This is a genomic window from Methylobacterium fujisawaense (assembly GCF_039619325.1).
Classification (GTDB): domain Bacteria; phylum Pseudomonadota; class Alphaproteobacteria; order Rhizobiales; family Beijerinckiaceae; genus Methylobacterium; species Methylobacterium fujisawaense.
Genome location: NZ_CP155000.1, coordinates 4,129,422 through 4,577,390, shown reverse-complemented (window position 1 = coordinate 4,577,390; position 447,969 = coordinate 4,129,422). Strand labels below are relative to the sequence as shown.

Sequence of the window (447,969 nt, the reverse complement as noted above, 5' to 3'; positions counted from 1 at the left end):
CTCTGGCGGCTCGTCGCAGGGATCGGCCTCGGCCTGGAGATGGTGACGATCGGCAGCTACCTCTCCGAACTCGTCCCGAAGGCGATCCGCGGCCGGGCTTTCGCCCTGTGCCAGGGCATCGGCTTCACGGCCGTGCCGGTGGTGGCGTTCCTCTCCTACCTGCTGATCCCGATCGCCCCCCTCGGCATCGACGGCTGGCGCTGGGTGGTGCTGATCGGCGCCTCGGCGGCGATCGTGGTCTGGTGGATGCGGGCGGGCCTTCCGGAAAGCCCGCGCTGGCTCGTCGAGCACGGGCGTCTGGCGGAAGCCGACGCGATTCTGCGGCAGCTGGAGGCGCGAATCGCGGCCGAGCATGGCGGCGCGCTGCCCGCGCCGGCCGCGCCGGAGCCGGTGCAGCCGCGCGGCGCCTTCCGCGACCTGTGGGTCCGGCCCTATCGGCGCCGGGCGCTGATGATGGCCGGATTCAACGTCTTCCAGACGGTGGGCTTCTACGGCTTCGCCAACTGGGTGCCGACCCTTCTGGTGGCCCAGGGCATCACGGTGACGTCGAGCCTCGCCTACACGGCCCTGATCGCGCTGGCCGCCCCCGTCGGCCCGCTGATCGGCCTCGCCATCGCCGACCGGTTCGAGCGCAAGCACGTCATCGTGGCCGCCGCCCTCGTCTATATCGGCTGCGGCCTCGCCTTCGCGCAGACGCGGGACGTCCCGATCATCGTGGCGCTCGGCATCGGCCTGACGCTCGCCTCGAACGTGATGTCGTACAGCTTCCACGCCTATCAGGCCGAGCTGTTCCCCACGGGCATCCGCGCCAGGGCGGTGGGCTTCGTCTATTCCTGGAGCCGCTTCTCGGCGATCTTCACGGGCTTCGTCATCGCGTTCGTCCTGCGGGAGGCCGGCACGCCGGGCGTGTTCCTGTTCATCTCGGCCGCGATGCTGGCCGCGGGCCTGCTCGTCGGGCTTCTGGGTCCGCGGACACGGGACGTCGCGCTGGAGAAGATCGCGGGGTGAGGCCCGTCACGGGCTCGGCTCCCAGGAGGCCGAATCCGTGCTAGCCTCGGGCATGGTCGCTCAGCCGAAATCCCGGATGACGGTCGACGAGTTTCTCACCTGGGCCGATGGGCAGCCGGGGCGCTTCGAGCTGGTCGATGGCGAGGTGTTCGCGATGTCGCCGGAGCGCGTTCGGCATGCCGAGGTCAAGGCTGCCACCTATCTGGCGCTCCGGTCCGCACTGAAGCAAGCGAAGAGCGCCTGCTACGCGCTGCCGGATGGCATCAGCGTTCGCGTCGATCAGGATACGGTCTTCGAGCCCGACGCCCTCGTTTACTGCGGAATGCGCGCTGACCCCGATGCGACGGAGATCACCGATCCCGTCATCGTCGTCGAGGTGCAGTCGCCGAGCACACGTTCCGTCGATTCGGGTTTGAAACTGACCCGCTACTTCAGTCTCGAAAGCGTGATCCACTATCTGATCGTGGATCCGGTCAAGCGCCTCGTCATCCATCACCGCCGCGCGCAGGGCGGCCTGATCGAGACCCGCATCGCGACCCAGGAGACGCTGGACCTGACGCCGCCCGGCCTGCGCCTGCCCGTCCCGGAGCTGTTCGCCGACCGCGCGTCCGACGACGACGGAGCTTGATCCGATCCGAGGTGGATGCCACAGCGGCGCGAACGCGAATCAGGACGCCCGGATGACTGAACCTCTCGATCTCCTCGTGCTCGGCAACGCGATCGTCGACGTGATCGCACGGACGGACGATGCCTTCCTGGCGGCGCAGGGCGTCACCAAGGGTGCGATGCAGCTCATCGACGAGCCGCGGGCCGAGGCGCTGTTCGAGGCCATGGGCCCGGCCACGATCGTGTCGGGCGGCTCCGGCGCCAACACCGCGGTCGGCGCGGCCCTGCTCGGAGCCAAGACCGGCTTCGTCGGCAAGGTGCGGAACGACGAGCTCGGCGGCCTGTTCAGCCACGATCTCAAGGCGACCGGCGTCGACTTCAGCGTCCCTGCGGCGGCCGAGGGACCGGCCACCGCCCGATGCTTCGTGCTGGTGACGCCGGATGGCGAGCGCACGATGAACACCTATCTGGGCGCCTGCCAGGGACTCTCGCCCGACGATGTCGACAAGGCTCTCGTGCGTTCCGCCCGGGTCGTCTATCTCGAGGGCTACCTCTGGGATCCGCCGGCCGCCAAGGAGGCGTTCCGCAAGGCGTCCGACATCGCCCACCAGGCCGGCAACGCCGTTGCGCTGACCCTCTCGGATGCGTTCTGCGTCGGTCGCTACCGCGATGAATTCCTCGGTCTGATCCGCGACGGCACCATCGACATCCTCTTCGCCAACATCGGCGAGTTGCAGAGCCTCTTCCAGACCGACGATGCCGAGGCCGCGGTGGCGGCCCTGCGGGACGAGCGCAACGCTCGCGGCCGTCACCTGCTCGGCCTCGTGACGCGCTCGGCCGACGGTGCCCTGGTGGTGCAGGGTGGCGAGGTCCGCGCCGTCGAGGCGAGCCCGGTCCACGAGGTGGTCGACACGACGGGGGCGGGGGACCTCTTTGCGGCCGGCTTCCTGGCCGGCCACGCCCGCGGCCTCGACCACGTCACGAGCGCCCGCCTCGGCACGCTCGCGGCGGCCGAGGTCATCCAGCACATCGGCGCCCGCCCGCAGGCGGATCTGGTCGGCTTGGCCAAGGCGCGCGGGCTGCTCTGAGCCGTCCTGGCGATGGGCCGGCGGCGACCCGCGGGCCGTCCCGTCCGGTCAGGCCGCCGGCACGGTCGCGAGGAAACGGGTCACCTCGCGGCCGAGATGCCCGGAATGGAGCGTCAGCTCCCAAGCCTCCCAGCCCTCGGCGTTCACCGCGGCAAGAGCCGCAGGCGCCTCGAAAGGGTTGACCAGCTGCGCGTGGGCCGGCGCGATCACGTCTTGTGCGGCGTCCCGGTCTCCGCGCTTGAGGTCGGCGACGATCAGCTTGCGGGCGGACAGAGGGACCTGCCACCGCGTCTCGAAGGCCCCCACAGCGCGCTCCAGGCGAGCCGACGCGGATCCGAGACAGCCTGAACGTCTCCGGGATGGTCGCATCCACCGTGCCGAGCCGGTCAGGGCCGGAGCAGAACCTTCCCCATCGCCGCCCGCCGGGTCAGCAGGCCGAAGGCCTCCGGGAAGTCCGCCAGCGGGTAGACGCCGTGGACCTGCGCGGTGAGCTTGCCCTCGGCCACCCAGTCGAGGAGCCGACGCTGGTCGGCCCGATGCGCCTCCGGCTCGCGTTCGAGGAAGGCGCCCCAGTGGACGCCCTGCACGTCGAGTTCCTTCAGGAGCATCAGGTTCAACGGCAGCCGCGGGATCTCCCCGGCGGCGAAGCCGATGACGAGGAACCGGCCGCGCCAGCCGAGCGCCCGCAGGGCCGGCTCCGCGTAGGCATCGCCGACCGCATCGTAGACCACGTCGATCCCGCCCCCGGAGATCCGGCGCAACTCGTCCTTGAGCGTCGCGGGATCGTAGACGAGGCCGGCCTCGGCGCCGTGGGCGCGGGCGACGGCGAGCTTTTCCTCCGAGGAGGCGCAGGCGATCACCCGGGCGCCCATCAGCCGCCCCAGTTCCACGGCGGCGAGACCGACGCCCCCGGAGGCCCCGAGGACCGCCAGCCATTCGCCGGCCTGCAGGCGGGCACGGCTCGCCAGGGCATGGAGCGAGGTGCCGTAGGTGATGGTGAGCCCGGCCGCCTGCTCGTCCGGCACCGCGTCCGGCACCGGCGTGAGCCGGGCGGCGTCGAGGGCGATGAGTTCGGCGCAGCAACCGTGCCCGGCATGGACGATCACCCGGTCACCCACGGCCACGCCCGAGGCCCCTGGCCCGAGCGCCTCGACCACGCCGACCCCCTCGCCGCCCGGCGAGAACGGCAGGGCCGGCTTCACTTGGTAGCGCCCAGCCACGATCAGCGTGTCGAAGAAGTTGAGCGCCGCGAGTCGCATCCGCACCAGGGCCTGCCCGGGACCCGGAACCGGATCGGGGCGCTCCACGATCTCCAGATGCTCCGGCCCGTCGAGCCTCGTGCACAGCAGCGCCCGCATTCCGTGTCTCCTCCCCGGCGTTTCTCCGCCGATGAGGCCCGAACCGGCCGTGCGGTCAAGCCGTCCCGATCATCTCGCGGATGCGGGCGCCCAGCACCTCCACCACGAACGGCTTGGTGATGACCTGCATCCCGGCATCGAGCTGGCCGTTGCCCAAGACGGCATTCTCCGCGTAGCCGGTGACGAACAGGACCTTGAGCCCCGGTCGCGTCACCCGGCCGGCCTCGGCCATCTGGCGCCCGTTCATGCCGCCCGGCAGCCCGATATCGGACACGAGCAGGTCGATGCGCACGTCGGATTGCAGCACCCTGAGGCCGGCCGCACTGTCGGCGGCCTCGATCGCCGTGTAGCCGAGATCCTCCAGCACCTCGGTGACCAGCATGCGTACGGTCGGCTCGTCGTCGACCACCAGCACGGTCTCGCCCGGCGCGGCCCGCGGCGGCGCGCCGACGGCGGTATGCGCATCCTCCTCCGCGACCGCGCCGCGATGGCGGGGCAGGTAGAGGCAGACCGTGGTGCCCTTGCCGACCTCGGAATGGATCCGCACCTGGCCGCCCGATTGCTGGGCGAAGCCGTAGATCATCGACAGGCCGAGGCCGGTGCCCTGCCCCAGCGGTTTGGTGGTGAAGAACGGCTCGAACACCTTGCCGACGATCTCGGGCGGCATGCCGATGCCGGTATCGGTCACGCAGAGCGAGAGGTACTGGCCCGGCGGCATGTCGTGACGCCGGGCGGCGCGCTCGTCGAGCCAGGCATTGGCGGTCTCGATGGTGATCCGGCCGCCCTCCGGCATGGCGTCGCGGGCGTTGATGCACAGGTTGAGCAGGGCGTTCTCGAGCTGCGGCGGGTCGACCAGGGCCGGCCACAGACCGGGCGCGCCCATCACCTCGACGATCACGGCGGGGCCGACCGTCCGCCGGATCAACTCTTCCATGCCGGCCACGAGCCGGTTCACGTCGGTGGGCTTCGGATCGAGGGTCTGCCGCCGCGAGAAGGCGAGCAGGCGATGGGTCAGGGCCGCGGCCCGCTTGGACGCTCCCTGCGCGGCGTTGATGTAGCGGTCCACGTCCATGACGCGGCCCTGGCCGAGGCGGGTCTGGATCATCTCCAGGGATCCGGAAATACCGGCGAGGAGATTGTTGAAGTCGTGGGCGATCCCGCCGGTGAGCTGGCCGACCGCCTCCATCTTCTGCGACTGCCGCAGCGCCTCCTCGGCGGCGGCCAGGGCGTCGGCGCGCTCGCGCTCGGCGGTGAAATCGCGGCCGACGGCGTTGATGAAGCCCTCCCCCGGCCGGGCCGCCCAGCTGATCCAGCGGTATCCGCCGTCCCGGTGGCGGTAGCGGTTGTCGAAGCGCGCGAGGCTCGAACCCGCGGAGAGCTGCCGCGCGCCCTCGACGGTGCGGGCGATATCGTCCCGATGGACGAAGGCGATGAGCTTCGTTCCGATGAGCTGGTCCGGGCGCCAGCCCAGCACCTCGGTCCAGGCCGGGTTCACCGCGGTGATCGTGCCGTCGAACAGGCAGCGCAGCATCATGTCGGACGAGAGCGTCCACAGGGCGTTGCGATCGGCGGTGCGTTCCTCGACCTGCTGGGCCAGGGTGGCGTTGAGGTCGCGCAGCTCCGCGAGGGCGGATTCCAGGCGGCCCTGGCTCTCCTTGAGGGCGGCGTCGGCACGCACGCGGGCCGTGGTCTCGTTGGTGAGGATGAACAGCCCCGTGACCCGCCCCGCGGCGTCGAGGACCCGCGAGTACGAGAAGGTCCACCACGTCTCCCGGGAGCCCCGGTCGGTGTCGAGCTGCCAGGGCAGATCGATGAAGCGCTCCGGGCGGCCTGCCATGGCCGCGTCGATGATCGGCTTGGCCTGATCCCAGGCATCGGCCCAGACCACGTCGAACCGCTCGCCCATGGCCCAGGGCAGACGGGGCCCGAGCAGCGGAAAGTAGGTGTCGTTGAAGAAGAAGTGGAGATCGGGTCCCCAGGCCAGGATCATCGATTCCGGCGAGTTGAGAACGAGCGAAAGGGCCGCGCGGAATTCCGCCGGCCAGGTCCCGGGGGGGCCGAGGGGATGGCCGGTCCAGTCGCGTGCGCGGATCATCCGCGCGGCCTCGCCGCCGCCGGATAGGAAGGACAGGGGATCGATCACAAGTTCTGAGCGATACAGGTCATGGACTTACCGCGTATGACCGTCTTCGACGCCATCTCCAAGCCAGGGCGGCCCTGTGGATGCCTGTGGTCGGAGCCGAGCCCGAGGTCACAGCCCCGTCATTCCGGGACTGCGGAGCAGGATCCGGACCTCGACCGCGTGCCGGCATGGCTGGCATCGGCTCTGGGCTCCCGGCTCGCCCGGGGGTGCCCGGGAATGACTGGGATCGCCGGACGGCAGGGCCTGGATCGCGGCGATCCGTTGACCTGATCTCTCCGCGCAGGCCTCCAACACCGCCATCTGGACCGGCGACGGTCCGTGCGGCCGAAATGCGTTGATCCGGGCACCGGCAAGAGCGCGGGCAAGGGCAGACGGCACAACCGGCGACCGGCATTTCAGCCGACAGCGACGCAGCCCGCGCCGAAGCCGAACGGCTGTTCGCGTCCGTCAGGGACCATCTGCAGACGAGCCTGCCCGTCCCGGCGGACATCCTGCATGTTGGAGCGACAGCGATACCCGGGTGCCTGACCGAGGGCGATCTCGCCGTGGTCGTGCGCGCGGAACGCGGGATCGAGCCGAACCGACGAATTCTCGTCCTCCGCGGAGGCGCGCCGAACACCGCATCTCGGTGTTCAATGGACCGCCAGAGGCGGCTCCCGCGACCGGTTCCACCCTTTCGTCGAAACCCTGCGGGCCGACCCGGTGCTGTGCGGCGCGAGGACGGCCAGGTTCAGCCGCCATCCGCGCTAATGCGCCTCCTGCCAGTTCCCCGCCGCGTTGGCCTCCACCACCAGCGGCACCCGCAGCGTCAGGGCCGGCGCCGGCGCTTCCTCCATCACGCCGCGGATGATCGGGATCGCCCGCTCCACCTCGTCCTCGGCAGCCTCGAAGACCAGCTCGTCGTGGACCTGCAGGAGCATGCGCACCCCGAGCTTCTCGTCGGCCAAAGCCCCTTCCATCCGGGTCATGGCGCGGCGGATGATGTCGGCGGCCGAGCCCTGGATCGGCGCGTTGATCGCCTGCCGCTCGACGCTGGCGCGCTCGGACGGGTTGTTGGAGCGGATCTGCGGATAGTGGCACACCCGGCCGAACAGGGTGGTGACGTAGCCCTTGTCCCGGCAGCTCTTCTTGGTCGCATCGATGTAGTCGCGGATCCCGGGGAACTGCTCGAAATACTGCTTGATGAACGCGGAAGCCTCCTCGCGGCCGATGCCGAGCCGGTCGGCGAGCCCGAAGGCCGAGATGCCGTAGATGATGCCGAAATTGATGGTCTTCGCCCGGCGCCGCAGGTCGGGCGTCATGTCCTTGAGCGGCACGCCGAACATCGCCGAGGCGGTGGCCGCGTGGATGTCGATCCCGTCCGCGAACGCCTTCCGGAGTTCCGGGATATCGGCCATGTGGGCCAGGAGACGCAGCTCGATCTGGGAATAATCCGCCGAGATCAGCCGGTTGCCGGGCGCCGCCACGAAGGCGCGGCGGATGCGCCGGCCCTCCTCGGTGCGGATCGGGATGTTCTGCAGGTTCGGCTCGGAGGAGGACAGTCGGCCCGTGGTGGTCGCCGCCAGCGAGAACGAGGTGTGGACGCGCGCCGTCTCCCGGTCGGCGTGCGTCTGGAGCGAATCCGTGTAGGTGGATTTCAGCTTCGAGAGCTGCCGCCATTCCAGGATCTTCTTGGGCAGCTCGTGCCCGGCCTGGGCCAGCTCCTCCAGGAGCGTGGCGGGCGTCGCCCACTGGCCGGACGGCGTCTTCTTGGCGCCCGGCAGGCCCATCTTCCCGAACAGGATGTCGCCGATCTGCTTCGGCGAGCCCACCGAGAATTTCTCGCCGGCATCCTCCTGGATTTCCTCCTCCAGGCGCACGAGGATCTGCGAGAAATCCCCCGAGAGGCGGCTCAGCATGTCCCGGTCGACCCGGATGCCGCGCTGCTCCATCCGGGCGATGACCGGCAGGAGCGGGCGCTCCAGGGTCTCGTAGACCGCGACCCGGTGCTCGGCGACGAGGCGCGGCTTCATCATCCGCCACAGGCGGAGCGTCACGTCTGCATCCTCGGCCGCGTAGGCGGTGGCCTTGTCGATCGCGACCCGGTCGAAGCTCACCTTGTTGCGGCCGGTGCCGGCCACGTCCGAGAAGGTGATCGGCTGGTGGCCGAGATGGCGGCGGGCCAGCTCGTCCATGCCGTGCCCGCCCTTCCCGGCATCGAGGACGTAGGAGATCAGCATCGTGTCGTCGAAGGGCGCCACCTCGACGCCGTAGCGGGCGAGCACGACCCAATCGTATTTGAGGTTCTGGCCGACCTTCAGGACGCCGGGATTCTCCAGAAGCGGTTTCAGTCGGGCGACGGCATCCTTCAGGGGGATCTGGCCCGGGACCGGCTCGACTACGTCGGAGGGCGCGGCCCCTTCGCCGAACAGGTCGGTGGCGTCGGCCTGCACCTTGGCGGCCTGCACGTGCGCCAGCGGGATGTAGCAGGCCCGTCCCGTGGACACCGCCAGCGAGACGCCGACCAAGCCGGCCTTGTGGGCGTCGAGCGCGTCCGTCTCGGTGTCGACCGCGATCACACCGGCCTCCTCGGCCTCGGCGATCCAGGCGTCGAGCTGCTCCAGAGACGTGACGGTCTCGTAGGCGGCGGTGTCGAAGGGGGCCACGGCCTCCGCGGCCCGGGCCGCCACGACGTTGCCGGGCGTCGCCTCGACGGGGGCCCGGGGCTTGGCGGGCGCGTCCGGCAGGTCGAGATCCGCGAAGGGGTCCACCGCGCCGCCCTGGGGCGGCGCGGCGCCCGGCGGGCGCTCGGCCCCGGCCGCCGCGGTCTCGGGATCCGGCGGCACGGAATCGCCGAAGAATGGCACCGCGTCGCTGCCGCCGGCCCCGTTGCCGTAGCCGTGCGGCCGGGCGCCGGGCAGGAGCCGCGGATCGGGCTTCACCGCCTCGGGGTCGACGTGCAGCATCTGGGCGATGCGGCGCGTCAGGGTGTTGAACTCCATCGCCTTCAGGAAGCCGACGAGCTTCTCCGGGTCGGGCTTCGGCACGCCGAGATCGTCGAGCGGCACCGGGACCGGCACATCCTCCATCAAGGCCACGAGCTTGCGCGACAGCTTGGCCTGATCGACGTTGGCGAGCAGGGTTTCCCGGCGCTTGGGCTGCTTGATCTCGCCCGCCCGCTCCAGCAGCGCCTCGAGGCTGCCGAACTCTTTGATCAGCGCCGCAGCGGTCTTCAGGCCGATGCCGGGGACGCCCGGCACGTTGTCGGAGGTGTCGCCGATGAGCGCCAAGGCGTCGCCGATCTGGTTCGGCTGAAGGCCCTCCCATTTGGCGATGATCGCTTCGACATCGAGGTTGCGCTCGGGCCGGTAGCCCGGCTTGCCCTTCGCACCGGATTCGAAATCGTAGAACCGCACCTGCGGTCCCACGAGCTGCATCAGGTCCTTGTCGGAGGAGACGATGATGACGCCCGCGCCCCGCGCCTCGGCCTGGCGGGTATAGGTCGCGATGAGGTCGTCGGCCTCGTAGCGTTCCAGCTCCACCGCGTGCAGGCCGAAGGCCCGCACCGCGTCGCGCATCAGGGGCATCTGCCGCTTGAGGTCGTCGGGCGCGTCCGGGCGGTGGCCCTTGTAGTCTGGGAACATCTCCTTGCGGAACGACCCTTCCGACTTGTCGAAGACGATGCCGAGATGCGTCGGCATCGTGCCGGCGGCGCCGTCCTGCAGGAACTGCGCGATCTTCGTGCAGAACAGCCGCACGGCGCCGGTGGGCAGCCCGTCGGAGGGGCGCGAATTGTACTTCTGGTCCTGATTGATCGACTGGAAATAGGCCCGGAAGATGAACGACGAGCCGTCGACCAGGATCACCTGATCGCCGGGGCCCACATACTTAATTTCGGGCTTCGCGTCGGTCATGGGCTCAGGCGGCTCGGGGCGATCAGGAATCGGGCGCGCGGGCGAGTTCGGCGCGGCAGGCCGCGACGAGAACGGGCAACTCGTGGTGGACGGTGAGCCAGACGATGTCCAGCGTCACCCAGTGATAGCTGTGGCGATAGACGTTGCCCGCATCCGCGATCTGTCGCCACGGCACGTCCGCATACCGGTCCTTCGTCTCGGCGCTCAATCGGCGGCTCGCCTCCGAGACGATCTCCAGGCAACGCATGACTGCGAAGTGCGTGCGCTCGTCCGCCCCGAAAGTCTCGAGCGTGAACCCCGCCACAAAGCGAGCGGCACGCTCGACGTTGGCGATGATGTCGGCGCAGGCGGTCCGCTCGCGCTCAGAAAGCGAAAACGGCATCGCGCTCTGCGTGCTTTCGGACCCGATCCTTGAGGGCCGCCCGGTCCGCCACGTCGACCCGGATCGGAAACAGATCATCGATGAAATGGCACAACCCGACATAACCGAAGAGACCGCCGACGACGGGCGCATCGATGTCGATCAGCACGTCGAGGTCGCTATCGTCCCCGGCGTCCCCACGGGCGACCGAACCGAACAGCGCCGCATGCAGCACCCCGCGGCGGCGCAGTTCCGCTTCGTTGGTGCGGAGGATGTCGAGGGCGAGCTGCTTGTCCATGGCGGCGGGACCGGAGGGAATCGGCGGCCATCAGCATAGCAGAACCGCGGGGTTGGAGGATCAGGCCGCGAGTTCTTGCCCCAGGGCCTCCACCCGGCGCAGGTCGTCCACGAACGCCGCGTAGGCCTCTTCCTTCGCCTCGTCGGGCAGGCGCAGCAGGTAGGAGGGGTGGACCGTGATGAAGCCCTGGAAGCGGTTGTCGAACCGGTCGAACCGGAACGGGCCCCGCGCCCGGGTGATCGGGACGGCCTTGCCGGTCAGCGCCAGCACCGCGGTCGCGCCGAGGGCGACCACGAGCTTCGGAGCCACGAAGTCCAATTCCCGGTCCAGCCACCAGCGGTAATGGCTGACCTCGCCCGCCGTCGGCTTCTGGTGGATGCGGCGCTTGCCGCGTTCCTCGAACTTGAAGTGCTTGACCGCATTCGTGAGGTAGCTCGCCCCACGGTCGATCCCGGCCTCCGCCATGGCGCGGGAGAGCAGTTGCCCCGCCGGTCCGACGAAGGGTCGGCCCTGCCGGTCCTCCTGATCGCCGGGCTGCTCGCCCACGAAGGCGATCGTGGCGCCCACCGGCCCCTCGCCGAGCACGGCCTGGGTGGCGCCCGCGACCAGCGGCTCGGTCCTTCGGATGATCGCGTTCAGCTCCTCCAGGGTCTTCGGGTCCTGGTCGGCCATGGCGGCGACGGCGCGGGCCGGGTCGCGGCGTGTGGGCATGGTCGGCTCCCTCTCGATCATCGCTTCGGTGCGCCCGGCCGCCGCGCGGACGAGGGCGGGGATGGCGGCCGTCTCGGGCATGTTGTGCCAGTACTTCTTCGGCATCTCGGCCCGCATGGCCTTCAGGTTGGTGCGGGCCGGGTTGAACGTGCTCTCGTAGTAGGTCTGCCAGCCGGCCTCGAACCCGTCGCCCTCCGGCAGCTGCGCGCGGTCGCCCGGCGGTCCGAAGGTCAAGGCCTCCGTATCCCAATGCGCCGATCCGTCCGGCGTGAGGATCGACCAGCGCATCCCGCGGAAGCGATTGACGAAGAACGGCGCCGCGGCCTCGAGAATGTGGTGATCCGGCTCGAACCACGCGATGTAGCGCTCCCCACCCGGCCCCTCAGCCCGGCGGAAGCGCAGGAAGGCGTGCATCTTGTGGAGGTCGCGCCCGATCGCCTTGGCCAGACGGTGCAGGCGGTGGACCAGCGGATCGCTGCCGACCTCCATCAAATGCCGCTCGCCGTGGCAGACGCGCCAGATCAGCGCGTAGAGCAAGCCATAGCGTTCCGGATCGCGGTGCGGGATCACCTGCGGGATCAGAGCGGCGACGGGCTTCGGCAGGGCTAGCGGCGGGCTGAGGGCATGCGCCGCGCCGGTGCCGAACAGGCCGGGGGAGTCCGCCTCCGACCATGTCACCCCCTCGGGTGGGACACCCTCCGCGACGAGGCTCCGGACGGCGGTGCGGAAGCCGTCGAGATCGGCGCCCGGGCGCAGGAGCATGGCGCGCGGCGCGCCGGCATTCCCGTGTCCGCTCGCAGGGGAACGGAGCATCGCGTCTGCGGCCTTTCTCAAAACAGGCTCAGTTGCGCCGCCGGCTCGACCAGTCGCGCCCGCAGGTCGAGCCGGTCGGTGAGCCCCACCGGACGATGATCGGCGGCGACGAGGAACGGGCGGGCCCGCTTCAAGCCCGAGGTCAGGCGGGCGACGTCGTCGAGGCGCAGAGTCGCGTGCCGGCGCGCCTTCACGATCTTGTCCACGGCCCGGGCGCCGAGCCCCGGCACCCGCAGAAGCCATTCCCGGTCGGCCTTGTTCACGTCCACGGGGAACTTGTCCCGGTGCTTCAGCGCCCAGGCGAGCTTCGGGTCGATGTCGAGGGCGAGCATCCCGCCCTCCGAGGCGTCGGCCACCTCGTCGGGGGTGAATGCGTAATACCGCAGCAGCCAGTCGGCCTGGTACAGCCGGTGCTCGCGCTGGAGCGGCGGCGGCTTCGGCGGCAGGATCGCGGACCCGTCCGGGATCGGACTGAAAGCGGAGTAGTATACCCGCTTCAGGCCGACGCTGCCGTAGAGCAGCGCGCTCTTGCGGATCAGCGCCTCGTCGGTGGTGGCGTCCGCCCCGACGATCACCTGCGTCGAGTGGCCGGCCGGCGAGAAGCGGCGCTTCTCGGCCTTGGCCTGCACGATGCGCTCGCCGATCTGGGCCATCGCCCCCTGGATCGCGGCGCCGTCCTTCTCCGGGGCGAGGCGTTCCAGGCTCGCCTCGGTGGGCAGCTCGACGTTGATCGAGAGCCGGTCGGCGTAGAGACCGGCCTCCTCGATCAGCCAGGGGCTCGCCTCCGGGATCGACTTCAGGTGGATGTAGCCGGCAAAGCCGTGATCGCGCCGCAGCGACTTCGCCACCCGGGTCAGCAGCTCCATGGTGTGGTCCGGCGACTTGATGATGCCCGACGAGAGGAACAGGCCCTCGATGTAGTTGCGCCGGTAGAAGTTCAGGGTGAGGTTCACGACCTCCTCGACGGAGAACTTGGCCCGCCGCACGTTCGAGGAGCGCCGGTTGATGCAGTAGGCGCAATCGAACAGGCACCAGTTGGTCAGCAGGATCTTGAGCAGCGAGACGCAGCGCCCGTCCGGCGTGTAGGCGTGGCAGATCCCCGCCCCAGTGGTCGATCCGAGCCCGTCCCTGCCGGCCGAGCGCTTCGGCGCGGCCGAGGAGGCGCAGGAGGCGTCGTACTTGGCGGCATCCGCGAGGATGCGCAGCTTCTTGGCCAGGGTCTCGTCCATCGAACAGACAATGAACAACCCGGCCAAAGGTGCAAGGCCGCCCCGCCTTTCACCCCGGGCCGCGATGCCGCACCCGTCACACCATGTCGTCCGGCTCCAGATCGACCACCCGGCGGGCGAGATCGTAGGCGAAGCCGGCCCGGGCCAGGGCGGCGAGGTCCCGGTCGCGGTGCGCCGCCCGCTGATCCGGGCGGCGATACGGCCCGAGGCGCCGCCGCTTGGCGTAGGCCCGCGCGGCCTGGTCCTCGATCGCCTCCGTCTCACCGTCCGGCAGGGCGTCGCGCTCCGCCAGCATCGCGGCCTCGACGACATCGCGCGGAACGCCCTTGGCGGCGAGCTTGGCCGAGACGCCGCGGCTCGACGTGCCGCGGCGGCGCAGGGTGGCGAGGCGGGTGTCGGCGAAGCGCGCGTCGTCCACGAGGCCGGCCGACACCGCCCGCGCGACGGTCGCCGTCACGAGGTCGGTGAAGAGCGCAGGATCCTCGCCCCGGGCGCGGGCCCGCTTCTGGACGCGGCGCGCAAGGGTCCGGCGCAGCATCTCGGTCGAGGCGCTGTAGCGCTCCAGATAGTGAAGCGCCGCCCGCTCCAGCCACGCCGGGCTCACGGGGCCGGGCGGCTTGATCTCGCGGTCGCGACCTTCTGGCGCGGATCCTGCAACGAATGGAGATTTCACCGGTTCTTCACGATCTCGACAGGTTTGCGTTCCATGACTCTGGCATGGAACGCGCGCAACGCGACAGGCTCGGCCATGGCCCGAACCACCGTTCTTCGTCAGGCGATCCGCAGGGTCGACGGAACCGTCGGCTGCCACGTGCGGCAGCTATCCTGATGCGGCGCGAATGGCTCCTGGTCCTCGTTGCCCTGGGGCTCGCCGCGGCCGCGGCCGCAATCGTCTATCTGTCGCGCCCGAACACCCTGACGGTGGCGGTCGGCCCGCAGGACGGCCCCGAGGCCGCGCTGATCGAAGCCTATGCCAGCGCCCTCGACCGGGCACGCGAGGATGTCCGGCTCAAGGTCGTGCGCTACGGCGACGTGCGCGACAGCGCCCTCGCGCTTCAGCGGAACAAGGCCGACCTCGCCGTGGTCCGGCCGGACGTGTTCCTGCCCGAGAACGGACTGACCCTCGCGATCCTGCACGACGAGGCCCTGGTCATCGCGGCGCCGGAGGCGGCCGATATCGACGACATCCCCGCGCTCGCGCGCAAACGGCTCGGCATCGTGGTCCGGCACAGCGCCGACCTGTCCTTCCTGACGAACCTTCTCTCCTTCTACGACCTCGTGCCGGACAATGCGGGCGCGGACGCGCCGGAGGCCAGCCCTGCCGTCGAGGCGGAGCCCGGTCATGTCACCGTGGTGCCGCTCAAGATCGGCGAGGTGACCGCCGCCCTCGCCGACAAACGCGTCGATGCGGTGGCGGTGATCGCGAGCCCCGCCTCCAAGCCCGCGGCTTCCGTGGTCCGCGCCGTCGAGCTGGGCTCGCCGGAGCGGAAGGTCGGCTTCGTCTCGATCCCGGACGGCGACGCGATTTTGCAGCGCTTCCCCGAATTGCAAGCGGTCACGATTCCGGCCGGCACCTTCGGCGGCCGGCCGAAGCGCCCCGACGAGGAGATCAAGACCGTCGGCGCCTCCTACCGCCTGATGGCGCGGGGCACGGTCAGCCGGGTCGCGGTCGCCTCGGCGACGCAGCACCTGTTCGAGTGGCGCTCGCGTCTGGCCTCGGCGGCGCCGGTGGCCAAGCTGATGAAGGCGCCGGACTTCGACACCACCGTGGCGGCGACCTCGGCGCGCCTGCCGAACCACCCCGGCGCCGTCGACTATTTCGAGCGCGAGCAGCAGACCTTCCTCGATCGCTACGAGGATTACATCTACCTGTTCGCCTTCTTCGGCGGCACGATCGGGTCCGGCATCGCCTGGATCGGCCAGCGCCTCGCCCGCAAGCGCCGGGAGCGCGTGGACTTCGTCCTCGACCGGCTCCTCGACATCATGCGCGAGGTGCGGGCGGCGACCAGCGCCGCCGAACTCGATGCGATCGCGATCGAGACCGACGGGCTGGTGGCGGACGTCGTCTGTTACGCCCGTGAACGCAGCATCGATGCGCGGACGGTCAGCGCGCTGATCCTGGCGGTGGACGGCGTCCATGCGGCGATCGCGGACGCGCGGCGGCAGGCGAGCGAGGCGGAGCCCCGGGCGGCGACCCGCACCCGCACGGCGCGGCTGCTCGCCCTCGACCTGCCGGCTGCGGAATAGCGGCGGGGCCGCGTGGCTGGCGGTGTCGGGATATCATGCTAACGGGAGCCATGTTCGATCCCGTCGCAGCCCTCAACACGGTTCTGGAGAACCTCGACCGCGAGGCCCGTGAGCCCACGAAGCTCCGGGCCGCGCTCGTGCCGCAACTGCGCCGGGTCATCGAAGAGGGCCACCGCGCCGCCGAGGCGCAGCTCCTCGAGGACCGCAACGGGCTGCATTGCGCGCAGACCTTGTCGAACCTCACCGATGCGGTGGTCCGGGCGATTCACGATGCCGTGGTCTGGCGCCTCTATCCCAACGACAATCCGTCGACCGGTGAGCAGCTCGCGGTGGTCGCCACCGGCGGCTACGGCCGGGGCACGATGGCGCCGGGCTCGGACATCGATCTGCTGTTCCTGCTTCCCTACAAGCAGACGGCGTGGTCGGAGAGCGTCGTCGAGGGGATGCTCTACGTCCTGTGGGACCTGAAGCTGAAGGTCGGCCACGCCACCCGGTCGGTGGAGGAATGCCTGCGCGAGGCGCGGGCCGACATGACGATCCGCACCGCCCTCCTGGAAGCGCGATACCTGTTCGGCACCCGGATCCTCTACGAGGAGCTCGTGACCCGCTTCGACGCCGAGCTGGTGGTCGGATCCGCCGCCGAGTTCGTGGAGGCGAAGCTGCGCGAGCGCGACATGCGCGTCTCCAAGGCCGGCACCTCCCGATATCTCGTCGAGCCCAACGTCAAGGACGGCAAGGGCGGCCTGCGTGACCTGAATACCCTGTTCTGGATCGCCAAATACACCTACCGGGTCCGCGACCAGCTGGAACTCGTGAGCGCCGGGCTGTTCACCCCGGAGGAATACGCGCTGTTCGAGCGCTGCGACGAGTTTCTGTGGCGGGTGCGCTGCCACATGCACTTCGTGACGAAGCGCGCGGAGGAGCGCCTGTCCTTCGGCCTGCAGCCGCGGATCGCCGAGCGCTTCGGCTACGAGCCCCGGGGCGGCCTCTCCGGCGTCGAGCGCTTCATGAAGGCCTATTTCCGCATCGCCAAGGACGTGGGCGACCTCACCGCCATCGTCTGCGCGGAGCTGGAGGCGCGCCATGCCAAGCGCACCCCGGTGCTCGACCGCTGGATCGGCCGGTTCCGCGACCGGTTCCGGGCAACCGCCATGGAGGCGGAGGATTTCTGGATCGACCACGGCCGGGTGAACCTGCGGGCGGAGGACGCCTTCGAGCGCGACCCCGTGAACCTGATCCGGCTGTTCTGGCTCGCCGACCGGCACAACCTCGCGATCCATCCGGACGCCAAGCGGCTGGCCAACCGGTCCCTGCGCCTGGTGAACCCGTCGCTGCGCGTGGACCCCGAGGCGAATCGCCTGTTCGTCGAGATCCTCACCTCGCGGAACGCCCCGGAGGAGGCGCTGCGCGAGATGAACGAGGCGGGCGTGCTCGGCCGCTTCATCCCGGATTTCGGCCGCATCGTCGCGATGATGCAGTTCAACATGTACCACCACTTCACGGTGGACGAGCATCTGCTGCGCACGGTCGGCGTCCTGGCCGACATCGAATCGGGCCGGGTCCAGGAGACCTATCCGCTGGTCTCGCGCCTCGTGCATACGATCCACAACCGCATGGCGCTCTACGTGGCGATCCTGCTGCACGACATCGCCAAGGGCCGGCCTGAGGACCACTCGATCGCCGGCGCCGCCATCGCCGAGAAGCTCTGCCCGCGCTTCGGCCTGAACCAGGCCGAGACCGAGACCGTGCGCTGGCTCGTGGAACACCATCTGCTGATGTCCATGACGGCACAGAGCCGCGACCTCTCGGACGCCAAGACGATCGAGCGGTTCGCCGCGAGCGTGCAGAGCCTGGAGCGGCTGAAACTCCTGACCATCCTGACGGTGGCCGACATCACCGCCGTCGGGCCGGGGGTCTGGACCGCCTGGAAGGGCACTTTGATCCGCACGCTGTACGACGAGACCGAGGTCTACCTGTCGGGCGGCCATTCCGAGATCGCCCGCACCGACCGGGTGCGCCTCGTGCAGATGGGCCTGCGCGAGCAGCTGCCCGGCTGGGCCTCGGAGGAGTTCGATGCCTACGCGGCGCGGCACAGCCAAGCCTACTGGCTGAAGGTCGACGGCACGCGCCAGCTGAAGAACGCGATCTTCCTGCGCGACGTGGTGCGCGACGGACGGACCAGCGCCACGGACGTGGCCCTCGATCCGGTTCGGGGCGTGACCGAGATCACCATCTACTCGCCGGATCATCCCCGCCTGCTCGCCATCGTCACCGGCGCCTGCGCGGCGGCGGGGAGCAACATCGTCGACGCGCAGATCTTCACCACCACGGACGGGTTTGCCCTCGACACGATCTTCATCTCCCGCGCCTTCGAGCGCGACGAGGACGAGCTGCGCCGGACCAAGCGCATCACGGCGGCGATCGAGCGCGCGCTGAAGGGCGAGATCCGCATCGCCGACCTCGTCGCCGACAAGCACCCGACGGCGAGCACCCGCGCCAAGACCTTCCCGGTGCCGCCGGACGTGATCATCGACAACGCGCTGTCGAGCCGGGAGACCGTCGTGGAGATCACCGGCCTCGACCGGCCGGGCCTGCTCTACGAGCTCACCACCGCCTTCAGCCGGCTGTCGCTCAACATCACGTCGGCGCATGTGGCGACCTTCGGCGAACGCGCCGTGGACGTCTTCTACGTCACCGACCTCACCGGCACCCGGGTGACGCAGCCCGACCGGCAGGCCGCGATCCGCAGCGCCGTGATGGACGTGTTCGCGCACGACGTCGCCACGCTGAAGGCCGAGGGTCTGGAGGCGCTCGTGGCGGCCCCGCCGCCGCGCGAGGCGTGAGCGGACGGGTTGATTTCGCGACCCCTTGGCCAGATATCAGCGCCGATTCCATCATCCCTCACCGATTCCCGCCCACGACTGAAACGTGATGACGAGCAACGACATGCCTCAGGATGACCAGCGCCAGACCACGGTCGAAGCCGGTGCCGGCGCGGCCCAGGATTCCGCGCCCGCGGGTCAGGGCGGCGAGTCGGCCTCCGTCGATCCCGTCGCGGAGGCCCTGGCTCTGCTGACCGCCGAGCGCGACGAGCTCAAGGACCGGACGCTGCGCACCCTCGCCGAGATGGAGAACCTGCGCCGCCGGACGGAGCGCGAGGTCGCCGACGCGCGCGCCTACGCGGTGACCAACTTCGCCCGGGACGTTCTCAACGTCGCCGACAACATCCGCCGCGCCCTCGACAGCGTGCCGGACGATGCGAAGTCCACGGCCGACGGCGCCCTGAAGGGTCTGATCGACGGGATCGAACTCACCGAGCGCGACCTCGCCAAGACCCTTGAGCGCCACGGCGTGAAGATCGTCGAGCCCCAGGGCCAGAAGTTCGACCCGAACCGCCATCAGGCCATGTTCGAGGTGCCGAACGCGGAGGTTCCGGCCGGTACCGTCGTGCAGGTCGTGCAGGCGGGCTACGTCATCGGCGATCGCGTCCTGCGCCCGGCCCTGGTGGGCGTCGCCAAGGGCGGCCCGAAGGCGGCGGCCAGCCCGGCGGACGCCGCCTGACCGACACTGCCGCTCGTCCCCGCGGCGCGGCCTATTGGCAGGGCAGCGCCGCGGAGAAATCCGAGATGAATCGCGCCGCCTCCCGGGTGTGAGCGGGCGCGCGCGGATCCCGGGCGACCGCACCGGCCTCGACCGTGAGGCGCCGATTGCACGCGCAGCTCGTAAGCGTGCCCGACATCGGATCGGCCGAGCAGATGTCGTGACGGGCGCAGGCACGGTCCAGCGCGTCGATCGGCCGGAACCCGGGACCCCGGTTACCCGGCCCGCAGAAGTTTCCGTAGATCAGGATGGCACCGCGCCCGGTGGGTCCGGGCGGGATGATCTCCTGGGCCCGTACCGTTACGGCGCAGGCCGCGAGCCCGAAGGCGAGCAAAGCTGTCGTGAGGGTGGTCGGTTTGGGGATGCTCACGGCCGATCCTGTCGGAGAAGACCCTCGATCCCGCACGGCAACGCCCGCGCGACATTCGGAATCGCCGCCCTGCACCGGCCATGACCTCGTTCGCGCGGCCGACGGATTCGCGAAGCCGAACGTCGCGTATGGCGTCCCAGCCCACGGGAAGCGTCAAGATCTCCGACAGCGAATATTTGTTAGAATCTATAATTCACGCCGGCCCTGACCAAGGCGAAACCAGATTCCTGTTTGCCGGCACCATAATATGCCGGAACGCTGGCGTTGTAGTACGTAGCAGCGGACGATCCGCGACCGAGATGGAGGTAGAGGGCCTCCACCTTGGCGGAGAGCTTCTCGGTGAAGGCGTATTCGATGCCGCCGCCGGCCGCATAGCCGGTCCGATCGGTCGCCGGCAGGGTGTAGGGATAGGATCCCGCATAGGTCGAGCGCGTGCCGCCGCCATACGCGAAGCCGCCGGTCCCGTAGATGAGGACGCGGTCGATGGCGTAGCCGAGCCGGCCGCGGACCGTCCCGAAATAGTCGAGGCTCGGCCGAACGCTGTAGTACGGCGTGGTGCCGAGATAGGCTGCATCCGCCTTGGCGAAGGCGGTGCCCTGGAGATCGGTCTCGAAGCCGACCACGAAGCCGGAGCCGGGCGTGAACTGATAATTGTAGCCGATCTGGCCGCCACCGGCGAAGCCGCCGCCCCGGCCGCCGCCCGTGACCGCGCCGTAGGTCGGATCGGTGAAGCCGCTGCTTCCGGTGCGGAAGGCGTATCCCGCATTCACGCCGGCGTAGAAGCCGGTCCAGGTGAAGACCGGCAGCGACGGCGGCAGCGGTGGGGGCGGCGCACGGCGCGGCAGATCGGCCGCCTGAGCGGCGAACGCGAAGCAGGAGGCCGCGGCTCCCGTAAGGGCTGCGTGGATCTTGAGCGTCATGGACATCTCGTCGTGGAAGGCGGCGGAGCCGCAGGATCACAGGGTCAGGAGGAGCAGGCCGACGACGGTCACCGCCAGAATCAGGCAGAGTGCGAGATCGAGGATGGCTGCTCCGCCGCAGGTCGGCGCCGGATGCGCGGTGCGAAGGCTGGACAGGGTGGTCATGACCGGTCCTCCCGGTATCCGGGCGTCTGCATCGCGGTCCTCATGGTCCGGAGGGCGCGTTTGGGCACGCCGAGAGCGGCAGGTGCCGCCGCCCCGCCTGAGGGGATGACGGGAGCGGCGGCCTGCGGCGCCTTCGGTGCGGCGGCGCGGTGGACCGTTTCCGCGACAGCCACACCGAGGACGGGCAGCGTGAGCGCGGCGGCGACGCAGACGATGCGCCGGAGCCGCGGAAGGGGGTCGTTCTGCCGCGGGCAGAACCCGGAGGCCGGAGGCAGGGTGAGGGGCGGTAGCGTCTCCAGGACCAGTCGGCGTGTCGGAACGGTCATGGTCCTGTGCTCCTCGCTTGACGTGGGAAATTTGACCACGCCGTCGATGTACGTGTGCAAAAATCCCACGTCAATTCGAAATCAGCGGATCGAGGTGCGCCGCCGCACGCAGTGGGATTGTATCCCACGGCACAAACCGCCACCATGCGATCATGTCTGAAACTGCCGATACTCCGCGGGACGGCGCGAGCCTGCACGCGCCGCTGGCGCGGCTGCTGCGCCCCCTCGTGCGCCTGCTGGTGGCCCGTGGAATCACCTTCCCTGCGCTGACCGACCTGTTGCGCGAGCTCTACGTGAACGTCGCCGAGTACGATTTCGCCCTCACCGGCAAGGAGCAGACCGACAGCCGCGTCTCGCTGCTCACCGGCATCCACCGCAAGGAGGTGCGGCGCCTGCGCGGGGCCGGCGCCCCGGTGAGTGCCGTGCCGGCGGTCGTCTCGCGCACCAGCCGGATCATCGCCCGTTGGATCGCCGATCCGGCCTTCACCGACCCGCAGGGTCATCCCCTGCCGCTGCCGCGGACCGCCGACGGCAACGCCCCCTCCTTCGAGACCCTGGTCTCGGGCGTGACCCGCGATCTGCGGCCACGGGCAGTCCTGGACGAGTGGCTCGACCGGGGCCTCGCCTTCACGGATCCACAGGACCGGATCGTTCTCGCCGAGGCGGCCTACGTGCCGCGGGGCGACGGCGCCGAGGGGCCGCAGCTCTACTATTTCGGCCGCAACCTGCACGACCATATCGCGGCCGCCGTCGCCAACATCGTCGGCGACGCGCCGCGCTTCCTGGAGCGGGCGGTCCATTACGACGGCCTGTCCAAGGACCTCGCGATCAAGCTCGAGGCGCGCGCCCGCGAGATCGCCATGGAGGCGCTGCAGCAAGCCAACCGGGAAGCGCACGCCGCCTGCCAGACCGATCCCGGCGGCACGCATCGGTGGAATTTCGGTCTCTACGTCTACACGGAAGCGGCGCCCTCAGCGCAACCCAAGGACGAGCGGTGAGAGGCCGGCCGGTGCGCGTCTTGCCCAACCGCCGGTTCGTCCTGCGCCTGCTCGCGGGCGCCGCGACCTTTCTGCCGGCCCCCGTCCGGCCGCAGGAGGCGCCGCGCGACCAGGGCATCGGCGGCACCGGCATGATGCGGACCGACGAGCCCCGCAACGGGCCCCTCGGCGAGGGCGACCGCGGGATCGGCGGCACCGGCGTGATCGGCACGATCCGCCGCTTCGGCTCGATCATCGTCAACGACCTGCGCATCGCCTATCCGCCGGACGTCGAGGTGCGCATCGACGGCACGGCGGCGAAGACGGCCGACCTCAAGATCGGGCAGGTGGTCCACGTGGTGGCCCGGCCGGAGGGCGCCGGGCTCGCCACGGGGCGGATCGACGTGACCAGCGAGGTGGTCGGGCCGGTGGAATCGGTCGCGCCGGGGCGGTTGGTGGTCCTCGGCCAGCGGGTCTCGACGGCGGGTCTCACCGGCGCCTGGAAGCCGGGGGCGCGGGTCGCGGTGAGCGGGCTGCGGCGGCCCGACGGCGTGATCGTGGCGAGCCTGATCGAGGCGCGGGATTCCGGGCCCGACCGCGTCGTCGGGCCGGTGCGGCGGATCGCGGGCGGCCTCGGGATCGGCGGCCTGCGCATCGCGGGGGCCGACACCCTCCCGACGGGCCGTCGCGCCCTGGTGACGGGCACGGCGGCGAACGGCGTCCTCACCGTGACCAACGCCGCGCAGGTCGGCCTGCCATTCCCGCCGGGGCTGAAGCAGGTCTCGATCGAGGCCTATATCGGCCGGTCCGGCAGCGGCTTCGATGTCGGCGCGGGCTATGCCGTTGCGGGGCGCCCGGGCGCGCGCGTTCCGCGCGCCGGGAGCGTGAAGGCGGTGCTGACCGCAGCCATCGCGCGGGACGGCGACCTGACGGTGGAGCGGCTGCGGATCGAGAACCGCATCGCGCCCGAGCCGCAACAGCCGGATGCCCCGCGGTTCGAGCGGGAACGCGACCGGCTCGACCTGCGCAATCTCCCCGATGAGCTGCCCGGTCGCTTCGGAGCCGAGCCCGGCGGCCGGCAGGGCGGTATCGGCGGCCCTGGCGGCATCGGCGAGCCGCGCGGCCCCGCGATCGACACCCGGCCGGGGGGCACGGTCGTCCCCGGGGCGGAGGGTCCCGGCGGATTCGGGGCGCCCCGCGGCGGATTCGGCGGCGCACCGCCGGCCGCTCCGGGGGCGTTCCCCGGCGGCCCCGGGGGATTCGGCGGTCCCCCCGGGGGTCCAGGTCCGGGCCCCGGTGGAGGCGGCTTTGGCGGCGGGTTCGGCGGCCCGGGGGGCGGCCGGCGCTAGGCCGACCATCGTCTTCGCGCGCGATGCCGGGCTTCAGCCCTCCGCCTCCCGGTCGAGCAGCGCGCGCTTGCGCGCGACGCCCCAGCGATAGCCCGACAGGGCGCCGTCCGAGCGCACGACCCGGTGGCAGGGGATGGCGACCGCCACCGGATTCGCCCCGCAGGCCTGCGCGACCGCGCGCATCGCCGTCGGCAGGCCGATCGCCCGGGCGATCTCCGCGTAGGTCGCCGTGGATCCGACCGGGATCTTCCGCAGCGCTGCCCAGACCCGCTGCTGGAAGGCCGTGCCGCGGATGTCGAGCGGCAGGTCGAGGCCGCTGCCCGGCGCCTCCACGAGACCGATGACCTGCGCCATCCAGCTCTCGAAGGCCGGGTCGCCGCCCTCGATCTCCGCGGCGGGAAAGCGGCTCTGAAGATCGTGCAGGAGCGGCTCGGGCGCGTCGCCGAGGAGGATGGCGCAGACGCCCGCCTCCGTGGCGGCGACGAGGATCGCGCCGAGCGTGCAGGCGCCGATGCCGAACCGGATGCGCAGACCGGCGCCCCCCGTCCGATAGGCCGCCGGCGCCATGCCGAGGCGTGGCGCGCCCCCCGCATAGAAGCGGCTCGCCGCACCGTAGCCGGCTTCGTACAGCGTCTCCGTCACCGAGGCGGCGCCGGGCAGCCGCCGGGCCACCACGGCGGCGCGGTGGGCGGCGGCATAGGCCTTGGGCGTCACGCCGGTGGCAGCCTTGAACACCCGGTGGAAGTGGTAGGCGCTCAGGCCGGCGGTGCGGGCGAGTTCGGCGAGCGACGGCATCGTCTCGGCCGACTCGATCAGGCGGCAGGCGCGGACGACCGCCTCGGCCCGGCGCGCGGCGAGGCCGGGCTCGTCGGGGCGGCAGCGCCGGCACGGGCGGAAACCGGCAGCCTCGACCTCCGCGCAGGTCCGATGGAAACTGACATTCTCGGGCCGCGCCGCCCGCGCGGAACAGCTCGGGCGGCAGTACACACCCGTGGTGCGGACCGCGTACACGAAGGTGCCGTCGGCCCGCGCGTCGCGGGCGGCGAGGGCCGCCCAGCGCTCGGCGTCGCTGAGGTCTGACCTTGGAACGTGGTTCATGGCGGCGGCACTATGCGGCTTGGCGTGGGCGTTGGGGAGGGGCATGAGGGGGCCTGCCGGGCGGTGGAGGACGCGCGCAGCACTCTGTCCGTCCGCCGCCGTGCCGGCATCCCGCTCCTTGCTGCCGAATCCGCTGTCCCGGGCGGCCTTTCGAGCGGGGGGCCATTTCACGAGTGCGCCATGGCTCCGAGCACGCCCGACCACATCCATGTCGGCCAGGATGGATGGCTGTTCCTGAAGACCGGGCGCAACGACGTGCTGGGCCAGTACGAGCGACCGGAGGAGACCACGGAGCTGATCTGGCAGTGGCGCAGCCTCGTGACGATGCGGGAGCGGCGCCTGCGCGCCCAGGGAATCCTGTACCGCCACGTCGTCGCCCCGGAGAAGCTGATGATCTACGATCACCGGCTCGACGGGCTGACTATCCGGCCGAGCGCCTCGCCGGCCTATCGGCTCCTGCACAACGAGCCCCCGCCGGGTCGCTTCCGCGGGCCCTTCGGCCTCTATGCGGCCTGGCGCCGACGGACGCGCTGGCGCCAGACCTGCATCGATCTGGTGACGCCGATGCGGGCGCAGCGCGATACGGCCGATCTCTACTGCCGGACCGACACCCACTGGTCCGCAGACGGCTGCTATCTCGCCTACGCGGAGATCTGCCGGGCTTTGGGCGCCGAGCCCCGGCCGGATCTGCGGGAGCGGCCGTCCTTCGAGACCGACCACGACGGCGATCTGGGCAGCGCCTTCGACCCGCCCCGGCGGGCGCGCTCACGCACCGTCCTGATGCAGCAGGACGCGGTCCGGACCTATGGCAGCCCGATCGTCGAAGCCCGGGAGAAGGCCGGCCTGCTGCACACGCTGCATGTCGGCGCGCACGTGATCTACGGGAACGCCAAGGCCACCGATCCGCGCCGGCTGGCGCTGTTCGGCGATTCTTTCTCGCACGTCATGCCGTACATGCTGACGATCATGCTGGCCGAGACGTTCCGCGAGGTGCACTTCATCTGGAGCACCTCCCTGGACTGGCCGTATATCGAGCGCGTCCGGCCCGACATCGTGCTGACCGAGGTGGCCGAGCGCTTCATGGTCCAGCTGCCCGACGACACCTTCTCGGTGGAGCGCTACGCGCAGGACCGCTTCGGGGCGGAACTGGCAGCCGCAGGCGCCTGAACGGCGCCCGCGGCTTGGCCCTGCTCAGGCCTGCAGCTTGGCCACCAGCGCGTCCGACAGGGCGAAGTTGACGTAGACGTGCTGGACGTCGTCCTGATCCTCGATCACCTCGACGAGGCGGATGAGCTTCTCGCCGGTCTCGTCGTCGACGTCGATCGTGTTCTGTGCCTTCCAGATCAGCCCGGTGCGGCTCGGCTCGCCGAAGCGCGCCTCGAGGGCCTTGGTGACCTCGCCGTAGGAATCCTGGGCGCAGACGACCTCGTGGCCGTCTTCGCCGGAGCTGACGTCGTCGGCGCCGGCCTCGATGGCGGCCTCCAGCATCGTGTCGGCATCGGCCACGGAAGCCGGGTAGGCGATCACGCCGACGCGGTCGAACATGAAGGCGACGGCGCCGGTCTCGGCGAGGCTGCCGCCGGACTTGGTGAAGGCCGAGCGGACGTCCGAGGCGGTGCGGTTGCGGTTGTCGGTCTGCGCCTCGACGATCAGGGCGGCGCCGCCCGGTCCGTAGCCCTCGTAGCGGATATCCTCGTAGTTCTCGCCGTCAGCACCGGCGGCCTTCTTGATGGCGCGCTCGATATTGTCCTTGGGCATGTTCTCGGCGCGGGCCGCCAGGATCGCGGCGCGCAGGCGCGGGTTCATCGCCGGGTCGGGCGTGCCGAGCTTGGCCGCCACGGTGATCTCGCGGGCGAGCTTGCCGAACACCTTCGAGCGGACTGCGTCCACCCGGCCCTTCCGGTGCATGATGTTCTTGAACTGCGAATGGCCTGCCATGACGGTTCAGACTTTTGTTCGTTGGCGAGGGCGGGCGTCCGGGACCCCGCCGTCGCGGCTGTGAGGTCGCGCCGTATATAGGCCGCCGCCTTCGGACGAAGCAACGCGGCCGCCGCCGCTCGGCACCGCGCACGGGGACACGGGCGCGCAGGCTTCGCAATCCCGTGATCGCGGAAAGAATACCCGGCTCGGGCGTTGGCGCTGCACTTCTCTCTGAGCTGGAAGCCCGATGTCGAGCCGGAACGGACGCAGCACGGTCATGGTCACGGGCGCGAGCGCCGGTGTCGGCCGCGCCGTGGCGCATGAATTCGCCCGGCACGGCTGGAATGTCGGTCTGATCGCCCGGGGCGAGGCCGGGCTGAGGGGCACGATCCGCGATGTCGAGCGGACGGGCGGCCGGGCGCTGGCCTTCGCGGCCGACGTCGCCGACGCGGAGGCCGTCGCCCAGGCCGCCGACGCGCTGGCCGAGGCGTTCGGCGGCATCGACGTCTGGGTCAACAACGCGATGGTGACGGTCTACGCGCCCGTGCAGGAGACGGACCCGGCGGAGTTCCGACGCGCCACCGAGGTCACCTATCTCGGGCAGGTGCACGGGACCCTGGCGGCGCTCCGCCACATGGTGCCGCGCGACCGGGGCACGATCGTGCATATCGGCTCGGCGCTCGCCTATCGGTCGATCCCGCTGCAGGCGAGCTACTGTGCCGCGAAGGCCGCCGTGCGCGGATTCGTGGATTCCCTGCGCAGCGAATTGCTCCACGACGGCAGTCGGGTGCGGCTGACGATGGTCCAGCTCCCGGCGGTCAACACGCCCCAGTTCGACTGGGCGCGGTCGCGGATGCCGCGCAAGCTCGAACCGGTGCCGCCGATCTACCAGCCGGAGGCGATCGCCCGGCACGTGTTCCGGGCGGCGCACGACGCGCCGCGGGAATTGTGGATCGGGGCTTCGGCCTGGAAGGCGATCATCGGAAACATGCTGATCCCGGGCTGGATCGACGGCTACCTCGCCCGGCACGGCTATCGCGGGGAGATGACCAGCGTGCAGGCGCAGACGAACCGTCCCGACAACCTCTACGACCCGGTAGACACCGATCCCGGCGCCCATGGCCGCTTCGACGCCCGGGCGACCGGCCACGTCGCCGCGGCAGACCCGCGCTGGCTCAAGTTCGGGATCGCGGCGGCGCTCGGCATCGTGGCCGGGACGATGCTGTTCGCCACCGAGGCGCATGGGCGGGCGGAAGCGCGCGCCGACCGCCGGCTGGGCAGACGCTAGGATACCGGTTTAGGCAGGCCCATCGCGCAGCCTCGGGGCTGCGCAAACCTTGCGGAACGCGCTGTGTGGCGCCCCAGGCGGCACCGGGCTTTAGGGAGGATCCGATGCCGGCAACGAACCGCCGCAACCTCGTACGGGGTGCGCTCGCCGGAGGGGCCGTCCTGGGTCTCGGCGGCGGCGCCCGCGCCGCGGCGCCCTTCGGCGGATCGCAGGCGCCGGGCTTCTACCGGACCCGCGTTGGCAGCTGCGAGGTCACGATCCTCAACGACGGGGCGCGCAGCTTCCCGATGCCGGACCGCTTCGTGCGCAACGTTCCCCGGGACGCGGCACTCGGCGCCGCGCAGGCGGCCTACATGCCGCCCGGCCAGGTGACGGTGCCGTTCAACCCGACGCTGATCAACACCGGCGCGAAGCTCATCCTGATCGATACCGGCAACGGTCCGGTGCCGGGCGCGCCCGTCGGCCGGCTCGCGGCGAACCTCGCGGCGGCCGGGATCAGACCCGAGGAGATCGACCTCGTGCTGCTCTCGCATCTCCATCCCGACCACACGAACGGCCTCAAGAGGGCGGACGGGAGCCTCGCCTTCCCGAACGCCGAGATCCGGGCCGCCGCGCCCGACTGGGCATTCTGGATGAGCGACGCCCACATGGCCCAGGCCGCCGACCCGGTGACGCAAGGCTACTTCGCCAACACCCGCCGGGTGCTCGGCGACCTGAAGGACCGGATCGGCACCTTCGCGTGGGACGAGGAGGTCGTACCCGGGATCACCGCCCTCGCCGCGCCCGGCCACACGCCCGGCCACACGGCCTTCGCGATCGCCTCGGGGGCGGACCGGCTGCTGATCCAGTCCGACGTGACCAACATTCCGGCCTTCTTCCTGCAGCACCCGGACTGGCACGTGATGTACGATTACGATGCCGATCAGGCACAGGCGACGCGCCACCGCTTCTACGACATGGCCGCGTCCGAGAAGGCCCTCGTGGTCGGCTACCACTTCCCCTTCCCGTCCCTCGGCCATGTGGAGCGGAACGGGCCGGGCTACCGGCTGGTGCCCATCGCCTGGAACGGCGTGCTCTGATCGTCCAGGGTCGCGTGCACCCGGATCAGGTTCGCCAAGTCCACGACCCCGCCCGGCCATTCGACGCCCGCGATGTGCCGGTGCGGCCGTTCCGGCTCGCCGAGATCCGAGACCGCCGAGAAGGCACCGTCGAGCGGGTGGCTCTCGGTGTAGCGGCTCCGTGTCGCCAGGACCGGCAGCCCCGCGGCCCGGGCCGAGCTGATGCCGGCGGCCGAATCCTCGAAGGCCACCGCCTCGGAGGCCGGGATATCCAGGCCGGCGAGCGCCAGGAGGAATACGTCGGGGGCGGGCTTCTTGCGGTTCGCCTCGTCGCCGGCCGCGATCACGTCGAAGGGTGCCGCGTCCGGCGGGAAGTTGGCGGCCAGGAGCCGGTCGACATTCGGCCGGCTCGTGGTGGTGGCCACGGCGAGCCGCAGGCCCGCCGCCCGGGCCTCGGCAATCAGCCGGGCGATCCCGGGGCGCAGCGGCAGGCCGCTCTCCGCCACCAGTTCGCCGTAGGCGCGCGTCTTGCGGGCGTGGATCTCGGGGGCCAGCGCGTGGAGCGCCTCGGCTTCGGCTGCGTGGCGGGTGTCGATGTAATGGGCGAGCCGCTCCTTGCCCCCCATCACGGTCAGCAGGTCGGCATAGAGCGCCTCGTCCCAGCGCCAGGGCAGGCCGAGTTCCGCGAAGGCGCGGTTGAACGCCTGCCGGTGCAGATCCTCCGTCTCGGCGAGGGTCCCGTCGACGTCGAAGATCAACGCCCTCAGCACGACAGGTCGCGACCGGAGGCGCCCTCCGCGCCCGCGCGGATCGCCGCGATGCGCTCGGCATAGGCGTCCGGACCGCCGCCGAAGACCGCGTTGCCGGCGACGAACGTGTCGGCCCCGGCGCGGCTCGCCGCCTTGACGGTCTCGGGGTCGATCCCGCCGTCGACCTGGATGCGGATGTCCCGGCCCGCCACCATGGCGCGCACCCGCGCCACCGACTCCATCGTGCTCTTGATGAAGCTCTGGCCGCCGAAGCCGGGATTGACGGTCATCACCAGCACGAGGTCCACGAGGTCGAGCACCGGCTCGACCAGGGCGGCCGGCGTGCCCGGATTGATCGCCACGCCGGCGCGCTTGCCGAGGTCGCGGATGGTCTGGAGCGAGCGGTGGATGTGCGGCCCGGCCTCGGCATGGACGGTGATGCCGTCGGCCCCGGCCTGCGCGAAAGCCGCGAGGTACGGGTCGGCGGGCGCGATCATCAGGTGGACGTCGAAGTACTTCTGCGTGTGCGGGCGCAGAGCCTTCACCACCGGCGGACCGAAGGTGATGTTGGGCACGAAGTGCCCGTCCATGACGTCGAGATGGATCCAGTCGGCACCGGCCGCGTCCACGGCGCGGGTCTCCTCGGCGAGCTTCGAGAAGTCGGCGGACAGGATCGAGGGGGCGATGACGGGTGGGAGCATGGGAGGCTTTCGGGATTGTTCAGGCCAGCCTGCGACGGCGCTCGACGAGCTGCATGATCATCGGCGTCAGGATCAGCTGCATGGCCAGATCCAGCTTCCCGCCGGGTATCACGATGGAATTGGCCCGGCTCATGAAACTGTCGTGGATCATGGAGACGAGATACGAGAAGTCGATCCCCTTCGGGTCCTTGAAGCGGATGACCACCATCGATTCGTCGGCGGTGGGGATCCAGCGGGCGATGAACGGGTTCGAGGTGTCGACCGTGGGCACCCGCTGGAAGTTGATGTCGGTGAAGGAGAATTGCGGGCAGATGGTCTGCACGTAATCGGGCATGCGCCGCAGGATCACGTCGGTCACCGCCTCGGTGGAGTAGCCGCGGAACGAGCGGTCCCGGTGCAGCTTCTGGATCCATTCGAGGTTGATCACCGGCACGACGCCGATCTTCAGGTCGGCGTAGCGGGCGATGTCGACATCCTGATCCGCCACGCAGCCGTGCAGGCCCTCGTAGAACAGCAGGTCCGAATCCGGCGGGAACGACTCCCAGTCCGAGAAGCTCCCCTCCGGAATGCCGAAGGCCTGCGCGTCGTGGGCATCGTGGGCGTAGTGGCGGGTGCGGCCGGTCCCGGATTCGGCGTAGCTGCGGAAGACCGCCTCCAGCTCGGGCAGGAGGTTGGCGCGCGGCGCAAAGTGGGACAGCGTCGGTTCGTTCGCCATCATCGCCCGCATCGTGTCGCGGTCGAACGCATGGAAGCCGTCGCCCTCGATGAAGACCGCCCGCACGTCCTCGCGGCGGAAGATCTGCTCGAAGGTGTTGCGCACCGAGGTGGTCCCGGCCCCGGAGGAGCCGGTCACCGAGATGATGGGGTGCCGCGCCGACATTACCGTCCGGACTTCGTGCTGTGCCTCACGACCGCATCAGACCGCGCTGCCCGAACAGCGGTGAGCGGCCGGCATCGGGCTTGCCGCCCGCGTAATAGGTCGCGACGCAGGCCACCTCCTCGGTGGAGCCGCAGACCAGGGGCGCCCGCTCGTGGATGCCGGTGGCCACGAGGTCGAGGATCCGCGTCTGGCCGTCGGTGGCCGTGCCGCCGGCCTGCTCGACCAGCATCGCCACGGGGGCGACCTCGTAGAGCAGCCGCAGGCGGCCGCGGGCGTAGTTCTTCCGGGCGTCGCCCGGGTAGAGGAACACGCCGCCGCGGGTCAGGACGCGCTGGATGTCGGCCACCAGGGAGGCGAGCCAGCGCATGTTGTAGTCCTTGTCCCGCGGGCCCTCGGTGCCGCGCTGGCAATCCTCGATATAGGCCTTCACCGGGGCATCCCAGTGCCGGGCGTTCGAGGCGTTGATGGCGAATTCCTTGGTGGAGGCCGGCACCGACAGGGCCGGGCTCGTCAGCTTGAACGTACCCTCGGCGCGGTCGAGCACGTAGGACTGGGTGCCCTCCCCCAGCGTCAGGATCAGCGCGGTGGCCGGGCCGTAGGTCACGAAGCCCGCGGCGATCTGCGTCGAGCCGGGGGTCGTGAACGAGGCGAGCGGGTTCGCCGGATCCTTGATCGACGGCCGGATGCCGAAGATCAGGCCCACGGCCATGTTCACGCCGATGTTGGACGAGCCGTCGAGGGGGTCGATGGCGACGGCGAGCGGCGCGTCCGGGTTCAGCCGCATCACCTCCTCGGCCTCCTCGGAGGCGACCTCGGCGACCGGGGCACCGCGCAGGGCCGCGGTCACGCTCTCGTGCGCGATGACGTCGAGGGCCTTCTGGACGTCGCCGTCGCTGTTGTGCTCGCCGGCCGCCGCGAGGTCGCCGCCGAGCGCACCGCGCCCGATCCGCTCGCTGATCTCCACCGCCGAGCGCGCCACGGCCGCGATCACCGCGGCGGTCTCCTTCAGCGCCGGATTGGCGTCCACGGCCTGCGCAAGACAGGTCTCGAGGGGCGTCCCGATCGCCGCTGAAATTGCCATCGGCCTACTCCTCCTGCTCGGATCCCGTCCGTCGGGATCGCGCCTTCCGCGCCGGCTCTGTAGCGGCCGCTTGGCCGCCAAGATAGCGGTCTGTGTCTCCGGATCGACAGGAACCCGCGGCGCGGCCTTCAAGATTTCTGTGCGATCTTGTGTCATAGGACGAAAAAAACGAGATGTCCGCCATGCGCAATCTCTCCCTCAAGCAGCTTCAGGCGGTCGCTGCCGTGGCCCGACTCGGCACCATGACCCGGGCGGCGCAGGAGTTGAACGTCACCTCGGCCGCCCTCTACGCGCGCATCCGCCAGCTGGAGGAGGAGGCCGGGCTGCTGCTGTTCGACCGGACGCCGGGCGGCCTCAAGCCGACCGATGCCGGCCGCGAGATGCTCTGGGCGATCGACAGCATCAACACCGTGCTGGAGACCTGCACCGACCGCCTGCGCACCCTGCGGGGCGCCGAGGGCGGGCGCGTGGCGCTGGGCGTCGTCTCCACCGCCAAGTACTTCGCCCCGCAGGTGATCGCGGGCTTCGTCAAGAAGCATCCCGGGGTCGAGATCAGCCTGTCGGTGCGCAACCGCGGCCAGACCGTGGAGGCTTTGCGCGGTTACGAGATCGACTTCGCCCTGATGGGCCGCCCGCCCCGGGACTTCCCGATCGAGGCCGCGACCTTCGGACCGCATCCGATCGTGCTGATCGCCCCGCCAAGCCATCCCCTCGCGGGCAAGACCGGGCTGAACCGCGAGGATCTCGCCGACCAGCCGTTCTTCCTGCGCGAGGAGGGCTCGGGCACGCGCATGGTCTTCGAGGAATTCATGAGCGGCGTCCTGGTCAAGCGGGCGCCGCTGGACATCGACACCGGCTCGAACGAGACCATCAAGCAGGCGGTGATGGCCGGGCTCGGGATCGCGCTGCTCTCGGTGCACTCGGTGGCGGCCGAGCTGGAGAGCGGCCGCCTCGTCCTCCTGAACGTCAAGGGACTGCCGATCCGGCGCGACTGGTACGCGGTCCGGCGCGCCGACAAGGTGCTGGGTCCGGCCGCTTCCGCGGTCTGGTCCTATCTGATGTCGGAGGGTGCGCGCAGCCTGCCGGGCGTCGCGCAGAGCGGTCTCGTGCCGGCGGGAGCCAAGGCGTGAGTCCAGCCGGAATCGTCGTCGCGGGCGCCGGCCAGGCCGGCTTCCAACTCGCCGCCTCCCTGCGCGAGGGTGGGTTCAGGGATCCGATCACCCTGGTGGGCGACGAGGCCGCCCTTCCCTACCAGCGTCCGCCCCTGTCGAAGGCCTACCTCGCCGGCAAGACAGACCAGGAAGGCCTGTTCCTGCGCCCCCCCGGCTTCTTCGCCGAGCACGCCATCGCGCACCGGCCGGGGCTCCGCGCCGTCGCGATCGACCGGGCGGCACGTCTTCTGCAGCTGTCGGACGGCGGGCACCTGCCCTACGACCACCTCGTGATCGCCACCGGCGCCCGCAACCGGCCCCTGCCCGTGCCTGGAGCGGAGCTCGACGGCGTGCGCCAGTTGCGCGGCCTCGCGGATGCCGACGCGCTCCGGGCGCAGATCGAGGCGGCCCGGGCGATCGTCGTGGTGGGCGCGGGCTTCATCGGGCTCGAATTCGCCGCCGTCGCGGCCGGGCGCGGCCTCTCGGTGACGGTGATCGAGGCGGCCGATCGGCCCATGGCCCGGGCGGTCTCGGCCGAGATGGGCGCGTTCTTCCGCGCGGCTCAGGAGGCGATGGGCGTACGCTTCGCCTTCGGGGCCGGCGTGACGGCGATCCTCGGGCGGGACGGCCGTGCCGTCGGCGTTGCCCTCGCGGACGGCCGGGAACTGCCCGCCGACCTCGTCCTGGTCGGCATCGGGGTGCTGCCGAACCGGGAGCTCGCCTTGGAAGCGGGCCTGCCGGCCGAGGATGGAGTGCGGGTCGACGCGTTCCTGTCGACACCCGATCCGGCCATCTCGGCGATCGGCGATTGCGCCCGGTTTCCCAGTCCCTTCGCTCACGGGCTCACGCCGGACGGCACCGTGCGGATCGAGTCCGTGCAGAACGCCATCGACCAGGGGCGCTGCCTCGCGGCGCGGCTCACCGGGAAGCCGGCGGCCTACGGCGCGCTGCCCTGGTTCTGGAGCGACCAGGGCCGGCACAAGCTGCAGATCGCCGGATTGGCGGGCTCTACGGATGCCGGCGTGGTCCGCGGCTCCGGCTCCGCCTTCTCGGTCTTCCGATTCCGCGACGGACGCCTGAGCGCCGTCGAATCCGTCGACCGGGCGGGCGACCACATGATCGCCCGGCGGCTGCTCACGGCCGGAACGCCGCTGAGCCCGGATCAGGCGGCGGATCCGGGCTTCGACCTCAAGGCGCTGGCGCTGCAGCAGCCCTGAGGGTGCTCAGCCCGGGAACGCCACCGGGGCCGGCTTCTGCCGCAGGGCGATGGCGGTGCCGATCCCGAGCGCCAGGATCGTGACGGCGCATCCCAGGAGCGCGCCGAGCTGGCCGAACCGGAGCAGCGCCTGCCCGATCACCGCGACGCCGAGCGCCTGCCCGCAGAAGAATGAGAAAGCATGGAGCGCCACCGCGGAGGCGCGGGCCTTGGGCGCCACCTCGGTGACCTGGGTCTGGTAGGTGTTGTGCAGCATGTAGAAGCCGAGCCCCATGGCGGTGAGCGCGGCGCAATCGACCTGCCACGTGCCGGCGAGCCCGACGACGGTGAGGGACGCACTACAGATCAGGCCGCCGCCGATGAGCATGCGCGGCAGGCCGAGCAGCCGCACCAGCAGCCCGACCAGGGCCGAGTAGAGCAGGCCGCCGACCGCGAACCCCGCCAGCACGAGGCCGGCCTCGCGCGGCCCCCCCTCCCCGCGGGCCTCGATCAGCGGGGCGAGGTGCGGAAACACGCCGAAGATCGCGATGGCCTCGATGAACACCGCCGAGAACAGCACCCGCGCCCGGGGATTGCGCAGGATCGTCCGGTAGCGGGTCACCGCCTCGCCGAAAGCCGGACGGCGCGCGGCGGGCCGGCCGGTCCGGTCGAACCCGAACACGGTCGCCGCGCAGGCGATGGCCGCCACCGCCGCGGTGACCGCGAAGACACCGCGCCAGCCGATCGCCGCCTCGATCAGGCCCGCGAAGGTCGAGCCGGAAAGCTGGCCGAGGATCACCGCCACCAGGAATCGGCCGATCGCCACCTGACGGCCCTCCATCGGCACCCGGTCACCCAGCAGCGCCAGGGACAGCGGAATGCAGCCCCCCGCCGCCGCCCCCGCCAGCATGCGCAGGCCGAACAGGCTGCCGATATCGGGGGCGATGCTGCACAGGGTCAGGGCGACGGCGAGCACCGCGAGGCAGGTGCTCATCACCCGCTCCTTGCCGAGCGCGTCGCCGATCGGGCCGAGCACCGGCTGGATGAAGGCGTAAGGCAGCGCGAAGGCGGTGGAGAGGAGCGCCACCGTGTGGGCGTCGCTCGCGAGATCCCGGGCGAGCACGCCGACGAGAGGCTCGACCGAGCGGAGCGCGAAGGTGCTGCCGAACCCCGCACAGGCCAGGACGACGATGAGACGCGGGATCGACGTCGGCGGCGACTTCTGCAGCGTCGCGGCGGGGACGAGAGCCGGCTCTGTGCTGTCGGTCATGAGGGACGCTGCGCGACGCGGGTCAAACCAGACTCGCGACATCGCATCTCCCCCGCCGGAGCGGAACCCCGCCGCGCGACAGATCCGTGCGTATCGAACGCCGGATCCGGTGCGGGGGATCGCCGCCGCCCGAGCCCGGCGGCGCTCAGGCCGAGGCGGCCGCCTGATGCGCCTCCGCGAGCTGCGCATCCTCGGCCGCGACGATCCGGGCGGCCGGACGGGACCGGATGCGCTCGACATAGGCCGTCAGGACGGGCGCGGGCTCCACGAGGCCGAAGCCCGTCGTCCAGCCGAGGGCGCCGCCCCACAGGATGTCGGCGGCGCTGAAGCGCTCGCCGAGCAGGTACGGCCCCGGAGTCAGCGCCTCCTTCACCCGGGCGATCACGCTGTCGTAATCGGCATAGGCCGACATGGCGCGTGGGCCCGGCTCCCGCTTCAGGTGGCGGTCGATCACCGCGGGCTCGAAGCAGGAGCCGTAGAACACCATCCAGCGCAGATAGGCGGCCCGGTCGGGCTCGGTGGGCGCCGGGGCGAGCCCGGCCTCGGGGAACAGGTCGGCGAGGTAGAGGTAGATGGCCGCCTGCTCGGTCACCACGGCCTCGCCGTGGCGGATCGCCGGCACCTTCGCCATCGGATTGACGGCACGGTAGGCCCCTTCGAGGTGCTCGCCGGCGCGCATGTTGAGCACGTGCAGCCGGTACGGGACACCGAGTTCCTCGAGCAGGACGCGCACCCCCGACGAGCGGGTATTGGGCGAATGAAAGAACTCGATGTCAGGCATATTGGTGGCTCCGCCCCCTGAGAGGATTGTCGATTCGCCGAAGCACACGCTCATACCGGCCGGAGGACGGGTCAACCTCGCACCGAAGCGCCCCTTCTCCAGGGACCGGAATCGGGGCAGGAACGTTGGGCGATTGTGCGATGCCGCGCGTTGAGCTGCCGTCCGGCACGACGCGAGCCGGGGGTATGAGTTCTGATGGCGAAGATTCTGCTGGTCGAGGACCACGAAGAGATCTGGGACTTCCTGTCCCGCCGCCTCAAGCGGCGCGGGTACGAGGTGATCCTCGCGCATGACGGCGAGGCCGGGGTCCGACAAGCCCGCTCGGGTCAGCCCGACGTGATCCTGCTCGACATGAACCTGCCGGTCCTGGACGGCTGGTCGGTCGCCCGGACGCTGAAGTCGGGCACCGACACGCGGGCGATCCCGATCATCGCGCTCACCGCGCACGCCATGTCGGGCGACCGCGACAAGGCGATCCAGGCCGGCTGCGACGACTACCATCCGAAGCCGGTCGATTTCTCGAAGCTTCTCAGCCAGATCAGCACCGCCCTGGGCGAGACCGCCCCGGCGAGCTGAGCCGACCGCGGACGCGCGAATTGCGATCCCGAGACCTGATGTGAGTGGAGCGTGTCCGTGAGCGAGGATCCCGTCACTGCCCAGCGCCTGCGGCAGGGCCTGCCGGTCTTCGTGGCCTTGGCCTCGATCCTCCTCGTGGTCGCCACGCTGGCGGCCCTGTATCTCGGGCGCGAGATCCTCGTACCGGTGACGCTGGCAATCCTCCTCAGCTTCGTGCTGGTGCCGGCCGTCCGGGTCCTGCGGCGGCTGCGCGTCCCGCGTGCGCCGGCGGTCCTCCTCGTGGTGGTGATCGTCTTCGGCGCCCTGTTCGGGATCGGCAGCCTGATCGCCAGCGAGGCGTCCCAGCTCGCCTCGGACCTGCCGCGCTACACGCAGGTGATGCGCACCAAGATCAAGGATCTGCGCGGGGCGACGGCCGGGACCGGCACCCTGTCGCGGATCGTCGACATGGTGCAGGACCTCAGCGCCACCCTGCAGCCGCCCCCGGCCGCGGAAGTCCGCGGCGAGCCGGGATCGCGCACGCATCCCCTCACCGTGGAACTCACGCCCGCCCGCGCCAGCGTGGTCGACACGCTTCAGACCTTCGCGGGCCCGATCCTGCATCCGCTGGCCACGACGGGCCTGATCCTGATCTTCACGATCTTCATCCTGCTCCAGCGGGAGGATCTGCGAAACCGGGCGATCCGGCTCGCCGGCGGCTCGGGCGACCTGCGCCGCACCACGGCGGCGATCGACGATGCCACGAGCCGGCTCAGCCGCTTCTTCCTGGCCCAGCTCGCCCTCAACATCGCCTTCGGCCTCGTCATCGGCTTCGGACTCTGGATGATCGGCGTCCCGAGTCCGACCCTGTTCGGTGTCCTCGCGGCGATCCTGCGGTTCGTGCCCTATATCGGCGCGGCGATCAGCGCCCTTCTGCCGCTGATCCTCGCCGCCGCCGTCGATCCCGGCTGGGGCATGGTGATCGCCACCGCGGTCCTGTTCCTGGTGGTGGAGCCGATCTGCGGCCACGTGGTCGAGCCGCTGCTCTACGGCCACTCCACCGGCCTCTCGCCGGTCGCCGTCATCCTCGCGGCGACGATCTGGACGTTCCTGTGGGGGCCGATCGGCCTCGTCCTGGCCACGCCGCTCACCGTGTGCCTCGTGGTCCTCGGCCGGCACGTGGAGCGCCTCTGGTACCTCGACGTCCTGCTGGGCGATCAGCCAGCCTTGTCGCCGCCCGAGATCTTCTACCAGCGCATGCTGGCCGGCGATCCGGTCGAGGCGATCGACCAGGGCTGGCAGTTCCTCAAGGAGCGCGCCCTCGTCACCTACTACGACGAGGTCGCCCTCGCCGGCCTGCTGCTCGCGCAGGAGGATCTCTCGCGCGGCACCCTGGACCGCGAGCGGCAGGCGGAGGTCGGGGCGGCGATCCGCACGGTCGTCGACCGCCTCGGGACCGCTCCGATGACCCGGCGAAGCCGCCGAGGCTCCGGGCGCGGGCCCGATACCGAGACTGCGGCGGCGCTGGCCGCCATCGGGCCCGACCGGCAAGTGGCCGGCATCGTCCTCGAGCGCGAGGATCTCGCTCCCAACTGGCGCAGCGAGACGCCGGTCCTGTGCGTGTCGAGCCGCGGCCCGTTCGACGAGGCGGCGACGCTGATGCTGAGCCAGATCCTCGCCCGCCACGGGCTGGCCTCGCAGATTCTCTCGATGGCCGCGATCCGCGCCGGCGAGCGTCCCGACAATCCGGAGGGGCTCGCGCTGATCTGCTTCTCGTATCTCGAGCCGGTGAGCCTCTCGCAGATCCGCTTCACCGTCCGGCAGGCCCGTGCGGCGGTGCCGGGCGTGCGCATCCTCGTGGGCTTCTGGCGCGAGCGCGATCCGGCGACCCTGGAACGGCTGCGCCGGGCGACTTCGGCAGACTTCCTCGTGACATCGCTGAACGAGGCGCTCTCGGCTGTGCTCGGCGCCTGCCAGGAATCCGCACCCACCCGGCTCGTCCCGGCACCCGTGACTGCCCGCTCCGGTTCGGCGCAGCCGGCAGTGGCATGACGCGCCGTGCGACACCACCTCTGAGGACGGGCCGTCGACATCGCGCTCTCGACCGCTAGTGTTCCGTCCGCTTTTCGTGATCGGGCGCGCGCAAAATGCTTTTACGTCCCGGAGGCTGAACATCACCGCGCATGTCTGAGACCCCAGAAACACCGCCCTCCGGGCCGAGCCCTCCGATCAGGGACAGCGCGCCGAGCGACCTGACCGACCGCCGGAGCGATATCTTCTTCGCGGCGGTCGAGACGACGCGCATGCCGATGATCGTCACCGATCCGCGCCAGCCCGACAACCCGATCATCTTCGCCAATCGGGCGTTCCTGGCGATGACGGGCTACACGCCGGAAGAGCTGATCGGGCGCAATTGCCGCTTCCTTCAGGGCCCCGAAACCGACCGCGAGAGCGTCGCGCAGGTCCGGGCCGCGATCGCCGAGAAGCGCGAGTTCGCCACCGAGATCCTGAACTACCGCAAGAACGGCTCGACCTTCTGGAATGCCCTGTTCGTCTCGCCGGTCTACAATGCCGACGGCGAGCTCGTGTACTATTTCGGTTCTCAGCTCGACGTCTCGCGCCGCCGCGACGCCGAGGAGGCGCTGGGTCAGGCTCAGAAGATGGAGGCGCTGGGCCAGCTCACGGGCGGCATCGCGCACGACTTCAACAACCTCCTCCAGGTGATCGTCGGCTACGTCGACATCCTGGCGGCCGGGCTGGAGAAGCCCGACGCCGACCGCGCCCGGCTCGGCCGCGCCACCGAGAACATCCGCCAGGCTGCGGAGCGCGCGACGACGCTGACGCAGCAATTGCTGGCCTTCGCCCGCAAGCAGCGGCTGGACGGGCGCGCCGTCAATCTCAACACCCTGATCGAGGGGATGGGCGAGATGGTCGCCCGCTCCGTCGGCGAGGCCGTGAAGGTCGAACTCGATCTTGCGGAGGACCTCTGGAACTGCCGGGTCGATCCGACCCAGGCCGAGGTCGCGATCCTAAACGTCCTGATCAACGCCCGCGACGCGATGCCGGAGGGCGGCACCGTCCGGATCTCCACGGAGAACAGCGAGGTCGCCGCCCGCGGCCGGGAGCTCGGTCCGCTGCGCGACGGGCGCTATGTCAGCATCGCCATCAAGGACACGGGTACCGGCATCCCGCCGGCCGTGCTCGCCCGGGTGATGGACCCGTTCTTCACCACCAAGGAGGAGGGCAAGGGGACGGGGCTCGGCCTGTCGATGGTCTACGGCTTCGCCAAGCAGTCGGGCGGCGCGGCGCAGATCGAGTCGGCGGTGGGTGCGGGCACGACGGTGCGCCTGTCGTTCCCCGCGACCGACGGCGACGTCAATGCCCCTGCCAAGGTGTCGCTGCGGTCCGTTGATCGGCAGGGCTCCGAGACGATCCTCATCGTCGACGACCGCGAGGACGTGGCCGAACTCGCCCGCACCATCCTGCGGGACTTCGGCTACACGACGCTGGTGGCGAGCAATGCCCGCGAGGCCCTGGAGATCCTGGATTCGAGCGAGCGCATCGATCTGCTCTTCACCGACCTGATCATGCCCGGCGGCATGAACGGGGTGCTGCTGGCCCGCGAAGCCCGCCGCCGCCAGCCCAAGCTCAAGGTGCTGCTCGCCACAGGGTACGCGGAGGCGAGCCTGGAGCGAACCGATATCGGCGGCTCGGAGTTTGATCTCCTGAACAAGCCCTACCGGCGCACGGAGCTGGTCCGCCGCGTGCGCGCCATCCTCGACGGTCCGACCGGGGTGGGCTGAGCTTCGGGAGACGGCCCATGTCCCACGGCGATAAATCGAAGTACACCGACAAGCAGAAGCGCAAGGCCGAGCACATCGCCGAGTCCTACGAGGCCCGCGGGGTGCCGGAGAAGGAGGCGGAGGCCCGGGCCTGGGCCACCGTCAACAAGGACGACGGCGGCGGCAAGAAGCCGGGCGGCTCGGGCCGCGGCAAGGCCACCGGACATCCGGCCGCCCACAAGGGCGGCGAATCCGGCGGCAAGGCCTCGGCCGGGCGGTCGGCCGCGGAACGCTCCGCCTCCGCCAGGAAGGCCGCCGCGACCCGCAAGGCCAACGCCGCCGCACGGGCGTAGCCGGTCCCGTGCGCACCGGGCCGCCCTCGTCTTCGCGAGGGCAGCGCAGCAATGCAGCGGCGCCGGACTCTCCGACGTCGCGCCACCCCGGGCCGCGTCGCTGCGCTCGGGGTGACGGTTCGGGCGCCGGAGAGCGACGTCAGTCCTTCTGCTCGGCAAGCTTGACCAGCGTGTGCAGCAGCCGGTTCGCCGGTGTCGGAATGCCGAGCGCCGCGCCCTTGCGCACGACGAAGCCGTTGAGGTGGTCGATCTCGCTGGCCCGGCCGCGGGCGAGGTCCTGGGCGGTGGACGAACGCTGCCCGGCCATGGTGACACCGAGATCCAGCACGGTGTCGAGGATGTCGGGGGCCACCGACACCCCGTCGGCTTCGGCGACGGCGACGCATTCCCGAACCACGTCCGTGATCGCCGCGACGACGCCCTCGCCGTGGAGCAGGCGACCGTAGGGACGCTGCGTCAGGGCCGAGAGGGCGTTGTAGGCGCAGTTCGTGATCAGTTTCGCCCAGAGCGCGTCGACCGCGCGCGCCGAGACCGTGGTGGGGATGCCGGCTGCCGTGAAAGCGGCGGCGATACGGTCGCTCGTCTCCGAGGCGCCGAGGATCAGGTCGCCGCGCCCGTTGTGCCGGACATGGCCGGGGCCGGCCATCGCGGTGGCGACGTAGACCGCCACCGGCACGACCGGCCGGCCCAGCACGGCGGCGAGCCGCTCCGCGTTGTCGACGCCGTTCTGGAGGCTGAGGATCGTCGCGGCAGGATCGAGATGGCCTGCGATCATCGCACCCGCCGCTTCGGTATCGCCGGACTTCACGCAGACCAGCACGAGGTCGGCGCCGGACACGCCGTCGCCGGCCTCGGTCGCCCGCACGGGGACCGAGGCCGTCCCGGCCGCGCGCTCCAGCACCAGCCCGGCCGCCCCCACGGCCTCGACCAGGGCGGGGCGTCCGATCAGCGTCACCGCGTGGCCGGCCTGCGCCAGGAGAAACCCGTAATAGCAGCCGACAGCGCCGGCCCCGACGACAGCGACGTTCATGGCAGATCTCATGGCGCCGCAGCCGCGGCGCGGGCGGGATGGAAGGCCGAAGCGCCGCCGGCATCCGCACGGACATGCTCGAGGAGCGCCTGGGCCGGGTGTCGCAGCCGCACGCCGTCGACCAGCGTGGCTTGGGACCGGCAGGAATATCCGTCCGCCAGCAGGGTGCAGCCGGGCGCCTCGGCCACGTGGCGGGCCCAGCTCAGGCCGTAGATCGCCTCGGAGGTGGCGCGCTGGCGCGCCTCGTGCCCGTAGGTCCCCGCCATGCCGCAGCAGCCGGCGGCCGGCACTTCGAGCCGCAGGCCGAGATGGGCGAACACGGCCTGCCAGTCCCGCACCGCGCCCGGAGCGTTGGTGCGCTCGGTGCAATGGGGCAGCAGCCGCATCGTGCGGCCGCCTTGGCCCGGCGCGATCCGGTCGAGCCGGGCGGCCAGCCATTCCTGGAGGAGATGGACCTTCGGGAGATCGTCGCCCAGAGCCTGCGCGTATTCGGACCGGTAGGTCAGCGTCATCGACGGATCGATCCCGACCAGGGGCACGCCGTGCCTGGCGAGATCGCGCAGCATCGCGGCATTGGACCGGGCGACGGCGGCAAACCGCGCCAGGAAGCCGTGCACGTGCAGCGGCTTGCCGTTCGGCCGGTAGGGCACGAGCCAGGGCCGGAAGCCGAGGGCGATGAGGAGTGCGCAGCTATCGGCCACGACGTCCGCGTCGAAATGAGTGGTGAAGGCGTCCTGCACCACCAGCACGGCCCGCGCCCGCTCCTGCGCATCCAGCCGGGCCAGGGCGTCCGGCGTCGCGACGGCGACCCCGAGATCCCCCAGCCGCTCCGTGAGAGCGACGGGCGACAGGGCCGGGATCGCCACCAGCCCGGCCCGGGCCAGAAGCAGCCGGGCCACCGGATTGGTCAGGACGACGTTGCTCAGGCGCGGCATCCGGGCCGCCAGCGGCAGCAGCGGCTCCAACGCCGCCACGAGGTGATCCTTCAGCGGCCGGGCGTAGCGCGTGTGATAGAGCGCCAGGAACTTGGCCCGGAAGGTCGGCACATCGACCTTGATCGGGCAGGACCCCGTGCAGGATTTGCAGGCGAGGCAGCCATCCATCGCCTCCTTGACGGCGTGGGAGAAATCGTCGGCCTCCGACCGGCGGCGGATACCGCTCCGCAAGGTCGCCGCCACGTCGTGCAGCCACCCGGCGCGCTGCCGCGCCAGCTCGGCGGCCGGGTCGATCCCCGCCTCCGCCGCACGGCGCAGCCACTCGCGCATCAGCGAGGCGCGACCCTTGGGCGAATGCCGGCGTTCCCGCGTCGCCTTCCAGGACGGGCACATGGCCTCGTCGGCATCGAACGAGAAGCAGGCGCCGTTGCCGTTGCAATGGAGCGCCTCGTCGAACCCCCGCCGGACCGGCGCCGGGATGGTGCGGTCCTGCTCGCCCCGGCGCGGCACGCCGTCGATCCGGGTCAGCCCCTCCCCCTTGGCCGAGGCGATCTTGCCCGGGTTCATCCGGTCGCCCGGATCGAAGGCGCGCTTGACCGCCTCCAGCGCCGGCATCAGCGGCCCGAAGATCGCGGGCACGAACTCCGACCGGAAGCCCTTGCCGTGCTCGCCCCAGAGCAGGCCGCCATACTTGGCGGTGAGCGCGACCACGCCTTCCGTGACCTCGCGGATCAGGCCGTTCTGGTCCGGATCCTTCAGGTCGATGGCCGGGCGGACATGCAGCACGCCGGCATCGACGTGGCCGAACATGCCGTAGCGCAGCCCCTTGCCGTCGAGGAGCGCCCGGAACTCCGCGATGAAATCGGCGAGCCGTTCCGGCGGGACGGCCGTATCCTCCACGAAGGGGATCGGGCGGGCATCGCCCTGGGCGGCGCCGAGGAGGCCCACCGCCTTCTTGCGCATGGTCCAGAGCCGCTCGATGGCGTCGCCCCGGGCGATGGTGAAGCCGAGGCGCTTGGTGTCGGTGCCGCGCTCGGCCTCCAGCAGGCCGGTGAGCCGCGCCAGGGCGGCCTCCACGGAGGCCGCGTCGTCGCCGACGAATTCCACGAGATTGATGCCGTCCACCGGCCGTCCGGCCGGATCGTTGGGAAAGAAGGCCCGCACCTCGGCCCAGATCGGATCCTTGCGGGCGAGCGCCAGCACCGTGGAGTCGATGGTCTCCACCGAGGCGGCGCCGAAGGGCAGCAGCGCCTGCGCGTCGCGGAGCGCCGCGTCGAAATCGACGTAGGACAGCGCGACCAGCACCGCGGCCTTCGGGATCGGCAGCACGTTGAGCCGCGCCTCGGCGATCAGCGCCAGGGTTCCTTCGGAGCCGCAGATCACGCTCTTGAGGTCGAACCGCCCCGCCGGATCGCGCAGATGGGCGAGGTCGTAGCCGGTGAGGCAGCGGTTGAGCTTGGGAAAGCGCTCCGCGATGAGCGCCGCATTCGCGGTGACGACGGCATCGACGGTGCGGTGGATCGCCCCGACGCGGTCGTTGCGCTCCTTGGCGGCTTCGAGACCTTCCGCGTCGAGGGGCTCGGCGGTCCAGACCGTGCCGTCGGTGAGCACGCAGGTCAGCGCCAGGACGTGGTCCCGGGTCTTGCCGTAGAGGCACGAGCCCTGCCCGCAGGCATCGGTGGAGATCATGCCGCCGATCGTGGCGCGGTTCGAGGTGGAGAGTTCCGGCGCGAAGAACAGGCCGTGCTTGGCGAGCTCCCGGTTGAGCTGGTCCTTCACCACTCCCGGCTCGACCCGGACGAAGCGGTTCGCGACGTCGATCTCCAGGATGCGGTTCATATGCCGCGAGGTGTCGACCACGAGGCCGTGGCCCAGCGACTGGCCGTTGGTGCCGGTCGCCCCGCCCCGGGGCCGGATCACGATCTCGGAAAAGCGCGGATCCTCGAGGAGCCTGGCGATGCGCACGAGATCGTCGCGGCTGCGGGGAAAGGCCACGGCCCCCGGCGCCACTTGATAGATCGAGTTGTCGGTGGAGAAGACCGTGCGGTCGGCGTCCGACAGCGTCAGATCGCCCTCGAAGCCGCGCAGGCGCAGCTCGGCGCAGGCGGCAACATAGAGCGGCACGGCCTCGGTGTGGCGGGTCAGGACCGGGATCATCCGCGCCTTCTACACCCGGCGGAGCGCGGGAGACCATCGGCGACGGGATGACGCGCGCGCTGGCATCCGGCTTGCCACGCACCCGCGATCTTCGGGACGGATACCCATGAACGCGAGCGTCGAACGAGTCAGGGATGCCCTGGCCGAGCTGATCAAGGCCGCCCTTCTCTCCGACGACGGCCTGAGCCGCGCGTGCCGCGATGCGGGTCGCGCCAAGCTCAGGGCCCTCGCGGACGATCCCCCCGAGCCGGAGAGCCTGCGGATGGACGGCGCCTGGACGCTCGCCATCCGGAAGGCCGAGACGCCGGAGCTGGCGCCGCAGGAAGGACGGGTGAACCTGACCCTGCCGCGCGCCTGTCCCTTCACCCTGGACGAGTTGCTCGCACCCGGTCTCGACATGGACCAAGCCGTGGCACGCATCCGGACGAGCGCCTCGACCGGCTGATCGCGCCTGTTGAGGAAAGCCGGGGCGGCGTTGCCGCGGACGGGCGGGACCCCCATGTTAGTCCTACAGGACCGACGCCTCGGTCCCGCGCCCGCACGCGGGTCCCGTCTACCGTAGAACCGTCCGGCATCCCCCTTTTGGCACGACGCACCACCGCCCCCGCGGCCGAGCCCGATGCTCCTCCGCCCCTCCCCACCCGCGAGCAGATCCTCGCCTTCGTGGCCGAGTCGAAGGAACGCGTCGGCAAGCGGGAGATCGCCCAGGCCTTCGGCATCAAGGGGGCCGCCAAGATCGACCTGAAGCGCGTCCTCAAGGAGATCGAGGCGGAGGGCGCCCTCGACCGTGGCCGCGGCGGCCTCGCCCCGGCGGGCCATCTGCCGCCGGTCGTGCTGGCCGACATCCGCTCACGAGACCGCCACGGCGATTTCCTGGCGATACCGGTGGAATGGACCGGCACGGGCAAGCCGCCGGCCATCGTGCTGACGCAGCCGCGCGGCCCCCGCAAGGGCAGCCGGCCGGCCCCGGGCATCGGCGACCGCGCCCTGATCCGCGTCGAGCGCGACGCCGAGGGCGGCTACACCGGCCGGGTCGTCAAGGTCATCGGGAAGAACAAGGCCGAGATCATCGGCGTCTACCGGGTCGGCGCGCAAGGCGGCCGGATCGTGCCCGTCGAGAAGCGCTCGCAGGGGCGCGAGATCCTGATCCCGCCCGGCGAAGAAGGGCAGGCCCGCGACGGCGACCTCGTCAGCGTCTCCCTGGAGCGCGAGACGCGCTTCGGCCTGCCGCGGGGCCGGGTCCGCGAGCGGCTCGGCTCACTCGGGTCCGAGAAGGCCGTCAGCCTGATCGCGCTGCACCTTCACAACATCCCGCACGTCTTCGCCGACACGACCCTGGCCGAGGCGGATGCCGCCGAGCCCGCCACGCTGAAGGGCCGCGAGGATTGGCGCGACCGCCCGCTCCTCACCATCGACCCGCCGGACGCCAAGGACCACGACGACGCCGTCATGGCCGAGGCCGATCCGGATCCGGCCAATCCCGGCGGCTTCATCCTCACCGTCGCCATCGCGGACGTAGCGGCCTATGTCCGCCCCGGCTCCAGCCTCGACCGCGAGGCCCTGGAGCGGGGCAACTCGGTCTATTTCCCCGACCGGGTCGTGCCGATGCTGCCCGAGCGGATCTCGAACGATCTCTGTTCCCTGCGCGAGGGCGAGGACCGGCCGGCGCTCGCCGTGCGCATGGTCATCGCCGCCGACGGCGAGATGCGCCGCCACGGCTTCCACCGGGTGATGATGCGCTCCCGGGCCAAGCTCGCCTACGCGCAGGCGCAACGAGCCATCGACGGGCAGCCGGATGACACGACCGGGCCGCTGCTGGAGACGGCGCTCCGCCCCCTCTGGGCGGCCTATGCGGCCCTGCGCGCGGCCCGTGACCGCCGGGGCCCGCTCGCCCTCGACCTGCCCGAGCGCAAGGTTCTCCTGAGCCCCGAGGGCGCGGTCGACCGGGTGATCGTGCCGGAGCGCCTCGACGCCCATCGGCTGATCGAGGAGTTCATGATCCAGGCGAACGTCGCCGCCGCCGAGACCCTGGAGCACGCCCGCCAGCCGCTGATCTACCGCGTCCACGACGAGCCCGCCCTGGAGAAGATGCGGGCGCTGGGCGAGGTCCTGGCCTCTGTGGGCATCAAGCTGCCCAAGGAAGGGGCGCTGCGACCCGCCCTGTTCAACCGGATCCTCGCCACGGCGGCCGAGACCGAGCACGGGGTCTTCCTCAACGAAGTGATCCTGCGCAGCCAGGCCCAGGCCGTCTACGCCGCCGAGAATCTCGGGCATTTCGGCCTGAACCTGCGCCGCTACGCGCACTTCACCTCGCCGATCCGGCGCTACGCCGACCTGATCGTCCATCGGGCCCTGATCACCGCCTGCCGGCTCGGCTCGGACGGGCTGGCGCGCGACATCTCGGCAGGCGAGCTGGCGCAGATCGGCGAGCAGATCTCGGCGGCCGAGCGCCGCGCCATGGCGGCCGAGCGCGAGACCATCGACCGGCTGATCGCCCATCACCTCGCCGATCAGGTCGGGGCGACCTTCGCGGGCCAGATCGCCGGCGTGACCCGGGCCGGCCTGTTCATCAAGCTCGACCAGACCGGCGCCGACGGCTTCGTGCCGGTGTCGCAGCTCGGCGCCGACTATTTCCGCCACGAGGAGGGCCGCCACGCCCTGGCGGGGGAGCGGACCGGAGAGACGTTCCGCCTGGGCGACCGGGTCGAGGTCCGGCTCGTCGAGGCCGCGCCGGTGGCCGGGGCGCTGCGCTTCGAGCTGCTCAGCGAGGGGCGGACCCGCTCCGGCGCCCGGAACGCCGGGCCCGGCAAGAAATCCGGCGGCCGGCCCTTCAAGCCCGCGCCGCCCGGTCGCCCCCCCGGCATCCGCAACACCGGGTCGCGCCACCGCGGCTCGCGCCGCTGACCCGGCCGATGTACACCGATTCCATGACCGCCGATGCGATCCCGGCCCGCACCCGCCTGATCCCCGCGCTGGCCCGGGGCTTCATCGGCCGCTGCCCGCATTGCGGCCAGGGCCGGATCTTCGGCCGCTTCCTCAAGGTGCGGCCGGAATGCGACGTGTGCGGCCTGGAGCTGCACCACCACAGGGCCGACGACCTGCCGCCCTACGTGGTGATCTTCATCGTCGCACACATCGTCGGCTACCTGATCCTGGAGACCGAGAGCGCCTACGACGTGCCTCTCTGGGTCGAGATGGGAGTCTGGCCGGTCTTCACGCTCCTGTTCGCGCTGGTTTTGCTCCAGCCGGTGAAGGGCGCCGTCGTCGGACTGCAATACGCCCTTGGCATGCACGGCTTTGCCACGCTACCGCGGAGCCGCCCCGCCCCGGGGCCGGAGGAGACGCACCTTGCCGCTGCCGCAGCAGGAGCCCGAGATCGCCACAGCTCCTGAGGGCAAGCCGGCCGCTGCGCGCCTGCGGCCGCGGGACGCCGCGACCATGATCGTCATCGACCGGCGCGGAAAGGGCGGCCCGAAGGTCCTGATGGGCCGTCGCAACCCGAACCTCGCCTTCATGCCGGGGAAGTTCGTCTTCCCGGGCGGCCGGATCGAACTCGGCGACCGCCACATGCCGGTGGCCGGGGCGCTTCCAGATTACGCGGAGGCGGCGCTGACCCGGCAGGTCTCTCGGCCGCCGCACCATCTCGGCCGGGCCCTGGCGCTCGCCGCGATCCGCGAGACCTACGAAGAGACCGGCCTGCTGCTCGGCACGACCGAGCACGGCGCTCCCGAGGATCCCCCGGCGGGCTGGGAGGGCTTCGGCCGCCACGGCGTCCTCCCCGATCTCGAAGCGCTCCATCTCGTGGCCCGCGCGATCACCCCGCCGAAGCGCGTGCGCCGGTTCGACACGCGCTTCTTCGCGATCGACCGCCGCGGGGTGGCGGCCGAGGAGCCGGGACGGATTCAGGCCGACGCCGAGTTCACCGAACTGGCCTGGGTCCGGCTCGACGCCGCCCGCAAGCTCGACCTGCCGTATATAACCCGCGCGATCCTGGACGACCTGGAGGCCCAGATCGCTGCCGATTTCGCGCCCTACCGGATGATTCCCTTCCACTACGAGCGCTACGGGCGGCGCGAGCGGGTGGCCTTGTGAGCCGCCCAGACGGCTTGCAGCAGAACCAGCCGCGCGGGATCAGGTCGGAGGAGGTGGCGGCAATCGCGGCGGCCGTGACCTGCGTGACCGTCGTCGGCATCGGCCTGAGCCTGTCGATCCCGCTCCTCTCGATCGAGATGGAGCGGCGCGGCGCGTCGAGCACGCTGATCGGGCTCAACACCGCGGTGGCGGGGATCGCCAGCATCTGCACCGTGCCGTTCGTCCCGCGGCTCGCGGCACGCATCGGCGTCGCGCCTCTGCTCGGACTGGCGCTCGTCGTCGGAGCGGTCAGCCTCGCCCTGTTCCCGCTCCTGCCGGGCCTCGCCCTGTGGTTCCCCCTGCGCTTCGTCTTCTCGATGACGCTCGGCGCGCTGTTCGTCCTCTCCGAGTACTGGATTAACGCCGCCGCCCCGCCGGAGCGCCGCGGCCTCGTGATGGGCATCTACGCCACCGTCCTGGCGGCGGGCTTCGCGGTCGGGCCGCTCCTGCTGGCACTGGTCGGGACCGAGGGGCCGGCCCCCTACGCGACGGGAGCCGTCCTCATGCTGGCCGGCGGGCTGCCGATCCTTCTGGCCCGGGGGCTGTCGCCCACGATCGAGACGGGCTCCGGCCGCGGCATCCTCGGATACGTTCGGCTCGCCCCCGGCGCCCTGGCGGCGGCCCTCGCCTACGGCGCGGTGGAGACCGGCATCTTCGCCATCCTGCCCCTGTACGGCCTGCGCCTCGGCTACGACGCGCAAGGAGCGGCCGGCCTCGTGAGCCTGATCGCGCTGGGCAACGTGCTGTTCCAGATCCCGTTCGGCTGGCTCGCGGACCGGCTCGACCGCGGCGCGGTGCTGCTCGGCGCGGGCCTCGCGGGCGCCGCGGGCTCGGCCCTGATCCCATTCGCGGCCGGCAACCCGGTGGCGTTCGGCCTGCTCCTCCTCGTCTGGGGCGGGATTGCCGGTACCCTCTACACGGTCGGCCTCGCGATGCTCGGCGACCGTACCCCCGCGAACGATCTCGCGGGGGCCAACGCGGCCTTCGTGGTGCTCTACAATGTCGGCCTGATGCTGGGTCCGCCGGTGATCGGCGGCGGGCTCGACCTCGTGCCGCCGCACGGCTTCGCCCTGGCGCTGCTCGCCCTGTTCCTGGCCTTCGCCGGCTGGCTCGCCGCGACGGAGCGATCGGGCCCACGCTCTTGACCTACCGGGCCCGATCGGGCATTCACCCGCCCGTATTCGGCCGGGCTCTCCCGGCCATTTGCGTTTCGCTCACGCGGAATGCCGCACCCTGCAGGAGCGCCGCGCCATGGCCAAGGCCGTCACCGTCAAGATCAAGCTCGTCTCCACCGCCGACACGGGCTATTTCTACGTCACCAAGAAGAACTCCCGCACGCAGACCGAGAAGCTGACGATGCGCAAGTACGACCCGGTCGCGCGCAAGCACGTCGATTTCAAGGAAACCAAGATCAAGTAAGGTCGCTGGCTGCATCGCAGCCTGACCGCCGACGGGAAGCCGCTCCGGAAACGGGGCGGCTTTTTCTGTTCGGCACGGCCTCGCGCGACGATGGCGCGCGTTCCCGGCAGCTGTCCGGCCGCCGCCCGAGCGGCCGACAGCTTGGCGCCAGCGCGACTCGTTAACCCTCACTCGTCCCGGACGCTGCGCGATTCGCCGGCCGATTTCCGGCCCGCGGTTTCGGCTAGCCCGGCTGGCGGAGGGCGGGTTCGATGCAGCGGATCCTGCTGGCGATCCTCATCACCGGGGCGGTACTGGCGATCTGGCTTGTCCTGACGCTGCCGGTGCATGCCCTCGGCGCGGCCCGCCGATGGCTCCTGGAGCGCCCCGCCCCGGTCCAGGCACGGAGCCGATCGCTCAGGCGGTCCCCGACGCGGCCAGATCCGGATCGAGCGTCCGCGCCAGAGACCGCGCGATAGCTACGAGGGCCGTCACCATCGGTGTGGACGGCTCGCGCCGCGGGGCGACCAGGCCGATCGTGTGCTCCAGGTCCGGGGCGGTGATCGGGATGGTGCGCACGCCCTCCATGGGCCCCAGCGCATCGACCAAGATCTCCGGCATGATCGAGGCCCAGCGCAGGGTGCGGACATGGGTCAAAAGCACGATCATCGAGTTCGATTCGAGCGTTGCGGCGGGGTCAACACCCGCCTCCCGGATCTGATGATCGATGATCCGCCGGTTCTGCATGTTCGGCGTGAGCAGGCAGAGGGGCAGGCTGCCGGTCTCGGCCCAGGTGACGCTGGACCGGCCGTCGAAGGGGCCGCCGATCGCCGTGACGAGGCGGTAGCGCTCCCGGTAGAGCGGCACGGAGACCACCCGCCCCAGGGGCTCGTTGTCGAGGTAGGTCAGGCCCGCATCCGCCTCCAGGTTCTCGATCAGCGAGAAGATGTCGGTCGAGGTGGCGGACTCGACCGTCAGCCGCACGTCCGGGTGGCGCTCGCGGTAGGGCGTGGTGAGGTTGACGATCATCGGCAGCGCCGTGGGGATGGCGGCGATGCGCAGGTGTCCGGTGAGGCCCCGGCGCAGGCCGGTGACCTCCTCGTGCATGGCCCGGGCATCGGCCACGATGCGCCGTGCCCATTCCAGCACCCGCTCGCCCTCGGGCGTGAAGCCCTGGAAGCGGGAGCCGCGCAGCACGAGCTGCACGCCGAAGCGGTTCTCCAGCTGCTTCACGCCGGCCGAGAGGGTCTGCTGGGTCACGCCGCAGGATTCGGCGGCGTGCCCGAAATGCTGCTCGCGGGCGAGCGCGAGCAGGAAGTCCAGCTTGTCGATCACGACGAAGGCATCCCGGCACGGCGAGGCGCCGGAAACCTAGCGACCCGCCGTGCCTGCCACAACCGAGCGATCGGGTTCAGCGGAACAGGATGAACGCCTTGGACAGGGTGATGCCGATGCCCCAGACGATCGGGATGCCGACCACCGCCCAGGCCAGGCCGGCGCCGGGGCTGAAGCCGCCGTGGCCGATGCCGAAGGAGCCCGACGGCCCGGAGGCCGTGGCGCCCGAGCGGACATCCAGGGAGGCCCGCTCGGAATCGGACATGAACCACCTTTGCGCCAGCGGCCGGACCAGCAGGTTGCAGAGGAACCCGACCGCCAGGAAGCTCGCGAGCACGTACATGGTCCGGCCGTAGAGGTCCGCCCCCTGCACGCCGGCCGCGACCTGCGCCTCGCGGATCTTGGTGATGACGAAGGGCCCGACGATGCCCGCCATCGACCACGCGGTGAGCAGGCGCCCGTGGATGGCGCCCACGAACTGCGTGCCGAACACGTCGGCGAGGTAGGCCGGGACCGTCGCGAAGCCGCCGCCATACATGGACAGGATCACGCAGAAGATCGCGACGAACAGCGCCTGCGAGCCGATGCCGGCTGCCCAGGGCGCGGCCGCATACAGGAGGCCGCCCAGGGCGAAGAAGATCGCGTAGGTGCCCTTCCGGCCGATCCGGTCCGACATCGAGGCCCAGAAGAACCGGCCCAGGATGTTGAACAGGGAGAGCAGGCCGACGAAACCCGCCGCGATGGCGGCGACCTGCGCCTTCTGGCCGGCGTCGAGGGCGGAGAAGCCGGTGCCCGGCAGGCCGATCAGCTCGCCGCCAAAGATCTCCTGGAGCATCGGCGAGGCCAGCGCCAGCACGCCGATGCCGGCGGACACGTTGAGGAACAGGACGAGCCAGATCATCCAGAACTGGAAGGTCTTGTGCGCGTCGCGCAGATGGACGTGGCCCGAGGCGATCATGGCGTTCTTGGCGGTCGGGTTGGTCCAGCCGTCCGGGCGCCAGCCGGCCGGGGGCACCCGGTAGCCGAAGGCGCCCCCCAGCATGAACAGGATGTACCCGACACCCATCACGGCGAGCGTCTGCCAGACACCGGCCGAATCCGCGGTCCGGAAGCTCTTGATCAGGCTGTCCGCCAGGGGCGAGCCGATCATCGCGCCGCCGCCGAAGCCCATGATCGCCATGCCGGTGGCCATGCCGCGGCGATCCGGGAACCATTTGATCAACGTGGACACCGGCGAGATGTAGCCGAGGCCCAGCCCGATGCCGCCGATCAGGCCCATGCCGAGCCAGACCAGCCAGAGCTGGTGGACGTAGACGCCGAAGGCGCCGATCAGGAAGCCGCCGCCCCAGCAGAGGGCCGCCGCGATGCCGGCCTTGCGCGGGCCGGCCCGTTCCAGCCAGCCACCGAACAGGGCGGCCGAGAGGCCGAGCACGACGATGCCGATGGAAAACACGGTGACGAGGTCGCTCACCCGCCAGTCGCAGGTCGTCGTGAACAGGGCCGTCATCACGCCCATGTTGGGGCAGGCGGCAGGAGCCGGCTGACCCACGGAAAGCGCCCGGGTCAGCGGCAGCCAGAACACCGACAGGCCGTAGGCCATCCCGATACAGAGATGGATCGCCAGCGCCGCCGGCGGGACCAACCATCGGTTGAAGCCCGGCTTGGCGACGATCCGCTCGCGCGACAACAGATTCGGGATTCTCTCAGGCGCGATCGCGCCCGCCACTCCAGCGCCCATCTTGGATTCCTCCGCCGCAGCCTCGTTGACGGGCCGCTCGGCGGCGGAAGATGCGCGATTTGTGTGCACGGCACCAGCGCGTGGCACGCTGGGGAAGCAATTTTAATCCGTTCCCGCGCCGTTTGTATGCGCCTTCCCGGCGAATGGACCTTCGCCCCGCGCGTCGAGGCCGGACCGATTGCCCCCCTCCCGGCGGCCCGAAGGCGTCCGCGACGCGGCTGCAGGGCGAAGATCGAACGTCGCCCCCAGGCTCCTGATCGGCCCGCGCGACGGAATGCGTCGGGCGGGCCGTCCGGCCTTACATGGGCGGGGTCAGGCCGTCCTTGCCGACCGCGATGAGCTTGCCGTCGGCCTTGGCGCCATCCTTGGCGACCACGGCGAAGACCTTGGAGCCGGGCGTCAGGATCGCCTTGTCGGCGGGCTCGAACGCGACGATCGGCGCCGAGGAGGGCACCACGATCTCCTTGGAGCCGTCCTTGCCGTAGCTCACCGTCAGGGTGCGCTCGCCGCCGGAGGCCGCCTTGTCGGCCTTCACGGTGCCGTTGGTCATGGCGCTCTTCACCTTGGGGGCGCCCGACGTCTCGGCCTTCACGGTGCCGTTGGTCATGGCGCTCTTCACCTTGGCGCCGGCGCCGGCGGTCTGATCGGTGATCGTATCCCAGCCGTAATGGCCCTCGCCGGTGCCGCGCATCGAGTCGGGGAAGAGCACGACCTCCAGGGCGGTCATCGGGTTCTCGCCCTTGGTGGCGGTGCCGATGAAGACGCCGTCCTTGATCTGATCGAGGCTGGACGGGACCACCCAGGCGAACTTGGCGCCCGCGACATCCACCGTCTCGGTCTTGCCGTCGTCGGTCTTGATCGTGAGCGTGCTGCCGTCGGCTTTGTCGACGGTACCGCGGACGCGCTCGACCTGCGCGGCGAAGGCCGCACTCGACAGGAGGGCGGTCAGGCCGGCGGCGGCGAGGGTCTTGCTGAGGTGCTTCATCGGGGTCCCATCCTGGATGCGGAAGCCCGGTTATGGGGCGACACGCGCGCGAAACAAGGTTGTGCGCAAGCGAAATGATCGCCCTGAGAAACAAATAAGGCGGCGCCCGGGGGACGCCGCCTCATCGGTCGCGGGGGCGGCCCGAGGACCGCCCGGTGCATGGTCAGGCCGCGAGCGAGCGCAGCACGTAGGGCAGGATGCCGCCGTTGCGGAAGTATTCCAGCTCGTCGAGGGTATCGATCCGGCAGGTCAGAGGGACCTGCTTCACCGAACCGTCGGCGGACTTGATCTCCGCGGTGAGCGTCTGGCGGGGCTTCAATTCGCCGGCGAGGCCCTTGATGGTGACGGTCTCGTCACCCTTCAGGCCCAGCGACTGCCAGCTCGTGTCGCCCTGGAAGACCAGCGGCACCACGCCCATGCCGACGAGGTTCGAGCGGTGGATGCGCTCGAAGCTCTCGGCCACCACGGCGCGGACGCCCAGCAGCTTCGTGCCCTTCGCCGCCCAGTCGCGCGACGAGCCGGTGCCGTATTCCTTGCCGGCGAAGATGACGAGCGGCGTGCCCTGTTCGGCGTACTTCATCGCCGCGTCGTAGATGAACATCTTCTCGCCGGAGGGCTGGAAGTGCGTCCACCCGCCCTCGACCACGCCGCCGGAGGCGTCCTTCACCATCTGGTTCTTGATGCGGATGTTGGCGAAGGTGCCCCGCATCATCACCTCGTGGTTGCCGCGCCGCGTGCCGTACTGGTTGAAGTCCTGCACGCGCACCTGATGCGACTGCAGGTACTCGCCGGCCGGCGAGGCCGCGCGGATGTTGCCCGCCGGCGAGATGTGGTCTGTGGTGATCGAGTCGAGGAACAGGCCGAGGATGCGCGCATCCGCGATGTCCTCGACCGGCTTCGGGGTCTTCTCCATGCCGACGAAGTAGGGCGGGTTCTGCACGTAGGTGGAGCCCGGGTTCCACGCGAAGGTCTCGGCCTCGGTGACCTCGACGTCCTTCCAGTTCTGGTCGCCGCCGAACACGTCCGCGTAGCGGGACTTGAACAGCGCCGAGGTGATGTTCTCCTCGATGAACTGCTGCACCTCGGCCGAGGACGGCCAGATGTCCTTCAGGTAGACGGGCTTGCCGTCCGAGCCCAGGCCGAGGGGCTCGGTGGTGATGTCGATCTGCATCGAGCCGGCCAGCGCGTAGGCGACCACGAGGGGCGGCGAAGCGAGGTAGTTCGCCCGCACGTCGGGGTTCACGCGGCCCTCGAAGTTGCGGTTGCCCGAGAGCACCGCCGCGGCCACGATGTCATTGTCGTTGATGGCCTTGGAGATCGCCTCCGGCAGCGGGCCGGAATTGCCGATGCAGGTGGTGCAGCCGAAGCCCACGAGGTTGAAGCCGAGCGCGTCGAGGGGGTCCTGCAGGCCGGATTTTTCGAGATATTCACCGACCACCTGCGATCCGGGCGCGAGCGAAGTCTTCACCCACGGCTTGGAGCGCAGGCCCTTGGCCACCGCATTGCGAGCCAGAAGCCCGGCGCCGATCATCACCGAGGGATTCGACGTGTTGGTGCAGCTTGTGATCGCCGCGATCACCACGTCGCCGTGCCCGAGGTCGAAGTTCGTGCCCTCGACGGGGTAGCGGCGCGCGATGTCGGCGGCCTTCTTGAACTCGGTCTCCATCGAGCCGGCGAAGCCCGGCTTGGCGCCGTCGAGGAGCACCCGGTCCTGCGGGCGCTTCGGGCCGGCGAGCGAGGGCCGGACCTCGCCCATGTCGAGCTCCAGCGTGTCGGTGAAGACCGGATCGGGGGTCTGGGCGTCGCGCCACATGCCCTGCGCCTTGGCGTAGGCCTCCACCAGGGCGATCCGGTCGTCGGAGCGGCCGGTGACCTTCAGGAAGTCGATGGTCTTCTGGTCGATCGGGAAGAAGCCGCAGGTGGCGCCGTATTCCGGAGCCATGTTGGAGATCGTGGCCCGGTCGGCGACCGCCATGTCGTCGAGGCCGGGGCCGTAGAACTCCACGAACTTGCCGACCACGCCCTTCTTGCGCAGCATCTGGGTGACGGTGAGCACGAGGTCGGTGGCGGTGGTGCCCTCGGGCAGCTTGCCCGACAGCTTGAAGCCCACGACCTCGGGGATCAGCATCGACAGCGGCTGGCCGAGCATGGCCGCCTCGGCCTCGATGCCGCCGACGCCCCAGCCCAGCACGGCCATGCCGTTGACCATGGTGGTGTGCGAATCGGTGCCGACCAGCGAATCGGGATAGGCCACCTCGGACCCGTCCTCGGACTTCGTCCAGACGGTCTGGGCGAGGTATTCCAGGTTTACCTGGTGGCAGATGCCGGTGCCCGGCGGGACCACGGAGAAGTTGTCGAAGGCCGACTGGCCCCACTTCAGGAAGGTGTAGCGCTCGCCGTTGCGCGAGTATTCCAGGGCAACGTTGTCGGCCAGCGCCTTCGGGGTTCCGAACTCGTCGACGATCACCGAGTGGTCGATGACGAGGTCCACCGGCACCAGCGGGTTGATCTTCTGCGGGTCGCCGCCCAGCGCCACCATGGCGTCGCGCATGGCGGCGAGGTCGACCACCGCCGGCACGCCGGTGAAGTCCTGCATCAGCACGCGGGCGGGGCGGAACGCGATCTCGACCTCGGCCTTGCCCTTCTGGTCGAGCCAGCCGACGGCGGCCGCGATGTCGGCCTTCTTGACCGAGCGGTCGTCCTCGCAGCGCAGCAGGTTCTCCAGGATCACCTTCATGGAGAAGGGCAGCGCGGTGGCCGAGGCGAGGCCGTTCTTCTCGGCCGCGGGAATGGAATAGTAGGTGTAGGTCTTGCCGCCGGCTTCGAGCGTCTGGCGGGCCTTGAAGCTGTCGAGTGAGGGCACGGCTGGTTCTATCCTCGCTGCGGGTTGTCGAACACGCGCAGGCAAGACCTGCGCTACGAGATCCGTGTTCGGCCTGTGTAGCGCCCGACGGGCGCGCGCCGCCCCGGGAGTGCCCGGGCAGGACGATGCGCGGGGGCGATTTGGACGCCCGTGATGCCGCGCGGCGCAGCCGGGGAGGGATATAGAACTTTTCGAATCTGGCCGCTACCGGGTCGTCGTGACAGGTGCGTTTTCCTGTCGGGCACGGTGCGGAGCGGGCACGACGGCGGTGAGCGGGTGCGTGCGCCGTCCCGTTCCGCGCATGGGGTCAGGCGACCTCTGCGTCGGGGTGCATCGTCGGTCCTGGACGCCGAAGGCGGGCCCGGACCGGCGGGGTGACCGGCCGCCTTGGGTTTCGGCGCGGATCGGACCGAAGAATCAGGCCGATGGGCCGTCGCGTCACCCCTGGCCCGGCGCCCCCAGGCCGGACAACGACTTGGGCCGATTGGGCTGGGCCGCGAGCCTGCGCAGGGAGGCGACGTTCGTGGCCGCCTCCTCGAGGCTCATGTCGCGGCGCAGGACCGCCTCGGCATCGGCGAAGCGGCCTTTGAGGCCCAGGACCATGGCGAGATTCGCCCGCACCCGCGCGTCGGCGCCGGGCTGGTCGGCGGCCTGCCGGAGGGTCTGCTCCGCGAGATCGAGATTGCGCGACAGCGCGTAGGACAGGCCGAGATTGGACAGGAGCGAGGGCTCGTCCGGCCGGATCTTGAGGGCGGCCTCGTAGAAGCTCTGCGCACGCTCCTGCTCGCCGAGCTGGGCGGAGGCCGAGCCCTGTGCCGACAGGATGCGCCAGTCGGGATTGGCGGGCGTATGCGCGTTGGCGAGCACGTCGATCGCCTCGCGGAATCGACCCGCCTCGACCAGCGACTTGCCGTAGGCGCCGAGGAGGACCCGGTCGCGCGGGTTGCGCAGGGCCGCCTGCTGCAGCACCGCCGAGGCCTGGCTGATCTGATCGGTGGCCCGCAGGGCGCGGGCATAGGCGATCGCCGTGCGGCCGTCGGTGGGATCGGCGTTGAACCGCTCGGCCAGCCGGTCGATGTCCTGTCGCGCGGGCACCGCGGCGGCGGCCGGTGTGCCCCCGAGCGAGCCGATCGAGCCGGTCGTTTCCGGAGAGCGGGTGTTGCAGCCGGCAAGCCCCAGCGCGACGACGGCCGCCACCAGAGCGGCGCGGCCTCCGGCATTGGCCTGGGATCGTGTGACCCGGATCAGGGCCGTCATCATGGTACGCTCCGCCGGCATCTGGCCTGGACGCGATGGCACGCGCTTCACGCTCCCGGCCGGCCGGTGATAGAGCGTTAACCCTAACTACCGGTTAAGCCGCCCGTCGGGACGGCATGCGAGAGGCACATGACCCAGGCCGAGATTCCGGCGACGACCCTCGGGCTCCTGCCCGGCGACACGCAGACCGTGCCGGTGAGCCTGGTCACGACCGGGAGCTGGGCAAAGGTCGAAGCCGGCCTGGAACCGACCCAGCGGAGCTTCGCGCGGGCCATCGGCTTCAAGCCCAAGGCGGGCGGCCTCGCACTGCTGCCCGGCCCCGACGGCAGCCTCGCGCGGGTTCTGTTCGGACTCGGCGATCCGGAGGCGGCGACCCACGACCGGCTGCTCGTCGGCAAGCTGCCGGGGCTGCTGCCGGAGGGCGTGTTCCGGCTGGACGACGCGCCCGAGCCCGCCGAGGCGGCGCTCGCCTGGCTGATGGGGAGCTACCGCTTCGGCCGCTACCGCTCCGGCGGCGGGAGCCAGGCCCGGCTCGTGGCGCCGGCCGGCATCGACGCGGCCGAGGTGGAGCGGATCGCCGCCGCGGTGGCGATGGGCCGCGATCTCGTCAACACGCCGGCCAACGATCTCGGCCCCGCCGAGATCGAGGCGGCGGCCCGGACGCTCGGCGCGCGCCACGGCGCCTCCGTCACCGTCACGCAGGGCGAGGCGCTCGCCACGGAGTATCCCCTGATCCACGCGGTGGGCGCCGCCTCGCCCCGGGCGCCACGGCTCATCGACCTGACCTGGGGGCCGGCGGACGCCCCGCGCGTGACCCTGGTCGGCAAGGGGGTGGCCTTCGACACCGGCGGCCTCGACATCAAGCCGTCGGCCGCGATGCTGCTGATGAAGAAGGACATGGGCGGGGCCGCCGCAGCGCTGGCCGCCGCCGACATGGTCATGGGCGCGCGCCTGCACCTGCGCCTGCGCCTGCTGATCCCCGCGGTGGAGAACGCCGTATCGGGCAACGCCTTCCGCCCCGGCGACGTGCTGCCGAGCCGGGCCGGGCTCAGCGTCGAGATCGGCAACACCGATGCGGAAGGCCGGCTGATCCTGGCCGACGCGCTCGCCCTCGCGGACGCGGACTCCCCCGACCTGATCCTCGACTTCTCGACCCTCACCGGCGCCGCCCGGGTGGCCCTCGGGCCGGACCTGCCGGCCTTCTTCACGGAGGACGATGCGCTGGCCGAAGCGGTGGCACAGGCCGGCCGGGCGGCGATCGATCCGGTCTGGCGCATGCCGCTGCACGCGCCCTACGCGAGCCTCCTCGACTCCAAGGTGGCCGACCTCAACAACGTGTCCGGCGGGCCGTTCGCGGGGGCGATCACCGCGGCCCTGTTCCTGCGCCGCTTCGCACCCAACACCAAGGCGCACGGCCATTTCGATCTCTACGGCTGGAACCCCTCCACCAAGCCCGGGCGGCCCGAGGGCGGCGAGGTTCAGACCGCGCGGCTGACCTACACGCTGCTCAAGACGCGCTACGGGGGCTGATACGGCCTCCGCGAGGCTCGGGACGGCGGGGCGCGCGCTCAGGCGGTGAGCGGCAAGCCGGTCTCGATCAGGCGCGCCCACAGGGAAGCCCCGTACGGCGCGGCCGCGTCGTTGAAATCGTAATGCGGGTGATGGAGCGAGGCGCTGTCGCCGTTGCCGATGAACATGTAGGCGCCGGGGCGGCGGCCGAGCATGTAGGAGAAATCCTCCGCGGTCATCATCGGCGCCACCGCGCGATCGACGTTCTCTCGCCCCACCAGGGCCTCGGCGACATCGGCCATGAAGTCGGTCTCGGCGGGATGGTTCTCGGTGACCGGATAGCTCGATCCGTACTCGACCCGGCCGCGGGCGCCGAAGCCGCCGGCGATGTCGGCCACGAGGGTCTCGATCCGTCCCTTGATCTGGCTGCGCACCGCCTGGGACAGCGTGCGCATGGTGCCGCGCATGGTCACGGTCTGCGGCAGGACGTTGAAGGCCTCGCCGGCCTCGAGCGCACAGACCGAGACCACCGCCTGCTGCACCGGGTCGAGGTTGCGCGACACGATGCTCTGCAGGGCGATGATCACGTGGCTCGACACGAGCACGCTGTCGATGGCGTTCTGCGGGAGCGCCGCGTGCCCGCCCCGCCCCTCGATGGTCACGGTGAAGCGGTCGGTGGAGGCCATGATCGGCCCCGGGCGGATCGCGAAGGTGCCGATCGCCATGCCGGGGATGTTGTGCATCCCGTAGACCGACTCGACGCCGAACCGCTCCATCAGGCCGTCCTCGACCATGGCCTCGCCGCCGCCCCCGCCCTCCTCGGCGGGCTGGAAGATCAGCACGGCCGCCCCGTCGAAGTCCCGGGTCTCAGAGAGGTACTTGGCGGCGCCGAGGAGCATGGTCGTGTGCCCGTCATGGCCGCAGGCGTGCATCTTGCCCGGCACGGTGGAGCGGTAGGGCAGGTCGCGCACCTCCTGGATCGGCAGGGCATCCATGTCGGCGCGCAGGCCGATGGCGCGGTTGGAGGCGCAGCCCTTGCCCCGGATCACGCCGACCACCCCGGTGCGGCCGATGCCGGTGACCACCTCGTCGCAGCCGAAGGACCGCAGCGTCTCGGCCACGAAGCCGGCGGTGCGGGTGACATCGTAGAGCAGCTCGGGATGGGCGTGCAGGTCGTGCCGCCACGCCGTCATCGTGTCGGCGAAGTCGCGGATCCGTTCGAGGACGGGCATCGGGTCGGGGCTTTCGTGGCCTTTGGGGTGGGCCGGACCAGCAAAGCCGGGGCCAGCGCCGCCGTCAACGGCCGCGCTTGGCGCATGCGCGGCGCCCAGGGCCCGATCCGGACGACGCGCAGAGCCCGGCCGTCCGGATCACCCACCCGAACCGGGAGCGCCGCGCACCGACCTCGCAGGGGGAGTCAACGGATCGCCCCGTTCTGTGAGGGAGACGAGCCGGGATCGTGGCGCGCCACCGAGCCTCCGCCGGCGGCCCAGTGCGCCTTCCGGTCCGCTCAGGCCGCCCCCCGCGCCGGTCCCCGCCCCGCCAGCCCGCGGCTGCGCCGCCGTGGTTCGGGGGGATGGTCGTCCGCGGCGAGATCGTCGAGGATCGGGCAATCCGGCCTCTCGTCGCCGCAGCAGGCCTCCGCCAGATGCTCCAGCGTCCGCGCCATCCCCTCCATCTCGGCGATGCGGCGGCGCAGATCGGCGATCTGCTCCTGCGCGATCGCCTTCACCCCGGCGCTCGGCCGGGCGCGGTCGCGCCAGAGCGCCAGCAGATCCGCGATCGCGTCGACGCTGAAGCCGAGGTCGCGGGCGCGGCGGATGAAGCGGAGCGTGTGGAGGTCGGCGTCGCCGTAATGGCGGTAGCCGGATTCGGACCGCGCGGCCGGCGGCAGCAGGCCGGTCGCCTCGTACCAGCGGATCATCTTGGCCGAGACGCCGGTGCGGCGCGCCGCCTCGCCGATCGTCAGACTCGCCGCGCTCATGCCGCCCTCGCGTTGAGCGCGGGCGCCGCGCCGGCCGCGGGCCGTCCGCCGGCCCGGCGCAGCCGCAGGGCATTGCCGAGGACGAACACGCTGGAAAACGCCATGGCGCCCGCGGCCAGGATCGGCGACAGGGCCGGGCCGCCGAACGGCACCAGCACGCCGGCCGCCACCGGGATCAAGGCGGCGTTGTAGGCGAAGGCCCAGAACAGGTTCTGGCGGATGTTGGCCATCACCGCCCGCGACAGCGCCAGGGCCTCGACCAGGGCCTCCAGGTCGCCCGACATCAGCACCACGTCGGCGCTCTCGACCGCGATGTCGGTGCCGGTGCCGATGGCCAGCCCGACATCGGCCTCCGCCAGTGCCGGCGCGTCGTTGATGCCGTCGCCCACGAAGGCCACCGGCCCGTGCTCGGCCCGGAACCGCTGGACGGCCTCGACCTTCCCGCCGGGCAATACCCCGGCGGCCACCGCGTCGATGCCGAGGCTCCGCGCCACGCCGGCGGCGGTGACGGGGTCGTCGCCCGTGACCATCGCCACCACGAGGCCGCGCGCCTTCAGGGCCGCCACGGCCGCACGGGCCCCCGCCTTCACGGGATCGGCCACCGCCAGGATCGCGGCATGGCGGCCGTCGAGGACGAGGTGGACCGGGCTGCGGCCCTGGCTGGCCAGCGTCTCGGCGCGGGCGGCGAGATCCGGGTTCAGGGCGACGCCGAGCCGTTCCAGGTAGCGCGGGGCGCCGACAGCTACGGCCCGGCCAGCGACCCGTCCGGAGATTCCGAAGCCCGCCACCGCCTCGAAGCGGTCCGGCTCCGGCATGGCGAGGCCGCGGTCGCGGGCGGCCGCCACCACGGCGCCGGCCAGCGGGTGCTCGGAGCGGGTCTCCAGCGCGGCCGCGAGGGCCAGGGCCTCGGCCTCGGCGATGCCCACAGCCGGCACGATCTCGGTGAGCCGGGGGCGGCCCTCGGTCAGGGTGCCGGTCTTGTCGAGGGCCACGACCCGCACGTCGCGCAGGCCCTGCAGCGCGGCGCCGTCGCGGAACAGTACGCCGCGCGCCGCCGCGCGTCCGGTGCCGACCATGATGGCGGTGGGCGTCGCCAGACCCATGGCGCAGGGGCAGGCGATGATCAGCACCGCCACGGCGTTAACCAGCGCCGGACCCAGCGAAGGGGCCGGCGCCAGGAGCAGCCACGCCAGGAAGGTCGCCGCGGCGATCCCGATCACCGCCGGCACGAACCGTCCCGTGACGCGGTCGACCAGGGCCTGGATCGGCAGCTTGCCGCTCTGGGCGCGCTCCACCAGGGCGGCGATCTGCGCGACCACGGTGGCGCCGCCCACGGCCTCGACCCGCAGGTCGAGGCTGCCGCGGCCGTTGAGGGTGCCGCCGACCACGGAATCGCCCGGCCCCTTGCGCACCGGCGCGGGCTCGCCGGTCACCATGCTCTCGTCGACATGGCTGGTCCCGGAGACCACGGCGCCGTCCGCCGCCACCCGCTCGCCCGGACGCACCCGGACGACGTCGCCGAGGCGCAGGGCGTCGAGGGGCACCTCGGTCTCGGCGCCGTCGCGGACGATCCGGGCGGTCTTCGGGGTCAAGTCCATCAGCCGGGCGATCGCCTGGCCGGTCCGCCCCTTGGCCCGGGCCTCCAGGGTCCGGCCGAGCAGGATCAGCGTGACGATCAGGACGCTCGCCTCGAAGTAGAGGTGCGCGGCCCCCGCCGGCAGGAGGTCGGGCGCCAGGGTCGAGACCAGCGAGTACAGGTAGGCGGCCCCGGCCCCGAGGGCGACCAGGGCGTTCATGTCGGGATGGCCGCGCAGCAGGCCCGGGACGCCGCGCAGGAAGAAGCGCCGCCCCGGCCCTGCGAGGACCAGGGTGGCGAGGATCGCCTGGACCAGGGCCGTCACCGGGCCGCCATGCAGCCCGGGAAGAAGGTGGCCGCCCATGTCGAGGACGACGACGGGCGCCGAGAGCACGGCGGCCGCGATCAGGTCGCGGCGCAGGGCGCGGCCCTCCTCCGCCTGACGGGCCGACGGGTCGGCCGGCTGGCCGGCCTCGACCGGGCGGGCGTCGTAGCCGGCCGCCGCCACGGCCGTCACCAGATCGTCCATCGACACGACGCCCTCGGGATGCCGGATCGCGGCCCGTCCGGCGGCGAGGTTGACGCTGGCTCCGGTCACCCCCGGCACGGCGGCCAGCGCCCGCTCGACCCGGCCCACGCAGCTCGCGCAGGACATGCCGTCCACGGCCAGCAGGCTCTGCGTCTCGGGGACGGGGTAGCCGGCCTCCGCCAGCGCCGTCGCGACCTCCACCGGGCTCTTGCCCCCATCGAGGACGAGGCTGGCGCGCTGGGTGGCGAGGTTCACCGCCACGTCCCGGGTGCCGGGCAGCGCCGCGAGGGCGCGCTCCACGCGGCCGACGCAGGAGGCGCAGGACATGCCCGTGACGGGCAGGGTCAGGGCGACGGATTTCGACATGGCGGTGATCCGGTTCGAAGCATCCATGCCGGGTCAGATGGGGCTTCCCATCATGGGAAGGTCAAGGGCGCGCGGGCCGGATATCGGACAGATCCGGGCGATGGCGAGCCGCTTCGCCCGTTGTCGAATCGCTCGCGCCCGGCCAAGCTTCCCGCATGCCGGAGCGACGAGGGCGCGGATGAGCGAACCGCTGACGATCTATGGCGACCCGGGCTCCGGGAACTGCCTCAAGGTCAAGTGGGTCGCGGCCCATCTCGGCATCCCGGCGGTCTGGCGCGACGTGGATGTCCCGGGCGGCGGGACCCGCACGCCCGACTTCCTGGCCCTGAACCCCGCCGGGCGGGTGCCGATCGTCGTCCTGCCCGACGGCGCCGTGCTGTCGGAATCGAACGCGATCATCGTCTATCTCGCGGAAGGCTCCGCGCTGATCCCTGAAGCGGCCCTGTCCCGTGCCCGGATGCTGCAGTGGATGTTCTGGGAGCAGTACAGCCACGAGCCCTACATCGCGGTCCGCCGCTACCAGCTCCATTACCTCAAGCGGGCGCCGGAGGATCTCGACCCGAAGCTCGCCGAGCGCGGCGCCGACGCCCTGCGGCTGATGGAGCGGACGCTGGCCTGTTCCGCCTTCCTGGCGGGCGAGGCCCTGACCCTCGCCGATGTGGCGCTCGTCGCCTACACCCGCATGGCCCATGAGGGCGGCTTCGACCTCGCGGGCTACGGGGCCATCCGCGCCTGGATCGGGCGCGTCGAGGACGGCCTCGGGATCGGCCCCTATGCCGGGCCGGCCTGATCGGCCGGGGGCGGCAGCGCGGCGGTGCCGTATTCCGGCAGGCTGACCCGCACGGTGGTCCCCTCCCCCACCGCGCTCTCGATGGCGATGCGTCCGCGGTGGCGGTTGAGGCTGTGCTTGACGATGGCGAGCCCCAGGCCCGTGCCCCCGCGGGCGCGGCTCGACGCGACGTCGACCCGGTAGAAGCGCTCCGTGAGCCGCGGGATGTGCTCGGGCGGGATGCCCGGCCCGTCATCGACCACGGACAGGACGATCCGGGGCCCGAGCCGCGGATCGTCCTCGCGGGCGAGCCCGACGCTGATCCGGCCGCCGCCGTATTTGACGGCGTTCTCGATCAGGTTCTCGATCACCCGGGCGAGCTCGTCGGAATCGCCGGGGACCGCGAAGGGGCCGGCGCCCTCCTCCAGGCGGATCGTGGCGCCCCGCGCCTCGGCGGGCGGCCCCTGGGCGTCGACCATCTGGCGGGCCAACGCCGCGAGATCGACCACGGCGGTGGGGGCCACGTGCTCCCGCAGCTCGATCCGCGACAGCGACAGGAGATCGTCGATCAGCCGGGTCATGCGCAGGGCCTGGACGCGCATGATCTCCAGGAAGCGCTCCCGGGCCTGCGCGTCATCGCGGGCGGGGCCCTGCAGGGTCTCGATGAAGCCGATCAGGGTGGCCAGCGGCGTGCGCAGCTCGTGGCTCGCATTGGCGACGAAGTCGACCCGCATGGCCTCCAGACGCCGGGCCGAGGTGAGGTCGCGCAGGAACAGCAGCGCGCTGACGCCGGATCCGTCGGGCATCGGCAGGGCGCCGATCTGGACCTCGAAGGTCCGCTCCAGGGGCACCCGGGTCGACAGCGCGACGCGGCGCGGCAGGCCGGAACTCAGAACCGCCTCGACGCCGTCCAGGACCTCCGGGTCGCGGAGCGCAAAGGACAGGGGCCGGGCGTGGTGCAGGGCCGGCAGGAGGGCCCGGGCGGCGGGGTTCGCCTCCACCACCAGGGTGCGCCGGTCCACCAGGATCACCGGATCCGGCACGTGGGCCAGGAGCGCCTCGGCGACGGCGTGGCGCTGCGTGGTTGCAGCCGGACGCGGCACCGGGGCCTCGCGGCCGCGGCCGCCGAGCCAGCCGCCCAGGCAGACGGCCACGAGCCCGGTCAGGATCAGCGGGAGATCGAGCCGCCCGGCCAGCGCGGTGGCGAGCCCGAGCAGACCCGCGGCGATCGCGGCGCCGGTCCAGGCGGGGGAGCTGCGCAGGCGACCGGACATGGCAGGCGCGGCGGATCAGCGGGTTTCGGACTCGTCGCGCCACGCCCGGCCGGACGGGCCGGCCGTGCCCTCCGGAGGCCCCGGATCGCGCGCGCCGCCCGCCCGCTTGACGATCTCGTACAGGCCGAGCATCGCCAGGGCGGTCACGAACGGGACGACGTAGTAGCAGCCCCGGAACAGCAGCAGCGAGGTCAGCACCTCGTTGCGCGGCAGGCTCGACAGGGCGAGCAGGACCGTCGCCTCGAACACCCCGATGCCGCCGGGGGCATTCGACGCGATGCCCAGCATGGCGGCGAGCACGTAGATCGCCAGGAAGGTGGTGAAGCCGAGCGTCGTCTCCTGCGGCAGCAGCACGTAGAGCACGGCCGCCGCCGCGCAGACGTCGCCGATCCCGACGATCATCTGGCCGATGGAGACGGAGGCCCCGGGCAGTTCCAGACGCCAGTGCTTGACGGTGATGCTGCGCTTCTTGGCCGAGACCCAGGCGAGGTAGCCGAGCACGAGGGCGAGCGCCGCGAGGCCGACGCCCTGATTGATCCGGATCGACGTGAAGGCGAGCCCGGCGAGCTGGCCTGCCTCGATGATCAGGCTCAGACCCAGCACCACGCCCATGCCGAGCCAGAAGGTGAAGCCGGCGATCACGGTCAGAGCCGCGATCTTGGCGGTGGACAGGCCCTGCCGGGCATAGATCCAGTAGCGGATCGTGCCGGCGGTGAGCAGCGGGAAACCCAGGGTGAAGCTCACCGCATAGCTCGTGAACGAGGCGAGCGCGGTGATCCGGTACGGCACCTTGATCTTGAGCTGGCGCAGGGCCAGCGCGTCGTAGCCGGTGAGGAACACGTAGCTGACGCCGACGAACAGGAAGGCGAGCCCGAGCTGCTCGGCGGTCGCGGCCGCGATGGCGCTGCGCACCTCCGCCCAGCTCACGCTCTGGACGAGCTTCCACAGGACGCCGAGGGAAACCGCGAACAGCACGATGCTGGCGCCCGTGCCGATCCAGGCATAGCGGCTGCGCCGGACCTTCCGCTTCGCGTCCGCGGCGGCATCGTGCTCAACCGGCTCGACCGGCTCGGCCGGGCTCCGGTGCTGTCCCTGAAAATTCATGCCGATCGGCGTCCGCCCTTCCGGCTGCGCGGCCCGGCCGAAGGCCGTCAGCCCGAGCCGGAAACTCCCGGACCGCGGCCCGTTGCCCCGCATGTAGGCCGAACCGGCGCCCAAGACCAGGGAAGCGGCCGCCGGGACAGGCGTTCTATCCTCAGCCGGGCATCCGCCCGAGCCGCGCCGCCGCCTCGGCGAGGCCCCGCCGGATCCGAGCCGACACCTCCGGCGCGGTGCAGACATAGGTCGGACTCGGATGCGGCACCCGGATGACCGGCAGGTCGGGGCGGAGCACCGCGAGCGCCGGCGCCGCCTCGCCGGCGAAGCGGCCGGCCAGCACCGCCACGGCGAGGCGCGGCAGGAGGTCGAGGAGCGGGGCCAGATAGGGCGCGGCGGCCGCGACCTCCGCGCGGCGGGGTGCGCGGTTGCGTGCGCCCTCCTGGTGGATCAGCCAGGGGACGGTGTTCCAGATCAGCGTGTCGGCGCGGGCGATGCCGGCCTCGGCGAGGAAGCGGAACAGGTTCGAGGCGGTGCCGTTCGCGCTGTCGCGGGTCACGAAGCCGGTGCGCAGCACCGCCGGGCCCGGTGTCTCGAGGAGGAGCAGCAACCGGGCGCCGACGCCGCCATCCAGGGGGTCGGGCGCCGGGACCGGGGCGCCACGCTCGGCCGCAATGCGCGCGGCGAGGGCCCGGATCGGGGCGATGTGGGGGCTGCCGATCAGGGCGCGGCGTGCCGCGAGGGCGTCCGGATCGGCCAGGGCCCTCGGCGCCTGCGGCTCAGCCGGCATCGAGCCCGGGGACGGTCACGCCGAGCGGGCCGGACAGGCGGAAGCGCTCGAGGCCCTCCTCCCGGGCGAGGCGCGCGTCGAGGCCGGCCAGGCCGCCGAACTGGAAACCGATCTGGCTGGCATAGGCCGCGCAGGCGGCGCGCTTGCGGGCTTGCGCCTCCGGATCGAGGCGCATCACCGGCTCGGGAAGCCCCGCGAACAGCGCGGCCAGCGGCGCCTTCGGCGCGGCCTCCCGCACCGTGTAGGGAAAATCGCGCCACCACAGGATCGGCGACGGCACAGCGAGCCCGCGCAGCGCCCGGACCGCCTGGACGTGATCGACATGGCCGCCGATCGCCTGGGCGGCGAGGATCAGGTCGGGCCGCTCGGCGGCGATCAGATCCGCCAGGGCGGGGGCGAGGTCGCCCACGATGCCGTCGTCGGCGCGGGTCTCGGAGAAGAGTTCCGGCGGCGCGCCGTAGCCCCGGTGCGGCGCCTCCCGGAACGGCAGGTGGACGGGCGGCGCGATGCCGAGCGCGGCGGCGGCGCGGACATCCTCGTCCCGGCGCAGGGCCATGTAGTCGACCTCCGGCGCCAGGCCCTTGTCGAGCTGGCAGGCGAGGGCGAAGCCCGTCGGGTCGGCGACGCTGCCGGTGAACAGGGTCGCCATCACCACGCGCCAGCCGTCCCGCGCCAGGCCCGCCAGGAGGCCGCCGCAGGAGAAGGCCGCATCATCGAGATGGGGGGACAGGGCGAGGGCGATCGGCATGGTTCAGAGCCTGTCGGCTGGGGGGATGCTCCAACCCCGAGCCTCATCCGGAGGTGCCGGAACGCAAAGCCGGCGCGAGGGCGCCTTCGCGGCTTGCGCGTCGCGGGCGCACCTCAGGACGAGACCCCGGATGGGACGGCCCAAGTGCGAAGTCCCGTCAGAGCAGGTGTGGCTCGGCGCGGAACCGGCAGCTGGGATCGTCGGGCAGGTCCGTCGCAAAGTCGGTGGCCGGCGTCTCGGAACGCACCCGCGCGTAGACCTCCATGATCTGCCGCCCGACCGCGTGCCAGGAATAGACCCGCCGGCACTCCTCAAGGCCGGCGCTCGCGATGCGGCGGCGGAGCGCCGCGTCCGTGATGATCCGGGTGAGCGCGGAGGCCTGCGCCGGCACGTCGCCTGGATTCACCAGCAGCCCGTTCTCCCCGTCGCGCAGGCAGTCCGACACGCCGACCGCGTGGCACGAGACGGTGGCGAGCCCGGCCGCCAGCGCCTCCAGGATCGTGTTCGAGAACCCCTCCGCGTAGGTCGGCGAGACGAACACGTCGGCGCGGCGGTAGAGGTCGGGCACGGAGCCGTACTCGGCATAGCCCGTGAAGGCGATCTCGCGCTCGGAGAAGGCGTGCTCCGCGGCAAGCGCCTTGGCCGGGTCCACGTCGGGCCCGATCCCCGAGATCGTGGCCGCGAAGGGCGTGCCCTGCCGGCGCAGGATCGCCAGGGCCTCGATGAAATCGAGCACGCCTTTCCGGCGGTCGACCCGGCCGTGGTAGAACAGCCGCACCGGCCCGCCATGGGGCGCCGGCAGCCCGTCGGGCGTGCCCTGCGCGAAGCGCTCGGTGTCGACCGCGCCGGGCACGATCGTGAAGCGGGCGGGGTCCGAGCCCAGGCGCTCGCAGACCTCGTCCACGAAGGAGGCGCCGCCGATCAGCAGGGCGTTGGCGTGAGCCAGCACCTCGCACATGGCGACCCGGTGCGTCTCGCAGCAGGAGCCGACCCAGTGGCCGTCGCCGCCCTGGATCGAGACGACGCTCGGCACCCCGAGCTTGCGGGCGGCCAGCAGCACCGCCCAGCCGGTCGGGTAGCCGTACTGCGCGTGCAGGATGTCGAAGGGGTTCTGGGCGTGCTCTTGGGCGATCGCGTCCACCATGGTGGCGATGTCGCGCTCGAAATCGCCCGACGTCTGCTCGCCGAGCTGCTCCAGGCCGATCACCCGCACCCCCGGCACCGGCGGCGGCGGCCCGCCGCCGTAAACGCGGGTGCCGAAGGCGTCGCCCCGGTACTGCGAGATCATCGTCACGTCGTGGCCGGCGCCGACCAACTCGCGCAGCAGGTTCTGCGCGTAGACGCTCATGCCCGATATGGCGGGGAAGTAGCGGCGGCTGAGGAAGAGGATTCTCATCGTGCCGCCCCTTCGCGCAGACCGGGAGCGGTGCCGCGTGGCCCCCTCTCCCGCGCCGGCGTCCCGTCTCGCCCCGGCTCGTCTCTCACTGCCATTGCCGCCGCGTCTCCTGCTCGCCGGCCAGAACCGGGCCGGGGCGCCGGCAGCCGCGGAGGTAGTCGAGCGCCTGCGGGATCATCACGTCGGCCCGGTGGCTCTCGCGGGACAGCTCGACGCAGATCAGCTTGCCGAAGTTGATCGCCTCCAGGGCCTCCAGGACGCCCGGCACGTCCATGTCGCCCTCGCCGAAGGGCAGGTGGATATGGCTGCCGCGCTTCATGTCCTCGATCGCCACGGTGCCGATCCGGTCGGCGAATTCCCGCACGGCCGCCGCCGGCTCGCGCTCGCCCGTGACGAGGCAGTGGCCGGTATCGAGGGCGAGCTTCAGCCCCGGCACGTCGAGGGACGCGTAATCGTCGAGGGTCTCGATCAGCATGCCGGGCTCCGGCTCCAGGCAGGGGACGACCCCCGCCTCCGTGGCGAAGGCCGCGACTTCGTGCAGCCCCTCGGCCAGCCAGCGCCGGGCCTCGCCGGGATCGACGCCGGGCTTCGGCACGCCGGCCCAGAACGAGACCGCCTCGGCGCTCAGCATGCCGCCGATCTCGATCGCCCGCTTGAGGAAGCCGACCCGCCGGGCGCGGCCCGCGGCATCGGCCGTCACGAGCGTCGGCTCGTGCTTGGCGGTGGGGTCGAGGAGGAAGCGGGCGCCCGTCTCGATGACGCAGGTCAGCTCCAGCTTCTCCAGCAGGCTCGCCACCCGGCCGGCCTCCGCCGCCCAGGTTTCGGAGAACGGATCGAGGTGGTGGATGTCCAGCGTCAGGGCCACGCCGTCGTAGCCCGCGGCCTTGATCAGGTGGATCGCGTCGTCGAGGCGGTGGTTGGCCGCGCCGTTGGTGTTGTAGGCGAACCGGAGCGTCATGCCGCCCTCCCCTGACGCTGGGCGAGGCGGAACGGCGCGTGGTGCGATTCCGGCTCGCGATAGAGCGGATAGTGCCGCCCGACGATCCGCTCGGCCAGGGCGACGTCGAACAGCGGCTGGCCGCCGAACCGCTCCAGGGCCTCCGGCGTCAGGCGGACCGGCCGCAGGGTCTCGCTCTCGGTGCCGAACTTGATCAGCGGGTGGTCGCGGTCGATGAGCTTCTTCGTGTTGCGCTCGCCGATCCGGTAGTAGCTCATGGTCTCGACCTCGAGCCCCGGCACGATCGCCTTGACCACGCCGACCCCGCCGCCCGGGGGCGTGCAGTCGACGTAGAGGACGTCGAACCCGGCCTCCGTAAGCCGGTCGCAGGCGATCTTGCCCCTGGCATGCCCGTCCGCGGCCGGGGTCGAGGGCAGGTCCGCGAAGCGCTTGGTGCTCCGCTCCGAATAGACGGTGTCGGCCAGCACGCCGCGCAGGTCGGCGGCGGGCATCTCGATCCATTCGAGCATCGCCTGCAGGGCGCGGCTCTCCTCGAGGTCGAGGCTCGGGAGCGCCTTCTGGATGAAGGCGTCGATGTAGCCTGGCGGAGTCACCGTGGCGGCCATGTCGAGGGGGCCGTGGCCGAAGGTCTTGCGCACCCGCGCGGCCTGGAACTCGAGCAGCGCCTTGCGGAGGGCCCGCTCCCGGTCCGGATCGCAGGCCTCGCCGCAGGCCGACAGGGCGATCGGCGCCGGGGTGCGCGCCGGATCCGCGTCGTAGCCGACGACGTAGAGGTTGGTGAGGCCGAACTGGTCGGTGGCGAATTTCGGCAGCGCGTGGATCCTGAGCTCCTTGAGCCGGGCCAGCATCGCGGCGTTCTCCGGGCCGATGCCGTCGAGGTCGAGCATCACGCCCTGGTCGAGAGCCCGGAACAGCAGGCCGTTGCCGTCCCGCTGGAGCAGCTCAAGGACGCCGTGGCCCAGCGCAAAGGGCACGTCGGGCCCCGCGCCGAGACCGTTGGTGATCAGGTTGGTGAAGGGCTTGTAGCCCTCGGACAGCTCGAAATAGTCGGTGGCGGCGACGTCGAGCGGCATGAGCACGATCTCGCCCGTGGCGTGCCGGACGCTGGGCGTCCATTCGAGCACCGTGTCCCGGCCCACCGGGGAGCCGGCGGGCAGGCAGAGGGTCAGCGGGTCGGCGACGGATTTGGCGCCGTAGACGCGGGCGAGGTCGGCGTAGCTCGCCCGTTCCTTGGCCCGGGGCAGCACCGCGAGCGAGGGCATCAGGTTCTCGGCGATCTCGGCGACCGCGCCGATCAGCGCCTCGTCGTCGGTGGCGCCGTAGCCGATGCCCGACGGCATCGCGCCCACGAAGAACGGGTCGTCGAGGAACAGGGCCACGAACCAGACCGGGATGCCGGTGCGGTCGAGGGGCGCCAGCGGGAAGCCGACGATGCGCCCTTCCGGCAGGACGTCGAGATAGGCGCGCACGGGATCCGGCAGGGTCTCGGGCAGCCCCTCGATCGGCCGCTTGGCGCCGAAGCGATAGGGGCGCGGCGCCTTGATCCGCGCGTGCCGGGCGCGGTCGTCCTGGTCGTGGAAGCCGTCTGCGTTGCTCACGTCGTGTTCCCGTGTTCCTCGGACCGCCTGCTCACCTTCGTCCTGCCCATCCCCTCATCCTGAGCTGCCGGAGCGTAGCGCAGGCCTCGAAGGAGGGCTCTGGACGGCACAGCGCTTCCTGGAGCCCTCCTTCGAGGCCCGCTGGCGCGGGCACCTCAGGATGAGGGTGCGGCTTGGATTGGATAGGTAGCTGTCCGGTGTCTGCTCATCCTGTCCTGCGGTCGCTACCCCTGCCCATAGGCGCGGGCGACGAGTCGCATCGTGTGGAGATCGCGTGCGGCCGAGTACGCCCCCCGCTCCTCGGGCCGGCGCAGGGCCGAGCCGAAGGCGCGCACCTGCTCGGTGAAGGGGGAGCTGTCGGCGTCGAAGGCGAGCGGTTCGACGCGCCCGCTGGCGCCGTCGACGAAGGACAGCGATCCGCCGGCCGTCTGGCCCATGGTGTTCTCGGCGATCAGCATACCCTTCGTACCGACCACCTCCAGGCGGCGGCGGGGCAGCGCGTCGGGGCAATTGTAGGCGACGTGCAGGCTTGCCAGCGCGCCGCCCGCGGTCCGCCCGATCAGCAGGGCGCCGTCATCGACGGAATAGTCCTGGGCCCGGCTCTGGGTCAGGGCCGCGAGGTCGGCGATCGGCTCGTCGAGGAGGAAATCCACGAGGTCGAGCCCGTGCGGGGCGAGGTCCATCAAGGCGCCGCCGCCCGCCTGGGCGGCATCGATCCGCCAGTTGGGCTGGCCGGCCTCCGACCAGTCGCGCCCGAGCCAGCAGGCGTAGACGATCCGCACCGTGGTGACGGTGCCGAGCCGCCCGGCCGCGACCTGGGCGCGGATCGTCCGATGGGCCGGGTGGTGACGCTGATCGAAGGCCGTGCCGTAGAAGATTTGTTGCGATTCGACCGCGCGCGCGATGGCTTCCGCGTCCGCGAGCGTCGCCGCCATGGGCTTCTCGCAGAGCACCGCCTTGCCGGCGGCGGCGAGCGCCTCGACGGCGCCGCGGTGGAGATGGTTCGGCGTCGCCACGTAGACCGCCTCGACCCCGGGCTCGGCGACGAGACCGGCGAGATCGGCATGGCCGCGGGCGCCCGCCCGCTCCGCCGCGGCGCGGCATTCCGGGTTCGGATCGCAGACCGCCACCAGCCGGTGCCCGGCGGCGCGGATGCCCGGCTCCATGTAGTCGCGGGCGACCCAGCCGTAGCCGACGATGCCCCAGCCGACCGCGTCCATCACCACCGCTCCGGCAGGTCGACGAATTCGCGCACCCGGATACGCTGCGTCTCCGGGCTATCGAGCGTGCCGTCGAAGGTCAGATGCTCGGGGCCGGGCGAGCGCAGCGGGTAGGTGGCCCGGGAGGCGTATTCCGCCTCGTAGCGCTCCGAGGGCCAGCGGACGACGTAGCCGTCCCCCTCGGGCGCATAGAGCGGGTTGAGCCGCAGCACCGTGCCGGGCTTCGGCAGGGTCAGCCCGTCGACCAGCGCGCGCGGCGCCGGGCGCATGCCGGGGCCGCACACCACCGAGAACGCCTCGCAGGTCCGCAAGGCCCCAGGCTCCTGCGGGCCCGGCGCCCGCGCCTCCACCAGCGCCCGCGTGAGTTCCGCGTCGTCGTAGACCAGGGCGTCGGGGAAATACTCGGCGATCTCCTCGGCGGTCACCGCCCGGCCGGCCGAGAAGCCCGGGCAGTCGCGGTTGTGGATGTGGCTCAGCGCCAGCCAGCCGTCGTCGCCGGCATTCTGGCGGAGGTTCTCCAGCAGGGCCGCCTTGTCGTCGAGGAAGTAGAAGGCGTCGTTGCACACGACGAGGTCGACCGGCGCGCCCGGGATGGGCCAGTGCGGCGAGCCGGCGTCGAAGCAGACGAGCTGCGCCTTCTCGTCCACCACCCAGTGGCGCGCGACCCAGAGCTTGGCGAAGACCACGTCGGCGCCGGCGACCTTGCAGCCGCGCCGCTGCAATTCCCGCAGATAATGGCCGATGCCGCAGGCGAATTCGAAGACGCAGATGGGCTCGTTCCAGTGCGCCTCCAGAAGCGACAGGCCGGCCAGGAAGGTCGGATCGCTCCAGCGATGCAGGAAATAGTCGCCGACGCGGCCCCAGCCGAGACCCTGGACCGCGTCACGCAGCGTCGCGGTGCGGCGCTCCTTGATGAGGCGGATGACCCCGGCGGGATCGGCCGGGGGCCCGTTCCACCAATCGTCCTGATCGACGAGCAGCGCGGCCAGCGCCTCGTCGGGCTCGCCGGCGTCGAGATGGGCCAGAACCCGCTCGACCAGGGCCTCGCGGTTGATCCGCAGGTACGGGATGCCGTCGATCACGGGCCAGCGGGCGCCGGTCTCCGCATCGCGCAGGGCGTGCGGGCCGTCGGCCTTCAGCGGGTTGCCGGTGTCCGGCGAATGGAGTTCGAACGGGATCATGGTTCTCGGAGCCGCCCGGGCAGATGGGCGGCGGGGTCCGGCGATCAAGGGATGCGCATGTCGGCGAGGACACGATCATGGAAGCCCTTCACCGGGCCGGCATGGACCAGCTCCCACTCGTCGAGCACCATCCCCATCGTGGTCGAGGCCCCGCGCAGATGCTGGGCGATCTGGAGGACACGGTCGATGCAATCCGCCGCGTGGAAGGCGCGGCCCTCCGCGGTGGCGTCGTCGGGCAGCACCGCGCGGGCCCGCTCCACCTGACCCCGCAGGGGCTCGGCGAGCTCGGCCAGCGCCCAGGCGGTGGCGGTGGCCATGATCGGCCCGAGATGGTCGCCGAGCAGCATCTCGCCGGTGAAGCCGGCATCGGGCATCGCGGCGTTGTGGAAGTGATGCGCCATCGCGGCCAGGAACACGGTGCCGGGGTCGGCCCGGTAGAACGGGCTGAGGCAGACCCCGTAGACCGCCACGATGAGGCAGTGCTCGGCGTGGTTCTCCGGCGGCTCCAGCAGGATCCGGGCGCGGCCGGGACAGGTGACGCCCGCCCGCGGCTGCTGCGCCAGGGCGGCGACGAAGCCCGGCAGCGGTCCGGGCCTGCCGGCCGGTCGCGGCGCGAGCCGCCCGCGCAGGCGCTCGCGCAGAGCCGGGTCGAGCTCCCCGGTGACGGCGTCGAAGCCCGCCACCAGCACCGCCGAGGCCGCCTCCTCCGACAGCCCGGCCGCGGTCAGGAAGGCCGCGTCGAGATCGCAGAGGCGCGTCGCCGCGAGGGTGACGGCGGTGATGTCGAGGGCGACGTCATCGGGCGCGGCGCCCCCGGTGAGGAGGCCCCATCCCTGCGCGAACAGCCGCTCGGCGATCGACCCCTCGCGCCCCGCCGAGCGGACGCGCTTGAGGTCGTTCATCTCGATCAGGAGGTCGCGCAGCGCCTCGGGGGCAGCGCCGGAGGGAGGCGGCTGGTTCTCGCTTGGCATCGTCTCGCTCCGGAAGCCGCCCCTTGGTCGCGACGAGGCCTAGTGCACGCCCAGCCAGTCCCGGAGCATCTGCTCCTGCTTGCCGAAGGCGTGTTCCGGCCCATGGCCGTTCTTGACCATCGGGGCCTTGAAGAAGGTCGAGAGCTGCTCCTGCACGCCGCCGTCGCCGCGCGTGCGGGCGAGGTCGAGGACGCGGGCGATCTCGATGACCAGGGGCGCGGCCAGGATCGAGTCCTTGCAGAGGAAGTTCACCTTCACCTGCATCCGCTGGCCCATGAAGCCGGTGACGTCGATGTTGTCCCAGGCTTCCTTGTCGTCGCCGCGCGGGCGGTAATAGTGGATGTGCACGAGGTGGTCCTCGACCGGGTAGCCGAGGATCGAGTCGAGCACCGTGCCCTTGGTGTTGAGCTTCGACTGGAGGGAGTTCGGATCGTTCAGGGCGAGGCCGTCGCGGTTGCCCAGGATGTTGGTCGAGAACCAGCCGTCGACGTGGAGCGCCCGCGCCTTGAAGGCCGGGGCCAGCACCGTCTTCATCATGGTCTGGCCGGTCTTGCCGTCCTTGCCGGCCACCGGGACGTTCAGCTCTTTGGCGAGGTCCAGGAGGGCCGGGACGTCGGCCGCCACGCTCGGGGTGAAGTTGGCGTAGGGGATGCCGCTCTTGATCGCCGCGTAGGCGTAGAGCATCGCGGGCGAGATCGCCTCGTCGCTCGAATCGAGCCCCTTCTCGAAGGCGGCCGTGGAGTTCAGGGCCGGGTCGTTCAGGTCCGGCCAGCGCTCGGTGGAGGCGAGGTTTACCACGACCACGTCGTCGAGGTTGCTCTCCTTCTGGAAGCGGCGGAGGTCGTTGGCGATCACCGAGACCGCCTCGCGGTGGTCCTTGGCGACGATGCGGTTCTGGCCGTCGATGTTCTTGCAGAACTTGGCGCTGCCCACCGCCGGCCAGGGGGTGATGCCCTTCAGGGCCTGCGCGCCGCTCTCGATGTCGTCCTTCGAGAGCACGCCGTGGCCGCTCGCAGCGGACGCGAGGTCGTCGCCGTTGAGATCCCAGCCGCCGAAGACGAGATCCTTGTAGTCGGCCATGCCGGCCACGGAGAGACCGGCGAGCGGCAGCCCGTCGAGGCGATTGGAGCCGGATTTGATCATTTCGATGCCGGCGATGGCAGTGGTGGCGACGGCGCCTCCCATGCCAACGAACGCGACACCGATGCGGCGACCGGACTGCATGCTCATCGGAAAATGATGTCCTTGTGCGGACGCGGGTGGCGTCTTGGGACGGAAAGTTCGACCCCCCCGGGGCCGTATCTAACTGGCTCGACGGTGCCGCGTTCCAACCCGAATGCGACAACATTGCCCCTCCGTCGTCCGAAGCGCGGCCGGTTCACGGAGTTAACGGCCCCCTAAGCGGCAGGGTTAACCCTTCGTTGACCGTGCCACGCTTGGATCACGGGGCCGTCCCATTCTGGTCACGGCCGGCGTCGATAGGGCCGCCGCTTCCGAAAAAACCCGGCCGTCAGAGCCGGGCGGACGCAAGGACCGATCTGAAGAGGACCAATGATGGGGGTTTTCCCGGAGCCGGCGCGTTGCGCCGACGACGTGAGCCGACTCGTGCCGCCGACCCTGAACGGCACGGGCCATATCGAGGATGAAGCCGTGGCATGGCTGCCGCGGGCCGGACGCGGGACAGGGCGCCGGTCACTTCGCCGCACCCGCCTCGGCCGGATTTCCGGGACGCTGGCCCTGGGGCTCGTCGCCGGGCTCGGCCTGCCGCAGGCCGCCTTCGCGCCGGCGTATTTCGCACCGGCCGCCCAGGCCCACGACCGGATCGACACCAGCCCGCGCGCCGCTCAGGGGCTCGCGCAGACGGTTTCCCAGCCCGCGGCCCCGGCCGTCGCGCCGGACGAGCCTGTCCAGAACACCTGGAACGGCCTGCCGGTTCCCGAGCAGGATCCCGCCACCACGGCGCTGATCCAGGAAGACCTCGCCGCCCTGCCGCGGGTGACGCAGGAGCAGGGTCAGGACGCGGTCAAGTTCGGCGAGCGCAGCGTGCCGCGCAAGGTGGTCGACACGATCGTCAAGGCCTCCGACGAGGCCGGCGTCGACCCCGTCTACATGATGGCGCTGGCCGACAAGGAATCGAGCTTCGACACGGAGGCGAAGGCGGCGACCTCCTCGGCGGCGGGCCTGTTCCAGTTCGTCGCCCGCACTTGGCTGGAGATGATCCGTGATTACGGCGCCCGCTACGGGCTCGCCGAGGAGGCCGCCGCCGTGAAGGGCCGGGGCGCCGCGATCACCGTCACGGGCAGCATGCGCGGCCGGGTGCTCGGCCTGCGCAACGACCCGCGCGTCGCCGCCCTGATGGCGGCGGAGCTGATCAAGCGCGACCGTGAGCGGATCGAGGCCCGGGTCGGGCGTGCGCTGACCACGACCGAGCTGTACCTCGCCCATTTCCTCGGGACTGCGAGCGCCGGGCGCTTCCTGTCGCTCTCCTCCGAGAAGCCCGACGAGGTCGCAGGGCGCGAGTTCCGCACCGCGGCGCGGGCCAATCGCAGCCTGTTCACCGCGAAGACGGGCGGCAAGCGCCGGAGTCTGACCGTCGCGGAACTGCACGGACGGATCGACGACATGATCGACCGGCGGCTGACCCGCTACCAGGGCGTCGCGGCGGTCGCCGAGGCGCTCGACAAGGGCCAGTCCCAGAACGAGATCGTCAGCGCCGAGGAAACGGCGACGGTGGCCGGCAACCGCCGCGTCGAGGTGACGGAGGCGTTGCCGCCGGACGGCGTGTGAGGATCGCGCAGGGGAAGCGGATCCTGCTGAGGCGCTCGATCGTCTCAACCGGGGCGGGGGGGCTTCCAACGCGCCTCCCGCTCCCTTCAGGTCAGGGGACCCGAACCCGAATCCGGGGCTCCGGCGCCGGAGCCGGCGGGTGATTTCCGCCAATCCGGGTGGGCGGGCGCGGCGCCTCGGGATGACGTCCAGCCAAGCCGATCCGCCTCAATGGCCCCCGGCCGGCGCCCCGCCGCCGAGCTTGACGCTCTTCAGGCTCAGCGCCAGCGGGACCGCGCAGGCGGCGACGAGGCCGAGCACCCAGAACACGTCGATATAGGCCCAGTACGCCACCTGGGTGCTGAGCACGCTCCCGATCCACGCGGTCGCCTGGCTCTGGGCCTCGACGCCGGCATAGCCGTGCTCGGAGAAGTACTGCGTCGCCTGCCGCATGGTCTCCTGATAGGCCGGCGCGGTCGGGTTGACGCTCTCCACCAGGCGACTCTGATGGAACTGGCTCCGGTAGGCCAGGATGTTCTGGGCCAGCGAGACGCCCATCGAGCCGCCGACATTGCGGGCGACGTTGATCAGCGCCGAGGCCTGATCGGTCTGGTCCTTGCGGATCCCCTCGTACGAGGCCGAGGTGATCGACAGGAACACCATCGGCAGGCCGATCCCGATATAGACCCGCGACCACGCGAAGAACGAGAACGTCGTGGAGCCGTCGAGCCGCGTCAGGTCGACCATGCCCAAAGCCACGATGGTCATGCCGGCGGCGATCAGCCATTTCGGCTGCACGTAGGCGGAGACGCGGCCGGTGAGGAACATCATCACCACCGTGACGATGCCCCCCGGACCGAGCACGAGCCCCGACAGCGTGGCGGTGTAGCCGTAATATTCCTGCGTGATCTGCGGGATGAACTGCGTGGTGGCGATCAGGATCGCCCCGGTGAACATCATCACCAGGAAGCAGGAGCCGAACTGGCGGTTGCCGATGAGGCGGAGATCGACGGCCGGGTTCTTCTTGGTCAGGAGCCAGGGGATCATGGCCACGAACGACACGACCATCAGCACGCCGGAGACGTTCATCAGCGTCGAGGTCCCGAACCAGTCCTTCCGCTGGCCCTCGTCGAGGATCACCTCCAGCGAGCCGAGGAACAGGGCGACCAGCACGAAGCCGACGATGTCGAAGCGGATCCCCTTCCGGACCAGCGCGCGGCGCTCCTTCTTGGCCGCCGCGCTGTCCTCGATGAGCCAGTACATCAGCCCGAGGGCGACGACCCCCACAGGCCCGTTGATCAGGAAGCACCAGTGCCAGGAGGCGTTGTCGGAGAGCCAGCCGCCGAGGGTCGGGCCGATCACCGGGGCCACCACGATGGCGACGCCGTAGAGCGCGAAGGCCTGGCCGCGCTTCTCGGGCGGGAAGGAATCCGCCAGGATCGACTGGGCGAGCGGCGCCATGCCGCCGCCGCCGAGCCCCTGCAGCACCCGGAACAGCAGAAGGGATTCCAGGCTCCAGGCGAAGCCGCACAGGATCGACGAGACGGTGAACAGGGCCACCGACCACATGAAGAACGCCTTGCGGCCGTAGCGCTTGGCCAGGAAGCTCGACGCCGTGAGCGTGATCGCGTTGGCCACGAGGTAACTCGTCACCACCCAGGCGGCCTCGTCGGGGCCGACCGCGAGGCCGCCCGAGATGTAGCGCAGCGCCACGTTGGCGATGGTGGTGTCGAGCACCTCCATGAAGGTCGCCAGCGCCACCACGCCGGCGATCAGCCACGGATTGTGGCCACCCGGCGCCTTCGCGGATGCCGTGCCGCCTCGCGCCTTGCTTCCTTGTGTCTTGCTTCCCTGCGCCTTGCCCGTGTTCGGCTTGCGTCCGGACGCGGCTGCACCGGTCCCGCCTGCCATGGCGCTCACCGCACCGTGACGGTCGGGACGATCGACATACCCGGGCCGATCGACACGTCCGTCGGCCAGTTCTTGACCACGATCTTGACCGGGATGCGCTGGGTCACCTTCACGTAATTGCCGGTGGCATTCTGCGCCGGCAGCAGGCTGAAGGCCGTACCCGAGCCCGGCTGCACCGAAGCCACCGTCCCCTGGATCTTGCGGCCGGGATAGGCGTCGATCTCGATGTCGACCGGCTGGTCCGGCCGCATGTCGGTGATCTGGGTCTCCTTGAAGTTCGCCGTGACCCAGATGTCGTCGGGCACGAACATCGCCAGGCTTTGGCCGGCCTGGGCGAGCTGGCCGATGCCGCCGGTCAGCCGCACGACGCGGCCGGCCTGCACGGCGCGGACCGTCGTGTAGCCGAGGTTCAGTTCGGCCTGCTCCACCTGTGCCCGGTCGCGGGCGAGCTGCGCCTGGGTCGAGGCCTTCTGCGCCTGGAGGGCGCCGATCTGCTTCTGGGCCGCCACCACGCTCGCCTGGGCGCTCTGCAGGGAGGCCTGCCGCTGCTGCAGCGTCGAGGGTCGCCGATTGCGATTGCTGGATCGAGCCGGAGCCGCGCTCGGCGAGGTCCTTGTAGCGGGCCGCATCCTCCTGTGCGAACTTCAGCGCCGCCTCGGCGGTGGCGACCTGCGCCTTGGACACGTCGATGTTGGCGTATTGCGCCTGGATCTGCGCGTCGATGTTCTTGATGCCGGCCTCGTCGGCCTCGATCTGCGCCTTCGCCTGATCGAGGGCGATCTGATAGTCGCGCTCGAAAATCTGGAACAGGATCTGGCCGGCCTCGACATGCTGGTTGTCGGTGACCGGCACATCGACGAGGTAGCCGCCGACCTTCGACTGGATCGCAATGCTGCGCGCGTCGACGAAGGCATCGTCGGTGCTCTCGTAGGGGTGCATGTACAGCAACCAGTAGAAGAACACGCCGACGCAGAGCGCGACGACCGCGAGGCCGCCGAGCAGGAACGCGAACGGGTGGCGCCGCAGGACGTTCGGGCGCCGGGCGTCGTCCTCGCCGTCGTCGGCATCTTCCGCGGCGTCGTCGGATTGGCCGTCCTGCGCCTCTGCGTCGTCGGCCGCATCCTCCGTGCCCGGCTTGCGGGCGGTCTCCTGGGCGGCGCCAGCGTCCCCGGCGGGCTTGGCCCGGCCGAGATCCAGCACGTCCCGTTCGCGCACGGCCGGACGGCCGTCGGCGGGATGCGGGCGCGCCTCACCCTCGGAGGAAGGCCGCTGATCGTCAAACATGGGAAGTCGCCGCCCGATGGCCGGTCACCGCACGGTGACCGGGCTTGTCGCATCGCCCGCCTCAGGCAGCAAAAGCCGGCCGCAGGCTCAAGGTTCCATGCGCGGAGCGGGCCACCGGAACGCAGGCGGCCCTGCGGCGTTCTGCGCCCGGAACCTTTGCCGTTCTCGGGCACCGAGCCCAGGAGTACGCCATGACGCACAGCCCATCCCCGACCCCGCAGAGCCCCGGCTCCGGCTCGCCGACTTCGCCTCCCGGCATCCCGCTCGTCGGCGTCGCCCGCCTCGACGCCATGAGCGCGGCGCTGGCGCGGAACTGGTGGCTCGTGGCGCTGCGCGGCGTCATCGCGATCCTGTTCGGTGTCATCGCGTTCGTTGCGCCGGGCGCCTTCGTGCTCTCCCTGGTGCTGTTCTTCGCCGCCTACATGCTTGCCGACGGCATCATCGCCATCGTGGGCGCGGTCCGCGCGGCGCAGCGTCACGAGCGCTGGGGCTTCCTGCTGCTCGAGGGCCTCGTCGACATCGTCGTGGGCGTCGCCGCGGCGCTGGTGCCGGCCGCGGCCGTCTGGGCCTTCGTGCTGCTGCTCGCCGTATGGGCGCTGGTCACCGGCGGCCTGATGATCGCGGCGGCCTTCCGCCTGCACCTGCATTACGGCCGGTGGTGGCTCGTCCTCGGCGGGGTCGTGTCGATCCTGTTCGGCCTCGCGCTGCTCATCAACCCGGGCATGTCGGCCCTGGTGCTGACGTGGTGGATCGGCTCCTACACCTTCGCCTTCGGCATCCTGCTGCTGATCCTGGCCTTCCAGCTGCGCAGCCGGCACGGGGCGGCCGCGGGGCCGGGAACGCCGCTCGGCCGGTGAGCCGGTCCCGAACCGGATCGGGCCCCGTGGCCCGATCCACACGGTCGCGGCGCGATCGACGCGCCGGCCGCCCTGCGTCCCCGCACGCGCGGGACACGGGATCGGATGCGGCCTAGAAGGCTCCCTCGACCGGATCGATCGGTCCCGGAACCCGAACCACGATGACGCCCGACGCGCCGGAACGCGCCCCGGCCGACGGGCCGAACCCGCCGAAGCCGGCTCCAGCCGCCGAGTCCCCGGACCCGCGCCTCGCCGCCCGCGAGGCCGGGCGCGCCGCGCGCGACCTGGCCCGGCATCTCCGGACCCTGGTGACCGCGGCCGGCCTTGGCCTCGCGCGCGGTGGCCGGGCCATTTCCGCCCGCGCGGCGGCACGGGCGCGCACGCGGTCGGCTTCGGTCGAGAGGCCGGCCGACACCGCCGTCCCGGAGGTCGATGGGCGCGTCGAGCGGCGGGGCGCCCGGACGATCCTCGGCCGCCGGCACCCGGCCCTGCTCGCCGCCGGCCTGGTGATCCTGCTGCCGGTCCTGGCGCTGGCGGTCTACCTGTTCGCCGCCCTGGTGACCCTGCCGCCGCTCGGGGGCGCCGTGGTCGAGACCGGCCAGCGGGCGATCACCGTGGAGGCCGACGACGGCCGGGTCTTCGCCACCCGCGGCAGCTTCCGCGGCCAGAAGCTCACCGCGGCCGACCTGCCGCCGCACCTCGCCCAGGCGATCGTGGCGATCGAGGACCGCCGCTTCTACAGCCACTGGGGCATCGACCTGCGCGGCCTCGCCCGGGCGGCGTGGCGCAATCTCCGCGGCGGCGGCGTGCGCGAGGGCGGCTCGACCATCACCCAGCAATATGTCCGCCTGACCTCCCTCAACCAGGAGAAGACGCTCTGGCGGAAGGTGCAGGAAGCCTTCCTGGCGCTGCGGGTCGAATCGACGATGAGCAAGGACGCGATCCTGCTCGGCTACCTCGATTCCGCCTATTTCGGCGCCGGCGCCTACGGGGCGGACGCGGCGGCGCGGCGCTATTTCGGCAAGCCCGCCAAGGCCCTGAACCTACCGGAATCGGCGATGCTGGCCGGGCTGGTGCGGGCGCCCTCGCAGCTCGCCCCGACCCGCAACCTCGGCGGCGCCAAGGAGCGGGCCGACGTGGTGCTCCAGGCCATGGTCGAGACCGGTGCGATCACGCAAGGAGAGGCCGACGCCGCGCGCAAGCAGAGCGTGACCCTGAAATCACCCCCCGAGGCGCCGCCCGGCACCAACTACTTCCTCGACATGATCGCGGGTGACGTGAAGCGCCTCGCCGGCACCGACGGCGACATGACGGTGCGCTCGACCCTCAACCTCGACCTGCAGAGTCTCGCCGAGGGCGTCGTCGCCCGCCGGCTCGACAAGGACGGCGCCCGCCGCAAGGTCGGCCAGGCCGCCATGGTGGTGCTGTCGAAGGAGGGCGCGATCCTCGCCATGGTCGGCGGCCGCGACTACGAGGACAGCCAGTTCAACCGCGCTGTCCAGGCCAAGCGCCAGCCCGGCTCCCTGTTCAAGCTCCTCGTCTACCTGACGGCCTACGAGAAGGGCTACACGCCGGAATCCGTGATGGTCGACCGCCCGGTCCAGATCGGCGACTGGGACCCGGAGAACGACGACGGGCGCTACCGCGGGCCGGTGCCGCTGCGGACCGCCTTCGCGCTCTCGATCAACACCGTGGCGGCCCAGCTCGGGCAGGATGTCGGCATCCCGGCGGTGATCGCCACCGCGCGCAAGCTCGGGATCCAGTCGGACCTGCCGAACGTGCCGAGCCTCGTTCTCGGCTCGGGCGCGGTGAGCCTCCTGGAGATGGCCCGCGCCTACGGCTCGGTCCTGTCCGGGCGCACGCCGCTCCAGGCCTACGGCATCCAGGCGATCCGCGGGGCCGCGCCGCAGCCGCTCTACGTCCGTGCCGACGCGGCCCCGGGCCAGACGCTGGCGCAGGGGCCGCGCACCATGATGCTCGACTCGCTCCAGGCGGTGGTGGAATCCGGCACCGGCCGCGCCGCGCGGGTGCCGGGGCAGATCATCGGCGGCAAGACCGGCACGAGCCAGGACTTCCGCGATGCGTGGTTCGTCGGCATGACCCCCGACCTCGTGGTCGGGATCTGGGTCGGCAACGACGACGACAGCCCGATGAACCGCATGTTCGGCGGCGAGATGCCGGCCGGGATCTTCCACGACTTCATCCAACGCGCCTCCGAGAAGCTCGCCAAGGGCAAGCCCCGCCCCTCGGCGGAGCGGGCCGAGCCGCCCCGGGCGCCGGCGCCGGCCCCCACGGTCGAGCCGGCTGCGGCCGGCGAGGTCCGCGGCGTGCCGGAGGTGATCGACACCGGCACCCTCAACCTGCGCGGACGGGTCGTGCGCCTCCTCGGCGTCGTCGGCGAGCGCGGCCATCTCGCCCGCCAGCTCGCCAGCTACCTGCGCCGCCGCGAGGTGGTCTGCTCCGGCCTCTCCGACGGGGCCACGGCCCGCTGCCGCATCGAGGGCGACGACCTCGCCGGGCTGATCCTGGCGGCGGGCGGCGCACGGGCCACGGAGGACGCGCCCCCGGACCTCCTGGGCGCGGAGGAGCAGGCCCGCGCCGAGCGGGTCGGCCTGTGGGGCCGGTGAGGGCTTAGGCCGCCCCGACCTTCGCCAGCGTCCGCGGGTCGGGGACGCCGTCGAAGTAGCGCGCCAGCGCCGCGGCGAAGAGCGGCTCCTCGGGCGCGGCGCGGGCGAACAGCGTCATGCTGGAGCGGAACTTCAGATCGTCGGGCGACCCGAAGATCGCGTGGGCCGAGCGCCCGTCGACGGCGTTGACGGCGGCCGTGCAGGCGCGCAGGCGCGCGCCCAGCACCGGATGCGCCGCATAGGCCTCGGCCTCCGACAGGGATCCGATCGCGTAGCGCCGCGCCATCGGGCTCAACCCGAGCCCGGCGATCTGCGGGAAGACGAACCACATCCAGTGGCTGCGCTTCGCACCGGCCCGCAATTCCGCCAGCGCGCATTCGTAGATCCCCTCCTGCGCGTCGACGAAGCGGCCGAGTTGGTGGCTGTCGGTCATGGCGCTGCTCCGGTGCTCGGTCCCGCTCCGTCAACGACGTTGCGCCGGTCCCGGATGCAGGCCGCGGAGACGGGCGGCCCCGATGGGTGTAAGGGCGGCCCATGCTCGGAACGCTTGTCGCCTTCATGGTCGCGAACCCGGCGATGAGCCACGCCCTGACGGCCACCCTCGAGACCGCCGGCCTGGCGGCCGCGCTGATCCTGCTGCGCAGTCCCCGCCCCGAAGGCATCGCGGCGCTGGTGGTCTCGACCTATTACTATGGCCGCGAGGCCGGGCAGCGGGAACACGACCTCAAGCATGCCGGCTGGGATGCCGTGCAGGCGCATCTCGGCGCCGAGTTCCTGTACGGGTGGTCGCTGCCGAACCTGCAGCAATGGGTGGCGCCGACCTGCGCCGCCTGGGTGGTGGCGGGGGCGATCTACCTGATCCGGTCACGGATGGCGCGCGCGGCGCCCCTTCAGCCGCCGCGCCGCGGGCGCCCCTGACGGGCCGCCCGGCCATCCGTCGCGCGATCGGGCGCGGCGCCGGGCGCCGCGTTCAGGCGTGGGTGAACGGACCATCCGACGGCCCGATCTCGCTGCGGTCGCCGAGAAGCCGCCGGCCCGAGGCGATGATCTGGACCGTTTCGCGGCTGCCGCATTGCCGCCGTGCCAGGGCTTCCAGGTCGCGCAGGTAGTCGATCACCGGACCCCGCTGCCGGTCGCCCCGGCCGATCACCGGCTCGACCTTGGCGGTCACAAGCCCGGCCACCGTGTCCCAGAACTCCGCCGGTCGGATCGCGGCATCGCCAGTCGAAGGGTCGTGCATCGCTCGTCTCCTCCTGCCTCGCGGCGCTCGTTGTCGGACGTTTCCCCCGCCGGTGCATTGACCCATGTTGAAGGCGGCACCCCGATCCGTGCCGGCGCCGGTGGGCTCGCGGCATCGTCGTCCGCGCCCGCGCGGATCCGGTGGGCCGCGTCCGGTGCGACGCCCATAACGGATCGTGCCGCCGCGCAATTGTTTCGCATGGACGACAGGGAGACCGTATCCCGTGGAGGCTGTGCCAGCTTATGACCGCTCCGCCGCCGCGCCCGCGGCGCAGACCGGCTCGTCCGCCCCCGTGACGCTCCCGCGCCGGCACAGGCCCCCACGCGCGTCGGCGCCGACAGTCGCGCCGGCGTGACATCTGCGAAGACCTCGCGCGAAGGCCCTCGCGAAGACCTTGGACGGAGACAACCGCATGCCGCAGATCACAGTCGGAGGGATCGGGTTCCGCTACCTCCTTGAGGGGCCGGAAGGCGCTCCCGCCGTCGCATTCTCGAACTCGCTGGGTGCGACCCTGGAGATGTGGGACGCGCTGGTGCCGGCCCTGACCGGGCGCTACCGCACCTTGCGCTACGATACGCGCGGCCACGGCGGCTCGGAAACCCGGGATCAGCCCATCACGGTGACGGACCTGGCCGGTGACCTCGCGGGGCTGCTCGACACCCTCGGAATCGGCAGGGCCCATCTGGTGGGCCTCTCCCTCGGCGGCATGACCGTGCAGGCCCTCGCGAGCGCCGAGCCCGAACGCGCGCTCAGCGCCACCCTGATGGCGACGGCGGCCCACATGCCGAGCCCGCAGAGCTGGGAGGAGCGCGCCGCGACCGTTCGCGCCCAGGGACTGGCGGCCGTGGTCGAGGCGACGCTCGGGCGCTGGTTCACGCCCGGCTTCGCGCAGCGCGATCCTGCGGCGATCCAGGCGATCCGCGAACGCTTCGTCGCCTGCGATCCGGCGGGCTACGCGGTGTGCTGCGGAGCGATCGGGCGCATGGATCTCCGGCCGGCGCTGTCCGCGATCACCGCGCCGACCCTGGTGATCGCCGGGCGCGACGACCCATCGACACCCCCGGCCATGGCCGAGGAGATCTGCGCCGGCATCGCCCAGGCCGAACTCCTCGTCCTGCCCCACGCCGCCCATCTGCTGGCCGTCGAGCGCGCCGAGGCCGTCGGAGGCTATCTGCGGGCCTTCCTCGACCGCGCGTCGCGGGACGCCTAGGCAGCCCTCAGGGCCGCTCCGGTCGATGATGGCGGGCAGCGCCGCATCGACCGGTTGCCGCGGGAATCCCGTTTCAGTGACAGGATAGGCCGGCTTCCGCGGGCGACATCCCCCGCGCCAGCCGACGCCCGGTATGCAGCAGGGCCTGTCGGATGAGGGTCACGGTCGTCGGATCGCCGTCCTGAACCGCCAGACGATAGGCGACGATCAGCGTGTCGCCGATCTCGCCGAGCAGATCCGCGGCGCCCGCATCGGCGGCCTGCCCGTCCCCTTCGGCGCCCAGGGCGGGCGCATCCTCCGCCGATGGCCGTGCGGCGTCCCCGTGCGGCGCCTCCGCGATGGCGCACAGATCCGCGAGCCCGAACCTGTTCGCTCCGTCTTCCGGTGGGTCGTTGCGCATCGTCTTGGCCCTCAACCATCGTGAGGTTGCACTCACAGGTTGAGAAGCGTCAACCGGCCTCCGGGCCGTCGATGAGCGGTCGAGCGTCGCAGCCCGGTTGCGCCGCGCGGCTATCGGGCAGGCCCGTCCGGAACCTGGCGGCAGGGCGGGGACAGGGGACGGGGGATAGAGGATTTTCGGGCCGCAGCCGAACCGGGTTGAGGATGGGTCTGCGAATTTACCCGCGGTTAACCACAACTTTTACGTGCAGGCTCGGTCCTGCAGAGCCCCGCGCGAAGGTGAAGGCCCTGTCGAACGCAGAAGGGCTCCCGCGGCCATCTCCGCGGGAGCCCTTCTCATCGATGCTCCACTGGGAGCGACCGGCTCGTTTTACTTGATGAGGGCGATGAGAGCCTTGCCGGCCTTGGAGTTCAGCTCCTTGGCATCGAGCGTGCCGTCGTTGTCCGGATCGGCCATCTTGAAGCGCTCGCCGACCGCCGCGAGGTACTCCTTCTTGTCGAGGGTGCCGTCGCTGTCCGGATCGGCCCGCTTCACGCCGGCCTGGCTGAGGCGGCCCTTCAGCTCGCGGGCGTCGAGGGTCCCGTCGGCGTCCTTCTCGAGACGATCGAAGGTCGCGGAGGCCACCGCCTCCACTTCCTTCATGTCGACGGTGCCGTCGTTGTCGGTGTCGATCATCTTGACGGCGCTCGCTCCGCCCATCGGCTTCGCCAGCGCGGCCGGAGCAGAGAGGCCGCACACCGCGAGGGTCACTGCCGCGAAGCCACTGATGAAACGAAGGGTCATTGCCAGATGCTCCCGAAAAATTATGCCCGATCTTCCTAGTCGCCGACTCCTCATGCTGCAAGTGCGAAAGTGCGCCCCGGGGGCAGATCGGCGCGGCTCTGGGGGCACGGACATAGAGAAAGGGGCCGGCTGCAGCCGACCCCTGAAGAGAGCGCATAGTCGCCGGACGGCGCGCGGCGGCGCGTTTCAGTATCCGTCGCCGGGCCGAATCATCGGAGCGTTACCGAATCACGGCCGGCGGCCCGGGCGATCCGCGAGAGAGGCGCCGGCGAGACGATTCCCGTAATCCCTGAGCGGCCGCGGGACCGCCGCCCGGGACAATTCCCACCGCACGTCCCGTCAGGCGAGGGTCGCGAGATCCTGGAACCAGTGCTGCGCCTGGATGTAGTTCTTCACCCGCGGCGAAAGCGCGTGCGGATTGGTGTCGTGGACCACCCAGACCTGCACGGCATCGTCGACGACGATCTCGTGGATGCGCGCCAGCAGCCTGTTCTGCTCAGCCACATCGAGGCTCGCCTTGACCTTGTCGCAGAGGGCGTCGACCTCGGGATTGCGGTAATGGCTCCAGTTCACCCCGTTCGGGGCGATCTGCCGCGAATCGTAGAAGCGCAGGATCGCGTAGAACGGGTCCGAGGTGACGTAGGCGATGTTGCCGGCGCTCACGCCCTTGAGGCTCGGATCCGCGGCGCCCTGGCGCCACGCGGTGTAGGCCACCTCCAGCTCGACGGTCTTGAACTCCACCTGGATGCCGACCTCCGCCCAGCTCTGCTGGACGAACTCGTTGATCGGCAGCGACAGCATCTGCCCCGTCCCCCCGGTCGGGATCAGCACCGTGGCCTTCACGGGGTTCTTGACCGAGTAGCCGGCCTCCTCGACGAGTTTGCGGGCCTGATCCACGTCGGTCTTGATCTTGAAGCTCGGCTTGCCGAACCACGGGCTCGATTCCTGCACCTGCCCGACGGCCGGCTGGGCAAGGCCGCCCATCAGTTCGACGACGCCCGCGCGGTCGATGGCGAGGTTGGCGGCCTTGCGCAGGCGCAGGTCGCGCCACGGGGAGCCCTCCAGCATCGACAGGTGGTAGTTCCAGACATGGGGCGTCTCGTTGCCCACCACCCGCATGCCGGCGGCCTTCAGGCGCGGCACCGCGTCGGGCGCGGGCGATTCGATCAGGTCGACGCTGCCCGACAGGAGCGCGTTCACCCGGGCGAGATCCTCGGGCACGCAGGTGAGGGTCAGCTTCGCGAGCTTCGGGACCCGCTTCGGGTTCCAGTAGCCGACGTTCGGCAGCAATTCGAGGCGCACCCGCGGCACCAGCTGCCCCAGCCGGAACGGCCCGGTCCCCGAGGGGTCGAAGGCGAACTTCGCCCAGTCCTTCCCGACCTTCTCGTACTGCGCCGGCGATGAGATCAGGAACCAGAGCATCTGGTAGGGGAACAGGCTGTCGGGCGTCTTCGTGACGACCTGGACGGTCTTCGCGTCGAGCTTCCGGTAGCTCGCGACCCCGGGCAGGCGCGGTCGGACCTGGGCAGCCTGCCGCTGGTCGAAATGCGGCGCCTCCTTGTTCAGCACCTTGTCGAAGTTCCAGATCACCGCGTCGGCATCGAAGGTCGATCCGTCGTGGAAGGCCACGCCCTCCCGCAGGTGGAAGGTCCAGACCTTGGGATCGGCCGGATCGGCCTCCCAGGCGGTGGCGAGCCCGGGCACCATCCGGCCCGGCCGGTCCGCGACGTCGAGTTCCCAGGCGACCAGGGGATCGTAGAGGGTCAGGCCGGTGAACTGGTAGCCGCCGGCCCCCCGGTCGGGCTGACCGGTGGTGAGCGGCAGGTCGGTCATCGAGATGCCGTAGGTCAGGGTGCCGGGGGCCGCGCCCTGCGCGCCGGCCCGGCCCGCCGCCCCGAGCGCGGCGAGGGCGACGCCCCCGGCCATCAGGGATCGGCGTGTCGGCTTGATCGGGTCCATCGTGTCTCTCGGCTGAAGGCGCGGGCGTCGCAGGGCGCGGCACACGCCTTCAGGCGCGCGGCGGCGCTGTCCGGACCGTGCCCCCATGCGGCACACCGAATGATGCATGCATCATGCCCGACGGGCCGGGCCCCGGGTCCGCTCCGGTCAGACCTCCCAGACCTGGCCGGGTCTGAGGGCGAGGAACCGCCCGGGCGCGATGCCGGCCCCGCCGAGGGCGGCCGTCAGCGCCTCCGCGGGCCGCTCGACGCCCTCGTCGGTGAGTTGGAACGTGCCCCAGTGGTGGCCGAGGGCCTGCTCGGCGCCGAGCAGCGCGAAGGCCCTCACCGCCTCGGCCGGATCGACGTGCTGGGCCTGCATGAACCAGCGCGGCTCGTAGGCCCCGATCGGCAGCGTCGCGAGGCGGGGCGGCCCGAAGCGGGCCCGGATGTCGGAAAAGAGCGATCCGTCGCCGAAACCGGTATCGCCGACGTGGTAATGCACGCCGCGGGGCGAGGTGATCACGAAGGCGCACCACAGCGCCATCCGCCGGTCGTTCACGCCCCGGGCCGACCAGTGGTTGGCGGGCACGAGATGGACCTGCAGGCCGTCGCCGAGATCGACCGACTGCCCCCAGTCGCGGGTCTCGACATGCATCGTGTCGTCGTAGCCGCGCAGGATCGTGTCGTTGCCCAGCGGCGCCACGATCAGCGGCTGGTGCGCCTGCCAGATCCGGGCGAGGCTCGGCCCATCGAGATGGTCGTAGTGATTGTGGGTGACCAGCACCGCATCGATGGGCGGCAGGTCGGCGAAGGCGATGCCCGGCGGGTTGACACGCTTCGGCCCGGCGAACCGGACCGGGCTCGCACGCTTGGCGAAAACCGGGTCGATCAGGATGTTCCGGCCGGCGACCTGCACGAGGTAGCTCGCATGGCCGATCAGCACGACCCGCAGGCCCGCCACGCGCTCGGGCGGCCGGTCGGCGGGATAGGGGCTGGGAAAACTCTTCGGCCAGGGCTCGCGCTGCCGCTTGGCCTGCCAGCGCAGCACGTCGGACAGCGCCTTGTCGGTGGCCTGCTCCGGCAGGAAGAACCGCAGACCGTCGAAATGGTCGGAGGTCGGGCCGCGGTAATAGGGGTTCCGGCCGCGCCGGTGCGCGGCATAGCCGACACCGCCGAGCGTCATGACCGTGGCCGCACTCGCGACCGTGAGCAGGCTGCGCCGTTTCATGGATCCGAGATGGCCGGATCCGGGGGCCGGTCAAGCACCCGGGCGGCGCGACGGGGAGCCTCAGGCGCCTGCGGGACGCCGCCGGCTCACTCCACCATCTCGGCGGCGAGCGACAGGCGCGCCCGGTAGACGATCTTGCCGACGCCGTCGCGGACGCAGGCGACGTAGTCCTGACGCTCGACATCCGGCAGCATGTCGCGGGCGATCGCCGACATGATGCGGGTCACCTTGGCGCGGGCGGCGGGGAGGTCCGGCAGGTCGAAGCCGACCTCGTCGTGGATCGGCTGCGAGCCGTCGTGCAGGTCGATGAAGAAGCGGGGCATCGGCTCGAAGCGTCTCAAAGAGAAGTCGTTCGCCGAGAAGATTGGTCTTGCTATGGTTAATGATGCCTTAAATTTCAGGTTTTGAGGCCGCTCGGTCGCTCGGCCGACGCCGCCGCTGCGACGGCCGGAGGGTGCGCATCGGGCAGTCCGGCGAATGGCCCGTCCGGTGGATTGCGCCCGTCCTGGGCCTCAGACCGACGAGCTTTTTTCGGGATGAAGGGCGGACTGGAGATCCGCCGCCGCAGCGCCGATGGGCAGCGCGTTGGCCCGGGTTGGGCCCGTTCCGAGGGCCGGCTCGGCGCACGAGAGAACCGCGAGAGAGATTCGCGGGAGAAAACTAACGGAGCCGCGTCCGGCGCGGACGTCCCGGCCCGGACGAGCGAGGGCACGGGCTGCCTCGACTGGGCGACGACCGTTCGACAGGCCGCGCCCGACCCTTCAGCCGGGATCGTCGGCGGGCTTCTCGCCCGGGGGCGCGAACAGATCCTCCGGCGCCGCCACGGTGACGCGGCGCTGCGCCATGTCGAGCACCGGCACGAAGGCCTTGGTGAAGGGCAGGAGCGCCGTGGCGCCGCCGTTCGGAGGGCGCAGCTCCAGAAGATCGCCGCCACCGTAGTTCGGCACGGCCACGATCGTCCCGACGAGTGTGCCGGCCTCGTCCACCGCCGTGGCGCCGATCAGGTCGGCCGTATAGACCTCGTCGTCGTCCTCGGGGGCCGTCAGGCGGTCGCGGGGGATGAACAGGGCGACGCGATTGAGCGCCTCGGCGGCGCTGCGGCCGGAGACGCCCTTCACCCGGGCGATCAGCATGTCGGGCGATGAACCGGGTGCGAGACGCACGTCGGCGAGCGTCAACGACCGTCCGTCCGCGGTCAGCAGGGCGCCGTAGCCGGCGATCGCCCGCGGATCGCCGGTGTAAGATTTGAGCCGGACCTCGCCGTTGAGGCCGTGCGCGCGCCCGAATTCGCCCAGCAGGACGAGGTTCGGATCGGGCGGCACGGGGAGCGGCGCCGGCTTGGGGGCCGGCGCCTTGGGCGAGGTCGCCGCATCGGGGGCGATCTTGCCGATCGCCGAGCTCGTGCGGCCGCGGCGGCCGCCGTCGCGGGGCGTGGAACCTGCGGGGCGGCGCGCCATGATCGGGCGCCTTACGCGGCGGCGTCCTCGGCGGGCGCCGCGGCCTTCTCGGCGCGCTTGGCGGCGCGCTCCTTGGCCTTCTCGCCCGGCTCGGCCTTCTGCGGGTTGTTGCGGGTCGGGCGCTTGGCGAGACCGGCCTGGTCGAGGAAGCGCAGGACGCGGTCGGTCGGCTGCGCGCCCTTGGCGAGCCAGCTCTGGATCTTCTCGTTGTCGAGCACGATGCGGGCCGGATCGTCCTTGGCCTTCATCGGGTCGTAGGCGCCGACCTTGTCGATGAAGCGGCCGTCGCGGGGGGCGCGGGCGTCGGCGACGACGATGCGGTAGTACGGGCGCTTCTTGGCGCCACCACGGGTGAGACGGATCTTGAGGGCCATGGTCTGACTACTTTCGCTGTTGCTCGATCTGGGACTCGTGGTCCGCCTTGATCGACTGGTGGTGCCGAATGACTTCCTTGACCACGAAGGCCAGAAATTTCTCGGCGAAGTCGGGGTCGAGCTTGGCCTCGACCGCGAGCTTGCGGAGCCGGGCGACCTGACGGGCCTCCCGGTCCGGATCGGAAGGGGGGATCCCCTTTCGGGCCTTGAGCTCGCCGACCCGCTGCGTGCAGCGGAAGCGCTCGGCGAGGAGATGGATCAGCGCCGCATCGAAATTGTCGATGCTCTCCCGCAGACGCGCGAGTTCGGGATCGACGGCTTGAGCGGAGAGGATGCTCATTTCTTCTTCCCCGGCATGAACCCACCGAGACCCGGCAGCTTCGGACCGCCCAGGCCCGGAAGTCCGGGAAGCTTGGGCATTCCGCCCCCGCCCAGGCCCGGCGGCATCGGCGGCAGCTTGCCGCCGAACTGCTTCTCAAGCTGCGCGATCTGCTCCGGCGTCGGCTCCGGCATGCCGGGGGGCAAGCCGGGCATGCCGCCGCCCATCCCACCGCCGCCGAGGCCGAACATCGAGCCGAGCGCCTGCCCGATCCCGCGCTTGCCCTGGCCCATCGCCTTCATCATGTCGGCCATGGTCCGGTGCATCTTGAGCAGCTTGTTGATCTCCGAGACGTCGACCCCCGAGCCCGCCGCGATGCGCTTCTTGCGGCTGTTCTTGAGGAGGTCGGGGCTCTTCCGCTCCTGCGGGGTCATCGACGAGATGATCGCCCGCTGGCGCTTGAACATCTTCTCGTCGAGGTTGGCGCCCTCGACCTGCTTCTTGATCGCGCCCATGCCGGGCAGCATCCCCATCAGGCCACCGATGCCGCCCATCTTCTCCATCTGGGCGAGCTGCATCGACAAGTCCTCGAGATCGAACTTGCCCTTGCGCATCTTCTCCGCGGTGCGGAGCGCCTGCTCATGGTCGATGGTCTCGGCCGCCTTCTCGACCAGCGAGACGATGTCGCCCATGCCGAGGATGCGGTTGGCGACGCGGGCCGGATGGAACTCCTCCAGGGCGTCGACCTTCTCGCCGACGCCGACGAGCTTGATCGGCTTGCCGGTGACCGCGCGCATGGAGAGCGCCGCGCCGCCGCGGGAATCGCCGTCCATGCGGGTCAGCACGATGCCGGTGACGCCGAGCCGCTCGTCGAAGGCGCGGGCGGTGTTGACCGCGTCCTGGCCGGTGAGCGCGTCGGCGACCAGCAGCACCTCGTGCGGTCGGGTCGCGGCCTTCACCTCGGCGGCCTCGGCCATGAGGCCCTCGTCCACCGTGGTGCGGCCGGCGGTGTCGAGCATCACCACGTCGAAGCCGCCGAGGCGGGCGGCGTCCATGGCGCGCTTGGCGATCTGTACCGCCGACTGGCCGGCGATGATCGGCAGGGATTCGACGCCGACCTGCTTGGCCAGCACCGCGAGCTGCTCCATGGCGGCCGGGCGGCGCGTGTCGAGGGAGGCGAGCAGCACCTTGCGCTTCTCGCGGTCGGAGAGGCGGCGGGCGATCTTGGCGGTCGTGGTGGTCTTGCCCGAGCCCTGCAGGCCGACCATCAGGATCGGCACCGGCGCGGGGGCGTTGAGGTCCACGGTCTCGGCATCGGTGCCGAGCATCGCCACGAGCTCGTCGTTGACGATCTTCACGACCATCTGGCCGGGCGTCACCGACTTCAGCACGACGGCGCCGACGGCCTTCTCCTTCACCCGGTCGGTGAAGCCGCGGACCACCTCCAGGGCGACGTCGGCCTCCAGCAGGGCGCGCCGCACCTCGCGCATGGCGGCGGTGACGTCGGCCTCGGTGAGCGCGCCGCGGCGCGTCAGCCCCGAGAGGATGCCGGAGAGGCGGTCGGACAGGCCTTCGAACATGATCCTAGAGCCCCGCCGTCACTGTTCGAGCCCGGCGCGCTCGACGCGGCGGGCCTGCAGGGCCGCCTCGAAGCCGCGCACCGCGCTCGCGAACTTGTCCCGGCACTCCGGGTTGCAGAAGCCGACCACGGCCCCGTTGTAGAGGGTCAGCGAATCCGCCGAGATCGGCTTGCCCGACCACGGGCAGGTCTCGTTGATCGCGTCCTCGATGTTCAACGCTTCTTGATCGCGCGTCATGGGATGCCTCGGCCGGCGGATCCCGTCGCCGCGAATCGGCCAACACCCATCGCGCCCGAGGGCGCGGACGCGCTGTCGGGCGTTGACCTCCGGTCTCATGGGACCGGTCGGCTTGGCATCGGTCGATCTGCAACGGATCGGGAGGGCGGGGCGTAGCGGTACACGGCCGGAAAGTCAATTTTCCGGCCCCGCCGCCGGCGGCGGCGTGCCGGAATGGGCGGCCGATCGAGGTGCGGCTTTACCGAACGTTAAGCATGTTCGGATTGTCTTCGTGCCATATTCGCTCAGGACGCCCTCCGATGTCGGAACCCGCCCGCTCCCTCTCGCCGACCGAGTCCGGCAGCTTCCCCGCCACCGGCCCGCTCCGCGACTGGCTGGCGGCGATGAAGGCCCACGCGCCGACGGAGACGCACGTCGACGCGCGGCCGGCCGAGGCCCAGCCGGAACCGAAGCGGGTCCGCGGCGGCGAGGCGGCGTGGTCGCCCCGGGTCGTGCCGGCCCCCGAGGCGCCGCGGGCGGCGACCGAGGATCCCGACATCGCCGAGCTGATGGCCGAGAACCTGATGCTCAAGGCCAAGCTTCGCGTGGAAGCCGGGCGCCAGGACGAGTTGCAGGCGATCCTGGCCGAGGAGATCCGGACCCTGCGCGAGCACATCCGCGACGAGATCGGCTCGCTGGAGGATCTGCGGGCCGAGCAGGAAGAGATCCGCATCGAGCGCGAGGAGTTCCGCGGGGAGCGGGAACGCTTCCGGATCGAGCGCGAGGAGATGCGCACCGAGCGCGACCGGGCGCTTGCGGACCGCGACGCCCTGCGGTCCGAGCGGCTGACCCTGGTCGGCGAGCGCGATGCCCTGCGCGAGGAGCGCGACCTGTGGCGTGCCCGGACCGAGGCGCTGGCCCAGCCGCTGTTCCAGTCCCAGCGGCGCTGACGCGGCATCCGAACCCCGAAACGACGAAGGGCCACCCGCGAGGGTGGCCCTTCCATTGCCGAACCGTGCTGTCCGGCGGAACTGTCCCGAGATCGGGTCTCTGACGCGTCTTAGAGCGACGCGCCGGAGGCGACGGTCCAGGTCCGATGAGCCGAGACATACGGCTGATGACAATGAGACACTGGATCACCTCCTTTCGTTGGTTGCGGGTGACGCGAAGGTAAGTGGCCGCGCCCGGCTTGTGAAGCCCCGCGCCTGCGCCCGTTTGTCCTCTCCCGGCCCGCGCTTCCCCGCATCTCCGGCGGGGCGTATGACGGGTGCCCCGAGGTCAGCCCGTACCGCCTTGAACGCGCCCTTCGCCAATCCGCAACGTCCCGCCGACGAGGCCGCGCTCGATCCCGACGCGATGCGCCAGCCTCTGGGCAATGCGTGGTACTGCGTCGGGCAGGCCCGGAGCCTCGGCACGGCAGGCAGCCGGACGGGCCTGCGGGCCGTGGAACTCAACGGCGAGCAGATCGTGCTGGGCCGTGCGCCCGACGGCACGCCCTTCGCGCTGCGCGACCGCTGCCCCCATCGCGGCATGGCCCTGTCGAAGGGCCGCTTCGACGGCGATACCCTGATGTGCCCGTTCCACGGCTGGCGCTTCGGCACAGACGGGCGCTGCCGCGACGTCCCGACCCTGTCGGAGCACGACGCGGCCGACTTCTCCCGCATCCAGGTGCAGCGCTTCCCCATCCGCGAGAGCGCCGGCTTCCTCTGGGTCAACCCGCATATCGGTCCCGCAACCGGGGCTGTGCCGGAGGTGCCCACGCTGGATTTCGCGCCGGCCGGCTCCCTCGTGGTCGAACTCGTGGTCGAGGCCTCCTTCGACCTCACCACCCTGAGCCTCGTCGATCCCGGGCACGTCGCCTTCGTCCACGATTCGTGGTGGTTCCGGCCCTCGAAGCAGCTCCGCGAGAAGGTGAAGACCTTCCAGCCGGTGCCCCACGGCTTCGTGATGACGAGCCACGCCACCACGACGAGCTCGCCGGTCTACCGCCTGCTCGGCGGCGTCCCCGAGGTGGAGATCGAGTTCCGCCTGCCCGGCGTGCGGCTGGAGCGCATCCGCGCGGGTGAGAAGCGGGTGGCGAACTACACCTTCGCGACGCCGCTGACGCCGGACCGGACGCTGCTCACCAACGCCCTCTACTGGAGCATGCCGGCTCTGAACCTGCTCAAGCCGGTGGCGCGCCCGCTGATGCGGCAGTTCCTCACCCAGGACCAGCAGGTGCTTCAGCACGCGCAGGACGGGCTCGACCGCAAGCCCACCATGGTCCTGTTCGGCCAGGGCGATCTGCCCTCGCAATGGTATTTCCGGCTGAAGCGCGAGGCCCTGGAATCGGCCCGCGACGGGCGCCCGTTCGTCAACCCGCTGGAGCGCCGCGAGCTGCGCTGGCGCTCCTGAGGCGCGTCTACCGCGCCGTCGCGTCGTCCCGGCAGGGACGGATCGCCTCCGGCTTCGGGCGCGCCTCCGGCGCAGGCGCCGCGAAGACCGCCAGATAGGCCCCGTCGGTCAGCGGCTGGAAGCCGGTCTCCCGGTAGCCGGCGGCGGCGAGTTCGCAGCGCAGGAGCGCCGGCGGGGTGCCGTGCCGCGAGGGGATCGCGTCGGCATCCACGATCCCGACGCGGCCGCCCGGACGCATCGCCGCAGCGAGATTGTGGAGCAGGCCGAAGGGCTGGGTGATCTCGTGGTACATGTGCACGAGGATCGCCGCATCCACCGAGGCCGGCGGCAGGCGCGGATCGTGGGGTTCGCCCCGCACCACCGTGACGTTTTTCAGAGCCTTCACCCGCGTCTCCAGGGCCGACAGGTAGGCGGGCGTCACGTCCTCGGCGAGCACGCGGCCCGCCGGCCCGACCCGGGGGCTCAGCCGCACCACGTAGTAGCCGCTGCCGGCGCCGATATCCGCCACGGTCTCGCCGGGGGCGATGCCCATCCCCTTGGCGACCTGCTCGAACTCGCCGGCTTTGTCCCGCTCGGCCTCCGAGGACCAGCGCGGCGCGACGATCTCGGCCACCGGCCGGTCGGGCCTGGGAAAGGCGCCCGCAGGCGCACCTGGGGGGCCCAGCGGCTCGGCGGCGAGGGCCGGGCCGGCCAGGGCGACGGAGAGGACAGCGAGGGCACGGATCATGGCCGACAACCCGCGGGGGGCCCCGACGGTGCCGGGTCCGTTGACCGTGCCGCACCCGGCACGCCATCAAGCGCCATGACACGCGCGGACACGCCCTGGCGGGCCACGATCCTCACCCTCTATCCGGAGATGTTCCCGGGCCCGCTGGGCGTCTCCCTGTCGGGCGATGCCCTGGCGCGGGGCGACTGGACCCTGGAGGCCCGCAACATCCGCGCGCACGGCCTCGGCCGCCACCGCTCCGTGGACGACACGCCGGCCGGCGGCGGCGCCGGGATGGTGCTGCGCTGCGACGTGCTCGGCGCCGCCATCGACGCCGCGACCGGGGCGGAGGATCCGCGCCCGCGCCTGCTGATGTCGCCGCGGGGCCGGCCGCTCACCCAGGCCCGCGTCCGCGACCTCGCGGCGGGACCGGGCGCGCTGATCGTCTGCGGCCGCTTCGAGGGCGTCGACGAGCGCGTGATCGCCGGACGCGGCCTGGAGGAAGTTTCGATCGGCGACTACGTCCTGTCCGGCGGCGAGATCGCCGCCCTGGTGGTGCTCGACGCCTGCGTACGGCTCCTGCCGGGCGTGATGGGCAAGATGGAATCCGGCGTCGAGGAGAGCTTCGAGGGCGGCCTTCTGGAATATCCGCACTATACGCGGCCCCGCGTGTGGGAGGGACGCGCGATCCCGGACGTCCTCTCCGGCGGCAACCATGCCGCCATCGCCCGCTGGCGGCGGGCGGAAGCCGAGCGGATCACCGCCGAGCGGCGCCCGGACCTGCGCGCCGGGGGCGACCCCGGTCAGGCCGGCTCGAGGTCGATCACCGGGCCGTCGCGGTCGTAGTCCAAGGGATCGAGCTGCAGCGGCTGCGGCACGAGCCGCGGCGTCCGGCTCGCCAGCACGACGCGGGGAATTAAGGCCCCAATAACCAAGAGAAGAACTGACCAAATCGCCAATATCGCGGCGCTGTGGAAAGACATCGGCGCACCTCAAACGCAACGCGGCACCGCATTAAGGCTAACGGGCCTGGATTAATCGACTGTTCCCCGCGTCTCGACGCATTGTCCCGGGCAGGGGCATCGACGCGAAGACTGCTGACGGAACAAGCGCTTGCAAGCCGGCGGGTTTCGGCGCATGCGCGAGCCGGGACACGTCTCCCCGCGGAAGAGCGTCCCTCTGCAAGGATGGATCCGTCATGACCAGCCGCCCCACGCAGCGCCCGCGCGTGCCTCATTTCTCCTCCGGCCCCTGCGCCAAGCGGCCCGGCTGGTCCCCGGCCGCCCTGGTCGACGCCGCGCTGGGCCGGTCGCACCGCTCGCCCCTCGGCAAGGCCAAGCTCGCCCGGGCCATCGACCTGACGCGGTCCGTCCTGCAGGTGCCCGCCGGGTACCGGATCGGCATCGTGCCGGCTTCCGACACCGGCGCCGTCGAGATGGCGATGTGGACGATGCTCGGGCCGAAGCCCGTCGAGGTCGCCGCCTGGGAGGCGTTCGGCAAGGAATGGGTCACCGACGCGCTGAAGCAGCTCAAGATCGCGCCCCGCATCCACCAGACGCCCTACGGGATCCTGCCGGACCTCGCGGCGATCGACACCCAGCGGAGCGACGTGGTCTTCACCTGGAACGGCACCGCGGCCGGGGTGAAGGTGCCGGACGGCGACTGGATCGCGGCGGACCGCGAGGGCCTGACGATCTGCGACGCGACCTCGGCGGCCTTCGCCCAACCCCTGCCCTGGGACAAGCTCGATGTCGTGACCTTCTCCTGGCAGAAGGTGATGGGCGGCGAGGCGGCGCACGGCATGCTGATCCTCTCGCCCCGCGCCGTGGCGCGGCTGGAGAGCCACACGCCGTCCTGGCCGCTGCCGAAGATCTTCCGCCTCACCAAGGACGGCAAGCTGATCGAGGGCATCTTCAAGGGCGACACGATCAACACGCCCTCGATGCTGGCGGTGGAGGACTACCTCGACACCCTGGACTGGGCCGAGCGGATCGGCGGACTGCCGGCGCTGCACGCGCGGGCCGACGCCAACGCCCGGGCGATCTACGACTGGGTCGCCCGGACGCCCTGGATCGCGCCGCTGGCCGTCGATCCCGCCACCTACTCCAACACCGGCGTCTGCCTCGTGATCGCCGATCCGGACGTGCTCGCCCGGGGCGACTCGGCGGTCTCGGCCTTCGCGGCGGGGATCGTCGAGCGCCTCGACCGCGAGGGCGTCGCCCTCGACATCGGCGCCTATCGCGACGCCCCGGCGGGCCTGCGGATCTGGTGCGGCGCCACCGTGGAGACCGCCGATCTGGAGGCGCTCACGCCCTGGCTCGACTGGGCCTTCGCGGAGGAGAAGGCGGCGCTGACGCGGGCGGCGTAAAAGCGTCGGGGTCGATGCCCGGTCGCAGCCCCGCATCGTCATCGCGAGCGCGGCGCAGCGAAGCGATGACGGCCTGACGTAAAAAACCCCGGCCCTTTCGGAGCCGGGGTTTTCGTTTGCCTGGACGCGGCCCCGCAGGGCCGCGCCGTCCCGTCTCAGTAATTGTAGGCGCGCTCGCCGTGATCGGCGATGTCGAGGCCCTCGCGCTCCTCTTCCTGCGTGACACGCAGGCCGATCGTCACGTCGACGAGCTTGTAGAGGATCGCCGAGCCGAGGCCCGACCACAGGAGCGTCAGGCCGACCGCCTCCGCCTGGATGATGACCTGGCTCACCATGTCGTAGGCACCGACCGCCAGCTCGCCCGGCTTCGAGGTGTAGTCGGGGATGCCGACGCCGCCGAGGTTCGGATCGACCAGGATGCCGGTCGCGAGCGCGCCCAGGATGCCACCGACGCAGTGGACGCCGAAGACGTCCAGGGAGTCGTCGTAGCCCAGCGCGTTCTTCACGGTGGAGCACATCACGAAGCAGACCACGCCGGCGACGAGGCCGAGCACGATCGAGCCCATCGGGCCGGCGAAGCCGGAGGCCGGGGTGACGGCCACGAGGCCGGCGACCGCGCCCGACAGCATGCCGAGCAGCGACGGCTTGCCCTTGAGCGCCCACTCGGCGAACAGCCACGCCACCGCGGCGCCGCAGGTCGCCACGAAAGTGTTGAGCATGGCGAGCGCGGCGGTGCCGTTGGACTCGAGGTTCGAGCCGGCATTGAAGCCGAACCAGCCGACCCACAGCAGCGAGGCGCCGATCATCGTCATGGTCAGGGAGTGCGGGGCGAGCAGGTCACGGCCGTAGCCGATGCGCTTGCCCATGATCAGGCAGCCGACGAAGCCCGCGATGCCCGCGTTGATGTGGACCACGGTGCCGCCCGCGAAGTCGAGGGCGCCCTTCTGGAAGAGGAAGCCGGCATCCTTGTTGACCGCGTCGAGGGCCGCCTGGGCGGTCGCCTTCGAGGCGTCGTCGGTGGCCGCGGCCAGCGCCTTGGCGGCGTTGCCGACGGCGTCCGGGCCGGCCCAGTACCAGACCATGTGGGCCATCGGGAAATAGATGATCGTGACCCAGAGGATCGTGAACACCACCAGCGCGGAGAACTTCATCCGCTCGGCGAAGGCGCCGACGATCAGCGCGGGCGTGATCATGGCGAACGTCATCTGGAAGCACAGATAGGCGTATTCCGGGATCACGACGCCGTTCGAGAAGGTCGCCACCGTCGAGTTCGCGTCGATGCCCTTCAGGAAGGCCTTCGAGAGACCGCCGACGAAGTCGTTGAGGCCGCCGCCGTTGGTGAAGGCGAGGCTGTAGCCGTAGAACACCCAGAGCAGGCCGACGATCGACACGATCGCGAACACCTGGGTCAGCACCGACAGCATGTTCTTGGTGCGCACGAGGCCGCCGTAGAACAGCGCGAGGCCGGGGATGCTCATCATCAGCACCAGGGCCGAGGAGATCATCATCCAGGCCGTGTCGCCCTTGTTGGGGATCGGCGACGGCGGCGGCGAAGCGGCTTCCGGGGTCGGCGTCTGTGCGAGGGAGGGCTCGATCAGGAGGGCGGCGATGGCCGCCCCTCCCAAGCTGAGCATGAGGGCATGACGAAGTTTCATGGGCACGTGGCTCCCGGTCTTAAATCCGTGTTGTGTCAGAAGGTCTCGACATCGGCGGGCCCGGACGCGCCGGGCCGCGGATCAGAGGGCGTCGGCGTCGGTCTCGCCGGTCCGGATGCGCACCGCCTTCTCCAGCGGCATCACGAAGATCTTGCCGTCGCCGATCTGGCCGGTGCGGGCAGCCCCGGCGATGGCGTCGATCACGCTGGACGTCAGGTCGGAGGCGACGGCGACCTCGATCTTCAGCTTGGGCAGGAAGCTCACCGCGTATTCCGCGCCGCGGTAGATCTCGGTGTGGCCCTTCTGGCGGCCATAGCCCTTCACCTCCGTCACCGTCAGGCCGTGGACGCCGATTCCGGTGAGCGCGTCGCGCACCTCCTCGAGCTTGAACGGCTTGATGATGGCCATCACGATTTTCATGGGCGACGCCCCCTTCGAAGTCCTTGGGAACCGTTGCCGTCACCCGACTGCGGGATGGCCCGGCCCGGACCATCCGCAAGCTCGGGATGACCCGCGGTCGCAAGCCGCTATTCAAGGACTATGCCAGTCGCGCTTGGCTGGGAACATTTTCGCGGTTCGTCATTCTGCCCATCGATTAGCCCGGATCGATCACATCCCGGGCAGATCCGGCAAAGGATCCGCACAACGATCAGGCAAACTGCACGATTCCGTGCACACAGCGATGTTGCGGATCGGCATCGCACGCGCCGGATCGCGTTTTAATCCCGGATCGGGCGGATCAAACCCTCCTGGGCGACCGAGGCCACGAGGTTGCCGGCCCGGTCGAAGATCTGGCCTCGCGCGAAGCCGCGGGCGCCGCCCGCGACCGGGCTGTCCTGCGCGTAGAGGAGCCAGTCGTCGATCCGGACGGGCCGGTGGAACCAGAGCGCGTGGTCGAGGCTCGCGGCCTGGATCGCCGGATCGAACACCGAGCGGGCGTGCGGGATCAGCGAGACGTCGAGCAGGGTCATGTCGGAGGCGTAGGCCAGCACGGCCCGATGGAGCGCCGGATCGTCCGGCAGCGCCGAGGCCGCCCGCAGCCAGACATTGAAGATCGGGTCGGGGGCCCGGCCGCCCGCGCCCGCAGGCAGGTAGCGGTTCAGGTCGACCGGCCGCAGGGCGATCGGCCGCTCGCGACCGAAATAGGCCGCGATCGCCTCCGGCATCCCGGTGCCGCCGGCGGCCGCCAGGGCCTTGCCGTCGAGGAGACCCTCCGGTCCGGCCACCGCGGGCATCGCCGGCTGGTGCGTCAGGCCCTCTTCCACGACCTGATAGGAGACGGTCGTGGCGAAGATCGCCCGCCCGTGCTGGATCGCCTTGACCCGGCGGGTCGTGAAGCTCCGTCCGTCCCGGATGCGCTCGACCTCGTAGACGATCGGCGTCCGGGGGTCCCCGGGCAGGAGGAAGTAGGCGTGGAGGGAATGGGCCGGGCGGTCGTCCGGCACCGTCCGCGTCGCGGCGACCAGCGCCTGCGCCACCACCTGCCCGCCGAAGACCCGCCGCCAGCCCGTCTTGGGGTTCTGGCCTCGGAACAGGTCGACCTCGAGCCGCTCCAGATCGAGGATGGCGATCAGCTCGGCGACGGCATCCGTCATCGCGTCGGTGTTGGCGTCGGTCATGACCCGCGGGGTTTCCGTTCGTTGTCCGCGTGCGACATAGGCTTTTCGAATGCACCAATCCACGCGTCCCGCATGCGCGACCCAAGGAGATCCGCTACGATGACGGCCGAGACGCCCCGACCCGGCAGCCGCCGCCTCCTGATCGCCGGCGGCGGCCTGCCCAGCCTCGCCCTGGCCCTGGCGCTCAAGCAGGCGCATGGACCGGCGCTCGCCGTGACGGTGATCGATCCGGGCCGCGCCGATCCCGGGCGGCATCGCGGCCGCGCCTACGCCCTCGCGGCGGGCGGCCGGCGGATGCTCGACCGCCTCGGCCTGTGGCCCCGCGTCGCGGAGGCGGCCGAGCCGATCACCGAGATGGTCATCAGCGACAGCCGCCTCGCCGACCCGGTGCGGCCGGTCTTCCTGACCTTCGGCCGCGAGGCGGAGGACGACCGCGACCCCGGCGAACCCTTCGCCCACATGATCGAGGCGGAACCGCTGGCCGAAGCCCTGGCGGAGGCCTGCCGGGGGGCGGGGGTGTCGATCGTCGCCGCGGGGGTCGTGCGCGCGGTGCCGGAGGGTGCGGCGATCGGTGCGGTGCTGACGACCGGCGAGACCCTGCGGGGCGATCTGCTGGTGGCCGCCGACGGGGCGCGCTCGCGGCTGCGCGAGGCGGCGCGGATCGGCTGGGTCGGCTGGTCCTACCCGCAGGTCGGCATCGTGGCGACCATCGGCCATGCCCGGCCGCACGAGGGACGCGCCGTCGAGCATTTCCTGCCCGCCGGCCCGTTCGCGATCCTGCCGCTGCGGGACGGCGGCCCCCTGGGGCACCGCTCCTCCATCGTCTGGACCGAGCGGTCGGACGACGCCGAGGCCCTGCTGTCCGGCGGGCCCGACGAGGTGCTGGCCGAGATCGAGCGGCGGTTCACCCTGGATCTCGGGACCCTCGCGCTGGAGCACGGCCCGAGCCGGCATCCCCTGGCCTTCGGCATCGCCCGTGCCTTCCGGGCCGAGCGTCTCGCCCTGCTGGGCGATGCCGCCCACGTGATCCATCCGATCGCCGGCCAGGGCCTCAATCTCGGGCTCGCGGATGCCGCGGCTTTGGCCGAGGCCGTGACCGAAGCGCTGCGTCTCGGGCTCGATCCCGGCGGACCCGACGTGCTGCGCGCCTACGAACGCGCCCGGCGCTTCGACAGCTTCGCCATGGCGGCGGCCACCGACGGGTTGAACCGTCTGTTCTCGAACGACGCCCTGCCGCTGCGCCTCGCCCGCGACCTCGGCCTCGGGATCGTGGACCGGCTGCCGGGGCTCAAGCGCTTCTTCATCGGCGAGGCCGCGGCCGCGCGCGGATCGCGGCCGCGTCTGATGCGGGGCGAAGCGCTCTGAGCGGGCGTCAGGCCCGCTCCGGAGCGGGACCGGACCCGGAGACGAGCGGGCGGTCGGCCTCCGGGGCCCGCCTCCCCCCGAGTGCCCGCGCGGCACAGATCGCCAGGGCGGCGACGACCAGTCCGGCGATCACGTCGACGAAGTAGTGGCCCCCGTCGATCGGCGTGGCGGCGATGAGAAGGGCGTTGACGAGGAGGGCCGGGAACCGCGCCGCGCGCACGCTCCAGAAGGCCCAGATGTAGAGGCCGCCCAAAGCCGCGTGGAAGCTCGGAAACGTGATGATGCCCTCGACACGATCGAGGGAGATCGTCCGGAGCGTGCCGTCGCGCAGGCCGGTCAGATCCGCGACATGGACGTCGGCCGCGGCCGGCTCCAGCTGGGGGAAGTCTGCCGGAGACAGTCCCAGGAACTCGAAGTTCGCCATAGCTGGCGTCAGCGCCGAGATGAGGACCGTCACGGTCCCGGCAATGACGAAGGCGAGGACGAAATCCTGCAGGGCCCGCAACCGGCCGCTGAAGCCCAGCAGGATGACCGCCAGCATGGTCTGCAGGATCAGGCTGCGATAGGCGAGCGAGAGCACCAGCCCGAGCCGCGGATGGCCGTCCACGAAGGCGAGGTAGGTGCGCCAGTCCAGACCGAGCCGCTGGTCCCAGGCGTAAAAGGTCGCGTCCCAGAGCGGCCCGCCGGTACTCGCCACGGCGTAGGACAGGGCGGCCGCGCAGGCGCTGAAGGCGATGACCTGCGCCAGGCCGTCGAGCGTGGCTGCGATGCGCGGTTCGGGACGGCGCGTGCGATAGACCAGCGCTAGGGCTTCGAGGCCCAGGCAGGCGCCGAGGGTGACGAGCGCGCTGTCCCAGGCGAAGCGCAGCCCGGCGATCGCCATCCAGATGCCGGTCGCGACCAGCATGGCGGCGATCAAAGGCCAGCTGCCGACGCCGCCGCGGGGGCGCTCAGCGAACATCGGGGCCGATCGCGTGTGGCGCTGTCATCGAAGGTCTTGAGGCCGGACTGGCCGGGGATGGTCCCGCACAAGTCTTAAGGATCCGCATCGGAAAAGCCCGGCTTCGCCGCTTCGATCCGGGCGCGTCGATCCGAGCCCGCAGGCGCCATCGGCCGGCCAGCCCGTCGACCACGCCCTCGGCGCCCCTGCGGACGGCCCGGATCGGCCCTCGCAGCGACAGGGCCGCCAGCAGGTGCAGCGGCAGACCGACGGCGGCCAGCAGCACCAGAAGACCCCACCTGTCCCAGTCCGGACGATACGGCGCCAGGAGCAGGAAGGCGCCGCTGACGATGTAGAGATCGAAGCTCGTCCGCCCCAGGAAGGCCGCCACCGCACGCGGCGGACCGCGCAGCCGGCCCGCGACCGCCAGCATGAACCCGCAGCCCGCCACGGCCGTGACCGCGAAGACCGCCGGGTTGCCGTACTGCCCCGTCGCGACATGGACGAAGTTCCGCGGCGCGCAGAGGAGGAGCACGGCCAGACCGCAGACGCCGAGCAGCGCGGACGCGTCGAACGCGCGCCGGCCGAGCCGCCGGCCCGCGACGTAGAACGGCAGGGCGCCGAGGAGCGCGTGGATCTGCCAGAACGGGAAGGCCTGCGCGCTGCAGATCCAGGACACGGCCAGGGCGCCGCCCAGAACGACCCAATAGGCATGGGGAAAGGTCAGGGCGAGCGCGGCGGCGTAGACCACCCGCACCAGCCCCAGGGCGACCAGGAACCAGAGCACGCTCAGGCTGAGGTCACGGGCGCGCAGCATGTCGAGGAGTGCGCTCCCCGGCGAAACGGTGCCGTCGAGAAGCGGCGGGATCAACGCGAGGGTGCTGAACGCCAGCGCCGTGAGGACGAACTTCAGGGCGGAGAGGCTCGCCGCGGCGATATCCTCATCCCCCCTGACCCGGTCGACCATCCCGCAGAGCAGGAAGAAGAACGGCATGTGGAAGGCGTAGATGACCCGCCAGACCGCGAGGGCGGGCCCCGGGTTGGGCCCCGACGGGCCGTAGAAGACGGGCTGCAGGAGGTGGCCGAAGAGGACCAGCAGCACGGCGAGGCCGCGCGCGGCGTCGAGCTGCGTGTCGCGGTGTCGGGCCATGAGATCGGTTCGCGGCATCGGGAACCGGATGATGCCGCGCCATGCTTTAGCAAGCCGTATCACCCGCTTGCGGAATCCACCCTCGACGGCGCCCGCGCAGCGCCGCGCGTCGGGACGCACCGGCGGGCCGCGCCTTGATCTCAGCCGGTGACGAGGGCGCGGGCCCGGCGCAGCCAGCGCAGGGACGCCTCGATCAGGGTGGGGCTGCGATGCTTGAGGATGGCCGATTTCAGCAGCGTCCGGGGCACCTCCCAGAGCTGGACGGATCCCACGGGGAAATGCGCCACGTCGCCCGGCGTCAGGTGATGGCGCCGGCCATCCGCGTCGGTGATGAAGACCTCGCCGTCGAGGATGGTGACGATCTCGTCGGCGTGGTGGGTCCAGCGGAACGTGCTGGCCGTGGTGCGCCACAGGTAGACCTGCGCGCTCCCATCGTGGGTCTGCGCGACTTCCGCGACCTCGGTGACCGGATCGCCCGCGACGACCCAGTGCGCCGGGATCGGCGCCGGGGCAAAGGCGGCCCCGCCGGGCCGGATCGCCGTGCTGGCGACGGGACGCCCCTGCTCGTGCAGCCGGATCTCGGCGAAGGCGCCGGCGCCGACCAGAACCGGCAGGATGGCGGCGGCGACGAGAAACTTCTTCACGCTCAGCTCCGCACCTCGGCGCGCGGCCCGCTTTCAGGCGAAGACAAGACTATCCGCGCATTGCCCGCGCATGGGTAGCGGCTCGGGCGACCCTGTTCCAGCACAGCCCCAAGATCTTCTTGGGTCGTCCTTAATGCGCCCGCGCCGGAGCGGATGCGGCCCGGGCCGCCCGTGCGATCCGGCTCAGGCCGCGTCGGCCCGGCGCTCCGTGATCCAGCGCGTCGCGTCGGCCCGCGGGGCGACGACATCGGTGTCGATGCGCAGTTGCGGGCTGTAGGCCGGATCCTCCGCGATGACGTCACCCCAGCGGCGCAGGAAGCGCGCGATCTGCGAGCCCGGCGCGAAGCTGGTCTGCCGCGAGGCGCTCTCGTGATGCGCCATCTCGGCGAACGGCGTGTAGACGATGCGGTAGCCGAGCTGCCGCATCTTCAGGCACAGGTCGACGTCGTTGAAGTCGAGGGCGAAGGCTTCGTCGAAGCCGTTCACGGCCTCTAGCACCGCCTTGCGGGTGGCGAAGAGCGCGCCGGTCACCGCCGAGCAATCGCGCTGCGTCAGGGCCCAGTCGCCGTAGGTCGGCTCGGCCGCGTCCCGGTTGTACCAGGGGTGGGCGAACACGTCGAAGATGCCGCCGGTCATGCCGGCATGCTGGATCTTGCCCGTGGGAAACAGCAGCCGGCCGCCGACCCCGCCGACGCCGCGGTCCAGCGCGAAGGCCAGGAGCGCCTCGATCCAGCCGGGCCGGCGCACGACGAGATCGTCGTTCATCAGGATGACCAGATCCGTCTCGGCCGCGCGCCAGAGCGTGTTCATCTTGGCCGCGTAGTTGAACCGCTCCCCCGGAGCCCGGGTGGTCAGCAGGCGGGTCACGGCGAACCGGTCGGAGCGCCCGCGATAGATCGCGTCGTCGGCCACGTCGTCGCCGATCAGCACGCGGATCCTGTCGGCCGGGTAGGTGCTGCGGCCGAGGCTGTCGAGCAGGTTGATCACATGCGGCTTGGCGCCCTCCACGACGCGGCCCTGATCGTCCTTCGGGCGGCTCTGGTTGGTCGGCACCACCAGGGTCACGCCGGGCCGCGCGTCGAAAGTCCGGCGGATCTCCAGCGTGTCCGCGGTCAGCCCGGGGGCGGCGCGCAGGGGCATGCCGGACGCGTCGAACCACCGGTCGAGGGCGTGGGCGCGGGCCGTACGCGTCGCCTTCGGGCGTTGCAGCGGCGAGGCGATCAGCGTTTGGGGGATCCGGTCGATCCCGATCCCGGCGGAGATCGCGCCGAGCAGGACGCGGAACCACGCGGCGCTGCCGTGGCGCTTCCCGAAATCCAGGCTCAGACCGGCCAGGGCCGAGACCCGGATGAGGAGCGGGAAGCCGATATAATCGTCGGCCATGAGGAGGGCCGGGTTGAAGGTCGGCTTGCAATGGACGCTGCGGACCTGACCCGCGCCGTCCACCACGGCGTCGTCGCCGTAGAAGATGCCGATATCGGGCCGCTCGGCCATCGCGCGCGTGAGATGCGCCACGAGGTCGGGGCACAGCTCGGAGGCTGCGGGAGCCACGAACACGGCCCGGCAGGCGGGCATCTGACCGGCCGCGATCTGGCCGAGCCGGCGCTCGTCGAGGGGACGGACCTGCGCGTCGAGGGGCAGCGGCAGGATCGCGTCCGGCCACGGGAGCGTGCCCCACGAGGCCGACGGGGCCGGAACCGGCTTCTTCTTCAACACGGGTCGCGTCTCCGGGGAATCAGGACCGTTCGGCGGCGAGCAGGCGGGTCAGGCTCGCCTCCATAGCGGTCGCCACCGCGCCGATGGACAGCCGCTCGCGGATGCGCGCCCTTGCGGCGGCGCCGATCCGGGCCGCGTCGCCGCCGGTCACCGCCCGGGCCGCGTCGTTGAGGGCCCGGGTGAGGTCCGCCTCGTCCACCTGGCCCCATTCGGCGCCGCGCAGATACGGGCCGTAGGTCTGGTCGAGGGCCGTGACCTCCGCCTTCACGGGGAAGCCGCAGGTGGCGTCGAGGAAGTCGCGGCAGCCGCCGTAATCGGTGGCGACCACGACCTTGCCCATCTCCATCGCCTCGGCGATCGTCAGGCCGAAGCCCTCCGAGGAGTGCGACGAGGCGTAGACCGCGCAGAGGTCGAACAGTGCGCCGAGCTCGTTCTGGGAGAGCGGCTGGTCGATCACCACCACGTCGCCCGCCGTTCCGACGAGGTCGAGGAGCTTCTTGCCCTCCTCGGGCAGGTCGAAGACGTGCTTGGTCTTCAGCACCAGTTGCCAGCCCGCCTGCCCGAGCCCGGCCGCCCGGAAGGCCCGGATCAGGGCGTGCGGGTTCTTGCGGGCGAGATAGCTCGAGCCGTCGAAGGCGTAGAGGATCACCCGCTTGGACGGGTCGATGGCGAAGGCCTTGCGCAGGTTCGCCTTGGCGGCGGCGCTCGCCGGCTCGCCGGCCTCGTTCTCGACCACGTAGGGCACGACGTCGACCGGGATGTCGGTGATCTGCCGGAAGATCGCCGCGCAGAACTCCGTGGGGGCCCAGATCGCGTCGAGGCCGTCGACGGTGGGCAGCCAGCCGCCGGGCACGTGGGAGGTCTCCCAGACGAACAGCCCGATCTTCAGCCGCGCCGCCGCGGCGATCGCCCGCTGCCGGTCGCTCATCAGCGAGTGCCAGCTGTCGCCGTTGAAGTGCACCAGCGCGACGTCCGCGGGCCCCGAGAAGGTCCGGGCCTGCCACGCGGGCGCCACCCGGGCATGGACGTGGAACGGCCGCTCCATCGGGTGGACGTTCAGCGCGAAGGGCGCGCGGTGCAGGGCGCGGGCGTAGCTGCGGGCCGCGACGCCGAGCCCGTTGGCGTAGTTCATCGGCGAGACGAAGGCGACGCGCAGCGGCCGCTCCGGCGCCTGGGGCTTGCGCAGGTCCGCCCAGACCCTGCCGCCCGGATACGTGTAGGTCACGTCGAGCCGATCGAGGTCGAAGCCGCGCTCGGCGATCGCCTCGCGCACCGCCGCCCCGCCGATCGCGGCGTGCTCGCCAAGCAGCGAGCGCTTCACGAACGGGAAGCCCTGGGCCAGCATGTTCTCCCAGTCGAACAGGGTGCGGTTGTTGCGCGGGTCGTTGACCAGCGACATGTGCTTGTTCTGGGCCGAGAACAGGCTGCGCATGCCGAGGCCGGCGGCGCGCATCCGTCCCGAGAAGGTCAGCTCGCACTCGGTGATCACCGCGTTCTTGTCCGGCCAGTTCGCCACGGCCTGGAGGAACTGGCTGAACGCGTAGGAGGACAGGCAGCGCTTCTTCAGGGCCAGGAAGAAGCTCTGGAGGTGGTGGCTGTAGTAGAAATTGTCGGCGAGCCCGATCACCGCCTCCGGGAAGGCGTCGATCTTGGTGAGCAGGCCGGCGAAGTCGGCGCGGTCGAGGGGCCCGACGAGGCTGTCGTTGGCGAGGTAGAGCGTCTCGGAATCGAGGAGATCGGTGTCCTCCAGGAGGACATGCGCCCAGGCGGCGAAGTCGAAGCCGCGGTTCTCGCGGAGATAGACGGAGGCGCAGAGATCCAGGATCGCCTGGGGCACGGCGTTCTTGTGCTGGTCGGCGGCGATGATCAGGACGAGGTCGGTCCCGTTCTCCGCGAAGGCCCTCAAGTAGGGCTCGACATGGCCGCGGATCCGCCCCTCGGGGCAGTGGGTGATGAACAGGGCCGTGCGGCCGTGCCGGCGGGCCGTGCGCTTCAGGCAGGAGAGGCGCGCGTCGGAGGCTTCCGGCACAGCGGCGCCGGGGACGCGGCGGGTCAGGCGGCCGGCCTCCAGGCCGGTGGTGACGTAGTCGACCAGCGGGTTGAGGCCCAGCGCGGCGACCTTCGGGTAGCGGGCGCGGTACCAGGGCGCGTCGAAGCGCGGCGACGGGCTCGTCGTGCGCCCGCCATCGGCGAGGAAATGCGCCAGCGGGTTCTGCCCGGCCGCGTCGTCGGCCGCGCGGGTCGCCAAGTAGGTCTCGGCGTACCAGCGCGTGTCGAACCAGGGCCCGGGATCGAGCCCCTCGGCGGCGCCGTGCTCCAGGTAGTGGACCAGGGGGTTGAGGCTGTCGGCCCGGACCGCGGCGGATTGCGCCGCGTACCAGTCGGGATCGAACAGCGGATGGGGCGCGTAGCGGCGGTAGCCGCCGGCCATCACGTAGTGCTCCAGCGGCTCGAGCCCGCTGGTCTCCGCCTCGGGGCAGCGCGCCCGGTAGAACGCCGCGTCGAACAGGCCCGACCGGCGGATCAGGTCGACATGCCGGGACAGGCCGGCGAACTCCTCCGGGTTGCGCAGGTAGCCCTGCTTCCGGCCGGTCTCGAAGAAGTGGCTGAGGGCGTTGCCGCCGGCCGCGCGGGCATCCGGGTAGCGGGACAGGTACCAGGCGGTGTCGAACAGCGGCGACGGGTCGGTGTCGGACCGGGACAGGAAATCGGAGAACGCCCGGGCGCGGTGCTCGGCGCCGCCGAGATAGTGCTCCGCGTACCAGTCCGGATCGAACAGGGGGTTGGGCCGGAGACCCGCCGCGGCGCCGCGGTCGATATAGTGGAGCAGCGGGTTGATGCCCTCGGCCCGGAGGCCGGGAACGGAATCGAGGTAGAGATCGCCGTGGAACAGCGGGTGCGGCCAGCGGCCCTCGCGGCCGCCATGGACCGCGTAGTGGAGCGCGGGATCGAGTCCCTCGCCGACGACGTCGGGATAGCGCCGCGCGTACCAGGCCGGATCGAACAGGCCGGATTCCTTGACCGCGCGGACGAGGTCCGCCTGACGGGGCTCGCTGCGGCGGCGGCGCTTCAGGCGCCGGGTCAGCGGGCGCGCGAGAAATTGCGCCGCACCGGCGAGGCCGGCCTTCTCCGACGATCCGACGACGAACACATCTCGAAGGCGCATGGTCAGGTCCGGATACGCGGGAAGCCCGCAAAGCTGCCCACGCCGCGATCCGCGAGAGACATCAGAGGGTTCGGCCGGCCCGGCGGTCGCGGGTGAGGACCACCCCGGCTTGGGCGCCTTCCTAAAGGTCCGGGTCGCCCACGCCAAGACCTGCGCCCGGGGAGGCGGTTTCGCTTCGGGTTGTGGTGTCGGGTCCACGCTGCGATAGCGGCGCCGCGGACCGAAGCATCCGGGCAAAATCGTGCGACGATGGCGTGCGGCGATCCCGACCTTGCCAGCCCGGCACCAGAAGCCCCACACTTGTCGGAATGGCCAGAGGGGTCCCGCGGGGCTCCGGACAGGAGATGGATAGCGGCATGACGCAGGGGATCAGCCCGGCCACGACCCTCGACGACGGCATCGTGGCGACCGCGGAGAGCTGCCTCGCTGCCGTCGGCGCGGCCCGCGAGGCGATCCACGGGGTGATCTTCGGCCAGGAGAAGGTCGTCGATCTCGCCCTCGTGACCATCCTGGCCGGCGGCCACGGGCTGCTGGTGGGCCTGCCGGGGCTGGCCAAGACCAAGCTCGTGGAGACGCTCGGCACCGTGCTGGGCCTCGACGCGCGGCGCGTGCAGTTCACCCCGGACCTGATGCCCTCCGACATCCTCGGCACCGAGATCCTGGAGGAGGATGCCGAGCGTCGCCGCGCCTTCCGGTTCGTGCAGGGGCCGGTCTTCACGCAGCTCCTGATGGCCGACGAGATCAACCGGGCGAGCCCGCGCACGCAGTCGGCCCTGCTCCAGGCCATGCAGGAGGGCCACGTCTCGGTGGCGGGCGCCCGCCACGACCTGCCGCGGCCGTTCCACGTGCTGGCGACCCAGAACCCGATCGAGCAGGAGGGCACCTACCCCCTGCCCGAGGCACAGCTCGACCGCTTCCTTCTCGAGATCGACGTCGGCTATCCCGACCGTGCCGCCGAGCGGCGGATCCTGATCGAGACCACCGGCGTCGACGAGGCGCGGCCGCGCGCGGTGATGTCCACCGAGCAGCTGCTCACCGCCCAGCGCCTCGTGCGCCGGCTGCCGGTGGGGGAGGCCGTGGTCGAGGCGATCCTCGACCTCGTCCGCGCGGCCCGGCCGGATAGCGGCGACGCCCTGGTGAAGGACAAGCTCCTCTGGGGGCCGGGCCCCCGCGCCAGCCAGGCCCTGACGCTCGCCGCCCGCGCCCGGGCCCTGATCGAGGGCCGGGTCGCGCCCTCCGTGGCCGACGTGAAGGCGCTGGCCGAGCCGGTGCTCAAGCACCGCATGGCGCTGAGCTACACCGCCCGCGCCGACGGCGAGACCATCGAGGGCCTGATCGCCAAGCTTGCGGAGAAGCTCTGAGCCTTCGGCAGTATCGAGTGAGGCGGATGCCGGCGAACGTGAAGAACATGCGTGGTCCAAAGCCGTCGTCAGCGCGGAACCCAGCCGAAGGACTGCGCTGACGATGGTGGCGACGAACGCCCTCGATGCGGGCAGGCGCAGCCCCGGCCGGCGCGAGAGCGAGGGCGCGGCCGCCCTCTCCGACAAGATGCCCCGCCTCGTCCTGGAGGCGCGGCGCGTGTCGAGCCTGCTCGCCCACGGCCTCCACGGCCGCCGCCGGGCCGGGCCGGGCGAAAGCTTCTGGCAGTTCCGCCCCTTCGTCACCGGAGAGGCCGCCGCCCGGGTCGACTGGCGCCGCTCGGCCCGGGACGACCGGCTCTACGTGCGCGAACGGGAATGGGAGGCCGCCCACAACATCTGGCTGTGGATCGACCGCTCGGCCTCGATGGGCTTCGTTTCGGATCTCGCGTCGGCGTCCAAGATCGAGCGGGCTCTGGTCCTCGGTCTGGCCCTGGCGGACGCCTTCGTCGAAGGCGGCGAGCGGGTGGGCCTCCTCGGGCTGACCCGTGCAAGCGCGTCGCGGGGGATCGTCGAGCGTCTCGCCCAGGCGCTGGTGGCCGACCCAGCGGGCCTCGCCCAGGACCTGCCGCCCCGGGCCAATCCCGCCCGCTTCGACGAGGTGGTGCTCATCGGCGACTTTCTGACCGCGCCGGACCGGATCGCCGCCGCCGTGCAGAACCTCGCCGGCCGCGGCAGCCGCGGCCATCTCCTGATGGTGGTGGACCCGATCGAGGAGACCTTCCCCTTCACCGGGCAGGCGGTCCTGCACGATCTGGAGGGCGGACTCAGCCTCGATATCGGCGACGCCGATGCCTGGGGCGCGCGTTACCGCGCCCGGATCGCCGAGCACCGGGCCGCCCTTGCGGCGATCACCCGCGGCCAGGGCTGGACGCTGACGATCCATCGGACGGACCGGCCGGCGAGCGAGGCGGCCCTGCGGCTCGCCACGCTGATCGCCGCCCGCGGCACGGAGTGAGGTGGCCATGCTGGGTCTGACCTTCGCCGCCCCGCTGGCGCTCGCCGCCCTGATCGGCCTGCCGGCCCTGTGGTTCCTGCTGCGGGTGACCCCGCCGCGCCCGCGGCGGATCAATTTCCCGCCACTGAAGCTCGTCGCGGACCTGATGCCGCAGCGGCAGACCCCGGCGCGGACGCCGCCCTGGCTGCTGATCCTCCGGCTTCTGATCGCCGCCGCCCTGATCCTGGCGGTGGCCGGCCCGGTCTGGAATGCCGGGGGCATCGGGGCCGGAGGCGGCCGCAGCGCCCTCCTCGTGCTCCTCGACAACGGCTTCCCCGCCGCCCACGACTGGCGCGACCGGCTGCGCGTCGCCACCGACGCCGTGGAGGGCGCGGCCCGTGACGGCCGTCCGGTGGCGGTGATCGGGCTCGCCGACGCGCCATCGGCCTTCGAGGCGAAGACGCCGGCCGCCGCCCTGGAGCGTCTGCGCGCCCTGGCGCCGCGCCCGATCCTCCCCGCCCGCGACGCGCATCTCGCCACGATCGAGACGTTCCTGGACAAGAACCGGGGTGCCGCCCTGGACAAGAACCGGGGTGCCGCCCTCGTCTGGATCAGCGACGGCGTCGCCGGCGCGAACGATACGCGCTTCGCAAAGGGTCTCGCCGATCTCGCCGGCGACAAGGGCGCCGCCCTCACGGTGCTGCGCGCCGACAGGCCGCCGGTCCTGGCCCTCACCGCCACCGAGAACGCCGGCAAGCTCGTCACGCACGCCCTTCGGGCCGCGCCGAACGGGCGCGATACCGGTTTGATCCGGGCGCTCGACCAGAAGGGCCTGCCGCTCGCCGAGCGCGACTTCGCCTTCGCGGCCGACGCCACCGAGGCGGACGCCACCTTCGAGCTGCCGGTGGAGCTGCGCAACAGCATCAGCCGGCTTGAGATCGCGGGCGAGCGCTCGGCCGGCGCGGTGGTGCTGCAGGACGAGCGCGGCAAGCGGCGCCGGGTCGGCCTCGTCTTCGGCGGCACCCTCGACCAGGCACAGCCCCTGCTGGCGCCGACCTACTACCTGTCCCGGGCGCTCCAGCCCTTCGCGGACGTTCAGGAGCCGCGGGGCGCCAAGGGGATCGCCGAGTCGATCAACCAGCTCCTCGACAATCAGGTCTCGGTCCTCGTTCTGGCCGATGTCGGCGCGCTGGACGAGAAGACCACCGCCCGGATCGAGAGCTTCGTGAAGGAGGGCGGGATGCTGCTGCGCTTCGCCGGCCCGCGGCTCGCTGCCGGCAACGATCCGCTGGTGCCGGTGCGGTTGCGCCGGGGCGGCCGGACGCTCGGCGGCACCCTCTCGTGGGACAGCCCCAAGACCTTGGCGCCGTTCCCGCCCGAAAGCCCCTTCGCGGGCCTGACGCCGCCGGCCGATATCGGCGTGCGCCGCCAGATCCTGGCCGAGCCGGACGGCGACCTGCCGAACCGGACCTGGGCCTCCCTTCAGGACGGCACCCCGATCGTCACCGCGCAGAAGCGCGGCCAGGGCACGATCGTGCTGTTCCACGTCACCGCCGACACGACGTGGTCGAACCTTCCACTCTCGGGCCTGTTCATCGACATGCTCCGGCGCGTCGTGGCGTTGGCTGGCGCCTCGGCACCGGTGCAGGGGGATCCTTCCCGGGCCACCGCGCCGGTTCTCGCCCCGCGGGTGACCCTCGACGGGTTCGGCGCATTGGGCTCGCCGCCGGCCTCGGCCACCGCGGTGTCGGCCGACTACGCCGACCGGGCGACCCTTGAGCATCCGCCGGGCTTCTACGGCCCGCCGGACGGAGGCATCAGCGTGAACGCCCTGAAACCGGATGATCGGTTGAAGCCCCTCGACGCCGCAGCCCTCGACGGCGCCCGGTTCGGATCCCTGGCGGGCGCCGAGACCCTGGACCTGCGACCGAGCCTGTTCACCCTGGCGCTGCTTCTGCTCGCCCTCGACACCCTGGCGGGCCTGTGGCTCGGCGGCTTCCTGCGTCGCGGCGGCCTGGCGGCTCGCCTCCGCGGGCGGCCGGCCGCTCTGGCTCTCGGCGCCCTGCTCCTGCTCGCCGCCCTGCCAGTGCGCCCTGCCCAGGCCGAAGAGCCGCCGGCCAACCGGCCGAACGGCGTCGAATCGGCACTGGTCACGCGCCTCGCCTACGTGATCACGGGCGACGCCGCCGTCGACGAGGCGAGCCGGACCGGCCTCACCGGGCTGACCCAGATGCTCGCCGCGCGCTCCGCCCTGGAGCCGGGTGAGCCCGCCGGCATCGATCCGGCCAAGGACGAGTTGGCCTTCTACCCGCTGATCTACTGGCCGATCGCCCCGAACCGGCCGCAGCCCTCGGACGTGGCGATCCGCAAGATCGACGCGTTCATGCGCAACGGCGGGACCGTCCTATTCGACACCCGGGACGGGCTCACCGCCCGGCCCGGCGGTCCGCCCACCCCGGAGGCCGCGTATCTCCGCAAGATGCTGGCGACACTCGAGGTCCCGGAGCTGGAGCCGGTGCCCCTCGACCACGTGCTGACCAAGGCGTTCTACTTGGTGGACAGCTTTCCGGGTCGCTACGCCACCGGCCAGACCTGGGTGGAGGCTCTGCCACCGGCCGCCGATGGCGTCGAACGCCGTCCCGCCCGGGCCGGCGACGGCGTGAGCCCGATCATCATCACGAGCAACGACCTCGCCGCCGCCTGGGCGGTGGGGCGTCGGGGCGAGCCGCTCTATCCCGTCGTGGGCGGTGACCAGCGCCAGCGCGAGATGGCGTTCCGGGGCGGCGTGAACATCGTGATGTACACGCTCACCGGCAACTACAAGGCCGACCAGGTCCACGTGCCCGCGCTGCTGGAGCGGCTGGGGCAGTGATGATGGGTTCGGACACGCGGCGCGAGGCCGCATCCTCTCCTCACGCAGCGCGCCTGCAGATCCGAAGCGCGCGCGCGGCGCCGCGTCGGCGGGACGGGGCGCTGGTCCCCTCTCCCGTGCGGGAGAGGGACAGGGTGAGGGGCGAGAACTTCCAGAATGAGGCGCCCTCTGCCGGGGCGTCGCCGATGTGCTCGGGACTGAAACGTCGTATCCCTCACCCCAACCCTCTCCCGCACGGGAGAGGGAGCCCGTCGCGCCTGGCCGAACCGCTGCGTGAGCGTGGCGGTGCGAGGAATGAGGTGAGGCCTCGCCTCACGGATCCGGAGTGCTCCGCCCCATGCTGAGCCTCAGCTTCACCCCCCTCCTCCCCTGGCCGGCGATCGCCGTCCTGGGCGTCATCGTCGTCGTCCTGGCGGTGTTCGCCGTCCTGGCCCGGGGCCGGACCGCTCTGCTGCGCGTGCTCGTCCTCGCTCTCGTTCTGGCAGCGCTCACCAACCCGGCGCTGGTGCGCGAGGACCGGGAGCCCGTGAAGGACGTCGCCGCCATCGTGGTCGACCGGTCCGGATCCCAGGCCCTGGGCGACCGGCCGCAGATGACCGACGCGGTCCGTGCCGAGCTGCAGCGCCGGTTCGGTGCGCTCACCGACATCGAGCCCCGCTTCATCGACGTGCCGGATTCCAAGGACGGCGATGACGGCACCAAGCTGTTCACGGCCCTGAGCCAGGCCCTCGCCGACGTGCCGCCGGAACGCCTGGCCGGGATCGTGATGCTCACCGACGGCGTGGTGCACGACATCCCCGCCTCCCTGGCGCAGCTCGGCATCAAGGCGCCGCTTCACGTCCTCGTCACCGGTCATCCGGACGAGCGCGACCGGCAGATCAAGCTCCTGGAGGCGCCCCGCTTCGGCATCGTCGGCAAGGATCTGACGATCCGCGCCGAGGTCATGGAGCGCGGCGGGACCGGCCACGCCGTCGTCACGGTGCGCCGCGACGGCGAGGAGATCGGCCGGCGGGACGTCGCCACCGACAAGCCGTTCTCCCTCAACCTGCGCATCGAGCATGGCGGCCCGAACGTCGTCGAGATCGAGGTCGAGCCGCTGCCGGGCGAGCTGACCACGGTGAACAACCGCGCGGTCCTGCCCATCGAGGGGATCCGCGAGAAGCTCAGGGTGCTCCTCGTCTCCGGCGAGCCGCACCAGGGCGAGCGCACATGGCGCAACCTTCTGAAGTCGGACGCCAATGTCGACCTCGTCCACTTCACCATCCTGCGCCCTCCGGAGAAGCAGGACGGCACGCCGATCTCGGAACTCTCCCTGATCGCCTTCCCGACGCGCGAGCTGTTCGTTCAGAAGATCAAGGACTTCGACCTGATCATCTTCGACCGCTACGCCAATCAGAGCGTGCTGCCGCAGGCCTATTTCGACAACATCGTCCGCTACGTCCGCGAGGGCGGCGCACTCCTCATCGCGGCCGGGCCCGAATTCGCCGGACCGGCGAGCCTGGCGCGCACCCGGCTGGCCGGGATCCTGCCGGGCGACCCGGACGGGCGCGTGGTCGAGAAGCCCTACAAGGCGACGCCGACGCAGGTCGGCCAGCGCCACCCGGTGACCCGCGCCCTGCCGGGCTCGGATGCGAACCCGCCCGCCTGGGGCGACTGGCTGCGCATCGTGGAGGCGCGCACCCGCCCCGGCATCCAGCCGATCCTGTCGGGGGCCGAGGGGCTGCCGCTGCTCGCCCTCTCGCGCGAGGACAAGGGCCGGGTCGCCCTGCTCCTGTCCGACCACGCCTGGCTCTGGGCCCGGGGCTACCAGGAGGGCGGGCCGTATCTGGATCTGCTGCGCCGCCTCGGCCACTGGCTCATGAAGGAGCCGGCCCTGGAGGAGGAGGCGCTGCGCGCGCAGACCACCGGACGCGGCCGCGAGGTCCGGGTGGAGCGCCAGACCATGGCGGACCAGGCCGAGCCGGTCACCGTCACCGGTCCCACGGGCAAGGTGACGACCCTCACCTTGAAGCCCGGTGAACCGGGTCTGTTCACGGCGACCTTCGATGCGGAAACACTGGGGCTGCACACGCTGCGCTCGGGAAACCTCGTGGCCTTCGTCAGCGTCGGCCCGGCCAATCCGCGCGAACTCGCCGACGTGTTCAGCGACACCGAGCGCCTGAAGGCCGTGGCCGACGGATCGAGCGGCTCGGTGCGCCGGGTCGCCGAGGCCGGCGGCGGCATCCAGGTGCCGCGCCTCGCCCTGGTGCGCGGCGGCCGCCTCGCGGGCAGCGACTGGATCGGCTTCCGGCCGAGCGACAGCGCCAATATCCGCGGCGTCGAGGTCTATCCCCTGGCACTCGGCCTCGCGGCGCTGGCCGCCCTGGCGGCCGCCCTGCTCGCCATGTGGCTGGTCGAGGGCAGACGGGGCCGGGCGGCGTGACAGGCCTTCGGATGGGGAATGGCCGTCGCTCGCGCCGGGCGGCGTGCGGCCCCGCATGGTCGACGGATGGCGGCCCGCGTCCTATGACCCCCTGATATTTTCGAGTTGTCCGCGCCCGCGCGGGCCCGATGCAACGGAGACAGCCTGCCCGTGACAGCGCAGACCGTGACTGGACGCCTCCTCGCCGCGACGCTCCTCCTCGCCTGCCTCCAGCTCGTTCCGGCCCACGCGCAGGAACCGGTCGCGATGCCGTCGACGCCGGCCACCCTGCCGGCCGCCAACGGCCAGTGGACCCACGCGATCACGCTGATGGGCCAGCCGAAATACGGCCCCGACTTCAAGCATTTCGACTATGCCGACCCGGCCGCGCCCAAGGGCGGGATGGTCCGGTTCGGGGCCCAGGGCGGCTTCGACAATTTCAACATCGTCGTCGCCGGCCTGAAGGGCGACCTCGAGAACGGCATCCAGCAGATCTACGATTCGCTGATGACCGAGTCCTCGGACGAGCCGTTCACCTCCTACGGCCTGCTCGCCGAGGCTGTGCGGATCGCCCCCGATCTCGGCTCGGTCTCGTACCGGCTGCGCGAAAACGCCCGCTGGCACGACGGCAAGCCGATCACCCCCGAGGACGTGGTCTGGTCCTTCGACGTGCTGAAGGCCAACAGCCCGTTCTACGCCGCCTATTACCAGACCGTGGCCAAGGCCGCGGTGACCGGGCCGCGCGAGGTGACCTTCACCTTCACGGAGACCGGCAACCGCGAGCTGCCGCAGGTGATCGGGCAGCTGCGCGTCCTGCCCAAGCACTGGTGGACCGCCCAGGACGCCAACGGCAAGCCGCGCAGCGTCACCGAGACCACCCTGGAGCCGCCGCTCGGCTCGGGCCCCTACCGGCTCGCGAAGTTCGAGCCGGGCCGCACCACGACCTACACCCGCGTCCCCGACTACTGGGGCAAGGACCTGCCGGTGAATGCCGGGCGCTACAATTTCGACACCGAGCGCTACGAGTATTTCCGCGACGGCACCGTGCTGGTCGAGGCGCTGAAAGGCGATCTCTACGACTTCCGCGTGGAGAACATCGCCCGGAACTGGGCGACCGCCTACGAGGATTTCCCGGCTGTGAAGGAGGGGCGGCTCATCAAGGAGGCCTTCCCCGAGCGCGGCATGGGCATCATGCAGGCCTTCGCGTTCAACACCCGCCGGGACAAGTTCAAGGACCCGCGCGTCCGCCGGGCCTTCAACCTCGCGATGAACTACGAGGAGATGAACAAGGCCCTGTTCTACGGCCTGTACAAGCGCATCAACTCCTACTTCTTCGGCTCGGAACTCGCCTCATCGGGCCTGCCGGAGGGCGAGGAGAAGGCGATCCTCGAGAGCGTCCGGGACAAGGTCCCGCCTGCCGTCTTCACCGCGCCCTACGCCAACCCGGTCAACGACGGCCCGGAGGCGGTGCGCAAGAACCTGCGCGAGGCCGTCGGCCTGCTGCGCGAGGCCGGCTTCGAGCTGCGCGGCGGCAAGATGGTCAGCAAGGCGACCGGCGAGCCGCTGACCGTTGAGTTCCTGGAGTTCCAGAACACGTTCGAGCGCGTGATCCTGCCGTTCTCGGCGCAGTTGAAGCTGATCGGCATCGACGCCACCCTCCGGGTGATCGATCAGGCCCAATACCAGAACCGCATCCGCAACTTCGATTTCGATGTCACCACGACGTCGTGGGGCGAGTCGCTCTCGCCGGGCAACGAGCAGCGCGAGTACTGGGGCTCGGCGGCGGCCGACAAGCCCGGTTCGCGCAACCTGATCGGCATCAAGGATCCCGGCATCGACGCCCTGATCGAGAAGGTGATCTTCGCCAAGGACCGGCACACGGTGATCGCGGCGACGCGGGCCCTCGACCGCGTGCTCCTGGCGCATGATTACGTCGTCCCGCAATGGTCCTCCGACCAGCAGCGGACGCTGCGCTGGAACCGGTTCGGCCACCCGGCGATCCTGCCGCTCTATGCCAGCTCCGGCTTCCCGACGACGTGGTGGTACGACGAGAAGCTCGCGGCCAAGACCGGGGCGCCCCGTTGACGGGCGGTCCCGGGTTGCCGACCCGGCGCGGGCTGATCCTCGGGTCCGGCGCCCTCGCGGCGATGCCGCCGTGGCGCCGCGCCAAGGCGGCCGACGCCGCGGAGCGCCACGGCCTGTCCAGCTTCGGCGAGCTGAAATACGGACCCGACTTCGCGCATTTCGACTACGTGAACCCGATGGCGCCACGCGGCGGGCGCTTCTCGGCGCAACTCGCCGCGACGACCGGCAACCAGTCGCTCAACACCTTCAACACGCTCAACATCTACGTGCTGCGCGGCGACGGGGCCGCCGGCATGCCCCTGACCTTCGACAGCCTGATGGTCCGGGCCCTCGACGAGCCGGACGCCCTCTACGGGCTGGTGGCGCGCGCCGTCACGGTCAGTCCGGACGGCCTGACCTACACGTTCGCCCTGCGCCCGCAGGCCCGGTTCCACGACGGCTCGCCGCTGACCGCGCGGGACGCGGCCTTCAGCCTCAAGCTACTGCGCGACAAGGGCCACCCCGAGATCGCCGAGGTAATCCGGCCCATGACCGATGCCCGGGCTGAGGGCGACGGGCGGCTGGTGGTGACCTTCGAGCCGGGCCGCGCCCGGGACCTGCCGCTATTCGTCGCGCAGCTGCCGCTCTTCTCCGCCGCCTACTACGCCGGCCGGGACTTCGAGGCCTCGACCCTGGACGCGCCCCTCGGCTCCGGGCCCTACCGGGTCGGCACGGTCGATCCGGGCCGGTCCATCGGCCTGGAGCGCGTGCCGGATTACTGGGCCGCCGAGCTGCCGGTGAATGTCGGCCAGAACAATTTCGACGCGATCCGCTACGAGTATTTCCGCGACCGCACCGTGGCGTTCGAGGCGTTCAAGAGCGGCGCCTTCACGTTCCGCGAGGAGTTCACCGCCCGGGTCTGGGCGACCGGATACGATTTCCCGGCGATGACCGAGGGTCGCGTGGTCCGCGAGATGGTGCCGGATGCCCGGCCGAGCGGCACCCAGGGCTGGTGGATCAACACCCGCCGCGCGGCGTTCCGCGACCCGCGGGTGCGCGAGGCGATCGGCCTGTGCTTCGATTTCGAATGGTCGAACCGCAACTTGATGTACGGCGCCTACACGCGCACGGCCTCGTTCTTCGAGAATTCCGACCTCAAGGCGACCGGCAAGCCCTCGGCCGAGGAACTCGCCCTGCTGGAGCCGTTCAAGGACCTGCCGCCGGAGGTGTTCGGCGAGGCCTGGACGCCGCCGGTCTCCGACGGGTCCGGCCAGGACCGGGCGCTGCTCAAGCGCGCCGACGCGCTCCTGCGGGAGGCCGGCTGCACCCGCCAGGGTGGCAGCCTCATGCTGCCCGGCGGCCAGCCCCTGACCCTCGAGTTCCTCGACGAGGATCCGGTCTTCCAGGCGGTCACCCAGCCGTTCATCCGCAACCTGGGACTGCTCGGCATCAAGGCGAGCCTGCGCACGGTCGACCCGTCCCAGTACCAGGCGCGGCTCAAGGATTTCGACTTCGACGTCACGCCGCGCCGCTACAGCAGCGGGCTCACCCCCGGCGCGGAGCTGCGCGAGACCTACGGCTCCCGGTCCGCCGGGACCGCGGGCTCCAACAACCTCTCGGGGATCGCGAACCCGGCGATCGACGCGCTGCTCACCGCCGTCGCCGACGCGACGTCGCGGGCGGACCTGACCACCGCCTGCCGGGCCCTGGACCGGGTCCTGCGGGCCGGGCGCTACTGGGTGCCGATGTGGTACGCCTCGTCCCACCGCCTCGCCCTGTGGGACGTGTTCGGCCGCCCGGCCACGCCGCCGAAATACGATCTCGGCGCCCCCGGAACGTGGTGGTTCGACGCCGACAAGGCCAAGCGAATCGGCCGGGACTGACGCCATGCTCGCCTACATCCTGCGCCGCATCGGCCTGATGATCCCGACCTTGTTCGGGATCATGCTGATCACCTTCACGATCGTGCAGTTCGCCCCAGGCGGCCCGGTGGAGCGGGTTCTGTCGCAGCTCCAGGGGCAGCGCGACGGAGCCATGTCCCGCGTCACCGGCGGATCGGGCGACCTCGGCGGCGCCAGCCGGCCGTCGGGCGGTGGCGGCGACGCCAGCTCCCGCTATCGCGGCGCTCAAGGATTGAGCCCGGAATTCATCGCCAAGCTCGAGAAGCAGTTCGGCTTCGACAAGCCTGCACCCGAGCGCTTCGCCAAGATGCTCTGGGACTATGTCCGATTCGATTTCGGACGCAGCTACTTCCGCGATGTCACCGTCATCCAGCTGATCAAGGAGCGGCTGCCGGTCTCGATCTCGCTCGGCCTGTGGATGACGCTCCTGTCCTACGCGATCTCGATCCCGCTGGGCATCCGCAAGGCGGTGGCGGACGGCACGCAGTTCGACCGTGCGACCTCCTTCGTGGTGATCATCGGCTACGCGATCCCGGGCTTCATGTTCGGACTGATGCTCATCATCCTCTTCGCCGGCGGATCGTTCTACCAATGGTTCCCGCTGCGCGGGCTCACCAGCGAGGGCTGGGAGAGCTTCTCGACCTGGCACAAGGTGACCGACTACGCGTGGCACATGGTGCTGCCGCTCACCGCCCTGGTGATCGGCGCCTTCGCAACCTCGACCCTGCTCACGAAGAACTCGTTCCTCGACGAGATCCGCAAGCAGTACGTGCTCACCGCGCGGATGAAGGGGCTCTCCGAGCGGCGCGTGCTCTACGGCCACGTGTTCCGCAACGCCATGCTGATCGTGATCGCGGGCTTCCCCGGGGCCTTCATCTCGGCCTTCTTCACCGGCTCGCTGCTGATCGAGACGATCTTCTCCCTCGACGGCCTGGGCGAGCTGTCGTTCCGGGCGATCGTCGGGCGCGACTATCCGGTGGTGTTCGCCACCCTCTACATCTTCTCGCTGCTCGGTCTCGCGGTGAACCTGCTCTCCGACCTGATCTACGTCTGGATCGACCCGCGGATCGACTTCTCGGCGCGGGCGACGTGAAGATTTTCCAGGGCACCCACACCATACGAAAGGATACGGATCGCGGAAAGTTCTTCCTCATCCCGCGGGACAGAAAAGATTCACCCCGATCCAGCCCCCTTCAACCCGCATACGCCGGCTGACACAGACCGCCTTTGCTGGCAATGTCATGACAGGATCGATCCTGATCCGCGACTTTAGGCAGATGGGTCGTGGCATTGTCTTCTGGCGCAGGCTCGTCGTCGATGTCGGACCAAGACGAAAGCTTGAAATCCGGGCCGCACCCCGCTCCCATTGCCGTCATCGGGGCAGGCTTCAGCGGCACGATGGCGGCGATACAGCTGCTCGCCCGCTTGCCGCCGCACCAGTCGGTTCTGTTGTGTGAACGGGCGGAGCGCTTCGGGAGCGGTCGCGCCTACGCCACCGGGAACCCCGACCACCTGCTCAACGTGCGCGCCGCCAACATGAGCGCCTATCCCGACCGGCCCTCCCATTTCGAAGACTGGCTTTCGAAGATCGCCGCGGGTGAGGCGGGCACCGGTGCCGGCAACCCCGCGATCGGGCACGGACATGTGGGCATCTGGCGGACCCCGGCCGGGACCTTCGCGGCACGCGGGCTATACGGAGATTATCTGGCGGCGCTTCTGACCGAAGCGACGACAGGCGGTTCGACGCCGCGGCTGCACCTGATCAACGACATGATCATCGACCTCGTGCCGGACGAGGACCGTCTGATCATGGTTGCCGAGGGCGGCCGACGCGTCGACGTCGCGGGTGCGGTGCTGGCGATGGGCAACCTCGCCCTGCCCCAGGAACCGGAAAGCCGCTTCCGGGGCGATCCGTGGAATCCGGAGCATGACGCGCGGCTGCATCCGGATCATCCGGTTCTCATCATCGGGACCGGTCTCAGCATGGTCGATGCGGTGATCAGTCTTCGGCGCCATGGCTTTCGCGGGCAGATCATGGCGCTCTCGCGGCGGGGGCGGATCCCGGTCGTGCACGTACGCGCCGACCCCTGGCCGCGTCCGGACTTCACGGCCGCAGAGACCCGTTCGATCACCCGGCTTCTGGGCCGGATCCGCCGGGAGGTCGCCTCCGCGGCGGAGGCTCGCATCGCCTGGCACGGGGTGATCGACGCTCTGCGGCCGGTTACGGACGCCCTCTGGCTCGGCTTGCCGCCAGCCGACCAGGCGCGCTTCCTGCGCCATCTCCGCCCGTTCTGGGACACGCATCGGCACCGCTCCGCACCGCCCACGGGCGCGGCCATCGCCGACGAGATCGAAGCCGGCTCGCTTCAGGTGCTCGCCGGAAAGCTGGTGGCGATCGAGGATCAGACCGGTGAAGCGCGCGTCACGTACCGGCCGCGGGGGGCATCCGAACCCAGAACCCTCGGCGTGCAGCGCATCTTCGATGTTCGCGGCGTCGGACGGGTCGCGGATACGACCGACCCGCTTCTGCGCAATCTGATCGGTCGCGGCCTTGTCCGAGCCGGTCCGTTCGGCCTCGGTCTTGCCGTGCGCCCCGATCTGACGGTCCTGGGTGCATCCGATACAGCGGCGCGCCTCTGGACTCTGGGCCCGTTGCTCCGCGGCGCATACTGGGAATGCACGGCCGTGCCGGACATCCGCAACCAAGCCGTCGACCTGGCTCGGTCCGTCACGGCGGCGCAGGAACCGTCCGCATCGCTTGAGCCCTCTGCACAGGCTTGAGAGTCGGTCCCGATCAGGTTGCCGAGCGGGGAGGGTGAGCGTCGAGCACCCGCGCCACCGTCAGTCGTAGTGTCTGGACACTTCGATACCCCACCGCCGCCGCCACAACCCGGGGCGGGCGTCCTTCGGCCGCAAGCGCGAGTGCGCGGATCACCCGGGCCCGGGCCCGCCAATCACCGAAACTCAGGCCCGTCTCGGCGCGGAACCCCCGGGTCAGCGTGCGCCGGCTCGCCCCGGCCCGGTCGGCCCAGGCATCGAGGTCGTCCTCCGAGGCCGGATTCTCGATCAGCTCCAGGCAGACCCGGCGCAGGCGTGCGTCGCGCGGGAGTGGCAGGGCGAGCGGCGTGGCGGGGGCCCGGCCGATCTCGTCGAGGACCAGAGCGGCGAGATGGCCGCCACGGCCATCCTCCGCATAGAGCACCGGCTCCTCCGCCAGCGCCGTGAGCGCGGAGGCGAGGAGCCGCGACACCGCGATCACCCGGCAACTCGCCGGGAAGGACCGAACCGCGGCGGGATCCAGATAGGCCGAGCACATCGAGACGGCGCCGTGGGTCGCGACCGCGTGCGGCAGCCGCGGCGGGATCCAGAGCGCGTGCCCCTCGGGAACCACCCAGGTGCCGTCCTCCGCGAACGCCATCATCAGCCCGGCCGTGGCGTAGAGCAGCTGCGCGCGGGGATGGAAGTGCCGGGCGAGATGCATCCCGGCCGCGTAGGTCTTGGGCATCACTGCGACCGGGCGCGGGACGTCCTGATAGTCGGCCGCCTCGGTCGACCGCTTCGCGGCGACAGGTGCCACCGTCAACATTGGCCCGTTCGCATACATATCCGGCCCAACACCACCATCGGGTCAGGCTATCAGCGCGCAGTCCCGGAGGATACGCCGCGATGGATTCCGATACGCTGTCCCGCCGCACCCTGCGCTTCGTCAACGTCGCGCATGCCCTCGACCATTTCGTACTGCTGATTTACCCGACCGCCGTCATCGCCATCGCGGCCCAGACGGGGCTCGGCTACGGCGAGCTGATCGGGCTCGCCACCGGCGCCTTCGTGGCCTTCGGCCTGTGCTCCCTCCCGATGGGTTCGCTCGCCGACCGGTTCGGGCGGCGCAACATGCTGGCGGTGTTCTTCTTCGGTTACGGCCTGTCCTGCCTCGGCGTCGCGAGCGCCTCGACGCCGCTGGCCTTCGCCCTCTGGCTCTGCGTGCTCGGGCTCGCCTCGGCGATCTACCACCCGGTCGGCTCGGCCATGCTGGTGACCCATGCCCGCCGGCTCGGGCGCGATCTCGGCATCAACGGCGTCTGGGGCAATTTCGGCGCGGCCTCGGCTTCCGGACTCACGGCGCTGCTCGCCGCCGCCGTCAGTTGGCGCGCGGCCTTCGTGGTCCCGGGCCTCGTCTGCCTCGCCTGCGGGGCCGCTTTCCTGGCCCTGGTGCCGGGCGACGGGGACGGCTCGGGCCAGAAGGCCGGCGGCGCGGCGGTGATCCCGGTGACCCGGCCCTGGGCGCTGCTGGCGATGTTCGCCCTGTCGATCTTCGCGGGCGGCCTGACCTTCAACCTGACGACGATCAGCCTGCCGAAGGTGATCGACGAGGGCGTCGGGCAGGCGCTGCCCCTGGCGCTCACCGGCTCCCTCGCCACCGGCGTGTTCCTGTTCGGCGCGCTGATGCAGTTGGCCATGGGCCGCCTCATCGACCGCTACAGCCTGCCGTCCCTGTTCGTGGCGCTCTCGGTGCTGCAGCCGGTGGGGCTCGGGATCGCCGCCCTCTCCACCGGCCTGCCGCTGCTCGCCGGGCTCGTGCTGGCCATGACGGCGATCTACGGGCAGGTGGTGATCAACGACGCGATGATCGCCCGCTACGTCCCGCCCGTCTACCGGGCCCGGGCCTACAGCCTGCGTTACTTCGTGGGCTTCACGGCGAGCGGCTTCGTGGTGCCGGCGATCGCCCTCCTGCATGACCGCGGCGGCTTCGCGCTGGTTCTCGGCGTCGCCTCCGCCTGCGGCGCGGTGATCTGGCTCTCGGCCCTCGGCTTCCTGCGGCTGACCCAGGGCGGCGGACGGCCCGCTCTGGCGGCCGCCGAGTAGCGCGGCGGTTTGCGGGTCCGGCCCGGCGCTGCTACGCGGCGCCGGTCCGAGCCGCGAGCAACCCGTGACCGATCTGTCCCTCGTCATCAGGCCCGAGCGGCCGGAGGATGCCCCCGCCATCGAGCGGCTCCATGCCCGGGCCTTCGGCCCCGGTCGCTTCGCCCGTACCGCCTACCGCCTCCGCGAGGGCGCGGCCGAGCGGATCGATCTCGGCATCACCGCCTCGGTGGGCAGCTTCCTCGTCGGCTCGGTCCGGATGGGGCCCGTGCGGACCGGGGCGACATCCTTCGTGATGCTCGGTCCGCTGGCCGTCGATCCGAGCTTCGCGGGCCGCGGCATCGGCGGTACCCTGACCCGCGCGGCGATCGAGGGGGCGCGGCAGGCGGGCGAGGGTCTCGTGATCCTCGTCGGCGACGCGCCCTACTACGCCCGCTTCGGCTTCACGCCGGTCCCGCCCGGGCGCCTGAGCCTGCCGGGACCGGTCGACCCCGCGCGCCTGCTGTGGCTGGAACTGGCCGACGGCTTCAGCGCAGGCGCGTCCGGCCTCGTCGAGGCCCGCGGCGCGTCGCTTTAAGGGACACCGCCGCGCGCCTCCGGCAGCGCGCGGGGGCCATGGCGGCGACGGAAACTGACGCCGTCGGCGAGCGCGAGCCCGTCAGGCCCGCCGGAGCGCCAGCGCGGCGATCAGCCCGGCGGAGAGGAGCGCCAGCGCCACCGGCGTCGCCGAGGTCGCGGGCCAGGCGGAGGCGGCCGCCGTGAACAGCGCCCCGAAGGTCATCTGCGTGAAGCCGTAGAGGCTGGAGGCTGAGCCGGCCGCGTGCGGATCGACGTTCATCAGCCCCGCCACCGCGTTGGGGCTGAGCAGGCCGACGCCCACCGCGTAGGCGAAGAGCGGCACGATCAGGCTGACGACGCCGAGCATCCCCGTGCGGTCCACGATCAGCAGCGTCAGCGCCGCGGCGATGCAGAGGAGATTGCCGCTCCGCGCTGCCTTTCGAATCGGCACCCGGGTGGCGAGCCGGCTCGCCAGGACGGCCCCGCCGACCATGCCGAACACGACGATCAGGCAGTCGAATCCCACCTCCTGAGAGGAGCGCCCGAGCCGGTCCACGAGGAGGAACGGCGCCACGGCCAGGAAGGCGTAGAGGCTGGTCCCGCCGCAGGCCCCCGCCACCAGATAGGCGCGGAACACGGGGATCCGCACGAGCCGGAGGTACCCGGACAGAACCGCGACGAATCCCGGCAGCGCCACCTTGTGGCGGTTGGTCTCGGGCAGGGTGAAGACCACGAGCGCGCCCAGCAGGGCGACGAGGCCGGCCAGCACCACGAACACGGCGCGCCAGCCGAAGGCCTCGGTCACGACGCCGCCGATCGCCGGCGCCAGGGCGGGCGTGAGCGTCATCGCGGTGGTGAGGATCGCGAGTTTCCGGGCGGCGTCCTCGCGGGTGGAGACGTCGCGCACCATCGCCCGGCCGATCACCAGGGAGCCGCAGGCGCCGAGCGATTGCAGGACCCGGGCGACGAGCAGGACGCCGATGTTCGGCGCCGGGATCGCGAGCAGCAATCCGGCGAGATAGAGGCCGAGGCCGCCGATCAGGACCGGCCGCCGGCCGTACCGGTCCGAGAGCGGGCCGTAGAGCAGCTGACCGCCCGCAAGCCCGATCAGGTAGACGGTGATCGTCAGTTGCGCGCCGGCGGCGTTGGTGCCGAGGTCCACGGCCGCCGCCGCCAGCGCCGGCACGAAGATGTGCAGCGCCACCGTCCCGGTCATGGTCACGGCGACGAGCAGCGGGAGGGGCGCCCGGCGCTCCTCCCCAACGGAACTTCGGTCAGCCAAGGGGTCCTACGCGGTTTTCAATCCGGCACGATGCCGGGGCGCGGCCGCCTTAGAGCAAGGGGCGCGCCCGGAGCCATGCCGGCTGAACGCGCCTGACACGCGAGGGGCGGGACCGTCCGGAGCCCCGCACCCGGTCCGTGCCTCTAGTCCTTCGGAAGCGGCTGCGGGGTCGGCAGCGGCGCGTTCAGGTCCTTGGTCGGGCCGCCGACCTCGAGATCCTTCGCCCGGTCGACCGCCTCGGGATTGGCCTGCGCGGGCGGCTCCTTGGCGGCCGGCGCCGTCGGCGCGGTCGGCTCGGCGGGGATCAGGCTCGAAGGCTGACCCTGCTGGTCGCTGTCATGGGCGCCGGCCGGCGGAGCCGGGGCGTTGCGGTCGCTCGATTCGCCGGTCGTCCGCGGGCTGCCGGGCGACTTCGCCTCGACCGGCTTGGCAGTGCCGGTATCGGCGGGCTTGGCCGGGCTGTCCTTGCCTTCGGACGCCTTGCCGGCGGCGGGCTTGTCGGCGGACGGCTTCTCGGCGGGCGCAGCCGCGGGCTTGTCGTCAGGCTTGGCCGCCGCAGGCGCAGCCGACGGGGCCTCGTCCTTCTCGACGGCGGGCAGCGGCTTCGGCGTCTCGGCCAGGGTTCGCAGATAGGCGATGACGTTGGCCCGCTCCTGCGGCGAAGCGATGCCGGCGTAGGCCATCTTCGTGCCCTTCACGTAGCCCTTCGGGTTGGTGAGGAACCCGTCGAGGTCGGCATAGGTCCACGTGCCACCCTTCTCCTTCAGGGCCGCCGAATAGTCGAAGCCCGGATGTGAGGCCTTCGGCCGCTCCACGACCCCGTACAGGTCGGGCCCGACCTTGTTCGGGCCGCCCTTCTCGAAATTGTGGCAGGCATGGCAGGCCTTGGTGCCGGCCTCGCCCTTCTCGACATTGGCGCTGGCGAGGCGGACGGCGATCGGCTCGACCTTGGCCTCGGGCGCCGCGGCGGCGGCCTCGGGCTGCGGCTCGGGGAGGTCGTAGCCGGCGTTGCCCGCCGGCTTCGGGTGGTAGATCAATTCGGCGACGAAACCCGATCCGGCCGCGAACAGAAGGGCGCCGAGGACCGCACCCAGGACCTTGTTCACCTCGAACGAGTTCATGCTCTTCTCGCAACTCGGCCGTGCCGATCGCGCGCCTGACACGGGCGAGCGGGCTCGGACACCGGACATTGGAAGATTTCGAGGTTGCCTTAGCGGTTCCGGGCGGCTCCTGACAATGCCACCAGAGGGCTCCGCGTCGCTCCAGCGCAGGATTGTTCCACTGAATTGCCCAGCTTGTCACCGAGTGGCACATTTTCTCCGCTGCGCTCCGGCCCGTCTCCGGGGGGACGACAATCGGGGGCCGGCCTGTTAAGCAGCCGGCCGCCTGCCGCCGCGGCCCCGATCCGCGCATCCGGATCCGAATCTCGATGTCCGATCCCCTGGTCCTGATCCCGGCCCGCCTCGCCGCGACCCGCCTGCCGAACAAGCCGCTGGCCGACATCGCCGGCGAGGCCATGATCGTCCATGTCTGGCGCCGGGCCATGGAGGCCGGCATCGGCCCCGTGGTGGTGGCCACCGACACGGCGGAGATCGCCCGGACGGTCGAGGCCGCGGGCGGCCTCGCGGTGATGACCCGGGCCGATCACCCATCGGGCTCCGACCGCCTCGCCGAGGCGCTCGACATCGTCGACCCGGAGGGTCGCCACGACGTGGTCGTCAACGTCCAGGGCGACCTGCCGACCATCGACCCGGCGATCATCGGCGCCTCCATCGTGCCGCTGGCCGACCGCACCGTCGACATCGTCACCCTCTGTGCGCCGATCACCGACCCCCACGAGGCCGACAACCCGAACGTGGTCAAGCTCGTCGGCCACATGGTCGGTCCCGGGCGCCTGCGCGCCCTGTACTTCACCCGCGCCCGGGCTCCCTGGGGCGACGGGCCGCTCTGGCACCATATCGGCCTGTACGCCTACCGGCGCAGGGCGCTCAGCCGATTCGTGGCCCTGCCGCCCGGCGAGCTGGAGATGCGCGAGAAGCTGGAGCAGCTGCGGGCGCTCGAAGCCGGCATGCGCATCGACGCCGCCATCGTCGACGACCTGCCGCTGGGCGTCGACACCCCCGCCGACCTGGAGCGCGCCCGCGCCCTGCTCAAGAGCCGGCGCCTGAACTGACCCGACGAACGAATCCAGACCGCCATGACAGACCGCACCATCGCCTATCAGGGGGAGCCCGGGGCGAACTCGCACATCATCTGCGCGGAGGCGTATCCGGACTGGACGCCGCTGCCCTGCCCGACCTTCGAGGACGCTTTCGCGGCGGTGACAGAGGGGCGCGCCCAGCGCGCGATGATCCCGATCGAGAATTCGATCGCGGGTCGCGTCGCCGACATCCACCACCTGATCCCGATCTCGCCGCTGCACATCGTGGCCGAGCACTTCCTGCCGATCCACTTCCAGCTGATGGTCCTGCCGGGCACGCAGCGCGAGGCTTTGAAGAGCGTCCACAGCCACGTCCATGCCCTGGGCCAGTGCCGCCGGATCATCCGCCGGCTCGGCCTGAAGGCCGTGGTCGCCGGCGACACCGCCGGGGCCGCCCGCGAGATCGCCGAGATCGGCGACCCGAGCCGGGCGGCTCTGGCGCCCGCGCTCGCCGCCGGAGTCTACGGCCTCGACATCCTGGAGCGCGACGTCGAGGACGAGGCGCACAACACCACCAGGTTCGTGGTGTTCTCCCCTGAGCCCCAGCCGGTGGAACAGGGCACCGTGCCCTGTGTGACGAGCTTCGTGTTCCGCGTGCGCAACATCCCGGCCGCGCTCTACAAGGCGCTCGGCGGATTCGCGACCAACGGCGTCAACATGTCGAAGCTCGAGAGCTACATGGTCGACGGCGAATTCACCGCCACGCAGTTCTACGCCGAGGTCGACGGCCATCCGGACGATCCGGGCCTCAGCCGGGCGCTGGACGAACTCGGCTACTTCTCGCGCGAATTGCGGGTGATCGGGACCTACCCGGCCCACCCCTTCCGCGAGATGGCGCGGCCGGCGGCGGAGTGATCCTCACTCCCGCCGGAGCACCCGGTCCACCGCCAGATCCGACCAGAAGCCCGGCCGGAAATCGCGCTTGAGCGCCTCGGGGTCGTAGACGGTCTCGACCCAGGTCAGGAAGTCGAGCCCCCTCGCCTCGCCCTCGATGCGATACCGGGCGAAGAATGCGTCGAGGATGCCGGTCTTGGCGAAGCGGAGATGGCCGTAGCGGGCGGAGAGCTGCCGGGCGGCCTCGGCCACCGGGCGCCCCTCGTGCAGGATCAGGTAGAGGGCCGAGGCGAGGCCGGCCCGGTCGGCGCCGGACTTGCAATGCATCACCGCCGGGTACTCGATGCCGGCGAAGAAGGCCTTGGCGCCGAGGATGGTGGCCCGGTCCGGCGCTTCCCGCGAGCGGAGCACGAACTCGACCAGCTTGAGCCCGTGGCGCTCGCAGGCCTCGCGCTGCAGCGGCCAGGATCCGTGCTCGCGCCCGCCGCGCAGGGAGATGATCGTCCGCACGCCCTCGGCCCGGAAGCGGGCGAGCTGATGAGGGCCGGGCTGGGCCGAGCGCCAGAGGGCGCCGGAGCCGACGCGGTGCCGGTTGAGATAGGCGAGGCGGAAGACGCCGTGGTCGATCAGCAGCATGCTGGCCCAGGCCATGAGCCGGTCGCCGGGGCCGGCGATCGGCCTCTCGAAGCGGGCGATCCGGGCCATGCGGCGCGCGTAGCGCCTCTCGGGCTTGAGGAAGCGGTTGAACAAGGCCGTGCTGCCGGGGGAACCGAGCCCGGGCTCTATCAGCCGCCCGCCGGCCCGGCAATCCGCGGGCCGGCGGGCCGGCACCGGCATCACGCGACGTCACGCGACCTCACGCAGGCCGACGCGACGCGGCGCCATTCTTGCCTTCACTCCGCCTGGATCGGCATCGAACCTGCGCGGGCCGCGCGGGTTATCCGCCGGTCGGACGACGGGAGGCTCGAAGCCCATGAGCACGCGCACCACGAGCATCCGCCGGGCCCGCGAGGCCGATCTCGGCGGCTTGTCCAAGGTGTTCGATGCCTCCTGGCGCGAGGCCTATCGCGGCATCATCCCGGGCGTCGCCCTGGAGCGGGTGATCTCGACCCGGGACCGGGCCTGGTGGCAGAGCGCCCTGCGCCGCGGCCGGCCGATCGCGGTGGTGGAGACGGGCGAACTCGTCGTCGGCTACGCGGCCTACGGACGGACGCGCAGCCGGGCGCTCGGCACCGAGGCCGAGATCGACGAACTCTACCTGTTGCCGGAGTATCAGGGCGTCGGCCTCGGCCGGCGCCTGTTCCGGGCGGTGCGCAACGACCTCGCGGATCACGGCCTCACGCGGCTGGGCGTGTGGAGCCTGGAGGACAATGTCCGCGCCGGCGCCTTCTACGAGGGGCTCGGCGGCGTCGCCGGCCCGCGGGCGCTGGACCGCGTGGCGGGCATCCCGCTCCCCAAGGTGGGCTTCCTGTTCGGCTAACGTTTTCCAGCGCTCGTTGCCGGGCCGCACCATCGGCCGATTTGCTTTGCCAAGCGGCGCCACTAAGAGATCCGGGAAGCGGACGAGACCGCATTCCGGAAGCGACACGCCATGAAGATCGACGCCATCCCGCTCGGCAAGAAGCCGCCGCACGACGTCAACGTGATCGTCGAGGTGCCGCTCGGCGGCGAACCGATCAAGTACGAGATGGACAAGGAATCCGGCGCGCTGGTCGTCGACCGGTTCCTCTACACCCCGATGTTCTATCCGGGGAATTACGGCTTCATCCCCCACACCCTGTCGGGCGACGGCGATCCCTGCGACGTGCTTGTGGCCAACACCCGCGCCGTGCTGCCGGGCGCGATCATCAGCGCGCGTCCCGTGGGCGTGATGGTGATGCAGGACGAGGGCGGCGAAGACGAGAAGATCATCGCGGTGCCCTCGCGCCACCTGACCAAGCGGTACGACCGGGTCGAGAACTACACCGACCTGCCCGAGATCACGATCCAGCAGATCCAGCACTTCTTCGAGCACTACAAGGATCTGGAACCCGGCAAGTGGGTCAAGTTCGTCCGCTGGGGCGACAAGGAAGAGGCCCACCGGCTGATCGAGGAAGCGATCGAGCGCGCCAAGGCCAAGAAGTAAGCGGGCCGGCCGCTCCCGCCCGGGAGCGGCCCATGTCCCTCAGCCGTCGATGCGGCGCAGCCCGGCCTTGTAGCGCCGGGCATTCTCCACGTAGCGCAGGGCGGCCTGCCGCAGCCCCTCGACCGCGGCCTCGTCGAGGGTACGCACGGCCTTGGCCGGCGCCCCGACGATCAGGCTGTGATCCGGGAATTCCTTGCCCTCGGTGACCAGCGCGTTGGCGCCGATGAGGCAGCCGCGGCCGATCCGGGCGCCGTTCAGGACCGTCGCCCCCATGCCGACGAGGCTGCCGTCGCCGATGGTGCAGCCGTGCACGATCGCGCCGTGGCCGACCGTGACGTCGCTGCCGATGACGAGGGGAAACCCGGGATCGACGTGCATGATCACGCCCTCCTGGACATTGGTGCGATCGCCGATGCGGATCGGCTCGTTGTCGCCGCGCAGAGCCGCGCCGAACCAGATGCCGACATCGAGGCCGAGATGCACGCGGCCGACCACCTGCGCGTCGGGCGCGATCCAGACCCGGGCGGGGTCGGCGAGGTCGGGGACGTGATCGTCGAGGGCGTAGAGCGGCATGGCGGCCTTTCGTGGGGATCGGGCTTAACGGCCGCGCGATGCGGCCGGGATCGCGACGGATGACGCGCATCGCCTGTCGCGGGAATGGTACGGCGCGTCCAGGCTGCCAATGCTAGGCTGGTTCCGCAAGCAGCCTCGACCTGGACGGGAAACAGAGATGGCGCGATTCCCGGCTCTGATCGGTCTGACGGTGATCCTGCTGACGCAGGGGGCGGGGGCGGCGGACCTGCGGGAGCGGTCGCCCCTGGGCCGGTTCCGGGCGACCTGCGAGGATCTCGCGACCTTCTGCTTCGCCGATGCCTGCGGCGGCGACCAGATCGCCGCGGCCCAGGGCTGCCGGGCGCGCTGCCCGAGCGCGTCGATCATCGATGTCGTGCCGAGCGTCTGCCGGCCGCCCGACGTCCAACCGGCGATGGGTCTCCGGCGCCGAGGCTGAGTTTCCGTCGCGTCCGGTCTACGGGAGAAAATTCCGCCCGCTGCGGCAACGAAACGCGGAGCGCGGCATTGACCGGTCTCGGACAGTTGAACAACGGGGACGCGCACAGATGCTCGTGAACGCGCGCGAGGCCCGCCGTCGCACTCTGCTGACAAGCAATCTCCACCCGCCCGAGGGCGGCCTGAACGCCGATCCAATTCTATATGGTGTCGCCGCGGGTTTGGCCTCGCTGTTTCCGCCCGTAACGGCGCAAGCGCAGGATCGTTCCGAGCCGCGCGGACATGCCGAGGGCGACCGGCCCCGGGACGCGACGGCGTCCCGGTAAGACGCCGCCAGCGCCGCCCGTCAGGAAGCCAGTCGCGCGAGAAGGAGCAGCGTCGCCACAGCCGGCACGGCGGTGGCGAGCCATAGGGCGCCGGGATGAAACCCCTCGGGCCCCGTGAAGCGCAGGCTCCGCGTCACCGCGGGACGCGAGGGGTCCCCGCGTCCGATCCCGATTCCGACTGGCATCCGTGGCCTCCTCGATACACGAGGAATGAGCCCCGGCGCCCCTCAAGGCCGTCTGAATCGGCGGCCGCCATCATGCGGCGTGGTGAACCGCTCCTTAAAGGGCGCGGTCGAACTTCAGCTCGCCGTTCGGGCTCTTGAGCACGAGCTGCGAGCCGACCAAGTCCCACACCGCCGAGGTGCGCAGGGCGATGAAGAACGCCTGCTCGGCGGCGGCGAGGCCCTTGTCGCAGCTCTTCTTGGTGAGTGCGAGCGGGCCCACGGCGATGTGCTGCTCCTTGAGCGGGAATGCGGTCGCCGCGAAGGTGTTGCAACCGCCGTAGCCGCGGGCGCGGTACTGTTTGTCGATGATGAAGCTCGGCCGGTCGCCACCCGTGAAGGGCTTTCCGTTGAGGCTCACGGCGGTCCAGGTCGAATCGAGCGGGAAGATCTTCTCGCTGGCCTTGGTCCCCGGCACGTACTGGGGCTTCTTCTCCTCTTCGCCGCCGGGGCGGCGATTACCCCGGCCGAAGCCCGTCGGCGAACCGCCCATCTGGGCCTGCGCCTGCGTCACCGCGGATAGGTCCATGGCCAGCACGGCACAGGCCAAGCTCGCGATCAGCACCCCTCTCATCGTCCAGTCCCCATGTCGCGCGCACCGCGCGCAGGTTGTCCCGGTCCGGAGGCGCCACGCCGGCCGCGCAGCACGGCCCCGCGAGAGACCGCTCCGAATCCTTGCGCCTTGGCGGATGCGACAGGATTTCAGCACAATTATGGTCGCGCTCCGACCGGATGTGCCCGGAAACGATCCGCGACCGCAATCGTTGTTGATGATCGCCGAGGAGGAGAGTGAGCGTGGCAGGATCGGACGAGGGCGCACAGAGCGGAACGCAGGCGCCCATCATGAGCCCCGCGCAGTCGCGGGCGGCCCGTGGGCTGCTCGGCTGGTCGCAGGCCGATCTCGCGGGCAAAGTGGGCCGGGACGAGCAGTTCGTGCGGGATTTCGAGGGCGGCTACAGCGACCCGCCGAGCGGGCAGATCGAGGCCCTGCGGAGCGCCCTCAGCGCAGCCGGCGCGGTGTTCACCGACGCTCCGACCCTCGGCGTCCATCTGGCGGCCGGACCGGGCGTCGACGAGGGCACCCGCGCCGACGCGCTCACCACCGAGAACGATCGGTAACGCCCGCCGGAATTCCGGAACGCGCCGCTCATGGCGTGTTCAGGCGCAGAATCCGAGAACCAGGGACGCCCGAACCCGCGCACCGTCCTTGGAGCGTCCCGTGATCGATCTCGTCAGCAGCCCGTCGCCGCGCGACCGGCGTCCTGTCTTCGAACGGACCGGAGGCCAGTGATGCGCGCCGACGCCTTTCTGGCCGCCGCCGACGCGTTGCCCCTGGCGAGCCTCGATGCCCTCCTGGGGAGCCGGGGGCTGGTGGTCGTCGCGCCCCACCCCGATGACGAGAGCCTCGGATGCGGCGGCCTGATCGCAGCCGCCCGGGCGTCCGGGCGGCCCGTTCACCTCGTCGTGGTCAGCGACGGATGCGGCTCGCACACGCAGTCCCGCCTCTATCCGCCGGAGAAGCTGCGCGCCCTGCGCGAGGCGGAGACGCAGCGGGCCGGAGCGGTGCTCGGCCTCGGATCCGGGGACGTGACCTTCCTGCGCCTGCCCGACGCGCATGTCCCGAGCGACGGGCCGGAGGCCGACGCGGCTGCGGCGGCCGTGGCCCGCGCGGCCGCGGCGATCGGGGCCGGCGCGGTCTTCGTCACGTGGCGCCACGATCCCCATTGCGACCACAAGGCGGCCGCCGCGATCGTCGCCCGCGCCCGACCGCAGATGCCGGGAGTCCGGGTCTATGAGTATCCCGTCTGGGGCTGGACCCTACCGCCCGAGACCGAGGTCGGCCCAAGCCCGACCGGCCTGCGCCTCGACGTCTCCGCCTATCGCGAGACCAAGGCGCGGGCCGTGGCGGCGCACGAATCGCAGACCACCGACCTGATCGCGGACGATCCCCAGGGCTTCCGGCTCGAGCCCGCCATGATCGACCGGCTCTGCGGTCCCTACGAGCGCTTCGTCGCGATCCCCGCATGACCCGGCGGACCCAGACCCTGCCGGAGGATTACTTCCGCGGCATCTACGCCAGCGACCCGGATCCCTGGCATTTCACCTCCTCGCCCTACGAACGCGAGAAATACGCGGCGACGCTCGCGGCCCTTCCCCAGCCGCGCTACCGGTCCGCCTTCGAGCCGGCCTGCTCGATCGGCGTCTTCACCCGCGCCCTCTCGGAACGCTGCGCCCGGCTCCTCGCCACCGATCTCGTCCCGGCCGCCGCGGAGGCCGCCCAGGCGCGATGCGCGGATCGTCCCCATGTCGAGATCCGGCAGGGGACCATGCCGGCGGACTGGCCGACCGGGCCCTTCGACCTGATCGTCCTCTCCGAGTTCCTGTACTTCCTGGCCCCGCCGGATTTCGCCGAGCTCGTGCGCCGGGCCGGCGAGACGATCGCGCCCGGCGGGGACATCGTTCTGGTGCACTGGCTGGGCGAGACCGATTACCCGCTTTCGGGCGATGGTGCCGCCGATGGCTTCATCCGCCTCTCCGCCGCCTTCGCCCAGGTCCTGAGTCAGTCGCGGACCCCCGATTATCGGATCGATGTCCTGCGCGCCGGAGCCGCGTCGTGAGCATCGCGGTCATCACGCTCAACAAAGGTCGGCGCGCGCACCTGACCCGCCTGCTCGACGGTCTCGGTCGCGGCGATCCGCCCGATCGCTGCGTCGTCGTCGAGATCGGCGGCGATGAGGCGCCCTACCCGGCGCTGCCCTTCCCGGTGGAGCGCGTCGCGTTCGCGCATGCCGGCCTGCCCCTCGCGGCGGCGCGCAATGCCGGGCGACGGGCGGCCCGGGCCGAGACGCTGATCTTCCTCGACGTCGATTGCATCCCCTCGGCGGGGCTCGTCGCGGGCCTGTCGCGGGCGGTGGCCGAGCAGGACGGCCTGATCTGCTGCGAGATCGGCTACCTGCCGGCCGGCGCGGTGGCGGATGGATGGTGCGCGGCGGATCTGGAGCGGTTCGGCCAGCCGCACCCGGTGCGGGCCTTCCCGTCCGCAGGCGTGGTGGCGCCGGCACCGCAGGCCGGGCTGTTCTGGTCGCTCGCCTTCGCGGTGCGCGCCGAGACCTATGACCGCCTCGGCGGGTTCGACGAAACCTTTTCCGGCTACGGCGCGGAGGACACCGATCTGGCGTTCCGGGCGGAGAAGGCGGGGGTGCCGATCCTGTTCCTGGGAGGCCCCCGGGCCTACCACCAGCATCATCCGGGCTACGACCCGCCCCTGCAGCATTTCCGCGACATCGTCGCCAACGCGGCCCGCTTTCACGACCGGCACGGGATCTGGCCGATGGACGGCTGGCTCGACGGGTTCGCCCGGCTCGGGCTGATCGCGGCGGATCGGTCGAACGGGATCGTCATCCATCGCGACCCGACGCCGGACGAGATGGCTGCGGCGCGGCTGCCGGACGATCGGCCGTTCTAGGGCCGTCGCGGCCGCCGCGCCGCAGAGTTTGTCCCTTCTCCCGAAGAGACTGGTGAGGGGTGAACCCGCTCCGGGGCCTTCTCCAACCCTCATCCGAACCTGTCACGCGGTCACGGGCTTGCCCGCGATCCGCTCTGATCTGCCCCGGGGCCCGGCAAGCCCGGCCCCGGTCATGCAGCTGCTTGGCGCGCCGTTCGGGCGGCCTCAGCCCTTCATGGCGTTCGCCTTCTCGATCAGCGCCTCGGCCATGCGGATCGAGGCGATGTCGATGAGGCGTCCGTCCAGGGACACGGCGCCGCGGCCGGCCTTGGCGGCCTCTTCCATGGCCTCAAGAATGCGGCGGGCCTTGGTGACCTCGGCTTCCGAGGGGGTGAACACCTCGTTGGCGAGATCGATCTGCGACGGGTGGATCGCCCACTTCCCTTCGAAGCCGAGGGCGGCGCAGCGGCGGGCCGCCGAGCGGTAGCCGTCCGGATCCGAGAAGTCGCCGAACGGTCCGTCGATCGGGCGCAGGCCGTAGGCGCGGCAGGCCACCAGCATGCGGTTCTGAGCGAACAGCCACGGATCCTGCCAGTGGGTCTGGCGATTGCCGGCCTCGTCCTTGTCGGTGAGCACCGAGAAGTCGGGGTTCACGCCGCCGATCACCGTCGAGCGGGCGCGAGTCGAGGCGGCGTAATCGGCCACGCCGAAGGACATCGCCTCCAGGCGCTTCGACGACTGGGCGATCGCCTCGACATTGGCCATGCCGAGCGCGGTCTCGATCAGCACCTCGAAGCCGATCTGCTTGTCGCGCTTCTTGGCCTGCTCGATCTGGGTGACCAGCACGTCGATGGCGTAGACGTCGGCCGGCACGCCGACCTTCGGGATCAGCACCATGTCGAGCCGCGGGCAGGCTTCGACGATGTCGACCACGTCGCGGTACATGTAGTGGGTGTCGAGACCGTTGATGCGGATCATCATGGTCTTGTTGCCCCAATCCAGGTCGTTGAGCGCCTGGATGATGTTGGTGCGGGCCTTTTCCTTGTCGTCGGGGGCGACCGCGTCCTCGAGGTCGAGGAAGATCACGTCGGCGGCCGACTGCGCCGACTTCTCCATGAAGGTCGGGTTGGAGCCGGGGACCGCGAGTTCGGACCGGTGCAGGCGCGGCTTGGCCTGCTGGATCAGGGTGAAGCTCATCTTGGATTCTCTCTCCTGGTGACGGTTCTGATGCCGTTGCGGGGCTGGACCCCGTTCACCGGCGGCAAATGGCGCGCACTGGGCTGCCTGACAGGGCGCGCAGGCGCGTTTCGATCCGATCCCTCAACGTGCGAGGCCCGCACCGCCTCACCCGGTCGCCCCGAAGCCGACCGCGATGCAGTTGATGGACAGGAGCAGGGCCGACTTCACCGCCTCGCGCCGGTCCTCGTCGGTCTCGGCGCGGTAGCGGGCGAGCAGTTCCACCTGCTCGCGGCTGACCTGGTTGATGGTCGGAAGCCGCCCCTTCAGGCGGTCCCGGAACAGGGGGAAGCGCTCGGCGAGATCCGCGCCGCCGCTCACCCGCAGCACCATCTCCCGGGTCAGCGCGTATTCGGCCTCGATCATCGAGAAGATCCGGTCCCGGATCGCCGCATCCGGGACGAGGCCCGCATAGGCGCGGGCGATGTCGAGATCGACCATCATCAGCGTCTTCTCGACCTCGTCGAGGACGAGGCGGAGGATGCGGGATTCGTTGAACAGCCGCTTGAGGGTCGCCTCGCCGTCGCGGCCGCGCACGTCGATGAAGCTCGCGAGCCCGGACCCGACCCCGTACCAGCCGGTGATCACGTGTCGGTTCTGCGACCACGCGAACACCCAGGGGATCGCCCGCAGGTCCGAGAGCGAGCGGGCGCCGAACCGGCGGGCCGGCCGCGAGCCGATGTTGAGGAGCGCGATTTCGTCCAGCGGGCTCGCCGCCTGGAAGTAGTCGACGAGGCCGTCGGTCTGGAGCAGCTGGACGTAGGCCGCCCGGGACGCGCCGGCCAGCGCCTCCAGGGCGTCGTCGTGGCCGGGGCCCGCCCGCTCGCCGTCGCCGGCGAGCGCGTGCTCGAACACCGAGGCGGCGAGCAGCTCCATCTGGTAGGCGGCGGTGCCGCGGTTGGCGTACTTGAACGAGACGACCTCGCCCTGCTCGGTGGTGCGGAACCGGCCGCGGATCGAGCCCGGCGGCTGGGCCATGATGCCGCGATGGGTCGGCACGCCGCCGCGGCTCACCGAGCCGCCGCGCCCGTGGAAGAAGGCGATGCCGACACCGAGTTCCTCGCCGAGCCGGGTCAGCTTGCTCTGCGCCTTGTAGAGCTCCCAGTTGGCGGCGACGAAGCCGCCGTCCTTGTTGGAGTCGGAATAGCCGATCATGACCTCCTGCACCCCGCCCTGCCAGCGGGTTGAGCGGCGCACCACCGGCACGCCGAGCAGCGCCCGCATGATCGCCGGGGCGGCACGCAGGTCGTCGATGGTCTCGAACAGGGGTACGATCGGCAGCGGGCAGATCTCCGTCCCGGCCGCGTCGAGGAACACCCCCGCCTCCTTGGCCAGCAGGTAGGCGCCGAGGACGTCCTCCACCGAGCGGGTCATCGACAGCACGAAGGCGCCGAACGCCTCCCGGTCGAGGGCCTCGCGCATCTCGGCGACGAGGGCGAAGGTGGCGAGGGTCTCCCGGGCGGCGTCGGGCAGGTCCTCGAAGGACCGCTCGGGATCACGGGGCCGGGCGAGTTCGGTATCGAGCCACTGGCGCCACGCGGTCGAACCGAGGGCCGGCGGCTCGCCGTCGCCGTTGCGCTGGCGCCAGAGGGCGTGGAGCGTGTCGGTGGTCCGCGTGGTGTTCTCGCGCAGGTCGAGCCGGACCGTCGAGAAGCGGAAGATCTCCACCATGCGCCGGACAGGGCGGACGAGATCCCGCGCCAGCGCCCCGCACTTGGCCTCCGTCAGGCCGCGCTCCAGCGTGCGCAGGTCCTCGATCAAGCCGTCGGCGCTGGCGTAGTCGGGACCGGACGGGTGCTCACCTTCGTTGCGGGCGATCGTCGCCTCGATCTTGCGCAGGACGCAGGAGAGATACTGGCGATAAGGCTCGCCCGGGTTGCGCCGGGTGATGGCGCGGGCCTGGCCGCTCTCGGCGAGCTGCCGTTCGAGTTCCGCGTGAAAGCTTTCGGGCAGCGGCAGCGAGCGCTCGGTGAGCGAGAGGGTCCGGCCCAGTTCCCGCACGCCGTCGCGGTAGCGGGTGAGCGAGGCCAGGGCGTTGCGGTGCAGGGTCTGCCGGGTGACCGCGGCCGTGACGTAGGGGTTGCCGTCCCGGTCGCCGCCGATCCAGGAGCCGAACTGGAAGAACGGCGGCACCTTGAAGTCCGTGCCCGGATAGGTCTCGGCGAGGGCCTCGTGCAGGGTCTCCAGGGTCTCGGGCAGCATCTCGAACAGGGTCTCGTCGAAGAAGTGCAGCCCCCAGGCCACTTCCCGCTCGACCGTCGCCTTCTCCAGGTGCAGCTCGCCCGTCATCCAGACCAGCTCGATCTGGTCGCGGAGCTCGTTCATGAGCCCGTTGCGCTCACGATCGGTCCAGCGCGGCATCTCCAGCTCGCGCAGCACGAGGTAGATCCGGCGGAACTTCTCCAGCACCGTCACGCGCTTGCCCTCGGTGGGGTGCGCGGTGAGCGTCGGGCGGATGCGCAGGTCGCTGAGCAGCGCCTGGATCTTCTCCGGGGGCACGCCCTGCCGGCGGGCATCCGCGAAGACCTTGGCGAAGGAGCCGCTGAGCGCGGCACGGCCTTCCGTGCGCTCCACGTGCCGGCGGCGGCGCATCGCGGCGTTCTGCTCGGCGATGGAGATCAGCTGGAACCAGATGCCCTGCACCTGCAGCGCGCGCGCCAGCATCTGCGGCGAGAAGCGCGAGATGTCGGCCGTGCCGTGCAGGACCGCCTCGAGGTCGGGATCGTGCCGGCGGGCGACATCGAGCAGCGCCTGGAACAGGATGTCCAGCGCCTGCTCGGCCGAGGTGCCGACGATCACCGGCGGCGCGAAGGCTGTCGCGTCGACGAGACCTGGATGTGCGTGAAGGGTGCGGGTCATGAGGCCACCTCGTGGCGCGCGGTTTTCTTGGAGGATGTTCAGCGCGAAGCGTCGTCACCGCCGGCTCGGGAGGTACGCGCATCGGCCGGTGCCCAGCGCGACGAGCCCCCTCTCCCGTGCGGGAGAGGGTCGGGGTGAGGGACGCGATGGTTCAGGATCGAGCGCGCCGCCGGTACGCCGATGGACCGCGCCTTCTCCGGAAGGATCCGATCCCTCACCCTGTCCCTCTCCCGCACGGGAGAGGGGACCCACGCCGCGTTCTGAGACTGTGCGGCAGGCTGGCTGCGGCTACGCCGCCCGGGCCAGCACGTCGGCCACCGTCTGGCCGAAGGAACCCGGATCCGGCGCCACGGTGAGGCCGTAGGAGCGCATGATCTCGGCCTTCTCGGCGGCGCTGTCGCCGGCAGCCGAGATGATCGCCCCCGCATGGCCCATGCGGCGGCCCTTCGGCGCCGTGAGCCCCGCCACGAAGCCGATCACCGGCTTCGACATGTTCTCGCGGATCCAGGCCGACGCCTCGGCCTCCTGCGGGCCGCCGATCTCGCCGATCATCAGCACCGCGTCGGTGTCCGGATCGGTCTCGAACAGGGCGAGGTGGTCGAGGAAGGACGAGCCGTTGATCGGATCACCGCCGATCCCCACCGAGGTGGAGATGCCGAGCCCGAGCTCCTTGAGCTGCGAGGCCGCCTCGTAGCCGAGCGTCCCCGACCGGGAGATCACCCCGACATTGCCGGGGAGATAGATGTGACCGGGCATGATGCCAAGCATCGCCTTGCCGGGGGAGATGATGCCGGCACAGTTCGGGCCGACCACCATCGTGCGGCGATCCCGCGGATAGCGCATCAAGTAGCGCTTCACCCGCATCATGTCCTGGGCCGGGATGCCGTCCGTGATCGAGCAGACCAGCCGCAGGCCGGCATCGGCCGCTTCCATGATGGCGTCGGCCGCGAAAGGGGGCGCCACGAAGGTGATGGACGTGGTGGCGCCGGTCGCCGCCACGGCCTCCTTGACGGTGTTGAACACCGGCAGGCCGAGATGGGTGCGGCCGCCCTTGCCCGGGGTGACGCCGCCGACGACGTTCGTGCCGTAATCCAGCATCTCCTTGGCGTGGAAGGTGCCCTTGTCGCCCGTGATGCCCTGGACGATAATCGGGGTGGTCTCGTCGATGAGGATGCTCATGGCGCGGTCTCCCCTTCAGTGCTGCGTCTTGGCGGTGGCGCAGGCGTCGACCGCCTTCTTGGCCGCCTCCGACAGGGTGTCGGCGGTGATCAGGTCGAGGCCGCTCTCGGCCAGGATCTTCTTGCCCGCCTCCACGTTCGTACCGGCGAGCCGGACCACCAGCGGCACGTCGATCTTCACTTCGCGCGCGGCCTGGACGACACCCTCGGCGACCCAGTCGCAGCGGTTGATGCCGGCGAAGATGTTGACGAGGATCGCCTTCACGTTGCGGTCCGACAGGACCAGCCGGAAGGCCGTGGCCACCCGCTCGGGCGAGGCGCCGCCGCCGACATCCAGGAAGTTCGCCGGCTCGCCGCCCGCGTGCTTGATCATGTCCATGGTGGCCATGGCCAGCCCGGCGCCGTTGACGATGCAGCCGATCTCGCCCTCGAGGCCGATGTAGCTGAGGTTGTGCTCGGCGGCCTGCGCCTCGCGGGGATCGCCCTGCGAGGGGTCGTGCATGTCGGCGATGCCCGGCCGGCGGAACATCGCGTTGTCGTCGAAGGACATCTTGGCATCGAGCGCGAGCACCCGGTCGTCCTTGGTGACGACCAGCGGATTGATCTCCAGCATCGTGCCGTCGCAGTCGCGGAACGCCCGGTAGGCGTTCATGATCGTCTTCACCGCGGCCGAGACCTGCTTGATGTTGAGCCCGAGCTGGAAGGCGATCTCCCGGGCCTGGAACTGCTGCAGGCCCACCGCCGGCTCGACCACCACCTGGATCAGGGCGTCGGGCTCGTTCGCGGCGATCTCCTCGATGTCCATGCCACCGCGCTGGCTGGCGATGACGCGCACGCGCTCGGCCTTCCGGTCCAGCACGTAGCCGAGGTAGAGCTCACGCTCGAACGGGTCGGCGGTCTCGACGTAGACCCGCTGGACCGGCTTACCCTCGGGGCCGGTCTGGTGGGTGACGAGGCGCTTGCCGAGGAGATCCTTGGCGGCGTCGCGGACCTCGTTATATGTCCGGCAGAGCTTGATGCCGCCGGCCTTTCCGCGGGCACCCGCGTGGATCTGCGCCTTCACGGCCCAGAAGGATCCGCCCAATTCCGTAGCCGCGTAGACCGCCTGATCCGGGCTGAACGCGATCGCGCCCTTCGGGACGGCCACGCCGAAGCTCGCAAGCAGCTCCTTGGCCTGATACTCGTGGACGTCCATTCGGCGCCTCCTCCGCGGTTCGTTGCCGCCGTTGATGCCCTTCACTTTAGTTGAGTCGAAGGAATAAGCCCGTCAAATTTTTTGATCTCGGGCTTGACGACGACTTTTTCGCGGTTGCAGCACGGATCGTATTCGATGCTGCGTTGCGGCATACTCAAAAACAACGAGGCCGGGGCATGATGCACCCGGCCTCGACTGTCCATGGTTTGCCGGCGCCAGGATCAAGCGCCGCGGGCGTCAGTTCACTTTGGTCTTCACCACCTCGTAGACCTTCTCGGTCAAGGCCCCGGCCCCGGCCAGAAGGTCTTCGAGTTCCTTCAGCCGCTCGTCGGCGAAGTCCCGGTCCTCGAGACCCTTCGCGTTCACGTAGACGTTGAGCGCCGCGCTGCGCAGTCCGGCATAGGCGGAGAGCACGGCCACGCCGGCATCCGACACGACGTTGAGGTTGCCCTTGTCGGCGGTGATCGCCGCGAGGTCGATCACCGCGCGGCACGCCCGGCAGCAGGCGAGCGGCACGTCGCAGGCCGTCTTGAGGGCCGCCTGGATTTTCTCCGCGCGGGCCGCCTTCTCGTCGTCGGTGGCCTTGGGCAGGCCGTAGGCACCCATCACGGCGTCGAAGGCCTGGACGTCCTCCCCGATCATGCCGGTGAGCACGACCCGCAGGCCCTCGGACTTGGCCAGGACCTCCTTCAGCTCGGCCTCGACCTCGACATACTTCTTCTTGCCGATGGTGAGGTTGCAGACCATCGACACCAGAGCCGCGCCCATGGCGCCGGAGATCGCCGCCGCGCCGCCACCGCCGGGGGTCGGGGCGGCGCTGGCGAGTTCCGTCAGGAAGGTCTGGATGGACGCGTTTTCCGGCGCCTGCTGCGTGTCCGACATGGGCGTCCCTCCCGTCAGGCCATCGACTTGGCGAGCGAATAAATCTCCTCGGCGTCGAGCACCTTGTCGGTGCTCTCGAAGAGCTGGCCCACGCAGGCCCGGTGCAGCTTGAGCTTCAACCCGCCGATGCCCAGCGCGCCGAAGGCCTGCTTGCCGTTGCGCTCCTTGCCCTTGTCCATCACGTCGATGCCGCCGATGCCCGTCGGGGGCTGGGCGTTGTAGTCGGCGACGAACTCGATGGACGATTCCTGCACCCAGGCGGATTCGGGCAGCAGCTCGACGCCGATGGCGCCCGCCGTGAACACGAGGTTCGTGCCCTTCACGAGGGCCACGCGGGAGGCCTCGTCGGGGGTCGCGGCGGCCTTCACGTTGACCTTGAAGCGCTTGTTGATCTGGTCCGCGGCAGCCTGGGTCTTGTCGAGGGCGCGGCCCGCGATGGTGACCTCGGCGCCCTCGCCGGCGAGCAGCGCGGCCGAGCGCATGCCGACCGGGCCGGTGCCGGCCAGCACGACGGCCTTCTTGCCCTGGAGCGAGCCTGCGGCCTTCGCCACCAGCGCGACGCCCGCGGCGGCCGTTGTGTTGGAGCCGTTGGAATCGAGCATGACCGAGACGCGGAACGGGCCGAAGAACCGCTTCTTGACCGCGGTGAACAGCTCTTCGCCGGCCGCCATGCTGCCGCCGCCGACGAAGATCGCCGTCGACTTCTTCTCGGAACCGCCACGGGTGTAGATCGTGCCGTCGACCAGAGCGCCGACATTGTCGGGGTTCACGCCACCGTAGCCGGCGATGTGGTCGGCGCCGCCGTCGTAGCCGACGACCGTGTCGAACACGTTCGGCACGGCATCGGTGTCGAACAGGAACAGCAGCTTCTTCGTCACGATTCAGACCTTTCTGTCGCGCCCTGCGGCGCTATCGTCTTGTTTTCAAAGGGCGGTCGCAGCGCGCGACCCATCCGCGTCATCGTGCGCCCGAGCTTTCAGATGGCATAGCGGGCGAGGCGCGGGCCCCCTCTCCCGTGCGGGAGAGGGACAGGGTGAGGGGCGTGCCTCATCCGGAGAGTTGTCCTCCCTCACCCCAACCCTCTCCCGTGCGGGAGAGGGGGCCTGTCGTGCCTACTCGACCACGTTCTGCGGCTTGCCCGCCACGAAGGCCTCGACGTTGTCGACGAGCTGGTCGGCCAGGATCTGCATCGCCTCCTTGCTCGCCCAGGCCACGTGGGGCGTGACGATCAGGTTCGGCAGGTCGGCCTCGCACAGGATGTTGCCGTCCTTGGGCGGCTCCTGCGCCACCACGTCGAAGCCGGCGCCCGCGATGGTGCCGTCCTTGAGCGCTTCGAGCAGGGCCGCCTCGTCCACGAGCCCGCCGCGGGCCGTGTTGATGAGGATGGCGCTCTTCTTCATCTTCCTGAATTCGGCCGCGCCGATCATCCCCTTGGTCTCGGGGGTCAGCGGCACGTGCAGCGTGATCACGTCGGACTGCGTCAGGATCGTCTCGAAATCGACCAGCCCGTCCTGCGGGAACACGTCGTAGGCGATGACCGTCATGCCGAGCGCCTCGGCGCGCTTGGCGATCGACTTGCCGAGCGCCCCGTAGCCGACGATGCCCAGCGTCGAGCCGGCGATGTCGTAGATCGGGTAGTCGAAGTAGCAGAACTGCTTGGACTTCGCCCAGTCGCCCCGCTTCACCGAGTTCGCGTAGGGCACGATTGCCCGGCGCAGGGCGAACATCAGCCCGACCACGTGCTCCGGCACGGTGTTGAAGGCGTAGTTGCGGATGTTGACGACGGTGATGCCCTGCGCCTTGGCCGCGGCCTTGTCGACCACGTCGGTGCCGGTGGCGGCGACGGCGATCAGCTTCAGGTCGGGGAGCTGCTTCAGCGTCTCGGCCCGCATCGGGACCTTGTTGATCAGCGCGATCTCCGCCCCCTGGAGGCGGGAGACGATCTCTTCCGGCGTCCAGGTCGAGTCGTGCTCGACGTATTCGTGCGGGAAGTTGAACGGTCGGACCCTGGCATCGAGGGATTCACGATCCAGGAACACGATCTTCTTGGTCATAGGACCCCTCTCGTACGACGGGCAGTTTCCTCGATAGTCTTGTTCTTACTTGCGCGTCGGGGCGGGCCCGGCAACCCGGCCCCGCCCCGATCGCGTGCGCCGATTACGCCTTATGCAGCGGATTCTCGCGCAGATAGCTTGAGGCGGCGGCGACGCCCGAGCCCGGCGTGACCTTGATGCCGCAATCGATCATGGCCATCTCGGCGCCCGCGATGGCGCCCAGCAGCGAGAGCTCGTTCAGGTCGCCCAGGTGGCCGATGCGGAACACCTTGCCGGCGACTTTCGAGAGGCCGGCCCCGAGCGACAGGTTGTAGCGCTCGTAGGCGTGGATGATCACCTTGGCGGCGTCGGCGCCCTCCGGCACCACGATCGCCGTGACCGTGTCGGAGTTCCACTTCGGCTCCTTGGCGCAGGGCTTGAGGCCCCAGGCCGCCACGGCCTGACGGGTCGCCTCGGCGAGCACGTGATGGCGGTGGTAGACGTTCTCCAGCCCCTCCTCCTTCACGATCGCCAGGGCCTCGCGCAGGCCGTAGAGCAGCGGCAGGACGGGGGTGTAGGGGAAGTAGCCGGTGGCGTTGGCGGCCAGCTGGTCCTTCCAGGCGAAGTAGGCATGGCCGAGCCGGTCGTTGCGGCCGGTGCCGCCCTCGGCGATCTTGAGCGCCTTCGGGCTGATGCAGATCAGGCCGAGGCCGGCCGGCAGCATGAAGCCCTTCTGCGAGCCCGCGATGGCGCAGTCGACCTTCCAGTCGTCCATGTAGAACGGCAGCGAGCCGATCGACGAGATGCCGTCCACGAACAGCAGGGCCGGGTGGCCGGCGGCGTCGATCGCCTTGCGCACCGCGCCGATGTCGCTGGTGACGCCCGTGGCGGTCTCGTTGTGGACGACCATGACGGCCTTGATCTTATGATCCTTGTCGGCGCGCAGGGCCTCCTCGATCTTCTGCGGATCGGCGCCGGTGCCCCACTCCTCCTCCTGGACGACCACGTCGAGGCCGAGGCGCTGGGCCATGTCGACCCAGAGGTGGCTGAACTGGCCGTAGCGCGAGGTCAGCACCGTGTCGCCGCGGCAGAGGGTGTTGGACAGGGCCGATTCCCAGATGCCGGTGCCCGAGGACGGGAACAGGATGACCGTCCCGGCGGTCGAGCCGAACACCATCTTGGAGTCCTGGAGCAGCGGCTTCACCAGCTCGGGGAAGCTCGGCGAGCGGTGATCCTCCGACGGCACGTGCATGGCGCGCAGGACGCGCTCCGGGATGTTCGTGGGGCCGGGAATGAAGAGGTGGTTGCGACCGGGGCGCCGGGTTGCGGCCATGATGTTTCCTCCGAAAAATCCATTGTGCGCGGGCGTGAACCCGCGCCGGGTTGTCCAAGCGTCCTCAGGGAGTCGGTCCGGCGCCGTCGAAAGCGGCTCGCGCCGCGCCCCCTCGAACGCCATCCTCTGCCGTGATCGGGGGGCCTCCGCGGAGCGGCAGGCGGCCTCACGCCGCTCGCGTCGCGGCACGCCCCCGCGCGCCGGTCGCCTCCGAAATGCCGTCCCGTCCAACGGCCTCAGGGCCGTCCTCGCCGCCTTCCTGTCAAGGTCCGGCCGAACTCGTGCCGAGCCGCCGGTTCCTGGTATTATGAGCGGGCGAAGCTCGAAAGGAAAACCGGAAAAACTTCCAGAACTTGGCAAAAAAATTTTTTGTGCGGCGCAACGAAGCCGAGGTCCGGTTGAGATGCTTTGCGGCGCCGCAACGCGGACGGGTGGCCCCGCCGGGACTCCGCGTCATCAAACTGAGATGGGATCGCGCTCTGGATCCCGGCACCGTTCAGCCGCCGGGAGAGGGTTGCCGTGGCCGAGGTTGAGGAGATGCCGGTCCGCGTGCGGACGCTGTTCCTGTCCGACCTGCATCTCGGAACGCGCGGCTGCCAAGCCGGTCTGCTCCTGTCGTTCCTGAAGGATTACGACGCCGACACGATCTATCTCGTGGGCGACATCGTGGACGGGTGGCAGTTGCGCTCGGGCTGGTACTGGCCGCAGGAGCACAACGACGTGGTGCAGAAGCTCCTGCGCAAGGTCCGCAAGGGCGCGCGGATCGTCTACCTGCCCGGGAACCACGACGAGTTCCTGCGCGACTATGTGGGCACGAGCTTCGGCGGCATCGAGCTGGCCGAGACCGCGATCCACGAGGCGGCCGACGGCAAGCGCTACCTCGTGATCCACGGCGACCAGTTCGACATGGTCGTGCGGCACTCGCGCTGGCTCGCCCATCTCGGCGACGGCGCCTACACCCTGGCCCTGTCCCTCAACACCCTGATCAACAAGGTGCGGCGGCGCCTCGGCCTGTCCTACTGGTCGCTCTCCGCCTGGGCGAAGCTGCGCGTGAAGAACGCCGTGAGCTTCATCGGCCGCTTCGAGACGATCCTGGCCGAGGAGGCGCGCCGCCAGGGTGCCGACGGGGTGATCTGCGGCCACATCCACCATGCGGCGGACCGGCCGATCGGCGACCTGCGCTACCTCAACACCGGCGACTGGGTGGAATCCTGCACCGGTCTCGTGGAGCATTACGACGGCCGGCTCGAGGTTCTGCACTATCCGAGCCTCCTGCGGGCGCAAGCGGCCGAGGCCGTGCCGCAACCCCTGGCGGGCCGGCGCGCGGTGGCTTGAGGGCACTGCCGTGAAGCTTCTGATCGCCAGCGACGCGTGGCATCCCCAGGTGAACGGCGTCGTCCGCTCCCTGGAGCAGATGGTCCGCCGCGCCCCGGAACACGGCTTCGCGACGGCCCTGCTCTCCGTGGCGGATTTCCGGTCGCTGCCGCTCCCGGGCTATCCCGAGATCCGCCTCGCCTATGCCAGCCGGGAGCGGGTGGCGGCGCGCTGGACGGCGGAACGGCCGACCCACGTGCATATCGCCACGGAGGGGCCCGTGGGGTTGGCCGTGCGGCGCCATTGCCTGGCGCACAACCTGCCGTTCACGACGAGCTACCACACCCGCTTCCCGGAATATCTCGCGGCCCGCGCGCCGGTGCCGGAAGCGTGGTCCTACGCCTATCTGCGCCGGTTCCACGGCGCGGCGCGGGGAACGATGGTCAGCACCGCCTCGCTCCAGGGTGAACTGGCGGCGCGGGGATTCGGCCGGCTGATGCGCTGGACCCGGGGCGTAGACACGGAACGGTTCCGGCCCGCCGGACCGGGGACGCCCGTGCCGGCGGAACTCGCGGACCTGCCCGGGCCGCTGTTCCTCTATGTCGGGCGGCTGGCGGTGGAGAAGAACGTCGCCGCCTTCCTCGCCCTCGACTTGCCCGGCACCAAGGTCGTGGTGGGCGACGGGCCGGACCGCGCGCGGCTACAGGGTCTCGCGCCGGGGGCGCGCTTCCTCGGCACCCGCACCGGCGCGGACCTCGCGGCGGTCTACGCCGCCTGCGACGTCTTCGTGTTCCCGAGCCTCACCGACACGTTCGGTATCGTGCTCCTCGAGGCCCTGGCCAGCGGCCTTCCGGTGGCGGCCTTCCCGGTGCCGGGCCCCAACGACGTGGTCGGCGGCCGTCGCGTCGGGGTTCTCGATCAGGATCTCCGGGCTGCCGCGCTGGCGGCCCTGCGGCTGTCGCGGGCCGAGTGCCGGGCCGAGGCCCTGTGCTGCGGCTGGGACGTGAGCGCGCGGCAGTTCTTCGGCAATATCATCGAGGCGCATGGCGGCGCGCGCGGCACCCGGGACGCCGCCTGACCCGTGACGGCGCCCGCGCGGGATGGCAGGACGGCGCCATGCCGCCCGCCAAGCCGCCCGCCAAGCCGTCCGCCCCGCCCATCGCCAAATCGACTGTTAAGTCGGTCGGCAAGTCGGTCGCCGCCACGTCGCCGACCAAGCCGATGGCGGGCCGGCCGCCCTTCGATCCGAACCGGGCCGCAGCCTACCCGGCGGTGATCGGCTGCGACGAGGTCGGTCGCGGCGCGCTCTGTGGGCCGGTCGTGGTGGCCGCGGTCTGGTTCGATCCGGCGGCGATCCCCGCCGACCTGCTGGGCGCCCTCGACGACAGCAAGCGCGTCCCGGAGCCGGCCCGGGAACGTCTGGCCCCCATGATCCACGCCCATGCCCGGGTCGCGGTGGCGGCGGGCTCCCGGGCGCTGATCGACCAGATCAACATCCGCGGCGCAACCCTCGACGCGATGGCGCGGGCGGTCGCCCGGCTCGGCCTCGCCGCGCCCGTGCTGGTCGACGGGCGCGACGCCCTGCCGGGCCTTCCGGGTCGCGCCGTGGTCGGCGGCGACCGGCTGGTGCCGCAGATCGCCGCCGCGTCGATCGTCGCCAAGGTGTTCCGCGACCGGCTGATGCGGCGCCTGGCTCAGCGCCATCCCGGCTACGGCTGGGAGCGCAACGTCGGCTACGGCACGGCCGTCCACCGCGCCGGCCTGACGCAACTCGGCCGCAGCCCGCATCACCGGCTCAGCTTCACCCGGGCCTTCGACTGATCCCGGCCCCCAGGGGTCACGCAGCCCGGACGCCGGCCAGGAAGCGACCGACCTCGACGGCGAGCTGCTCCGACTGACGCGTGAGCGCGGTCGCGGCCGTCAGGACGTGGTCGGCCGCGCGCCCCGTCTGGTCGGCTGCCTGCGCAACCCCGGCGATGGTGCCGGTCACCTCCTGCGTCCCCGTAGTGACCTGCGTGATGTTGCGGACAATCTCCTGCGTGGCCACCCCCTGCTGCTCCACCGCCGCCGCGATCGCGGCGGCCACCGCACTGATCTCCCCGATCCGGCCGGTGATCGTCCCGATCGCCTCCACCGCCTGACCGGTGACGGTCTGGATGTCGCCGATCTGCCGCCCGATCTCCTCGGTGGCGCGGCCTGTCTGGGCTGCGAGGTCCTTCACCTCGGTGGCGACCACCGCGAAGCCCCGCCCCGCCTCGCCGGCCCGCGCCGCCTCGATGGTGGCGTTGAGCGCCAGCAGATTCGTCTGTGCGGCGATGCCGGCGATCAGCTCGACCACCGCGTCGACCCGGGCGGCCGCCGTGTTGAGCGCGGCCACCAGCACGGCGGTCCGGTCGGCCTCGCCGACGGCGGCCCGCGCCAGTTCGGACGAGCCCTGGACCTGGCGCGCAATCTCTTGGACGGAGGTGCCGAGTTCCTCCACGGCGGCGGCCACGGTTCTGACGCCGGTGGACGCCTCCTCGGCGGCGGCGGCCACGGTATCGGACTGGCTGGCGGTCTGCTGGGCGGTCGTGGTCATCTGCCAGGCCGTGGTCTGCAATTCGGCCGCGGCGGCGGAGACCTGACCGACGATGCCGGCCACCGCCGACTCGAAACCCTGCGCCATCGTGAGCGTCATGCTCCGACGCTGCGCCTCCGCGGCCCGCGCCGCCTCGGCCGCCTCGGCCTCCAGGGCGCGGGTGCGGACGAGGTTGTCCCGGAAGACCTGCACGGCCGCCGCCATCGCGCCGATCTCGTCCCGCCGCTCGCGGGCCGGGATCGGCACGTCGGCGTCTCCTCCCGCGAGCGCCTGCATGGCCTGGGTCATGGCCCGCAACGGCCGGAGCACCCAACGGAACACGATGACGATACCGCCGACCGCCAGCAGGACCGCTGCGGTCAGGAACAGCACGGCCCCGAAAAGCGCACGCTGCGACTCGGCGGCGAGGAGCTGGGCCCGTTCGATCATCGCGTCGAGACCCGCGTGGGCCAGATCGAGAAGCGCCCTCCCGTCGGCGATGTCGCGCGCGCGCAACGCATCGGCCTCGATGCCGGGCGCCTTGCCCCGGCTGAGCGCGTCCGTGATCGCGACGCGCCGCCGCGCCGACTCGCCCTCGAAGTTGCTGGCCTGCGCCTTCTGGAAGGCGGCACGCAGGGCGACCGGGACGTCTTCCGTGAACAGGTCGACGACTTTACCCCAGTCCGCCATCAGGCGTCCCCGCTCCTCGGCCGCCGCGATGATCTCCTCCTGCGACCAAGCCGCCTTGGCGGCCACCGAGGTTTCCATACGGCGCCAGGAATTGCCGAGTGCGACCCGCGTCGCCCAGCTGGCACGCTTGATGTCGAGGGCCTGCGCGACCGCCGTGTCCCGGCGCGGGATGGCCGCGTCCACCGCGGCGTTGGTTGCCGCGAAGGCGTTGAGGAGGCTCGTGACGGCTGTGTCGAAGGTCTGTCTGAACGCCGCATCGCGGCGTTCCCTCGGGAGCGCGACGACCGCGTCGATCTGTGGCCTCAGCGCCGCCAAGGTCGCCTGCGCGCTCCGAAGCGGCTCCAGCGTCGCCTGGACCGACGGCACGGCGAGGTCGCGCACAAGGATCCAGAATTCCGTCTCCGCGTCCATCAGGGCCTGCCGCTCGGACAGCTGATCCGCCCTGTCGGCCACCGAGATCGGACCCTCGACGGCCAGGACCTTCTGAACGATGCCCCGCGCCATGCGGGTCGCGATCACCGACCGGAGCAGCGTGCGGCTGACCCGCGTGAGCGTGACGACGCGCTGCCCCTCTCGCGCGTGCTCCACAGCGCTCAGGAGCGTGTCTGTACGCACGGCAAGCAGCATTACTCCCATACTCAGCAATACCAATCCGATAATCGATCCTATTGAAAATCTGAAATATCGAGACAAAGCGTAAGTCCTTCTCAATAATAACCCATAAAACGACTTCATAAATGACAAAAGATCTTTGCTGTCAACCTCGAATTCAAGACTCAATCGAAATATGTATTCTGACAATTAAGATTAAACCTAGAGTCAACAAGCCGAGTATTCGCGCAATCGAAGTCCCGATTGACGCGACGAGTGCGGTACGTCGCCATTTCCAGCGGAATTGGAGATGGATGATCGATAAGCTGCTGCACCGACGGCGGATTCATTTGGCCCGGCAGGCGCTCCGCTCATACGATCCTGGCCAGCCGGGCTCGACGCCGCGCCGTCTCAGAACAGCGACAACTGTGCCCCCGGTCTGCGGAAGAACTCCCGGTTCAGCGCCATCCGCCCCAAGGCGAAGCCGAGTCGCGTGCCTGCGAGCCGGACCCGCTGGCCGATCATCGCCGCGTAGGCCCCCTCCCCGCGGAAGCGGTGGCCGAAGCGCGGGTCGTTCTCGCGCCCGCCCCGGGCTTCCCGCAGGAGTGCGAAGGCCCGCGCCCTGCGCTCCGGATAGTGCTCGGCGAACCAGTCGGCCACGAGGTCGGCGACTTCGCCGGGGAGGCGCAGCAGCGCGTGGCCGATGCGACTCGCCCCGTGCGCACGCGCCTCGGCCAGGATCGATTCGATCTCGTGATCGGTCAGGCCGGGAATGATCGGCGAGACGTTGACCATGACGGGCACCCCAGCCGCGCTCAGCGCGCGCATCGCCGCGAGCCGCTTGTCCGGCCGCGGCGCCCGCGGGTCGAGGCGGCGGGCGAGGTCCGGATCCAGCGTCGGCAACGAGATCGCCGCGAGCACGAGATTGTCCGCCGCCATCGCCGCCAGGATATCGAGGTCGCGCAGCACGAGGTCCGACTTGGTGGTGATGCTGACGGGATGGCGGGCGTCACGCAGCACCTCCAGCACCGCGCGGGTGATCCGGTGCGCGCGCTCGACGGGCTGGTAGGGATCCGTGGCGGTGCCGAGGGCGATCGTCTCGGGCCGGTAGCCCGGCGCGGCCATCTCGCGGGCCAGCAGCCTTGCGGCGTCCGGCTTGGTGAAGATCCGCGACTCGAAGTCGAGCCCCGGCGACAGGCCGAGCCAGGCATGGGTGGGGCGCGCGTAGCAGTAGATGCAGCCGTGCTCGCAGCCCCGATAAGGGTTGATCGACCGGTCGAAGGGGATGTCGGGCGAGCTGTTGCGGGCGATGATCCGCGTGGAGCGCTCCGGGGTGACCTGCGTGCGCAGGGGCGCCGGCGCGTCCGCCATCCCGGTCTCCTCGTGGAACGTCTCCCGCCGGGCCGGCTCGTGGCGGCCGGTGGGATTGGCCGTGGCACCACGCCCGCGCCGAGCATCCCGCGGCACGCCGCTCGGGCCGAGTCGCTGGGCGGGCCGGCCCGAGACGTCATCGGGTATCGACACCATAGCGACTCGTCTCCTGCCCGACCCCGCTCGGAACATAGAGCGAACAGACGTCGGCCGAACGCCTCTTTTTCAGGCAGACACAGCTTTGTCGCCTGTCCGGACAGCGACACGGCCGCCCGATGGCGGCCGGGCGGTTTACGGCGGCGCAGAATCGTCTATGCGCGCGCTCATGCTCTCCGCCGTGACCTATCTGGCCGACCCGGCCGATCCGGACGCGATCGATCGCCTGGCCGACACGCTCAGCGTGCTGGTCTCCGGCGTGGCCGGCGGCCTCATCGGCGACGCGGTGATCGTTTCGGGCAGCGAGAGTGAAGCCGTGGCGGCCGTCGCGGAGGCCACGGGCGCGACGCTCGTGCTGCACCGGGGCGGCAATCCCTACGCCGCGGGCGCTGCCGCAGCCCGTCGGGACTGGATCCTGTGCCTTGAGGCCGGGGACGTTCCGGCCGAGGGCTGGATCCGCACCCTCGACCGCTTCGTCGGGACGGCGCGGCCGGAGACGGCCCTCGGCCGCCTGCACCGTTCGGCCGCGGGCTGGCTCGAACGGCTCGTGGGCCGGTTGGAGAGCGTGATGGGCGCCCGGCAGGCCCGGGCCGGGGACGTCGTCCGGCGCGAGGCCCTGCGGAGCGGCGGCCCGTTCGCGGCGCGCCTCAAGGTCCGGCCCTTGATCGCCCGGATCGAACGCGCCTGACCGGCAGAATCTTGCGCCGGCCCTCGTTGTTGTCGGTCAGTCCGCCTCTACAACACTTGAAGCGCGGCAGAAATTTCGCCGACTCTACATCTGTGGAAGCGGGCTGACCCGGCTCGATCTGGAAGGATGGTGCAATGGAATCGTCGGGCCTGATGGGGCGCAAATCGGTCGACGACATCGTCGAGAGCGGCGAGGGCGAGCAGCAGCTCTCGAAGTCGCTCGGCGCCCTCTCGATCACCGCGATGGGCATCGGGGCGATCATCGGCGCCGGCATCTTCGTTCTCACCGGCACGGCGGCGGCCCAGTATGCCGGACCGGGGATCATGCTGTCCTTCATGCTCGGCGGCATCGCCTGCGCCTTCGTCGGCCTGTGCTACTCCGAGATGGCCGCGCTGATCCCGGTGGCGGGGTCGAGCTACACCTACACCTACGCGACGCTGGGCGAGTTCTTCGCGTGGCTCATCGGCTGGGACCTGATCCTCGAATACGCCATGGGTGCCGCCACCGTGGCGGTGGGCTGGTCGGGCTACGTCATCAGCATCCTGAAGACCGTCGGGATCGTGATCCCGGCCCAGTTCGCGAACGCGCCCGGCACGCCGATCGACGGCGGCGGGACGGCTCTGTTCAACCTGCCGGCGGTGCTGATCGTGGCGCTGATCACGATTTTGCTGATGCGCGGGACCAAGGAATCGGCGCGCTTCAACAACATCATGGTCGCGGTGAAGCTCACCGTGGTGGTGGCCTTCATCGCGCTGGGCTGGGGCCACGTCGACACCGCGAACTGGAGCCCGCTGATCCCCGACAACGACGGCACCTTCGGGCATTTCGGCGCCAGCGGCATCCTGCGCGGCGCCGGCGTGGTGTTCTTCGCCTTCATCGGCTTCGACGCGGTCTCCACCGCCGCCCAGGAGGCGCGCAAGCCCCAGAAGGACATGCCCATCGGCATCCTGGGCTCGCTGGCGGTCTGCACGATCCTGTACGTGCTCGTCGCCGCCGTGCTCACCGGCCTCGTCCCCTACAAGGAGCTGAACGTCCCCGACCCGATCGCCAAGGGCGTCGACGTGATCGGCATCGGCTGGTTCGCCCTCCTGATCAAGCTCGGGGCGCTGACCGGGCTCACGACGGTGATCCTCGTCCTGCTCTACGGCCAGAGCCGGATCTTCTTCACCATGGCCCAGGACGGCCTGCTGCCGAAGATGTTCTCCCACGTCCATCCGACCTACCAGACGCCGTATCGCAGCCAGGCGCTGATCGGGGCCGTGGTCGCCGTGGTGGCGGCCCTGGTGCCGATCCACATCCTCGGGGAGATGGTGAGCATCGGCACGCTCGCCGCCTTCATCCTGGTCTGCGGCTCGGTGCTCTACCTGCGGCGGACCGAGCGCCACATGAAGCGGCCGTTCCGGGCCCCCGCCGTGCCGGTCGTGCCGATCCTCGGCATCCTGTTCTGCCTGCTCCTGATGATCGGCCTGCCCCTCGACACGTGGCTGCGGCTGGTGATCTGGATGGCGATCGGCCTCGTCGTGTACTTCTTCTACGGCCGCAAGCACTCGGTCCTGCGCCGGAAGGAGGGGAACGCGGCGTAGGACAGACGGACCGGCCCCTCACGATCCCCCATGACGATCCCGTCATTCCGGGCCGCCGCGGGCGGGCCCGGACTGAGGCTCATCCTCACACCGCGATGCTGGCCCCGCGCCGCAGGTGCTCGTCGAGACGCGGCATGATCTCCACGAAGTTGCAGGGCCGGTGCCGGTAGTCGAGCTGCTGGGCCAGGATCCCGTCCCAGGCGTCCCGGCAGGCGCCCGGTGAGCCCGGCAGCACGAACACGTAGGTCGCCTGCGCGACCCCCGCGGTGGCGCGGGATTGCAGGGTCGAGGTGCCGATCTTGTCGTACGAGATCCGGTGGAACACGGCCGAGAAGCCGTCCATCCGTTTCTCGAACAGCGGCTCCAGCGCCTCGGGGGTGACGTCGCGGCCGGTGAAGCCGGTCCCGCCGGTGGTGATCACCACGTCGACGCCGGGATCGCGCAGCCACGCCTCCACCTGGCCGCGGATCGCCGGGACCTCGTCCGGCACGATCGTCCGGGCCGCCAGACGATGCCCCGCCTCGGTGAGGCGCTGCGTCAGGGTGTCCCCCGAGCGGTCGTCCTCCGGGCGGCGCGTGTCGGAGACGGTCAGGACCGCGATGTTCAGGGGGATGAAGCGGCGGGCGTCGGTCTGATCGGCCATCGTGCGGGCTCTCCGGGACGGAAGACCGATATGGGCCGGCCGAGGCCGCTTGTCGCCCCCGGGCGGCCGCGTCCACGTCCCACTTGCGGTGCGCGGCAAACTCGGCTGTGCTCTTCCGATCCCGTCGGAGATCGCTCCCCATGCACATGTACGGCAATTGGCGCTCGGCTGCGGCCTTCCGGGTGCGGATCGCCCTGAAGCTGAAGGGCATCGCCTACGAGGAGACCTTCATCGATCTCGACGCGGGCGACCAGCACAAGCCGGAGTTCCGGAGGATCAACCCGCAGGGCGCGGTACCGGCCCTGTTCGACGGCGACGGGCCGCCGCTCACCCAGTCGCTCGCGATCCTCGATTACCTGGAGGAGACGCGGGGCGGCGTGCGCCTCCTGCCGGAGGAGCCCCGGGCGCGGGCCCGGGCCCGCTCGCTGGCACAGGTGGTCGCGTGCGACACCCACCCGCTCTACGTGCCTCGGGTGCGCACCTTCCTGATGGAGCATTACGGTCTGCCCCGGGAGCGGATGCTGGATTTCCTGCGCAACGCCTTCACGACCGGCCTCGTGACCCTGGAGACGCGGCTGTCCACCGAGGCGGGCACGGGACGCTTCTGCCAGGGCGATTCGGTGAGCCATGCCGATCTCTGCCTCGTCAGCCTCTGGGTCGGGACCGGCATCTTCGGCATCGACACGGCGGCCTACCCGACGGTCGCGCGAATCGCCGAGGCCTGCCTCGACCTGCCCGCTGTCGCGGAGGCACACCCGTTGCGTCAGCCGGGTGCCCCGTCGGCGTGATCGCGCGCCACGCGTGCGCGTGAATCCGCGCTGGTGACCTGGGGCCGCGACAAGCGGTTGTGGAATTCGGCAGCCCAGGCCGTGTAAGGAGGCCGGCGATTAATCCCGGTCCGGGGAAAGAAAGAGTGTCGATGGCATCCGTCGAGAACGAGTCCGGCCTGCATCGTGTCGTGGTGGTCGGCGGCGGCGCCGCCGGCCTCCAGCTGGTGACGAAGCTCGGCGACAAGCTCGGGCGCGGCAAGCGCGCGCACATCACCCTCGTGGACCGCGCCCGGACGCATATCTGGAAGCCGCTGCTTCACGAGGTGGCGGCCGGCAGCCTCGATGTGGGCCACCACGCGGTGGATTACCTGCATCACGCCCACATGCACGGCTTCCGCTACCGGATCGGGCGCATGACCGGCCTCGACCGCGAGGCGCGCACGGTCCAGCTCGCGGCGAGCCACGACGCGGAAGGGCGCGAGGTCACGCCCGAGCGCGCCGTCCCCTACGACACGCTGGTGATGGCGGTGGGCTCCACCACGAACGATTTCGGCACGACGGGCGTCGCCGAGCATGCCATCGCCCTCGACACCCAGGAGCAGGCGGTGCGCTTCCACCAGCGCCTCGTGAACGCCTCGCTGCGGGCCCACACCCAGGTCGGCCCGGTCCGGCCCGGCCAGCTCCACGTCACGGTGATCGGCGCGGGCGCCACCGGAACCGAACTCGCCGCCGAGTTGCACCGGACGCTGCGCCACGTCGTCTCCACCGGGCTCGACAAGATCGACCCGGGCAAGGACATCCGCATCACCCTGGTGGAGGCCGCGGACCGGATCCTGCCGGCGGTGCCGCAGCGCCTCTCGGCCGAGGTGATGCAGCTCCTCAACAAGATCGGCGTCGACGTGCGCGTGAAGGCCCGGGTGACCGAGGTGCGCGCCGACGGCGTCCAGCTCGCCGACGGGACCTTCATCCCGTCCGAGCTGGTCGTCTGGGCGGCGGGGGTGAAGGCGCCGCCGTTCCTGCAGGGCATCGGCGGCCTGGAGACCACGCGGACCAACCAGCTGGTGGTGACCCCGACGCTGCAGACGACCCGCGACCCGGATATCTTCGCCATCGGCGACTGCGCCTATCTGGTGGAGGCCGGCTCCGACACGCCGGTGCCGCCCCGCGCCCAGGCGGCCCACCAGCAGGCGAGCCACCTCATCAGCCAGATCCCGGCCAAGATCGCCGGGAAGCCGCTGAAGCCGTTCCGGTACAAGGATTTCGGCTCGCTGGTCTCGCTCGGCGAGTATTCGACCGTGGGCAGCCTGATGGGGTTCGTACGGGGCAAGAACATGCTCATCGCCGGCCTGTTCGCCCGCATGATGTACCGCTCGCTCTACAAGATGCACGAGCGGGCGCTCCACGGCACGGCCAAGACGGTCCTCGACACCCTGGCGCGCGCGCTGACCCGGCGCACCGAGCCGCGAGTGAAGCTGCACTGACCGTCGCCCCCACGAACCGAGGACGGGCGCCCGGGCGGACCGGGCGTGACACAGAAAGGAAGCCCCATGATCCTGGTAAGCGTGATGTATCCGGCCGGCCCGAGCTTCGACATGGGCTACTATCTCGGCCATCACATGCCGCTGGTGCGCGAGCGCTGGTCGTCCCTCGGCCTGCACGAGGCCAAGGTGGTCAAGGGTGCCGGCACGCCGGACGGCGGCACCGCCCCGATCCAGGTGATGGCGCTGCTGACCTTCGCGTCGGTCGACGCCTTCCAGAAAGCCGTCGCCGCCCATGGCGAGGAGATCTTCGCGGACATCCCGAACTTCACGTCGGCGCAGGCCCAGGTTCAGATCAACGACTTCGCGGAAAGCCCGTGATCGACATCGTCAAGGCTGTTCAGGAGGCCGATCCGAGCCTCGGCACCTACGTGGTCGTGCTGCGCACCGACGCCCGGGCCCTCGACGGCCCGGAACGCTTCACGCCGGACGCGCAGGCCTGGATCGCCGACAAGGCGCCCAGCGGCCGGCTGGCGCGGGTGCGGATCCTGCTCGCGCCCTATCCGGGCGCGGAACCGGCCGAGCGGGAGGTCACCGTGGCGGCCTTCACCGACGCCCGGGAGCTCGCCGCCTTCGCGACGACCTGGACCGGCGACCCGCTGCCCGAGACCGACGAGGCATAGGGCCCAACCGCGCGGGGCGGCCCCTGTCGGGGCGCCGGCCCGCGCCTCAGCCGCGTCGCATCAGGCCGCGCGCAGCTGCCGGATGGCGCGCAGCGCCGTCGCCCGCTGGATTTCCAGGCGCCGGATCAGCGGCATCAGGTCGGCCCCCGCATGGGCGGCGGCCTCGACCTCGCGGCACAGGCTCGACAGGCCGACGAAGCCCAGGAGCCCCGCCGCCGCCACCAGGGCGTGCGCGTCGTGAGCGATCTGAAGACGGTCGGTCTCGCTCGGCCGGAACCGCTCGGACAGCTCGTTGGCCAGGAGATCGAGCAGCGCCCCCACCCGGTCGGAGCCGAAGCTCGCCGTCATTTCGGTGAGAACCGCGGCATCGAGGACGGCGGAATCGATGTCGGGTACGGTGCGCGGCTCCTCGGCCCGCGCCGGGCGGCGCGCGCCCGGGGCCGTCCAGCGGCTGATCGTGGCGAAGAGATCGGCCCGCCGGAACGGCTTGCCGACATAATCGTCCATCCCGGCCTCGCGCAGTTCCTCGATCTGCGACGGCAGGACGTTCGCCGTCATGGCCACGATCGGGATGTCGCAGGCGGGCGGCGCCAGGGCGCGGATGCGCCGGGTGGCCGTGAGCCCGTCGACCCGGGGCATCTGGACGTCCATGAGCACGAGATCGTAGGCGCGCCCCGCCGCGACGGACGATCCGACCGCCGTGATCGCCTCGGCCCCGTCCCCGGCGACATCCACCGTGTAGCCCTGGGATTCGAGCACCGCGCAGGCCAGTTCCTGGTTGAGAGGGACGTCCTCGACCAGGAGCAGCCGGATCGGGGAGGCTGGCACGGCGCCGGCCGCCGGAGCGGCCACGGACTGCGACCGCAGCAGCGCCGGATCCGCCTCGATCCGGTCCTCCGCCGCGTCGGCGCCCTGCTCGCCCCGCGGCAGCACCAGGCGGAACCAGAAGGTCGAGCCCTCCCCCTCGCGGCTCTCGACGCCGATCTCGCCGCCCATCAGGGTCACGAGGTGCCGGGAGATCGCGAGACCGAGGCCGGTGCCGCCGAACCGCCGGCTGATGGAGCCGTCGACCTGACTGAACCGCTTGAACAGCCTGTCCTGCTGCGCCGGCGCGATGCCGATGCCGGTATCGATCACGGAAAACCGCACCGCGTCGCCGGGGCGACCGTCGGCGGCGCGATCATCGCCTTCCCGCTCCACGGTCACCGTGACGGAACCCTCGGGCGTGAACTTCACGGCGTTGTTCAGGAGGTTGAGCAGCACCTGACGCAAGCGTCCCGCGTCACCGATCACGAAGGTCGGAAGGGCCGGGTCGATCCGGGCCTCGATGGCGAGGCCGCTGCGCAGCGCACTGCCGCGCACGATCGAGACCGTCCCGTCCACGATCGAGACCAGCGGGAAGGGGACCGGATCGAGGGTCAGCTCGCCCGCCTCGATCTTCGAGAAGTCGAGGATGTCGTTGACGACCGTGAGCAAGGCCGCTCCGGAACTCTGGATCAGCTCCAGGCGCCGCCGGTCCTCGCTCTGGATCGCATCGCCGTCGAGGAGCAGCTCGGCATAGCCGAGGATGCCGTTGAGCGGCGTGCGGATCTCGTGGCTCATCGCGGCGAGGAACTCGCTCTTGGCCGCGCTCGCGCGCTCCGCCTCGGTGCGGGCCGCCTCGGCATCCCGCGTGGCGGTGCGCAGGGCCGCCTCGACCGCCTTGCGCTCGGTGATGTCGAGATGGAGGCCGACCATGCTCTGAGGGTGCCCCTCGGCGCCGCAGAGCGTCCGCCCGCGCGCGTAGAGCCAGCGCCCGCCGGCCCGGAATTCGGCCGCATAGGAGGTCCCGGACTCGACCGCCCGTCGGATCTCGATCCAGACATCGGCGACGTCGTCGGGATGAATCAACGCGGTCCATTCGGACGCCGACAGCGTGTGCGCAGCGCCGTTATCCCGCAGACCGTGCATCCGGGCGCTTTCCGGGCTCAGCGTGACGAGCCCCGTGCGCATGTCCCAGTCCCAGGTGCCGGCCTCGGCGGCGTCCAGGGCGATGCCCAGCAGGCCGCGGGCCTCCTCGACGGCGAGCCGCGCCGTGATGATGTCGTCGACATCGAGTGCGGTCCCGAGCCACTCCGCCACAGCGCCGTCCGCCGGATCGAGGCGGATCGGAATCAGCGAGATCTTGTGCCACCGGTAGAGGCCGTCGTGGCGGCGGATCCGCCACTGGCCGCTATAGCCCGTCCCGGTCTCGACCGCCCGGGTCCAGGCCGCCTCCATGGCGGGCGCATCCTCCGGGTGGTTCCGGATCAGGCGCTCCGCGCGCTCGGGCCCGATCGGCCCGTAATAGGACTGGAACTGGGCGTTGGCGTAAGTGGACTGTCCGTCCCCGACCCGCATGGTCCAGACCAGCAGCGGCAGCGCCTCGGCGAGGCCGCGATAGCGCAGCTCGCTCCGGCGCACCTCGTCTTCGGCGCGCCGGCGCTCGGTCACGTCGATGAGAACGCCGACGAGGCCGGCATTGGGGTCCTCCCCCCGGCACATGCCGCGGACGACCACGTCGCGGAGCTCGCCGTCCGGACGGATCAGCCGCGCCTCGAAATCGAATCGCGTTCTGCGGGCGACCGCGTCGGCGACAATCGCCTCGAGCCGGGCGCGGTCGTCGGGATGGTAGATCTGCGAGAAGGCGTCGAGACGCGGCGGCGGTGTCGCGGGGTCGCGACCGGCGATGGCGTAGAGGCTGGCCGACCAGACCGGCTGACCGTCCGAGAGGTCCACGCGCCAGTTTCCGACGCTGGCGAGTTGCTCGGCCATCAGGAGCTGGTGGTTCGCCGCCTCCTGAGTGCGGGACCGGGCATGGATCTCGCGATGCTGCTCGCGGATCACCGCCTCGCGGATCGCGGCCTGCGCGATCTCGCGTTCGCGCTTGGCATTGGCCTCCGTCAGCCTCAGATGGGCCACGACGATCGCGGCGAGGTCGCGGAAGGCGGCGGCGTCCGCCGGCGAGAGACCGGCTCGGGGTTCCGGGTCGGCGAGGCAGAAGGTGCCGATCCGCAGGCCGGGCTCGAGGCTCAGCGGGATACCGGCATAGAACCGGATCCCGTCCGGCGCAGCGACGGCGGGCAGGTCACAGAAGCGCACGTCGAGCCGGGTGTCGGGTACGACGAGCAGGGCATCGCTGCGGATCGTGTGCTGGCACAGGCTCTGATCCCGCCGCATCGTGGTCGGCAAGGCCTGGCAGGGCGTCTTGAGCCACTGCTGCGTGTCACCGAGGAAGGCCACGAACGCGTGGCGCACGCCGAACAGGCGGCAGGCTGTCCGGCAGACGGCCTCGAAATGCGGCTCGGGCGGCGTGCCCACGATCCCGAGGGCCTCAAGGGCGGCGAGCCGATCGCCCTCGTTGTCCGGCTGTGTGTTCACGTACCGTCTCCGGGTGCGGATTGGCAGCTCGGCCGGAGCCGAGCGATGCCGCGCCTAGCGCCGCGTTTCAAGCGCACCCGCCTGCGGCGCGCCGGCGCGCAGCCGCGCCGCCTCCAGCGCCCAGACCATGCCCAGCATCATGTAGACGTGGCGCCACTTCTCGATATCGATCTGGACCGCCTGCAGGAAGAACATCAGCAGCGCCGGCCAAACGATCTGCGCGTGCGCCCGGACGGGCGACGGCCGTGCCAGGAGCCGGAACCCGACGATGCCGGTGATCACCACGAGGCCGATGAACACCGTGCCCCCGAGCCAGCCCCCGTTGGCGAAGGAGCCGATATACGAATTGTGCGGTTCGAGCCCGAAGATCAGCCGCCAGTGCATCGGCCCCATGCCGAACGGCCGCTCCAGCAGCATCGCGAAGCCGCGGATCTGGTTGCCAAAGCGGCCGGTCTCGCCCTGGTCGTAGTCCTGGGTCAGGGCCGCGCGGGTTTCGAACATCTTGTGGACGTGGTCGACCGAGAGCAGCCCGATCACCGCGACGGTGCCGAGGACGACCGTGGCGAGGGTCAGGAGCACGATGCGGCGGCGCAGGCGCGGGGCGGTGCTGCCGGCATAGACCGATCCCACCATCAGGAGCACCGCGACGACGCTCCCGCCCCAGGAGCCCCGCGAGAACGACAGGAAGATGCCGGCGACGATGATCAGCAGGCCGACGAGCGACACCAGCGGTCGCCGGGTCGAGCCGGTGAGCAGGCCGTGCATCAGGTAGAGGGCGCCGAGCGTCAGGAAGGAGCCGAACACGTTCGGGTCCTGGAAGGTGCCCGAGGCCCGGTCGTATTTGTAGAACAGGTCCTCGATCCCGAGCCACTGGAGATAGCCGACGATTCCGAGCACCGCCGAGAACACGCAGCTCGCCGTGTAGGCCTTGAGCGCCAGCTCCATCCGGGCGTGGGTGTCGTCCGCGAAGAACATCGCGAAGAAGATGCAGGTGATCGCGAGGTAGATCAGCTGCACCGTCCAGGTGACCGGGAACTCCTCGTTCAGGTAGGGCAGCAGCGCGGACACGATGGCCGCGAGGTAGAGCAGGAGGAGTGCGACCAGGGGCACCGCCCCGCGGTGCAGCCGCACGCCGAGGCAGAGCCAGAGCAGGATCGTGGGGATCGCCACCGCGTCGTACGGGGAGGTCTCCGAGAAGGCGAAGCAGGCGAAGAAGATGAACGCCGCAAACAGCGCCTTGGCCAGCCCCTCGACGGCCACGATGAGCGGGAGTCCGCCCGCGATCCCGGACGGGACCGGGCCTGCAGGCGCTGCGGTGTGGGCCATGGCTACGCGGGCTCCGCGGGCCGGTTACGCTGGCCCGCTCGTGCCGTGATGCCATCCAATCGTTGAGAATCGCCTTCGGGCGGCGCTCAGGGCCCGGCCGCCCCTGTGGGAGGCGGCCGGTCGGCTCACGCGCGGCAGGCCTCGAAGCCCTCCGTGATCGCCGCCGGATCGAGGTTGCGCCCGATGAACACCACCCGCGAGACCCGCTTCTCGTCCTTCCCCCAGTCGCCCTGCACGTCGCCGTCGAGGATCATGTGCACGCCCTGGAAGACGAAGCGCTTCGGCTCGTTCGGGAAGGCCACGATCCCCTTGCACCGGAGGATGTCCGGACCCTGCGACTGGGTCAGGTTCGAGATCCACGGCATGAACTTGTCCGGATCGACCTCACCCTCGATCTTGGCCGAGACCGAGCGGATGTCGGAATCGTGATGGTGGTGGTGTCCCGCCTCCAGGAAGTCGGGCTCGACGTCGAGGATGCGGTCGAGGTCGAAGGCGTTGCGCTCCAGCACGGCCTCGAGGGGCACCGCGCAGTTCTGCGTGCGGTGGAGCTTGGCCAGGGGGTTGATCGTGCGGATCTCGGCCTCGACCCGGTCGAGGTCGGCCGGGGAGACGAGATCGCTCTTGTTGAGCAGGATCACGTCCGCGAAGGCGATCTGGTTCTTGGCCTCGGGCGCGTCCTTCAGGCGGTCGGACAACCATTTGGCGTCGGCCACCGTCACCACCGCGTCGAGGCGCGCGGCCTCGCCCACGTCCTGGTCGACGAAGAAGGTCTGCGCCACGGGGGCCGGATCGGCGAGGCCGGTGGTCTCGACGATGATCGCGTCGAACTTGCCCCGGCGCTTGACCAGCCCATCCATGATCCGGATCAGGTCGCCGCGCACCGTGCAGCAGACGCAGCCGTTGTTCATCTCGAACACTTCCTCGTCCGCGCCGACGACGAGGTCGTTGTCGATGCCGATCTCGCCGAACTCGTTGACGATCACGGCATAGCGCTTACCGTGATTCTCGGTGAGGATCCGGTTGAGGAGCGTGGTCTTGCCAGCGCCGAGATAGCCGGTGAGCACGGTGACCGGGATCTTGCCGGCGGCTGAGCCGGATGCGGCCGGGGCGGGAGCGTTGCTCGTTTCGGACATGACGGGTTCTTCGGTGACGGATTCGGGATCGGGCGGGTCAGGCCCCGCGAGCGTTGTCATATTGTAACAAATGCCGTCAAAGGAAGACGGGGCCACACGGTTTCGCGACTGGGGCGCCAGATCGATTGCCTGTCTGACAAGCTTTGCTCTAGGCACGCGTTGCTGCCGGGAACCATCCCGCGGAGCGCCATAGAAAAGCACCAGCGATCGCATTGATCTTGGCGTCGTCCTGGCACGAATCGTACCCTCGTCAATCAGCCCGGTCCCTTGGCCCGGACCTAGAAGATCATCCGCATGGACGCCCGAAATCCGCTGGACCAGGACGAGGCCGTCACCGTGCCCCCGCGCAACCGTCGGTGGGCCCGCCTCCTGGTCGTCGCCGTCCTGCTCGCGGCCGCTGCGGGCCTGGCCTTCGCGTTCTCCGACCGGACCCGCGAGACGGCCTCGAACCTCGTCGCCGCGCTGACGGGGCTGTTCGCACCAGCCAACCCTGACCCGGGCATCGATGTGGAGAAGGCCGGCCCGGTGGAGCGGGTGTTCCGGCCCTCCAAGGAGCAACGCGCCGCCTTCGAGATCCTGCCGGTCGCCAACCTCGTGTTCCGGCCCGAGGGCACCGCCGAGGGACGGATCGCCCTCAACGAGGACGACAACGTCCCGGTCGTCTCGCCCTATGCCGGCCGCGTGACGAAGGTCCTGGCCCGCGCCGGCGACGACGTGAAGGCCGGCGACGTTCTGCTGACGCTCGAGGCCACCGACATGGTCCAGGCGCAGAACGACTATCAGGCGGCCGTGAACAACCTCCAGAAGCAGCAGGCGCTTCTGAAGCTCGACCAGACCATCGCGCAGCGGCAGCAGGAGCTGTTCCAGGCCCACGCGACGGCCCTGAAGGACTACCAATCGGCCCAGAACGACGTCATCGCCGCCCAGAGCGACCTGAAGACCGCCGAGGGCGCCCTCGACGCGGTGAAGAACCGTCTGCGGATGCTGGGCAAGACCGACGCCGAGATGGCCGCCTTCGAGAAGAAGGGCACGATGAGCGCCGAGACGCAGATCCGGGCACCGATCGCCGGCACGATCGTCCAGCGCAAGGTCGGCACCGGCCAGTACCTCTCCGCCTCCAGCGACCCAGTCTTCGTGATCGGCGACCTGTCGACGGTGTGGCTCGTCGCCAACGTCCGCGAGAGCGAGATCCCGAAGATCCGCATCGGCCAGGAGGTCGAGGCGAAGGTGGCGGGCTTCGGCGCCCGGGTATTCAAGGCCCGGGTGAACTACATGGCCTCCAGCCTCGACCCGGCGACGCGGCGGCTGGCCGTGCGCAGCGAGGTCGACAACCCGGACCGGGTGCTGCGCCCGGAGATGTTTGCCACCTACACGATCATCACCGGCAAGGGCGAGCCGAGCCCGAGCGTGCCGGTGGCCGCCATCGTGTACGAGGGCGACCGCACCCATGTCTGGGTGGCGCGGCCCGACGGCGCCGTGGAGGCGCGCGACGTCAAGCTCGGCCTGATCAACGGCGACAATGCCCAGGTCGTCCAGGGCCTGCGCGCGGGCGAGCAGGTGGTCACCCGGGGGGCCCTGTTCATCGATCGGGCGGCCACCGGCGACAAGGCGTCCTGAGCGGGGATCCGGTCCGATGAACGCCCTGATCACCTTCTCGCTGCGCCAGCGCGTGCTGGTGGTGCTGCTGTTCGTCGTGATGCTCGGCGTCGGCTACGGCGCCTACACGCAGCTCAACATCGAGGCCTATCCAGACCCGGTCCCGCCGCTCGTCGACGTGATCACCCAGAACCCGGGCCAGTCCGCCGACGAGATCGAGCGCTACATCACCATCCCCCTGGAGGTGGCGCTCGCCGGCATCCCCAACGCCCAGGTCGTGCGGACGATCTCGCTGTTCGGCCTCTCGGACGTGAAGGTCCAGTTCAACTACGAATACACGTACGAGCAGGCGCTGCAGCGGGTGCTCAACCGCCTGTCGCAGGCGCCGACGCTGCCCAACGGAGCGACGCCGCAGATCTCGCCGACGAGCCCGGTGGGCGAGATCATGCGCTACAAGCTCGTCGGCCCGGCGGGCTACTCGCCCATGGACATGAAGACCCTGCAGGACTGGGTTCTGCAGCGCCGGTTCAAGGCGATCCCCGGCGTCGTGGACGTCACGGCCTTCGGCGGCAAGGCCAAGGAATACGAGGTCGCGGTCGACCTGAACCGCCTCCAGGCCCAGGGCCTGACCCTGGTGCAGTTGACCAACGCGCTGAACAACGCCTCGATCAACGTCGGCGGCCAGACGCTGAACGTCGGCCAGCAATCGGCGGTGGTGCGCGGCATCGGCCTGATCCGCGACATGGACGACATCAAGGACACGATGATCAGCCTCGTCAACGGCACCCCGGTGCTGGTGCGGGACGTGGCGGAGGTGCGCGTGTCGAACGCCCCGCGCCTCGGCATCGTCGGCCACGACAACCAGCCCGACATCGTCGAGGGCATCGTGCTCATGACCCGCGGCGGCAAGAGCCTGCCGACGCTGGAACGGGTCGAAGCCGAGATCGACAAGATCAATAGCTCCACGATCCTGCCGCCCGACGTGAAGATCGAGCGGATCTACGACCGCTCGGGCCTGATCCACACCACCACCCACACGGTGATGCACAACCTCGTCTTCGGCGTGGTGCTGGTCTTCGTCGTGCAGTGGCTGTTCCTGGGCTCGCTCACGAGCGCGATCATCGTGGCGGCGACGATCCCGTTCGCCCTCGGCTTCGCGATCCTGATCCTGGTGGTGCGCGGCGATTCGGCGAACCTCCTGTCGCTGGGCGCCATCGATTTCGGTCTGATCGTCGACGCCACCGTGATCATGGTGGAGAACGTCTTCCGCCACATCGCCGAGCCCGACCACGTGAAGGGCGAGACGCCGCCCGACGGCCTGACGGGCCGGCTCGGCACCATCGCGGTCGCCGGGCGCGAGGTGAACCGGGCGATCTTCTTCTCGGCGACGATCATCATCGTCGGCTTCCTGCCGCTGTTCACGATGACCGGCGTCGAGGGCCACATCTTCGGCCCGATGGCCAAGACCTACGCGTACGCCCTGCTCGGCGGCCTGCTCGCCACCTTCACGGTCTCGCCTGCGCTCTCGGCCCTGATGCTGCCGAAGAAGCTCGAGGAGCGCGATACGCTCATCGTGCGGGTGCTGCGCGTCGGCCACGAACGCGCGCTGGCCTTCGGCCTGCGCAACCGCGTCCTGGCGCTTGCCGTGATGCTGGCGGTCCTGCTGGTCTCGGGGCTCACGGCCCGCAATCTCGGCCTCGAATTCCTGCCGCGGCTCGAGGAGGGCAATCTCTACGTGCGCGGGACGATGCCGGCCTCGATCTCGCTGGAGGCCGGCAACGCCTACGTCCAGCGCATGCGCAAGATCTTCCAGGAGGTCCCGGAGGTCACCACCGTCCTGTCGCACCAGGGCCGCCCGAACGACGGGACCGACGCCACGGGCTTCTTCAACGTCGAGATCCTGGCGCCGCTCAAGCCCATCGACCAGTGGCGCAAGGGCCTCGACAAGGAGACGCTGATCCAGGACCTGAGCAAGAAGCTGGAGGCGGAGTTTCCCGGCATCGAGTTCAACTTCTCGCAGTATATCGAGGACAACGTCCAGGAGGCCGCTTCGGGCGTGAAGGGCGAGAACTCGGTCAAGATCTACGGCAACGACCTCACCCAGCTCACCAAGACCGCCAATGCCGTGAAGGCAGCCCTCGCCAGCGTCCCGGGCGTCACCGACCTGTCGGTCTTCGAATCCCTCGGCCAGCCGACGGTGCGGATCGATGTCGACCGCCACAAGGCCGCCCGCTACGGCCTGTCGATCAGCGACGTGAACACCACCATCCAGGCGGCGATCGGCGGCCAGACCGCGGGCGACCTCTACGAGTACGGCTCGGACCGTCACTTCCCGATGCGGGTGCGGCTCGCCAAGGAGTACCGCTCGTCACTGGCCGGCATCCGCAACATCGCGGTCGGTGCCCAGAACCCCAACGGCGGCGTCATCCAGGTGCCGCTCTCCGAGATCGCCGATGTCGACCTCGTTTCGGGGGCCTCGTTCATCTACCGCGAGGACCAGGAGCGCTACATCCCGGTGAAGTTCTCGGTGCGCGGCCGCGACCTAGGCAGCGCGGTGATCGAGGCGCAGCGCAAGGTCGCCGACGCGGTGGACCTGCCGCCGGGCTACCGGCTGGAATGGGTCGGGCAGTTCACCAACCTGAAGGAGGCGGCCACCCGGCTCAGCCTCGTGGTGCCGATCACGCTGCTGCTGATCGCGCTGCTCCTCTACATCAACTTCTCGTCGGTGGCCGACATGCTGCTGACCCTGTCGGTGATCCCGATGGCGATGATCGGCGGCATCTTCGCCCTGGCGCTGACCGGCACGCCGTTCTCGATCTCGGCGGCGATCGGCTTCATCGCGCTGTTCGGGATCTCGACCATGGAGGGCGTGATCCTGCTCGCCTACTACAACCAGCTGCTCGACGAAGGCTGGAAGCGGCAGGAGGCGGTCTGGCACGCCGCCGTGGTGCGCATGCGCCCGGTGATGATGACCTGCGTGGCGGCCTGCGTCGGCCTGCTGCCGGCGGCGGTTTCCACCGGCATCGGCTCGCAGGTGCAGAAGCCGCTGGCGCTCGTAGTGGTGGGCGGCATCATCCTGGCGCCGAACCTGATCCTCGTGGTCGTGCCGGTGCTGATCTCCCTGTTCTCCCGACGGCACCCGAACCCGGACGCACAGGCCCGGTCCGCGCATCGGGCCGCCGCGTGAGCCGGTTCACGACCGCACGGGCGGGGGCTCTGCCCGTTGCAGGGGCGCCACAACGGCATCCCCGCGGGCGCCGACAGGGGACAGTTGCATTGACTTGGATGCGGTCCGCGCCGCTCTACCGAGGTGGGGTTTTCGGGGGCGGGATGGTGGACTTTGCGCCGGGACGGTGCAGACGGGCAGCCGCTGTGCTGGCGGCCTCCCTGTGCCTGTCGGCCTGCGCGGTCGGCCCGAACTTCGTGCCGCCCGAGGATCCGCCGGTCGGCCGCTACACCAAGGAACCGCTGCAGAATCCCTCCGCGGCCGACAAGATCCGGACCCGGCAGGGCGGCTCGGCTGACCAGAGCTTCGTCTCCGGCGCCGACATCCCCGGCCAGTGGTGGACCCTGTTCCACTCGAAGGCGCTGAACCGCCTCGTGGAGCAGGCCCTCGCCAACAACCCGACGCTGGAGGCCGCGCAGGCCTCCCTGCGGGTGGCGCAGCAGAACGTGCTGGCCCAGAAGGGCACGCTCTATCCGAGCCTGACCGCGACCCCGCAGATCCAGGGCGCCCAGGCACCCGGCCTCGACCTGCAATCGCCCCTCAACAACCAGAACCAGTATCTCTACAGCCTCTCCACGCCGCAGGCGGTGGTCTCGTACAATCCGGATGTGTTCGGCGGGAACCGCCGGCAGATCGAGTCCCTGGAGGCCACCACCGAGAACCAGCGCTTTCAGCTGGAGGCGGCCTATCTGAGCCTGACCGCCAACGTGGTCGCCGCCGCGATCCAGGAGGCGTCCCTGCGGGCGCAGATCGACGCGACCCGCAAGGTGATCCAGGCGCAGACAGAGGTGCTGCAGCTCTACAACAAGCAGCTATCCCTGGGGCAGATTGCCGGGGCCGACGTGGTGCAGCAGCAGGCGGCGCTGGCGCTGTCGCAGCAGCTGCTGCCTCCGCTGGAGAAGGCGCTCGCGCAGCAGCGCAACCTGCTCACCGCGCTGGCCGGGCGCCTGCCCTCGGACGAGGTCTCCGAGACCTTCGACCTCGCCGCCCTGCGCCTGCCGACGCGGCTCCCGGTGAGCCTGCCCTCGCGGCTCGTGCAGCAGCGGCCCGACGTGAAGGCGGCGGAGGCCCTGGTGCAGCAGGCGAGCGCCACGGTGGGCGTCGCGGTGGCGAACCGCCTGCCGCAATTCAGCCTGACCGCCACGGGCGGCTCCAGCGCCACCCGGATCGCTCAGGTCACAAGTCCGGGGGCGGCGTTCTTCACGATCATCGGGCAGGCGACGGCGCCGATCTTCGATGCCGGCACCCTGTTCCGGCGGCAGCGCGCCGCCGAGGAATCGCTGACGGTGGCGCAGGCGCAGTACAAGGCGACGGTGATCACCGCCTTCCAGAACGTCGCCGACGCGCTGCGGGCGCTCCAGGCCGACGCGAAGGCCGTGGCCGCCGCCGACGCGGCGGTGAGCGCCACGAACCAGAGCCTCGGGCTGATCCGCAAGCAGTACACGGCGGGGGCGATCACCTCCTCGCAGGTGCTGATCGCCCAGCAGGGTTACCTCTCGGCGCTGGTCACCTCGGCCGCGGCGCGCGCCACGCAGTACGCCGACACCGCCGCCCTGTTCGTGGCCCTGGGCGGCGGCTGGTGGAACCGCGCCGACGTGGCGCCGCCCCCGCCCGAGAAGGACCCGCTGAAGTTCCTGTGACCGGTTGCCCCGTGTCGTGACCGACCGGGTCCTGACATTCGCCCCCGTCCCGGGGGCCACCCTGATCCTGGACGACCGCTCGGGCCGCCCCGCTACCGCGTCAGGTGTACATCGCGATGGCGTCCTGCAGCATCTGGTCGGTGGTGCTCATGACCTTGGTGTTGGCGGTATAGGCCTGCTGGGTCTCGATCATCTTCGAGAACTGATCCGAGATGCTGGCGTTCGACTGCTCCACGGAGCCGGCCGCGATGGTCGCGCCGTTGAGGCCGTAGCTCGGCGTGCCTGACTGACCCGTCGCCACGTAGGTCCCCCCGTCGAGGGAAGCGAGATTGTCCTGCAGTCCGAACTGCGCCAGCTGCAGCGAGCCGAGCGCCACGGAGCTGCCATCCGCGGCCGTGCCGGTGAGCGTGCCGGCCGGCGAGACCGTGAGGCTCGACAGGGTATTGGCGCCGGTGGGGACTTGGACGGGCGCGGTCGCCGACGGGCCGGCGAACAGGTAGTAGCCCGCACCGTTGCTGAGATAGCCGCTGGCGTCCGGTGCGAAGTCGCCGCGTCGCGTGTAGCCGGTATCCCCGGTGAAGCTCGGGCTCTGGGTCGTCCCGGTGTTCTTCCGGACGATGAAATAGCCGTTGCCCGAGATGGCGAGATTGGTCGATACGCCGGTCGACTGCACCGTACCCTGGATGTTCAGGCTGTTGCGCGTGCCCGGCGACACCCCGCCGGCCAGCTGTGTGCTGCGATCGGTCTCGGCCAGCATGTCGGCGAAGCTCGTCTCGGTGGACTTGAACCCCGCCGTCTGGGTGTTGGCGATGTTCCCCGAGATGTTGTTCAGGGCGAGCGACTGCGCCGAGGCGCCGGAAATCGAATTCGAGAGCGCGGTGAAAAGGCCCATCGGGGTCTCCATTCGCCGGAGCGGCACGGCTCCCGATCCGACGACGACCCATAGGCGTGCACTATGGTTAACCGACGGTGTGTTTACACATGTTGCTGAGCCGGCCCGGGGGCGTCGGGGGTAGCGGGGCGCCGCAATCCCGCCGCGCCGAGCCCGATCCGGTCGCGCTGGCCCGGGTCGCTTCGCTCCACCTGCGGCGACCGTGGAGGCGTCAGGCCCCGAGGGCGCTCAGCACGATCTCCCGCCGATGCGGCCGGTCGCGGTGCTCGATCAGGTAGATCCCCTGCCACGTGCCGAGCGCCAGCGTTCCGTCGATCAGCGGGATGGTGAGGGCCGAATCGGTGACCAGGGTGCGGATATGGGCCGGCATGTCGTCCGGTCCCTCGGCGCCGTGGACGTAGCCGGCCTGCCGCGGCGCGAACCCGTCCAGCGCGGTCATCAGGTCGGTCTGAACGTCGGGGTCGGCATTCTCCTGGATGGTGAGCGAGGCCGAGGTGTGCCGGCAGAACGCCGTGACGAGACCGTCCCGGATGCCGCTGCCGCGCACGAAGGCCGCCACCGCGGCGGTGAAATCCGTGAAGCCCGGCCCCGCGGTTGTGATGGTGAGGCGCCCGCTCGCGTGGCGCTCCAGGGCGCCGGAGGCCAGCGCCTCGACCGGACCGATCGTGCCGGCCCTGGTGTCTCCCCGTCTCATCCGGTCTCCTCCATCAGGGTCGCCCCCGGCGCGATCTCGCGCTCGCCGCGAGCGAGGATCCGTTCCAGCACGTCGATCCGGTCGGCCTCGGCGGGCGGCTTGTCCCAGCGGATGCGGCTGACCCGGGGGAAGCGCATCGCCACCCCCGATTTGTGCCGGGTCGAACGCTGGACGCCCTCGAAGGCAATCTCCAGCACCAGCCCGGCGTCGCGTCCATGGGCGACCTCGCGCACCGGGCCGAAGCGCTTGGTGGTGTTGTTGCGGACGTAGCGGTCGAGCTTGGCGAGTTCCGCGTCGGTGAAGCCGTGATAGGCCTTGCCCACCGGCACCAGCTCGTCGCCGCCCTCGGGCGCCGCCCGCCAGACCCCGAACGTGTAGTCCGAGTAGAAGGACGAGCGCTTTCCGTGCCCGCGCTGGGCGTACATCATCACGGCATCGACGATGTGCGGCTCGCGCTTCCACTTCCACCACGGTCCCTTGGGACGGCCCGGCAGGTAGGGGCTGTTCCGGCGCTTGAGCATCACGCCCTCGATGGCGTCGGCATCCTCGCCCGCCCCCACCGAGGCCGGATCCGCGCGGGCGGCTGCCAGCGCCGCCCAATCCGCGAAGGGCACGCGGGGCGAGATGTCGATCCGCGCGTGGTCGAGGCGGGTGACCAGCGCCTCCAGCTTCTCCCGACGGGCCTCGAAGGGTTCGGCCCGCAGGTCCTCGCCCGCGAGGGTGAGGAGGTCGTAGGCCCGGACATGGGCGGGAAACTCCTCCAGGAGCTTGGCCGTCACCGCCTTCCGGTTCAGGCGCTGCTGGAGGACATTGAAGCTCTGCACGCGCCGCTCGCGCAGGATCAGCAATTCGCCGTCGATCGCCCCCGTGAAGGTGATGGCCTCGGCGAGATCCGGGAACGCCCCGGTGATGTCCTCGCCGGTGCGGGAATAGACCTTTCCGACTTGCTGACCCGCCCGGTCGGGGCCGCCGACGAGCTGGACGCGGATGCCGTCCCACTTCCACTCGGCCGAAAAGGCCTCGGGCTCCAGCTTCTCGAGGTCGGCCTCCTCCTCGATCGGGTGCGACAGCATCGGCGGCCGGAACGGGGCGGGATTCAGGGTCTCGGGCCGCTCGGCCCGGCCCTCGACCCAGGCGAACAGGGTCGCGAAGGGCGGGGTCAGCCCGTGCCAGACCTCCTCCACGGCATCGGCCTCGTGGCCGCCCAAGGCGCCGACGGCCGTCTTGGCGAGCCGCGCCGAGACACCGACCCGCAGGTTGCCGGTGACGAGCTTCAGGAGCGCCCAGCGCCCGGTCTCGTCGAGGGCATCGAGCCAGCCGGCGAGGTGACGGGAGAGCTCGCGCTTGGGGATCGTGCTGAGCGTCTCGACGACTTCGGCCAAGCTCGGTGGCGGCGGGTTGTTGTGGCCGATCCCGGCGGCCCCATCCCCTCCCGCCTCTGCGGGGGGGGAGAGAGATGGGACGGGCCAGATCAGCGCCGTCGTCTCGGCGAGATCCCCGACGTAGTTGTGCGACAGCCGGAACAGGACCGGGTCGATCCGCTCCTCGACGAGTCCGCGGATCAGCGCCGGCTTGGCCTCGCGGAAGCTCAGCGTGCCGGTCATGGCACCGAGCGCGTAGCCGCGTTCAGGATCGGGGGTGCGCGAAAAGTAATCCTGCAGCATCCGCAACTTGGCGTTGCGGCGCGGCTCGTAGGCGAGGCGGTCGAGGAGGTGGGCGAATGCGTTCACGCCGCCGCCTCCGTCCCGGAGCCGGCCTCGACGGAGCCCGGCTCGGCCTCGCCGTCATCGCCGTAGCCGAGCAGGTGGAGGGGCTTGGCCTTGATGCCCTGCGTCCCGCACCAATGGACCAGCGCATCCTCCTGACCGTGCGTGACCCAGACCTCGCCGGCACCGGTGTCGCGGATGGTGCGGCACAGGTCCGGCCAGTCGGAATGGTCGGAGATCACCAGCGGCAGCTCGACGCCCTTCTGGCGGGCGCGGGCGCGCACCCGCATCCAGCCCGAGGCGAAGCAGGTCACGGGATCGGGGAATTTCCGGGACCACAGATCCTGGATCGACGAGGGTGGGCAGATCACGATCGCCCCCTGCAGGTCCTTGCGCTCGGCAGCCACGACCTTGGGCGTGTCGCCCAGCGGCACCCCCTCCTCCTTGTACAGCGTCGTCAATTTCTCCATGGCGCCGTGCAGGTGGATCGGGCGGTCCCAGCCCTCCTCCCGGAGAAGCGCCATCACCCGCTGCGCCTTGCCGAGCGCGTAGGCGCCGACGATGTGGGCGCGTTCGGGGAACAGCCGCGCCGAGTCGAGGAGCTTGCGGACCTCGCCCCGCGTGTCGGGATGCGTGAAGACCGGCAAGCCGAAGGTCGCCTCGGTGATGAACACGTCGCAGGGTACCACCTCGAAGGGCAGGCAGGTCGGATCCGGCGCCCGCTTGTAGTCGCCCGAGACCACGACCCGGACCCCGTCCCGTTCGATGGCGATCTGCGCCGAACCGAGCACGTGGCCCGCCGGCGCGAAGCGCACGGTGACGTCGCCGACGCGGAGCGCCGCACCGAGCGGCGCCTCCTGCCGCTGGCGGCAGAACTCCGCGCCGTAGCGCACCGCCATGATCCGCAGGGTCTCGGGCGTCGCCAGAACCTGTCCGTGGCCGGCGCGGGCATGGTCGGCGTGCCCGTGGGTGATCAGCGCGCGCTCCACCGGCCAGGTCGGATCGACGTGGAAGCGCCCGAGCGGGCAATAGAGACCCTCGCGGGTCAGGGTGAGGAGATCGCTGGCGCGTATCGGCATCGGGTCCGTGCAGCCGGTGGAGTCCGCCGGTGGCCCCGATATATAGGCGCCCCCGACCCGGCAGACGCATGGCCTCGCAGCTCAGTTCCGGCGACCTCCTCGCCGATCGCCGCTATCGCTACGCGGAGGCCTGCTTGGCCGACGGCGACCATGCGGGCGCCGCCGACCTCGCCGAGCAGGTCCTGGACCTTGCTCCGCGCTACGCGCCCGCCTGGCTCCTGCTGGGCCGGGCGCGGGAGCGTCTGGCGGCCTCCGGCGCCGATCCGGCCCTGCGTGCCGCGGCGGCACGCGCCTATGCCAGCGCCCTCGAGATCGATCCGGAGGACAGGCTGGGCGTGCGCACGCATCTCGTCCGCCTGGGTGTCGGCGACGGCCTCCCGGTCCTGTCGCCCGCCTATGTCCGGGCTCTGTTCGACGACTACGCGCCGCGTTTCGAGCACCACCTCGTGGAGGGCCTGGGCTATGTCGGCCCGCAACGCGTCCGCGACGCCCTGCCGGGCGTCCCGGAGCGCTTCCCGGTCGCGCTCGATCTCGGCTGCGGCACGGGGCTGATGGGCACCGTTCTGCGCGACCGGGTCGATCATCTCACCGGGATCGACCTCTCCCCCGGGATGCTGGCAATGGCGCGGGCCAAGACGTGGCGGGATCGGCCGCTCTACGACCGCCTGATCGAAGGCGACCTCTCCGCCGCCCTGGCGGACCTGCCGGAGGCCTGCGCCGATCTCTGCCTCGCCGCGGACGTCCTGATCTACGTGGCGGACCTCGCCGCGTTCCTGACGGGGATCGGCCGGGTCCTGCGACCGGGCGGGCTCGGCGCCGTCACGGTGCAATCCCACGACGGTGCCGGCTCGGTCCTGGGCAAGGACGGACGCTATGCCCATGCCGATGCCCACATCGCGGCGACGGCCGCCGGCGCCGGACTGGAGATCCTGACTCTGCGTCCCGCCCACATCCGGCGCGAGGGTGGGCGGCCGGTGCCGGGGCGCGTCGTTGTGCTGCGCCGCACATCGGCATGAAACCGCTTGGCTCTTCGTCCATTGTTTGTCGGCCGCGAATGGGCGCGGCCGCTCGATCGGGGGATCAGCATGGCGGATTACGGAAACAGGACAGGCCGCGCGACACCGGAGCGGAAGCCAGAACCGCCGGCCGACAAGTCCTTTCCGGCCGATCCGCGGACCCGCATCCCGTTCGCGATCGCCCTGGCCGCGCTCGCGGGCTGCGCCGATTCCATCGGCTTCCTGGAATTCTCGCAGCTGTTCATGTCGTTCATGTCGGGCAACACCACCCGCTTCGGCGTGGCGGTGGCCAATGGCGACTGGGAGAACGTCACCCGCGTCGCCAGCACCATCTGCATGTTCTGCTTCGGCGCCTTCCTGGGGACTCTGATCGCCGCCTGGGTCGGGCGCTGGCGCCTCGCCGTGCTGCTGACGCTCCAGGCCCTGCTGCTCGCCGGCGGCCTGCTGATGCCGTGGGGCACCTTCGCCTATCCGCTGCACGCCTATCCCATCGTCCTGGCGCTGGGCCTTCAGAACGCGACGCTGCAGGACGAGGGCGGCCGCTCGCTGGCGCTCACCTACGTCACCGGCGCCGTGGTGCGTTTCGGCACCGGCTGCGCCAACCTGCTGCTCGGCACGGTGGCGCCCTCCTTCTGGATCCAGGCGCCGCTCTGGGCCGGTCTCAGCACCGGCGCGGTGGTGGGCGGCCTGCTCGACATCCGCTACGGCGAATCGGCCTTCCTGTTCCCGGCGGCGCTCGCCGCCATCCTGGCGCTGATCGCGATCGTGCTGACCATCGCCAAGCCGGGCAGCACGCTGGTGGCGGGCTCCTCTCCGGCGCCCGACGCCAGCCCGAAGGCCGAGGTCATCGACGCCATCCACTGAGATCCCACCGGGGCGGGTGCGGGATCAGCCGTCGGAATCCCGGTAGCTGCCCCGGCCCTGCTTGATCACGGCACGGCTCTTCTTGGCGACGATCCGCCGTTCCTTGGAGCCCTTCGTGGGCTTCGTCGCCCGGCGGATCGGGGGCGGCGGCTTGGCGGCCTCGGCCACGAGGTCGACGAGGCGCTGCAGGATCTCGGCCCTGTTGCGCTCCTGCGTCCGGTGCCGCTGCCCGATGAGGACCAGGACGCCGTCCTTGGTCATGCGCCGCCCCGCGAGCCGCACCACGTTCGCCTTCACGCGGTCGTCCACGGAGGGCGAATCCAGGACCGGCCAGCGGAGCTGGACCGCCGTCTCGACCTTGTTGACGTTCTGGCCGCCCGCGCCCGAAGCACGCATGAAGGACAAGGTGATCTCGTCCTCCGCGATGGCGATGCGCGGCGTCACCCGCAGGGACATGGCGGCCTCTCCGACAGGATCGTCAACGGCCGCCGCGCCCGCGTATCGGGCGCGGGGCGGAGGATGCAGAGGGGTATCCCCATAACCACATTCCCCTCAATCCGCTGCCCCGCCCACGCCACCGACCCGCGCGGACCGAGGGCTGCCCGCGGGCGGCCGCGCGGCCGGGTCAGGCGGCCTCGGCCGGCGTGCGGGCGCGCACGGCGAGGGCGTGGAGACCGCGCTTGAACGCATCGTCCAGGACTGCGTTCACCAAGCGGTGCCGCTCCACGCGGCTCTTGCCCTCGAACGCCGACGCGACGATGTCGAGCCGGTAGTGGGTCTCGCCCCCCGGCCGTGCCCCCGCATGACCGGCATGCAGATGCGACTCGTCGATCACGTCGAGGCGCGCCGGCGCAAGTTGCTCCCGCAGCCGCGTCTCCATCCAGTCCCGCAGGGTGCCCCCCGCGCCCGCACCATCCGTCATCCTGCCCTCGCGTCGCGTTCGTGGGCTGCCGTCAAGCCCGATCCCGCGCATGCGTCATCAGGCCCGGTGCCCTTGTGTCTCAGGTCTGCCCCCTCATAATCGGCCCGTCATGGATCTCAACTCGCGCCTGTTCGACAGCATCCGGATCAAACCGTCCTGCGACGAGCCGAAAGCCGCGGCCGAGGGCGTCTGCGAGAGTCCGGGCTGCACCCATCCGGGTCTGTACCGGGCGCCCAAGGGCCGGAAGGCGGAGGGCCAGTACTGGCGCTTCTGCATGGACCACGTCCGCGCCTACAACGCGACCTACAACTACTTCGACGGCATGAACGATGCCGCCGTCCAGGCCTACCAGAAGGACGCGATCATCGGGCATCGCCCGACCTGGGCGATGGGCGTGAACCGGACCGGCCAGGCGAAACCGGCGGACGAGCCGGCCCGCGACTGGGCCTATGTCGATCCGCTGGGCATCCTGCGCGGCGAGGGCGTCGGCGATGCCCGCCGGCGCGCGCGTCAGCCCGAGGAGCCGCGCAAGCCCCGCCACTCGGCCACGGTCCGCCGGGCCCTCGACGTGATGGGCCTTGAGGAAGGCGCGGATTCGGCCGCCATCAAGGCGCAGTACAAGATCCTGGTGAAGCGCTTCCACCCCGACGCCAACGGCGGCGACCGGTCGTTCGAGGAGCGGCTGCGCGACATCATCCGGGCTCACGACGTGCTGCGTGGGGCCGGACTCTGCTGAACGGCACGAACCCTGCACGCCGGTTCGCATCCGGGATAGGGCAATCCGCACGGCGCGACCCTATATGGGGTCGATGCCGGTCGGTGGCGCCCGGGCGCGTCGCCGTCTAAGGATGGCTTCGCCCCGCCGCGGAGGCCCGGCTCGACGTCCTTTCGCGCGGATGCTCCACTGCTAGGGAGTGGAGCGACCGCGCCTCACGAGGTTCCGAATGCTCTCTGACGATACGCCCGCCGCGCTGCCCGACCGCACCGTCTCCGTCCGCGATGTCTTCGGCATCGACCTCGACCTCAAGGTCCCGGCCTATGCCGAGCCCGAGGAGCACGTGCCGGATCTCGATCCGGACTACATCTTCGACCGGGAGACGACGCTCGCGATCCTGGCGGGCTTCGCGCGCAACCGCCGCGTGATGGTCACCGGCTATCACGGCACCGGCAAGTCGACCCATATCGAGCAGGTGGCCGCCCGGCTGAACTGGCCGTGCATCCGCATCAACCTCGACAGCCACGTCTCGCGCATCGACCTCGTCGGCAAGGACGCCATCGTCCTGAAGGACGGCAAGCAGGTCACCGCCTTTCAGGACGGCATCCTGCCCTGGGCGCTGCAGAACAACGTGGCCCTCGTGTTCGACGAGTACGATGCCGGCCGCCCGGACGTGATGTTCGTGATCCAGCGCGTGCTGGAACTCTCGGGCCGCCTGACGCTCCTCGATCAGAAGCGCGTGATCCGCCCGCACCCGGCCTTCCGGCTGTTCGCCACGGCCAACACGGTGGGACTGGGCGACACCTCGGGCCTCTATCACGGCACCCAGCAGATCAACCAGGGTCAGATGGACCGCTGGTCGATCGTCACGACGCTGAATTATCTGCCCCACGACCGCGAGGTCGACATCGTGCTCTCGAAGGCCACGCATTACCGGAGCGACCAGGGCCGCGACATCGTCAACCGGATGGTGCGGGTGGCGGATCTCACGCGCAACGCCTTCATGAACGGCGATCTGTCCACCGTCATGAGCCCGCGCACGGTGATCACCTGGGCCGAGAACGCCGACATATTCAAGGATATCGGCTTCGCCTTCCGGGTGACCTTCCTGAACAAGTGCGACGAGCTGGAGCGGACGCTGGTGGCCGAGTTCTACCAGCGCGCCTTCGGCAAGGAGCTGCCCGAGAGCGCGGTGAACGTCGCGCTGAGCTGATCTGCATGGAGGACGCGATGGCGCATCCGGCCCCGACCCGCGAGGACGCTCCGGCGGCTCCGCATGCCGAGGGGCGGACGCGCTACGCGGATGATCTCTACAGCTGGGTTCAGGAGCAGGTGGCGTTGCTCCGCGCCGGCCGGGTGGACGCCCTCGACCTCGACAACATCGCCGAGGAGCTGAGCGACGTGGGCCTGAGCGAATATCATCGGCTCACCAGCGCTGTGGAGATCGTCCTGCTCCACATGCTGGAATGGGATCATCAGCCGGAACGCCGCAGCTCGACGCTCAGCATCGCCGAGCACCGTGAGCGCATCCTGATCCCGCTGCGGAAGAGCCCCGGGTTGAGATCCAGCCTGGACGAGGTGCAGCGCGGCGGGTTCCGCCTCGGTCGCCTCGGGGCGGCCCGGCAGATGAGGCGCTCGCCCAAAACCCTGCCCGCGGAGTGTCCCTACAGCTGGGACGACATCCTGAATCGCCCCTTCGAAGTCGACGTCGACCGGTAGCCCGCATGTCCATCTCCAACCGCAAGCCCGGCGAGCGCCGCGAACCCGTGGCCGAGCCCCTGAAGCGCTCGGTGGCCGGCTGCCTGCGCGCCATCGCCCGGCGCTCCGAGGTCGAGGTCACCTACGCCACCGACCGGCCGGCGCTCACCGGCGACAAGGCCCGGCTGCCCGAGCCGCCGCGCAAGCTCTCGGCGCAGGACGTCGCGGTGCTGCGCGGCAATGCCGACGCCATGGCGCTGCGGCTCGGCTGCCACGACGTCGCCGTCCACCGCCGCCTCGCCCCCGAGAATGCCGCCGCCCGGGCGGTCTACGACGCGGTCGAGCAGGCCCGGGTCGAGGCGATCGGCTCGCGCCGGATGGCGGGCGTCGCCAGCAACATCTCGGCGATGCTGGAGGACCGCTACCACCGCGGCGGCAAGTACGAGACCATCACCGACCGGGCCGACGCCCCCATGGAGGACGCGGTCGCCCTGATGGTGCGCGAGCGCCTGACCGGCCAGAAGCCGCCCGAGGCTGCCACCAAGATCGTCGAACTGTGGCGCGAGCATATCGAGTCCAAGGCCGGCCCGAATCTCGACGGGCTGATCGGCTCGATCGAGGACCAGCGCAAGTTCGCCCGTTCGGTGCGCGATCTCCTCACCTCCCTCGACATGTCGGACGAGACGCCGTTCGACGCCGAGGATGACGAGAACGACGACGAGAACGACGCCCAGGACGAGGAGCAGAACCCGAGCGAGGGCGATTCGGAGGAGAAGAGCCAGGGCGAGCGCGCCGAGATCGAGACCTCCGAGGAAGCCTCCGACGAGATCGAGGACGGCGCCCAGGAATCCGCCGATGCGCCCTCGGGCGAGCTGCCCGAGGAGGCGGAGGATGCGGAATCCGAGGAGGCCTCGGAGGCCTCGCGGCCGCCCCAGCGGCAGGGCAACGAGGCGCGCGGACCCGAGTACCGGGTGTTCAACCCCCGGTTCGACGAGGTCATCCACGCCGAGGAGCTGTGCGACGCCGACGAGCTGGCGCGCCTGCGCTCCTATCTCGACAAGCAGCTCTCCCATCTGCAGGGGGTGGTCGGCCGCCTCGCCAACCGGCTTCAGCGCCGCCTCCTCGCCCAGCAGAACCGCGCCTGGGACTTCGACCTGGAAGAAGGTCAGCTCGACCCGGCGCGGCTCGTGCGCGTGGTCATCGATCCCTACCAGCCCCTCTCCTTCAAGCAGGAGAAGGATACGAACTTCCGCGACACGGTCGTCACGCTGCTCCTCGACAATTCCGGGTCGATGCGCGGCCGGCCGATCACCGTGGCGGCGACCTGCGCCGACATCCTGGCGCGGACGCTGGAGCGCTGCGGCGTGAAGGTGGAGATCCTGGGCTTCACCACCCGGGCCTGGAAGGGCGGCCAGAGCCGCGAGGCGTGGCTCGCCGCCGGCAAGCCGCCGAATCCCGGCCGCCTGAACGACCTGCGCCACATCGTCTACAAATCGGCCGACGCCCCCTGGCGGCGGGCGCGCAAGAACCTCGGCCTGATGATGCGCGAAGGGCTGCTCAAGGAAAATATCGACGGCGAGGCGCTGGATTGGGCGCACAAGCGCCTGCTCGGCCGGCCCGAACAGCGCAAGATTCTGATGGTGATCTCGGACGGCGCGCCGGTGGACGATTCGACCCTGTCGGTCAATGCCGGCAACTACCTCGAACGGCACCTGCGCTGGATGATCGAGGAGATCGAGACGCGCTCGCCGGTAGAATTGCTCGCCATCGGCATCGGCCACGACGTGACGCGGTATTACCGCCGCGCCGTGACGATCATCGACGCCGAGGAACTCGGCGGGGCGATGACCGAGAAGCTCGCGGAACTGTTCGAGGAGAACGGCACGCCGGCACCGACCGGCCGGATGCTGCGCGCGGCGGGCGGGCGGCGCTGACCGTCCGCGGACCTCCTTCGACCTCAAGGCCCATCCGCTCCGGCCTCTCATCCTGAGATGCCGGAGCGCCGCGGAGGCCGCGAAGGAAACCTCCGTCAGGCCGCCCGATCCCTGGAGCCCTCCTTGGCGGCCCGCTGACGCGGGCCCCTCAGGTTGCGGTCGTGAACGGGATTTTCCGGATCACTGTGCCTGTTGCGCGCAAGCGGAAACCGCCGCGGCCTCGGGGGCCACGGCGGTTCGAACCGTCCGATGAAGGATGGCGTGAAGCCCGGAGACTCAGGCCGCGACGGCCGGGGCCTCGGCGAGCTTCTTGTGGATCTCGCGCTTCAGGAGGCGGGCGGTCTGCGACAGGTCGCCCTCGCCAGCCTTGATCAGGAAGGCGTCGAGCCCACCGCGGTGCTCCACGGAGCGCAGGGCGTGCGCGGTGACCCGCAGACGGACGCGCTTGCCGAGCGCGTCGGACTGGAGGGTGACGTTGCACAGGTTCGGCAGGAACCGGCACTTGGTCTTGCGGTTCGAGTGGCTCACGAGGTGGCCGACCTGAACGGCCTTGCCGGTGAGTTCGCAGCGGCGCGCCATGATAAAAAACGATCCCGTCTCGTTCCGCCCGAATAGACCCGATCGCGACCGGCGCGATCATCGTCGCAGCAGGCGGCGCCCATTGCGTGTTCCAGGTCCGGCGGAGTCCTGTTGAAGGCGCGAGCCTATAGGCGACGAAGGCGCGCCGCGTCAAGGTGCCCGCCGACCGCAGAGGCGCCCCGGCCGCCCCGGCCGCCCAACGGTCTGTTAACCACGATGCCGGGATATAGCCTTCTTCCACCTGCAGGAAGGTGCCTCTCCCGGCTCCGGGCCTCGAGAGGCGTCCGACGCGCGGGGGTGTTCGAGAGGGTGTGTCCGAGCGCGTGTCTTGGGCCGCCCGCCCTGGGATGCGATCCGGATCATGAGCGCCACGCCAATCCGTCGGATGATCAAGCCTGTGACAAAGCACGCTGCCGGGCGCCTCGCGGGCAGCCTCCTCGCCCTCGCCGCCCTCATGGCTCCGGCCGATGCCGCCTCGCGGGCGTCGCGCGCGAAGCGGGCCGCCGGGGCTGCCGCGACCGTGGCGGTCGATTACGGCATCAACCTCGCCGGCCTGCCGATCGGCACGGCGCGGCTGGCCGGTTCGTTCGACCGCGACCGCTACCTCATGGACGTGTCGGCGGTGCTCACGGGCCTCGTCGGCGCGATCACCGGCGGCAAGGGCTCGGCCCGGGCCTCCGGAAGCTTCGCGGCGGCACCGCAGCCCGGCGCCTTCGCCATCGCGACCCAGACGGCCAGTTCCGGCATCGCGGTGCGCATGGCCCTGGCGCACGGCAACGTGGTCCAGGCCGAGATCACGCCGCCCCTCGTGGACATGCAGGACCGCGTCCCGGTCACAGCCTCCAACAAGCGCGGCATCATCGACCCGGTCAGCGCCCTGCTGATGCCGACTCAGGGGCGCGGCGAGCCCCTCGATCCGGAAAACTGCAACCGCACCCTGCCGGTCTTCGACGGCGCCACCCGCTTCAACGTGGTGCTGAGCTACGCCGAGACGCGCCCGGTTCAGAAGCCCGGCTATGCCGGCCCGGTGCTCGTCTGCAACGCCCGCTACCAGGCGGTGGCCGGCCACCGCCCGGACCGGCCGGGGGTGAAGTTCATGGAGGAGAACCGCGAGATGTCGGTCTGGCTCGCCCCCGTCGAGGGGACGCGGGTCCTGATCCCGCTGCGCATCTCGGTGCTCACCACGATCGGCACCAACATCATCGAGGCGACGCGCTGGAGCCAGGGCGGCAATGCGGGCACGACCGGGACGGCCGGCGCCGCCGGCACCAGCGTCGCACAGGCGAGCCTGCCCGGGCAGTAGCGGCGGTTTGACCGCCCGCGGCTTTCCCGGCACGTCCGCGCGGCGCGACAGCCGCGCCAGGGAGGTCAGCCAATGCCCAAGGGCTACATCATCGTCCGGATGACGGTCACCGATCCGGAGACCTACAAGGACTACGCCGCCCTGGCCTCCGAGGCCATGCGCAAGTACGGCTGCACGCCGCTGGTGCGCGGCGGCCGCTGCGAGGCGCTGGAGGGCGAGGCCCGTCCGCGCAACGTCGTGCTGGAGTTCGAGTCCTACGAGGCGGCGCGCGCCTACTATTTCTCGCCCGAGTACCAGGCCGCCGTCGCCAAGCGCCGGCCGGCGGGGATCGGCGAGGTGGTCCTCGTCGAAGGCGTCGACTGATCCGCCTGGCGTTCGGAGCCCGCGGTCGATGCAGCCCGCGCCGCCCTCAGCCCGGAGCGCCGCGCCCTCGGGCAGCGCGAGGCCTGAAACCGTGGCGCTCTCCCTCAGGTGCCTGCGGGCCCAGAGGAGGCGGCTCCGGAGCGCGCGGCCGGAGGTGGAGGAAATCTTCACGTTCCCGGCGATAATCGGCGGATGCGCCCGCTTGCTCTCCGAATCGCCCTCGCCTTGGCCGTCGTCACCGGCCCGGCGGCCGCGCAGCCCCTGAGCGCCGGCACCGCCGATCCGGGCTGCGGCGGCGACGCCTTCTCGTCGGCCGAAGTCGTCGAGCACCGGCCGCCGCGGCGCGGCCCCCTCGTGGCGGTCCCCGACACGCTCTGCGCCGACGTGGCACCGCAGCCGGGCACGCCGACGACGCAGATCGACATCTTCCCGATGATCACGCCCCAGATTGGACCTGGCGGGGGCGGCATCCCATATGAGGGCGGACCGTCCCGGCCCTACCGTCCCTGAGACGCGGCCGGTCGGTCGAACCCGCCTCCCCGCCCGCGCCGCGACGGCGCCGCGACGGCCTTCCCGTTCGAAGGAACCGCCGACCATCGACGCGCTGCTCCGCCCCTCGCCCAGCCGCTCGCTGTCCCGCGATGCCCGCGCCCGCGGCGTCACCGCGGTCCTCGGGCCGACCAACACCGGCAAGACGCATCTCGCCATCGAGCGGATGCTCGCGCACCCGACCGGGATGATCGGGTTGCCCCTGCGGCTTCTCGCCCGGGAGGTCTACCTGCGCGTCGTCGCCAAGGTCGGCCCCGAGAAGGTCGCGCTGGTCACCGGCGAGGAGAAGATCAAGCCGGACCGGCCGCGCTACTGGATCTGCACCATCGAGGCGATGCCCCGCGACCTCGACGTGGCCTTCGTGGCCATCGACGAGATCCAGCTCGCCGCCGACATGGACCGCGGCCACGTCTTCACCGACCGCCTGCTCTACGTCCGCGGCCGGGAGGAAACCCTCCTGATCGGCTCCTCGACCATGCTGCCTTTGGTTCAGGACCTGATCCCCAACGTCCACACCACGACCCGGCCGCGGCTGTCGCAACTGACCTTCGCGGGGGAGAAGCGGCTGTCGCGCCTGCCCCGGCGCACCGCGATCGTCGCGTTCTCGGCCGAGGAGGTCTACGCCATTGCCGAGCTGATCCGGCGTCAGCGCGGGGGCGCCGCAGTGGTGCTCGGCGCGCTCTCCCCCCGGACCCGCAACGCCCAGGTCGAGATGTACCAGGCGGGCGACGTGGACTACCTCGTCGCCACCGATGCCGTCGGGATGGGCCTCAACCTCGACGTCGACCACGTCGCCTTCGCGGCGAACTGGAAGTACGACGGCACCCGCTTCCGCAAGCTCACCCCCGCCGAGATGGGCCAGATCGCCGGCCGCGCCGGACGCCACCTCGCCGACGGCACCTTCGGCTCCACCGGGCGCTGCCCGACCTTCGAGGCCGAGCTGGTGGAGCGGCTCGAGAGCCACGACTTCGATCCCCTCCGCATCCTGCAATGGCGCAATCCGGACCTGCGCTTCGGCAGCCTGGAGGGCTTGCAGGCAAGTCTCGACGAGCACCCGCGCGAATCGGGGCTGACCCGCGCCCCCATGGGCGAGGATCAGCAGGCCCTCGAGATCCTCATGAAGGAGGACGACATCCGCGACATGGCGCGGAGCGCCGCCACGGTGAGGCGGCTCTGGGACGTCTGCGGCGTGCCGGACTACCGCAAGGTCCACCCGCAGGTGCACGCCGATCTGGTGGCCCAGCTCTACCGATTCCTCATGAAGGGGATGGCCGGCCGCATCCCCGACACGTGGTTCGCCGAGCAGGTGGCCATGATCGATCGGACCGACGGCGACATCGACACGCTGTCCCGTCGGATCGCCCAGGGACGCACCTGGACCTTCGTCGCCAACAGACCCGACTGGCTGCGCGACCCGGAACATTGGCAGGGCGAGACACGTCGGGTAGAGGACAGACTGTCCGACGCCCTGCACGAACGCCTCGCGAGCCGCTTCGTCGACCGGCGCACCAGCGTCCTGATGCGGCGCCTGAGAGAGAACACGATGCTCGAAGCCCAGATCACCGCCGACGGTGACGTCACCGTCGAGGGTCAGCATGTCGGCCACCTTCACGGATTCCTGTTCGTTCCCGATGCCAGCGCCGAAGGGCACGAGGCCAAGACCCTGAGGAGCGCCGCCGAGAAGGCGCTCGCGGGCGAGATCGAGGCGCGGGCCGAACGATTCGCCGCGACCGCCGATTCGACCCTCGTGCTCTCGCATGACGGCACGATCCGGTGGACCGGCGCGCCGGTGGCCAAGCTCACCCCCGGCGAGAAGCTGTTCGCCCCGCAGATCCGTCTGCTGGCGGACGACAGCCTGACCGGCGCGCACCGGGAGAAGGTGGAGGCCCGCCTCGATGCGTGGCTGAAAGCCTACATCGTGCGCCTGCTCGGCCCTCTGATGGAGATCGAGACCGCGGCGGACCTTACGGGTCTCGCCAAGGGCATCGGCTACCAGGTCGTCGAGGCGCTGGGCGTGCTGGAACGCTCGAAGGTGGCGCACGAGATGCGCAGCCTCGATCAGGACGGCCGCGGGGCGCTGCGCCGCCACGGCGTCCGCTTCGGCGCCTACCACATCTTCCTGCCGGCCCTGCTCAAGCCGGCGCCGCGGACGCTCGCGGCGCAGCTCTGGGCCCTGCGCAACGGCGGCCTCGACCAGCGCGGCCTCGACGAGATCGCGCATCTGGCCGGCTCCGGCCGCACCTCGATCAAGGTCGACCGCGAGATCGCCAAGGGGCTGTACCGGGCCGCCGGCTTCAGGGTCAGCGGCGAGCGCGCGGTGCGCGTCGACATCCTGGAGCGGCTCGCCGACCTGATCCGCCCGGCCATCGCCTATCGCCCCGGCACCACCCCAGGCGCCCCGCCGGACGGAACGGCCGACGGCGACGGCTTCGTGGCCACCGTCGGCATGACCTCCCTGGTCGGCTGCTCGGGCGAGGATTTCGCCTCGATCCTGAAGTCCCTGGGCTACAACGTGGAGACGCGTCCGGGCCCCGCCATCACGGTGCCGCTCGTCCCCGCCGCGGCCACGGCGCCGGCCGCACAGGCCGCCCCGGCCGAGGCGTCTTCCGACGAGGCCATTGCCGCGCAGGCGGATGCCGCGGAGCCGGCCGGCGACGAGGCTCCGGCTGCGGAGGACGTCGAGACCGCCGCGGAACATGCCTCTCCGGGGGATGAGGTCCCGGCCGTCGAGGCCGAGGCGTCCCCGACCGAGGATCAGGCGCCGCACCTCGCAGCCGATGCGACCGCCGGAGAGCAGGCCGAGGAGCCCGCGGGCGATGCGCCGCACGCGGAGGCGACCGGCGCCGGATCGGAGCAACCGGACCAGGCTCCCCAGGAGGCTGCGCCGGCCGCCGAGCCGGTCTCCGCCACCGAGGAGGCCGCGCCCGGCACGGCCGAGGCGGAGTCCGCTGCGGCCGATGCGGCCGAAGGCACGGCCGCGGAGGGCGAACCCGCCGCGGAGGTTCCGCAGATCGACGTCTGGCGCCTGCAGCGGCATCAGCGCCCGGCGCACCAGCGTCCGCAGAATCGCCCCCGCGGCGCGGGACGCGGCCGGGATGCGGGCCAGCCGGGCCAGAACCCGGGCCAGGGACGCGCGGATGGCGGCCGGCCGGAGCAGCGTCGCGCCGAAGGTGGCGACGGCGGCCCGCGGCCGGGACGGGACCGCGGTCCACGCCGCGACCGGTTCGAGGGTGGTCGGCCGGAACGCCGCGACGATCAGCGCAATGCGGAGCAGCGCCATGCCGGCCCGCGGCCCGACCAGCGGCCGCCCCGGCGCGAGCGGGCGCCCGATCCGGATTCGCCCTTCGCCAAGCTCGCCGCGCTGAAGGCGCAGCTCGAGGCCGGCGACGGCGGGAAGCGCTGACCTTCACCGCGGATGCGGGAGGACCGGCAGCGCCTCGACAAATGGCTGTGGTTCGCGCGCTTCGCGCGGACCCGGTCACTGGCAGCGCGGCTGGCCTCCGACGGGTTCGTCCGGGTGAACGGCAGCCGGGCCGAGAACCCGGCGCGGGCGATCGGCATCGGTGACGTGGTGACGGTGGCCGCGCCGCACGCGACCCTGGCTGTAAGGGTCCTCGGCCTCGGCGTACGGCGCGGCCCCGCCCCGGAAGCGCGGCTTCTGTACGACGATCTGTCCGGCGGCGGGCCGCCGGTCGAGACGCACGGGTGATGAGGCTGTGCCACAGCCCCCGCGCGAGCGGCCCGTCGCGGACCGCATGCGGCGCACACGCGCTTGTCAGCCCGGGAGGCAGGGTCTAGAGCCGTTGGCCTCCGAAGCCCGGCTCCGCGCCGGGCCTCACCGGCGTTCCCCTCGCAGCGCCCGCTGGCGCGCGCAGGCCGTCCCCAGGCTCTGCCCGGGCCAAGTCGAGTTTTAGGACGAAGACATCCGATGACCTACGTCGTCACCGACAATTGCATCAAGTGCAAATACACGGACTGCGTCGAGGTCTGTCCGGTGGATTGTTTCTATGAAGGCGAGAACATGCTCGTCATTCATCCGGATGAGTGCATCGATTGCGGCGTGTGCGAGCCGGAATGCCCGGCCGAAGCGATCAAGCCCGACACGGAGTCGAATCTGGACACGTGGCTGAAGCTGAACGCCGACTACGCCAAAACCTGGCCGAACATCACGCAGAAGAAGGAAGCTCCGGCCGACGCCAAGGAGTGGGATGGAAAGGCCGGAAAGCTGGAGGCGCATTTCTCGCCGAATCCTGGATCTGGCGACTGAGCTTGGGACGAATTCACAGGATCTGACGCGCATGCGCCCGCGGCTTTCCAGTGGGCGGGAAGTTTTTTCAGCCCCGCCGCTTCGCTGAAGGCCCCCTCGGGGCTGCGTCATACGAAGCCCAGATACGCGGCCAGGTCATTCCTGTCCCATGGCACCAGTGTAAAACTCTTTGACGCCGCGCTTGGTCCGCGCGTGCGTCTTCAGGGATGCTTTGATCTGCGCGCCGGATTGTGGTAGACAATCCGCCTGCCGTCGCTTGCGCCTGACGTGCTCCCTCCGGCTGAAACGCCTTCGATTTTCGGTTGTTAGGAGTAGTACGCGATCGGCCGCCGAAGGAGACTTCGGCGGACGCGCCAGGTGTTTGCACGGCCGCGCCGGGGAATGCCCGGGATCGTCGCGCTGGGCGCGGGGGTTTCGGGAGCGGCGAGGCAGACCGGGTGTCCCGCCCGGAAGAACACGGTTTCGCGCGGCGCCGAACGCTGCGCGCCAGTGGAGGCCCTTCTCGCATGACCACAGCCAAGAAGACGACGACCACAGGCCGGCAGGGCTTCAAGACCGGCGAGGCTGTCGTGTATCCGGCCCACGGCGTCGGTCGCATCACCGCGATCGAGGAGCAGGAAATCGCGGGCTACAAGCTTGAGCTGTTCGTGGTCTCGTTCGAGAAGGACAAGATGGTCCTGCGCGTCCCCACAGCGAAGGCCAACAGCGTCGGCATGCGCAAGCTCGCCGAGCCGGAACTGGTGAAGAAGGCTCTCGACCTTTTGACCGGCCGCGCCCGGATCAAGCGCACCATGTGGTCGCGCCGCGCGCAGGAATACGAGGCCAAGATCAACTCGGGTGATCTGCTCTCCGTCACCGAGGTCGTGCGCGACCTGTTCCGCTCCGAGGCCCAGCCCGAGCAATCCTATTCCGAGCGCCAATTGTACGAGGCGGCCCTGGACCGGATCGTGCGCGAGATCTCTTCGGTCAACCGCATCACCGAGACCGAGGCGCTGAAGCTGATCGAGCAGAGCCTCGCCAAGTCGCCCCGCCGGGCGAAGAACGAGGCCGAGCCCGAGGCCGAGGCCGAAGGGGACAGCGAGGGCGACGACCTTCAGGAGGAAGCCGCCTGAGGCGCGCATCGCATCGCGACAACGACATTCAACCCGGCCCTGGTGGCCGGGTTTTTTCTTGCGTCCGCGCAGCCGGCTCCCCCCAACGGCCCTGACCGTTCGCGAAGGTCTGGGCTGGACGGCGCGGGGCCGGATCCCATGTCTTCCCGACGGAACACGAATTCGTGGCCGCTGCGTTGTCGCATTGTGGGGCATCGGGACGGAACTTTCCCGTTTTGCCTTCCGTTGTCGGTTGCCTGGCGTCACCCCCCGGTGGCGCCTGCGCGTCGGGCCCTTGGGTCCGACGCCGCAACAGCACTCGGCAACAAGAGGCAGGCGGATGGCTGAGATCGCGGGAATTCGACGGCAGTTCATACGGACTGCCATGGAGGCGCCCTTCCTGGCCCGGGAAGAAGAGCGGGGCCTCGCCGTGCGATGGAAGGACGAGCGCGACGAGCGGGCCCTCCACCGTCTGATCTCGGCCCATATGCGCCTCGTCATCGCCCTGGCGGGGCGTTTTCGTCACTACGGCCTGCCCATGGCCGACCTCGTCCAGGAAGGGCATGTCGGCCTGATGGAGGCCGCGGCCCGGTTCGAGCCGGAGCGGGACGTCCGCTTCTCCACCTATGCGACGTGGTGGATCCGCGCCTCGATCCAGGATTACATCCTGCGCAACTGGTCGATCGTGCGCGGCGGGACCTCCTCAGCGCAGAAGGCCCTGTTTTTCAATCTGCGCCGGCTGCGCGCCCGGTTGATGCAATCCACCGAGGAACATGTCGGCGACGAGATCCATCGCCGCATCGCCAGCGCGATCGGCGTCTCCCGTGACGACGTCGCCCTGATGGATGCGCGCCTGTCCGGCCCCGACATGTCGCTCAACGCCCCCGTGGGCGAGGACAGCGACGCGTCCTCGGAGCGGATGGATTTCCTGGTCGATGGGGCTGACCTGCCGGACGAGACCGTGAGCGCCACGGTCGACGGCGAGCGCCGCCTCAGCTGGCTGCAGCAGGCTCTGACCGTCCTGTCCGAGCGTGAGCTGCGCATCCTGCGCGAGCGCCGCCTCGCCGAGGATCAGGCGACCCTCGAAGCCCTCGGCCAGCGGCTCGGCATCTCCAAGGAGCGGGTCCGCCAGATCGAGAACCGGGCCCTGGAAAAGCTGCGCCGTGCGCTCGCCGACCGCTTTCCCGCCGCCACGGGCAGCCCCCATATCGGCTGAGCGGCACGCAGCGTCATCGTCACGGAGCCCGGCCCGGCGGCCGGGCTTTCGTGTTTCAGAAGGGTCGCCCATGCGACGGGCCGCCGTTGTCGGGCCAACTGCCCGACATCTCCGGCGCAATGGGTGTACCTGCGGATATGCCTGCCTGCGCGTGCGATGACGGGGGCCGGTGCCGTGGTCGCGAGCGGGATACCGCCGCGCGCCCGTTACGCCCCCTGAACGACGGGGCTGCGCCGCTCCCGCCGGCGCCGGCGGCGGCCGGCCTCAGGGGTGGCGTCGAGCCAGATCACGAGCGCCAGGGCGACGAGCGCCGGCACGCCGAGGGCCAGGAAGGCACCGGTCCAGCCGAACAGCCCGTATGACAGGCCGCCGTACCAACTCGAGAGCGCGCCGCCCACGCCCTGCACCGCGTTGACGCTGCCGAGCGCCGTCTGGGTCCGGCCCGATCCCCAGGTCAGGTCCGCCACCACCACGGGCACCGCCACCCCGACGATGCCGGAGGCCACGCCGTCCAGCACCTCGGCGGCGATCAGCCACACCGGATCGTCGATCAGTCCGGACATGAGCGCGCGCACCGGCAGCACGGCGAAGGCCACCATCAGCAATTGACGGCGTCCGCGCCTGTCGGCCAGCGAACCGGCAAACAGAGCCACGGGCACCATGACGAGTTGCGCCACCATGACGTAGCGCGCCGTCCACGTGGTGGCGTCGGCCGCGGTCGCCACGAGCTTCTGCCCGAGCAGCGAGAGCATGCCGCCGTTCCCCAGGTTGAACAGGGTCAGCGCCACGGTCAGCACCAGCAGACGGCGGTTGCCGAGAACCTGACGCAGGCCGCTGCGCTCGGGTTCGTCCGCGTCGTCCTCCTTCCAACCGACGGCGCGGCGCCGGTTCCAGGCGCCGGCGGGCGTCGTCAGCGTGGCGCCGATCGCCGCCACAGCCATGCCGCCGAGGACCCAGAAGGCGATCGCAGGCCCGAAATAGCCGGTGCCGAGGCTGATGCCCCCCGCCGCGACCAGGATGCCGATGTGGTTGAAGGCCTGGTTGCGGCCCTGCTGGGCGGGGAAGCGGTCCTTCCCGACGATGCCGAGGGTCAGCGACGCGACCGCCGGCAACAGCAGGGTGCCGCCGGCCGCGGCGAGCAGCTGCGCGCACAGGACCGCCGGAAAGCTGCGCGCCGGAAGGAGCAGCAGCGTGCCCGCCAGGATCGCCCCGCAGGCCAGGGCGATCAGCAGGCGTGGCCGGGGGAACCGATCCACCAGGGCACCGAACGGGCCGCTCAGGAACAGCGTGCCGAACCCCACCAGCGTGACGACGAAGCCGACCCGGGCGGGGCTCCACGAGGCGGATTCCGCCAGCCAGGTTCCGAGAAAGGGGCCGAGGCCGCCCTGGATGTCCCCGATGAACAGGTTGATCAAGGCGAGGTTTGTGGTGGGGGCCATGCGATCCTGGAGCCGTTTCGGGCCCCGGACGTGAACGGGGACCCCGGAACGGTCAAGCCCGGAACGCAGCCTCCGTCGCGGAGCAGGGCGGCGACACCCTCATGCGGGGCGACGTGCGGCGTCTTCGGCGAGAGAGCGGGCGAAACCCTGCACGGTCCGCGGCGCGGCCGCCCTGACCGGGACCGGGGCCCTCGTCGGCGGCGGCGATGGACAGGCTCGCGGTGGCAGCCCTGGCGCCCAGCACGGCACCCGAAGGCGCCGGGAAGGTCGGCGGCCGGTTCGGGCTGCCCGACCTGCCGGGCAGCTTCGTCGCACTGAGCGCCGCGCTCCTGAGCGGACGCCCTGTGCGCGCGGGCGGCGGCCTGTCGGGGTCCCGGCGGCCGCCGCGCGGCCGCCGGTCGTCACCTCAGGAGGCGAGCGGGCCCTGGGCGCCCTGCTGCTCCATCACCTTCTGCCGGTAAAGGCCGACGAAATCGATCGGGTCGATGTACAGGGGCGGGAAGCCGCCGTTGCGCACCGCCTCGGCCACGATCTGGCGCGCGAAGGGGAAAAGCAGGCGCGGGCACTCGATCATCACCGCTGGATGAATCTGGTCGGCCGGGATGTTGAGCAGCCGGAACACGCCGGCATAGGTCACCTCGAAGGCGAACAGCACTTCGTTCTGGATCTTGGCGTCGCCCTCGAGCTTCAGCTCGACCTCGAAATCGGTCTCGGAGAGCTGCTGCGCGTTGACGTTCACCTGGATGTTGATCTGCGGCCCCTGGCCCTCCTTGGGCTGAAGGGAGCGCGGGGCGTTCGGATTCTCAAAGGAGAGATCCTTCGTGTACTGCGCCAGGGCATTGATGGTCGGCACATCGCCCTGCGGCATGCCGCCGCCGTTGCCGTTCGCTGCCGGGGAATCGGCCATGCGGATCATCCTTCTCGATCGACCGGCGGGGCCGGCGCGGGTTGTTGTCGCGGCGGGAGCCGCTGGATCACGCCGCGGAACTACCCAAACGGCAGGGCCGCTAACACGCGCGCCGGGCCTGGACAAGCGAAGTGACAGGCGAGGTGACGGGGCGCTGGCGCCGGCGGCACCGGCAACCCATATCGCGATTGCGTGCTGGACCAGTTGACCCCGACGATACAACCGGCTCGCTCCCGGCGCGTTGGTCGGATATGAGTCGGCCAGACCTATGCGCGCTTAGCCGGCGCCGCACCGGGCATGACCTGAGCAAGGGGCACAGGGTCTCGCCGCGGCCACCATCGGATCGGTGATGCAGGACAGTTTCGACGTAACGACGATCATCTTCCTGGCGCTGGCCGTCTTCGTGATCTGGCGTCTGCGCTCCGTGCTCGGTCAGAAGACAGGCGCCGAACGCTCGCCGTTCAAGCCGGTCGACCGCAGCCGCACCGAACCGCAGGCGCGTTCCGACGGCGACAACGTCGTCCGGCTGCCGGGTGCCGACCGGGTGCAGGCCGCGCCGCCGACCGCCGCCGCGCCGCGGGACTGGCGGGGGATCGCCGAGCCGGGATCTGAGGTCGCCCGCGGCCTCGAGGCCTGCGTCCAGGCGGAGCCCGGGTTCGACCCGCGCGCCTTCGTCGAGGGCGCGAAATCCGCCTACGAAGCCATCATGATCGCCTTCGCCAAGGGCGATCGGAAGACCCTGCGCGGCCTGCTGTCCAAGGAGGTCGGCGAGGCCTTCGAACGCGCGATCGCCGAGCGGGAGCGCAACCGGCAGACCCTGGAGACCACCTTCGTCTCCATCGACAAGGCCGAGATCGTGGCCGTCGAGGTGCGCAACCGGGTGGCTCACGTCACCGTGCGTTTCCTGTCGAACCTCATCACCGCCACCCGCAACGCGGACGGCAAGGTGGTGGACGGCAGTGCCGAGACGGTGGTCGAGGTTCCGGATGTCTGGACCTTCTCCCGCACCCTCGGCTCGCGGGACCCGAACTGGCAGCTCGTGGCCACCGAGGCCGGCGCCTGAGCCCGTGACAGGCGTGCCGTGACGATCTTGCCGTGCCGATTCCCCATGCCCGGTCCGGAGCAGTCCCGGCCGCCCTCCTCGCGTTCCTGCTGAGTCCATCCGTGTCCGCCGCGCCGACGGCGGTCGGCGGTGCGGTCCTGAGCCCCGTCGCCCCGGCGGACCTGCCGGGCTTTCCCGGTGCGCAGGCGGAAGCGGCGCTCGACGCCTTCCGGCGGGTCTGCGCGGCACCGGCGCCCGCCCAGCCCCAGCCGGACGGCGTCGCGGGCGATCCGGCCGCCCTCGCCGAGGCCTGCACGGCCGCGGCCGGCCCCGTGCCGGACGCCGCCGCGTTCTTCCGCGAGCGGTTCGACGCCTTCCGCATCGATCGGCCCGGCGCGGATCGGCCCGGCTTCCTGACCGGCTATTTCGAGCCGGAGCTCACGGGCTCCCTCGCGCCCGGGCCGGATTTTCCGACGCCGGTGCTCGCCCGTCCCGACGACCTGATCTCCCTCGCCCCCGGCGAAACCCGTCCGGGGCTCGATCCGACCCTGCGCGCCGCGCGGGCCACCGCGGACGGATTTGCCCCCTATCCCGACCGCGCCGCCATCGACGACGGAGCCCTTGGGGCGCATGCGAAGCCGATCCTGTGGCTGCGCGACGCGGTCGATCTGCTGGTCCTGCAGGTCCAGGGCTCCGGGCGCGTCCGGCTACCGGACGGTCACGCGGTGCGGGTGCTGTACGACGGCCGCAACGGGCGCCCCTATACGGCGGTGGCCAAGCTGATCGTCCAGGAGGGGCATCTGCCGCTCGATGGCCTGACGCTTGCCCGCTGGACCGGCTGGCTGCGCGCGCATCCCGAGATCGCCAAGCGCCTGATCCGCACCAACGCCTCCTACATCTTCTTCCGCCTCGCCCCGGTCGCGGATCCGGCTCTCGGGCCGCCCGGCGCCGCGAACGCGCCGCTCAGCCCGGGCCGCAGCCTGGCGGTCGATTCGACCCTCTGGCGGTACGGCCTGCCGTTCTGGCTCGCAGGGCCGCTGCCCGGCGCGGCACAGGACGGAGCCCCGGACGCGCCCGGGCGCCTCGTCATCGCCGCCGATACCGGATCGGCGATCGTCGGCCCTGCTCGCGGCGACCTCTTCGTCGGCACCGGTCCTGCGGCCGGCGTGGTCGCCGGAAACCTCCGCGACGCCATCGGATTCGTGGTCCTGCTGCCGCGCCGCGCCGCTGCGCCCGGAGCCGCGCCGTGAGGCCCCCGCGCCGCGGGCGCCGCCTGACCGCGGGCGAGACCCGCCTCTGGGACGCGATCGCCAAGCTGGTGACGCCGTTGCCGGGCCGCGCGTCCCCGACCCCCGAACTTCCCCCACCGCCGGCGCCCCCGACCGCCGCCATGCCGCCCTTGTCGGCCCCGATCCTGAAGCCCAGCGCGCCGCCAACCGCCAAGCGGCCGCGGGCGAAGCATCCGCCGAAACCGGCACCGGAGCCGCCGCGTCCGGCAACCGCCGCGCCGTATCAGCCGCCGCCGCAGCGCCACAGCCCGAGCACCAGCCTGGAGCGGACCGCCAAGGTCGGCCTGCGCCGCGGACGACTGGCGATCGAGGCGCGGATCGACCTGCACGGGATGGTGCAGACGGAGGCCCATGCCGCGCTGACGGGCTTCCTGCTCCGGGCGCGGGCCGCCGGGCATTCCTACGTGCTGGTCGTCACCGGCAAGGGCGGACCGGATTACGCGGAGGCCTTCGCCGAGCGCGGGGTGCTCCGCCGCAGCGTGCCGCACTGGCTGCGGGGGCCGGAACTGCGCGGCATCGTCCTCGGCTTCGAGGAGGCCGCCCGCCACCATGGCGGCGGCGGCGCGCTCTACGTCCGTCTGCGGCGCCGATAGGGGGCCGGAACCCGGCGCCGCACGGCGCGCAGCGGCCTGTTCACCGGTGTCCGCAGCCTGCGCGGCAAACCGCGCCGGAGCCGCGCGGTTGCGGCCCGGACCGATCCCGCCGATATCCGGAGCCGGCGCATGAGGCGCCACGCACGCAAAGTCGCGAGAGAGATGCCGGAGCTTCCCGAAGTCGAGACGGTGCGGCGGGGCTTGGCGCCCGCCCTGGTCGGAGCCCGCTTCAGCCGTGTCACCCTGCGCCGGGCCAACCTGCGCTTCCCCTTCCCGGATCGCTTCGCCGCCCGGCTGGAGGGGCGGACCGTCACGGACCTCGCGCGCCGGGCGAAATACCTCACCGCCGCGCTTGACTCGGGCGAGACCCTGGTCATGCATCTCGGCATGAGTGGGCGGTTCGACGTGGCCCTGCCGGACGGCAGCAACCTGTCGCCGGGGGATTTCTACCTCGAAGGGGCCCAGGGCACGCCCAAGCACGACCACGTGGTCATGGCGATGAGCACCGGCGCCACGGTGACCTACAACGACGCCCGCCGGTTCGGCTTCATGGATCTGGTCCCGAGCGCGGATCTCGCCGGCTGCCGCCACTTCGCCAGGATGGGCATCGAGCCCCTCGACGGACTGACGGGCGCGGTGATCGCGCAGCTCTTCCGCCACAAGATCGCGCCGCTGAAGGCCGCCCTGCTCGACCAGCGCCTGATCGCGGGCCTCGGCAACATCTACGTGTGCGAGGCGCTGCACCGGGCGCGCCTGCACCCCGAGGCCCCGGCCGGAAGCCTCGTCCGGCCCGACGGGCGCCCGACGCCCAAGGCCAACGCCCTCGCCAAGGCGATCGTGAAGGTCCTGCAGGAGGCCGTGGAGGCCGGCGGCTCGACCCTGCGCGACTACGCCCACACGGATGGCAGCGCGGGGGCGTTCCAGCACGCCTTCCGGGTTTACGACCGGGTCGGATTGTCCTGCAGCCGGCCGGGATGCGGCGGTTCCATCACCCGCATCGTCCAGGCGAACCGCTCGACCTTCTTCTGCGCGACCTGCCAGCCCCCGGACTGACCGCAACGAACCGTGCGTCGAACCTTGCGTCGAACCGTGCGTCACTGCGCCGCGAAACGGCAATTTCGCCACAAACCCGGCTAGGGTCTAGCGCCTCGACGTGCGCACCCGGTTGCGGGCAGCCGATCCCGGCCCGCAACGCGTGACGGGTCGCGCGGGCCCAGACAGGATCCCGATGTTCTTCCGCCGCTCAAAGACGCCCGCGCCCGAAACCACCGCGCAGGATCCGACGGGCGAGCCCGCCCTGCCGCAGCGGCTCTCGCCGCGCTCCCCCGGCGAGGCGATCAAGCCGACGGTCGCGCCCCCGCCCCCGGAGAAGCCCGAGCGCGAGCGGAGCGGCCTCGTGGGCCTCATCAGCGGAGCCCTGACCTTCGCGGTCGTCATCGCCATCGCGGCGATGATCGGGATCACGCTGTTCCAGCGGCAAGTGCGCGAGCCGGGGCCGCTCGCGGCCGACAAGGTCGTTGTGATCCCGACCCACAGCGGAACGGCGGAGATCGCCGAGACCCTGAAGCGCGAGGGCGTGATCGACCATACCGGCCTGTTCGAGTTCGCCGCCCGCTTCGGCGGCCGGCCGGCGCTCCGGGCCGGGGAATACGTGTTCAAGGCGCATGCGAGCATCTCCGACGCCCTCGACACCATCGCCACCGGCCGGCAGGTCCAGCACGCCATCACCTTCCCGGAGGGCCTGACCTCCGAGCAGATCGTCAGCCGCCTCAACGACAACGACGTGCTCACCGGCGAGATCAACGAGATCCCCCCGGAAGGTTCGCTCCTGCCCGACACCTACAAGTTCGAACGCGGGGCCACCCGTCAGCAGATCGTCAACCTGATGAAGGCCAAGCAGCGCGAGGTCCTGAACCAGATCTGGCTGCGGCGCAGCGCCGACGTGCCGGTGCGGACCCCGGCCGAGATGGTAACCCTCGCCTCCATCGTGGAGAAGGAGACCGGCCGCGCCGACGAGCGGCCCCGGGTGGCCGGCGTCTTCATCAACCGCCTGAACAAGCGGATGAAGCTGCAATCCGACCCGACGATCGTCTACGGCCTCGTGGGGGGCCGCGGCACCCTCGGGCGCGGCATCCTCCGGTCGGAGATCGACCGGCCGACGCCCTACAACACCTACGTCATCGAGGGCCTGCCGCCGGGGCCGATCGCCAATCCCGGCCGGGCCGCCCTGGAGGCGGTGGCCAACCCCTCCCGGACGAAGGACCTCTACTTCGTGGCGGACGGCACCGGCGGCCACGCCTTCGCCGACTCCCTCGAGGCGCATCAGCGCAACGTCGCCCGCTGGCGGGCCGTGGAGAAAAGCCGGCAGGCGCCGCCGGACGCCGTCGACAAGGTCGAGCCGGGTCCGGATCCGGCGACGCCGGGCCGCGCCTCGGCCTACGCGCCGGGCGGTGCGCCCGCGGCCAACGGGATCAACACCAACGCGGCCTTCGCCGCGGATACGGGCACGCCGGGTTCGCGGGCCTTCGACGCCTCCGAGGGCACGCGCCTCGATCCCCTGAAGAACCGCAGCTACGACCTGGGCTCGCCCAAGACGGTGCCGGCCCTGAGCGAACCGGCCCCGGCGCCCCGGGGCCGGCGCTAGGGACCGGCTCCGGCCGGACTGCTGCGACGCGTCGTCGGACGTGACGCAGCCGCGCCGGGCTCACGCAGGGCTCAATGCGCCTTCGGGTTTCGCGGGCGCCCCTGCCCGGCCGGAGGAGGACCCGACAGGGACGCCGCGATCTGGCGTCCCAGCTCATACAGCAGGGCCTCCAGCAGCGGCTGCACCCGCTTCGCCTCTTCGAGCCCGAGATCGCCGAGGAGTTCCCACAGACGCATCGCGCAATCCGCCATCTGCTCGACGACGGAACCCTGCTCGGCCGGCGCCCCGAGAAAGCCCGCCGGAGGCTCGAACGGCCCCTCGGTCCGGCTGTCGGTGATGTCGATCACGATCCCACGCCCATAGATGTGGCCGTCCGCGCGGCGCTCGAACCGGCCGCGCGCCAACACCCAGCGTACGAGTCCGGGGGCGGGCACGATGCGATGCTCCCACGCGAAGAGGCCGCCCTCGTCGCGGACACGGCGACGCTGATTCTGGTCCCGGGCAAGGTCCTCCGGATGGAAGAGCGTGGAGAGCTGCTCCCAGCTCACGCCCTGCGCCGCCTCGGCCTCGGTCAACCCGAAGATCCGAGCCATCGTCGCATCCCCGCGCACGCGTCCCAGATGCGGCACGTCCTCCCACATGCCGACGCCCAGCGCGGACATGCCGAACGGCGTGAGCGCGGGCCTGGTCAACATTGATCGTGGCATGCGCCATCCGGGTTCTTGTGAAAACGACCCGGACCTACGAACACAACTTGATCTTGAAATGCAATGTTGGCGGCGTCGTCCGAAAGTCGATCCGTGACGTCCACGGTGGCGCGGGGGCGACGGGACCCGCGCGCGGGCCGGGATGGGTCCGTCGCAGGGACCGGCCTCTTCCCCGTGGAGAGATCCGTGCTACAGGCCCCGATCTTCACGGGGACGGGGGTCGGCGTGGCCCAGATCGCGAGCATGACCGGTTTCGCCCGGGCGGCCGGAAGTACCGGACCGGTCCACTGGGTCTGGGAGGTCCGCAGCGTCAACGGGCGCGGCCTCGACGTGCGCACCCGTGTGCCGGCCGGCTATGACGGGCTCGGCGAGACCGCCCGCACCGCCCTGCAGAAGACCCTGACCCGCGGCCAGTGCCAGCTGACCCTGACGCTCACCAAGCCGGAGACCACCGCGCGGGTGCGGATCAACGAGACGCTGCTGGCGAGTCTCGCCCAGGCGGTGGCCCGGGTGCCGGTCCCCGAGGGTGTGGCCCCCGCCACGATGGACGGGCTGCTCGGCGTCCGCGGCGTGATCGAGGTCGAGGACGAGGCGGCGGACACCGACGCCCTCGCCCGGGATCTGGCCGCAGGCGTGGTCCAGCTGGTCGCGGATCTCGTCGAGGCCCGCCGCGCGGAGGGGCGGCAGCTCGAACAGGTCGTCATCGGCCAGGTCGACCGGATCGCCGGGCTGACCGAGGCCGCGGAGGCGAATCCCGCGCGTCAGCCCGAGGCCGTGCGCGCGCGTCTGGAGGCGGCCGTCGCGGCGCTGGGCGGCAGCGGCCTCGATCCGGACCGTCTGCATCAGGAGGCGATGCTGCTCGCCGGCAAGGCGGACGTGCGCGAGGAACTGGACCGGCTTCGGGCCCATGTGACGAGCGCCCGGGAGCTGCTGGCGGCCGGCGGCGCGATCGGCCGGCGCCTGGACTTCATCGCCCAGGAGTTCGGCCGCGAGTCCAACACGCTGTGCGCCAAGGCCAACGACATCAGCCTGTCGCGGATCGGCCTCGATCTGAAGGCCGTGGTCGAGCAGTTCCGCGAGCAGGTCCAGAACATCGAATGATGCCGGATCAGGATGTGAGAATACGGATGCGAAACGTCGGGGAGCCACGCGCATGACCGAGCAGGGTGGGAGCGTCTCCGATTCCATCGCGCGGCGGGGGTTGATCCTGATCCTCTCCTCGCCCTCCGGGGCGGGGAAGACGACCCTGACGCGGGCGATCGCCCAGGATCCGAGCTGGGCGCTGGACCTGTCGATCTCCGTGACCACGCGGGGGCGCCGCCCCTCCGAGATCGACGGGCGGCACTACCACTTCATCGATCGCGAGGCCTTCGACGACCTGCGCAACCGGGACGACCTGCTCGAATGGGCGGAGGTCCATGGCAATTTCTACGGCACGCCCCGGCGGCCGGTGGAAAAGGTGCTCGGCTCCGGCCGGGACATGATCTTCGACATCGACTACCAGGGCACGCGGCAGGTGCGCTCCAAGCTCGCCCAGGACGTGGTGACGGTCTTCATCCTGCCGCCCAGCATGGCCGAGCTGCGCCAGCGCCTGGAGCGCCGGGCAGAGGATTCGGCCGAGACGATCGAGAAGCGTCTCGCCAATGCCCGGACCGAGATCCAACGCTGGGTCGAGTACGACTACGTCATCGTCAACGACGACCTGCAGAACGCCTTCCGGGCCCTCCAGGGCATCCTGGCGGCGGAGCGGCTCCGGCGGACGCGGCGCACCGGCCTCACCACCTTCGTCGAGGGGTTGCTGGCGGAGACGCCGTGACGCGGACCCGGCTCTACCGGCGGATCAGCACGACGCCGCCGATCAGCAGCGCGACCCCGAAGAGGCGGGGCAGATCGACGGGCCGTTGCGCCAGGCCGAGCAGGCCGACCTGATCGAACAGCACCGAGGCGAGCATCTGGCCCGTGACCAGAAGGGCGAAGAAGGTCGCGGCGCCGAGCTTCGGGACGAGCAGGATGGCGAGCCCGATGAACAGCGCGCCGAACAGGCCACCGCTCCAAGTCCACCACGGGATCCGCCCGGCCACGCTTACGGCCGGGGCGGGATCGCGCAGGGCTACGGCGAGCAGAGCCATGCAGGCGAGACCGACGGCGTAACTGGAGACGCCAGCCCAGGACGCCGAGTCGAGTCCCGCGCGCAGGTTGGCGTTCAGGATCTGCTGCAGGACGAGGCCGGCGCCCGCCAGGACGGCGAGCAGGACGGAGAGTGCGAAGGCGAGCATCGAGAACGGGCCTCTCGGGTCAGGGTGCCGGGCCTCATTGACAACCGGCACGGTCGATGCCGTCAAATGCCGCCAAGACCCGATTCCATGCACGTTCGGTATGATCAACCCCGCGCATCTCGATCTCTTCCGCGCCGTGATGCGTCACGGCGGCATGACGCGTGCCGCCGAGGTCCTGGGGATCGGTCAACCCCACATCAGTCGTGCCATCGCACAGCTCGAGGCGACACTCGGCTTCACGCTGTTCGTGCGCGGCCACGGCAGCGCGCTCCCGACCCCGGAAGGCGAGGCCTTCGCCCACGAGGTTGCGCAGACGTTCGCCGGGCTGGATCACCTGCGACAAGCCGCGTGCCGCATCCGCGAGCGCGGCACCGGCGGTCTCCGCGTTGCCTGTCAGCCTTCCCTGGCCGCCGGGCTGCTGCCCCGCGCGATCCGGCGGCTCGACGCCGAATGCCCCGGTCTCCGCATTTCCGTCCACGTCCCGAGCCCGGACACGATCTGGTCCTGGGCCGCCTCGGGCCAATGCGATCTCGGACTGGCCCGGCCGCGGTCCGGCCATGCGGGCGTGATCGCCGAGACGTTCCTGCGGGTTGCGGCCGTGTGCGTGCTGCCCCGCGGGCACGCCCTGGCCCGCCGACGGGCCATCACGGCGGCGGATCTCGCCGATGTGCCGTTGATCGCGGCCGGATCGAGTCCCGTGCAGGCGGCGACCGAGGCGGCCTTCGCGCAGGCCGGCGTGACCCCGCATTTCGCCCTGATGGCCGAGTACACCGCGGCGCGCTGCGGCCTCGTCGCCGAGGGTCTCGGAGTCGCCATCGTCGACCCGGTCCCGGCCCGGGCTCTCGGCGGATGGCCCATCGTGCTGCGGCCGTTCCGGCCCGAAATCCCCATCGAGACCGTGCTGGTGCGGCCGGCGGGACGGCCGCCGGGGCGCCTCGCCGAGCGGCTGATAGTCCATCTGGCGGCGGAGCGTGACGCCCTCGGCGCACGCTGATCGGCTCAGGCGGCGACCGGAGTCTCCGGACCGGGACCGAGCCACGCGCCCATCGCCGAGAAGGTCGACACGGCCGCGCCGGTGAGCGCGGCCTCCGCGGCCGGGTCCTCGCCGAAGATCTCCAGGCGCGTCCGGAAGGCCGCCCACATCGCCCCCGCGGCGGGCCCGTGCGCCCGGTAATAGGCGAGGCCGTCGCCGGAGAAGCCGTGCAGGCCGGCGATGTGGCGGCCGATCAGCTGGCCGCCCAATGTCGAGCCTTCCAGCACGTAGAGCGCGCCCATGGCGGCGGCCGGTCCGTCGAAGACCAGGGAGGTCGGTCGCGGGAGCGCCGCGACCGCGGAGGGCGTCAGGCCGAGATGGTCGAGATCGGCGGCGAGGCGCGTGAGACGGCGGCGCGGCGCCAGGAAAACCTCGTCGGCGAGCCCGGACCCGATGGCGGATTCCCAGACCGCGTGGAACCCGTAGAGACGCCCCAGCAGGTTGCGATAGCCGCTCAGGGTCGCGACCCGCGCCTGCCAGTCCAGGGACGCCTCCAGCGCCCGGTGAGCCGGATCGGTCGCGGCACGCAGCCGCGCATGCAGGCCGTCGCGGGTTCTCACGCGGTGATCGTGAAGCAGGCGCCGGGATTGTTGGCGACGGTGAGCTTGGCGTTGATCTGATCGAGCATCGCCCGGATCAGCTTCATGCCCAGTCCCGAGCCCTTGCTCCGCGCCTTGGCGTCCGCCCAGTCGTCGGGCAGGCCCGATCCGTCGTCGCAGACCCGCAACTGGACCTCGCCGGGGCCCGATGCCGAGACGCTGACCTCGACACGGCCGCCGCCTGTCGGGTTGGCCGCATACTTGAAGGCGTTGGTGACGAGTTCCGTGGCGATCAGCGAGAGCGCCACCGCCTTGCGGTAGGGCACCATCAGGCCCGGCTCCGCCGAGAGATCGACGGCATGCCCGTCGCCTGCCAGCCCCGCGAGATCGTTGCACAGGCTCTCGATGGTCTGGCCGAGATCAACCTCGTCGAACCGGTCGGCCTGGTACAGGCTGTCATGCACCCGCGCGACGCTCATCACCCGCGCGGAGGTGTCGGCGAAGGCCTGCCGCGCCTCGCCGTCGGCGATCTGGCGCCGCTGCATCTGCAGGAAGGCCGAGACGATCTGCAGGGAGTTCTTCACCCGGTGGTCGATCTCCCGGGTGAGCAGATCCTTCTGCTCGAGGAGGCGCTCCTTCTCGGCGAGCAGGCCGGTGAGCTCGTCGATCTTGCGGCGTTGGCGCAGCACCACGCCCTCGACGGCCTCCGCCAGGGAGCCGGCGAGGTGGACCTGCCATTCCGCCCAGGGCGCGGCGAAGCCGGTGCGCTCCTCGACCCAGCGCTCGAAGGAGCGGCGGGGCAGCACCGCCACCGGACCGCTGACGGCGAGGACGGGCTTGCGCGGGTCGCCACCCCAGGTCACCGTGCTGGGCACCTCCGGCCGGAACCACAGCAGCAGATTCTCGCGCGAGGCATCGACGAAGACGGCGAGCAGGCCGCTGGCGATCTCCCGATGCGGGCCCGCCTCCGGATAATCCGCGGTGAAGCTGTCGCTGCTGTAGGCGACCTCGCCCGCCGGCACGCCCGCCCGCAGCCAGCCCGCGATCGCCGCCACTGTGTCGACCGGCGGCGTCCGCCCGATCCCCGTGACCCGGTCGCCTGAAACGATGCCGGCGCCGGTGGCGCCGAACAGGTCGAGCAGCGTCGTCGTGCCGCCGGTCAGGGCTGCCACGAAATCGTCGGATCGGGTCAGGCCGCGCACGAGACGCCCCTCGACGTCGAGATGAGCCTGCCGCTCGGCCCAGAGCCGGCGCGATTCGATCTCCTGCACCCGCATGGCGAAGGCGTCGGTCAGCACCGTGGCGGCCGCACGGGTCTCCGGCGTGACGTAGTGCGGGCGGCGATGATGCCCGATCATCAGGCCCCAGAGCCGCCCCTCGACCATGATCGAGATCGACATGGAGCCGTTCACGCCGAGATTGCGCTGGTACTCCAGGTGGATCGGCGACAGCGTGCGGTGCTGGGCGAAGGTCAGGTCGATCGGGCCGTTGCCGGCGCCGGGCGCCGAGACCAGCCCGACGGGCACGCTGTCCCGATCGATGACGAAGCGGCTCTTGGCCTTGGTGTAGAGGGCCCGGGCCTGGGCGGGGATGTCGGAGGCGGGGAAGCGCAGGCCCAGCAGGCTGCGCGACCAGTCGGGCACCTTGTCCTCGGCCACGGCCTCGCCGTTCCAGTCCGTGTCGAAGCGATAGACCAAGACCGCCTCGAAGCCGGTGAGCGCCCGGATCTCGAGGGCTGCGATCCGGGCGACATCCGCCAGGGTCCCGGCCTCGCGCAGGCGGCCGACGGCGCGTTCGGTATCGGCCTGACTGGCGGTGGCGAAATCGTCGGCCGAATCGGGCTCCAGCTCCATCTCCACGATGAGGCGGCCGGCATGGGCATGGGCGACGGCGTGATAGGCGGTCCCGCGGCCCGGGAATGCCAGGGTCCGGCGCAGGGACGCGCCGTCATGGAGGGTCCCGCGCGCCAGACGGGCGCGGATCGCCGCCACGAAATCCGCCGGCAGTACGTCCGCGAGGGGGCGCCCCGCCAGAGGCGGCTCGATCGGATCGACGATCTCGCCGACATTGGCCGAATAGGCGACCACCAGGAGCGTCCCGGCGTCGGCGGCGAGCATCACGGCATTGGGCTGGATCGAGCCCGGGATGTGGATGGGCTCACGCTCGCACAGGCTGGCATCCACCGGCTCGGCGCGCACCCGACGACCGATCGCCGCCATGACGGCCTCGCGCGAATGGTCGGCCCCGAGGCTCTCCACCGGATCGATGGTCAGCCATGTCACCGGGCTGCCCCCGGCGATCTGGCCATGGCGCATATGGATCCGGGCCCGCAAAGGCTGCGGCAACCGGCCGAAGACGTAGTCGAAGGTCTCGTCCAGCGTCCCGCGGCGGGCCCCTGCCAGAAACCGGCCCCGGAAATTCGGCACGTTGGTGCCCGGCATCACGTCGCGGAAATAGTCCCGCCCCAGCACGGCCTCGCGCGACAGCCCCGAGATGGCGCTCGCGCCCTCGCTGAAGGCCACGACGGTGCCAGCCGAATCGAGCCCGATCACGCCCTGGTCCAGGCGGTCGAGCGCGTCCGGCGCGATGGCGTCGAGATCGACGTCGGTATTGGGGGCCTGGCTGGGCGGCATCAGGAGCGAAACCGGCTCATTCAACTGGGTATGGCGACGGGATGGGCATAGCGCAATGCTTGTGATGTCAGCTCGACGAAAGCCCTAAGTGCTCTGTATGGTCTTAGACATCGCATGGAAGAGCCCTTCCTCAACCGTAGGGTGGTACACTGGCTGATCGTGCAGGGTCTGGGCGGTCTGCTTGTGCGCGACTGCGTAGGTGAGCAGGTGCGCGAGGTGCTCTACGGACGGTCCGAGCATCTCGCCGCCGAGGAGGTGCCCCGACCGGTCGGCCCAGAGCCGGATGCCGCCGCGATTCGTCCCCTCGACGCGGGCGCGGCCCTGATCCGAGAAGTCCATCGTGCCGACGACCCGTCCCGCATTCTCCGGATCGTAGGGGGCGCCGATCACCGCCGCCTGAGGATGGGTAAAAACCATGGCGAGGCGGGTCCAGGGGGCGGGGGCCGCGACCGGGCGGCCCGCGGCCAGGGCGGCAGCGTTGCCCCCTGCGATCCGGCCCTGGCGGCTGGCCTCGTGCAGGACAGGGCGCCAGCCGTCGGCATCGCCCGCGATCAGGATCGGCGCGCCCGCGCAGACGAGGCTGCGCCGGTCGAATTCCGGCACTCCGTCTTCGTCGAGGCGGAGGCCCGCCGCCTCAAGCCGCAAGGCATCCAAGTTGGGAGCCCGGCCGGTGGCGGCCAGCACCCGCGACGCCCGGGTTACCTGTTCGCGCCCGTCACGGTCGATCCAGTGCAGGGATACGCCGTCGCCGTCCGGCGCTGCCGTCCGAACCGCGGCACCGAGGTGAAGATCCAGGTCCGCGCCGAAGATCGCGGCGGCCTGCCGGGCGAGTCCCGGCTCGCTCAGGCCGGCGACGGTGTCACCCGCATCGATCACCGTGACGGCGACACCGAGCCGCGCCATCGCCTGGGCGATCTCGATCCCCACGGGCCCGGCCCCGAGGATGGCCAGCGAATCCGGGAGATCGGGGATTTCGAAGAGGGTATCGGTGGTCAGGACGCGCGCGCCGAGACCCTGCAGGGCTTCCGGCACGATCGGGCTCGACCCGGTGGCGATGACCGCCGCCCGGAAGCAGATCCGCATGGCGTCTCCGATCACCAGCGTGCGGTCGCTCTCGAATCGGGCGGTGCCGCCGAGGCGTTCGTCCTCGGGGAGATCCGCGAGACCGTCGACGACGCTGGCGACGAACCGGTCGCGCTCCGACCGGAGACGCCGCAGCACCGCAGGCCCGTCCACCGTGACGCCGGAGACCCGGATGCCGAACAGCCCGGTGGTGCGGGCCGCGTGGGCGGCAGCGCCCGCGGCGATCAGGAGCTTCGACGGCATGCAGCCGACGCGCGCGCAGGTCGTCCCGCCGGGCCCGCGCTCGATCAGCACCGACCGCGCCCCCGCGGCCGAAGCGGCGCGATGGGCGGCGATGCCGGCTGTGCCGGCACCGATCACCGCCACGTCGTAGTCGAGTTCGCGCATGAGCATCCCAGACCGTTCGCCGGAGCCAAAGCGGTACGGCCGAGGTTCGTTCCGCCTGCGCGATCACGTCTCAGGGCGGCACGGACCGGGCGGGGCTCCGCACGCGCCGGACCGGGCGGTGCGGAGCCGGCGTTTCAGGCGCTGCGGCCAGGAGCCGTGCCGCCGAGGTGGAACACCCGGTGGGGGATCAGTTCGCCGCGCTCCACATCGCCGACGGCGACCAGGATGCCAGCACAGGTTGCGAAGGCCTTGCCCTCGACGGGGGCGTCCCGGCCCCGCAGGATCACCGGCTGGCCCCGCATCAGGCGCAGGCCCAGATCACGGGAGACCGCGACTTCCGGGATGGCATCGAGGGCCGTCTCCACCGGACGCAGATAGGCGAGCGCCGCCTCCGGGCTGCCGTCGGTCAGGGCCGAGACCGGGCAGGCCTCGGCCTCGGAGAAGGGACCGACACGGGTCCGGCGCAGGGCCGCCACATGGCCGTAGCAGCCGAGCATCCGGCCGAGGTCGCGGGCCAGCGCCCGCACGTAGGTGCCCTTGCCGCACTCCGCCTCGATCACGGTGCGCTCGCCGTCATGCTCGACCACCGCGAGCCGGTCGATCTGCACCGGCCGGGCCACGAGTTCCACCACCTCGCCCTCGCGGGCGAGGTCGTAGGCGCGCTCGCCCTGGATCTTGATCGCCGAGTAGCGCGGCGGCACCTGCTCGATGGCGCCCACGAAGGCCGGGAGCGCGGCCTCGACCGCCGCACGGTCCGGGCGCGTCTCGCTGGTGGCCACGGGACGCCCCTCGGCATCGTCGGTATCGGTCTCGATGCCCCACTGCACGGTGAACCGATAGGCCTTCCGGCCGTCCATCACGAACGGGACGGTCTTGGTCGCCTCGCCGAGGGCGATCGGCAGGATGCCGGAGGCCAGCGGATCGAGGGTGCCGGCATGGCCCGCCTTCTTGGCGTTGAAGGCGCGCTTCACCACCGCGACCGCATGGGTCGAGGTCATGCCGACATGCTTGTCGAGGATCACCCAGCCCGAGACGTCCCGGCGCTTCGGGCGGTCGGGACGCGGCCCGCGCTGCGGACGGCGGCCCTCCGGGCCACGACGCTCAGCGCCCGGCACGGGAGCCTGGTGCTCGGCCGGCGGAAGATCTTCCATGGAAACCGTCATGTCCGCGTTGTCCCCCGGGGTCGATGCCCCGTCCCTTTCTGTTGGGTATCGGGACTCAATGCCCCGTCCCGGTCTCCGGTTCGTCGTCCTCGTGCCCGGTCTCAAGGTCGCGCTGGACCCGCTCGTCCCGCAGCAGCTTGTCGATGCGGGCCGCCTCGTCGAAGGTCTCGTCCCGTCGGAACCGCAGTTCCGGGGCGAATTTCAGGTTCACCCGCCGCGCCACCTCCTGGCGCAGCACCTTCCGGTGGCGCTCCAGGGCGGCGATCACCGGCGCCTCGTCGAGACCGCCGAGCGGCATCACGTAGGCGGTGGCGAGCTTCAGGTCGGGCGACATCCGCACCTCCGGGACGGTCACGACATGCGTGCCGAGCACCGGATCCTGGATGTCGCCGCGCTGGAGCACCTCGGCGAGCGCGTGGCGCACGAGTTCGGCCACGCGCTGCTGGCGCTGCGAGGGGCCGGTGGAAGTCGGTTTCTGGGCCATTCTGTCTCGGGCCTTTCCGCCGGAGCGGACGGCTCACGTCCTGAAAACGAAAAGACGGCCGCGGCAGGTGCCGCGGCCGCCCTGTCCGGATGAGTCCGGCGTGTCAGAGGGTGCGGCGGATCTCCTCGACCCGGTAGCACTCGATCACGTCGCCGGCGCGCATGTTCTCGAAGTTCTCGAAGGCCATGCCGCACTCCTGGCCGGAGGTGACTTCCTTCGCATCGTCCTTGAAGCGCTTGAGGGTCTTCAGCTTGCCCTCGTGGATCACGACGCTGTCGCGGATCAGGCGGACATGGGCGCCGCGCTCGACGATGCCGTCCTGGACGCGGCAACCCGCGACCTTGCCGACCTTCGAGACCTCGAAGACCTCCTGGATGACGGCCTCGCCCAGGCGCTCCTCGCGGAGCGTCGGCGGCAGCATCCCCGACAGCGTGGCTTTGATGTCGTCCACGAGGTCGTAGATGATGTTGTAGTACCGGATCTCGATGCCGGCCCGCTCGGCGGCCTCGCGGGCCTCCTTGAGGGCGCGCACGTTGAAGCCGATAACCACCGCCTTGGAGGCCTGCGCCAGGGTGATGTCCGACTCGGTGATGCCGCCGACACCCGCCAGAAGAATGCGGGCCGCGACCTCGTCGTTGCCGAGCTTCTCCAGCGCGCCCGAGATCGCCTCGACCGAGCCCTGCACGTCGCCCTTGATGACGACCGGCAGTTCCTTCCGGCCGGCGCCTTCCTTGAGGTCGCGCATCATATCGACGAGCGACCGGTTGGCGCCGCCGGTCCGGGCGTTCTGACGCTCGCGCTTCTGGCGGGCGCGGTACTCGGTGACCTCGCGGGCGCGGGCCTCGCTCGGCACCACGGTCACGCGGTCGCCGGCGTCCGGCGTGCCGTTGAAGCCCAGCACCTCCACGGGGACCGAAGGCCCGGCGTACTGGACGTTCTCGCCGAGGTCGTCGATCAGGGCGCGCACGCGGCCCCACTCGGCGCCCGCCACGACGATGTCGCCGGTGAACAGGGTACCGCGCTGGACCAGGACCGTGGCCACGGGGCCGCGACCGCGATCGAGCTGCGCCTCGATGACCGTACCCTCGCCGTCGCGCTTCTCGTTGGCGCGCAGGTTCATGATCTCGGCCTGGATCTGGATACCCTCCAGAAGCTCCGGCAGTCCTTCGCCGGTCTTGGCCGAGACCTCGAACTCGAGGGTCTCACCGCCCATCGACTCGACCTGGATGTCGTGCTGCAGCAGCTCGGTGCGGACCCGCTCCGGCTTGGCATCCGGCTTGTCGATCTTGTTGACCGCGATGATCAGCGGGACACCGGCCGCCTTGGCGTGCTGGATGGCCTCGATGGTCTGGGGCATGACGCCGTCATCGGCCGCGACCACGACCACGACGATGTCGGTGACCTTGGCGCCGCGGGCGCGCATCGACGTGAACGCCGCGTGGCCCGGGGTGTCGATGAAGGTGATCATGTCGCCGGACGGCGACGCGACCTGATAGGCGCCGATGTGCTGGGTGATGCCGCCGGCCTCGCCCTCGACCACGTTCGCCTTGCGGATCGCGTCGAGCAGCGACGTCTTGCCGTGGTCGACGTGGCCCATGATGGTGACCACCGGCGGACGGGGATCGAGATCCTCCTCCAGATCCGGCTCGTCGGACGACAGGCCCTCCTCGACATCGGATTCGGCGACGCGACGGACCGTGTGACCGAGCTCCTCGGCGATGAGCTGGGCGGTGTCCGAATCGATCACGTCGGTGATCTTGTGGATCTGGCCCTGCTTCATCAGCATGCGGATCACGTCGACGGCCCGCTCCGACATGCGGTTGGCGAGTTCCTGGATCGTGATCGTCTCGGGGATCGTCACCTCGCGGGACAGCTTCTCCTTCTGCTCCACCTGACCGCGGCCGCTCATGCGCTGCTGGCGGCGGCGGAACGAGGCGACCGAGCGTGTCCGCTCGTCCTCGCCCGAGGTGGCGTTGGCGATGGTCAGACGACCGCGGTTGCGGTCACCGCCCGGCGACTTCGGCGTCTTGGGCGGCGTGATGATCTTGAGCGGCATGCCGGGACGGCGGATGACCCGCTTGGTCTCGGACTCGTCGTCGTTGGTCTGGGCACCGCGACCGGCCGGCCGCGCCGCGGCGCCGGCACCGGCGGGACGTGCGGCGGTCGCCGGCGTCGCGCTCTTCTCGGGCTCGGGCGCCGGAGCGGGCTTGGCCATGAAGTTGAGATCGCGCGGCTTGCGCGAATCGGCCGTGATCGTCTTGCGCGGCTCGCCCGTGGAGGGTCGGGGCGTCAGCGGGGGGCGCGGCGCGGCCGGAGCCGCGGCGGGCGCAGCCGGACGCGCGGCGGCCGGACGGGCCGGCGCAGCGGCCGGGCGCGCGGGCGCAGCCGCGGCCGGACGTGCAGCGGCCGGCGGCGCGGCAGGCGCTTCGGCCGGACGGGCAGGTGCAGCAGCGGCAGGCGCAGCGGCGGTGGGGGCGGGAGCGGGTGCGGGAGCGGCCGCCTGGGCTTCGGCTGCCTTTTCAGCAGCCTTGGCGGCCTCAGCCGCAGCAGCGGCGGCTGCCGCAGCCGCGGCCTTGCGCTCCTCCTCCTCGCGGCGGCGGGCCTCGGCGGCCTCGCGTTCGCGGCGGGCCTGCTCCTCGGCTTCGCGGCGGCGCGCCTCGGCCTCGGCCTCGGCCTTGCGGCGGGCCTCGGCCTCACGGCGCTGCGCGTCGGCGAGGGCTGCCGCGCGGGCGGCGCTCTCCTGTTCGCTCAGCGTGCGCAGCACCACACCCGAGGCCGGCCGCTGGGCCGGACGGGGGGCCGCGGCCGCGGGCGCGGCCGGTGCCGGACGCGGTGCGGGTGCAGGCTCACGGGCAGGAGCGGCCGGAGCCGCGCCGATCACGCGGCGCTTCACCGTCTCGACCACGACCTGCTTGGAGCGGCCATGGGAGAAGCTCTGACGCACGGTGCCCGCCTCGATCGGCCGCTTAAGGGAAAGCGGCTTCGGGGAAGTCCGATTCAGAGTCTTGTCGCCCGGGTTATTCGTATCGCTCATTCAGCCTGAACCCTGAGGGTTTCCATCGTCCCGTGAACCGACGCCCGGTGGCGCCGGCCAAATCCGTCCTGCGTCGTCAACGTGAGGCTTCATCGATCCCGCCGATTCGGGCTGGATCGGGCTCCCCGGTCGCCGCGGCGGCGCCCTCGAAGGAGCGTAGCCGACGCCAACGCGACAGGCAGCCGGCGGCTCCGGCTCCTGCGACGAGCGCAGCGTGTATCACATGACCCCGACCTAAAGCCATGTCCAATTCGTCTTCGAACAGGTCATCGATGATCGGGATCCTTGACATGGCCTCGCCATGGCGCCTGTGCAAGGCCGACGCGATCTTCCGCCGGCCATCCGGGCTCGCCTCGGCGGCGTGGATCACCGCGATGGCACCGGGCTGGCCGCCGATCGCCGCCTCGACCTTCGAGAAGCCCGCGACGATGCAGCCCGCCTTGTTGGCGAGCGCGATGGCCTGCCGCAGATCCTCCCGGAGCCCCGCGGCGATCCGGTCCGGCAGATCGGGCGCGGCCGGGGTCGGCCCCTTGAAGGCCCGCGAGAAAAGATTCTTGCGCACGGCGGTGGCGACCGCCTCGCGCCGGGCGCTGATCCAGGCGCCGCGCCCCGGGAGCTTGGCGCGCAGGTCGGGGACGACGCTGCCGTCCGGCCCGCGCACGAACCGGATCATCGCCTCCGGCGCCTGGGCGACGCGCGTGACGAGGCAGGTCCGCTCGGGCGCGCGGCGGCCGGGGCCGGCATCGAGCCCCCCGGCAGCCAGCCCGTCCTCGGGCAGGGTCGTGTCGTCCGCGACCATCGCGTTTCCGCCGCCGGCCTTCGGCTCAGCCCTCGGCCCGGGCGGCTTCTTCGCCCTCGGCCGCCTCGGCCCCTTCCTCTGCCCCTTCCTCGGCACCGTCTTCGCCTTCCGGCTCCGGCAGCGCCTCGATCCAGCCGGCCTTGAGGCGGGCGGCCATGATCAGAGCTTCCGCCTCGGCGCGGGACAGGTCGAAGCCGTCGAGGTAGCCCGCATGACGCACCGCTTCGGGGCCGCGGCCTTCCGTGTAGCCGACGAGGTCGTCGGTGGCGCAGCCCGCCAGATCCTCGACGCTCTTCACGTCGTTCTCGCCGAGGGCGACCATCATGGGCGTGGTGATGCCCTCGATCTCGCGGAGCTCGTCGGCGACGCCGAGCTCGGTGCGGCGGGCGTCGTGAGCCTGCTCGATCCGGGCGAGGTGGTCCTGGGCGCGGGCCTGGATCTCGGTGCCGGTCTCCTCGTCGAGACCCTGGATGCCGGAGAGCTCCTGGATGTCGACGTAGGCGATCTCCTCGACGTTGCGGAAGCCTTCCGCCGCGAGCAGCTGGCCGACGGTCTCGTCGACGTCCAGCGCCTCCATGAACACCTGGGTCCGCTCGGCGAACTCCTTCTGGCGGCGCTCCGACTCCTCGGCCTCGGTGAGGATGTCGATGTCCCAGCCGGTGAGCTGGGAGGCGAGGCGCACGTTCTGGCCGCGGCGGCCGATGGCCAGAGACAGCTGGTCGTCCGGCACCACCACCTCGATGCGGTCGGCCTCCTCGTCGAGCACCACCTTCACCACCTCGGCGGGCTGGAGGGCGTTGACGATGAAGGTCGCCTCGTCCTCGGACCACGGGATGATGTCGATCTTCTCGCCCTGCAGCTCGCCGACCACGGCCTGCACGCGCGAGCCGCGCATGCCGACGCAGGCGCCCACCGGGTCGATGCTGCCGTCACGGGAGATCACCGCGATCTTGGCGCGGGAGCCCGGGTCGCGGGCCACCGCCTTCACCTCGACGATGCCGTCGTAGATCTCGGGCACTTCCTGGCCGAACAGCTTGGCCATGAACTGCGGGTGCGAGCGCGACAGGAAGATCTGCGGCCCGCGCACTTCCGAGCGCACGTCGAACAGGTAGGAGCGGATGCGGTCGCCCGGCCGGAAGGTCTCGCGCGGGATCATCTCGTCCCGGCGCACGATGCCCTCGCCGCGGCCCAGATCCACGATGACGTTGCCGTACTCGACCCGCTTCACGATGCCGTTGAGGATCTCGCCGATGCGGTCCTTGTACTCGTCGAACTGGCGGGCGCGCTCGGCGTCGCGCACCTTCTGGACGATGACCTGCTTGGCCGACTGGGCGGCCACGCGGCCGAAATCGAAGGGCGGCAGGGTGTCGGAGATGACGTCGCCGACCAGCGCGCCCGGGTTGTAGCGGCGGGCCTGGTCCAGGGTGATCTCGCGGGCGTCGTTCTCCACCTGATCGACGACCAGGAGGTGGCGCGAGAGGCGCAAAGCCCCGGTCTTCGGGTCGATCTCGGCGTGAACGTCGGTCTCGGCGCCGTAGCGGGAGCGCGCGGCCTTGGCGATCGCCTCCTCCATCGCGTCGATGACGATGGAGCGGTCGATCACCTTCTCGCGGGCGACCGCATCGGCGATCTGGAGGAGTTCGAGCCTGTTGGCGCTGACGACGGCCATCGGTGTCGGTCCTTCTCTTCCGTCAAATCTTCGAGCCGGCCGCCGGGCGGCCGACATTGGGGTCTCAATGCAGCGAATCGCGGTCCTTCAGCCGGGACGCCTTGGTCACGACCGGCTTCTTCGGACCGGTCCGCGCCGGCTTCTGGAGCTTGGCCGCGGGGCTGGCCTTCCGGGGCCCCTTCGGCTGGAAGGGGCTGCGCGCCGGCGGCGCCGCGCGCTCCTCGGCGGGCTCCGCGTCGTCCGTCTCCTCGGCCTCGTCCGCGGGGGGCGGTCCGCCGCGGCGGAGCGATTCGCGGATCAAGTCGTCGGTGAGGACGAGATGGGCCTCGGCGAGGTCCTTGAGCGGCAGGTCGATGCGGCTCGGCAGCCCTTCCTTCACGTCGGGCAGGTCGATCGGGACCGTCTGCCTGTCCAGATCCGGCGCGCCGAGGATGCCGCGGAAGCGCTTGCGCCCGTCGAGCGGCGGGCTCAGCTCGACCTTGGCCTCGTAGCCGACCCAGCGGGCGAAGTCCGAGATCCGCACCAGCGGCCGGTCGATCCCCGGCGAGGACACTTCCAGGTTGTAGGCGCCGCCCACCGGATCGTCGACGTCGAGGATCGGCGAGATCGCGCGGCTCACCGCCTCGCAATCATCGATGGTGAAGGAGCCGTCCGGCCGCTCCGCCATGATCTGCACGGTGCAGCCGTTGATGTTGGACATCTTCACCCGGACCAGCCGGAAGCCGAGGCCCTGGAGCGGCCCCTCGATCGCCTGCGCGACGCGCGCGGCGACGCCAGCCTCGCGGACGAGGCGCTTTTCGGACAGATCCGCTTCGATCTCGGACGACATGGGTTTGAGCGCGCAACCTTCGCGGCGTTCTGCGTGGCCCGCCCGCGGCGTGCGGCCTTGTGCGGCGAGAGGCTCTGCGGCGAAAAAAAAGAGCGGACCCGGTGGGGCCCACTCCCGAACCGCAGCCTCTCGACTGCCATCAGAACTGTTGAGAGCTAGATAGCGACCCTCGGCCGGGAGCGCAAGACGGATCAGGCGCACGACGCAGCCCTGTTCGTCCCGATCTCGGCCTCATCCTGAGGTGCCGGAGCGTCGCGGCGGCCTCCAAGGAGGCCTTGAAGGCGGTCTCCAGGGATCGCGCGCTGTCCGGAGGGCTCCTTCGAGGCGCACGCACCTCAAGATGAGGGGGTTGGGGATCGGCTGCCTTTCAGCCGCCCCGCGGCACGCGTCCCTCCAGCGGATAGGCGGGATCGTTGTAGCCCGGCGTCGTCGGGTGCCCCGCCGCCACGAACCCGTCCACCAGCGCCTCGTCCTCCGGGGTGAAGGCGTAGTCGAGGGCGCCGAGATATTCCTGCCATTGCGCCTCGGTGCGCGGCCCGGCGATGACGCCGGTGACGAGGCGGTTGTTCAGCACCCAGGCGGTGGCGAACTGGCCGGCCGTGATGCCCCGCGCTTCGGCGTGCGCCTTCAGGGTCCGGGCGATGCGCAGGGATTCCGGGCGCCACTCGGTCTGCATCATCCGGGTGTCCTGGCGGCCGGCGCGGGATTCGGCCGGCGGCGGGGCATCCGGGTCGTACTTGCCGGTGAGCACGCCGCGGGCGAGCGGCGAGTACGGCACGACGCCGAGCCCGTAATGGGCGCAGGCCGGCAGGTGCTCGGTCTCGGGCATGCGGTTGAAGGCGTTGTAGTAGGGCTGGCTCACCACCGGCCGGTCGATCCCCAGCTCGTCGCAGAGCCGGCAGATCTCGGCGACCCGCCAGGAGCGGTGGTTCGAGACGCCGAAATGGCGGATCTTGCCCGCCCGCACGAGGTCGGCCATCGCCCGGACCGTCTCGGCGAGCGGCGTATCGTGGTCTTCCTTGTGCAGGTAGTAGATGTCGATGACATCGGTGCCGAGGCGGCGCAGGCTGTCCTCGGCGGCCTTCATCACGTGGACCCGCGACAGGCCGCGGTCGTTGACGCCCTCGCCCGTCGGGTTGGCGACCTTGGTGGCCAGGATCCAGGCGGCGCGGTCGCCCTTGATCGCCCGGCCGGTGATCTCCTCCGAGCGGCCCTCCGTGTAGACGTTGGCCGTGTCGATGAAGTTGATCCCCGCCTCCCGGGCGCTGCCGACGATGCGGCCGGCGGTGGCCTCGTCGGTGGGGCCGCCGAACATCATCGTGCCGAGGCAGATCGGCGAGACCTTGAGGCCGGAGCGGCCGAGTTTGCGGTACTGCATGGGATCCATCCGGTGTCCGTCGCCCCGCTATCTCGCCGCGGCGCGGCCGAGGTCAACCGTGCCGGGCGACAGGCCCGTGTAACCTGCGCCCGGCCGCGGCGAACCGACCCGTGCCGGCACCGGAGCCCGGGGGCGGCCGTTCTCGCCGTGGCGCATGTCGCTGGCGGGTCGCCGCCGTCCCTCACCGAAAAAGAGCCTGTCCGAGACCCATGATCGACCGCTCGGCCGTTCTCCCCGCCATCCCCCGCCCATGGCTCGACCGGGCCGGGCGCCTCTCCTGGCTGAAGCTCGCGGTCTTCCTGGCCTGCATCGCCCCGGCCCTGTACCTCGCGGCCGCCTACCGGCTCGACGCGCTGGGCGCGAAGCCGATCACCGCGCTGATCCACGCCACCGGCGAATGGGCGGTGCGCTTCCTGCTGTTTTCCCTGGCGATCTCGCCGCTCCGCCGCATCGCCGACTGGGCGAAGGTCATCGCGGTGCGGCGGATGCTCGGCATCACCGTGATGGCCTACGCGGTGGCCCATCTCACCCTCTACGCCGTCGACCAGAACCTGATCCTCACCAAGGTCGTCTCGGAGATCGCCCTGCGGCTTTACCTGACGATCGGCTTCGTGGCGCTGATCGGCCTGATCGCCCTCGGCCTGACCTCCACGGATGCGGCGATCCGGAACCTCGGCCCGAACTGGAACCGGCTGCACCGCCTCGTCTACACGATCGCCGTCCTGGCCCTGGTCCATTACTTCCTGCAGTCCAAGATCGACGTCACCGATCCGGTCTTCTCGGCCGGCCTGTTCCTGCTGCTGATGGGCTGGCGGGTGATGCGGCGGTTCAAATGGCCGGAGCGGCCCTGGTCGCTCCTGCTGCTCGCGATCCTCGCCGGCCTCGCCACCGCGGGTCTCGAAGCCGCCTGGTACGGGCTCGCCAGCGGCGTCCCGGCCAGCCTCGTGCTCGCCGCCAACCTGGACTTCTCCGGGCCGATCCGGCCGGCCTGGTGGGTGCTGGCGGTCGGCCTGTCGCTGCCGCTCCTGGCGCTGGTGCGCGGTCCGAAGGCGCGCGCCGCCGGCCCGGCGCCGACGAGGCGGCCGGCCGCCACGCCCCGCCGGGATCCGGTCCGGGAGCCCTTGTCGCCGCGGGCCTGATGCCGCAGAACCCGCTCCCGGTCCTCCGCCGCCGGCGGCCCCGGGCCCAGCGGAGCTTTCAAGACGCCATGCGCGGCACGCTTCTCCTGATCGCGGGCTTGCTCGCGCCAACGGTCGCCCTCGCGACACCGCCCGCACCCGCGAAGCCGGCCGCCAAGGCGGCTCCCGCCGCGCCGCCCCCGGCGGCCGCGGCACCGGCCGTCACAGCCTGCACGGCGCCCGAGCCGCCGCCGGCCTCGGCCCGCCCGACCAAGCCGGCGCTGCCGCAGAAGCCCGCCTGCCTCGACGCCAAGGAGGGCTGCCCGGGCTGGGAGGGCTACAGCTACAACGACGCGATCAAGGCCTATAACCTGCAGGCGCAGGCGTTCCGGCCGATCGCCGAGGCCTACCTGCAGAAGCTCAACGCCTACGTGAAGGCGAGCGCGGACTACGCCCAGTGCGAAGTCAACGCGATGCAGAAATAGCCGGCTGAACGGCAACCGACAGCACCACACGGGGAGGGTTCAGGCGCATTGGCGCTAGCTCCGGCGATGATGGCCGCGATCCCCGCGCGCCCGATCACGCCGAGGCCCCCGTGCCCGCTCGTCGTTCCCTCGTCCGCACAGCTTTCTGCGCCCTGCTCCTCGCCACGGGCCCGGCGCTGGCCGCCGATTTCGACGGTCCCTACGCGCCTCCTCATGGCTATGGCGATCCCGCTCAGGAGGAGGAGCCGGAGCGCCGACCGCCGCCGCCGCCGCCACGTCCCGACGCCGCGTTCCGCGGCCCCCGCTTCACGGGGGCGCCCCCCGAAGCGTGCCGGGAATTCGTGCGACGTCGGTTCGATCCGGATGGCGCGCCGGTTTTGCGCCGGGTGCGGGTCTGCGACGAGCCGGTCGTCGACCGCGGGCCGCCCCCGCCGCCTCCGCCGCCGGAGGACATTCCGCCCCGTCGCTGGGGCGGACCGCGCTGGTAGCGTCGCGCCGGCTCAGATGCGGGCCGGCGCCTTCTTGAGGGCGGCCGCGAAGGCCTTGAGCTGGCGGTTCAGATCCGCCAGCTCGTTCAGCGCGATGGTCTTATGGCCGTCGCGGACCGCGCGCTCGATATCCTCGACCTGCAGGTCGACGAGGCGGCGGATGGCGGTGGCGACTTGTTGTCGGGTCATCGATTCGAGCGTCTCGTCCGAGCGTCCTGGCGGGCCTCAACGGACGGCCGATACGCGGCCGTCGACACGTTTCGGTGATAGGCCGGTAGGCTTAACCGTTGGTGTCCGCACCCCGTCGGTTCACAGGGGATCCGGCCCTAGCGGCGCTCGCGCATCTCGGCGCGGCGCATCGGCATCGCGTCGATCGTGGCGAACAGCGCCTGCGGGGCGATCGGCTCCTCGGCGGTGAGCTTGGCGCCGCCGTCCTTGCCGATCAGAACGGCGCGGAAGCTGTCCGCGGGCAGGCCGAGCCGGGTGCGCAGGGCCTGCGCCTGCGGCCCGGACCCGACCGCTTCCAGCACCACGAGGTCGCGGTCGGCGAGACCGGTGCGGGCCGAACCCAGGGCCGCCCGCTGCGCCCGGAGATCCGCGTCCCCGGCCTCGGGCGCCGACAGGACCAGCACCCGCGCGCGATCCCGATAGGCGTCGAGGGGACCGGCCAGGGCGGCCCCCGTCGCCATCGCCACCAGCCCGAATCCCAGTGCCGTTCCGCGCATGCCGCCGCTCCGCGTTCCCGAGACGGGACAACGCGCGAGCCGTCCGGGAGATCACAGCCGCGCCTTTGCCTCCACGGTCCGGCGCCCCAGATCGGAGGCGACAGGCAATAACCGGGAGTTCGCCATGACCACCGCCATGAACCGACGCATCGTCCTGGCCTCGCGCCCGCACGGTGAGCCGCGGCCCGAGAACTTCCGCCTGGAGGAGGTGCCGGTGCCGCAGCCCGGACCCGGCCAGGTCCTCCTGCGCACCCGCTGGCTGTCCCTGGATCCCTATATGCGCGGCCGGATGAGCGACGCGAAATCCTACGCGGCGCCCGTCGAGATCGGCGCGCCGATCACCGCCGAGACGGTGGGCGAGGTGGTCGCCTCGAACCACCCGGACTATGCCGTGGGCGAGATGCTGACCGCCTTCGCGGGCTGGCAGGACTATTTCGTCACCGACGGCAAGGGCTCGCGCAAGGTCGATCCCGCCGCCGCCCCGCCCTCGACGGCGCTGGGCGTGCTCGGGATGCCGGGCATGACCGCCTATACCGGCCTCCTCAACATCGGCCGGCCGAAATTCGGCGAGACCGTCGTGGTGGCCGCCGCCGCCGGCCCGGTGGGCTCCCTGGTCGGGCAGATCGCCAAGATCCACGGCGCCCGCGCCGTCGGGATCGCGGGCGGCCCCGAGAAGTGCCGCTACCTCACGGAGGAACTCGGCTTCGACGCCGCCGTCGACCATCGCGGACCCGACCTGCCCGGCGCGCTGGCCGCCGCCTGCCCGAAAGGCATCGACGTCTACTTCGAGAATGTCGGCGGCGCGGTCTTCGCCGCCGTGATGCCCTTGCTCAACCCCTTCGCGCGGATCCCGGTCTGCGGGCTCGTCTCGGCCTACAATGCCACCGAGGTGCCCCCCGGCCCGGACCGCCTGCCCGGCCTGATGCGTGCGGTCCTGACCAACCGGCTGCACATCCAGGGTTTCATCGTCTGGGACTTCGCCGAGCAGGCCGAGACGTTCCGCAAGGAGGTCGCCGGCTGGATCCAGGACGGACGCGTCCGCTATCGCGAGGACGTGGTCGAAGGCCTGGAGAATGCCCCGGAGGCGTTCATGGGCCTGTTGAAGGGCCGGAATTTCGGCAAGCTCGTCGTCAGCGTGTCCTGACGGCTTCTTGCCGCCGATCTGGAACGGATATAGAACAAACAGATCCGGCGGCGCTGCGGAAAGCGGGCACAAGCCCGCCCCGCAGGTTGCCGCTCCGGAGGCCCGGGCGCATGGTTCGCGCGCCGCCGGGCACGTGCCCAGTGAGATCCGTACGACTAGGAGAGAGCGATGGCGGGCAGCGTCAACAAGGTGATTCTGGTGGGCAATCTCGGGCGCGATCCCGAGATGCGCCGCCTCGGGTCGGGCGACCCGGTCTGCAACCTGCGGCTCGCGACGTCGGAGTCGTGGAAGGACAAGGCGACCGGCGAGCGCAAGGAGAAGACCGAGTGGCACTCGGTCGTCATCTACAACGACAACCTCGCCCGGGTGGCCGAGCAGTACCTGCGCAAGGGCTCGAAGGTCTATATCGAGGGCCAGCTTCAGACCCGGAAGTGGACCGACAATTCCGGCGTCGAGAAGTACACGACCGAGGTGGTGCTCCAGCGCTTCCGCGGCGAGATGACGATCCTCGACGGGCGCGGCGGCGGCGGCGACTTCGCCGGCGAGGAAGAGGGCGGCGGCCAGATCAGCCGCGGCGGGGATTTCGGGGGCGGCCGGGGCGGTGACCGCGGCGGCGATTTCGGGGGCGGCCGCGCCCAGGGCGGCGAGCGGCGTCCGGCTCCGGCCTCGTCGGGCGGTGGCGGCAACGGCGGCGGCGGCGGCGGAAGCCGCGGCGGCTACGACCTCGACGACGACATCCCGTTCTAGGCACCGTCGGTCCGGTCGGGACAGCGCCGCCGGCGCCGGTCGGGGCGCCGGCGGCGTCTCTGCGGGCTCGGATGCTTCCCCATCTCGGGCCGCTGCATGCTCGCCTCCCCTCGCGGTGAGGAACCGAAGGTGGGGGCGACGCCGGATCGCGCGATCCGGTGCCCTCTCCACCAATCCCAACCCGGCCCTCCTCCCCGCCAGAATGAGGGGGCCGGTCGCATCGCTTCGACCGTCGGGGCCTGTCTTGTCGGGCGCCGGGTCCGAGCGGGATCGGGATCCGCTCGGGCCGCGGCCGCGAAGCGGCTCAGCCCTTGAGCTGCTTGTTGCAGGCCGAATAGTAGCCGCCGCCCTTCTCGATCCACTTCATGCCGCCCAACGTTCCGGCGGCCTTGGCCGCGTTGTAGCTGTCGAGACAGGTGTGCATGCGGGCCTTGCCGGCCGATTCCTTGGCGTATTTCGGATCGATGGCGCGGGGGAAGGCGGCCGATCCGGCGGTGGCGGCCGGTGTCGTTCCGGCGCGCGAACCGGCCGCCGGCGGGGCCGCGGGCGCGGCGGTCGTCGCGGTTGGCGACACCGGGTTGGGGGCGGTCGTCGGGGCTGTATCGGCCGCCGCGCCGCACTCGGCCTTGCGGAAGTCGTTCCACTTCTGCCCGTTGAGCGTCCCCGCCTGCTTGGCGGCCTGATACTTTGCCGAACACTCCTTGGTCGACAGGGCAGCGGCCGGCGAGGCACCGGCCGCCACGCCGACAATCATCAGGGATGCAAATACATAGCGGCGCATATCGAAAAATCTCCGGGACACTATGTGTCGTCCCGGAAGAGACTAATACGGCTCTATCCCGTCGTGAATATGCGGGTGTCCGTTCCGGCGGGACAAGTCGGCAACCAAGTCCGGATCCGGTCCGATCCGGATCCGGGGTATGGTCCCGAGCCGGCCGCGCGGGCTACCAGCCGCCGTGGAACCGGCGCGGGCCGTCATAGCCGCCATAGCCGCGCTCGTAGCCGCCGTAGCCCGGCCGCCCGTAGGGCCCGCGGGGACCGCCCCAGCCCCAGCCGCGCTCGTTGGGCCGGCAATGGCCCCAGGGATTGGGGTGGAAGCCGGGACCGCAGCCGCCGGCCACGCGCTCGATCACGACCCCGGCATCGGGGGGGCCGTAGCCGAACGGTGCCGCGTTCGCCGCCGTGGCGGTGGCGAGCCCCGCCGTGACCACCGCGACCAGGCCGAGCATCTTGGAGCGCATCATGACACGATCTCCTGAACCAGCGGGCCGGACGCACCGGACCGATGGCAGGAGGATGCACCGGTCGCCGTGAACCGGGACAGGTCCGGCCATTCATCAACCCGACGGGATCGGCCGGACGGGTCCACGCGCGACGGATCGGTCAGGCGGCCTGAAGCCGGACCGGGGTCGGCGCGGCGGCCCGTGAACGCGCGTAGAGGTCGGCGCCGACGGCCTGGCCCGCCGCCTTGACGAGCGTGGCCTCGTCGCAGGACCGCGCCACCTTCAGGCCGAGCGCCGCGAGCCGCGCGTTGTCGGCGCAATAGGCCGCGATCCGGGCTCGCCCATAGGCCGGCATCGGGGCGAGCAGCCGGTCGCGCTCCGCGTCGTCGGCGCGGAACAGCGCCGAGATCAGCTCGATCGGAACCGGGTAGCGCGCCAGGGCGCTGGGATGGGGGCGGTTTCCGTCGCGCGTCATGGATGCCTCTCCGCTTCGCTGTGCGGTGGAAGGTTCGGCAACCATAGTTAACGATCAGTTGTGATGGTCGCCGGCCCGAGGCGGATGTCTCAGCGGCGCGGCGGGTTCACCCAGGCGCCGCCGTCGGCGTGGTGCGGCCGATCCGTGTCCGCGGCCGGGATCAGGAGCTGCGCGTCCGCCCAGCGAGACGCCGCGCCCGGCGCCGCCGGTGTGATCGCCCCCGTCGTGACCGGATCGATCCAGGCAGGCGGGCCTTCGGCGCGTGACGCGCCCGGATCCGGCAGATTGCGCTCGTAGCCGACGACGACCGCCGTGAGGGCGATCGCGGCCAGGAGGAACGCTAGACTATCGAGGATCATGGAGCCGAGTCTCGGCATGGCACCCGCGCCTGTTGACCAAGCTTCGGGGCTACGGCGGCAGGGTTAACGAACCCTGTCCGAAACCGGGAGATCCGGCCCTGCGGCGGGCTCAGGCGTTCCGCTCGCCGCGCAGGGTCTTCAGGCCGATGCCCGTCGCCTCGAAACCGCCGTCGACGGCGAGCTGCTGGCCGGTGATGTAGGAGGCGCGCTCCGAGCAGAGGAAGACGATCGCCTCCGCGAGTTCCGTCTCCAGCCCGTAGCGGCCGAGCGGGACGGTGTCGTGATAATCCGCCCGGATCTCGGGGCTGTGGACCGCCTTGGCCATCGCGGTATCCACCGGGCCGGGGGCGACGGCGTTCACGCGGATGCCCCAGCGCGCCAACTCGACGGCCTGCTGCTGGGTGAGCTGCGCCAGCGCCGCCTTGCTGGTGCCGTAGGCCGTCCGCAGGGTCGAGGCGCGCAGGCCCGAGATCGAGGTGACGTTCACGATCGCCCCGCCGCGCTCGGACAGGAGCGGCACGGCGGCCTGCGTGCACAGGAACGGACCGGACAGGTTGACCGCCAGCACCCGCGACCAGTCCGCAAAGGTGGTCTCCATCAGCGGCTTGAAGATCGCGATGCCGGCATTGTTGACCAGGGCGTCGAGCCGCCCGAACCGGTCGCCGACCTGCCGGATCGCCGCCGCGACCGCCTCGGGCTCGGAGACGTCGGCCGTCACCGCCAGCGCGGCCTCCGGACGGCCGAGCCGCTCCGTCGCCGCGGCCACGCCCGGGCCGTCGATATCGAGCAGGGCGACGTTCCAGCCGTCCGCGAGGAAGCGGGTCGCTGTGGCGAGACCGATGCCGCGGGCAGCCCCCGTCACCAGTGCGGTCCGGGTCTGGGCATCGCTCATCGTCGTCTCCGTCGGGGGCGGCCGCACCCGGATGGCGCGACGCGGCGTTCAGGTCCGCAGCGGTGCGACCGCCGCAGGCCAAGCCCGGGACACCTACAGGTCCCTCCCGCCGTTGAAAACCGATCCGCCGTCGATGTCCCATGCATCGCGCGGGCGCCGTCGCGCCTGTCGGCCGCCGACCGGTCCGCGGCCACCGCAAGGGCGCGCCGACACGAACGAGGCGGCTCCCCCCTCTCGGGATGCGCGGACGGGCTTGAGCCTCCGCGCGGACCCGGCGCTCAGAGCATCGGGATGCCGCCGGTGACCGGCACCAGCGCCCCGGACATGTAGCTGCCCTCGCGGGAGGCGAGCAGCACGTAGGCCGGAGCGAGTTCCGCGGGCTGGCCGGCGCGGCCGAGCGGGGTCTGCGCGCCGAGCTGCTCGATCTGCTCCGGACTCTTCACGATCGGCTGGATCGGCGTCCAGACCGGCCCCGGGGCGACGCAGTTCACCCGGATCCCCTTTGGCGCCAGCAGGTTCGACAAGCCGATGGTCAGGCTCGCGATCGCGCCCTTGGTGGCGGCGTAGATCAGCATGCTGGGATCGGCGACCTTGGCCTGCACGCTCGTGCTGTTCACGATCGCCCCCCCGGGCTTCATGTGCGGCACCGCGGCCTGGGCGAGGTGGTACATGGCGAAGACGTTGGCGCGGAACGAGCCCTCGATGTCGGGAGCCTTCACGTCGTCGAGGCTGTCGTTCACCACCTGGGCGGCGGCGTTGTTCACGAGGACGTCGAGGCGCCCGAACGCCGCCACGGTCCGCGCCACGAGGTCGCGACAATGGTCCTCGTCGCGGATGTCGCCGGGAAGGAGCAGGCAGCGCCGGCCGGCCTTCTCGATCCAGGCCTTCGTGTCCTCGGCATCCTCCTGCTCGACGTCGAGATAGGAGATCGCCACGTCGGCGCCTTCGCGGGCATACGCGATGGCCACCGCCCGACCGATGCCGGAATCGCCGCCGGTGATCAGCGCCGCGTGGCCCGTGAGGAGCCCCTTGCCGACATAGCTGTCCTCGCCGTGGTCGGGCCGCGGCGTCATCTTGGAGGTCAGGCCCGGCCGGGGCTGCTGCTGGTCGCCGGGAAAGGGCGGCTGCGGCCCGGCCTCGCGCGGATCGTCGGTCATCGGGGAGGCTCCGGGTCGTGGGCGATCCACGGGATCTAGGGCTGCCTCCAGGGCCGCCGCCTGCGCCCGGCCGTCACAGGCCGGGCGAGGGTACCGAACCGTCTCAGAAGGCGCGGGTGCGCCCGGAATGCGGGCCGCCGTAGCGGCGGCGCAGGAAGGAGACGACCTTGGGAAGGAGGAAGGCGATCAGGATCTTGCGCATCGGGGCTCGCTCACGTCACGGGTTCGTGAGCGGGCAATGCTCGGACCGCACCCCGGTTCCGTGCGGGCGCCGGATCAGAGTTGGAGGGTCAGGGTGACCGGCGCGTGGTCGGAGGGACGCTCCCAGGCGCGGGCCTCGCGCAGCACCTCCACCTTGCGGACCGTCCCGGCGAGGTCCGGGGACACCCAGGCGTGGTCCAGGCGCCGCCCCTTGTTGGCCGCCGACCAGTCGGGGGAGCGGTAGCTCCACCACGTGTAGATCTTCTCGGGCTCCGGGGTGAGGTGGCGCGCCGCGTCGATCCAGCCCGCCTCCCCGCGCAGGACCTCCAGCGCCTCGGTCTCCACGGGCGTGTGGCTGACCACGTCGAGGAGCTGCTTGTGCGACCAGACGTCGTGCTCCAGGGGCGCGACGTTGAGGTCGCCCACGAGGATCGCCGGCCCGGAGACGCGCTTGCCGCCCCAGGCGCGCAGTTCGGACAGGAAGTCGAGCTTGTGGGCGAATTTCGGGTTGAGGTCGCGGTCCGGCACGTCGCCGCCGGCCGGGACGTAGAAATCGTGCAGCACGATGCCGGCGGCGGCCCCCGCTTCCGGCCCCAGCACCGCCGAGATGTGGCGGGCGTCCTGGCGCTCGCAGAACCCCATCACGGCGCGGGTGTGCAGGGGGAAGCGGGAGAGGATCGCGACGCCGTTGTAGCCCTTCTGGCCGGCGAACATCACGTGCTCGTAGCCCGAGCCGCGCAGGGCCTTCAGCGGGAAGGCGTCGTCCGGGCACTTGGTCTCCTGGAGGCAGAGCACGTCCGGCTTGTGCTCGGCCAGGAAGCGCAGCACGAGGTCGATGCGCAGGCGCACCGAGTTGATGTTCCAGGTGGTGACGGTGAGCTGCACGGGCGGCGCCGGGGTTCGGTCGGAGGTGCGCTCCGATAGCCGATTTCGCGGGCCGCGACAGTCCGCTCGACGCCGGCGGCGCGAAATGCCGTGCGTCGGTGCCCGGCAGGCGCTATGCCCGTGCCCTGCCCTGTCCCGGGCCCCTCGTCGAGGCGCCGCCATGGCACATGCCCGCTCGCTCCTGTTCGCCGCCTACTGGGCCGCCTGGACCACCCTGTTCCTCGCGCCGCTCGCGGTCTTCCTCCTGTCGGGGTCCCCCGAGCGGCCGATCCGACGGGCGACGCGCCTCTGGGCGCGCGGCATCCTGGCCGGGCTCCGGCACATCGTCGGCCTGCGCTACGTGGAGGAGGGCCGCCAGCACCTGCCGGCCAAGCCCTGCCTGATCGTCGCCAACCACCAGTCGACCTGGGAGACCCTCGCCTTCCTGGTGCTGGTGCCGGACGTGGCGATCGTCGCCAAGCGGGAGCTGCTGGCGATCCCGGTGGTCGGCTGGTTCCTGCGACGCTCGCCGATGATCGTCATCGACCGCGGCAACGGCACGCAGGCCTTGCGCACCATGATCGACGAGGGCCGCGCCGCTGTCGCGGCGGGCCGGTCGGTGCTGATCTTTCCGGAAGGCACCCGCGGCGACATCGACGCGCCGCTGCGCTTCAAGCGCGGCGTCGAGCTGCTCTACGGACGGCTCGGCCTGCCGGTGGTGCCGGTGGCGCTGAATTCCGGGCTGTTCTGGCCGGGGGGCATGGCGACCCGGGCCGGGACCGTGGTGGTGAGCTACCTCACGGCCGTCGCGCCGGGCCTGACGGCCGCGGAGTTCCTGCGCGGCACCGAGGGGGCGATCGACCGGGAGCTCGACCGCTGGCGCCCCATCGGCCGCGACGGCCTCGGCGCGAAGGCGGCCTGAGGGCGCCCCCTAGGGCTGCGCTTGCTGGATCTGCTGCTGCACGGCCTTGTCCTCGGCCCGCCCGTAATTGATGAAGAACAGGTTGCCGTCGACGCTCTTGCCCTTCTGGAGGTTCGTGAGCGTCACCGTCGTGATGTAGCCCTGCGGATCGGTGATCCGCCACTGCGAGAGGGTCTTCACGTCGGCATCGAAGAACAGCTGGATCTTCGAGGTGCCGCCGAGGGTGGCGCGGTCCTCCAGGCTGATGCGGACGCCGCCCGGATCGTTCGCCACGTCGGTGACGGTGAGGTCGCGGGCGAGGTCGATCTTCTCGCGCAGCAGGAATTTCAGCGGCGTCTGGGCGATGAAGTAGAGGTCCTGCGTGTTGAGCTTGCGGTCGCGCACCGCCACCGAGGTGCCGTCGGCGATCACCTCGAGCGGCGAGGGCTGGTCGTAGTCGAAGCGCAGGCGGCCAGGCTTGGCCAGCGTCAGCTTGCCGCCGATCCGGCGCCCATCGGCGCCGATCTGCATGAAGTTGCCCGTCAGGGTGTTGATCCCGTTGAAGTAGGCGTTGGCCTGGGCGAGCAGCGTCGCGGCATCCGCGGGCTCGCCGGGGGCGATCGCCGTCGGCGCGCCCACCGCCGCGACCTTGGGCTCGGCGGCCTTGTGCTCGGCCTTGCCGGACTTGGCATTGGCCGCCTTCGTGTCCTTGCCCGCCGGGTCCTTGCCGGAATCCTTGCTCGCCTCCCTGGCCTTGGGCGCGGGCTTCTTGGCCGGCGCGGGGGCCGGCGGGGCAGCCTCGGGCTGCGGCGCGGGCTCCTCCTTGTGGCCGAACAGGCTGTCGATGAAGGCGCCCACCTGCGCCTCGGCCGGGTTGGCGGTCGCGAGCCACAGCCCGGCGGCGATCAGGGAGCCGGCTGTGCGGATGCGGCGGCCGATCATCGGCAGAGTCTCCTGGGGAACCACGGCGTGGGCTTCGGCGGCAAAGGGAAAGCGGAACGTGACGTCAGCGAGCGGGTGAAGACGTCGCGCCCCCCGTCGTCTGCGCGAGCGGCGCGCGGCAACCCAGGAGCTCCACGGTGCCGGACGGCGCGCTGCCCTGGGCTGCTTCGCTCCGCTCTCACGGACGGGACGGGTTTCGCAGCGGCCCGTTAGAACCCCGCCCTGTGGCGAAGATGCGACGTCCGGGCCGCCCCCATGGGGGAGCGGCCCGGGGCGCGGCGTCTCACTCGTCGTCGTACACGCCGCTCGACATGTGGGCTGCGCCGGCGACCAGGATCTCGCGCTTGCCGGCATGGTTGGCCGGGCCGACGATCCCCTCGATCTCCATCCGCTCCATGATCGAGGCGGCGCGGTTGTAGCCGATCTGCAGACGGCGCTGGATGTAGCTCGTCGACGCCTTCTGGTCGCGCAGCACAACCTCGATCGCCTGCTTGTAGAGGTCGTCCGACTCGCCGCCGGTCGCCGCCGCGAAGGCGCCGATGTCGAAGACGGGGGCCTCCTCCTCGGGCTCGTCGCCGCGCTCGGCCTTGTCGGCCGCGGCGGCCTTGCCCCGGCCGGACCGGCCGCCCTCCTTGGAGGGCTCCTCAGGCGAATCGTCGGCCGTGACGGCGTCGAGGTAGCTGGGGCGGCCCTGGCGCTTGAGATGCGCCACGACGGTCTCGACCTCGCTGTCCGAGCAGAACGGCCCGTGCACCCGGGTCGTGCGCCCGCCGCCGGCCATGAACAGCATGTCGCCCTGGCCCAGAAGCTGCTCCGCGCCCATCTCGCCCAGGATCGTGCGCGAGTCGATCTTGCTCGTCACCTGGAAGCTGATCCGGGTCGGGAAGTTCGCCTTGATCGTCCCGGTGATCACGTCCACCGACGGCCGCTGCGTCGCCATGATCAGGTGGATGCCCGCCGCCCGCGCCATCTGCGCCAGACGCTGGATCGCCCCCTCGATGTCCTTGCCGGCCACCATCATCAGGTCGGCCATCTCGTCGACCACGATCACGATGTACGGCAGCGGCGCCAGATCCATCGCCTCCTCTTCGAACACGGCCTCGCCGGTGTGGCGGTCGAAGCCGGTCTGGATCGTGCGCGTGATGGTCTCGCCCTTGTCGCGGGCCTCCTTCATGCGGGCGTTGTAGCCGTCGATGTTCCGGACGGCGATCTTGGCCATCTTCTTGTAGCGCTCCTCCATCTCGCGCACGGCCCATTTGAGGGCGATGACCGCCTTCTTGGGGTCGATGACCACGGGGGAGAGCAGGTGCGGGATGCCGTCGTAGACCGACAGCTCCAGCATCTTCGGGTCGACCATGATCAGCCGGCATTCCTCGGGCTTCAGCCGGTAGAGCAGGCTGAGGATCATGGTGTTGATCGCCACCGACTTGCCCGAGCCGGTGGTGCCGGCCACCAGCAGGTGCGGCATGCGCGCGAGGTCGGCGATGATCGGCTCGCCGCCGATGTTCTTGCCCAGGCACAGGGCCAGCTTGTGCTTGCTCTCGGCGAAGTCGGCCGACGAGAGGAGCTCCCGCAGGTAGACGGTCTCGCGGGTCTCGTTCGGCAGCTCGATGCCGATGACGTTCCGGCCGGGCACCACCGCGACGCGGGCCGAGACCGCCGACATCGACCGGGCGATGTCGTCCGACAGGCCGATCACGCGGCTGGACTTGGTGCCCGGTGCCGGCTCCAGCTCGTAGAGGGTGACGACCGGGCCCGGCCGCACCGCCAGGATGTCGCCGCGCACGCCGAAATCCTGGACCGTCTGCTGCAGGTTGAGGGCGTTCTGCTCCAGCACGTCGGCATCGACCTCCTCGCTGCCGCCCGGCGCCGGCAGGGCGAGCAGTTCGAGGGACGGCAGTTCGTAATCGGCGTTCTCGATCGGCGCGATCTCGAGATGGCGGCCGGCCGGGATCAGGTGGGCGCGGGGCGCGACAAGCGGGACCGCAACCGGCGCGGGGGCCGGCAGGGCGGCGACCGGCTCGGACGGTTCGTCCGCGACGGGCTCGGCCTCGCTCTCAACCTCGGCCTCGACCGGCTCGGGCTGCGGCGCCAGCTTGCCCCGGAGCAGGACCGGGCGCGGGGTCATCGGGATCACCACGCGCTCGGCTTCGGCGCGCGCGGCGACCGGCGCGGCCGCAACCGGGGCTGGGACGGCTTCGGGCTGGGCCGGGGGCACCGGCGGGAGGGCGCTCGGCTGGCCGGCCGCGCGGATCGCCGCCCGGGCCGCCATGGCGCTCAGCGCCGGGGCCCGGCGCGGAGCCTCGGAGACCGGCGCGGCCGGAGGCTCGGCGGCGGCGCTGCCGGGACCGAAGACCAGCGACAGGCCGGAGGCCGGGGCCGCGGCGGGGGGCAGGAAGGCGCTCCGGATCGCGGCGGCCTCCTCGGTCCGCGGGCCGGAATCCGTGCCGTTATCCTGCCCGTCGGCGGGGCGCGGCGGCTGGTCGAACCGCACGAGCCGGTCGAGCACGTAGACCGGCCGCGGCGGCAGCGAGCGCAGGTGCGAGATGTCGAGGGGCATCGAGACGAAGCGCTCGTCGGACGCCGCCGGCGCGGCGACGGCCTCCGGGGCCGGGGGCGCCTCGGCGGACTGCGCCTCCAGGGCCGACCAGGCCTCGACGGACGACCAGTCGCCGCCGTCGAACCAGGGCTGGACCTCGGACCAGTCGGGCAGGTCGGACCAGTCGCGGGCCGGGGCCTCGGCGACGGTTTCGACGCTCTCGGCGACGAAAGGCGCCGCCGCGACGGGGGCGATCACCGCCGTGGACGCGGCCAGCTCGACGGCGGGCCGGACCGGGCGGCGATCCGGCGTGCGGAAGAAGCGGACGCCCGGCGGGGCGACGAAGGGCTGGCGCCACAGGGGCACCGGCTCCGCGTCCGGCGCGGCGGCTTCGGGCGGGACCGGCCTGACGGCGACGCGCTCCGCCGCCTCGGCGGCGGTCCGCTCGTGCGCGACGCGCTCCTGCTCGGCCTCCTCGCGGGCGGCCCGCTCGGTCTCCAGGGCGAGGGCGGCCGCCTGCGCCTCGGCGCGGGCGCGCTCCAGGGCGACGCGCTCGGCCTCCAGGGCGCGCTGGCGGCGCTCCTGCAGGACCGAATCGGGGGTGCGGGTGTAGCGCACGGCCGAGGGGGCGGCGGCCTGGACCGGCGCGGCGACCGGCGCACCGGCCGGCACGCCCTCGGGGGCGATGGCGGCGGGGCGGCGCGGCTGGCGCACCAGCACGCCCGGCGAGGACGCGCTGCGGTCGATCCGGCTCTCGAAGGCCGGCGCATCCAGGGCGTCGAGGCTCGCCCGGTCGTCGAAGACCTGGTCCGGCCAATGCGGTTCGGGCGCGGCCGCGCGCGGGGCGCGCTCGGCGGCCTCGCGGCCGACCATCGCGCCCGGCGGCGTGAGCCAGCTCGGCTCCGCCCGGCGCCCGGGGGCACCGTAGGACGGGCGGGCGGGGAGTCCGGCCGGGGAGCCGGACAGGCGGCGGGTGAGGCTCGCGCGGAGCGCCATCAGCCGGTGCGCAAGGGCTCCCAGGGAGAGGCCCGAGCGGTCGCCGCCGCGGACGGGGCGGGCGGGGTCACGGTGGGAGTACGGAGGCCGTCCCGATGCGCGCATGGGTTCTCAGACGATACTCGAAACAGGGATCCGCCGACGCGCGGCGGCTGTTCCTGAGTTAGGCCATTCGTCGTTAATGGAGGCTTGCCACGGGCCGCGCTGCGGAAACCATGCCGGGAACGGAGCGGTTCGTGCGCCGTGCAGCCAACCCGCCGCGGGCGCCGACCGGGTCCGATCGCCCGTGCCGGGCCGCATGCCATATGATACCCGCAGCCATTCCTCATCCGGACAGGTGCCCGTGTCTCCAGCCACCTCCGAATCGCCGGCGCGCTTCCGCTCCCTCTACCGCCACGGCTTCGCCCGGGTTGCGGCCTGCACCGGCCGGAGCCACCCGGCCGAGCCCGAGCGCAACGCCGACGCGATCCTCGACCTCGCCCGGAGGTGCCACGATTCGGGGGCCGCGCTGGCGGTCTTCACCGAACTCGGCCTCTCGGCCTACGCGATCGAGGACCTGCTGCTCCAGCAGACCCTGCTGGACGCGGTCGAGGCCGCCGCCGCCCGGGTGATCGCCGAATCGGCCAATCTCCGGCCGCTGCTGCTGGTCGGCGCGCCGCTCCGCTGGCGCCACCGCATCTACAATACCGCGCTCGCCATCCAGGGCGGCCGCCTGCTCGGCGTCGTGCCGAAGACCTTCCTGCCGAACTACCGGGAGTTCTACGAGAAGCGCCACTTCGCCTCCGGCGCCGGGATCACCGGCGAGGCCGTCCGGGTCGCCGGCCGCGAGGCGCCGTTCGGCACCGACCTGCTGTTCCCGGCCGAGGACCTGCCGGGCCTCGTGGTCGGGGTGGAGATCTGCGAGGATCTGTGGGTTCCCGAGCCCCCGGGCATGCGCGCGGCCCTCGCCGGCGCCACGGTGCTGGCCAACCTCTCGGGCAGCCCGATCACCGTCGGCCGGGCCGAGTCGCGGGCGCTCCTCTCGCGGGCGGCCGCGATGCGCGGCGCCTGCGCGTATGTCTATGCCGCCGCCGGCCAGGGCGAATCGACCACCGACCTGTCCTGGGACGGCCAGACCAGCATCGACGAGCTGGGCGTGCGGCTGGCCGAGGGCGAGCGCTTCCCCGCGGGCCCGGTGACGACGCTCGCCGACATCGACCTCGACCTGATCGCCCAGGAGCGCCTCCAGGCCGGCAGCTTCGACGACGACGCCCGGCGCCATACCCTGCCCTATCGCCGGGTCCCGTTCCGGCTCGACCCGCCGGAGGCCGATCTCGGGCTGATCCGGCGGATCGAGCGCTTTCCCTTCGTGCCCGCCGATCCGACGCGCCTCGCCCAGGATTGCTACGAGGCCTACAACATCCAGGTCGCCGGCCTCGCCCAGCGCCTGGAGGCCACCGGCACCCGCCGGGCCGTGATCGGCGTCTCGGGCGGCCTCGATTCGACCCACGCGCTCATCGTGATCGCCAAGGCCTTCGACCGCCTCGGCTATCCGCGCTCGGACATCCTGGCCTACACGCTGCCGGGCTTCGCCACCTCGAACGCCACCAAGACCAATGCCCACGCCCTCATGAAGGCCCTGGGCTGCACGGCCGCCGAGATCGATATCCGCCCGGCCGCCCGGCAGATGCTCGCCGACATGAACCACCCCTTCGCCAGGGGCGAGGCGGTCTACGACGTGACCTTCGAGAACGTGCAGGCGGGCCTGCGCACCGATTACCTGTTCCGGCTGGCCAACCAGGCGGGCGGCATCGTGGTCGGCACCGGCGACCTCTCGGAGCTGGCGCTCGGCTGGTGCACCTACGGCGTCGGCGACCAGATGAGCCACTACGCGGTCAATGCCGGCGTGCCGAAGACGCTGATCCAGCACCTGATCCGTTGGGTGATCGGCCACGGCGAGGTCGGGCCGGACGAGGCGCGCACCCTCCAGGCGGTCCTCGACACCGAGATCTCCCCCGAGCTGGTGCCGGTGGACCAGGATGACAGCCCGCAGAGCACGGAAGCCACGATCGGCCCCTATGCGCTGCAGGACTTCAACCTGTTCTACACGCTGCGCTACGGGTTCCGACCCTCGAAGATCGCCTTCCTGGCGCTCCATGCCTGGGGCGACAGGGACAGCGGCTTCTGGGCGCCGGACTTCCCCGAGGCCAAGCGGGTCGCCTACGACCTGCCCGAGATCCGCCGCTGGCTCGGCGTGTTCCTCACCCGCTATTTCGGCTTCAGCCAGTTCAAGCGCTCGGCGCTCCCCAACGGGCCGAAGGTCTCGGCCGGCGGCTCCCTCTCGCCTCGGGGCGACTGGCGCGCGCCCTCCGACGGGTCGGCGCGCATCTGGATCGCGGAGTTGAACCGAAACGTCCCCGAAACTTGACCGACACAAACTCGACCGATTGTGCCATTATGAGCACGGTCAAGCCGATTCTTCGCAATGCAAAATACCGTATTGGGAAAATTTGGCTTTGAGGGCGGCCAGGCGGAGGACTTCGGATGCGAAGCTACAACCTGTTCCAGCTCAAGAGCGTCGAGGGTCTCTGCTGCGCGGTGCCTGAGGCCAGCACGGTCCCGCCTTTCATCGGCGCCGGCCGCTGGACCTTCGGCGGCAAGCTCTGCGACGGCAGCCGGCAACCCCTCGACTTCGACGACCGAGCCGCCGACACCGCCGTGCGCTTCAACGGATTCTACCTGTTCCAGACGGTGGACCGGCGCTTCATCGCGTGAGCGGGGGCATCGGGAAGGACTGAGCGCGCCCATGCGGCGCGCGGGCCGAGCCGCCCGCCGGCGTTCCGCAACGCAGCACGAAGAACGCCGTCCGGCCGGCGGCGCCAGCCGCGCCGGCTTGAAACCGGATCGCCCCACACGCCGAGCCGGGACCCGGCGATGGGACCCCCGTCGGCAGGGATCCCGCAGCGCGGCGGGCCCCGACTCTGCGATCGCAACGAAGATTCCTTAAGGGCTGGCGTGCAGGACTGGCGGCATCGTCAGCTTCGGAGCCGGCCGCATGTCGGAGCATCGCAGAGAGGCGCGCCAGAGGGTCTTCCTCAAGGGTCGCATCGTCTTCAACAACGGCTCGTCGAGCTTCGATTGCCTCGTGCGCGACATGTCCTCCGCCGGTGCGCGGCTCGTCATGAGCGACGCCACCACGCTCCCGGAGGCCTTCGATCTCTACATCCCACAGAAGGATCGGACCTACCGGGCCATCCTGCGCTGGCGCCGGGAGGACGGCATCGGCGTGACCTTCGAGCAGCCGGCCAGCGCCGCGCCCGCGGCGCCCGTTGCGGCCGCGACAGACGCCTCCGTGACCCTGCTGCTGAAGCGCGTCAGCGAACTCGAGACCGAGAACGCCGCCCTGCGCCGCCTGCTCGCCAGCATGGCCCAGTCGGCCGATCCGGCGAGCGCGGCCTGATCCTCAGCCCTGCCCCTCCAGGGCCGCGCGGATGCGTGCGGCATGCTCGGCCAGGACCGCGTTGTCGGCCATCCCGCCCTCGTGGCGCTTGAGCGGCACGCCCTCACGCCGCGGGATGATGTGGACGTGCAGGTGGAAGACGGTCTGGCCGCCGGCCGGCTCGTTGAACTGGAAGAGGGTCAGCCCCTCGGCCTGGAACGCCGCCTTCACGGCGCGGGCGACCTTCTGGACGCGCGCCATCAGGACGCCGAGCGACTCCGGATCGGCATCGAGCAGGCCCCGCGCCGGCGCCTTCGGGATCACCAGGGTGTGGCCTTCCCCCTGGGGCATCACGTCCATGAAGGCCAGCGTATGGTCGTCCTCGTAGACGCGGTGGCAGGGGATCTCGCCCCGCAGGATCTTGGCGAAGATGTTGTCGGGATCGTAGGGGGCGTCGGCCATGCTGCCTCCGGGTCTCCGTGAGCGGTCGTCGAGCGGTTGCAGGTTGCACGGGCCACCCACCCGCGTCCACACGGGAACAAGCGGCCTGCCGCAACGCTTGCCTCGCCGCGGCCGCAGCGCCGTGCCGGGCTTCGTCGGTCCGGCTTCCAACGAGGCGCGCAAGTCGGCACGCGGCGCGCGCAAGGAGTTCCGGATGGCGCACGAGAGCACGGGGGCGATCTACGCGGCCGCGGGGGCCAATCTCGCCATCGCGGCGGCGAAGTTCGTGGGCGGTGCGCTGACCGGCTCGACGGCGATGCTCGCCGAGGGCGTGCACTCGGTGGTCGACACGGCCAATCAGGTGCTGCTGCTCGTCGGCATGAAGCGGGCCGGGCGCCCGGCCGATGCCCGCCACCCGTTCGGCTACGGGCGCGAGATCTACTTCTACGCCTTCGTGGTGGCGCTGATGATCTTCCTCGGCGGCGGCCTCTTCGCGATCTACGAGGGGATCGAGCGGATCCGCCATCCCGAGCCGGACGTCGATGCCGAGCTGTTCGGCTATCGGCTGCCGGGCCTCTGGGTGAATGTCGGGATCCTCGGCTTCGCCATCGCGGCGGAGGGCACCTCCTTCTTCGTGGCGATGCGCCAGTTCTGGGCTGAGAAGGGCCAGCATTCGGCCGTGCGGGCGATCCGGCGCAGCAAGGATCCGACCCTGTTCACGGTGCTCGCCGAGGACACCGCCGCCCTGATCGGCCTCGTCATCGCGCTCGCGGGCGTGGCCCTGTCGCATATCCTGGAGATGCCGAGCCTCGATGGCTGGGCGTCGGTGGGCATCGGCCTCGTGCTCGTCGGCATGGCGGTGTTCCTCATGGTCGAGACCCACGGCCTTCTGATCGGCGAGGCGGCCGATCCCGAGATCGTCGCGGCGATCACGGAGCTGGCCCGAGCCGAGCCGGGCGTGCTCCACATCAACGAGGTGCTGACCCAGCACCTCGGCCCCTCCGACATCCTGGTCAATCTCAGCATCGACATGGCCGACGACCTCAGCGCCGGGGATGTCGAGAGCCTCGTGACCCGTCTCGACCGGGCGCTGAAGGCGCGCAGCCCCGACGTGACCCGGGTGTTCATCGAGATCCAGCACCACGGCGACCACACGGTGCGGCGGGCGGCCTGAACGGGACTCGCTGGGCCCCCGGCCCGCGGGTCTCGCATCTGAAGCGGCGGAGCCGGATCGCGGCGTCGATCCCGCATCCTCACGCGGGGACACGTCAGACGGCGGCCGGTCGAGCATCGGGGCGAGGAGGGCCGCACCCCTCGCCGGGACGGCCATGACGACGTGCGGCGCCCCCGATCTCGTGGCGGAGATCGCCGCGCTTGCGACCACCCACGACATCGCCCGCGGGGCGATGCGTCCCTTGCGCCCTCTCGGGCGAGGGTCAGTATCGCCCGGCTCGTCCCGATGGCAGCCCGTTCCACGCCTGCGCGGCTGCCCCCTTCGAGGGACGCGGCGTCTGCGAGACAGATCTGAGTTCGGCCATCTTCGGCATCGCGACGAGAGCCGCGTCGCGACATTGGTTCAGTCTTTCGGAACGGCAATTCTATCGTTCGGCCGTCCGCCAGGGCCGGTGACTGAAGCGGCCGGCAGAAAATGGCGATGCGATACCCCCCGGATGACTGGGGCGCCCTAGATCATTCTCCGCGTGACCTCATGAGATACGGACAATGATCAAGCGAACGATGCTCGCACTCGCCCTTGCCCTCGGCGCGAGCGCGCCCGTCACCGCCATGGCCGATCAGCCGGGGCCGGACTGGATGCCGGTGGAACAGGTCAAAGCCAAGCTTCTGTCGTCGGGCTACACGTCGATCACGAAAATCGAGGCCGACGATGGGCATTGGGACGGCGAAGGGATCAAAAACGGACAGAAAATGAAGTTCGAGCTTGATCCCAAGACGGGGGAAATCCTCGGCGAGGCCCCCCATTAGGGCGGCCAAGGGCGGACCATGCGTTGCGGGTGTGCCGCCGGATCGTCGGTCGTTCGTGCTTCGACCTGACGTGTTTTCGGCTTGCCGGGCTCAACGCCGATGAAGGTCTCGTCTGAAGGTCTCGTCCGCCTCCACGAGGCCGGTGCCGCCAGCCGGCGCGTCCATCGGGACGGGCGCGCCGTTCAGTCGCTCCGGCCGACCTGACGGAGGCTGAGCGCCCAGAGCCGTTCCTGCACGGCCTCGTCGCGGCTCTCGGCCGAGGAGACCTTCGGCTGCCCGCGCGAGAAGTAGCGGCCGGTGACGCCATCGAGGTCAGGGGCGCTGGCCACGCGGAGGGAGGTCCGTGCGCCCTTCTCGGGCGTGATCAGGAACGGCCGCATCAGGGCCCAGGCCGCGCCGAACAGGCCGCCGGTGTTCTTGGCGAAGCCGGTGTTGACCACCCCCGGATGGACGGCGTTCACCGTGATGCCGCTGTCGCGCAGCCGGCGGGCCAGGGCATAGGTGAACAGCACGTTGCCGAGCTTGGCCTGGGCATACGCCCCCATCGCCTGGTAGCGCCGGGCGCCCTCGATGTCGTCGAAGTCGATATGCCCCCGGTAATGGGCCGCCGAGGCGACGTTGACGATCCGCGGCCTTCCGCCGGCCGCCGCCGCTTGCCTCAGGGGATCGAGGAGTTCGAGGGTCAGGAGCACGTAGCCCAGATGGTCGAGCGCCCAGGTGCGCTCGATGCCGTCGGCGGTCAGCGTGCGCCGGTCGAAGATCGCGCCGGCATTGTTCACCAGCACGTCGAGGCGCGGATAGGCGGCCCGCAGGGTCTCGGCGAGCCGGCGGATCTCGGCCTGCGCGGACAGGTCCGCGCAGTGCGGCTCCACGGCGGCGCCGGGTACCGCGGCGCGCATCCGGTCGGCGCAGGCCTGCAGCTTCCCGGCGTCCCGGCCGACGATCGCGACCCGCGCGCCGAGGCGCGCGAGCCCGAGGGCCGTCTCGTAGCCGATGCCGCCGGTCGCCCCGGTGACGAGGCAGACCGTGCCGCGCACGGCGCCGGCCTCAGAAGACCGCCTGACCGACCGCGAAGGCGATGACCACGATCACGATGGCGATGACCAGGAACAGCCCGAACAGGATGCGGGCCAGCGAGCCGGCTCCCGAGGCGATTCCGGTGAAGCCGAGACCGCCGGCGATCAGCGAGATCACGAAGCAGATGAGGGCCCATTTCAGAAGGGTCATGACGTCACTCCGGCTGCGGCCCGGCGCGGGGCCTGTCGCTTCTGCCTCAACCGACGCCAAGCGAGACCGTTCCGCGGATTCCGGCCCGCGCCGCTTATAGTCTTACGTGAGGTCAACCGGTCTTCGCCACGGGCTGCGCCGGCACGTCGGCGCGCTCCAGCATGATCTCCGCCAGGGTGTGGTAGAGCCCGCCCCGGCAGACCGCCTTGGAGGCGGCGTCGGCCAGGAGGGCCGCGACCATCAGCGGGATCACCATCGCGTGGTTCTGGGTCATCTCGGTGACGATGACGAAGCTGGTGATCGGCGCCTGCAGCACGCCGGTCAGGTAGGCCACCATCCCGATCAGCACCAGGGCGCCCACGGGCATGTCCGGCAGGAGGCCGTGGACCGTGCCGCCGAGGCCGGCGCCGACCGCCAGGGACGGCGCGAACAGGCCACCGGGGATGCCGCTGATCGAGCTCAGCACGGTGGCGCCGAATTTCAGGGGCGCGTAGGTCCAGCCGGCCGCCGCATCCCCGTGGAGGATGGCCCGGGCCTCCTCGTAGCCGGTCCCGTAGGCCGCGCCCCCGGAGGCGAGGCCGCAGAGGGCGACGCACAGCCCGCAGCCCGCGGCGAACACGACGGGCCGCCGCCGGATCAGCCGCCCGGCCGCCCCGGGCAGGCCGCGGGCGAACAGGATCACGACGCGGCTGAACAGCCCGCCCGCGAGGCCGCCGACCACGGCGACGAGCGGCACGATCCAGGCTGCCGCCAGCGGCAGGGCGGCATCGGTCGTCCCGAAATAGGTGTAATTGCCCAGAAGCCCGAGGGAGGTCAGGCCCGCCGCGACGATCCCGGCGACGATCAGGCCCGAGGAGCGCGCCTCGTAGGCGCGGCCCAGTTCCTCGATGCCGAACACGATGCCGGCCAGCGGCGTGTTGAAGGCCGCCGCGACGCCGGCCGCGCCGCCCGCGAGCAGCAGCCCGGGCAGGCGCTCGGGCGTCAGGCGCCCGAAGGCCGCCATGATCGCCGCGCCCACCTGCACGGTGGGCCCCTCGCGGCCCGCCGAGGCGCCGCAGAGCAGGCCCAGGAACAGGACCAGCACCTTGCCCACCGCCACCCGCGGCGAGATCAGGGAGAAGCGGAAGCGCGCGTCCCGGGCATGCCGGGCGGCGATCACCTGCGGGATCCCCGACCCTTGCGAATTCGGGAAGACCGTGCGGGCCAGGAGCGCCGCGAGGGCGAAGCCCGCCGGCGTCAGCACCAGGGCGATCAGCGGCGAGGGCGCGGTGAGGCGCCGGAACCCGTCCTGCGCGAGGTCGGCGCCCTTGGCCATCAGCACGGCGGCGAGGCCCACGCCGATGCCGCCGACCAGGAAGAGCAGGCGCCCGCGCCAGAGGGGAAAGGCCTCCATCGAGGCCGACCGCAGGCGCATGATCGAGCGGCGGTAGCGCGAGCGTTGCGGCGGCGGGGCATCCCGGGTGTCCCCAACGTCGTCCCGCATCTCGACCATGAAAGAGCACCTCGTCCGCGCAGCCGGAGCGGACGCTATAGCGCAACGGTCGAGGAAAGACCCGTTTCAAGGGGGGCCGGCACGCGCGTGCCGGCCCCACCGCTCACCAGCGGTAATGCCACGCGGCCCGGCGCCACCCCCCATGATGGTGCCAGCCCCAGGGGCGGTGCCAGCCGACCCGGCGCCAAGCCCAGGGACGGTGCCAGCCATAGACCACCGGCCGGGCGTAGTAGACCGGGCGGTAGGCGTAGGGACGCCAGTTCGGCTTGCACCAGCCGGACCAGCCCCGGTGGAAGCCCGGGCCGCAGCCCTGGGCGGCGTCCGCCGTGCCGACCGTGGCGGTCAAGGTTCCGAGCGCGAGGAGTGCTGCGCCTGCAAGCTTCATTCGCATCGTCGTCCTCCTTTCAGTCGCAAGCTATAGCGGTGATCCGGTCTCGGTCGGACCGAGATGTCACCGGATGATGTCCGGCCGTTTGCGAGGAGCCGGAAGTGCGCTCGAAACACCCGGAGCCGGGGCAGCGTTTCTTCACAAACCTGTGTGCTGCAGAGGCTCGGGATCCGGCCGAAGAAAGCGTTGCAATACGGTGGGGGACCGCACGGACCGGGCGCGCCGTCGCGCGATGATTGCGACGATGCTCCTGCGCCCGGAAAACGCGGGACGGGCGGCGCGCCCCCTCACCCCTCGGCCGCGCAGAGCGTCTCCACGGCCCGCACATAGGCCTTGGCGTCGAACTTCTTGAGCGAGTTCTCGCTCTGATACCGCACGGTGCCGAAGATCTTGCGCTTCTGCCAGGGCCGGTCGTGCAGGCCGTACACCCAGGCGACGTTGGTGAAGGAGTTCGGATCGCGCCCGTCGAGGAAGTAGCGGTTGTTCAGCCGGAGCGTCCGGGCGAAGCCTTCCTTCGGCGACGGGGACCATTCGAGGATCTTCTTGCCCCAGTACATCCGCAGCTGATTGTGCATGTAGCCGGTCTCGCGCATCTCGCGCATCGCGGCGTTCCAGTAGCGGTCGTGGGTCTCGCCGGCGGCGAGCTGCTTCTCCGAGTAGGCGTGCGGGCGCGCGTCCGTCGCGTGCTCGGCCAGCGTCTTGCGCGCCCAGTCCGGGACAGCCTTGTCGTAGTCGTCGTAACCCTCCGTGTAGAAGACGTGGTTCATGGCGAGCTCGCGCCGGACGATCAGCTCCTCCAGATAGGCACCGCGGTCGTCGGAATCGCCGATCCCGGCCTCCCGGACCGCCAGGGCGATCTCGACCGGCGAGATCTGCCCGAAATGCAGGTACGGGCTCATGTGCGAGGCGGCCGCCGCCTCCGGCCTGTTGCGCCCCGCGCCGTAGCCGGCAAACCCATCCTTCAGGAACGCCTTCAGGCGCTTGCGGGCCTGCGTCTCGCCGCCGGTGAACCGCTTCACCGGCCCGACCGCCCGGTCGAGGCTCATCCCGGCGAGCACCGCCTCCGGATCGGAGACGTCGACCGCGCTCTTCAGCTTCAGGCGATCGGCCTTGTGCTTCACCGTGCGGGGCTTCAGCGCCGCGATGAACGGGTCCCACAGCCGGTTCAGCTTCGGCCGCAGCGTCCGGGCGGCGTATTCGTGCTTTCCCGAGGCCGTCTCGACCGGCACGACGACGTCGCCCTCGACCTGGACGATCCGCGTCGTCACCGCCTCGGCGATCTCCCGGTACCAGCCCTTCTGGATGGCGAGATAGCCGCGGTCGAGGACGAGGAGCGCCGCATCCGCGGCGAGGTCGATGGCGATTTGCGCGGGCGAGACCTTGCGCATGACGAAGCCGATCCCGCGCTTCTCCAGGCCCGCCTTCGCATCCGCGAGACCCTGCAGCAGGAAGGCGTAGTGCCGGGCATTGGCTTCGGGAAAGCCGCTGGCGCCGTCGAGGAGGCCGAAGCAGGCGACCACCGGCAGGCCGAGGCGGTTCGCCTCCTCGATGGCGAGCTCGAGGGCCGGGTTGAACGTCGCCCGGTTGGCCTGCTGCAACAGGTACAGGACGTAGGCGCCGTCTCCGCGGGGCTCGACATCGTTGAGGATCCGGATCCGCTCACCCTGGATCGCCATGCTGACCTGCCCCTTGCTTGGCGCGCCGCGCCGGAAACTTGGCTGGAGAAGGTAGAGCGTTCGGGCAATTCGTCCGTCCGGACGGCGCGGATGAAAAGCCGCAGTCGAACCCTCGGGCCGGGCCCGGGTTCGATCCTGCAAAATCGCGATTCATCAGCGGCTTGCGCAATAATCGATCGGATTCCGTGGACACAAAGCAGGTTTCGACCGGGCCGGCCGATCTGCGACATTTTCAACACAGGCCTGCGGCGATGCGTGCGCGGGCACACAAAGGACAGCCCTGCTGTCCTGAATGCCCTTGAATTTTCCGTCCAGGGGCGCAGATTGTGCAGCGCGGGAAGGCGATGGCGTCGCCCTCTCGCAGCCCTTCTTGGGCGTTTCCTCCCTAGACTTCGGGCCGCTCCTTCGGGAGTGGCCTTTTTTCTGTCCGGATGGTGGTCGGGCAGCCTCTGTCACCGAAGCGCGTGCGTCCCGCTGGATCCCGCCGGACCCGGCCGCCAGACTGGCGGTGAGCGCCGGGACAGGCGCCGGAGGACACGCCATGAGAATCGTCACCGCCCTGCCGGCGCTCGCCTGCCTGCTCGCCCTCGCGGGCCCTGCGACCGCGGAGCCGCCGCGGTTCCAGGTCGACCCGTCCTGGCCGAAGCCGCTGCCGAACGACTGGATCATGGGTCAGGCGGCCGGCGTCGCCGTCGACGCCCAGGATCATGTCTGGGTGGTCCAGCGGCCGCGGACGCTCACCGACGACGAGAAGGCGGCCAGCCTCGATCCGCCGCGCACGAAGTGCTGCAGGCCCGCCCCGCCGGTTCTGGAATTCGCCCAGGACGGGACGCTGCTGCGGAGCTGGGGCGGCCCCGGCACCGGCTACGACTGGCCGTCCAACGAGCACGGGATCCAGATCGACGGCCAGGGCTTCGTCTGGATCGCCGGCAACGGCGAGCAGGACGGCCAGCTCCTGAAATTCACCACCGAGGGCAAGTTCGTCCTGCAGATCGGCAAGTCCGGTCCGCAGACCGACAGCCAGGACACGACCCGCCTGGGCAAGCCCGCCAACGTCGATTTCGACATGGCGGCCAACGAGGTCTACGTCGCGGACGGCTACTTCAATCACCGCATCATCGTCTTCGACCGGGACACGGGCGCGTTCAAGCGGATGTGGGGCGCCTACGGCAAGCCGCCGACCGACGACAAGCTCGGCCCCTACGATCCGGCGGCGGCCCCGTCCCGGCAATTCGCCAACCCGGTCCATTGCGTGCGGATCGCCCGGGACGGGCTGGTCTATGTCTGCGACCGGACCAACGACCGCATCCAGGTCTTCAAAAAGGACGGGACCTTCGTGAAGGAGATCCTTGTCGAGAAGAACACCCGGGCCAACGGCTCGGTCTGGGAACTGGCCCTCTGGCCGGACGCCGACGAGACCTACCTGCTCAATGCCGACGGGGCCAACAACGAGGTGCGCACGCTCGCGCGGGATACGGGTGAGGTTGTCGGCGCCTTCGGCCGGAACGGGCGCATGGCGGGCCAGTTCCACTGGGTCCACAACCTCGCGATCGACTCGCAGGGCAACGTGTTCACCACCGAGGTCGACACGGGCAAGCGGGCGCAGAAGTTCCTGGCCCTGGGACAGTTCGTTCTGCGCAAGCGGACGCCATAAGCGGCGGCGCCGGGATCCGCGGCGGCGCCCTCGGCCCTGTCCCGACGGCGCCGGCCGCGCCGGCGTGCCGTCGTTCCGGCCCGGGTGGAGGGAGCGGGCGCGACCGCCGGCCCCTTCGATCTCGAGGCCGAACTGACGATCGGGGTATCGGGCCGGCAGCAGCCGATCGAGCGCAGCCTGAAGAAGGGCACGGACGGGCGCAGCATCCGGCGCGCCCGGGTGAAGGGCGCGCGGCGCCCCCGGCTCCGGTGGCGGCGGCGTCGCGGCGGTCGAGACCGCCGGACCCTCAGCGCGTCGCGCTGGTCCCCGCCCGTTGCGCCGCCAGCGCGGCGGCCTTGCCGGCCGCCGTATAGAGGTCGAGGCGGGCGTAGACGCCGAATTCCGAGCCGTCGTCGAGGAAGCCGCCGCCCGGTCCCTGCGTCTCGGTGAGGATGGCGTTGGCCTCGTCCAGCGTCAGCGCCGGGAAGGCCGCGGTAAGCAGGTGCCCGGCCTCCGGGGCGATCTTGGCGACATCCTCCTGCCGGCCGGCGGTCTCCGGGTGCACCACCGGCAGGCCGTAGGTCTGGGTCGCCGCGTAGAAGGCCGCGTTGGCGGCCGGGTCCTTGAAGCGGCCCGTATCCTTTGCGGCACAGGCCGCCACCGTATCGCCGCAGCCGGCCTTCAGCGCCTCGGCCATCGCCGCGCGGGCCTCGGCCAGGAGCGCCCGGTAATCGGTCACGCCCACCGTCCTGTCGGCCTCGGCGGTCGCCTGATCGAGGACGGCCGGATTCTTCCGGATCTGGCCGACATAGACCGGATCGTTGGCGAGCAGATGGGCCAGGGCGTGCAGCGAGGTCGCCCGGCCGCCCAGCACGTCCATGGCGTAATGCGCCCCGACGATGATCCGGTCGTTGCCGTACTCGGCGGCGCGGGCGACCATCTGCTGGTAGCGCTCGGGGACAAGGAGCGCGAGCACCATGGACTCGGTGTAGCCGTAGGTGGTGTGGCCGCTCGGATAGGACGGGCTGTTGACGAGATCCTGCGCGGGGCCGCGCAACCAGTCGAGGCTGTGGGACGGAGCGCCGAAGTAATCCTGGCCGCGATAGGCCCGCAGGCGCGGCAGGGTCTGGAACGGGCGCGAATTGCCGTAGCGGTCGGCGCCGGGGCTGCCGGCGGGCCGGTCATAGGCCTTGCCGAACACGTCGGTCACGGCGGCGTCCGCCAGGATCGCGGCAGCCGCGTCGGTGACCGGGGTCTTGCCGTTGGTGGTGGCGTTGGCGAAGAAGTATTTGCCGGAATTCGAATCCGACTTGGTGACGTTGTTGGTGTAGCCGATCAGGTTGGCCACCGCCGGCGCGATGCTCGTGAAGGTCTTGTAGTCGCTGTAGGTCGCCTTGGCCTGGTAGGCCTGCGCGAGGGTCGTGCCCAGACCGTCCGCGAGGCCGGCGGCGTTGCCGTCGGTGATGAAGCAGTCCCGCAGGGCGAGCTGCTGCTGCTCCGGGAACGGCAGGAGCGTCGGCTGCTTGAGGTCGCCGGTCTGGATGTCGCCGGTGACCTGCAGGTTCGCGTCGAGCGCCGCCTTGCCCGCGGGCGAGGCCTGCAACCGCGCCACCGGGACCAGCCCGCGCAGGGCCGTCAGGTTGGCGGCCGACTGTGCGACGGCCTGAAGGGGCAAGGCCGCCCCGAGCAGCGCCAATCCGACCCGCAGCGTCCCGAACATGCAGCCGTCTCCCTCGCCGAAGCCGTGCCGGACGCTAGAGCCGGCCGCCCTCGCGTTGCAATCGCGCGCGGCCCCGGCATCCCCATCTTTGACGGGGCCCCCGAGGCCGGAGCCGGATCCCCTGCGGCGGCGCGCGCTTCAGCCCCGCGCCCGGGCGCGGATCATGAAGTTGTCGTAGGTGTATTCCGCCACCTGGAACCAGAGGTACTCCTCGTTGCGGAAGGTGCGCATCGCCTCGTAGACGCGACGGAAATCGGCGTTCTTGGCGGCGATCTCGGCGTAGACGTCGTTGGCGTTCTTCAGGGCGGCTTCCATGACGTCCTGGGGGAAGGGCCTCAGCTGCGCACCCCCGGCCACCAGCCGGCGCAGGGCCTGCGGGTTGCGGGCGTCGTACTTGGCCTGCACGTCGGCGCCGACCTCGGCGGCGGCGGCCCGGAGGATCGCCTGGTAGGATTTCGGCAGCGCCTTCCACGCCTCGGCGTTGAACCAGAAGTGCAGCATGGCGCCGCCCTCCCAGAAGCCGGGATAGTGGTAGATCGGCGCGACCTTCTGCAGGCCGAGCCGCTCGTCGTCGTAGGGGCCGATCCACTCGGCGGCGTCGAGCTTCTTGCTCTCCAGCGCCGCGTAGATCTCCGGTCCCGGCACCGCCTGCGGCTGGACGCCGAACTTGGTCAGCACCTGGCCGCCCATGCCGCTGATCCGGAACTTGAGGCCCTGGAGGTCCGCGAGACTCTTGATCTCCCGGCGGAACCAGCCGCCCATCTGCGCGCCGGTATTGCCGCCCGGCAGGCAGACCAGCCCGGCCTTGGCGAAGATCTCGCCGAACAGCTCGGCCGCGCCCCCGGCCAGCCACCACGCGGCGGCGCCCCGGGCGTTCAGGCCGAACGGCACCGCGGTGGCCAGCGCGAAGGTCGGATCCTTGGCCATGCCGAGGGTCGCGGGCCCATGGCCCATCTCCACGGTGCCGGCGGCCACGGCGTCGAGCAGCCCGTCGGCCGGCACCGGCTCGCCGGGGCCCTGGACCTGGATCTGGAAACGCCCGTCGGTGGCCTCGGCGACGATCCGGCTGAGCGCCTCGGGCGCGCCGTACAGGATGTCGAGCGTCTTGGCGTAGGCGGAGGACAGGCGCCAGCGCAATTCCGGGGCACTCTGGGCCCGGGCCGGGGCGGCGAGCGGCCCGGTGAGCGCCGCGGCCGCGCCGAGGCCGGCGGTCAGCACGCTCCGGCGCCGGGTCCCGGCCGAGGGGGATCGCGCGAGGTGAGGTTCGTCCAACGGCATCTCGTCCGAGCAGGTCCGGTCCGACCGGGGCCGGATCGGAGGTCGCAGGTAGCACGTCCGTGCCGGTACTCGAAAGCCGCGGGCGCCGGGGCGGTTCCGTCGCGCCTCGAAACCGGCCTCCGCCCGTGCTAGGCGCCGGGGATGCGAACCGAGCCCGCCGTCACCCTGCACACCGTCTGCGGCCTGGAGGAGCTGGCCGGCCACGGCGCCCGCGGCGTCAGCCACGTCCTGTCGCTGCTCGATCCCGGAACGCCGGAGCCCGAGGCCTTCACCACCTACGGCGCCCATGCCCGCACGACCCTCCGGTTCCACGATTGCCTCGCCCCGGGCGAAGGCCTCACCCCGCCGGAGCCCGAGCATGTCGGGGCGATCCTCGATTTCGGGCGGCACTTCGACGGCGCCGGCCATCTCCTGGTCCATTGCCATTACGGCCTGTCGCGCTCCACCGCGGCGCTGCTGATGTTGTTCGCGCAGGCCGAGCCCGCCACCCCCGCCGCCGCTCTGGTCGAGCGTCTCCACGCCCTGCGCGAGCCCGCTTGGCCGAATGCGCGCATGATCGGCTTCGCCGACACGATGCTGAATCGGGAGGGACAGCTCAGCGCGGCGGTGCGGCGGCTGCACGCTCTGCAACTGCAGGTCCGCCCGCATCTCGCCGAGCTGCTGCGCGGTCTCGGCCGCGGCGCCGAGGTCGAGGCCGCGCAGGCGCTGTGAGCGGCGGGGCTCTCACTTCCCGGCCGGCGTGAAGCTCCCGTCCTTCCAGACATAGAGCACGTAGCCCTGCGCGGTGACGTCGCCCTTGGCGTCGAAGCCGACCGTGCCGAGCACGAGATCGAACCGCTCCGTATGCAACGCCTGCGCGATGGGGCGCGCCTCGGTTGAATGGGCGAAGTTGCCGGCCGCAACCAGGGCCTGCATCGCCGCATACCCGTAGATCGTCGAGCCGGTGGGATCGACGCCCTCGGCCTTGAAGGCCTTCACGACGGCCGCGGCGGCGGGCTGCCGGCTCGGGTCGAGGTAGAAGGTCATCAGCACGCCGTTGCTCGCCGATCCGGCGGTCTTGGCGAAATCCGGCGTGGCGATGGCCGAGGTGCCGAACCATTGCGGCCGGTAGCCCCGGTCCGCGGCGATCTTCACCAAGCGGCCCATCTCGGCGGCGTCGCCGCCATAATAGACGACCTCGATCCCCGCGCCCTTGAGGCGGTCGGCCAGGGCGGAATCGTCGGCGTCGCTGGGCGAGAACGACAGGAACAGCGCCTCGTTCACGCCGATGCGGTTGAGATTGTCCTTCGTGGCGGCAGCGAGGCTGCGGGCGGCGGGCGTCTGGTCCTGGATGAGAGCGATCTTCCGGTCGCGGAACCGCTCGGCCAGAACGGCGGCGGACAGGCGGGCCTGATCGTCGTCGCGCCCGCACACCCGGAAGATCGTCGGCAGCCCCCTGTCGGTCAGCCGCGCCGCAACCGAGGCCGCGGAGATCATCACCACGCCGTTCTGGGCGTAGATGTCGGAGGCGGCGATCGAGGCGTTGGAGCAGACATGGCCGACCACGAGCCGGACGTTGCCGCGCACGAAATGGTTGGCCACCGCCGTGGCGGTGTTGGAATCGCAGGCATCGTCCTGCACGTCGAGGGTGACGGGCTGGCCGTCGAGTCCCCCCATGGCGTTGGCGTCCCGGGCCGCAGCCTCGACCCCCCGCAGCACCTGCTCGCCGACCGCCACGTAGGGCCCCGACCGCGGGACGGCCACGCCGATCACCACGTCGGCCGCCGCAGGAGCGGCCGGCAGGAACGCGAGACACAGGCTCAGGGCGATCAGTGCGGGCCGGAGCGGCCCGTGGGCGGGGACGAAACGTCCGATCTTCATCGGGCTCTTCTGGGCATCCTTGCGCGGCGGGTCAGCGCGACGGCGGATGCGGCTCCGTAGCCCCGATCCCGCCCCGCACCCTGTGCCCATACGCGAGGACGCGGCGAAACGCGATTTTTTTCCGCCGCTGTCCCGTATGCGGACCGCCCCCTACTTGGCGTAGGAGTAGGCCAAGGCGGCGGAGGAGACCGGTCCGGTGATGCCGCTGAAGACGGTGAGCACCTTCTGGACCTCGGTGAACGGCGCGTTCGACACGTAGATCAGATCGCGGTTGCGCATGCGGAACGCCTGGGAGACGAACAGGCTGTTGGGATCGCGCATGTCGATCCGGTAGACCACCGGCACCAGCGGCGTGCCGAGCAGCCGCGAGCTGGGGCTGAGGCGCCGCACGACGCTGGCCGGCTCGAACCGGAAGATGAACGTCCCAGCCGGGTCGGCGGCGAAGTCCGACAGGCCGCGCGCCTTCGCCAGCGCCTGGGCCAGGGTGATGCCGTCGGCCTGGAACGGCAGCTCGGTGCTGTTGCCCAGCGCGCCCACCGCGATGAAGGTCTGCGGGTCGCGCACCAGGGTGAGCACGTCGTTGGGCCGCAGGTAGATGTTCTCCTTGGGGTTCGACACCACCGTGGTCAGCGGCACGGTCGCGGTCACCGGGCCGCGCGAGAGCCGCACGAAGGTCTCGTTGACCGGCGCGCGGTTGCCGCCGGCGGCGGCGATGACGTCGAGGATGCGGTCGCCGTGGCCCGAGAGCGGCAGGCGGGCGCCGGCGGCGCCCTCGCCGGTGACGGTCACCGCCTGGCTGATCGGCCGAGTGACCGAGACCAGCACCTGCGGCTGGATGGCCTTGCCGGCGAGTTCGTTCTCGATGAGCGCCTGGACGTCCTGGGTGCGGCGGCCGGCGACCTTGATGCGGCCGGCATAGGGCACCGAGATGGCGCCGTCGCGCCCGACGGGCTGCTCGGGGATGAGGGCGGACTTGGAGCCCGCCGAGAAGCGGTCGGCCACCAGCGGACCGGAGAACAGGCCGCCCGAACCGGCTTCCCAGATCGAGACCGAGACCATGTCGCCGACACCGATCACCGGCTCCGAGGAGGGACGGTGGTCGCCGAAGGAGGCGAGCAGGCTGTCCAGCGGCCGGCCGCGCAGGGCCTCGACCACCGAGGGCGTGACGTCGATGATCTCGTAGCGGGCGAGCAGGCCGCCGTCGGCGGTGGCCACCTCCGCCCCCGCCTGGATCGCGCTCGCCGTCGGACCCGCCGCAGGCAGGTACGTGCAGCCCGACATCGCCGTGACGGCGAGCAGGACAAGGGGAAGTTTGCGCATCCAGATGTTGCCCATCGGTATTGCCGAGCCCGTGCCTAGCCCATGGCGGCCCAGGTGTCCGTAGCGGGTGAGCCACACTCCGGCCGGCACGGCCAAGACTGCGAAGTCATCCTCGTTAAGCACAGCTTTTTCGGGGCATAGAGACGACGAATGCCGGGCGTTCGCCCGCGGTCGAAATATCGAGATACAAATCGGGACGTCATCAGCGGCCGCACATTGGCCGCTCCAGCCCAATGGCCAAAAATCCCGCGACCGATCGGCTCAATTTCCCTGCGTGACCGCCGCGGTGATGTCGCCGTAGACGACGCTGACGCGGGACACGTAGTACCGGATGCTGCCGACGGCGACGAGGAAGATCATGCCGCCGAGCAGGGCGTATTCCATTGCCGTGGATCCGCGGACGTCGCGGGCGAACCGTACGGCCTCGGCACGAATCCGATCCGTCAAGCCGAACGCCGTCGGAATCCGCACCGCACGCCGTCCTGCTTCGCCGCCGCCCGGCTCATCCATGGTCGAACGTGCCTTCTCAGTCCCGCTGCCCGCGCGGCCTCACGCGCTGCATGGGGGATAACCTCTCGCCATTGCCGCCGGCTTAACGAGGTGTTCGAAACAGGCCACCTTGTCCATTCCGGCCGGGATACGCCGCCCGGACGTAGACGGCGGCGGGCGCGCCCGGGGGAAACGCGCCCGGCTTGGCTCAGGCGTGGCCGGCCTTATGGCGAAGGTCGTCGATCCGCTTCGAGGCTTCGGCCTTGTCGAGGTCAGGATCGAACGCCGCCGGCTCCTTGGCCTCTTCCGAGAGCGTCTTCAGATAGGAAGCCTGCGCGCCGGTCATCGGCTCGCCGCCAGTCGTCCACTGATCCGGGTCCTTGATCTGGTTCGACACGTCCTTCGGGTCGGTCTTGGGGTTCTCCGTAGCGTCCTGATTCGATCCGGTACCCCGGCCGGCCTTCGGTGTTGCCTTCGCGGTTGTGCTAGCCATGCGACTCATGTTCCCTAAATGTTCGGCGTCTGCGGGGTGAACGCGCCCGGCCGCGCCGCGGTTCCTGCGGGCGCCGCGGCCCGTTTGCATCCCCGGCGATCTTCCCTTCTGGAAACCCGCTCCTATTGATGTGAGGGGCAGCGCCCCGACGCGCCTCGGAGCCAGGGTGGTCCGGATGACGTCCCAATCGGAGCCGGCGCCGGATGCCGGAACGGCCGCCGCCGGTCAGGTGCTCGTTGTCATGGGCGTCTCGGGTTCCGGGAAGAGCACCGTGGCGGCGCTGATCGCCAAGACGCTTGGCTGGATCTTCGTGGACGGCGACAGCTTTCACACGCCGGAGCACGTGGCGAAGATGCATGCGGGCCTCGCCCTCGACGATGCGGATCGCGCGCCCTGGCTGGCCCGGATTGCGACTTGGATCCAGCAGCGCCTCGACGCTGGCGAGTCGGGCGTGGTGGCCTGTTCGGCCCTCCGCCGCGCGTACCGGGACGTTCTCACCCGCGGGAGCCAGCGGGTTCGCCTCGTCTATCTGGACGGCGACCGGACCCTGATCGCGCAGCGCCTCGCCGAGCGGCAGGGCCATTTCATGCCGCCGCGTCTCTTGGACAGCCAGTTCGCGGCCCTGGAGATTCCGGGGGCCGATGAACACCCGATCACGGTCGGCATCCGCGAATCGCCCGAGGCCATTGCCGACCGGGTGGTCGCGGAACTCGCGGCCGAAATGCGCCGGGATACCGTTGGGAAGTGAGCGGATGATTGCAGGATCCGGCAAGGCTTCGGGCATCGCCCTGGTGATCTCGGACGTCGATGGAACCCTGGTGACCGGCGACAAGCGCCTGACCGAGGCGACGGTCACGGCCGTCCGGCGGCTGAGAGCGGCCGGCATCGGCTTCAGCATCGCCTCGGCCCGGCCGCCGATCGGGCTGCGGAATCTGGTCGCCGAACTCGAGCTCGACCTGCCGATGGGGGCGTTCAACGGCGCGAGCGTCGTGCGGCCGGACCTCTCGACCATCGAGGAACGGACCATCCCCGAGGCGGCGGCCCGCTCGGCCCTCGACCGGCTGTTGGCCGAGGGACTGGACGTCTGGGTCTTCGCCGAGGGGGCGTGGTGGCTGCGCGATCCGGAGGGTCCCTATACCGACCTCGAACGCCGCACGATCGGCGCGGAGCCCCGCGTCGTCGCCGATCTCGGCCCACTCATGGGGAGCGCAGCCAAGATCGTCGGCGTCAGCCGCGACCACGCCCATCTGGCAGCCTGCGAAGCCCGGATCGGGGCGGCCCTGGCCGGTCAAGCCACCATCCACCGTTCGCAGAAATACTACCTCGACGTGACGCCACCCCATCTCGACAAGGGGCGATTCGTCACCTGGATGAGCGCGCATCTCGCCATCCCGCCCGAGCGGATCGCCACCTTCGGCGACGCCGGCAACGACCGTCCGATGTTCGCGCAAAGCGGATTCTCCGTGGCGATGGGCAATGCCGAAGCGGCGGTGAAGGCGGCTGCGCGCGCGGTCACCGACAGCAACGACGCGGACGGCTTCGCCCATGCGGTCGAGCGCTTCCTCCTTCCCTGACCGCCCGGCCGCCGCCCCGGGCATCCCTTTGGATCGCCGCGCCGCCGCGTGACGCGTCGCTGTGGCGCGCGGATCACAAACGCTCCCGACACCCCGGCCGCCCACAGGCTGCCGAACCGGGGCCGCTTTCCGGCCTCATTTCCCCGTGACCTAGCTTGACCACAGAACAAGCAGCACCGGGTCTCGGAATGCATCGCCTCATCCTGGCCGCCGTCCTCGCGGTCGTGCCCGCAGCCGCCTTCGGGCAGAGCGCGCACGACAATATCGACGCGTTGATCGAGCAGCAGGCCAAGGCGAACGGCGTGCCGGCAAGCTTCGTTCACGCCGTCGTCAAGCGCGAGAGCAACTACAATCCGCGGGCCAAGGGCGGCAGCGCCCTCGGCCTGATGCAGATCAAGCACGCGACTGCCCGCAGCCTCGGCTACACCGGCGATGCGGCCGGCCTGTACGATCCCGAAACCAACCTTCGCTACGGCGTAGCCTATCTCGCGGGCGCCTATCGGACCGCCAAGGGCAATCTCGGCCAAGCATATCAATACTATAACCGCGGCTATTACTACGCAGCCAAGCGCCAGGGCATTTCCACGGAAGTCGCCGCGGTGGTGGCGCCCGTCGCGGCCTCGGCCAGCGCCCTGGCGAGCCTGTTCAGCGGCGGCGCCGCCGAGACCCGGAACACCGCGGCGGCCTCAGCCCTGGCCTACGCGCCCACCGCGGCCGCAGTGGCGGAGGTCCCGACCGAGGCCGTCGAGGTGCCGCTGCCGCCGCGTCGACCGGCCGCCCTGGCCGGCACCACGATCGAGCTCGCCAGCCTGTCCCTAGATCCCGCCGCGGCTTCAGCCGCGAATTCTGCGGCGACTCCGGCCGCCGCGCAGGCGGCGGCGGTTCCGTCCGTGGAGGTGCCGCTGCCGCCGCGTCGACCCGCGGGTCTCGGGAGCGCCCTGGCGGCGACGGAGGCCGCGCCGGCGCAGATCGCGGAACTCCGGCTCTCGCCACAGGCCGCGGCGGCATCCGCTCCGATGTCCCCGGCCGCCGCTTCGGCACCGGCCAACGAGGCGGCGGTCGAGGCGATCGAGGTGCCGCTTCCGCCGCGTCGCCCGTCCCTGCAGATGCTCGCCGCCGCCACGCCGCGCCGCGCCCCGGCCGCGTCCCCCGTGCGCGAGGCCACCGCTCTTCCGGTCGAGTAGCTCCGCCATCCTGGAGCGGCCGCGCGTCGGGGAACCCGGTGCGGATCGGCCCTCTGCCCACACAAGGATCATGCCCAAGGCTTGACCATCGCACCGTTCCGCAACACATAGGCGCCACGCCAGCAACGTGGTTGGATCGGCACGGACCGAAGCCGCAAAACAGCGGCCGTGCGCGCATGGCGCGCGACGGATCTCAGGGCAGGAACGCCGGTTCAGGCGCGCGAGGTCGGGCATTCTATCGCCCGACGGTACGGTAGGGCGCGATCGATCTCGAAGCGGCAGGCATGCAGGGCACCGACCCTGCTCTCAAGCTGGCAGGAAAGCGAACGGCGCCATGAGCGGCGTGGTGGAACAGGAATCACTTTTTCTCACAGACCTCGGGCGCCGCGTCAGGCACGCGCGCACCGTGCGCGGCCTGTCGCGCAAGGTTCTGTCACAGACCTCCGGCCTGTCCGAGCGCTACATCGCGCAGCTGGAAGGCGGCCAGGGCAACGTCTCCATCATCCTGCTCCGGCGGGTGGCCAACGCCATGGGCGTGCGACTGGACGACCTGATCACCGGCAATGACGGGCTGCCCGATTGGCCGGTGGTGCGCGACCTCCTCGCCCAGGCCAGCCCGGCCCAGATCGCCGCCGCCAAGGACGCCCTGTCCGGCGGTAGCCGACCGGAATCGAGCAACCGCCCGCGGGTAGCGCTGATCGGCCTGCGCGGCGCCGGCAAATCGACCCTTGGCAAGCTCGCGGCCGAGCGCCTGGGCTGGACCTTCGTGGAGCTCAATGCCGAGATCGAACGGGAGAACGCACTCTCGGTCCAGGAAATCTTCGCGATCTACGGCCAGGAGGGCTACCGCCGGCTGGAGCAGGCGGCCCTGCGTCGCCTCACCGAGCATCCCGGGCCGCTGATTCTGGCTACGAGCGGCGGGATCGTTGCGGAGCCGTTGACCTACGACCTTCTGCTGCAAGCCTTCTACACGATCTGGCTGCGCGCGCGGCCGGAGGAGCACATGAGCCGGGTCCGCGAACAGGGGCACCTCGCGACGACGGGCGACCATGCCTCTGCGATGCAGGAACTGCGGGCCGTCCTGGCGAGCCGCGAGCCGCTCTACGCGCGGGCACCCGCCACGGTGGACACCTCCAACATCCCGGTCCAGACGATGCTGGACCGCCTGACGGCAGCCATCGAGGCGCGGTTCGGCCAAGCTGCGCCGCTGGCGGACTGACCGTCGCTCGTTCGCTGACAGCCATGCGGCCAATGCGGCTTTCGGGTCGCGCCGGCCCTTGATCGCGGCGGTGCAGCGCACCACGCTAGGTCCGAACACGCGGCCCAGCGATGGCCCGGCCCGTTTCCGCCCCGGACAGCGCCCCCTTCCGCTCGATCGGGCGACGGGTCCGCCGCCGCAGGCATGACCGACAGCGAATCCGAAGTTCCGGACATGAGCATCCGCCTATGAGCGCCAGTCCTGCCTTCACGCACCAGTCGCACGACCTCACGCACCTCGACCCGGTCTGGTCGCGGCTGCGCGCCGAGGCGGAGGATGTCCTGCGCACCGAGCCGCAGCTCGCCTCCTTCATCGTGGCGACGATCCTGAACCACACCACGCTGGAGGGCGCGGTCTCCCACCGGGTCGCCGCCCGGCTGGGGCATCCGTCGCTGCCGGCAGAACTCGTCGCCCACGCCTTCCATGAGGCGATCACGGTGGATCCGGACATCGGGCAGGCCTTCCGCGCCGATATCGGCGCGGTGATCGACCGGGATCCGGCGACACTCCGGGCGCTGGAACCGGTCCTCTACTTCAAGGGGTTCCACGCGCTCCAGGCTTACCGCCTCGCCCATCATGTCTGGAACCGCGGCCGGCGCGACCTCGCTCTCTACCTCCAGAGCCGGGTCTCGGAGGTGTTCCAGTGCGACATCCATCCGGCGGCGCGGATCGGGCGGGGCGTCTTCCTCGACCACGCCACGGGGCTTGTGGTCGGCTCGACCGCGGTGATCGAGGACGACGTGTCGATCCTCCACGCCGTGACGCTGGGCGGCACCGGCAAGCAGCGCGGCGACCGCCACCCCAAGATCCGCCGCGGCGTGATGATCGGCGCCGGCGCCAAGATCCTGGGCAATATCGAGGTCGGCGCCTGCGCCCGGGTGGCGGCCGGCTCGGTCGTGCTGAGACCGGTACCGCCCAACACCACGGTGGTCGGCGTGCCGGCGCGGGTGGTCGGCACCGCAGGCTGCGACGATCCCGCCCGGGCGATGGACCAGTTCGTCGCCTTGGACCAGTTCATCCACTTGGGCGACGGGATCTGAACCGCAACGCCGTCGCGCTTGCCGCTCCGCCCGAGGCGTGGCAAGCCCTCGGCCCATCCGCGGCGCCAGCGCCGCCAGGGGAGATCGATCAGCGTGACCAAAGCCGAGACCGCGAAGCTTCAGGACTATCTGCGCCGCAAGTTCGCGAACAACAACATCCGCCTCACGGCGATGAAGACCGGCGACTCCGCCGAGGTATTCATCGGCGAGGAATCGATCGGCGTGATCGCCGACGACAAGGAGGATGGCGACGATTCCTTCGTCTTCCGGATGGCAATCCTCGACATCGATCTCGAGGAAGAGGCCTAGCCGACGACGCGGCTGACCCCGCATCCCCGGTGGGGCTGCGCCGGCCCACACCTGTGCACGGATTAACGCTACCCAAGACTCGTGCTTAACAAGCGGTAAACGGCATGAGTACAGTGCGCGCAACCTGTATCAGGAGCGCGAATAATGGTCCTCACGCCCGCCGCCATCGAGTCGATCCGGACCCTGTGCATCGGACTGGCACTGTCCGGCTTGATCGCCAGCGCCTTCGAGCTGTTCGCAGCACGGCGGGCGAGCTTCAGCCTGCTGGAGCGGGGCGGCCTCCCGGCAGTGGCCGCCCTGCCGATGCTGGCCTTTTCGGCGCCGTTCATCATCCTGCGCAACACGGTGCGCGGCCGGCGGATCGAGGGCCGGCCGATGCCGTTCGTGATGCTGGCGACCATCGTCGCGTGCGGCTGGAGCCTGCTCTCGGGCCGGGTCGCCCTTGACCTCGCCGCGATGCTGGTCGGCGTCTGACCAGATTCAGGGCTCGGCGGTGGCCACCTGTGCGGTGCCGTCCTTGCCCTCGAGGGAGACCCAGGCCGGCCCGTCCTGGCCGGCCTGCTTGATGAAGCTGTAGCCGGTACGCCGCCAGGAGCGGATCGCGTCGGTCTTGTTGTCGAGGATGAAGTCGCCGCGATCGGTCCGAACCGTGAGCACCGCGTGGCCTTCGTTGGTCTCATCGATGACCACGGTCATCAGCAGGGCACGCCGCGGCAGGCCGCGCTCCACCAGCATCCGCCGTTTCAGCAACTGGTAATCCTCGCAGTCACCGAAGCCATCATCGGGAAAATCCCAGCGATCCACGACGCCCCAATGGGCCTGATCGGTGATGGGCTTGATGCGGGCGTTCACCCGACGGTTGACGCTCTGCAGGGTCCGCCACACCGCCATGGTGAGCGGGATCGCGTTGGGCTCGGCAATGTCGACCACGCATTCCTGGGGCGTCCGCGCGCAGAAATCCGTCCAGCCCGCGATGGCGCGCACCGACCCAGCCTGTTCGACGGCGGTCACCTGATCCGGAAGAACGAGCCGGGCATGGGCATGGGTCGTCGCGCCGCCCATCGTGAGGATCGCGCCCACCAGCGCGAAGCTCGCGGCTTGGCGCGCCCGGCGCACCGCATGAGCCCAGCCCCGCCATTGCAGGGCGCCGAACACCTGACACGAGATTCCGCCATCCGCGTGCCGCATGGCCCAAGCCCCCGCCGCCCGATGATGACGGAAGGGTGACACGACCACGTGCGACGCACAATGGGTCAAGGCGAGACTGACAACGCGCGTCGAGCCCTATCGGTTCCGATTTAAGAGACGTTTGCATCCGCAGAGCTGACCCGAAACACATGCACGGAGCGAATAGCCGCTCTGCGCCCCCTCCGAGGGTCTTGATTCAGGTCAGTTTTGCCGGCTTCTCAGGGATGCTCACGCGCAGGATTCGCGGCGGGCCCGATCGAATTGCAAGAAGCCAGCCAGCCCGTCGCGGACGGGACTGCGCCTCAGGAAAGGACCCGCAATGCAGCCCGCCATCCAGCAGGTGATCAGAGCGCTCGCCGAGGATGGTCGGGCCGGCGCGATCAATATCGCGGAGCACGCGGTGGATTCCTATCTCGCCGATGCGCCGAGCGAGGGCGACAGGGCGCTGTCGCGGGACATTCTGGTGCGGGATCTCGCCAGCCTTCGCGGCGTCGCCCCCCATCTCGCTGCCTTCATCGGCCGGGTCGAGGCCTATGTGGCGAGCCTTGCCCAGCCGTCGCTGAGCCGGGCGGCCTGAGACGGATCAGCGGTTGGCGGTGGTGACCGGGGAGGTGACGCCGCCGAGCGAGACCCAGGCGACGGCGTCCTGGCTCTCGCGCTTGATGAACACGTAGCCGGTCTTGTGCCAGGGCAGGATCGCGTTGGTCTTGTTGTCGAGCACCAGGTCGCCCCGGTCGGTGATCAGGGTGAGCACCGCGTGGCCCTCGCCCTTCTCGTCGATCACCACAGTCATGCGCATCGCCCGCCGCGGCAGGCCGGCCTGGGCCAGCAGATGGCGCTTGAGCAGCTGGAAGTCCTCGCAGTCGCCGATGCCGTCCTCGGCCAGATCCCACCGGTCGGCCACGTGCAGGTGGTCCTGATCGGTCATCGGCTCGACCGCCTTGTTGACCCGCCGGTTCACCGACACGATCGTCGCCCAGGTCGCGGGCGTCAGGCTGATCCGGGCCGGCTCGCCCCGGTCGAGCGCGCATTCGGCCGCGTAGGTCTGGCAGAAGGTCACCCAGGCCGCGATCGGCTTGGCGTCGCCCAGCACCCGGGCATTGTCTTCCGTCGGCAGGCTCGCAAGCGTTTGCGCCTGGGCCGTGGTGGCGAGGCCGAGCAGCGTCGCTGCTCCGACCAGCATCCCCCGAACCGTCTTGAGAAGCCCCGCGCCCATCGAACCCGTCCTCGTTGTTGAGAACAGGATTGCGCCGCAGAGCCTCCGCGCCGCTGAAGCGGATGCGCGCAATTTTATCGATCGGCCGGCGCGGGCCGGCTGACCTGCGGCAGCGTCGACGGGAGACTTGAGAAGCCTTGTAAATCGCGGGCTTCGGTTTGGGGAAACGGAAACCTTGAGGGTTTGTCACCCGCCAACATGCAGTCTTGGCGGGGCGCCATCGTCGTTGCGAGCGGAGCCTGGCAATTCCCTGGCGCCCCATCGGCCGTGTCGCGCTGCCCCGGATCGCTTCGCTGGCGTGCGACGACGGCGTGGACGCGGTCAGCCCGCGGTCTGGTCGAGCTTGCGCTCCGCCTCACCCTTCAGTTCCGGGAAGTCCGCCTGCGTGTAGGCCCGGCCCCGGTGCGGATCCTCGGTGATGCCCTCGTGCTCCAGGCGGCGCAGTTGCACCCGCCGGATCTTGCCCGAGATCGTCTTGGGCAGGTCGGTGACGAATTCGAGGCCGCGCAGGCGCTTGAACGTCGCGAGCCGGGCATTGGTGAAGCGGAAGATGTCGAGCGCCGTCTCCGGCCCAGGCGTGGACCCCGCCACCAGGGACACGTAGGCCTTCGGGATGGTGTGGCGCATCGGATCGGGCACCGGCACCACCGCCGCCTCGGCCACGGCCGGATGCTCGATCAGCACGCTCTCCAGTTCGAAGGGGCTGATCCGGTAGCCCGACGACTTGAACACGTCGTCGGCACGTCCCACGAAGGTGTAACAGCCCTGATCGTCCACGAAGGCGACATCGCCGGTATGGTAGAGATCGCCGTCGGCTCCCGACAGATGGCCCTGGCCGTCGTCGTAACCCTGCATCAGGCCCGCGGGCCGGTACGCGCCGAGTTCCAGGCAGACCTCACCCTCTGAGGCCGGCTGGCCGTCGAGGTCGAGGACGCGCACCCGGTAGCCCGGCAGGGGCCGACCCAGGGCGCCCGGCACCACCGGCTGCCCCGGCGTGTTGGCCATGAGCGCCGTGGTCTCGGTCTGGCCGTAGCCGTCGCGGATCGTGAGGCCCCAGGCGCTCTTCACCCGCTCGATCACTTCGGGATTCAGGGGCTCGCCCGCCGCGCAGACCTCGCGCAGGGCGAGCCGCTTCCCGGTCAGATCCTCCTGGATGATCATCCGCCACACGGTCGGCGGCGCGCACAGCGTGGTGGCACCGGTGCGTTCCAGCTGCGCCAGCAGGGCGGCGGCGTTGAACGGCGCTTGATTGATCACCAGGATCGTCGCGCCGGCATTCCAGGGCGCGAAGAACGAGGACCATGCGTGCTTCGCCCAGCCCGGCGAGGAGACGTTGCAATGCACGTCGCCGGGCTGGAGCCCGAGCCAGTACATCGTCGAGAGCGCTCCCACCGGGTAGGAGCGGTGGCTGTGACGGACCAGCTTCGGCTTCGCCGTCGTGCCGGAGGTGAAGTAGAGGAGCATCGGGTCGTCAGCCCCGGTCGGCCAGTCCGGCGCGAAGGTCTCCGACGCTCCGAACGCGTCGTCGTAGGCCGCCCAGCCTTCCGTCGCAGCCCCGGTGACGAGGCGGATGGCGCCGCCCGTGTCGAGGCCGGCGAACCGCGCGATCTGCTCCGGCCCGGCCACGATCGCCCGCGGGCGCCCGCGGGCGAGGCGGTCGGCCAGCTCGTCGGCGGTGAGCAGCGTGGTCGCCGGGATGACAACGGCGCCGAGCTTCATCGCCGCCAGCATGGTCTCCCACAGGGCCGGCACGTTACCCAGCAGCAGGAGCAGGTGGTCGCCGCGCTTCAGGCCGAGCTGCCGCAGGTGGTTGGCCACCTGGTTGGAGCGGCGGGCGATCTCCCCGAAGGTGAGGCTCTGCTCGGCCCCGCTGCCGGCCTCGACGATCCGCAGGGCGGCCCGGTCGCGGCTCTCGGGACCGGCGAGGACGGCATCGAACCAGTCGAGCGCCCAGTTGAACGGCACCGGATCCGGCCACGCGAAAGCCGAGACGGCAGCGCCATAATCGGTGCGATGGGCCAGCAGAAGGTCGCGGGCCTCCCGGAAGCTCGGCATGGTCGTTCCCCTCCCCGTCTTGTGGTCTTGGCGCCCCGACCCCATCGGCCGGGGCGGGCTGCGCTCAGGTATTCTCGAACCGAGGCGGCCGCTTCTCTACGAAGGCGGCCATGCCCTCCTTCTGGTCCTTGGTGGCGAACATGGCATGGAAGACCCGCCGCTCGAAGCGGATGCCCTCGGTCAGCGTGGTCTCGTAGGCGCGGTTGACCGCCTCCTTGGTCATCATGGCGATCGGCAGCGACATCGCCGCGATGGTCGCGGCCGCCGTTATGGCCTCGTCGAGGAGTCGGTCGGCGGCGATCACCCGCGAGACGAGGCCCGAACGCTCCGCCTCGGCGGCATCCATCATCCGGCCGGTCAGGCACATCTCCATGGCCTTGGCCTTGCCGACGAAGCGGGTGAGCCGCTGGCTGCCGCCGATTCCCGGCATCACCCCGAGCTTGATCTCGGGCTGACCGAACTGTGCGGTGTCGGCGGCCAGGATGATGTCGCACATCATGGCGAGCTCGCAGCCACCGCCCAGCGCGTACCCCGCCACCGCGGCGATGATCGGCGTGCGCACGGCGATGAAGCGGTCCCAGTCGGCGAACCGGTCGCCCGCGTACATCTCCGCGTAGGTGGCGTGCTGCATCTCCTTGATGTCGGCCCCGGCCGCGAAGGCCTTGGCCGAACCGGTGATGACGATGCAGCCGATATTCGGATCCGCATCGGCCTCGGTAGCCGCCCGGATCACCTCGCCGGTGAGCTGTGCGTTGATGGCGTTCAGCGCCTTCGGCCGGTTGAGGGTGATCAGAAGGACGCGCCCGCGCGTCTCTGTCAGGATCGTCTCGTACGCGTCGCTCACGACTCGCCTCCCTGCCCGCGGAGCATATTGATGATCGCGGAAAAGTCCTCTCCCCCGTGACCGGCGCCCTCGAACAATCCGTAGACCTGCGCGGCCTCTGCGCCGAGGGGTGTCGCGGCGCCGGAGGCCAGGGCGGCGGCCTGGGCGAGCCGGAGATCCTTGAGCATCAGCGCCGCCGCGAAGCCCGGTTTGTAGCCGTTGTTGGCCGGCGAGGTCGGCACCGGGCCCGGAACCGGGCAGTAGGTGGTCAGCGACCAGCACTGGCCCGAGGAGACCGAGGCCACGTCGTAGAGCGCCTGGTGCGACAGGCCGAGCTTCTCGCCGAGCGCGAAGGCCTCGCTGACGCCGATCATCGAGATGCCGAGGATCATGTTGTTGCAGATCTTGGCCGCCTGCCCGGCGCCGGCCGCGCCGCAATGGAACACGTTCTTGCCCATGGCCTTGAGCAGAGGCTCGGCCTTCGCGAAGGCGGCCTCGGCGCCACCGGCCATGAAAGTCAGCGTCCCGGCCTTGGCGCCGCCGGTCCCGCCGGAGACCGGCGCGTCCACCGACAGGCAGCCCTGCGCCTCCGCGAGGGCGTGGGCCTTGCGGGCACTCTCGACGTCGACGGTAGAGGAATCGATCAGCAGCGTGCCGGCCGGCAGCGCCGCGGCGAGCAGCGTCCAGACCTCGACCACGTGCCGTCCGGCGGGCAGCATGGTGATGACCACGTCCGCGCCCTCGGCCGCCGCCAGGGCCGAGCCCGCAACGGTAATCCCCTCGGCGCGGGCGGCCTCGAGCGAGGCCGGGACCAGATCGAAGCCGCGCACCGTATGGCCCGCCTTCACGAGGTTGGCCGCCATGGGGCCGCCCATGTTGCCGAGACCGATGAACCCGATGGTCTGTGCCATCCCGTCCTCCCTGAATTGTTTATCGCCTGTCCCACCCTCGCCCTCATGCTGAGGTGCCGGCGTCAGCGGGCCTCGAAGGAGGGCTCCAGAACACGCCGCGATCCCTGGAGCCCTCCTTCGAGGCCTCCGCTGTGCTCCGGCGCCTCAGGATGAGGGGATGAGTGGGAGAAGACGAAGCTTCATCACACCGCCCCAGTGCGCGATTCTGGAAAGACCGGCGCCGCCCGCTTCTCCAGCCAGCGGGCGATCCGGGCCGGATCGACCGCGTCGAGGCTCGGCGGGTTCCAGCGCGGGGTCTTGTCCTTGTCGATCACGGCGGCGCGGATGCCCTCGCGGAAATCGCCCTCGTCCAGCACCGCCAGGGACGCGTGGAACTCGCGTTCCAGGCAGGCCTCCAGGCTCGGCGCGCCGCGCCCGAGGCGCAGCAGGCAGAGCGTCAGGACGAGGCTCGACGGCGACTTCGTCAGCAGGATGTCGCGGGTCGCCGCCGCGAAATCCGAGCCGTCGGCCGCCAGCGCCGCCAGGATCTCGTCGACCATGTCGAAGGCGAAGCAGCGGTCGATCATGCTCCGGTGTGCGGCCAGGGGCGCCGGATCCGGCTCCCGGGCGAGACGCCCGATCAGGTCCCGCACGCCCGCGTCGCCGGCATCCGGCGCCAGGGCCGAGAGCGCGTCGAGGAGATCGGGAAGGGCCCGGGACGGCACCATCGCGTTGGCCAACCCGCACAGGATCGCGTCGGCGGCACCGACCGGCTCGCCGGTCAGGCCGAGATAGGTGCCGAGCTCGCAGGGCGCGCGGGGCAGGAGCCACGTGCCGCCGACATCCGGCAGATAGCCGATCCCGGTCTCCGGCATGGCGATGCGCGAGCGCTCGGTGACGATCCGGTGGGCGGCATGACCCGACAGGCCGACCCCGCCGCCCATGGTGATGCCGTCCATCACCGCCACGAAGGGCTTCTCGTACTGGGCGATGCGGGCGTCGAGGCGGTACTCGTCCCGCCAGAAGGATTCGGCGAAGGCCGTGCCGTCGCTCTCGTAGAGGCCGCGCAGGTCGCCGCCGGCGCACAGCCCCCGCTCCCCCTCCCCGGTGAGCAGCACCGCCGCGATGCCGGGATCGGCGGAGAACTCATCGAGGGCCCGATCGATCGTGCCGACCATGCCGTGGGTCAGAGCGTTCAGGGCCTTCGGGCGGTCGAGGCGCAGGCGCCCCAGGGCGCCGACCCGCTCGACGATCACGTCGGTCATCGGCGGTCTCCGGTCACTGCGCGGGCGATGATCACCCGCATGATCTCGTTGGTGCCTTCGAGGATCTGGTGCACGCGCAGATCCCGGACGATCTTCTCCACCCCGTACTCGGCGAGGTAGCCGTAGCCGCCGTGGAGCTGGAGCGCGTCGTTCGCCACCGCGAAGGCCGCGTCGGTGACGTGGCGCTTGGCCATGGCGCAGAGCTGGGTGGCGGCGGGATCCTTGGCGTCGAGGGCGGAGGCCGCATGGCGCAGGAAGGTGCGCGAGACCTCCAGGCTGGTCGCCATGTCGGCAAGCCGGAACTGCAGGGCCTGGAAATCGGTGAGCTTCGCCCCGAAGGCGCGCCGGTCGCCCATATAGGCGAGCGCCTTGTCGAGGGCCGCCTGGGCGCCCCCGAGGGAGCAGGCGGCGATGTTGAGCCGCCCGCCGTCGAGGCCGCTCATGGCGATGCGGAACCCCTGGCCCTCGGCGCCCAGGCGGTTGGCCACCGGCACGCGGCAGCCGTCGAAGCGTACGGCGCGGGTCGGCTGGGCGTTCCAGCCCATCTTGCGCTCGTCGGCGCCGAAGGAGAGGCCGGGCGTCCCCTTCTCCACCACGATGGCCGAGATGCCCGAAGGGCCGGCCTCGCCGGTGCGGACCATGCAGACGTAGAGGTCGCTGGCACCGGCCCCCGAGATGAACTGCTTCTCGCCGGTGAGGACGTAATGGTCGCCGTCGCGCTCGGCGCGGGTGCGGAGCGCCGCCGCGTCGGAGCCCGAGCCCGGCTCGGTGAGGCAGTAGCTGGCGATCCGCTCCATCCCCATCAGGGATGGGATCCAGCGCCGGCGCTGGTCGTCGTCGCCGTAGGCGTCGATCATCCAGGCGCACATGTTGTGGATCGACAGGAACGCCGCCACGGTCGGGCAGCCGGTGCTGAGCGCCTCGAAGATCAGGGTCGCGTCGAGGCGGGAGAGGCCGGAGCCGCCGAGATCCTCGCGGACGTAGATTCCCGCCATGCCGAGGGCGGCGGCCGCCCGCAGGGTCTCGACCGGGAAGGTCTTGTCGCGGTCCCAGTCGAGGGCGTGGGGGGCGATGTGCTCGGCTGCGAAGCCCTGCGCCATCTCGCGGATCGCGATCCGGTCCTCGTCGAGCCCGAAACTCATTGGGCACTTCCTCTCGTTCGCCACCCAACTGCACGGGGCTCGCACATCCGCTGCCACGATGCGCGACGTGCCCCCTCTCCCGTGCGGAAGAGGGTTGGAGTGAGGGATCAGGTCTTTCCGGAGAGTCCCCGCCCCTCACCCTGTCCCTCTCCCGCACGGGAGAGGGACCCGCGCCCCATCCTTGGACCGTCGCGGCCTACCGCATCGTCGGGATCGAGAACTCCGCCCCGCTCTTGATGCCGCTCGGCCAGCGCTGCGTCACGGTCTTGGTCTTCGTATAGAAGCGGATCGAGTCCGGCCCGTGCTGGTTCAGGTCGCCGAAGCCCGAGCGCTTCCAGCCGCCGAAGGTGTGGTAGGCGATCGGGACCGGGATCGGCACGTTGACGCCGACCATGCCGACATTGACCCGAGCGGTGAAGTCCCGGGCCGCGTCGCCGTCCTGGGTGAAGATCGCGACGCCGTTGCCGTACTGGTGGGTCGAGGGCAGCGCCAGCGCCTCCTCGTAATCCTTCGCCCGCACCACCGAGAGCACCGGGCCGAAGATCTCTTCCTTGTAGATGGTCATGTCGGGGGTCACGCGGTCGAACAGCGAGCCGCCCATGTAGAAGCCGTTCTCGTAGCCCTGGAGCTTGAAGCCGCGGCCGTCGACCACGAGCTCGGCGCCCTCGGAGACGCCCTGGTCGATGTAGCCCGCGACCTTCCGGACCGCCTCGGCGGTGACCAGCGGGCCGTAATCGGCCGAGCCGTCATGCGACGGGCCGATCTTGAGCGACTCGACCCGCGGGATCAGCTTCTCCATCAGCCGGTCGGCGGTCTTCTCGCCCACCGGCACCGCCACCGAGATCGCCATGCAGCGCTCGCCGGCCGAGCCGTAGCCGGCGCCGATCAGCGCGTCGACCGCCTGGCCCATGTCGGCGTCCGGCATGATGATCATGTGGTTCTTGGCGCCGCCGAAGCACTGCGCACGCTTCCCCGTCTCGGCGGCGCGCACGTAGATGTACTCGGCGATGTGCGACGAGCCGACGAAGCCCACCGCCTTGATGTCCTCATCATCCAGGATCGCGTCGACCGCTTCCTTGTCGCCGTTCACGACGTTGAGGATGCCGGGCGGCAGGCCCGCCTCCAGGAAGATCTCGGCGATGCGGATCGGCACGCTCGGGTCGCGCTCGGACGGCTTCAGGATGAAGGCGTTGCCGCAGGCGATCGCCGGGGCGCATTTCCACAGCGGGATCATGGCCGGGAAGTTGAACGGCGTGATGCCGGCGACCACGCCCAGCGGCTGGCGCAGGGAGTAGACGTCGATGCCGGGCCCGGCGCCCTCCGTGTACTCGCCCTTGAGCAGGTGCGGAATCCCGCAGGCGAACTCCACCACCTCGACGCCGCGCTGGATGTCGCCCTTGGCGTCCGGCACGGTCTTGCCGTGCTCGGAGGCGAGAAGCTCAGCCAGGGAATCGTTCTCGGCGCGGATCAGCTCCAGGAAGCGCATCATCACCCGGGCGCGCTTCTGCGGGTTGGTGGCCGCCCAGGCCGGCTGGGCCGCTGCCGCGTTCTCGACGGCGGCGCGCATCTCGGCCTTGCTGGCCAGCGCCACCTTGGCCTGGACCTCGCCGGTCGAGGGATGGAACACGTCGGCGAACCGCCCGCTCTCGCCGCCGACAGCCCGGCCGCCGATGAAGTGCCCGATCGTGCGCATGCGCGCCTCCCTGTGATGATGCGTTTGGTTTTGATGCACCCTAACAGGATCCCTTGAGCGATAAAGCCGGATGCGCTTACAGCCGTCGTGCATCGATGCACAGCGGGAGTGCGGCCATGGCCAGGACGGGGCCCAACTGGGACGACCTGCGCTTCTTCCTCGCGGTGGCGAGGACCGGGACCCTGAGCGCCGCCGGAGCACGCACCGGCACCGAGCACACCACGGTCGGCCGGCGGATCCGCGCCCTGGAGGAGGGTCTCGGCGCCCGCCTGTTCCATCGCAGCAATCTCGGCTACGCGCTCACCGAGGACGGGGCGAACCTGCTGGGCGTCGCCGAGGCCATGGAGAGCGCGTTCCTGTCGGCGAGCGCCGCCACGGGGGCGGCCCAGACGGTCTCCGGCACGGTGCGGATCGGCGCGCCGGACGGCTTCGGCAGCGTGTTCCTCGCCCCCCGGATGCACCGGCTCACCGCCCGCCATCCGGGGCTGGAGGTGGAAATCATGGCCACCGCCCGGATCTTCAGCCTGTCCAAGCGCGAGGCCGACATCGTGATCAGCCTCTCCGGCCCGCAGCAGGCCCGGGTGGTGGCACGCCGGCTCACCGATTACCGGCTGTTCGTCTACGCGGCCGAATCCTACCGCGCGGCCGCGCCGCCGATCGCCGAACTCGCGGACCTGCCGGCCCATCCGTTCGTCGGCTACATCGAGGACATGCTGTTCACCCGCGAGTTGAACTACCTCGGGGCACTCGGCCCCGCGGTCTCGGCGCGGCTGCGCTCGACCAACCTCCTGGCCCAGGTCCACGCGACGCTCGGCGGAGCCGGCCTGTGCATCCTGCCGGCCTTCATCGCGGCGGCGCATCCCGGCCTCGTGCCGGTGCTGCCGGAGGCGGTCTCGCTGACGCGCTCGTTCCACATGCACATCCACGAGGACCACCGGAAGGCGGCCCATATCCGCGCCGTGGCGGGGTTCATCGCCGGAGAGGTGAAGGCCGCGGGGGCGCTGTTCGCCGGGCCGGCGGTGTAAGCCGGGACGGTTTCGCGGAATCCGCCGGCGCCGTAAGATCGGCCGGCTCCGGCAGGTCAGGTCACGCGCCGGGTGGAAGGATCAAGAGATGGTCGCCTCGATCGCCCTGCCCCGGCTGATGCGCGTCGGCGCCGGCGCCTCGCGGCTCCTGCCGGAGGTGCTCGGCCAGCTCGGCCTGTCGCGGCCCTTCGTGGTCACCGACCCCTACCTCGCCGGCAGCGGCCGCACCGACACGCTGCTGGAACGGCTGACCAGGGCGGGCGCCAAGGCGACGATCTTCTCCGAGACCGTGCCGGACCCGACCGTCGCCTCCGTGGAGGCGGCGCTCGCCGCCCTGCAGGCGGGCGACTTCGACTGCGTGGTCGGCTTCGGCGGCGGCAGCCCGATGGACACCGCCAAGGCGGTGGCGGTGCTCGCCCGCCACGGCGGCCACATGCGCGACTACAAGGCGCCCCGTCAGCAGGACGAGCCCGGCCTGCCGATCGTGGCGATCCCCACCACCGCCGGCACCGGCTCGGAAGCCACCCGCTTCACCATCGTGACCGACGAGGCCTCGGACGAGAAGATGCTGTGCATCGGGCTCGCCTACCTGCCGGTGGCGGCGCTGGTGGATTACGAGCTAACGCTCACCAAGCCCAAGCGGCTCACGGCAGATACCGGCATCGACGCGCTGACCCATGCCATCGAGGCCTACGTCTCGCGCAAGGCGAACATGTTCTCGGACGGGCTGGCACTTCAGGCGATGGGCCTGATCGCCCCGAACCTGCGGCGGGTCTGGACCGATCCGGGTGATCGGGCGGCCCGGGAGGCGATGATGCTCGGGGCCACCCAGGCGGGCATCGCCTTCTCGAACGCCTCGGTGGCGCTGGTCCACGGCATGAGCCGGCCGATCGGGGCACATTTCCACGTGGCCCACGGGCTCTCGAACGCGATGCTGCTGCCGGCGGTCACGGCCTTCTCGGCGCCGGCGGCGGTCGACCGCTACGCGGCCTGCGCCCGCGCCATGAAGATCGCCGGGCCGGACACCGACGACCGGTCCGCGGTCTCGGCCCTGGTGGCGGAACTGGAGGCGCTCAACGACGACCCTCGACGTGCCGGGGCCGCAGGAATACGGGATCGACCCGGCCCGCTGGGAGGCGCTGCTTCCCACCATGGCGGCCCAGGCGCTGGCCTCCGGCTCCCCGGCCAACAACCCGCTGGAGCCCAGCGCCGACGAGATCGTGGCGCTGTACCGGCGCGTCTGGGCGGGGTGAGGCCGGCGCCCGTCCCGTCGACGGTCCGGAACCGGGTTCGTCATCGCGAGCGGAGTGAAGCAATCCAGCAGCGCCACGCTCACCGGGGTCGCGCTGTCCTGGGTCGCTTCGCTGCGCTCGCGATGACGGAGGGGCATCTGCGCCCCTCCACCGTCCCTACTTCGCCGCCGTCAGCGGGCAGCCGCTCTCGGCCGGGGACGCGAAGGCCTCCTTGCCGGGGATCGTGGCGAGCTGCCGGTAGAGATCCCACGGGCCCTTCGACTCGGCCGGCTTCTTGACCTCGAACAGGTACATGTCGTGCACCATGCGGCCGTTCGGCTGGACGATCCCGCCATGGGCGAAGACGTCGTCCACCGGCAGCGCCTTGAGCTTGGCGTTGACCGCATCCGTCTCGTCGGTGCCGGCCGCCTTGACGGCCTTCAGGTAGGACAGGACCGCCGAGTAGGTGCCGGCCTGGATCATGTTGGGCATCCGGCCGGTGCGCTTCATGTAGCGCTGGCCGAAGGCCCGGGTCTCGTCGTTGGCGTCCCAGTACCAGCCCTCGGTGAGCGTAAGGCCCTGCGCGACCTTCAGGCCGAGCCCGTGCACCTCCGAGAGGGTGAACAGCAGGGCCGCGAGCTTCTGGCCGCCTTCGACGATGCCGTACTCCGCGGCCTGCTTGATCGCGTTCGAGGTGTCCAGCCCCGCATTGGCAAGCCCGATCACCTTGGCCTTCGAGCCCTGCGCCTGGAGCAGGAAGGACGAGAAGTCCTGGTTTGAGAGCGGGTGCCGGACGCTGCCCAGCACCTTGCCGCCGTTGGCGAGCACCACCTTGCTGGTGTCGGCCTCCAGCGCCGAGCCGAAGGCGTAGTCGGCGGTGAGGAAGAACCACGTGTCGCCGCCCGCCCGGGTCAGCGCGCCGCCGGTGCCCACCGCCAGCGCCCGCGTGTCGAAGGCCCAGTGATAGCCGTAGGGCGTGCAGGCCTTGCCGGTGAGGTCGCTGGTGGCTGCTCCGGTGGTGATGGTGATCTTCTTCTTTTCCCTGGACAGGCCCTGGACCGCCAGCGCCACCGAGGACGTGGTCAGCTCCATGATCGCGTCGACATTGTCGCGGTCGTACCATTGCCGGGCGATCGCCGAGGCGATGTCGGGCTTGTTCTGGTGGTCGGACGAGAGGATCTCGATCGGCACGCTGCCGATCTTGCCGCCCATGTCCTCCACCGCCATGCGGGCGGCCTCGACCGAGCCCTGACCGCCATACTCCGCGTAGAGGCCGGATTGGTCGTTGAGGATGCCGATCCGGACCGCATTGTCCGAGAAGGTCCCCTGCGCGGCCGCCGGAACGGAGCCGAGTGCGGTCCCCGCGAGGGCAGCCGCCAAAACCGCGCTGCCGAATGTCCTGATCATGTTTCCCCCCGGTTCGCCCGAGCGCCCGCTTCTGAGGCGGTTCCGGTGGCACGATAGGTCACGAAGCGGTGATGCACCACGGCCGAGGTCGGGTGGATGCTGAAGGATCCTGCGGATTGTGACGCGCTTCTCGGGCGCCCCGTTTCCGGACCGGCGACAATGCCAGAGGTTATAATACCTTAACCATAATTACACGAATCCCCGGGCAGGTTCCGGTCATGGACGGCAATTCGGCCGTCTCCGGCGCGTGGCGATGCGATGAACCCAGCCCGTTTCGCCGTCCTCGGTATCGCCCTCGCGGCGGGAACCGGGGCGGCCTTCCTGATGAGCGGCGGCGATCCGCCACCGCCGCCTCCGCCGCCGAAGGCCGAGGCGCCGCCGCAACCGATGACCGACGTGCTCGTGGCCGCCATCGACATGCCCATGGGTCAGGTGCTCCGGGCCGCGGATCTGCGCTGGCAACCCTGGCCGGACAGCGCCGTGACGGCGGGCTACGTGACCCGCAAGATCAACCCCAAGGCCCTCGAGGAGACCGTGGGCGCTTCGGTGCGCGCAGGCTTCCTGGCGGGCGAGCCGATCCGCGCGCAGAAGCTCGTGCGCCCGGAGAGCGGATTCATGGCGGCGATCCTGCCGGCCGGCATGCGCGCCGTCGCCATCGTCACCGACAGCCGCGGCACCAACTCGGCCGGCGGCTTCATCCTCCCGAACGACCGCGTCGACGTGATCCGCACGTTCCGCGACGAGTCCAATTCGCGGGCCAACAACAGCGACGTGCAGCTCTCCCAGACGATCCTGACCGACATTCGCGTCCTCGCGATCGGGCAGCTGGTTCAGGAGAAGAACGGCACCAACGTGGTGACCGGCGAGACCGCGACGCTGGCCGTCACGCCCGCGCAGGCCGAGACCCTGGCGCTGGCCCAGAAGGTCGGCGCCCTCACCCTTTCGCTGCGCAGCCTCGCGGATGCCGGGCGGCCGCCCGAAGCCACGCCGCTGGCCGATGCGTCCGTGGCGCAGATGCCCGAACCCGCCTTGACCGTGGTGCGCTTCGGCGTCGCGCGGCAGCAGACGCCGTGATCGCCATGACCGCTCCGTCCCCCCACCCGCGCCCGATGGGCCGCCCCGCCGGCCGCGCGGCCGGCGCCCTCGCCCTGCTGGCCGTCCTGTCCGGACCGGCCCCTGCGCAGGACCGCCAGACCTTCGGTCCCGCGCCGATCCTGACGGTCGGCGCCGCGGAATCCGCCTCGACCCGGCGGGTCGAGCTGACCGCCGGCCGCTCCGTGATCGTCGACCTGCCGCGGGACGCCAAGGAGGTGTTCGTGGCCAACCCCGCGGTGGCCAACGCCGTGGTTCGCTCGACCCGCAAGGTCTTCGTGATCGGCATGGCCGACGGCGCGACCTCGATCTTCATCATGGATGCCGAGGGCCGCCAGATCGCCGCCCTCGACGTGTCGGTGGCGCGGGATCTCAACCTCGGGACCCTGCGCGAGTTGCTCGGCCAGAGCATCCCGGGCGGGCGCTTCGACGTGCGCTCCTCGGGGGCCTCGGTGCTGCTCTCGGGGTCGGTGAATTCCTCCGCGGACGCGCAGCAGGCGATCGACATCGCCAATGCGTTCGTGGGGCTGGGCGGCGGGGGCGCGGCGGGGGCCGCGGGGGCACCGAGCGGCGGTGTCACCGCGGGCGCGCGCGGCGCCGTGATCAACAACCTCACGATCCGCAACAAGGACCAAGTGATGCTCCGCGTCACCGTGGTGGAGGTGTCGCGCAACGTCCTGAAGCAGTTCGGGATCAACATGACCGGCAACTGGTCGGCGCTGAACCCGCTCGGTTCCGCGACGTCACCGGCGCTGATCAACAACCTGCCGTTCCCGATCAACCCATCGGCTCCGAGCGGCAACCAGATCCAGGCCTCGATCCAGTCGGGCGGCTTCTCGCTCCAGGCGACCCTGAAGGCCTTCGAGCAGGCGGGCGTCTCGCGGATCCTGGCCGAGCCGACGCTCACCGCCATCTCCGGGGAGGCCGCGAAGTTCCTGGCCGGCGGCGAGTTCCCGGTGCCATCCTCGGCCGCCTGCACGGTGGGCGGCGTGTGCACCCCCGGCATCACCTACAAGCCCTACGGCGTCGCCCTGTCGTTCACGCCGGTGGTGCTCGCCGACAACCGCATCTCGATCCGCGTCGCAACGGACGTGACCGAGATCGATCCACAGCAGAACTTCACCTACGTCGTCGGGAACAACTCGGTCGCGGTGCCGGGCACCCGGGTGCGGCGCTCCGAGACCACCGTCGAGCTGCCCTCGGGCGGCGTGATGATGACCGCCGGCCTGATCCAGCAGGTGAACAAGCAGGCGATCTCCGGCCTGCCCGGCCTGATCAATCTTCCGATCCTCGGCGCGCTGTTCCGCTCCCGCGACTACCAGCGCCAGGAGACGGAGCTGATGATCATGTGCACCCCCTACATCGCCCGGGCGATGGAGCCGAAGCAGGTGAGCCGGCCCGACGACAACTTCGTCGATTCCACCGACGGCCAGGCGGTGCTGCTCGGCCAGATCAACCGGCTCTACGGCAAGGTCGCCTCCCCCGGGGCGGTCGCCGCGCCGCCGCTCGGACGCACCTATCGCGGCCGCGTCGGCTTCATCGTCGAGTAGCGCCCCGCGTCACCGCCGCGCCCCAGGATCGGAACCATGACCGGACGTCCCCCGCCCACCCTGCCGCGCCGCGCCGCGAGCCTGCTCGCCGCCTGCGCGCTGGGCGCCCTCGCGGCGGCCTGCAAGAGCGATCCCGCCACCACCGGCGGGATCGACGTGACGGATTACCGCGCACGCCACCCGATCGTCCTGACGGACGGGGCCCGCAACCTCGACGTGTTCCCCACCGGCGTGGGGCATCTGGATCCGCGCCAGGCGGCCGATGTCGATGCCTTCATGCTCGAATACCGCCGGTACGGCCGCGGCGCCCTGCTGATGGAGGTTCCGCAGGGCGTCCCGCCCAACCAAGTGGCCGCCGTCCAGCGGACCGCCTCGGTGCTCGGCCGGTTCGGGACGCAGAACGGCATCGGCGTCCGCGAGATCACCGTCACCGGCTACGTGGTCACCGCCCCGACCCTCGCCGCGCCGATCCGGCTGAGCTTCCAGCGCATGCGGGCCAAGGTGTCCGACGCCTGCGGCCTCTGGCCTCAGGATCTCGGGACCCGAAGCTTCGCCTTCGATTACAGCAACCAGCCGAGCTGGAACCTGGGCTGCGCCACGCAGTCCAACGTCGCCGCCCAGGTCGCAGATCCGGTCGACCTCGTGCGCGGCCGCCCCGAGGGTCGGATCGATACGGTCAAGCGCGTCCGGGACATCGGGCAATTGCGGGACGGCAAGGATCCGTCAACCACATGGCGGCAAGATGGGCAGACCGCCGTGAAGTCCCAAGTCACCAACTGAGACAGCCGGCGTTGGGACGGGCAGCCCCGCCGCTCCCCGACGCCGCGCCCCGAACGCGAACCCGAAAGCGCCGTCATGGCAGACCTGTCCGAGACGAGCGAGCGCACGATCGCCCCGGTGCCCCGGATCACCATCCAGGCATTCTGCGAGACCGGCGAGACCGCCGCGATGATCGAGGGCGCAGCCCTCGACCGGCGCATGCATAAGGCGCAGGTCAAGGTCCGGATGGGCGGCGGCGCCGCCGCGATCGAGGCCTATCGGCACGCGCCGACGCCCAACGTCATCATCATCGAGATCCAAGGCGCGCGCTCGAAGCCGATCGAGTGCCTCGATGCCCTGGCCGAGGTCTGCGACGAGGGCACCCGCGTCGTGGTGATCGGCCACCTCAACGACGTGATGCTCTACCGGCAGCTGATCCAGCGCGGGGTGTCCGACTACCTCATGGTGCCGGTCGAGCCCCTGACGCTGATCGCGGCGATCTCCGACCTGTTCACGGCCCCGGGCGTCAAGCCGGTGGGGCGGACCGTGGCGGTCTACGGCGTGAAAGGCGGCATCGGCGCCTCCACGGTGGCGCACAATTTCGCGTGGTCGGTTGCCCGGAACCAAGGCGTCCAGACGGTGATCGCCGATCTCGACATCGCCTTCGGCACCGCCTCGCTGAACTTCAACCAAGATCCGCCGCAGGGCATCGCCGAAGCGGTCTTCGCCCCCGAGCGGCTGGATTCCGCCCTGGTGGAGCGGCTGCTGTCCAAGTGCAGCGACAACCTGAGCCTGCTCTCGGCGCCGGCGAGCCTCGACCGGACCATCGACCTGTCCGAGCCGGCCTTCGACGCGCTGATCGAGCACATGCGGGCGAGCGTACCCTGCGTGGTCCTGGACATCCCGCATCAGTGGAACGCGTGGTCGAAGCGCATCCTGACCGCGGCCGACGAGATCCTGATCGTGGCCGGTCCCGATCTCGCGTGCCTGCGCAACGCCAAGAACCTTCTCGGCGCGCTGAAGCACGGGCGCCCGAACGACCAGCCCCCCCGCGTCCTGCTGAACGGCGTCGGCGTACCGAAGCGGCCCGAGATCGGCACAGCCGAGTTCGCCAAGGCCCTGGAGACCCCGGTCGCCCTGTCGATCCCGTTCGAGCCGACGCTGTTCGGCACCGCCGCCAATAACGGCCAGATGATCGCCGAGATCCAGGCCGGATCGAAGGTGGCGGAGCTGTTCAACGATCTGGCCGCCATGACCCTCGGGCGTCCGGAGAGCCGGCGGGGACGTCCGAGCCTGCTCGAGCCGCTGCTCGCCAAGCTCGCCGGCCGCAAGGCATCCTGATGCGGATACGATCCTTCGTCCCACGGGCTCCGCAGGTCAGCGTCGGAGGGCTGACCCATGTTCGGTAGGCGACACGCCGGCGGCACATCGGTGGCCCCCCCGCCGATCCCGCAGGCCCGGACCCCGGCGCCGGCCACGCCGGTCCTGCGCGATGCGGCGGCTCCGGTCGCGCGTCCGGCACCGGCGGCGCCGGTCGTCGTCGAGACGGCGCGGTCCGAGGATTATTACCGCACGAAGAGTCTGATCTTCGGCGCCCTGATCGAGGCGATCGACCTGACGCAGCTCTCGCGCCTCGATGCCGAGACGGCGCGCGAAGAGATCCGCGACATCGTCACGGAGATCATCGGGCTCAAGAACATCGTCCTGTCGATCTCCGAGCAGGAGGAGCTGCTCGACGACATCTGCAACGACGTCCTCGGCTACGGCCCGCTGGAACCGCTGCTCGCCCGCGACGACATCGCCGACATCATGGTCAACGGCGCCCACCGGACCTTCATCGAGGTCGGCGGCAAGATCCAGCTGACCAGCGTCCGGTTCCGCGACAACCAGCAGTTGATGAACATCTGCCAGCGGATCGTCAGCCAGGTGGGCCGGCGCGTCGACGACGCCTCGCCGATCTGCGACGCGCGCCTGCCGGACGGGTCCCGCGTCAACGTCATCGCGCCGCCGCTGGCCATCGACGGCCCGGCGCTCACCATCCGCAAGTTCAAGAAGGACAAGCTGACCCTGGAGCAGCTCGTCCGCTTCGGGGCGATCTCGCCCGAGGGCGCCGAGGTTCTCAAGATCATCGGCCAGTCGCGCTGCAACGTGGTCATCTCGGGCGGCACGGGCTCGGGCAAGACCACGCTGCTGAACTGCCTGACCGCCTTCATCGAGCACGACGAGCGGGTGATCACCTGCGAGGACGCGGCCGAGCTGCAGCTCCAGCAGCCCCATGTGGTCCGCCTGGAGACGCGGCCGCCCAACATGGAGGGCCAGGGCCAGGTCACCATGCGCGATCTCGTCAAGAACTGCCTGCGCATGCGGCCGGAGCGGATCATCGTCGGCGAGGTGCGCGGACCGGAAGCCTTCGACCTGCTCCAGGCGATGAACACCGGTCACGACGGCTCGATGGGCACGCTCCACGCCAACAGCCCGCGCGAATGCCTGTCGCGTATCGAGTCGATGATCTCGATGGGCGGGTTCACCCTGCCGTCGCGGACCCTGCGCGAGATGATCTGCGGCTCGATCGACGTGGTGATCCAGGCCATGCGCCTGCGCGACGGCTCGCGGCGCATCACCCACATCACCGAGGTGCTCGGGATGGAGGGCGACGTCATCACCACGCAGGACGTCTTCCTCTACGACATCGTCGGGGAGGACGCGAACGGCAAGCTGATCGGGCGCCACCGCTCCACCGGCGTCGGCCGGCCGAAATTCTGGGAGCGGGCCCGCTACTACGGCCTGGAACAGCGGCTCGGCGAGGCGCTCGACGCCGCCGAGATCATCGACCGGAGCTGAGCGCATGCCGGACCTGCCCGCCGCGGCCGCCGGCGCCTCCAACCTGCCGCTCGCCGCGGGCCTCATCGGCATCGCGGTCGCGGCGGTCGCCTACGTGGCTGTCCTGCCCCTGCTCGGCGGCGAGCGCCGGGCGAACAAGCGTCTGAAGTCGATCAGCGTCTCCGCCTCCGGCGCGGCGACCCGGGGCGTCGCGGTCAACCGGCGCGAGCAGGTCGCCAAGACGCTGAGCGAGATCGAGGCGAAGGCCAAGGGCGCCTCGAAGGCCAGCGTGGAGCTGAAGCTCGCCCGCGCCGGCCTCGGATGGACGAAGCGGACCTTCTATACGATCTCGGCCGCCAGCGGCGGCGTCCTCGGGCTGCTGATCTTCGTGATCACCGACAATGCCCTCGCGGCGCTCGGGGCCGCTTTCGCGGGGGGCTTCGGCCTGCCGGCCTGGCTGCTGCGCCACCTGCGGCTCAAGCGCATCGCGAAGTTCAACAAGGAGCTACCCAACGCCGTGGACGTGGTGGTCCGCGGCATCCGAACCGGCATCCCGGTGGGCGACTGCTTCCGCATGGTCTCGCGCGAGGCCGAGGAGCCGGTGCGCAGCGAGTTCCGGACCGTCGTAGAGACACAGGCCATGGGCCTGTCGCTCGGCGAGGCGTGCACGCGGCTGTTCGAGCGGGTGCCCACCGCCGAGGTGAACTTCTTCGCCATCGTGATCAACATCCAGCAGCAGTCGGGCGGCAACCTGTCGGAGGCGCTGAACAACCTGTCCACGGTGCTGCGCGACCGCGCCAAGATGCGCGGCAAGGTCCAGGCGATGAGCATGGAGGCCAAGGCCTCCGCCTCGATCATCGCCTGCCTGCCCTTCGCGGTGGCGGGCATCACCGCCCTGACGAGCCCCGACTACATCTCGCTGCTCTGGACGACCGATACCGGAAAGGTCGCCCTGGTCGGCGCGGCGATCTGGATGTCCATCGGCATCTTCACGATCAAGAAGATGATCGCGTTCGAGTTCTAGGCGCGGTGCGCCCTCTGCCGGATTCCGCCCGATGATCGAAGACATTGCCGAGAAGCTGTTCGATCCCCGCTTCATGGGCACGCTCCTGACCGCGGTCGCGGCGGCGGCGACCGCCTACGCGGTGGCGCAGCCCTTCCTGGAAACCGACAAGCTCAGCAAGCGGATGAAGCTCGTCAGCGACGAGCGCGAGCAGATCCGGCGGCGCGAGCGGGTGAAGGCGGACGGGCCGGCGACCCGGGCCACGCTGCGCGTGGAGCCGAAGGCCTACATGAAGTCCATCGTCGAGCGGTACCAGCTGCGCCGCTGGCTCGGCACCGACACGGCCAAGCGCATGCTGATGCAGGCAGGCTATCGCGGCCCGGGGTCGGAGACGGCGTTCCTGTTCTTCCGGTTCGTCGTGCCGCTCGCCTCGGTGATCGCGGCCCTGTTCTACCTGTTCGTGCTCGAGGTTCTGGATTCGTCCTACCTCGTGCGGTTCGGGCTGGTGGTCGGCGCGGCCTATGCCGGCATCAAGGCGCCGGAGCTGTTCCTGGTCAACGCCGCCAAGAAGCGCCAGACCGAGATCCGAAAGGCGTGGCCGGACGCCCTCGATCTCACGCTGATCTGCGTGGAATCCGGCATGGCGATCGAGAACGCCTTCCGGAAGGTCAGCACCGAGATCGCCACCTCCTCGGTCGTGCTGGCCGAGGAACTCGCCCTGATGACCGCCGAGATGTCGTTTCTGCCCGACCGGCGGCAGGCCTACGAGAATCTGGTGCTGCGCACCGGCCTCGAGCCGGTGAAATCCGTCGCCACCGCGCTGATCCAGGCGGAGCGCTACGGCACGCCGGTGGGACAGGCGCTGCGGGTGCTGAGCCAGGAGAGCCGCGACCTGCGCATGAACGAGGCCGAGAAAAAGGCGGCCGCCTTGCCGCCCAAACTCACCGTGCCGATGATCTTGTTCTTCCTGCCCGTGCTGTTCGTGGTCATCATCACCCCCGCCGTCATCCAGGTCATGCGGACACAGTGACGGCCGGGACGAAGAGACGCTTCGCTCAGCGGATGCGGCCGGGCCGGGTCGGCTCGAACACGATGCGGCGGTGATAGGCGCACCAGCTCTTGCCGTCGGACACGGGTGCCCCGCAACAGACGGCTCGGTCGTTCGGCTCACCGATGATGTACTTGCACACGAAGGCTCCGGACTGCGCGAAGGGCACGCGCAGGTCGGCCGACGGCTCCTCGACGGTCTCGGCGTCGCCAATCTGGGACATACGGACGAGTTGATTCATGGCGTTGATCGGCTCAATAAGTATCCTGCTCGGTGGATCATGCACCCCGGCAGACAAGGGAAGTTTGAACGCGTCTCGTTCAGGCGACGGACCCGGCGCGCATCCGCAAGCGGGGCGCCCGGGTCGGCCAACACGATGCCGGCCGGACGACCGACGCGATTGGCGTCATTATGTTGTCGTAACTGGGGTTACGGCTCTTTAAAACAAGACCAGCCTGCGTCGGGTGCATCGGACCACGGTGCGGGATGCGTAGCTCGGCGCATTCGCGCATCGCTTCGATTGGCATTGGCCGGGCCTGACGAATCCGCCGGACGCTCGCCTCCGAGCCTGTCCCGGGCGTGCAACGCGGTGCGACCTGTGGTTCTGTGAGCCTGCAACGCGAACAGAGCCGGATCCGCTGACCATGGCCCACGCGCCCCTCGTGTCACCCGAATGGCTGCACGACCGCCTACAAGCTCCCGACATCGTGGTCCTGGACGCCTCCTGGTACCTGCCGGCCGCAGGCCGGGACCCCGAGGCCGAATACCGCGCGGCCCACATTCCCGGCGCCCGCCGCTTCGATCTCGACGCCATGAGCGACACCGAGTCGAGCCTGCCGCACATGCTGCCGCGGCCCGAGGTGTTCGCCGCACGGATGCGCGCCCTCGGCGTCGGCGACGGCATGCAGATCGTGGTCTATGACGGTCAGGGCCTGTTCTCGGCTCCGCGCGTCTGGTGGATGCTCAAGGCCTTCGGCGTGCGGGACGCCCTGGTCCTGGACGGCGGTCTCCCGGCCTGGATCGCGGCAGGCTACCCCACCGAGGAGGGCGAGCCGCACCCACACGAGCGTCGCCACTTCTCGGCCCGCCTCGATCACGGCGCGGTGGCGGATGCGGACGACGTGGCGCGGGCGTTGGAAAACGGGTCGGCTCAGGTGGTCGATGCCCGTTCGGCGACACGCTTCCGCGGCGAGGAGCCCGAACCCCGGCCCGGCGTCCGACCGGGGCATATGCCGGGCGCCTGCAATCTGCATTACGCGGCACTCCAGCGTGACGGCCGGATGAAGACCCCGAAGGAATTGAAGTCGGTCTTCGCCGAGAACGGCGTCGATCCGGACCGGCCGATCGTGACCACCTGCGGCTCCGGCGTGACCGCGGCGATCATCGCGCTCGCTCTCGAGACCATGGGCCGCCCGGCGCGAAGCCTCTACGACGGCTCCTGGTCGGAATGGGGCGCCGATCCGGCCCGCGCGGTCGCAACGGGCGCCTGAGGAAAACGGGCGCCTGAGAAGCCGGCGGGCCGCCAGAAACCTGCCCTCGGACATGGCGGGCTGCCGCCGTGTCCGGACCGATCTGATCGTGTCCTTGAAACCTTCGTGGCAGATTTCGATATATCGAATGCGCCTGCGGTTGGGCGCTCCACGGAGAAAATCATGCCGCTTCACGACACGATCGCCCTCTCGGGCACCATCCGGCACGTCTTCGCCCATCGTTTCACCCTCGAGGCGGGCGGCGAGACACATCTGGCCGATCTCGGCCCGAAGAGCGTGGACGCGTTTCCGATCACGAGCGGGCTGCACGTGACCCTGGAGGGCGAGCGCCGTCCCTCGGAGATCAAGGTCACACGGATTTCCGCCGAGGGCCGGGATCCGGTGGAGATCCACCACAAGAAGCCCCACCACGCCCCCGGCTCCAAGCGGGCGGATGGCCCCGCCGATCCCGCGCATGCCCTCGCGGCGGCGGCCTCGGCGGGTTGGATGGTCGTAGACGCGCCGCGCCGCAAGCCGAAGCATTTCGAGGTGCTGGCGCGCCGGCGCGAGGGGGCCGACACGGAACTGCACATCGATTTCGGCGGCACGATCTACAGGGAGAAGCCGGCCGATCGCGCGAAATGGGCTGCACCGGCCTGAGGGCCGCAGCCCGATCCGCCGCATCGCCGATCGGTGCGGCGGAACCGGTCGCCTCGCGTCGAGGACACACAGCCGGGCGATCCTTGGCCCGGGACGCCCGCACCCCGGCGCCGGATCTGCCCCGACCGGGTCAGCCGGGCGGCGCACAGTCTCCGCACATCACGCTGTCCGACGGTCCGGCGGCCCTTCGGTCGGGCGGCGTTCTATGCCGCCCGCACCGCGCGGCGCTGGTCGGCGGCGCTCCATTGCATCAGGCCGATCATCACCGCGATGGTGGCGATGTAGACCAGACCCTGCAGGGCGGTCGGGCGGTCCGTGTAGCCGACCAGGGCGTGCAGGACGCGGCCGGGCCAGGAATTCTCGGCGATCAAACCGGAGCTGTTCCACAGGGTGTGGCCGAGGACGTCCACCACGCCGGCATTGCTCAGAAACTGCGCGGCCTGCGCAGCCAAGCCGGCCGCGAGGAAGATGATCAGCACGCTCGTCACCGAGAAGACGTAGCGGCTCGGAATCGAGGCGAGGCCGAGATAGGTGACCGCCGAGAGGAGCACGCCCGCACCGATGCCGGCGACGGCGCCGAACTGGATGTCGGCCCCCGAGGTGCCCGAGGCCACGAGGCCATACAGGAACAGCACCAGCTCGGCGCCCTCGCGCAGGATCGCGGCGCCGATCACGATCGAGAGGGCCGCCGCCTCCCGCTCCCCCGATCGCACCGCCGCGCCGGCGGCGCGCAGCTCGCCCGCCAACTCCTTGCCGTGCTTGCTCATCCAGGTGTTGTGCCAGACGAGTAGCAGCACGGCGACGATCAGGACCGCGGCGTTCAGGATATCCTGCCCGCTGCCCTCGAAGGCATCGGAGATCTTCTCGGCGAACAGCGCCACCAGGGCGGCACCCGCGAGGCCGCCGGCAACGCCGAGCAGGACCCAGCGCATCCGGCCCGGGATGCCCCGGGTGGCCGCCAGCACGATGGAGATGATGAGGCCTGCCTCGATGACTTCGCGGAAGGCGATGACGAAGGCGCCGATCATGGCGGTCTCCAGGAGTTATGCGAGAGCGTGAAGCACCGCGCGCGGACCGCGCGCTACCAGATCCAGAACAGGAGCACCCAATTGGCCACCGACAGGGCGGCCGCCCCGGCGATGCAGGCTGCGGCCGCCACCCGGCGGACCCCACCGACGGCAAGCCCCGCCACCTGCCAGGCGAGCCAGACGCTCCACAGGCTCGCGCCGGCAAGCAGGGCCGTGCGGATCTCCGCCACGTAGGGGATCACGATGCCGTCGCCGCGGAGGAACGTGACGGTCAGCGCCGACAGGCCCAGGAAGACGCCGCAACCCGCCACGGGGATCAGCGTCTGGGTCAGGTGGTGGAAGCGGCGCAGGGACCAGCCCCCGAGGGACAGGGTCGCGAGCGCCACGATCCCCGACAGGGCAAGCCCGAGGACGATCGTCGCGGCGCCGATGTAGGCCAGCAGCAACCCGCCGTCGAGGAGGGTCATGACGTCGTTGCGGTCGGGGTAGTTCGTCAGCACGAACCAGGGCGCCGAATGCTCCAGGGGCCACGTGGTCCCGCGTTCGATGAGCCACGTGGCGGCCCATTGCTTGGCGTCGACGTACCAGGGACTCGACGACCACTGGAAGGCGCCCACCGCCAGCGCCAGCATGCCGAACAGGATCAGCATGGTCTGGTCGAGGCTGGGCTCCTCGCCCGCAACACGGACGATCTCGTGATTGGGGGAGCGCAGGGCGAGGCGCACGGCGCCGCGATGGCCGCTGCAGCGCCCGCACATATGGCAGGCGCCCGCGCCGCGCATGGTCTTTACCGGCACGAGGGGCGCGCAGTTGAAGCTCTCGGTGCCCCCGACGGGCTTGGGCGAGACCGCCCAGGCGGCGCTGTCGACCTGGAAGCTGACCGGCGCCAGCTTCGACAGCACCGCGAAGACGCCGTTGACCGGGCAGAGGTAGCGGCACCAGACGCGCTTGTTGCGCCCGTAGAGCAGGCCGACCACGATCGCCGCCAGCGTCGAGCCCCCCAGGACCGCGAGGACCGGCTTGGGATAGCCGTAGACGCTGGTCATCTGCCCGTAGACGGTGGTGCCGGCAAAGGCCACGAAGGGCCAGCCCTGCCAGGTGATCCAGCGCGGCACGGCATAGCCGCGGCTCCAGCGGCTTGCGAATTCGCTGAGCGCGCCCTCGGGGCAGAGCACGCCGCACCACGCACGGCCGACCAGGACCATGCTCACCAGCACGAACGGCCACCAGATCCCCCAGAACGCGAACTGAGCGGCCAGCGTCAGGTTGTCCCAGATATGGGCGGCGTTGTCGGGGAGCGGCAGCAGCGCCGGGACGATCACCAGAACCGCGTAGACGGCAACGATCAGCCATTGCACGGCCCGGATGATCCAACCGTACCGGCGCAGCCCGTCGCCGAACCGGGCCAGCGCCCCGTCGATGACGGATCGACGCGGCGGAACACGGCTCAGGGCAAGGGAGGCTGGCGCTGTCGTCGACGCGCTCATTTGGCCACCAAAGTCGCCTTCGCCTCCGGGTGGAAGTCGTCGAACACCTGGTAGGTGCCGGCATCGAGGGTGCGGAACACGATCGCCGAGGTCGAGCCCGCGGCCAGCGCCTTCTCGCGCTTGAGTTCCGTGCTCTCGAACTCAACCGGGCTCTGGCCGGTATTCGAGATCTCCAGCTTGAACCGGGTATTGGCCGGCACCTCGATCACCGCCGGGAGGATCACCCCATCGCGCATCTCGACCTTGATGACCGGCATGTCGTCGGCCCGCGCGGACGCGACGGCGACCAGCAGCACGGCGGCAGGGGCGAGGAAGCGCGACAGGCGGGACACGGACAGCTCCGGCAAATTCAGTAGGCGCCCTTCTTGCCGACACCGGCGAAGGTGAAATCCTGGGTGACCGCGAAGGGCTCGAACCACGGGCCGACCCCTGTCTCCTTGTCCACGTGGCGACCGAAATGGCTGTCCTTGCCCGGGGGCGCGACCATTACTTTGAGGCGATAGCGGCCGGGGCCGAACAGCTTGACGTTATCGCCGTAATGCGGCCCGTCATTGGCGACCATCGGCATCAGCACCCCCGACACCGTCTGGTCGGTGGGCTTGTCGCCATCGAGCTTCACCGCCTCGAACCGGACGTCGAGGGCCGGCACCCAGTCCCCCTCGGCGAAGCCGTTGCGGTTGTCCTTGGCGGCGCGGATATCGGTTTCGAGGTGGATGTCCGACTTGGCGGCCTCGCGCATCATGCCAGGAGGCTCCATCTCGATCGGCTGGAGATAGACGGCGGCGACCTCCAGGCCGTTCTGCGTCACATGCGGACCGATCGGCACTTCCTTGGCCGTCGCGGGGCCCGCGAAGGCGAGGAGCGAGGCCGCGGCGAGGCCGCGGAGAAGCGGAGTGATGTGCGACGCATGCATGCGGTCGCACATAATCCACCCCGCTCGAAGTTCAAACTGGAATCGCATCGATCTCAAATAATAACAATTCTAATCTGAGACCACCTTGGTGAGCCATGATCGTATTCGCATGTCTTTCCGGCACCAAGACGCGGTCATTGCAAAAGCTCACGGAGATGTTCGCTCTACGATGACCCTCTGCATCTTGACCGAGACGGCGGGACCGGGATTGTCATTCCACTGCCATGCCGAGCATCGAGGATGGCGGGCGGACCGGAGATGACTTGCGAGGCGGCCTGTGGCGAGAAGGCGCACCCTGGCTTGCGCGATGCCAAAGACCGTTTTAGCAAGTGCTATACTTTTTTGTGAGTCGGATGAGAACCCGTTCCGTGCCCCTGGTCCGCACCGCAGCCCTCATTCTGACGACGCCCCTTCTCGTCCCGGTCGCCGCGCGGGCGGCCGACTTCGCCGCGCCGCGCCCCGACGCCACCCGGCCGACCTACACCGACTGGTCGGGCGGCTATGTCGGCCTCGAGGGCAGCGCCGGCGGATCCTACGGGGCCTACAATTTCGGTCCGACGACGATCGGCGGCCGGCCGATCCCGGCCTTCAAGAGCGGCGATTCCACGGGCCGCAGTGACCAGGGGCGCAACGCCACCACGGCCGTGGGCGGCGTGTTCGGCGGCTGGACCTGGCAGGCCGGGCCGTGGGTCTACGGCATCGAAGCGAATCTCGACCTGGCGAATCTGAAGCGTCCGGTCCCCGCGACCGTCGCGGGATTCGGCTACGCGGATGCGGATCCGGCCTTCAACATCGTGCGCGCCAAGACGAACCTCTACGGCGCCCTGCGTGCCCGACTCGGCTACAGCTTCGATCGCTATCTGATCTACGGCACCTTCGGGCTCACCGGTGCGAACGCCCGGTTTCTCGCCAGCTATCCGGATCTCGACACGGGCGGCCAGACCACCGCGCAGCGGGAATTGGGCTATGTCGGCTTCACCCTGGGCGCGGGCGTGCAATACGCCATCACCGACAGCCTCGCCCTGGGCATCGACTACCGCTACATCGATCTCGGCGGCAGCCGGCGCTTCCCGCTGGGCGTGGTGCCCGGCGACACGGGTGGACCGGTCACGACCCGGGCGAGCTTCACCTCCAACCAGCTGTTCGCACGGCTGATGTGGTTTCCGGGCGGCTTGAAGGTGCCGCCCGATCCGGACGAGACCGCTCCGCACGACCCCGACAACGGCGATACCGGCCGCTTCTCGCTGCACGGGCAGACGACCCTGATCGCGCAGGCCGTGCCCGGCTTCCGCTCGCCCTACGAGGGCGCGCAGAGCCTGATCCCCCATCAGGCCCGGCAGACCACCACGGCGACGATCTTCCTCGGCCTCAAGCTCACCGACAGCACCGAGATCTACTACAACCCCGAATTCAGCCAGGGCTTCGGCCTGTCGCGGACGCTGGGCGTCGCCGGCTTCGTCAACGGCGAGGCGCAGAAGGCGGGCGCCCCGTTCCCGAAGCTGCGCTCGAACCGCTACTACGTGAAGCAGACCTTCGGGCTGGGCGGCGAGACCGTGGATGTGCCGGACGGTCCGAACCAGGTGGCCACCCGCTACGATGCCGAGCGGATCACGCTGATCGCCGGCAAGTTCGCGCTGGGCGACTTCTTCGACGGCAACATCTACGCGCACGACCCGCGCGTGGACTTCTTCAACTGGTCGCTCTGGGGGGCCTCGGCCTGGGACTTCCCGGCGAACCTCCCGGGCTTCACGCAAGGCGTCTACGCCGAGTACAACCGGCCGGAATTCGCCATCCGCGCGGCCTACACGCAGGTGCCCAAGGAGCCGTCGAGCGACGTGCTCGACCCGCGGGTGTTCCGGCGTGCGGGGCTGAACGTCGAGTTCGAGGAGCGCCACGTCCTCCCGTGGCTGGAGCAGCCCGGCAAGATCCGGATCGGGCTGTTCTCGAATGTCGGTGTCTCGGCCAACAACCGCGACGTGGTCACCCTGACGCAGCTCGGCCTGTTCGACGACATCAACGACGCCGTCGCGGCGACAAGGCGCCCCCGCCGCAAGACCGGCGGCTACATCAACCTGGAGCAGGGGCTGACGCCGGAACTCGGGCTGTTCGCCCGGGCGAGCCTGAACGACGGGCGCACCGAGAACATCTCCTTCACCGACATCGACCGGAGCTTCTCCGGAGGCCTGTCGCTGAAGGGCAAGGCCTGGGACCGGCCCGACGACACGATCGGTATCGGCGCCGCGATGAACGGGCTCTCGCCCTCACACCGCGCAGCCTTCGCGGCCGGCTACCTCGGCCTGCTGATCGGCGACGGACGGTTGAATTACGGCACCGAGCGCGCGCTGGAGACCTACTACGCCCTGAACCTCACGAAATTCGTCACCCTGACCTTCGACTACCAGTTCATCGACAATCCCGGATACAATCGCGACCGCGGCCCCGCGCATTTCTTCGCCTCGCGGTTGCACGCGGATTTCTGATCGGCGTGGCCGGAGGCATCGGCGGCATGCCCGATCAGTCCACCGCCTCGGTCACGGTGGCCCCGAAGAGCGCCTCGAAGGCGGCGCGGAGCTGCATGTCGACCTCCGGGAGGCTCACGGGCAGGCCGAGATCGACGAGGCTCGTCACCCCGTGCTCCCGGACGCCGCACGGCACGATCCCGTCGAAATGCGCGAGATCGGGCTCGACGTTCAGGCTGATGCCGTGGAAGCTGACCCAGCGGCGCACCCGGATCCCGATCGCCGCGATCTTGTCCTCGACGCGAGGCCCCTTCTCGGGCCGGCGTACCCAGACGCCGACCCGATCCTCCCGGCGCTCGGCGCGGACATTGAAGGCGGCGAGCGTCTCGATCAGCCACGCCTCCAGGCTCGCCACATAGGCGCGCAGGTCGCGGCTGCGCCGGTCGAGGTCGAGCATCACGTAGGCGACCCGCTGGCCGGGGCCGTGATAGGTGTATTGCCCGCCCCGGCCCGTGGCGTGGACCGGGAAGCGGTCCGGTGCCACCAGATCCTCCGGTCGGGCCGAGGTCCCGGCCGTGTAGAGCGGCGGGTGCTCCAGCAGCCAGACGCATTCGGGCGCCGCGCCGCGGGCGATCGCCTCCACACGCGCCTCCATCCAGGCGAGGGCGGCCGCGTAGCCCACGGGCGCATCGCTCACGCGCCAGCCCACCGGGCCGGCGACCGGATCTGCGCCGGGCCGCTTCGGGAAGGCGTGCGGGCGGACCGTGAGGCGGGGCGCGTTTACCAAGAGTTCATCATCCTGCGTCGATGGTCGCAGCCTTCAACATTCGCGGCCGGCGCTGGCAAGGACCGGCCGTGAGACAGGATGGCGGCTGGTGGCGATCTTCGAGACCCTGAAGGTCGATCTGACAGTGGTGCTGGGCCGCGCCCGCATGCCGCTGCACATGCTGCTGCGCATGGGCCGTGGCGCCGTGATCGAGCTGGAAGCCAGCGACAGCGACATGGTCGAGATCCTGGCCAACGACCACCCGATCGCCCGCGGGCAGATCGTGGTGACCGGCGACCGCATCTCCGTCGAGGTGACCGAGCTGATCCGCAAGGCGGCCTCGATCGTGGAGCCCGGCATCAGCATCGGCGACGGCGCGGCGCCTTTCCTGGAGGGCGGCTACGATTCCCCGTGAGCGAGGCGCTTGTCGGCGGCGGAACGATCTGTTATCCGCTGCGCCGCGCGACACGAAAGCGGCCCCGGGTTCTCCCGCGGCGCGCGACGGTCGGGCAAACGGACCGATCTTCGCGTCCGATGCGGCCATGGCGGAATTGGTAGACGCGCTAGCTTGAGGTGCTAGTCCCGAGAGGGGTGGAGGTTCGAGTCCTCTTGGCCGCACCACATTGTTTCGGTTGCCCCGGATCTGCGGCAGCCCGGATGTGGTGCAAGACAGGGCGGTGCGCCGCCGATCGCGACACAACATCAGAGTTAGCCGATCCGCTCTGCGGAACCGTGGCTCGGTCCCGATCGACCGAAAGCTCGGGCGCCCTGGCGCTGCGGGAGGCGGAGGGCCATGCCCGGATCGCCGGCCGTGTTCGCGGGCTCGACGGGCACCGGTACCGGTCCGCGTGGCCCTCGGCCTGATCGCGCCGCAACCCGGCCCTGCATTGACTTCGCAGTCGCACAGCCGCATATCGGCGCTGCAGCGTCAGCGGCCGTCATGGCCCGCTTGAGGGGGCTGCGTGACGGATCGGGCGCCTTCCCGGCGTGATCCGGCCCCCCTCTTCATAACGTGCATGCACCCGGGCCGCCCCATCACGCGGGCTGCCCCCTGCCAACGGACCGGCCCCAACACGGCATCGATCGCGTGCGACGCGAGGCGCCCGGCCGGCCCTGCTGCATCGGATACATCCTTGACCCAATTCACCGATTTCGGCCTCGCCCAGCCCGTGCTGCGGGCGCTCAGCGAGGCCGGCTACGTCGCGCCGACCCCGATCCAGGCCCAGGCGATCCCGCCCGCCATGGAAGGCCGCGACCTCTGCGGCATCGCCCAGACCGGCACCGGCAAGACCGCGGCCTTCGCGCTGCCGATCCTGCACCGCCTCTCGCTCTCGGACCGCCGCGCGCCGCGCCGCGGCTGCCGGGTGCTGGTGCTCTCGCCCACCCGCGAGCTCGCCAACCAGATCGCCGAATCCTTCTCGGATTACGGCCGTCACCTGTCCTTCACCAACACGGTGGTGTTCGGCGGCGTCACCATCAGCCGGCAGGAGCGCGCCCTGGCGCCGGGCGTCGACATCCTCGTCGCCACCCCCGGCCGGCTGATCGACCTGATCGAGCGCCGCTCACTGATCCTCGACGGCGTGGAGATCCTCGTCCTCGACGAAGCCGATCAGATGCTCGACCTCGGCTTCATCCACGCCCTCAAGCGCATCGTGAAGATGCTGCCCGAGAAGCGCCAGAGCCTGTTCTTCTCGGCGACCATGCCGAAGAATATCGCCGGCCTCGCGGCGCAGTATCTCACCGATCCGGTCCAAGTCGCGGTGACGCCCGTCGCCACCACGGCGGAGCGGGTCGACCAGCAGGTGATCTTCGTCCACACCGGCGCCAAGCAGGCGCTGCTCGGCCACATCCTGCGCGATCCGGCGATCGAACGCGTCCTGGTCTTCACCCGCACCAAGCACGGCGCCGACCGCGTCGTCCGCGGGCTCGACAAGGTCGGCATCGCGGCGGCGGCCATCCACGGGAACAAGAGCCAGCCGCAGCGCGAGCGGGCGCTGGCGTCCTTCAAGGACGGCTCCTGCCGGGTTCTGGTCGCCACCGACATCGCGGCCCGCGGCATCGACGTCGAGGGCGTGAGCCACGTGGTCAATTTCGACCTGCCGAACGTGCCGGAGAGCTACGTCCACCGGATCGGCCGCACCGCCCGGGCCGGCGCGGACGGGCTCGCCATCTCGTTCTGCAACGACGAGGAGAAGGCCTACCTGCGCGACATCGAGCGGGTGACCCGGCAGAAGGTGCCGGTGGCGGGCTTCCCCGAGGGCTTCACCCCGCCGTCCCGCCAGGAGGCGGCCGAGATCGCCCGCGAGGAGGAGCGCCGGCCCGAACGGCAGCAGCAGCGTCCCGGCGGCGGCCGCCAGGGTCAGCGGCCCCGGCAGTCGCAGGGCCGTCCCCAGCAGGGTCGGCCGGAGGGTGGCCGCGGCTTCGGCGGTCCCGGCCAGGGTGCGCCCCGGCAGGGCCGGCCCCAGGAAGGCCGGGCCGACGCCCGCGGCGACGGGCGGGGTCATGCCCCGCAGGGCCGCGACGTCCGCGCCGACCGGCCGGCACGACCGCAGGGCGAGCGCCCCAACCAGGGCCGTCCGAACCGCGACGCCCGGCCCCAGCGGGCCGATGCCCGGCCGCGCAGCGGCGGGGGCGGCGGCGAGGGTCGCAGCATCGGCTGGCTGGAGCGGGCGCCCCGCTCCTGAGCGTCACATTCGAGCCGCCCGGGACGGATCCGTCCCGGGCGGCTTTCCATTTCAGCGCAGGCCGCGGCTGCGAAGCCGCGCCGCGCGGCGATCAGTTTCCCCCCTGACGCCCGTGACCATGCCTCGGGCCCTTGCGGCCCCGCACGCGGCGATGGCGCCGCCGGCCGGATGGCGGGCCGGGACGCCCCGCGACCCCGTCTCCCCATGAGGGCTCCGCTGTCCCCGCGCGCGCAGCGACGCGCGCCAGCCGGCACCACATCCCCGGCTGTGACGCTGCCCCGGCTCCCGTCGCTGCGCGCGGTTCCCATCACAGGACTCGGTCAGTTCGCCCGCGAGACCTCGACGAGGTTGTCGGTCTCGGGGGCCTGCGTCACCGGGTTCGAGTTCCAGCACATCATCGACATGATCGGCGGGTCGAGCTTCAGCTCGCCGGTCGGCGCGCGGCCGATCTGCAGGTTCGAGACGACCCGGGTGCCCTCCGGGATCAGGTCGGGACGGCACATGACGTCGAACTTGTAGGGATGCTCCCAGACGCCGAACTGCGTGACGCCGCCGCCGACATGGCGCCACGCACCGGTGAGCGCCGGGATGCAGGCGACACCGCCCGGATGGTCTGGCCGCCGCCGTAGTGCCGCTCCAGCGCCACGCCCATGCGGATGCCCACCGGCTGCTCGGTCGCCATCGCGTGGGCGAGCCTGCGGATGTCGGCCGCCGGGACGCCCGTGATGGCCTCCGCCCATTCCGGCGTGCGCGGCGCGACCCGCTCCTTCAGATCGGCGAAGCCGATCGTGTGGGTGTCGACGTAGTCCTGGTCGACGAGGCCCTGCGCGATGATCGAGTTGATCAGCGCCATGGCGAGGGCGCCGTCGGTGCCGGGCTTCGGGGCGATGTGCCCGTCGGCGGCCTTGGCGGTGCGCGACGCATAGGCGTCGATCACCACGACCTTGGCGCCCTTCTTCTGGGCGTCCTTCACGATCGCCCAGTGGTGGAGGTTCGTGCTGAGCGAGTTGCAGGCCCAGATGACGATGTACTTGGAGTGGATGTAGCTGTCCGGATCGAGGCCGGCGGTCGGGCCGACGGTGAGGAGCCACGCGGTGCACGAGCCCTCGCCGCAGAAGGTGCGCTCCATCACGGTGGCGCCCATGCGGTTGAAGAAGGCGTCGCCACCGTTCAGCCCGTGCACGAGTCCCTGGTTGCCGAGATAGCTCTAGGGGGCGATGGCCTGCGGGCCGTGCTGGTCGATGATCGCCGTCCAGCGGCTGACGATTTCGTCGAGCGCCTCGTCCCAGGTGATGCGCGCGAACTGCTTCGACCCCTTCGGGCCGACGCGCTTCATCGGGTAGAGCACCCGGTCCGGATGATAGTGGCGCTTCTCGTAATCCTTCAGCTTCACGCAGAGGCCGCCGCGGGTCATCGGGTGGTCCGGGTTGCCGCGCACGCCCTGGAGCTGGCCGCCCTTGACGTCGAACAGCATCGAGCAGGTGTCGGGACAATCATGCGGACAGGCGCCGTAGAAGACCTCTGAGACGGCCTCGGCCTGGACGATCTCGTTCATCGTTTCCTCCCTGACCGGCCGCAGGCGTCTGGTTATTGTGCGTGTTTCTCGGCGCAGGTCGGGTCCAGCCCATATCGGGAAGAAAGAAATTCTAATCCGGGCGCGGTGCCCCGTCCGCGCCGGGCGGACGCGCGGGGTCAGCCCTCCGGCAGTCCAGCGCGGCGCAGGCCCTCGTAGATGCGTGCCCGCTGGGCCAGGAAGGTCGGATCGGTGGAGGTCAGGCTTCGGTAGCGGGCGAGGGTGTAGCCGGGGCGCAGCCTGAGGAACTCGGCGAGGGAGGCCCGCGCCTCCACATCCCGGCCGAGCCGCGCGAAGGCGCAGGCGAGATAGAGGTGGGGGAAGTCGAAGAGCGGGTTCACCGCCGCCGCGCGGCGCAGCGGCTCGATCGCCTCCTGATCCTGCCCGAGATGGAGCTTGGCCAAGCCGTCCCGGGCGAGCCACGCCCCGAGCAGGGGATCCTTGGGGCTGAGGCGGATGGCGGCGGCGATGTCGCGCTCCGTCTCCTCGGCCCGTCCGAGGAAGATCTGGATGAGGCCGCGATAGGCGTAGGCCCGGGCGAAGCTGGGATTCAGGGTGAGCACCCGGTCGAACGCCGCGAGGGCCTCCGCGTAGCGCGATCGGGCGCGCAGGGTCTCCCCGCGCAGGTAATGCGCGAAGGGATGTGTCGGGTCGCCCTGGAGGACCGATGCGATCGCCTGCTCGGCCGTGTCGAGATCCGCCGTCCGCTCGGTCGTCCAGCCGTTCAGCACCCCGTCGACGAGCACCTCGGCGAGCCCCAGGCGCGCATCGACATTGGCCGGATCGAGGCCGAGCGCGCGCTCGAACAGCGGGCGGGCCTGGGCGTGGTTGTCGCGGGCGAAGGGCCGGTTGAGCAGCGCCTGTCCGCGCATGACCAAGTCCACCGCATCCGCCGGCTGGCCCGACCGGGCCTGCGTGGCGGCCTCGAGAAGACGCACGCCGAGGGCGCGGCCGACCTGGGCGACGAGGACGTCCTGCGCGGCGCCGACGGCGGTCCGCGGTCCGTCGTAGCGGTCGGCCCAGAGGGCGGCGCCGGTCTCGGCATCCGTCAGTTGCACGGCGAAGCGCACCTGCTCGCCGCTCTGCCGAAGGCTTCCCTGCACGACGTAGCGGACGCCGAGTTCGCGGCCGACGGCGCGCGGCTCGAGAGGCCGCCCCCTGTAGGCCTGGGCCGTGCCGTGCGCGATGACGAAGGTCCCCGGGGCGCGGGCGAGATCGGCGGAGAGATCCTCGGCGAGCTGCTCGGCGAGGTAATCCTGGTCTGCTTCGCCGCTCTGGTTCGCCAGGGGCAGGACCACCAGGGACAGCCTCGGGCGCAGAGGCTCGCCCGGCCCATCCGTGCGCTCGGATCCGACGAGACGGGGCCAGGTCAGAGCCAGCCCCGCGGCGGCGAGGACCGCGACGGCGCCCAGCGTCGGCCGGAGGGCGGCACGGGCGCGGCCCGCCCGGATGGCGCGCGACGTCCGCTGGTCCGGCGGGGGCACGGCGTACACGCGCACGGGGCGTGCGATGTTCTTGAGGCGCTGCGGGCCGAGATCGATGAACGGGATTTCCGAGAGACCACGAACCTGCAGGTAGGCGGCTTCCGAAAGCCTCAGGGCACCGGGCTCGGCGGCGCTCTGCAGACGCGCGGCGATGTTGACGCCGTCGCCGAAGAGATCGCCGTCATGCACCATGATGTCGCCGAGATGGATCCCGATGCGGAGACGGAACTGCGCGGCCTCCCCCTCGGCCTCGGCGAGGGCTCGCTGGATCGCCACCGCACAGCAGACGGCATCCATGACCGAGGCGAACTCGGCCAGCACGCTGTCCCCGGCCGTGTTGGCGATCCGTCCGTGACGGGCCGCGATCATCCGGTCGACGATCCGCCGCGTGGCCTGGAGGGCGCGCATGGCGCCGCTCTCGTCGGCATGCATCGCCTTCGAATAGCCGGCGATGTCGGCGGCGAAGATCGCGGCCAGCCGGCGTTCCGGAACCGACCATTCCGATGCGCTGGACAGTGCCCTGTTCTCGCTCATCGCGATCCGTTCACGCCACGGCGACCCGGCAAGCCCGACCGTGGCCGCGTGATTCGCCACCCGCAGCGGTGCAGCCGAATACTGCTTTGATCCAATGATGTCGAGCGAACACAGGCATTCGTGCGCGTAAAACAAGGAATCGAGCCGGATCCGAGTCCGTCGCCGGGACTTCTCGAGCGTCGCGCAGCGGATGGCCCCTCCGCGACCGTCGCCCGACAGGACGGCCGCTCCGGCGCGGGCAGATCCTTTTATTGGCCGCGCCGTGCCCCCATTTCTGCCGACGGACGAATGGGGGCCTGCATCATGCGGTTCGAACTCTATCGGGACGCCAAGGGTGAATGGCGCTGGCGCCTCCGGGCGCGCAACGGCGAGGTGATCGCCGAATCCGGCGAAGGCTATAGCCGCCGCGAGGATTGCGAGCACGGCATCGCCCTCGTGCGCCAAAGCGCTGAGGCCCGCATCGAGGACATGACGACGAAGATCGCCTGACCCGTCGGGTCTCAACCCGCGATCAACCCTGTCCGAAACGTCGCAGCGGTTATGCTGCAACGCTTCCGCTCGCCTACGCGTTGCAGCGTTTCGGACCGGGCGGAGGGCCCTCGCTTCCCGTGCGGTTCGTCGACCAGGACGTAACCACACGAAGGGAGTCGAGACCGTGCTGAGGAAATTCCTGCTCGCGGCCCTGCTGGTGCTGGGCTTCGCGGCTGCGGCGCCGGAGGGCGCGTCCGCCGCGCCCATCGGCCCGGGGCTGGCCCTGCCCGCCGAAGCCGCGCCGGCAGTAGCCGAGAAGGCCCAGTACTACTACCGCCGCCGCTTCTACGGCCCGCGGCCCTACTGGCGCCGCCCCTATTACCGTCGCCGGTTCTACTACGGCCCGCGGCCGTTCTACCGCCGTCCCTATTACGGCCGCCGGTTCTACTACTGAGCGGTTCTCCGACCTGACCGGCCCGGCGGCTCCCTCGAGCCGCCGGGCTTTTTCATGCGCCGATTCGGGGTGCGCGCGGGCGGCCCTTGCTTTATCGTGCCGAGAACGGGACCGCCGACGGCAGATCGGTGCGCCTGAGAGGAAGCCCGATGAACGATATTGCGCAACGCGCCGAGCCTGCGGCGGCGACGCCGGACCTCTGGCAATCCATCCCGCTCGAATGCATCCTGAGTGCGGTCGCCGTGCTGCTGGCGGCGGGTCTCAAGCTCGCCGGCCTGATGTCCTGACGGCGCAGACGGGGCGGATGGACGGCATGCAGCACGTCACACTCTCACCGGCCGGAAGCGCGGCACCGCCCGTGGAGGTCGATCTGCCCAAGGGCGACCTCACGGTGCGCACCATCGCCATGCCGGCCGACACCAATGCCAACGGCGACATCTTCGGCGGCTGGGTGCTCTCGCAGATGGACCAAGCCGGTGGCATCGCGGGGGTGGACCGGGCGCAGGGCCGCGTGGTCACCGTGGCGCTCGAATCCATGACCTTCATCCGGCCGGTCCGGGTCGGCGACGTGCTGTGCGTCTATACCCGGGTGGCGCATGTCGGCCGGACCTCGATGAAGATCGAAGTCGAGGCCTGGGCGCGGCGTTTCTGCACCCAGGTTCGCGAGCGGGTCACGCAGGCCACGTTCACCTTCGTGGCCATTGACGAGGCCGGCCGCCCGCGGCCGATCCCGCCGGCGGTGCCCTCGCCCTCCGCGACTACTTGATCACCCCGCAGGCGATCCGGTCGCCGGCGCCGCCGATCGGCTGGCTGGTGTGGTCGTCCTCGTTGGCGTGAATGATCAGCGCTGCGCCGTCACCATCCTTGAGGCCGCCCTCGCCATTCAGCGGCGTCTCGCTCGAGACCTCGGCATTGGCCGAGCCGTCCTGCGCGGCGTAGAGGTTCGGCAGATCGCCCTCGTCGGGCCCCTCGGCGTTGAGCAGCCCGTGCTTGCTCTGGTCGTGGTTCACGTGGGCCTTCGAGTTCATGAACTTCGGATCCGAGCAGTCGCCCACGGCATGGAAATGCATCCCGTGCCAGCCGGGCGGCAGACCACCGGGCTGGATCGTCACGCGCAGGACCAGGGCATTCGCCCCGTCGCGGATCGACAGGGCGCCGATCGCGTCGCCCTTGGCGTTCTTGATCGGCGCCGTGTAGGTCTCTGCCGGTTTGGCGGCCTCCTTCGGAGGCTCCTGCGCCAGGGCGGCGCCGGCGGCGACGGTCCCGAGCAATGCGAGCAGCGGCAGGGTGCGGGTCATACGGTGGCTCTCCTCTCCGGCCCGGTCTAGTTAGGGAGCGCGCCGGCCTTCGACAGGGCGGCGGCCCGAAACCTCCGTCGCAGATCTGCCGGGACCGCACGAAGCCCTGATGACCCGAGACCGGCCTATCCCGGACCGCGCGCCGCCCACGGACGATCCGTCCCCGCGTCGCGCCGACCTGTTCCTCGTGGCGCACGGCCATTTCGAGAGCCGGGCCCGGGCCCAGGCTGCGATCCGCGCCGGGCTCGTGCGGGTCGACGGGCGCCCGCTCGCCCGCCCCTCGGACACGATCGCCCCGGGGGCACGGGTCGAGGCGGAATCCGAGCATCCCTACGCCTCCCGCGGCGGCATGAAGCTCGCCGCCGCCCTGGATGCGTTCGGCCTCGACCCGGCCGGCCGTACCGGCCTCGACGTCGGCGCCTCGACGGGCGGCTTTACCGACGTGCTGCTGGCCCGCGGCGCCCGCCACGTCCACGCGCTGGATGTGGGCCGGGGGCAATTGCATCCGCGCCTCGCCGGGGATCCGCGGGTGACCAACCGGGAGGGGACCGACATCCGCGTCCTCGACCCGGACGCCCTCGTCCCGCGCCCCGATCTCGCCAGCGTGGACGTGAGCTTCATCGGTCTGCGCCTCGTCCTGCCGGTCCTGCCGCCGCTGCTCGCCCCGGGAGCGGAGGTCGTCGCGCTGATCAAGCCGCAATTCGAGGCCGGGCGCGGGCGGGTCGGCCGCGGCGGCCTCGTGCGCGATCCGGCGGTCCACGAAGAAGTCTGCGGGGCCATCCGCAAAACCCTGGAGGCGCTCGGCGCCGAAATCCTGGGCCTCATCGACTCGCCGGTGCCGGGCGGCGACGGCAATGCCGAGTTCCTGATCGGTGCGAGGTTGCCGTGAGCGAGACAGCCGACATCGAGACGGTCACGATCCGCGACCTCGGCGCCCGCGGCGACGGGATCGCCGAGGATGGGATCCTCGTGCCCTACACCTTGCCCGGGGAACGCGCGGAAATCCGCCGGGAGGCGCGGCGCGGCGACCTCATCGCCGTCACGCAGGCCTCCCCCGACCGGGTCGCGCCGTTCTGCCCGTACTACATGCGCTGCGGCGGCTGCCGCACCCAGCACCTCGCGCGGCCCGCGGAACTCGCCTGGAAGCGCGGCCTCGTCGCGCAGGCCCTGTCCCAGGCCCGCCTCGACGTGGCCCCTGCCCCGATCATCGACGCGCACGGGACCGGGCGTCGCCGCCTCACCCTGCACGTGCGGGAGATCGATGGCCGTGCCGAGGCCGGGCTGATGGCGGCGCGCAGCCACGCGCTGGTCCCGATCGACCATTGCCCGATCACCGTGCCGGCGCTGCACGCGGCCCCCGCGGTGGCGCGCCGCCTCGCCGCCCCCCTGGGCCATGGTCGCAAGCCCCTCGACGTGGCCGTCACCGCCACCGACCAGGGCCTGGACGTCGATCTGCGCGGCCACGGCCCGGTGAGCGCCGGCGTGGGCTCCGCGCTGGTGCGGATCGCCGGCGAACTCGGCCTCGCCCGCCTCTCCCTCCACGGCGAGCGGCTCATGGAGGCCGAGCCGGTCTCGGTCACCGCCGACGCGATCCGCCTCTACCCGGCGCCCGGCGGATTCCTGCAGGCGACCGCCGCCGGACAGGCGACGCTCTGCGATCTCACCCTCACGGCCCTCGGCCCCCGTGTCCGACGTGTCGCCGACCTGTTCGCCGGCTGCGGGCCGTTGAGCCTGGCAATCGCCCGGACGGCCGCCGTTCACGCCATCGAGTCCGACGCCGCCGCCCTGGCCGGGCTCGAACGTTCCGCGCGCATGGCCTCGGGCCTGCGCAGGATCACCACCGAGCGCCGCGACCTGTTCCGGCGGCCCCTGCTCCCCCTCGAACTCGAGGCCTTCGATGCGGTGGTGTTCGACCCGCCCCGGGCCGGCGCGGAGGCCCAGGCCCGCCAGCTCGCCGCCGCGCGCGTGCCCCTCGTGATCGGCGTCGCCTGCGACGCCGGCACCTTCGCTCGGGATGCGGCGACGCTGGTTGCCGGCGGCTACCGGCTGGAGGCCGTCACGCCGGTGGACCAGTTCCGCCATTCGGGCCATGTTGAGATGGTCGGCGTGTTCCGACGCGAGCCGGCGCGGCGCCGATGAGGCAAGCAACCCGCAGTGAAGTTCGGCGTTCTCTCGAAGACTGGAGAGGTTCCATGAGCCGAGGATATTTTCGTCTCGCAGGTCTGGCCGCGCTGAGTCTCACCCTCTCGGCTCCCCTCGCGGCACAGACGGTCGCGCCCGATCAGACGGGCACCGGCGGCGGCCCGGCCTCGACGATCACGGCGCCGAACACCAACAGCCTCGGCGTCACCAAGCCGCCAGGCACGTCGCTCGGGGCCGCCGAAGTGCCGTCCCGCACGGAGGAGCGGCGCGAGCGCGCCCTGACCGATCGGATCGAACGCAGCATCTGCGACGGCTGCAACTGAGCCTGGGTCCGGGGCGCTCGCTCGCGGTCGACGGACCTCGCCGCCGCAGGGTCGGCCTGGGCCGGGCGGCAGGCGACCACCGCCGCCAGGGTGAGCCCGACTCGCCGAACGCGGGGACGATGCCATCCGGACCGAGCAGGCGCATCTCCGGGCGGCGATGGCCGAATTCGGCGGGATCGCCCAGACGACGGTGGGCTGACGGCGCCCAGGCCGGAGCAACCGGTCGCGCCCGCGGCGGTCCATGAGACGGTCCATGAGAGGCCGCGAGCCCTCTCCGTCACCCCTATTCAGCGTCCTTTCGACGCCAAGGCCCTCGGCGAGGCGGCGCCCGGCCCCGCAGCGACCGACGCCGAGCTGTTCCGAGGGATTGGGCCGCGATGTCACGGAAGCGTCAGAAAACAGCGCCACATCCCCGGCACAGCTTGCATCGATCGTCGCGGTGCCGGATGCGGGCTGCGGCCCTGCGCTGTCCCGTGACCGATCCGTATCCGAGACCTGTTCGTGATCTTCATCCACCAGCCCGCCATCGGCGCCGGAGCCACGCTGCTTGAACGCCGCGTCATCGATCTCCAGGACACGATCCCCGAAGACACCGTCTGGCTCGACCTGATCCGCCCGAGCCGCGAGGAGGAGCTGAAGGTCGAGGCCTTCGCCGGCATCGAGGTGCCGACCCGCGAGGAGATGAAGGACATCGAGCCCTCGGAGCTGCTCTACGTGGAAGACGGCGCCCGCTACATGACCGGGCGCGTGCTCTCGAAGGTCAGCGATGCCGAGGAGCCGGGGCTCGCCGGCATCACCTTCATCCTGCGCGGCAACCGGCTCGTCACCGTGCGCCACGAGGAGCCGCAGGCCTTCCGCATGTACACGCAGCGCGCCGGGCGCTCGATGGGCAACGGCAGCGCGTCGGCCACCTCGGGCGAGACCATCCTGGCCGGGCTGATCGAGGCGGTGATCGACCGGGCCGCCGACGTGCTCCAGCTCCAGGGCGAACGCATCGACCGCCTGTCGGGCAAGATCTTCGAAGTGCAGGAGGATCCGTCCGCCCGCAACACCGCCCTCCAGGACACGTTACGCGCCCTCGGCCGGCACGGCGATCTCATCTCCAAGCAGCGGGAGAGCCTCGTCTCCATGGAGCGTATTCTGCTCTCGCTGTCGGCCACCTACCGGACCAACAAGGCCCCGCGCGATCTGCGCGAGGATGTCCGTTCCACCCTGCGGGATCTGCAATCCCTCGAGGAGCACGCCACCTTCCTGTCCACGAAAATCCAATTTTTGCTCGACGCAACACTCGGTCTTGTCAATCTTGAACAGAACAACATCATCAAGCTGTTTTCGGTCATGGCGGTCGTCTTCATGCCGCCGACGCTGATCGCGTCGATCTATGGCATGAATTTTAAAGCCATACCCGAACTAGATTTCTCATTCGGATACCCGATGGCGCTGGTCATGATGGTCGTCGCAGCGGTATTCCCTTACTTTTTCTTTCGCTGGAAGAAGTGGCTTTAACGGCAAAGTCTGCTTCAGAACTGGAAAAATATTAAGGTCTCTGCGGGAGCATGGTGAGACCTGCAGGCGCGGCATGGCCGCGATGACGGAACCTCCCATGCGTTTCTCCCTCAAGACGGTTCTCGCCGGTGCGATCGGCCTACTTGCCCTCGCCGCCGTCGGCCAGGGAATCGCCAGTGTCGTGAGCCTGTCGGAGATCGAGCGCAACGCCGCGGCGATCTCCCAGCAGGCCCTGCCCACGCAGAACCAGGCCGAGGCCATCGGAACGGCCGTGCGGGACGCCCGCCTGCGGCTCTACCGGCTGGTGGTGGCCTCGCCCGACGCGGCAGCCCTGGACAAGAACCAGACCGCGCTGACCGACACCCTCGGCGAGCTTTCCGGCCTCCGTCAGGCTTACCAGGAGCGCCTGACGGCTCCTCAGGACCGGGAGATCTACGAGCGCTTCACCAATGCCTGGAACGCCTACCAGAACGTGCAGCTGCAAGTGGTCGAGCTGATGATCGCAGGCGATCAGCCGGGCGCGCTCGCGCTGGTGCTGGACCCCGCAACGGGTGCGCAGAACGATGCCGCGGTGGCGAGCCTGACCGAGTCCATCGCCTCTGCCCGGGCACAGACCGCGGCCAATGTCGCCGTGACCGTGCAGGCGGCGACGCGCGCCAAGCTGATCGCGATGGCCGCCACCGTGGTGGGCCTCGTGGTCGCCGCCGCCGCGATGCTGTTCGCCCTGTTCGGGATCGCGCGCCCGATCGAGCGCATGACCGGGGCGATGGGCCGCCTCGCCCAGGGCGACGAGAGCGTGCCGGTCCCGCACACCGGGCGCCGCGACGAGATCGGCGCGATGGCGGCGGCCGTACAGGTCTTCAAGGACAACCTGATCCACACCCGCGCCCTGGAGCGGGAGACGGCCCAGGCCCGGGAGGGCGCCGAGGCGCAGCGCCGGCGGGCCGTTCACGCCATGGCCGAGTCCTTCGAGGCCGCGGTCGGCGGCGTGCTGACGCGGGTGGCGGACGCCGCCCTCGGCCTGCGGGCCGAAGCCGAGGCGATGACCAGCACGGCCACGCACACGGCCGAGCGCTCGGCCACGGTGGCGGGGGCCGCGCAGGAAGCCGCCCAGCATGTCGGCACCGTCGCGGCGGCCGCGGAGGAACTCGGCGCCTCGGTGCAGGAGATCGGCCGCCAGGTGGACGGGTCTGCCGAACTCGCCCGGAGCGCGGTGGTCCAGGCCGGCGCCACCGCCGGCCTCGTGCAGGACTTGAGCACGGCGGCGGGCCGGATCGGCGATGTCGTGCGCCTCATCACCGACATTGCAGGCCAGACGAACCTGCTGGCGCTCAACGCCACGATCGAGGCGGCCCGCGCCGGCGATGCGGGACGCGGCTTCGCGGTGGTCGCCAGCGAGGTGAAGCAGCTCGCCGCCCAGACCGCCAAGGCCACCGAGGAGATTGCCGGTCAGGTCGGCCGAATCCAGGGCGCCACCGGACAGACCGTGGACGCCATCGATGGCATCGCATCCCGCATCCGCGAGATCGACGGCGTGGCGACCTCGATCGCGGCCGCCGTCGAGCAGCAGGGCGCGGCGACCCGGGAGATCGCCCGGAACGTCGCCGAGGCCGCATCCGGAACCGGCGCGGTCACCGGGACGATCGACGCAGTGGCGCGGGCGGCCGACGACACGGGCTCGGCCGCCACACGGATGCTCGCCTCGGCGACAAGCCTCTCGGAAGAGACCGCCGAGCTGCGGCGGGAGATCGACGGCTTCCTGCACACCGTGCGCGCGGCCTGACGCTCAGCCGGGGCTCGACAGCTTCATCAGGACGAGCCCGGATCCGATCAGGCCGGCCGCGAGGATCCGGCTGGCGCTCGCCTGCTCGCCGAGCACGGCGATGCCGACCAGGAAGGCGCCGACCGCGCCGATGCCGGTCCAGATCGTGTAGGCGGTTCCCAGGGGCAACGTGCGCATCGCCAGCGCCAGGAAGCCGACACTGCCGGCCATCGACACGGCCATGATCGCGGTCGGCCACAAGCGCGTGAAGCCGTCCGACTGCTTCATCGCGTAGGCCCAGACGACCTCGAGAACGCCCGCGATGACGAGAAAGATCCAGGCCATGGCGGCCCTCCTGAAAGGGCCGGGCCGTCCCGGACTTGTGCCCCGTATACCGGAGGGAGGACGTGGCCTCGCGCGGGATCAGCTAAGGTTTACGGGGGACGGCGGCAAGGGCGCCGCACGGGCCCGATCCACGGACCTCATCCTGAGGTGACCGCGAAGCGGGCCTGGAAGGCGGACTCCCGGAAGCGCGCCGCCCGGTGGCGGTCTCGTTCGAGACCAAAGCTGCGCTCCGGCACCTCGGGACGAGGGCGCGGGTCGGATGCCCCGAACCGACGCCCCGTCACGCCACCGCAGCCAGGTGCTTCACCTCGGCCCGCGCCACAACCTTGCCCACGGGCGGCGCCTTGCAGGTCTCAGCCTCGGGGGCCAGGACCGGCGGCTGCACCCAGCGACCGGCGTCGAGGTCCGCGATCCGGCTGTTGATCTCGCGGATGACGTAGCGCGAGAACGGGTAGACGTGCAGGTAGATCACCATGTTGGTGACCACCGCCTCCAGGGCGGCCGGATTGCGCCGGGCGGTCTCCAGGAACACGCTCCAGAAATGCTTGGCGAGCTCGGGACGGCGCACGGTCATCCGCCAGCACACGCGCAGCAGCGAATAGAGATCGTGGGCGATGTGGCGCCAGTTCAGCTTCTGGGCGGCGAATTTCGGCCGCTTCACCTGCCGCGCGACCACCCGGACCCGGTCGAAGAAGTTCGGCGGGTCGTAGATCTCCTGGAGGACGTCGCGGTAATCGGCCAGCACGTCGCGCTGCGGGCGCAGGGTCACGAAGTTGATGCCCTGCGTGCACTGATCGCCCTGGTCGGCCGTGGTCGCCGCGTAGTTCTCGTAGAGGCGGCCCTCCTTGCGCAGGCGGCGCGAGAGCTGCGTGTTCGGCAGCGCGAAGAGCAGGCCGACCATGGCGATCGGGATGCCGGTCTGGCTGATGCACAGCGACATCGCCTTGCTGATGCTGTCCTTCTCGGTGTCGAAGCCGACGATGAAGCCGGCCGTGACGAACATGCCGTGCTCGTAGAGCTTGTGCACGCTGTCGGCGATCGAGCGCTTGGTGTTCTGCTTCTTCTGCGTCTGGATCAGCGTCGCCTCGTCGGGCGTCTCGATCCCGGTGAACAGGGCGAAGAAGTTCGCGTCCCGCATCATCCCGAGCAGCTCGTCGTCGTCCGCGAGGTTCAGCGAGGCCTCGGTGGAGAACTTGAACGGGTAGCCGTGATCCTCCTGCCACTTGATCAGGTGCGGCAGGAACAGCTTGATGGCCTTCTTGTTGCCGATCAGGTTGTCGTCGACGAAATCGACATGGCCGCGGTAGCCGAGGCCGTAGAGCCGGTCGAGCTCCGCCAGCATCTGCGGCGTGGTCTTGGTCCGCGGGGCGCGGCCGTAGAGCTCGATGATGTCGCAGAACTCGCAGGTGAACGGGCAGCCGCGGGAGAACTGGACGCCGATGTAGAGGTAGTGGCTGAAGGTCAGCAGGTCGAAGCGCGGGATCGGGCTCGTGGTGACGTCGGCCTTGAACTTCTCGGCCGTGAGCCGGCCGCGGCGCTCGCCGGCCTCCCAGGCGGCCACGAACTTGTCGAGGATGCCCTCGGCCTCGCCCAGCACCAGGAAGTCGGCCTTGTCGTAGACCTCGGGCGTCGAGGTCGGCGCGGGGCCGCCCACGCAGACCGGGGTGCCGAGCGCCACGCAGCGGTCGATGACCACGAGGCAATCCGGCTCCTGGGGGAGCATGCCGCCGGTCATCACGAGGTCGGCGGCGCGGATCTGCTCGTCGGTCAGCTCCTCACAATTGCGGTTGACGAGCGACACCTGCCAGGCCGGCGGCAGCATCGCGGCCAGCGTGATGAGGCCGAGCGGCGGCGCGGGCGCGCGGGCGCCCTGCAGCTCCATGGCCTCTTTGAAGTTCCACATGGAGTTTTCGTAGAACTTCGGGAACACCATCAGCACGCGCGGGGCCGTGTTCGCTTCCGACATGCCAGTTTCCCTCGTCCACACATACCCGGCCCCGCCGGCTCCAGACGGAACCGGGTGCAGGATCGCCCTCTGACCTGCGGGTCAATTAAGGCCGTTTTTCGCTCCCGCAGCAATCGGCACCGCCAATCCCGACAGGACGCCGGACCGAACGCCGAAAATCGCCCCGCCCGGGAGCGTTGAGGCTCGTTTGGCCCGTCCGTCGGGAGCGTGCGCCGGTTCCACGACACGCCCGACAAGGGCCCGTCACGGCCCGACCCGGAACCGCTCCGGCTGCGTCCCGTCGGCGTCCGTGAAGCCGTAGATCCGGGCGAGGTCGCCGGCATGCAGCACCGCACCGGCCCGGGCGGCGATATCCGGATCTGCCGCCAGCGCCGCCAGCGCCCGGCCGGCGTAGAGCGGGCTCTCGGTGGCGTGCACCTCCTGGCCGAGATCGCGCGCCCGCTCGGTGGCGACGAAGCCCGGTGAGAGGCCGAGGGCGGTGACGCCGTGGGGCGCGAGTTCGCGGGCGAAGGCCAGGGTCAGCCGGTTGGTGGCGGCCTTGGCGGAATCGTAGAACACGTCACCGAGGTAATCCTCGGTCCCGAAGGAGACGAGCGCCAGAAGCCCGGTCCGCGCCGCCACCAGGGCGGGGGCGACCGCGCGGGCGAGCAGCAGGGCCGGCAGCGGCCCGGCTTCGAGCAGCCCGAGATACGGCTCGGCCGAGCGGCGCCAGAACGGCGTGCCCCATCCGGCCCCGTCCGGGTAGCGCTCGCCGTCATAGCCCTCGTTGCCGCTCCACACGCTGCAGGCCACGACGTCGATCCGACCGAACCGGCGCAGGGTCCAGTGGACCAGCGCGTCGGTGGCGCGCTCGGAGCGGTGGTCGCAGAGGTAATGGTGACCCCGCCCGCCGGCCGCGTCGACCATGCGGGCGGTGTCCTCGATCGCCTCCGGGCGCATCTCGGTGCGCGGGCCGGTCTCGCTGGAGCGCGCCGTGACGATCACCGTGGCCCCGGCCTCTCCCAGCGCCCGGGCGAGCCCCCGGCCGACGCCCCGCGACGCGCCCGCCACGAGGCAGATCTTCCGGGAGAGGTCGGGCGGGCTCACGCCGAGACGGGCTTGGTGCGGTTGAGGAAGGCGGCGAGCCGCTCCTGGGATTCGGGCGAGCGCAGCTGCGCGTCGAAGGCCTTGGCCTCCGCTTCGAGGGCGGCCTCGACCTGCGCCTGATCACCCCGGATCAGCGCCCGGGTTGCCGCCAGCGCCCCGCGCGGCAGGGCGGCGAGGCGCGCCGCCTGCGCGACCGCCTGCTCCACCAGCATGTCGGCCGGCAGCACCGCGTTGACGAGGCCGAGCGCCTGCGCCTCGTCGGCCTCGAGCGGCCGGGACAGGAGCAGCAGCTCGGTCGCCCGGAGGCGCCCGACCCGCAGGGGCAGCAGGTAGCTCGAGGCCGCCTCCGGCACGAGGCCGAGTTCGACGAAGGGCATGCGCAGCCGCGCCGCCGGGCTCGCGTAGACGAGGTCGCAATGCAGGCAGAGCGTCGCGCCGATGCCCACCGCGATCCCGTCGACCGCCGCCACCATCGGGGTTCGGGTGCGGGCGAGCTGGCGGATGAAGGCCAGCGCCGGCGAGGCGCTGAACCCGTCCCCGGCACGATCCCCGGAGGACTGGCCCATGAAGTCGGCGAGGTCGTTGCCGGCGCTGAACATGCCGGGCTGCCCGGCGAAGACCACGGCGCCGATCCGGTCCGAGGCGTCGGCCTCGACCAGAGCTGCACGCATCGCGTCGTACATGGCGCCGGTGAGCGCGTTCTTCTTCTCCGGGCGGTTCAGGGTGATCAGGCGGACGCCGCCCGAGAGGTCGTCGATCGCGACGGGTTCGGCCATGATCCGCTCCTCAAACCGCCAGCGCCAGGGTGGCGTCGTCCGTGAAGGCTCCGCCCGCCACGACGGTCTGCTCCAGGCCGCCGGCCGCGGTGAGCAGGTTCTCGGCGTAGAACCGGGCGAGCGCGATGCGGGCGGCCTGCGCCGGATCGGTCTCGCCGGCCTTCAGGGCGGCGCTGGCGGCGAGCGCGCTGCGGGCCAGGCAGGCGCCCCCGAGCGCCAGGCCGAACAGGCGCAGATACGGCGTCGCGCCCGCCAGCGCCGCCTCGGGGCGGTTGGAGCTCAGCGCGGCGAGCTGGTGGCTCGTGGCCCGGTCGAGGCTGCCGATCCCGTCGCGCAGCCGTGCCGCCATGTGGCCGAAGGCGGGATCGCCGGCCTTGAGCAGACCCTCGGCCGCCCGGCGCATCCAGGCGATCTGCGACCGGGCCGTGGCGCCGCCGTTCAGCGGCAGCTTGCGGGCGGTGAGGTCGATCGCCTGGATGCCGTTGGTGCCCTCGTAGATGCCGAGGATGCGGGCGTCGCGCATGAGCTGCGCCGCCCCGGTCTCCTCGACGAAGCCCATGCCGCCATGGACCTGCACGCCGAGCGAGGTCACCTCGTTGGCGAGGTCCGTCGCGAAGGCCTTGGCCACCGGGGTCAGCAGCGAGGCCCGGTCCAGGGCGGGCTGCCCCTCCGGGCCCTTCGACGCGTCGAGGGCGGCGGCGGTGAGGTAGCAGATGGCGCGTGCCGCGGCCGTGTACGCCTTCATGGTCAGCAGCATCCGCTGCACGTCCGGATGCGCCACGATCGGGCTCGTCGCCCCGGCGGCCCCGATGGCCTTACCCTGGCGCCGCTCTTGCGCGTAGGCGAGCGCCCGCTGGGTCGCGGCCTCGGCCACGCCGACGCCCTGCAGGCCGACGTTGAGCCGCGCCGCGTTCATCATCGTGAACATGCAGGCGAGGCCCTTGTTCTCCTGGCCGATCAGCCAGCCGGTGGCGCCGCCATCGTCGCCGAAGGCCATGGAGCAGGTCGGCGAGGCGTGGATGCCGAGCTTGTGCTCGATGCCGGAGCAGCGCAGGTCGTTGCGGGTCCCGTCCGGCAGCACCTTCGGCACCAGGAACAGGGAGATGCCCCGCGTGCCGGCGGGCGCGTCGGGCAGCCGGGCCAGGACGAGGTGGACGATGTTGTCGGCGAGATCGTGCTCGCCGTAGGTGATGTAGATCTTGGACCCGGTGATCCGGTAGGTGCCGTCGCCCGCAGGCTCGGCCCGGGTGCGCAGCAGGGCGAGGTCGGAGCCCGCCTGCGGCTCGGTCAGGTTCATCGTGGCGGGCCATTCCCCCGAGACCAGCTTCTCGAGGTAGCGCGCCTTCAGGTCGTCGGAGCCGTGGGCCGCGAGCGCCTCGATGCCGCCCTGGGTCAGGAGCGGGCAGAGGCCGAAGGCGAGGTTGGCGCCGTTCCACATCTCGGTGCAGGCGGCCTCGATCAGCTTCGGCAGGCCCTGGCCGCCATGGTCGGCCTCGGCCGAGAGCCCGTTCCAGCCGCCCTCCGTGAAGGTGCGGTAGGCCTCGCGCCAGCCGGGCGGCGTGGTGACCCGCCCCTCCGCGAAGGGGGTGCCGTGCCGGTCGCCGACCCGGTTGAGCGGCGCGATCACGCCGGCGGCGATCCGCCCGGCCTCGCTCAGGATCGCCTCGGCGTCGTCCGGATCGACGGAATCGAGCCCGGCCACGTGCCGGAGGGTGAAGAGCATCTCGGGGACCGGGGCGCGGTAACTCATACGATCCTCCCGTGTTGCGGCCCGCCCGCTCGTTCGATCCGGGGCGGGTTTGACCGCGCCCGCGCACCGGCGCTAGGGCGGGGCGAGGATAGGCGCGCGGGGCTCGCATCGCCATGACCTCGGAGACGGCTTCCCGCATGAATGATCCCGGGTCAACGGGTCCGACCGCGACCCGCCGGCTTCCTCCCGACGCGGCCGGCATCGCGGAGGCCGCCGCGCTCCTGCGGGCGGGGCGCCTCGTCGCCTTCCCCACCGAGACGGTCTACGGGCTCGGGGCGGACGCCACCGATGCCGCCGCGGTGGCGGGCATTTTCGCCGCCAAGGATCGGCCGCGCTTCAACCCGCTGATCTCGCATCTGGCCGATGCGGACGCGGCCCTGGCGGAGGGGGTCTTCGACGCGCAGGCCCGCCGCCTCGCCACGGCTTTCTGGCCGGGTCCCCTGACCCTGGTCGTCCCGGCCCATCCGGGCACGCGGGTCTGCGACCTCGCCCGCGCCGGCCTGCCGAGCCTCGCCCTGCGGGTGCCGGCGCACCCGCTCGCCCAGGCGCTCCTCGCGGAAGTCGGCCGTCCGGTGGCGGCGCCCTCGGCCAACCGCTCCGGGCGTGTGAGCCCGACCCGGGCCGCCCATGTCCTCGACGATCTCGCCGGCCGGATCGCCGCGGTGCTCGACGGTGGCGACACGATGGTGGGCGTCGAGTCGACGGTGGTGGCTTGCCTCGGCGGCGCGCCGCGGCTGCTGCGGCCGGGCGGCATCACGCGGGCGGCGCTCCGGGACGTGCTCGGCCTCGATCCGGCATCTCCGGAGGCGGCCGACGCCGACCGGCCGGCGGGCCCCGGCATGCTCGCCTCGCATTACGCGCCCCGGGCGCGGGTCCGCCTGGATGCGATGCGGATCGAGCCCGGCGAGGCGGTGCTGTTGTTCGGCGCCGGGCGCCCGGCCGGTCACGAAACCGCGCGGGCCAGCCTCAACCTGAGCCCGTCGGGCGATCCCACGGAGGCCGCGGCCCGCCTGTTCGGCGCCCTGCGCGACCTCGATGCCTCAGGGGCCGGCACCATCGCGGTGGTGCCGATTCCGGAAGACGGCCTCGGCGAGGCAATCCGCGACCGCCTCGCCCGGGCCGCCGCGCCCCGCTGACGGCGCAGAAATTTTTGCCGGCAGCGGAACAGATGTCGGCCTGATCCGTTTATTGATCACGAAGGCCTTCTCAGCCCCCAATGGCCTTTTTCCTTTCAGGCTCGGAGCAATCCGAGCCTTTTTTCTTGCCTTCTCAGTCTCGGGCCAGCTTGGCGGCAATGCCGGCCACATGGCGACCCTGGAAGCGGGCCCCCTCCAGTTCCACGGCGCTCGGCTGGCGGGATCCGTCACCATCCGCGATCGTGCTGGCCCCGTAGGGTGTTCCGCCCTTGACCGCCTCGACACCGCCCTGGCCCTGGAAGCTGTAGGGCAGGCCGACCACCACCATGCCGTGGTGGAACAGCACCGTGTGGAAGCTCGTCAGCGTCGTCTCCTGGCCGCCATGCTGCGAGGCCGTCGATGTGAAGACGGAGCCGACCTTGCCGACCAGCGCGCCCTTCATCCAGAGACCGCCGGTTTGGTCGATGAACTGCTTCATCTGCGACGCCATGTTGCCGTAGCGGGTCGGCGTGCCGAAGATGATGGCGTCGTACTGCGCCAGTTCGTCCACGGTGGCGATCGGGGCCGCCTGATCGAGCTTGAAATGGCTCTGCCGGGCGACCTCCTCCGGGACCAGCTCCGGCACGCGCTTCACGACGACCTCGGCCCCGGTCTCGCGGGCCCCCTCGGCGACCGCGTAGGCCATCTGCTCGACGTGACCGTAGGTCGAGTAGTACAGCACCAGAACCTTGGCCATGGACGGGTCTCTCCTGTGTGTCGGGCGGCCGAATCGTCGGCCAGCGTCGTGCCCCTCCATCGCGCATTTGGCGCCTTGCAAGAATGCCCCACCATGCAAGAGTGATCTTGCGCAGACGCAAGGACCCGGGTGTGGCGCTCGACTGGGACGAGTTTCGGTTCGCAAAGGCCGTGGCCGACCGCGGCGGCCTGACCGCGGCGGCGGCGGACCTCGGCATCAACCACTCGACGGCGTTCCGACGCCTCGCGGCCCTGGAGGCGAAGCTCGATACGCGCCTGTTCGAGCGGCTGCGCACGGGCTACGTGCCGACCCCTGCCGGACAGGCGATGATCGCGGCGGCCGCGCGGATCGAGGCGGACGTGGCGCGGTTCACCCGCGTGGTCGCCGGACAGGGCGAAACCCCGTCCGGCGAATTGCGGGTGACCGCACCGGCCGGCTTCGCCGCAGAGCTGCTGATGCCGATGCTCGCGAGCTTCACGGAGCGGTACCCCGACATCCGGCTCGAGCTGATCCTCGCCGAGGCGACGCTCAACCTGTCGCGCCGGGATGCCGACGTCGCGATCCGGATCAGCCGCGAGCCGAGCGAGACCCTGGTCGGGCGGCGTCTCGCAGTCACGGCGTGGGGGGTCTACGGCCGGGCCGACCGCGCCTATGGCGATCTCGCCCGGGAGGCGTGGATCAGTCCGGGACCGCTGGTGGCAGGGGGCTCGTTCATGCGCTTCGTGGAGGCGCGGGTGCCGCCCGACGGCGTTCGCCTCCGGCTCAACGCGGTGATCGGCCTGGAGGCGGCCGTGCAGGCCGGCCTGGGGATCGGCCCGCTCCCCTGCTTCACCGCCGACGTCAATCCGGCACTGCAACGCCTGTCCGGGCCGCATCCGGAGCTGGGGGCGGATCTCTGGATCCTGACGCATCCGGACCTGCGCCACGCGGCACGGGTCCGGGTCTTCATGGAACATATCGCCGAGGCGCTGTTGCCCCTGCGACCGCGCTTCGAAGGCCGCTAAACCGGCTCAGCGGATCTCCGCCACCTCGACCTCGTTGCCGTTCACCTCGACCACGTCACCGATCGTCTTGCCGGTGATCGCGCGGGCGAGCGGCGCCACGTAGGAGATCGAACCCTTGTGCGGATCGGCTTCGTCCTCGCCGACGATCCGGAACGTCTGGCGGGTCTCCTTGCCGGAGTCGTCCTCTCGGATCACCGTGACGGTGGAGCCGAACTGAACCGTGTCGCCGGCCTTGGGCTCGACGAGCTGCGCGGTGTTCTTCCGGGCCGCCCAGTAGCGCAGGTCGCGCCCGATGCGGGAATCCTCCGCCTTGTCGGCAGGGTCCAGCGAGGCGACTTCCTTCTCCAGGCGGGCGACTTCGGCCTCGATCTGCGCGAGGCCTTCCGGCGTCACGAAATTCGTGTGCGGCGAGATCGGCCGATCCGGCAGATTCTCGAACGCTTCTCCACCCTCGGGCTCTTTGACGAATGCAACGCTCATGAAAACATCAACACGCGATGCACGGCAAAGGTTCCGGGGCCGCGGCAAAATTCCGGTCCAGCCCGGTGCCGGGACGGGTTAGCCGAAACCCCTGAGGATCAGCGAGGACCGCCCGCCCGATCTACCTCCACCACGATCCGCCCGCGCACCTTCCCGGCCAGGATCTCCGCGCCGAGCCGGCCGACTTCCTCCAGGGGGACACGGCTCGTCATGGCGGCGAGCTTGCCCAGATCGAGATCCCGGGCGAGCCGCGCCCAGGCCTCGCGACGCTTCGGCTGTGGGGTGGTGACGCTGTTGATGCCGAGCAGCGAGACGCCGCGGAGGATGAACGGCGCCACCGAGGTCGGCAGATCCATGCCCTGCGCCAACCCGCAGGCGGCGACGGCGCCGTCCGCCTTGGTCATGGCCAGCACGTTGGCGAGCGTCGTGGAGCCGACCGCATCGACCCCCGCGGCCCAGCGCTCCTTGCCGAGCAGCTTGCCGGGCTTCGACAACTCGGCCCGGTCGAGGATCTCCGCAGCGCCGAGGCCCTTCAGGTAGTCGGATTCGCCGTCCCGGCCCGTGGAGGCGATGACGTGCCAGCCCGCCCGCGCGAGGAGGGCCACGGCGACCGAGCCGACGCCTCCGGAGGCGCCGGTGACGATGACCGGGCCGTGCTCCGGCGTCACGCCGTGGGCCTCGAGGGCCATGCAGCACAGCATCGCCGTGTAGCCGGCGGTGCCCACCGCCATGGCCTGCTCGGGCGTGAGCCCCTGGGGTAGCGGCACCAGCCAGTCGCCCTTCACCCGGGCGCGCTGGGCGTAGGCGCCGAGATGCGTCTCGCCGACGCCCCAGCCGGTGAGCACCACCGCGTCACCCGGCTTGTATTCGGGATGGTCCGACGTCTCGACGATCCCCGAGAAATCGATGCCGGGGATCATCGGGAAGCGGCGCACCACCGGCGACGTGCCGGTGAGGGCGAGGCCATCCTTGTAGTTCAGGGTCGAGTGCGTCACCCGCACGGTGACTTCGCCGTCCATCAGGTCGGCGTCGTCGAAGTCCTTGAAGGCGAGGCTCTGGCCGGCCTCGTTCTTCTCGACCACCCAGGCCTTGAACGTCCCCATCGTCACCTCCCGTGTTGCGCGGTGAGGTGTCGCCGGGACGTCCGGAATCAAGCCTTCGCGGCCGGATCAGTACCCCTCGTACCGGCTGCCCGTGTAGAAGCCGAGCCCGACGCCGATATCCGAAGAACTGGCCCCCGTGATGCCGACGGCGTCCGGGATCGAGCCGACCAGCGGGCCACCGTAAGAGGCCGGCCGGTAACCGTAGCTGCCGCCGACCGGCACCCAGCCGGCCCGGGCGGGCGCCACGAGAACCCGGCGGCTGACGCTGGCGTATTCCGGCGGGATCGTCTCGGGGATCGATTGCGCCGGACGGACCAGCACGGTCCGCGTGCGCACGGCGAAGCGCGGCGGCGTGGTGACCCAGCAGCCGATCAGCTCACCGCCGGGACCGCGGCTCGTCTGCCAGTAGCGGCCACCCGGCGAGACCATCACGCGCTCGGACACCGTATCGTAGACCGGCGGCGTGGTCCGGTAGACCGTGCGGGGCGGACGGACCAGCACGTTCTCCTGCACGGTGTCGTAGACCGGCGGCGTGACGACGTGGCGGTAGCATTCGGAGCCGTAACAGCCGCCGGCCTGGGCGGGTGCGGCAAGGAGAACGCCGCCGAGGGCGGCGGCCAGGAGAGCGGTACGAGCGACCGGCGCGGTCATGGAAGTCCTCTGATACGCATTACAACGAGAAGCGGCGCGCAAGCGGCGCTCGTCTCGACGTACCAGAGGCCAGACTCGTTGCCCGGCGCGCAAGCATTATCGGGAACGAAGGTAAAATTAACCCTTGGTTTCGACTGCTTAGTCGTCGCCTACCTAGGTAGCATTGTTCGAATTTTCCACAGTCTCTCTTACGAAGTCAGGCCAGAGCCGCCTCAGGTCTGACCCGCCCGGAGCTGGTAGAAGATGTGCCGGCCGATCACGTCCATCTTGCGCAGGCGGCGCGCCCAGCCCGGACGGACGTAGTCGGCGTGGTAGTGGGTCGCGGCGCCGACCTCGGCGAGGTAGGTCCGGCCCTCGATCACCGAGCGGGCGATGCGGGTCGCCGATTCCCAGGCGCCGGCATCGGTGATGCGCAGGGACTTGCCCTCGCAGGCGAAGGAGAACTGGCAGCCCATGTAGTGGTGCCGGTTCTGGTAGACGACGCCGCAGACGCTCGCCGGGTAGAGGCCGCTCTTCACGCGGTTGAGCACCACCTGGGCGACGGCGGCCTGGCCGGCCTCCGGCTCGCTCCGGGCCTCGAAATAGACCGCCTCGGAGAGGCAGCGCTGCTCCTTGTCGAGGGCGTTCGGGTCGATCAGGTCGGCGTAGCGCCGGCGCGCATCCTCGGGCACCGGCTGGGCGCTGTCCGGGCGCTCCGTGCGGATCGCGAAATCGGGGAGCGCGAGACTTGCCGCGGCGATCTCCACGGGGATCGCGTCCGCGGGCGCCGGCGTGGTGGACGAGAGGGCGATGGCACGGGGCACCGGCGGGGTCGAGCCGTCGAAGCGCTCGGGCCCGCCATCCGCGGTGAGGTCGGCCGTGCCTTCGCCCGTGGAGGCGGCCGTGCCGGCGCCGGTGGTCAGGCCGAGATCGGGCACGGGGACGAAACCGGCCTCCGGCTCGGAATCCGGATCCCAGACCGCAGCCCCCTGCGTCAGCACGCCGGTGACGCTGCCGGTGACGTCGCCGAACACCAGGGCGCCGCCGGGCTCCCGGAGGTTGGCGGCCCGGCGGGCGAAGCTCTCGGCCGGCGGCCGGGTGGGGTTGCCCTTGCCGCCCCGCTGCACCACCGGGAAGACGTGCGCACCGGTCTTGAACACCGTCTGGGGCGGCTCGTCACCGAGGCGGCGCAGGGCGGATCCGATCAGCAGGGTGCCGGGCGGCAGGGGCGGAACGGTCTCGGCATCGATCACCCCGAGCCGGCTCGCCCCGATGGCGTTCTCCGTGCCGGCATCGGCCGTGAACGACACCAGCAGGCCGAGCCCGACCATCCAGGGCGTCATCGCCGCCGAGAGCCAGCGCAGGCTCGATTCCCGTCCTCGTCTCGTGCCCACGACGCCAGACCCGCACTCACGCACCCGAACCGGCCCGATCCTCCCCGTTTCCAGGGTGTTTCTGGGGCCGCTCAGGATTTATCGCGCGGCATGGTTGAGCCTCGGTTAAGTCGGCCGCCGTTCAGGCGTCCCGGTTTGGAGAGCGGCCACGAAAAAGGGCGGCCCGAAGGCCGCCCTTGTCTCTCTCAATCCTGCCTGTCGCCTTATTCGGCGGCGGGCGGAAGCTCCTCGACCGGCATCGCGCCGCTCTCGGTCTGCTTCTGCTGCAGGATCATCGCGTCGCGGCGGCGGGCGATGGAGCGGATGTCCGCCACCATCGACCCGGTGCCGGCCGGGATCAGCGATCCGACGATCACGTTCTCCTTCAGGCCTTCCAGGGTGTCGACCTTGCCGTTGACCGCCGCCTCGGTGAGGACGCGGGTGGTCTCCTGGAACGAGGCCGCCGAGATGAACGACTTCGTCTGCAGCGACGCCTTGGTGATGCCGAGCAGGACCGGAACGCCCTGGATCGGCTTCTTGCCCTCGGCGAGCAGCTTCTCGTTGAACTCGGTCAGCTCCGTCCGGTCGATCTGGTCGCCCGAGAGGATGTCCGAGTCGCCGCCATCGGTCACCTCGACCTTCTGCAGCATCTGACGAACGATCACCTCGATGTGCTTGTCGTTGATCGACACGCCCTGCAGCCGGTAGACCTCCTGGATCTCGTTGACGAGGTAGGCGGCGAGTTCCTCGACGCCCTTGATCGCCAGGATGTCGTGCGGAGCCGGGTTTCCGTCGACGATGTAGTCGCCGAGCTCCACCACGTCCCCGTCCTGCAGGTGGATGTGCTTGCCCTTCGGGATCAGGTACTCGACCGCCTCCGAGCCGTCATGCGGCGTCAGCGTGAGCCGACGCTTGTTCTTGTAGTCGCGGCCGAACGCGATGGTGCCCGACTTCTCGGCGATGATCGCCGCGTCCTTCGGGCGCCGTGCCTCGAACAGCTCCGCCACCCGCGGCAGACCGCCGGTGATGTCGCGGGTCTTGGCCGAGTCGGTCGAGACGCGGGCCAGGATGTCGCCGGCCTTGACCGTCGCGCCCGGATCGAAGCCGATGATGGCGTCGACCGGCAGGAAGTAGCGGGCGTCCGAGCCGCGCGGCAGCTTGAGCGCCTTGCCCTCCCGATCGACCACGACCATCGCGGGCTTCAGGTCCGAGGTCCGGGCCGAGCCGCGCCAGTCGACGACGACGCGCTTGGCGATGCCGGTCGACTCGTCGGTGGTCTCGGTCATGGACTGGCCGTCGACCAGATCCTCGTAGGCCACGAGGCCGTCGACCTCGGTGAGGATCGGACGGGTGTAGGGATCCCACTCGGCGATCCGCTGCCCGCGCTTGATCTTGTCACCCTCGTCGACCCGGAGCTTGGCGCCGTATTGCAGGCGGTGGACCGCCCGCTCGACGCCGTCCGACCCCACGATCACGACCGCCACGTTGCGGCCGGTGGCGATCAGGTCCCCGTCCGTGTTCTTGGCGACGGCGCGGTTGCGGATCTTGATCGTGCCTTCGAAGCTCGACTCGATGAAGGACGAGTCGGCGATCTGGGCCGCACCACCGATGTGGAAGGTGCGCATCGTGAGCTGCGTGCCCGGCTCGCCGATCGACTGGGCCGCGATGACGCCGACGGCCTCGCCCATGTTGACGGGCGTGCCGCGGGCGAGGTCGCGCCCGTAGCAGGTGGCGCAGACGCCGCTCTTGGTGGCGCAGACGAGCACCGAGCGGATCTTCACCTCCTGGATGCCGGCGGCGTTGATCGCCGGCAGGTGCCGCTCCTCGATGGTCTCGCCGGTCTTGACGATCACCGTGCCGTCCGCGGCCACGAGATCCTCGGCCGTGGCGCGGCCCAGGATGCGGGTGGCGAGCGTCGCCACGACCTGACCGGCATCCACGATGGCGCGCATCTTGATGCCGTTGGTCGTGCCGCAATCCACCTCGCGGATGACGGCGTCCTGCGCCACGTCGACGAGGCGGCGGGTCAGGTAGCCGGAGTTGGCGGTCTTCAGGGCGGTGTCGGCCAGGCCCTTACGGGCACCGTGCGTGGAGTTGAAGTACTCCAGAACGTCCAGGCCTTCCTTGAAGTTCGAGATGATCGGGGTCTCGATGATCTCGCCCGACGGCTTGGCCATGAGGCCGCGCATCGCCGCGAGCTGCTTCATCTGGGCGGGCGAACCACGGGCGCCGGAGTGGCTCATCATGTAGATCGAGTTGATCTGCTTGTCGGCGCCGTGCTCGTCCTTCTGGACCGCGGAGATGCGGCCCATCATCTCGGCGGCCAGCTTGTCCGAGCACTTGGCCCAGGCATCCACCACCTTGTTGTACTTCTCGCCCTGCGTGATCAGGCCGTCGTTGTACTGCTGCTCGTAGTCCTTCACGAGCGCGCGGGTCGTGTCGACGATCGACCACTTGTTCTCCGGCACGACCATGTCGTCCTTGCCGAAGGAGATGCCGGCCTTGAACGCGTGGTTGAAGCCGAGCGCCATGATCCGGTCACAGAAGATCACCGACTCCTTCTGACCGCAGTGGCGGTAGACGGTGTCGATCATCGCCGAGATCTCCTTCTTGGTCATCAACTTGTTGACGACCTCGAAGGGCACCTTGGCGTGCTTCGGCAGAGCACCGGACAGGATCACCCGGCCGGGCGTGGTCTCGTAGGTCTTGGTCAGCGGCTGATTGTCCGGGCCGATGCCGGTCCAGCGCCACTTGATCTTGGTGTGCAGCGACACGGCCTTGGCGGCCAGGGCGTGCTCCAGCTCGCCCATGTCGCCGTAGACGCCCTGCATCGGGTTCTTGGCGTTGTCCGCCTTGAACTCGCCCGGCATGCCCTCGGCCACGATCGACAGGTAGTAGAGGCCGAGCACGATGTCCTGCGACGGCACGATGATCGGCTGACCGTTGGCCGGGTGCAGGATGTTGTTGGTCGACATCATGAGGACGCGCGCTTCCAGCTGCGCCTCGAGCGACAGCGGGACATGCACGGCCATCTGGTCGCCGTCGAAGTCGGCGTTGAACGCGGCGCAGACCAGCGGGTGCAGCTGGATCGCCTTGCCCTCGATCAGCTTCGGCTCGAAGGCCTGGATGCCGAGGCGGTGTAGCGTCGGCGCGCGGTTCAGCATCACCGGGTGCTCGCGGATCACCTCATCGAGGATGTCCCAGACCTCCGGCTTCTCCTTTTCGACCAGCTTCTTGGCCTGCTTGACGGTGGCCGAGAAGCCCTTGGCGTCGAGGCGCGCGTAGATGAACGGCTTGAACAGCTCCAGCGCCATCTTCTTGGGCAGACCGCACTGGTGCAGCTTCAGCTCCGGGCCGACCACGATGACCGAGCGGCCCGAATAATCGACGCGCTTGCCGAGCAGGTTCTGGCGGAACCGGCCCTGCTTGCCCTTCAGCATGTCGGCGAGCGACTTCAGCGGACGCTTGTTGGCGCCCGTGATGACGCGGCCGCGGCGGCCGTTGTCGAACAGGGCGTCGACCGCCTCCTGCAGCATCCGCTTCTCGTTGCGGATGATGATGTCGGGCGCGCGCAGCTCGATCAGCCGCTTCAGGCGGTTGTTGCGGTTGATGACGCGGCGGTACAGGTCGTTGAGGTCGGAGGTCGCGAAGCGGCCGCCGTCCAGCGGGACCAGCGGGCGCAGGTCCGGCGGGATCACCGGGACGACCGTGAGGATCATCCATTCCGGCTTGTTGCCGGACATCTGGAAGGCCTCGATGATCTTGAGCCGCTTCAGGAGCTTCTTGGGCTTCAGCTCCGACGTCGTGACCGCGATCTCCTCGCGCAGATCGTTGGCGATCTTGTCGAGGTCGAGCTCCTGCAGGATGCGCCGGATGGCCTCGGCGCCGATCATGGCGGTGAAGCTGTCCTCGCCGTACTCCTCCTGGGCGCGCAGGTACTCCTCCTCCGACAGGAGCTGACGCTCCTTCAGGGGGGTGAGGCCCGGCTCGATGACGCAGTAGGACTCGAAGTACAGGATCCGCTCGAGGTCCTTGAGGGCCATGTCGAGCAGCAGGCCGATGCGCGAGGGCAGCGACTTCAGGAACCAGATATGCGCGACGGGGGCGGCCAGCTCGATATGGCCCATGCGGTCGCGCCGGACGCGCGCGAGGGTGACCTCGACGCCGCACTTCTCACAGATGACGCCCTTGTACTTCATGCGCTTGTACTTGCCGCACAAGCACTCGTAGTCCTTGATCGGCCCGAAGATGCGCGCGCAGAACAGGCCGTCGCGCTCGGGCTTGAAGGTCCGGTAGTTGATGGTCTCGGGCTTCTTGATCTCGCCGTACGACCAGGAGAGGATCTTCTCCGGGGACGAGATCGAGATCTTGATCTGATCGAAGCTGACCGGCGTGGCCTGCTGGTTGAAAAGGTTCATGACCTCTTGGTTCATGATCCGCTCCTTGTTGACGCCGGCAGCCCCGCGCCGGGCCACCGCGTCCTGAAAAAGATCCGGCGCCGCACCCCGCACGGGCGCTGCTCACCGTCGTCGAACCCGGAAGGCCCCTCCCCTCCCCGCTCGACCGTGGCGGCGGGATCCGCCGCCACGGGAGGTGTTTGTGACTGGCTCTACTCGGCCGCGTCGGCCGGCGGCTCCAGCTGATCGTTCGCGGCCTTCTTCGAAGACGTCAGCTCGACGTTGAGGCCGAGCGAGCGCATCTCCTTGACGAGCACGTTGAAGCTCTCGGGGATGCCGGCCTCGAAGGTGTCGTCGCCGCGGACGATCGCCTCGTAGACCTTGGTGCGGCCGGCCACGTCGTCCGACTTCACCGTGAGCATCTCCTGCAGCGTGTAGGCCGCGCCGTAGGCCTCCAGCGCCCAGACCTCCATCTCGCCGAAGCGCTGGCCGCCGAACTGCGCCTTGCCGCCCAGCGGCTGCTGGGTGACGAGCGAGTACGGGCCGATCGAGCGCGCGTGGATCTTGTCGTCCACGAGGTGGTGGAGCTTCAGCATGTAGATGTAGCCCATCGTGACCTTGCGGTCGAAGGGCTCGCCGGTCCGCCCGTCGTAGAGCGTCGACTGCGCCGAGCGGTCCAGCCCGGCCATCTCCAGCATCTGCTCGATGTCGGCTTCCTTGGCGCCGTTGAACACCGGCGTGGCCATCGGCACGCCACGGCGGACGTTGTTGCCGGCCTCGGCCAGCTCCTCGTCCGTCAGCCCGTCGAGCTCGCCCGGGGAGTAGATCGCCTTCATCTCCTCCCGCAGCGGCGCGATGTCCTGCGACTTCAGATAGGCATCCACCGCCTTCGACACCTTGCGACCCAGGCCCGCAGCCGCCCAGCCCAGGTGCGTCTCCAGGATCTGGCCGACGTTCATGCGCGACGGCACGCCCAGCGGGTTGAGCACGATGTCGGCATGCGTCCCGTCCTCCAGGAACGGCATGTCCTCGATCGGCACGATCCGCGACACGACACCCTTGTTGCCGTGACGGCCGGCCATCTTGTCGCCCGGCTGGATCTTGCGCTTCACCGCCACGAAGACCTTGACCATCTTCATGACGCCGGGGGGCAGCTCGTCGCCGCGCTGCAGCTTCTCGACCTTGTCGAGGAAGCGCTGCTCGAGGCGCTTCTTCGACTCGTCGTACTGCTTCTGCATCGCTTCCATCTCGGTCATGAGACGGTCGTCGATGACGGCGAACTGCCACCACTGCGAACGCGGGTAGTCGTTGATCAGCTCGCGGGTGAGCGTCGTGTCCTTCCGGAAGCCCTTCGGGCCGGCCACCGGCGCCTGACCGATCAGCACGTCCGCGAGGCGCGCGTAGGTGTTGCGGTCGAGGATCGCCTGCTCGTCGTCGCGGTCCTTGGCGAGCCGCTCGATCTCCTCGCGCTCGATCGCCTGGGCGCGCTCGTCCTTGTCGACGCCGTGGCGGTTGAACACCCGCACCTCGACGATCGTGCCGGTGACGCCCGGCGGCACCCGCAGCGAGGTGTCGCGCACGTCCGAGGCCTTCTCGCCGAAGATGGCGCGGAGGAGCTTCTCCTCCGGCGTCATCGGGCTCTCGCCCTTCGGGGTGATTTTGCCGACGAGGATGTCGCCCGCATTCACCTCGGCACCGATATAGACGATGCCGGCCTCGTCGAGGTTCTTGAGCGCCTCCTCGGAGACGTTCGGGATGTCGCGGGTGATCTCTTCCGGCCCGAGCTTGGTGTCGCGGGCCATCACCTCGAACTCCTCGATGTGGATCGAGGTGAACACGTCATCCTTCACGATCCGCTCGGAAAGCAGGATCGAGTCCTCGAAGTTGTAGCCGTTCCACGGCATGAACGCGACGAGCACGTTCCGGCCGAGCGCCAGCTCGCCGAACTCGGTCGAGGGACCGTCGGCGATGATCTCGCCCTTCTTCACGAACTCGCCGACGCGGACCAGCGGCTTCTGCGTGATGCAGGTCGACTGGTTGGAGCGCTGGAACTTCTGCAAGCGGTAGATGTCGACGCCGGGCTTGTTGGCGTCGGCCTCCTCGGTGGCGCGGATGACGATACGGGTGGCGTCCACCTGATCGATGATGCCGGCCCGGCGGGCCGCGATGGCGGCGCCGGAATCCCGGGCGACCACCGCCTCCATGCCGGTGCCCACGAACGGGGCGTCGGCGCGGACGAGCGGCACCGCCTGGCGCTGCATGTTCGAGCCCATGAGGGCGCGGTTGGCGTCGTCGTTCTCAAGGAACGGGATCAGCGCCGCGGCGACCGAGACGAGCTGCTTCGGCGACACGTCCATGAGATCGACGCGCTCGGGCCCCACGACGATCACCTCGCCGGCCCGACGGCAGACCACGAGGTCCTCCGTGAGCTTGCGGGCCTCGTCCATCTGGGCGTTGGCCTGAGCGACGTAGTACTTCGCCTCCTCCATGGCCGAGAGGTAGGCGACCTCGTCGGTGACCACGCCGTCGCGGACGCGGCGGAACGGGGTCTCGATGAAGCCGTACTTGTTCACCCGCGCGAAGGTGGCGAGCGAGTTGATCAGACCGATGTTCGGGCCTTCCGGCGTCTCGATCGGGCAGATGCGGCCGTAATGGGTCGGGTGCACGTCGCGCACCTCGAAGCCGGCGCGCTCGCGGGTCAGACCGCCCGGGCCGAGCGCCGACAGGCGGCGCTTGTGCGTCACCTCGGAGAGCGGGTTGGTCTGGTCCATGAACTGCGAGAGCTGCGACGAGCCGAAGAACTCGCGCACGGCCGCGGCGGCGGGCTTCGCGTTGATGAGATCCTGCGGCATGACCGTGTCGATATCGACCTGGCTCATGCGCTCGCGGATCGCGCGCTCCATGCGCAGGAGGCCCAGGCGGTACTGGTTCTCCATGAGCTCGCCCACCGAGCGGACGCGGCGGTTGCCGAGGTGGTCGATGTCGTCGACCTCGCCCTTGCCGTCGCGCAGCTCCACGAGCGCCTTCACCACGGCGAGCATGTCCTCCTTGCGGAGGGTGCGCACGGTGTCGGCGGCGTCGAGGTCGAGGCGCATGTTCATCTTCACGCGGCCGACGGCCGAGAGGTCGTACCGCTCGGAGTCGAAGAACAGCGAGTGGAACATCGCCTCGGCGGTCTCGAGGGTCGGCGGCTCGCCCGGGCGCATGACCCGGTAGATGTCGAACAGCGCGCCCTCGCGGCTGGAGTTCTTGTCCACCGCCAGCGTGTTGCGGATGTAGGGGCCGACATTGACGTGGTCGATGTCGAGCACCGGGAGCTCGGTGATGCCGACATCATCCAGGCTTTTCAGGAGCTTGTCGGTGATCTCCTCGCCGGCCTCGGCCCAGATCTCGCCGGTCTGCGCGTTGACGAGATCCTCGGCCACGTACTGGCCGACGAGATCCTCGTCGGTGGCCTTGAGGAACTTGGTGCCCTTGTCGGTGATCTGACGGGCGTTGCGGGCGTTGAGCTTCTTGCCGGCCTCGAGCACGACCTCGCCGGAATCGGCGTCGATCAGGTCGACGGTGGCCTTCATGCCCTTCATGCGCTCGGCGTCGAAGGGCACGCGCCAGTCGGCGCCGTCGCGGTCATAGACGACCTTGTTGTAGAAGGTCGACAGGATCTCCTCGCCGTCGAGGCCGAGGGCGTAGAGAAGCGACGTCGCCGGCAGCTTGCGCTTCCGGTCGATGCGGACGTGGACGATGTCCTTGGCGTCGAACTCGACGTCGAGCCAGGAGCCCCGGTACGGGATGATGCGGGCGGCGAACAGGAGCTTGCCCGAGGAATGGGTCTTGCCCTTGTCGTGGTCGAAGAACACGCCCGGCGAGCGGTGCATCTGCGAGACGATCACGCGCTCGGTGCCGTTGACGATGAAGGTGCCGTTCTCCGTCATCAGGGGCATGTCGCCCATGTAGACGTCCTGCTCCTTGATGTCCTTGACCGACTTCGCCTGCGTGTCCGGATCGACATCGAACACGATGAGGCGCAGCGTGACCTTCAGCGGGGCCGCGAAGGTGATGCCGCGCTGGCGGCACTCGTCGACATCGTACTTGGGAGCCTCGAAGGTGTAGCGCACGAACTCGAGCAGGGCCGTGGAGGCGAAGTCGGAAATCGGGAACACCGACTTGAACACGCTCTGCAGCCCCTCGTCGGCGCGCCCACCCTCGGGCTCGTCGACCATCAGGAACTGGTCGTAGGACGCCTTCTGAACCTCGATGAGGTTCGGCATCTCGGCAACTTCCTTGATCTTGCCGAAGAACTTCCGAATGCGCTTGCGACCGACCAGCGTGTTGGCCATGTGACCTCGCTCCTACCCGCGTACCTCTCGCCCGGGGAAGCGTTCCCGAAAGGGACCTCCCGCACCGGGCCGCGACGCGCGCCCCGCCGGGCAGCGCCACCGAACCGAAACTTCTCGCCGGTCCCTTCCGGGACCATCCGCCGAAGCGGCCTAAAGCCCGCGGGTGTTGCACCCGCGGGCTCCGGTCACGACAGGCCCGAAGCGGACCTCCGTGGGGTGATGGGCCGGGACCGGCCCATCATCGACTTACTTGAGCTCGATCTTGGCGCCGGCCTTCTCGAGCTGGGCCTTGAGCTTCTCGGCCTCGTCCTTGGCAACGCCTTCCTTGACCGGCTTCGGCGCGCCCTCGACGAGGTCCTTGGCTTCCTTGAGGCCGAGGCCGGTGATCGCGCGGACCTCCTTGATGACCTCGATCTTCTTGTCGCCGGCGGAGGCCAGGACGACCGTGAACTCGGTCTGCTCCTCGACGGCGGCGGCGGCGCCACCGGCAGCCGGGCCGGCGGCAACGGCGACGGCAGCGGCGGCCGAGACGCCCCACTTCTCTTCGAGCATCTTGGCCAGGTCAGCGGCCTCGAGCACGGTCAGCGAGGACAGGTCGTCGACGAGCTTGGCGAGATCAGCCATTTTGAATTCCTCTCAATATCGGTTCGAACGGATGGTTTTTGAAGGGCCTCAGGCGGCCTCGTCCTTCTTGGCATAGGCCCCGAACACGCGGGCGAGCTTGGCCGCCGGCGCGTTGACGACCTGAGCGATCTTCGTCGCGGGAGCCTGCACGAGGCCCACGATCTTGGCGCGCAGTTCGTCGAGGGACGGGAGCGAGGCGAGGGCCTTCACGCCGTCCGGGTTCAGGGCGGTCTTCCCCATTGCGCCGCCGAGGATCACGAGCTTGTCGTTGGCCTTGGCGAAATCGACCGCGACCTTCGCGGCTGCGACCGGGTCGCCGGAATAGGCGAGCAGGGTCGGGCCCTTCAGGAGCGGCTTGATGGAGGCGACGTCCGTGCCATCGAGTGCGATGCCGGCGAGGCTGTTCTTGGCGACCTTCACGGTGGCGCCAGCCTGCTTCATCTGCGAACGCAGCTTCTGCATGTCGGCGACCGTGAGGCCCTTGTAGTGGGCCACGACGACAACGGCGCTCTCACTGAACACGCCGTTGAGCGTCGAGACGAGATCAGCTTTAGCTGTCCGGTCCACTGGGCTCTCTCCGGTTGGCGGAACCCGATCTCGGGTCCGCCGGTTGCACATGCCGCCCGGACGTCATCTCGGCCAAGAGACCGGGAACGTCCGAACGACGCTTCGCGGCCCTGTCCCCGCGCGTGCCCCTGGAGGCCGCCTCGGGCGAGTTGGTTCAAACCGACACCCCTCCGCGGCCGAGGCCTGGGCGAGGCTTTTCGAATTCGGTCTTCCCCGTCTGTGCAGGCTTGGGGGATTAAGCCGGCGAGCCGGCACCTGCAGTCTCGGACAGGACATGGCCGGACAAGGCTCCGCGGGGCTCGTCGCCCCTGGGATCCGTCCGGCCTTTGCCACCCGGTTGCCCGGGCGACATTTCAAGCGGAAACCGGCCGATCGGCCGTCTCCTTCCGTGAGGATGAAATGCGTGAGGCGCGGTGTATAGAGCCTAGCAAGCCGCCTGCCAAGGGCTGAAGCGCGACTTTTCCGCCGCAGGCAAGGACTTGCTGCGGAATCTCCGGGCCTGACCGGCAACCCGCCTCACGCGGCCTCGCGTTCCGGCGCCAGCCTGCGCCGGGCCGATTCCCACCAGCTCCGGTCGCGGGCCGCCTTCGCCTCCGCGGCCTTGGCGGCGTAGAAGGAGGCGTTGTGCTCGCCGCGCAGGGCCTCGCGGGTGAAGCGGATCAGGTGGTGGGCCACGAAGCCCATGTTGAACACCGCCTCGATCTGCCCGCGCTTCAGCGCGTAGCCGGCCGCACTCCAGAACGGCTTGCGGTAATCGGAAAAGATCCCGACCCGGGTGATGATGTTGAACCCCAGGATCAGGCCCCGGCGGAGATTGGTGAAGGTCAGCTTGCCGGCGGTCGGCGTGGTGATGCGGTTCGGGTAGGTCACCGCGCATTGGTGCTTGAAGCGCTCGAAGATCTTCTCCGGCGTATAGGCGTGCGCGATGGCCCGGCGCCAGCTGCCCACCACGGTGTCGTGCGGGCGCTTGAACAGCACGTTCGATTCCAATGCCGCATCATGGACGAGCCGGCCCTCGCGTTCCAGCCGGTCCCAGAGCGGGGTCTTGGGCAGGGCCTGAAGCAGGTTGATGGTCAGCACGGGAATGGCCGAGCGGTCGATGAAGTCGATCAGGTTCTGCTCGGATTTGTCGGTGTCGGAATCGAGGCCCAGGATAATGCCCGAGGTCACCTCCAGCCCGTAGGAATTGAGGGTCTCGATCGCCTCGTACATCGGGACGGCGGCGTTGTGGGTCTTGTCGATGCCCTTGAGGGCCTCGGCCTCCGGGGTCTCGATGCCGACGAACACCGTCATGAAGTTCGCCTGCCGCATCAGCTCGAGGATCTCGGGCTGCTTGGCCATGTTCAGCGTCGCCTCGCAGGCGAACTGGAGCGGGTAGTTGTTCTTCTTCTGCCACGCCACGAGGTGCGGCAGCATCTCGCGAGTCGCCTTGCGGTTGGCGATGAAATTGTCGTCGACGAAGTACACGACGGCCGGATGGCCGGGCTGGCTGATGATGGCGTCGAGCTCGGCGCACATCTGCTCGGGGCTCTTGAGCCGCGGCTGGCGGCCATAGAGCTGCGGGATGTCGCAGAACTCGCAGCGATAGGGGCAGCCCGAGGAGAATTGAAGCGAGCCGATCAGATAGCGCTTGAGCGGTGCGTGGTCGTAGGCCGGGGCCGGGAAGTCGGCGAGCGCGAGCCGGTCCTTCGTCTCCAGCACCACCTGGGCGGGCGGCGGCGCGACATCGGCGTCGAGGCGTGCGACGAGCTGGTCGGTGGCATCGCCGATCTCGCCGACATGGAGATAGTCGAAGTCGCCGTATTTCTCCGGCGCGCCGGAGACCGAGGGACCGCCCAGAACCGTGACCTTGCCGGCGGCCCGGGCACGGTCGCGGATGTCGTGGATCTGCGGTTCCTGGATGTGCATGCCGGAAACGAACACCGCGTCGGCCCAGGCGAACTCGGCCGGGCTCGCGCGGCGGATATTCTCATCGATGAATCTGCATTCCCACGCCTCCGGCATGTAGGCCGCGATCAGCAGCAGCCCCTGCGGCGGCATGAACGCCTTCACCCCGCCCATCAGCGGGTAGGCGTGGGAGAACGTCCCGAAGGACGGCGTGTAGGCGGGAAAGACGCACAGGATGCGTCGCTTGGAGGTGACCGTCAGGGTGCATCGCATGTCGGCCTATCTAGCACAGCCGCGCGCGTTGGCGCCCCCTCTGCCGTTAAGAATGGCGTGAAGGAGAACGGCGCCGCTGTCGCGGCCTGTCGCGTGCCGGGTTCCGGATAGGATCCGCTTCAACCGTCCGGAAAAGGGGTGCGGGTTTATTTCTCACCGGCCCTTCCCGGGCACAGGGCGCGTCAGCGATATGCGACCCGGGATCCAGCACGAGAATCGCCGCGATTCGGCCCCGCCGATCAGATCCGCCGACGGGCCTCGGACGGGACCAGCATGGTCACGCCGTAATCCGGGGCGTTTCCCGGCAAGGTACCCACGCGATGCGCCGGATCGGTCGCCGAGCCCGCGTCGAGCGGGCCGTTCCGGCGGCTCGCCCGACTGTCGCGGCGGGACGGCTGCTCCATCCGCATGCCCGCAACGGAAAACGCCCGGCCGTTTCCGGCCGGGCGCTCTTCAGCATAGACGATTCGCCTTGCCTCAGGCGGTCAGAACCGTGTTCGGCTCGACCTTCACGCCCGGGCCCATCGTCGAGGTGACGGCGATGCGCTGGACGTAGGTGCCCTTGGCGCCCGCGGGCTTCGCCTTGGCGACGGCGTCCGCGAAGGCCTTGATGTTCTCGACGAGCTTGTCGGCGTCGAACGAGACCTTGCCGACGCCGGCATGGACGATGCCGGCCTTCTCGACGCGGAACTCCACCGAGCCGCCCTTGGCGCCGGCGACGGCGCCCTTCACGTCCATGGTGACGGTGCCGACCTTCGGGTTCGGCATCAGGCCGCGCGGGCCCAGCACCTTACCGAGACGGCCGACCAGCGGCATCATGTCCGGGGTCGCGATGCAGCGATCGAACTCGATCTTGCCGCTCTGCACGATCTCCAGCAGGTCCTCGGCACCGACGATGTCGGCACCGGCGGCCTTGGCGTCGTCCGCCTTGGCGCCGCGGGCGAAGACCGCCACGCGCACCGTCCGGCCGGAGCCGTTCGGCAGGTTGCAGACGCCGCGGACCATCTGGTCGGCGTGGCGGGGATCGACGCCGAGGTTCATGGAGACCTCGACGGTCTCGTCGAACTTCGCGGTCGCCCGCTCCTTCACCAGCTTGATCGCCTCGTCGAGGGGATAGAGCTTGGTGACCTCGATGCCCTCGCGGGCGGCGCGGATGCGCTTGCCTTCCTTAGCCATGCTATCCTCCCTCAGGCCGTCACTTCGAGGCCCATGGCCCGGGCGGAGCCGCGGATCATGGCAACGGCCGACTCGATCGAGTCGCAGTTGAGGTCGGGCATCTTCTTCTCGGCGATCTCGCGCAGCTGCGCCTCGGAGATCTTGCCGACGGTCGGGCCCTTGCCCGGGGTCTTGGAACCGGAGGCCGGCTTCTTGCCGAGCTTCAGGCCGACGGCCTTCTTCAGGAAGAAAGTGACCGGGGGCTGCTTCATCTCGAAGGTGAAGGACCGATCCTGATACGCGGTGATGATCACCGGGATCGGGGTGCCCTTCTCCATCTGCGCGGTCTTCGCGTTGAAGGCCTTGCAGAATTCCATGATGTTCAGGCCGCGCTGACCGAGCGCGGGACCGATCGGCGGCGACGGGTTGGCGGCGCCGGCCGGGACCTGAAGCTTCACGTAGCCCGTGATCTTCTTCGCCATGGGACTGCTCCCAATGAGAATCCGCCCCCACGCGGCCTGAAGCGCGGCGGGTCGGACGGTTGCAGGTCGCGGTGCGAGCCGTGGATCCCGGAGGCGAGGCCGGGCGGATCTCCCGCGGATGATGCCCCAGCCTCAGGAGGATGGGGCAAGTTCGCGGCCGCCAAACAGCGACGGCCGGAAGGACGCGGCGGCCTCAGGGCCGCCGAAATCAGGAGGCTCAGGCCTTCTCGACCTGGGCGTATTCGAGCTCCACCGGCGTCGCGCGGCCGAAGATCGACACGGCCACTTTGAGGCGGGAGCGGGCGTCGTCGATCTCCTCGACGGTGCCGTTGAAGCTGGCGAACGGACCGTCGGCGACCCGGACGGTCTCGCCGATCTCGAAGGAGATCGAGGGCTTCGGCCGGTCGACACCCTCGGCGACCTGGCCCTTGATCCGCTCGGCCTCGGCGTCGGGGATCGGAACCGGCTTCGACTTGTCGGCGCCGAGGAAGCCCGTGACCTTCGGGGTGTTCTTGATGAGGTGGTAGACCTCGTCGGTGAGGTCGCACTTCACCAGCACGTAGCCGGGGAAGAACTTACGCTCGGCATCGACCTTCCGGCCGCGGCGGACCTCCACGACCTTCTCGGTCGGGACCATCACCTCGTCGAACAGCTCGGTCAGCCCGCGCTGAGCCGCCTGATCCTTGATGGACTGGGCGACCTTGTTCTCGAAGTTCGAGTAGGCGTGGACGATGTACCAGCGCTTCGACACGGTTCCGTTCAACTCCGACAAGTCCGCGGGGTCTCCCCCGATCGGCGGCGAGCCGCCCTCGTACGCCTCCGACTCAGACGCCCAAAATCAGGCCGACCAGGAAGCGCAGGGCCTGATCCACGACCGTGAAGAACAGGCTCGCGGCCACGACCATCACGAAGACCATGATCGTCGTGATCGTGGTCTCCCGGCGGGTTGGCCACGTGACCTTGCGGGCCTCGTCGCGAACCTGCGCGATGAACTCGCCCGGCGTGGCACGCTTCTGCGGCGCCCGGTTCGGCGTCGCCGGCCGGGCCGGCGGCGGATTCGCGGGACCGCGGGCTGCGCCGCGCACCAGGTCCACCTTCTTGGTCGCTTCGTTCGATGCCATGGCGCCAGTATCTGTGCGTGTTCGGCCCCGAGGCAGAGACCGCATCCGGGAATGCGAATGTCGGCGCCGAGGACCCGGATGGGCCTGCACCGACGGTCGCTTCAGATCTCGGATTGCGCCCGCTCTAGCGCAACTCCCCCGGCTTGTCGACCGGGCCACCGCGCGGGATCGGGCTGAATGTCTGGCAGGAGTGGAGGGACTCGAACCCGCAACCTCCGGTTTTGGAGACCGGCGCTCTGACCAGTTGAGCTACACTCCTAGCGCACCGCCCAATGCCTCATCGCGGCGCGGCTTGCAAGAGGTTCGCCGCCGATCGCCGCGCATCACCGGCCGTGATCCGCCCGCTCGGCGGCGGTCAGGGGCCGTAGCCCGCCCCGGTCGAAGCGGAACAGCTCGTCGCTGCGGCCGTAGGGGCCGGCGCGCATCTGCGTGGTGGCCTCTGCGGCCAGCTCGCGCCGCGCAGGGCTGTCGGCGGGCCACGCCATGAGCAGATTGCGGGTCGGCCCGGTCAGCGTGATGCCGTCGGCCTTCAGCGCCTTGCGGATCTCCTCGAGCCAATCCGGCACGAGCAAACGCGCGAGGGCGTAATTGTCGCCCTCCCTGGCGAGGGCGGCGACGGGCGTGCGGTCCGCGACGACGAGCTGGAACGGCACATCCTTGGAGGCCTCCGCGAGGTTCCGCACCGCCGTGGCTTCCACCACGGCAGGATCGACGTGCCAGCCGGCGATCATCTCGCGGGTGACGTACTGGTAGCGCCTGGACTCGTCGAGCACGTAGACGACGTGCAGCGTCTCGGAGAACCGGCGATGCGCGAGCTGCGGGTTCTGCTGAAGGATCTCATCCGGCACCAGCTGCACGCGCAGGCGGCCCTTGATCGCCGCGAAATCCCCCGGCTCCGGCGCAGGGCCGGCCTTGGCGAAGGCGAGGCCGAGGAATTCGTCGACCTCCTGCCGGCGCTCGGCCTCGGTGAGGCCGCGGACATGCTGGTGGAGGTTGGTGAGATCGAGCGTCTGGGTGCCGATGCCGAGCTGCGCCGGATCGGCATTGAGGTCGATCGGCACGTCCGGTCGACGGATCCGGATCTGCTTGATCACCGCGTCGCGAAAGCGGCCGTCGCTCAGGTCGTCCGCCCGCGCGCCGACCGGCAGGAACACGGAGCCAACACAGATCAGGGCCAGCAATCGTGCGGCCCACCGAGCGGAATCTCCGAACATCCGAGTCTCCCCCAAGACAAGGCGGAGACAAAACAAAACAACGCCGGCACCCCGTCAAGACGGAGGCCGGCGCGAGTCACATCGAAGTCGATGGCCTGAGCCCTGACGCACCCCCGTGGTCTAGAGACGACCACGGACCATCCGCCAGATGACGGCGCGAGACCGGCGCGTCGTCTGTCGCGACGCGCCGGCCCTGCTCGAGCTCAATCGTTGATGGCGGCGACGACGCCGGCACCGACGGTGCGGCCGCCCTCGCGGATGGCGAAGCGCAGCTTCTCCTCCATGGCCACCGGCACGATCAGCGCCACGTCCATGGTCACGTTGTCGCCCGGCATCACCATCTCGGTGCCCTCGGGCAGCGTGCAGATCCCGGTCACGTCGGTGGTGCGGAAGTAGAACTGCGGCCGGTAGTTGGTGAAGAACGGCGTGTGGCGGCCGCCCTCTTCCTTGGTCAGGATGTAGGCCTCGGCCTTGAACTTGGCGTGCGGCTTCACCGAACCCGGCTTGCACACGACCTGGCCGCGCTCCACGTCCTCGCGCTTCGTGCCGCGCAGCAGCACGCCGACGTTGTCGCCCGCCTGGCCCTGGTCGAGCAGCTTGCGGAACATCTCCACGCCCGTGACCGTCGTGGTCTGCGTGTCGCGGATGCCGACGATCTCCACCGTCTCGCCGACCTTGACGATGCCGCGCTCGACGCGACCCGTCACCACCGTGCCGCGGCCCGAGATCGAGAACACGTCCTCGATCGGCATCAGGAACGGCAGGTCGATCGGACGCTCCGGCTGCGGGATGTAGGCATCCACCGTCGCCATCAGCGCCAGCACCGCCTCCTTGCCGATCTTCGGCTCCTTGTCCTCGAGCGCCATCAGCGCCGAGCCCTTGGTGATCGGGATGTCGTCGCCGGGGAAGTCGTACTTCGACAGGAGCTCGCGCACCTCCAGCTCGACCAGCTCCAGGAGCTCCTCGTCGTCGACCATGTCGACCTTGTTGAGGAACACCACCAGCGCCGGAACGCCGACCTGGCGCGCCAGAAGGATGTGCTCGCGGGTCTGCGGCATCGGGCCGTCGGCCGCCGAAACCACCAGGATCGCGCCGTCCATCTGCGCCGCGCCCGTGATCATGTTCTTCACGTAGTCGGCGTGCCCGGGGCAATCCACGTGCGCGTAGTGACGGTTCTGCGTCTCGTACTCCACGTGCGCCGTCGAGATCGTGATCCCGCGCGCCTTCTCCTCCGGAGCCTTGTCGATCTGGTCGTAGGCCGTGAACGTCGCCCCGCCCGTCTCCGCCAGAACCTTCGTGATCGCCGCCGTCAACGACGTCTTGCCGTGGTCAACGTGACCAATCGTGCCGATGTTGCAGTGCGGCTTGGTGCGGGAGAACTTTTCCTTGCCCATGATTCCCATTCCTGCGGCGGGGACCACACAAGGGCCCCGAATCCTGGTCAGCCGCCCCGAAGCTCGGACAGGGGCGAAAAACGCGGTCCGCTTAGAGGGTCGGCCGCCAGGGATCAAGCTCCGCGGCGCGCGGGCGCCCGACGACCGGCTCTGCTGTCAAGCCGCGGCCATGAGTCTTGAACGCCGAAACATCAATCACAGGCAGTATCCACGCCGCTTTCGCGCCACAGTGTGGCTTCGCGGGCATAGCGGGATCCGTGCGGCCGAGCTTAAGTGGGGACAACAACGCATCACCTCGGACCCCCCGCCATGATGAAGAAGTTCCTCCTCGCCACCGCCGCGACGGCGCTGGTCACGACGGCCGCTTCGGCCGCCGACCTGCCGCGCCGGGCCGCGCCGCCGCCGGTCTTCACGCCGGTGCCGGTCTTCACCTGGACGGGCTTCTACGCCGGTCTCGAGTCCGCCTACACCTTCACGGATCGTGAGCGCATCACCACGGTCGGCGTCCAGCCGGGCAACGCCACCAATGTGGCCCTCGGCCGCCGTCCGTTCCTGACCTCGACCACGCAGGACGGCTTCGCCAACATCGGCGGCACCGCCGGCTACAACTACCAGTTCACGCCGGGCTCCGGCATCGTCGTCGGTCTCGCCAACAGCATCGACTGGACCGACATCACCAAGAACCGCGTCGTCCTCGGCACCGGCAACGTCGCCGGCGGCCCGCCGAACATCAGCCAGTTCCGCCAGAGCCTCGACTGGCTCGGCACCCTCACGGGCCGCGTCGGCTACGCCTTCGACCGCGTTCTGGTCTACGGGATGGGCGGCCTCGCCTACGGCAACGTGTTCCACGACGCCAACTTCTACACCCCGGGCGGCCGCCTGCAGTTCGCCGGCCGCTACGACGACTTCAAGGTCGGCTACGCCTACGGCGGCGGCATCGAGTTCGCCCTGCCCACCGACAGCTTCCTGAACACCTTCGCGCTCGGCCGCTACATCGGCATCAAGTACGACGCCATCACGGTGAAGGCCGAGTACCTGCACTACGACCTCGGCAGCCAGAACGTGCTCGTCGGCGCGGTCCCGGGTGTCGGCAACGGCGCGTACATCTCGCGCTTCCGCACCGAGGGCAGCATCGTTCGCGCCGGCTTCAACTACAAGTTCGGCGGCCTCTGAGACCGACGGCGCCGGGGCTTCCCCGGCCGAGACCAACAAGGGCGGGTGCCGATATCGGCACCCGCCCTTTTTCGTTGCTCCGGCGCGATCGGGGCATCGGCCGGCGCGACCCGGCCGTCGCACCCGGCGTGCGACGAAGATGTCCCGTCAGCAAGCGCGCAGATGCGCGACGAGCCGCGACGCGGCGTCGCCCGGGGAGCCGGTGTTGAGAATCGTCAGATCCGCGACGACGTCGCCCTCCCGGGCGAGACGCGCGGCGAGGTCGCCGTCCTGCGGCCGGCCCCGGGCGGCGATACGCTGCGCCAGGATCTCGGGCGGCGCGGTGACTTCGACGACGCTCACCCGCGGGCAGGTCCTCCGCGCCTCCGCGACGATGCGGCGCGAGACGTTGCAGATCACCACCTGACCGTCGGCGGCGCGCCTTCCGGCCTCCGCCGGGAGGGCGTAGCCGAGGCCATGGGCGCGCCAGCTCAAGGTGAAGCGGCCGGCCGCGCAGCCATCCGCGAAGGCAGCCTCGTCGATCTCGTCGTTGTCCTCGTCCGCCGAGGGTGGCCGGGTCACGAGACGCCGCGGGAAGACGTAGCGCGGATCGTCCGCGAGGGCCGCCCGGGCCAGCCGGATCAGCGTGTCCTTGCCGGCGCCGCTCGGGCCGACCACGAGGACGAGGCAGCCCGGCATCAGGCGACCCGCCGGCCGGCGCGCCAGACCTCGCGGACGACCGGCACGCCCTCGGCCCGCTGCACGCGCACGAGATCGGCCCGCAGCCCGGGCGCCAGGGCGCCTCGGTCGGTGAGCCCGGTGGCGCGGGCGGGATTCGCCGTGACGGTGGCCAGCGCCTCGGGCAGCGTGATCGACGGTGCCTGCTCGGGCAGCAGGAAGGCCGCCATCAAGAGGCTCGCCGGCACGTAGTCCGACGAGAGGATGTCGAGGTGCCCGGCCTCGGCCAGCGCCAGGGCGGCGACGTTGCCGGAATGCGAGCCGCCGCGGATCAGGTTCGGCGCGCCCATCATCACGGTGATGCCCTGGCGGTGCGCGGCCTCGGCCGCCTCCAGGGTGGTGGGAAACTCGGCCAGCCGCACGCCTTCGCCGACCGCGAGGTCGACATCCGCCAGGGTGGTGTCGTCGTGGCTCGCCAGCGGGATCCCCATCTCGCGGGCGAACTGGACCAGGGCCGGCCGGTTCTTCGCATTCAGCGACCGACCGTCGCGGATCTTGCGCTCGGTGTTGGCGCGGATCTCCTCCATGGGACGGCCGCCGCGCGTGGCGTAGGTGTAGTACTTCTCCATGTCGCGGAACTGCCGCTGGCCGGGGGTGTGGTCCATCAGCGAGATCAGCCCCACCGGGTAGCGGGCCGTGAAGGTTGCCACCGTGTCGAGCACATCCGTGGAGGGCAATTCGCAGCGCAGATGCGTGAAGTGCTCGGCTCGGAACAGGTCGCCGGCCCGCGCGGCGGCGATGGCGCCGGCGAGCTGCTCCAGCTCGGAGCCGAGGCCGCTGCCGTCCGGGTCGCTGCCGGCGCGGAGCGAATCGAACACCGTGGTGATGCCCGAGGCGGTGATCTGCGCGTCGTAGGCGAGCACCGCGCCGAGCGGATGCCAGCGGACCTTGGGGCGCGGCGCGTAGTGGCTCTCCAGATGGTCGGTGTGCAGCTCGATCAGCCCGGGGATCAGGTAATCGCCGCCGCAATCGAGGCCGCGCGCGGGCGCCCGGCCCTCGCCGATCTCGATGATCGCCCCGTCGGAGACGGCGAGCCAGCCGCGCTGCACCCGGTCGGGCAGGACCAGGGTCGCGTTCTCGAGGATGAAGTCGTCCATCGTGAATTCCTCAGGCTGCCCGGGCTTGCGGCGCGAAGCGGGTGACATCGACCACCCGGGTCGCCACAGCCTCGCGCATCTCGCTGTCGTGGAAGATGCCGAGCACGCCGGCGCCGACCTTCAGCTTCTCGCGCACGAGGTCGGCCACCACGGCGCGGTTCTGCGCGTCCAGGGAGGCGGTCGGCTCGTCGAGGAGCAGGAGCGGCCGGTCGGCGATCAGGCCCCGGGCGATGTTGACCCGCTGCTGCTCGCCTCCCGAGAAGGTCGCGGGCGGCAGGCCCCAGAGCCGCTCGGGCAGGTTGAGCCGGGCGAGCAGCTCCTTGGCCCGGGCGCGGGCCGCCTCTTCGGACAACCCGCCCTCGCGGCCGGCGGCCTCGACCACGTCGAGGGCCGGGACCCGCGGGATCACCCGCAGGAACTGCGACACGTAGGCGATGACCCGCGCCCGCAGCGCCAGGACCACTCGCGGATCGGCCCGGACGACGTCCACCACGGCCTCGCCGTCGCGGACCCGGATGGCGCCGGCATCGCAGCGGTAATTGCCGTAGGCCATCTTCAGGAGCGAGGACTTGCCCGCCCCCGAGGGGCCGCCGAGCACCACGCACTCGCCGGGCTCGACCACGAGGCTCACGCCGCCCACCACCGGCAGGACGATCCCGCCGCGCAGGTGCAGGGTGAAGCTCTTGGCGACGTCCTGGAAGGTCAGAAGCGCAGTCATGCGGCGAGCACCGAGGCGACGAGGAGCTGGGTGTAGGCGTGCTCGGGATCGTCGAGCACCCGGTCGGTGAGGCCGGTCTCGATCACCCGGCCGGCCCGCATCACGGCGATCCGGTGCGAGAGCAGCCGCGCCACCGCGAGGTCGTGGGTCACGATGATCACCGCGAGGCCGAGCTCGGCCGAGAGGCGCCGGATCAGGTCGAGGAGCCGGGCCTGGACCGAGACGTCGAGGCCGGAGGTCGGCTCGTCCATCAGCACGAGGCGCGGCCCGGTGACGAGGTTGCGGGCGATCTGGAGGCGCTGGCGCATGCCGCCGGAGAACTGGCTGGGCGGGTCGTCCACCCGGCCGGCCTCGATCTCGACCCGGCCGAGCCAGTCCAGCGCCTGGCCGCGGATCCGGCCGTAATGGCGCTCGCCCATGCCCATCAGCCGCTCGCCGACATTGCCGCCGGCCGAGACCGCCATGCGCAGGCCCTGGCGGGCGTCCTGCCGGACGAAGCCCCAGTCGGTGCGCATCAGCCGGCGCAGCGCGGCGGGTCCGAGATCGGCGAGGCTGCGGGTCTGCCCGTCGCGCATCCGGTAGCGGACCTCACCCGAATCGGGCGCCAGCTCGCCGGCGAGCAGCGACAGGAGCGTCGACTTGCCCGAGCCGGACTCGCCCACGATGGCCAGCACCTCGCCCTCCGTGATGTCGAGGTCGATGCCCGCGCAGGCGAGCCGGTTGCCGTAGGCCTTGGTCAGGCCGTGGGCGGAGAGGAGCGGCACGCTCATCGGGCCGCCTCCGCGACACGGGTCTCGCAGATGTCGGTGTCGGAGCAGATGAACATCCGGCCTCCGGAATCGTCGGTGACCACCTCGTCGAGGTAGTGGCCGCGGGCGCCGCACAGGGCGCAGGGCTGCGTGAATTCCTGCACGCGGAACGGGTGATCCTCGAAATCGAGGCTGCGTACCCGCGTGTAGGGGGGCACCGCGTAGATCCTCCGCTCGCGGCCTGCGCCGAAGAGCTGGAGCGCCGGGCAGTCGTCCATCTTGGGATTGTCGAATTTCGGCGTCGGCGACGGGTCCATCACGTAGCGGCCGGCGACCTCCACCGGGTACGCGTAGGTGGTGGCGATGTGCCCGTGGCGGCTGATGTCCTCGTAGAGCTTGACGTGCATGGCGCCGTACTCGGCCAGCGCGTGGAGCTGGCGCGTCTCGGTCTCGCGCGGTTCGAGGAAGCGCAGGGGCTCGGGGATCGGCACCTGATAGACCAGAATCTGCCCCTCGGTGAGCGGCGTCTCGGGAATGCGGTGGCGGGTCTGGATCACCGTCGCCTCCGTCGTGCGGGTGGTGGTGGCCACCCCGGAGGTCTTGGCGAAGAAGCGGCGGATCGAGACCGCGTTGGTGGTGTCGTCGGCCCCCTGGTCGATGACCTTGAGCACGTCCGATTGCCCGAGGATCGCCGCTGTGACCTGCACGCCGCCGGTGCCCCAGCCGTAGGGCATCGGCATCTCGCGGGAGGCGAAGGGCACCTGGTAGCCCGGCACCGCGATGGCCTTGAGGATGGCGCGACGGATCATCCGCTTCGTGCCCTCGTCGAGATAGGCGAAGTTGTAGCCGGAGCCGCGCGCGTTTCCTGCCGCGTCGAGGACGGACGCGACGAGCCCCCTGTCCCGTTCGGGAGAGGGAACCTGCGCGTCATCCGGCGCGCGGCCCGGAAGCTCCCGGGAAGCGGAGCCACCAAGGAAGGGGGACATCCCTGTCGCGCTCATTCGGCGGCCTCCTGCATCTCGACGGTCTCGGTCTTGCGCTCGAACTCGGCGCGCAGGCGTCGGACCAGCTCCAGCTCGGCCTGGAAGTCGACGTAGTGGGGGAGCTTCAGGTGCTCGACGAAGCCGGTCGCCTGGAGACTGTCGCAATGGGCCAGCACGAATTCCTGGTCCTGGGCGGGGCTCGCCACCGGCTCGCCGAGCTCCTCCGCGCGCAGCGCCCGGTCCACCAGGGCCATCGCCATGGCCTTGCGCTCGCTCTGCCCGAAGCTCAGCCCGTAGCCGCGGGTGAACTGGGGCGCGGCCGCGCCCGAGCCCTTGAACTGGTTGACCATCTGGCACTCGGTGAGCCGCACCCGGCCGAGCGGCACCGCGAAGCCCAGCTCCTCGGGCACGAACTCCACCGCCACCGCGCCGACCCGGATCTCGCCGACGAACGGGTGGGTGCGGCCGTAGCCGCGCTGCGTCGAGTAGGCGAGGCCGAGCACGAAGCCCTCGTCGCCCCGGGCGAGCGCCTGGAGGCGCAGGGCCCGGTCGGCGGGGTAATCCACGGGCTCGCGGGTGAGGTCGCCCACGGGGGCGCCGTCGTCCGGCGGCGAGGCCTCGATCAGCCCGTCCTGGGCCAGCAGGTCGGTGACCCGCGGGCAGGTTCCGGCATCGGCGCGCGGCTCGGCCTCGGCGGCGGGCTCGGAGGCGGTATCCGCGGCGAGCGCGAAATCGACGAGCCGGTGGGTGTAATCGAAGGTCGGCCCGAGCACCTGCCCACCGGGCAGGTCCTTGAAGGTCGCGGAAACCCGGCGCTCGACCGCCATGGTGCCGGTGTCGACCGGCGCGGAGGCACCGAAGCGGGGCAGCGTGGTCCGGTAGGCGCGGACCAGGAACACCGCCTCGACCACGTCGCCGCGGGCCTGCTTGAGCGCCAGGGCCGCGAGGTCCGGATCGTAGAGCGAGCCCTCGGTCATCACCCGGTCGACGAGCAGCGCCATCTGCTCGCGGATCTGCGCCACGGAGAGTTCCGGAACGGCGGGGTCGCCCCGGCGGGCCTCGGCGAGGAGCCGATGGGCGTTGTCGATGGCGGCCTCGCCGCCCTTCACGGCCACGTACATGGGTCAGGCCTCCGTGACCGTCGTGGAGCGCGGCAGACCGGCCACGCGGCCGGGCGCGGTGAGGATCAGGTCGACGCCCAGCGGAAAGTCGGCGCGGTTCTCGGCGAGCTGCGCCGCGAAGCCGTCCGGCAGAGGTCCCGGCGCGACCCGGACCGTGCCCCGGACGCCCGGGCCGGAGAGGTTCAGACCCTGCCCGTCCGTGATCGTGTCGAGGGCGAGCACCAGGGTGGTGGAGGTGTCGGGGTAGGCCGGCGTGCCGAGGGCGAAGCGGCCCAGCGGCGGGCAGCGCCGAGACTCGCGGACCAGCGCGAAGGCGGCCTGGGCCGGGTCGTCGGTGAGCGGCGCGCCGGTGTGGAAGCGCAGGTAAGCCGCGACGTCCGCGGCTTCGGCGAGGGCCGGATCCAGCCAGACCGGCGTGTCGGCGTCGGTGAGCGCCAGTGCGACGGCGGCCAGTTCCGGCGTGAGCGGCGCGGGCGGCGCGAGGAACGGGGCGAGCGGCCGGACGAGCCCGGGGCGGGCGAGGGCGTCCATCACGGCGCGGAAGGTGCCCTGCGCGTCGTGGACCGGATCGGCGAAGCCGGGGGCGAGCATGCTCAATCGTCTCCGCGGGCGAGGGTCAGGAAGTCGACCCGGGTGGCCGCCGTGCGCCGGGCCGCCTGTTGCCGGTCCGCCGCGAGCCGCCGGGCGGCGGGCGCCAGGGCGGCCTCGACCCGGGCGCGCCGGTCCGGGTCCTGCCAGAGGGCATCGAGGATCGCGGCGAGCCGCGCCTTCGTGCGGTCGCGGCCGAGATGGTAGGCGAAGCCGGCCGGACCGTCCGCGAGGCGGATGGCGGCCCGGGTCACGCTGACCTCGCCGAGGTTGAACGGGCGCCCGTCGCCGCCGATCCGGCCTGAGGCCATCACGAGCCCCGTCTCCGGCGGCCGGAGATCCGCGGCGGCCGGGGTGTCGAGGACCGACAGGGCCGCCTCCAGGTCCGTGCGGCTCGCCTCGGCACAGAGCGCCATCACGGCCTGGCGCGCCCCGATCTCCCCCTCGGATGCCGGATGTCTCGGGCTCGTCGTCATCGCGAATCCCTCTGTCGCTCGGTTGTATAGGTGTATAGACAACTGGCGTGCGCCGCACAAATGAAGTTTGGATGACAGGATGGATGCGCAGGAGCAGGCACCCGGCCTCGTCCGGGGCGAGGGTCTGACGGCGTGGCGGCAGATCGCCGACGCGCTGACGGCCGAGATCGCGGCGGGGCGCTATCCGCCGGGACAGCAGCTGCCCGCCGAGGCCGCCCTGGCGGCGCGCTTCGCCGTGAACCGGCACACCGTGCGACGTGCCCTCGCGGCGCTCGCCGAGGGCGGGCTCGTGCGCGCCAGCCAGGGCCGGGGCACCTTCGTGGAGGAGGCACCCCTCGCCTACCCGATCGGGCCGCGCACGCGGTTCTCCGAGATCGTCGCCGGGGCCGGACGCGAGGCCTGGGGCGACCTCGTCGCCTCGACCACGGTCCCGGCCGGGCCCGAGCAGGCGGCAGGTCTGGCCCTCGCCCCCGGCGCGCCGATCCTGGAGCTGCTGACGGTCCACCGGGCGGACGACGCTCCGCTCTCGACGGCGCTGACCTGGCTGCCGCTGCCGCGCTTCGCGGGCTTCGCCGAGGCCTATGCCGAGCGCGGCTCGATCACCCGGGCCTTCGCGGCCTGCGGCCTGCACGATTACACCCGGCTCTCGACGCGCATCCGCGCCCGGCCGGCCGATTCCGCGGAGGCGCAGCGCCTCGACATCGCCCCGGGGCGGGTCGTTCTGGTGGTGTCGAGCGTCAACATCGATCCCGCCGGCGTGCCGATCCAGGCGAACCGCACCCTGTTCGCCGCCGATCGGGTGGAGCTGGTGATCGGCGGGTGATGGGTCCGGCGGCTCAGCGCGCCGCCGGCCCGATGATCGCTCGGCGCAGGCGGGTCGAGACCCAGTCGATCGCCGCCACGGTGACGAGAATCATCAGCACCAGAAAGGCGACCTGCTGCAGCTCCAGCACGCGGATCAGCTCGGTGAGGTACTGACCGATGCCCCCGGCGCCGACGATGCCGATGATCGTCGCCGACCGGGTGTTCGACTCGAAGAAGTACAGGACCTGGCTCGCCAGCACCGGCAGGACCCCGGGGATCAGCCCGAAGCGGATGCGGTGCAGGCGCGAGCCGCCCGAGGCGACGACGCCCTCGCCGGCACGCTTGTCGCAGGTCTCGATCGCCTCGGAGAACAGCTTTCCGAGCGCCCCGAAATCCGAGCACGCGATGGCGAGCGCCCCCGCGAAGGGGCCCAGGCCCACGACGTTGATCCAGATCAGCGCCCAGATCAGCACGTCCACCGAGCGCATCACGTCGAGGCCGCGGCGGACGGCGAACCGCGCGAAGGGGTTGGGCACGACGTTCCGGGCCGCCAGGAACGCCACCGGGAAGGCGAAGATCGCCGCCGTCAGCGTGCCCAGGAAGGCGATGCCCAGGGTCTCGCCCAGCGCGTGCAGGAAGGTCCAGAACTGGCCCTCCGGGGACGGCGGCAGCATCAGCACCGCGAAGGTACCGAGCCGCCCGAGTCCATGGAGGATCCGCGCCATCGAGAAGTCGAGGCGCCAGTAGCCGAACGCCGCGAGCCCGATCAGGACGGCGAGCAGGGCGGCGAGCCGCGCCCGCCCCGGCCGGTCGGTGCGGAACTGCGCGGGGTAGCGCGCGCGCAAGCGGGCGAGGTCCGCCCGGGCCGCCGCCCGCAGAGCCTCGGGACGCGGGCTCATCGGGCCTGCTCCGCGCCGATCAGGCGGTGACGGACCCGCTCGGTGGCGAGGTCGATGCAGAACACGGTCAGGATGATCAATACGAGGATCGCGCTCACGTCCGCGTAGTAGAAATTTCGGATCGCCACGAGGAATTCCTGGCCGATGCCGCCGGCGCCGACGAAGCCCATCACCCCGGCCCCGCGCACGTTGATCTCGAAGCGCAGCAGCGCGTAGGAGGCGAAGTTCGACAGCACCTGCGGCAGCACCGCGAAGCGCACCGTCTGGACCCAGGTTGCGCCCGAGGCCGACAGGCCCTCGACGGGCCGCATGTCGATGTTCTCGACCACCTCGGAGAACAGCTTGCCGAGCGCCCCCGTGGTGTGGATCGCGATGGCGAGCACGCCCACCATCGGGCCGAGCCCGAAGGCGATCACGAAGATCAGGGCGAACACTACCTCGGGGACGGTGCGGCACAATTCCAGGAGGCGCTTGGCGCCGACGCGCAGCAGGCGCGACCGCACGAGGTTGGCGGCGGCCACGAAGCTGAGGGCGAAGCCCGCGAGCCCCCCGAGCAGCGTCCCGAGATAGGCCATGAGCAGGGTCTCACCCAGCAGGCCCAGCCATTTGGGCAGGCCCCAGTACCAGGCGCGGACGTCCTCGAGCGGATGCTCGAGGCTGATCGGCGGCAGGATCTGCTGGATGTAGGCAGTGAACTTGCCGATGTTCTCGGCGAAGACCAGCGGCCGCACCTCGGCGACCAAACCGGCGACCAGGGCGAGCGCCGCCACAAGGGTGAAGCCCGCCAGCGTGCGGCGGCGCGCAGCGCCGGTCGCCGCCGCGTACAGGCCGGAGAGGGCGGCTTCCCGCTCCGGCGACAGGGGTGTCAGACCGCGCAAGGCGGGCGGGCCCGGATCAGGACTTCCGACGCTGCTCGTCGTTGAACCGCAGCATGTCGATGATCGGCTGATAATCCTTGAGGGTCACCGGCGTCAGATCCTGGTCCTTGCCGTCGGAGAGACGGTCGAAGGCGGCCTTGTCGGCCTTCGGCAGGGCCACGAAGGCGTCCCGGATCCTGGCCTTCAGGTCGTCCGGCAGGCTCGTCAGCATGGCGAAGGGCCCCTCCGGCAGGAAGTCGGACTTGAACACGACCCGGAAGTCCGATTGCTGCATCGGCGTGCCATCGGGCTTCTTGAGCATGCCCTTGGCGGCCATGCGGGTGACCATCGTGTCGGTCTCGGAATTCCACAGGTTGGCGGCGGCGTCGGCCGTGCCCTGGGTGAGCGCCAGCACGGCGTTCTCGTGGCTGCCCGCGTAGAAGGTCTTGCCGAAGAACTTCTCCACGTCGTAGCCGGCCCGCTTCAGGAAGAAGCGCGGCGCCTGGTTGCCGGAGGTGGAGTTCGGATCGACCAGGGCGAGGTTCTTGCCCTTGAGATCCTCGACGGTCTTGTAGGGGCTCGAGGCCAGAACGTAGACCACCGAATAGTAGCCCGAGGCGCCGGTCTCGTGCTTCTGGTTGACGATCGGCTCGATCTTCACGCCGGTCATCACGGCCCGCGCGAAGGAGGCCGGTCCGTACCACGCGATCTGGATGTTGCCGGCCCGCTGGCCCTCGATCACGGCGGCGTAGTCGCTCGCCACCCGCAGCTTCACCGGCACGCCGAGCGTCTTGGTCAGGTAGGCGGTGAGCGGCGCCCAGCGGTCGGCGGTGCCCGAGGCGTTCTCGGCCGGGATCACGCCGAGCGTCAGCTCCGGATACTGGGCCTTCCAGTCCTGGGCGGCGGCCGGCAGGCCGAGGAGGGCGAGAGCCGCGGCGGCGCCGGCGAGAGTGCGTCGGGTGATCATCGTGTCGTCCTTCGTGACGGCGTAGGGCAGGAAGTTCGGCCGGCCGGAGGCCGGTCGGGCGTTTCCCGAATGGTTGTTGGGGCTTGGAGGGCCCGGATCAGGCGCCGAGGGCGGCCTCGCGGACCGGCCGCGCCGGCACGAGACCGGGCCGGCCGGGCATCGCGGCCCGCTGCTCCGCCTCGCGCTGCGCGGAATCGTCCAGCACCTCGCCGGCCTCCAGGCCGTAGAGCCGGCGCGCCACGTCCTCGGTGAGGTCGAACGGTCCGCCCTCGAACACGACCCGCCCGGCCGCGAGGCCCACGAGGCGGTCGCAATAGGCGCGCGCGAGGTCAAGGGAATGCAGGTTGCACAGCACCGTGATGCCGTAGCGCCGGTTCACGTCGGCCAGCGCGTCCATCACGAGCCGGGTGTTGCGCGGGTCGAGGGAGGCCACCGGCTCGTCGGCGAGCAGGATCTCGGGCTCCTGCACGAGGGCGCGGGCGATGGCCACGCGCTGCTGCTGGCCGCCCGACAGGCCGTCGGCGCGCTGGCCGGCGAACTCGCCCATGTCGAAGCTCTCCAGGGCGGCGAGCGCCATGGCCCGGTCTTCGGCGGACCATTGCCGCAGCAGGGAACGGTAGCTCGGCACGTGGCTGAGCCGGCCCATCAGCACGTTGGTCATCACGTCGAGGCGGCCGACGAGGTTGAACTGCTGGAAGATCATGGCGCAGCGGGTCCGCCATTCGCGCAGGTCGCGGCCCCGCAGGGTGGTGACCTCACGGCCGTCGTGGAGAATGCGCCCCGAACTTGGGTCCGCCAGCCGGTTGATCAGGCGCAGCAGCGTCGACTTGCCGGCGCCCGACCGGTCGATCACGCCGACGAAGCTGCCGGGCTCGATCCGGAGCGACACGCCGTCGACGGCGCGCCGGTCGCCGTACTGGCGCGTGAGATCCTCGATAACCAGCATGCCACCATCCGCCGGGGAATGGCCGCAGGTAAACGCCGATTTCACGACGATTGGATGACGAATACAGATCGGTTATGTTTGCCGGCACAATTCTTACATTTTGATAGCCGGCTTAAACTTCATAGCGCCCGAGGAATGCTTCGATGGGCAGGCCGCGGAAATCCGGAAGCGCCCGGCGCAGCCGTTCGTGATCCCAGTCCCACCATGCCAGGCGCATCAGACGTTCGGCGATGGCCTCGGGGAAGCGGCGCCGGACCGGTTTGGCGGGATTGCCGACAACGATCGTGTAGGGTTCGACGTCGCGGGTGACGATGGCGCCCGCGCCGACCACGGCGCCGGTGCCGATGGTGCGGCCGGGCAGGACAACGACGCCGTGGCCGATCCAGACATCGTGGCCGATCGCCACCGGGCTCGCCCGGCGCCGGTCGAAGAAGGCGGGCTCGTCGGACTCCTCCGGCCAGTAGGCTCTTGCCCGGTAGGTGAAATGCGCCTGCGACGCGCGCTCCATCGGGTGGTTGCCGGGATTGATCCGCACACTGGCGGCGATCGAGCAGAACTTGCCGATGGTCGTGTAGATCACCTCGCAATCCTGACCGATGTAGGAATAATCGTCGAGGATCGTCTCGGTGAGGCGGGTTCGCGCGCCGACCTCCGTGTAGTGGCCGAGGCGGCAATCCACGACCCGGGCGCTGGGATCGCGTGCGGGTTCGAGTCCGAGGGGACGGTCAACCACGGGGCTCTCCGAAGGGCAGGCGCGCCAGGAGCCGGAACGGGCCGGACCCGTCCTGGGTCAGGAGGCATACGGCGTCGATCACAAGGGGCTCCGGCCCCGCGGCGGCGTAGGCCTCGGACAGGCGCCGGTGCCAGGCTTCGCGCTCCGCCTCCGGCAGGGCGTCGGTCAGGGTCATGTGGAAGCGGAAGGCCTCGAACACGTACGGGTAGCCCCAGCGCGCCAGCAGCGCCCGCCCGCGCGGGTCGAGGCGCTCCGGGCGGCGCTTGGCGCGCTCGGCCTCGGTGAGCGGCGCGCGGAACGGGTCGAGGGCGGCGACGCACTCGGCGGCGAAGAGCCCCAGCTCCGGCGGCGGGGCTTCCGGCACGAGGGCGAGGAACGGCCCGAGGGCGGCGACCCGGAGCGGGCCCACCGCCACCGGCGGGTGCGCGGCCGCGAGGTCACGGGTGGCGGCGACGAAATCCGCCTCCGTGGTGCCCGCCGCGAGGCGCAGCGGCGCCTTGAGGGTGGCGTGGAACCCGTAGATCCGGGCCCCCGCCGTGACGGCGGCGAGGTCGCTCAAGCCCTCCGGGTGCGGGACCGACGCCCCCGAGACGGGGTCGGTGCCGAGGACGGACCGGCCGAAGGCCTCCAGCCGGGAACCCGGGGCGGGCAGGCAGTAGAGAGCGTAGCGGCGCGACACCTTTCGGCCTCCGATCGTCGGCCGCCGTCAGGCCGTCGGCGCGTAGGGACGCGCCTCGGCGGCCCGCCGGGGGCGCACGTCCATGGCGTTGCCCCGCCACACGATGGCGCTCTGCATCCAGGCGCCGAGCCAGATCGCCGGGATCAGGGCGTCGCGCACCAGGAAGGCCGCCAGCAGGCGGGGCGAACGGTGCCAGCCCGCGCGGATCGCGAGCCGGTGCTCGGCGGCATAGCACAGGCCGGCGAGGCCGGCAGCGCCGACGAGGCCCGTGAAGCTGCCGGCCCAGAGGGCGATGAGAAGCGCCGGCAACAGGACACCGCTGCCGATCTCGGGAGCGAAGAACAGCGGGAAGGTCACGCGGCGCAGGCGCGCCCAGCGCAGCTGCCGCGCCCAGACCTCCTGGAAGCCGCGCGGCCCGAGCGGCTGCTCGAACGGGCTCGCCACGAGGTGGACCCGCTTGCCGGCGGCCCGGACGAGCTTGGTGGCGGCCGCGTCCTCGGCGATCTCGGCCGCGAGCGCCTGCAGGCCGCCCTGCGCCTCCAGAAAGGGCTTGTGCCACAGCATGCTCTTGCCCTGTGCGAAGCCCAGCCCGAACGCCTCGGCGGCGTATTGCCAGCGGGCCTGCAGGGTGTTCAGGAAGGCGCATTCCACCTCGGCCATGAAGCTGCCCGGGCGCGCCCCGGCGGGGGTCGAGCAGACGAGGCCGGTATCGTCCCGCCACGCCGCCTGGAGCCGCTGGAGGTAGTCCGGCGGCATGGCCACGTTGGAATCGGCGAGCACCACCCAGTCGTGGGCGGCGGCCCGCCAGCCCCGCAGGCAATTGTTGAGCTTCGGGTTCTCGCAGAGGCGCTCGTCGCCGAGGATCAGGCGGGCGGGCACGCGCGGATGGGCCGCGATCAGCCGCCGGACCATCGGCACGATCGGGTCCCCGGGGTCGGCCACGCAGAAGATCAGCTCGTAGGACGGGTAGTCGAGGCGGAAGCTCCGGGTGAGCATCTCCTCGCTGTAAGCCTCGATCCCGTGAAGCGGACGGACCAGGGAGACGGGCGCGCCGTCCGGAAACCGCGACGGCCCGTGGCTCCGGCCGAGGCGCCGGCCCGCGACGCCGATGCTGACGATCTGGACGAGGGCCAGAAGCGCGCCGAGGGACAGGGCCGGCACTGTGGCGTCAAGCATGCGGATCCCTCGATCGATGAAGCGAGCGGTCCGGTCCGCTAGCGGCCGGACCGCGTCAGGCGTGTGACAGAGGCGACGTCGGCCGGCGTGTTCAGAACCGGAGGGTGAAGGTACCCTTCACGGCCTGATCCTGGGCGCGGGCGCCGGTCTGGCCGGTATAGGCCACGCCCAGGCTCGCGTTCGGCGCCACCGCCAGATCGAGCCCGACCTGCGCCACCAGCGCGTCCCGGTCGATCGGCACGCCCGCGCTCAGGAAGGCCGGGCCCGTGCCGAACCGCAGCAGGGCCGTCGGCACCACGTCGCCGAACGCCCGCCGGTAGCCGACCAGACCCCGCAGCGTCACCGGAAGACCCAGCCCCAGCTCCAGGCCCGTCTGCGCCCGCACCCCCACGGTCGCCGCGCCCAGATCGTAGTCCCGCGCGACGCTCGCCAGCGCCGCCGCGCCCCCGGTCTCCGCGAAGGCGTCCCGCCGGATGCCGACATACGCCCCGCCGACGAACGGCTCGACGTAGGAGGCCGCCGGCGGCACCGGCACCGCGACGCCGTCCCTCGACACCAGAGCCGCCGGAGCCGGCTGGCCGAGCGCGATCCTCCAGCCGATCTCGCCGAAACCCTGCACCGTATAGCCGCCGCCATGGCCGCTCAGCGTGTCCGACAGCCCGTACAGCACCGCCCGCCGGGTGCGCGTGTCGGTCCCGGCGTAGAGCGCCCCCAGCCGCAGCGACAACGGCCCGACCTCATAGCCGCCATACAGGCCGCCGAAGCCGCTCTTGAGCGTGGCGCTCTCCGCCCGGCTCGTGCCGCCGGACCGGCCGGCGCTGTCGAGATACGCCTCCGTGTAGCCGCCGACCACGCCGACGCGCAGCCCGTTCGACACGCGGACATCCGCGCCCGCCGCGAAGCCGGCGATCTGCCGGTCGAGGTTGAACGCGTTGCCGCCGCCCTCGGCCGTGCCGAAGGCGCCGAAGCCCTGGCCCCAGAGCCCGAACACCTGCGGGTCGAGCGTCCGCACCGGCACGCCCGCCACCACCGGCTGGCGCCCCGGCAGGTCGGCCGCGTAGGCGGCCGGCAGGGTGCCGTAATCGAGGCCGGTGCCGGGGCTGCCCCAGCGCAGGCGGTCGAGCACCGCCTCGCGCACGAAGAACGCGGTCTCGTAGGCGGTGGACACGGTGCCGGCATGGATGTCGCCGGCCAGCGCCCGGAAGCCGGCATCGGCCTCGGTGGTAGTGAAGGCGACCGCCGCGTCGAAGAGCCGGCCCGGGCCGGCCGCCTGGACGGCGTTGGCCGCCGCCATGCCGTTGCGGCTGGTGGCTGACGCGGCGAACGGCACGTCGTTGCGGGTGAGGGTCAGGTCGACCGCGTCGGTCCGGTAGCGCAGGCCCGGGCTGAGGAAGGCGAGGTTCGCGGTCACGCCGGCGAACTGGCCCGAGACGCCGCCGGCGGCGGAGAGGATCGTGTAGGTGGTGCGCGGGTTGTAGGCGCCCGAGGCGGCCAGCACCTGGACGGTGCCGCCCGACAGGGTGGCGCTGCCGGTGGCGGCGATGCGGTCGGCCTGTCCGGCGGCGTTGGCCTCGACCCGGTAGGTCGAGCCGGCCGCGAAGGCGGCATTGCCGGCGACGGTGAGCGTGCCGATGGAATTGCCCGGCGCCACCGTGCCCCCCGAGAGTGCGCCGATCCCGCCCACCGTGCCGGAGCCGCCGAGCAGGCCGCCGGCGCCCACGAAGACAGTCCCCGCGATGGTGCCGTTGGCGTAGAGCGCGCCGCCCTGTCCGATGCCGACATCGATGCCGAGGCGGTCGGTGGCGTCCATGCGCAGGGTGCCGGTGACGGTCCCGAAATACCCGGCGGCCGCATAGAGGTCGAGGCGGCTCCAGTAGCTGAGGGGGCTGCCGTAGAAGGCGGCCAGCGCGTTGGTCTCGGTGTTGACCAGGATCTGGTTGATCGTGCTGGTGGCGAGCTGGCCGTAGAGGCCGCCGTTGGGCGCGAGGGTCCGCGCGGCGGCGGTCGATCCGCCGTAGAGCGGCGCGAGCAGGATCGAGGCGTCCGGCCCGCCGGCGGGAGCGGCCTCGCGGGGCGCCTGGGCGAAGCTGAGGGTCGGCAGGCCGTAGGTGAGGCGTTGCTGGTAGGCAGCCTGGTTGCCGGCCGACGGCACGTAGGGATTCCCGGCCGCGTTGGCGGCGCTGCCCGCGCAGGCGGCGACGGTGTTGCCGCACTGGGCGGCGAGGTAGGCCTGCAGCTGGCTCTGGGCCGCCACGAACTGTGCGGGCAGGTTGATCGCCGTGCCAGTCACCGCGGCGTTGTTGATATAGGCCGGGTTGGTGAAGGCCTGGGCGAGGTCGTAGGTGGCGAGCGCCCGTCCGCCGATGATGTCCAGGGGGTAGTGCACGCCCAGGACGATGCGGCTGTTGGCGTAGTCGGCCGCCCGGGCCAGCATGCTTTGGTACTGCTGCGGCACCAGCATCGCGAGCAGGATGCCGTCGGTGAACGCGTAGGTGGTGTGCCCGCTCGGAAAGGACGGGTTCGTGGCGATGCCGTTGAGCGCGGTCGGGTCGAAGGTGTTGAACCGGGCCGGCGCCGCCTGGACGGGCCGCGAGGAACCGTAGACATCCTGGCCGGCTTGCGTGTTGGTCACGCCGTAGGCGAGGTCGTAGACGCTGTTGGTCGTGTTCGGCAGCCCGTTGGCGGTGGGCAGGCTGTAGCCCGCCGGCGCCACGGCCGGCACCGCCACGTAGTTGGCCGGGGTCACGCTCGGATTGTTGGCCGCGCCGTTGGCATAGTAGTTCTTGGCGACGCCCAGGTTGTTGCCTGTGAAACCGTAGGCACCGGCCAGCAGATTGACCACGCTGCCCAGGGGTCCGCTCGCGCCCTGCTCGACCCCGCGCTGGTAGATCGGGCCGAGCTGGGCACCCAGGCCGCCGACGAGCTGTTGCGGAACGATGCCGTTGATCGGCGTCTGGGCCGGCAGGCCGCCCGCGAGATTTGCAGCCACGCCGTATGTCCCGAGCCCGGCCGAGGACAGGTCGTTGCGCGCCGAGCCCAGCAGGTTCTTGTCGCTGATCGCGAGCTGCTGCTGGGCGAGCCCCGCGGCGTTGTTGATCGCGATCGACTGCGCCAGGTTGAGCTGCAGCGTCTGCTGACCGGTCACCGCCGTGTTGAGCGTCAGGTACGGCGCCAGCAGATTGAGGACATTGACGTCCGAAGCGGTCGTGTTGGCCGTCTGTGCCTGCGCGCCCGGTCCGAAGGCAGCGACCGCCAAGGCCACGATCGAGACGCCATATCGGAATGTCATGCCAACCCCCAAAGCGCGCGGCGATTCAGCCTGCGAGCCGGAGATTTAGCGAACTCTACGCGCTCGCCTTCGTCATAATCCAGTCACAAATCTAAAAGCTTACATTTGTATCATGCCAGCAACAGGATCAAAACTTTGCCGGCGCAAATTATATCATGACTCATCTTCGTCTTGACCTTGCAGCGCGTGCCGTCATGACATGAGGATCGGGGCGATGGCCGTCCGTCATCGCAACGGGCCCGGCACAGGCCGCCCATCCTCGGCGGCCCGAACACTGGGACGGCCCGGACACTGGGGACGGGACGAAATCCCGCAAATCGCTTCGGCCGGATGCCGTTGCGCGAGGCTGGACGCGGGATCGACGTCACCCGACCGTCACGGGCACATTTTAATCCCGGCTCACCATCACGAATGATTCCGCGCGAGGGTTCATGTCCGATTCCGCCGTGGCGCCGTCGGGGGCGGTCGCAGGCCGGCAGGCAGGGGGCCCGCGCCTCGACCACGGACTGCATCTCGGCGGGGTGGTCGCCTTCCTCCTCGTGCTGGTGGCGGGCCTCGGCTACGCGGTGGTGAGCCTGATCGCGGACATGAACGCCGTCGGCGAGGCGCCCCTCGCCTACGGCGCCTTCGCGCTGCTCGGCCTCGCCTTGCTGATCGCCCTCGCCTTCGAGTTCGTGAACGGCTTCCACGACACCGCCAATGCGGTCGCCACGGTGATCTACACCCACTCGATGCCGCCGCTCGTCGCGGTGATCTGGTCGGGCATCTTCAACTTCCTCGGCGTGATGCTCTCCTCGGGCGCCGTGGCCTACGCCATCGTGACGCTGCTGCCGGTGGAACTGATCCTCAATGTCGGCTCGCATGCGGGCTACGCGATGATCTTCGCGCTGCTGCTGGCGGCGATCCTCTGGAACCTCGGAACCTGGGCGTTCGGGCTGCCCAATTCCTCGTCCCACGCGCTGATCGGCTCGGTGCTCGGCGTCGGCCTCGCCAACCAGCTGATGAACGGCGGCGACGGCACCGCGGGCGTCGACTGGAGCCAGGCCCTCAACGTGTTCAAGGCACTGCTGTTCTCGCCGGTCTGCGGCTTCGTGCTGGCGGCGCTGCTGCTGCTCGCCCTGAAATTCGCGGTGCGCCGCAAGGATCTCTACGCGGCGCCGAAGGGCGAAGCGCCGCCGCCCCTGTGGATCCGCGGCCTGCTGATCCTCACCTGCACGCTGGTCTCGTTCTTCCACGGCGGCAACGACGGGCAGAAGGGCATGGGCCTGATCATGCTGATCCTGATCGGCGCCGCCCCAACCGCCTACGCGCTCAACCGCACCATGGCGGACGACACGACGCCCGCCTTCGTGCAGGCTTCGACGGCGGCGGGCGCGGTGTTCTCCGCCCGAGCGCCCGGCGCGGAGGTGCCGGACGCCGCCGCCGCGCGCCGGACCGTGACGGAAGCGCTGAAGACCAAGGACCTGAACGCGCCGCCCGTCTACGCCGCGCTGGCGGCGCTCGCGAACGACATTGCCGCCAGCGTGAAGAATTACGGCGCGATCCGCACGGTGCCGGCCGCCCAGACCCAGAACCTGCGCAGCGACATGTACCTCGCCGCCGACGCGGTGCGCGTGCTGCCGGGCTCCGGGGCCGATCTCTCGGAGGCCGACAAGGTGACCCTCAAGCGCTACGCGGGCCTGCTCAACGACGGCACGCGCTACATCCCGGGCTGGGTCAAGGTCTGCGTCGCCCTCGCCCTCGGCCTCGGCACCATGGTCGGCTGGAAACGCATCGTCGTCACGGTGGGCGAGAAGATCGGCAAGACCCACCTGACCTACGCGCAGGGTGCCTCGGCGGAGATCGTCGCGGCCGGCACGATCGGGCTGGCCGAACTCTACGGCCTGCCGGTCTCGACCACCCACATCCTGTCATCCGGTGTCGCCGGCACGATGGCGGCCAACGGCTCGGGCCTGCAGATGGCCACCGTGCGCAACATGGCACTCGCCTGGATCCTGACCCTGCCGGCGGCGATCACCCTCGCGGCCGTGCTGTTCTACCTCCTGCGCCACATGTTCTGATCCGGCGTCTGGCCGGGTGGCCGGAGACCGGGCGTCATCCCATGGGGAGCAGCCCGGTCTCCGGCTTCCGTCGGACCCCTCAGGAACCCGCCATCGCCCGCACGAAGGCCAGGCAGGTCCGGCGCGCGGCCGGATTCTCGATCGCCACGAACGCCGAGACGAGGTCGGCCGCCTGGGCGATGGCCGCATCGGGCCGGTCGGCATCCGGGAAGAAGCTCGCCACCGGCACGTCGAGAATCCCGGCGATGCGGTACAGCGCATCCTTCGAGGCCGCCCCGGGGGGAGGCTTGTGGGTCCGGGCGGGACCCGGGGACGAGGCGGGCACCATCACTCACCCCGCCTTGTGGCCGAGCTGGATCGCCCGGGCGATCTCGGAACGCCGGGCCGCATAGCCCGGGGCGACCATCGGGTAATCGGCCGGCAGGCCGTACTTGGCCCTGTAGCGCTCGGGCGTGAGGCCGTGGGCGGTCAGGTGGCGCTTCAGGGTCTGGTAGGCGCGGCCGTCGATGAAGCTGATCAGGCCCGCTTCCTGGATCGAGGCGTCGACCTGCTCCTGGCTCAGGCCGCCTGCCCTCGAACCCGACGGGTCGCGGCGGAGGACTGCGATCGCCGAATGCACTTGGTCGATGAGAGCCGGCAGGGCCCCGACGTCGATCGCGTTGCGCGAGACGTAGGCGGCGACGATGGCGCCGACCTTCTCCAACATGAACGTTGAACGGGCTGCGCTGAGGTTATCCATAGGAGACATCACCATTGAAAGGCCTGGCACCATGCGCCTGATCCACGACTGCCGGTCGGGGTGAACCGGGACCGCAGACGGTGATCAGGGTGCCGGATGGAAGGCCGGAGAATTGCTACCTCAAGTTGATATCGCGCCAATTCTTGAGGTTGCAGATAATATACAATATGAGCGGGCCGGGGTTTGTCCGTGAGCGCGAGGTTTTTTGATCCGTCGCGCAGGGCGACCGATCCTCGAATTGGTTACCGCGGCATTCACTGTTTTCGGCCGCGAAGATCGGCATCCGAACTCGTTTTCGGCGTCGGCGGCCGCCTGTCGGGCTCCAGCCCGGGACGGTTCACCGGTGCCGTCTGCCGGGTCCGGGCACGGCCGTGCGGGATCTGCTCCGCCGACGACGTCCCGCAGCCGACCGCCCTCTTCCCCCATCCCGGTGTCGCGGGGATCGATCCGTGCAGACTCTGTTCTCAACCGCCGGTCTTCCACCGCAGGACAGCGTCCGACGGTGGCGGGAGATCATCTCCGGCCCCCTCATGACGGTCGAGCTTCGGACGCTCCAAGCAGAGCCCTTTGCCGCCAAGCGGGAACGCGCGGAGGTCGGTTCCCTCGTCGTGGTCGATCGTCAGCCGCTGGTGGTGATGACGGAGACCAACAGTCGCCGGATCCTGGATGTGCCGCGCGACCGTCTGGAGCGCGGCTCGGACCGGCCCGGCTCTACACGGCCCTGACCGTCGGCGCCGATCGCGCATCCGCAAGCCTGACAATGAGCGTCTTCAGCGAGCTGATCCGTGTCCGCGACCGTCTCGGGGCAGCCGCAGCCGCGCGCATGACGGAGATCGGCATCGACTTGATCATCGCCGGTCTCTCGGAGCGGCTGGCCCGGGAGGTGCCCCAGCCCGTCAACGGCAGCGTCGTGGTCCAGCGCGCCAAGGCCCATCTGGAAGCCGCCGCCCGGCGGCTGGCCGATCCGGCCTGCGCGCACCTGTCGATCGGCCTGCTCGCTTATGGCTGCGGCTTCGCCGGCCAAGCCCACTTCGCCCGCCGCTTCAAGGAGCGCCACGGGGCAGCGCCCCGCGCGTATCGGCAGGCGGCCCTGGTGGGCGTCCCGTAGCCCGTCGGCCCGGGACGCCCGATGCGGCCGGATCAGGGCGCCTTGTCGCTCCGGCGCAGGCTCGCCGGCATGGCGAAGAGCGCGAGCCCGGCGGCGACGAGGCAGAGCACCCCGATGCCGTACAGGGCCGGCGTCGTCGAGCCGGTCAGGTCCTTCACCCAGCCGACCATCACCGGGCTGACGATGCCGCCGAACTGGCCCAGCGTGTTGATCAGCGCGATCCCGCCCGCCGCGCCGACGCCGGTGACGAGCTTGGCCGGCAGCGTCCAGAAGGTCGGGATCGAGGCGACGATGCCGGCGCCCAGCAGGGCCAGGGCGAACATCAGCGGCACGATGTGCTTGTCGAACAGGCCGGCGCCGAAGAAGCCGAGCGCCGCCGTGATGGCGAGGCCCGCGACGAATTTCGGCCGCTCGCCAGAGGCGTCGGAGAGACGCCCGATCACGACCATGCTGATCGCGCCGCAGATGTAGGGAATCGCCGTGAGGAAGCCCACCGAGGCCGCCTGGCCGCCGCTCGCGGTCTTGATCAGGTCCGGCCCCCAGAAGTTGAGGCCATACGAGCCGATCTGGAGCAGGAAGTAGATCAGCGCGATCATCAGGAAGCCCGGCTGCCGGATCGCCCCGAGGAGCGAATGGTCGCCGATCTCGCGGTTGTGGTGGGCGATGCGGCTGGACAGGAGCGCCTTCTCGGGCTCCGAGAGCCATCGGGCGTCGGCGATCCGGTCGTCGAGGCGCGTCAGCACGAGCAGGCCGAGGACGAGGCAGGGCAGGCCGCCCGCCAGGAACAGCCATTGCCAGCCGGCGAGGCCGCCGACGCCGTTGAGGCCGCCGAGGATGAGGCCCGCCACCGGCGCGCCGAAGATGCCCGAGAAGGCCGAGGCCACGAACATGAAGCTGGTGATCCGCCCGCGATGCGAGGCCGGGAACCACAGGGTCAGGTAGTAGAGGATGCCCGGCGCGAAACCCGCCTCCATGGCGCCGATCACGAAGCGCAGGGCGTAGAAGTGCCACTCGCTGCGGATGAAGATCATCAGCGCGGTGGCGATGCCCCAGGAGATCATGATCCGGGCGATCCAGCGGCGCGCCCCGACCCGGTACAGCATCAGGTTCGAGGGCACCTCGAAGATCACGTAGCCGACGACGAACATGCTCGCGCCGAGCCCGTAGGCGACGTTGCTGAAGCCGAGGTCGCTCTGGAGCTGGAACTTGGCGAAGCTGATGTTGATGCGGTCGAAGAACGCGAACATGTAGCAGATCATGATCAGCGGCATGAGCCGCCACGCGACCTTGCGGACGACGCTCGTCTCCGTCACCGCACCGGCCTCGACGGCGGCCGGCGAACCCGACAGGGCTGCGGTCATGGTTTCCTCCGTGTTGTTGTTTTCGGACACGTGGTGGGGGGCGCCGCCTTCGGACGGGCGGCTTGCCCCGGGTGAGCTCAGAGCCTGTTCGACTGGGCTCCTCCAACCCGCGCCCTCATCCTGAGGTGCGGCGAAGCCGTCTCGAAGGAGCCCTCCAGTCCGAAGCGCGATGCCTGAAGACCTCCTTCGAGGCCTCCGCTGTGCTCCGGCACCTCAGGATGAGGGCGCGACCGGGATCTCCCTCGCGTGGCGCGGGATCGCGGCCGCAGGGTCAACGCACTCTCAAGCGGCCTTGGCCGGCGCCGGGTGGAGATCGCAGGGGCGTCCGGCCTTGGCGACCTGGCCGGGCACGTCGTGGCCGACGAGGCGGGGCAGATCCCGCGACAGGCCGATCAGCGCCGGAAGGTCGAGGCCCGTCGGCACGCCCATCTCGTGGGCCATGCTGACGAGATCCTCGGTGCAGATGTTGCCGGTGGCGCCGGGCGCGAACGGGCAGCCGCCGAGGCCCCCGAGCGCCGCGTCGAAGCGGCGGGCGCCCGCGTCGTAGGCGGCCAGCACGTTGGCGAGGCCGAGGCCGCGGGTGTTGTGGAAATGGAGCGTCAGGCGCCCGGGGCCGACCAGCGGCAGGACCCGCGCGACGAGGCGGCCCACCTGCCGGGGATTGGCCATGCCGGTGGTGTCGGCCAGCGTCACCCCGTCGATGCCGAGGGACAGGTAGCGCTCCACTTGCGCGACGACCTTGTCGACCGGCTGGTCGCCCTCGAACGGGCAGCCGAAGGCGGTCGCCACCGTGGCGTTGGTGCTGACCGGGGCGCCGCGCACCGAATCCATGATCCGGGCGAAGCCGGCGATCGAGTCGGCCGGGCTCATGCCCATGTTGGCGCGGTTGTGGGTCTCGCTCACGGAGGCGACGAGGTTGATCTCGTCAACCTTGGCGGCGAGCGCCCGCTCGGCGCCCTTCGGGTTCGGCACCAGGGCGACGTAGACGGTCCCGGGCCGACGCCGAATCCCGGAAAACACCTCGGCCGCGTCGGCGAGCGCCGGCACCGCCTTCGGCGAGACGAAGGACGAGACCTCGATCCGGCTGAAGCCGGCCGCCGCCAGGGCGTCGATCAGGCGGATCTTCTCCGCCGTCGGCACGAAGACCGGCTCGATCTGGAAGCCGTCGCGGGTGGCGACCTCCTGGACGATCAGCGTGTCGCCGCTCATGCCACGGCTCCCTTTTCGCGCAGCGCGGCGATGCGCGCCGGATCGAGACCGAGCTCGGCGAGCACGGAATCGGTGTGGGCGCCCAGCGCCGGCCCCTGCCAGCGGACCTCGCCGGGCGTGTCGGAGAGCTTCGGCACGATGCCGGGCATCTTCACCGCGGTCCCGCCGGGCAGTTCCGCCTGCAGGATCATATCGCGCGCCTGGTAGTGCGGATCGGCCACGATGTCGGCCACCGAGTAGATCCGGCCGGCCGGCACGTCGGCGGCGTCGAGGACGGCGAGCGCCTCCTCGACGGTCTTGGTCTTCGACCAGTCGGCGATGGTGCCGTCGAGCATCGCGGATTGCTGCGAGCGGCCCTCGTTGTTGCGCAGGGCCGGGTCGTCGGCGAGGTCGGGCCGGCCGATCGCCGTCATCAGGCGGCGGAAGATCGGGTCGCTGTTGCCGGCGATGACCACGTAGCCGCCGTCCCGCGTCGGATAGGTGTTCGACGGGGTGATGCCCGGCAGGGCGCCGCCGGTGCGGGTGCGGACCTCGCCCAGCAGGTCGTATTCGGGAACGAGGCTCTCCATCACGTTGAACACGCTCTCGACGAGCGAGACGTCGATGACCTGGCCCGCGCCCTGTCCGGTCTTGACCCGCAGCAGGGCCATCAGCGCGCCGATGACGCCGTGGAGCGAGGCCAGGGTGTCGCCGATGCTGACGCCGACCCGCGCCGGCGGAGCCTCCGGGCTGCCGGTGGTGAAGCGGATGCCGCCCATCGACTCGCCGATGGCGCCGAAGCCGGGCCGGTCGCAGTAGGGCCCGGTCTGGCCGTAGCCCGAGATGCGGACCATCACGAGGTTGGGGTTGAGCGCCGAGAGCACGTCCCAGCCCAGCCCGAGCTTCTCCAGACCGCCGGGCCGAAAGTTCTCGACCACGACATCGGCGCTCTTGGCGAGCTGCTTGACGATGTCGAGGCCGTCCGGAGATTTCAGATTGACCGCGATCGACTTCTTGTTGCGCGACTGCAGGTACCACCAGAGCGAGGTGCCCTCGTGCATCTTGCGCCACTTCCGGAGGGGATCGCCCTCACCCGGGGGTTCGACCTTGATGACCTCCGCGCCGAATTCGGCCATCAGCCGCGTGGCGAAGGGCGCGGCGATCAGCTGACCAAGCTCGAGAACGCGGATACCGCTGAGCGGACCGGACACGGCTTTCCTCCATCTTTGGTTGCCTTGAAAATACGGCCGTTCCCGCCGCGAAGTCCAAACGCCATGCATCATCGTGCGTTCGCGAGCGGAGAACGCAGACTCAGCGCCCGGCGGCCCGGAGATGGTCCAAGAGGAGCGCTGCCGCCGGGGATACCGGTCCGGGCCGGACCACGAGGCGCAGCGTGCGCGCCGCCCAGGGATCGGTGAGCGGCACCGCGGCGAGCCGCATCGGCGGTCCGAGCAGGGCGTAGACATGTTCCGGGACGGTCCCGAGGCCCAGGCCGACCTGCGCCATCCGGCAGATGGCGTCGAAGCTCGGGACGTGCATGCGCAGACGCAGGGGCCGGCCGAGGCGCCGGGCCTCGTCGCGCAGGGCGGCGTAGATCGAACTCTCCGCGTGCAGTCCGACATGGTCGTAGTCGAGGGTATCGGCCAGGGCGACGGCGCCGCGGCGGCTCAACGGATGCCCGACGGGCATCACCAGGACGAGGCGGTCGCTCCGGTACGGGTAGGCGGTGAGGCTGCGGGTGTCGGTGTTGTCGGCACAGAGGCCGAGATCAGCGAGTCCCTCCTCGACGCCGGCCACGACGCCGCCGCTCGGGCGCTCCTCGAGGTCGACCCGGATCCCGGCCTGCGCCGCCAGGAAGGCCTGCAGGTCCTCGGGCAGGAATTCCACGATGGCCGAGAGGTTGGCGAGCACCCGCACGAAGCCGCGCACGCCCCGGGCGTGCTCGGCGAGTTCCAGGGCGATCTGCTCGGCGCTCGCCAGCATCCGGCGGGTGTGGTGCAGCAGGGTCTCGCCCGCCGGCGTGAGCCGCATGCCGCGCGGCTCGCGGGTGAGCAGGGTGCAGCCCAGCGCATGCTCCAGCTCGGCGAGGCGCTTGCTCACCGCCGAGGGCGCGATCGCCGCCCGGCGGGCCGCGCCGTTCAGGGTCCCTTCCGCGCAGATGGCCGCGAACAGCCGGAGGGTCTTCAGGTCGAGGCGGCTGAGGGTTGCGGCCGCGGGCAGGTCGGCGGACATCCGGTGACGGCTCGGTCAGGCGCGTCGTCAGTCGCGGGATCCGACCGGCTGGCCGTAGGTGCCGAGACCGGCCTTGGCCCCCTCCCGGTTGACGAGGCCGAGCCGCAGCACCGCCTGTTCCAGGTAGTCGATCGCATCGACGAGATGGGCGCGCGCCTCGGCGATGCTCTCCTCGCCCTCCTCGACCGGCGTCTCGGCAAGCTTCACCGCGGCGATCAGGACCCGGTCGCGTTCGTCCTCGATCCGCGGGTCGCGGGCGAGGTGGCCGCGGACCCGGGCGTCGAACGCCTCGATGATCGACCAGGGCAGCGCGTCCTTGCCGGAGGGCGCCCGGTACGCCAGGGCGTGGCGCCGCGCGGCGGCGCTGGCGGCCCGGACATGATCGGCGAGTGCTGCATCCATTCCCGGTCTCCGCGGCGCCGCGCCGATGGGTCCACCCGATGATCGACCCGAGGGTCCGAACGTGCGCCGACCCGGTCCGTTGCCGACGCCCTTACCGGGCGGCACCACAATCCTTCAAGGCCGAGGACGCGGGGACCTTACCTTGGCGGTTCCGGCGCTTATCTCTCGTGTTCGTGATCAAGCGGCCGAGTCTCGGCCGGCAGATGGGGGACGATATGGGAACGACGCTGACGGCCGGTGCGGGGCGCCGGACATCGCCTGCGGCGCGCCTTTTCGGCGTGCTCTCGGTGATCCTGGTGGCCGCGGGCCTCTCCGGCTGCGGGGCGGTCAACCGGGTGCCGACGCTGCAGGAGCAGGCCAAATCCGCCTGGAGCGAGGTGCAGAACCAGTACCAGCGCCGGGCCGACCTGATCCCCAACCTCGTCGAGACCGTGAAGGGCTACGCCCAGCAGGAGAAGGACGTGCTGATCGGGGTCACCGAGGCCCGCGCCAAGGCCTCCAGCGTGAAGGTCGACGCCTCCACTGTCAGCGATCCGCAGAAGTTCAAGGAGTATCAAGACGCCCAGAACCAGCTTTCGGGGGCGCTCGGCCGCCTGCTGGTGACGGTGGAGAAGTATCCCGACCTCAAGTCGAACCAGAACTTCCTCGCCCTGCAATCCCAGCTCGAGGGCACGGAGAACCGCATCGCGGTGGCACGGCGCGACTACATCACCGCCGTCCAGGCCTACAACACCGAGGTGCGCACGATCCCGGGCCGCTGGATCGCGGCGATCCTGTATCCCGACGCCAAGCCGATGGAGACCTTCACGGCGACGCCGAACGCCGACCGGCCGCCGAACGTGAAGTTCTAGGGTGCGGCACAGGGGGCGGACCATGGGTCGGACCATGCCCGTCCGGGCGCGCCTCGCCCTGTCGCTCGCCGTCCTGGCAGCCTGCCTGACGGTCTCCGCGATCGGGGCGCTGGCGGCCGAGCTAGCCTTCCCGGCGCTGACCGGCCGCGTGGTCGACGCGGCCGGCATCCTCACCCCGGAGCAGCGCGGCACGCTCGACGCCAAGCTGAAGGCGCACGAGGACAAGACCTCGGACCAAGTGGTCGTTGCAACGGTTCCGAACCTGCAGGGCACGACCGTCGAGGATTACGCCAACCGCCTGTTCCGGGACTGGAAGCTCGGGCAGGCCAAGACCAACAACGGCGTCCTGCTGCTCGTGGCGCCGAGCGAGCGGAAGGTCCGGATCGAGGTCGGCTACGGCCTGGAGGGGGCGCTGACCGACGCCCTGTCCAAGGTCATCATCGCAAGCGCCATCACCCCGCGCTTCAAGACCGGCGATTATTTCGGCGGCCTCAATGCCGGCGTCGACGGCATCCTGTCGATCCTGTCGGGCGACGCGCAGGAATGGCAACGCAAGCCGCAGGTGCGGGCCGACGAGGTCGATCCCGCCCAGGTTGCGGTCTTCATCGCCCTGTTCCTGATCGTGCTCTTCGTCGCTTGGCGCATGAGCCGGGGCGGAAGGACGGGGCGGGGCGGCGGCCTCGTCATCCTGCCGGGCCCCGGCTCGGGCGGATGGGGCGGCGGCTTCTCGGACAGCGGATCGTCGGGGGGCTTCGACGGTGGTTTTTCCGGCGGCGGCGGCTCGTCGGGCGGCGGAGGAGCCTCCGGTGACTGGTAGACGCGCGGATGTTCTGACGTCGGAGGCGCGGGCGCGACTCGCCCGCGCGGTGGCCCGGGCGGAAGCCGGGACATCCGGCGAGATCGTCGTGATGGTCAGCCGGCGCGCCGGCGCCTATCGCTCCGTGATCCTGCTCGCGACCCTGGCGGCGGCGCTGCTCCTGCCCTGGCCGCTGATCGCCCTGACGGCCTGGAGCGCCGCGTCGATCCTGCTGGCGCAGGCGGCCCTCGTGGCCGCGATCCTCGTCGCAAGCCAGAACGAGCGGCTGCGCATGGCCCTCGTGCCGCGCCAGCTGCGCCGGGCCCGCGCCCGGGAGGCCGCCCGCCGGGCCTTCTGGTCCCGGGGCCTGAGCCTGACGCGCCGCCGCACCGGCGTTCTGCTCTACCTGTCGCTCGCCGAGCGGCACGCGGAGATCGTCACCGATCTCGGCGTCCTGCGGGAGATCCCGCCCACCGCCTGGGACGGGATCCTCGCCGAGCTGGTCCCGGCCCTCGGTCGCGGCGCCGTCGAGGATGGCCTGACGGCGGCGGTCGAGCGTGTCGGCGCCTGCCTGGCGGAACATCTCCCCGCGGAGCCCGGCGACCCGGACGAGTTGCCGAACCGGGTGGTCGTGGTCGACTGACGGCTTTCCGGTCCGCCGAGGATGGCCGCCACGGCCGGTGGGCCCCTGCCTTGGACAGGCCGCGCGCGCCTCGTGGCATCCGACATTCGGATCTTGCGCGGTTGTTCGGCCGGGTGCGATGGTGCGGTGCCGCACGAAGCACCCTCCGGTTGTGTAACTGCGCAGGCCCGGCTGCGATTCCCCCTGTGAGTCCGGCGCGTCGGGGGCCACGGGGCCGCTGCGCATGAAGGCGCCGGCACCCTGATCCGAAGCGCCGCCGGCTCGACCGGCTGCGCTCGAAGAGGCCGTGATGAAGATCCTGATCGCCGCGACGCCGCTCACCGGTCACGTGAACCCGCTCCTCGCCATCGGGCGGACGGCGGCCGCCCGGGGGGACGACGTCCTCGTTCTCACCGACCCGGCCTTCCGGCCGAAGGTGGAGGCGGCGGGTCTGCGGTTCACGCCGTACGCGGACCATGATGCGGCCGCGTACCGCGAGACCGAACTGCCCGCGGGCCCGGAGCGCTACCGCCGGGAATTCGAGCGCCGCTTCGTGGATCCCATGCCGGTCCAGGCCGCCGCCCTGCGGGCGCTGATCGCCGCCGAGGCCCCCGACGTGATCTTGGCCGGCAGCATGTTCCTCGGGGTGCTGCCGCTGCTCCTCGATACCGCGCCGCGGCCGCCCATCGTGACCGTCAACGTCAGCTTCCTGTTCCTCGACCGGCCCGACCACGCGCCCGTGGGCCTCGGCCTGCCCCCGGCCCGCGACCGGGACGACCTGGTCCGCTATGCCAGCCTCAAGGCCGGCATGGACGCGGCCTTCGTCAACCCGGTGCGGGCCTATACGGACGCGACGCTCGCGCGGCTCGGCCTGCCGCCGCTGCCGGCCTCGCTGCCGCATTCCATCGTGATCCTGCCGGACCTGTTCCTGCAGCCGACCGTGCCGGGCTTCGAGTACGATTACGGCACCCTGCCGCCCGGCCTCCGCTTCATCGGCCTGCTCCAGCCGCCGACGCCGCCCGCGCCGCTTCCGGACTGGTGGCCCGAGTTGGAACAGGCGAACGCGGCGGGCCGGCCCGTCGTGCTGGTCACCCAGGGGACGCTGGCCAACGCCGATTTCGGCGAGCTGGTCGAGCCGACCCTCTCGGCCCTGGCCGACCGGGACGATCTGCTGGTCCTGGCCACCACCGGCGGCCGTCCCGTGGACGCGCTGACGGGTCCGGTCCCGGCCAACGCCCGGGTGTCGTGCTTCCTGCCGTTCCGGGACTTGCTGCCGCGGGTGAGCGTCCTCGTGACCAACGGCGGCTATGGGAGCGTCTCGCAGGCCCTCGCCGCCGGCGTGCCGATCGTGTCGGCCGGCCTGACCGAGGACAAGGCGGAGGTGAACGCGCGCATCGGCTGGTCCGGCGTCGGGATCAACCTCGGGACCAACGCACCGAGCCCGGAGGCCATCGGCGCCGCGGTGGGGCGCGTGCTCGACGAGCCCGGCTTCCGGACGCGCGCCGGGGCGTTGCGGGACGCCTTCGCGGCCCGGGACGCCATGGCCTCCATCCTGACGGCGGTGGACGACCTCGCACGGTCAGGTGCCGGCGGCGCAGGCCGTCTCGCGAGGTCGGCATGAAGCCGGCCGCCGGCGCCGGGGCGCTCCGGGTCGTCGTCGACCTCAACCGCTGCCAGGGCTACGCCCAGTGCTGCTACGCCGCACCGGAGGCCTTCGCCATCCGCGGCCATGAGATCCTGTTCTACGATCCTGCGCCGCCGGCCGACCGGCGCGGCGCCGTCGAGCGGGCCGTCGAGGCCTGCCCGGTCCGCGCCATCAGCCTCCAGGCCGGCCCGGATGACGGAGACGCCCCGTGAGCCCCGAACCCGCCGGCATCGTCGTGGTCGGGGCATCCCTCGCCGGCCTGCGCGGCGCCGAGGCGCTGCGGCGGGGCGGCTATGACGGCCCGCTCACCCTGGTCGGCGCCGAGCCGCACCGCCCCTACGACCGCCCGCCCCTGTCGAAGCACGTGCTCGCCGGGGAACTCGCCGCCGACGCCACCCGGCTGCCGGAACTGACCGACCTCCACGCCCGCTGGCGCCTCGGAAGCCCGGCCGTTTCCCTCGATCGGGCGGCCCGCACGCTCCGGCTCGCCGACGGGTCGGTCCTGGCCTACGAGGCCCTCCTCATCGCCACCGGCGCCGAAGCCCGGCCCTGGCCGGCCGAGACCGGCGGCGGGCTCGCCGGTCTCTTCACCCTGCGTGGGCGCGACGATGCCGCGGCTCTCCGGGAGGCCCTGGTTTCGCGCCCGCGCCAGGTGCTCATCGTGGGCGGCGGCTTGATCGGTTGCGAGGCGGCGTCGTGCCTGCGCGATCTCGGCCTGCCCGTGACCCTCGTGGATCCGAATCCGGCGCCCCTGGCTCGAGGCCTGGGAAGCTTCGTCGGCGGGGTGATCGCGTCGTGCCTGCGCGACGCCGGCGCCGCGTTCCGGCCCAACACGATGGTGCACGCCTTCGAGGGCGATGCGGCTGGGCATGTGGCACGGGCCCGACTGGCCGACGGCAGCACGATCGAGACCAACCTCGTCATCGCGGCCCTGGGGGCGACCCGGGCGACAGGCTGGCTGCGGGGCGCGGGCCTGAAGGCGGATGCCGGCGGGGTGACCTGCGACGCGGCCTGCCGGGTCCTCGACGCCGACGGGGCGCCTTGCCCGGACATCTACGCCGCCGGCGACGTCGCCCGGTGGCCGATCCCGCTCTACGGCGATCGCCTGATCGCGGTGGAGCACTGGGGCAACGCCGTCGAGCAGGCGGCCCACGCCGCGCGCAACATGCTGGCCGGCCCCGGCGACCAGCGCCCCTACGCGCACCTGCCGGCCTTCTGGTCGAGCCAGTTCGGGATCAACATCAAGGTGATCGGGCTTCCCGAGGGCGCCGATTCCGTCGCGGTGGTGCAGGGGTCTCGGTCCTCCCGGCGCTTTCTCGCCGTTTACGGCCGGGCCGGGCGCAGCATCGCGGCCGTCTCGTTCGATCAGGCCCGCTGGCTGCCCGCCTACGCGGAGGCGATCACGGCCGGCGCCGCCTTCCCGCCGATCATCGACGCCACCGACCAGCCGCGCGTTCAGACCGCCGCCCCGGGCTTCCCGTCTCCGCGCCAAGCCGCCCCGGCGCGCCCATCCACCGAGACCGTCGATGTCTGACGACGCATTGTTCGCCGCCGTGATGGATCCGGCAAACCGGGCCGATCCGTACCCGCTCTATGCCCGGTTGCGGCAGCGGCCGGTCTCCCGCCAACGCGACGGCAGCTACGTCGTCTCCACGCACGCGGCGATCCGCGGATTGCTGTTCGATCCGCGGCTCAGTTCCGAGGATCTGCCGCCGCCCCGGCGTCCGCGCACCGGCAACCCGCTCAAGGACCTGATCCTCAATCCGATCAAGAACCGCATCAGCGCCACGCACCGACCGTTCATCTTCCGCGACCCGCCGGACCATGACCGGCTGCGCAGCCTCGTCATGCGGGAATTCTCGATCGCGCGCGTGCAGGCCCTGCGGCCACGGATCGCCCGCGAGGTGGACGCCCTGATCGATACATGTCGGGGACGCCGGGAGGTCTGCCTCGTCAGCGATCTCTCCTATCCCCTGCCGGTGACGGTGATCTGCGAATTGCTCGGCGTTCCGCGGGAGGACGAGCCGCGGTTCCAGACCTGGGCGACGCAGCTCGCCACCGCGGTGGAGCCGGACGCGCGCCACGACGACGCGACCCGCCGCAAGATCGTCGGGGCCTTCGACGAGATCGCCGCCTATATGCGCGACCTCATCCGCGAGAAGCGGCGGCGCCCGACCGACGACATGCTGAGCGGTCTGGCCGCGCCCGGTCCGGACGGCCGCAAGCAGCTGAGCGATTTCGATCTCCTGTCGACGGCGGTCCTTCTGCTGGTGGCAGGCCACGAAACCACCGTGAACCTCATCACCAACGCCATGCTGACCCTGCTCCGGCATCCCGAGCAGCTGGAGCGGCTCCGCGCCGATCCCGAACGTGCCCCCCGCCTGATCGAGGAGGTTCTGCGCTACGAACCGCCGGTGCATTTCCGGACCCGCAAGGCCCTCGGCGCGATCACGGTGGCCGGCGAGACGATCCCGAAGGGCGCGCCCGTGATCCTGCTCTTCGCTGCCGCGAACCGCGATCCGGCCCGGTTCGACGCCCCCGACCGCTTCGATCCGGACCGGTCCGATATCGAGCATTTCGGCTTCGGCGGCGGCCTGCATTATTGCGTCGGCGCGCCTCTGGCGCGGATCGAAGCCGAGATCGCCCTGGTGGCGCTGAGCCGCCGCCTGATCGCCCCGCGTCTGCCGCAGGATCCGCCCCCCTATCGCCCGGGCGCGTCCCTGCGTGGTCCGGAGCAGCTCCCCATCGGCATCGACGGGATCGCCTGAGACAGGCAGACCTGGAACCGTCTCGGACCGTAAAAGGGCGGTGAACACCGCTGTTTCACGTGAAACATTTGTAAACCTCTCGTCCTGAGCCGGTCCAGCAGCCCCGCCCAGCCTGAGATCGACGGCCCTGAACGTGTCGGTGGCCACAACGCTGCGGCCTGGCGGCCCGAGGGTTCGGCTGTCGGCGAGACGATTCCCAAACGCGATCCCGGGGAACTTGGCCGTACCGCCGACGGCTTTACCCGGAAGGCGGCCGAGCCGGCCGCATTCCCGAAAGTCTCCGGAGATCCTCGCGATGAAGGCACTGTGCTGGCACGGCCGCAACGACATCCGCTGCGACACGGTCCCGGACCCGGTCATCGAGGATTCCCGGGACGTGATCATCAAGGTCACGAGCTGCGCGATCTGCGGCTCGGACCTGCACCTGATGGACGGCCAGATGCCGACCATGAAGAGCGGCGACGTCCTCGGCCACGAATTCATGGGCGAGGTCGTGGAGGTCGGGAGCGGCTTCACCAAGTTCAAAAAGGGCGACCGGATCGTCGTGCCCTTCAACATCAACTGCGGCGCATGCCGCCAGTGCAAGCTCGGCAATTACTCGGTCTGCGAGCGCTCCAACCGCAACGCCGAGATGGCGGCCGCGCAGTTTGGCTACACGACGGCCGGCCTGTTCGGATACTCGCACCTGACCGGCGGCTATGCCGGTGGCCAGGCCGAGTATGTCCGTGTGCCGATGGCCGACGTCGCGCCCATGAAGGTGCCGGAAGGCATGGACGACGAATCCGTCCTGTTCCTCACCGACATCCTGCCCACCGGCTGGCAGGGCGCGGAGCATTGCGAGATCCAGGGCGGCGAGACGATCGCGGTCTGGGGCGCCGGCCCGGTCGGCATCTTCGCGATCCAGTCGGCGAAGATCATGGGGGCCGAGCGGATCATCGCCATCGAGACCGTGCCCGAGCGCATCGCCCTCGCCCGGAAGGCCGGCGCCACCGACATCATCGACTTCATGAACGAGGACGTGTTCGAGCGAATCAAGGAGATCACCAAGGGCCAGGGTGCCGACGGCGTGATCGACTGCGTCGGCATGGAGGCGAGTGCCGGCCATGGCGGCCTCACCGGCGTGCTCTCCGCCGTCCAGGAGAAGCTGACCGCCACCGAGCGGCCCTACGCGCTGGCCGAAGCCATCAAGGCGGTCCGGCCCTGTGGGATCGTCTCGGTGCCCGGCGTCTATGGCGGACCGATCCCGGTCAACATGGGCTCGATCGTCCAGAAGGGCCTGACCCTCAAGAGCGGCCAGACCCATGTGAAGCGCTATCTCGAGCCGCTGACCAAGCTGATCCAAGAGGGCAAGATCGACATGACCTCCCTGATCACCCACCGCTCGCACGACCTCGCGGACGGGCCGGACCTCTACAAGGCCTTCCGCGACAAGAAGGACGGCTGCGTGAAGGTGGTGTTCCACCTGAACTGAGGCGGCGCGCTCCGGCCGCCGATCGGCTGGGGCGTATCCCCGTAGGCCCGGCTGGGCGCGGCATCCCGGAAGCGTGTAGAGCCGGCGCCGTGCCCACCAACCGTCCGGGACGCCCATGTGCAACCTCTACAGCCTGCGGACCGGCCCCGCGGATCTGCGCCGGGCCTTCGCGATCGCGGAGGACCGCACCGGAAACCTTCCGCCGTTGCCGGCTATCTTTCCCGACCAGCTGGCGCCGGTGGTCCTGAACGGCACCACCGGACGGGACCTCGCGATGATGCGCTGGGGCATGCCGGGGCCGAAGGCGTTCGGCGAGCATCCGATCACCAACGTGCGCAACGTCGCGAGCCCGCACTGGCGACCCTGGCTCGGGGTCGCCCATCGCTGCCTCGTGCCGGCCACCGCCTTCAGCGAGTACGCCGACACCAAGCCGCGCAAGACGCCGGTCTGGTTCGCCCTCGACGAGGATCGGCCGCTCTTCGCCTTCGCGGGGATCTGGCGGCCCTGGACGGGCGTGCGGGGGACGAAGCGCGAGAACCCGGACCGGGTCGCCGCGGAGCACCGGCTGTTCGCCTTCCTGACCACGGAGGCGAACGGCGTCGTCGGGCCGGTCCATCCCAAGGCGATGCCTGTGCTGCTCACGCAACCGGAGGAATGGGCGACCTGGCTCGAGGCGCCCACCGCGGAGGCGCTCCGGCTCCAGCGCCCGTTGCCGGATGCCGCCATGCGCGAGGTCGCCCGGGGGGCGCGGTCGGACGGGGCCGAGGACTGATCCGCCCTACCCGCCCGCCGGCTCGCCGGAGGGATGGCCTGTGGGGGCGGCCGTCACGCCGCGGGCTCGCCAGCGCGCCAGCACGGCGGCGTTGAGCCGGGCGATCCGCGCGCGGTGCGCCTCCCAGAACGAGAGCGGCGGCGTCGGCTCGGCGACCACGCGCGTCCGGTGGACGGGGCGCCCCTGCTTGTCGGCGAGGCGGAACGGGACGGCTGGGCGGGCGCTTGCCCGGACGAGGCGCGCTTCGGGATCGGCCAGGATCGCCTGGGCGCGGGCGCAGTAGAGCTGCGACAGGGGCGAGATCACCTCCGACCCGTGTCCCGCCCGGTACTTCATCAGGGCGCGGCAGAGGTCGCCGTCGGCCCGGCGCCAAGCTTCGGCGAGATAGCGTACGCCGTAGCGAACGTTGATCTCCGGGGCCGCCAGCTCGGCGACGGTGCCTCGGAAGCCGAGCATCGCCGCGGTGGTGGGCCGGACCTGCATCAGACCGACCTCGCCGACGCTGCCGACCACGGTGGGATCGTAGCCGCTCTCGATCCGCGCGACGGCGTCGGCGATCGCGAGCGGGAGGCCGGTGCCGGCAGCCTCGCGGGCGATGAGCGGCAGGAAGCGGGCTCGCGCATCGGCGACGGCCGGCGCCGGCGCGGCAACCGAGGGAACCGGCGGCAGGGACGCCATGCCGAGCGCATGCACCGCCAGAAAGGTCGCGGGCCGGGCCTGCGCGGGGGCCGCGCAGGTCAGCAGCAGGAGAAGCAACGGAGCGCGCATCGGCCGCCACGGAGAGGGTCCGGGACCTGTCTATCCCGGCCGCCTCAACGAAGCCTTTCGCCGCCCCGGCGACGGGCCGAAGCTACTGCACCGGCCCGCGCTCGCGCGCCTGCAGCAGCCGCAGGGCTTCGCCCAGGACCGTGTGAAGGTCGGCCACGCCCTGGGGGCTGAGCGGCAGGCCGACCCGCTGCCCGTGGATCGTGCTGAGGACCAGCATGGCGAGATCCTCGCCGATCAGCAGGTTGGATCCCGGCAGGCAGAGCGGCAGGACGAAATCACCCTCGACCTCACCGAGGACATCGACCGCATCCGCGGGCCGAAAGGGCGGCTTCCGATCGGTCATCGCTCCCCTCCTCGTTATCCGCGCGGCACCGGTGGGCCGCCCGGAGACTCATACCGTGTCTCAACCCGGATCCCGGTCGGGCATCCGCAGAGACCGCACCGTGAGCGTGTCGATCTCCAGCGCGCCGATCTCCAGGGAGCCGACCCGGGCCCGCCCCACCGAAAGGCGTCCGATCACGAAGGCGCCCACCGCGACGACGCCGAGCGCCGCGGCCCCGAGGGCCAGCGCACCCAGCGCTGACGCCCCGACCGTCCCGGCGCCGATGGCACCCGCGCCCAGAAGCGCCGTGTCGCGGGGGTCGGCCGACACCGTCCCGACCGTCCCGATCTCGGCCTCCGGAACCCTCGAATGCGGCATGCGGGATCCTCTCCGGCCGGTCCACTCCGACGACAGCTATACGCGACATTAACCGCGTTTTCACGCCGCGCGCTGACGATGGTCCTCGGTCCCCGCACCCCGGACAGTCCGTCCGCAGCCAGAGAGGACGTCGCCCGTGCAGCATCTGCTCCCGGCCTTCGCGATCTTCGCATCCGGCTGCCTGCTGATCCATGTCGGCCGTGCCTATGCCCGGGCAACCACGATGCTGCTCTCGGGCACCGCCCTGATGCTGAGCGTGACCCTCGGCACAGTGGTCTGCCAGCGGATCGGCCAGCCGGTGCGCTCCGTCGCATCCGACGCACGAGCCCTCGGCCAATCCGGTCAGTAGAGCCGCGTCCGGTAGGCGTCGGCGATGGTGGCCTCGGCCTCCGCCACGTCGGCGGCCGCGGTCTGATCGGACAGGATGCGTCCCAGGCTCGGGAAGGTGTCGCGCGCGACATGGCGCGCCGGATCCCAGAGCCCGGAGCGGATCATCGCCTTGCCGCAATGGAAGAACGCCTCGCGCACCTGCACGACGAGCCCGGCGGCCGGCACCTTGCCCTGGGCGCGCATGGGCTCGAGCAGCGCGGCGTCCTGCGTCAGCGCGGCGGTGCCGTTCACCCGGAAGGTCTCGTCGATCCCCGGCACGAGGAAGATCAGCCCGACGCCCGGGCTCTCGAGCAGATTGAGGAACGTGTCGATGCGGTTGTTGCCGCGCCGGTCCGGGATCACCAGGGTCCGGGAATCCGCAACGGCGACGAAGCCCGGCGCATCGCCCCGGGGACTGGCGTCGACCTGGCCGGCCTTGTCCGCGCTCGCCACCACCAGGAACGGCGCCAGCGCGATGAAGCGGCGGCCGTAATCGTCGATGTGGTCGAGCACCTTGCGCGCGGCGAGCGGTCCGACGGGCCCGAACTGCCCGCGCAGCGCGGCGGCATCGCGAATCGGCGTATCGGCTTGCGCGTCCATGCGAACCTCTCAGGCCCTGAGTGGCGCGGCGGCCGCATCCCGGTCAAGCGCGATCAGGGCCAGACGTGGATCGCCACCGGGCGGCGCAGCAGGTCCCGGTCGGAGGTGATCGTGCAGCCCTCCGTGCGCAGGCGCGCATAAGTGAGCAGCGCCCGGTCTCCGACATCGTCGAAATTGCGGCCCCGCGCGTCCGGATCGAGCAGCGACGGATAGGCGATGAGCGGCGCCGTGGCCGCGCACGGGTCGTCGTAGAGGGTTGCGCCCGCGAGGAGCAGGCGCGGGCTGTCCCAGGTGATCAGGTCGCGGGAGGTGGTCCAGTAGAAGCCGGATTGCGGGTAACCCTCGGCCGCCTTGGCCATGAACACGGCGATCCAGGCGCCCGAGCCGCGGTGCCGGACGACGGCCCCGACCGGGCCCGGGAACGGCCCGACCGGCCGGCAGGTCGCCGTGTTCGGGCGGGCGGCGCGGTAGGGATCCGGGAAGGCGGCGGTGAAACCGGTGCCGGTCCAGGCGCGCCAGCGGGTCGGATCGGCCGGATCGTCGCTGCGGAACAGGCAGATCCCGGATTCCTGGTCGCTGCCGGGCCGGGTCCAGCCGGTGGTCGAGGCGAGGAAGTACCGCCATCTCCCGTCCGCAACGATGTTCGACGGATTGAAGAAGCCGCGGTGGTGGCCCTGGTCGCTCTCCTGCCGGAACGGGGCTCCGGCGACCACCACGGGCGGACTCTGCCGCTTGAAGCTGCGGCCGCCATCCGTCGAGGCGGCGGCCGTGATCGTGTTGTACCAGCAGGCCATGTAGGTGGCCGCCGGACAGCGGCCTGGATGCTCGTTGGCCTGGTATTCGTGGTGGAGGAGTGCAGCCACGCGGGCGCCGTCCTCGGTCCAGGTGGCGGTGATCCAGGAGCGGTCGTCGTAGGCCGCAGGATCGGATTTCTCGCCCGAATCGAGCACCACCGTGCAGTCGAGCTTGAGCTGGCCGAGATCCGGGCCGCGCAGCGCCCGGTTGCGGTAATGCATCCCGTAGAGCGCCACCGCGCCCGCTGCGTCGCGGAAGGCGCGGGCCGGCGCGTCGGGGACGTCGGCGCCGTCGCAGGCGTCGCGGCCGGCCTTGAAGATCTCCGTCGGCGGCCCGACCAGGGTCAGGGCCGAGAGCGGGGGATCGGCGGAGGCGGGGGTTGCGAAGGGGATCAGGACCAGCAGCGCCACGCGGCCAAGGCGCACCGCCCTCCCGCCCCCCTCTGCGGGGGAGGGTTTTCTGCGAAGCAGGCGGGGAGCGCGGCGGCGCAACGGTGCGGGCTTCAGCGCAGGTGGCGGTCCCTCCGGAAACGGGGCTCCCCTCGCCCGACCCGGGCTGACGGCCGTGCCGCCCTCCCCCGCAGAGGAGGGAGAGAGACTGCGCGGCGCCGGCTGCTCAAACCCGCGCGATCGCAGCGTGGCACCGCCGCTTCGCATCCTGGACACCCGATCCGCCCAGCCCATGGTCGCCATCCGGCTGCGTCCCGGCCGCGCCTGGACAAACAGGCGGAGATTCGCTTGAGAACCATTACAGAGTGCTTGCCGCCGGCCGTGCGGCCCGACTGAAAGTCTCCCATGGTTCTCCTGATCCTCGGGCTGGTGCTGTTTCTCGGCACGCATGCCTTCTCGATGGCCCGCACCCGGCGCGCCGCGATCGTCGACCGGATCGGCGAGGGCCGCTACAAGCTCGGCTACATCGCCCTGTCGCTGCTCGGGCTGGTGCTGATCGGCATCGGCTTCCACGATTACCGGCTCGCCGGCTTCATCCCGGTCTGGGATCCGCCGGTCTGGACGCGCCACCTCGCCCTGACGCTGGTCTGGCTCGCCTTCGTGTGCCTCGCCGCCGCCTACCTGCCGGGCCATATCCGCGCCAAGGCCAAGCACCCGATGCTGCTCGCCATGAAGATCTGGGCCACCGCGCATCTTCTGGCCAACGGCGATCTCGGCTCGATGCTGCTGTTCGGCGGCTTCCTCGCCTGGGCGGTGGCGGCGCGGATCAGCGCCAAGCGCCGGGCTCTCGCCCCGGGGGCGGTCGCGGCTCAGCATGGCGGGCCGGCGGTGGCCCCGCAGGGCTGGCGCAACGACATCCTGGCTCTGGTGATCGGGACGGCCGCGTGGTTCGTTTTCGCACGCTATTTGCACTATCCGGTGATCGGCGTGCCGGTCTGGCCGGGCACCGCCTGAGACACTGCCTGTCGCCAACCCCGCGCCCGTGTGTTAGGCGCGGGGCCCGAACGAGACGAGGTGGTCCGCTGAAATCATGCGGGCCGGGATAGAATGGCCGAGAACAACGAGTTCCTTCGCGAGGTCGACGAGGATTACCGCCGCGATCGGATCCTTCAGATCTGGAAGCGCTACAGCGGCGTGATCATCGCGCTCGCCGTGCTCGTGGTGGCGGGCGTCGCGGGCTGGCGCTACTGGCAGGCCCAGCAGCGCGCGGCGGCCGAGGTGGCCTCGGTGCAGTTCGACGACGCCAACCGCCTCGCCAAGGACGGCAAGGTCGCGGAGGCCGACAAGGCCTTCGACGCCCTGGAGGCGCAGGGCCCGGCGGGCTACCGCCTGCTCGCCCGGTTCCGGGCGGCGGCCGAGACCGGCAAGCGCGACGCCGCGGCAGGCGCCGCGGAGTTCGACAAGCTCGCCGACGATACCGGCCTGGGCGACGGCCTGCGCGACCTCGCGCGCCTGCGCGCGGCCCTGCTGCGCCTCGACGGGCCGAACCCGGATCCGGCGCTGGCCAACCTCCAGGGCCTGGCCGCCGGCACCCCGTTCCGCCACACCGCCCGGGAGATGCTGGGCCTCGCCGCCTTGAAGAAGGGCGATTACGAGGAGGCCGGACGCTGGTTCGACCAGATCGTGGCCGATCCTGATACCCCGCGGAACCTGCGGGATCGGATCGAGGTCTACGCGGCGATCGTCGCGGGCGGCCCCGTGACGGTGACCGAGGCCAAGCCCGAGCCCGCTGCCCCGCCCCCGCCGATCACGCGCTGATTTCTGTTCGGACTGTTTCGAGAACCACCATGGATATGCCGACCGTCGCGATCGTCGGGAGGCCGAACGTCGGCAAGTCGACCCTGTTCAACCGCCTCGTGGGCAAGAAGCTCGCGCTGGTCGACGACCGCCCGGGCGTCACCCGCGACCGGCGCGAGGGCGACGTCACCTTCGGCGGCCTCCAGTTCCGGGTGATCGACACCGCCGGCCTGGAGGAGGCCGACGCCGCGACCCTCACGGGCCGGATGCGGATGCAGACCGAGGCGGCGATCCTCGCCGCCGACGTGGTGCTGTTCGTGATCGACGCCCGCGCCGGCGTGCTGCCGGCCGACCAGCCCTTCGCCGAACTGGTGCGCCGGGCCGGCTGCCCGGTGATCCTGATCGCCAACAAGGCCGAGGGCGGGGCCGGCCTCGCCGGGGCCTACGAGGCCTTCACCCTCGGGCTCGGCGACCCGATCCCGTTCTCCGCCGAGCATGGCGAGGGCCTGGGCGAGCTGCACGAGGCGCTCAAGGGCGCCCTGCCCCAGCGCGACGAGGACGAGGACGAGGAGGACGACGCGGACGCCCCTGGCGGCCGGTCTCTCAAGGTCGCCATTGTCGGTCGCCCGAATGCCGGCAAGTCGACGCTGATCAACCGCATGCTCGGCGAGGACCGGCTGCTCGTCGGCCCCGAGGCCGGCATCACCCGCGACTCGATCTCCCTCGATTGGGAATGGCGCGGGCGGCGGATCAAGCTGCACGACACCGCCGGGATGCGCCGCCGCGCCCGGATCGACGACAAGCTGGAGAAACTCGCGGTCTCGGACGGGTTGCGCGCCGTGCGCTTCGCCGAGGTGGTGGTGGTGCTCCTCGATGCCACGATCCCCTTCGAGAAGCAGGATCTCACCATCGTCGACCTCGTCGAGAGCGAGGGCCGCGCCCTGGTGATCGGCCTCAACAAGTGGGACCTCGTGGCCGACCAGCCGGGCCTGCTGAAGCAGCTGCGCGAGGATTGCACCCGGCTGCTGCCACAGGTGCGCGGCGTCGCGGTCGTGCCGCTCTCGGGGCTGGCCGGCGACGGCGTCGACAAGCTGATGCAGGCGGTGGTGCAGGCCTCCGAGGTCTGGGACCGGCGGATCTCGACCTCGCGCATCAACGACTGGCTGAACGAGGCGACGTCCCGCAACCCGCCGCCGGCGGTGTCGGGCCGGCGGATCAAGATCCGCTACGCCACGCAGGTGAAGAGCCGGCCGCCGCATTTCGCGCTGTTCGGCAACCAGCTCAACGCCCTGCCGAAATCCTACACGCGCTACCTCGTGAACGGCCTGCGCGAGGCCTTCGACCTGCCGGGCACGCCGATCCGCCTGAGCTTGCGGACCTCGCAGAACCCGTTCGACAAGGGCTGACCCAGCCGCGGCCGGGCGGGGGTCCCCGTCGAGGCCTGCGCTGCGTTCCCGCACCTCAGGATGCGGCGGGCGGACGGGGCCCGCTCTACCGCGCCGCGTCGGCGATCCAGTCCACCGCCGCCGCCAGCGCGGCGCGCTCGTCCTTCCCCTCGGCCAGCGCGGCCTCGAAAGCCGCGATCTGCCCGTCCGCGCTGGTCCCCTCGGCCACGATCGACCGGGCCCGGGCCACGTCCGCTGCGCAGCCGAGGGCGTCCCCATCCTCGGCCACGAGGGCGAGCACCGCCTCCAGCGCCTCCGGGAACGGCACGGCGTCGCCCCGCGCCTCGTTGATCAGCGCCGCGGCCACGCCGCTGTGCTGGGCGCGCCAGAGGTTCTCGGAGGCCAGCGCCCGCGAGACGCCGTCGAGATCGGCATGGAGGTCCGGCCGGCGCACGCACAGGCGCACGAGGCAGCGGAACAGGGCGGCGACGCAGAGCGAATCGTCGAGCCGCGTGCAGGCATCGGCGATGCGCAATTCCAGCGTCGGGAACTTGATCGAGGGGCGCAGCGACCACCACAGGAAGCTCGCATCGGCGATGGCGCCCGCGCGGGTCATGATGGCGACGAACCGCGCATGGGCGGCGGCATCGGAAAAAAGCTCCGGCAGGCCGGTGCGGGGCAGCTCGCCGAAGACGCTGAGCCGGTACGCCTTGAGCCCCGTCGCCTCGCCCTGCCAGAACGGCGACGAGGCCGAGAGGGCGAGCAGCAGCGGCTGGAACGGCAGCAGCCGGTTCATGAGATCGATGCGGGCCTCCGGGTCCGGCACCTCGACATGGACATGCATCCCGCAGATCAGGGCCCGCCGGGCGGCGATGCCGACATCCGACAGGATGCCCTTGTAGCGTTCGCCGTCCGTGGCGGTCTGGCGCGACCAGCGCGCGAGGGGATGCGTGCCGCAGGCGAGGAGCGCCAGCCCATTCTCCGCGGCAATGCCGGCGAGCCGGGCCCGCTGGCCGCCGAGATTCGCCCGGGCGGCGCTCGCGTCGGTGAGCGGCGGGGTGCAGACCTCGACCTGTGCGGCGACCAATTCGCGTCCCGTCTCGGGGAGTTCCGCCTTCACCCGCGCGTGGAAGGCGGCGAGGTCGCCGCGCGGTGTCCCACGGGTCTCGGCATCGGCCAGGAAGTATTCCTCCTCGATGCCGAAGCGGTAGCTGTGGGCGCTCATGGTGGCCTCCGGAAACGCGACGCGTGCGCGGCCAACGCGCCGGCTCACGGGAAGGTGCCGTTCAGGCCGCGCGCAGCGGTCCGCCCACCAGCCAGGCGGGATCGAACCAGCGGTCGGCCTCGCCGTCGTAGGGCAGGCGGGTGATGTCCCAGTTCTGGATGTACTTGGCGTAGACGTTCCACACCGCGATCCCGCCGCCGACGAAGATCCGCCGGCCGGGATAGCGCTTGAGCACCGCCTCCGGATCCTCGTGGCTGCGGATCACGTCGATGGTGCGGTCCTTGAAGGCGAATTCGGGCACCGAGGCCACCGTCTTCGGCCCGGCGATCAGGACATGGCCCATGGTCAGCGCGAAGAAACGCGTCACGTCCTCCACGAACAGCGGATCGGTGTTGCCCTCCCAGGGCAGCTGGCCGTTGAGGCCGAGCTGGCCGCGCAGGCCGATCGCACAGATGCAGCGGACGTCGATCATGGGAAGCAACTCAGACAGGAAGATCAGGCCTGCCCCATCCACCCCCTCATCCTGAGGTGCCCGCGCGAGCGGGCCTCGAAGGCGAGGTCCAGGGATCGCGCGACCTTTGGACCCCGCCTTCGAGGCCTCCGCTGCGCTCCGGGACCTCAGGATGAGGGAGGCGGTGGGGTGCGTGTTCGAATAACAGGGTACCGGCTCATTCAGGTGCGCGGAAACTCAGCACCCGGTCGGTGGGGAAATCGTAGAGCTTGCCGGTCTCGGCCCAGTCCGGCGCGGCGAGCCGCACGAAATGGGGGGCGAGGTCCTCGGGCGTCTTGAGGGTCTCGGGGTCCTCCCCGGGCATGGCCGAGCGGCGCATGCCGGTCCGCAGGGGTCCGGGATTGAGCAGCATGGCCCGGATCGCCGTGCTCTCGTTCTCGGCCGCGTAAGTCCGCACCAGGGCCTCCAGCGCCGCCTTCGACACCGAGTAGGGGCCCCAATAGGGCCGGCACTTCGAAGCCGCCCCCGAGGAAACGAAGATCGCCCGCCCGGCATCCGACATGCGCAGCAGCGGGTCGAGGGAGCGGATCAAGCGCCAGTTGGCGGTGACGTTCACGTCCATCACCTGCCCCCAGATCTTCGGGGTGATGTGGCCGATGGGCATAAGCGCGCCGAGGATGCCGGCATTGGCGATCAGGATGTCGAGGCGCTTCCAGCGCTCGTTGATCGCCGCGCCGAGGCGGTCGATCGCGTCGTAATCGGCGAGGTCGAACGGCACGAGGGTGGCGCTGGAGCCGGCCGCCCGCACGGCGTCGTCCAGCTCTTCCAGGGCGCCGACGGTGCGCGCCACCGCAATCACGTGGGCGCCGGCGCCGGCGAGCGCCAGGGCGGCAGCGCGCCCGATGCCGCGGGACGCGCCGGTGACGACCGCGACGCGGCCTTCCAGGGGTTTCTGAGACTCAGCCATGGGGAGGACCTAGCGCATTTCCGCCCGCGGGGGATGCCCGTCCGCGCACGGAATCCGCAGATCCGTCAATCCGCCTCGGCCAGCATGGCGAAGCGCTTCGGGCCGGCGATGGAGAGGTCCGTGAGGCCGGTCGGGTAGTCGCCCGTGAAGCAATGGTCGGTGTATTGCGGGCAGGCGGCGTTCCGGGCCTCCTCGCCCATCGCCCGGTAGAGGCCGGGGATCGACAGGAAGGCGAGCGAATCCGCGCCGATATACTTGCGCATCGCCTCGAGATCGTGGGTCGCGGCGAGCAGCTTCTCCCGCTCGGGCGTGTCGATCCCGTAGAAATCCGGGTAGGTGATCGGCGGCGAGGCGATCCGGAAATGCACCTCGGCGGCCCCGGCCTCGCGCATCATCCGGACGATCTTCACCGAGGTCGTGCCGCGCACGAGGCTGTCGTCCACGAGGACGATGCTCTTGCCCTCGATCGCCGCGCGGTTGGCCGAGTGCTTCATCCGCACGCCGAGTTCGCGCACCGACTGGGTCGGCTGGATGAAGGTCCGCCCGACATAATGGTTGCGGATGATCCCCATCTCGAAGGGAATCCCGGTCTCCTGCGAGAAGCCAAGCGCCGCCGGGACGCCGGAATCCGGTACCGGCACGACGATGTCGGCCGTGACGGCGGCTTCGCGGGCCAGTTCCCGGCCGATCGCCTTGCGCACCCCGTAGACGCTCTTGCCGTTCACCACCGAGTCCGGCCGGGCGAAGTAGATGTATTCGAAGATGCAGGGCCGCATCGGCACGGCGTCGGCGAAGCGGATCGACTCGATCCCCTCCTCGGAGATCACCACGATCTCGCCGTTCTCGATGTCGCGGACGAACCGGGCGCCGATGATGTCCAGTGCGCAGGTCTCGGAGGCCAGCATGTAGCGGCCGTCCAGCTCGCCCAGCACCAGCGGGCGGATGCCCAGCGGGTCGCGGGCACCGATCAACTTCTTGTTGGTGAGCGCCACGATCGCGTAGGCGCCCTGGATCGCCTGCAGGGCGTCGATGAAGCGCTCGATGATCCGCGGCTTCCGGGAGCGGGCCGCGAGGTGGAGGATCACCTCGGTGTCGGAGGTCGACTGGGTGATCGCACCGTCGCGGACGAGGTCGCGTCGGATCGACAGAGCGTTGGTGAGATTGCCGTTATGGGCGACGGCCAGCCCGCCGCTGGCGAGCTCCGCGAAGAGCGGCTGGACGTTGCGCAGGATCGTCCCGCCGGTGGTCGAGTAGCGCACGTGCCCGATGGCGGCGCGGCCCTTCAGGCGGGCGATAGTGTCGCCGTCCGAGAAGGAATCGCCCACGAGGCCGGGGCGCCGCTCGGAGTGGAACACCGAGCCGTCGAAGGAGACGATGCCGGCCGCCTCCTGGCCGCGGTGCTGAAGGGCGTGCAGCCCCAGCGCGACGATGGCCGAGGCCTCCGGATGGCCGAAGATGCCGAAGACGCCGCACTCCTCCCGGAGCGTGTCGCCATCGAGATCGAAATTGAAAGCGTCGGTGGAGGCGGCGGCGTGTGACATGAGGCGGTCGATCACTCACAGATCCCGGCGGCGAAGGGCCGACGCGCCGGTCGTCGCGGAAGCAATCCGTGCACCACCGGAACCGCTATCTAGGCGTTCCGCACGACGAGTCCTACGGCGAATACCGCAGATCAGCGTCGCGTCGGGGTCGGCGCGGTCTCGGTCCGGCGCTGGGGCGCCGCGTCGGTCTCGGCCGGGGCGTCGGCCGCCTCATTGGGCGGCGTGGCGACCTTCGGCTTCTTGAACTGCTTGAGGAAGCCTTCCGGATTCTCGGGCAGCTGCGCCACGAGGGCGTCGCCGGACTTCTCCAGCATCGGGCGCGTGCGGGCCTGGGCGGCCCAGTCCGGCACCTTGCCCTGGACCAGCCAGGACAGGAACACCCAGCCGATCACGCAGATCAGGAAGCCGCGGGCCGCGCCGAACAGGAAGCCGAGGGAACGGTCGACGGCGCCGATCCGCGAATCGAGCACCACGTCGGAAATCTTGACCGTGATGATCGACACGATGATCAGGGTGCCGAGGAAGATCGCCGCGATCGAGGCGACCAGCGCGACGGTATCGCTGTTCACGTGCTGCTTCACGGTGGGCAGCAGCATCGGATGGAGCGTCCAGGCGACCGCGGCGGCGGCAACCCAGGCGACGATCGCCAGCACCTCGCGGGTGACGCCACGCACGGCCGCGAGCAGCGCGGAAACCGCGACGATGCCGAGCACGGCGAGATCCAGGACGGTAAACGGCATCGTTGAGCTTTTTGGTACCCGAGGGGATGGCGCGTCGGCCGTGCGGCTCCCCCGGACCGCGGTGGATTTATACCAAGGCCGACCTCGGCCGTCACCCTGGGGGCGGAGGCCGAGTCGCCCCTGTGCCACGAATGCATCAATTGCCCCGAACGCCTCAGCGATTGTGCAACTTTGGAATGCCGCCTGCGACGAGGACCCTTACAGACAACTTCGTCTGGGTCGATCTTTCAAGCGCATACTGGGATGAGGCGAGCATAAGCGCCCATCATCAGCCCTCGAAGGCCTTGTCCGCCCCGACGAGCATATCACGACCGTTCTTGGGGACTGGAAAGCCATACCCATCCCCGAATTTTTCCCACCTTAAATCGCCGGATAGATGATAGGGGCTGACATAGAGTTCCATACCTATCTTCTGAAGCGCCAAACAAAGAGCCTGGACAGCGTCAACGCCCGCAGCAAAGCTTTCTCGTTTTTGGGTTGGCCAATCAATTTTATATCGGCAGATCCATGTCCCGTCCACCAACTCCGGCGCATAGATTGAGACGTCAATCTGCCTTTCGCCCAACGAAGATCTCGACATCAGATTTCTGGCTGCGATTATCATATTTTTATCCTCAGAAATTAAGCGGCGGGATTGGATGGCCACGCTCGCATGCGACCAATCTGACCATTGCCTGAGCGTAGCAGGCCCGCAGGTCGGTAAATTTACAAACAATTAAGTCACGGCGATATTGCTCATCGCAGTCCTCTTGGGAAGCAGCAAGCGCGAACAGTGGGTCTTCTTGACCATCTTCTTTCCGCCGCACCGAGGATGGCTCAGGCGGATTTCCATCTGTCCACCGCCCGGCACCCGCTTGTCCAGCAGGAAGGCGAGGCTGATTCGGATTATATTCCTTAAGCAAAAACTCGCGCTTGATAGTGGCCGCCCTCAGTTTAATCAGACATATTTTACCTTCATGCTATCGATTGCAGACCTGGTTTTTAGATCATTTTGCATAATTCGCCGTCCCAAAAGCGAACTGATCATACATGATAAAAATCCTAATATCGAGTGATTTTATCTTCGTCAGCAGCCCCGGAGATTACCGATAATAAACCGTCACAAATCTTTTGAGAAAGCACAGTGTAGAGTTATTATAAGTACCATCATCGATACATAGATGAAAACATTCAAGTTATATAGGACTTATTGTCTTCTAAATGCCGACACACCCCCTCCCGGGTCCATACTCATTTTCCAGCCGAGCGATGCGTCTTGCATGTCGGCAGGGGGCCAATTGGATGGTAGGCGTGCTCGCAATGAGTGAGTCAGAAACGATTGACTGCGTTCACGGCGCCCGGCTCACGATCGACCTCGGGGCGATCGTGGCCAACTGGCGGATCCTGGCGGCCCGCGGCGCGGGCGCCGACTGCGCCGCCGTGGTGAAGGCCAACGCCTACGGCTGCGGCATCGGTCGCGTCGGGCCGGCCCTGTGGGCCGCCGGCTGCCGGACCTTCTTCGTCGCCCATCTGTCAGAGGGGGTCGCGGCCCGTGCCGCCCTGCCCGAGGCGGCGATCTACATCCTGAACGGTCTGCCACCGGGCGCCGCCGAAGCCTTCGCGGCGCACGAGCTGCGCCCGGTGCTGGGCAGCATCGCGGAGTTGTCGGACTGGGCGGCGCTCTCGTCCGGCCGCCTGCCGGCGGCACTCCACGTCGATACCGGCATGAACCGTCTGGGCCTGCCCGTGCCGGAGGCGCTCGATCTCGCGGGCGATAGGCGGATCACCGCGGCCGGGATCGACCTGCTCCTCAGCCACTTCGTCAGCGCCGAGAAGCCGGAGGATCCGGTCAACGCCCGGCAGATCGCCGATTTCGCCCGCGTCCGGGCGGCGTATCCGCAGCTCCGGGCCTCGCTGGCGAACTCGTCGGGCGTCTTCCTCGACGGGGCCCGGTACGATCTCCTGCGGCCGGGCTACGCCCTGTTCGGCGGCAACCCGATTCCGGGGGGCGCCAACCCGATGCGCCCGGTGGTGCGGCTGGAGGCGCGGATCGCACAGGTACGCGACGTCGCAGTCGGAGCGACCGCGGGCTATAACGGCCGCTGGACCGCGCCCCGGCCGAGCCGGCTCGCGACGCTCTCCCTCGGCTACGCCGACGGGTTCCCGCGGGCGATCAGCGGGCGCGGGCAGGCGCTGGTCGGCGGCGTGCCCTGCCCGATCCTCGGCCTCGTCTCGATGGATCTCATCATCCTCGACGTCACTGCGGCGCCCGCCGCGACGCGCGGCGCAACCGCGGTGCTGATCGGCGACAGCCTCGACATCGACGCGGTCGGGCGCTCTGCCGGCACGATCGGCTACGAGATCCTGACCGGGCTGGGTTCTCGTTATGTTCGAGATTATGTAGGCTGACGCACCTCCCCGCTGATCCGCCGGACCGACGGCGCCCCGGATTCGAATGGCCAAGATCCATCAGACCTTCGTCTGCCAGTCCTGCGGGGCGGTCTACAACCGCTGGCGCGGGCGCTGCGAGGCCTGCAACGGCTGGAACACGATCGTCGAGGAGGCGCCTTCGGCTCCCGGGCAATCCGGGCCGGCGGCGACCCGGCCGTCGCGCAACCGCGGCCGGGTCTTCCCGCTGGAGGGGCTGACCGGCGAGGCCAAGGAGGCGCCGCGCATCCCCTCGGGGATCGGCGAGCTCGACCGGGTCACCGGTGGCGGCTTCGTGCGCGGCTCGGTGATCCTGCTCGGCGGCGATCCCGGCATCGGCAAGTCGACCCTGCTGATGCAGGCCTCCGCCGCCATGGCGGGGACGGGCGAGCGGGTCGCCTACATCTCGGGCGAGGAGGCGGTGGGACAGGTGCGCCTGCGGGCGGAGCGTCTGGGGCTCAGCGCGCTTCCCGTGCAGCTCGCCGCCGAGACCAATGTCGAGGACATCGTCGAGACCCTGAGCCAGGGCCGGCCGCCGGCCCTGGCGATCATCGACTCGATCCAGACCATGTGGACCGAGACGGTGGAATCGGCCCCCGGCACGGTGACCCAGGTGCGCTCCTCGGCCCAGGCGCTGATCCGCTTCGCCAAGACCACCGGCACGGCGGTGATCCTGGTCGGCCACGTCACCAAGGACGGGCAGATCGCCGGCCCCCGGGTGGTGGAGCACATGGTCGACGCGGTCGCGTCCTTCGAGGGCGACCAGGGCCACCATTTCCGGATCCTGCGCGCCGTGAAGAACCGGTTCGGGCCCACCGACGAGATCGGCGTGTTCGAGATGACCGATGCGGGCCTCAGCGAGGTGCCGAATCCCTCGGCCCTGTTCCTGGCGGGCCGGGACCATCAGGCGGCCGGCACCGCGGTCTTCGCAGGGATGGAAGGCACCCGGCCGCTGCTGGTGGAGATCCAGGCGCTGGTGGCGCCATCGTCACTCGGCATGCCCCGGCGCGCCGTGGTCGGCTGGGACCCGAACCGGCTGTCGATGGTGCTCGCCGTGCTGGAGGCCCATGGCGGCATCCGGCTCGGGAGCCACGACGTCTACCTGAACGTGGCGGGGGGCCTGCGCATCACCGAGCCCGCGGCGGATCTGGCGGTGGCGGCCGCCCTGGTCTCCTCCCTGTCGGGGGCGGTGCTGCCGCCGGAGACCGTGTATTTCGGCGAGATCGGCCTGTCGGGGGCGATCCGGCCGGTCGCCCAGGCCGGATCCCGGCTCAAGGAGGCCCAGAAGCTCGGCTTCGCCAAGGCCTTGATCCCGCAGGGCCGGGGCGAGGGCGAGAAGGCGCTGTCGGTGGAGACGCTGCGCCACATCGCCGATCTGGTGGCGGGGATCAGCGCGGGGGCGCCGCGGAAGGGCTCCGGGCAGCGCGGGCGGCAACAGGCACGCTACGCCGACGAGGAAATGTGAGGTCGTCGAACGACAGCCTGCGCCGGCAGGCTCCACACCGTTCGAGGGACGAGCGCGGATTCCCTGTCCCACACGGGAGAGGGCGCGCGTGGCGCCGGGGTTGGTCTCTGTCAGCCGCCCGTCACGCTCATGTGCCGCGGCACGGCGGCCGGGCGCTGGCGCTCGATGACGAAGTCGTGGCCCTTGGGCTTGCGGGTGATCGCCTCGACTACGGCCGTGGCCAGCACCGCGTCGTCCTGGGAGGCGCGCAGCACCGCCCGCAGATCGGCCGAATCCTCCTGACCGAGGCACATGTAGAGCTGGCCGGTGCAGGTCAGGCGCACCCGGTTGCAGCTCTCGCAGAAATTATGGGTCAGCGGCGTGATGAAGCCGAGCTTCCCGCCGGTCTCCTCGACGCGCACGTAACGCGCCGGGCCGCCGGTGCGGTCGGGCAGCGGCGTGAGGGTGTAACGGGTCTCCAGGCGCTGCCGGGCCACCGACAGGGGGAGGAACTGGTCGGTCCGGTCCGCCTCGATCTCGCCGAGCGGCATGACCTCGATCAGCGTCATGTCCATGCCGAGGCCGTGCGCCCAGGCGATCATGTCGGGGATCTCGTCGGCGTTGACGTCGCGGAGCGCCACCGCGTTGATCTTGACCTTCATCCCGGCGGCCCGCGCCGCCGCGATGCCGTCGAGCACCACCGCGAGATCGCCCCGGCGGGTGATCTCCCGAAACTTGTCGGGGTCGAGGGTGTCCAGCGAGACGTTGATCCGGCGCACGCCGAGGCTCGCCAGCTCGTCCGCGTAGCGCGTGAGCTGCGTGCCGTTGGTGGTCAGCGTCAGCTCCTCCAGCGCGCCGGAATCGAGGTGGCGCGAGAGGCGGCGGAACAGGTGCATGATATCGCGCCGCACCAGCGGCTCGCCGCCGGTGATCCGGAGCTTGCGGACGCCCCGGGCGATGAACACGCCGCAGAGCCGGTCCAGCTCCTCCAGGGTCAGCAGATCGCGCTTGGGCAGGAACTGCATGTGCTCGGACATGCAGTAGGCGCAGCGCAGATCGCAGCGATCCGTCACCGAGATGCGCAGATACGAAATCGCCCGCTGGAACGGGTCGATCAGCGGGGCGGGCCCGGCGGGCACGCCGACCGCGGACGTCTGCGGCGTCAGGGAGCTGTCATCGAGCATCGTCCGGCATATGATGTCCCGGACGGTCGCGGGCAAGCAGGTCCCGCGCCGCAGCCCCAGATTGCGTGAGGAGTGTGACCCGTGAGCGAGGATCTGTGGCCGACCGAGATCCGCCTGTCGGCCGATCGGCGGGTGCTCAACGTCGCCTTCGAGGACGGGGCGCGCTTCGCCCTGCCGGCCGAGTACCTGCGCGTGTCGAGCCCCTCGGCCGAGGTGCAGGGCCACTCGCCGCTGGAGCGCAAGGTGATCGGCGGCAAGCGGTCCGTGGCGATCCTGGCGGTGGAGCCGATCGGCAACTACGCGGTGAAGCTCGGCTTCGACGACATGCACGACACCGGCATCTACGGCTGGGGCTACCTCCACACCCTCGGCCGCGAGTACGAGACGCGCTGGACAACCTATCTCGGCGAACTCGCCGAGCGCGGCCTCGACCGCGACACGGCGCGGCAGGCTTCGGTCAAGTCCGGCGGGGGCTGCGGCTCGGGTTCGTGCGGGTGCCATTGAGGGCCGCGGCGGACGCTGCTCGCCGCACCGGTTCCGGCGCGGGATGCCGCGACGACCGGCCGCCGCGGCTCGGCGGCTGAAGCCGCGCCACCCTGGGGCGTCGCGCCACGTGTGCGAGGACGGCGTGGGTCACTGCGCCGCCCGGGAGGCCGAAGCCTTGCATCGTCATGACGGCACACCCACCGACCGCTTCCCTTGGAGCCGCCATGGCCTTCGCCTGCACCATCCCAGCCGTCCCGACCGTCCAGCAGGACGACGCCACCGTGCGCATCACCCGCTGGGACTTCCCGCCGGGCGCCGTGACCGGCTGGCACGAGCACGGCTGGCCCTACTTCGTGGTGATGCTGATGGATGGGATCCTGCGCGTCCACGACGGCACGGCGGTCAGCGAGACGGCGCTCGCGGCCGGCCAATCCTACATGCGCCCAGCCGGCATCCGGCACGACGTGATGAACGGCTCGAACCACCCGATCGCCTTCGTGGAGATCGAGGTGAAGCGCCCGGACGCGCTGGTGACCCTGCCGGGCGCCTGAACGCGAAAGGGCCGACCTGTGACGGCCGGCCCCTCCCAAAGGTCCGAACGCCTCAGCGCTGGACGATGACCTTCGTGCCGACCTTGGCGCGGGTGTAGAGGTCCGTCACGTCGTCGTTGGTCATGCGGATGCAGCCCGACGAGACGGCGGTGCCGATGGTCTCCGGCTCATTGGAGCCGTGGATCCGGTAGATCGAGCCGCCGAGATACATGGCGCGGGCGCCCAGCGGGTTCTCGAGGCCGCCCTTCATGTAGCGCGGCAGGTCGGGCCGGCGCTTCAGCATGGTCGACGGCGGGCGCCAATCCGGCCACTCGCGCTTCATCGTGATGGTCTGCACGCCACCCCAGGTGAAGCCCGGCCGGCCGACGCCCACGCCGTAGCGCAGGGCCTGACCGCCGCCCAGCACGTAGTAGAGCCGCCGCTCGGCGGTGGAGACGACGATCGTGCCGGCGCCGTAGGGGCCGTTATAGGCCACCGTCTCGCGCGGGATCGCCGACATCTGCGGGACCGCGGCGTCGGCGTTCAGCGGGTCGGCGGGGTTGAGCGAGGCGTTCGCCACCGGCACCGCAACCGTCTCGACGGCCTGCGGGCGCACGCGCACGGTGAGCGCGTCGTTCAGGGGCTGGCGGGTCAGCGGGTCGATCTCGTAGGCCAGAACCGGCGCGGCGGAGGCGGCCACGCCGAAAAGCCCGATCAGGGCGGGGAGAAAACGACGCATCAAAGCCTCTCGGGGCAGGCGCGGACTATGGCGGGAACGCGGCGAATACCGGGGCACGATGCCGTGCCGATCCTCGCCAAGGGGTAAACGCTCGCGCCTCGAATCCAAGCCTGAAACCGCCCCGCCCGGGCGGTTCCGCCCGCCCGTGACTCGATGGCAACACTGTGGCAGCTTGGCCGTAGCCCCGGGATGAATGCCGACGGTCCCGGCGTCCGGTGCCTTCGCCCCGCCGGCGAAGGCCTGCTCGCATCCCGTCTCCGGTCGATGGCGCCGGCACCACCGTCCTTGCGCGCAGAGAGAAGCAATCTCGTGCGCGTGCCAGGTCCTGCTGTCCCACGCTCCTGGGGCGCTTCGCGGCGCGCGACGACGGCGAGGGCCGGCTCGAACGACGGCCCGCGACCGGCGCCCGGATCAGGCCTCGTCGGCGGCGAGCCAGATGGCCGGCTCGCGGGGGACCGTCCGGAGCGGAGCCGGTGCGGAGGGCAGGCCGCGGAGCTGGGCGAGTTCGGCGAGCTCCGGCGCCTGCGCGGTGTCGTCGGCGTTCAGGAACAGGCCGCGCGCCCGGGCGGCGCGGCCGAGATCGGCCCGGCTCGTCCAGACGCTCTGGGCCGGGCTCGTGAGGAGCGCCAGGGCCAGCGGCGCCATCCAGAGGGCGAGCCACGCGTTCCCGACGAGGAGCAGCGCGAAGACCATCAGCGCGCCGACCACCACGGCGTCCGCCTGGAGCCGGAAGGCCTCCGCCCAGGACAGTTGCCGATCGTCGCGATCCTGCGTCTCCCAGCGCACCACCCGGCCGAAGAAGGTCGAGACCACGGCCCCGGCGGTGAACAGGGTCAGGACCGGCCACAGGAACACCCACGCCGCCTGCTCCAGGGCGGCGCTCGCGAGCAGCGCCCGGGTGCCGCCGAAGGCCGCCCGGCGCTCCGGCGATGCCAGGACATGGACGAGGCTGAGGAGCTTCGGCAGGGCCAGGATTGCGAGGCTGAGGGCGGCCAGAGCGTGGGCGGCCGCGCCCTGCCCGGTCAGCCCGTAGGCCAGGAGGCCGAGATCGCCGGTCCGGGCGGCCTGCCACGCGGCGAGGCCGAGGAAGGCGATCCAGAGCGGCAGCATCCCGTAGGAGAGGATCCCGACCAGGAGATGCCAGCGGCTCGCCGCGTGCAGGCCCGCCCAGGGCAGTACGCGCAGGTGCTGGAGATTGCCCTGGCACCAGCGGCGCTCGCGGCCGAGCAGGTCGATGAGGTTGGTGGGCATCTCCTCCCAGGTGCCGCCCATCTCGGGCAGGAGCCGCACCTCCCAACCGGCGCGGACCATCAGCGCGCCCTCGACGATGTCGTGGCACAGGATCTCGCCGCCCAGCGGCTCCCGGCCCGGGAGCTTCGGGAGCTGCGCATTCTCCGCGAAGGCCTCGATCCGCAGGATCGCGTTGTGGCCCCAGTAGCTGCCCTCCGGCCCCTGCCAGGTCTCCAGGCAGCGCAAGGCCAGCGGCGCGTAGAGGCGGACGGCGAATTGCTGGATGCGGGCGAAGAGCGTGTCGCGACCGGCCGCGTAGGAGACGGTCTGGATCAGGCCGGTGCGGGGGCTCGCCTGCATCAGCCCGACGAGCCGGGTCATGGCCGCGCCGGTCATCAGGCTGTCGGCGTCCAGCACGATCATGAAGGCGTATTCGGCACCGTAGCTGCGGCAGAACTCGCCGATGTTGCCGGCCTTGCGGCCGAGATTCTCCGTCCGGCGCCGGTAGCGGATCCGCGGCAGGGCCGGATCCTGTGCCGCCCAGGCCTGGATGCGCGCGAATTCGTGCTCCTCCACGGCGGCGATCGCCCCGTCCCGCGTGTCGGAGAGGACGAAGATGTCGATGCCCTGCGCGTCGGTACGGGCCAGCGAGCGGGCCATCACCCGCAGGCGGGCGAACACCGCGACCGCGTCCTCGGCGTGGATCGCCACCACGGCGGCGGTGCGTCCGGTCCCGGCCGGCCCGGCACCCGCCGCTTCGGAGCGGCGCTCCAGCGCGGATTTCGCCCGGTCGCCCAGGAGGGAAGCGACGAACCCGTAGACGTACTGGCAGGCGACGAAGGCCTGCCAGCCCATCACGAGGCCGAACAGAACCAGGACCGCCCAGGCAAGCGGGCTGACGCCCGCCGGATAGGCGAGCGCGGCGAGCCACACGAGACCGCCGGCGGTGCCGAGGCTCGGGACGGCCAGGGCCAGGCGCCGGGCGCGCAGGGCGCCGCGGCGCGCGCCGGTCCAGACCTCGTGACAGGATGCGGCGTCCGACGGATCGGGTATGGCGGGATCCGCGTTCCGGTGCGACCGCTCGGCGGAGGAGGTGACGCGTGAGGACATGGCGCGAGGAACTCGACCGTGGAAGGCTGCCGGCCGCCCGGCCGTCGGAGGCCGGGAACCGATGACCGTGGATACCGATGTGCGGGGTGAGGACACGGAGCCGACCCGGCAGCACAGACCGCCGGAAGCCGAACGGATCAATCCCCCCTCCCGACGCCGCGTTCTTCGAACAGCTCTGGCCGCGGCTGCCGGCACGGTTCTACCTAGCGCGGCTGATCTGAATGGGTCCAGAACGTGGGCCGGGCCGGCGCTTCCGCCGCAGGGGGGCGCGATGACCTTCGAAACCCTGTCGGCGGAGGCGGCGCGCCTCGCCGCGGCCCCCTATGCCGCCCCGCCCGAGGATCTTCCGCCGGCGCTCGCCGCCCTGGACTACGACGGCTACCGCGCCATCACCTTCCGTCCGGCCGAGAGCCTGCACCTCGGCGACCATTTCAGCGCCCAGCTGTTCCACCGCGGCTTCCTGCAGCGCAAGCGCGTGGCGCTCTACCTCCAGCCGCGGCGCGGGCCGGCGCGCCCGATCCCCTACGAGACCCGCCTGTTCGATCTGGGCCGGCGGCTCGCCGGCCAGAGCTTCGCGCCGGATCTCGGCTTCGCGGGCTTCCGCCTGCACTACGCCTTCCCGGACATGCCGGCGTGGCGGCCGAAGGGCTTCCAGGAAGAGTTTCTCGTCTTCCTGGGGGCCTCCTATTTCCGCCTGCGCGCGGCCCATCAGGAATACGGGCTCTCAGCCCGGGGGCTCGCCATCGGCACGGGCGCGCCGGAGGGCGAGGAATTTCCCGACTTCGTCGCCCACTGGATCTGTGAACCGGAGCCGGAAGCCCGCACCCTGACGGTGCTCTCGCTGCTCGACAGCCCGAGCGTGGCCGGCGCCTTCCGGTTCGCCATCAGCCCCGGAAACCCGGCGCGGATCGCCGTCACCGCGGCGCTCCATCCACGCCGGTCGATCGCGAAGCTCGGGCTGGCCCCCCTCACCAGCATGTTCCTGCACGGGCAGAACGGGCCCGGGGCGCGGGGGGCCCAGCCGTTCGACGACTTCCGGCCGCAGGTCCACGATTCCGACGGCCTCTGCGTCGCGGCCGGGGCCGACCCGGCGCGGATCGACCGGATCTGGCGGCCCCTGGTCAACGGGCGCAAGCAGCCGCAGATCTCCGCCTTCGCGGCCCGGCCGCTCGCCGGCTTCGGGCTGCTGCAGCGGGAGCGGACCTTCGCGGCCTATCTCGACGTCGAGGCGCGTCACGAGGCGCGGCCGGGCCTGTGGGTGGCCCCGGATCCCGCCGGGGGCGCCTTCGCGAACGGCGCCGTGCAGCTCTTCGAGATCCCGTCGGGCGAAGAGTACATGGACAACATCGTGGCGGCCTTCGTGCCCGCGGCGCCGGCGCAGCCCGGCGCGCCGCTGCATCTCGCCTACGGCCTGACCACGGTGGGGGCGGAGCCCGTGCCGGCGATCCCGGACGCCGCCCTCGCCCGGGTGACCTCGACGCGATTCGGCTCCGCGGAACGCCTGCGCCCCATCACCCCGCCGAGCCCGCAGCGGCGGCTCTGCGTGATCGATTTCGAGGGTCCGGGCCTGCCGAAATCTGCCGACGAGGCGGTCACCGCCGAGATCTCGGCCAGTGCCGGCACGATGCACGAGCCGGTGGCCAACTTCGTGCCGCAGACCGGCGGCTGGCGGATCTATGTCGAGTGGCGCCCGCCGGAACCGATGCCGGCGGGCGACGTCGTGCTGCGCGCCCGGCTGGTCCGCGGGACGACGCCCCTCAGCGAGACCTGGGACGCCGCCCTGTAACCCCGTGATCGCGCGCGACGCGAAGCGACCCGGGGCAGCGCGACGTCGGGTCTCGCCGCTCCGACCGGGGCGCGGCGCGACGGTTCGGGCGGCGAACGCTCAGGCGGTCCGGCGCTCCTGCTCCAGGCGGCGGGCCAGGCGGGTGGCGCCGTAGACCTCGCTCAGGCGGCGACGGGCGGCGGAGACCGGCGGGGCCTGCCGCTCGACATGGGCTGCGGCGATGACGCGCAGGGCGGCGGCGACCGAACGCTCCAGGCGACGCTCGGCCTGAGCGGCCACGTCGTGATGATTGTCCAGCATTGATGATCCCTCGTGCTGCGCCGTATCCGCCCTCTCGCGGGGCGGTATCCGACGGCACAGACAGATTTCACATCTGGCTTGGCCGTATCAAGGCAGCTTGGCCGTAAGCCGAAGACCGTCCTTACCGCAGTTCCTCGTGCCAGGTCCGGCCGTCGCGCTCGATCAGCGCGATGGCGGCGGTCGGCCCCCAGCTCCCCGCCGGGTAGGGCCGCGGCGCCTCGGGCCGGTCGGCCCAGGCCTTGAGCACGCCGTCCGCCCAGGCCCAGGCGGCCTCGACCTCGTCGCGGCGCATGAACAGGGTGGCGTTGCCGCGGACCACGTCCATCAGCAGGCGCTCGTAGGCGTCGGGATAGCGCTGCTTGAAGGTCTCCTCGAAGGAGATGTCGAGATCGGTGGGACGCAGGCGCAGGCCGCCGGGGCCCGGATCCTTGGTCATCACCTCGAGCTTCATGCCCTCCTGCGGCTGCAGGCGGATCACGAGGCGGTTCGGCTCGCGGCCGAACGCCTCCTCGGGGAAGATCGAGAACGGCGAGGCGCGGAATTGCACCACGATCTCCGAGAGCTTCCGGGGCAGGCGCTTGCCGGTGCGCAGGTAGAACGGCACGCCGGCCCAGCGGCCGGACTGGATCTCGACCTTCATGGCGACGAAGGTCTCGGTCCGGCTCTCGTGGCCGAGCTCGGAGAGGTAGCCCTCGACGGGCTTGCCGTCGACGGCGCCCGCCACGTACTGGCCGCGCACCGTCACGCTCTGGATATCGTGCGTGGTGATCGGCTTGAGGGCGCGGAGCACCTTCAATTTCTCGTCGCGGACCGAGTTCGCCTCGAGGTTGAGCGGGCTCTCCATGGCGGTGAGGCACAGGAGCTGCAGGATGTGGTTCTGCAGCATGTCGCGCATCGCGCCCGACGTGTCGTAGTAGCCGGCCCGGCCCTCGACCCCCACCGTCTCGGCGACCGTGATCTGGACGTGGTCGATCACGTCCGAGGTCCAAAGCCGCTCGAAGATCGTGTTGGCGAAGCGGAGCGAGAGCAGGTTCTGGACCGTCTCCTTGCCGAGATAGTGGTCGATCCGGAAGATCTGCGATTCGGGGAAGACCTCGCCGACCGCGTCGTTGATCGCCCGGGCCGATTTCAGGTCCTTGCCGATCGGCTTCTCCAGCACGACGCGGGACTTCTCGCCGACGAGCCCGTGGGCGGCGAGGTTGCGGCAGATCGAGCCGTAGAGGTCGGGCGAGGTGGCGAGGTAGTAGGGCCGGACCTGGTCGGGCCGCTCGTCGAGCTTGGCCACGAGGTCCGTCCAGCCGCTGTCGCCGGCGCCGTCGACCGCGACGTAGTCGACGTGGTCGAGGAAGCGATGGAGCATGTCTTCCGACAGGTCGGCGGCGGGGACGAAACGCTTCAGGGCGTCGCGGGCATGCTCGCGGAAGGCGTCGAGGGACAATTCCGAGCGCGAGGCACCGATGATCCGGCTCGTCTCCGGGATCTGCCCGTCCCGGAAGCGGTAGAACAGGGCCGGCAGAAGCTTTCGCGCGGTCAGATCGCCGGTCGCGCCGAACACGACGCAGTCGAAGGAGGCGACGGGAATGATCGTGGCCAAGTGCGGCTCCCGGTTGTCGTGCGCTGGTCTCGTGCGGCGGCTGCGTCGCACTGACCTAGCCCGTGTGCAAGGGCTTCGCCAGACTCGGGGCGCGGACCAGCGCTGCCCGGGCCGGGGCGCGGCCGCGACAGCTTTGGGCAACCCGATGACGTCACGCTCCGTCTTTGCGAGCACGGCGAAGCAACCCAGGGCCGCGCGCCGGCGTCGGAGGGCAGCACGATGCGTGAGCCGGCCGTCTACATCATGGCGAGCCGCCGCAACGGGACGCTCTACACCGGCGTGACATCCAACCTCGCCCGGCGGGTCTACGAGCATCGCGAGGCGCTGCTCCAGGGCTTCACCAGCCGCTACGATTGCAAGCGCCTCGTCTGGTATGAGCGCTATCCCACGATGAATGAGGCCATCACGCGCGAGAAGCAGATCAAGGCGGGCTCACGGAAGAAAAAGCTCGCGCTGATCGAGGCGATGAATCCGGATTGGAACGACCTGTATCCAGATCTCGCGTGAACAGGTCCGGCGTCGCGGCTCCCTGGATTGCTTCGCTGCGCTCGCAAAGACGGTGAACGCGGCAACCCACGCGCAGCCACGCAACGAGTCTCGCTCCCCCGTCTTCGCGAGCGAAGCGAAGTGACCCAGGGCCGCGCGAGGCCGTATGGGTCACCCCTCCATGTACCGCTTGAAGCCTTCGGAAAAATCCGGGTGCCAGCGCGACAGGGCAGGCCGGTTCTCGATGATGTCGCCCGCCGCCCAGGCGATCCGCTTCGCGTCCTGCGCCCGGGTGGTCTCGTTGTCGGGGCAGAGGATGTAGAAGTCGCCGGCGGCGAGCCGCTCCAGCATGAAGGCCACGGTCTCGTCGGGCGTCCAGGCTCCCGCGGGCTTCTCGGCGACGCCCCGGGCCTTGGTGAGGCCCGTATAGACGAAGCCCGGGATCAGCAGGTGGGCGGTGGTCCGGCATCCTTCGCGGTTGCGCAACTCGTGGGCGAGCGCCTCGGTGACCGCCTTCACCCCCGCCTTCGAGACGTTGTAGGGCGCGTTGCCCGGCGGCGTGGTGATCCCCTGCTTCGAGCCGGTGACGATGATCGCCCCAGGCTTGCCGCCCGCGATCATGCCGGGGGCGAAGGCGTGGATGCCGTTGATCACGCCGCCGAGATTGGTGCCCAGGATCCGCGTCCAGGTGTCGGCGTCGGAGAACAGTTTCCCACCGGCCTCGATGCCGGCATTCAGCATCACCAGGGCCGGCGGCCCGGCCTTGGCGACGGCAGCCGCCAGGGCTTCCACCGCCCCGCGATCCGACACGTCGGTGGGTATGGCCCGGACCTCGACGGCGGCGAGTTCGGCCACGGCGGCGCGGGCCGCGTCCAGGGCCGGGCCCGGCAGGTCGGCGAGCCAGACGTTCATGCCGGCCCGCGCGAAGGCCTGCGCGGCGGCGAGCCCGATGCCGCTCGCAGCGCCGGTGACGACCGCGCTGCGGCCGGGGCTGATCGCGGGGTTCTGGCTCATGACGGATCCTCGGAGGCGTGGCGCCCTTCAGATGGGGCGAGCCGGACGGAAGGCGAGTTCGAGCCGGATCCCGCGACCCGGCAGAACCCGCGGATCGCCGCGGCGGCGGCTTCTGCTAGGGTGACCGGACACCCTTCGGAACGAAGCACCCGGATGCCCCCTCCCCCGAGCCGCCGGTCGATCCTCGCCGGTGCGGCCTCCCTCGGCCTCGCCCATGCGGCGCGTGCGGCCGGCCCGGCGGGGTTCGGTCCCCTCGGCCGTCCGTCCTGGTCGGGCGACAGCCTCCAGGCCGCGGCGGCCGCCAAGGGCCTGCTCTACGGCTGCGAGGTCCCGTTCCACCGCTTCGATTCGACGCCCGCCTACCGGCAGGCCGTGGCGCGGGAATGCGGCATCCTCGTCTGCGGCACCGAGATGAAGATGGAGGAGGTCCTGCCCGCGCCCGGCAAGACCGACTTCGCCCGCGGCGACGCGATCCTGCGCTTCGCGCGGGGAAACGGCCAGCGCATGCGCGGCCACACGCTCGTCTGGCACGCGGCGCTGCCGCCCTGGGTCGGCCCGCTGCTCGGCCGGGCGAGCGCCGTCCAGGCCGAGGATTTCATGCGGCGCTGGATCGAGACGGTGGCCGGCCACTACCGGGGCCAGATCGTCGCCTGGGACGTGGTCAACGAGATCTTCGGCAACGAGGCCGATCCCGACCGCGGCGGGGGCCTGCGCGACTCGCCCTGGCTCGCCGCGATCGGCCCCGGCTACGTCGACCTCGCGTTCCGGATCCTGCACGAGACCGACCCGGCGGCCGCCGGCACCTGGAACGAGGACGCGGTGGAGCAGGGCGTGCCCTGGATGGAGGCCAAGCGCACCAAGGTCCTGCGCCGCCTGGAGGCGATGCGGTCCCGCGGCGTGCCGATCCGGCGCTTCGGGCTTCAATCGCACCTCACCAGCACGATCCCGATCGACCAGGGCCAGCTGCGGCGCTTCCTCCGGGAGATCGGCCAGATGGGGCTCGGCATCGCGATCACCGAACTCGACATCGACGACCGCGCCTTCCCGTCCGACGTGGCGACCCGCGACCGGAAGGTGGCCGATTACGCCCGGCGCTACCTCGACGTGGTGCTGGACGAGCCCGCCTGCCTCGACGTCCTGACCTGGGACATCTACGACCCCGACACGTGGCTGAACGACCATCCCTACCGCAAGCGGCCCGACGGCCTGCCGCAGCGGGCCCTCCCCCTCGACGCGCAGTTCCGGCGCAAGCCCCTGTGGCACGCCATGAAGGCGGCCTTCGAGGCCGCGCCGGATCACAAAGCCGCCCGCGAGACGCTCAGGCGGGCGTGACGCCGGCCCGGCGTCCGTCCTCGGCCAGGCTCGGCTCGGGCGGCCGGTCCGCGAGGAGCCGGCGGCGAAGGCGCGCGCAGGGGCGCTCGACGACCGCGTACATCCCCCAGCACCACAGCAGCGTCACCGGGAAGGCCGCCAGCATCAGCCCGACGCCGTGCAGCCCGGGCCTCACGTGCAACACCAGCGCCACCACGGTCATGTGTGCGAGGTAGAAGCTGTAGGACCACAGCCCGAGCTGGCGCATCGGCCGGCTGGCGAGCAGCCGGACCATAGGCCCCTCGCCGTGCAGCAGGTACGCGAAGGGCACGAACAGGGCGGCGCTCTGGAGCGTGTAGCGCAGGCTCTCCCGGAAGGCGGGCTCGCGGACCGCCAGGGTTCCGAGGATCACCGCGAGGCTGGCCGCGACGTGCCAGGCCGTGGGGCGCCACGCCCGGTCGGCCGGGACCACCGGGTTGTTCCACAACCCGAGGCAGCAGCCGAACAGGATCGCGTCGATCCGCGTGTGGGTCCAGCTGTAGTTCAGGCTGTAATCCGGCAGCCGCCAGACGTTCTCGCACCGGATCGCCAGCACCACCGCGCAGAGCCCCAGGCAGGCCAGAGCCGCACGGCGCGGCCGGAGGCGCCCGAGCCAGAGCACGAAGGCCAGCGGGAAGACGAGGTAGAAGTGCTCCTCGATGGCGAGGCTCCACAGCGGCACCGGCAGCACCGCCTCGGTGCCGAACAGGCCAGGATAGTTGGTCAGGAACGTCGCCTGTCCGAGGATCGCCGCCGGTTCGACGTGCATCCAGTCCAGCCATCCCGCCCCGTAGAGGGCGCCGGAGGCGAGCAGGGTCAGGTACATCGGGGGCAGGATGCGCAGGCTGCGCCGGAGGTAGAAGGCCGGGAGCGACACCGCGCCCGTCTGCGCCCGCTCGATCCGCAGGAGCGTGGTGATCAGGTAGCCGCTGAGGAAGAAGAAGACGGTGACGCCGAAGCCGCCCGGCACCACGTGGCTGTAGCCGCAATGGGCCGCGAACACGATCAGGATGGCGAGTGCCCGCACCCCGTCGAGCTGAGGCAGGTAGGGCATCGTCTTCGGGACCAGAAACCCGGAATCCGGCATGGCGGAGGTCGATCTCCTGTCGCGTCAGGGGCCCAGCATAAGCGCCCTTTCCGTGCGGACGGACATCCGCACGGCACGCTGAGCGGCTGGACCAGTGTCCGGATGGTGAATCCGGGACTCAAGGCCCCGGCAACACCGGAGGAGATTGGTAACCACGGCCGTCCATGATCCTGCCCGACCGCCCTGTCTCGGGCGCCGTCGGGAGTGTTGCGTATGGTCCCGGTCCCGCCCCGCCGTCACACCCGCCCGCACGCCGCCCTGGGCGCGGGCCTGTCGCTGCTGGCGCTCCTCGGCGCACCAGCCGTGGCCCTGGCGCAGGGCGCCGGCGCGGTGCAGGGCAGCCCGGTGCCGCCGCTCGCCGTGCCGGTCGCGGTGCCGCCCGCCGCCACAGGGGAGGCCGCGAAGGGCCAGGAGCCCCGGATGCCGGAGGCGAAGGGTGAGGCGAAGGGCACGGCCGGCAAGGCGGCGGATGCCAAGCGCCCTGAGGCCAAGCCGGCCGAGGCCGCGCCGGAGCCTGTCCCGGCGCAGGGGAAGGCGCAGGATGCCAAGGTCCAGGATGCCAAGGCCCAGGATGCCAAGGCCCAGGATGCCAAGGCCCAGGATGCCAAATCCCCGGACAACAAGTCTCAGGACACCAAGTCGTCGGACATCAAAACCCAGCAGGCCAAGCCTCAGGAGGCGGCCAAGAAATCCCGCGAGCCGGCCCCGCTGGTCTACGCCAAGGTCTCCACCGACCCGAACCCGACGCTGACCCCCCGGACGTTCCTCGACACCCTCCGGGCGGCCGAGCGCTACGCGGCCTTCGCGGAGGCCGGCGGCTGGGAGCGGCTGCCCGAGGACCTCGCGCGCCTCAAGCCCGGCGAACGCAATCCGGCGATCCCCGCCCTGCGCCACCATCTGACGCTGACCGGCGACCTGCCGGCGGATGCCCCGCCGAACGACCGCCTCGACCCGCCCCTGGTGGCGGCGATCGCGGCGTTCCAGGCGCGCCACGGCCTCCCCGACAGCGGCATACTTGGCCGGCTCACCATCAATGCGCTCAACGTGCCCGCTGCGGTGCGCCAGCGCCAGCTCGCCGCCTCCGCGGCCCGGTTGATGGGCTCGAAATTCCCGTTCGGCGACCGCTACGTCGTGGTCAACATCCCGTCCGCCGCCGTGGAGGCGGTGGAGAACGGCGCCGTTGCGCGCCGCTACGTCGCGGTGGTCGGCTCCCCCGACAAAGCGACGCCGCCGGTCGAGACGCGGATCACCGACATCAACTTCAACCCGACCTGGACCGTCCCGGCCTCGGTGGTGAAGAACGAGATCATCCCGCAGATGCGCAAGAATCCGGGCTATCTCGCCAAGAACCACATCCGGATCCTCGGCCCTTCGGGCGAGGTCGATCCGACCCGGATCGACTGGGCCGGCGAGAAGGCGGTCAATTACACGTTGCGGCAGGATTCCGGCTTCGACAATTCGCTGGGTCAGGTGCGGATCGACATGCCAAACCGCTTTGCCGTCTACATGCACGATACGCCGGCAAAATCGCTCTTCGCCGCGAGCGTGCGGTTCCACAGCCACGGCTGCGTCCGGGTGGGCCAGGTCAAGGAACTCGTCGGCTGGCTGCTCCAGGGCACGGACGGGCCCAACGGGCCGGGCACGAACTGGGGCCCGATCGAGATCGAAACCGGGATCGCCGATGGCGAGCGCCGCGACATCAAGCTCGCCAAGCCGGTCCCGGTCGTCTTCGTGTATCTCACCGGCTTCGCCACGCCGGACGGGAAGGCGCATTTCCGCGACGACATCTACGCCCTCGACACGCCGGCTCCGGAACCGGCCGCCACCGGCGCGATCCCCCCCGCAGCACCCCCGGGTGCGGACGCGGCCTCCGCGAAGCCGGCCTCCGCCGGTGCCGCGCCGACCGCGCCCCGGCCCGGCGCCGCCCACGACGCGAAGCCGGCCCCGGCGCGGGCCGCTGCGACCAAGCCCGCCGCAGTCAAACCCACCCCCGCGAAGCCCGCGGTAGGCCGCTCGGCCGCCGAGCGCCATAGTTTGGAATCTGTCGAACCTATCCGCTAAGCCCAACCCAGCCATGCGATTCTCGGTCCACCGGAACCTCCCGGCAGGCCCGTCATTGGCTCATGGAACGCGCATCGACCCGTTTTCAGCGAGACGGGGCGACGCGCCGAGCCACGGAATCAGACTGGAGACCACCATGGCCAAGGCCAAGCCGAGCAGCCGCATCGAGAGCGCGCGGCTGAACACCCCGTCCGACCTCGATCCGAACGACGTGCGGACGATCGCCGAGGGCCTGACGATCCTGAGTTCGGACCTGTTCGCCCTCTACATCAAGACCAAGAACTTTCACTGGCACATGAGCGGACCCCACTTCCGCGATTACCACCTCCTGCTGGATGAGCAGGCCGCTCAGATCTTCGAGATCATCGATGCCGTGAATGAGCGCGCCCGCAAGATCGGCGGCACGGTGCTGCGCTCGCTCGGCCAGGCCAAGAGCCTGACCCGTGTGGCCGACAACGATGCCGAGTATGTCTCGCCCCTCGACATGCTCAAGGAGCTGCGCGACGACAACAAGGCTCTCACCGCCAACATGCGCACGCTTCACGGCGTGACCGATGAGGCGGGCGACGTGGCGACGACCTCGCAGCTGGAGGAATGGATCGACCAGTCCGAGGAGCGCACGTGGTTCCTCTACGAGACCACCCGCAACGCGACCGACAGCGGCCACTGAGCCGCGCCTCCCGGCATCGGCACGGCCGATGTCGGGTCCGGCCTCGTCGCGCCGCCGCTAACTGCCGGCGAGATCGAGGTGCACCTTCACGAGGCCCGGGTCGTCGGGATCCCGCCCCTGCGTGAACCCGAGGCGGCGGCACACCGCCAGCATCGGCCGGTTCTCGGCGAGCACCGTGCCCTCGACCCGCCCGATGCCCTCGGACTGCGCCCAATCGATCATGAGGCGCATCAACGCGAAGGCGAGGCCGGTCCCCCGGGCATCGCGGCCGACCGCGATCGCGTACTCGCCGCTCTCATGGTTGGCGTCGGCATGCAGCCGGACTGCGCCGAGCATGCGCTCGCCGCCGCCCGGTTCGATCTCCGTGGCCACGAAGGCGATGGCGCGGGCGTAGTCGAGCTGCGTCAGACGCGCCAGGAAGGCGTGGCTGAACTCGCGTACCGGGCCGAAGAACCGCAGCCGCAGATCCTCCGGGTCGAGTCCCTTGAAGAAGGTCAGGAACAGGCCCTCGTCCTCCGGGCGCACCGGCCGCACCCGCACCGTCCGGTCCTTGAGGTTGAGCGTCCGGACCCATTCGGTCGGGTAGGGCCGGATCGCGAAGCGCGGATGGCCGCGTCCGTCGGCTCCGCGCTCGGCGCGCCCGATCCGGACCCGCGCATCGAGGGCGAGCACGCCGGTCTCGTCGGCCAGAAGCGGGTTGATGTCGAGTTCGCGCACCTGCGGCAGGTCGGCGGCGAGCTGGGACAGCTTCACCAGCGTCAGCGCGATCGCCCCGAGATCGGCGGCGGGCACGTCGCGGTAGGCTTCGAGGCGCCGCGCGACCCGGGTGCGGGCGATGAGGTCGCGCGCGAGAGTCAGGTCCAGCGGCGGCAGCCCGAGGGCGCGGTCGTCGATCACTTCCACGGCGGTGCCGCCCCGGCCGAAGACCACGACCGGGCCGAACACCGCGTCCTCGGCGAGCCCGGCGATCAGCTCGCGGCGCTGGCCGCGGCGGACCATCGGCTGCACGGCAAAACCGGTCACCCGGGCATCCGGCCGTTCCCGGCGCGCGCGGGCCAGGATGCTGCGGGCCGCGTCCGCCACGTCGGCCTCGCTGGTCAGGTCGAGATGGACGCCGCCGATGTCGGATTTGTGCACCACGTCCGGCGAGACGACCTTCAGCGCCACCGTTCCGCCCGCCGCGATGATCGGCCATGCGGCCGCCGCCGCCGCGTCCTTGTCGGGCGCCAGCGTGATCGGCACGGTCGGAATCCCGTAGGCCTCCAAGAGGCCGTTGACCGCCACCGGGTCGAGCCAGGCGGCCCCCTGCTGCAGCGCCCCGGCGACGATCGAGCGGGCCCGCGCCGTGTCGGGGGAGAAGTCCCGCGGCAGCGAGTCCGGCGTGCGCATCAGGTCGTCCTGCGCCTCGCGGTAGCGCACGAGGTGCAGGAAGCCCTCGATCGCCTCGGAATCGGTGGTGAAGTGCGGGATCCCGGCCTGCGCGAAGGTCTCGCGCCCCGCCTCCGCGTCGCCCAGCGAGACCGCGAAGACGGGCTTCTTGCGGGATTGGCCGGCCCGGGCGGCCTCGACCGTCTCGGCGATGGCACGCGCCACCGCGCCCGCCTCCGAACGAATCGTGGGCACGTGGATCGCCAGCACGGCGTCGCTCGTCCGATCGGTCAGCAGGGGTGCCAGTGCGGCGGAGAAGGCCGGCCCGGCGGCATCGATGCCGAGGTCGAGGGGGTTGCCCGGCGCGCGGTCGTCCGCCTCGGCGGGCGCCGCCAGGGTCCCGGCCCGCTCGATCAGCCGATCCGCGGCGAGCAGCCCGATGCCGCGGCCGTTCGACACGATCGCCAGCCGGTGGCCCGGGAAGGGCCGCTGGCGCCCCAGGGTCTCCACAGCGGAGAACATCGCGTCGAGGTCCGGCACGGCCAGCAGGCCCGCCCGCCGGAACGCCGCCGCGTAGACCGCATCCGGACGGGCCAGGGCGCCGGTATGGGTGGCGGCGGCGCGCGTGTCCGGGCGGTGCCGGCCGGCCCGAAGCACCACGACGGGCTTGGCCCGCGCGGCGGCCCGGGCGGCCGACATGAAGCGGCGGGCATCCGCGACCCTGTCGAGGCAGAGCAGGATCGCGCGGGTGTGATAATCGGCAGCGAAGTGGTCGAGGCAATCGGCCACGCCGATATCGAGGACGCTGCCGAGCGACAGAACCGCCGAGAAGCCGGTCCCGTGGCGGGCGCCCCAGGCGACGATGGCGGCCGCGACCGTGCCGGATTGCGAGACGAGGGCGAGGTCGCCGGAAGCGGGGGCATGGGCGAACAGGCTGGCGTTGAGCTTGGCACCCGGCACCGCGAGGCCGGCGCTGTCGGGACCGAGCAGGCGCAGGCCGTGGGCGCGGGCGATCCGGTGGGCGACCGGGCCGGGATCGTCCGGCTCGGACCCGAGCCGGGCGGTGAGGATCACCGCCGCCCCGGCGCCGATCGCGGCGGCCTGCGCGACGACCTCGGGCACGCGCGGCGGCGGCACCGCGATCAGAACGAGATCGGGGGCGACGGGGAGATCCGCGACCCTGGGCACGCAGGGCAGCCCCTCGACCGTCGCCTGATCGGGCTGGACCGGCAGGATCGCGCCGGGAAAGCCCGCGGCGCGCAGGCTGTCGAACACGCTGCGCCCCAGTGAGCCCACGCGGGCGACCGCACCCACCAGGGCGACCGACCGGGGCGCCAGCAGTTTGTCGAACCGGTATGTGCTCATGACCGGCGGCTCACGGCGCCGCCGTCACGGGATGAGCTTCCGCAGGCCGTTCGTGCCGGCACGCATCTGGTCCCCCGCTTCGTCCGATCGGGCACGGCTCATGGAACGCCCGCCGCTCCCTCAGATGGCGCGATCCGGCGCGCCTGCAACGCCCGAGCGGCACGCGACATGGGGACACCGAACGATCGCCCCGACGGCATCGTTGGCGACTGCCTTTTTTCCAATATCCAGCGCGCTTTATCCACTCCAAGACGGCAGTTGTGGGCGTGTGTAGATTGGTCTTGCTATTAAATTCCCACCACCATAGTAACTGCTGCTTAACTACCCTGTATCGGGTTGAGCAGAGACAGATTCCGGCCGGCACCTCGGGTTGGCGGCGAGCCGGGATCGACAGGAGGTTATGGGATGGACGCCACGGGTGAAGGGCAACCGGACTATCTCGCGCTGTCCGTCGACATCGTGTCGGCCTTCGTGAGCAACAATCCGGTGCCTGCGCCGGAGCTGCCCGGGCTCATCGCGGCCATCCACGCGACGCTGCACGGTCTCGGCGAGCCGGCCATCACGCCGATTGAGGAGTTGCGGCCGGCCGTGCCGGTCCGGCGCTCGGTCCAGCCCGACTTCATCGTGTGTCTGGAGGACGGCAAGAAGTTCAAGTCGCTCAAGCGCCATCTGCGCACGCACTACAACCTCACGCCCGAGGAATACCGGACGAAATGGGGCCTTCCGCCCGATTATCCGATGGTGGCGCCGAACTACGCCGCGGCGCGCTCCAGTCTCGCCAAGAGCATGGGCCTCGGCCACCAGCGGCGGAAGGGCTGAGGGCGCGCCGAGCGCGTCCACAGCTTTCGGATCCGGGTTAGGCATCGGGCAAGCCAAGCTTGCGAGGGTCAGGGGCCCGTCAGCGCCTCAGAGACCCGATGCCCGGCAAGCCCAATCCCGTTGCCCGCCTGTTCTGGACGGCCGTGATCGGCCTTCCGTTCGGGCTCTGGTACGGCCGGCCGGCCCTGGCCGCGACGGGCCTGGCCCTCGTCCTGGTCCTGCTCCGGCATCTCGGGCGCAAGCGCCGCTTCCGTGCCCGGGTGCGGCGGATCGCCCGGGCGCATGCCGACACGCTGGCGCTGCGGCGGCGTCAGGAGAGCTACTGCGATCCTTACGGCAACTGGATCGAGGACGGCTGGCTGCGCGAGCGGGACTACTTTCTCGACCGGACCGTCCTGCCGCAGCTCGGCCCCCGCTTCGCCGACCTCGCCGAGGTGGAGCACGAGCGGATGCTGGCGATCATCGAGGCCGAGGCGGCGGCCGTCGCCCTCCCGGAGGAGGACGAGGCGCCGGGGGACGGGCTGGACTACGAGCGCTACTGCGCCGAGCGCCTGACCCGGGCGGGCTGGCGGACGCACCGGACGCCGGCGAGCGGCGACCAGGGCGCCGACATCGTCGCGGTGCAGGACGGCCTGCGCCTCGTGGTGCAATGCAAGCGGCTGAGCAAGCCCGTCGGCAACGCCGCCGTGCAGGAAGCGGCCGCGGCGCTGCGCTACTGGGACGGGGACCGGGCCGCCGTGGTCTCCAATGCCGGCTTCACCCCGGCCGCGCGCCGGCTCGCCACGGCGACCGGCGTGCTCCTGATGCATCACGAGGCGCTGGACACCCTCGACGCGCACGACCTCGCGGAGGCGTGACGGTCGTCAGGCAAGCGGCCCGGGGATGGCGGTCTCCGCCTCGCTGAGCAGCCGCGCCTCGTGCCGACGCACGAACAGCCAGAGGGCCAGGCCTCCGAACACCACGAGCGCCAGCAGGGTCAGGCCGACCGGGCCGACGATGTGCTCGATCTGGCGCCCGCAATAGTAGGAGCCGATCCCCATGCTGCCGGCCCAGACGACGCCGCCGAGGGCGTTGAAGGCGAAGAAGCGCCGGGCATCCAGACGGTTGACCCCGGCGAGCACGGCCGCGTAGGCGCGCAGCATCGCGGTGAAGCGGCCGAAGAACACGATCTTGCCGCCGTGCCGGCGGAACAGATACTGGCCGAGCTTGAGCCGCCCGTGATCGAGGGCGATGAGGTGACCGTAGCGCAGGAGCAGCGGCATGCCCCAGCGCCGCCCCGCCCAATAGCCGACATTGTCGCCCAGGATCGCCGCCGCCGCGGCCGCGGCGATGACCAGGCCGATATTCAAATTGCCGGTGCTGCCCGCATAGACGGCGGCCGAGATCAGCACCGTCTCGCCGGGGCATGGCACGCCGGCGCTCTCGAGGGTGATGATCACGAAGATCGCGATGTAACCGTAATTCGCGATCAGCTCGGCGATGGGCAGATCGTTCAGGAAGGCCATGCGGTCCTCGGGGCCGGTCTCCGGGCAAAGCCCGGCGACACAAGCGGATGGATCGTGGCCTTAAAAGGGCCGATCCGCGGAGCGCGGCGCGGTCAGAGGACCTTCAGCAGGGCCTCGGCGCCCGAGGCCTCCGCCTTCGAGGGCGTCTCCTCGACGTTGAGGATCCGGACGACGCCGTCCTCGACCAGCATCGAGTAGCGCTTCGAGCGCATCCCGAGGCCGAAACCCGTGCCGTCCATCTCGAGGCCGATGGCCTTGGCGAAATCGGCGTTGCCGTCGGCCAGGAATTCCAGCCCTTCCGCGCCGCTCGCCTTCGACCACGCGTCGAGCACGAACACGTCGTTGACGCTCGTCACCGCAATGGCATCGACGCCGCGTCCGAGGATCTCGTCCTTGTGGGTGACGAAGCCCGGCAGGTGGTTGCGGTGGCAGCTGGGGGTGAACGCGCCTGGCACGCCGATCAGGACCACGCGCCGGCCCTTGAACACGTCGTCGGTGGTGCGCGCGATCGGGCCCTCGGGGCCGATCACCCGGAAGGTGGCCTGGGGCAGGTGGTCGCCGACCTGGATCATCGCGGGTCCCTCGTTGTCGCGCGCTGGGATGGCACGCGTGAGCAGCGCGCCTGACCTAGCGTGGCAGGGGATGCCTGTCGAGGATGCGGCCCAGTCCGGCTTGAACCACACGCACGGGCCGAGGCGCTTGATGCCGAGGCGCTCGATCTTGTGAGACCGCTCGATCCGCGCCCTCTGCTCCCCAACGTCGAGAGCGGGAGAGGGCGCGACATCCGCCGTGACCATCGGGCCGCGGCCGCAACCGCGCCGGCCGCGACCCGGACCGTCCTCGGCATTGCGGGACACGGATTGCGACGCGCACAAGCTTGGGGGAGGCTTGCTGCGTCCCTATTGCCCGCTGGACAACCAGGAGACGGGGCGTAGCATGGACGCATGGCGCACCCTCCGCACCGCAGGCCCGATCCCCCGTCGGCAGCGTCTTCGCCGGCCGGCAAGGCCGCGTCGCCGCTTCAGACGGAGCTGTCGGGTCCGAACTTCCTCGACGGGCAATTCCTCGTGGCCATGCCCGGCATGGCCGACGAGCGCTTCGCCCGTTCGGTGATCTATGTCTGCGCCCATTCCGCCGACGGGGCGATGGGCATCATCGTCAACAAGGCGGCGACAGACATCAGCATGCCGGACCTCCTGGTCCAACTCGACGTGGCGCCCGAGGCGGACGCGATTCGCCTCCGCGAGCGGGTCGGCCACATGCCGGTCCTGATGGGCGGTCCGGTGGAGGGACGGCGCGGCTTCGTGCTCCACAGCGACGATTTCCACATCCAGCAATCGACGCTGATCATCGACGACGGCATCTGCCTGACCGCGACCGTGGAGATCCTCCGCGCCATCGCCAGCGGCGAGGGGCCGGCGAGCGCCGTGCTCGCGTTGGGCTATGCCGGCTGGCAGGCGGGGCAGCTGGAGAGCGAGATCATGGCCAATGGCTGGCTCAACTGCCCGGCCGACCCGGCCCTGATCTTCAACGCCGACCTCGACGCCAAGTACGACCTCGCCCTGCGGGCCAACGGCATCGACCCGGCGATGCTGTCGATGACCGCCGGCCGGGCCTGATCGACATCGACCTCGGAGATTTGCGGCGCCCCGGTGCTTGCGAGCGGGGCAATCCCGCCGGCCCAGGCTGTCCGGCCTGAGGCTGTCCGGTCCCAGGCTGTCCGGCCTCCTGCCGCCCTGGGCCGCGGCCCTGCGCTGGCGATGACGCGGGCGTTAGAGCGCCGGGCCGACGGACCCGGCGCGCCGCACTTCCACCTATTCCGGAAGCACGTCGCCGCCGCCGGCCGCGTCCGGGTTCATGCCTTCGACGGCGGGCTTGGGACGCGGCCTGCGCGGCGCGACGGCGGCCGTGGGCGTCGCCGTGTTGGCGCCGAGCCGGGTCGCCAGGGCCAGGGCGCGGTTCTCCGTCACCCGCAGGTGGCAGAACCCGTGCGTGCCCTCCCGCGCATAGGTGCGGCAGAGCTGCTCCCGGTCCGACGAGAAGGCCGCCTGCTCGCTGACGATCGGCCGCACGTCCTCGCGCCGGGCGCGCTGGGTCATCAGCTTGTAATTGTCCCGAACGGCCTTGTCGGCGACGCCCCGGGCGGTGTCGAACTCGCCGGCCCGCGGGATCAGGGTGGCGGCGGCCGGCCCCCAGAGGCCCACCGGCGTCGTGGCGCAATCCGCCGCCGAGAAGGTACAGATCGGGCCCGCACCGAGGCTCGAGACCAGGACGCCGCCCTCGGTCACGTCGAAGCGCAGCGGGCACTCGGCCCCGGCCGCCTCGAAGCGCGGCACGCCCTCGGGCTTGCCCTCGGCGCTGAGCGTCACCGGGTTGCCGCCGGCGAGGGGAACCGTGCAGGATTCCGCCGGCTGCGAGATCTTGGTCCCCGGCAGCTTGATCCGCGCCGTGACGGCGGTGCCGGACCGTTCCAGCTTCAGGGTTCCGGACAGGCCGTTGAGCTGCAGATCCTGGCCGATCACGCCGTCCTCGGAGGGCGTCTTCAGAACGATCGGGCGGGCCGGCGCAGGGGCGGGCCGGGGCGCCTCAGGGGCCGCGGGCGGGCCCGGCTCGCCCGGCGCGGCCGGAGCCGGCGGCGCCTCCGGGAGGCCGCGGGGCGGCACCGGCGGCCGCTCCGGCTTGATGCCGAACAGGCGCTCGAAGAAATTCTGGGCCTGCGCCGGAGGGGCGGCGAGCATCCCGGGCGCCGCGACGGCGACCGCCAGGATCGGGAGCAGGAGACTGCGGATCGGGCGCATCGGACTCTACGACGGGGACACGAAGTGGCGGGGCCACGCGCAACCCCTTGTCGAAGCGTTAACACGGCGTCGATGGCGCCGACGTGGCAGCGAAGCAACAAAATGCAGTCACGCCGCCGGGCAGAGGGCGGCCCTGCGGCGAGATCCTGCCGGAATGACAAGGATATGGCGCGCCTGTGCGGGATGAATGCCGCCGCGCAGGCTTCGCCTTGCGAGCCCGGAACGGGGTTCTTATATCGCCCTCGACGCGGGATTGCGCGCTGGGTTTCAGCCGTTCACGGCCCTTGATCCGGCCCGGGTCCCATACTCACATCACCTCCGTACACCGCCATGGGCCGAGCTGCTTCGGGGCTCGGCGGTCTGCTTGAACGCGACGAAAAGAGGGATCCCGCCATGGGTAAAGTTATCGGCATCGACCTGGGCACCACCAATTCCTGCGTGGCCGTGATGGATGGCACGCAGCCCAAGGTCATCGAGAATTCGGAAGGCGCGCGCACCACGCCGTCGATCGTCGCCTTCACGGATGACGGCGAGCGGCTCGTCGGCCAGCCGGCCAAGCGCCAGGCGGTCACGAACCCCGAGCGCACGTTCTTCGCCATCAAGCGGCTGATCGGCCGCACCTACGACGATCCGCTGACCCAGAAGGACAAGGGCCTCGTCCCCTACAAGATCGCCCGCGGCGACAACGGCGACGCCTGGGTCGAGGCGGACGGCAAGAAGTATTCCCCGTCGCAGATCTCCGCCTTCACGCTGCAGAAGATGAAGGAGACCGCGGAGGCCCATCTCGGCCAGCCGGTGACGCAGGCGGTCATCACGGTCCCCGCCTACTTCAACGACGCCCAGCGCCAAGCCACCAAGGATGCCGGCAAGATCGCGGGCCTCGAGGTTCTGCGCATCATCAACGAGCCGACCGCGGCGGCGCTCGCCTACGGCCTCGACAAGAAGAAGGCCGGTACGATCGCGGTCTACGACCTCGGCGGCGGCACCTTCGACGTGTCGATCCTCGAGATCGGCGACGGCGTGTTCGAGGTGAAGTCCACCAACGGCGACACCTTCCTGGGCGGCGAGGACTTCGACAACCGGATCGTCGAATACCTGACCTCCGAGTTCAAGAAGGAGCAGGGCATCGACCTGACCAAGGACAAGCTCGCCCTCCAGCGCCTTAAGGAGGCGGCCGAGAAGGCCAAGATCGAGCTGTCCTCGGCCACCCAGACCGAGATCAACCTGCCCTACATCACCGCCGACAACACCGGCCCGAAGCACCTCGCGCTGAAGCTCAGCCGGGCGAAATTCGAGTCGCTGGTCGACGATCTGGTGCAGCGGACGATCGAGCCCTGCCGCAAGGCGCTCAAGGATGCCGGCGTCTCGGCCTCCGAGATCGACGAGGTGGTGCTGGTCGGCGGCATGATCCGCATGCCGAAGATCCAGGAGGTGGTGAAGTCCTTCTTCGGCAAGGAGCCCCACAAGGGCGTCAACCCGGATGAGGTCGTGGCCATCGGCGCCGCCGTGCAGGCCGGCGTTCTCCAGGGCGACGTCAAGGACGTGCTGCTCCTCGACGTGACCCCGCTGTCGCTGGGCATCGAGACGCTGGGCGGCGTGTTCACCCGGCTCATCGACCGCAACACCACGATCCCGACCAAGAAGTCCCAGACCTTCTCGACGGCGGAGGACAACCAGAACGCCGTCACGATCCGGGTCTTCCAGGGCGAGCGCGAGATGGCGGCCGACAACAAGCTGCTCGGCCAGTTCGACCTCGTCGGCATCCCGCCGGCGCCCCGCGGCATGCCGCAGATCGAGGTGACCTTCGACATCGACGCCAACGGCATCGTCAACGTGACGGCCAAGGACAAGGCGACCAACAAGGAGCACCAGATCCGCATCCAGGCCTCGGGCGGCTTGTCGGACGCCGACATCGACCGGATGGTGAAGGACGCCGAGGCGAATGCCGAGGCCGACAAGAAGCGCCGCGAGCTGGTCGAGGTGAAGAACCAGGGCGAGAGCCTGATCCACGCCACCGAGAAGTCGGTGACCGAGTACGGCGACAAGGTCCCGGCTTCCGACAAGGGCGCCATCGAGACCGCGATGACCGCGCTCAAGACCGCCCTCGAGGGCGAGGATGTCGAGGCGATCAAGGCCCGCACCACGGACCTGATGCAGGCCTCGATGAAGCTCGGCGAGGCCATGTACGCCGCCAATCAGGCGGCGGGCCCCGACGCCGGTGCCGAGGCGGCCTCCGAGAAGAAGGACGACGTCATCGACGCCGACTTCCAGGAGGTCGACGAGAAGGACCAGAAGAAGCGCGCCTGAGGCGCGGGTCGGAGACGACCGTGCGGGGCCGGAGCGATCCGGCCCCGCCTTTGCTTGACACGCGCTGTTGCGCAGGCGCCGCAGGACGCGGGATATCGCCCGGATCGGAGCCGCGGGCTGCCGGCCCGTGCTAGAGCGCGAATCGCGACGTGCATCGGTCCGCACATTCTGCGCAAACCCGCGTCCCGAAGCCCCGCCGCAGCGGGCGTCGGCGCGGCGGGGTCCAGGGATCACGGCGCCGTCTGGACGCCTCTTGCGAGGCGGCCGCGCCGCGCCCCGAGACAGGGCGCGGATGGATTGTCCGGAGACGGGGTGGGATGTCGAAGCGGGACTATTACGAGATCCTGGGGGTCACCAAGACCGCCACGGAAAGCGAGATGAAGGTCGCCTTCCGCAAGCTCGCGATGACCTTTCATCCCGACCGCAATCCCGGCGACAAGGACGCCGAGATCAAGTTCAAGGAGATCAACGAGGCCTATCAGTGCCTCTCCGACGGCCAGAAGCGTGCCGCCTACGACCGGTTCGGCCACGCGGCCTTCAGCCAGGGCGGGGGCGGCGGTCCCGGATTCGGCAACGAGTTCGGCGACTTCATGTCGGATATCTTCGACAATTTCTTCGGTGACGGCCGCGGCGGCGGCGGCGGGGCGCGCGGGCGCGGCGGCACACCGGGCCGCGAGCGCGGGGCGGATCTGCGCTACAACCTCGAGATCACCCTGGAGGAGGCCTTCACCGGCAAGGCCGAGACCATCCGGATCCCGACCTCGGTGACCTGTGAGGCCTGTGACGGCTCAGGCGCCAAGCCGGGCTCGAAGCCCCGGACCTGCCCGACCTGCGCGGGCTACGGCCGCGTCCGGGCCGCCCAGGGCTTCTTCGCCATCGAGCGTACCTGTCCGAACTGCCACGGCCGCGGCGAGATCGTCGACGATCCCTGCACGTCCTGCCAGGGCGCGGGCCGCGTCAACCGCGAGCGCACCCTCTCCATCAACGTGCCCGCGGGGGTCGATGACGGCCTGCGCATCCGGCTCGCCGGCGAGGGCGAGAGCGGCCTGCGCGGCGGGCCGGCCGGCGATCTCTACGTCTTCCTGTCGATCAAGCAGCACGAATTCTTCCAGCGCGACGGGGCCGACCTGTTCTGCCGGGTGCCGATCTCGATGGTGACGGCCGCCCTCTCGGGCGAGATCACAGTGCCGGTGATCGACAGCTCGCAGACGCAGGTGCGCATCCCTGCGGGCACGCAGACCGCCAAGCAGTTCCGCATCAAGGGCAAGGGCATGCCGGTGCTCCGCTCGCGGGAGGTCGGCGACCTCTACATCCAGGTCTTCGTCGAGACCCCGCAGAACCTGACCAAGCGCCAGCGCGAGTTGCTCCAGGAGTTCGATCAGTCGGCCTCGCCGGAGAATCATCCCGAATCCGCCGGCTTCTTCTCGAAGGTCCGGGACTTCTTCGGGGGCGCGGTCCGGCCGTGAGCCGGATCCGAATCCTGGGAAGACCCGTTATGCAAGCGGCCGGCGTGGCTTGGGTCCCCTAGGCGACGCGCCGCCTTGACTGTAAGACAACGCCGTTCTTCAGCCTTTCATTCTCATTCGGCATCAAGGAATCCAGGACTTGCCGCCGCTCCGCCGTCCCAACGCGAAGGCTCCTGTCGGCAGGAGCGCGATTTTCGGGCCGCGGCGCGACCCCCTGGAGGACGAGGCCCGGTTCCTGCGTTCCTGGCTCGAGCGGCCCCTCGTCACGGGTGCGGTGACGCCGTCGGGCAAGATGCTCGCGCGCACCATGGCCGCCTATGTCGACCCGCGCCTGGAAGGACCGGTGGTCGAGCTCGGCCCCGGCACCGGTCCCGTGACCGAAGCGCTGATCCGGCGCGGCGTTGCACCGGAGCGCCTGATCCTCGTGGAGTTCAATCCCGATTTCTGCCGCCTCCTGACCCACCGCTTCCCCGGTGTAAGGGTCATTCAGGGCGATGCCTACAACATGCGGGCGAGCCTTCAGGACGTGCTGACGCAGCCCGCGGCGGCCACGATCTCGAGCCTGCCGCTGTTCACCAAGCCGTTGGAGCAGCGGCTGGACCTGCTCAACACCGCCCACGACCTGATGCGGCCGGGGGCTCCGTTCGTGCAGTTCACCTACGCGGTCGTGCCGCCGATCCCGGCCCGTTGCGAAGCCGGCAGCTATACCGCCGACCGTTCCAACCGGGTCTGGCTGAACCTGCCCCCGGCCCGGGTCTGGGTCTATCGCCGACCCTGACATGAACACGGCCTGAGCGAACAGGTCACGTTTGCGTCAACTTGAAAGGCGCATACCTGAGACACGGCCGGACGCGCCAACGCGGCCGGCGTGGAACAGGAAAGCGCCGATGTTCACCAAGACTGCACGGACCCGCTTTGCAGCCGCCCTTGCCTTCGGCGGGCTGGCCTTTGCGGCCCCGGCCATGGCCGCTCCGCTGAGCCTCGACGCCGGGCTTCAGGCTGACAGCGGGGACATCCACACCGTCCAGTATGGCTACGGCTACGGTCCCCGTCACGGCGGCTGGGGCCACCATGGCTTCGGTCCGCGCCATCATCATCATGGCGGCTGGGGACGGGGACGCCATTACGGCTGGCGCAACCATGGCTTCGGCCCGCGTCACCACCATCACGGCGGCTGGGGCCATCGCCACGGCTACGGCCGCTGGTAAGCCCAGACGGCGTGCGTCTCGCTCAGGCGGGGCGCGCGCCGGCCCTCATGCCGGCCCTCATGCCGCCCTCACCCGTTCGATGACGGGCGGCCGCTCCGACGGCGCGTCGCCGATCCGGTAGGCGGCGCGCAAGGCAGCCTCCGCGCGATCCGCCGAGGCCTCATCGGCGGCGTGGACGACCCCCAGCAGGCCACCGGACGCACCGGGGCCGGCGAGATCCGTGAAGCCCACACGCGGATCGATCAAGTCCCCCGGCTGCGTCCGCCCGCCACCGAGCCCGATCACCGCCAGGCCCAAAGCCCGTGTGGCGACCGCCGCAACGGTCCCATCCTGGTGGACCGGCCGCCGCACCGGCGCCGCGCGTAGATAGGTTGCCGGCCTCTCCAGCAGATCACCGGGCCCGCCGAGAGCCGTGACCATGCGGGCGAAGCAATCGGCCGCCCGGCCCGACGCGAGCGCCTGCTCCAGTCGCTCGGCGGCGCTGTCGCGGTCCGGCGCCAGACCGCCGACGACCAGCATCTCGGCTCCCAGTGCCAGCGTGACCGCGTGGAAGCGCGGCTCGCGGCGGTCGCCTGTCAGATACGCGATCGCGTAGGCGACCTCGACGGCGTTGCCGGCCGCACTGGCCAGCGGCGCATCCATGTCGGTGATCAGCGCGGCGGTGCGCAGGCCGGCGCCCTCCGCCACCGTGACGATGCTCTCGGCCAGGGCACGCGCCTCCGGCAGCGTCGCCATGAAGGCCCCGCCCCCCTGCTTGACGTCCATCACCAGCCCGTCGAGCCCGGCGGCGAGCTTCTTCGACAGGATCGAGGCGGTGATCAGGTCGAGGGACTCGACCGTGCCGGTCACGTCGCGGATCGCGTAGAGGCGCCGGTCGGCCGGGGCGAGGTCGGCGGTCTGGCCGATAATCGCGCAGCCGACGTCCCGGACGACCCTGCGGAACGCGTCCAATCCGGGCGTCGCGTCATAGCCCGGAATACTGCCGAGCTTGTCCAGCGTCCCGCCTGTATGGCCGAGGCCGCGCCCCGAGATCATCGGCACGTAGCCGCCGCAGGCCGCGACCATCGGCGCCAGCGGCAGGCTCACCGCGTCGCCGACGCCGCCGGTCGAGTGCTTGTCGAGGACCGGCCCCGGCAGATCCCAGGCGAGGACGCGGCCCGACTCGGCCATCGCGCGGGTCAGGGCCACCCGCTCCGGAAGGGAAAGCCCGCGGAAGAACACCGCCATGGCGAAAGCCGCCGCCTGCCCCTCCCCCACCGTGCCGTCGGTGAGGCCACGGACGAAGGCGTCGATCGCCTCCGGGTCGAGGGGAAGGCCGTCGCGCTTGGCCCGGATCGTCTCCTGAGGCAGCCGCACGTTCACGACTCCCGGGCCTGGATCAAGGCCGCGAACAGGCTGCTCGCCCCGAGCCGGAAGGTCTTGGGGCTCACCCAGGCGGGACCCATGAGGCGGTCGGCGAGAGCCAGGTAGGTGGCTGCGTCGGCAATGCTGCGCAGGCCGCCGGAGACCTTGAGGCCGGCGGGCCGGCCGCTCGCCCGGATCTCGGCCAGCATCGCCTCGGCAGCCTCCGGCGTCGCCGAGACCGCGCTCTTGCCCGTGGAGGTCTTCAGGAAGTCGGCGCCCGCCTCCAGGGCGATCCGGCTGGCCTCCCGGATCCGATCGGGATCGGCGAGCTCGCCCGTCTCCAGGATCACCTTGAGGATCGCGGATCCGCAGGTGTCGCGCACCGCCTCCACCATGTCGCGGGCGATCGCCGCCTCGCCCCGCAACAGGGCGCGGTAAGGCAGGACGAGGTCGATCTCGTCCGCCCCGTCGCGCAGGGCCTCGGCGGTGTCGTCGGTGGCGCGGGCGCAATCCTCGCCGCCGTCTGGGAAGTTGATCACCGTGGCGATCCGGATGCCGGTGCCCGCGAGCGCCCGCGCCCCCTGCTCGATGAAGCGCGGCCAGACGCAGATCGCCGCGACGCCGCCGCGCTTCGCGTCCCGGCAGAGGGCGTCGATCCTGGGTTCGGTGCAGGTCTCGCCGAGATCGGTGAGGTCGAGGAGCGGCAGGGCCCGGCGGGCGACCGCGCCGGCTTCGGACTCAGTCATCGGCGGTCTCTCCATCGGGCAGATGGGCCACGAAGGCCCGGATCAGGCGGCCGAGATCCTCCGCGGCCCGCGCCGCCACCGCCTTCGTCTCCGCGTGGTGCGGCGCCCCCCCGGCGATCCCGGCCGCGAGGTTCGTCACCACCGAGACCGCCGCCACCGGCAGGTCGAGGAACCGGGCGAGGATCACCTCGGGCACCGTGGACATGCCCACGAGGTCGGCCCCCAGGATGCCGGCCATCCGGACCTCCGCGGGCGTCTCAAAGCTCGGGCCGGAGAACCACGCGTAGATCCCCTCCCCCAGGGGCAGGCCGCAGGCCGCCGCCGCCGCGCGCAGCCGCGTCCGCAGATCCGGATCGTAGGCCGCGGTCATCGGCACGAACCGGGCGTCGCTGGCCTCGCCGATCAGCGGGTTCAGGCCGGACAGGTTGATGTGGTCGGCGAGCAGCACGAGGCTGCCCGGCCCCGTCCCAGGCCGCAGCGATCCGGAGGCGTTGCTGAGCAGCAGACGCCGGGCGCCGAGGTGCCGGGCGCAAGCGAGGGGCACCCGCATCACCGCCGGATCGCCGCGCTCGTAGGCGTGGGCCCGCCCCTCGAAGATCAGGACCGGCCGCCCCGCGAGGCGACCGCGGTGCAGCCGGCCGCCGTGACCGCTGACGCCCGGCCCCGGAAAACCGGGAATCGCCGCGTAGTCGAGGACGATGGCATCCGTGAGGGCGGCGGCGATGCCGCCGAGGCCGGTGCCGGTGACCACCGCGCAGGCGTAGGGTCCTGCGAAACCGGCGTCGCGCAGGGCGTCGCGGGCAGCCGCCTCACTCACCCAGCGTCTCCGGGCCGAAGGATTCCGGCAGCAGCTCCGCCAAGGTGAAGCTGCGGGCGACGCCGCCCGGTCCGGCGGCATGAATCGGCGTGTCCGGTCCCGCGAACTCGCGGATCCGCTGGCGGCAGGCGCCGCAGGGCGTCACCAGGCCGACGCCGTCGCCGCAGACCAGGATCGCCGCGATGCGCCGGCCTCCGGCCGCCACCATGGCGGCGATCGCTCCGGCCTCCGCGCAGGTCCCGACCGGGTAGGCGGCGTTCTCCACGTTGCAGCCGGCATGGATGACGCCGCGCTCGTCGCGGAGCGCCGCACCGACCGGGAAGCGGGAATAGGGCGCGTGCGCCCGGTCACGCACCGCCCGGGCGGCCTCGAACAGGGCGGCGAGCCCGTCATCGTCCCATGCTGAATCCGCGGCCTGCATGGCCGATCTTTGGCACCCGCCGGGGCGCCCTGTCGAGGGGGCCTGTCGAAGGGGCCGGGGCGGGGTCAGCGCCCTCCGGCCGGGTGCCGCCGGGGCGCCGTCAGCGGATCGCGGCGCCGAGGAGGCGCGCCGCCTGCCGGAGATCCGTGTCGTCCCGCGGGCCGCTCAGGGCGTAGGCTGTGTCGCCGGCATTCCACGACACGACGTCGCCGTCATCCGAGCCGGTGAGCGTCGTCGGACCGCCGCGGATGCCGCGGGTGGCGAACAGCGACGCCTCGCCGAACCGACCGGCCTCCAGGGCGACCTCGATCCCGGTGCCGTGCCGGGCGGGGAAGACCTGGATGTCGCGGACGCGCCAGCCATCCGGCAGGGCCGGGAGATCGATGCCCGTCGCCGAGCGCAGGCGCGGCCGGTCGTAGACCGGATCGTCGGCTTGGCCGCCCATGCTCTTGCGCAGCTGCGCGACGACCCGGGCCTGGCGCGCATCTGCGATCAGGGCCGGGTCCGGCGTCGCCGCCTGGGTGTCGGGAACGCCGAAGCGGCCGATCTCGTCATGGGCGAGCCAGCCCGCCCCCACGAGCACCGCGATGGCCGCGGCCCGCTTCAGGCGCGAGGCGACCCGGCGCCAGCGCAAATTCCGGTCGAAGCGACGCGCCAGAACGACGTTCCGGTCCGGCCCGGGCCCGGGAACGCGCTCGAAACAGGCCCGCAGGGCGTCGCGATCGTGCATCTCGGCCATCACCCGGGCCGCGGCCTCGGGGTTGGCCGCGAGATGGGCCTCGACGTCAAGACGGCGCATCGGGTCGATCTGCCCGTCGACGAAGGCGATGAGATCGTCGTCTGTGATCGGATCGATCATCGTGAAAGTCCTCGAATCCAGCGTGCCCGGAGGCGATCCGCCGGTCGCAATCGTTCAATCGGCACCGGCGCCCGCGGGCGCCGGACCTGTGTCGGCGCGGTCCTCAGCTCTCGCCGACGGCGCGTCGGAGGTGCCAGTTGGACCCGCTTTTCGGCTCGTCGGACACGACGAGCCGGAGGGTGGAGGGTGGCCCGCGACGCGTCTCGGGTGCCCGGGACGGTTCTCCTTCGCCGGAGGCCCGGTCGGCCCGCGTCCCCTCTTCGAAGGCCCGCAGGGCCGCCCGGCCGCGGCCGAGACGGGACATCAATGTGCCGATCGGAATGCCCAACACGGCGGCCGCATCGGCGTAGGCCATGCCTTCCAGCGTGACGAGATGGAGCGCGGCGCGCTGCTCCTCCGGCAGCTTGAGGAACGCCTGCCGAATCTGGGCGAGGCGCACCTGCCCCTCCTGGGCCGGCGGGGCCATGTCCTCGGTCATCCGCACCAGCGTGTCGGCGTGACGGGCCTCGACCTGCCGGCGGCGCTGCTCGTCGATGAAGGCGTTGTGCAGCACCGTCATCATCCAGGTGCGCAGATTGGTGTTGGGCCGGAGCGTGCCCTGCATCTCCAGAGCCCGCACCAGGGTATCGTGCACGAGATCGTCGGCCCGCAGCGCGTCGCGGGTCAGCGAACGCGCGTAGCGCCGCAGGGGCACCATCAGGTCGAGGAGGTCCGGGCGCGTGTTCTTGTCCGATGCCATGGGATGTGAACGCGAGGCAGCGGCCTTTTAATCCCGCCTGTCGGCCGGGTCTCGGATGTCAGGCCTGATCGAGGGCTGCCGCGATGCCCGAGATCACCCGCGGATCCGTCGGCTCGACCTGCGTGGCGAAGGCCGCCGCCAGGGTGCCGTCCCGGGCGATCAAGTATTTGTAAAAATTCCAGCGCGGCGTCTCGGCCGGGCGCTCGGCCGCTGCCCAGCGGTAGAACGGGTGGGCGCCCGGCATCTTCACCCGGGTCTTGGCGGTGAGCGGAAAGGTGACGCCGTGATTCTTTCGGGCGGCCTCCGCGATGGCCGGCCCGTCCAGCGGCTCCTGGTTGCCGAAATCCGGCGAGGGCACGCCCAGGACCGTGAGCCCCCGGTCGCCGAACCGCGTCCAAAGCGTCTGGAGCCCGGAGAGTTGCCCGGCATAGCCGCAGGCCGTGGCGGTGTTGACCACCAGGATCGGCTTTCCCGCATAGGCCGAGAGCGGCATCGGCGCGCCCTCGGGCGTCTCGAAGGCGAAGTCCGTGGCCCGCATGGCCTCGGCGGCGCGGGCGGTGCCGGCAAGGCCGGCACCGATCAGGATGAGAGCCTCGCGGCGCAGCAGCGTCATGGCAGGTCTCCGGCTCGGACGTCCCGCGGCCGCAACGGGCCAGGTCGGACGGGGGATCACCTCATTGATATGCCTGCTGCAGGTCGACCGTACAGTCTCGGCCGACTGCGTCATAATTCTCCGCGAGCCAGGCTTGCGCGGCGGCGCGGCCCTTGTCGCGCAGGCGCTTGAAGACGGTCCAGCGGGCGTCGAGCTTGGAGGCGGCGTTGTAGTCCTCCAATGCGTCGGTCCCGTCGATGCGGTGCACCAGGACCCGGCGATACTGGCCCTGGCCGAGAACGCCTTCCTCGATCAGCCCGTCGAGGAAGTCGATCGCCCGCAATTCCCGCATCAGGTTGGCGTTGAAGGTGATCTCGTTCAGCCGGTCGCGGATCTCGGCCTCCGTGCGCGGGGTCTCCCGCCGCTCCACGGGGTTGATCTGCACGAGCACGATGTCGCGGGTCTGGGCGCCGCGATGCAGGGGGTAGAGCGGCGGATTGCCGAGATAGCCGCCGTCCCAATAAGGCACGCCGTCGATCTCCACCGCCTGGAAGACGGTGGGCAGGCAGGCCGAAGCCATCAGGTGATCGACGGTCAGCCGCTCACGCTCGAAGACCGCGAGCTTACCCGTCCAGACATTGGTGGCCGAGACGAACAGGCCCGCCGTGTCGGCCTCGCGCAGGCGGTCGAAATCGACCTGCTCGGCCAGCGCCTTGCGCAGCGGGTTGATGTTGAGCGGGTTCGACACGTAGGGGCTCGGCGCCAGCATCTTGGCCCAGAACTCGGCCACCGGATTGCCCTTCCACAGGCTGAACAGGCCGCTGACGAAGTTGCGCTGGGCCGGGCCCAGGTCGCCGTCGAGGCTGACCTCGCGCCAGAACCGCTCCAGACCCTCGCGGGCTCCGTCCGGGCCGCCCTTGAGCCAGCCATCCACGAGGACGACGGCATTCATCGCCCCCGCGCTCGCCCCCGTGACCGCCTCGAAGCCCAGACGCCCATCTTCGATCAGCGCATCGAGGACGCCCCAGGTGAAGGCGCCGTGCGCACCGCCGCCCTGCAGCGCCAGGGCCACTGGCTTCTCGGCCTTGGGCCCGGCCAGCACGTGGCCCGACCCCTGGGCGGACTGCGCCTCGATCACGTCCGAGACGGGTGACTCGGGGACGGCGGTGGCCGGATTGTGCGGCTCGCCGCCGGATTGCTCGCTCATGTCGGCCTCCTGGTCCGGCCGCTTAGATGGGATGCTGCATTGCAGCATCAACCGTCGGCCGTGCCTGCGGCCCGCGGCCCGCGCCCCCGCCGGCCCGAGCGAATCGGCAACAGAGGCGGACGAAATCCCGATGGCGCCGAAGGCAAACGCCGCGCGGACGTGCAGCAAACTCGACATCCGCGCCCGGATACGACATGACAGCCGCGATGCTGTCATGCGCGATGCTGTCCTGCGTGGCGCCGGCTTGACGCGGCGCCGGGTCGTCCGCAGCTAACCCGCGACAGCCCCGAAGTTCCGGCGAAGCGTGTCCCGGGACAGGCCCGGCAGCCCTCAGGCTCCGGCGTCCCGTGAGGCGCGCCCGCGAAGGTCCACGATGGAAGTCATGGAAGCCACCCGTTCCGAAAGCCCTGCCGCCGACAACCCGCTGGCCGGTGGCGGCCCGGAAATCGCCGGCCCCGCGCCGCGCCACCGCACCGTCGGCGTGACGGTCGGCGAGGGCGAAGGCGCGGTCACGGTCGGCGGCGGCGCGCCGATCGTCGTCCAGTCGATGACCAACACCGACACGGCCGACATCGACGCCACGGTGGCGCAGGTCGCCCAGCTCGCCCGGGTCGGCTCGGAGCTGGTGCGCATCACGGTCGACCGGGACGAGGCGGCGGCGGCGGTGCCGAAGATCCGCGAGCGCCTCGACCGGATCGGCGTCCATGTCCCGCTGGTGGGCGACTTCCACTACATCGGCCACAAGCTGCTCGCCGACCACCCGGCCTGCGCCGAGGCGCTCGCCAAGTACCGGATCAATCCCGGGAACGTCGGCTTCAAGGACAAGAAGGACACCCAGTTCTCGGCGATCATCGAGCAGGCGATCAAGCACAACAAGACCGTGCGGATCGGCGCCAACTGGGGCTCGCTCGACGGTGAGCTGCTCACCCACCTGATGGACGAGAACGCCAAGGCGCCGCGGCCGATCGATGCCCGGGCGGTGATGCGCGAGGCGATGGTCCGCTCGGCGATCAGCTCGGCCGACCGCGCCGTGGAACTCGGCCTGCCGCAGAACAAGATCATCCTCTCGGCCAAGGTCTCGGCCGTGCAGGATCTGATCGCCGTCTACCGCGAGGTGGCGCGCCGTTCGGATTACGCGATCCATCTCGGCCTCACCGAGGCCGGCATGGGCTCGAAGGGCCTCGTGGCCGCCTCCGCCGCCATCGGCGTGCTCCTCCAGGAGGGCATCGGCGACACGATCCGCTACTCGCTCACCCCAGAGCCCGGCGGCGACCGGACCGTCGAGGTCAAGGCCAGCCAGGAACTCCTGCAGACGATGGGGTTCCGCACCTTCGTGCCGATGGTGGCGGCCTGCCCGGGCTGCGGTCGCACGACCTCGACCACCTTCCAGGAACTCGCCCGGGACATCCAGAACTGGATCGTCACCTCCATGCCGGAGTGGAAGAAGTCCTATCCGGGCGTCGAGGGGCTGAACGTCGCCGTGATGGGCTGCATCGTGAACGGCCCGGGCGAATCGAAGCATGCCGATATCGGCATCTCGCTGCCCGGCACCGGCGAGACCCCGACCGCGCCGGTCTTCATCGACGGCAAGAAGGCCATGACCCTGCGCGGCCCGACGCTGGCCAAGGATTTCGAGACGATCGTGATCGACTACATCCAGCGCCGATTCGGTCAGCAGGGCGGGACGCGCACCGCCGCCGAGTGAGGCGCGGGGCGGGGGTAAACACCCCCGGCCCGCTCCCGTCGCGGCTCGGTGAAGTCTGTCCTCGCCCGGGAGGACGCCTCCTGCGGCGCCGGCATTCCGGGGCTCCGTGGGCGGGCCCGGAAACAAGACCCCGCGTCGGTTCAGGCGCTTGATCCATCGGCGCATCGGGCCGGCGCGCGAGCGTGTCGCGGCTCCGGCGGATCGCATTCGGACCTGAATCGCACCGAGACCCAGCTCCGCGATCTTCGCAGAGGCACACGGTTTCCGGCCGCACGCGGGCATGATAGCAAGGCCACACGATCCCGCGAGCGGTCGGCCCGGTGGCCGGCCCGCACGGTTCGGCGGAGTGTTCGCGTGTTCTGCCCGGCCCCGACTGGCCCCTGAGCCGAACCGCGAAGCGCCGGCCACGCCCGAGCTTCCGACATCCCCATGAGCCACAACTTCGCACCCGGCGTAGCAGCCCAGCCCGCGCCCGCAGCGCCCGACGCCGCGCGGGAGGCCGCCGCGGCGTCCGACGAGACGGCCGGCCAGACGCCCATGCACGGGCCGGCGACCTCCGGCACCCTCGATGCCCCCGAGAAGGCGGAGACGCGCCACGGCCATGCCGGCTTCTGGACGCTCCTCGTCGGCTCCGTCGGCGTCGTCTACGGGGATATCGGCACCAGCCCGCTCTACGCCTTCCGCGAGGCGCTGGTCCCGGCCCGGACCGACGGCATCCTGCTGCCCGAGGAGGTGATCGGCACCGTCTCGCTGATCCTCTGGGCGCTGTTCATGATCGTGACCGTGAAATACGTCGCGATCCTGCTGCGCATGGACAACAACGGCGAGGGCGGCATCCTCTCGCTGATGGCGCTCGCCCGGAAGGCGCTGGGCGGCTCGCGCATCGTGTTCATGCTGGGATTGATGGGCGCCTCGCTGTTCTACGGCGACGCGGTGATCACCCCGGCGATCTCGGTGCTCTCGGCGGTGGAGGGCCTGAAGCTCGTCACCCCCGCCCTCGACGATTACGTGCTGCCGATCACCGTGGTGATCATCGTCGCGCTGTTCCTCGTGCAGAACCGCGGCACCGGCAAGGTCGCGGCCTTCTTCGGGCCGGTGACCATCGTCTGGTTCCTCGCCATGGCGCTGGCGGCACTGCCGCATATCGGCCTGCACCCGGAGGTGTTCCGCGCCGTCAATCCCTGGCACGCCGTGAACTACCTGCTCGGCCATGGCACCGGGGCGCTGGTGGCCTTGGGCGCGGTGTTCCTGGCGGTGACCGGGGCCGAGGCGCTGTTTGCCGATCTCGGCCATTTCGGCCGCAAGCCGATCCAGCTGGCCTGGATCGGCCTCGTCTTCCCGGCGCTCGCTCTCAACTATCTCGGGCAGGCGGCCCTGGTGCTGGAGAAGCCCGACACCGCCGACCCGTTCTTCCAGCTGGTGCCGGCCTGGGGCCTGCTGCCGATGGTGATCCTCGCGACGATCGCCACCGTGGTGGCGAGCCAGGCGGTGATCACCGGCGCCTTCTCGTTGTCCCGGCAGGCGATCCAGCTCGGCCTGCTGCCGCGGCTGGAGATCCGCCATACCTCCGAGTCGCATGCCGGGCAGATCTACCTGCCGCAGATCAACGGGCTGCTGATGGTGGGCGTCGTCCTGCTGGCGGTGCTGTTCAAGACCTCCTCGTCGCTGGCCTCGGCCTACGGCATCGCGGTGACCGGCACGATGCTGCTCACCGCCTCGCTGACCTTCCTGGTGATGTGGCGCATGTGGAAATGGTCGCCGGTGGCGGCGGCCGCCGTGATGCTGCCCTTCATCGTCCTGGAGTTCCTGTTCCTGCTGTCCAACCTGATCAAGGTGGTGGAAGGGGGCTACGTGCCGCTGCTGCTCGCCGGCGGCCTCATCATCCTGATGTGGACCTGGGTGCGGGGCGTCACGATCCTGTTCAACAAGACCCGCAAGACCGACGTGCCGCTCGTGGAACTGGTCGGCATGCTGGAGAAGAGCCCGCCCCACCACGTGCGCGGCACCGCGGTGTTCCTGACGAGCGATCCCGAGATCGCCCCGGCCGCGCTCCTGCACAACCTCAAGCACAACAAGGTGCTGCACGAGAAGAACGTGATCCTCACCGTCGAGACGGTGGACACGCCCCGCTCCAACGAGGCCGACAAGGTCCGGATCGAGCCGGTGGGCCCGCATTTCTACCGGGTCGTGATGAAGTTCGGCTACATGGAGACGCCGAACATCCCGAAGACGCTGGTGCTGCTGCGCCGCCAGGGCTTCAAGTTCGACATCATGGCGACGTCGTTCTTCCTGTCGCGCCGCTCGATCCGGCCGGCGGCGCATTCGGGCATGCCGCTCTGGCAGGACCGGATCTTCATCACCCTCGCCAAGAACGCGAACGACGCCACGGACTTCTTCCAGATCCCCACCGGGCGGGTCGTAGAGGTCGGCACGCAGGTCACGGTGTGAGGACCACGCCGCCATGGTCATCGGCACGCGCGTCCTGACGATCCGGGGGGCCGGTGGCGGACATTCCTGGCGCGGGTCCGGCTCGAGCGCCGGAAGACACGGACGGGCACGGGATCTGCCGCTTCACGATCGGCCGGCCCGAAGAGCCGTGCGAGAGTCTCGGGGCCGGCGTCGATGCGCTGCGGGCCGTCCACTTAGCGATGCAGAGGACCGGCATCGACCTCAAGGTCAGCGCGGCCCACGAGACCGGCACCCGGGTGGGGGCAAAGCCCGGGCATGGGCCGGCTCTCCTATTCCGTAGAACGGCCACGCGCGTCCGATCGGCGCGGACAAGGTCTCGAGGAGCGGGGGCACTGCGCTCCCTGTGCGAGCGGAGCGAAGCCACCCGGCACGCCACGCGCACCGGGTGCGCGCGGTCGTGGATCACGTCGTGCCCCGCGTGAGGCATGCTGCCTGTGATCGCATGCCCTGACGATGTGCGCCGCCGCACGCGGCATGTCCTGAGCGCAACCACTCGCGGATGACCGGCCGCGTCCCTGCGTTGCGCCCGGCCCGAGGCCTGATTTAGAATACTTATTATTCTGAGCTTGAGCGTTAGCCCGGCGGCCCGGCCGCATCGGTGAACGTTAGCTGGCAAATCCGGCCTTGGCCTCCGGCCCGGCTCAGACCCGACTGATCGCCGCTCCGGCGCCGCCAGACAGGACGCAACGATGATCAAACTCACCGTGAACGGGGCTGCGCGCAGCTTCGACGGCGACCCCGACATGCCGCTGCTGTGGTACCTGCGGGACGAACTCGGGCTCACCGGCACGAAGTTCGGCTGCGGCGTCTCGCTCTGCGGGGCCTGCACCATCCATCTCGGCGGGACGGCGACCCGTGCCTGCATCACCCCGGTCTCGGCCGCCGCCGGCCAGGAGGTCGTCACCATCGAGGGTCTGTCGCCGGACGGCAACCACCCGGTGCAGGTGGCGTGGCGCGACCAGAACGTCGCCCAGTGCGGCTTCTGCCAGTGCGGCCAGATCATGCAGGCCGCCGCGCTCCTGAAGGACACGCCGAAGCCGTCCGACCAGGACATCGACGACACGATGAGCGGCAACATCTGCCGCTGCGGCACCTACCCGCGTATCCGCGCCGCGATCCATCAGGCTGCCGGCCAGCCGGCGCCCGCCACCAAGGGAGAGCGCCTGTGATCCACGACGCGAAGATGAGCGCCCAGCTCGCCGCCGGCACCAAGCCGGCCCTCGACAATGTCAGCCGCCGCGGGATCCTCGGCGGCGCCGGCGCTCTCGTTCTGGCCCTCTCGCTGCGCCCGGCGCGAGCCGACGAGACCCAGACCGCCGAGCAGAAGGCCCAAAAATTCGGCGCCGACGGCATGCCGCACGGCTGGCGCGACGATCCGAAGATCTTCGTCGCCATCGCGCCGGACGGCACCGTCACGGTGACCAACCACCGCTCCGACATGGGCCAGGGCATCCGGACCTCGGTGGCCTTCACGGTCGCCGACGAGCTGGAGGCCGACTGGTCGAAGGTGAAGGTGGTCCAGGCCTGGGGTGACGAGACCCGCTTCGGCAACCAGGACACCGACGGCTCGCGCTCGACCCGCCACTTCTTCCAGCACTTCCGCCACGCCGGCGCCGCCGCGCGGCTGATGCTGATCCAGGCCGCGGCCAAGCAATGGGGCGTGCCGGCCTCCGAGGTGACGGCGGTCAACCACACCCTGACCCACGCCAAGTCGGGCCGCACCCTCGGCTACGGGGCCGTGGCCCAGGCCGCCGCCGAGCTGCCGGTGCCCACCGACGTCAAGCTGAAGGACCCCAAGGACTTCCGCTACATCGGCACCGGCAAGGTCGGGTTGATCGACAATTTCGACATCACCACCGGCAAGGCCGTCTACGGCCTCGACACCAAGCTCGACGGGATGCTCTACGCGGTCGTCGCGCGCCCGGCCGTCTATGGCGGCACGGTGAAGTCCTTCGACGACAGCGAGGCCAAGAAGGTCCCGGGCGTCGTGAAGATCTTCAAGATCGACGGCGGCACGATCCCGTCCGAGTTCATGCCGCTCGGCGGCGTCGCCGTGGTGGCCAAGAACACCTGGGCGGCCCTGAAGGCGCGGGACGCCCTCAAGATCACCTGGGACGACGGCCCGAACGCCGGCTACGACACCGACGCGTTCCGCAAGGAGCTGGAGGCCGCGGCCCGCAAGCCCGGCAAGGTCGTGCGCACGCAGGGCGACGTCGACGGCGCCCTCGCCAAGGCCAAGACCAGGGTCGAGGCCGAGTACTTCGTGCCCCACCTCGCCCAGGCGCCGATGGAGCCCCCGGCGGCGGTGGCCCGCGTGAAGGACGGATTCTGCGAGGCCTGGGCCTGCACGCAGGGTCCGCAGGCGGCCAACGACCGCCTGATGAAGGCGCTCAAGCTGCCCGACGACAAGGTGAAGGTGAACGTCACGCTGCTCGGCGGCGGGTTCGGGCGCAAGTCCAAGCCCGACTACGTGGTCGAGGCGGCGCTCTGCTCGCAGGCCGTGGGCGGCGCCCCGGTGAAGCTCGCCTGGACCCGCGAGGACGACCTGCACCACGGCTTCTACCACACGATCTCGGTGGAGCATCTGGAGGCCGGCCTCGACGACAAGGGCATGCCGGTGGCGTGGCTGCACCGCTCGGTGGCGCCGACGATCGGCTCGATCTTCGCGCCCGATCCGAAGCACGAGCTGCCGTTCGAGCTCGGGATGGGGCTGGTCAACACGCCGCTGAACATCCCGAACATGCGGCTGGAGAACCCCGAGGCTGCCGCCCATGTCCGCATCGGCTGGTTCCGCTCGGTGTCGAACATCCCGCACGCCTTCGCGATCCAGTCCTTCGTGTCGGAGCTGGCGCACGCCGCCGGCCGCGAGCCGAAGGAGTACCTGCTCGACCTCATCGGACCCGATCGCAAGATCAGCCCGACCGAGATCGGCGACGTCTGGAACTACGGCGAGGACCCGAAGCGCTACCCGATCGAGACCGGCCGCCTGCGCGGCGTGATCGAGGCGGCCGCCAAGGGCGCGGGCTGGGGGCGGCAGATGCCCAAGGGCACCGGCCTCGGCATCGCGGGCCACTACAGCTTCGTCACCTACACGGCGGTGGCGGCCGAGGTGGAGGTCGACGACAAGGGCCAGGTGAAGGTGAAGGCGATCGACATCGCGGTCGATTGCGGGCCGCAGGTGAACCCGGAGCGCATCCGCTCGCAGATGGAGGGCGCCGTGGTCATGGGGATGGGGCTCGCCCTGACCTCCGAGATCACCTTCAAGCAGGGCCGGGCGGTGCAGAACAACTTCGACGGCTACGAGGTCCTCCGGATCGACGCCGCCCCGAAGGTGGTCCGCGTGCACCTCGTGCCGACCGGCAATTGGGACGGGCCGCTCGGCGGCGTCGGCGAGCCCGGCGTGCCGCCGGTGGCGCCGGCGATCGCCAACGCGATCTTCGCGGCCACCGGCCGCCGGGTCCGGCAATTGCCGATCCGCGATCAGCTGAGCGCCTGAACCGTCACCCGTCGCGAGACGTTGGGGCCGCAGGGGGAACCTGCGGCCCCATTCTTTTGGAAAGTACCCGACCCGATGATGCGTCCCGCCCTGACGGCCTGCCTGACCCTGATCCTGACGGCAGCCCCGGCCCTCGCCTCGCCCTGCGGCGACCGGATCGACAGCGTTTCCAAGCGGGTTCAGTCCGAGATGCGGCAGTCGATCTCCGCCTCGACCAGCGGCCAGGGCAATGCCGCCAAGCGCGGCGGCGAGGGGGTCACCGGCACGGAGGGTCAGCGGGCGAAGGAATCCCCCGAGGCGCCGCCAGAGAAGTCGGCCCAGGCCGGCCAGGGGGCGGATGCCGCCCAGCAGGCGCAGGTCGCCCTCGAAGAGGCGCGCACGGCCGATTCGAAGGGTGACGCCAAGGGCTGCGAGGCGGCCCTGTCCCGCGTCGAGCAGCAGTTGAAGAAGGCACCCTGAGCACTTCATAGAACGGGCTGACGGGTTCGATGCGCGAGGCTGGCCGCTCCCGCATCGATCCAAGCCACCTCTCTCATCCTGAGGCCCGCTGCGCGGTCACCTGAGGATGAGGGGAAGGGTTCGACGTGAGCCCTGGCTGGGCTTGCCGCCTCACCGGCCCAGCGCGCTGATCTCGATCACGAACTTCCGCCGCAACGCCCGCGAGAAATCGCCGTAGCCGGCGGCCGCCAGCAGGAACGCCCCCGGGCCGCCGATGACGTGGGCGCGGTACCATTGCTCCAGGCTCGTGCGTTCCTGCGGCAGCGGGGTCGGGAGCAGGCCGTAGCCCGGCGCCCGATAGGCCCCGGCCCCGACCACGTCGTTCTCGCCGGGCACCAGGATCGGCAGGCCGTTGACCGTCGCTCCGGTGGCGAGCAGCGCCGCATGCGCCTCCGCGAGGCTGTCGGCGTCGGTGCAGTTGTCGATCCCGTCGCCGGAGACGTCGACCACCACGCGCTCGGCCGGGATCGGGAGCGTCGGGAGCACGGCGTCGGTCACCGTGCGGAACATCTGGCCGAGGCAGGTGAACTCGCCGGCCTGCCGGGGCGTGGCCCGGACGAGGGCGGCGGTCGCCGCAGCATCGACGCGGTTGGCGATCCGCCGCCAGCCGACCGCGAGGTTCGCCCGGTCCGCCCAGGTCACCATCGCGAACAGGATCCCGCCCGGATTGCCGGTGATCGCGCCGATCACCGACGGATCTTCCAAGGCCTCCGCGATGCCCTCCATCTGGAGCCGGAAGCGGGATTCGTCGACGGATTGCGACACGTCCACCGAGACGACCAGCGCGGTGGCGACGCTCTCGGGGGCGGCCTTGGCGGGCGCCAGCCCGAGGAGCAGGAGGCCGGCGCCCCGCAGCGCGCCGCGGCGGATCCATCCCGACCCCGTCCGCATCATCGGCCTCGGCGCTCCCGGAAGGCGCGGCCCTGCGGCCGTCGCGCATCCGTTAGGCCACGTTTCGACGGGACGCGAAACCGGCCTTTCGGGGGGGCCGCCGCGCGGCCCCGCCCGTCGGACCGACGCGCTGCGGGCAGGCCCGGATGCGCGTCGGCAGGGTGTCGTGCGGGCGCGAAGCCCGGCCCCGGTGAGGAGGACTCACTCCGGCGGCGGTAGCCCGCTCATCTCGGAGGTGGCCCGTCCTCCGGCCCCATCCCTGGGCCGGCCGCGGGGTCGTCGAGGACGGCCTCGGTCGCCCCGGAAGGTGCTTAGGCCGCCGCCGCGGCGGCGAGGGCGTGCCGGTTGCCGTTCAGGCCGGCGCAGAGATCGTCGATCTCGGCGAGGTCCAGCGCCTCGCCGGCCCGGCCGGCGATGGTGTCGATCAGATGATCCTGGCGGGGATCGAACGGATGACCCTGCATCCGGTAGAACTGGTAATAGCGCAGCGCCGCCAGGACGGTGTCACGCTCGCGGTCGGTTACGGTGAAGTGCTGCATGGGTAGTTGCTTCCCCTTGTGGCTTCAACGAACGCCCGGGTAGGCCGCGACGCCGATCCCGAGCTTGACTGTTGTAACCCGTGGGCAACTGCCAGACCAGTTCTTGACAGCTCGCGCCGATGTGATTCGCGTCATTTAAGATTTTGATCCTGGGCGGAGCCGGGCGATCACGGATCGAAAAATCCTGTTTGCACAACAGCTTGGCATGCCGGGTCGCGAATGCCGCGCGGTCGGACCCGGCCGTCGCTCGTCCCGAGTCCCCGCATGGACCCTCACGAACCCTCACGGACCCTCATGGACCCGCGCCGCCGCCCCCGCGCCCGCCTAGAGGCCGAGTTCGGCCAGATAGCGCGGCAGCGCGGCGCTCGCCGGCCCGTACCGGGCCTCGTCGAAGGCGTCGGCGTTGTCGGACGGCTCCAGATTGACCTCGCAGGTCGGGATGCCGAGCGCCCGGGCCTGCCGGACGTAGCCCGCCGCCGGGTAGACCGCCCCCGACGTACCCACGGCCACGAACAGGTCCGCCCCGGCCAGCGCAGCCTCGATCGCGTCGAGGTGCATCGGCATCTCGCCGAACCAGACCACGTCCGGCCGCATCCGGCCCGACGCGCCGCAGGCGGGGCAGCGATCGGCCCGGCTCAGGTCGGCGCGCCACGGCGTGACCGCACCGCAGGCGCAGCAGCGCGCCTTGAGCAATTCGCCGTGCATGTGGGTGACCGCCTGCGAGCCGGCCCGCTCGTGCAGGTCGTCGACGTTCTGCGTGCACAGGAACAGCCGCCCGCCCCGCGCGGCGAGCCGCGCCTCGGCCTGCGCCAGAGCGACATGCGCGGCGTTCGGCTCGGCCGCGACCGCGCCGCGGCGGCGATGGTCGTAGAAGTCGAGCACCGTGTCGGGGTCGGCCGCGTAGGCCTCCGGGGTGGCGAGCCGCATCGGGTCGAACCGCGCCCAGATCCCGCCGCGGTCCCGGAACGTGCCGAGCCCGCTCTCGGCCGAGACGCCCGCCCCGGTCAGCACGAAGATCGTCCTGGGATGGTCCGTCATGCGGTGCTCCTGCTCGCCGGAGATTGGCCGGATATGTCCGCTGGCTGGCAGCGCGGTTTCTTTCGCCCAGGGTCAAGCCGAGGAATCCTGCGGCTCGCTTCACCGAGCGGGAGACACGAAATGTCCGATGTTGCGCTGCTGGTCATCGATGTCCAGGAATCCTTCCGGCACAGGCCCTTCTGGAACCACGCCGATGTCGCGCCCTTCACCGAGCGCCTGCAGACGCTCATCGACGGTGCCGCGGCGCGCCGGATTCCGATCCTGCAGATCTTCCACCTCGCCGAGAGCGGCCCCTTCGCCGCCGCCTCCGGCCATGTCCGGACCCTGGAGCCGATCGTGATCGCGCCGGCGGCGATCTTCCACAAGCGTCGGCACAGTGCCCTGGTCGATAGCGGCCTGCCCGGCTGGCTGACGCAGCACGGCATACGGCGCCTGATCGTGTCCGGCATCCGCACCGAGCAATGCTGCGAGACCACCACCCGCCACGCCTCCGACAGCGGCTGGCAGGTGGATTACGTCACCGAGGCGACGCTGACCTTCGCGATGACCCATCCGTCCGGACGCCGGTTCACGGCGGACGACATCAAGGCCCGCACCGAGCTGGTGCTGGTGGACCGCTTCGCCCGCATCGCTACGGTGGAGCAGGCGCTCGCCGGTCGGGACTTGCCGGTCGCGGCATGAGCGGGACGGCGCGGCGCATCCCGGTCCTCGTGGTCTTGCCGCCGCGCACCCTGCTGCTCGACCTCGCGGGACCGGTCGAGGTCCTGCGCATCGCCGGGGCGGCTCAGGAGCGGGTCGCGTTCTCGGTGCGCTACGTGGCGCCGCGGGCGCGCACCCGCTGCTCGATCGGTCTGGATCTCGGCGGCACCGAGCCGCTGCCGGAGGCGATCGCGCCGGGCACCGTGGTGCTCGTGCCGGGCGCGTCGGCCCGGGTGCTCGGCGGCGAGGCCGATCCGGACGAGGGCGCCGCCGAAGCGCGGATCGTCGACTGGCTGCGCGGCGCGGTCCGGCCGGGCCACACCCTGGTGACGGTCTGCGACGGTACGCTGCTGGCGGCCCGGGCCGGCCTGTTCGACGGCTATGCCTGCACCACCCATCACGCGAGCTGCGCCCGGCTCGCAGCCCTGGCGCCGCAGGCGCGGGTGCTGGAGAACAGGCTGTTCGTGCAGGACCGGGACCGGTTCAGCAGCGCCGGCGTGACCGCGGGCGTGGACCTGATGCTCCATCTCGTCGCCGAATGGGCCGGCCCGGCCGCGGCGCTGGCGGCGGCCCGGACCCTGGTGGTCTACATGCGGCGCGGCCCCGACGACCCGCAGCTCTCACCCTGGCTCGAAGGCCGCAGCCACCTGCACCCGGTGGTGCACCGCGCCCAGGACGCGATCACCGCCGAACCCGCCCGCGCCTGGTCCCCCGAGATCCTCGGCCGCCTCGCCGGGGCGAGCCCGCGCAACCTCGCCCGGCTGTTCCGGGTCCATGCCGGGATGACGGTGACCGATGCGGTCAACCGCGCCCGGATCGCGCTGGCCCGGGACCTGATCGCCCAGACCGACCTTGCCCTGGAGCAGGTCGCCGACCGCGCGGGCTTCGGCTCGGCCCGCCACATGCGGCGGGTCTGGCGTCAGTTCCACGACGCCGCGCCCTCGAATCTCCGAACCCAAATCTTGGTTTCGAAAGGTCCGTGACCTTTCGCGGGTCCAGGGCGGAGCCCTGGGGCCTCAGGGGCACCGCCCCCGAACCCCTGCCAAAGGGGTGAGCCCTTTGGGATCCCCCTGACCACGCTCTGGACCCCGCCGGATGGCTGTGCCCTCCTCGCATCGTCCGAATCGGCGCGGACGATGCATCCGCCCGTCCCGACAGGCGCCCGCGGGCGCGGAGGAGAGCGCATCATGCCCGAATTCGACCTGGCGATCCGCGGCGGGACCGTGGTCACGGCGAGCGACACGGTGCGGGCGGATGTCGGCGTGCGCGGCGGCCGGATCGTGGCTGTGGCCGAGGGCATCGCCGACGCCGCCCGGGTGATCGACGCCTCCGGCCTGCTGGTCCTGCCCGGCGGCATCGACAGCCATGTCCACATCGCCCAGGATTCGGGCCCCGGCATCGTCATGGCCGACGACTTCGCCAGCGCCACCCGAGCGGCGGCGGCCGGCGGCAACACCTGCGTGATGCCCTTCGCGCTCCAGCCCCGGGGCGCCTCCCTGCGCGGCGCGGTCGACGCCTACCGGGCCAGGGCCGAGGGCCAGTGCCACGTCGACGTGGCGATCCACATGATCATCTCGGACCCGACCGAGGCGGTGCTCGGCCAGGAGCTGCCGGCCTTGGTCGCCGACGGCTACACCTCGTTCAAGGTCTTCATGACCTACGACGACCTCGTGCTGAACGACCGCCAGCTCCTCGACGTGTTCCACGTCGCGCGGCGGCAGGGCGCCCGGGTCATGGTCCACGCGGAGGGCTACGACGCGATCCGCTACCTCAGCGAGCGTCTGGAGCGGGCGGGCGAGACCAGGCCCTATGGCCACGCCCTGTCGCGCCCCGAGATCGTCGAGCGGGAGGCGGCCCACCGGGCGATCAGTCATGCCGAGCTGATCGACCTGCCGATCGTGATCGTCCACGTCTCGGGCCGCGAGGCCACCGAGCAGATCGCCTGGGCTCAGGGACGGGGCCTGAAGATCCGGGCCGAGACCTGCCCGCAATACCTGACCCTGACGGCCGAAGACATGAAGGGGCTCGGCCAGGACGACCCGATGGCGGGGTCGAAATACGTCTGCTCGCCGCCGACGCGGGACGTCGAGAGCCAGGAGGCGGTGTGGTCGGGGATCCGGCGCGGGATCTTCGACGTGGTCTCGTCCGACCATTGCCCGTTCCGCTACGACGACCCGCAGGGCAAGCTGAACCCGCGGGGTAAGACCTCCTTCCGCTGGATCCCGAACGGCATCCCCGGCATCGAGACGCGGCTGCCGGTGTTCTTCTCGGAAGGGGTCTCGAAGGGGCGCATCAGCCTCAACCAGTTCGCCGCGCTCACCGCCACGAACCACGCGAAGCTCTACGGGCTCTACCCGCGCAAGGGCTCGATCGCCCCGGGCTTCGACGCCGACCTGACCCTCTGGGACCCGAAGCGGCGCGAGACCATCCGCCAGGCGAACCTGCGTCACGGCTCCGACTACACGCCCTGGGAGGGGTTCGAGGTCACCGGCTGGCCGGTGATGACCATCGCGGGCGGTGCGGTGATCGCCGAGGACGGCCGGGTCCTGTCCGAGCCGGGGTGCGGGCGGGTGCTCGACCGGACGGTCGATCCGGCCGAGCGGCGGGAGGCATAGCCTTGGCCCGCCGCTTGCTCTCCGGTGTCGGATGGCGGGCGACACAGGGGGAATCGATGTTGCGGACGCGGCGTCGACCGGATCGAGCGCGGGTCCCCTCTCCCGTGCGGGCGAGGGACAGGGTGAGGGGCGTGCGGCTTCCGGATAGGGCGCGCACGGCAAGGGTGTGCCCCGTCCTGAACGTTCTCGTCCCTCACCCCTACCCTCTCCCGCACGGGAGAGGGGGCGTGTCGCGGCCTTCAAGAGTGATCGTGCCACTCTTGTATCTTGCACATCGCCGGAAGCAGGCGAGCCTCACATGAATGTCGAGCTGATCGGCCTGACCAAGCGCTACGGCGCGGCGACCGCGGTCGATGCCATCGACCTGAAGGTGCCGTCCGGGGCCTATTGCTGCCTGCTCGGCCCCTCCGGCTGCGGCAAGACCACGACGCTCCGGATGATCGGCGGCCACGAGCGCGCCAGCGCGGGCGACGTGGTGATCGGCCCGAAGGCGGTGGGCGACGCGGCGCCGTCCGAGCGCGGCACCGCCATGATGTTCCAGAGCTACGCCCTGTTCCCGCATCTCGATGCGCGGGACAACGTCGCCTTCAGCCTGCGGATGCGCGGAATCGGCAAGGCGGAGCGCCGGGCCAAGGCCATGGCGATGCTCGACCTCGTGCAGATGGGCCACCTCGCCGGGCGCCTGCCGGCCCAGCTCTCCGGCGGCCAGCAGCAGCGCGTCGCGCTCGCCCGCGCCCTCGTCACCGGCCCGAAGGTGCTGCTGCTCGACGAGCCGCTCTCGGCGCTCGACCCGTTCCTGCGGGTGCGGATGCGGGTCGAGCTGAAGCGGATCCAGACCGAGCTGGGCCTCACCTTCATCCACGTCACCCACAGCCAGGAGGAGGCGATGGCGCTCTCCGACCTCGTGGTGGTGATGAATGCCGGGCGGATCGAGCAGGCCGCCGACCCGCGCACCGTGTTCGAGCGGCCGGCGACAGCCTTCGTGGCCCGGTTCATCGGCGGCCACAACGTGATCCGCCTGCCCGACGGGCTCATCGCCGTGCGGGCGGACCGGATGCGCCTCGGCGCCGAGGCCGGCCCCGCCGCACGGCCGGCCCGGGTGGTGGCGGTCGAGTACCAGGGCACCAGCGTCCATGTCGGCCTCGACGCCGAGGGGCTGGAGCGCGCGCCTGAGAGCCCCGCCGCCCTCACGGCGATCCTCAGCGACGCGGATTTCGCGGCCCGCCCGCTGCGCCCGGGCGACACGATTCCGGTCGGCTGGGACGCGGCCGCCGCCCACCGCCTCGACGCGTAACCGTACGGAGACGACGATGGACCTTTCCCCGAGCCGCCGCACGCTCCTGAAGGGCGCCGCCGCCTTGGCCGTCGCACCGGTCACCGGCTTCCCGGCGGTGCACGCCGCCGAGCCGGTGACCCTGCGCTACCTCGGCACCGCGGTGAACCAGTCCGCCGACATCGCCAGGAAGGTGAAGGAGGATCTGGGCCTCACCATCGAGTACATACCGGTGGTGACCGACGAGGTGACCAAGCGCGTCGTCACCCAGCCGAATTCCTTCGACCTGGTCGACACCGAGTATTTCAGCCTCAAGAAGATCCTGCCCTCCGGCAACCTCCAGGGCATGGACGCCAAACGGATCAAACTGGCCGACAAGATCTCGTCGATCTTCACCAAGAGCGAGGTGGGGGGCCGGAAGATCGGCGACCAGGGCACGGCCCCCCGGAAGGTCTTCTATCTGGAGGGCCAGGATTCGAAAAAATTTGCCGGCGAACAGACCGAGTGGATCTCGCTGATCCCCACCGTCTATAACGCCGACACGCTGGGCATCCGGCCGGACCTGATCAAGATCCCGGTGACGAGCTGGAAGGAGCTCCTCAACCCGGCCTTCAAGGGCAAGGCCTCGATCCTCAACATCCCGTCCATCGGCATCATGGACGCCGCCATGGTGGTGGAGGCGACCGGCGACTACACCTACGGCGACAAGGGCAACATGACGCGCCCTGAGATCGACCGCACCATCAAGGTGCTGATCGAGGCCAAGCGCGCCGGCCAGTTCCGCGCCTTCTGGCAGGACTTCAACGAATCCGTGAACCTGATGGCCTCGGGCGAGACGGTGATCCAGTCGATGTGGTCGCCCGCCGTCACCAAGGTGCGCGCGCAGGGCGTGCCCTGCACCTACCAGCCGTTGAAGGAGGGCTACCGGGCCTGGGCCTCGGGCTTCGGCATCCCCAAGACCCTGAGCGGCAAGAAGCTCGATGCCGCCTACGATTTCATCAACTGGTTCCTCTCCGGCTGGGCCGGGGCCTACCTGAACCGGCAGGGCTACTACTCGGCGGTGCTGGAGACCGCACAGGCGAACATGCAGCCCTACGAATGGGCCTTCTGGATGGAGGGCAAGCCCGCCGAGAAGGACATCCTCGGTCCCGACGGCACCTTGATCGAGAAGGCCGGCGCCACCCGCGACGGCGGCTCCTTCGACACGCGGATGGGCGCGGTCGCCTGCTGGAACGCCGTGATGGACGAGAACACCTACATGGTGCGCAAGTGGAACGAGTTCATCGCGGCGTGAGGGCGGTGGGCGCCCCCTCCCCGTCCTTCCTCCGCGGGCCCTCGGAGACGCCCGTCCTGCGCGGCCACGCGGCTGCCGGATGGAACGCGCGCCCCCTCTCCCGCACGGGAGAGGGGGCGCGGTGCGCCTCGCGGGAGCCGATGTGTGAACATCGGAGCCCGCAGAGGGGAAGGGAAGCGGCGGCGCGCGTGGGGCGAATCCGATGACCGATCTCGCCCTGCCCGCCGCCCTGCCCGCCGCCGAGACCGCCGCGCGGACCGCAGCCCCCACCGTTGCGGGCCGCCCGCGCCGCCGCACCCTCGCCTATCTCCAGGCCGCGCCGCTGGCCCTCGTCTTCCTCGTCTTCCTGGTGGTGCCGCTGGTGCTCACCGGGATCGTCTCGCTGTGGGAGTACAACGAGTACGAGATCATCCCGGCGCTGACCCTGCAGAACTACGCCGACGTCTTCGACGGCTGCCTGTCCGCCGACCTCTGCACCACGCTGCGCACCTATCTCTCGACGGTGAAGTTCGTCGCGCTGACGCTGGCGATCACCCTGCCGCTGGGCTTCGCCATCGCCTACTTCCTGGCCTTCCACATCCGCTCCGGCACGGTGCGGATGGGGCTGTTCCTGCTCTGCACGATGCCGTTCTGGACCTCGAACGTGATCCGCATGATCTCGTGGATCCCGCTGCTCGGCCGCAACGGCCTCGTCAACGACACGCTCCGTGCCCTCGGGCTGATCCGCGCGCCGATCGAGGGCCTGCTCTACTCCGACTTCGCGGTGGTCCTGGCCTTCGTGCACCTCGACACGGTGTTCATGATCGTGCCGATCTTCAACAGTCTCGCGCGAATCGACCGGCGCCTGATCGAGGCGGCGCGCGACGGCGGCGCGTCCGGCGCGCAGATCCTCTGGACCGTGATCCTGCCGCTGGCCAAGCCCGGCATCGCTATCGGGACGATCTTCGTGACGACCCTGGTGATGGGCGACTTCGTCACCGTCGGCGTCATGGGCGGCCAGCAGATCGCCAGCGTCGGCAAGGTGATCCAGGTGCAGATGGCCTACCTGCAATTCCCGGCGGCCGCGGCCAACGCCATGGTGCTCTTGGCTGCCGTGCTGCTGATGATCCTGGGACTCACCCGGATGATCGACCTCCGGCGGGAGCTGTAGCGATGGACCGGCCCCGCGGCCTCGCCTTCTATCTCCTGGCCGGCGTCTTCGCCCTCTACGTCCTGTTCCTCTACGGGCCGACGCTGACCATCCTGGCCCTAAGCTTCCAGGGGCCCTCCGGCGGGCTGACCTTCCCGATGAACGGCGTGTCGACCCACTGGTTCGCCAAGCTGTGGGAGGGCGTCGGCGTGGTCGACATCTGGGCGGCTCTTCGGCGCTCCCTGGCGCTCGGTCTCGTGGTGATGGCGCTCACCGTGACGATCGCCTTCTATGCCGGCCTCGCCTTCCGAAAGGGGTTTCGGGGGGCCGGCCTCGTCTTCGCCCTGGCGGTGTCGAGCCTGATCGTGCCCTCGATCGTGGTCTCGCTGGGCATCGGGCTGGAGTTCCGGCTCCTCGACGATGCGATCAAGGCGCTTGCCGCCGCCACCGGCTGGGGGTTCCTGGAGGATCACGGCACGCTCATGGGCCTCTACAGCTCGGCGCTGGGGGCGCACCTGACCTGGACGCTGCCCTTCGGCCTGCTGATCATGTTCGCGGTCTTCAACCGGTTCGACCCGGCCTACGAGGAGGCCGCCCGAGACCTCGGCGCCAGCGGCCCGCAGACGCTGCGCCACGTGGTGGTCCCGATCCTCGCGCCCGCGCTCGTCGGCGTCGCGCTGTTCGGCTTCACCCTGTCGTTCGACGAACTCGCCCGCACCAGCCAGGCGATCGGCGGCCGCAACACCCTGCCGCTGGAATTGCAGGGCCTGACCACCACGGTGACGACGCCGGAGATCTATGCGCTGGGCACGATGACCACCGCCGTCTCGGCCCTGGTGATCGGGACCGCGCTCGGCCTGACCCTGTGGCTGCAGAAGCGCCGGGCGCGGCGGGCGTTGGCCGGCCTGTGATGGATGCCGGACGGCCGGGCCGCCAGGGTTCGGCGGCCCGGCCGCATTGCCAACCCACCCCCATCCGTGTATGCGCAGCCCGCGCCCCCGAGACACCCTTGGAGGCAGGGGCGCGTCGGGAAGGGCTTGGCCGTCCGCACAGGGCGGCCTTTTCGCGTTCCGGCTCCAGCAATTCGTAAGGATCACGCCATGAGCGCAGTCAAGACGCTTGAGGCCGTGGCACGCGACCGGGTCGGCAAGGGGGCCGCCCGGGCCGTTCGTCGCCAGGGCCAGATTCCCGCCGTCATCTACGGCGGTGGCCAGCCGCCGCAATCCATCGCGGTCGATCTCATCCGCACCCGCACCCTGATCTACGCGGGCGGCTTCAAGACGACGCTGTTCGAGATCAACGCTGGCGGCAAGAAGATCCGCGCGATCCCGCGCGACTTCCAGCTCGACCCGGTCTCCGGCGTGCCGCTGCACGTCGACTTCCTGCGCGTCGTCTCGGGCCAGACCGTCACCGTCGAGGTGCCGGTGCACTTCGTCAACGAGGACGCGGCCCCCGGCATCAAGAAGCTCGGCGGCACCCTCAACATCGTGGCCCACACGCTCGCCCTCGACGTCGCCCCGGATCAGATCCCGGATGCGATCGAGGTCGACCTGACCGGCCGCGCGATCGGCGACGTGATCCACGTCTCCGACATCAAGATCCCGGCCGGCACCTACACCGGTGAGGCGACCGATCCGGTTGCCAACATCGTGCCGCCGACCGTGCTGGGCGCCGAGGTGGAGGCCGAGGAGGCCGCCATCGCCGAGGCGCAGTCGGCCGAGGCCGCCGAGGAGAAGGCCGAAGCCGAAGCCGAGGCCGAGGCCGCCGAGGACGAGAAGAAGGACGGCGAGGAGGCCTGAGCCTCGTCGCACTGCTCCGCACTCTCGAGAGCCCCGGCCCTGCCGGGGCTCTCTTCGTTCCGGCGGGCGGTCAGGGATAGAGCCGCGCGCGGCTCCAGCCGTCGCCGGTCCGGGTGAAGCGGACCCGGTCGTGCAGGCGGAAATCGCCGTTCTGCCAGAACTCGAGGGTGACCGGCACGATGCGGAAGCCGGTCCAGTGCTCCGGCCGGGGGATCGGCCCTTCGCCGTAGCGCTCGGAGAGGTCCGCCACGGCGCTCATCAGCGTGGCGCGATCGGCGAGCGGGCGTGATTGCTGGCTGGCGATGGCGCCGAGCCGACTCTCGCGGCGGCGGCTCTGGAAATAGGCATCCGCCTCCTCGGCCGTCACCGGCGTGATCGGGCCCCGGGCCCGCACCTGCCGACGCAGGCTCTTCCAGTGCAGCACCAGGGCGGCTTGCGGGTTCTGGGCCAACTCCTCCCCCTTGGTGGATTGCGTGTTGGTGTAGAAGACGAAGCCGCGGGCGTCGAAACCCTTCAGCAGCACCATCCGCACGTCCGGCAGCCCGTCCGACCCGGCGGTGGCGAGCGCCATCGCGTTCGGGTCCTCGGGTTCGGCCGCCTCCGCGTCCTTCATCCAGGAAGCGAACAGCCCGAAGGGGTCGTCGCTCAGTGTGAAGTCCGCGCTCTTCGGGTCATCGGTCCTTAACTGATCCACGCCAAGACTCCTGCCTGCCGCGTCAAGGGCCTGAGGGGGCACCGACATCGGCATGTTCGGTCGAGCGGAAAGCCCGTCGTGAGTCAGGTGTAATGCGGCGATGCGCGTGTAAAGGGCCAAGC

The 447,969-nt window shown here is 70.8% G+C and carries 405 protein-coding genes, 2 tRNA genes and 3 pseudogenes (1 of these 410 cut by a window edge); 183 read left to right on the top strand and 227 right to left on the bottom strand.

The window, feature by feature from the left end:
* The 3 genes from ABC766_RS21680 to ABC766_RS21670 form a co-directional block, all read left to right on the top strand.
* Positions 1-1,008: the 3' portion of an MFS transporter gene (locus ABC766_RS21680; protein ID WP_345819459.1), read on the top strand. 402 nt of this gene lie to the left of the window's left edge; 1,008 of the gene's 1,410 nt are visible here — the last part of the coding sequence; the start codon falls outside the window, past its left edge; it ends in the stop codon at positions 1,006-1,008.
* A gap of 76 nt (positions 1,009-1,084) precedes the next feature.
* Entirely contained in the window at positions 1,085-1,636 is a 552-nt protein-coding gene (locus ABC766_RS21675; protein ID WP_374701383.1) for a Uma2 family endonuclease, read from the top strand.
* A gap of 52 nt (positions 1,637-1,688) precedes the next feature.
* The gene (locus ABC766_RS21670; protein ID WP_043758868.1) at positions 1,689-2,702 is read left to right on the top strand and encodes an adenosine kinase; all 1,014 of its coding nucleotides are present in this window, start codon (positions 1,689-1,691) and stop codon (positions 2,700-2,702) included.
* A gap of 48 nt (positions 2,703-2,750) precedes the next feature.
* On the opposite strand, the gene ABC766_RS21665 is transcribed toward ABC766_RS21670, so the two are convergent.
* From ABC766_RS21665 to ABC766_RS21625, 9 genes are all read right to left on the bottom strand, one after another.
* Entirely contained in the window at positions 2,751-3,008 is a 258-nt protein-coding gene (locus tag ABC766_RS21665; protein ID WP_345819458.1) for a hypothetical protein, read from the bottom strand.
* Positions 3,009-3,088: 80 nt separating this feature from the next.
* On the bottom strand, positions 3,089-4,060 hold the full coding sequence (locus tag ABC766_RS21660; protein WP_345819457.1) for an NADPH:quinone oxidoreductase family protein: 972 nt from the start codon (positions 4,058-4,060) through the stop codon (positions 3,089-3,091).
* 55 nt (positions 4,061-4,115) lie between these two features.
* Positions 4,116-6,203: an ATP-binding protein gene (locus tag ABC766_RS21655; protein WP_342140658.1), complete on the bottom strand. Its 2,088-nt coding sequence runs from the start codon at positions 6,201-6,203 to the stop codon at positions 4,116-4,118.
* 746 nt (positions 6,204-6,949) lie between these two features.
* Positions 6,950-10,096 (bottom strand): DNA polymerase I, encoded by a 3,147-nt coding sequence (gene polA, locus ABC766_RS21650; RefSeq protein WP_345819456.1) that lies wholly within the window; start codon positions 10,094-10,096, stop codon positions 6,950-6,952.
* A gap of 22 nt (positions 10,097-10,118) precedes the next feature.
* Complete coding sequence (locus ABC766_RS21645; protein WP_345819455.1) at positions 10,119-10,478, bottom strand: HepT-like ribonuclease domain-containing protein; 360 nt, start codon at positions 10,476-10,478, stop codon at positions 10,119-10,121.
* Entirely contained in the window at positions 10,459-10,755 is a 297-nt protein-coding gene (locus tag ABC766_RS21640; protein WP_043356924.1) for a nucleotidyltransferase family protein, read from the bottom strand. Before ABC766_RS21640 ends, ABC766_RS21645 begins: the two co-directional genes overlap by 20 nt.
* A gap of 60 nt (positions 10,756-10,815) precedes the next feature.
* Positions 10,816-12,279, bottom strand: coding sequence for a UdgX family uracil-DNA binding protein (locus ABC766_RS21635; protein ID WP_075380746.1), 1,464 nt, complete (start codon positions 12,277-12,279; stop codon positions 10,816-10,818).
* A 17-nt stretch (positions 12,280-12,296) separates the two neighbouring features.
* Complete coding sequence (locus tag ABC766_RS21630) at positions 12,297-13,508, bottom strand: putative DNA modification/repair radical SAM protein (RefSeq protein WP_345819454.1); 1,212 nt, start codon at positions 13,506-13,508, stop codon at positions 12,297-12,299.
* 76 nt (positions 13,509-13,584) lie between these two features.
* Positions 13,585-14,112, bottom strand: a complete 528-nt coding sequence (locus tag ABC766_RS21625; RefSeq protein WP_345822818.1) for a regulatory protein RecX — start codon at positions 14,110-14,112, stop codon at positions 13,585-13,587.
* A gap of 224 nt (positions 14,113-14,336) precedes the next feature.
* On the opposite strand from ABC766_RS21625, the gene ABC766_RS21620 reads away from it, so the two are divergent.
* The 3 genes from ABC766_RS21620 to grpE all read left to right on the top strand — a co-directional run bounded on the left by ABC766_RS21620 (position 14,337) and on the right by grpE (position 19,316).
* Positions 14,337-15,755, top strand: a complete 1,419-nt coding sequence (locus ABC766_RS21620) for a TAXI family TRAP transporter solute-binding subunit (protein WP_345819453.1) — start codon at positions 14,337-14,339, stop codon at positions 15,753-15,755.
* Positions 15,756-15,805: 50 nt separating this feature from the next.
* Entirely contained in the window at positions 15,806-18,598 is a 2,793-nt protein-coding gene (locus ABC766_RS21615; RefSeq protein ID WP_345819452.1) for a [protein-PII] uridylyltransferase, read from the top strand.
* A 103-nt stretch (positions 18,599-18,701) separates the two neighbouring features.
* Positions 18,702-19,316 (top strand): nucleotide exchange factor GrpE, encoded by a 615-nt coding sequence (gene grpE / locus ABC766_RS21610; RefSeq protein ID WP_043381244.1) that lies wholly within the window; start codon positions 18,702-18,704, stop codon positions 19,314-19,316.
* Positions 19,317-19,347: 31 nt separating this feature from the next.
* On the opposite strand, the gene ABC766_RS21605 is transcribed toward grpE, so the two are convergent.
* The 4 genes from ABC766_RS21605 to ABC766_RS21590 all read right to left on the bottom strand — a co-directional run bounded on the left by ABC766_RS21605 (position 19,348) and on the right by ABC766_RS21590 (position 21,136).
* Positions 19,348-19,725 (bottom strand): hypothetical protein, encoded by a 378-nt coding sequence (locus ABC766_RS21605; RefSeq protein ID WP_078947253.1) that lies wholly within the window; start codon positions 19,723-19,725, stop codon positions 19,348-19,350.
* Between the two features lie 179 nt (positions 19,726-19,904).
* Positions 19,905-20,645 (bottom strand): outer membrane protein, encoded by a 741-nt coding sequence (locus tag ABC766_RS21600; RefSeq protein WP_053610460.1) that lies wholly within the window; start codon positions 20,643-20,645, stop codon positions 19,905-19,907.
* Between the two features lie 36 nt (positions 20,646-20,681).
* Positions 20,682-20,810 (bottom strand): hypothetical protein, encoded by a 129-nt coding sequence (locus ABC766_RS21595; protein ID WP_257787384.1) that lies wholly within the window; start codon positions 20,808-20,810, stop codon positions 20,682-20,684.
* Complete coding sequence (locus ABC766_RS21590; RefSeq protein WP_043349254.1) at positions 20,807-21,136, bottom strand: hypothetical protein; 330 nt, start codon at positions 21,134-21,136, stop codon at positions 20,807-20,809. The genes ABC766_RS21595 and ABC766_RS21590 overlap by 4 nt, the downstream gene beginning before the upstream one ends.
* A gap of 152 nt (positions 21,137-21,288) precedes the next feature.
* Between ABC766_RS21590 and ABC766_RS21585 the strand changes: the two genes are divergently transcribed.
* Both ABC766_RS21585 and ABC766_RS21580 read left to right on the top strand, forming a co-directional pair.
* Positions 21,289-22,134 carry a DUF6502 family protein gene (locus ABC766_RS21585; protein WP_043349250.1) on the top strand — a complete coding sequence of 282 codons (846 nt, stop codon included), beginning with the start codon at positions 21,289-21,291 and terminating at the stop codon, positions 22,132-22,134.
* A gap of 11 nt (positions 22,135-22,145) precedes the next feature.
* Positions 22,146-23,462: a DUF5666 domain-containing protein gene (locus tag ABC766_RS21580; RefSeq protein WP_345819451.1), complete on the top strand. Its 1,317-nt coding sequence runs from the start codon at positions 22,146-22,148 to the stop codon at positions 23,460-23,462.
* 33 nt (positions 23,463-23,495) lie between these two features.
* Here ABC766_RS21580 and ada read toward each other — a convergent pair whose 3' ends face one another.
* Complete coding sequence (gene ada / locus ABC766_RS21575; RefSeq protein ID WP_345822817.1) at positions 23,496-24,560, bottom strand: bifunctional DNA-binding transcriptional regulator/O6-methylguanine-DNA methyltransferase Ada; 1,065 nt, start codon at positions 24,558-24,560, stop codon at positions 23,496-23,498.
* 180 nt (positions 24,561-24,740) lie between these two features.
* Here ada and ABC766_RS21570 point away from each other — a divergent pair, with 180 nt between their 5' ends.
* Positions 24,741-25,727 (top strand): alginate O-acetyltransferase AlgX-related protein, encoded by a 987-nt coding sequence (locus ABC766_RS21570; RefSeq protein WP_043758883.1) that lies wholly within the window; start codon positions 24,741-24,743, stop codon positions 25,725-25,727.
* A 24-nt stretch (positions 25,728-25,751) separates the two neighbouring features.
* Here the strand turns inward: ABC766_RS21570 and ABC766_RS21565 are convergent, their stop codons facing one another.
* Positions 25,752-26,498, bottom strand: coding sequence for a YebC/PmpR family DNA-binding transcriptional regulator (locus ABC766_RS21565; protein ID WP_043349263.1), 747 nt, complete (start codon positions 26,496-26,498; stop codon positions 25,752-25,754).
* A gap of 229 nt (positions 26,499-26,727) precedes the next feature.
* Between ABC766_RS21565 and ABC766_RS21560 the strand changes: the two genes are divergently transcribed.
* Both ABC766_RS21560 and ABC766_RS21555 read left to right on the top strand, forming a co-directional pair.
* A complete protein-coding gene (locus tag ABC766_RS21560) occupies positions 26,728-27,768 on the top strand; it encodes an SDR family oxidoreductase (protein WP_345819450.1) in 1,041 nt (346 codons plus the stop codon).
* Positions 27,769-27,872: 104 nt separating this feature from the next.
* Positions 27,873-28,847: an MBL fold metallo-hydrolase gene (locus ABC766_RS21555; RefSeq protein ID WP_345819449.1), complete on the top strand. Its 975-nt coding sequence runs from the start codon at positions 27,873-27,875 to the stop codon at positions 28,845-28,847.
* Here ABC766_RS21555 and ABC766_RS21550 read toward each other — a convergent pair.
* Genes ABC766_RS21550 through ABC766_RS21535 form a run of 4 tightly spaced genes read right to left on the bottom strand, consistent with a single transcriptional unit; the run spans position 28,808 to position 32,237 of the window.
* On the bottom strand, positions 28,808-29,596 hold the full coding sequence (locus tag ABC766_RS21550) for an HAD-IA family hydrolase (protein WP_043758890.1): 789 nt from the start codon (positions 29,594-29,596) through the stop codon (positions 28,808-28,810). The two genes, ABC766_RS21555 and ABC766_RS21550, sit on opposite strands and share 40 nt — an antisense overlap.
* A complete protein-coding gene (gene rpe / locus ABC766_RS21545) occupies positions 29,590-30,276 on the bottom strand; it encodes a ribulose-phosphate 3-epimerase (protein ID WP_043758891.1) in 687 nt (228 codons plus the stop codon). The genes ABC766_RS21550 and rpe overlap by 7 nt, the downstream gene beginning before the upstream one ends.
* Positions 30,277-30,295: 19 nt before the next feature.
* Positions 30,296-31,156, bottom strand: coding sequence for a phosphoribulokinase (locus tag ABC766_RS21540; RefSeq protein ID WP_043349274.1), 861 nt, complete (start codon positions 31,154-31,156; stop codon positions 30,296-30,298).
* Between the two features lie 25 nt (positions 31,157-31,181).
* Positions 31,182-32,237: a class 1 fructose-bisphosphatase gene (locus tag ABC766_RS21535; protein ID WP_345819448.1), complete on the bottom strand. Its 1,056-nt coding sequence runs from the start codon at positions 32,235-32,237 to the stop codon at positions 31,182-31,184.
* A gap of 182 nt (positions 32,238-32,419) precedes the next feature.
* On the opposite strand from ABC766_RS21535, the gene ABC766_RS21530 reads away from it, so the two are divergent.
* Together ABC766_RS21530 and ABC766_RS21525 are read left to right on the top strand one after the other, a co-directional pair.
* A complete protein-coding gene (locus ABC766_RS21530; protein WP_043349301.1) occupies positions 32,420-33,367 on the top strand; it encodes a LysR family transcriptional regulator in 948 nt (315 codons plus the stop codon).
* Entirely contained in the window at positions 33,364-34,605 is a 1,242-nt protein-coding gene (locus ABC766_RS21525) for an FAD-dependent oxidoreductase (RefSeq protein ID WP_345819447.1), read from the top strand. The genes ABC766_RS21530 and ABC766_RS21525 overlap by 4 nt, the downstream gene beginning before the upstream one ends.
* A 6-nt stretch (positions 34,606-34,611) precedes the next feature.
* On the opposite strand, the gene ABC766_RS21520 is transcribed toward ABC766_RS21525, so the two are convergent.
* The gene (locus ABC766_RS21520; protein WP_274926835.1) at positions 34,612-35,853 is read right to left on the bottom strand and encodes an MFS transporter; all 1,242 of its coding nucleotides are present in this window, start codon (positions 35,851-35,853) and stop codon (positions 34,612-34,614) included.
* Between the two features lie 145 nt (positions 35,854-35,998).
* Complete coding sequence (locus tag ABC766_RS21515) at positions 35,999-36,634, bottom strand: glutathione S-transferase family protein (protein WP_345819446.1); 636 nt, start codon at positions 36,632-36,634, stop codon at positions 35,999-36,001.
* A gap of 195 nt (positions 36,635-36,829) precedes the next feature.
* Here ABC766_RS21515 and ABC766_RS21510 point away from each other — a divergent pair, with 195 nt between their 5' ends.
* The 4 genes from ABC766_RS21510 (at position 36,830) to ABC766_RS21495 (ending at position 41,324) form a co-directional block, all read left to right on the top strand.
* Positions 36,830-37,210 carry a response regulator gene (locus tag ABC766_RS21510; RefSeq protein ID WP_043355299.1) on the top strand — a complete coding sequence of 127 codons (381 nt, stop codon included), beginning with the start codon at positions 36,830-36,832 and terminating at the stop codon, positions 37,208-37,210.
* 57 nt (positions 37,211-37,267) lie between these two features.
* Positions 37,268-39,241, top strand: coding sequence for an AI-2E family transporter (locus ABC766_RS21505; RefSeq protein ID WP_053609062.1), 1,974 nt, complete (start codon positions 37,268-37,270; stop codon positions 39,239-39,241).
* 131 nt (positions 39,242-39,372) lie between these two features.
* Positions 39,373-40,992: a hybrid sensor histidine kinase/response regulator gene (locus ABC766_RS21500; RefSeq protein ID WP_043381097.1), complete on the top strand. Its 1,620-nt coding sequence runs from the start codon at positions 39,373-39,375 to the stop codon at positions 40,990-40,992.
* 17 nt (positions 40,993-41,009) lie between these two features.
* Positions 41,010-41,324, top strand: coding sequence for a plasmid stabilization protein (locus ABC766_RS21495; protein ID WP_345819445.1), 315 nt, complete (start codon positions 41,010-41,012; stop codon positions 41,322-41,324).
* Between the two features lie 139 nt (positions 41,325-41,463).
* Here the strand turns inward: ABC766_RS21495 and ABC766_RS21490 are convergent, their stop codons facing one another.
* Both ABC766_RS21490 and ydiJ read right to left on the bottom strand, forming a co-directional pair.
* A complete protein-coding gene (locus tag ABC766_RS21490) occupies positions 41,464-42,354 on the bottom strand; it encodes a ketopantoate reductase family protein (protein WP_345819444.1) in 891 nt (296 codons plus the stop codon).
* 8 nt (positions 42,355-42,362) lie between these two features.
* Positions 42,363-45,446 carry a D-2-hydroxyglutarate dehydrogenase YdiJ gene (gene ydiJ / locus ABC766_RS21485; protein WP_345819443.1) on the bottom strand — a complete coding sequence of 1,028 codons (3,084 nt, stop codon included), beginning with the start codon at positions 45,444-45,446 and terminating at the stop codon, positions 42,363-42,365.
* 106 nt (positions 45,447-45,552) lie between these two features.
* Here ydiJ and ABC766_RS21480 point away from each other — a divergent pair, with 106 nt between their 5' ends.
* The 6 genes from ABC766_RS21480 (at position 45,553) to rpmG (ending at position 50,996) form a co-directional block, all read left to right on the top strand.
* The gene (locus ABC766_RS21480) at positions 45,553-45,891 is read left to right on the top strand and encodes a hypothetical protein (RefSeq protein WP_043355289.1); all 339 of its coding nucleotides are present in this window, start codon (positions 45,553-45,555) and stop codon (positions 45,889-45,891) included.
* A gap of 137 nt (positions 45,892-46,028) precedes the next feature.
* Complete coding sequence (gene rnr, locus ABC766_RS21475) at positions 46,029-48,350, top strand: ribonuclease R (protein ID WP_345819442.1); 2,322 nt, start codon at positions 46,029-46,031, stop codon at positions 48,348-48,350.
* 23 nt (positions 48,351-48,373) lie between these two features.
* A complete protein-coding gene (locus ABC766_RS21470; protein ID WP_053609074.1) occupies positions 48,374-48,838 on the top strand; it encodes a DUF983 domain-containing protein in 465 nt (154 codons plus the stop codon).
* On the top strand, positions 48,795-49,538 hold the full coding sequence (locus tag ABC766_RS21465; RefSeq protein ID WP_053609058.1) for an NUDIX hydrolase: 744 nt from the start codon (positions 48,795-48,797) through the stop codon (positions 49,536-49,538). Before ABC766_RS21470 ends, ABC766_RS21465 begins: the two co-directional genes overlap by 44 nt.
* Entirely contained in the window at positions 49,535-50,722 is a 1,188-nt protein-coding gene (locus ABC766_RS21460; protein WP_236952716.1) for an MFS transporter, read from the top strand. The genes ABC766_RS21465 and ABC766_RS21460 overlap by 4 nt, the downstream gene beginning before the upstream one ends.
* Positions 50,723-50,828: 106 nt before the next feature.
* Positions 50,829-50,996: a 50S ribosomal protein L33 gene (gene rpmG / locus ABC766_RS21455; protein ID WP_020092568.1), complete on the top strand. Its 168-nt coding sequence runs from the start codon at positions 50,829-50,831 to the stop codon at positions 50,994-50,996.
* Between the two features lie 396 nt (positions 50,997-51,392).
* Here rpmG and ABC766_RS21450 read toward each other — a convergent pair whose 3' ends face one another.
* The 5 genes from ABC766_RS21450 to ABC766_RS21430 all read right to left on the bottom strand — a co-directional run bounded on the left by ABC766_RS21450 (position 51,393) and on the right by ABC766_RS21430 (position 59,153).
* Positions 51,393-52,310: a LysR family transcriptional regulator gene (locus tag ABC766_RS21450; protein ID WP_043381106.1), complete on the bottom strand. Its 918-nt coding sequence runs from the start codon at positions 52,308-52,310 to the stop codon at positions 51,393-51,395.
* Positions 52,311-52,386: 76 nt separating this feature from the next.
* Positions 52,387-54,048, bottom strand: coding sequence for an OFA family MFS transporter (locus ABC766_RS21445; protein ID WP_345819441.1), 1,662 nt, complete (start codon positions 54,046-54,048; stop codon positions 52,387-52,389).
* A gap of 298 nt (positions 54,049-54,346) precedes the next feature.
* Positions 54,347-55,033, bottom strand: coding sequence for a metal ABC transporter permease (locus ABC766_RS21440; RefSeq protein ID WP_345819440.1), 687 nt, complete (start codon positions 55,031-55,033; stop codon positions 54,347-54,349).
* A gap of 163 nt (positions 55,034-55,196) precedes the next feature.
* Positions 55,197-57,896 carry an aconitate hydratase AcnA gene (acnA, locus tag ABC766_RS21435; RefSeq protein WP_043356884.1) on the bottom strand — a complete coding sequence of 900 codons (2,700 nt, stop codon included), beginning with the start codon at positions 57,894-57,896 and terminating at the stop codon, positions 55,197-55,199.
* A 438-nt stretch (positions 57,897-58,334) separates the two neighbouring features.
* A complete protein-coding gene (locus ABC766_RS21430; RefSeq protein ID WP_427902328.1) occupies positions 58,335-59,153 on the bottom strand; it encodes a hypothetical protein in 819 nt (272 codons plus the stop codon).
* 129 nt (positions 59,154-59,282) lie between these two features.
* Between ABC766_RS21430 and ABC766_RS21425 the strand changes: the two genes are divergently transcribed.
* Positions 59,283-60,683 (top strand): leucyl aminopeptidase family protein, encoded by a 1,401-nt coding sequence (locus tag ABC766_RS21425; protein WP_345819438.1) that lies wholly within the window; start codon positions 59,283-59,285, stop codon positions 60,681-60,683.
* A gap of 38 nt (positions 60,684-60,721) precedes the next feature.
* Here the strand turns inward: ABC766_RS21425 and ABC766_RS21420 are convergent, their stop codons facing one another.
* From ABC766_RS21420 to ABC766_RS21410, 3 genes are all read right to left on the bottom strand, one after another.
* Entirely contained in the window at positions 60,722-61,894 is a 1,173-nt protein-coding gene (locus tag ABC766_RS21420; protein ID WP_043381111.1) for a M20 aminoacylase family protein, read from the bottom strand.
* A 278-nt stretch (positions 61,895-62,172) separates the two neighbouring features.
* Positions 62,173-62,646: a Cu(I)-responsive transcriptional regulator gene (gene cueR / locus ABC766_RS21415; RefSeq protein WP_043356871.1), complete on the bottom strand. Its 474-nt coding sequence runs from the start codon at positions 62,644-62,646 to the stop codon at positions 62,173-62,175.
* The gene (locus ABC766_RS21410; protein WP_345819437.1) at positions 62,643-65,117 is read right to left on the bottom strand and encodes a heavy metal translocating P-type ATPase; all 2,475 of its coding nucleotides are present in this window, start codon (positions 65,115-65,117) and stop codon (positions 62,643-62,645) included. Before ABC766_RS21410 ends, cueR begins: the two co-directional genes overlap by 4 nt.
* A gap of 178 nt (positions 65,118-65,295) precedes the next feature.
* Between ABC766_RS21410 and ABC766_RS21405 the strand changes: the two genes are divergently transcribed.
* The gene (locus ABC766_RS21405; protein ID WP_345819436.1) at positions 65,296-65,907 is read left to right on the top strand and encodes a glutathione S-transferase family protein; all 612 of its coding nucleotides are present in this window, start codon (positions 65,296-65,298) and stop codon (positions 65,905-65,907) included.
* Here the strand turns inward: ABC766_RS21405 and ABC766_RS21400 are convergent.
* The 11 genes from ABC766_RS21400 to ABC766_RS21350 form a co-directional block, all read right to left on the bottom strand.
* Positions 65,889-67,160: an ATP-binding protein gene (locus ABC766_RS21400; protein ID WP_078947064.1), complete on the bottom strand. Its 1,272-nt coding sequence runs from the start codon at positions 67,158-67,160 to the stop codon at positions 65,889-65,891. The two genes, ABC766_RS21405 and ABC766_RS21400, sit on opposite strands and share 19 nt — an antisense overlap.
* 15 nt (positions 67,161-67,175) lie before the next feature.
* Positions 67,176-68,264 carry a lysylphosphatidylglycerol synthase domain-containing protein gene (locus tag ABC766_RS21395; RefSeq protein WP_043350479.1) on the bottom strand — a complete coding sequence of 363 codons (1,089 nt, stop codon included), beginning with the start codon at positions 68,262-68,264 and terminating at the stop codon, positions 67,176-67,178.
* 151 nt (positions 68,265-68,415) lie between these two features.
* Positions 68,416-69,045 carry a uracil-DNA glycosylase gene (locus ABC766_RS21390; protein WP_345819435.1) on the bottom strand — a complete coding sequence of 210 codons (630 nt, stop codon included), beginning with the start codon at positions 69,043-69,045 and terminating at the stop codon, positions 68,416-68,418.
* A complete protein-coding gene (locus ABC766_RS21385; protein ID WP_345819434.1) occupies positions 69,035-69,793 on the bottom strand; it encodes a PIG-L family deacetylase in 759 nt (252 codons plus the stop codon). The genes ABC766_RS21390 and ABC766_RS21385 overlap by 11 nt, the downstream gene beginning before the upstream one ends.
* Positions 69,794-69,950: 157 nt before the next feature.
* Positions 69,951-71,189, bottom strand: a complete 1,239-nt coding sequence (locus ABC766_RS21380) for a glycosyltransferase family 4 protein (RefSeq protein ID WP_345819433.1) — start codon at positions 71,187-71,189, stop codon at positions 69,951-69,953.
* 85 nt (positions 71,190-71,274) lie between these two features.
* Positions 71,275-72,147, bottom strand: coding sequence for a sugar phosphate isomerase/epimerase family protein (locus ABC766_RS21375; protein WP_053609050.1), 873 nt, complete (start codon positions 72,145-72,147; stop codon positions 71,275-71,277).
* A complete protein-coding gene (locus ABC766_RS21370) occupies positions 72,144-73,745 on the bottom strand; it encodes a YcaO-like family protein (protein WP_345819432.1) in 1,602 nt (533 codons plus the stop codon). Before ABC766_RS21370 ends, ABC766_RS21375 begins: the two co-directional genes overlap by 4 nt.
* A 224-nt stretch (positions 73,746-73,969) precedes the next feature.
* A complete protein-coding gene (locus ABC766_RS21365; RefSeq protein ID WP_345819431.1) occupies positions 73,970-74,965 on the bottom strand; it encodes a Gfo/Idh/MocA family oxidoreductase in 996 nt (331 codons plus the stop codon).
* Positions 74,965-76,146, bottom strand: a complete 1,182-nt coding sequence (locus ABC766_RS21360; protein ID WP_043381132.1) for a class I SAM-dependent methyltransferase — start codon at positions 76,144-76,146, stop codon at positions 74,965-74,967. Before ABC766_RS21360 ends, ABC766_RS21365 begins: the two co-directional genes overlap by 1 nt.
* A gap of 44 nt (positions 76,147-76,190) precedes the next feature.
* Positions 76,191-77,117 (bottom strand): hypothetical protein, encoded by a 927-nt coding sequence (locus ABC766_RS21355; RefSeq protein ID WP_345819430.1) that lies wholly within the window; start codon positions 77,115-77,117, stop codon positions 76,191-76,193.
* Between the two features lie 39 nt (positions 77,118-77,156).
* Positions 77,157-78,347: an inositol-3-phosphate synthase gene (locus ABC766_RS21350; protein ID WP_043381133.1), complete on the bottom strand. Its 1,191-nt coding sequence runs from the start codon at positions 78,345-78,347 to the stop codon at positions 77,157-77,159.
* 324 nt (positions 78,348-78,671) lie between these two features.
* Between ABC766_RS21350 and ABC766_RS21345 the strand changes: the two genes are divergently transcribed.
* On the top strand, positions 78,672-79,904 hold the full coding sequence (locus tag ABC766_RS21345; RefSeq protein WP_345822816.1) for a transglycosylase SLT domain-containing protein: 1,233 nt from the start codon (positions 78,672-78,674) through the stop codon (positions 79,902-79,904).
* 207 nt (positions 79,905-80,111) lie between these two features.
* Here ABC766_RS21345 and ABC766_RS21340 read toward each other — a convergent pair whose 3' ends face one another.
* Both ABC766_RS21340 and ABC766_RS34015 read right to left on the bottom strand, forming a co-directional pair.
* Complete coding sequence (locus ABC766_RS21340) at positions 80,112-81,794, bottom strand: DHA2 family efflux MFS transporter permease subunit (protein ID WP_345822815.1); 1,683 nt, start codon at positions 81,792-81,794, stop codon at positions 80,112-80,114.
* Between the two features lie 5 nt (positions 81,795-81,799).
* Positions 81,800-83,078: pseudogene (locus ABC766_RS34015) on the bottom strand (HlyD family secretion protein).
* Positions 83,079-83,269: 191 nt separating this feature from the next.
* On the opposite strand from ABC766_RS34015, the gene ABC766_RS21325 reads away from it, so the two are divergent.
* On the top strand, positions 83,270-83,935 hold the full coding sequence (locus ABC766_RS21325) for an HdeD family acid-resistance protein (protein ID WP_345819429.1): 666 nt from the start codon (positions 83,270-83,272) through the stop codon (positions 83,933-83,935).
* Positions 83,936-84,096: 161 nt separating this feature from the next.
* Entirely contained in the window at positions 84,097-86,562 is a 2,466-nt protein-coding gene (locus tag ABC766_RS21320) for a PBP1A family penicillin-binding protein (RefSeq protein WP_345819428.1), read from the top strand.
* Between the two features lie 4 nt (positions 86,563-86,566).
* Here the strand turns inward: ABC766_RS21320 and ABC766_RS21315 are convergent, their stop codons facing one another.
* Positions 86,567-86,995 (bottom strand): DUF1810 domain-containing protein, encoded by a 429-nt coding sequence (locus ABC766_RS21315; protein ID WP_345819427.1) that lies wholly within the window; start codon positions 86,993-86,995, stop codon positions 86,567-86,569.
* Between the two features lie 101 nt (positions 86,996-87,096).
* On the opposite strand from ABC766_RS21315, the gene ABC766_RS21310 reads away from it, so the two are divergent.
* The gene (locus ABC766_RS21310) at positions 87,097-87,480 is read left to right on the top strand and encodes a hypothetical protein (RefSeq protein WP_345819426.1); all 384 of its coding nucleotides are present in this window, start codon (positions 87,097-87,099) and stop codon (positions 87,478-87,480) included.
* 52 nt (positions 87,481-87,532) lie between these two features.
* Here ABC766_RS21310 and ABC766_RS21305 read toward each other — a convergent pair whose 3' ends face one another.
* Positions 87,533-87,802, bottom strand: coding sequence for a hypothetical protein (locus tag ABC766_RS21305; protein WP_043381144.1), 270 nt, complete (start codon positions 87,800-87,802; stop codon positions 87,533-87,535).
* A 412-nt stretch (positions 87,803-88,214) separates the two neighbouring features.
* On the opposite strand from ABC766_RS21305, the gene pcaD reads away from it, so the two are divergent.
* Positions 88,215-89,012, top strand: a complete 798-nt coding sequence (gene pcaD / locus ABC766_RS21300; protein WP_345819425.1) for a 3-oxoadipate enol-lactonase — start codon at positions 88,215-88,217, stop codon at positions 89,010-89,012.
* A gap of 73 nt (positions 89,013-89,085) precedes the next feature.
* Here the strand turns inward: pcaD and ABC766_RS21295 are convergent, their stop codons facing one another.
* From ABC766_RS21295 to ABC766_RS21250, 10 genes are all read right to left on the bottom strand, one after another.
* Positions 89,086-89,412, bottom strand: coding sequence for a hypothetical protein (locus tag ABC766_RS21295; protein WP_043381150.1), 327 nt, complete (start codon positions 89,410-89,412; stop codon positions 89,086-89,088).
* 369 nt (positions 89,413-89,781) lie between these two features.
* On the bottom strand, positions 89,782-90,195 hold the full coding sequence (locus tag ABC766_RS21290; RefSeq protein WP_043349950.1) for a histidine kinase: 414 nt from the start codon (positions 90,193-90,195) through the stop codon (positions 89,782-89,784).
* A 339-nt stretch (positions 90,196-90,534) separates the two neighbouring features.
* A complete protein-coding gene (locus tag ABC766_RS21285; protein WP_075380774.1) occupies positions 90,535-92,154 on the bottom strand; it encodes an ABC transporter substrate-binding protein in 1,620 nt (539 codons plus the stop codon).
* A gap of 147 nt (positions 92,155-92,301) precedes the next feature.
* Entirely contained in the window at positions 92,302-93,363 is a 1,062-nt protein-coding gene (locus tag ABC766_RS21280; protein ID WP_043349954.1) for an MBL fold metallo-hydrolase, read from the bottom strand.
* An 86-nt stretch (positions 93,364-93,449) separates the two neighbouring features.
* Entirely contained in the window at positions 93,450-93,686 is a 237-nt protein-coding gene (locus ABC766_RS21275) for a DUF6894 family protein (RefSeq protein WP_043349956.1), read from the bottom strand.
* A gap of 438 nt (positions 93,687-94,124) precedes the next feature.
* The gene (gene rimM / locus ABC766_RS21270; protein ID WP_043349959.1) at positions 94,125-94,820 is read right to left on the bottom strand and encodes a ribosome maturation factor RimM; all 696 of its coding nucleotides are present in this window, start codon (positions 94,818-94,820) and stop codon (positions 94,125-94,127) included.
* An 11-nt stretch (positions 94,821-94,831) separates the two neighbouring features.
* The gene (gene rpsP / locus ABC766_RS21265) at positions 94,832-95,194 is read right to left on the bottom strand and encodes a 30S ribosomal protein S16 (RefSeq protein ID WP_020092607.1); all 363 of its coding nucleotides are present in this window, start codon (positions 95,192-95,194) and stop codon (positions 94,832-94,834) included.
* Between the two features lie 7 nt (positions 95,195-95,201).
* Positions 95,202-95,534, bottom strand: a complete 333-nt coding sequence (locus tag ABC766_RS21260) for a chorismate mutase (RefSeq protein ID WP_043349961.1) — start codon at positions 95,532-95,534, stop codon at positions 95,202-95,204.
* Entirely contained in the window at positions 95,531-97,093 is a 1,563-nt protein-coding gene (ffh, locus tag ABC766_RS21255; protein WP_345819424.1) for a signal recognition particle protein, read from the bottom strand. Before ffh ends, ABC766_RS21260 begins: the two co-directional genes overlap by 4 nt.
* Before the next feature lie 18 nt (positions 97,094-97,111).
* Positions 97,112-97,330, bottom strand: a complete 219-nt coding sequence (locus ABC766_RS21250; RefSeq protein ID WP_043381159.1) for a glutathione S-transferase — start codon at positions 97,328-97,330, stop codon at positions 97,112-97,114.
* 299 nt (positions 97,331-97,629) lie between these two features.
* Between ABC766_RS21250 and ABC766_RS21245 the strand changes: the two genes are divergently transcribed.
* Entirely contained in the window at positions 97,630-98,259 is a 630-nt protein-coding gene (locus tag ABC766_RS21245; protein WP_287090975.1) for an ATPase, read from the top strand.
* Positions 98,260-98,665: 406 nt separating this feature from the next.
* Positions 98,666-99,703: an aromatic ring-hydroxylating oxygenase subunit alpha gene (locus ABC766_RS21240; protein ID WP_051975996.1), complete on the top strand. Its 1,038-nt coding sequence runs from the start codon at positions 98,666-98,668 to the stop codon at positions 99,701-99,703.
* Positions 99,704-99,710: 7 nt separating this feature from the next.
* Here the strand turns inward: ABC766_RS21240 and ABC766_RS21235 are convergent, their stop codons facing one another.
* Positions 99,711-100,430, bottom strand: coding sequence for a class I SAM-dependent methyltransferase (locus ABC766_RS21235; RefSeq protein WP_278305924.1), 720 nt, complete (start codon positions 100,428-100,430; stop codon positions 99,711-99,713).
* A gap of 75 nt (positions 100,431-100,505) precedes the next feature.
* Between ABC766_RS21235 and trmD the strand changes: the two genes are divergently transcribed.
* Entirely contained in the window at positions 100,506-101,255 is a 750-nt protein-coding gene (gene trmD, locus ABC766_RS21230) for a tRNA (guanosine(37)-N1)-methyltransferase TrmD (RefSeq protein WP_342140623.1), read from the top strand.
* A 352-nt stretch (positions 101,256-101,607) separates the two neighbouring features.
* A complete protein-coding gene (locus ABC766_RS21225) occupies positions 101,608-102,777 on the top strand; it encodes a phosphoserine transaminase (RefSeq protein ID WP_342140622.1) in 1,170 nt (389 codons plus the stop codon).
* Between the two features lie 155 nt (positions 102,778-102,932).
* Here ABC766_RS21225 and ABC766_RS21220 read toward each other — a convergent pair whose 3' ends face one another.
* The 3 genes from ABC766_RS21220 to tesB all read right to left on the bottom strand — a co-directional run bounded on the left by ABC766_RS21220 (position 102,933) and on the right by tesB (position 106,051).
* Positions 102,933-104,432 (bottom strand): ammonium transporter, encoded by a 1,500-nt coding sequence (locus ABC766_RS21220; RefSeq protein ID WP_342140621.1) that lies wholly within the window; start codon positions 104,430-104,432, stop codon positions 102,933-102,935.
* An 81-nt stretch (positions 104,433-104,513) separates the two neighbouring features.
* Complete coding sequence (locus ABC766_RS21215; RefSeq protein WP_010683623.1) at positions 104,514-104,852, bottom strand: P-II family nitrogen regulator; 339 nt, start codon at positions 104,850-104,852, stop codon at positions 104,514-104,516.
* 299 nt (positions 104,853-105,151) lie between these two features.
* Positions 105,152-106,051, bottom strand: coding sequence for an acyl-CoA thioesterase II (tesB, locus tag ABC766_RS21210; protein ID WP_078947062.1), 900 nt, complete (start codon positions 106,049-106,051; stop codon positions 105,152-105,154).
* Positions 106,052-106,150: 99 nt separating this feature from the next.
* On the opposite strand from tesB, the gene ABC766_RS21205 reads away from it, so the two are divergent.
* A complete protein-coding gene (locus ABC766_RS21205; protein WP_287089947.1) occupies positions 106,151-107,416 on the top strand; it encodes an FAD-dependent monooxygenase in 1,266 nt (421 codons plus the stop codon).
* 7 nt (positions 107,417-107,423) lie between these two features.
* On the opposite strand, the gene ABC766_RS21200 is transcribed toward ABC766_RS21205, so the two are convergent.
* The 5 genes from ABC766_RS21200 to ABC766_RS21180 all read right to left on the bottom strand — a co-directional run bounded on the left by ABC766_RS21200 (position 107,424) and on the right by ABC766_RS21180 (position 115,032).
* Complete coding sequence (locus ABC766_RS21200) at positions 107,424-108,377, bottom strand: phosphatase PAP2 family protein (protein ID WP_345819422.1); 954 nt, start codon at positions 108,375-108,377, stop codon at positions 107,424-107,426.
* The gene (locus ABC766_RS21195) at positions 108,367-109,506 is read right to left on the bottom strand and encodes an acyltransferase (protein ID WP_345819421.1); all 1,140 of its coding nucleotides are present in this window, start codon (positions 109,504-109,506) and stop codon (positions 108,367-108,369) included. The genes ABC766_RS21200 and ABC766_RS21195 overlap by 11 nt, the downstream gene beginning before the upstream one ends.
* Before the next feature lie 140 nt (positions 109,507-109,646).
* Positions 109,647-110,150: a cupin domain-containing protein gene (locus ABC766_RS21190; protein WP_043349987.1), complete on the bottom strand. Its 504-nt coding sequence runs from the start codon at positions 110,148-110,150 to the stop codon at positions 109,647-109,649.
* A 183-nt stretch (positions 110,151-110,333) separates the two neighbouring features.
* Positions 110,334-111,866 carry a glycosyltransferase family 2 protein gene (locus ABC766_RS21185; RefSeq protein ID WP_345819420.1) on the bottom strand — a complete coding sequence of 511 codons (1,533 nt, stop codon included), beginning with the start codon at positions 111,864-111,866 and terminating at the stop codon, positions 110,334-110,336.
* A gap of 19 nt (positions 111,867-111,885) precedes the next feature.
* The gene (locus tag ABC766_RS21180) at positions 111,886-115,032 is read right to left on the bottom strand and encodes a rhamnan synthesis F family protein (RefSeq protein ID WP_345819419.1); all 3,147 of its coding nucleotides are present in this window, start codon (positions 115,030-115,032) and stop codon (positions 111,886-111,888) included.
* 356 nt (positions 115,033-115,388) lie between these two features.
* Between ABC766_RS21180 and ABC766_RS21175 the strand changes: the two genes are divergently transcribed.
* From ABC766_RS21175 to ABC766_RS21140, 8 genes are all read left to right on the top strand, one after another.
* On the top strand, positions 115,389-116,393 hold the full coding sequence (locus tag ABC766_RS21175; protein WP_043381190.1) for an AAA family ATPase: 1,005 nt from the start codon (positions 115,389-115,391) through the stop codon (positions 116,391-116,393).
* Positions 116,394-116,496: 103 nt separating this feature from the next.
* The gene (locus tag ABC766_RS21170; protein ID WP_342144744.1) at positions 116,497-117,408 is read left to right on the top strand and encodes a DUF58 domain-containing protein; all 912 of its coding nucleotides are present in this window, start codon (positions 116,497-116,499) and stop codon (positions 117,406-117,408) included.
* Positions 117,409-117,415: 7 nt separating this feature from the next.
* Entirely contained in the window at positions 117,416-120,259 is a 2,844-nt protein-coding gene (locus ABC766_RS21165; protein WP_345819418.1) for a DUF4159 domain-containing protein, read from the top strand.
* 337 nt (positions 120,260-120,596) lie between these two features.
* Positions 120,597-122,681, top strand: coding sequence for a hypothetical protein (locus ABC766_RS21160; RefSeq protein ID WP_075380784.1), 2,085 nt, complete (start codon positions 120,597-120,599; stop codon positions 122,679-122,681).
* 150 nt (positions 122,682-122,831) lie between these two features.
* The gene (locus ABC766_RS21155; RefSeq protein WP_345819417.1) at positions 122,832-124,745 is read left to right on the top strand and encodes an extracellular solute-binding protein; all 1,914 of its coding nucleotides are present in this window, start codon (positions 122,832-122,834) and stop codon (positions 124,743-124,745) included.
* Between the two features lie 62 nt (positions 124,746-124,807).
* Entirely contained in the window at positions 124,808-126,607 is a 1,800-nt protein-coding gene (locus ABC766_RS21150) for an extracellular solute-binding protein (RefSeq protein WP_345822813.1), read from the top strand.
* Positions 126,608-126,611: 4 nt separating this feature from the next.
* Positions 126,612-127,718, top strand: coding sequence for a microcin C ABC transporter permease YejB (locus ABC766_RS21145; RefSeq protein WP_043350022.1), 1,107 nt, complete (start codon positions 126,612-126,614; stop codon positions 127,716-127,718).
* 224 nt (positions 127,719-127,942) lie between these two features.
* Positions 127,943-129,406: an FAD/NAD(P)-binding protein gene (locus ABC766_RS21140; RefSeq protein ID WP_345819416.1), complete on the top strand. Its 1,464-nt coding sequence runs from the start codon at positions 127,943-127,945 to the stop codon at positions 129,404-129,406.
* 13 nt (positions 129,407-129,419) lie between these two features.
* Here ABC766_RS21140 and ABC766_RS21135 read toward each other — a convergent pair whose 3' ends face one another.
* Entirely contained in the window at positions 129,420-130,229 is an 810-nt protein-coding gene (locus ABC766_RS21135; protein WP_427902253.1) for a helix-turn-helix domain-containing protein, read from the bottom strand.
* A 62-nt stretch (positions 130,230-130,291) separates the two neighbouring features.
* Between ABC766_RS21135 and ABC766_RS21130 the strand changes: the two genes are divergently transcribed.
* Complete coding sequence (locus ABC766_RS21130) at positions 130,292-131,488, top strand: MFS transporter (RefSeq protein ID WP_345819414.1); 1,197 nt, start codon at positions 130,292-130,294, stop codon at positions 131,486-131,488.
* Positions 131,489-131,552: 64 nt separating this feature from the next.
* Positions 131,553-132,062, top strand: coding sequence for a GNAT family N-acetyltransferase (locus ABC766_RS21125; protein WP_043350027.1), 510 nt, complete (start codon positions 131,553-131,555; stop codon positions 132,060-132,062).
* Between the two features lie 81 nt (positions 132,063-132,143).
* On the opposite strand, the gene ABC766_RS21120 is transcribed toward ABC766_RS21125, so the two are convergent.
* Positions 132,144-133,325 carry a multidrug effflux MFS transporter gene (locus tag ABC766_RS21120; protein WP_043381210.1) on the bottom strand — a complete coding sequence of 394 codons (1,182 nt, stop codon included), beginning with the start codon at positions 133,323-133,325 and terminating at the stop codon, positions 132,144-132,146.
* Between the two features lie 143 nt (positions 133,326-133,468).
* The gene (locus tag ABC766_RS21115) at positions 133,469-134,446 is read right to left on the bottom strand and encodes a c-type cytochrome (protein WP_345819413.1); all 978 of its coding nucleotides are present in this window, start codon (positions 134,444-134,446) and stop codon (positions 133,469-133,471) included.
* 308 nt (positions 134,447-134,754) lie between these two features.
* On the opposite strand from ABC766_RS21115, the gene ABC766_RS21110 reads away from it, so the two are divergent.
* Positions 134,755-135,498, top strand: coding sequence for a 3-deoxy-manno-octulosonate cytidylyltransferase (locus tag ABC766_RS21110; protein WP_345819412.1), 744 nt, complete (start codon positions 134,755-134,757; stop codon positions 135,496-135,498).
* 24 nt (positions 135,499-135,522) lie between these two features.
* Positions 135,523-136,380, top strand: coding sequence for a prephenate dehydratase (locus ABC766_RS21105; protein WP_043347099.1), 858 nt, complete (start codon positions 135,523-135,525; stop codon positions 136,378-136,380).
* A 3-nt stretch (positions 136,381-136,383) separates the two neighbouring features.
* Here ABC766_RS21105 and ABC766_RS21100 read toward each other — a convergent pair whose 3' ends face one another.
* Positions 136,384-137,109, bottom strand: a complete 726-nt coding sequence (locus ABC766_RS21100) for a tyrosine-protein phosphatase (RefSeq protein WP_043381213.1) — start codon at positions 137,107-137,109, stop codon at positions 136,384-136,386.
* A gap of 223 nt (positions 137,110-137,332) precedes the next feature.
* Here ABC766_RS21100 and ABC766_RS21095 point away from each other — a divergent pair, with 223 nt between their 5' ends.
* Positions 137,333-137,839 carry a GNAT family N-acetyltransferase gene (locus ABC766_RS21095; RefSeq protein ID WP_043347102.1) on the top strand — a complete coding sequence of 169 codons (507 nt, stop codon included), beginning with the start codon at positions 137,333-137,335 and terminating at the stop codon, positions 137,837-137,839.
* A gap of 111 nt (positions 137,840-137,950) precedes the next feature.
* The gene (gene ppa, locus ABC766_RS21090; protein ID WP_043347104.1) at positions 137,951-138,484 is read left to right on the top strand and encodes an inorganic diphosphatase; all 534 of its coding nucleotides are present in this window, start codon (positions 137,951-137,953) and stop codon (positions 138,482-138,484) included.
* Between the two features lie 39 nt (positions 138,485-138,523).
* On the opposite strand, the gene ABC766_RS21085 is transcribed toward ppa, so the two are convergent.
* On the bottom strand, positions 138,524-139,057 hold the full coding sequence (locus ABC766_RS21085; protein WP_053609025.1) for a gamma carbonic anhydrase family protein: 534 nt from the start codon (positions 139,055-139,057) through the stop codon (positions 138,524-138,526).
* Between the two features lie 157 nt (positions 139,058-139,214).
* Between ABC766_RS21085 and ABC766_RS21080 the strand changes: the two genes are divergently transcribed.
* Positions 139,215-139,493, top strand: coding sequence for a hypothetical protein (locus tag ABC766_RS21080; RefSeq protein WP_043758962.1), 279 nt, complete (start codon positions 139,215-139,217; stop codon positions 139,491-139,493).
* A 345-nt stretch (positions 139,494-139,838) separates the two neighbouring features.
* Here ABC766_RS21080 and ABC766_RS21075 read toward each other — a convergent pair whose 3' ends face one another.
* Both ABC766_RS21075 and ABC766_RS21070 read right to left on the bottom strand, forming a co-directional pair.
* Positions 139,839-140,003 (bottom strand): hypothetical protein, encoded by a 165-nt coding sequence (locus ABC766_RS21075; RefSeq protein WP_342141566.1) that lies wholly within the window; start codon positions 140,001-140,003, stop codon positions 139,839-139,841.
* 94 nt (positions 140,004-140,097) lie between these two features.
* Positions 140,098-140,613 carry an META domain-containing protein gene (locus ABC766_RS21070; RefSeq protein WP_043381219.1) on the bottom strand — a complete coding sequence of 172 codons (516 nt, stop codon included), beginning with the start codon at positions 140,611-140,613 and terminating at the stop codon, positions 140,098-140,100.
* A gap of 221 nt (positions 140,614-140,834) precedes the next feature.
* Here ABC766_RS21070 and ABC766_RS21065 point away from each other — a divergent pair, with 221 nt between their 5' ends.
* From ABC766_RS21065 to ABC766_RS21050, 4 genes are all read left to right on the top strand, one after another.
* Positions 140,835-141,158, top strand: a complete 324-nt coding sequence (locus ABC766_RS21065; RefSeq protein WP_345819411.1) for an XRE family transcriptional regulator — start codon at positions 140,835-140,837, stop codon at positions 141,156-141,158.
* 171 nt (positions 141,159-141,329) lie between these two features.
* On the top strand, positions 141,330-142,067 hold the full coding sequence (locus ABC766_RS21060; RefSeq protein WP_043355972.1) for a PIG-L deacetylase family protein: 738 nt from the start codon (positions 141,330-141,332) through the stop codon (positions 142,065-142,067).
* Positions 142,064-142,657 (top strand): class I SAM-dependent methyltransferase, encoded by a 594-nt coding sequence (locus ABC766_RS21055; protein WP_345819410.1) that lies wholly within the window; start codon positions 142,064-142,066, stop codon positions 142,655-142,657. The genes ABC766_RS21060 and ABC766_RS21055 overlap by 4 nt, the downstream gene beginning before the upstream one ends.
* Positions 142,654-143,505: a glycosyltransferase family 2 protein gene (locus tag ABC766_RS21050; protein ID WP_345819409.1), complete on the top strand. Its 852-nt coding sequence runs from the start codon at positions 142,654-142,656 to the stop codon at positions 143,503-143,505. The genes ABC766_RS21055 and ABC766_RS21050 overlap by 4 nt, the downstream gene beginning before the upstream one ends.
* 204 nt (positions 143,506-143,709) lie before the next feature.
* Here ABC766_RS21050 and ABC766_RS21045 read toward each other — a convergent pair whose 3' ends face one another.
* The 8 genes from ABC766_RS21045 to ABC766_RS21010 form a co-directional block, all read right to left on the bottom strand.
* Complete coding sequence (locus tag ABC766_RS21045; protein ID WP_043355694.1) at positions 143,710-144,681, bottom strand: HpcH/HpaI aldolase/citrate lyase family protein; 972 nt, start codon at positions 144,679-144,681, stop codon at positions 143,710-143,712.
* A gap of 147 nt (positions 144,682-144,828) precedes the next feature.
* On the bottom strand, positions 144,829-147,579 hold the full coding sequence (locus ABC766_RS21040) for a phosphoenolpyruvate carboxylase (RefSeq protein ID WP_053609022.1): 2,751 nt from the start codon (positions 147,577-147,579) through the stop codon (positions 144,829-144,831).
* A gap of 288 nt (positions 147,580-147,867) precedes the next feature.
* The gene (gene sucD / locus ABC766_RS21035) at positions 147,868-148,758 is read right to left on the bottom strand and encodes a succinate--CoA ligase subunit alpha (RefSeq protein ID WP_043355698.1); all 891 of its coding nucleotides are present in this window, start codon (positions 148,756-148,758) and stop codon (positions 147,868-147,870) included.
* Between the two features lie 15 nt (positions 148,759-148,773).
* Positions 148,774-149,952, bottom strand: a complete 1,179-nt coding sequence (locus ABC766_RS21030; RefSeq protein ID WP_043355699.1) for a malate--CoA ligase subunit beta — start codon at positions 149,950-149,952, stop codon at positions 148,774-148,776.
* Between the two features lie 237 nt (positions 149,953-150,189).
* Complete coding sequence (gene fchA / locus ABC766_RS21025) at positions 150,190-150,834, bottom strand: methenyltetrahydrofolate cyclohydrolase (protein ID WP_043355701.1); 645 nt, start codon at positions 150,832-150,834, stop codon at positions 150,190-150,192.
* A gap of 14 nt (positions 150,835-150,848) precedes the next feature.
* Positions 150,849-151,712 (bottom strand): NADP-dependent methylenetetrahydromethanopterin/methylenetetrahydrofolate dehydrogenase, encoded by an 864-nt coding sequence (locus ABC766_RS21020; RefSeq protein WP_345819408.1) that lies wholly within the window; start codon positions 151,710-151,712, stop codon positions 150,849-150,851.
* A gap of 234 nt (positions 151,713-151,946) precedes the next feature.
* The gene (locus ABC766_RS21015; RefSeq protein WP_345819407.1) at positions 151,947-152,888 is read right to left on the bottom strand and encodes a D-2-hydroxyacid dehydrogenase; all 942 of its coding nucleotides are present in this window, start codon (positions 152,886-152,888) and stop codon (positions 151,947-151,949) included.
* Positions 152,889-152,991: 103 nt separating this feature from the next.
* Positions 152,992-154,200 carry an aminotransferase class V-fold PLP-dependent enzyme gene (locus tag ABC766_RS21010; protein WP_043385155.1) on the bottom strand — a complete coding sequence of 403 codons (1,209 nt, stop codon included), beginning with the start codon at positions 154,198-154,200 and terminating at the stop codon, positions 152,992-152,994.
* A gap of 537 nt (positions 154,201-154,737) precedes the next feature.
* On the opposite strand from ABC766_RS21010, the gene ABC766_RS21005 reads away from it, so the two are divergent.
* The 3 genes from ABC766_RS21005 (at position 154,738) to ABC766_RS20995 (ending at position 157,335) form a co-directional block, all read left to right on the top strand.
* A complete protein-coding gene (locus ABC766_RS21005) occupies positions 154,738-155,535 on the top strand; it encodes a UDP-2,3-diacylglucosamine diphosphatase (RefSeq protein WP_427902327.1) in 798 nt (265 codons plus the stop codon).
* Between the two features lie 10 nt (positions 155,536-155,545).
* The gene (locus tag ABC766_RS21000; protein ID WP_345819405.1) at positions 155,546-156,592 is read left to right on the top strand and encodes a glycosyltransferase family 1 protein; all 1,047 of its coding nucleotides are present in this window, start codon (positions 155,546-155,548) and stop codon (positions 156,590-156,592) included.
* 143 nt (positions 156,593-156,735) lie between these two features.
* Positions 156,736-157,335: a ribonuclease HII gene (locus ABC766_RS20995; protein ID WP_345822812.1), complete on the top strand. Its 600-nt coding sequence runs from the start codon at positions 156,736-156,738 to the stop codon at positions 157,333-157,335.
* A 16-nt stretch (positions 157,336-157,351) separates the two neighbouring features.
* On the opposite strand, the gene ABC766_RS20990 is transcribed toward ABC766_RS20995, so the two are convergent.
* Positions 157,352-159,397 carry a methyl-accepting chemotaxis protein gene (locus tag ABC766_RS20990; RefSeq protein ID WP_427902326.1) on the bottom strand — a complete coding sequence of 682 codons (2,046 nt, stop codon included), beginning with the start codon at positions 159,395-159,397 and terminating at the stop codon, positions 157,352-157,354.
* A 366-nt stretch (positions 159,398-159,763) separates the two neighbouring features.
* Entirely contained in the window at positions 159,764-160,879 is a 1,116-nt protein-coding gene (locus ABC766_RS20985) for a PA0069 family radical SAM protein (protein ID WP_345819403.1), read from the bottom strand.
* Between the two features lie 157 nt (positions 160,880-161,036).
* On the opposite strand from ABC766_RS20985, the gene ABC766_RS20980 reads away from it, so the two are divergent.
* Positions 161,037-161,567, top strand: coding sequence for a hypothetical protein (locus ABC766_RS20980; RefSeq protein WP_083936148.1), 531 nt, complete (start codon positions 161,037-161,039; stop codon positions 161,565-161,567).
* 134 nt (positions 161,568-161,701) lie between these two features.
* Positions 161,702-163,150: an amino acid permease gene (locus ABC766_RS20975; RefSeq protein WP_345819402.1), complete on the top strand. Its 1,449-nt coding sequence runs from the start codon at positions 161,702-161,704 to the stop codon at positions 163,148-163,150.
* Between the two features lie 85 nt (positions 163,151-163,235).
* On the opposite strand, the gene moaB is transcribed toward ABC766_RS20975, so the two are convergent.
* Positions 163,236-163,793, bottom strand: a complete 558-nt coding sequence (moaB, locus tag ABC766_RS20970; RefSeq protein ID WP_345819401.1) for a molybdenum cofactor biosynthesis protein B — start codon at positions 163,791-163,793, stop codon at positions 163,236-163,238.
* A gap of 140 nt (positions 163,794-163,933) precedes the next feature.
* Here moaB and maiA point away from each other — a divergent pair, with 140 nt between their 5' ends.
* The 4 genes from maiA to ABC766_RS20950 all read left to right on the top strand — a co-directional run bounded on the left by maiA (position 163,934) and on the right by ABC766_RS20950 (position 166,724).
* A complete protein-coding gene (maiA, locus tag ABC766_RS20965; protein WP_043385141.1) occupies positions 163,934-164,581 on the top strand; it encodes a maleylacetoacetate isomerase in 648 nt (215 codons plus the stop codon).
* 131 nt (positions 164,582-164,712) lie between these two features.
* On the top strand, positions 164,713-166,044 hold the full coding sequence (locus ABC766_RS20960) for an NAD(P)/FAD-dependent oxidoreductase (RefSeq protein ID WP_043355729.1): 1,332 nt from the start codon (positions 164,713-164,715) through the stop codon (positions 166,042-166,044).
* 66 nt (positions 166,045-166,110) lie between these two features.
* Positions 166,111-166,422, top strand: a complete 312-nt coding sequence (locus ABC766_RS20955; protein ID WP_345819400.1) for an EthD family reductase — start codon at positions 166,111-166,113, stop codon at positions 166,420-166,422.
* Positions 166,419-166,724, top strand: a complete 306-nt coding sequence (locus tag ABC766_RS20950; protein WP_043355733.1) for a hypothetical protein — start codon at positions 166,419-166,421, stop codon at positions 166,722-166,724. The genes ABC766_RS20955 and ABC766_RS20950 overlap by 4 nt, the downstream gene beginning before the upstream one ends.
* A 60-nt stretch (positions 166,725-166,784) precedes the next feature.
* On the opposite strand, the gene ABC766_RS20945 is transcribed toward ABC766_RS20950, so the two are convergent.
* The 3 genes from ABC766_RS20945 to ABC766_RS20935 all read right to left on the bottom strand — a co-directional run bounded on the left by ABC766_RS20945 (position 166,785) and on the right by ABC766_RS20935 (position 172,582).
* Positions 166,785-170,123 carry an ATP-binding protein gene (locus tag ABC766_RS20945; RefSeq protein ID WP_345819399.1) on the bottom strand — a complete coding sequence of 1,113 codons (3,339 nt, stop codon included), beginning with the start codon at positions 170,121-170,123 and terminating at the stop codon, positions 166,785-166,787.
* 54 nt (positions 170,124-170,177) lie between these two features.
* Complete coding sequence (locus ABC766_RS20940; RefSeq protein ID WP_043355737.1) at positions 170,178-171,449, bottom strand: O-antigen ligase family protein; 1,272 nt, start codon at positions 171,447-171,449, stop codon at positions 170,178-170,180.
* Between the two features lie 125 nt (positions 171,450-171,574).
* Positions 171,575-172,582, bottom strand: a complete 1,008-nt coding sequence (locus ABC766_RS20935) for a CobW family GTP-binding protein (RefSeq protein WP_043385135.1) — start codon at positions 172,580-172,582, stop codon at positions 171,575-171,577.
* A gap of 294 nt (positions 172,583-172,876) precedes the next feature.
* Between ABC766_RS20935 and ABC766_RS20930 the strand changes: the two genes are divergently transcribed.
* The 3 genes from ABC766_RS20930 to ABC766_RS20920 all read left to right on the top strand — a co-directional run bounded on the left by ABC766_RS20930 (position 172,877) and on the right by ABC766_RS20920 (position 179,044).
* Positions 172,877-174,199, top strand: a complete 1,323-nt coding sequence (locus tag ABC766_RS20930) for an efflux RND transporter periplasmic adaptor subunit (RefSeq protein ID WP_182592830.1) — start codon at positions 172,877-172,879, stop codon at positions 174,197-174,199.
* Positions 174,200-174,215: 16 nt separating this feature from the next.
* Positions 174,216-177,365, top strand: coding sequence for an efflux RND transporter permease subunit (locus ABC766_RS20925; RefSeq protein WP_043758984.1), 3,150 nt, complete (start codon positions 174,216-174,218; stop codon positions 177,363-177,365).
* Between the two features lie 143 nt (positions 177,366-177,508).
* On the top strand, positions 177,509-179,044 hold the full coding sequence (locus ABC766_RS20920) for an efflux transporter outer membrane subunit (RefSeq protein ID WP_043358068.1): 1,536 nt from the start codon (positions 177,509-177,511) through the stop codon (positions 179,042-179,044).
* Between the two features lie 100 nt (positions 179,045-179,144).
* Here ABC766_RS20920 and ABC766_RS20915 read toward each other — a convergent pair whose 3' ends face one another.
* The 4 genes from ABC766_RS20915 to ABC766_RS20900 all read right to left on the bottom strand — a co-directional run bounded on the left by ABC766_RS20915 (position 179,145) and on the right by ABC766_RS20900 (position 183,415).
* A complete protein-coding gene (locus tag ABC766_RS20915; protein ID WP_043358075.1) occupies positions 179,145-179,936 on the bottom strand; it encodes a flagellar hook basal-body protein in 792 nt (263 codons plus the stop codon).
* Positions 179,937-180,147: 211 nt separating this feature from the next.
* On the bottom strand, positions 180,148-180,630 hold the full coding sequence (locus ABC766_RS20910; RefSeq protein ID WP_345819398.1) for a secondary thiamine-phosphate synthase enzyme YjbQ: 483 nt from the start codon (positions 180,628-180,630) through the stop codon (positions 180,148-180,150).
* Entirely contained in the window at positions 180,627-182,360 is a 1,734-nt protein-coding gene (locus ABC766_RS20905) for a cisplatin damage response ATP-dependent DNA ligase (protein ID WP_043358064.1), read from the bottom strand. Before ABC766_RS20905 ends, ABC766_RS20910 begins: the two co-directional genes overlap by 4 nt.
* Positions 182,357-183,415, bottom strand: a complete 1,059-nt coding sequence (locus ABC766_RS20900) for a ligase-associated DNA damage response exonuclease (RefSeq protein WP_043358063.1) — start codon at positions 183,413-183,415, stop codon at positions 182,357-182,359. The genes ABC766_RS20905 and ABC766_RS20900 overlap by 4 nt, the downstream gene beginning before the upstream one ends.
* 68 nt (positions 183,416-183,483) lie before the next feature.
* Here ABC766_RS20900 and ABC766_RS20895 point away from each other — a divergent pair, with 68 nt between their 5' ends.
* Complete coding sequence (locus ABC766_RS20895) at positions 183,484-184,431, top strand: methyltransferase domain-containing protein (RefSeq protein WP_345819397.1); 948 nt, start codon at positions 183,484-183,486, stop codon at positions 184,429-184,431.
* Between the two features lie 69 nt (positions 184,432-184,500).
* Positions 184,501-185,295, top strand: coding sequence for a YoaK family protein (locus ABC766_RS20890; RefSeq protein ID WP_043358073.1), 795 nt, complete (start codon positions 184,501-184,503; stop codon positions 185,293-185,295).
* Between the two features lie 24 nt (positions 185,296-185,319).
* Here ABC766_RS20890 and arfB read toward each other — a convergent pair whose 3' ends face one another.
* Together arfB and ABC766_RS20880 are read right to left on the bottom strand one after the other, a co-directional pair.
* Positions 185,320-185,751: an alternative ribosome rescue aminoacyl-tRNA hydrolase ArfB gene (arfB, locus tag ABC766_RS20885; protein ID WP_043358059.1), complete on the bottom strand. Its 432-nt coding sequence runs from the start codon at positions 185,749-185,751 to the stop codon at positions 185,320-185,322.
* A 169-nt stretch (positions 185,752-185,920) separates the two neighbouring features.
* Positions 185,921-186,217, bottom strand: coding sequence for a BolA family protein (locus ABC766_RS20880; protein WP_043385118.1), 297 nt, complete (start codon positions 186,215-186,217; stop codon positions 185,921-185,923).
* 109 nt (positions 186,218-186,326) lie between these two features.
* On the opposite strand from ABC766_RS20880, the gene ABC766_RS20875 reads away from it, so the two are divergent.
* From ABC766_RS20875 to cobT, 4 genes are all read left to right on the top strand, one after another.
* Positions 186,327-186,953, top strand: a complete 627-nt coding sequence (locus ABC766_RS20875) for a J domain-containing protein (RefSeq protein WP_043358056.1) — start codon at positions 186,327-186,329, stop codon at positions 186,951-186,953.
* 208 nt (positions 186,954-187,161) lie between these two features.
* Positions 187,162-188,145 carry a cobaltochelatase subunit CobS gene (gene cobS / locus ABC766_RS20870; protein ID WP_043358054.1) on the top strand — a complete coding sequence of 328 codons (984 nt, stop codon included), beginning with the start codon at positions 187,162-187,164 and terminating at the stop codon, positions 188,143-188,145.
* 17 nt (positions 188,146-188,162) lie between these two features.
* Positions 188,163-188,651 (top strand): DUF29 domain-containing protein, encoded by a 489-nt coding sequence (locus tag ABC766_RS20865; RefSeq protein WP_345819396.1) that lies wholly within the window; start codon positions 188,163-188,165, stop codon positions 188,649-188,651.
* 5 nt (positions 188,652-188,656) lie between these two features.
* Positions 188,657-190,564, top strand: a complete 1,908-nt coding sequence (gene cobT / locus ABC766_RS20860; protein ID WP_043385115.1) for a cobaltochelatase subunit CobT — start codon at positions 188,657-188,659, stop codon at positions 190,562-190,564.
* 276 nt (positions 190,565-190,840) lie between these two features.
* Here the strand turns inward: cobT and rpmB are convergent, their stop codons facing one another.
* Positions 190,841-191,143 (bottom strand): 50S ribosomal protein L28, encoded by a 303-nt coding sequence (gene rpmB / locus ABC766_RS20855; RefSeq protein WP_043351177.1) that lies wholly within the window; start codon positions 191,141-191,143, stop codon positions 190,841-190,843.
* Between the two features lie 361 nt (positions 191,144-191,504).
* Between rpmB and ABC766_RS20850 the strand changes: the two genes are divergently transcribed.
* The 8 genes from ABC766_RS20850 (at position 191,505) to ABC766_RS20815 (ending at position 199,932) form a co-directional block, all read left to right on the top strand.
* Positions 191,505-192,446, top strand: coding sequence for a DUF3108 domain-containing protein (locus tag ABC766_RS20850; RefSeq protein ID WP_396652030.1), 942 nt, complete (start codon positions 191,505-191,507; stop codon positions 192,444-192,446).
* Between the two features lie 72 nt (positions 192,447-192,518).
* Entirely contained in the window at positions 192,519-192,809 is a 291-nt protein-coding gene (locus ABC766_RS20845) for a DUF1330 domain-containing protein (RefSeq protein WP_043385113.1), read from the top strand.
* 192 nt (positions 192,810-193,001) lie between these two features.
* Positions 193,002-193,319 (top strand): hypothetical protein, encoded by a 318-nt coding sequence (locus ABC766_RS20840; protein WP_043351171.1) that lies wholly within the window; start codon positions 193,002-193,004, stop codon positions 193,317-193,319.
* The gene (locus ABC766_RS20835) at positions 193,285-196,761 is read left to right on the top strand and encodes a helicase-related protein (protein WP_427902252.1); all 3,477 of its coding nucleotides are present in this window, start codon (positions 193,285-193,287) and stop codon (positions 196,759-196,761) included. Before ABC766_RS20840 ends, ABC766_RS20835 begins: the two co-directional genes overlap by 35 nt.
* 12 nt (positions 196,762-196,773) lie before the next feature.
* Entirely contained in the window at positions 196,774-197,067 is a 294-nt protein-coding gene (locus ABC766_RS20830) for an RNA-binding S4 domain-containing protein (RefSeq protein ID WP_345819395.1), read from the top strand.
* A 219-nt stretch (positions 197,068-197,286) separates the two neighbouring features.
* Positions 197,287-197,625, top strand: a complete 339-nt coding sequence (gene fdxA / locus ABC766_RS20825; RefSeq protein ID WP_043354612.1) for a ferredoxin FdxA — start codon at positions 197,287-197,289, stop codon at positions 197,623-197,625.
* Between the two features lie 506 nt (positions 197,626-198,131).
* Positions 198,132-198,737 carry a CarD family transcriptional regulator gene (locus tag ABC766_RS20820; RefSeq protein ID WP_043354614.1) on the top strand — a complete coding sequence of 202 codons (606 nt, stop codon included), beginning with the start codon at positions 198,132-198,134 and terminating at the stop codon, positions 198,735-198,737.
* 319 nt (positions 198,738-199,056) lie between these two features.
* On the top strand, positions 199,057-199,932 hold the full coding sequence (locus tag ABC766_RS20815; RefSeq protein ID WP_012320644.1) for an RNA polymerase factor sigma-32: 876 nt from the start codon (positions 199,057-199,059) through the stop codon (positions 199,930-199,932).
* Between the two features lie 206 nt (positions 199,933-200,138).
* Here the strand turns inward: ABC766_RS20815 and ABC766_RS20810 are convergent, their stop codons facing one another.
* Together ABC766_RS20810 and secB are read right to left on the bottom strand one after the other, a co-directional pair.
* Entirely contained in the window at positions 200,139-201,371 is a 1,233-nt protein-coding gene (locus ABC766_RS20810) for an MFS transporter (protein WP_278305951.1), read from the bottom strand.
* A 406-nt stretch (positions 201,372-201,777) separates the two neighbouring features.
* On the bottom strand, positions 201,778-202,278 hold the full coding sequence (gene secB / locus ABC766_RS20805; RefSeq protein ID WP_012320646.1) for a protein-export chaperone SecB: 501 nt from the start codon (positions 202,276-202,278) through the stop codon (positions 201,778-201,780).
* A 349-nt stretch (positions 202,279-202,627) separates the two neighbouring features.
* On the opposite strand from secB, the gene ABC766_RS20800 reads away from it, so the two are divergent.
* The 5 genes from ABC766_RS20800 (at position 202,628) to mltG (ending at position 207,846) form a co-directional block, all read left to right on the top strand.
* The gene (locus tag ABC766_RS20800) at positions 202,628-203,341 is read left to right on the top strand and encodes a Tim44/TimA family putative adaptor protein (protein ID WP_043354619.1); all 714 of its coding nucleotides are present in this window, start codon (positions 202,628-202,630) and stop codon (positions 203,339-203,341) included.
* A gap of 32 nt (positions 203,342-203,373) precedes the next feature.
* Positions 203,374-204,570 carry a murein transglycosylase A gene (gene mltA / locus ABC766_RS20795; RefSeq protein ID WP_345819394.1) on the top strand — a complete coding sequence of 399 codons (1,197 nt, stop codon included), beginning with the start codon at positions 203,374-203,376 and terminating at the stop codon, positions 204,568-204,570.
* On the top strand, positions 204,567-205,202 hold the full coding sequence (locus tag ABC766_RS20790; protein WP_345819393.1) for a Smr/MutS family protein: 636 nt from the start codon (positions 204,567-204,569) through the stop codon (positions 205,200-205,202). Before mltA ends, ABC766_RS20790 begins: the two co-directional genes overlap by 4 nt.
* 162 nt (positions 205,203-205,364) lie before the next feature.
* The gene (gene mutM / locus ABC766_RS20785; RefSeq protein ID WP_043354623.1) at positions 205,365-206,255 is read left to right on the top strand and encodes a bifunctional DNA-formamidopyrimidine glycosylase/DNA-(apurinic or apyrimidinic site) lyase; all 891 of its coding nucleotides are present in this window, start codon (positions 205,365-205,367) and stop codon (positions 206,253-206,255) included.
* Between the two features lie 175 nt (positions 206,256-206,430).
* On the top strand, positions 206,431-207,846 hold the full coding sequence (gene mltG, locus ABC766_RS20780; RefSeq protein ID WP_043759011.1) for an endolytic transglycosylase MltG: 1,416 nt from the start codon (positions 206,431-206,433) through the stop codon (positions 207,844-207,846).
* A gap of 71 nt (positions 207,847-207,917) precedes the next feature.
* Here mltG and ABC766_RS20775 read toward each other — a convergent pair whose 3' ends face one another.
* On the bottom strand, positions 207,918-208,541 hold the full coding sequence (locus tag ABC766_RS20775; protein WP_345819392.1) for a PAS domain-containing protein: 624 nt from the start codon (positions 208,539-208,541) through the stop codon (positions 207,918-207,920).
* Between the two features lie 255 nt (positions 208,542-208,796).
* On the opposite strand from ABC766_RS20775, the gene ABC766_RS20770 reads away from it, so the two are divergent.
* Complete coding sequence (locus ABC766_RS20770) at positions 208,797-209,654, top strand: YicC/YloC family endoribonuclease (RefSeq protein ID WP_345822810.1); 858 nt, start codon at positions 208,797-208,799, stop codon at positions 209,652-209,654.
* 52 nt (positions 209,655-209,706) lie between these two features.
* Positions 209,707-210,369 carry a guanylate kinase gene (gene gmk, locus ABC766_RS20765; protein ID WP_043354630.1) on the top strand — a complete coding sequence of 221 codons (663 nt, stop codon included), beginning with the start codon at positions 209,707-209,709 and terminating at the stop codon, positions 210,367-210,369.
* A gap of 13 nt (positions 210,370-210,382) precedes the next feature.
* Here gmk and ABC766_RS20760 read toward each other — a convergent pair whose 3' ends face one another.
* The gene (locus ABC766_RS20760; RefSeq protein WP_345819391.1) at positions 210,383-210,829 is read right to left on the bottom strand and encodes a DMT family transporter; all 447 of its coding nucleotides are present in this window, start codon (positions 210,827-210,829) and stop codon (positions 210,383-210,385) included.
* A 100-nt stretch (positions 210,830-210,929) separates the two neighbouring features.
* Here ABC766_RS20760 and ABC766_RS20755 point away from each other — a divergent pair, with 100 nt between their 5' ends.
* Entirely contained in the window at positions 210,930-211,823 is an 894-nt protein-coding gene (locus tag ABC766_RS20755) for a LysR family transcriptional regulator (RefSeq protein WP_345819390.1), read from the top strand.
* A gap of 5 nt (positions 211,824-211,828) precedes the next feature.
* Here ABC766_RS20755 and ABC766_RS20750 read toward each other — a convergent pair whose 3' ends face one another.
* From ABC766_RS20750 to ABC766_RS20705, 10 genes are all read right to left on the bottom strand, one after another.
* A complete protein-coding gene (locus ABC766_RS20750; RefSeq protein ID WP_043385097.1) occupies positions 211,829-212,422 on the bottom strand; it encodes a biliverdin-producing heme oxygenase in 594 nt (197 codons plus the stop codon).
* A complete protein-coding gene (locus ABC766_RS20745) occupies positions 212,419-215,034 on the bottom strand; it encodes a histidine kinase dimerization/phosphoacceptor domain -containing protein (RefSeq protein WP_345819389.1) in 2,616 nt (871 codons plus the stop codon). Before ABC766_RS20745 ends, ABC766_RS20750 begins: the two co-directional genes overlap by 4 nt.
* 84 nt (positions 215,035-215,118) lie before the next feature.
* On the bottom strand, positions 215,119-216,504 hold the full coding sequence (locus tag ABC766_RS20740) for a dihydrolipoyl dehydrogenase (RefSeq protein WP_345819388.1): 1,386 nt from the start codon (positions 216,502-216,504) through the stop codon (positions 215,119-215,121).
* A 134-nt stretch (positions 216,505-216,638) separates the two neighbouring features.
* Positions 216,639-217,655, bottom strand: coding sequence for a tRNA pseudouridine(55) synthase TruB (truB, locus tag ABC766_RS20735; RefSeq protein WP_051044951.1), 1,017 nt, complete (start codon positions 217,653-217,655; stop codon positions 216,639-216,641).
* A 67-nt stretch (positions 217,656-217,722) separates the two neighbouring features.
* The gene (gene rbfA, locus ABC766_RS20730) at positions 217,723-218,151 is read right to left on the bottom strand and encodes a 30S ribosome-binding factor RbfA (RefSeq protein WP_043354641.1); all 429 of its coding nucleotides are present in this window, start codon (positions 218,149-218,151) and stop codon (positions 217,723-217,725) included.
* A gap of 103 nt (positions 218,152-218,254) precedes the next feature.
* Positions 218,255-221,185, bottom strand: coding sequence for a translation initiation factor IF-2 (infB, locus tag ABC766_RS20725; protein WP_043385089.1), 2,931 nt, complete (start codon positions 221,183-221,185; stop codon positions 218,255-218,257).
* 76 nt (positions 221,186-221,261) lie between these two features.
* A complete protein-coding gene (locus tag ABC766_RS20720; protein ID WP_043354654.1) occupies positions 221,262-221,984 on the bottom strand; it encodes an RNA-binding protein in 723 nt (240 codons plus the stop codon).
* Positions 221,985-222,009: 25 nt separating this feature from the next.
* Positions 222,010-223,653: a transcription termination factor NusA gene (gene nusA, locus ABC766_RS20715; RefSeq protein ID WP_043354656.1), complete on the bottom strand. Its 1,644-nt coding sequence runs from the start codon at positions 223,651-223,653 to the stop codon at positions 222,010-222,012.
* Positions 223,654-223,717: 64 nt separating this feature from the next.
* A complete protein-coding gene (rimP, locus tag ABC766_RS20710; protein ID WP_043385087.1) occupies positions 223,718-224,482 on the bottom strand; it encodes a ribosome maturation factor RimP in 765 nt (254 codons plus the stop codon).
* A gap of 367 nt (positions 224,483-224,849) precedes the next feature.
* Positions 224,850-225,860 carry an aldo/keto reductase gene (locus tag ABC766_RS20705; RefSeq protein WP_043354665.1) on the bottom strand — a complete coding sequence of 337 codons (1,011 nt, stop codon included), beginning with the start codon at positions 225,858-225,860 and terminating at the stop codon, positions 224,850-224,852.
* A 209-nt stretch (positions 225,861-226,069) separates the two neighbouring features.
* Here ABC766_RS20705 and ABC766_RS20700 point away from each other — a divergent pair, with 209 nt between their 5' ends.
* The 3 genes from ABC766_RS20700 (at position 226,070) to ABC766_RS20690 (ending at position 227,951) form a co-directional block, all read left to right on the top strand.
* On the top strand, positions 226,070-226,999 hold the full coding sequence (locus ABC766_RS20700; RefSeq protein ID WP_051044952.1) for a sulfite oxidase heme-binding subunit YedZ: 930 nt from the start codon (positions 226,070-226,072) through the stop codon (positions 226,997-226,999).
* Between the two features lie 68 nt (positions 227,000-227,067).
* Positions 227,068-227,463, top strand: coding sequence for a hypothetical protein (locus tag ABC766_RS20695; RefSeq protein WP_345819387.1), 396 nt, complete (start codon positions 227,068-227,070; stop codon positions 227,461-227,463).
* Between the two features lie 110 nt (positions 227,464-227,573).
* Positions 227,574-227,951, top strand: coding sequence for a hypothetical protein (locus tag ABC766_RS20690; protein WP_345819386.1), 378 nt, complete (start codon positions 227,574-227,576; stop codon positions 227,949-227,951).
* Positions 227,952-227,963: 12 nt separating this feature from the next.
* Here ABC766_RS20690 and ABC766_RS20685 read toward each other — a convergent pair whose 3' ends face one another.
* Both ABC766_RS20685 and ABC766_RS20680 read right to left on the bottom strand, forming a co-directional pair.
* Positions 227,964-228,140: a hypothetical protein gene (locus ABC766_RS20685; protein ID WP_164706367.1), complete on the bottom strand. Its 177-nt coding sequence runs from the start codon at positions 228,138-228,140 to the stop codon at positions 227,964-227,966.
* A gap of 137 nt (positions 228,141-228,277) precedes the next feature.
* A complete protein-coding gene (locus ABC766_RS20680) occupies positions 228,278-228,676 on the bottom strand; it encodes a DUF4174 domain-containing protein (RefSeq protein WP_345819385.1) in 399 nt (132 codons plus the stop codon).
* 124 nt (positions 228,677-228,800) lie between these two features.
* Between ABC766_RS20680 and ABC766_RS20675 the strand changes: the two genes are divergently transcribed.
* Together ABC766_RS20675 and ssb are read left to right on the top strand one after the other, a co-directional pair.
* Positions 228,801-229,820 carry an NADP-dependent oxidoreductase gene (locus ABC766_RS20675; protein ID WP_345819384.1) on the top strand — a complete coding sequence of 340 codons (1,020 nt, stop codon included), beginning with the start codon at positions 228,801-228,803 and terminating at the stop codon, positions 229,818-229,820.
* Between the two features lie 168 nt (positions 229,821-229,988).
* Positions 229,989-230,567 (top strand): single-stranded DNA-binding protein, encoded by a 579-nt coding sequence (gene ssb, locus ABC766_RS20670; protein WP_345819383.1) that lies wholly within the window; start codon positions 229,989-229,991, stop codon positions 230,565-230,567.
* A 304-nt stretch (positions 230,568-230,871) separates the two neighbouring features.
* On the opposite strand, the gene ABC766_RS20665 is transcribed toward ssb, so the two are convergent.
* The 7 genes from ABC766_RS20665 to xth all read right to left on the bottom strand — a co-directional run bounded on the left by ABC766_RS20665 (position 230,872) and on the right by xth (position 235,759).
* Complete coding sequence (locus tag ABC766_RS20665; RefSeq protein ID WP_345819382.1) at positions 230,872-231,348, bottom strand: hypothetical protein; 477 nt, start codon at positions 231,346-231,348, stop codon at positions 230,872-230,874.
* Positions 231,349-231,511: 163 nt separating this feature from the next.
* Positions 231,512-231,811 carry a GCG_CRPN prefix-to-repeats domain-containing protein gene (locus tag ABC766_RS20660; RefSeq protein WP_043385077.1) on the bottom strand — a complete coding sequence of 100 codons (300 nt, stop codon included), beginning with the start codon at positions 231,809-231,811 and terminating at the stop codon, positions 231,512-231,514.
* Between the two features lie 139 nt (positions 231,812-231,950).
* Positions 231,951-232,265, bottom strand: coding sequence for a hypothetical protein (locus ABC766_RS20655; RefSeq protein ID WP_043354509.1), 315 nt, complete (start codon positions 232,263-232,265; stop codon positions 231,951-231,953).
* 89 nt (positions 232,266-232,354) lie between these two features.
* Positions 232,355-232,624 carry a hypothetical protein gene (locus tag ABC766_RS20650; protein WP_345819381.1) on the bottom strand — a complete coding sequence of 90 codons (270 nt, stop codon included), beginning with the start codon at positions 232,622-232,624 and terminating at the stop codon, positions 232,355-232,357.
* A gap of 109 nt (positions 232,625-232,733) precedes the next feature.
* Positions 232,734-233,516: an SDR family oxidoreductase gene (locus ABC766_RS20645; RefSeq protein WP_345819380.1), complete on the bottom strand. Its 783-nt coding sequence runs from the start codon at positions 233,514-233,516 to the stop codon at positions 232,734-232,736.
* A gap of 278 nt (positions 233,517-233,794) precedes the next feature.
* On the bottom strand, positions 233,795-234,673 hold the full coding sequence (locus ABC766_RS20640) for an SDR family oxidoreductase (protein WP_345819379.1): 879 nt from the start codon (positions 234,671-234,673) through the stop codon (positions 233,795-233,797).
* A gap of 276 nt (positions 234,674-234,949) precedes the next feature.
* Positions 234,950-235,759: an exodeoxyribonuclease III gene (gene xth, locus ABC766_RS20635; protein ID WP_345819378.1), complete on the bottom strand. Its 810-nt coding sequence runs from the start codon at positions 235,757-235,759 to the stop codon at positions 234,950-234,952.
* Positions 235,760-235,919: 160 nt separating this feature from the next.
* Between xth and ABC766_RS20630 the strand changes: the two genes are divergently transcribed.
* Positions 235,920-236,660, top strand: coding sequence for a lysophospholipid acyltransferase family protein (locus ABC766_RS20630; RefSeq protein WP_345819377.1), 741 nt, complete (start codon positions 235,920-235,922; stop codon positions 236,658-236,660).
* A 9-nt stretch (positions 236,661-236,669) separates the two neighbouring features.
* Here the strand turns inward: ABC766_RS20630 and ABC766_RS20625 are convergent, their stop codons facing one another.
* Both ABC766_RS20625 and ABC766_RS20620 read right to left on the bottom strand, forming a co-directional pair.
* Positions 236,670-237,581 (bottom strand): LolA family protein, encoded by a 912-nt coding sequence (locus ABC766_RS20625; RefSeq protein ID WP_345819376.1) that lies wholly within the window; start codon positions 237,579-237,581, stop codon positions 236,670-236,672.
* 283 nt (positions 237,582-237,864) lie between these two features.
* Complete coding sequence (locus ABC766_RS20620; RefSeq protein ID WP_345819375.1) at positions 237,865-241,116, bottom strand: DNA translocase FtsK; 3,252 nt, start codon at positions 241,114-241,116, stop codon at positions 237,865-237,867.
* Positions 241,117-241,459: 343 nt separating this feature from the next.
* On the opposite strand from ABC766_RS20620, the gene ABC766_RS20615 reads away from it, so the two are divergent.
* The 3 genes from ABC766_RS20615 (at position 241,460) to ABC766_RS20605 (ending at position 244,555) form a co-directional block, all read left to right on the top strand.
* A complete protein-coding gene (locus ABC766_RS20615) occupies positions 241,460-243,523 on the top strand; it encodes an NAD(+) synthase (protein WP_345819374.1) in 2,064 nt (687 codons plus the stop codon).
* 116 nt (positions 243,524-243,639) lie between these two features.
* Positions 243,640-243,870 (top strand): hypothetical protein, encoded by a 231-nt coding sequence (locus ABC766_RS20610; RefSeq protein WP_043351157.1) that lies wholly within the window; start codon positions 243,640-243,642, stop codon positions 243,868-243,870.
* 280 nt (positions 243,871-244,150) lie between these two features.
* The gene (locus tag ABC766_RS20605) at positions 244,151-244,555 is read left to right on the top strand and encodes a PilZ domain-containing protein (protein ID WP_043351152.1); all 405 of its coding nucleotides are present in this window, start codon (positions 244,151-244,153) and stop codon (positions 244,553-244,555) included.
* 3 nt (positions 244,556-244,558) lie between these two features.
* On the opposite strand, the gene ABC766_RS20600 is transcribed toward ABC766_RS20605, so the two are convergent.
* Positions 244,559-244,996, bottom strand: a complete 438-nt coding sequence (locus tag ABC766_RS20600) for an HIT family protein (RefSeq protein ID WP_043387800.1) — start codon at positions 244,994-244,996, stop codon at positions 244,559-244,561.
* Positions 244,997-245,189: 193 nt separating this feature from the next.
* Between ABC766_RS20600 and ABC766_RS20595 the strand changes: the two genes are divergently transcribed.
* Both ABC766_RS20595 and ABC766_RS20590 read left to right on the top strand, forming a co-directional pair.
* Positions 245,190-246,149 (top strand): cation diffusion facilitator family transporter, encoded by a 960-nt coding sequence (locus ABC766_RS20595; RefSeq protein WP_043351145.1) that lies wholly within the window; start codon positions 245,190-245,192, stop codon positions 246,147-246,149.
* A gap of 548 nt (positions 246,150-246,697) precedes the next feature.
* Positions 246,698-246,958: a PepSY domain-containing protein gene (locus ABC766_RS20590; RefSeq protein WP_078947335.1), complete on the top strand. Its 261-nt coding sequence runs from the start codon at positions 246,698-246,700 to the stop codon at positions 246,956-246,958.
* A gap of 182 nt (positions 246,959-247,140) precedes the next feature.
* Here ABC766_RS20590 and ABC766_RS20585 read toward each other — a convergent pair whose 3' ends face one another.
* The 5 genes from ABC766_RS20585 to ABC766_RS20565 form a co-directional block, all read right to left on the bottom strand.
* The gene (locus ABC766_RS20585; protein ID WP_345819373.1) at positions 247,141-247,995 is read right to left on the bottom strand and encodes an SDR family oxidoreductase; all 855 of its coding nucleotides are present in this window, start codon (positions 247,993-247,995) and stop codon (positions 247,141-247,143) included.
* 10 nt (positions 247,996-248,005) lie between these two features.
* Complete coding sequence (locus tag ABC766_RS20580; RefSeq protein WP_043351142.1) at positions 248,006-248,185, bottom strand: DUF1328 domain-containing protein; 180 nt, start codon at positions 248,183-248,185, stop codon at positions 248,006-248,008.
* A gap of 112 nt (positions 248,186-248,297) precedes the next feature.
* Positions 248,298-249,677 carry a chloride channel protein gene (locus ABC766_RS20575; protein ID WP_427902251.1) on the bottom strand — a complete coding sequence of 460 codons (1,380 nt, stop codon included), beginning with the start codon at positions 249,675-249,677 and terminating at the stop codon, positions 248,298-248,300.
* Positions 249,678-249,780: 103 nt separating this feature from the next.
* A complete protein-coding gene (locus ABC766_RS20570) occupies positions 249,781-250,068 on the bottom strand; it encodes a GCG_CRPN prefix-to-repeats domain-containing protein (RefSeq protein ID WP_043351140.1) in 288 nt (95 codons plus the stop codon).
* Positions 250,069-250,352: 284 nt separating this feature from the next.
* On the bottom strand, positions 250,353-251,741 hold the full coding sequence (locus tag ABC766_RS20565) for a deoxyribodipyrimidine photo-lyase (RefSeq protein WP_043387797.1): 1,389 nt from the start codon (positions 251,739-251,741) through the stop codon (positions 250,353-250,355).
* 541 nt (positions 251,742-252,282) lie between these two features.
* On the opposite strand from ABC766_RS20565, the gene ABC766_RS20560 reads away from it, so the two are divergent.
* Positions 252,283-253,395: a hypothetical protein gene (locus tag ABC766_RS20560; RefSeq protein WP_345819372.1), complete on the top strand. Its 1,113-nt coding sequence runs from the start codon at positions 252,283-252,285 to the stop codon at positions 253,393-253,395.
* A 286-nt stretch (positions 253,396-253,681) separates the two neighbouring features.
* On the opposite strand, the gene ABC766_RS20555 is transcribed toward ABC766_RS20560, so the two are convergent.
* Both ABC766_RS20555 and ABC766_RS20550 read right to left on the bottom strand, forming a co-directional pair.
* Positions 253,682-255,094 (bottom strand): phosphatase PAP2 family protein, encoded by a 1,413-nt coding sequence (locus ABC766_RS20555; RefSeq protein ID WP_345819371.1) that lies wholly within the window; start codon positions 255,092-255,094, stop codon positions 253,682-253,684.
* 138 nt (positions 255,095-255,232) lie between these two features.
* Complete coding sequence (locus ABC766_RS20550) at positions 255,233-256,366, bottom strand: TRAP transporter substrate-binding protein (protein ID WP_236952723.1); 1,134 nt, start codon at positions 256,364-256,366, stop codon at positions 255,233-255,235.
* 147 nt (positions 256,367-256,513) lie between these two features.
* Between ABC766_RS20550 and ABC766_RS20545 the strand changes: the two genes are divergently transcribed.
* Positions 256,514-257,083: a protein-tyrosine-phosphatase gene (locus ABC766_RS20545; RefSeq protein WP_345819370.1), complete on the top strand. Its 570-nt coding sequence runs from the start codon at positions 256,514-256,516 to the stop codon at positions 257,081-257,083.
* A 12-nt stretch (positions 257,084-257,095) separates the two neighbouring features.
* Here ABC766_RS20545 and ABC766_RS20540 read toward each other — a convergent pair whose 3' ends face one another.
* The 4 genes from ABC766_RS20540 to ABC766_RS20525 all read right to left on the bottom strand — a co-directional run bounded on the left by ABC766_RS20540 (position 257,096) and on the right by ABC766_RS20525 (position 260,534).
* Positions 257,096-258,232 carry a branched-chain amino acid ABC transporter substrate-binding protein gene (locus tag ABC766_RS20540; RefSeq protein WP_345819369.1) on the bottom strand — a complete coding sequence of 379 codons (1,137 nt, stop codon included), beginning with the start codon at positions 258,230-258,232 and terminating at the stop codon, positions 257,096-257,098.
* 150 nt (positions 258,233-258,382) lie between these two features.
* A complete protein-coding gene (locus tag ABC766_RS20535) occupies positions 258,383-259,552 on the bottom strand; it encodes a polysaccharide biosynthesis/export family protein (RefSeq protein ID WP_345819368.1) in 1,170 nt (389 codons plus the stop codon).
* Positions 259,553-259,813: 261 nt separating this feature from the next.
* Positions 259,814-260,062, bottom strand: a complete 249-nt coding sequence (locus ABC766_RS20530) for a hypothetical protein (RefSeq protein ID WP_345819367.1) — start codon at positions 260,060-260,062, stop codon at positions 259,814-259,816.
* A gap of 187 nt (positions 260,063-260,249) precedes the next feature.
* Positions 260,250-260,534, bottom strand: coding sequence for a DUF3072 domain-containing protein (locus ABC766_RS20525; protein ID WP_043388174.1), 285 nt, complete (start codon positions 260,532-260,534; stop codon positions 260,250-260,252).
* A 175-nt stretch (positions 260,535-260,709) separates the two neighbouring features.
* Between ABC766_RS20525 and ABC766_RS20520 the strand changes: the two genes are divergently transcribed.
* The 7 genes from ABC766_RS20520 (at position 260,710) to ABC766_RS20490 (ending at position 266,373) form a co-directional block, all read left to right on the top strand.
* Positions 260,710-261,282: a gluconokinase gene (locus tag ABC766_RS20520; RefSeq protein ID WP_345819366.1), complete on the top strand. Its 573-nt coding sequence runs from the start codon at positions 260,710-260,712 to the stop codon at positions 261,280-261,282.
* Positions 261,283-261,286: 4 nt separating this feature from the next.
* Positions 261,287-262,108, top strand: a complete 822-nt coding sequence (locus ABC766_RS20515) for a Cof-type HAD-IIB family hydrolase (RefSeq protein WP_345819365.1) — start codon at positions 261,287-261,289, stop codon at positions 262,106-262,108.
* Between the two features lie 188 nt (positions 262,109-262,296).
* The gene (locus ABC766_RS20510; RefSeq protein WP_345819364.1) at positions 262,297-263,292 is read left to right on the top strand and encodes a lytic transglycosylase domain-containing protein; all 996 of its coding nucleotides are present in this window, start codon (positions 262,297-262,299) and stop codon (positions 263,290-263,292) included.
* A gap of 232 nt (positions 263,293-263,524) precedes the next feature.
* Positions 263,525-264,511 carry a helix-turn-helix transcriptional regulator gene (locus tag ABC766_RS20505; protein ID WP_391526971.1) on the top strand — a complete coding sequence of 329 codons (987 nt, stop codon included), beginning with the start codon at positions 263,525-263,527 and terminating at the stop codon, positions 264,509-264,511.
* A 227-nt stretch (positions 264,512-264,738) separates the two neighbouring features.
* Positions 264,739-265,590 (top strand): serine O-acetyltransferase, encoded by an 852-nt coding sequence (gene cysE, locus ABC766_RS20500; RefSeq protein WP_043388169.1) that lies wholly within the window; start codon positions 264,739-264,741, stop codon positions 265,588-265,590.
* 93 nt (positions 265,591-265,683) lie between these two features.
* On the top strand, positions 265,684-265,899 hold the full coding sequence (locus tag ABC766_RS20495) for a DUF3126 family protein (protein WP_007565940.1): 216 nt from the start codon (positions 265,684-265,686) through the stop codon (positions 265,897-265,899).
* A gap of 144 nt (positions 265,900-266,043) precedes the next feature.
* The gene (locus ABC766_RS20490) at positions 266,044-266,373 is read left to right on the top strand and encodes a DUF6949 family protein (protein WP_043358025.1); all 330 of its coding nucleotides are present in this window, start codon (positions 266,044-266,046) and stop codon (positions 266,371-266,373) included.
* Positions 266,374-266,379: 6 nt separating this feature from the next.
* Here the strand turns inward: ABC766_RS20490 and ABC766_RS20485 are convergent, their stop codons facing one another.
* Positions 266,380-267,087 carry a transglutaminase-like cysteine peptidase gene (locus ABC766_RS20485; protein ID WP_051976324.1) on the bottom strand — a complete coding sequence of 236 codons (708 nt, stop codon included), beginning with the start codon at positions 267,085-267,087 and terminating at the stop codon, positions 266,380-266,382.
* A 319-nt stretch (positions 267,088-267,406) separates the two neighbouring features.
* On the opposite strand from ABC766_RS20485, the gene ABC766_RS20480 reads away from it, so the two are divergent.
* A complete protein-coding gene (locus ABC766_RS20480) occupies positions 267,407-267,664 on the top strand; it encodes a hypothetical protein (protein ID WP_043358027.1) in 258 nt (85 codons plus the stop codon).
* Between the two features lie 6 nt (positions 267,665-267,670).
* Here the strand turns inward: ABC766_RS20480 and ABC766_RS20475 are convergent, their stop codons facing one another.
* From ABC766_RS20475 to ABC766_RS20445, 7 genes are all read right to left on the bottom strand, one after another.
* Positions 267,671-268,303 carry a transglutaminase-like cysteine peptidase gene (locus tag ABC766_RS20475; protein ID WP_426313679.1) on the bottom strand — a complete coding sequence of 211 codons (633 nt, stop codon included), beginning with the start codon at positions 268,301-268,303 and terminating at the stop codon, positions 267,671-267,673.
* A gap of 321 nt (positions 268,304-268,624) precedes the next feature.
* On the bottom strand, positions 268,625-270,358 hold the full coding sequence (locus ABC766_RS20470) for an AMP-binding protein (protein WP_345819363.1): 1,734 nt from the start codon (positions 270,356-270,358) through the stop codon (positions 268,625-268,627).
* 64 nt (positions 270,359-270,422) lie between these two features.
* On the bottom strand, positions 270,423-271,202 hold the full coding sequence (locus ABC766_RS20465; RefSeq protein ID WP_345819362.1) for an enoyl-CoA hydratase: 780 nt from the start codon (positions 271,200-271,202) through the stop codon (positions 270,423-270,425).
* The gene (gene mmsB / locus ABC766_RS20460) at positions 271,199-272,092 is read right to left on the bottom strand and encodes a 3-hydroxyisobutyrate dehydrogenase (protein WP_342145174.1); all 894 of its coding nucleotides are present in this window, start codon (positions 272,090-272,092) and stop codon (positions 271,199-271,201) included. Before mmsB ends, ABC766_RS20465 begins: the two co-directional genes overlap by 4 nt.
* A 182-nt stretch (positions 272,093-272,274) precedes the next feature.
* The gene (locus ABC766_RS20455; RefSeq protein WP_345819361.1) at positions 272,275-273,336 is read right to left on the bottom strand and encodes an enoyl-CoA hydratase/isomerase family protein; all 1,062 of its coding nucleotides are present in this window, start codon (positions 273,334-273,336) and stop codon (positions 272,275-272,277) included.
* Positions 273,333-274,478, bottom strand: coding sequence for an isobutyryl-CoA dehydrogenase (locus tag ABC766_RS20450; protein WP_345819360.1), 1,146 nt, complete (start codon positions 274,476-274,478; stop codon positions 273,333-273,335). Before ABC766_RS20450 ends, ABC766_RS20455 begins: the two co-directional genes overlap by 4 nt.
* Before the next feature lie 196 nt (positions 274,479-274,674).
* Positions 274,675-276,171 carry a CoA-acylating methylmalonate-semialdehyde dehydrogenase gene (locus tag ABC766_RS20445; RefSeq protein ID WP_043385717.1) on the bottom strand — a complete coding sequence of 499 codons (1,497 nt, stop codon included), beginning with the start codon at positions 276,169-276,171 and terminating at the stop codon, positions 274,675-274,677.
* Positions 276,172-276,287: 116 nt separating this feature from the next.
* Between ABC766_RS20445 and ABC766_RS20440 the strand changes: the two genes are divergently transcribed.
* Both ABC766_RS20440 and ABC766_RS20435 read left to right on the top strand, forming a co-directional pair.
* Positions 276,288-277,196 (top strand): LysR family transcriptional regulator, encoded by a 909-nt coding sequence (locus tag ABC766_RS20440; protein WP_043759090.1) that lies wholly within the window; start codon positions 276,288-276,290, stop codon positions 277,194-277,196.
* Positions 277,197-277,284: 88 nt separating this feature from the next.
* Positions 277,285-278,449, top strand: a pseudogene (locus ABC766_RS20435) (iron-containing alcohol dehydrogenase).
* A gap of 156 nt (positions 278,450-278,605) precedes the next feature.
* Here ABC766_RS20435 and ABC766_RS20430 read toward each other — a convergent pair.
* The gene (locus ABC766_RS20430) at positions 278,606-279,835 is read right to left on the bottom strand and encodes an ABC transporter substrate-binding protein (protein WP_043385708.1); all 1,230 of its coding nucleotides are present in this window, start codon (positions 279,833-279,835) and stop codon (positions 278,606-278,608) included.
* Between the two features lie 258 nt (positions 279,836-280,093).
* Here ABC766_RS20430 and cpaB point away from each other — a divergent pair, with 258 nt between their 5' ends.
* The 7 genes from cpaB to ABC766_RS20395 all read left to right on the top strand — a co-directional run bounded on the left by cpaB (position 280,094) and on the right by ABC766_RS20395 (position 288,089).
* On the top strand, positions 280,094-280,909 hold the full coding sequence (gene cpaB, locus ABC766_RS20425) for a Flp pilus assembly protein CpaB (RefSeq protein ID WP_043349290.1): 816 nt from the start codon (positions 280,094-280,096) through the stop codon (positions 280,907-280,909).
* A gap of 5 nt (positions 280,910-280,914) precedes the next feature.
* Positions 280,915-282,477, top strand: a complete 1,563-nt coding sequence (locus ABC766_RS20420; RefSeq protein ID WP_427902250.1) for a type II and III secretion system protein family protein — start codon at positions 280,915-280,917, stop codon at positions 282,475-282,477.
* A gap of 36 nt (positions 282,478-282,513) precedes the next feature.
* Complete coding sequence (locus ABC766_RS20415; protein WP_345819359.1) at positions 282,514-283,257, top strand: CpaD family pilus assembly protein; 744 nt, start codon at positions 282,514-282,516, stop codon at positions 283,255-283,257.
* A gap of 75 nt (positions 283,258-283,332) precedes the next feature.
* Positions 283,333-284,577 carry an AAA family ATPase gene (locus tag ABC766_RS20410; protein WP_345819358.1) on the top strand — a complete coding sequence of 415 codons (1,245 nt, stop codon included), beginning with the start codon at positions 283,333-283,335 and terminating at the stop codon, positions 284,575-284,577.
* Positions 284,578-284,634: 57 nt separating this feature from the next.
* Positions 284,635-286,077 carry a CpaF family protein gene (locus tag ABC766_RS20405; RefSeq protein ID WP_043385702.1) on the top strand — a complete coding sequence of 481 codons (1,443 nt, stop codon included), beginning with the start codon at positions 284,635-284,637 and terminating at the stop codon, positions 286,075-286,077.
* Positions 286,078-286,081: 4 nt separating this feature from the next.
* On the top strand, positions 286,082-287,080 hold the full coding sequence (locus ABC766_RS20400) for a type II secretion system F family protein (protein WP_043385699.1): 999 nt from the start codon (positions 286,082-286,084) through the stop codon (positions 287,078-287,080).
* A gap of 31 nt (positions 287,081-287,111) precedes the next feature.
* Positions 287,112-288,089, top strand: a complete 978-nt coding sequence (locus tag ABC766_RS20395; RefSeq protein ID WP_043385697.1) for a type II secretion system F family protein — start codon at positions 287,112-287,114, stop codon at positions 288,087-288,089.
* A gap of 25 nt (positions 288,090-288,114) precedes the next feature.
* On the opposite strand, the gene ABC766_RS20390 is transcribed toward ABC766_RS20395, so the two are convergent.
* The gene (locus ABC766_RS20390) at positions 288,115-288,348 is read right to left on the bottom strand and encodes a GcrA family cell cycle regulator (RefSeq protein ID WP_020095642.1); all 234 of its coding nucleotides are present in this window, start codon (positions 288,346-288,348) and stop codon (positions 288,115-288,117) included.
* A 403-nt stretch (positions 288,349-288,751) separates the two neighbouring features.
* Here ABC766_RS20390 and sseA point away from each other — a divergent pair, with 403 nt between their 5' ends.
* Together sseA and ABC766_RS20380 are read left to right on the top strand one after the other, a co-directional pair.
* Positions 288,752-289,597: a 3-mercaptopyruvate sulfurtransferase gene (sseA, locus tag ABC766_RS20385; RefSeq protein ID WP_345819357.1), complete on the top strand. Its 846-nt coding sequence runs from the start codon at positions 288,752-288,754 to the stop codon at positions 289,595-289,597.
* Between the two features lie 162 nt (positions 289,598-289,759).
* The gene (locus ABC766_RS20380; protein ID WP_345819356.1) at positions 289,760-290,236 is read left to right on the top strand and encodes a hypothetical protein; all 477 of its coding nucleotides are present in this window, start codon (positions 289,760-289,762) and stop codon (positions 290,234-290,236) included.
* Positions 290,237-290,439: 203 nt separating this feature from the next.
* On the opposite strand, the gene ABC766_RS20375 is transcribed toward ABC766_RS20380, so the two are convergent.
* From ABC766_RS20375 to ABC766_RS20360, 4 genes are read right to left on the bottom strand one after another with little or no spacing between them, the layout of a single operon-like run.
* A complete protein-coding gene (locus ABC766_RS20375) occupies positions 290,440-291,264 on the bottom strand; it encodes an FTR1 family iron permease (RefSeq protein WP_043351362.1) in 825 nt (274 codons plus the stop codon).
* Between the two features lie 53 nt (positions 291,265-291,317).
* Positions 291,318-292,751 carry a 4Fe-4S binding protein gene (locus tag ABC766_RS20370; RefSeq protein WP_345819355.1) on the bottom strand — a complete coding sequence of 478 codons (1,434 nt, stop codon included), beginning with the start codon at positions 292,749-292,751 and terminating at the stop codon, positions 291,318-291,320.
* A complete protein-coding gene (locus ABC766_RS20365; RefSeq protein ID WP_043351359.1) occupies positions 292,748-293,083 on the bottom strand; it encodes a cupredoxin domain-containing protein in 336 nt (111 codons plus the stop codon). The genes ABC766_RS20370 and ABC766_RS20365 overlap by 4 nt, the downstream gene beginning before the upstream one ends.
* Before the next feature lie 17 nt (positions 293,084-293,100).
* Positions 293,101-293,664, bottom strand: a complete 564-nt coding sequence (locus ABC766_RS20360) for an iron transporter (protein WP_345819354.1) — start codon at positions 293,662-293,664, stop codon at positions 293,101-293,103.
* Positions 293,665-294,017: 353 nt separating this feature from the next.
* Between ABC766_RS20360 and ABC766_RS20355 the strand changes: the two genes are divergently transcribed.
* Positions 294,018-296,144, top strand: coding sequence for a carbohydrate porin (locus ABC766_RS20355; RefSeq protein ID WP_345819353.1), 2,127 nt, complete (start codon positions 294,018-294,020; stop codon positions 296,142-296,144).
* Between the two features lie 34 nt (positions 296,145-296,178).
* On the opposite strand, the gene lipB is transcribed toward ABC766_RS20355, so the two are convergent.
* Complete coding sequence (gene lipB / locus ABC766_RS20350; protein WP_345819352.1) at positions 296,179-296,910, bottom strand: lipoyl(octanoyl) transferase LipB; 732 nt, start codon at positions 296,908-296,910, stop codon at positions 296,179-296,181.
* Positions 296,911-296,998: 88 nt separating this feature from the next.
* Between lipB and ABC766_RS20345 the strand changes: the two genes are divergently transcribed.
* The 3 genes from ABC766_RS20345 to ABC766_RS20335 all read left to right on the top strand — a co-directional run bounded on the left by ABC766_RS20345 (position 296,999) and on the right by ABC766_RS20335 (position 299,573).
* The gene (locus ABC766_RS20345) at positions 296,999-297,304 is read left to right on the top strand and encodes a FliM/FliN family flagellar motor switch protein (RefSeq protein ID WP_043351350.1); all 306 of its coding nucleotides are present in this window, start codon (positions 296,999-297,001) and stop codon (positions 297,302-297,304) included.
* Positions 297,305-297,425: 121 nt separating this feature from the next.
* Positions 297,426-297,510: transfer RNA gene (locus tag ABC766_RS20340), tRNA-Leu, on the top strand.
* 512 nt (positions 297,511-298,022) lie between these two features.
* Positions 298,023-299,573: a DEAD/DEAH box helicase gene (locus ABC766_RS20335; RefSeq protein WP_043759103.1), complete on the top strand. Its 1,551-nt coding sequence runs from the start codon at positions 298,023-298,025 to the stop codon at positions 299,571-299,573.
* Positions 299,574-299,911: 338 nt separating this feature from the next.
* On the opposite strand, the pseudogene ABC766_RS20330 reads toward ABC766_RS20335, so the two are convergent.
* Together ABC766_RS20330 and ABC766_RS20325 are read right to left on the bottom strand one after the other, a co-directional pair.
* Positions 299,912-301,128: pseudogene (locus tag ABC766_RS20330) on the bottom strand (molybdopterin-dependent oxidoreductase); the annotation flags it as partial.
* Between the two features lie 137 nt (positions 301,129-301,265).
* Positions 301,266-303,164, bottom strand: a complete 1,899-nt coding sequence (locus ABC766_RS20325; RefSeq protein WP_051976175.1) for a tetratricopeptide repeat protein — start codon at positions 303,162-303,164, stop codon at positions 301,266-301,268.
* Positions 303,165-303,467: 303 nt separating this feature from the next.
* Between ABC766_RS20325 and ABC766_RS20320 the strand changes: the two genes are divergently transcribed.
* From ABC766_RS20320 to ABC766_RS20305, 4 genes are all read left to right on the top strand, one after another.
* Entirely contained in the window at positions 303,468-303,653 is a 186-nt protein-coding gene (locus tag ABC766_RS20320; RefSeq protein ID WP_043385745.1) for a YegP family protein, read from the top strand.
* Between the two features lie 166 nt (positions 303,654-303,819).
* The gene (locus tag ABC766_RS20315) at positions 303,820-304,089 is read left to right on the top strand and encodes a hypothetical protein (RefSeq protein ID WP_043385676.1); all 270 of its coding nucleotides are present in this window, start codon (positions 303,820-303,822) and stop codon (positions 304,087-304,089) included.
* Positions 304,090-304,238: 149 nt separating this feature from the next.
* Entirely contained in the window at positions 304,239-304,376 is a 138-nt protein-coding gene (locus ABC766_RS20310) for a hypothetical protein (RefSeq protein ID WP_164706365.1), read from the top strand.
* Positions 304,377-304,402: 26 nt separating this feature from the next.
* On the top strand, positions 304,403-304,855 hold the full coding sequence (locus tag ABC766_RS20305; protein WP_345819350.1) for an acyl-CoA thioesterase: 453 nt from the start codon (positions 304,403-304,405) through the stop codon (positions 304,853-304,855).
* Here ABC766_RS20305 and ABC766_RS20300 read toward each other — a convergent pair.
* On the bottom strand, positions 304,848-305,387 hold the full coding sequence (locus ABC766_RS20300; protein ID WP_043759105.1) for a superoxide dismutase family protein: 540 nt from the start codon (positions 305,385-305,387) through the stop codon (positions 304,848-304,850). The genes ABC766_RS20305 and ABC766_RS20300 overlap by 8 nt on opposite strands.
* 109 nt (positions 305,388-305,496) lie before the next feature.
* Here ABC766_RS20300 and ABC766_RS20295 point away from each other — a divergent pair, with 109 nt between their 5' ends.
* The 5 genes from ABC766_RS20295 (at position 305,497) to ABC766_RS20275 (ending at position 311,141) form a co-directional block, all read left to right on the top strand.
* Positions 305,497-306,276, top strand: coding sequence for a TlyA family RNA methyltransferase (locus tag ABC766_RS20295; protein ID WP_345819349.1), 780 nt, complete (start codon positions 305,497-305,499; stop codon positions 306,274-306,276).
* The gene (locus ABC766_RS20290) at positions 306,273-307,526 is read left to right on the top strand and encodes an RNA methyltransferase (RefSeq protein WP_345819348.1); all 1,254 of its coding nucleotides are present in this window, start codon (positions 306,273-306,275) and stop codon (positions 307,524-307,526) included. The genes ABC766_RS20295 and ABC766_RS20290 overlap by 4 nt, the downstream gene beginning before the upstream one ends.
* A gap of 53 nt (positions 307,527-307,579) precedes the next feature.
* Entirely contained in the window at positions 307,580-307,852 is a 273-nt protein-coding gene (locus tag ABC766_RS20285; protein WP_043348336.1) for a hypothetical protein, read from the top strand.
* A 501-nt stretch (positions 307,853-308,353) separates the two neighbouring features.
* Positions 308,354-309,358, top strand: a complete 1,005-nt coding sequence (locus tag ABC766_RS20280; protein WP_043348324.1) for a magnesium transporter CorA family protein — start codon at positions 308,354-308,356, stop codon at positions 309,356-309,358.
* A gap of 97 nt (positions 309,359-309,455) precedes the next feature.
* Complete coding sequence (locus ABC766_RS20275) at positions 309,456-311,141, top strand: methyl-accepting chemotaxis protein (protein ID WP_345819347.1); 1,686 nt, start codon at positions 309,456-309,458, stop codon at positions 311,139-311,141.
* 3 nt (positions 311,142-311,144) lie between these two features.
* Here the strand turns inward: ABC766_RS20275 and ABC766_RS20270 are convergent, their stop codons facing one another.
* From ABC766_RS20270 to ABC766_RS20250, 5 genes are all read right to left on the bottom strand, one after another.
* Complete coding sequence (locus tag ABC766_RS20270; protein ID WP_179697182.1) at positions 311,145-311,465, bottom strand: DMT family transporter; 321 nt, start codon at positions 311,463-311,465, stop codon at positions 311,145-311,147.
* Positions 311,466-311,745: 280 nt separating this feature from the next.
* A complete protein-coding gene (locus ABC766_RS20265) occupies positions 311,746-313,431 on the bottom strand; it encodes a B12-binding domain-containing radical SAM protein (protein ID WP_043348316.1) in 1,686 nt (561 codons plus the stop codon).
* A gap of 243 nt (positions 313,432-313,674) precedes the next feature.
* The gene (locus ABC766_RS20260) at positions 313,675-314,481 is read right to left on the bottom strand and encodes an SDR family NAD(P)-dependent oxidoreductase (protein WP_043348313.1); all 807 of its coding nucleotides are present in this window, start codon (positions 314,479-314,481) and stop codon (positions 313,675-313,677) included.
* Between the two features lie 32 nt (positions 314,482-314,513).
* Positions 314,514-315,293, bottom strand: a complete 780-nt coding sequence (locus ABC766_RS20255) for an enoyl-CoA hydratase-related protein (RefSeq protein ID WP_043348311.1) — start codon at positions 315,291-315,293, stop codon at positions 314,514-314,516.
* Between the two features lie 10 nt (positions 315,294-315,303).
* Positions 315,304-317,043: an acyl-CoA dehydrogenase gene (locus ABC766_RS20250; RefSeq protein WP_345819346.1), complete on the bottom strand. Its 1,740-nt coding sequence runs from the start codon at positions 317,041-317,043 to the stop codon at positions 315,304-315,306.
* Positions 317,044-317,180: 137 nt separating this feature from the next.
* Here ABC766_RS20250 and ABC766_RS20245 point away from each other — a divergent pair, with 137 nt between their 5' ends.
* On the top strand, positions 317,181-318,179 hold the full coding sequence (locus ABC766_RS20245) for an L-threonylcarbamoyladenylate synthase (protein WP_345819345.1): 999 nt from the start codon (positions 317,181-317,183) through the stop codon (positions 318,177-318,179).
* A gap of 133 nt (positions 318,180-318,312) precedes the next feature.
* Here the strand turns inward: ABC766_RS20245 and wrbA are convergent, their stop codons facing one another.
* Positions 318,313-318,915, bottom strand: coding sequence for an NAD(P)H:quinone oxidoreductase (gene wrbA / locus ABC766_RS20240; protein WP_043348306.1), 603 nt, complete (start codon positions 318,913-318,915; stop codon positions 318,313-318,315).
* Positions 318,916-319,046: 131 nt separating this feature from the next.
* Here wrbA and ABC766_RS20235 point away from each other — a divergent pair, with 131 nt between their 5' ends.
* Positions 319,047-319,919 (top strand): LysR family transcriptional regulator, encoded by an 873-nt coding sequence (locus tag ABC766_RS20235; RefSeq protein ID WP_345822806.1) that lies wholly within the window; start codon positions 319,047-319,049, stop codon positions 319,917-319,919.
* A 6-nt stretch (positions 319,920-319,925) separates the two neighbouring features.
* Here ABC766_RS20235 and greA read toward each other — a convergent pair whose 3' ends face one another.
* The 16 genes from greA to tuf all read right to left on the bottom strand — a co-directional run bounded on the left by greA (position 319,926) and on the right by tuf (position 340,956).
* A complete protein-coding gene (greA, locus tag ABC766_RS20230; protein WP_342143670.1) occupies positions 319,926-320,399 on the bottom strand; it encodes a transcription elongation factor GreA in 474 nt (157 codons plus the stop codon).
* Positions 320,400-320,497: 98 nt separating this feature from the next.
* Positions 320,498-321,502, bottom strand: a complete 1,005-nt coding sequence (locus ABC766_RS20225; RefSeq protein ID WP_345819344.1) for an MDR family oxidoreductase — start codon at positions 321,500-321,502, stop codon at positions 320,498-320,500.
* A 66-nt stretch (positions 321,503-321,568) separates the two neighbouring features.
* A complete protein-coding gene (locus ABC766_RS20220) occupies positions 321,569-322,153 on the bottom strand; it encodes a hypothetical protein (RefSeq protein WP_053609929.1) in 585 nt (194 codons plus the stop codon).
* A 212-nt stretch (positions 322,154-322,365) separates the two neighbouring features.
* The gene (locus ABC766_RS20215; protein ID WP_043348328.1) at positions 322,366-323,463 is read right to left on the bottom strand and encodes a cell wall hydrolase; all 1,098 of its coding nucleotides are present in this window, start codon (positions 323,461-323,463) and stop codon (positions 322,366-322,368) included.
* Positions 323,464-323,729: 266 nt separating this feature from the next.
* A complete protein-coding gene (gene rpoC, locus ABC766_RS20210) occupies positions 323,730-327,938 on the bottom strand; it encodes a DNA-directed RNA polymerase subunit beta' (RefSeq protein ID WP_043385733.1) in 4,209 nt (1,402 codons plus the stop codon).
* A 176-nt stretch (positions 327,939-328,114) separates the two neighbouring features.
* Positions 328,115-332,239: a DNA-directed RNA polymerase subunit beta gene (rpoB, locus tag ABC766_RS20205; RefSeq protein WP_345819343.1), complete on the bottom strand. Its 4,125-nt coding sequence runs from the start codon at positions 332,237-332,239 to the stop codon at positions 328,115-328,117.
* A gap of 246 nt (positions 332,240-332,485) precedes the next feature.
* Positions 332,486-332,863 (bottom strand): 50S ribosomal protein L7/L12, encoded by a 378-nt coding sequence (rplL, locus tag ABC766_RS20200; protein WP_012320773.1) that lies wholly within the window; start codon positions 332,861-332,863, stop codon positions 332,486-332,488.
* A gap of 48 nt (positions 332,864-332,911) precedes the next feature.
* Positions 332,912-333,430 carry a 50S ribosomal protein L10 gene (gene rplJ, locus ABC766_RS20195; protein WP_043348291.1) on the bottom strand — a complete coding sequence of 173 codons (519 nt, stop codon included), beginning with the start codon at positions 333,428-333,430 and terminating at the stop codon, positions 332,912-332,914.
* Positions 333,431-333,946: 516 nt separating this feature from the next.
* Entirely contained in the window at positions 333,947-335,590 is a 1,644-nt protein-coding gene (locus ABC766_RS20190) for a B12-binding domain-containing radical SAM protein (protein ID WP_043348289.1), read from the bottom strand.
* A gap of 477 nt (positions 335,591-336,067) precedes the next feature.
* A complete protein-coding gene (gene rplA / locus ABC766_RS20185) occupies positions 336,068-336,766 on the bottom strand; it encodes a 50S ribosomal protein L1 (RefSeq protein WP_043348287.1) in 699 nt (232 codons plus the stop codon).
* Positions 336,767-336,777: 11 nt separating this feature from the next.
* Positions 336,778-337,227 (bottom strand): 50S ribosomal protein L11, encoded by a 450-nt coding sequence (gene rplK, locus ABC766_RS20180; protein ID WP_043348285.1) that lies wholly within the window; start codon positions 337,225-337,227, stop codon positions 336,778-336,780.
* Between the two features lie 217 nt (positions 337,228-337,444).
* Positions 337,445-337,978, bottom strand: coding sequence for a transcription termination/antitermination protein NusG (gene nusG, locus ABC766_RS20175; protein WP_012320778.1), 534 nt, complete (start codon positions 337,976-337,978; stop codon positions 337,445-337,447).
* A 73-nt stretch (positions 337,979-338,051) separates the two neighbouring features.
* Positions 338,052-338,348, bottom strand: a complete 297-nt coding sequence (gene secE, locus ABC766_RS20170; protein WP_043348282.1) for a preprotein translocase subunit SecE — start codon at positions 338,346-338,348, stop codon at positions 338,052-338,054.
* A gap of 182 nt (positions 338,349-338,530) precedes the next feature.
* A tRNA-Trp gene (locus ABC766_RS20165) sits at positions 338,531-338,607 on the bottom strand.
* 64 nt (positions 338,608-338,671) lie between these two features.
* A complete protein-coding gene (locus tag ABC766_RS20160) occupies positions 338,672-339,562 on the bottom strand; it encodes a hypothetical protein (RefSeq protein ID WP_345819342.1) in 891 nt (296 codons plus the stop codon).
* A 203-nt stretch (positions 339,563-339,765) separates the two neighbouring features.
* Positions 339,766-340,956 carry an elongation factor Tu gene (gene tuf, locus ABC766_RS20155; RefSeq protein WP_345819341.1) on the bottom strand — a complete coding sequence of 397 codons (1,191 nt, stop codon included), beginning with the start codon at positions 340,954-340,956 and terminating at the stop codon, positions 339,766-339,768.
* A gap of 309 nt (positions 340,957-341,265) precedes the next feature.
* On the opposite strand from tuf, the gene ABC766_RS20150 reads away from it, so the two are divergent.
* Positions 341,266-342,129: an outer membrane protein gene (locus ABC766_RS20150; protein ID WP_043351243.1), complete on the top strand. Its 864-nt coding sequence runs from the start codon at positions 341,266-341,268 to the stop codon at positions 342,127-342,129.
* Positions 342,130-342,276: 147 nt separating this feature from the next.
* On the opposite strand, the gene phnN is transcribed toward ABC766_RS20150, so the two are convergent.
* Genes phnN through phnG form a run of 8 tightly spaced genes read right to left on the bottom strand, consistent with a single transcriptional unit; the run spans position 342,277 to position 348,578 of the window.
* A complete protein-coding gene (gene phnN / locus ABC766_RS20145; protein WP_193376701.1) occupies positions 342,277-342,807 on the bottom strand; it encodes a phosphonate metabolism protein/1,5-bisphosphokinase (PRPP-forming) PhnN in 531 nt (176 codons plus the stop codon).
* Complete coding sequence (locus ABC766_RS20140; RefSeq protein ID WP_043351241.1) at positions 342,807-343,943, bottom strand: alpha-D-ribose 1-methylphosphonate 5-triphosphate diphosphatase; 1,137 nt, start codon at positions 343,941-343,943, stop codon at positions 342,807-342,809. Before ABC766_RS20140 ends, phnN begins: the two co-directional genes overlap by 1 nt.
* Before the next feature lie 10 nt (positions 343,944-343,953).
* Positions 343,954-344,661 (bottom strand): phosphonate C-P lyase system protein PhnL, encoded by a 708-nt coding sequence (phnL, locus tag ABC766_RS20135; protein ID WP_345819339.1) that lies wholly within the window; start codon positions 344,659-344,661, stop codon positions 343,954-343,956.
* A complete protein-coding gene (gene phnK, locus ABC766_RS20130; RefSeq protein ID WP_345819338.1) occupies positions 344,658-345,431 on the bottom strand; it encodes a phosphonate C-P lyase system protein PhnK in 774 nt (257 codons plus the stop codon). Before phnK ends, phnL begins: the two co-directional genes overlap by 4 nt.
* Positions 345,428-346,396: an alpha-D-ribose 1-methylphosphonate 5-phosphate C-P-lyase PhnJ gene (locus ABC766_RS20125; RefSeq protein WP_170867534.1), complete on the bottom strand. Its 969-nt coding sequence runs from the start codon at positions 346,394-346,396 to the stop codon at positions 345,428-345,430. The genes phnK and ABC766_RS20125 overlap by 4 nt, the downstream gene beginning before the upstream one ends.
* Before the next feature lie 11 nt (positions 346,397-346,407).
* Positions 346,408-347,514 carry a carbon-phosphorus lyase complex subunit PhnI gene (locus tag ABC766_RS20120; protein WP_043387925.1) on the bottom strand — a complete coding sequence of 369 codons (1,107 nt, stop codon included), beginning with the start codon at positions 347,512-347,514 and terminating at the stop codon, positions 346,408-346,410.
* Positions 347,515-347,517: 3 nt separating this feature from the next.
* A complete protein-coding gene (phnH, locus tag ABC766_RS20115) occupies positions 347,518-348,105 on the bottom strand; it encodes a phosphonate C-P lyase system protein PhnH (protein WP_345819337.1) in 588 nt (195 codons plus the stop codon).
* 2 nt (positions 348,106-348,107) lie between these two features.
* Complete coding sequence (gene phnG / locus ABC766_RS20110; RefSeq protein WP_170861899.1) at positions 348,108-348,578, bottom strand: phosphonate C-P lyase system protein PhnG; 471 nt, start codon at positions 348,576-348,578, stop codon at positions 348,108-348,110.
* Positions 348,579-348,657: 79 nt separating this feature from the next.
* Between phnG and phnF the strand changes: the two genes are divergently transcribed.
* A complete protein-coding gene (gene phnF / locus ABC766_RS20105) occupies positions 348,658-349,401 on the top strand; it encodes a phosphonate metabolism transcriptional regulator PhnF (protein WP_345819336.1) in 744 nt (247 codons plus the stop codon).
* Between the two features lie 13 nt (positions 349,402-349,414).
* On the opposite strand, the gene phnE (ABC766_RS20100) is transcribed toward phnF, so the two are convergent.
* From phnE (ABC766_RS20100) to ABC766_RS20065, 8 genes are all read right to left on the bottom strand, one after another.
* A complete protein-coding gene (gene phnE, locus ABC766_RS20100; protein WP_345819335.1) occupies positions 349,415-350,281 on the bottom strand; it encodes a phosphonate ABC transporter, permease protein PhnE in 867 nt (288 codons plus the stop codon).
* On the bottom strand, positions 350,278-351,159 hold the full coding sequence (gene phnE, locus ABC766_RS20095; protein ID WP_345819334.1) for a phosphonate ABC transporter, permease protein PhnE: 882 nt from the start codon (positions 351,157-351,159) through the stop codon (positions 350,278-350,280). Before phnE (ABC766_RS20095) ends, phnE (ABC766_RS20100) begins: the two co-directional genes overlap by 4 nt.
* A 16-nt stretch (positions 351,160-351,175) precedes the next feature.
* Positions 351,176-352,105, bottom strand: a complete 930-nt coding sequence (gene phnD, locus ABC766_RS20090) for a phosphonate ABC transporter substrate-binding protein (RefSeq protein ID WP_182593172.1) — start codon at positions 352,103-352,105, stop codon at positions 351,176-351,178.
* Between the two features lie 97 nt (positions 352,106-352,202).
* Positions 352,203-353,051: a phosphonate ABC transporter ATP-binding protein gene (phnC, locus tag ABC766_RS20085; protein ID WP_345819333.1), complete on the bottom strand. Its 849-nt coding sequence runs from the start codon at positions 353,049-353,051 to the stop codon at positions 352,203-352,205.
* Positions 353,052-353,163: 112 nt separating this feature from the next.
* Complete coding sequence (locus ABC766_RS20080) at positions 353,164-353,784, bottom strand: chloramphenicol acetyltransferase (RefSeq protein ID WP_342144907.1); 621 nt, start codon at positions 353,782-353,784, stop codon at positions 353,164-353,166.
* A complete protein-coding gene (locus tag ABC766_RS20075) occupies positions 353,777-354,463 on the bottom strand; it encodes a DUF1045 domain-containing protein (RefSeq protein ID WP_345819332.1) in 687 nt (228 codons plus the stop codon). The genes ABC766_RS20080 and ABC766_RS20075 overlap by 8 nt, the downstream gene beginning before the upstream one ends.
* 27 nt (positions 354,464-354,490) lie before the next feature.
* Positions 354,491-355,639, bottom strand: coding sequence for a glycosyltransferase (locus tag ABC766_RS20070; RefSeq protein ID WP_345819331.1), 1,149 nt, complete (start codon positions 355,637-355,639; stop codon positions 354,491-354,493).
* A gap of 91 nt (positions 355,640-355,730) precedes the next feature.
* Positions 355,731-358,928 (bottom strand): autotransporter domain-containing protein, encoded by a 3,198-nt coding sequence (locus tag ABC766_RS20065; protein WP_345819330.1) that lies wholly within the window; start codon positions 358,926-358,928, stop codon positions 355,731-355,733.
* A gap of 431 nt (positions 358,929-359,359) precedes the next feature.
* Here ABC766_RS20065 and ABC766_RS20060 point away from each other — a divergent pair, with 431 nt between their 5' ends.
* Positions 359,360-360,988: an inorganic phosphate transporter gene (locus ABC766_RS20060; RefSeq protein WP_345819329.1), complete on the top strand. Its 1,629-nt coding sequence runs from the start codon at positions 359,360-359,362 to the stop codon at positions 360,986-360,988.
* A 79-nt stretch (positions 360,989-361,067) separates the two neighbouring features.
* Here the strand turns inward: ABC766_RS20060 and ABC766_RS20055 are convergent, their stop codons facing one another.
* The gene (locus ABC766_RS20055) at positions 361,068-361,313 is read right to left on the bottom strand and encodes a hypothetical protein (protein WP_345819328.1); all 246 of its coding nucleotides are present in this window, start codon (positions 361,311-361,313) and stop codon (positions 361,068-361,070) included.
* A 6-nt stretch (positions 361,314-361,319) separates the two neighbouring features.
* The gene (locus ABC766_RS20050; RefSeq protein ID WP_278306006.1) at positions 361,320-361,694 is read right to left on the bottom strand and encodes a MucR family transcriptional regulator; all 375 of its coding nucleotides are present in this window, start codon (positions 361,692-361,694) and stop codon (positions 361,320-361,322) included.
* Positions 361,695-362,176: 482 nt separating this feature from the next.
* On the opposite strand from ABC766_RS20050, the gene ABC766_RS20045 reads away from it, so the two are divergent.
* Together ABC766_RS20045 and ABC766_RS20040 are read left to right on the top strand one after the other, a co-directional pair.
* Positions 362,177-362,452: a hypothetical protein gene (locus tag ABC766_RS20045; RefSeq protein WP_345819326.1), complete on the top strand. Its 276-nt coding sequence runs from the start codon at positions 362,177-362,179 to the stop codon at positions 362,450-362,452.
* Positions 362,453-362,487: 35 nt separating this feature from the next.
* Positions 362,488-362,835 (top strand): helix-turn-helix domain-containing protein, encoded by a 348-nt coding sequence (locus tag ABC766_RS20040; protein WP_345819325.1) that lies wholly within the window; start codon positions 362,488-362,490, stop codon positions 362,833-362,835.
* 32 nt (positions 362,836-362,867) lie between these two features.
* Here ABC766_RS20040 and ABC766_RS20035 read toward each other — a convergent pair whose 3' ends face one another.
* The 5 genes from ABC766_RS20035 to ABC766_RS20015 form a co-directional block, all read right to left on the bottom strand.
* Entirely contained in the window at positions 362,868-364,196 is a 1,329-nt protein-coding gene (locus ABC766_RS20035; RefSeq protein WP_278306009.1) for an MFS transporter, read from the bottom strand.
* Positions 364,197-364,478: 282 nt separating this feature from the next.
* Positions 364,479-365,405, bottom strand: coding sequence for a hydroxymethylglutaryl-CoA lyase (locus ABC766_RS20030; protein ID WP_043352552.1), 927 nt, complete (start codon positions 365,403-365,405; stop codon positions 364,479-364,481).
* Positions 365,402-366,595: a CaiB/BaiF CoA-transferase family protein gene (locus tag ABC766_RS20025; RefSeq protein ID WP_345819324.1), complete on the bottom strand. Its 1,194-nt coding sequence runs from the start codon at positions 366,593-366,595 to the stop codon at positions 365,402-365,404. The genes ABC766_RS20030 and ABC766_RS20025 overlap by 4 nt, the downstream gene beginning before the upstream one ends.
* Before the next feature lie 100 nt (positions 366,596-366,695).
* A complete protein-coding gene (locus tag ABC766_RS20020; RefSeq protein WP_043352554.1) occupies positions 366,696-367,616 on the bottom strand; it encodes a LysR substrate-binding domain-containing protein in 921 nt (306 codons plus the stop codon).
* Positions 367,617-367,643: 27 nt separating this feature from the next.
* The gene (locus ABC766_RS20015) at positions 367,644-368,018 is read right to left on the bottom strand and encodes a hypothetical protein (protein ID WP_043385305.1); all 375 of its coding nucleotides are present in this window, start codon (positions 368,016-368,018) and stop codon (positions 367,644-367,646) included.
* A 215-nt stretch (positions 368,019-368,233) separates the two neighbouring features.
* Here ABC766_RS20015 and ABC766_RS20010 point away from each other — a divergent pair, with 215 nt between their 5' ends.
* From ABC766_RS20010 to ABC766_RS19970, 9 genes are all read left to right on the top strand, one after another.
* Complete coding sequence (locus tag ABC766_RS20010; protein ID WP_043352562.1) at positions 368,234-368,869, top strand: LemA family protein; 636 nt, start codon at positions 368,234-368,236, stop codon at positions 368,867-368,869.
* Positions 368,870-368,891: 22 nt separating this feature from the next.
* Positions 368,892-369,686, top strand: coding sequence for a TPM domain-containing protein (locus tag ABC766_RS20005; RefSeq protein ID WP_427902249.1), 795 nt, complete (start codon positions 368,892-368,894; stop codon positions 369,684-369,686).
* The gene (locus ABC766_RS20000) at positions 369,676-370,308 is read left to right on the top strand and encodes a TPM domain-containing protein (RefSeq protein WP_043352558.1); all 633 of its coding nucleotides are present in this window, start codon (positions 369,676-369,678) and stop codon (positions 370,306-370,308) included. Before ABC766_RS20005 ends, ABC766_RS20000 begins: the two co-directional genes overlap by 11 nt.
* 289 nt (positions 370,309-370,597) lie before the next feature.
* Positions 370,598-371,908 (top strand): glycosyltransferase, encoded by a 1,311-nt coding sequence (locus tag ABC766_RS19995; RefSeq protein ID WP_345819323.1) that lies wholly within the window; start codon positions 370,598-370,600, stop codon positions 371,906-371,908.
* Positions 371,905-372,144, top strand: a complete 240-nt coding sequence (locus ABC766_RS19990) for a ferredoxin (protein ID WP_043385300.1) — start codon at positions 371,905-371,907, stop codon at positions 372,142-372,144. Before ABC766_RS19995 ends, ABC766_RS19990 begins: the two co-directional genes overlap by 4 nt.
* Positions 372,141-373,466 carry an NAD(P)/FAD-dependent oxidoreductase gene (locus tag ABC766_RS19985; protein WP_345819322.1) on the top strand — a complete coding sequence of 442 codons (1,326 nt, stop codon included), beginning with the start codon at positions 372,141-372,143 and terminating at the stop codon, positions 373,464-373,466. Before ABC766_RS19990 ends, ABC766_RS19985 begins: the two co-directional genes overlap by 4 nt.
* Positions 373,459-374,700: a cytochrome P450 gene (locus tag ABC766_RS19980; RefSeq protein ID WP_345819321.1), complete on the top strand. Its 1,242-nt coding sequence runs from the start codon at positions 373,459-373,461 to the stop codon at positions 374,698-374,700. The genes ABC766_RS19985 and ABC766_RS19980 overlap by 8 nt, the downstream gene beginning before the upstream one ends.
* 295 nt (positions 374,701-374,995) lie before the next feature.
* Positions 374,996-376,171 carry a zinc-dependent alcohol dehydrogenase gene (locus tag ABC766_RS19975; protein ID WP_279901130.1) on the top strand — a complete coding sequence of 392 codons (1,176 nt, stop codon included), beginning with the start codon at positions 374,996-374,998 and terminating at the stop codon, positions 376,169-376,171.
* 115 nt (positions 376,172-376,286) lie between these two features.
* Complete coding sequence (locus ABC766_RS19970; protein ID WP_345819320.1) at positions 376,287-376,943, top strand: SOS response-associated peptidase; 657 nt, start codon at positions 376,287-376,289, stop codon at positions 376,941-376,943.
* Between the two features lie 6 nt (positions 376,944-376,949).
* Here the strand turns inward: ABC766_RS19970 and ABC766_RS19965 are convergent, their stop codons facing one another.
* The 3 genes from ABC766_RS19965 to ABC766_RS19955 all read right to left on the bottom strand — a co-directional run bounded on the left by ABC766_RS19965 (position 376,950) and on the right by ABC766_RS19955 (position 378,411).
* On the bottom strand, positions 376,950-377,711 hold the full coding sequence (locus ABC766_RS19965; RefSeq protein ID WP_345819319.1) for a lytic transglycosylase domain-containing protein: 762 nt from the start codon (positions 377,709-377,711) through the stop codon (positions 376,950-376,952).
* 82 nt (positions 377,712-377,793) lie between these two features.
* Positions 377,794-378,054: a hypothetical protein gene (locus ABC766_RS19960; protein WP_043357761.1), complete on the bottom strand. Its 261-nt coding sequence runs from the start codon at positions 378,052-378,054 to the stop codon at positions 377,794-377,796.
* A gap of 60 nt (positions 378,055-378,114) precedes the next feature.
* A complete protein-coding gene (locus tag ABC766_RS19955) occupies positions 378,115-378,411 on the bottom strand; it encodes a hypothetical protein (RefSeq protein WP_345819318.1) in 297 nt (98 codons plus the stop codon).
* Between the two features lie 136 nt (positions 378,412-378,547).
* On the opposite strand from ABC766_RS19955, the gene ABC766_RS19950 reads away from it, so the two are divergent.
* Positions 378,548-378,760, top strand: a complete 213-nt coding sequence (locus tag ABC766_RS19950; protein ID WP_043357763.1) for a hypothetical protein — start codon at positions 378,548-378,550, stop codon at positions 378,758-378,760.
* On the opposite strand, the gene ABC766_RS19945 is transcribed toward ABC766_RS19950, so the two are convergent.
* Together ABC766_RS19945 and ABC766_RS19940 are read right to left on the bottom strand one after the other, a co-directional pair.
* The gene (locus tag ABC766_RS19945) at positions 378,754-379,380 is read right to left on the bottom strand and encodes an MSMEG_1061 family FMN-dependent PPOX-type flavoprotein (RefSeq protein WP_278306017.1); all 627 of its coding nucleotides are present in this window, start codon (positions 379,378-379,380) and stop codon (positions 378,754-378,756) included. The two genes, ABC766_RS19950 and ABC766_RS19945, sit on opposite strands and share 7 nt — an antisense overlap.
* Before the next feature lie 53 nt (positions 379,381-379,433).
* Entirely contained in the window at positions 379,434-380,600 is a 1,167-nt protein-coding gene (locus ABC766_RS19940; protein ID WP_345819317.1) for a hypothetical protein, read from the bottom strand.
* A 369-nt stretch (positions 380,601-380,969) separates the two neighbouring features.
* Here ABC766_RS19940 and ABC766_RS19935 point away from each other — a divergent pair, with 369 nt between their 5' ends.
* The 3 genes from ABC766_RS19935 to der all read left to right on the top strand — a co-directional run bounded on the left by ABC766_RS19935 (position 380,970) and on the right by der (position 383,767).
* The gene (locus ABC766_RS19935; protein ID WP_345819316.1) at positions 380,970-381,578 is read left to right on the top strand and encodes an NnrU family protein; all 609 of its coding nucleotides are present in this window, start codon (positions 380,970-380,972) and stop codon (positions 381,576-381,578) included.
* A 93-nt stretch (positions 381,579-381,671) separates the two neighbouring features.
* Positions 381,672-382,382: a tetratricopeptide repeat protein gene (locus tag ABC766_RS19930; protein WP_043357771.1), complete on the top strand. Its 711-nt coding sequence runs from the start codon at positions 381,672-381,674 to the stop codon at positions 382,380-382,382.
* Positions 382,383-382,411: 29 nt separating this feature from the next.
* Positions 382,412-383,767 carry a ribosome biogenesis GTPase Der gene (gene der / locus ABC766_RS19925; RefSeq protein WP_043357773.1) on the top strand — a complete coding sequence of 452 codons (1,356 nt, stop codon included), beginning with the start codon at positions 382,412-382,414 and terminating at the stop codon, positions 383,765-383,767.
* Positions 383,768-383,852: 85 nt separating this feature from the next.
* Here der and ABC766_RS19920 read toward each other — a convergent pair whose 3' ends face one another.
* The 6 genes from ABC766_RS19920 to ABC766_RS19895 all read right to left on the bottom strand — a co-directional run bounded on the left by ABC766_RS19920 (position 383,853) and on the right by ABC766_RS19895 (position 389,316).
* Entirely contained in the window at positions 383,853-384,971 is a 1,119-nt protein-coding gene (locus tag ABC766_RS19920; RefSeq protein WP_345819313.1) for a carboxylate-amine ligase, read from the bottom strand.
* A gap of 61 nt (positions 384,972-385,032) precedes the next feature.
* On the bottom strand, positions 385,033-385,443 hold the full coding sequence (locus tag ABC766_RS19915) for a dihydrofolate reductase (protein ID WP_043385327.1): 411 nt from the start codon (positions 385,441-385,443) through the stop codon (positions 385,033-385,035).
* Positions 385,444-385,639: 196 nt separating this feature from the next.
* Positions 385,640-386,389, bottom strand: a complete 750-nt coding sequence (locus tag ABC766_RS19910) for an SDR family NAD(P)-dependent oxidoreductase (protein ID WP_043385275.1) — start codon at positions 386,387-386,389, stop codon at positions 385,640-385,642.
* A gap of 65 nt (positions 386,390-386,454) precedes the next feature.
* Positions 386,455-387,930 (bottom strand): amidophosphoribosyltransferase, encoded by a 1,476-nt coding sequence (purF, locus tag ABC766_RS19905; protein WP_043357788.1) that lies wholly within the window; start codon positions 387,928-387,930, stop codon positions 386,455-386,457.
* A 131-nt stretch (positions 387,931-388,061) separates the two neighbouring features.
* Positions 388,062-388,670 carry a CvpA family protein gene (locus tag ABC766_RS19900; protein WP_043357783.1) on the bottom strand — a complete coding sequence of 203 codons (609 nt, stop codon included), beginning with the start codon at positions 388,668-388,670 and terminating at the stop codon, positions 388,062-388,064.
* A 268-nt stretch (positions 388,671-388,938) separates the two neighbouring features.
* Positions 388,939-389,316: a DUF6968 family protein gene (locus ABC766_RS19895; RefSeq protein WP_345819312.1), complete on the bottom strand. Its 378-nt coding sequence runs from the start codon at positions 389,314-389,316 to the stop codon at positions 388,939-388,941.
* Positions 389,317-389,969: 653 nt separating this feature from the next.
* Between ABC766_RS19895 and alr the strand changes: the two genes are divergently transcribed.
* Both alr and radA read left to right on the top strand, forming a co-directional pair.
* A complete protein-coding gene (alr, locus tag ABC766_RS19890; protein WP_345819311.1) occupies positions 389,970-391,058 on the top strand; it encodes an alanine racemase in 1,089 nt (362 codons plus the stop codon).
* A gap of 46 nt (positions 391,059-391,104) precedes the next feature.
* The gene (gene radA / locus ABC766_RS19885; protein ID WP_043385270.1) at positions 391,105-392,541 is read left to right on the top strand and encodes a DNA repair protein RadA; all 1,437 of its coding nucleotides are present in this window, start codon (positions 391,105-391,107) and stop codon (positions 392,539-392,541) included.
* 110 nt (positions 392,542-392,651) lie between these two features.
* On the opposite strand, the gene moaA is transcribed toward radA, so the two are convergent.
* Positions 392,652-393,704, bottom strand: coding sequence for a GTP 3',8-cyclase MoaA (gene moaA / locus ABC766_RS19880; protein WP_345819310.1), 1,053 nt, complete (start codon positions 393,702-393,704; stop codon positions 392,652-392,654).
* Positions 393,705-393,785: 81 nt separating this feature from the next.
* On the opposite strand from moaA, the gene ABC766_RS19875 reads away from it, so the two are divergent.
* Together ABC766_RS19875 and ABC766_RS19870 are read left to right on the top strand one after the other, a co-directional pair.
* Positions 393,786-394,208 carry a gamma-butyrobetaine hydroxylase-like domain-containing protein gene (locus ABC766_RS19875; RefSeq protein ID WP_043357798.1) on the top strand — a complete coding sequence of 141 codons (423 nt, stop codon included), beginning with the start codon at positions 393,786-393,788 and terminating at the stop codon, positions 394,206-394,208.
* A gap of 206 nt (positions 394,209-394,414) precedes the next feature.
* Positions 394,415-394,741 (top strand): cupin domain-containing protein, encoded by a 327-nt coding sequence (locus ABC766_RS19870; RefSeq protein WP_274926731.1) that lies wholly within the window; start codon positions 394,415-394,417, stop codon positions 394,739-394,741.
* Positions 394,742-394,793: 52 nt separating this feature from the next.
* Here ABC766_RS19870 and ABC766_RS19865 read toward each other — a convergent pair whose 3' ends face one another.
* Positions 394,794-395,459 carry a L,D-transpeptidase gene (locus ABC766_RS19865; protein ID WP_043385259.1) on the bottom strand — a complete coding sequence of 222 codons (666 nt, stop codon included), beginning with the start codon at positions 395,457-395,459 and terminating at the stop codon, positions 394,794-394,796.
* 411 nt (positions 395,460-395,870) lie between these two features.
* Positions 395,871-397,799, bottom strand: a complete 1,929-nt coding sequence (gene mdoH, locus ABC766_RS19860) for a glucans biosynthesis glucosyltransferase MdoH (RefSeq protein ID WP_345819309.1) — start codon at positions 397,797-397,799, stop codon at positions 395,871-395,873.
* A gap of 271 nt (positions 397,800-398,070) precedes the next feature.
* On the opposite strand from mdoH, the gene ABC766_RS19855 reads away from it, so the two are divergent.
* Entirely contained in the window at positions 398,071-399,585 is a 1,515-nt protein-coding gene (locus ABC766_RS19855; RefSeq protein WP_345819308.1) for a glucan biosynthesis protein, read from the top strand.
* A 99-nt stretch (positions 399,586-399,684) separates the two neighbouring features.
* On the opposite strand, the gene ABC766_RS19850 is transcribed toward ABC766_RS19855, so the two are convergent.
* Both ABC766_RS19850 and zwf read right to left on the bottom strand, forming a co-directional pair.
* Entirely contained in the window at positions 399,685-399,885 is a 201-nt protein-coding gene (locus ABC766_RS19850; RefSeq protein ID WP_345819307.1) for a hypothetical protein, read from the bottom strand.
* 121 nt (positions 399,886-400,006) lie between these two features.
* Complete coding sequence (zwf, locus tag ABC766_RS19845) at positions 400,007-401,479, bottom strand: glucose-6-phosphate dehydrogenase (RefSeq protein WP_043357817.1); 1,473 nt, start codon at positions 401,477-401,479, stop codon at positions 400,007-400,009.
* Between the two features lie 219 nt (positions 401,480-401,698).
* Here zwf and ABC766_RS19840 point away from each other — a divergent pair, with 219 nt between their 5' ends.
* Positions 401,699-401,986, top strand: a complete 288-nt coding sequence (locus tag ABC766_RS19840; RefSeq protein WP_345819306.1) for a GIY-YIG nuclease family protein — start codon at positions 401,699-401,701, stop codon at positions 401,984-401,986.
* A gap of 150 nt (positions 401,987-402,136) precedes the next feature.
* Here the strand turns inward: ABC766_RS19840 and ABC766_RS19835 are convergent, their stop codons facing one another.
* Entirely contained in the window at positions 402,137-402,979 is an 843-nt protein-coding gene (locus ABC766_RS19835; protein WP_179697207.1) for an SDR family NAD(P)-dependent oxidoreductase, read from the bottom strand.
* 153 nt (positions 402,980-403,132) lie between these two features.
* Between ABC766_RS19835 and ABC766_RS19830 the strand changes: the two genes are divergently transcribed.
* Positions 403,133-404,311, top strand: a complete 1,179-nt coding sequence (locus tag ABC766_RS19830; protein ID WP_075380863.1) for an endo-1,4-beta-xylanase — start codon at positions 403,133-403,135, stop codon at positions 404,309-404,311.
* Here the strand turns inward: ABC766_RS19830 and ABC766_RS19825 are convergent.
* The gene (locus ABC766_RS19825; protein ID WP_043385243.1) at positions 404,298-405,416 is read right to left on the bottom strand and encodes an acyltransferase family protein; all 1,119 of its coding nucleotides are present in this window, start codon (positions 405,414-405,416) and stop codon (positions 404,298-404,300) included. The genes ABC766_RS19830 and ABC766_RS19825 overlap by 14 nt on opposite strands.
* Positions 405,417-405,629: 213 nt before the next feature.
* Here ABC766_RS19825 and ABC766_RS19820 point away from each other — a divergent pair, with 213 nt between their 5' ends.
* Positions 405,630-407,477, top strand: a complete 1,848-nt coding sequence (locus ABC766_RS19820) for a L,D-transpeptidase family protein (protein ID WP_345819305.1) — start codon at positions 405,630-405,632, stop codon at positions 407,475-407,477.
* 136 nt (positions 407,478-407,613) lie between these two features.
* The gene (locus tag ABC766_RS19815; RefSeq protein WP_342144591.1) at positions 407,614-408,147 is read left to right on the top strand and encodes a DNA starvation/stationary phase protection protein; all 534 of its coding nucleotides are present in this window, start codon (positions 407,614-407,616) and stop codon (positions 408,145-408,147) included.
* Positions 408,148-408,204: 57 nt separating this feature from the next.
* On the opposite strand, the gene ABC766_RS19810 is transcribed toward ABC766_RS19815, so the two are convergent.
* Positions 408,205-410,880, bottom strand: coding sequence for a bifunctional acetate--CoA ligase family protein/GNAT family N-acetyltransferase (locus ABC766_RS19810; RefSeq protein ID WP_345819304.1), 2,676 nt, complete (start codon positions 410,878-410,880; stop codon positions 408,205-408,207).
* Between the two features lie 405 nt (positions 410,881-411,285).
* Between ABC766_RS19810 and ABC766_RS19805 the strand changes: the two genes are divergently transcribed.
* Both ABC766_RS19805 and ABC766_RS19800 read left to right on the top strand, forming a co-directional pair.
* Complete coding sequence (locus ABC766_RS19805) at positions 411,286-411,699, top strand: MucR family transcriptional regulator (protein WP_345819303.1); 414 nt, start codon at positions 411,286-411,288, stop codon at positions 411,697-411,699.
* Between the two features lie 98 nt (positions 411,700-411,797).
* Positions 411,798-412,556 carry a restriction endonuclease gene (locus ABC766_RS19800; protein WP_043385231.1) on the top strand — a complete coding sequence of 253 codons (759 nt, stop codon included), beginning with the start codon at positions 411,798-411,800 and terminating at the stop codon, positions 412,554-412,556.
* A 6-nt stretch (positions 412,557-412,562) separates the two neighbouring features.
* Here ABC766_RS19800 and ABC766_RS19795 read toward each other — a convergent pair whose 3' ends face one another.
* Positions 412,563-413,204, bottom strand: a complete 642-nt coding sequence (locus ABC766_RS19795) for a DedA family protein (protein ID WP_043385228.1) — start codon at positions 413,202-413,204, stop codon at positions 412,563-412,565.
* A gap of 92 nt (positions 413,205-413,296) precedes the next feature.
* Positions 413,297-413,776: a peroxiredoxin gene (locus tag ABC766_RS19790; protein ID WP_043357846.1), complete on the bottom strand. Its 480-nt coding sequence runs from the start codon at positions 413,774-413,776 to the stop codon at positions 413,297-413,299.
* A 372-nt stretch (positions 413,777-414,148) separates the two neighbouring features.
* Between ABC766_RS19790 and ABC766_RS19785 the strand changes: the two genes are divergently transcribed.
* The gene (locus ABC766_RS19785) at positions 414,149-414,823 is read left to right on the top strand and encodes a YqgE/AlgH family protein (protein WP_342144599.1); all 675 of its coding nucleotides are present in this window, start codon (positions 414,149-414,151) and stop codon (positions 414,821-414,823) included.
* A 195-nt stretch (positions 414,824-415,018) separates the two neighbouring features.
* On the opposite strand, the gene ABC766_RS19780 is transcribed toward ABC766_RS19785, so the two are convergent.
* A complete protein-coding gene (locus ABC766_RS19780) occupies positions 415,019-416,002 on the bottom strand; it encodes a hypothetical protein (RefSeq protein WP_043385225.1) in 984 nt (327 codons plus the stop codon).
* A 393-nt stretch (positions 416,003-416,395) separates the two neighbouring features.
* Here ABC766_RS19780 and dnaK point away from each other — a divergent pair, with 393 nt between their 5' ends.
* The 4 genes from dnaK (at position 416,396) to ABC766_RS19760 (ending at position 420,983) form a co-directional block, all read left to right on the top strand.
* On the top strand, positions 416,396-418,309 hold the full coding sequence (dnaK, locus tag ABC766_RS19775) for a molecular chaperone DnaK (RefSeq protein WP_345819302.1): 1,914 nt from the start codon (positions 416,396-416,398) through the stop codon (positions 418,307-418,309).
* 317 nt (positions 418,310-418,626) lie between these two features.
* Positions 418,627-419,775 carry a molecular chaperone DnaJ gene (gene dnaJ, locus ABC766_RS19770; protein ID WP_345819301.1) on the top strand — a complete coding sequence of 383 codons (1,149 nt, stop codon included), beginning with the start codon at positions 418,627-418,629 and terminating at the stop codon, positions 419,773-419,775.
* Between the two features lie 139 nt (positions 419,776-419,914).
* Complete coding sequence (locus ABC766_RS19765; RefSeq protein ID WP_043357854.1) at positions 419,915-420,553, top strand: class I SAM-dependent methyltransferase; 639 nt, start codon at positions 419,915-419,917, stop codon at positions 420,551-420,553.
* A 109-nt stretch (positions 420,554-420,662) separates the two neighbouring features.
* On the top strand, positions 420,663-420,983 hold the full coding sequence (locus tag ABC766_RS19760) for a hypothetical protein (RefSeq protein WP_043357856.1): 321 nt from the start codon (positions 420,663-420,665) through the stop codon (positions 420,981-420,983).
* A 57-nt stretch (positions 420,984-421,040) separates the two neighbouring features.
* On the opposite strand, the gene deoA is transcribed toward ABC766_RS19760, so the two are convergent.
* The 8 genes from deoA to ABC766_RS19720 form a co-directional block, all read right to left on the bottom strand.
* On the bottom strand, positions 421,041-422,339 hold the full coding sequence (gene deoA / locus ABC766_RS19755) for a thymidine phosphorylase (RefSeq protein ID WP_345819300.1): 1,299 nt from the start codon (positions 422,337-422,339) through the stop codon (positions 421,041-421,043).
* 2 nt (positions 422,340-422,341) lie between these two features.
* Entirely contained in the window at positions 422,342-423,073 is a 732-nt protein-coding gene (deoC, locus tag ABC766_RS19750; RefSeq protein ID WP_342145454.1) for a deoxyribose-phosphate aldolase, read from the bottom strand.
* A complete protein-coding gene (locus ABC766_RS19745) occupies positions 423,066-423,890 on the bottom strand; it encodes a purine-nucleoside phosphorylase (protein ID WP_345819299.1) in 825 nt (274 codons plus the stop codon). Before ABC766_RS19745 ends, deoC begins: the two co-directional genes overlap by 8 nt.
* A complete protein-coding gene (locus ABC766_RS19740) occupies positions 423,883-424,311 on the bottom strand; it encodes a cytidine deaminase (protein ID WP_345819298.1) in 429 nt (142 codons plus the stop codon). Before ABC766_RS19740 ends, ABC766_RS19745 begins: the two co-directional genes overlap by 8 nt.
* A 100-nt stretch (positions 424,312-424,411) precedes the next feature.
* Positions 424,412-425,170, bottom strand: coding sequence for an anti-sigma factor (locus ABC766_RS19735; protein ID WP_043385215.1), 759 nt, complete (start codon positions 425,168-425,170; stop codon positions 424,412-424,414).
* 103 nt (positions 425,171-425,273) lie between these two features.
* A complete protein-coding gene (locus ABC766_RS19730) occupies positions 425,274-425,909 on the bottom strand; it encodes a sigma-70 family RNA polymerase sigma factor (protein WP_043759186.1) in 636 nt (211 codons plus the stop codon).
* Between the two features lie 58 nt (positions 425,910-425,967).
* Positions 425,968-426,522: a glutathione peroxidase gene (locus tag ABC766_RS19725; RefSeq protein WP_345819297.1), complete on the bottom strand. Its 555-nt coding sequence runs from the start codon at positions 426,520-426,522 to the stop codon at positions 425,968-425,970.
* Between the two features lie 61 nt (positions 426,523-426,583).
* A complete protein-coding gene (locus tag ABC766_RS19720; protein ID WP_179697213.1) occupies positions 426,584-427,708 on the bottom strand; it encodes a patatin-like phospholipase family protein in 1,125 nt (374 codons plus the stop codon).
* Between the two features lie 373 nt (positions 427,709-428,081).
* On the opposite strand from ABC766_RS19720, the gene ispG reads away from it, so the two are divergent.
* The 6 genes from ispG (at position 428,082) to ABC766_RS19695 (ending at position 435,837) form a co-directional block, all read left to right on the top strand.
* Positions 428,082-429,413, top strand: coding sequence for a flavodoxin-dependent (E)-4-hydroxy-3-methylbut-2-enyl-diphosphate synthase (ispG, locus tag ABC766_RS19715; RefSeq protein WP_043356351.1), 1,332 nt, complete (start codon positions 428,082-428,084; stop codon positions 429,411-429,413).
* Between the two features lie 429 nt (positions 429,414-429,842).
* Complete coding sequence (locus ABC766_RS19710; protein ID WP_053609118.1) at positions 429,843-431,861, top strand: potassium transporter Kup; 2,019 nt, start codon at positions 429,843-429,845, stop codon at positions 431,859-431,861.
* 53 nt (positions 431,862-431,914) lie between these two features.
* The gene (locus ABC766_RS34010) at positions 431,915-432,304 is read left to right on the top strand and encodes a DUF6968 family protein (RefSeq protein WP_427902248.1); all 390 of its coding nucleotides are present in this window, start codon (positions 431,915-431,917) and stop codon (positions 432,302-432,304) included.
* Positions 432,305-432,571: 267 nt separating this feature from the next.
* On the top strand, positions 432,572-433,051 hold the full coding sequence (locus ABC766_RS19705; protein WP_043385201.1) for a (2Fe-2S)-binding protein: 480 nt from the start codon (positions 432,572-432,574) through the stop codon (positions 433,049-433,051).
* Positions 433,048-435,378 (top strand): xanthine dehydrogenase family protein molybdopterin-binding subunit, encoded by a 2,331-nt coding sequence (locus ABC766_RS19700; protein ID WP_043385197.1) that lies wholly within the window; start codon positions 433,048-433,050, stop codon positions 435,376-435,378. The genes ABC766_RS19705 and ABC766_RS19700 overlap by 4 nt, the downstream gene beginning before the upstream one ends.
* 75 nt (positions 435,379-435,453) lie before the next feature.
* On the top strand, positions 435,454-435,837 hold the full coding sequence (locus tag ABC766_RS19695) for a hypothetical protein (protein WP_043759197.1): 384 nt from the start codon (positions 435,454-435,456) through the stop codon (positions 435,835-435,837).
* A 150-nt stretch (positions 435,838-435,987) separates the two neighbouring features.
* Here the strand turns inward: ABC766_RS19695 and ABC766_RS19690 are convergent, their stop codons facing one another.
* The 3 genes from ABC766_RS19690 to ABC766_RS19680 all read right to left on the bottom strand — a co-directional run bounded on the left by ABC766_RS19690 (position 435,988) and on the right by ABC766_RS19680 (position 438,344).
* Positions 435,988-436,767: a DUF1194 domain-containing protein gene (locus ABC766_RS19690; RefSeq protein ID WP_043385316.1), complete on the bottom strand. Its 780-nt coding sequence runs from the start codon at positions 436,765-436,767 to the stop codon at positions 435,988-435,990.
* Positions 436,768-437,078: 311 nt separating this feature from the next.
* Entirely contained in the window at positions 437,079-437,306 is a 228-nt protein-coding gene (locus ABC766_RS19685) for a hypothetical protein (protein WP_043352204.1), read from the bottom strand.
* Between the two features lie 324 nt (positions 437,307-437,630).
* Entirely contained in the window at positions 437,631-438,344 is a 714-nt protein-coding gene (locus ABC766_RS19680; RefSeq protein ID WP_345819296.1) for an NAD-dependent deacylase, read from the bottom strand.
* A 120-nt stretch (positions 438,345-438,464) separates the two neighbouring features.
* On the opposite strand from ABC766_RS19680, the gene ABC766_RS19675 reads away from it, so the two are divergent.
* The 8 genes from ABC766_RS19675 to ABC766_RS19640 all read left to right on the top strand — a co-directional run bounded on the left by ABC766_RS19675 (position 438,465) and on the right by ABC766_RS19640 (position 447,153).
* Complete coding sequence (locus ABC766_RS19675; RefSeq protein WP_345819295.1) at positions 438,465-439,025, top strand: isochorismatase family protein; 561 nt, start codon at positions 438,465-438,467, stop codon at positions 439,023-439,025.
* Entirely contained in the window at positions 439,022-440,026 is a 1,005-nt protein-coding gene (locus tag ABC766_RS19670) for a GlxA family transcriptional regulator (protein WP_043352210.1), read from the top strand. Before ABC766_RS19675 ends, ABC766_RS19670 begins: the two co-directional genes overlap by 4 nt.
* A 204-nt stretch (positions 440,027-440,230) precedes the next feature.
* Complete coding sequence (hydA, locus tag ABC766_RS19665; RefSeq protein WP_345819294.1) at positions 440,231-441,658, top strand: dihydropyrimidinase; 1,428 nt, start codon at positions 440,231-440,233, stop codon at positions 441,656-441,658.
* A 298-nt stretch (positions 441,659-441,956) separates the two neighbouring features.
* Complete coding sequence (locus tag ABC766_RS19660) at positions 441,957-442,952, top strand: ABC transporter ATP-binding protein (protein WP_075380878.1); 996 nt, start codon at positions 441,957-441,959, stop codon at positions 442,950-442,952.
* A gap of 16 nt (positions 442,953-442,968) precedes the next feature.
* Entirely contained in the window at positions 442,969-444,225 is a 1,257-nt protein-coding gene (locus tag ABC766_RS19655; protein ID WP_345819293.1) for an ABC transporter substrate-binding protein, read from the top strand.
* A gap of 202 nt (positions 444,226-444,427) precedes the next feature.
* Positions 444,428-445,375 carry an ABC transporter permease gene (locus ABC766_RS19650; protein WP_345819292.1) on the top strand — a complete coding sequence of 316 codons (948 nt, stop codon included), beginning with the start codon at positions 444,428-444,430 and terminating at the stop codon, positions 445,373-445,375.
* A 2-nt stretch (positions 445,376-445,377) separates the two neighbouring features.
* Positions 445,378-446,265 (top strand): ABC transporter permease, encoded by an 888-nt coding sequence (locus ABC766_RS19645; protein ID WP_342142180.1) that lies wholly within the window; start codon positions 445,378-445,380, stop codon positions 446,263-446,265.
* Between the two features lie 189 nt (positions 446,266-446,454).
* Positions 446,455-447,153: a 50S ribosomal protein L25/general stress protein Ctc gene (locus ABC766_RS19640; protein WP_287090920.1), complete on the top strand. Its 699-nt coding sequence runs from the start codon at positions 446,455-446,457 to the stop codon at positions 447,151-447,153.
* A gap of 70 nt (positions 447,154-447,223) precedes the next feature.
* Here the strand turns inward: ABC766_RS19640 and pdxH are convergent, their stop codons facing one another.
* The gene (gene pdxH, locus ABC766_RS19635; RefSeq protein ID WP_345819291.1) at positions 447,224-447,847 is read right to left on the bottom strand and encodes a pyridoxamine 5'-phosphate oxidase; all 624 of its coding nucleotides are present in this window, start codon (positions 447,845-447,847) and stop codon (positions 447,224-447,226) included.
* Positions 447,848-447,969: the final 122 nt, after the last annotated feature.

What these genes read in the sequence shown, in the direction of transcription:
- ABC766_RS20820 (WP_043354614.1), top strand. Translation starts at nt 198,132, where the DNA reads ATGACCACAGCCAAGAAGACGACGACCACAGGCCGGCAGGGCTTCAAG.
- ABC766_RS21430 (WP_427902328.1), bottom strand. Translation starts at nt 59,153, where the DNA reads ATGACGGCCCTGATCCGGGTCACACGATCCCAGGCCAATGCCGGAGGC.
- ABC766_RS19900 (WP_043357783.1), bottom strand. Translation starts at nt 388,670, where the DNA reads ATGCCGTTTACCGTCCTGGATCTCGCCGTGCTCGGCATCGTCGCGGTT.
- ABC766_RS21030 (WP_043355699.1), bottom strand. Translation starts at nt 149,952, where the DNA reads ATGGACGTCCACGAGTATCAGGCCAAGGAGCTGCTTGCGAGCTTCGGC.
- sucD (WP_043355698.1), bottom strand. Translation starts at nt 148,758, where the DNA reads ATGAGCATCCTCATCGACGAGACCACCCCGATTATCGTCCAGGGCATC.
- wrbA (WP_043348306.1), bottom strand. Translation starts at nt 318,915, where the DNA reads ATGGCCAAGGTTCTGGTGCTGTACTACTCGACCTACGGTCACGTCGAG.
- ABC766_RS21260 (WP_043349961.1), bottom strand. Translation starts at nt 95,534, where the DNA reads ATGAGCATCCTCTCCGCTCAAGCCGTCGATCCCGAACTCGCGCGTCTG.
- ABC766_RS19835 (WP_179697207.1), bottom strand. Translation starts at nt 402,979, where the DNA reads ATGAGCCAGAACCCCGCGATCAGCCCCGGCCGCAGCGCGGTCGTCACC.
- ABC766_RS19910 (WP_043385275.1), bottom strand. Translation starts at nt 386,389, where the DNA reads ATGGCTGAGTCTCAGAAACCCCTGGAAGGCCGCGTCGCGGTCGTCACC.
- trmD (WP_342140623.1), top strand. Translation starts at nt 100,506, where the DNA reads ATGACACGCGCGGACACGCCCTGGCGGGCCACGATCCTCACCCTCTAT.
- alr (WP_345819311.1), top strand. Translation starts at nt 389,970, where the DNA reads ATGAGTGAGTCAGAAACGATTGACTGCGTTCACGGCGCCCGGCTCACG.
- ABC766_RS20770 (WP_345822810.1), top strand. Translation starts at nt 208,797, where the DNA reads ATGACCGGTTTCGCCCGGGCGGCCGGAAGTACCGGACCGGTCCACTGG.
- ABC766_RS20985 (WP_345819403.1), bottom strand. Translation starts at nt 160,879, where the DNA reads ATGGTGTCGATACCCGATGACGTCTCGGGCCGGCCCGCCCAGCGACTC.
- ABC766_RS20580 (WP_043351142.1), bottom strand. Translation starts at nt 248,185, where the DNA reads ATGACCCTTCTGAAATGGGCCCTCATCTGCTTCGTGATCTCGCTGATC.
- ABC766_RS20925 (WP_043758984.1), top strand. Translation starts at nt 174,216, where the DNA reads ATGAACGCCCTGATCACCTTCTCGCTGCGCCAGCGCGTGCTGGTGGTG.
- ABC766_RS21345 (WP_345822816.1), top strand. Translation starts at nt 78,672, where the DNA reads ATGGGGGTTTTCCCGGAGCCGGCGCGTTGCGCCGACGACGTGAGCCGA.
- ABC766_RS21530 (WP_043349301.1), top strand. Translation starts at nt 32,420, where the DNA reads ATGCGCAATCTCTCCCTCAAGCAGCTTCAGGCGGTCGCTGCCGTGGCC.
- ABC766_RS19735 (WP_043385215.1), bottom strand. Translation starts at nt 425,170, where the DNA reads ATGATCGATCCGATCACAGACGACGATCTCATCGCCTTCGTCGACGGG.
- ABC766_RS20900 (WP_043358063.1), bottom strand. Translation starts at nt 183,415, where the DNA reads ATGCCGATACGCGCCAGCGATCTCCTCACCCTGACCCGCGAGGGTCTC.
- ABC766_RS19655 (WP_345819293.1), top strand. Translation starts at nt 442,969, where the DNA reads ATGGACCTTTCCCCGAGCCGCCGCACGCTCCTGAAGGGCGCCGCCGCC.
- ABC766_RS20485 (WP_051976324.1), bottom strand. Translation starts at nt 267,087, where the DNA reads ATGCGGCACGCGGATGGCGGAATCTCGTGTCAGGTGTTCGGCGCCCTG.
- ABC766_RS20360 (WP_345819354.1), bottom strand. Translation starts at nt 293,664, where the DNA reads ATGCATGCGTCGCACATCACTCCGCTTCTCCGCGGCCTCGCCGCGGCC.
- ABC766_RS20245 (WP_345819345.1), top strand. Translation starts at nt 317,181, where the DNA reads ATGAATGATCCCGGGTCAACGGGTCCGACCGCGACCCGCCGGCTTCCT.
- ABC766_RS21490 (WP_345819444.1), bottom strand. Translation starts at nt 42,354, where the DNA reads ATGAACGTCGCTGTCGTCGGGGCCGGCGCTGTCGGCTGCTATTACGGG.
- ABC766_RS21275 (WP_043349956.1), bottom strand. Translation starts at nt 93,686, where the DNA reads ATGCCCCGCTTCTTCATCGACCTGCACGACGGCTCGCAGCCGATCCAC.
- ABC766_RS21395 (WP_043350479.1), bottom strand. Translation starts at nt 68,264, where the DNA reads ATGAATTTTCAGGGACAGCACCGGAGCCCGGCCGAGCCGGTCGAGCCG.
- truB (WP_051044951.1), bottom strand. Translation starts at nt 217,655, where the DNA reads ATGGAAGATCTTCCGCCGGCCGAGCACCAGGCTCCCGTGCCGGGCGCT.
- ABC766_RS20890 (WP_043358073.1), top strand. Translation starts at nt 184,501, where the DNA reads ATGGCGGATTACGGAAACAGGACAGGCCGCGCGACACCGGAGCGGAAG.
- ABC766_RS20405 (WP_043385702.1), top strand. Translation starts at nt 284,635, where the DNA reads ATGTTCGGTAGGCGACACGCCGGCGGCACATCGGTGGCCCCCCCGCCG.
- ABC766_RS21215 (WP_010683623.1), bottom strand. Translation starts at nt 104,852, where the DNA reads ATGAAAATCGTGATGGCCATCATCAAGCCGTTCAAGCTCGAGGAGGTG.
- ABC766_RS20595 (WP_043351145.1), top strand. Translation starts at nt 245,190, where the DNA reads ATGGCGCACGAGAGCACGGGGGCGATCTACGCGGCCGCGGGGGCCAAT.
- ABC766_RS21180 (WP_345819419.1), bottom strand. Translation starts at nt 115,032, where the DNA reads ATGCGCCTTCGAGATGTGTTCGTCGTCGGATCGTCGGAGAAGGCCGGC.
- ABC766_RS21595 (WP_257787384.1), bottom strand. Translation starts at nt 20,810, where the DNA reads ATGACCACCCTGTCCAGCCTTCGCACCGCGCATCCGGCGCCGACCTGC.
- ABC766_RS21615 (WP_345819452.1), top strand. Translation starts at nt 15,806, where the DNA reads ATGTTCGATCCCGTCGCAGCCCTCAACACGGTTCTGGAGAACCTCGAC.
- maiA (WP_043385141.1), top strand. Translation starts at nt 163,934, where the DNA reads ATGCACATGTACGGCAATTGGCGCTCGGCTGCGGCCTTCCGGGTGCGG.
- ABC766_RS19970 (WP_345819320.1), top strand. Translation starts at nt 376,287, where the DNA reads ATGTGCAACCTCTACAGCCTGCGGACCGGCCCCGCGGATCTGCGCCGG.
- ABC766_RS20525 (WP_043388174.1), bottom strand. Translation starts at nt 260,534, where the DNA reads ATGGCTAGCACAACCGCGAAGGCAACACCGAAGGCCGGCCGGGGTACC.
- ABC766_RS21495 (WP_345819445.1), top strand. Translation starts at nt 41,010, where the DNA reads ATGTCCCACGGCGATAAATCGAAGTACACCGACAAGCAGAAGCGCAAG.
- ABC766_RS19795 (WP_043385228.1), bottom strand. Translation starts at nt 413,204, where the DNA reads ATGGCCTTCCTGAACGATCTGCCCATCGCCGAGCTGATCGCGAATTAC.
- der (WP_043357773.1), top strand. Translation starts at nt 382,412, where the DNA reads ATGGATATGCCGACCGTCGCGATCGTCGGGAGGCCGAACGTCGGCAAG.
- secB (WP_012320646.1), bottom strand. Translation starts at nt 202,278, where the DNA reads ATGGCCGATTCCCCGGCAGCGAACGGCAACGGCGGCGGCATGCCGCAG.
- ABC766_RS20990 (WP_427902326.1), bottom strand. Translation starts at nt 159,397, where the DNA reads ATGGGAGTAATGCTGCTTGCCGTGCGTACAGACACGCTCCTGAGCGCT.
- ABC766_RS19710 (WP_053609118.1), top strand. Translation starts at nt 429,843, where the DNA reads ATGAGCCACAACTTCGCACCCGGCGTAGCAGCCCAGCCCGCGCCCGCA.
- ABC766_RS20355 (WP_345819353.1), top strand. Translation starts at nt 294,018, where the DNA reads ATGAGAACCCGTTCCGTGCCCCTGGTCCGCACCGCAGCCCTCATTCTG.
- ABC766_RS20575 (WP_427902251.1), bottom strand. Translation starts at nt 249,677, where the DNA reads ATGGTCGAGATGCGGGACGACGTTGGGGACACCCGGGATGCCCCGCCG.
- ABC766_RS19640 (WP_287090920.1), top strand. Translation starts at nt 446,455, where the DNA reads ATGAGCGCAGTCAAGACGCTTGAGGCCGTGGCACGCGACCGGGTCGGC.
- ABC766_RS20850 (WP_396652030.1), top strand. Translation starts at nt 191,505, where the DNA reads ATGAGCGCCACGCCAATCCGTCGGATGATCAAGCCTGTGACAAAGCAC.
- moaB (WP_345819401.1), bottom strand. Translation starts at nt 163,793, where the DNA reads ATGGCCGATCAGACCGACGCCCGCCGCTTCATCCCCCTGAACATCGCG.
- ABC766_RS21510 (WP_043355299.1), top strand. Translation starts at nt 36,830, where the DNA reads ATGGCGAAGATTCTGCTGGTCGAGGACCACGAAGAGATCTGGGACTTC.
- ABC766_RS21410 (WP_345819437.1), bottom strand. Translation starts at nt 65,117, where the DNA reads ATGTCGAAATCCGTCGCCCTGACCCTGCCCGTCACGGGCATGTCCTGC.
- ABC766_RS21500 (WP_043381097.1), top strand. Translation starts at nt 39,373, where the DNA reads ATGTCTGAGACCCCAGAAACACCGCCCTCCGGGCCGAGCCCTCCGATC.
- ABC766_RS21105 (WP_043347099.1), top strand. Translation starts at nt 135,523, where the DNA reads ATGACAGACCGCACCATCGCCTATCAGGGGGAGCCCGGGGCGAACTCG.
- ABC766_RS21340 (WP_345822815.1), bottom strand. Translation starts at nt 81,794, where the DNA reads ATGGCAGGCGGGACCGGTGCAGCCGCGTCCGGACGCAAGCCGAACACG.
- ABC766_RS21630 (WP_345819454.1), bottom strand. Translation starts at nt 13,508, where the DNA reads ATGGACGAGACCCTGGCCAAGAAGCTGCGCATCCTCGCGGATGCCGCC.
- ABC766_RS20655 (WP_043354509.1), bottom strand. Translation starts at nt 232,265, where the DNA reads ATGACGCGCGACGGAAACCGCCCCCATCCCAGCGCCCTGGCGCGCTAC.
- ABC766_RS19955 (WP_345819318.1), bottom strand. Translation starts at nt 378,411, where the DNA reads ATGCCGCATTCGAGGGTTCCGGAGGCCGAGATCGGGACGGTCGGGACG.
- ABC766_RS19785 (WP_342144599.1), top strand. Translation starts at nt 414,149, where the DNA reads ATGGCGCACCCTCCGCACCGCAGGCCCGATCCCCCGTCGGCAGCGTCT.
- ABC766_RS21470 (WP_053609074.1), top strand. Translation starts at nt 48,374, where the DNA reads ATGACCGCCGATGCGATCCCGGCCCGCACCCGCCTGATCCCCGCGCTG.
- ABC766_RS20530 (WP_345819367.1), bottom strand. Translation starts at nt 260,062, where the DNA reads ATGGATGAGCCGGGCGGCGGCGAAGCAGGACGGCGTGCGGTGCGGATT.
- ABC766_RS20630 (WP_345819377.1), top strand. Translation starts at nt 235,920, where the DNA reads ATGGCACATGCCCGCTCGCTCCTGTTCGCCGCCTACTGGGCCGCCTGG.
- ABC766_RS21645 (WP_345819455.1), bottom strand. Translation starts at nt 10,478, where the DNA reads ATGCCGTTTTCGCTTTCTGAGCGCGAGCGGACCGCCTGCGCCGACATC.
- ABC766_RS20300 (WP_043759105.1), bottom strand. Translation starts at nt 305,387, where the DNA reads ATGACCCGCACCCTGCCGCTGCTCGCATTGCTCGGGACCGTCGCCGCC.
- ABC766_RS20975 (WP_345819402.1), top strand. Translation starts at nt 161,702, where the DNA reads ATGGAATCGTCGGGCCTGATGGGGCGCAAATCGGTCGACGACATCGTC.
- ABC766_RS19825 (WP_043385243.1), bottom strand. Translation starts at nt 405,416, where the DNA reads ATGCCGGATTCCGGGTTTCTGGTCCCGAAGACGATGCCCTACCTGCCT.
- ABC766_RS20255 (WP_043348311.1), bottom strand. Translation starts at nt 315,293, where the DNA reads ATGGCCGAACCCGTCGCGATCGACGACCTCTCGGGCGGCGTCCGCCTG.
- phnE (WP_345819335.1), bottom strand. Translation starts at nt 350,281, where the DNA reads ATGAGCCCGCGTCCCGAGGCTCTGCGGGCGGCGGCCCGGGCGGACCTC.
- ABC766_RS21110 (WP_345819412.1), top strand. Translation starts at nt 134,755, where the DNA reads ATGTCCGATCCCCTGGTCCTGATCCCGGCCCGCCTCGCCGCGACCCGC.
- ABC766_RS20455 (WP_345819361.1), bottom strand. Translation starts at nt 273,336, where the DNA reads ATGACCGACGTGATCGTCGAGCGGGTCGGCGCCCTGGGGCGCCTGCGC.
- ABC766_RS20880 (WP_043385118.1), bottom strand. Translation starts at nt 186,217, where the DNA reads ATGACGGATGGTGCGGGCGCGGGGGGCACCCTGCGGGACTGGATGGAG.
- ABC766_RS19990 (WP_043385300.1), top strand. Translation starts at nt 371,905, where the DNA reads ATGAAGCCGGCCGCCGGCGCCGGGGCGCTCCGGGTCGTCGTCGACCTC.
- ABC766_RS20445 (WP_043385717.1), bottom strand. Translation starts at nt 276,171, where the DNA reads ATGCGCACGATCGGGCACTTCATCGGCGGCCGGGCTGTCGGCGGCGAG.
- ABC766_RS21290 (WP_043349950.1), bottom strand. Translation starts at nt 90,195, where the DNA reads ATGACCCTTCGTTTCATCAGTGGCTTCGCGGCAGTGACCCTCGCGGTG.
- ABC766_RS20285 (WP_043348336.1), top strand. Translation starts at nt 307,580, where the DNA reads ATGAGCCGAGGATATTTTCGTCTCGCAGGTCTGGCCGCGCTGAGTCTC.
- ydiJ (WP_345819443.1), bottom strand. Translation starts at nt 45,446, where the DNA reads ATGATCCCGGTCCTGACCCGCCACACCGAGGCCGTGCCGCTCTATGTT.
- dnaJ (WP_345819301.1), top strand. Translation starts at nt 418,627, where the DNA reads ATGTCGAAGCGGGACTATTACGAGATCCTGGGGGTCACCAAGACCGCC.
- ABC766_RS21040 (WP_053609022.1), bottom strand. Translation starts at nt 147,579, where the DNA reads ATGACCCGCACCCTTCACGCACATCCAGGTCTCGTCGACGCGACAGCC.
- ABC766_RS20680 (WP_345819385.1), bottom strand. Translation starts at nt 228,676, where the DNA reads ATGCGCGGAACGGCACTGGGATTCGGGCTGGTGGCGATGGCGACGGGG.
- ABC766_RS21515 (WP_345819446.1), bottom strand. Translation starts at nt 36,634, where the DNA reads ATGCCTGACATCGAGTTCTTTCATTCGCCCAATACCCGCTCGTCGGGG.
- ABC766_RS20060 (WP_345819329.1), top strand. Translation starts at nt 359,360, where the DNA reads ATGTCCGATTCCGCCGTGGCGCCGTCGGGGGCGGTCGCAGGCCGGCAG.
- phnK (WP_345819338.1), bottom strand. Translation starts at nt 345,431, where the DNA reads ATGAGCGTGCCGCTCCTCTCCGCCCACGGCCTGACCAAGGCCTACGGC.
- ABC766_RS20960 (WP_043355729.1), top strand. Translation starts at nt 164,713, where the DNA reads ATGGCATCCGTCGAGAACGAGTCCGGCCTGCATCGTGTCGTGGTGGTC.
- ABC766_RS19670 (WP_043352210.1), top strand. Translation starts at nt 439,022, where the DNA reads ATGAGCGGGACGGCGCGGCGCATCCCGGTCCTCGTGGTCTTGCCGCCG.
- rimM (WP_043349959.1), bottom strand. Translation starts at nt 94,820, where the DNA reads ATGGCGCGCCGCCCCGCAGGTTCCACGCCCCGCGACGGCGGCCGCCGC.
- ABC766_RS20930 (WP_182592830.1), top strand. Translation starts at nt 172,877, where the DNA reads ATGGACGCCCGAAATCCGCTGGACCAGGACGAGGCCGTCACCGTGCCC.
- ABC766_RS20020 (WP_043352554.1), bottom strand. Translation starts at nt 367,616, where the DNA reads ATGTCCGCCGACCTGCCCGCGGCCGCAACCCTCAGCCGCCTCGACCTG.
- ABC766_RS21620 (WP_345819453.1), top strand. Translation starts at nt 14,337, where the DNA reads ATGCGGCGCGAATGGCTCCTGGTCCTCGTTGCCCTGGGGCTCGCCGCG.
- ABC766_RS21555 (WP_345819449.1), top strand. Translation starts at nt 27,873, where the DNA reads ATGCCGGCAACGAACCGCCGCAACCTCGTACGGGGTGCGCTCGCCGGA.
- ABC766_RS19980 (WP_345819321.1), top strand. Translation starts at nt 373,459, where the DNA reads ATGTCTGACGACGCATTGTTCGCCGCCGTGATGGATCCGGCAAACCGG.
- ABC766_RS20065 (WP_345819330.1), bottom strand. Translation starts at nt 358,928, where the DNA reads ATGACATTCCGATATGGCGTCTCGATCGTGGCCTTGGCGGTCGCTGCC.
- ABC766_RS20015 (WP_043385305.1), bottom strand. Translation starts at nt 368,018, where the DNA reads ATGGATGCAGCACTCGCCGATCATGTCCGGGCCGCCAGCGCCGCCGCG.
- ABC766_RS21240 (WP_051975996.1), top strand. Translation starts at nt 98,666, where the DNA reads ATGCGCCAGCCTCTGGGCAATGCGTGGTACTGCGTCGGGCAGGCCCGG.
- ABC766_RS19740 (WP_345819298.1), bottom strand. Translation starts at nt 424,311, where the DNA reads ATGCAGGCCGCGGATTCAGCATGGGACGATGACGGGCTCGCCGCCCTG.
- rplA (WP_043348287.1), bottom strand. Translation starts at nt 336,766, where the DNA reads ATGGCTAAGGAAGGCAAGCGCATCCGCGCCGCCCGCGAGGGCATCGAG.
- ssb (WP_345819383.1), top strand. Translation starts at nt 229,989, where the DNA reads ATGGCGGGCAGCGTCAACAAGGTGATTCTGGTGGGCAATCTCGGGCGC.
- ABC766_RS20920 (WP_043358068.1), top strand. Translation starts at nt 177,509, where the DNA reads ATGGTGGACTTTGCGCCGGGACGGTGCAGACGGGCAGCCGCTGTGCTG.
- ABC766_RS20225 (WP_345819344.1), bottom strand. Translation starts at nt 321,502, where the DNA reads ATGGGGACGTTCAAGGCCTGGGTGGTCGAGAAGAACGAGGCCGGCCAG.
- ABC766_RS21200 (WP_345819422.1), bottom strand. Translation starts at nt 108,377, where the DNA reads ATGTTCGCTGAGCGCCCCCGCGGCGGCGTCGGCAGCTGGCCTTTGATC.
- ABC766_RS21315 (WP_345819427.1), bottom strand. Translation starts at nt 86,995, where the DNA reads ATGACCGACAGCCACCAACTCGGCCGCTTCGTCGACGCGCAGGAGGGG.
- ABC766_RS20740 (WP_345819388.1), bottom strand. Translation starts at nt 216,504, where the DNA reads ATGCGCGAACTCGACTACGACGTGGCGGTGATCGGTGCCGGCACAGCC.
- ABC766_RS20665 (WP_345819382.1), bottom strand. Translation starts at nt 231,348, where the DNA reads ATGCGCCGCTATGTATTTGCATCCCTGATGATTGTCGGCGTGGCGGCC.
- ABC766_RS19680 (WP_345819296.1), bottom strand. Translation starts at nt 438,344, where the DNA reads ATGACGGACCATCCCAGGACGATCTTCGTGCTGACCGGGGCGGGCGTC.
- phnH (WP_345819337.1), bottom strand. Translation starts at nt 348,105, where the DNA reads ATGCTCGCCCCCGGCTTCGCCGATCCGGTCCACGACGCGCAGGGCACC.
- ABC766_RS20120 (WP_043387925.1), bottom strand. Translation starts at nt 347,514, where the DNA reads ATGTACGTGGCCGTGAAGGGCGGCGAGGCCGCCATCGACAACGCCCAT.
- grpE (WP_043381244.1), top strand. Translation starts at nt 18,702, where the DNA reads ATGCCTCAGGATGACCAGCGCCAGACCACGGTCGAAGCCGGTGCCGGC.
- greA (WP_342143670.1), bottom strand. Translation starts at nt 320,399, where the DNA reads ATGAGCGTTGCATTCGTCAAAGAGCCCGAGGGTGGAGAAGCGTTCGAG.
- ABC766_RS20160 (WP_345819342.1), bottom strand. Translation starts at nt 339,562, where the DNA reads ATGTTCGGAGATTCCGCTCGGTGGGCCGCACGATTGCTGGCCCTGATC.
- ABC766_RS20545 (WP_345819370.1), top strand. Translation starts at nt 256,514, where the DNA reads ATGCGAACCGAGCCCGCCGTCACCCTGCACACCGTCTGCGGCCTGGAG.
- ABC766_RS20125 (WP_170867534.1), bottom strand. Translation starts at nt 346,396, where the DNA reads ATGTCCCCCTTCCTTGGTGGCTCCGCTTCCCGGGAGCTTCCGGGCCGC.
- ABC766_RS20835 (WP_427902252.1), top strand. Translation starts at nt 193,285, where the DNA reads ATGAGGGCGGACCGTCCCGGCCCTACCGTCCCTGAGACGCGGCCGGTC.
- cueR (WP_043356871.1), bottom strand. Translation starts at nt 62,646, where the DNA reads ATGAGCGCGGCGAGTCTGACGATCGGCGAGGCGGCGCGCCGCACCGGC.
- ABC766_RS20775 (WP_345819392.1), bottom strand. Translation starts at nt 208,541, where the DNA reads ATGTTGACCAGGCCCGCGCTCACGCCGTTCGGCATGTCCGCGCTGGGC.
- ABC766_RS20675 (WP_345819384.1), top strand. Translation starts at nt 228,801, where the DNA reads ATGACCACCGCCATGAACCGACGCATCGTCCTGGCCTCGCGCCCGCAC.
- ABC766_RS21360 (WP_043381132.1), bottom strand. Translation starts at nt 76,146, where the DNA reads ATGATCCCGTTCGAACTCCATTCGCCGGACACCGGCAACCCGCTGAAG.
- phnF (WP_345819336.1), top strand. Translation starts at nt 348,658, where the DNA reads ATGGATGCGCAGGAGCAGGCACCCGGCCTCGTCCGGGGCGAGGGTCTG.
- ABC766_RS19995 (WP_345819323.1), top strand. Translation starts at nt 370,598, where the DNA reads ATGAAGATCCTGATCGCCGCGACGCCGCTCACCGGTCACGTGAACCCG.
- ABC766_RS19645 (WP_342142180.1), top strand. Translation starts at nt 445,378, where the DNA reads ATGGACCGGCCCCGCGGCCTCGCCTTCTATCTCCTGGCCGGCGTCTTC.
- ABC766_RS20305 (WP_345819350.1), top strand. Translation starts at nt 304,403, where the DNA reads ATGCAGCACGTCACACTCTCACCGGCCGGAAGCGCGGCACCGCCCGTG.
- ABC766_RS20590 (WP_078947335.1), top strand. Translation starts at nt 246,698, where the DNA reads ATGATCAAGCGAACGATGCTCGCACTCGCCCTTGCCCTCGGCGCGAGC.
- ABC766_RS20565 (WP_043387797.1), bottom strand. Translation starts at nt 251,741, where the DNA reads ATGGCGATCCAGGGTGAGCGGATCCGGATCCTCAACGATGTCGAGCCC.
- ABC766_RS20150 (WP_043351243.1), top strand. Translation starts at nt 341,266, where the DNA reads ATGATGAAGAAGTTCCTCCTCGCCACCGCCGCGACGGCGCTGGTCACG.
- ABC766_RS21305 (WP_043381144.1), bottom strand. Translation starts at nt 87,802, where the DNA reads ATGCACGACCCTTCGACTGGCGATGCCGCGATCCGACCGGCGGAGTTC.
- ABC766_RS21385 (WP_345819434.1), bottom strand. Translation starts at nt 69,793, where the DNA reads ATGCCGATCGCCCTCGCCCTGTCCCCCCATCTCGATGATGCGGCCTTC.
- cpaB (WP_043349290.1), top strand. Translation starts at nt 280,094, where the DNA reads ATGAACCCAGCCCGTTTCGCCGTCCTCGGTATCGCCCTCGCGGCGGGA.
- ABC766_RS21045 (WP_043355694.1), bottom strand. Translation starts at nt 144,681, where the DNA reads ATGAGCTTCACCCTGATCCAGCAGGCCAAGCCGCGCCTGCACCGGTCC.
- radA (WP_043385270.1), top strand. Translation starts at nt 391,105, where the DNA reads ATGGCCAAGATCCATCAGACCTTCGTCTGCCAGTCCTGCGGGGCGGTC.
- ABC766_RS19760 (WP_043357856.1), top strand. Translation starts at nt 420,663, where the DNA reads ATGTTCACCAAGACTGCACGGACCCGCTTTGCAGCCGCCCTTGCCTTC.
- ABC766_RS20980 (WP_083936148.1), top strand. Translation starts at nt 161,037, where the DNA reads ATGCGCGCGCTCATGCTCTCCGCCGTGACCTATCTGGCCGACCCGGCC.
- ABC766_RS19780 (WP_043385225.1), bottom strand. Translation starts at nt 416,002, where the DNA reads ATGCGCCCGATCCGCAGTCTCCTGCTCCCGATCCTGGCGGTCGCCGTC.
- ABC766_RS19850 (WP_345819307.1), bottom strand. Translation starts at nt 399,885, where the DNA reads ATGCTGGACAATCATCACGACGTGGCCGCTCAGGCCGAGCGTCGCCTG.
- ABC766_RS20645 (WP_345819380.1), bottom strand. Translation starts at nt 233,516, where the DNA reads ATGAGCGATGCCCAGACCCGGACCGCACTGGTGACGGGGGCTGCCCGC.
- ABC766_RS20410 (WP_345819358.1), top strand. Translation starts at nt 283,333, where the DNA reads ATGGCAGACCTGTCCGAGACGAGCGAGCGCACGATCGCCCCGGTGCCC.
- deoC (WP_342145454.1), bottom strand. Translation starts at nt 423,073, where the DNA reads ATGACTGAGTCCGAAGCCGGCGCGGTCGCCCGCCGGGCCCTGCCGCTC.
- ABC766_RS21565 (WP_043349263.1), bottom strand. Translation starts at nt 26,498, where the DNA reads ATGGCAGGCCATTCGCAGTTCAAGAACATCATGCACCGGAAGGGCCGG.
- ABC766_RS19725 (WP_345819297.1), bottom strand. Translation starts at nt 426,522, where the DNA reads ATGACGCTGCTGCGCCGCGAGGCTCTCATCCTGATCGGTGCCGGCCTT.
- ABC766_RS20050 (WP_278306006.1), bottom strand. Translation starts at nt 361,694, where the DNA reads ATGTTGGAGAAGGTCGGCGCCATCGTCGCCGCCTACGTCTCGCGCAAC.
- ABC766_RS20370 (WP_345819355.1), bottom strand. Translation starts at nt 292,751, where the DNA reads ATGAGCGCGTCGACGACAGCGCCAGCCTCCCTTGCCCTGAGCCGTGTT.
- ABC766_RS21010 (WP_043385155.1), bottom strand. Translation starts at nt 154,200, where the DNA reads ATGGCCGCAACCCGGCGCCCCGGTCGCAACCACCTCTTCATTCCCGGC.
- ABC766_RS21660 (WP_345819457.1), bottom strand. Translation starts at nt 4,060, where the DNA reads ATGCGGGCGCTGCTGTGCACGAGGCTCGACGGGCCGGAGCATCTGGAG.
- ABC766_RS21070 (WP_043381219.1), bottom strand. Translation starts at nt 140,613, where the DNA reads ATGAGAGGGGTGCTGATCGCGAGCTTGGCCTGTGCCGTGCTGGCCATG.
- rpmB (WP_043351177.1), bottom strand. Translation starts at nt 191,143, where the DNA reads ATGGCGCGCCGCTGCGAACTCACCGGCAAGGCCGTTCAGGTCGGCCAC.
- ABC766_RS20555 (WP_345819371.1), bottom strand. Translation starts at nt 255,094, where the DNA reads ATGTTCGGGACGCTGCGGGTCGGATTGGCGCTGCTCGGGGCGGCCTTG.
- ABC766_RS20685 (WP_164706367.1), bottom strand. Translation starts at nt 228,140, where the DNA reads ATGACCCGACAACAAGTCGCCACCGCCATCCGCCGCCTCGTCGACCTG.
- ABC766_RS19810 (WP_345819304.1), bottom strand. Translation starts at nt 410,880, where the DNA reads ATGAGCACATACCGGTTCGACAAACTGCTGGCGCCCCGGTCGGTCGCC.
- ABC766_RS21195 (WP_345819421.1), bottom strand. Translation starts at nt 109,506, where the DNA reads ATGGCCCGACACCGCGACACGCAGCTCGACGCCGCGCGCGGCCTCGCC.
- ABC766_RS20380 (WP_345819356.1), top strand. Translation starts at nt 289,760, where the DNA reads ATGCCGCTTCACGACACGATCGCCCTCTCGGGCACCATCCGGCACGTC.
- rpoB (WP_345819343.1), bottom strand. Translation starts at nt 332,239, where the DNA reads ATGGCCAACACGCTGGTCGGTCGCAAGCGCATTCGGAAGTTCTTCGGC.
- ABC766_RS21310 (WP_345819426.1), top strand. Translation starts at nt 87,097, where the DNA reads ATGCTCGGAACGCTTGTCGCCTTCATGGTCGCGAACCCGGCGATGAGC.
- ABC766_RS21205 (WP_287089947.1), top strand. Translation starts at nt 106,151, where the DNA reads ATGACGGCCGAGACGCCCCGACCCGGCAGCCGCCGCCTCCTGATCGCC.
- ABC766_RS20810 (WP_278305951.1), bottom strand. Translation starts at nt 201,371, where the DNA reads ATGGCCCCCACCACAAACCTCGCCTTGATCAACCTGTTCATCGGGGAC.
- ABC766_RS21135 (WP_427902253.1), bottom strand. Translation starts at nt 130,229, where the DNA reads ATGTATGCGAACGGGCCAATGTTGACGGTGGCACCTGTCGCCGCGAAG.
- ABC766_RS20695 (WP_345819387.1), top strand. Translation starts at nt 227,068, where the DNA reads ATGCGCGGCACGCTTCTCCTGATCGCGGGCTTGCTCGCGCCAACGGTC.
- ABC766_RS20040 (WP_345819325.1), top strand. Translation starts at nt 362,488, where the DNA reads ATGAGCGTCTTCAGCGAGCTGATCCGTGTCCGCGACCGTCTCGGGGCA.
- ABC766_RS21145 (WP_043350022.1), top strand. Translation starts at nt 126,612, where the DNA reads ATGCTCGCCTACATCCTGCGCCGCATCGGCCTGATGATCCCGACCTTG.
- ABC766_RS19945 (WP_278306017.1), bottom strand. Translation starts at nt 379,380, where the DNA reads ATGGACGCGCAAGCCGATACGCCGATTCGCGATGCCGCCGCGCTGCGC.
- mmsB (WP_342145174.1), bottom strand. Translation starts at nt 272,092, where the DNA reads ATGGCACAGACCATCGGGTTCATCGGTCTCGGCAACATGGGCGGCCCC.
- rpe (WP_043758891.1), bottom strand. Translation starts at nt 30,276, where the DNA reads ATGCTCCCACCCGTCATCGCCCCCTCGATCCTGTCCGCCGACTTCTCG.
- ABC766_RS21150 (WP_345822813.1), top strand. Translation starts at nt 124,808, where the DNA reads ATGCCGCCGTGGCGCCGCGCCAAGGCGGCCGACGCCGCGGAGCGCCAC.
- ABC766_RS20760 (WP_345819391.1), bottom strand. Translation starts at nt 210,829, where the DNA reads ATGCTCGCCTTCGCACTCTCCGTCCTGCTCGCCGTCCTGGCGGGCGCC.
- ABC766_RS20720 (WP_043354654.1), bottom strand. Translation starts at nt 221,984, where the DNA reads ATGGTCGCGGACGACACGACCCTGCCCGAGGACGGGCTGGCTGCCGGG.
- ABC766_RS20375 (WP_043351362.1), bottom strand. Translation starts at nt 291,264, where the DNA reads ATGATCGGCGCCTTCGTCATCGCCTTCCGCGAAGTCATCGAGGCAGGC.
- ABC766_RS19805 (WP_345819303.1), top strand. Translation starts at nt 411,286, where the DNA reads ATGGACGCCACGGGTGAAGGGCAACCGGACTATCTCGCGCTGTCCGTC.
- phnG (WP_170861899.1), bottom strand. Translation starts at nt 348,578, where the DNA reads ATGACGACGAGCCCGAGACATCCGGCATCCGAGGGGGAGATCGGGGCG.
- ABC766_RS19660 (WP_075380878.1), top strand. Translation starts at nt 441,957, where the DNA reads ATGAATGTCGAGCTGATCGGCCTGACCAAGCGCTACGGCGCGGCGACC.
- ABC766_RS19930 (WP_043357771.1), top strand. Translation starts at nt 381,672, where the DNA reads ATGGCCGAGAACAACGAGTTCCTTCGCGAGGTCGACGAGGATTACCGC.
- ABC766_RS20515 (WP_345819365.1), top strand. Translation starts at nt 261,287, where the DNA reads ATGATTGCAGGATCCGGCAAGGCTTCGGGCATCGCCCTGGTGATCTCG.
- ABC766_RS20390 (WP_020095642.1), bottom strand. Translation starts at nt 288,348, where the DNA reads ATGAATCAACTCGTCCGTATGTCCCAGATTGGCGACGCCGAGACCGTC.
- ABC766_RS20650 (WP_345819381.1), bottom strand. Translation starts at nt 232,624, where the DNA reads ATGATCCTCGATAGTCTAGCGTTCCTCCTGGCCGCGATCGCCCTCACG.
- ABC766_RS19870 (WP_274926731.1), top strand. Translation starts at nt 394,415, where the DNA reads ATGGCCTTCGCCTGCACCATCCCAGCCGTCCCGACCGTCCAGCAGGAC.
- ABC766_RS19705 (WP_043385201.1), top strand. Translation starts at nt 432,572, where the DNA reads ATGATCAAACTCACCGTGAACGGGGCTGCGCGCAGCTTCGACGGCGAC.
- ABC766_RS20560 (WP_345819372.1), top strand. Translation starts at nt 252,283, where the DNA reads ATGAGAATCGTCACCGCCCTGCCGGCGCTCGCCTGCCTGCTCGCCCTC.
- rpmG (WP_020092568.1), top strand. Translation starts at nt 50,829, where the DNA reads ATGGCCAAGGCCGTCACCGTCAAGATCAAGCTCGTCTCCACCGCCGAC.
- purF (WP_043357788.1), bottom strand. Translation starts at nt 387,930, where the DNA reads ATGTCACACGCCGCCGCCTCCACCGACGCTTTCAATTTCGATCTCGAT.
- ABC766_RS20540 (WP_345819369.1), bottom strand. Translation starts at nt 258,232, where the DNA reads ATGAAGATCGGACGTTTCGTCCCCGCCCACGGGCCGCTCCGGCCCGCA.
- hydA (WP_345819294.1), top strand. Translation starts at nt 440,231, where the DNA reads ATGCCCGAATTCGACCTGGCGATCCGCGGCGGGACCGTGGTCACGGCG.
- tuf (WP_345819341.1), bottom strand. Translation starts at nt 340,956, where the DNA reads ATGGGCAAGGAAAAGTTCTCCCGCACCAAGCCGCACTGCAACATCGGC.
- ABC766_RS21640 (WP_043356924.1), bottom strand. Translation starts at nt 10,755, where the DNA reads ATGGACAAGCAGCTCGCCCTCGACATCCTCCGCACCAACGAAGCGGAA.
- ABC766_RS21165 (WP_345819418.1), top strand. Translation starts at nt 117,416, where the DNA reads ATGCTGGGTCTGACCTTCGCCGCCCCGCTGGCGCTCGCCGCCCTGATC.
- ABC766_RS19830 (WP_075380863.1), top strand. Translation starts at nt 403,133, where the DNA reads ATGCCCCCTCCCCCGAGCCGCCGGTCGATCCTCGCCGGTGCGGCCTCC.
- mltG (WP_043759011.1), top strand. Translation starts at nt 206,431, where the DNA reads ATGTTCTTCCGCCGCTCAAAGACGCCCGCGCCCGAAACCACCGCGCAG.
- ppa (WP_043347104.1), top strand. Translation starts at nt 137,951, where the DNA reads ATGAAGATCGACGCCATCCCGCTCGGCAAGAAGCCGCCGCACGACGTC.
- ABC766_RS21005 (WP_427902327.1), top strand. Translation starts at nt 154,738, where the DNA reads ATGCCGGTCCGCGTGCGGACGCTGTTCCTGTCCGACCTGCATCTCGGA.
- phnC (WP_345819333.1), bottom strand. Translation starts at nt 353,051, where the DNA reads ATGCTGGTTATCGAGGATCTCACGCGCCAGTACGGCGACCGGCGCGCC.
- ABC766_RS21085 (WP_053609025.1), bottom strand. Translation starts at nt 139,057, where the DNA reads ATGCCGCTCTACGCCCTCGACGATCACGTCCCCGACCTCGCCGACCCC.
- ABC766_RS21055 (WP_345819410.1), top strand. Translation starts at nt 142,064, where the DNA reads ATGACCCGGCGGACCCAGACCCTGCCGGAGGATTACTTCCGCGGCATC.
- ABC766_RS21115 (WP_345819413.1), bottom strand. Translation starts at nt 134,446, where the DNA reads ATGAACTCGTTCGAGGTGAACAAGGTCCTGGGTGCGGTCCTCGGCGCC.
- ABC766_RS20035 (WP_278306009.1), bottom strand. Translation starts at nt 364,196, where the DNA reads ATGACCGCAGCCCTGTCGGGTTCGCCGGCCGCCGTCGAGGCCGGTGCG.
- rpsP (WP_020092607.1), bottom strand. Translation starts at nt 95,194, where the DNA reads ATGGCCCTCAAGATCCGTCTCACCCGTGGTGGCGCCAAGAAGCGCCCG.
- ABC766_RS21400 (WP_078947064.1), bottom strand. Translation starts at nt 67,160, where the DNA reads ATGTCCGGTCGCCTGCGCAGCTCCCCCGCCTGGACCGGCGCCGCGATC.
- rimP (WP_043385087.1), bottom strand. Translation starts at nt 224,482, where the DNA reads ATGTCGTCCGAGATCGAAGCGGATCTGTCCGAAAAGCGCCTCGTCCGC.
- ABC766_RS19960 (WP_043357761.1), bottom strand. Translation starts at nt 378,054, where the DNA reads ATGACCGATCGGAAGCCGCCCTTTCGGCCCGCGGATGCGGTCGATGTC.
- ABC766_RS20310 (WP_164706365.1), top strand. Translation starts at nt 304,239, where the DNA reads ATGAACGATATTGCGCAACGCGCCGAGCCTGCGGCGGCGACGCCGGAC.
- ABC766_RS20510 (WP_345819364.1), top strand. Translation starts at nt 262,297, where the DNA reads ATGCATCGCCTCATCCTGGCCGCCGTCCTCGCGGTCGTGCCCGCAGCC.
- ABC766_RS20470 (WP_345819363.1), bottom strand. Translation starts at nt 270,358, where the DNA reads ATGCCGAGCTTCCGGGAGGCCCGCGACCTTCTGCTGGCCCATCGCACC.
- ABC766_RS20705 (WP_043354665.1), bottom strand. Translation starts at nt 225,860, where the DNA reads ATGCAGTACCGCAAACTCGGCCGCTCCGGCCTCAAGGTCTCGCCGATC.
- ABC766_RS19935 (WP_345819316.1), top strand. Translation starts at nt 380,970, where the DNA reads ATGGTTCTCCTGATCCTCGGGCTGGTGCTGTTTCTCGGCACGCATGCC.
- ABC766_RS19690 (WP_043385316.1), bottom strand. Translation starts at nt 436,767, where the DNA reads ATGCGGACGGGGTCGGGATGGATCCGCCGCGGCGCGCTGCGGGGCGCC.
- cobS (WP_043358054.1), top strand. Translation starts at nt 187,162, where the DNA reads ATGCTCTCTGACGATACGCCCGCCGCGCTGCCCGACCGCACCGTCTCC.
- ABC766_RS21225 (WP_342140622.1), top strand. Translation starts at nt 101,608, where the DNA reads ATGACCAGCCGCCCCACGCAGCGCCCGCGCGTGCCTCATTTCTCCTCC.
- ABC766_RS20430 (WP_043385708.1), bottom strand. Translation starts at nt 279,835, where the DNA reads ATGATCAGGACATTCGGCAGCGCGGTTTTGGCGGCTGCCCTCGCGGGG.
- ABC766_RS20265 (WP_043348316.1), bottom strand. Translation starts at nt 313,431, where the DNA reads ATGTCGGAAGCGAACACGGCCCCGCGCGTGCTGATGGTGTTCCCGAAG.
- ABC766_RS19915 (WP_043385327.1), bottom strand. Translation starts at nt 385,443, where the DNA reads ATGATCGACGTCCGCTGCATCTGTGCGATCGGCCTGCGCGGCCAGCTC.
- ABC766_RS20420 (WP_427902250.1), top strand. Translation starts at nt 280,915, where the DNA reads ATGACCGCTCCGTCCCCCCACCCGCGCCCGATGGGCCGCCCCGCCGGC.
- rplK (WP_043348285.1), bottom strand. Translation starts at nt 337,227, where the DNA reads ATGGCGAAGAAGATCACGGGCTACGTGAAGCTTCAGGTCCCGGCCGGC.
- ABC766_RS21480 (WP_043355289.1), top strand. Translation starts at nt 45,553, where the DNA reads ATGAACGCGAGCGTCGAACGAGTCAGGGATGCCCTGGCCGAGCTGATC.
- ABC766_RS20910 (WP_345819398.1), bottom strand. Translation starts at nt 180,630, where the DNA reads ATGAGACGGGGAGACACCAGGGCCGGCACGATCGGTCCGGTCGAGGCG.
- ABC766_RS19730 (WP_043759186.1), bottom strand. Translation starts at nt 425,909, where the DNA reads ATGGCATCGGACAAGAACACGCGCCCGGACCTCCTCGACCTGATGGTG.
- ABC766_RS20845 (WP_043385113.1), top strand. Translation starts at nt 192,519, where the DNA reads ATGCCCAAGGGCTACATCATCGTCCGGATGACGGTCACCGATCCGGAG.
- ABC766_RS21350 (WP_043381133.1), bottom strand. Translation starts at nt 78,347, where the DNA reads ATGAGCATGCAGTCCGGTCGCCGCATCGGTGTCGCGTTCGTTGGCATG.
- ABC766_RS19920 (WP_345819313.1), bottom strand. Translation starts at nt 384,971, where the DNA reads ATGAGCGCCCACAGCTACCGCTTCGGCATCGAGGAGGAATACTTCCTG.
- ABC766_RS20415 (WP_345819359.1), top strand. Translation starts at nt 282,514, where the DNA reads ATGACCGGACGTCCCCCGCCCACCCTGCCGCGCCGCGCCGCGAGCCTG.
- phnD (WP_182593172.1), bottom strand. Translation starts at nt 352,105, where the DNA reads ATGATCACCCGACGCACTCTCGCCGGCGCCGCCGCGGCTCTCGCCCTC.
- ABC766_RS20755 (WP_345819390.1), top strand. Translation starts at nt 210,930, where the DNA reads ATGATCAACCCCGCGCATCTCGATCTCTTCCGCGCCGTGATGCGTCAC.
- ABC766_RS20250 (WP_345819346.1), bottom strand. Translation starts at nt 317,043, where the DNA reads ATGAGTTACCGCGCCCCGGTCCCCGAGATGCTCTTCACCCTCCGGCAC.
- ABC766_RS21250 (WP_043381159.1), bottom strand. Translation starts at nt 97,330, where the DNA reads ATGACGCGCGATCAAGAAGCGTTGAACATCGAGGACGCGATCAACGAG.
- ABC766_RS19685 (WP_043352204.1), bottom strand. Translation starts at nt 437,306, where the DNA reads ATGCAGCACTTCACCGTAACCGACCGCGAGCGTGACACCGTCCTGGCG.
- secE (WP_043348282.1), bottom strand. Translation starts at nt 338,348, where the DNA reads ATGGCATCGAACGAAGCGACCAAGAAGGTGGACCTGGTGCGCGGCGCA.
- rpoC (WP_043385733.1), bottom strand. Translation starts at nt 327,938, where the DNA reads ATGAACCAAGAGGTCATGAACCTTTTCAACCAGCAGGCCACGCCGGTC.
- ABC766_RS21365 (WP_345819431.1), bottom strand. Translation starts at nt 74,965, where the DNA reads ATGGACGCGGTCGGCTGGGGCATCGTCGGCTACGGCTGGGTCGCCCGC.
- ABC766_RS20640 (WP_345819379.1), bottom strand. Translation starts at nt 234,673, where the DNA reads ATGACCGACGATCCGCGCGAGGCCGGGCCGCAGCCGCCCTTTCCCGGC.
- ABC766_RS20935 (WP_043385135.1), bottom strand. Translation starts at nt 172,582, where the DNA reads ATGTCCGAAACGAGCAACGCTCCCGCCCCGGCCGCATCCGGCTCAGCC.
- ABC766_RS20745 (WP_345819389.1), bottom strand. Translation starts at nt 215,034, where the DNA reads ATGCCGCCCAGCCAGGCCCCCAATACCGACGTCGATCTCGACGCCATC.
- ABC766_RS20840 (WP_043351171.1), top strand. Translation starts at nt 193,002, where the DNA reads ATGCGCCCGCTTGCTCTCCGAATCGCCCTCGCCTTGGCCGTCGTCACC.
- ABC766_RS19695 (WP_043759197.1), top strand. Translation starts at nt 435,454, where the DNA reads ATGATGCGTCCCGCCCTGACGGCCTGCCTGACCCTGATCCTGACGGCA.
- ABC766_RS20995 (WP_345822812.1), top strand. Translation starts at nt 156,736, where the DNA reads ATGGCGGGCCGGCCGCCCTTCGATCCGAACCGGGCCGCAGCCTACCCG.
- ABC766_RS20270 (WP_179697182.1), bottom strand. Translation starts at nt 311,465, where the DNA reads ATGGCCTGGATCTTTCTCGTCATCGCGGGCGTTCTCGAGGTCGTCTGG.
- ABC766_RS20570 (WP_043351140.1), bottom strand. Translation starts at nt 250,068, where the DNA reads ATGCGAATGAAGCTTGCAGGCGCAGCACTCCTCGCGCTCGGAACCTTG.
- ABC766_RS19815 (WP_342144591.1), top strand. Translation starts at nt 407,614, where the DNA reads ATGGCCAAGGCCAAGCCGAGCAGCCGCATCGAGAGCGCGCGGCTGAAC.
- ABC766_RS20400 (WP_043385699.1), top strand. Translation starts at nt 286,082, where the DNA reads ATGCCGGACCTGCCCGCCGCGGCCGCCGGCGCCTCCAACCTGCCGCTC.
- ABC766_RS20895 (WP_345819397.1), top strand. Translation starts at nt 183,484, where the DNA reads ATGGCCTCGCAGCTCAGTTCCGGCGACCTCCTCGCCGATCGCCGCTAT.
- ABC766_RS20450 (WP_345819360.1), bottom strand. Translation starts at nt 274,478, where the DNA reads ATGAGTTTCGGGCTCGACGAGGACCGGATCGCGATCCGCGAGATGGCG.
- ABC766_RS19650 (WP_345819292.1), top strand. Translation starts at nt 444,428, where the DNA reads ATGACCGATCTCGCCCTGCCCGCCGCCCTGCCCGCCGCCGAGACCGCC.
- moaA (WP_345819310.1), bottom strand. Translation starts at nt 393,704, where the DNA reads ATGCTCGATGACAGCTCCCTGACGCCGCAGACGTCCGCGGTCGGCGTG.
- rbfA (WP_043354641.1), bottom strand. Translation starts at nt 218,151, where the DNA reads ATGGCCCAGAAACCGACTTCCACCGGCCCCTCGCAGCGCCAGCAGCGC.
- ABC766_RS21445 (WP_345819441.1), bottom strand. Translation starts at nt 54,048, where the DNA reads ATGGGCGCTGGAGTGGCGGGCGCGATCGCGCCTGAGAGAATCCCGAAT.
- tesB (WP_078947062.1), bottom strand. Translation starts at nt 106,051, where the DNA reads ATGACCGACGCCAACACCGACGCGATGACGGATGCCGTCGCCGAGCTG.
- ABC766_RS20625 (WP_345819376.1), bottom strand. Translation starts at nt 237,581, where the DNA reads ATGATCGGCCGCCGCATCCGCACAGCCGGCTCCCTGATCGCCGCCGGG.
- ABC766_RS21520 (WP_274926835.1), bottom strand. Translation starts at nt 35,853, where the DNA reads ATGACCGACAGCACAGAGCCGGCTCTCGTCCCCGCCGCGACGCTGCAG.
- ABC766_RS21095 (WP_043347102.1), top strand. Translation starts at nt 137,333, where the DNA reads ATGAGCACGCGCACCACGAGCATCCGCCGGGCCCGCGAGGCCGATCTC.
- ABC766_RS21280 (WP_043349954.1), bottom strand. Translation starts at nt 93,363, where the DNA reads ATGAAACGGCGCAGCCTGCTCACGGTCGCGAGTGCGGCCACGGTCATG.
- cysE (WP_043388169.1), top strand. Translation starts at nt 264,739, where the DNA reads ATGAGCGCCAGTCCTGCCTTCACGCACCAGTCGCACGACCTCACGCAC.
- ABC766_RS21380 (WP_345819433.1), bottom strand. Translation starts at nt 71,189, where the DNA reads ATGAGAATCCTCTTCCTCAGCCGCCGCTACTTCCCCGCCATATCGGGC.
- ABC766_RS19800 (WP_043385231.1), top strand. Translation starts at nt 411,798, where the DNA reads ATGCCCGGCAAGCCCAATCCCGTTGCCCGCCTGTTCTGGACGGCCGTG.
- ABC766_RS20480 (WP_043358027.1), top strand. Translation starts at nt 267,407, where the DNA reads ATGCAGCCCGCCATCCAGCAGGTGATCAGAGCGCTCGCCGAGGATGGT.
- ABC766_RS20620 (WP_345819375.1), bottom strand. Translation starts at nt 241,116, where the DNA reads ATGGCGCTCCGCGCGAGCCTCACCCGCCGCCTGTCCGGCTCCCCGGCC.
- ABC766_RS20070 (WP_345819331.1), bottom strand. Translation starts at nt 355,639, where the DNA reads ATGCTTGACGCCACAGTGCCGGCCCTGTCCCTCGGCGCGCTTCTGGCC.
- ispG (WP_043356351.1), top strand. Translation starts at nt 428,082, where the DNA reads ATGGAAGTCATGGAAGCCACCCGTTCCGAAAGCCCTGCCGCCGACAAC.
- rplL (WP_012320773.1), bottom strand. Translation starts at nt 332,863, where the DNA reads ATGGCTGATCTCGCCAAGCTCGTCGACGACCTGTCCTCGCTGACCGTG.
- ABC766_RS20815 (WP_012320644.1), top strand. Translation starts at nt 199,057, where the DNA reads ATGGCTGAGATCGCGGGAATTCGACGGCAGTTCATACGGACTGCCATG.
- ABC766_RS20830 (WP_345819395.1), top strand. Translation starts at nt 196,774, where the DNA reads ATGCGGGAGGACCGGCAGCGCCTCGACAAATGGCTGTGGTTCGCGCGC.
- ABC766_RS20700 (WP_051044952.1), top strand. Translation starts at nt 226,070, where the DNA reads ATGATCGACCGCTCGGCCGTTCTCCCCGCCATCCCCCGCCCATGGCTC.
- ABC766_RS21375 (WP_053609050.1), bottom strand. Translation starts at nt 72,147, where the DNA reads ATGACGCTCCGGTTCGCCTACAACACCAACGGCGCGGCCAACCACCGC.
- ABC766_RS20800 (WP_043354619.1), top strand. Translation starts at nt 202,628, where the DNA reads ATGCAGGACAGTTTCGACGTAACGACGATCATCTTCCTGGCGCTGGCC.
- mutM (WP_043354623.1), top strand. Translation starts at nt 205,365, where the DNA reads ATGCCGGAGCTTCCCGAAGTCGAGACGGTGCGGCGGGGCTTGGCGCCC.
- ABC766_RS20005 (WP_427902249.1), top strand. Translation starts at nt 368,892, where the DNA reads ATGGGTCGGACCATGCCCGTCCGGGCGCGCCTCGCCCTGTCGCTCGCC.
- ABC766_RS19965 (WP_345819319.1), bottom strand. Translation starts at nt 377,711, where the DNA reads ATGCGCGCTCCGTTGCTTCTCCTGCTGCTGACCTGCGCGGCCCCCGCG.
- ABC766_RS21320 (WP_345819428.1), top strand. Translation starts at nt 84,097, where the DNA reads ATGACGCCCGACGCGCCGGAACGCGCCCCGGCCGACGGGCCGAACCCG.
- ABC766_RS21590 (WP_043349254.1), bottom strand. Translation starts at nt 21,136, where the DNA reads ATGACCGTTCCGACACGCCGACTGGTCCTGGAGACGCTACCGCCCCTC.
- ABC766_RS19855 (WP_345819308.1), top strand. Translation starts at nt 398,071, where the DNA reads ATGACCTTCGAAACCCTGTCGGCGGAGGCGGCGCGCCTCGCCGCGGCC.
- ABC766_RS21295 (WP_043381150.1), bottom strand. Translation starts at nt 89,412, where the DNA reads ATGCGCAACGACCCACCGGAAGACGGAGCGAACAGGTTCGGGCTCGCG.
- ABC766_RS21405 (WP_345819436.1), top strand. Translation starts at nt 65,296, where the DNA reads ATGAGCGAACCGCTGACGATCTATGGCGACCCGGGCTCCGGGAACTGC.
- ABC766_RS19865 (WP_043385259.1), bottom strand. Translation starts at nt 395,459, where the DNA reads ATGCGTCGTTTTCTCCCCGCCCTGATCGGGCTTTTCGGCGTGGCCGCC.
- ABC766_RS20660 (WP_043385077.1), bottom strand. Translation starts at nt 231,811, where the DNA reads ATGATGCGCTCCAAGATGCTCGGCCTGGTCGCGGTGGTCACGGCGGGG.
- ABC766_RS21060 (WP_043355972.1), top strand. Translation starts at nt 141,330, where the DNA reads ATGCGCGCCGACGCCTTTCTGGCCGCCGCCGACGCGTTGCCCCTGGCG.
- ABC766_RS20490 (WP_043358025.1), top strand. Translation starts at nt 266,044, where the DNA reads ATGGTCCTCACGCCCGCCGCCATCGAGTCGATCCGGACCCTGTGCATC.
- ABC766_RS19790 (WP_043357846.1), bottom strand. Translation starts at nt 413,776, where the DNA reads ATGATCCAGGTCGGCGACCACCTGCCCCAGGCCACCTTCCGGGTGATC.
- ABC766_RS21535 (WP_345819448.1), bottom strand. Translation starts at nt 32,237, where the DNA reads ATGGCAATTTCAGCGGCGATCGGGACGCCCCTCGAGACCTGTCTTGCG.
- ABC766_RS21390 (WP_345819435.1), bottom strand. Translation starts at nt 69,045, where the DNA reads ATGCCGGCTGAGCCGCAGGCGCCGAGGGCCCTGGCCGATCCGGACGCC.
- ABC766_RS21675 (WP_374701383.1), top strand. Translation starts at nt 1,085, where the DNA reads ATGACGGTCGACGAGTTTCTCACCTGGGCCGATGGGCAGCCGGGGCGC.
- ABC766_RS20320 (WP_043385745.1), top strand. Translation starts at nt 303,468, where the DNA reads ATGCGGTTCGAACTCTATCGGGACGCCAAGGGTGAATGGCGCTGGCGC.
- ABC766_RS20275 (WP_345819347.1), top strand. Translation starts at nt 309,456, where the DNA reads ATGCGTTTCTCCCTCAAGACGGTTCTCGCCGGTGCGATCGGCCTACTT.
- sseA (WP_345819357.1), top strand. Translation starts at nt 288,752, where the DNA reads ATGGCCCACGCGCCCCTCGTGTCACCCGAATGGCTGCACGACCGCCTA.
- ABC766_RS20940 (WP_043355737.1), bottom strand. Translation starts at nt 171,449, where the DNA reads ATGGCCCACACCGCAGCGCCTGCAGGCCCGGTCCCGTCCGGGATCGCG.
- ABC766_RS21140 (WP_345819416.1), top strand. Translation starts at nt 127,943, where the DNA reads ATGTCGGACCAAGACGAAAGCTTGAAATCCGGGCCGCACCCCGCTCCC.
- ABC766_RS19840 (WP_345819306.1), top strand. Translation starts at nt 401,699, where the DNA reads ATGCGTGAGCCGGCCGTCTACATCATGGCGAGCCGCCGCAACGGGACG.
- ABC766_RS21075 (WP_342141566.1), bottom strand. Translation starts at nt 140,003, where the DNA reads ATGCCAGTCGGAATCGGGATCGGACGCGGGGACCCCTCGCGTCCCGCG.
- ABC766_RS21235 (WP_278305924.1), bottom strand. Translation starts at nt 100,430, where the DNA reads ATGATCCGTGCCCTCGCTGTCCTCTCCGTCGCCCTGGCCGGCCCGGCC.
- ABC766_RS20030 (WP_043352552.1), bottom strand. Translation starts at nt 365,405, where the DNA reads ATGAGCGGCGACACGCTGATCGTCCAGGAGGTCGCCACCCGCGACGGC.
- fchA (WP_043355701.1), bottom strand. Translation starts at nt 150,834, where the DNA reads ATGTCGGACACGCAGCAGGCGCCGGAAAACGCGTCCATCCAGACCTTC.
- phnN (WP_193376701.1), bottom strand. Translation starts at nt 342,807, where the DNA reads ATGCCGGGCTGCCTCGTCCTCGTGGTCGGCCCGAGCGGCGCCGGCAAG.
- ABC766_RS20325 (WP_051976175.1), bottom strand. Translation starts at nt 303,164, where the DNA reads ATGAGCGAGAACAGGGCACTGTCCAGCGCATCGGAATGGTCGGTTCCG.
- phnL (WP_345819339.1), bottom strand. Translation starts at nt 344,661, where the DNA reads ATGACTGCGCTTCTGACCTTCCAGGACGTCGCCAAGAGCTTCACCCTG.
- ABC766_RS20600 (WP_043387800.1), bottom strand. Translation starts at nt 244,996, where the DNA reads ATGGCCGACGCCCCCTACGATCCCGACAACATCTTCGCCAAGATCCTG.
- ABC766_RS20865 (WP_345819396.1), top strand. Translation starts at nt 188,163, where the DNA reads ATGGCGCATCCGGCCCCGACCCGCGAGGACGCTCCGGCGGCTCCGCAT.
- nusA (WP_043354656.1), bottom strand. Translation starts at nt 223,653, where the DNA reads ATGGCCGTCGTCAGCGCCAACAGGCTCGAACTCCTCCAGATCGCCGAT.
- arfB (WP_043358059.1), bottom strand. Translation starts at nt 185,751, where the DNA reads ATGTCCCTGCGGGTGACGCCGCGCATCGCCATCGCGGAGGACGAGATC.
- ABC766_RS20215 (WP_043348328.1), bottom strand. Translation starts at nt 323,463, where the DNA reads ATGGTCGGGCTCGGCCTGCTGGTGTCGTTCACGGCCGATGCCGGCACG.
- ABC766_RS21540 (WP_043349274.1), bottom strand. Translation starts at nt 31,156, where the DNA reads ATGTCGGCGCGGCACCCCATCATCTCGGTGACCGGCTCCTCCGGGGCC.
- polA (WP_345819456.1), bottom strand. Translation starts at nt 10,096, where the DNA reads ATGACCGACGCGAAGCCCGAAATTAAGTATGTGGGCCCCGGCGATCAG.
- ABC766_RS21635 (WP_075380746.1), bottom strand. Translation starts at nt 12,279, where the DNA reads ATGCTCCGTTCCCCTGCGAGCGGACACGGGAATGCCGGCGCGCCGCGC.
- ABC766_RS21130 (WP_345819414.1), top strand. Translation starts at nt 130,292, where the DNA reads ATGGATTCCGATACGCTGTCCCGCCGCACCCTGCGCTTCGTCAACGTC.
- ABC766_RS21670 (WP_043758868.1), top strand. Translation starts at nt 1,689, where the DNA reads ATGACTGAACCTCTCGATCTCCTCGTGCTCGGCAACGCGATCGTCGAC.
- ABC766_RS21355 (WP_345819430.1), bottom strand. Translation starts at nt 77,117, where the DNA reads ATGCCAAGCGAGAACCAGCCGCCTCCCTCCGGCGCTGCCCCCGAGGCG.
- ABC766_RS21440 (WP_345819440.1), bottom strand. Translation starts at nt 55,033, where the DNA reads ATGAAGCACCTCAGCAAGACCCTCGCCGCCGCCGGCCTGACCGCCCTC.
- gmk (WP_043354630.1), top strand. Translation starts at nt 209,707, where the DNA reads ATGACCGAGCAGGGTGGGAGCGTCTCCGATTCCATCGCGCGGCGGGGG.
- ABC766_RS20915 (WP_043358075.1), bottom strand. Translation starts at nt 179,936, where the DNA reads ATGGGCCTTTTCACCGCGCTCTCGAATTCGATTTCCGGCGCCTCGGCG.
- ABC766_RS19975 (WP_279901130.1), top strand. Translation starts at nt 374,996, where the DNA reads ATGAAGGCACTGTGCTGGCACGGCCGCAACGACATCCGCTGCGACACG.
- ABC766_RS20955 (WP_345819400.1), top strand. Translation starts at nt 166,111, where the DNA reads ATGATCCTGGTAAGCGTGATGTATCCGGCCGGCCCGAGCTTCGACATG.
- ABC766_RS20140 (WP_043351241.1), bottom strand. Translation starts at nt 343,943, where the DNA reads ATGGACGACTTCATCCTCGAGAACGCGACCCTGGTCCTGCCCGACCGG.
- ABC766_RS19720 (WP_179697213.1), bottom strand. Translation starts at nt 427,708, where the DNA reads ATGAGCGAGCAATCCGGCGGCGAGCCGCACAATCCGGCCACCGCCGTC.
- ABC766_RS21080 (WP_043758962.1), top strand. Translation starts at nt 139,215, where the DNA reads ATGGCGCGATTCCCGGCTCTGATCGGTCTGACGGTGATCCTGCTGACG.
- infB (WP_043385089.1), bottom strand. Translation starts at nt 221,185, where the DNA reads ATGAGCGATACGAATAACCCGGGCGACAAGACTCTGAATCGGACTTCC.
- ABC766_RS19820 (WP_345819305.1), top strand. Translation starts at nt 405,630, where the DNA reads ATGGTCCCGGTCCCGCCCCGCCGTCACACCCGCCCGCACGCCGCCCTG.
- ABC766_RS21560 (WP_345819450.1), top strand. Translation starts at nt 26,728, where the DNA reads ATGTCGAGCCGGAACGGACGCAGCACGGTCATGGTCACGGGCGCGAGC.
- dnaK (WP_345819302.1), top strand. Translation starts at nt 416,396, where the DNA reads ATGGGTAAAGTTATCGGCATCGACCTGGGCACCACCAATTCCTGCGTG.
- ABC766_RS21585 (WP_043349250.1), top strand. Translation starts at nt 21,289, where the DNA reads ATGTCTGAAACTGCCGATACTCCGCGGGACGGCGCGAGCCTGCACGCG.
- ABC766_RS20220 (WP_053609929.1), bottom strand. Translation starts at nt 322,153, where the DNA reads ATGACCGCGCCGGTCGCTCGTACCGCTCTCCTGGCCGCCGCCCTCGGC.
- ABC766_RS21245 (WP_287090975.1), top strand. Translation starts at nt 97,630, where the DNA reads ATGTCGGAACCCGCCCGCTCCCTCTCGCCGACCGAGTCCGGCAGCTTC.
- fdxA (WP_043354612.1), top strand. Translation starts at nt 197,287, where the DNA reads ATGACCTACGTCGTCACCGACAATTGCATCAAGTGCAAATACACGGAC.
- ABC766_RS21425 (WP_345819438.1), top strand. Translation starts at nt 59,283, where the DNA reads ATGACCCAGGCCGAGATTCCGGCGACGACCCTCGGGCTCCTGCCCGGC.
- ABC766_RS20605 (WP_043351152.1), top strand. Translation starts at nt 244,151, where the DNA reads ATGTCGGAGCATCGCAGAGAGGCGCGCCAGAGGGTCTTCCTCAAGGGT.
- ABC766_RS20295 (WP_345819349.1), top strand. Translation starts at nt 305,497, where the DNA reads ATGACCCGAGACCGGCCTATCCCGGACCGCGCGCCGCCCACGGACGAT.
- ABC766_RS21325 (WP_345819429.1), top strand. Translation starts at nt 83,270, where the DNA reads ATGACGCACAGCCCATCCCCGACCCCGCAGAGCCCCGGCTCCGGCTCG.
- ABC766_RS20190 (WP_043348289.1), bottom strand. Translation starts at nt 335,590, where the DNA reads ATGCGATGCACCCTGACGGTCACCTCCAAGCGACGCATCCTGTGCGTC.
- ABC766_RS21175 (WP_043381190.1), top strand. Translation starts at nt 115,389, where the DNA reads ATGACGCAGGGGATCAGCCCGGCCACGACCCTCGACGACGGCATCGTG.
- ABC766_RS21160 (WP_075380784.1), top strand. Translation starts at nt 120,597, where the DNA reads ATGCTGAGCCTCAGCTTCACCCCCCTCCTCCCCTGGCCGGCGATCGCC.
- ABC766_RS20610 (WP_043351157.1), top strand. Translation starts at nt 243,640, where the DNA reads ATGCGAAGCTACAACCTGTTCCAGCTCAAGAGCGTCGAGGGTCTCTGC.
- ABC766_RS21015 (WP_345819407.1), bottom strand. Translation starts at nt 152,888, where the DNA reads ATGACCAAGAAGATCGTGTTCCTGGATCGTGAATCCCTCGATGCCAGG.
- ABC766_RS20395 (WP_043385697.1), top strand. Translation starts at nt 287,112, where the DNA reads ATGATCGAAGACATTGCCGAGAAGCTGTTCGATCCCCGCTTCATGGGC.
- ada (WP_345822817.1), bottom strand. Translation starts at nt 24,560, where the DNA reads ATGAACCACGTTCCAAGGTCAGACCTCAGCGACGCCGAGCGCTGGGCG.
- cobT (WP_043385115.1), top strand. Translation starts at nt 188,657, where the DNA reads ATGTCCATCTCCAACCGCAAGCCCGGCGAGCGCCGCGAACCCGTGGCC.
- pcaD (WP_345819425.1), top strand. Translation starts at nt 88,215, where the DNA reads ATGCCGCAGATCACAGTCGGAGGGATCGGGTTCCGCTACCTCCTTGAG.
- ABC766_RS20475 (WP_426313679.1), bottom strand. Translation starts at nt 268,303, where the DNA reads ATGGGCGCGGGGCTTCTCAAGACGGTTCGGGGGATGCTGGTCGGAGCA.
- mdoH (WP_345819309.1), bottom strand. Translation starts at nt 397,799, where the DNA reads ATGTCCTCACGCGTCACCTCCTCCGCCGAGCGGTCGCACCGGAACGCG.
- ABC766_RS21220 (WP_342140621.1), bottom strand. Translation starts at nt 104,432, where the DNA reads ATGAAACTTCGTCATGCCCTCATGCTCAGCTTGGGAGGGGCGGCCATC.
- ABC766_RS20520 (WP_345819366.1), top strand. Translation starts at nt 260,710, where the DNA reads ATGACGTCCCAATCGGAGCCGGCGCCGGATGCCGGAACGGCCGCCGCC.
- ABC766_RS20440 (WP_043759090.1), top strand. Translation starts at nt 276,288, where the DNA reads ATGGCCAGGACGGGGCCCAACTGGGACGACCTGCGCTTCTTCCTCGCG.
- ffh (WP_345819424.1), bottom strand. Translation starts at nt 97,093, where the DNA reads ATGTTCGAAGGCCTGTCCGACCGCCTCTCCGGCATCCTCTCGGGGCTG.
- ABC766_RS20875 (WP_043358056.1), top strand. Translation starts at nt 186,327, where the DNA reads ATGGATCTCAACTCGCGCCTGTTCGACAGCATCCGGATCAAACCGTCC.
- ABC766_RS19675 (WP_345819295.1), top strand. Translation starts at nt 438,465, where the DNA reads ATGTCCGATGTTGCGCTGCTGGTCATCGATGTCCAGGAATCCTTCCGG.
- ABC766_RS20535 (WP_345819368.1), bottom strand. Translation starts at nt 259,552, where the DNA reads ATGCGCAAACTTCCCCTTGTCCTGCTCGCCGTCACGGCGATGTCGGGC.
- ABC766_RS20010 (WP_043352562.1), top strand. Translation starts at nt 368,234, where the DNA reads ATGGGAACGACGCTGACGGCCGGTGCGGGGCGCCGGACATCGCCTGCG.
- ABC766_RS21285 (WP_075380774.1), bottom strand. Translation starts at nt 92,154, where the DNA reads ATGGACCCGATCAAGCCGACACGCCGATCCCTGATGGCCGGGGGCGTC.
- ABC766_RS21170 (WP_342144744.1), top strand. Translation starts at nt 116,497, where the DNA reads ATGGTGGCGACGAACGCCCTCGATGCGGGCAGGCGCAGCCCCGGCCGG.
- ABC766_RS21570 (WP_043758883.1), top strand. Translation starts at nt 24,741, where the DNA reads ATGGCTCCGAGCACGCCCGACCACATCCATGTCGGCCAGGATGGATGG.
- ABC766_RS21600 (WP_053610460.1), bottom strand. Translation starts at nt 20,645, where the DNA reads ATGACGCTCAAGATCCACGCAGCCCTTACGGGAGCCGCGGCCTCCTGC.
- ABC766_RS21420 (WP_043381111.1), bottom strand. Translation starts at nt 61,894, where the DNA reads ATGCCCGTCCTCGAACGGATCCGCGACTTCGCCGACACGATGACGGCG.